Below are 461,373 nucleotides of genomic sequence, written 5' to 3'. Positions count from 1 at the left end.
GAATTCAGAATTGATGCTAGACCTGTTGTGTCTTCTCAAATTCATAAATTCACAAAGGATTTAAAATATAAAAAATATCTTTGAGCAAAGTGACTCAAACAGCCGTGAATCACAACAGGGCAATGCCACAAAGCAGTGAACCAACTTATTACTCCCTGCTAGGACTGCATCCCTGGGCATCGGTAATCGATATTCGTCGCGCTTATCGGCAACTGAGCAAACTCTATCATCCTGATACTACAGACTTGCCGACTGCGATCGCCACTCCCAAATTCCAGCAAATTAACGAAGCCTACGCCACCCTTAGCCATCCAGAACGTCGGTTAAGCTATGATCTAAAAATTGGCTATTCCCGCTTTGGAGTGATTCAACCACCCCCTGATTTGAATCATCCCGTCTCACGTTCCTATGATTTTTCAAAATCAGCATACCTTGATGCGAGCGATCGCCCCTTATCATCTGGCGAAATCTTTGCCTTATTTATGCTGGTGTTAACATTTGTAGGTTGTCTATTATTAGCAGTTGCCATTGCCTTAACTCGTGGCGAGGCTGCTATCCATTCCCATTTGCTGCAACCAGCTGCATTTGTACAACAGCAGATTATCTATATGTCGCAACTAACTACTCATCTGAAATAATTAAAAATTAAAAAATTCCCTAATCCAAAATCCAAAATCTAAAATTCCTATGCCTCTTCTTCCCTCTGATACCCCCCTATATAATCATCCCCTGCCACAAATTGAACAGTGGCTAAAAGACCAAGGTTGTCAACAAGATGACACACAGAGGCATTGTTGGCACGTGCAGCGACCTAGCTGGAAAGCTGAACTATGGCTCGACGTTGAGCAAATCGTAGTCCGATATGTCCAATCTGGGGAAAATGGGCAGGATATCCAACGTTCATTCAAGTATTCTCTGAGTCGGAATGACGTAGAACAAGCGGTGTTTTCTGGACCATAAGGAATTGCTGAGTACGATCCTTTCCAATTAACTTTACTTGCATCGAGCTATTTAGATCGCAGAGTGATTGCACCCTGAAACCACTCAACAACACCATCTGCCAAGACTCGCGCTAATTTTTTTTGTTCATCGGCGTTGGCTATCCATTCAAATTCTTCGGGGTTGGTCATAAAACCCAGTTCCATTACCACTGATGGTGCTGTAGAGGGACGAGTTAGCGCCAAGTTATTCCAAAACACCCCCATTGATGAACGTCCTAGCTGCTTAACTAGATAATTGTGGAGAAAAACAGCTAGGCTATGGGCTTGGGAATGATACCAAAAAGTTCTAATGCCTTTGCTATTCTCTGCATCTCCATCATCGGGTACTGCTGTGTAATGTATAGTGAGAGCGATCGCTGGTTGTTGTTGCTCGATCATGGCTTGGCGAGTAGACAAAGCTATTTCTCTGTCATCTTCTCGCGTCATCACTACTAACGCGCCTCTTAAGACTAGTTCATCACGCAGCAACTTAGATACTGTCAAGCTGACATCTTTAGCTAAATATCCTGTTGGCCCAGCTGCGCCAGTTTCTTGCCCTCCATGTCCTGGGTTAACTAAAATCTTTATGCCAGATAAAGGTTGTAATTGTACTTGTGCAAAAGCTGGTGAAGAAATGAATATGGAACTGATCGCTAAACCTAAAATTGGTTTCACTGATATAGACTCCTATATGAAATCAGCTTGCACTGCTATGTTTGACGCTAATTATAAAATTGCGTAACCATAAAATGAATAATTGCCCTTAGTAAAAGCTTTTTGGTTTACTTAAAGTAGGTATAGCTCACAAAAACGCCCATCCAAAGCGTAGACGCGTAGCGGCTTGTCGATAGACATCGCTTACAATTAAAGTTACTCCTCCTCCGACAAAAACTCATGCAAATCGTTCTGCCACCTGAAGTAGAAGCCCTAGTTCAACGTCAACTCACTAGCGGTAAGTATCAGAACGCGATCGCAGTTATTCTTGCAGGCGTAAAACTCCTGGAACAGCAAGAAGACATCTATCAAGGACGACTACAAGACTTGCAACAAGAAGCGCGGATTGGATGGGAAGCATCCGAGCGGGGCGAAGTTGTTGATGGTTCGGCTGCAATGGATCAAATTCGTGCCAATGTGCGATCGCGCTATGGTGTTTCAGACAAAGCATGACCTCACAATTTCGCCTTACCAAACCTGCAATTCAAGACATTGAGCAGATAGCGGATTACATTGCTAGACAATCTGGCTTGGCTCAGCTGAGGGTTTTCTGAGTAAGCTGAACGCGAAATTTGCCAAAATTGCTCAGTTCCCTGGTCTAGGACGACAGCGTGATGAAATTTTACCTGGTATCCGTAGCCTCTCAATAGACAATTATATCATGTCCGGATAATCACTTATGATAAAAGAGGTGAGTGCAAAGATGACCAATGCCGAAACGAATTAGTGTAGCCACACATCTAAGTATTGAAGAGCTAGAACAACGTTACCGTCAGGCTAAAGACGGCATAGAAAGCCGTCAGTACCAGATTATTTGGTTAGTAGCCCAAGGCAAAAAAACGGAAGAAATCGAGGAAATAACGGGCTACAGCAGAACCTGGATATACGCATTAGTAAAAAGATACAACGAGTTAGGAGTGCAAGGATTAGGCGATCGCAGAGTATTCAACCAAGGTACACAGCCACTAGTGGATGATATCGAGCAGGCACAGTTATGGCAAGCGTTACAAGAAAAAGCACCGGATGGAGGATTATGGAATGGCAGGAAGGTGGCAGATTGGTTAAGTGAAGTAACAGGAACTCATATTAGCAGACAGAGGGGATGGGAAATATTGCGGCAGATGACATTTAGGCTCAGAGTACCCCGTCCGTCTCACACAAAAAGTGATCCTTTTGAGCAAGAAGTCTGGAAAAAAAAATAGCTACAGAAGTAGAAGAACTTCAAGCCAACTACCCAGATGCGGAAATTCAGTTGTGGTGCGAAGATGAACATCGCTTGGGACTCAAACCAGTTTTGCGACGAGTTTACGTCCCAGAAGGAGAAACACCAATTGCTGATGTAAATTGGCGGTTTAAATGGCTCTGGTTGTATGCTTTTGTACATCCGAAAACAGGAGTTACTTATTGGTGGATTCTTCCTTATGTCAATACAGAGCTATTTAACAAGGTTTTAGCGGATTTTGCTCAAGAATTTGGTTTAGGTGCTGATAAACGTATTTTGTTAGCTGTTGACCAAGCAGGATGGCATACCAGCAAGGGTTTGGAGATTCCTGAAGGGCTGCACTTAATCTTTTTGCCATCTCACTCACCCGAATTACAGCCCGCAGAAAGGCTGTGGACTTTGGTTGACGAACCAATTGCTAATCGCTCTTTTGAGACACTCAATGATTTAGAGAATGTCTTGTTTCATCGGTGTCAATCTTTACTCCAACAGACAGAGTTAATTCGTGGCTTAACTGGTTTTCATTGGTGGCTTCAAATTGGTGTTTAATCGTAAGTCATTACCCGGACATGATATTACCTCATCCTCTACATGTCCATAGGGCAAGATGTGGAGATTTTTCGTGTTGTTAGTGGCTATCGAGATATCAAAGCCCTATTTCACGACTCTGATTCCTGATACTCCTTGTTAACACTAACTCTCCCTCTTGCTTAACAAGCGTTGTGGTCATCTCTAGTCAACCCACTGAGTCCGAAATTGGCGGTTGGCTTCGATTGTAAATTTTAAACTTTACCAAACCGCCGTTCCCGTTGCTGGTAGGCACACAAAGCTCGATGAAACTCAGCCCGATCAAAATCTGGCCAGAGAGCATCCGTAATATAAATTTCTCCATAAGCCATTTGCCAGAGAAGAAAATTTGAGAGGCGCATTTCTCCACTGGTACGAATTAACAAATCTGGGTCACTAATTCCTGCTGTGTATAAGTGGCTTTCAAACACCTGTTCATTAATTTCATTGGGTTGTAGCAGACCTTGCTGGACTTGTTTTGCGATCGCCTGACAAGCTTGTAAAATTTCCTGCCGTCCACCATAATTAGTTGCTACCGAAAACCGGATACCGCGATTATCCTTAGTTTCTTCCATTGAACGGGATATTTCTTGTTGAAGCGATCGCGGCAGGTCTTGCAAATTTCCAACAAACTTAATTTGAACATTCTCTTCGACCATTTCCCGCAGTTCTTGCCGCAAAACTCTTTGAAACAGAGTCATCAAAAAATCCACTTCTTCCTGCGGTCTTTTCCAGTTCTCCGTTGAAAAAGCATAAGCTGTGAGCGCTTGAATTCCCCAATCCTGACAACAGCGAAGCAAATCCTTGAGAGCATCTACTCCTCGCTTATGACCCATAATTCGCGGTAGACCCTGACGTTTAGCCCATCGACCATTGCCATCCATGATCACCGCAACGTGCTGCGGCAATAGTTCTCGTTTTAAGTCAGTAGGCAAATCTTGCAGTTTAGTTTGTTGTGCTGTCATTTTTTATCTCGAGAAGCGGTCGATGGTAATCCGAGTAAACGTGAAACCAGTGCTAGTGTCTTCCCACCTGTCCGACGAACAAAACTCAACACACCAGGAGCAACAGCTTCCCGATCCACGGTTGGGGACAAAAGAGCGTCCAATGACTCTTTTAGCTTTCTAATCGTCAGCGGTCTATTTAGGGTTCCCCGTTCCGCTAAGGAAATAGAACCTGTTTCTTCAGATACAACGACACAAATGCAATTTTCGACCCGCTCAGTAATTCCCATTGCCGCCCGATGGCGTGTTCCCAACTGGCGCGAGGCTGTGCGTCCCGAAAGTGGTAAAATTATACCTGATGACACTATCCGTGATCCACGAATCAGTGTTGCCCCATCGTGTAACAAAGTTTTCGGCTGGAAAATTGTCTGGATCAGTTCTTTAGAAACTTCCGCATTTAGCTTTACTCCTGGCACAGAAAAATCTCGCTCATCAATTGGCCCTGTGGTTTCCACAATTAGTAAAGCTCCAATGCGGTTTTTTGACAATTCTTTAACAGCCTCAACAATTTCATCAATTACACTATCAGATTTAGGGATTGCCAGCCGATCGGGTTGAAATAGCTGGCGGAATTCGCCACGCCCCAATTGCTCCAAAAATCGCCGAAACTCCGACTGTAGAGCAACTGCCATCGCCACAGCACAACCAATTACCAATTTTTCTAATACAAAACTTAGTAGAGGTAGTCCTAATCTGCCACTTAGTGCCGAGGCTAGCATTAAGATAATGAATCCCCGCACCATCCAAAGTGTCCGGCGCTCACTAATGATAACTAGTATCATGTAAGTCAGCGCCAGCACTAACACAATATCCAGAGTCCCAAGTAGCAAGGACTGTGACCATCCTAGGTTTGTCAGCCATTGCTTCCACCAATCTCTCATGACATCTGGATTACACTTTTGCCTCTAATTTACGGTTGGTCATTAGTCATTTGTCCTTTGTCCTTTGTCATTTGCAAATGACTAATGACCAATGACTAATGACAAATGACTATTTCTTTAATCTTTCTGGTAGGCGATCTTGTCGAATTAAGTCTTGATAAGTTTCACGTTGCAAAATTAAATTTGCTTCGCCATTCGCCACAACAACAGCTGCCGATCGGGGCAAGCGATTGTAGTTAGATGCCATACTGTAATTGTACGCACCAGTTCCCATAACTACGAGAATATCCCCTGGTTCAGTCTTTGGGAGTAGAGCATTATGAATTAGAATATCTCCTGATTCACAATGTTTACCAGCAATTGTGACTGTTTCGGTTAAGGAAGAAGACATTTTATTAGCAACGACTGCCCGATAAACTGATTGGTAAGTAATCGGGCGAGGATTATCAGACATTCCTCCGTCGATCGCTACGTAGGTACGAATTTCTGGGATAACTTTGGATGAACCAATAGTATAGGCAGTGACGCAAGCTGTGGCAATTAGCGATCGCCCCGGTTCACACAGTAATTTTGGCAAAGGTAAATTTTCGGCTGCACAAGCTTCTTGAATTACCTCACAAATCGGTTTTACCCACTCTTCAATGCTGGGGGGATCGTCTGATTCTATATACTTAATCCCTAAACCACCACCGACATTTAACTCTGTAAAATTTAACCCATACTTCGCCGCATCACGTAACCACTGTACCATCAGAGCCGCTAAATCTCGATGCGGTTGACGCTCAAAAATTTGGGAACCGATATGAGCATGTAACCCTACGCAGTTAAGGAAAGACTGTTTGCTGACAAAAGTAAATAATTCCTCTAATTCATTGGGATCAAAGCCAAATTTACTATCTAGTTGCCCCGTGCGGATATATTCATGTGTGTGACATTCAATACCCGGAGTTAAGCGCAACAAGAATCGAGGCTGTACGGAGGGGGAATTTGCCCTCTCAACAATTTCTACCAAAGTGCGTAACTCGTGCCAGTTATCCACCACAATAGTGCAACCGACTTCTGTGGCAAAAATCAGTTCTTCACGAGATTTATTGTTGCTATGAAGATAGATTTTCTCAGGATTGACGCCTGCTTGCAGCGCAGTGTACAGTTCGCCGCCTGATGCGACATCAATTCCTAAACCTTCTGATGCCGCGATCGCGCAAACTGCTAAACAATTCCAAGCTTTTGAGGCGTACAATACTTGAGATTCGCCCTTGTAGTATTGCTTGAAAGTATCTCGGTATTGCTGACAAGCCGAACGCAGGGTTTCTTCATCTAAAATATATAAAGGTGAACCAAATTGTTCAACTAGGGTTGTGACATCACACCCACCAATTTCCAGGAGGTCATGATTATGAACTCTGGCAGTCAAGGGTAAAAGTTCTTGATTGGGCGATGGATTTGCGTTGGTGTCGTGCCTTTGAGGTAAATATTGACTTCCAGAATGTTGAACCCCAGTGGGGTGAGTCGATACCATAACTATAAAAATTTTCCTTGTTCAATTTACGGGCTGTGAGTTCATCTCCCAATTCCCAGTTTACAAAGGGTTTGTAACGTTATTCAATAAATGTGATCTCATTAGACTTAGAAATTAAATTACTGACAGCAGAGCATCTGAGTGCATTGTTGGAACTGGATCAAGCCTGTTTTGGTGGTTTATGGACAATGGAGGGCTATCAACGAGAGTTGGACAGCCCCAATAGCGATCTGCTGGGTTTATTTTCCCCTGTCTCTAATTCGATGCTGCTGGGAATGGGTTGCTTTTGGTCAATTTTAGACGAAGCCCACATTACAATTTTGGCGGTTCATCCCCAATATCACCGTCAAGGAATGGGTGCGGCTTTATTATATGCACTCATTAAGACAGCTTGCGATCGCAAAATGGAGCGAGCTACCCTCGAAGTCCGAGCTTCCAACTTGGGAGCCATATCTTTATATCAAAAATTTGGCTTCAAAACAGCTGGGCGGCGTCGGCGTTACTACCAAGATAACGATGAGGACGCCCTAATCCTTTGGCTTCCAGATTTACAACGCCCCAAATTTCAAGCAACTTTAGACCAGTGGCATTCCATGATTAGCGATCGCCTGGACAAATCCTTTTGGCACTTGATTTTTAAATAATTCGTAATTCGTAATTAATTACGAATTATTTCAGTGTTGGGCATTATTAATTGTGAATTATCGGAGTTTGGATCAGCTTCAGCAAAAAAATGCAACTTTGCTGCACCTATTTTTATATAAATATTTTATGAATATCATGCTTTTTATAAGAAAAAACTATGTAAATTAATTTTGCTTGATATTAAAAAATATATATGTTAAATATAAATGTTTGGGATTAAGTAAATAAACTCTCAATGTAAGCAGTGAACTGTTTGTAGTAAATCTCAAAAACGCTGGTGAACTAAAGCTCCTCAGTACACTAGCCACATAAAAGTAGTCAAGAGTTAACAATTAGCCCATCAACCCAAGTCATAGCTTCAGGATGTCTATAATCTGTTATACAGGCATCCAAAAGCTTTGCCTGTGCTAAAATCAGCATACCGGCACGACCGCAGGTGATGGGAAAAATGCCATGTTTGAACGCTTCACAGAAAAAGCCATTAAGGTAATCATGCTGGCCCAAGAAGAGGCCCGCCGTTTAGGTCACAACTTTGTCGGAACCGAGCAGATCCTCCTGGGTCTGATTGGCGAAGGCACTGGAGTGGCTGCCAAGGTGCTGAAATCAATGGGCGTCAATCTCAAAGATGCCCGAATTGAAGTTGAAAAAATTATAGGACGGGGATCAGGCTTTGTCGCCGTGGAAATTCCGTTTACGCCACGGGCAAAGCGAGTTTTAGAACTCTCCTTGGAAGAAGCACGCCAACTGGGGCATAACTACATTGGCACCGAGCATCTGCTGTTGGGCCTAATCCGCGAAGGGGAAGGCGTCGCAGCCAGGGTGCTAGAAAACCTCGGTGTGGATCTATCTAAGGTAAGAACCCAAGTCATCCGCATGTTGGGAGAAACTGCTGAAGTTTCACCAGGTGGTTCATCCGGGCGCACAAAAACCCCGACTCTGGATGAATTTGGCTCAAACCTGACTCAGATGGCAATAGACAATAAGCTCGATCCAGTGGTGGGACGCGCCAAGGAAATTGAGCGGGTAATCCAGATATTGGGTCGCCGAACAAAAAATAACCCAGTGCTGATTGGGGAACCAGGGGTTGGTAAAACTGCGATCGCTGAAGGTTTAGCTTCACGCATTGCCACCAAAGATGTCCCTGACATCCTCGAAGATAAACGCGTCGTCACCTTGGATATTGGTTTGCTCGTAGCAGGAACCAAGTATCGGGGTGAATTTGAAGAACGCTTGAAAAAAATCATGGACGAAATCCGCTCGGCGGGTAATGTCATTCTCGTGATTGATGAGGTACACACCTTAATTGGTGCGGGTGCAGCAGAAGGTGCTATAGACGCAGCGAATATCCTCAAGCCAGCTTTGGCAAGAGGTGAGTTGCAGTGCATCGGCGCTACAACCCTAGATGAATACCGGAAGCACATTGAGCGAGATGCAGCGCTAGAGCGGCGTTTCCAACCAGTAATGGTTGGCGAACCTACAGTTGATGAAACAATCGAAATTTTATATGGTTTGCGCGAACGCTACGAGCAACACCACAAACTGAAAATCTCCGACGAAGCATTGGTAGCGGCGGCGAAATTGTCAGACCGTTACATTAGCGATCGCTACCTCCCAGATAAAGCCATCGACTTAGTTGATGAAGCTGGTTCTAGGGTGCGCTTGATTAACTCCCAACTGCCACCCGCAGCCAAAGAGTTAGACAAAGAACTGCGTCAGATATTAAAAGAAAAAGATGACGCGGTGCGCTCTCAAGACTTCGACAAAGCTGGAGAACTGCGCGATCGCGAAATGGAAATCAAAGCCGAAATCCGGGCGATCGCTCAGAGCAAGACCAATGCAACAGGCACAGAAGGTGAAGAACCTGTAGTTACAGAAGAAGACATTGCTCACATTGTCGCTTCCTGGACTGGAGTACCGGTGAACAAACTCACCGAATCTGAATCTGAAAAGCTGCTGCACATGGAAGACACCTTGCACCAGCGTTTAATTGGTCAAGACGAAGCTGTGAAGGCAGTTTCACGCGCAATTCGTCGCGCTCGTGTCGGTTTGAAAAATCCCAACCGACCCATAGCTAGCTTTGTCTTCTCTGGGCCTACTGGTGTAGGTAAAACCGAGTTGGCGAAATCCTTAGCTGCTTACTTCTTCGGTTCCGAAGAAGCGATGATCCGCTTAGATATGTCCGAATACATGGAGCGTCACACCGTCAGCAAGCTGATTGGTTCCCCTCCAGGTTATGTTGGCTATAACGAAGGTGGTCAGCTAACCGAAGCCGTGCGGCGGCGTCCTTACACCGTGGTGTTGTTTGACGAAATCGAAAAAGCCCACCCCGATGTCTTCAATATGCTGCTGCAAATTTTGGAAGACGGTCGGTTAACTGATGCCAAAGGTCGCACGGTAGACTTCAAGAACACCTTGCTGATTTTAACTTCCAATATTGGTTCTAAGGTAATTGAAAAAGGCGGTAGCGGTATCGGCTTTGAATTCTCCGAAGATGCTAGCGAGTCAACTTACAACCGGATTCGCTCTTTGGTCAACGAAGAACTCAAGCAGTACTTCCGTCCAGAGTTCCTCAACCGACTCGATGAAATTATCGTCTTCCGTCAGTTGAACAAGCCGGAAGTGACCCAAATCGCCGAAATTATGCTCAAGGAAGTATTTGGTCGTCTGACGGAAAAGGGTATCACCTTAGAAGTCACAGACCGCTTCAAGGATCGTTTGATCCAAGAAGGTTACAGTCCCAGCTACGGCGCAAGGCCATTACGTCGGGCAATTATGCGCCTGTTAGAAGATAGCCTAGCAGAAGAAATTCTGTCTGGTCGTATCAAAGATGGCGATACAGCCCTTGTTGATGTGGATGAAAATGGCGTTGTGCAAGTTAGTTCTCAACAGCGTCGGGAATTGTTACCCCAAGGTGTTGAATAAGATTTAGGGTTTGGGATTTAGAACTAAATCTTAAATCACTGAACGGTAGAGAAGTTTTCTTCTCTACCGTTTTTTGTAGTCTATATCCATTTTAATTTTGATACTATAAGACTCCTGTCTAATTTCTAAACAATATTTTAGATAAATTTTTAAATTCAATAGAGCGAAAAATCCCACTAATAATTTATACATATAATAATGGGGAAAAACCAAATATATCTAGAGAACAAATTAGTATGCTAGATGCATATAAAAACTACTCTCTTTTGACTACACCTGGAAACTTTAAATCTCAATTTAATAGCCTAATCCTAGAAAAAGGAGGAAATGTGCTAGTAACAGATTAGAAATGGTATTGCAAAATTTGTTTATCAATTTTATGAAACATTTTCCAATGTTTCTTTATCTTCAATCAATTGACTGATTCTAAATCAGACCTGAAGTGCATTTAAAATGGGATAATATAAAGAATCATTGGGAGGAATCAATCGTCATGACTGTGATTATTGTGAAGTGGACGATTAACAAATATCACCGCATGATGACTCTGGCCTTTTGAGCGATCGCAAGGTTGAACTACTTCATGGAGAAATTGTCGAAAGTAATTATTAAGTGTAAGTTTACGGAGAATTGATGTTACTTGTTATGGAGCTACGAGCCTTCATTCGTTATTTGAACAGTGGATTGGCTAGATTGGGCTAGATAGATACCCGCTAAAACTACAGCAAAGGTTGCCCAGTCAAACAAACCTACTTGTTCTGAAAAAATGAACCACGCAAAAATGGAAGCTAGGACTGGTTCTAGGAGAAGTGTTACGGCGACAACGCCTGAAGAGATTCTGCTGAGGCTATAAGCCAAAAGCCCCTGACCTAACACTTGGCAAAAGAGGGCTTGGAAAATTATGAAAAACCAACCTGTCCAGGAATAGGGCAACAGTCTATCTTCCAGAAATGGGAGGACGGGTAATAGAAACATTGTTGTTACTCCGCAGCGCCACAGCATTATGGTTGCGGTACTAAATCGGGTTCGGAGTTTTTCTATCAGCAGCATACACGTAGCCATGAAAATCGCAGTTAGTAACGCCAAGGCATCACCTATTATTTGGTCATTTGCAAATTGCACCTTATTAAGTTCAAAAGCGATCGCTCCTCCCAAGGCTATGATTAGACCAATCACGAATCTGTGATCGAAGCGCCGACCGAATAACAGATACCCAGCTAAAGCAACGAATAAGGAGTTTAAATTAGACAGTAAAGCCACGTTGGCCACGCTAGTTTGACTCAGCGACCAAGCCCACAAGAGGAGGTAGGTTCCAGCAGAGGTTCCCATTGCCAACAATAGCCACACTTCTTGTCCAGTAAAAGGCTTCTGTTCTATAGATTGGCTATTGGACTGTTGGTAGCGGAAAGCCTCAAGTCCATTCCACAGCGCAAAGACAACTGTTGCAATCCAACTGCGATGAAATACTACAGCATTTGCACCAATTTCTTGTTGACACAATTTGGTTAGAGATGGCGCTAAAGATATGGGAATTAGAGCAAACAATAATGAGGCAGTTCCTAATAAAGCTGGTGTTTCGGAGAATTGTTGCTTTAGTAATGACAGTTTCAACGTCATACTTTTAATGAAAGTGTTAACTATATTTTTGACTGATTCCTGGAATGGGAAATTAATAGCAGCTTGGCTAGATACGGCTAAGTATAAACCTATTAAAACGACAGCGAAACCTATCCAATTTGAAAAAGTTAATTTTTCCGAAAATATTATAAGAGCGAAAATGCCGCTAAATACTGGCTCTAGCAAATGCACTAAGGAGACAACCACAGAAGAAAACTTGGCAAGGCTATAGGTCAAAAGCCCATGACCCAAGACTTGGCAAATCAGGGCTAGGGAAATGACCCAAAGCCAACCACTGACTTTAGAAGGAAAAATCTGATCTTGAGTAAACAAAAGTATAGGGAAAATGACTAAAGCCGCGATCGCACAGATCCACAGCTGGATTGTGTCAGGAGAAAATTTTGTTCGTAATTTTTCTACAATCAGTAGGTATGCACCCAAGAAAATCGCCGAAACGATCGCAGCCAATCCTCCTTGAACTTCGTCTGTAGCGATTTGCAGTTCCTCAAATTCAATAGCGATCGCTCCCCCAAGGGCGATGACCATACCAATGAGGAATTGACTCTCAAAACCCTGACGAAATAATAGCCACGCCCCTAAGCTGGTAAATATGGGGGCCAGATTGTGCAACACACTAGAAATCGTGACACTGGTTTGAGTCAGCGACCAACCCAAACAGACTAAAGTCGCTGCCCAAAGAATACCAGCACCTAGCAATAGCCATAGATCCTGACTTGTGTAGGGCTGCTGTTCTACAGGTTGAACTAAGGAAAATCGCTGCCGTATTACCTTGTATCCATTCCAGAACAAGAAGACCACACTAGCAAGCCAAAAGCGATTAAATACAGTGGCATTGGGGCTGAGTTCAGTTTCGCCTAATTTCATAAAAATAGAGCCAAAAGATATAGCACCTACACCTACAAATAATGAAGCGATCGCTATCTTCGTTTGATTGGATACATTCATTAGGAAATTTAAATTCAATTTTTTACCAATAAATAATCAACTAGTATTTAAGCAGTCAAATTCTAGGCGAAGTTAAAGTATTTATACTGTTATTAATAAAATTAACTATTTTTTACCTTTTAACCCAGCCATTGATCTTTTCCATAATTAATCCATTGTTGCACAAGAGCGATCGCGGATACAAAAATCACAAATGATAGGCTTTTATATTTTCTTTTTCCTGGAAAACAACAATAAAAATAACCTAAAGCTAGAAAAAAGAAAGGTACTGCAAATATATATCTGCCTAAACTCGCTAGGCGATTTTGTGTAAAAAATACGATTAAAGCATTTATTACTGAAAAATATATGCAGAACCAAAATAGATAATTATTTTGTAAGCTATTGGTAAATTTAGAGGTAATTATTTCCTTTTTTCTAACTCGCCAATAATTCAATACATACGCTAATATTAAGATGGGCGGGTACATTATTAAAATATCCCAAATAAATCTTTTTGGGATAAATACCAATAATTTATGGTTTTTAGATTTACAATATATTACGATAAAAGAAATTATTAGAATCAAAAATGGTAGATATAAACCTAATAAATCGAACAAGGGAGATTTAGGTAAAAATAGTAAGTCTAAATTGAATCCTAATGTTTTACCCCATTGTTTTTGATCGTGGAATGGCGCGAAAAAATTTCCTCTTGATTGGAGACAGGAAAATCCATAAATAGAATATCCAAATATCGCTGAAATGGATATTGTAATCGTTTGGAAAAGATGACTTTTACTTAGTTGTTTTGTTAACAAAAATATTGTTATTAATGAGAAGAAGCAGGCGAAAATAATCTGAACTAATACTGGACGAGTTAAAGCCATTAAAATACTAATAACCGATAACAGTATTAATTTGATTTTTTCATTTAATTTGTTTTCAGGTAAAAGCAGCCATATTAAAAAAATTTCCAGTAGAGAAAACAAACTTTCTGTATAGCCTATAACGCGAAAAATAGCCATAGGGTTAACGGTGTAAGCAAGGGTAATTGTTAATGCCAAAAGTTGATTTTTTAAAGCCTTTTTAAATACCCAAAATACTAAAGGAGTAGATATGCAAAAAATTGCTGTAGCTGTAATTTTAAAATAATTTGCATATTGTTCTAGATTTTGGGGATGAAATAGGTGAGTAATTATAAAACCCCAAAGAGGATAAAAAGCAGTACAAGTATTTTGCAAAGCCATATTTGCATAAAGTCCTATATCCCAGTAGTAACTTTTATGTGGTAATGCAGGGGGATTTATACGGGGTAACTGAGTGGGAGAAAAGAACTTATAAAAAGTATCTGGAAAAATTAGCATCCCCACAATAGCGCAAACAATAAAAGCACTATAAATAATTATATAAGGCGTCAAATCTTTAGGGAAACTTACTTTTTTCATTGGGCTATTTTATCTTTATTTGAATTAATATATTCTTGAATAAACTCATTAATTAAAACCTATAAAGTAAATAGGTAAGCATAAATCAAACTAGATTATGTAATGCAAAATTAATGAAATTCATTCTTAGTAAACTGCTCCAGCACTTTTGCAAGGTCTAGAGCAGCTTACTACAAACCGACTGGGAAAATTTATCGTTGGGATAAGGCAGAATGGAAGAGAGTTTTGACCCAGTTCATCTTTCTTTACGTTATTAGGTTTTATTGTGCCTACCTACTAACCAACCCAGCGCTCTTGGGCAAATCCTATAGCTATTTTGGCTAGTAGTGTCACAAAAACGCCTAGTATTAAATATCCCTGGCGAGGATGGCGAGATAGCAGCACACCAATGGCTATATTTAAAGGCACAAGACCATAGGCGAGACGGCTCAAGGAAATAGTGCCTCCAGAGGCTAGCAGCAAACCAATACCACAAAAGCCATAAATAACTGTAACTGGGGTCAGTTGCGTGCGTAAGCGCCACAACACATAGCCACCACCTAAGACCATAGTTAGGTTGAGCAAGTTATTAATCCACTGTTCGCTTGCCAGAATCAACAAAAATAAGATTAAAGCATAAAAGCCATAGAATAATTTCACAGAACGAAAATGTTGACGGAAGTGCCATAAAAGATAGCCACTGGCAACAATCACCCCAAACAACAAGAGATACCAGGGGTCTTGAATCCCGCCAGGGGAGTTTTGAACCCAACCAAATTGCCAATTTTTGCTGCCAACTGCAATTTGCATGAGCATATTTAACCAACCCTGCCAATCAAACCCAAAGGAAGGTCGCCATCCCCTTTGTGCTTCGATAAAAGCTAAAGGGTTGCCAAAATAAATCGCACAATACAAACTGAATAGAAGTATGCCAGTAGCAGTAGTAAAACTTGCTATGTAAGCTATAGGTGGTCGGCGTTCTTTCCACGATGCGATCGCCAATGCTGGAATTAGTGCCATACCTGTAGGACGTGTTGCTGTCGCCATCGCCCCCCAAAGGGCAATCCAGCCATACTGTTTTTGATCAAATGCCCGCAAAGTCGCCGTACTCAAAAACAAATACAGGCCCTCTGTGTAAATCACCCCCGTAAACATAGACGATGGATACAAAGAAACCACAGCAGTCACCCATTGCGCTGCATTGATGTCATAATGCTCCTTAACCCAAAAGTACAAACAGTAAAGCGCTGCGAAAAATGCCAAGTTGTTGACTAACGTGCCTGCTAATTCAAACGGTAAGCCCAACTTCATCAAAACCCAGATACTTAAGGGAAATAGAGGAAAGAAAGCAAGATTGTGTTGCTTGCCGTCATTTATAAATTCATAGCCAGAAGTTGCGATCGCTCGATAATGCATACTATCCCAGGCATCAAAAACACCCCAGCCAAAACGGGGCAAAAATTCTTCTGCTGGTAACGGTAGTTTTGGCGCAACCAGCAACATAACAGTCCAGATGAATATTCGACTGGCAAACCATATTGCTGCTGGAAATAGGAAATCGTTTTTCCATAAAGCTTTTTTTATAACTATCTGAACTTTGACCATAAGGTTAAGTGCTTCAACAAACTCCTTTATATATCCTTTTACCTATGGCTGTAACACAGCGATTTATGAGTAACATCTTGCATATTAAATCCTCCATCAAAATAATTAACAAACTGTACAGATTAAAAATTACTTAAAAGTGTTCCCTACTTGGTTAATTTTGTCGGAATTTATCTTTAAAAGTATAGTATTTATAAATACAAATTTTGTCTATATATATGAGAATTTGTCATTTGTTATTTGTCAAGAGTCATTAGTTAGTTAGTGATTCTCTCACCTGTCCCCCTTGTCCCCCTTGTCCCCCTTTTCCCTCATCTCCCCACTCCCTCTCTTGGAGTCAGTGTATCGATTATAGTGATTGCTGTTATTAAAGAGTCCCCAGCAATTTATAGTGGGAGTTGTCTGTAAATCCTTAAGCAATTGTGAAAGCGATTACTCTCGTTGGTTCTACTGGTTCTATTGGTACTCAGACTTTAGATATTGTCACTCAGTACCCAGATCAGTTTCGGATTGTGGGATTGGCAGCTGGGAGCAATGTCGAAATGTTGGCTGCTCAAATTCGGCAGTTTCGACCGGAAATAGCAGCCATTTGCTCAGAAGCTAAATTACCAGCCCTCAAAGAAGCACTCATTGACCTCGATCCCCAACCGATTCTACTGGCAGGTGATGCCGGAGTGATAGAAGTCGCCCGTTACGGCGATTCCCAAACCGTTGTCACTGGTATCGTTGGTTGTGCTGGTTTGCTACCCACGATCGCAGCCATTGAAGCTGGTAAAGATATTGCCTTAGCAAACAAAGAAACTCTGATTGCTGGGGCCCCTGTGGTTCTACCCCTAGTCGAAAAACACGGTGTAAAATTACTCCCAGCCGATTCCGAACATTCCGCAATCTTTCAATGCCTCCAAGGTGTTCCCAAAGATGGCTTGCGGAAAATTTTGCTCACTGCATCTGGTGGGGCTTTCCGCGATTGGGATGTAGAAAAGTTAGCAGATGTAACCGTTGCTGACGCTCTCAAGCATCCTAATTGGTCGATGGGGCGTAAAATCACAGTAGACTCTGCTACTTTGATGAATAAAGGACTGGAAGTAATTGAGGCTCACTTCCTGTTTGGATTGGATTATGACAATATCGAAATTGTCATTCATCCCCAGAGTATTATTCACTCGCTGATTGAACTGCAAGATACTTCCGTTTTAGCCCAACTCGGTTGGCCGGATATGCGCTTACCTTTGCTGTATGCTCTATCTTGGCCCGATCGCATCTACACTAACTGGGAACGACTAGATTTAGTCAAAGCTGGAAATTTAACCTTCCGTGAACCAGATCACCAAAAGTATCCTTGTATGCAGTTGGCTTACGCTGTGGGTAAAGCTGGTGGTTCCATGCCAGCTGTTTTGAATGCCGCCAATGAGCAAGCTGTGGCTTTATTTTTAGATGAAAAAATTCGCTTTTTAGATATTCCTCGGTGTATCGAATGGGTATGCGATCGCCATCAAAATGATAACCGTGCTAATCCCTCTTTAGATGACATTTTGGCAGCAGATAAATGGGCAAGACAAGAAGTTTTAATAGCAAGTGAAACGTTAGAAACTCACTCGCGGATAATCTCTCTGCGATAAAAGCCTTTACTCAAATACCTAAAAGGCAGATTTTCTGACTTTTGAGTAATTATTGTTTAGCCTTCAGTCTAATGCTGAAGGCTAACGATTTTGCTCAAATTTCTGGCTTTCAATAAACGCGTAGATGCACAGCGGCTTGTCGTCAGACATCGCACTCACGAGCGATAATTATTTCTAGTATTAACACCCACTTAACTTACGCAACTAGCAACGGTTTTGTAGGAAGCATCCTTGGTTCTGGTAGTGGTTTGTTTTCGTCGTTTCAACATTTCAACAAAAGTCTCAATTACTTCCTGACCATTTTTGGCTGCTTCTTCATAAGTTCTACCATGCGTATGAAATTGTTGCCAGGGTAACTCAGGCAAGTGTACTAAAAAAAGTCTATCTTCCTCTGACCATTGAATTACCATACTGTAGTGATAGTTCATTCTTTTGACTCCTGTTTTTCTTCGGTTTGCGTGTTTTCCATTTCTTGGAGTGTCAACAATATGAGTCAGGAACTTGAATTTCCTTTTGATAGAGCAAGACGAGTTACACCAGAAGAAAACCAAAAATTCAGAGATGCGATCGCAGATCAGTTTGGGATTACACTAAGGAAACGTGGACGACCTGCTAACTATGCAATTTAAATGTGAAACAGCTTATTAGTTTTTTCGCTATTTGGGCAGCTATTTTAGGTTGTAAACCTTTGAGAAAATCGATAACCGTCTCTAAACTGTCTAACTTCGCCATACTAGAAATTAATCATCAAGCGCTGCTAAACGTTCTAGTTCTGTTGTAAAAATCTCCGAACCAACTATTTTAGAATTAGCCACAGCCATTTGTGCTTGTTGACCTAAAATTAAATCTTCTAATTGAGCAATTCGATTGATTAATTGCTCGTAATTGTCCACCGACATAATTACGTAACTAGCTTGCGATTCGCTTGTCAGTACCACTGGTTCCGTCGCAGCTTGTTCTAAAACATCGCTGTGGAGATTTTAGATGTCTCCAAGGGTAAATTGGCGCATTTTCAAGCTTTCCTAAATGTTTATGAAGAGATTATAGCAAGTACATCATTTGCCCTTCATCCCATCAACAATAAATGCGTAGACGCGCAGCGGCTTGTTGTCAGACATCGCACTTCCCCAACATCATAAATGCGTAGCGTGGCTATTTATTATCAGGGCAAATTTCTTTTCGCAAATCGGGACGGGAAGCGAGGTATTCTTTTAAATCGTTGCAACCTCGCGCTAGTGAGCTATCTAAACTTTGAACCCGACGCAACTGCACAAAATAATCATCTACCTTAATGGCAATTAACTTACTATCTGGTCTGAAAACAAAACTCCAGCCTGGAGATTCAGCAAAGCCTTGATATTCAGCAAACTGCTGCCAAGAACTATCTTTTACCTCAGCCCACAGACGCACAGTACGATCTGCGAAAGAAGTGCCTGTAGCAATCGTCTTACCATCCGGGCTAAATGCTATATTCAAGACCCAATTATCATGTTTGAGAGTGGTAATTTCTTGTCCTTGTAGATTCCACAACTTGGCTGTGCCGTCAAATCGATTTAGCTGAGAGAATCGATCGCAAACAATCAACAGCTTACAATTTCCTTAATGGAAAACCAGTTGACTACCTCAACTTTTTAGAATTTTGCAATGTATTAGATTTTGAAGTCAAGGAAATTGCCGATTTTGAAGTACTCGCAGATACATATACACAAAAACCCCAAAAAATAGAAAAAATAAATAATTCTCCATCATTTCCTCCTTCCTTACTCTCTACTTGCGAACTTGAATATCCAGAAGGGGAAGTAGCATTAGATTCTCTTTTTTATGTAGAACGTCCTCCCATCGAACAGCGTTGTTACGAAGAAATTAAAAAACCAGGTTTCCTAATTCGCATCAAAGCACCGCAACAGATGGGTAAATCTTCACTCCTAGCGCGGATTCTGCATCAATCAGAAAATCAAGGAAATATAACAGTAGCTATCGATTTTCTGCTAGCAGAAGAGGAGTTTTTCTCCGACTTAAATAAATTTCTGCGCTGGTTTTGCGATACCGTCACCGAAGCAGTTGCGGGAAATAATCGAGAATTACTCGAAAAATTGCTGCAACAACTCGATGAGTATTGGAAATCGGGACAGCAATTTGGCTATATGAAAACTTGTAAAAATTACTTTGAGCGCTATTTATTTCCAATTACAACGCCAGTTTGTACTCAAGTGTCACTTGTAGATGATGGAATTGTCGAGTTCAACAGGCAATTCAATGTTACAAACAATCATCAAGTCCAACAAATTACTTCTAGCAGCTTTGATTTTGGTATCAGCAGCAACATTAAATAGTCCCAAAGTTGATGCAAGAAATAGCCAGAATCTAAATCTAACCCAATTACCGACATCAAGCGCGAACTGCGATATGTGCAGCACCGAAGGTATTGCACCAGCACCAGAATGGAAAAAATTCTCTCCAGATGAAGGTAAATTCTCTATTCTCATGCCCGGTGAGGAAATTTCAGACATGACACCAGATAATAGCGAGATGCATGAAGGTGTTGAGTCTACAAAAATGTATCTAAGTACTAATGAAACAAATGTGTTTATGGTTAGCTATGCTGACTTTAACAATGATGTGACTCAGATTCCTTCAAGTGAATTATTGGATTTCGCTGTACAAGGGATATTAGAAGATGGGAAAAAATTACTAAGTCAGGAAAATATTACTCTAGGTGCATATCCTGGCATAGAAATGAAGCTGTGGGATGAAAAAGAAGGAATTTTTATGACGGGTAGAGTTTTTATTGTTAATCAACGGTTATATATACTCTTCGTTGGAAGCGATAAAAATCCTCAAGTCAGTGATGTCAGAAAGTTTTTTGACTCCTTCGAGTTGATACAGTAATTATCTTACTAGTTGCTGAATAGATTTTTTTAGCAAGTATTAGGACTCCTGTCTGAGTTTTGAACAAAATTTCAAATGAAACCCTGAGACAAAAGCCTTTTCAGTCTCAGTATGTTTTCAAAAATCAAATCGGAGTCCTAATCTAACTCTTGTATCTTGTGATTATTGATACAATAAATTCCAAAAAACCTTTCCAGTAATTCTGCCAAATTGCCAAATAAGTTGCCTTTTACCCGAATAATTGGATCGTTTTCAGCTAATATGGCATTGGCACAGTTACACAAAAAATCTGAGCTTTAGTAACTATTCCAAATTAGGTCTAATAGCTTTAGCACTAGTAATTTTTATTTCAGATAAAATTTACCCTTTCTAAATAAAAACCTTCTCAGACAAGGGCAATTATTAAGGAATTAATATATATGATTATTACGTTGATTATAGCTTGGATAATCTTCATAATATTATGGAAATTGCTGAAAGCAACAGTGAGTACTGCATTAACTATTGCGGCAATCCTTGTTTTATTAAATATTAGTTTTGGCATTACTCCCCAAGATATTTGGCATTATGCAACACAGTTTGCTCAAAATCTGTCGCAGATCCAAATTGGCAAGTAAAAATAAATACTTCACTTTTGCTAATAAAAGGTGAAGTATAAATCCAATGTTCCTGTAATATTTACAGCCTTTGTGGTTCAATTATTATTTAATACTGAAATTTTAGCCAATGCATCCTTAACACTCGCTGGTAACTGACGCATAATCTTACCTCTTTCGCGATCTAAAGCGACTAAAGTCACCTTGGCAGTGACGTACAATTGTTGTCCATCAGCGGAGACAATGGCATAATCCCAATTGATTCGGACGCCAGTCACCTCAGCCATGCGCGTTTTTACTACTACTGCCATACCCAATTGAATTGAACGGTGATAGCGCACCGACAGTTCTACAACTGGTAAATCGCAACCTATGACAACTAAATCAGCAAATTCAATCCCTATAGATCGCAAGCATTCAATCCGTGCTTCTTCCATCCAAGCTAGATAAGAACCGTGCCAGACAATACCTGCATAGTCAGTGTGATGAGGTTGCACTCTCACAGGATATTCAAACCAATTCCCAAATTCATGATTTGATGGATTGTCAAGAGCGCTGGTTGGCGGTAGTTTTGGTTGAGTGGGTTTTTCTTCTGACATCTTTAAATTTCTCAGTACTTATAAATTTTCCAAATTATTGAATAGCATAAAAATTAATTGTGTTGCTGCACTTATTGATTTAACATTTACCTTCCGAGTACAGGGAGTGTTTTGTTATGCAGCCTAATCTCCAGTATGTGAGTGTTGTTACTTTGACTCTACTTAGTTTACTAGGTTTTGGGATGGTATATCCAGACAATAACCAGGTAAGCAAAAATGCAAGCTTGAGGTACGAATCTGGAGAAAAAGCTCAAGCTTTACCCACGGGTAATCAGATATCAGAAATTGCAAGGCTCAATGAAGAAGCTATCAAAGAATCTCGTCAAGGTCAATCGCAAGAAGCATTGCAGAGATTACAAAAAGCATTAGCTATCAGCAGAGAACTTGGAGAGCGCTCTTGGGAAGCGGTAACATTCAACAACATCGGCAGAATCTACCAAGGTCAAACAAAGTATCCAGAGGCACTTCAATCTTATCAGCAAGCCATATTAATTAACAAAGAACTTGGGGATCTGGTTCGACTTGGCAAAACCTACAGTAACATCGGTTACTTATTCGATATTCAAAACAAACCGGAGTTAGCAATTTTTTTCTACAAGCATTGCTTGATTAATCGTGAGAAAGCTCGCTTGAATCCATCAGCACTGAGTGCGCCACAACCAGATGCTTACAGCATAACTGTGAGCCAGACATATCGCATTTTAGGTGAAAGATTACTTAAACAGGAACGTGTTGCTGAAGCGCAAAGGACAATGGATTTACTCAAAGTCGAAGAACTAGAAGAATATCTTCAGAATGTGCCAGGTAATCAACGTACTGCCAAAGCTATTAATATAGCGGCAACAGAAAAACCCATTAAACAAAAATTAGATCAAACCGTGGATAATGCTGTTGTGCTGGGTAAGGAACTGACAACACTACGGAAAATTCCCCCCAAAGAGCGATCGCTCGAACAGAAACAACGTATCGAGCAATTAGTCTTAAATCAACAGCAACTTTTAAATGGATTTAACGAATTTATTAATAGTCCTTCAGTGAAAGAACAGGTAGAGCAAATTAGCCTTACAGCTAGGCGGCAAAATTTGGATTTGGAGAATCTCAACGAACTTCGGGATAATTTGGCGCGATTACCTCAAAAATCGGCACTACTCTACCCACTGATTTTAAAAGATAGTTTGGAATTGGTATTGGTAACTCCTGAATCTCCACCAATTCATCGTACCGTTGCTATAAAACGCGAAAACCTCCATCAAACAATTGGTGCTTTCCGCCAAGCTTTAATTAATCCCAGTCGAAATATCAAAGCACCTGCACGCCAATTGTATGATTGGCTAATTAAACCGATAGAAAAAGACCTAAAGCTATCAGGTACGCAAACTCTGATTTACGCTCCAGATGATCAGTTACGCTACATTCCTTTAACTGCTTTATATGATGGCAAACAATGGCTAGTGCAGCGCTTCAATGTGAATCATATTACATCCGCTAGTCTGACTAACTTAAATACTCCACAACAATCTACGTTACGGGTTTTAGCAGGTGCTTTTACTAAAGGTAATTATCAGATCAAAGTTGGGAATCGACAGGTTGCTTTTGCTGGCTTACCCTTTGCAACGCGGGAGGTGGAAAGTCTAGCAGCTGCGGTTCCTGAAACTACGAAGCTTTTAGACGATGCCTTTAGCCCCAGAGTCGCTGTACCCCAAATGGATGATTACACAATTGTCCATTTAGCGACTCATGCAGCCTTTGTGGTGGGTAAACCAGAAGATTCGTTTATTTTATTCGGCAATGGCGATCGCGTAAATTTTAGAAATGTCGCTACTTGGTCACTCCCGAATGTAGATTTGGTAGTGTTAAGCGCCTGTGAAACTGGCTTGGGAGGGAAGTTAGGTAATGGTGAGGAAATTTTGGGCTTTGGCTATCAGATGCAACAAACCGGCGCTAGAGCCGCGATCGCCTCTTTGTGGTCTGTGGATGATGGTGGTACGCAAGCACTTATGAGTGCTTTTTATGGTGTCCTCTCGACTAATAAATTTAGTAAAACTGAAGCTTTACGACAAGCTCAAGTCTCATTAATTACTGGAGACTGGAAGGCAATAAGTCACAATGCACCCGTAGCAGCGGTTAGTAACTTTAGTCATCCATACTATTGGGCACCCTTTATTTTGATTGGCAATGGACTTTAGATGTTTATAGTTCCTCACCTGTGCCAAAGGATGACTTTCTCTTTTAACACTTCCAGCTCAAGGCTAAAAATCCGGCTCGTGAGGCTATGGCAGATACAAAAATATCCGATGGGCCAACCATGAGCCAATCACCTAATGGTAATGAGGAATAGTAAGAGCGATCGCTAATTAAGCCACCATACCGATTACCAGTTACTAATAATCAATTTTGAATTTGTCATCAAGCCTTAGAACCTTAATACTTCTTAGCAAGAGTTTTAGAGCCTGTATCAGTTTGCATAGATTGCTTGACAAGATTAGCCAGTTCATCTAATTGGCTAATTGCTTCTGCACCTTCTAGCTTCATTAATTCGCGGTCATCCCGCATTTCTGTCCAAGTAATCCCATAATCGGACACTAAAAACCGAATTAGATGGTTATCACCCAAGCTAACCATAAACGATGCACTATTCATTTGGTCGCCACAGGTGTAGCAAGACGCAGGATACCCGCGCCGCTCTAAAACAACCGCCAAGGCTTGGAGGTTCATTACCAAGTCTTGGACGAATTGTCGATGTTGATGTGCTAGTCTCAGAAACACTTTTGTCCTCCAGACACCACAGTCGTTTGAGTTTCTTTTATATTTTCTTTAGATTTTCTCATCCACTGGTATTGTAAACTATTCAATACAATTACTAGACAGATGATATTGAGTCGTTAATTGACTACCTTGTTTAGGGTAGTGTATCGGGGTTTTGAGGGCCGTATCAAACTATTCAGTTTGCAAATACAAAATCTCGGACAGAATTGCTAAATTTAACCATATCTTTATACACTTCTGTCAGGGTAGATTCTTGCAAGAAACGATCCGCTTTAAGAGTAACTTAAATCTAGCACTAGTCAACTACAGAAAAGCTACATATTTCGTCTTTATTGGCTATGTGCAGCCCAATTTACCGTTAGTAGATGCTATGACGTAGTTTTGCATCGTTATAGTTAGTCTTATTTAGATGTTTAATCTATTCTCTTCCTAACGTAAATTTTGGTATGGACAAATGATTAGGTATACCAAATTCGTTCCTCCTGTACGTATAAAGTTGAGCAAATGACAATGTAAATTTGAAATTAAGTACTTAAAACTAAAAAAGCGTACTTATCGCTACATTTTTTGCGTATTTTATAGACAAGTGTGAGTGTAGACTCCAGGATGGATCAACTCAACACTGACAATACCTAAACTCAGCAGAGTTATGTTGCCATTTAGGCAATATTTATAACTATTTTGGGATTATCCTCAAAAAGTTGTACTAACCAAAGTATGAGAGTTTGTAAAGATTCTTATCTTAATTTAGTTTTGCCAAATTTGAATGAATATATAATATATTTTGATTTTTTATTCAATTTGAATAATTTTTTAATATTAAACACTAGATTAACTAATTCATAATTCTTGGCAAAGAACCATACCAAATTGTCAAATTAGCGGTTTTTACCTGTTTGGGTATAAATCTTCAACTAATTCAATTGCAAATTATTTGAAAAATCCCACCCCTTTAAGGGGTGAGAGTAGCCCCTTTAAGGGGTGAGAGTATTAGTAGACTACTTGCCACCAACCAAAAGCTGGGCCAATAAAACGGATAGTTGCCCATCCTACAACCATAAGACCAATGCCTATCCAGGCACCACGAGTAGTCCAAGTGACAAATTGTTCGCCTTGAGTTTTCGTGATCGGAACCCAAGACAAGATGCGAGTATCTTGACCGTATGTTTCTCCCTGTGTGCTTTTGGTTGAGTCGATGGGGAGTATTATCTCCCGCACCTCTCAGTTAGATCCGTGCGTGCAGCTTTCACTGCACACGGCTCCCGATGTTCTTAGCTTGCGCTTTTGCTCATGTGCTTGTAATCGTGGCAACTCTCGTGAATTGCTTCAAGATTGTTTTTCTTCCAGTTGGCGTGATTTCCGTCGATGTGATGCAGGTGAACCCGTTCCTCATCGATGAACTTTAAGCCGCAGGATGCACATTTATGGTTTTGCTTCTTAAGAGCTTTAGAGGTTTCACCGTTGTAGAGCTTGCTATTACGTTCGCTCCAGTAGGTTGTATCTCCGTCATAGGGGGATTTTGTTCCTTTGAGCATGACGTGTTTATTTTCGGAGTAAGGAACTGATGGAAATGCCTTGTCTAGTAATTTCTTGCTAGAGTAGCGGTTTTGTTTGGTTTCCTTGTTAAATACCTTGTAGGCTCTTGTTTCGATGTGGTAAAGGGAATTCCTGGAGCCGTCCATTTTGCAGAACTTATGGTAATTTCTCCAACCTCTAACTACCGAGGCTAATTTATCAGCCTTTGTGGTAGCACCATAATTCGAGTTGTTGACGATGTGTTTTACTTTCTTACGGAGCGCTTTGAAGTTGTCCACTGAAGGGATACTTCTGAACTTTCCGTTTTTCTGGATTTTAAAGTGCCAGCCGAGGAAATCAAACCCATCTGTCGCGGCGGTAACTTTGGTTTTCTTTTGGCTTACATTCATTCCGCGTTTGCGGAGAAACTCACTGATTCTTTCAAGTATCTCTGTCGCATCATCTTCGGGTCGAAGTATAACAACCATGTCATCCGCGTATCGGACTGATGGCTCGGTGATATCACTGACTGAGGTTCTACCAGTGATTCTCTGTCCTTGATTCTCATGGTACCTGTGTATACTCTCAATCCCGTTGAGCGCGATGTTTGCTAATAGTGGGCTGACCACTCCCCCTTGAGGTGTTCCCTGTTCGGGGAATTCTGGGTTGACTCCTGCCTTAAGACATCGGAATATTCCGAGTTTTAAGCCTTTAGGGGCAATGAGTTCGTCCATTATTGCTGAGTGATTGATTCTATCGAAGCACTTTTCAATATCGAGTTCAATTACTCGCTTATTTATTCCGTTAGCTTTGGAGTTAAGGTTTAGGAAGATGTACTTTTGTGCATCATGGGCGGAGCGCCCAGTTCTGAACCCATAACTCCTGGCGTGGAACGTGGCTTCGTGTGCTGGTTCAAGTGCATATTTTGCAAGGCATTGCCAAGCTCTATCCGCGATGGTGGGTATCTTAAGCATTCTGGTAGTCCCGTCCTTCTTAGGGATGGGGATTTCCCGTAGTCCTTGATGCTTCCAATTTCCACTATTCATTTTCAGTAATTCTTCAAGGTTGAAGCGTTCTTCAAATGAGAGCGATTTTTTCCCATCAATACCAGCCGTCTTTTTACCAGCATTTAGCTGAGATACAAGTCTAATTGCAAGAAATCGAGCCGAGGTAGATTTTAGAATAAGCTTTTGGAGTGACCGAACTTTCCGCTTGTCTCCAACTTGAATAGCTTTAAATACGCGCTTTTGAAGGCGGAAAAGATTTCGGCGGAATTTCTTCCACGGTAAAGCTCTCCAAGATTCACTAGTTTTGCAACTGTGTCTAATCATTTTCTCTTCTCTAGTTTGTATTCTCTGAACACCTCAGTCCAATTACGGACTGTCCTACCCGAACTGTGGGGATTCCTCCGCTCGTCTGGACTACCTGAGATTCGACCGTCTCAAGACCCACAATTCGTTTTTCTTCGTTCCCTCGGAGAGATTGATTGTTCCGTTAGATGTAGCCAATTCAACTACTGGATTCCCTGGACTCTTGCCGTTACTCGACGCGTGTTCGGCGGGACTGAACTCCAGTGAGGTCAGGGATTTTGCGTTGCGCCCTGCCTGCAAATAAGTCGTTTTTCTAGGCTCTGTTTCATCGTAGGAACTCCCTGTTAGCGCCAGTGTCAACCCGCAACGGTCGTCTGATTGCGCCCTGTTCCCAGCTTCACTCTACAAGAACCGAGCTTGTTCGGTGTGGGCAGATAAGGAGTCAATTCTGAGTCTGAATGGCAAGACTTGCACTTGCATCTGACCGAGAGTTCAGTCTTTAGTGACAGTAATCTGCTGTCGGACTGGTTTAGTTATGTACGGACTGATTACCGTGATTCACTAAACAACGAATCGCACACGACGCTTTGCTTCACCCATAATCAGCAACTCAAATTCTATTTAGGTTCTAAATTTATTTTGCCAGGAATCATGGCTATAGGGAGGCGATAAATTACATCACCTTCTATAAGCTGATAATAGTGCTTGCTTTTAGACGATCGCACTTTGGTTGACAAAATTTAAATTGGGCAGTGGGCATTGATGACTGAACTTTAGGCGGAATTTTCCTCATCTGTATTGGAAAACAGACTGGGATCAAGATAGTTAATGCGTGCTAAAGGACTTAAGGCAGCAAGAATTTGAGCGCCGTAGCTACGATTAACTACACGACTATCAAGCAAAGCTACGATCCCTTGACTTTCTCGGACTGGAGCGATCGCTCTTTGTAATTCATTCAAAGCAGCTGGCAACAAATATAAACGAAACCAATCTTGATGCGATCGCTTATAAAGAGCTACTCTACCAGCTACCAGGGGATTTTCCAAAGATGGTAAGGGCAAAGTAGCAATGATTAATAGATGGGGTGCTGGCAAGACTCGTTGATGTTCTCGCCAAAATTCCCAACCAGTAATTAAAATACCATTCTCATCCAAACAAGTTTTTTCTACTTGCACCCGTGAACCAAACTCTGAAGCCAGAATTGTCGCCACTTGAGCCTTTAGTGGTACATCCCCAACCAAAACAACTGTCAATCCTGGTGCTGTAGCACTTAGACAAACTAGTGTGCGGACTTTGTGAATAAATGCTGCTTGGAATTCTGGTGTGTTGGGTAGGGGCAACTTATAGGGTACATACAGTTGAATTGCTTCCGTTTGACTCTCCGAAGAGAACTTTAGACAAGTTAAATCATCCAAACCCAGGCGCTGGCGGAAAAGAGGAGCCTCAGTTTCCGGCTCGATCGCGCTGCCAATTAAAACTACTGGTTGTCGCTGCCAAATAGACGAGAGTATTTCCCCTAATTCCATTGGGGCGTAATGCAAAGAAAATAAACCTTGTCGATGGGCAATAGTTGCCCAGAAGAGGGCAGGGGAGGCAGGGGAAGCAGGGGAGGCAGGGGGGGAAAGATTTTCAGCAAGGCTTTGAAATTGCTGCCAGAAATTTTTCCAATTATCTGGCAGGTTGGCTTGATCTAAAGCCAAATACAGACGACTCAAAATTTCTATTTCTGGCTGGGAAATTAAATAGCACTGATATGGATTTGCAGGATGCTGAAAAAGTTCGTGTGTCAGTTCTATCCGTGCTTCGCGAATTGCCTCAGCTTGGTTTGGGCAAGCCAGCATCAGTTGATCCCAATCATCTGGTTGAATATCTTGGGTAAGCTGATCACGCACCCAATCTTCGAGATCATCTACCCCATCAATAATTGTAGGAATGCCTTGAGGAAAGCGATCGCCACCAGCAAATTGTCCTGTTAACCAAGCTTCTGGGGAGGTCAGCAGTAGCCCTTGAAACTCAGCACCAGGCCAAGTGTCACCTGTTCTAATCGATTTATTAGCTGGTAGCCACTGCTGTAGCCGGGGAATTTCCACCCGCAGCAGAAGTTGCTGCACCGCTTCTTGAGCAACAATAATTACAGGGCCATGCCACATTAGGGCTGATGCTACGAAACTAGTACGATACCGCCCTTGATAGCCACAAACCGCCCCGACTTGAATTAGGGCGCTACGTCCCAGGCGCAAGGCGCGTGCTACCAACCGTGCCATCGTCAAATGATGGGGCCAGGAAGGGAACCCCGCTTGCGATCGCAAAAAGTTATGTAGTGACAAATGAACTTCTGCCTCAATCACACGCTTTTAATTCCATACAAAGTGATTTTTACTTCCAATTGCCCCATTTCTATTATCTTGTCATTTGTCATTTGTTCTTTGTCCTTTGTTCTTTGCCATTGATCCAAAACTAATGACTAATGACCAATGACTAATGACTAATGACCAATGACCAATCACCAATACCCTGAATTATGCCAACTTACACAGGAATTTCCAGCGAAGCCTTTAGGCATCCACTAGATCGCCAAGCCGAGCAAGCTTTACGAAATTTACCGGGATTTGATTTAATTGCTCGTAAATTTGTGGAATTTATCTACGAACGCCCTCAATTAGTCTATCTAATGGGTAACACCATCCAAGTCGGGCCGCGTCAATATTCCACTATTTACCAAATGTTTCGGGAATGCGTCCGAGATTTGGACATTTACCCAGAACCTACACTGTTTGTCTCGCAAGATCCCCAACCAAATAGCTATGCACTGGGGCAAGAAAATCCTTACATAGTAATAAATACAGGGATACTAGACTTACTAGATGAAGCCGAGATTCGGGTGGTGTTAGCCCATGAACTGGGGCATATTAAATGTGGTCATACTATTTTAATTCAAATGGCGATGTGGGCGATGAGTGCTGCTTCCGCCTTGGGTGAATTGACCTTCGGCCTCGGTAATATTGTCACACAAGGCTTAATTTATGCTTTTTTTGAGTGGCGGCGCAAAGCCGAGTTATCGTCAGATCGTGCCGCACTACTAGTTGTGGATGACTTGAATCCTGTAATGTTAACGATGATGAAACTCTCTGGCGGTAGTCACAAATATGCCAATGAGTGTAGTTTACAGGAGTTTATCAAGCAGTCGGAAAATTATCAGGCACTTGATGAAGATGGACTGAATCAGATATATAAATTCTTGATCTACAATGGCGCTCAAGGTACGATGTTAAGCCATCCTTTCCCTGTCGAACGCTTGCATTATTTACGGGCGTGGGCAGTATCCGAAGAATATCAGCAAATCCGCCGAGGAAATTATCAGCGATCGCCTGCTTCCGGAGCAGTTAATGTTCCAGCAGAATCTTCCGAAAATCAGACAGAAACTTTACGCCGCCAAATTGAAGAATTACAACGAGAAATTGACAGAATCCGAAGGAATCAGTAGTTTTTAGTCCTAAAGGTGGATTTAGATCCCCGACTTCTTTGAGAAGTCGGGGATCTGGGTAGCAACTTTTTACAGGAAATTAAAATACTTAGAAAATAACCAGATAATTACTCCAGTTCCCAATACACAAATAATTCCCGCCAAACCAGCTAGGGGTTTTTTATTCTTACCTGTAAACCAATCAGAGACAATACCAGTGTAATTAATTAATTCTGCTGTATCTAGGGTAGCGATCGCCCATACCCATCCCGCGTGCAATCCCCAAGCTAAACCCAAATTACCGCTAGAGGCAAAGCGTGCCAACACCAACACCATTCCCATCAGCCACAATCCAGGGAGTTGCGGTGCTGTTTCGCTTTGCTCCCAAACTAAATGTAGCAAAGCAAAAATCAAGCTAGAAATTGCTGCTGCTACCAAAATTGGGTAATCCTGCGCTAATTCAGTGAACAGGAAACCGCGAAAAACTAACTCTTCTATCCCACCGACTAACAACGCTATCAAGAAAATCGGTAGCAAGATGGGTAGTAGTAACTTGAAATTCGTCTTTTCAAAAGAACACCAACCTAACCAGAATTGCCCACTAAATACAATAGCCAGGCTCACCACTCCTAAACTGAAACCTATTGCTAAAGAAGTAAGAGTTGAAAGATTGCTAATAAAACCGTAATCTGAAAAAGATTTATTAGTCAGCCAAAGAACTCCCCAAAGAATCAGGGGAGCTAATAGGTAAAGTGACACCAATAACGGCATCTTTTGCTCTGGCTGCAAAGGTTTAGGAGGTTGCCAATTAAGCAATAATGCTGATACTGCTGCTACTGGCAACCAGCTAACTATCCAGCAAACAAAAAATGCCATCACTATAACTAGTGCTGGTGCATTTTCCATAAATGCCAGTAAGGCGTTGACCGAAGGTTCAAAGAAAGTTATCAAAATAAACAAAAAAAACACGATAGACTCCTTGCATTATAGATTTCTTGCTGATTAATCAAGACTCTACTAAACTTGGTGACTTCTGCAAGGAGTCTAATCGTATTTTTTAACTGGGACAAAATTCTCTCAACAGAGCTACCAGTTTGCTATTAGGGTAAGGAGAAGTTATCATCATCTGAAACTTATCCCTACCATCAGCAAATTTACTCTTCGTCTTCCAAATCTTCGTCTGATTCGTCAGAGTCTATATCTTGTGAGGTCAGTTTTTTATCAGTTTCACCGAGTTGAATTAAGTGAATATGTTTGTATCCCAGTCTAATTTCAAACTCATCTCCAGGCTTTAAACCCATTGCTTTGGTATATGTAGCACCAATTACAATCTGACCATTTTGATGGACACTAACCCGATAGGTCGGTTCACGACCACGGCCATCTTTAGGTGCTTCTGGACTTAGAGGAATTCCTCTAGCAGATAGCAAAGCGTCATAAAAATCGGTGAGATTGACACGAACCTGGTTATTCTTAGTAACAGTGTAATAGCCGCACTGTTTAGCTCTTTCTCGGCGTGGTAAAGTGGAAAGTTCTTTTACTTTCGCAAGTAGTGCTTTTCCGGTTAATGGCGCGGTTGCAGTTTCAGTCATTATGCTCAAATTTTCCTTACTCTCTCCAAACTGATAAACGATGTAGTCTTATGCCAGCATTTAGCTTTTTAGCATTTGCATAAAGCTACTTAAGACCCTAGTGTAAAGGGTGAATTCCTGCCGATAGGAGCCAAAAGCACTTCTATTATGGTTGTCCACAACCAACTAGAGGCTATAGTTGCCACAGACATTTATTTTGGTGATGTTACGGCACTTTTAACCATTATTCGCCATCAGAAAGAAAACTATTTTCTCCTTTGGCGCTACTGTAGCGGTGTAACTTTCAGCCACCTTTACAAATTGGTCAGGTTCTACTGCAAATAAGTCGTAGACCTAAGAAATTGCAGGTTTTTCACTTTCAGTGCTTGTCTTTATTGCCAATGAGCAAGTAGAGTTTTCTCCACTCGTCCTCTCAAGCTTTAGACAGCATAGTATTTCAATAGAGTCCTACGGGCATAAGCCCTTTTGTCCTGCCAGTAGAGACGCGAATTTTCTTGTCTCTACATTACGAATCAACAAAGCAGTAGTAGCCGCGCTGATACGGCTATTAATTCTGGTTTTGTCACTTCGTAATTTTATATTAAATACTAGCATGGACTAATAATAGCAAAATAGTTGTTTAATTTTGAATTAAAGTTGCTGGTAAATTTTTATTTAAATTCCTGGACTTGAAAGTTGAAAAAAGCAGTGGAGATTTTACTAACCCTTTATTGCAAGCGTGAGTATTGCTATCTGGCTTTTATAAAAATTTATATAATTGAGACGAGCAGTTTTGACCAATGAGTTAAATCCAAGGTTTTCTTGATTGAGAGTCAGCCAAAAAGCAAAAAGTCTCGCGTGTACGGGTTTTCCAGTGCTCTAACTTTTCTTTGAAAGTGGTGAGGATTTGTCTTCTGATTATTATCCGAAGGTCAAAAGCGATCAGAGGATTTTGCACGTCTGTCTATGGGAATAATAAGTCTCTTAACAGATGCCTCGCGCTTGATTGTCACTACTATATGTTGAACATAGGCTTTTACACTTCTATATAATCAAAAAATTCCGTCAAGGGTTACCGAAGCCAGAATTTTCCAACCGAGACTGCTAGACTCAAGTTGACATCAAGATGTGTTGCTAACCTGACATGTATTTAATTTGGATATGATCGCTAGTTCAGAGATGAGCCTAAGTCCCTCTACCCGCAAACCCTCTTTCCTTTACATTGCCAAATAGATAAATTAAATGGAAAGCTGCAATTACATTTTTGGCGTTTTATCTTAGAATTTGACAAAAATCTTGTCTACAGGGCTGCTACAACTAAAATTTTAATGGTTATCCTTAAACTAGAATCAGTCCCTCTTTAATCGTCAGCATATTAACACCAGGGTTTGAATTAAGGCAAAAAAGTATAGCTCACTTTTCGCAATTACCTACCTTGACTGATGATTTTCGAGCCTGGTGAAGCAATTTTAAAATTTTGGTTAGTGGTAATGAAAGTTATTTTTAAGGTAATTCGACAACAACAAAATTCCTCTCCTGTTGTGCAAACCTACCTTGTGGAGGCAGAACCAGGTAATACAATCTTGGATTGCCTCAATCATATTAAGTGGGAGCAAGATGGAACTTTAGCATTTCGCAAAAATTGCCGCAATACCATTTGTGGTAGCTGTGCGATGCGAATTAATGGGCGTTCGTCTTTAGCTTGTAAGGAAAATGTTGGCAGTGAACTTGCCAGATTACAACAAATACCATCATCAGAAAGTAAAGTAAATGCTATTGGCGAAATCACGATCGCTCCTCTCGGTAATATGCCCGTGATTAAAGATTTGGTTGTAGATATGAGCAGCTTTTGGAATAATCTAGAGGCAGTTGCTCCTTATGTGAGTACGGCAGCACGACAAGTACCAGAAAGAGAGTTTTTGCAAACACCACAAGAGCGATCGCGCCTCGATCAAACTGGTAACTGTATTATGTGCGGTGCTTGTTACTCTGAATGCAACGCCCGTGAAGTCAATCCAGACTTTGTAGGGCCTCATGCCCTTGCCAAAGCTTACCGGATGGTAGAAGATTCACGCGATAGCGATACCGAAAATCGCTTAGAAAGCTACAACGAAGGTACTAAAGGTGTATGGGGTTGTACCCGTTGTTTATATTGTGATTCCGTTTGTCCAATGGAAGTTGCACCATTAGAACAAATCACCAAAATTAAACAAGAAATTCTTACTCACAAACAAGCCAGCGACAGCCGTTCCATTCGCCACCGAAAAGTATTGATAGATTTGGTTAAAGAAGGTGGTTGGATTGATGAACGTCAATTTGGTTTACAAGTGGTCGGTAATTATTTTCGCGATTTAAAAGGATTACTCAGTCTTGCACCCCTCGGTTTGCGGATGTTATGTCGAGGTAAATTCCCCCTATCATTTGAAGCCTCTGAAGGGACGCAACAAGTGCGATCGCTCATTGAATCTGTGCAACAAGAATTAGGGAATAGGGAATAGGGAGTAGGGAATAGGGAATTTTCTTTCACCACTCCCTACTCCCCATTCCCCATTCTTCAACGCGGTTCTTGAGGTATATTCAACGGCCGTCCAAAACGGTCATATACTAAAACATCCCACTGCCCGTTGTTACTAGATTCAAAAGCAATCCTACTACCATCAGCGCTAATTGTAGGGTTGCGGACTTCCGCTTGTAGGTTAGAAGTCATATTTCGTGATTGGCGTGTCTCCCGGTCGTAGAGAAAAATAGCTGATCGCCCCTGACGACTAGCCGCAAACACCACATAACGACCATCTTGTGAAACACTAGGATGATTTGCGATCGCATCAAGGGAGTTTAAACCTGGCAAATCAACCAAATTACGAGTTACCGTATCAAACATATAAACATCTTGGCTACCCCGTCGGTCAGTAATAAAAACAATGTATCTCCCAGAAATCTGGGGGTTTAATTCCGACGCTAAACTATTGAGACTCCGACCCCCCGGATCAAAGGGATAACTCAAAAGACGAGGGTAGCCAAAACACCCAGTCATTAAACTGGAGCATAAAAATATAGGTATAAAAAAAACACGTTTCATATAATTTAGTCATTAGTCATTAGTCAATAGTCTCACAACTCCTAACTCTGCCAATTTTAGATTTTAGATTTCTCTTTCAATCCAAGTTGCGCTGGAAGCGCACCAAAGGTGCGACCCAAAATCTAAAATTGTAATGACTTTTAACTCCTAACTCCTACGGAGGTGAACCTATAGTTGCACCATTGGGAATATCTAACTCAATATTTGGTCCCCGATCTAGAACTTCAATATCCCACTGACCACGGATGGCGGTTTCAAAGACAACATAACGTCCATCTGGGCTAATATTTGGTTTTCTGACCCAGCCGCGATAGGTTGGTGTGACGATTTGCGACTGTTGCGTAGCGCGATCGTAAAGCGCCACCACCGCTCTACCTTGGTCACTAGTCAGATAAGCAATATAACGCCCGGTGTAGCTCAAGCTAGGACTTTCGGCAATTGTCTCCGCTCGGTTAATCCCCGGTGTGCGAATAAACAATTGCCTCTCCAAATCGTACATTAGTAGCTGCTGATTACCGTTCCGATTCGATACAAACGCTAAAAAGCGCCCATTTCCGCTCAAAACAGGTTGCTCCTCGGTGTAGCGACTGTTGAGGGAAGTAGGCCCTATGGGCACATCGTTAGAACCACAAGATACAAGCAAACTTATTAAACCAAAAACTAGGCTCCAATGAATTGGTCTTTGGAGCCAAAATGTAGGCGTAAATTTTTCCACCTCAATTGTTTTCCGTCGCCTCTAAACCTACTTCCACACCAACTGTTTTAAATATCGTCATCAAAATCGTTTGAATTATCTGGCCCTTCATTTGGCTTTTCAATCGGATTGTATGGCACATAATCAGTTGGGATCGCATCATCATCTTCGCGCGGTCTTCGAGGAGTTGAGTCAGTGGTTGGACGACGCCTTCTCGGTCTAGGAGCAACATCATCTTCACGACTTTCGGGACGCTGGGGCCCGCTATTACTGCGACGAGAAGGTTTTCTGACTTCCCCACCAGAAGTTTCCCAATCATCAACTTGCCTAGACGAAGAACCCCAATTTTCTTCTTCAGAGCTTTCAGAAGGGCGATTCACAGGACGCCCAGAAGTACGCCGCCGTGTTCTATCCGCTGGAGCCTGTCTTTCACTACTGCTGCCGTTACGGCGTTCTGAACGACGGGGGGGTTGCTCTTGGTAGTAGTCATCACGAGTTGAAATCTCATCCCTGCTACCCCGAATCCGGGCACGCACGGGGCGTTCTTCCTCGTCTTCATAAGGCAATGGATCTAAGTCTGCATCCATTTCAGCTTGATACTTTCTGCGATCGTTATAAGAATAGTTTCTGCTTACCTCTCGCTCATCATCCACAATCGGAGTGTTGCGCTTTGCTTGCTGGGTAGCTATACTCCGCAGACGAATACTTTCAACTGCAAAAAATACAGTTGTGCCAACTAAAAGCAGTTGCCCAAATTGCAGAATCGGGTCTAGCCGCCATCCTTGAAAGACGAGAATGAAGCCGCAGAGCAAGCCGACTGCGGCAAAAAAAATGTCTTGATCCCGTGACAATTCTGGACGCACAGTGCGGAGAAAATACAGTGCTGCCCCAGCCACAGCCAGGAAAATTCCTAGAATACTGGCTGAGTTTGCTCCAAAATTTACCTGAGCCAGAAAACTGGCTGAGTTCAGCCCAAAATTTATCATTGCTGTTTTCCCGATATCAAATCTATGTTAGCGAGTCACAATTAAAATCACTACTCTAATTAGGAACGATATATTGAAGCTTCAAAGCTTCTGGCAAAGAAGCTCTGAAGCTATTCACCGAAAAGTAAAAACACCTATGTCTATCATCTACAATTGCGCCCAGTCGCAGAAAATGCTGCTTTTGGTGCAATAAATGTAGATAGCTGACAGACAATCGATTGTGAGAGTTAAATTAACTCTCATAAGCATTATGAACGCTGAATTTTATCTTTTTGGCTAATGAAAATTAGACCAACTGTAACGGGTATCACAACAATTGCAGTACCCCATAGCAGGCTCCAAAGAAAATTTGCTAAAGAAGGCGTCATACTTCTCAACCTTTTTTTACACACTTCATCCTAATTTTAATAGTGTATTACTTTCTTGAGAAGCCTCTGGGCGTTAACTGCCAAACTTAATAACCCTTCTTGCTAGTCATTGATTTAACTGCGTGAGCGTGTTTGCTTTTGTATTCCAGAAGGAAGTGACAGCATTTGGTTAAAATAATGATGAGAGTGCTTTACAAAGCTTCAAATTTTTTAGCAATGTCTACGACGGGCTATTCGGCGTCGCAAAGGGCGATGAGCCAGTACAGTTCTCCCCCTTTGGGAGAGCTAGTTTCAAGGGGGTTTTCCCATAGAGAGACTTGGCGTTAGCGATGTAGGAGCGTCACCCGAATGGCTTGCCGTTGCCTAAATTTTTTCTTTCTTTACAGACAGATAGTAGCTTAAAACGATGACTGGTGTTGACCTGACTGCTTGGATTCTTGGCCCTGTGTTAGGGGTGATGACATTTTTATTTATATTCCGGATCATTCTCACTTGGTATCCGCAAGTGGATCTGAATCGTTTGCCCTTTAATTTGATAGCTTGGCCAACTGAACCATTTTTAATCCCGTTGCGAAAGCTAGTGCAACCTATAGGTGGGGTAGACATTACACCTATTATTTTGGTTGGCATCTTCAGCCTGCTGCGAGAAATTCTGCTAGGTCAACAAGGATTGCTGACTATGCTATCTCGTGTTAATTAGGGATGGGGAATTGGGGATGGGGAATGGGGCATAGGACATTGGGCAAAACAGTTCCGAGTTCCGAGTTCTGAGTACAGAAGTGAGATTTCCCACTCAGGACTCAGGACTCAGGACTCAGCACTACTACTCCCCCCTCTCCTAACCGTTCATTTCCTGCACAAAATTTGTATAGACATTACCCTGCAAAAACTGTGGAGTTTCCATAATTTTTTGATGAAACCCGATGGTAGTAGGTAGTCCAGTAATGGCACATTCCCGAAGTGCGCGTTTCATCCGGTTAATAGCAGTGGGTCGATCTGGTGCCCAAACAATTAACTTGCCGATCAAGGAATCGTAGTAGGGCGGGATTTGGTAATCTGTGTAAACGTGGGAATCAATCCGAACACCAGGCCCTCCGGGGGGGAGATAGCCGCTGATTCTTCCAGGAGAAGGGCGAAAGTCATGATCGGGGTCTTCGGCGTTGATCCGGCATTCGATCGCATGACCCCGCAAGACTACTTGATCTTGAGTAAGCTTGAGTCTTTCCCCTTGAGCTATGCGGATTTGTTCGGCAACTAAGTCTATCCCAGTAATCATCTCTGTTACAGGGTGTTCTACTTGAATCCGGGTGTTCATTTCCATAAAGTAAAATTTCCCCGATCTATCCAAGAGAAACTCGATAGTACCCGCCCCACTGTAGTTAATGAATTGGGCCGCTTTGACAGCAGCCTGTCCCATTTTCTCGCGCAGGTCTTGGTCGAGAGCCGGACTTGGTGCTTCTTCTAGTAGCTTTTGATTCCGGCGTTGAATAGAGCAATCACGTTCACCCAAGTGGATAACATTGCCGTAGTTATCCGCCAAAATTTGAAATTCGATGTGGCGGGGACGTTCAATAAATTTTTCGATATAAACGCCGGAATTCCCAAAAGCTGCTCCTGCTTCCCCTTGAGCCGCCAAGAAAAGTTTGACAAATTCATCTTCAGAACGAACTAGGCGCATACCCCGTCCGCCGCCACCTGCTGTGGCTTTGATCATCACTGGATAGCCAATATCTTTGGCAAATCCTAATCCTTCTTGCTCGGATTCTACCAATCCCTCACTACCTGGTACTGTCGGGACTCCAGCTTTTTGCATGGTTTCTTTGGCAGTGGATTTATCCCCCATCAGCTTGATAGCTTCTGGAGTTGGGCCGATAAAAGCAATATGATGGTCGGCACAGATTTCCGCAAACCGGGCATTTTCTGCCAAAAAGCCATAGCCTGGATGAATAGCAGTAGCATTGCGCGTCAGTGCAGCAGCAATAATATTGGGAATATTCAAATAACTTTTACTGCTAGCAGGTTCGCCAATGCAAACTGCTTCATCAGCAAGTTGGACGTGGAGAGCATTACGGTCAACAGTGGAGTGAACCGCAACTGTCGCAATTCCCATTTCTTCACAGGCGCGGAGAATGCGAAGGGCGATTTCTCCCCGATTGGCAATTAATATTTTGTCAAACTTCATTTTTTAGTTTCGATATCATTACCAGTAGATTGACATGTTCTCTGATCCAACTTGAAACAACGCTTCCGCATTATTTCAAATTATGACAGGAGATTCGCCACCCTGATTCTAAGCAAACTTGAGATTGCAGGCTTGCTGGGTCTACAGGTCTTACTACACTAACAACATTGCTGCTGTAAGTCTTGGCTAGCCTAGTAAGCTGGGCTTTTGCGTAGGCATACCCCGCTGAACACAGTAGCTCTACCCCTTTTAATATCACTTGTGCAGCTGCTAGATTTCTGTCAGCCTGATACCGCCTTGAGAAAATTTATATTTTTGAGCAAGTGAATTTAGATATCACCTTACTATAATTATTTTCTTATGCTATAGTCTATGTTTAGACAAACCATGCGGATGTGGCGGAATTGGTATACGCGCACGCTTGAGGTGCGTGTGGCTTTGCCTTGCGAGTTCGAGTCTCGCCATCCGCATTTTTGCTTGTTTAGTTATAGGGTCAATAGTCAAGGGTCAAAAAACCTTAGACTATTGACCCTTAAATATTTCTATTATTTCTAATACTTCCTCAAGGCAACTTTACTGTGTAAATGAGTTTGTAGTAGTGACTTTAGTCCTTGTATCAAGCACTGAAGTGCTTACTACGTAATAAAATTTGACAAAACAAAAAAATCTTTCCCTATTCCCCACCAAGCAAATTTGCCTTGCCAAATTACTAGTTTTTTATGCTTTTATAGAGATAGGTGAAGTTTTGTAAAAAGCATTGACTATTACTTTTACGCCGACAAACAACCTAGCACTACCGCCAGCTTGGCATCGCCTCACTCCGATTTGGCAAGGAGGGGAGGAGATAATTCAACAAAGTTTACCTCACACTCAACTGGCACCTGCTTGGCAGCTAATGCTTTTGGGTGATGGCTCCCCAACACGTCACTTAGAATTGCTCACAGGTGAGCCTGTAGAAGTAGATGTTATTGATATGTCATTGATTGGCATGGACTTGGATGCTGCTCCTGAGTTAATCCAAGCTGTCCCAGGGCCGCGATTACGGCGACAAGTATGGCTACGTACTGCTTCTGGTCAGCGATTAGCGTATGCCACCTCGTGGTGGGAAGCTAGTCATGTAGATGAGTATTTGCAAAACCGCTCATTACCAATTTGGGCAAGTTTAGCTCGTCTTCGCACAGAGTTATATCGGGATGTTCGAGGAATTTATTATGGTGACTCATCAGCGCTACAGTCCGGTTTTGATGTAACTGGGTCTTTTTGGGGTCGCCACTATTTGTTTTGGCATCATGGACAGCCATTAACATTAATTTATGAAGTTTTTTCGCCTTATTTAACCAAATATTTGGGGCCTATGCAATTGAGTACTATTAATACTGAGGCATAGGATTATTTCAACAACATATCTAATCTAAATTTGTAAGATTGGTAGTCGATACAAAATCTTGCATACTGAATTTAGCTTGGTTAGATAAAGTCAATACCACAGGTAGAAGCCCAGTAAATATAAGGTAATGTAGCTTGCTGATGACTTGCAGCAATGCCCAAGTTAGTTATATCCTCGAAGTGCTTAAAATGACGGATGTGAACTTTCCGAGACTTTTTGATAGAAGCAACTGTCTCAAGTAAGTGTCCTGCGAAATTCAACAAAGCGTGTTAAAAAAGGTAACTAACTGCGAAAATGCTGCTTTTGAAACATTCGAGAAGGTTGATTACGCAGTTTAAAATAGAAAAATTTATGCAGTTAACTGCCCTAAATAAGGAGAAGCTTTTTGGTTGACTTCACCAATCAAGCAAGTAATGAGTTTGCAATATGAGGTATAGGTTTCAATGGCACTGCCTGTTGTGTCTGTTCCAATGAAAAAAAGTAAGAAACCGTCTTTGGTGCTGACGCTTTCGGCTGCTGGGTTATTGATTGGTGCGGGAAGTGCAGCATACTGGTTTACCCAAAGACAACCATCTTCCAGGAATTTGCTAGTAGGTGCAAATATTATTCCTGGTGATGCTCTGTTTGCGGTTTCTCTGACAACAGATCCCCAACAGTGGCAAAAATTGCGGGAGTTTGGGACAAAAGACACCCAAATAGAACTGGACAAAAATTTAGTCCAGTTACGCGATCGCTTTCTGACTAATAATGGTTACGATTTCCAGAAAGATATTGCTCCTTGGGTAGGCAATGACATTGCGATCGCAATTCTTGCCCCAGCAGCGGGGAATAAACCTGCACCCAAACCAGTTACCACCAGTGAAAATGCTGTTAGTGAGCAGCAGTCGATGGTAATGGTATTGCCAGTGAAAAACCCAGAAATCGCCAAAAGGGTTTTGGCACAACCCAAAACCCTTAAACAAGGCAAATGGATTGATCGTATTTATCAAGGGTTCGCCATTAAACAAAGTGAAGGACAAGCAGGGCAAAACTTCTCGGCTGCATTACTAGATGGGCGTTTTTTAGTGATAACTGATAGTCCCAAAGCCACCGAACGAGCCATCGACGCCTACAAAAATAAAACATCCCTAGCCACAACAGGGGGCTTTGCTGAGAATTTTCCGAAAATCGCCAACTACCAACCCTTTGCCCAGTTTTACGTCAATGTGCCAGCAGCAGCCAAAATAGCCGCTGCTTCTCCAAACCGCCCTTTACCGGCTCAAGTCTTGGCTCAACTGCAAAATAACCAAGGTTTAGCGGGGACAATGATCTTAGAACCAGAAGGAATCCGCTTAAAGGGCGTTTCTTGGTTAAACCCTAATAGTCAAAGACTGCTGGCGGTAGAAAACAAAGCTGGGAAAATGCAAAGCCGCGTACCAGCGGAAACTTTAATGATGCTTTCGGGGGGCAATTTACAGCGGTTGTGGGGAAACTACATTTTAACGTCTCAGAGAAATCCCCTTTCACCGATCGCACCAGAACAAATCAGAGGTGGGATAAAATCGCTTACCGATCTCGATTTAGATAAGGATTTGCTCAGTTGGATGAAAGGCGAGTTTTCCTTATCACTGATTCCTACTACTCCAAAACAAGGTTCACCAGATGATTTTCGTGTGGGTTTGCTGTTCATGGTACAGACAAGCGATCGCAAATCGGCTGAAATATCAATCACTCAGCTGGATGAAGTCATGAAAAATCAATACCAATTCAAAGTGCAACCGGGGAAAATCGGAGGTCAATCCGTTGTTAATTGGGTATCACCTTATGGTACGTTAACGGCCACCCACGGCTGGTTAGATGAAGATATCGCTTTCTTAGTAGTGGGCGCTCCCATCACTGATAAAATTGTCCCCAAACCCAACAACACACTAGCTAGCACAATCCCTTTCCAAGAAACAGTTCCTACAGAACCCAATCCGACAAATGGTCAATTTTTCCTGGATGTGGAACGAACTGTGAAAAACTTCCCTTTACCAACTCTAATTCCCAATCAACAAACTTTGCTAGCTGCAACGCGCTCACTTGGGATGACATCTGCTGTCAGCGACAGTCGCAGTAACCGCTACGACATTTTCATTGCGCTCAAAAAAGTTAGTAACACGACTACATTGCCTAGTCCAGAAAGCAGTAAGAGTAACTCTGTTAAATAGAGTACAGGGTACAGGGGATTGGGGACTAGGGACTGGGGACTAGGGATTAGAAAAGATAATTATGTGGATTTAGATCCCAACCAATCTTAAAAGAATTTCTTCCCTAGTACCCAATCCCCAGTACCCAATCCCCAGTACCCAATTTCCCATTTCCCCTGTCTCATTACCCTCTAAACATATAGGATCAGAACAGTCAGAAATCGATATTTTAAATTATCCACGGAGAGAACACTTTATGAATCTGGTTGTACTCCAGAACTGGCTGGACAATGCGTCTTTTGCCATATTATTCCTAACAATGCTCGTGTATTGGGGAGGAGCGGCTTTTCCGAATCTGCCTTATCTAGCCGCTTTGGGGACAGCTGGGATGGCGATCGCCAATTTGTGCATTGCGACTCTATTAGGGGCACGATGGATCGAAGCTGGTTACTTTCCCTTAAGTAATCTCTATGAATCTCTGTTTTTCTTAACTTGGGGAATTACCGCAGTCCATCTCATTGCTGAAAATAGTAGCCGTAGCCGCTTGGTAGGAGTTGCAACAGCTCCAGTGGCAATGGCTATTACTGCTTTTGCTACTATGACACTACCATCTCAGATGCAAGCGTCAGAACCCCTAGTACCTGCCTTGAAGTCAAATTGGTTGATGATGCACGTCAGCGTTATGATGCTGAGTTATTCTGCTTTGATGGTGGGTTCACTATTAGCGATCGCTTTCTTGATAGTCACTCGCGGTCAAAATATTCAACTACAAGGCAGTTCCGTTGGAACTGGTGGCTATCGCAGCAACGGCTACCGCTTGCACAAAGCATCTGAACTAATTTCTCAACCACCAACCCCTGCTGTCGAAAATAACGGCTTTGCCCGTTTTGAAACTAGTAGCAATGGCAACGGTAACGGTAACACTGCTGTTTTGAATTTAGTAACTACCCCTGAATCCCCAGCCGTAGCATCTGCTGAACCTCTTTCACCCCAGCGCCTTAGCCTTGCCGAAACCCTCGACAACATCAGCTATCGCATCATCGGACTAGGATTTCCCCTGTTGACAATTGGCATCATTGCCGGTGGCGTTTGGGCTAACGAAGCCTGGGGTTCCTACTGGAGTTGGGACCCGAAAGAAACTTGGGCATTAATCACCTGGTTAGTTTTCGCTGCCTACCTCCACGCCAGAATTACTCGCGGTTGGCAAGGGCGGCGTCCCGCAATTTTAGCCTCTGCCGGCTTGCTTGTGGTTTGGGTTTGCTATCTCGGTGTGAATCTTTTGGGTAAAGGTTTACATTCTTACGGTTGGTTTTTCTAAGAACCTCACTAAGACAGTACTGAGTATTGAGTATTTTACTTTTACTCATCACTCAGCACTTAGTAATATCTCGCGTAAAACGATAGTGAGTTAAGTGTTTAAGTTGAAACGCAGGGGTGAAGAGTTTTTCTTCGCCCCTTTGTGTAAGATAACCAAGGACTAATGACCAATGACCAATGACTAAATTATCATTTTATTTCGGATGAACTGTTATATCTCTAGAAAATATAGATTTATTGACAGGAGATTTTTATGGAAGATGGATTCGAGATACTAAACCATGATGAAGTTGTGTCTATAGAACCAGACACTTTTAATAAGTTAAATATTGCCAAAACTTTTAAAGTCCGTGATTTGATTACAGCAATTAAAGAATATGTTGGAGCAGAAGAAACAGATGAAGTAAATTTGTATACCCAAGGATTAAATTGCGAAGTTTTACAATTTAGTACTTTGGGATGGAAAAAAGGAAAAGTTAGACTTGCTTTAGAATTTTGTCCTGATGAATCTGAGTCACCACTTGATGAAATTTTTCAAAAACTCAAACAAGTGGAGAACTAATACCCAATGAGCAAAAGATCCCCGACTTCTTAAAGAAGTCGGGGATCTGATACTCACTATGTTTGCAAATAAAATTAGTATGTGCTGAATTGCTATCAAAATTCATTAATAAAATAAAGATGCACTAATACTGAGGAAGAGTAAACTCATCATGCTAAAGTACGATCCATTAGCTTGTTTACCATCATGCAGCACTTCCCAAGGTAGATGTGCCAATTTTTGATCGGTATCAATTTGTTCAGCTAAAGCCGCAGCACCGCCGACAATGGTAATAATAGTAGCGATCGCTGCCAAAGTTCCCTCCCTTTGCGTCGGAACTTCACAGGTTCCCGATATTCCAGGAATTTCTAGCAAAGCCTCGGCTGCGGCTGGTGCGCCTTCTCCTTCAATTTCAACTTGAATTTCTGCCATAGCTCATCTGCGAATTTATACAACATACTGTATATTCTGCGTTGAATTGAGGATAATATTCACGCAAAGACACAGAGACAATTGCAAAATTATTTACTTAGTGTTGTACCATTTGTCTAAAATAAGACAACAGACCCAAACCTGGAAACCTAGATTAAATCTGACTTTCTTCATTTTTAATTTTGAATTAATATGTCTCTTGCTCCTTGGCGAGGTGCGATCGCTCATGCACTCCATCGCAACCGCAGCCTTGTTTATGCCCGTTACCTGCAACTAGCAACGCTACAAGCGAATGGTCGCCCCGCCAATCGTACCCTAGTATTTCGCGGCTTCCTGGAAAATACAAACCAGCTAAGATTTATCACTGATAACCGTAGCGCCAAAGCCGATCAGATACAGCAACAACCTTGGGCAGAAGTTTGCTGGTACTTCCCCAATACACGAGAACAATTTCGCATCACTGGCTGTTTGACTCTGGTAAGCGGTGATGATTCTCACCAGAATCTACAGCCAGCCCGGATCGCAATGTGGCAAGAATTAAGTGATGCGGCGCGTTTACAGTTTGGTTGGCCCTATCCTGGTAAACCCAGAATCCAAGAAGCAGGAGCCTTTGAGCCATCACCGCCCGATCCTGTTGAGCCAGTCCCTAATTTTTGTCTCCTGCTACTCGATCCAGTGCAAGTAGACCATTTAGAATTACGCGGCGAACCACAAAACCGATGGCTTTACCACCGTAATCAACAGCAAGAGTGGTCTAGCGAAGCGATTAATCCGTGAAGTAATTACGAATTACGAATTACGAATTACGAATTATTTGGTCAAGAGTCAAAAGATTGACCCTTAACCCTTGACTTTTAACTAAATGCCAGCACCATCTAGAAATTGCTGGATGGTCTTATCTTTGAGGTTGCACCAGCGAGTATCGTGGGTTGGCTCATCCTCTTTGGTAGCTAAACAACCCACTAAAACAGGAGTTTTTTCTGAAGAATTAGTGCGCTGAAGAGTTTGTATTTGTTCTTCCAACGCCTCAATCCGGTCTACTAAAGCACGAATTACTTGAGCTTCCGAATCTGGTAAGTTATTGTGTTCAAGAGGAGAAACCCGAACTCCAGAACGATACATAATACGCCCAGGCACCCCTACCACAGTACAGTCTGAAGGTACATCCCTTAGAACAACAGAACCCGCACCAATACGGACATTATTGCCAATTTGGATATTGCCCAGTACCTTCGCTCCAGCCCCGACTACGACATTTTCCCCCACAGTTGGATGGCGTTTACCACATTCTTTACCAGTACCCCCAAGGGTGACGCCTTGATAAATTAGGGCATAGTCTCCCACGATCGCAGTTTCACCAATTACTACACCCATACCGTGGTCAATAAACACACTTTGCCCAATTACTGCACCAGGGTGGATTTCAATTCCAGTCAAAAACCGAGCTAAGTGAGAAATCAGGCGCGGAATAAAGGGAAGACCAACACTATACAGCCAGTGAGCCAGCCTATGGAATAGCAGGGCTTGCAAACCAGGGTAACAAAATAAAACTTCCAACCAGTTACGGGCAGCTGGGTCACGTTCAAATATGATACGAAAGTCAGCACGCAGTATAGATAGCACGAGATAGCACCCTCGGAAAGCACAACAAGCTACTCTCCCATCTTATCCTCTCAAGTGTTACACCTAAAAATTGGGAATAGGGCATTGGGCATTGGGCATTGGAGAAGAGACAAAGGAGAGATTTTCAATAATTCCTCCTTATCCCCCTTGTCCCCCTCATCTCCACATTCTCTACTCCCTAATTCACTACTGCTCCACTTTCAGAGTATAATCACGCTTGACTCCAGGATTAAATGTACCTACCCAAATCCGATATGTGCCGTTTTTCCAGTCGCGATCGCTAACACTAGCATCTTTACTTTTGCCAGTGTCATCACCACAACGAATTGTAGTGTTATCTGGCCCTTGGATTAGTAAAGTTGTGTCGGTGTTATTGCTATCGACTTGGATTGTTAGCCGGGAAAAGTCCTTTTCCAAAACCATAATATGATCTGGATTAGGATCGGCAAAACCAATACAGGTTTTTTGATCGCGATCGCGGTTACTGATGGCAGACAATGAGTAAGAACCACCTGTAAACCCCTGCACTGTTCCTTGGGCTGGATCAAAATTTGTTGATAAGTTTAAAGCGCCAAAATTTGCTGTCTCTGCTATTACAGGCGTAGCTGTGATGGCGGTAAGTATAGCCAACAGCCAACCGCCGTGAAGAAGTCGGGGGCGACAGTATTTCATAGTAGCCCTCCAACAGGCTTTTAAATTAGTAATGATATATACATATTCTAATGAAAAAAAACCAGTGAAATTTCAGTTGGTTGTGCCACATTAAAATGTGCCACAATAAAGGGTCTTTAAAGAAAACAGCTAATTGCTAGGCTATTTCTTGATATAAAGTTTATGATTGCTATGAGCATCTTTGCTATGCGCTTCCCAGCATGAAATACATAAAGTAATTTGATTGTCTCCTAGACGTTTCATATCTTCAGGTGAAAATGACATATTACACTGTTCATCATATTCATAATATATCCACACGGATATATCATTTTTGTGAACTCCAACCATAAAAAGCTTCTGATATTTGCCTTCTATAATCTTGAGAAATCTATCTACAAAATTTACTGGAGGGTCTAAAGCTTCTTCAATAAGTATTTGCTCCCAATAATTATTGGAATTGGTATCAACACCCAAAATATCACTGACTATTTTTATTTTGTCTTTTCCACAATCAACTCTTAAAATATACGTATATTTCATGGTATCACTTCTAGTTTTTTTTTAATTTATGATAAAAGAATGCAGAAGGTAAAAAACTATTTTACCTTCTGCACTTGAGCTTTTATGAAAATCTCACGAATTATGGAGTTTGAAGAAAACGCCACCTTTGAGCGATCGCGTGTCAGTTCCATAACTACTTACTGTGAGCGATCGCAGGTTGTTAAAAAACGGTTTTCCTAAGACCTCCACAAGTTTGAGAATTGGCACTTGACGCTCTAACAAATTCTGGCTCTTTGTCCAGTCAAGATATATATAGCCTTGGTTTGGTAAGGGAATTGCAGCGATACTATCTTTGAAATTAGGATTGTCAATTATGGAATTATCCTTAGTTGTGAGAATTTCATCCATAGTTTCTAAGTCAGAGGTGAAAATTTCGTAATTTCCTAAATTTGTATGCAATCCCAGGACTTTTGTTTCAATGCTAAAAGATGTTCCTTCTTTGGCATCAGTTTTTTTTGTAGCCGTGGTTAACTCTGTCCAAACGGAGATTTTTTGCTTGTCTATAGTCAAGGGATTAATACTAAGTCCGTTGGATGAAGCGATCGCATCTAAACGAGCAATGCCTTGTTCCACACCTTCGGATTTTTCTGCCACAAAAATCCAATGGGGGGTTATTTGCTCTTTATCAGGTAACAATGCTATGGCATATTCCCCTTGTACCCAGCTAAAAATATCCTCTGGTAGGTTTATCCCCCAGCGTTTTTGAACATCCGCCAAAGGTTTTGCTAACCGAGAAACCACATCTTCTTTAGAACCATATATAGTTGCTGTTGCTTGTTTCCAGAGTTTGGCTAAATCACTGTTAGCCAAATTACTCAAATTTGAGCCGGAAACTGCCAAACCTGCGGATGCTGGAATATACCGCAATGCTCCCACAAGTTTAGATAGCGGTGGAGATGGAGGAACAATTTCCGATGAAGCCAAAAAGGTGGTTTCCGCTAGTAATCCTTTGGGGTTTAACGCCAGGGAAATGATTTCGCTGTTATATGTTTGTTCTGGTAGCTCTAACCCTTGCCATTTTGCCACGATAGGAAGATTCAAGAAAGCTATAGCTAAACCCCCTTTGGGCAGTTCTTTTCTAGCTTTTTGGTATTCGAGGGAACTAGTCAAATTCAGATCGGGCGCTTGGACGTTATTGATAGCATCTCGCAGCACTTTCGGATCGTTGGCAAACAATACAAAGCCTTCGCCGACAACAGCACCAGCAAGCAAATCTTGTTCTGGTTGAGAATTTTCAGAAATCAGCTTTACGCCTTTATATTGTTCAACAGCTAAGTTTGCTCCAGCTAACGCCCGTTTAGAAAACAACAACTCGACAAACTCGCGGCTTTTCTCCGGTTGCTTGGTTGCTAGTGCCAACAAATACCCTGGCTGCTGTCCGTTTTCGGGATCGCGATCTATATCTAAGGTGGTGATCGCTAATGTAATTTCGTTCCCTAACCAGGGTTGAACGTCTTGTTTATAATCTATGCCACTCTTGGCGAATAAACTGGTTTTGAGTTTAGATAGTTCCTCTTCACGCTCCAATGCCTGTAAACGGTCAGGATTTGTCAGTAATGAAACCATTACAGGGGAAAGTTTGGAGACGAAGATGGCTGCATTAGGCTGTCCGGTAGAAGCAATGAGGTTAGCCGGACTTTTGGCGAAAAACCAGTAAAAGCCAGCGATCGCAATTACTAGCAGTGCGATCGCCCCAGCTACGATAAAACCAATAAATGAACGTTGCCTATTCACATTAAACCTATTAAAAAAGACGGTTTACAGCCATTTAAGCAGAAAGCCTAGCAGAATTTATCAACCCTCTTGAGAATGGATACTCATGCGAAGGCAGAGATTTTCTGTCACCATAAATAGGATTAGGACTGTTTATAGGGAATTTTTTTAGTCAACTCATGAACCAAATTAGTGTAGAAGAACTGGGGCAACGTCTTTCTTCTAGTGATGCAAGTATTCAGCTAGTAGATGTGCGTGAACCAGAAGAATTAGCGATCGCTAGCATTGAGGGCTTTGTCAACCTACCTTTAAGTCAATTTACCGAATGGGGAGATCAAGTACCTACCCTCTTCAATCCCCAAGCGGAAACTCTTGTGCTATGCCACCACGGCATCCGCTCCGCCCAGATGTGCCAGTGGTTGATTGCTCAAGGTTTTACAAATGTGCAAAATATTTCGGGTGGTATTGATGCCTACTCTATATTAGTAGACCCTTCAATTCCTCAATATTAGCTTTTGCTCAGGTGGAACTCACTCTTCCATCTGGCTTTTGCTATGCTGATAACAGCAGTATCTAACTTTAGAGCCTTGCCGGAAAGCTTGAAATTTGGACATCAAGTACATACATCTGCACAAGATTTTTCGATTTGCCCAAATTACAGTTCAGCATAAGCCATTGCGAAAAAATACGTATCTAATAATACTGTTGCAAATGCAAATTTGTGCAAAAATACGGTTAGAAAGAAGCACATTAAGGGTACATTATAATTAGCAGCTTTTGCCAAAAAATTGAGCTACCATATCAAGCCTACTCTTAAAAAATGCTGTATGTATATTAACTTTAAAAAAAGTTATCATAATGTAGTTGTATAATTTGCTATCTTAATAAATTATTAATATTTTCTGTTTTCGATTAAATCCACAAATTTTTTAGAGTTTGATTAAAATTTGCCTTCAGCAAAACATACCACAATGGAAGTCCAGTTAACAAATCGACAACAGCATATACTTTGGGCAACGGTACGTCACTACATTGCTACGGCAGAGCCAGTTGGTTCAAAGGCATTGGTCGAGGAGTACGACCTGGGTGTAAGCTCGGCTACAATTCGCAATGTGATGGGCGTTTTAGAAAAGTCTGGATTACTCTATCAACCACACGCTTCTGCTGGACGTGTACCTTCAGACTCAGGCTATCGTATTTATGTTGACCAGCTAATTACACCTTCGCTGCGTTCGCACAGCGTGTCGCAGACAGACGCTACGCGTAGCTTGCTTCCACGAAGTGGTATGGAAACTTTAGGGCGAGAAGTAGAGGTGGCACTGCAAAAGCTTCTCCAGTGGGAAGATCGGAGTTTAGAAACCTTACTCCAAGGAGCCGCGCAAATTTTAGCAACCTTGAGTGGTTGTATTAGCTTGATCACTATACCGCAAACTACTACAGCACTATTGCGACATCTGCAATTAGTGCAAATTGAAGCTGGGCGGATCATGCTGATCGTTGTGACTGATGGTTACGAGACACATTCAAAATTAATGGATTTGGCTTCAACACCGGAAGAAACACAGCGCGATTCAGAGGTTATTGATCGCGAGTTGCAGATTGTTTCTAATTTTTTGAATAGCCACTTGCGGGGTCGAAGTCTGTTGGAATTAGCCTATCTTGATTGGAGCGAACTAGATCAGGAGTTCCAACGCTATGGAGAATTCTTGAAAAACTCAGTTGCCGAATTGAGTAATCGCACTCATGCACCAACTGCAACTCAAATTATGGTTAGGGGTGTGTCAGAAGTTTTGCGCCAGCCAGAATTTTCTCAGTTACAGCAGGTACAAACGATTATCCACCTGTTGGAAGAAGAACAAGACCAACTGTGGCGATTAATATTTGAGGAACCAGAACCGGAGGATGGTGCTAAACCAAAGGTAACAGTTCGCATTGGTGCAGAAAATCCATTAGAACCAATACGCACCTGCACCTTGATTTCTTCCAACTATCGCCGAGGTTCAATACCAGTAGGAAGTGTGGGAGTTTTGGGGCCAACACGCCTAGATTATGAAAGTGCGATCGCAGTAGTAGCATCTGCTGCTGATTATCTCTCTGAAGCTTTTAGTTATTTCAATCCTTAATACGTATCGTGTAATATTTGAGGACAAGCTGCTTGAGACAAATGAACGATACCATAGCAAGCAGATAGCCCAAATTTATAGCGGCAAAATTAATAATACTTAAATATTTCATGGTTAGAAAAATTGCCTTTAGCTTACTGTGGCTGGGATTCACTATCTATGCGTTTTTCCTCGCGCCTCCTGAGCAACCCGGTACATTCGAGTTAATTAAAAACCTTTCTACTATGCAGTGGGAAGGTGTTAACCCGTTAGTAATAGCACTATTCAACCTCATGGGTATTTGGCCTCTCATCTACAGTGCAGTAGTGTTGATTGATGGCAGAGGACAAAAAATACCTGCTTGGCTATTTGCGATCGCTTCTTTCGCAGTTGGTGCTTTTGCTTTGTTGCCGTACATAGCCATCAGGGAACCAAATAATCAGTTTGTTGGTAAAAAAAGTGCCTTACTCAAACTGCTAGATTCTCGTATGACTGGGGTTGTTTTGACAGTAGCCACAGCTATTTTAGTTGCTTATGGTTTAAGAGAGGGAGATTGGGGCAATTTTTTGCAACAGTGGCAAACTAACCGCTTCATAAATGTGATGAGTTTAGACTTCTGTCTACTTTGCCTATTATTTCCTACATTACTGGAGGATGATATGGCGCGTCGCGGTTGGAAAAATTCCCAGTTTTTCTGGTTAATAGCGTTGATACCGTTATTCGGGCCATTAATTTATTTATCTGTGCGTCCACCTTTAGAAGAAGTGGGTATAGAGTCCATATCCCAGCAGCCAGCAGCGAATTGAAGAATAAAGTGCGTTTCTCACAATCCAAAATCTAAAATCCAAAATGGTATCACCCAAAATCCCCTTTTTCAGTGAAAAAGGGGATTTTCTATTGTGGGTGCGTAAATCCCAAGAGAAAATTTTTTCTGAAAGTACTTTACAAAACGCAATAAATTATTTAAGATGTGTAACAGGTAGTCAAACCTACCTAAATTCATCTGCAAATAATCGCATTTATAAAACAATGACAACAACCTTACAACGTCGCGAAAGCGCCAACGTATGGGATCGATTCTGCGAATGGATCACCAGCACCAACAACCGGATTTACATCGGTTGGTTCGGCGTCGTCATGATCCCCACCTTACTAGCAGCTACCGCTTGCTTCGTAATCGCCTTCATCGCCGCTCCTCCAGTAGACATCGATGGAATCCGTGAACCAGTAGCAGGTTCCTTAATCTACGGAAACAACATCATCTCCGGTGCAGTAGTACCTTCCTCCAACGCCATCGGTTTGCACTTCTACCCAATCTGGGAAGCAGCTTCTCTTGATGAGTGGTTGTACAACGGCGGTCCTTACCAACTAGTAGTTTTCCACTTCCTGATTGGCGTATTCTGCTACATGGGTCGTGAATGGGAACTATCCTACCGCTTAGGAATGCGTCCTTGGATTGCGATCGCATACTCTGCACCTGTTGCAGCAGCAACCGCAGTATTCTTGGTATACCCAATCGGACAAGGTTCATTCTCTGATGGTATGCCTTTGGGTATCTCAGGAACATTCAACTTCATGATCGTGTTCCAAGCAGAACACAACATCTTGATGCACCCCTTCCACCAACTAGGTGTAGCTGGTGTATTCGGCGGAAGTTTGTTCAGTGCAATGCACGGTTCTTTGGTTACATCTTCCTTGGTTCGTGAAACAACCGAAACCGAATCACAAAACTACGGTTACAAATTCGGTCAAGAAGAAGAAACCTACAACATCGTTGCGGCTCACGGCTACTTCGGTCGTCTAATCTTCCAATACGCTTCCTTCAACAACAGCCGTTCACTGCACTTCTTCTTAGCAGCATGGCCTGTAATCGGCATCTGGTTTACCGCCTTGGGTGTAAGCACAATGGCGTTCAACTTGAACGGTTTCAACTTCAACCAATCAATCATTGACTCTGAAGGTCGTGTGATTGCAACTTGGGCGGATGTAATCAACCGCGCTAACCTGGGTATGGAAGTAATGCACGAGCGTAACGCTCACAACTTCCCTCTAGATTTGGCTGCTGGCGATTCTGCTCCTGTAGCTCTAACTGCTCCTGCTATCAACGGTTAATTCTGAAGTTTAGCTAAATGAGAAAGCGCCCTCTAGAAACAGAGGGCGCTTTCTTATTTGTACTTATACAGTCCAAGTACCAATAACAAGTACAAGAATTAACTTTTGCGCGAACTCTAGGTAAAATACATAAGCCTCATCCTTTTTCTTTAAGATCATGGGCAACACTTTTGGTCATCTATTTCGCATCACTACTTTTGGTGAATCTCACGGCGGCGGTGTGGGGGTTGTGATTGATGGTTGTCCTCCACAACTAGAAATTTCGGCAGAAGAAATTCAAGTAGAATTAGATAGAAGGCGTCCGGGACAAAGTAAAATCACCACCCCTCGCAAAGAAGCGGATACCTGCGAGATTTTATCAGGTGTATTTGAAGGTAAAACTTTGGGAACGCCTATATCAATTTTGGTACGCAACAAAGATACTCGTCCCCAAGATTATGACGAGATGTCCGAGAAGTATCGTCCTTCTCATGCGGATGCAACTTATGATGCAAAATATGGCATTCGCAATTGGCAAGGTGGGGGTAGATCGTCAGCGCGTGAGACAATTGGCAGAGTAGCAGCAGGTGCGATCGCTAAAAAAATTCTCCGTCAAGTTGCCAATGTTGAAGTTATCGGTTATGTCAAGCGCATCAAAGACTTGGAAGGTGTAGTCGATCCAAATACTGTCACCTTAGAACAGGTGGAAAGCAACATTGTGCGCTGTCCCGATGCTGAATGTAGCGATCGCATGATTGAATTAATTGAACAAGTTGGTAGACAAGGAGATTCTATCGGCGGTGTCGTAGAATGTGTAGCGCGTAACGTGCCGAAAGGTTTAGGCGAACCAGTATTTGATAAATTGGAAGCTGATATTGCTAAGGGTGTGATGTCTCTCCCTGCTAGCAAAGGCTTTGAAATCGGTTCCGGTTTTGGCGGGACGCTGTTAACCGGAATTGAGCATAACGATGAATATTATATTGATGAAAATGGTGAAATTCGCACTGTAACTAACCGTTCGGGTGGTATTCAGGGGGGAATTTCCAACGGGGAAAATATCATTTTACGAGTTGCATTTAAGCCAACGGCGACAATTAGAAAAGAGCAAAAGACAGTAACTCGTGAAGGTGAAGAAACCCTATTAGCGGCAAAAGGACGACATGATCCTTGTGTGTTACCGCGTGCAGTTCCAATGGTGGAGGCGATGGTAGCGCTGGTTTTGTGTGACCATTTGTTACGACATCATGGGCAGTGTAAGGTGTTGTAAGAATTCTACTTTGACATTTCAGAAAATATTTATGCTTTGGGGGTGAGTGTCTGACTCGCCCTTTTTTACTGGGATTGCTATAGTAGCGGATAACACATTTAACTACGTGCGATCGCATCTACTATCAATATGGATAAAGAGTCTCAAAATCGCTTAGAACACTTTGCTGCTTTAAAGTCTAAATACCAAGCAACTCAATATCAAGATTCATTACCCGTTAGTCTGTTGTATTTCATATTGCGAAAAGTTGACTTAGGAATTGAACTCACTCGCTTAGAATTTAATTGGTTGAAAGAGTATGAGCTTGTTGAGGCTTTAAAAGCTATCAAGCAAGAGCAGCAACATAGGTTCCAAGAACTTGGAAATCTAGAATTTGAATTTTCCAAATTACAATCTAAGTACAAAGCTACAAAGCATAATGTTTCTTGGCAATTTAGTCATCTGTATTTCATGCTTTTGAAACTTGAGTCAGGAAATTTAGTCACTGATTTTGATGTTAAATGGCTTACAGTCAACGGTTTACATGAGACGAATAAAATTGCTCAAGAAGTAAATCGATTTACTCAACTTAAATCTAAATACAAAGCTACTCAATATCAAGACGCATATCCTGAGAGTAAACTGTATCAAATACTGAAAAAGTTAGATGTGACAGAGAGCTTAAGTGGTTCTGAATATAATTGGCTGCTTAATAACGAACTATTTGAAACGGCAGAAATTTTTAAGCAGCAGGAGTCAGAAAAAGAAGCTCAATTTGCTCAATTACGAGATAAATACCAAGCAAATAAACATCTAGATTTATCATTATCGAGTCCACTATATCCAATACTGCAAAATATTGATGCAAAAGATAATTTGAGTGAGTCAGAAATTAACTGGCTAGAACAGCAAGGACTTAACGAGACAATTATCATTGCTCAAGAATTGGAACAAACACGAGAGTTTGTTGCTTTGAGATATAAATATAAGGTAACTCGTTATGAGGATTCATCGCCTAAAAGTCACCTGTATAAAATTCTCAAAAGGCTTGAGTTTTCTAATCAGTTAGGCGAACAGGATATTAACTTTCTCAAAAAACGCAAGCTGACTGAGATTATAGAAGTTGCAAATGAAAAATACACCTCTACCCTAAAATCTAAGATCGATTTAGGAGAATTACTTAATGAATCAGAAATTGACTGGCTACAAAATAATAGACGTGAAGATATCATTATTCTCGCTCAACAAAAGCACTTCGCTATTCTCAAGAGAAAATATAGATTGATATATCTTTCACTTGCGCTAGAGCCATTTTACGCGATCATGGTCAAATTAGAGAAAAAAGAACGGCTAGATCCTAAGTTGGTTTTGCAACTTATGGAAGAGGAACTATTATCTCCTGGCGGGAAAATCGCTCTTGCGTATTACAGACTAGAAGCAGAGTTTTATGAACAGGAATTTCACCGCACTGGAAATAAATGGGATATTCCCACCGCTAGTAGTTATTGGCGCAAAGCAGATGAACCTGAACAGGCATTAAAACTTACTAACTTAGACTTCAGCAAAATTAAAGAAAGCAAGCTAAAGTCAGCAATTTCAGTTACTAGAGGTGCAGCATTCAGAGATATGGAGAACTTAGCTGATGCAGAGATTTGTGCGAAAAAAGCTATGGAGTATCACCCTGATAGTCATCAACCTTATACCTTAATGGGTGCTATATGTTATGACAAAAGTGATTATGCAAAAGGAGATTATTGGTATGAACAAGCAATAAAACGCGGTGCTAAACCTGAAGATATAGATGATGAGAGAAAACGAGTAGTCAGGAGTACAAAAGATGAAAATAAACGACATGAAGCAGCAGAATATTTACTTAAAAAAGATTCGCAACGATATGCTTGGGCTAAGTCTTATCTCAAAAAATCGTCAGACAATGCTAGATAAACTGGTTTGCATCACTAAACTACCAACATGGCCAGATTTATTCACAACCGATTTGCCAAATTATTACCAGAAGAGTTCACGCCTTTACTATTGCAGTTATCCCGTGAATAATTAATCGCTTTTGCTAGTGTCAATAACATATCTTTTAATGATTAGCGTAGAGCTTAAAGGAGAAGGGAACAGAGTCAAACTCTTTTCCCTTTTTCTTTTTTATACTTTATCACTCACATTAAAAGGTAAAATAGAAGACATTGATACAGGATATGAAAAATCAGTTTGTAAGTTTTTTCAGCAATAAAAACTTTATCTTATAGGTTTGCATCACATGGATTTTCTGACAATTATAGGATTAGCTGCCGCGACAATAACCACAATCTCTTTTCTGCCACAAATGTTTAAAACCTGGCAAACAAAATCAGCAAAAGATGTTTCTTTGGTGACGCTGATTACATTCATAAGTGGTGTTTTTTTGTGGCTAATCTATGGAATTTATTTACAATCCTTGCCAATTATTCTTGCTAACGCCATAACATTGATTTTTAACTTAATTATTCTATGGCTTAAAATTAAATATAGATAAACTTGCCTCTAACAAACACCTGTGACATCATCTGTATTTGACTATGAACGCCTTCTCTTTACACCTACTACCCCAGACACTAACGCTATCCCCATAATCTTCGCTTTTCCCAACGAGTACAGCGTAGGTATCACTAGCCTTGGCTATCAGGTAGTTTGGGCAACCTTGGCAATGCGTGATGATGTGCAGGTAAGTCGCCTGTTTACAGATACTCACGAACAACTCCCCAGAACGCCGGAAATTGTAGGATTTTCTATTTCGTGGGAATTGGATTATGTGAATATTTTAAACTTGCTGGAATCTTTAGAAATTCCTATTCGGGCAACCTCTCGTGATGATTCTCATCCGATAATTTTTGGTGGTGGCCCAGTTCTCACGGCGAACCCTGAACCTTTTGCGGATTTTTTTGATGTCGTTTTACTGGGGGATGGCGAAACCCTGTTAGGGAATTTTATTGAGGCTTACAAAGAAGTCAGAAATGCCTCAAGACAAACTCAACTAACAAGACTTGCACAAATACCAGGAATTTATGTACCCAGTTTGTATGAGGTGGAATATCACACAAAAGATGGTGAAGTAAAGTCAATAAAACCAATTTCTTCTGAAATTCCCGCAGTGGTGCAAAAGCAAACTTACCGGGGAAATACACTATCGGCATCGACTGTAGTCACCGAAAAAGCAGCATGGGAAAATATTTACATGGTGGAAGTGGTGAGAAGTTGTCCAGAAATGTGCCGCTTTTGTTTGGCGAGTTATCTCACACTGCCTTTTAGAACAGCCAGTCTGGAAGATTCATTAATTCCAGCGATCGCCAAAGGTTTAGAAGTCACAAACCGGCTAGGATTATTAGGGGCTTCAGTTACTCAACATCCAGAATTTGAGGCGTTGCTAGATTATATTAGTCAGCCAAAGTATGATGATGTCCGTCTCAGTATTGCTTCAGTGCGAACTAATACTGTAACAGTCCAGTTAGCAGAAACTTTGACGAAACGAGACACGCGATCGCTTACCATTGCTGTAGAGAGTGGTTCTGAGAAAATCCGGCAAATCGTCAACAAAAAGCTGCATAACGATGAAATTATCCAAGCGGCGATAAATGCTAAAGCTGGCGGATTAAAAAGCTTGAAACTCTACGGAATGGCAGGAATTCCTGGTGAAGAAGCAGAAGATTTAGAGCAAACTGTGGCGATGATGCGTAATATCAAAAAAGCTGCGCCGGGATTGCGCTTAACATACGGTTGCAGCACCTTTGTACCCAAAGCACACACACCGTTTCAATGGTTTGGGGTAAATCGCCAAGCCGAAAAGCGGTTGCAGTTTTTGCAAAAACAGCTAAAACCACAGGGAATAGAGTTTCGCCCAGAAAGTTATAATTGGTCGATTATACAGGCTTTATTGTCGAGAGGCGATCGCAGACTCTCCCAACTTCTCGAACTTACTCGTGACTTTGGCGATTCCTTGGGTAGCTACAAACGTGCTTTCAAGCAACTCAAAGGACAAATTCCCGACTTAGATTTCTACGTCCACGCCGAATGGTCAACAGAACAAGTATTACCCTGGAGCCACTTGCAAGGGCCTCTGCCACAGTCTACACTACTAAAGCATTTGGCTGATGCTAAAAGTTATATCAATCCATCTCCCAAAGAACTACAGCCAGTACTGGGAGGAACTCGGTAATAGGGAAGTGAGGGGAGGCAGGGGGGGGGAGAACAATTAATAACCAATGCCCAATGCCCCATGCCCCATACCCAATACCATTGAATTCATAGCTGAAAACTTGATGCAAAACACAGCCGAGTATTACTGCGCCTATTGCGGCGAACCGAACTTAACTTTTATTGATTTGAGTGCTGGAGGACAGCAATCTTACGTTGAAGATTGTCAAGTTTGTTGTAACCCAAATATTTTGTATGTGCGGGTTGATGAAGATACCCTAGATATCGAAATTGATACTGAATCCGAAAGTTGAATTTTAGGTTTTTCTTTCCATGCTGCACTTTAAACATTCCTCAATCATTAATGCCTCACCAGAAGTAGTTTGGAAATTTCACGAAAGGCCAGATATTTTGCAACTATTGAATCCACCTTGGCAGCCAGTCCAAGTGGTTCGTCGTGAAGGAGGGCTGAACGTGGGCGCTATAACTGAATTTCGCTTGTTTCTCGGCCCATTACCCTTAACTTGGTTAGCGCGTCATACTGAATGTGAAAAATATCGCTTGTTTACTGATGAACAGATATCTGGTCCTTTTGAATCTTGGGTACATCGACATGAATTTGAACCGGAAAATGGCAAAACCAGATTAACTGACGCTATTTCCTTCTCTATGCCTGGTGGAGGAGGTGTTGAATTTGTCAGTGGTTGGCTAGTGCAAGCGCAATTAGAAGCGATGTTTCGCTACCGACACTATGTGACTAAACGAGAATGCGAGTAATTATGAGCATTCTCTTGTAGTAAGTGGCTCCAGATTTTGAGCTTACTAGGAGCCATACTTATTATTTTATATTTGTTAGTTTGGATAATAAAAATCAGTAAATTTTCTAATTTACATTAGATTTTTTGGACGTTATAAATACTATTTTGCTAACTTCAAAGTGTTTCCTGAAAAGCTTGGAAATCTTATTTTTAGAGTTGAAGTTTAATCTTTAATCTGGACTTTGGTGCGATCGCTTGGAAAAGATCGCTTTCTAGACTACATTAGTTTGGGATCTCAACGGCTACAGCCTCATGCACGAATTACTCCACTTCATACCCTACTCTTGCCGCTAATTATGTTACCGCCTTTTCCCCAGACTTCGGCTGTTTAGAAAGCCCCATATTAAAAACACTAGTTTTTATAATTACTAAACCTATCAGTACTATAACTTATATAATCCAACAGACATATCAGAAAAAGTTGTTGGTATAGTGATTGTATGTGTAATAATAGTTAAAGTATCTTAATATTTCTAAATATCTTAAAGTGTTGGCACTATCCAAGGCAAAACACTGACTACTAATAGAGTTTTCTGGCTGGTGGTTAGTGCTTTTTATGGTGACTATATTTTAGGAATTTTCACCTGAATACTAGGCGGAGTAAAAGCGTGATTCAATTAGAACAACCACCCAGTGATCAGACAAAACTGACTCCAGCAGTAAAAAGTAAATCTCAGTTTAAAGGACTTTTCATTGCTATTGTCATTGTTAGTGTATGGGTCATTAGCTTGAGTTTATTACTTCCCCTTGACATCTCCAAGTTAAAACTTTGGATGCTATTGCCTAGCATAGCTTGGCAAACATTTTTATATACGGGATTATTTATTACATCTCATGATGCTATGCATGGGGTAGTGTTTCCCCAAAACAGCAAAATTAATCATTTTATTGGGACATTAACCCTATCTCTTTATGGTCTTTTACCATATAAAAAATTATTGAAAAAGCATTGGTTACATCACCACAATCCAGCAACTCCAATAGACCCAGATTTTCATAATGGTAAATACAAAAACTTCTTTGCTTGGTATTTACATTTTATGAAAGGTTACTGGAGTTGGGGACAAATAATTGCCCTAACAATTATTTATAACTTTGCAAAATATATACTCCATATACCCAGCGACAATCTCAATTATTTTTGGGTACTTCCTTCACTTCTAAGTTCATTTCAATTATTTTATTTTGGTACTTTTCTCCCACATAGTGAACCAATCGGAGGCTATATTCAGCCTCATTGTGCCCAAACTATTAACCGTCCAATTTGGTGGTCATTTATTACGTGCTATCATTTCGGCTACCATGAAGAGCACCATGAGTATCCCCATATTCCTTGGTGGCAATTACCAGAAATTTACAAAGCAAAATAGTTTTTGTTTATCTAAGAAGTAAGTGGGCGTGAATAATTAAAGGTTTGTAGTTAGTTTCTCCAGACCTTAAAATAAACCTGGGGCTGCTTACTAAGAGACAATTTATTCTGCTTATGCCAATTAATAATTCTCGTCTTGTAACCTATAGCCCTGCTTATACAATCGTTCCCACTTACGAGTGCTTTAATCGGTGTAGTTACTGCAACTTTCGCAGCGAACCGGGTAAAAGCCCCTGGATGAGTCTTTCAGATGCAGACAGTATTTTAAAACCACTTCAAAACGAAAAAGTCTGTGAAATTCTCATACTTAGCGGTGAAGTGCATCCCCATTCGCCAAAGCGTCAGGCGTGGTTTGAGCGGATTTATGATTTGTGTGAATTAGCGCTTTCAATGGGGTTTTTACCTCATACAAATGCGGGACCTCTGAGTTTTGAAGAAATGCAAAAGCTCAAGTGTGTGAATGTTTCAATGGGTCTGATGTTGGAACAATTAACGCCAACATTGTTAAATAGTGTACATCGGCACGCACCGAGTAAATTACCAGAAGTTCGTTTACAACAATTGCAATGGGCGGGAGAGTTGCAGATTCCCTTTACAACGGGGTTGCTGTTGGGAATTGGGGAAACTGTAGATGATTCGTGGGAAACATTGACAGCTATATCTGAACTGCATCAACGTCATCACCATATTCAAGAAGTTATCCTGCAACCTCATAGTCCAGGATATCAGCAAACCTTTGATGCACCACCTTTTGACCCTCATCAGTTACCAGAAGTAATTGCTAAAGCACGTCAGATTTTACCGCCAGATATTACTATTCAAATTCCGCCGAATTTAGTTAAAGATGACCGATGGTTACTCGCTTGTATCGAAGCTGGTGCGCGAGATTTGGGTGGAATTGGGCCAAAAGATGAAGTAAATCCCGATTATCCTCATGTTCAGGAACAGGCATTGAGAGAAATTTTACAACCTGCGGGGTGGGAATTGGTGGCGCGTTTACCGATTTATCCGCAATTTGATAGTTGGTTTTCGGGAGAATTACAAACAGCAGTGAAGCGCTGGCGAAAGACTCTAACCCCAGTTTCTCTTTTGTAACAATAGGGAAGTAGAGATTTTACTATCTAGAACACCAATTCAGTAATCCTGAAAGAACCTCTCCCCCAACCCCTCTCCGAAGCGGAGAGGGGAGTTTCAGGGTGGTTTCATACAACCACAGAAAAACTAAAACTGGGTTTCAAAGCCTCTCTCCGTTTCGGGGAGAGGTTTGGAGAGGGGTAAAAAGCTATGTCACAAAACGAGAAATCAAGACTTATGTATTTTTATTTTTTCGTATGAAAGCACGCTACCCTTTCCTAGTAATAGAAGGGGTTAGGTTTTTGATAACTGAATCGATGCTCAATTAGTTGACCAGTCTTTGAACTAGATGAATCCACCTTTTATCTCCGTTAACGAGTCTTTGAACTGGATAAATCCACCTTTTATCTCCGTTAACGAGTCTTTGAACTGGATGAATCCACCTCTGAACTCCGTTAATGAGTCTTTGAACTGGATTCATCTACCTCAACTCTGTATAATCTCGATTATTATGAGCATCATTGCTATATTTTTACCTATGGTTAATAGTACTGACTTACTCGCAAACCTCTACAACGCCTTTAACCCCTTTGAACCCTTACCCGCAGGTGATCCAAAATATGTAGATTGTCAGGATGTGCGCGGAGATGCCGATATTTTGCAAGAGTTGGGAAATCGGATGCAATTGGCAAATACAAATACTTGCCAATTGTATTCTGGTCATCGGGGTGCGGGGAAGTCTACAGAATTACTCAGGTTAAAGAAGTATTTAGAAAATCGGAAATTTTATGTTGTCTATTTTGCGGCTGATGAAGAGGATATCGATTCTGAAGATGCCCAATATACAGATATTCTCCTCGCCTGTACCCGCCGTTTGCTCAAAGATTTAAAAGGAATTGCTAGTCCTCGTCCGATACTCGACTGGTTGAAAGATCGTTGGGTAGATTTAAAAGATTTGGCGCTGACTCCCATAGAATTTGAGAAGATGGCTGTAGAAGTGCAGCTTGCTCAATTCGCCAAGTTGACCGCAAATTTAAGAGCTGTTCCTGAATTACGCCAGAAGATTCGCCAACAAATTGATCCTCACACCGTCACTTTAATTCAGGTGTTAAATGAGTTTCTGGTGGATGCAAAACAGCACTTACCTAATGGCTACAATAAACTGGCGGTAATTGTCGATAATTTAGACCGGATGGTGTTAGTTAAAGACGGCGACGGCCGCACCAACTATGAGGAAGTCTTTTTAGACCGTAGCGAACAACTCCAAGCTTTAGATTGCCATTTGATTTACACTGTCCCCATTTCAATGGTCTATTCTACCAGGGCAACAGACCTCAGAGATATCTACGGCGACCCCCAAATTTTGCCAATGATTATGGTAAACACTCTCAAGGGCGAAGTTTACCAGCCAGGACTCAAGAAAGTTAAAGAAGTAATTAACAAGCGAGTCCGGCAAATTGCACCAGAACTATCACTAGAAACAGAAATTTTTGACAGTCCCCAAACCTTAGACAGACTTTGTTTAATGAGTGGAGGTCATGTGAGGAATTTGCTATTGTTAACTCAAGATGCCATTGGACGCACTGAAGAATTACCTATTTCAGAAAAGGCGGTGCGACGAGCAATTACTCAAGCCAGAGATACTTATCGCCGCGCTGTGGAAAATCATCAATGGTGTCTGTTAGCGGAAGTGTCTTTTTCTAAGCGGATTATTAATGATGACTTGTATCGGAGTTTGATGTATAATCGCTGTCTTTTAGAATACCGCTATTTAGATGATGATGGAGATATGCAGCGTTGGTATGATATTCATCCATTGATTCAAGGAATTCCAGAATTTAAAGAAGCCGTAGCGAAACTTTCATGAACCCAAATTTAAGTGATTGGGATGATGATTTACCCCCAGAACCAGAAGAAGCTTATCAAGACTTGCTTCGCGCACTGAAGCGAAAATCAGGATTTGGTTTGTTTTTCGTGCAATGTACACCTGGGGAAGCAGACAAGTTCATTGTCAAACTTCCCCAGGAGATTCCGCAGAAGAAGATTGCAGTTTTGCGCTTGGTTGAGGCGATTGATAATTTATATCAGCCAGTAGCAGAGTTTATTAAAGACAAGCAAGTTGATATTTTATTAATTAAGGGTCTGGAATATTCTTTATATAAGTATGAAAAAAGGAGTTTTGGGGAAATTACAGAAGGGCAATTTAGCAATTTAACTAGTGTTCCGCATATTTTAAATCACTTAAACCAACAGCGAGAACGCTTTAGAGATGATTTTCCTATTAGCTTTGTTTTTCTTTTGCGTTCATTTTCGATAAACTATTTAATTCACCGCGCCCCAGATTTTTTTGATTGGCGTTCTGGGGTGTTTGAATTACCGACAACGCCAGAATTGGTAGAACAAGAATCAAATCGTCTGTTATTGGAAGGAGACTATGAAGAATATCTGAAACTTAGTTCAGAACAAAAAATTGAGAAAGTCCTGGAAATTAAGGACTTGCTAGCGGAAAGACATCAGACAGAAAATTGTAAGGTTAGTTTACTACTTGAACTGGGAAGTTTGTTGATCACTGTGAAAGAATATGAAGCAGCTATCGTATCCTACAACCAAGCTCTAAAAATTCAGCCAGCTAAAGACGAAACTTGGTACAATCGGGGCAATGCTCTAAAAAATTTAGGCCGCTATCAAGAAGCTATTGCATCCTACGACCAAGCGATAGAAATTCAACCAAATAACTATCAAGCTTGGAACAAGCGGGGCATTGCACTAGGGAATTTAGGACGCTATGAAGAAGCGATTACTTGCTATGACCAAGCACTGAACTTACAACAAAATTACGATTGGGCTTGGTACAATCGGGGGATTGCTCTACGGAATTTGGGATTCAATAAAGAAGCGATTGCATCCTATGATCAAGCTCTAAAAATTCAACCAGATAAACACGAAGCTTGGTACAATCGAGGGATTGCTTTATACAATTTAGGATGCAACGAAGAAGCAATTATATCTTACGATCAAGTAGTGAAAATAAACCCAAATAAACATGAAGCTTGGAACAATCGGGGGATTGTGCTAGATGATTTAGGATGCTATGAAGAGGCGATCGCATCCTATGACCAAGTACTGAAAATTAAACCAGATTATCACCAAGCTTGGTACAACAAAGCTTGCAGTTATGCCCTTAAAGGTAATATTGAGCAGGCACTAGAAAAACTGCAAAAAGCAATTAATTTGAATCCTGATCAATGTAGCAAATGGGCAAAAACCGATTCAGATTTTGATGGTATTCGTGAAGATGAACGGTTTCGAGCTTTAATTCAATAACCGCTATAAAGACTAAATTAATGTAGCTATGTCCTTTCCACTTCCACTGAAAATATTAACTGAAATTAAAAGCGATGCGTATGAATAACAAATTAAAAACTTAACCTATCTTGAAGAACGGAAATCAAATGTCAGAAACAATCAATATTGAACAAGCGGTATTAGATAATTTGCGAATTCTCTCGAATGACAAGCAACAAGAAGTCCTAGATTTTGTTGAGTTTCTTGTCAAAAAAACAGTCAATCACCAAAAGTTAAACACTGAAGATTCAGATTCTAATATCTCATCAAATCTCCAACAGCAAAAACGGTTATCTCTCCGAGAAATTGCTCGACTACCTATAGCAGAACGTCACAAAATACTAGAACCTTTTATCGCCGCCATAGCCGAAGATTTTTTGAATGACCCAGAATTAACAGAGTTTGCCGTTCTGGATGGTGAAGACTGGGAAACTGAGAATGACTAATCCTAAGAAAGGTGAGATTTGGCTAGTGCAACTCGATCCAACCAGAGGGCAAGAAATTCAGAAGACTCGCCCTGCTGTTGTGATTAGTTCTGATATCTTTATTTCTATTCCAATGCGGATTATTATTCCTGTGGCAACATGGCAACCTAAATTCCAAAATCGCATTTTCATGATTCCCATCCAGCAAACTAATGAAAATGGCTTAGACTCAAACTCAGCAGGTAATGTTTTACAAGTTCGTAGTGTAACAACTGAGCGATTTGTCCGGTCTTTAGGAAAAGTGTCAACAGCCGTCATGCAAGAATTACTAGACGGTTTAATTATCTGTATTGATTATGCTCCTGAAAGCAACGACTGAAAAAGAGCATCTTGAGAAAATACAATTTAGATGTAGTTAGATGTAGCGATCGCTTTCACACTTCTACTGAAAATATTCACTGAAATTAATAGCGATCGCTCAGGTGCAGACAAGCACCACCAAAATAGTCTCAAATCAATATCCCCGTGAACTAATTACTAACGCATCCCTCAAAGGAGAGAGATAGGAGCCTAAACCCTGTTGTAAAATAGACATATAAGGATTCGGGGGGCCATTTAACTGGTCATAAACGCCTATAGAAACTATTTTTGGAAATCTCCAAGGTCTGAAGTCCAGCCAGCTGAAGCAACTACAGCGGCTGTATCACCAGCGCATACCAGGCGATCGCATCACTACGCCTGAGTTTTCCCAGCGTCTGGCAGCAATTAGCACAGAAGTCAATCAGCCTGTGTGCGCCTACGTCAATCGTCGCGGACAAGTGATTCGCGTCGGTGTAGGCACACCGCGTCAAACGCAAATACCACCGATGGAATTGCCCCGTTACGGTGCAGAACGACTCAGTGGTATTCGTTGTATTGCTACCCATCTCAAGCCAGAACCGCCCAATGAAGCGGCACTCACGGCAATGGCACTGCAACGCCTAGATGCTCTAGTTGTCCTAAATATTACCGGAACGGGATTTACACGGCGGGGAGGCGGTGCAACTGGGTATGTCAAAGAAGCTTATCTAGCTCATCTGACACCCCAAGACTCTCGCACCCTGATTCCTAGTCCTGCTGCTGTCAAAGTAGAGGAAAGCCAATTCGGCTTCGCTCACTCTAAACAAATCCAATCCCCAAGTTGGAATATATCGCCACCTTTGGACTTGGACGATCTGGCAGACCAGGATTTAGTAGACTTGGTGGAAAATCTGGAAGCGGAATTCCAGCGCGAATTTATCGCCCAGGAAGTAGATGCTGACCACGATCGCGTGCTGATTGTGGGGTTGATGACCAGTGAGATGACTCCCCTACAATTCCAGGACACCCTATTAGAATTGGCACGGTTAGTTGATACCGCTGGGGGAGATGTATTACAGACAATACAACAAAAGCGATCGCGCGTTCATCCCCAAACCGTAGTTGGCGAAGGTAAAGTGCAAGAAATTGCCCTAACTGCCCAAACACTAGGAGTCAACCTTGTTGTCTTCGACCGCGACCTCTCACCCTCCCAAGTCCGTAACTTAGAAATGCAAATTGGTATCCGGGTGGTTGATCGCACCGAAGTAATTTTAGATATCTTTGCCCAACGCGCTCAGTCCCGTGCCGGTAAGTTGCAAGTAGAACTAGCACAGTTAGAATACATGCAACCGCGATTAGCTGGTAGAGGTCGCACCATGTCCCGATTGGGTGGTGGTATTGGGACTCGTGGCCCTGGTGAAACCAAACTGGAAACTGAACGCCGTGCTATTGGGCAGCGGATATCCCGACTGCAAAAAGAAGTAACTCAGTTACAAGCCCATCGTTCTCGGTTACGGCAGCGACGGCAGCATCGGGAAGTTCCTTCAGTGGCTTTGGTTGGATATACCAACGCTGGTAAGTCCACTTTGCTGAATGCTCTCACGAATGCAGAAGTTTATACAGCCGACCAGTTATTTGCAACTCTCGATCCGACTACCCGCCGTCTGGCAATTCCTTATGGCGAAACCAATGAACATCAGGAAATTCTGATTACAGATACAGTAGGGTTTATACACGAACTGCCTGCATCGTTAATGGATGCCTTCCGCGCCACCTTGGAGGAAGTCACAGAAGCCGATGCCCTACTACACTTGGTAGATTTGTCTCACCCAGCTTGGTTGCGTCATATTCGCTCAGTCAGAGACATTTTGGCACAAATGCCAATAACTCCTGGCCCGGCGCTGGTTGTTTTTAACAAGATTGATCAGGCTAATAGTGAGACACTGGCTCTAGCTAGGGAAGAATTCCCTCTAGCGGTGTTTATTTCTGCGAGTCAGCGCTTGGGATTAGAAACCCTACGTCACCGCCTTGCCCAGCTGATCCAATATGCCGTTGACTGTGGGTAAATACTAGAATTGCATCAATATTTAATGTTAATAAAACTCAGTAGTAATACTGAGTTTTTTCTTGTATGAAGCTAAAAATAAAGTCTTTTTGAATTAAGGCTGGTATCATAGACAACTTCTAATTGAATATCTAGAGTAGTAAAAGACTTTTCACTGGGTGCATCTGATTTTACATGGATAGAAAGCAGCAAATTCCCATCATTAGCAACTGAGTCTTACCATTTTCTTTTCCAAACATTGATTAACATGAAACATCTATTTTCCACCACAACAATACCTGCGTTTTTGGCTGCTACTGCCGTTGTGATATCGTCTTCTGCTTTTGCCCCTGCTAATGCCGCTTCGATGAATTTCACTATCAACGACTTCACAGGTTCGGATACTCAGGTGAAGTTTACCTTAGATGACTCAATAGCGGGGTCTGGCAAAGTTCAGTTTAAAGTAGATTATTTATCCACTGGCAGCAACACAATTGCTGATATACGCGGTATTTTCTTCAACATTTTAGATAACTCACTTCTTAGCGGTCTTCAAGTAGTAGGTACAGATGTAACAAACAAACAATTTGGTCCTGCTGGAACAGTTAACTCTGTCGGTAGCGGTAGTAACAATCTGAACGGTGGTGGCGTCTCCTTTGATGCTGGGATAGAAATTGGTCAAGAAGGCATAGGTCAAGGAAAAGGCGATATTCAATCTACCGTCTTTACCCTATCCCATACTTCAAAAGCTTTAACGTTGGCTCAGTTTTCTCAGGAAAACTTTGGAGTGCGCCTAATGAGTGTCGGTTCTGGAAACAATCGTAACGGAAGCAGTAAACTCAAAGGACAAGCCCCTTACTACACACCACCACCACCACCACCTAAAAAAGTGCCTGAGCCTACTACAGTCGTTGCCCTTGGTCTATTTGCTGTGGGTGCGCTGAGAATAGCGAAGAAAAAGCCTTTAGTATCAGCTTCAATGACAGTCGCCTAGAAGCTTTACTAGGAGACACTAAATGCATCCCTTGTCGGATTCAGGTGTGTCTCCTAGAATTATGAAATTTACTTATTAAATACATACTAAATCATCATAATTAATAATTTTTTTAATACTCCCACCCGTTATAGCTGTGGGATTTTTGAATGATAGGGGTTCTAGTGAACTCACCTTCATTAAGCATCGTAAACCCAGTTAGCAACTTTTAAAGATCAGGTCAAAACGAGATAAAGCAGCTACAGTCAGTGGCAAAGTTCTAAAATTAAGAAGTATGAAATCAATTTGAGGACTTTATGGCTGCAAAAGTAGAAATTTATACTTGGAGAACTTGCCCGTTTTGTATCCGTGCCAAAAGTTTGCTGAAAAACAAGGGTGTTGAATTTATCGAATACAGCATTGATGGAGATGAAGCAGCCAGAAGTAAAATGGCTCAAAGGGCAAATGGACGCCGCTCTTTACCGCAAATTTTCATTAATGATGATCATGTTGGTGGTTGTGATGATATCCATGCTTTAGATAGTCAAGGCAAGCTGGATGAGCTACTAACTTCTAGCAATAGCGTTTAGATTCATAAGTGCGCTAGCGACAGGCCGCTGCCAATTACACGGCAGTCGCTACAACTCTAAAACAAACAACGCGCTATCTTTTGTCTAAGAGCTTTTCCCCACACAAGCGAATATGTCTACAAGATTTTACTCTCCAGGTTTTACTGAGCAGTACAGATATACGTCAATTGGTGAGAGCATCAAGAGATAATAGTCGAATAACCATTTAATTTCTTGGTGATTGAGGTATAAAGGGTGAAACTGGCTTTTATCATTGATCCTATCCATCTGCTTGACCCGTGTCATGATACCAGTGTTGCCTTAATTGAAGCAGCGCAAATCCTGGGACACGAAGTCTGGGTGACTCAAGCAAATTTGCTGAGTGTGGTGGATGGCAAAGCTTGGGCTTTTCTACAGCGAGTTGAAGTTGTACCAGTGCAGTTGGTGGAGAGACACTGGGTAGCAGTGAATCCTTGGTATAAGTTGAGTGATTCTTCCTTAACTTCTTTAGAGACAATGGACGCCGTATTTATGCGGACAGATCCACCAGTCAATGATTCCTACCTCTATGCCACCTATATTCTCGATTACATTGACCAAAATAAAACCCTGGTAATTAACAGTCCGAGCGGCATCCGAGGGGCAAATGAAAAAATGTATGCCCTCCAGTTTACTAAGGCGATTCCAGAAACCATTGTCAGTGCTGATAAGGAGTTTATTCGGCAATTTGTCGAAGCAAAAGGAGCTGCTGTTCTCAAACCACTAGGTAACAAAGCTGGGGAAGGAATTTTATTTTTGCAATCAGGCGATCGCAATTTTAACTCCATTGTCGAACTCAGTACCCTCCAAGGCCGAGTGCCAGTAATGGTACAAACCTATTTACCAGAGGCAAAAGAGGGAGATAAGCGAATCATCCTGCTCAATGGTGAACCAATTGGTGCGCTCAATCGCCTCTCTAGTGGAACTGATTTTCGTAATAATATGGCAACTGGTGGCACAGTTGCTCAAACTGAAATTACCCCAAGAGAGTATGAAATCTGTACGCAATTAGCCGAACGCTTACGCCAAGACGGCTTAATCTTTGTGGGTATTGACATTATCGGTGGCTACCTAACTGAAGTTAACGTCACTAGTCCCACCGGAATTCGGGAGATTGACCGCTTAGATGGTACTCTCCTTGGTCATCAGGTAATTCAATGGATTGAACAGACTTCCGTTGGATACTTGCGTGAGTGAGTTCTCTAAGCAACTTGCCTTGAGTAAGTATATTACTTATACCGGATATTAAGTTTAATGGATCGCGATGGGTAGATGTAGCAATGTCTACGACTAGCTACGCCTACGCATTCCTATTTGGGCAGGTCTTCCTGGTTTTTTGTTCCAGAAGCATAGCTGACTATGTGAGTCAGCAGACTCCTGCCCAAGTTCATTCTATAAAGTGGCGTTGACAAGTTTTTTACCAATTGGCAAAATTGGGGATGGCAAAACATTGCTTACCCCTGCCCTTGGTAAAACCCTGGTGGAAGTAGCAGATTTTATACAGCATTCAGCCTGATCTGAGACTGCTCAGTTAATCTAAAATCTCAAATCCAAAATCTTTTAATTCCTTGGTGTACGTCGGTTTCTCAGAAAGTCAGGTATATCCAATCCAGGTTTTTCTTTTGGTTCTGGAACTGGAGTTGGAGTTGAGGTTGGAGTTGAGGTTGGGGGATTAACTGCGGGTTGCTGGGTTGTTCGCTTCGACGCATTCGGTGCTACTCGAACGTTAGCCACACTTTGTTGTACCGCAGCTTGCACTTCACCTGTAAACCCAGTGGCAATTACAGTAATTCTCACCTCACCTTGAAGTCTGTCATCAATTACGGCCCCAAAAATAATATTGGCGTTGGGATCAACTACTTCATAGATTGCTTCTGCGGCAGCATTCACTTCATGCAAGGTGAGGTCAGTACCACCAGTAATATTAAATACAACCCCTCTTGCGCCTTCAATAGAACATTCTAGTAACGGTGAAGAAATAGCTGCGATCGCAGCTTCTCTAGCCCTAGATTTTCCAGAGCTAACGCCAATTCCCATCAATGCCGATCCCGCATCTGCCATCACAGCCCGAACATCAGCAAAGTCAACGTTTACCAAACCCGGGATCGTGATGATATCAGAAATACCTTGCACCCCTTGACGCAGCACATCATCTGCATAGCGAAAAGCTTCTTGTACAGGTGTTTGTTCAGGGATCACTTCCAGCAGTTTGTTGTTGGGGATAATGATCAGTGTATCTACTCTACTTTTTAGTCCTTCAATACCTTGTTCCGCTTGGCTGGTGCGGCGGCGTCCCTCAAAGACAAATGGACGTGTGACAACACCAACAGTGAGAGCGCCCATTTCTTTAGCTACTTCTGCCACGATTGGGGCTGCACCCGTCCCAGTACCACCACCCATACCAGCAGTAATAAATACTAAGTCTGCACCCTCCAAAGCTGTAGCAATTTCGTCCCGTGATTCCTCAGCTGCCTTTTGACCGATTGCAGGATTACCGCCTGCTCCTAAACCCCGTGTTAGCTTCTGTCCAATTTGTAATCGACTTGGAGCGCCTGCCAGAGTTAGAGCTTGAGCATCAGTGTTAATTGACCAAAACTCTACCCCAGAGACATCAGACTCGATCATGCGGTTAACAGCATTGCCACCACCACCACCGACACCAATCACTTTGATGTTGGCCACTCGACCAGGGACAATCTCACCTATTCGGCTATTTTCCGCAGAAATCTTCTTATTATCGTGATTTTGTCCGAAGTTCAGCCCAGAGTTATTAAAGGGATTGGTCGAGTTAACTGCCAGAGAGAACCCTGGCTGTCCCGTAGATTGGGAATTTTTATAGTTAAGTCCTTGGTTATTATCAAGTGTCATTGGATTTGTGAAAGGGTAGATAAACGACTTTTTCAGGTGTTATTCACCTAAGAGTCAACTTTAGTTTGACACTGCCACAATACTATGGCACTGTTCTTTATTATTTTCACTACTGCCAAGCCTAACAGAATTGGTAGTGCGAAAATTTGCTATGGGATAAGCTTTTAGGGCAGCCGATCGCACAGCCAATTCTAGAGAAGTATACCTATATTTATCTAAAAGTGACCTGTATAACTTCAACCAGACATTAATCTCTTCATTATTCTCAGGGGAGGGTATAACTTGTAAAGACACACTACAGCGTATCTTCTCTGCCTCAATAATAATATTGTTAATAGGTTTCACCATTGGGGATAATTGCAACTTTAGACACAAAATTTACCTTTTACTTACTTATCCTTAAGTTAAACTAAGCAAGAATTTACTTGTCAGACTATACCTGATTAATTTGTTGCTTGGGGGGTCTTAATGGACACTTTGTTGGAGCAATAGTCTATCCTACGAGAACCCTCACTAGTACAGTCAATAAATCAAGATTTCCTAAGAGGTTTCGTCACCTAATAAAAATTACGGTACAGAATAGTCTAAATTTATTGCCCAGAAGCAATGCTTACGCAATTTTGGGTGGCATTTTCTGTTACAGTTCGCAACCTCGGTAAACTGTCTTCGGAATTGTCCTCAATAGACTCAAGCTAGAACACTTTTGGCTCTGCACTTAGATAGTGGTGTAAACCGTTTTCATCTGTGCACTCTGAAAAGCGAGTATTATCTTAATGAAAAACTCAAGCATTTTTCTCTTTTCCGCACTGGGTTTAGTTGAGGAATGTATGGGCAGAAGGTGTTTTGTATGCTCTAGATCATCATTAGATTGTCCCGCATCTTGCACCCTACTATATAGATGTTAGGGTAATAATTGAGGGTCTTTTACTCGCAATGGAGATTATATGATTGATCTTCTCATGTTAATTAGAAGTTAATGCCGATTTTCGTCAGGGTTGCGGTAAAACTGAAAATAATAAATATATTTATCAGCATAAAGCTTCTTAATTTACTAGGAGCTATCAATACATTAAACACCCTAGATATTTTTAGGGATCTTGGGAGTTGATTTTTGATCTTTTTGGTTCATTTGTACTAAGGGGAATTCGGGATTTTTCAGATCAATATACTCTATTTGACCAGAATTGAATTTTGCTGTTAAATGCCGCATTTGAGCGAGTAGCTTGATTTGTTCAGACAACTTGGGACCTGGGACGCCAAGATGCACATTTCCTAATTCTGTTTTCAAAATTAAATTCGTTGGATTTTGGCAATCAACTTCCATCACTTTCACAGGACTTTGGCTGATAGCTTCATGGAGTTGAGTCCAGTAGAGGTAGTATTGTTTTGGTGAACCAATGACTCTGAGATTTGGTAATTTCCTAGTGGGATTCAGTGATGTATATTTTTCTAAGGGTATCCAGGCCCCACTTGCATCTAGTAAGCCAATAGTTACTTTTTTGTTGTCACGTGTTTGAGTTACTGCTACAGGTATTCGTTCTTGAACTTCGATGAATAATCCAGGAGGAAAGAGGCGGCGTCTCACGATCGCTTGGGCAATAGTTGGTTGTTTCTTCAGAGAGCTAGCGATCGCCGACGGTTCAATCCGCCACAAAGACTGGGGGTAAGATAAAACCAACAGTGACTGAGTTGTTTCATCCGACAGTAATTTATTGCCTGATTTCATCACTATTTGCTTGGGAGCTTTTAGCATCCACACTGGTTGAACTGCTATCCACAGTAATCCACCCGCCAAACTAGTAATAGCAAAGGTTCGCCAAATAGCCTGAATAATTCTCATCTGCCGCTGCCGACGTAATTTTTTACGACGCTGGGCTAGATCTGTGCGGGAAACTGATATTATGCCAGCCATTCAAACCCCTTTCTGATTGAAATCTAAATTCCTTGACGCACTTATATCATTATTAATTTCAGTAAACACTGTTGGCATCTGTTAGCCGCTCTCCTCAAGACTTTTTTTATTTTTAGTAACACTTTACAGTAACAACACAAAGATTATGGCGCTAGTCACCATTCCTATTAAAGTTTCCGGTGTCCATTTTTAACTGACTGTAGTCTTTTTGACAAGTTATTTTTGAAGATTTTTTCCCTAAAGATTACAAAATATTAATTTAGATGTTTAGGATTTTGTTTTCTTGACAAATAGAATGTGAAATGATAGCTAAGTATTCCTGAATCTCTGTATAGCTTGCTATAATTCATACCAGTCATCCTCATAAGCTATACAAATTGAGAACCATGCAATCTAGTAACTTTTTTTACTGATTCACCCAGCCCTAAAGGTTTGTGGCAGTTCAAATAAAAGCTAGAGATTGTCAAAACCTCAATAGCAGGTGTAAAAAGGACAGATATGCTTAAGGTTATTAGGGTCAATTAAATCTCTACCATACTACGACAGCTACTGACAGTAGTCCTGCATCAAGTGCTGTTCCTTGCAAGACACTACCAACTTGCAAGTTAATCGTATGTCTACATCTCGGATAGAGATTAATTGTATAAAAAATACGAATTAAACTGCATCTACATACACGTCTACATACACCTCTACATACATGAAAACGACATTAAATTTGTCACGTTTTTATAAAGCATGTAACCCAAGCTACACGCTAAATACAAGTAACGTGCTAGATCGTCAGTATTACATAGATTTTGCTGATGTCCGTGGTTGCAAGATTGTCGAAGAATTGCAACGGACTATCATTCGAATTTCTCCTGATGAGCCAACCTGTCAGTTATTTACGGGTCATATTGGCTGCGGTAAGTCAACGGAATTGCAGCGCCTCAAGTCAGAACTAGAAGTGGCGGGATTTCACGTGGTTTATTTTGAATCCAGTCAAGACTTAGACATGGCGGATATTGATGTTAGCGATATTCTGCTGAGTGTAGCCCGTCAAGTCAGTGCCAGTTTAGAAGGGATTAACATCAAACTCAAACCTGGTTACTTCACCAATTTGTTTAAAGAAGTAGGCGATTTTTTGCAAAGCCCCATAGAGCTTTCTGGACAAGCAGAGTTGTCCTTGGGTATTGCCAAAATTACTGCCAAAACCAAAGATAGTACCCAGATGCGGAATCAACTGAGGCAATATCTGGAACCACGTACCAATAGCATTTTGCAGGCGATTAACGAAGAAATTTTAGAAAAAGCTGTTGAACAGCTAAAGCTACGGGGTCAAAAAGGACTGGTAGTGATTGTAGATAATTTGGATCGAGTAGATATGCGTCCCTTAGCATCGGGGCGATCGCAACCAGAATATCTCTTCATCGACCGAGGTGAACAGTTACGCCGGCTCAAATGCCACCTAGTTTACACAATTCCTCTAACATTAATTTTCTCCAATGAGTACGAGACACTAAAAAATCGCCTGGGGGGAGGGATTGCGCCAAAAGTACTGCCGATGGTGTTAGTGCGGCAAAGAGATGGCAGTGACTACGAACCAGGGATGTCACTAGTGCGCCAGTTAGTTCTAGCAAGAGCTTTTCCAGAAGTTCCTTTGAATAGCAGGCTTTTATTAATTACAGAATTATTCGATCACTCCCAAACCTTGGATCGTCTATGTCGCGTCAGTGGTGGTCACATTCGTAACTTATTGGGTTTACTTTATAGCTGCCTGCAACGACAAGATCCACCTTTTTCTAGGGACTGCTTAGAAGCCGTGATTAAGGACTACCGCGACGATCTGCTATTAGCTATTGATGAATCCCAGTGGGAATTATTGTTTGAAGTAGTGCAGCAGCAGAGAGTTAAAGGTGAGTCGGACTATCAGAGCTTATTAAGAAGCATGTATCTGTTTGAATATCGCGATCCTTTAGGACGCTGGTTTGGTATCAGTCCAGCCTTGGCAGAAACAGAAAAAGTTTTAGCTTGGCAACAAAACAAGTAACACTGCTGGGTAAGTTATTAGTCATTAGTCATTTGTCCTTTGCCATTTGTCATTGGACTAATAACTAATGACCAATGCCCCATTCCCAATACCCCATTCCCAATGCCCAATGCCGAATAAGCAATGACTAATGATAAGCAGCTACGCGTCTACACTAAAGAAAATCAGCATACTTTGCAAAGACTGATTAGAGCGATCGCGCTTTCCGAAGGTCAATTTGCCCTGATTTTAGTTCGATGTAACTATGGGCAATTACGTGAGCAAATGTTAGAGAATATTCGCTCCATCACCAAAGATATTAACATCAGAGAAATCGTTCTCAATCCATCAACTACTTCTTTACACACCACAATAGTCTCAGAACTATCTTTAGATAATCCTGCCGTCCTGACAGACTCTTTGCCATCTGCTGTGATGGTTTTTGGTATTGAGTCAATTATCGACCTGGAAAACTTACTTACAGGCATCAACCAAGCACGAGATATCTATGCTGCAACTTTTCCATTTCCAGTGGTGTTGTGGCTACAAGATGAAGTCGCATCATTGCTTTCAAGATTAGCGCCTGATTTCAAAAGCTGGGCTGCAACCACGATTAAATTTGAAATGACCAAAGCAGATTTAATTGCTTTGATCCACCAAGAAGCAGAATCTCTATTTGCCAAAGTTTTAGAAGCAGGCGCTGAAACATTTTTATCTAATGCCCTCCTAGATTTAGATCCTAAGTCTCAACACCGCCATGAAATAGAATCAGCCCGTAATGATTTGCTGCGCCTATATGGCGTTCAATTAACACCAGGATTAGAAGCTAGTTTAGAGTTTGTCTTGGGGCGAGATAAATACGCCAACGATCAAATTAATGGTGCTTTAGCCAATTATCAAAGAAGTCTAGCATTATGGCAGCAAGAAACAAAAAGAGTAGCGGAATGGGAGAGTAATTCTTCTTTCCCCCTTTCATGTCCTCACCCTACTCCTACCTCGTCTTTACTCAAGCAAGCAATAGTACTATTTCATCTGGGGCTTTGCTATCACCGAATGGCAGACTTATACCAGAATACTAACAGCTATTGCGAACATGCTCTCTTGTGGTTTAAACAATGCTTGGAGCTATTGGATGAGGTACAAAGAGAAGACTTAGTTGCTAAATTCATTTTGCCTGCTTGTGAAATGCTGCAACGTTTACAAGCCTGGGATGACTTAAAAGAATTAGCTCAAAAGTCATTACATCTACATAAAACTTATGGAACTCCTGCACAAATTGCTCAAAATTATGGATTTTTGGCAAATGTAGCGGCTTCTGAGTCAAATTGGTTACTAGCTCATGAATTAGCAAATACAGCACTTTCTATCGCCGAAGAAGCAACAGAAGTTTATCTGCGAGATGCTTTGCGAACACGCCGACAAGAAAGTTGGTATCTTCTCTTACTAGCACGTACACAGCGGCATCTGGGTGAGTGGGAGGAGGCTATCAATAACCTGGAATGGGCGAGGGTAGTTTGTGAGTTACAACATCAGCCATCACTTTACATAGAGATTTTAGAGGAACTGCGATCGCTTTACTTTTTTGAGCGTCATGACTATACAGAAGCTTTTAAGCTGAAGCAAGAAAAAATTCAAATAGAACACCAGTATGGCTTTCGTGCCTTCATCGGCGCAAGTCAATTGCAGCCGCAACGCCCCAGAATTAACCCAGTACTGGAACCTCATAAAATTCCGTTTATTCCTGAAGAGATTGCTCAAGAAATATCTGCTTCTGGACGCCAACAAGATGTCAATCGCTTAATTGAAAGAATTACCCGCGCTGATTACAAACTTACAGTAATTTATGGGCCATCAGGTGTAGGTAAAAGTTCAATTCTCAAAGCTGGTTTAGTCCCAGCACTTAAGGGAAAAGTTATCGGTGAACGAATTCCTATACCTATTATTTTGTCTGTTTATACTGATTGGATGACAATCTTGGTCAGCAGTATTAATCAAGCACTGGCATATACAGGAATATCGCTTAATCTTGACTCTACATCAACTATACTGCTAGAAAAAATCCGGTTAGCATCTGAACGCAATTATACAATAATACTCATACTAGATCAATTTGAAGAATTTTTCTTTGTGAGTAATCCTCCCACACAAAGAATAGAATTTTATAAATTTTTTAGTGAATGTTTAAATATTCCTTATGTAAAAATTATTCTTTCCTTACGAGAAGATTATTTACATCATTTGTTAGAATTTGAACGTTTGAGCCAAAACAATAGCATTGGATTATATGATTTAGGCGTAATTAATAAAAATATTCTCGATAAAGATATTCGCTACTATTTAGGAAAGTTCTCTAGCCAGGATGCCAAAGCTATAATTCATAGTCTTACTCAACGTTCACATTATGAACTGAGTAATGAATTAATTAACCGATTAGTACAGGACTTAACAGGGGAACTAGATGAAGTAAATCCAATTGAATTACAAATAGTCGGCGCTCAACTACAAATAGAAAACATTACCACACTTCCAGAATATAAACTTTGCGGTGGCTCGGCAAAATTGGTGGAACGCTGGCTTGGGGAAGTTATCAAAGACTGTGGTCAAGAGAATGAAGAGTTAAGTTGGGAATTATTATTTGAGTTAACTGATGAAAAGGGGACACGACCGTTAAAAAGTAAAACTGATTTAGCGGCGGCATTAGTTAATAATCATGATATCGATACGATATTAAATTTTGACAAAGTTGGGGAATTGATTTTAGAAATATTGGTAGGTTCAGGGTTGGTATTGCGAGTCAGAGAAGAGTTAGGCGATCGCTACCAGTTGGTTCATGATTATTTAGTTGAACCAATTCGCCAAAAGAACAACTATGGCATGGTTGCCGAATTAGAAAAAATCAAACTTGAAAAAACTAGAGCTGAAGTAGCCCAAAAACTTAGTCAAAAGCAACTCAACTTGGTGTTGCAACGGCGACTGCGAGAAGCACGCATAGCAGGTGCAATCCTGGCAATCATGGGGGGAACAATAGCAGGATTATGGTGGCAAGCCGACTTACAGAAAAGAGCAGCAGTCCGCCAAACTCTACGAGCTGAACGCAGTGAAACCAACTTGCAAATTAGTGCGATCACTGCTGCTAGTGAAGCTCTGTTTGCTTCTAATAAAGAATTTGATGCCCTATTAGAAAGTTTGCGGGCTTGGAGAGCACTGAAACAGGCTGATGGAGTGCAACCAGATACCCGAATGCGGGTGGTGACAGCCCTGCAACAGGCAGTTTATGGGGTAACGGAAGTTAACCGCCTAGAAGGACACACTGATATTGTCTGGGGAGTAACTTTTAGTCCGAATGGTCAGTTGCTAGCATCAGGTAGCCGAGATCAGATGGTGAAACTTTGGCGTCCTGACGGTACCTTACTCCAAACCCTTAAAGGTCATACTGATGCTGTCACCTCTGTAAGTTTTAGCCCTGATGGTCAAACCCTAGCCTCCGCCAGCCTCGACAAAACAGTGCAAATCTGGCACAAAAACCCGGTTACAGGTGAATTTGACCCCAAACCATATAAAACTCTGAAAGGAAATGGAGATTGGGTTTATAGCGTTAATTTTAGTCCTGATGGCGAATTGTTAGCTACTGGTAGTAAGGATAAAACCGTAAAACTCTGGCGTAAAGACGGTAGCTTAGTAAAAATACTGAGGGGACATCGAGGGTGGGTTAACTGGGTAAACTTCAGTCCCGATGGTCAATTCATCGCCTCGTCCAGCGACGACAAAACAGTGAAAATCTGGCGACGGAACGGTAGCCTTGTTAAAACTTTGCAGGGACATCAGCAGGGTGTGGTTGTAGCTGTTTTCAGCCCAGACGGTAAATTTTTGGCGTCAGCAGGTCGAGACAAGACAGTGAAACTTTGGCAACGGGAAAGTAACAGCACTAAAGACGGTTTTGAATATCGTTCTTACAAAACTTTACGGCAGCATAGTAGTATAGTGTGGAGTTTGAGCTTTAGTTCTGATAGTAAAAAGTTAGCTTCCGCAGGTGAAGATAATACTATAAACCTCTGGAGTACCACTGGTATCTTACTCAAAACCTTCAAAGGACACAGTGATGCCGTTGTCAGCATCGCCTTCAGTCCAAATAAAAAATTGCTAGCTTCAGGAAGTTTTGACAAAAGCGTAAAACTATGGAGTTTAGATGCTCCAACACCGTCTATCCTTCAAGGGCATCAAAAGCGAGTTTTGAGCGTTGCTTGGAGTCCCGACGGTCAGATGGTAGCTTCTGGTAGTAGCGATCGCACTGTCAAACTTTGGCAACCGTACACCAGTCGTGGCGAAATCAAAACCCGACTTTACAAAACTTTGGTGGGGCATACAAATAAAGTTCCTAGTGTCAGCTTTGACCCAAAAGGTGAAATCCTGGCTTCAGGAAGTTATGACAAAACTGTGAAACTTTGGCGGCTTAACGGTACTTTAATCATGACTCTCCACGGACATACTGATAGTGTGATGAGCGTGAATTTTAGTCCTGATGGTCAATTTTTGGCATCAGCTAGCAAAGATAAAACGGTGAAACTTTGGAACCGTGAGGGGAAGTTGCTCAAAACCTTAGTAGGGCACCAGGGTTGGGTAAATAGTGTTAATTTCAGCCCTGATAGTCAGATTTTAGCTTCTGCCAGTGATGACCAAACTGTGAAACTTTGGCAACGGGATGGTACTTTGCTCAAAACTTTTTCGCCCCATGACAGTTGGGTATTGGGTGTCAGCTTTAGTCCTACTGATGAGTTACTGGCTTCTGCTAGCTGGGATAACACCGTGAAACTGTGGCGACGGGATGGGACGTTGTTAAAAACCTTATTAAAAGGGTACAGCGATAGCGTTAATGCCGTGACTTTCAGTCCTAATGGTGAATTGCTTGCCGCTGCCAGTTGGGATAGTACAGTGAAACTTTGGAGCCGTGATGGCAAATTAATTAAAAGTCTCAATGGGCATCGCGCTCCGGTATTCAGTGTCAGTTTTAGCCCAGATGGTCAAACACTAGCATCAGCTAGTGATGACAACACGATAATTTTGTGGAATTTACACCTTGAGGATCTGCTTGTTCGTGGTTGCAACTGGGTGGGTGATTATCTCAAGTACAACCGCAATCTTGAGGAGCGCGATCGCTTTCTTTGTGATGGCATAACCCGTACAAACCCTTTTTAATTACGAATTACGTAGCTTGCTTCTCGCCCTTGGCGAGTATTACGAATTACGAATTAGGTTGAAGCCTCAATGGGCAACCGCTCTTGGTTTAGCGGTTGATGAGGCGATCAGAGTTGTTAATTCAGAGTTAGAAATTTATTTCGAGATCATCAGCCAAAGGAGCGATCGCTCTCCAGAACTTCATGGTTATTTTCTTCGGGAGCCTCTTGTGGCAAATTCGCTAAAAATGCTTGTAGTCTCATGCGCTCAATATAAGGCCAGCCTCCCTCAGACTCAATATCTTTTAGTAGCGAGTAGAGTTGGCGACGATTAACAGGCAAACTCTCTTGAAAAACCCCATCCCGAATCTCTCGGTGTAACTGTTCCAATTGTCGCAGCAAAGCTAAAAGAGCTACAGTATCGCCTTGACAACCCTGGACTGCATCATGCACCACAGTTGCGATCGCTTGCACTTTACAGGACAACTCCCCTGATTCAATATTTTTGTTATCGTTCATGCCACCCTTTCCGTATAAATGAGGTCAACTCAAATTTACCGGAGATTTTTAATTTTCCCTAGTTTGTTCCCTGTCCCCTGTCCCCTCACTTGCCCTAGTCAGGGTTGAATATAACTAGATTTGTATCTTTATCAAAAGTAATTGCGATCGCTCCTAAAAGAGCGTAGTAACCTTTACCATAGCCTCCACAGCAGCTAGATGTGATCAGGACGAGACTTTCTTGGATTTTGAGTACTTTGATTTTGAGTTAAAAAAAATCGTATGATCTGGCTGATTTACCCATAAAACAATGGGCTGTATGTAGTGGCGTCACATACATGATACAAAAAGACTTGGGCGACGCCGCTTTTGCTATCAGCAAGAGCAAAGTGCGAAGCAGACACCCCTCTTCGCGCTCTTTGAGGCAAACATTTATGCTCCTCTGTGTGGAGATTACTCATCCACCCGCCCAACTCTAACAAATGCCACCAACAGTAAAACTGCTGGTTTTTTGCTCCCCTAGTAACACACATCCAAATATGGATTCAGTGTGCTACTTATTATGGGTTTTACACCCCAAGCTCAAGAGAGCGACACGTTTAGCTACGTTTAGCAGAGAAAAGTTTGAGCAGCTGACAACCTAAACTCCCGGACACTTGCTTCAACTTTCTTAATCAAAGCAAAGTCGTGTCTGAACAAAGGTAGCTTTTCGCAGAGTAGCGGCTTCTCATCAGAGATCAAAGCTTCGATGCAGTTTTACAACTTAGATATTAATTTTTGAGATTGAGGTTGACCATGAGGTATCGCGCTTTAATTGTTGCATTCTTGGCTTTGTGCCTAGGTCTAATAACTGCTTGTAGTGATGCACCTACTAGTAGTAGTGGTAGAGATGTACTTACTTACGATCAAATTCGTGGCACTGGCTTGGCTAACAAATGCCCCCAACTAGCAGAAACAAGCCGTGGTTCCATTCCCATTGATTCTAGCCAGTCTTATGCCATCAAAGAACTTTGCTTGGAGCCAACTAGCTTCTTCATCAAAGAAGAACCTGCTAATAAACGGCAAGAAGCAGAATTTGTTGCTGGCAAATTGTTGACCAGATACACTTCCACCATTGACCAGGTGCAAGGTGATCTAAAAATCAACTCAGATAATAGCTTGACCTTTACGGAAACTGATGGTCTTGATTTCCAAGCCATCACTGTGCAGCTTCCTGGTGGTGAGAGAGTACCTTTCCTCTTCACCATCAAAAACTTGGTTGCTCAAAGCCAACCCAGTTTGACCAGTATTAACACCTCTACGGACTTTGAAGGCACCTTCAAAGTTCCTTCTTATCGTGGTGCTGCCTTCCTAGATCCTAAAGGTCGTGGTGTTGTCAGTGGCTACGATAATGCCGTAGCGCTCCCCGCCCAAGCAGATGATGAAGAACTTACCCGTACTAACGTCAAGCGTGCTGAAAATCTCAATGGCAAGATTTCTCTGCAAATCGCTAAAATAGACAGTTCTAGCGGTGAAATTGCTGGTACTTTCGAGAGTGAACAGCCATCTGATACAGATTTAGGTGCTGGCGAACCTAAAGAAGTTAAGATTCGCGGTCTATTTTATGGACGGGTTGAACCTACTCGTGGCTAAATCTTTGGAAGTAAGGCAAATAACTGGCACTCAGAATGACAATTCTGTAAGTATCAGATTTGATCACAAAAGTTAACCTATCTACCCTCTTTTTTCAAGAGGGTAGATAGGTTTTTTACAAAGATGGAGAAAAGTTAAAGCCGAGCAAAATAGCTCTGGCAATTGGGAAAATTTTGATCCCTTAATTTTGTGGGTCACTTGATTCATCCCTTTAACCTTTTCCCTTTCATTAAAAGACTATAGAATTAAGTACAAAAAAGGGCTAGATGCCCTTTTTTTATTGGCTTGCGTAAATATACATAGTATTCTTTTAAATTATTTAGTCATTTTTAGTTATTAGATAAATCCCTGTTGAATAGACACGTAATTTTACTGTAAATATAACTTTTACTATTCCAACAAAAACCCGACTACTGTTGTTTTGTTTCTATAAATTAACTTCATCATGAATTAATTCAAGTTAAGTACAATCTCGGTTTGATATTTAGTGATTAATTTTATATTTTATTTCTATGTAGTTCTCAAAAAACCTACAGATCATACCAAAGATAAATAACCAACTAAATACCGATTTCGCCCATTTAAATTTTGCTCTATTGTCAAGCAATCTATGGAGTTTTGATAGAAAAGCTTTGTTATCTACCATAGTATTTGCTCGGAAATATAGCGCGATATTGTCTTTGATGTCGTGCGATCACAGCTTAATTTAAAAGCGAATAATTGATTCTTTATTTGCTCAATAAACCCGGTGCTATGCCTACCACAGTCACCACTGAACTAAAACACGAAATTTGGCAGTTGTTGCGAGAATATCAGCAATCTCCGTCAGAAAATATCCGTAATCAACTGGTAAAACTCAATTTTGGACTTGTGAGAAAAGAAGCTCACTACTGGACAAATCAATGTCATGAAACCTACGATGATTTGCTCCAGGTTGGATGTTTGGGTTTAATCAGAGCTATTGAAAGATTTGAACTTTCCAAGGGACATGCCTTCAGTTCCTACGCTCTTCCTTATATTCGGGGTGAAATTCAACATTATCTCCGAGATAAAGGTGTCACCGTGCGAATTCCTCGGAAATGGTTAGCCCTCCAACAGCAAGCAATAGGAATATCACGTTCTTGGCGTGAAAAACATAATCGCCAACCAACCGACTCGGAATTAGCAACAGCACTAGAAATTTCTCCAAACGAATGGCAAGAGATTAAATTAGCATGGGTCAATCGCGCTCCCTTAAGTCTCGATGTGCCAATCCAAGATGGAGAAGAAGGTTCTACCTGCTTGGGAGAATTGGTTCCAGATCCTCACTATCGAAGCTTTCAACTGGCACAAGAAGACCAACTTCGCTTACAACAAGCGTTAGTTCAGCTAGAAAAACGTACCCGCGATGTGTTGGAATGTGTGTTTTTGCAAGATTTAACCCAAAAACAAGTTGCAGAGCATCTGGGTATCAGTGTAGTTACGGTTTCCCGTAGAGTCAAGAAAGGTCTGGATTTGATGAAAGAGCTTATGGGTGTGGCTGAGGACTAACTGCAAACAAACACCAACCCGCAGTTATGCTGGATAGGCAGTGCTAAAAATAACCCTTGAAATGTAAAAAACTAGGTTATAAAGGGAACATACTTTGCCTTTAATACACATTTCAGGCATGTTGATTTCCATGTTTCAATTTTCCAATGGCTTTTGAGAACAGCTCATGGGCAGAACTTCAAAAATTACAATTGCAGCTATTTTAACTTTGGCGATCGCTGGATGTGCTTCTGAAGATACACAACAAGCAGTCAATCCTGTACCAATTCCCAAAATAGCCACAAAGTCGCCACCAGCGGCTCAATCCTTTAAGAATCCAGTGATACCTGCCAAACAGGTTTCACAAGTTAATCCTGCATCTGCTAACTTGATTCAATCCACTAATGCTACACAACGGGCACGAGAACTTGTGGTATCAAAAGATCGAAGTGACCCCTTTACACAACTTTTCGGGCAAACGGTTCCCGGAATGCTTCAAACGTCTAGAAGACCTCTTCCCGTGTTGCCTAAGTTACCTACTGCATCATTAGCAGTACGAAAACTTCCAGCACGTAGCATAGCTTTAAATCCAAAGAAAAATAACGTTTCTTCTGTAGCAAAAAAAGTCAATCCTACCTTGACTTCAGTTTTACCCAAGGTTTTGCCTCAAGTTGTCCCCAACCCAACTTTAGCCTCTGTATTGCCACCACCAGCACAACCTGAATTAGCAAGGGCAGTGGTTGTGACTGGTGTAGTTCTAATTAGTAAGGAACCACAGGCAATTATCAAAGTACCCGATGAGCCGACAAGTCGCTATGTACAAGCGGGACAGCGATTGGCAAATGGCGTACTGATTAAACGTATTGAAATGAATCAGGGCTACAACCCCATCGTGATTTTGGAACAATTTGGTATTGAAGTTGCCAAAATGGTAGGGGAAGGGGCTGTCACTTCAACGCCGTCAGCGGCATCTGCTACCGGCAATCCTATTTCAGTGACAACGCCTCTCCAAAATTCTCTTAATGTGGGAGCTTCATAAAGATGGAGAGTAAGGAAAAAATTGAATTCGCTAGTTTGCCTTTAGCTGTTTATAGAGAAATAGCAGCGCATTTACATCAAGTCGAAGGGGTGGAAGTGGATTTAATTCCCCAGTCATCCCAGCAGTTTGATTACAATCAAAGTCAAATTGCTGGTTTGAGCCTCTCGTGGACAGCAAACTCTGGTTCAGAAAGTCGGCAACGAGTTAACCAGATTTTGGCTTACTATCAAAATCGCTATGTGAATCCTATTTGATTTTTTGATTTGTGAGAATTGCAACCCGCAGAACCCCGACTTCTTTAAGAAGTCGGGGTTCTTGTTGCTTACGAATGATTAAGTAGGGCAATCTTGTCTGAAGTTCGTTTTCATCCCCGAAAGGGAACTAAACGCCTTTCTCTCTTTCTCATAAAGAATACTGTCTAACGACCTCACAACACACAGCAAGGTGAGGATTTCAAAAAGCAAGGTTATGATTATTAATGCATTAATTGAGCTTGGGTCTAATAATAAATAAGTTGGCACAAATAAACCTCAGAGTACGGAGACGATTAATCGCCTCTGTACAGCAGTCAAAAACTATTGCTCTTGACTGTTATTTAGGTGCTTTATCCAACCCAAATCAGCCGTTGTACAAATTTCCATAAGGATAATTGAAGTGACTAAGACTAATTCAGACTTTCTTTCCTCCGGTGATCCAGCGATCGCGGGGTTAATCAACGACGAACTACAGCGTCAGCGAGATCACTTGGAGTTGATTGCTAGTGAAAATTTTACCTCCGCCGCTGTACTGGCGGCTCAAGGTTCGGTACTAACAAATAAATATGCCGAAGGTTTACCTGGTAAACGCTACTATGGCGGTTGTGAGTTTATCGACAAAATCGAGCAAGTAGCGATCGACCGTGCTAAACAGATATTTGGTGCTGCTCATGCGAATGTGCAACCCCATTCTGGCGCACAAGCTAATTTTGCAGTGTTCCTATCGCTGTTGCAACCAGGGGACAAAATTATGGGGATGGATTTGTCTCATGGAGGACATCTTACCCACGGTTCCCCTGTAAATTTTTCAGGTAAGTGGTTCCAAGTTAGCCACTATGGTGTCAGTCAACAAACAGAACAACTTGACTATGACCAAATTCGAGAGCTGGCGCTAAGGGAGCGTCCTAAGCTGCTGATTTGTGGTTATTCGGCTTATCCCCGTATCATTGACTTTAAAAAGTTCCGTAGTATTGCTGATGAAATCGGCGCTTACTTACTTGCCGATATTGCTCACATTGCTGGCTTAGTTGCTAGTGGTCTTCATCCCGATCCCATTCCTCATTGTCATGTAGTTACAACAACTACACATAAAACTCTACGTGGGCCTAGAGGTGGTTTAATTTTGACTGGTGACGCAGAACTAGGTAAAAAGCTAGATAAATCTGTTTTTCCTGGTAGCCAAGGCGGGCCATTGGAACACGTCATTGCTGGTAAAGCAGTGGCTTTTGGAGAAGCTCTCAAGCCTGAGTTTAAAACCTATTCTGCCCAAGTGATTGAAAATGCTCGTGCTTTAGCAGAACAACTACAAAATCGAGGTTTAAAATTAGTGTCAAATGGCACTGACAACCATTTAATATTAGTAGATTTACGCTCTGTCAATCTAACTGGTAAGCAGGCGGATCAGCTAGTTAGTAGCGTGAATATTACTGCTAACAAAAATACTATTCCCTTTGATCCACAATCGCCATTTGTTACCAGTGGTCTGAGGTTAGGTTCTCCAGCTATGACCACGCGGGGCTTAGGAGTAGCAGAATTTACCGAGATTGCAAATATTATTAGCGATCGCCTACTTTCTCCAGATTCCGAGGTAGTAACCCAAGATTGTCGGCAACGGGTAGCGGCATTGTGCGATCGCTTCCCCTTATACCCTCACCTGGAAATCCCTGTACCAGCACTAGCATAATTGGGCATGGGGCATGGGGCATTGGTAATAAATAGTTCTTCTTCCCCATTCCCCACTCCCTATTCCCCACTCCCCATTCCCCATTCCCCATTCCCAATCCAATGAGTGCAGAAATTATTTGTGTTGGTACTGAACTGCTGCTAGGAGATATCCTCAACGGCAATGCTCAATTTTTGGCGCAACAATTAGCGCAGCTAGGTATCCCCCATTACTATCAAACAGTTGTTGGGGATAACCCAGAACGTTTGAAAGAAGTTATAGAAATTGCTATTTCCAGAGCGCAAATTCTCATTTTCACTGGTGGACTGGGCCCAACACCAGATGATCTCACCTGCGAAACCATCGCCGATTTTTTTAAAGTCCCCTTGGTAGAACGCTCTGACATCATCGAAGACATAACCCAGAAATTCGCCCAACGTGGTCGGGTTATGTCACCAAGTAACCGTAAACAAGCTTTGATTCCCCAAGGTGCAGAAATTCTCCCCAACCCCACTGGGACAGCACCCGGTATCATTTGGCAACCTCGTCCTGAAATCACAATTTTTACTTTTCCCGGTGTTCCCAGTGAAATGTACCCGATGTGGGAAGAAACAGCCGTCCCATTTCTCAAAAGTCAAGGTTGGGGTAAAGAAATTATTTACAGCCGGAGTTTAAAGTTTTGGGGTATTGGTGAATCTGCTTTGGCCGAAAAAGTTGCTTCCTACTTGAAGTTGCCAAATCCCACAGTAGCCCCTTATGCAGGTAAGGGGGAAGTAAGATTGCGAGTCTCTGCTAAAGCAACTTCAGAAGCAGCCGCAGAAGAACTAATTGCGCCCATTGAGAAACAACTTAAAGAAATCGCCGGACTGGATTTTTACGGTGTTAATAACGATACTCTTGCTTCCGTGGTCGGTCAGCTGTTGCGGACATCAAAAGAAACGCTTTCAGTCGCAGAATCTTGCACTGGTGGCGGTTTAGGACAAATGTTAACTGAGATTGCTGGGAGTTCTGATTACTTTTGGGGTGGAGTAATTTCTTATGACAATTCGGTGAAGGTTGGGCTGCTGGGGGTTAAGCAGGAAGATTTAGAGAAATTTGGGGCGGTAAGTGCGATCGTTGCAGAGCAAATGGCAATTGGGGTAAAAACCAGACTTTCAACCACTTGGGGACTGAGTATTACTGGTATTGCTGGCCCAACTGGAGGGACAGACACTAAGCCAGTGGGTTTAGTTTACGTTGGTTTAGCTGGGCCAGACGATGAAGTAGCAAGTTTTGAGTATCAGTTTGGCACAGTGCGAGGACGCGCTCTAATTCGTCATGTCAGTGCTAATGCAGCGTTGGATAATCTGCGGCGGAAGTTGTTAACGAGGTAGGAGGCCTATTATGTTTGTCATACAAGTTGTATGACAAGCGAACCTATTGAAAATCTGATGTTATTTTAAAAAGCTCAATTACGAATTACGAATTATCCAAGTATGAGCAAAACACCCATCCTGCAGCCAAATCACTCATACACTTTCAGAAGCTATTTTGAGATGTTATTCGAGCCAGAAGATATACTGGCTGAATTTGGCTATTCTTTAAAACGTTCCTCTCTCAATCAACAAAAGTCCACCATTGAATTAGATAGACTAGTAAATCTCAAATCTAGGATTGAGGAGAGTTTACCATATATTAGTTTGACTAGTGAAGCAGCCCGCAGAGAGTTACTAATTGCACCAATTTTATTGGATGTTGTTCATTACACTCAAGCCCAACTTAGAATCGAATATCCTCTTATAGTTACAGAACAATTAAAAGGTTCCCTTGATTATTATTTGCACGCAGACCATAAACTTTTAGTTGTAGAAGCTAAAAATGCTGATTTGGCAAGGGGCTTTACCCAGCTTGCTGTAGAACTGATTGCTATTGATGCGTGGACTGACTCTCAAGAGGCAAATTTACAAGGGGCTGTTTCTACAGGGGATATTTGGCAATTTGGTCTACTGAATCGAGAAAGTAAACAAATAACTCAAGACCTGAATTTATATCGTGTTCCTGCTGACATAGACGACTTACTTCGGATTTTGGTGGCGATACTGAGCTAATACTGACATATTTGATGGGCACTAGCCACAGAAGACTAATTGAGGTTATTCTTTCTTAATTTATTATCTAATTGGTAAACGCGTAATATTTCTATCTGCTAAAGCGGTTTTGGAACTACAGAGAAAATGAATTTTTTATTAAGAGCTATTCTGTTGCTAATTAATTTAGGAACAGGAGGTTATTTTATTCTAGCTAATCCTCTAAAGTTTTCCGATCAAACATCAACTAAACTTACTTTTCATATTCGACCAAAAGTATTTCTAGGTATGGGACTACTTTTGAGTCAGTTTATAGTTTACTTTTTATTTAGTACTTTGATGTTTGCACCTATTACACAACTTGTTTGTAATCGTTCTACAAACAATATAGCTATTTCAAATAATAATTTAAATACAATGCAAAATACTCTAACAGTCGAATGTAAATTAACAAACAATGATTGGTTTGGTCAAGAAAAAAGTCAAATAATAGTTTCTGAGTTACTAGAGGCTAAATTGGAAACTACAATTGAAACTGATAGTCAGGTTAAACCTACTAAACCTAATTATGTGTATGAGATTTTGCTATTGAATAATACAGATAAATTTCCTTTTACACGTGTTAAATACCCAAAAATCAAATTTGAAGAATTGCAATCAATAGTATTAAAAATTAATAATTTTTTGACAAATCCAGCAGAGAAGAATTTATCAGTTAAACTTGATGATAGCTTAGTTGGTTACATTTACTTTATCATTGCTATATTTTGTGGAATATTAGCGTTCTTAATAGCAGGGGCAGGCATATTTATCACTTGTAACCTTGATAAAGAAGCAAATATTGTAAAGCTTAGTCGTTACAGGTGGTTTGGAACGTTAGGAAAAACAGTTTTTCAATATTCTTTGAACGAAATTACTGATGTTAAGCTTGAACGTATTGATACTAGTATAGACGAATACTTCTTTCGGGTTATTTTAGTACTAGAATCGGGGAAAAATTTACCATTAACGCCCAATTATACTTCAAATTATATCAATGGAGATTCTATAGTTAGAGTAACTAAAGATTTTCTGGAAATAAAACATAAAGATAGCGCTAGATAAAAGTGTGGGATTGGTAGGCTCAGAAAAATATGAGTTCTGAAACAAGCTACGTCTCGCGTAAGCTTTTTAATAAAATTTGTATCCTCTATAATTTAATTATTTCACCTTGAGATTTATATATTTCAATAGCTTTATGACAATCTTTTAATACTGCTTGTATGTCTACTAAAGAAAATGGGTAGTACATTTATAAACAGTAATATTTTATACATAAGCTCATCAACCATCAGCTACCCTATGCCTACCCATCAGCACAATTAATCACGGGATCGCTTGCTGTATTCTTCACAGTTTGTTACAAAAGTATAAAGAACTTCTAGAGACTAAAAACCACATGTTCGGCGGACTTACTGGTTTACAAGATCCTAAAGGCACTGATTGGGGAGAGCGGATGCTCAATACAGTCGCCAGCCAAACGATTCGCCACCTGTTTACCCAAAGCGAGTCAGTAGAAGTCTTTGTGCGCTGCTACCCCTCCAGCAAACTGTTGCAAGGCAGCATTGATAGCTTCAAAATGAGCGGTCGTGGCTTGGTGATTCGGAAAGATTTCGCGGTAGAGGAGATGTCCTTTGAAACCGATGCGGTGGCTATTGACTTCGGCTCGGTTTTAAGTGGCAAACTTAGTCTTAAGCAACCCACTCAAGCGATCGCTCAAGTCATATTATCAGAAGCAGGCATCAACCAAGCCTTTAATGCGGAACTGGTGAAAAAGCGTCTGCTTAACCTCACCGTACCATCCCTGACGGCATTATCTGGCGGTGAACCAGTCTCTTTTACGGATGTCCAGGTACAGCTATTGCCAGAGAATCGCTTACAGCTTGTAGCAAAAGCAGATTTAAATAATGGTCAACTCGTACCCCTGAGCATGATTTTAACTGTAGGCATTGAAAGGCGGCGGCGAGTTTCTTTCAAAGATCCAAAAATTCAACTTGACCAAGTACCAGAAGCACAACGAGAAATCTCGCAAACCTTGAGCGTAGCGCTGGTAGAAATTTTAGATAATATGGTTGATCTTGATCGTTTTGACCTTGATGGAGTGAAAATGCGGCTCAATCGATTAGAAACTGAAGGTCAAAAACTTATTTTCAGTGGATATGCTGAAATTGAACGTGTTCCAAGTAGCTCTTAACACAATTTTACACGTAAAAATACAAAGTCAAGCTTTAAACAAATTAAATACCGCCTAGATTCATCTAGGCGGTAGTTTAAATTATTAGATTTTGAAAGGAGTTAGAAGTTAGTAATTAATTTTTATTTATCACTCCTAACTCCTAACTCCTAGCTCTCTATCTTCCCACGCCTACATACTGGAATCCAGCCCGGATCATTGCTTCGGGATCGAGGAAGTTACGACCATCGATGATAACTGGGTGGGCCATCAATTTTGCCATCTTCACATAGTCGAGAGTGCTGAACTGCTGCCATTCGGTGACAAGTACTAAGGCATCACAGCCGTCAGCAAGTCTTTCGGCATCGGTTTCTACTAATACCCCAGAAAGCCCATGACGCATACCTGTTTGAGAAATAATGGGATCGTAGGCTTTAACTTTGGCTCCTAGTCTGTTTAGCTGCTCAATTAGGATGAGTGCTGGGGCATCGCGCAAGTCGTCGGTATCTGGCTTGAAGGTCAGTCCGAGTAGTCCAACTGTTTTGCCTTTGAGAATTTTCAGAACTTGTTGGAGTTTCTCCAAAGCAATCAACCTCTGGCGTTCATTGACACTGACAGCAGCTTTCATTAGCTGGGCTTCATAGCCATAATCATCAGCAGTGTGAATTAGGGCGGAGACATCTTTGGGGAAACAAGAACCACCCCAACCAATACCAGCTTGTAAAAACTTGTTACCAATGCGGGAATCTAGACCGATACCTTTAGCTACTTGGGTGACATCAGCACCGACGCGATCGCAAATATTCGCAACTTCGTTAATAAAACTAATTTTAGTGGCTAAGAAAGCATTAGCGGCGTATTTGATCATCTCCGCCGAACTCAGGTCTGTTGCCAGAATTGGTACAGGAGGTAAAGATTGATCGTCAGCGTACTTGCGTTCCACGATTGGGGCATACAGTTGTTGCATTAAGGCTACTGCTCTTTGGCTATTGCCTCCTAGTACAATGCGATCGGGGTTAAAGGTGTCGTGAACTGCCGAACCTTCGCGCAAAAATTCTGGATTGCTGACTACATCAAACTCGGCTACAAATTCAGGTAATTTCTCATCACTTGGCACGCCACCTGCGGGTATCAGTGTTTTTTGCCGCTCTGCAACACCATCTAGAACAAGCATCCGCACCCAGTCACCTGAGCCAATGGGTACGGTAGATTTATTAACTATGACCTTATAACCACCGTTGAGATTTTCGCCAATCCCACGAGCTACAGCTTCAACATAACGAGTATCACTTTCACCAGTGGGTAAAGGTGGCGTTCCCACAGCAATAAACAGAATTTCTCCGTGGGAAACTCCAGCAGCAAGATCACTAGTAAAATGAATTTTCTCTGCTTGAATAGCAGACTGCATAATTTCTGAGAGTCCCGGCTCAAAAATTGGGGACTGCCCAGACTTCATTAACTTAACTTTTTCTTCGTTGTTGTCTACGCAAATTACATCATGCCCAATATGAGCCAAGCAAGCACCTGTAACTAAACCAACATAACCAGTACCAATCACGCAAACACGCATTTTTTAACTCCTCACTTTTTTGGGATTAGTCTTCAAAAAGAAGTTCTCAATTTGACACTTATACACTGCCATGAAACTCAGCCACTAAGTATATTTAGCTATTGAGGATGAGCCTACACGAAAATTCAGAGCGCCCCTAGGGGCTGCTTAGATGGTTGAATTATTGATATCGCTTTGAATGCGATCGCGAAAATCTTCTATTGTCAGTTTTAACCCCTCTTGCAGAGGAATGGTAGGTTCCCAATTTAACCAAGTTTTTGCCTTTGTGATATCAGGTTGGCGACGTCGGGGATCATCCGAAGGTAGTGCCTCGAACTTAATCTGGGCCTCCGGGTTGATCATATTTTGCACCGTTTGTGCCAATTGTAAAATCGTGTATTCACCAGGATTACCCAGGTTGACCGGGCCAATGTAGTCGCTATTCATTAGGCGGATGAATCCTTCTACCAAATCCGAAACATAGCAGAAACTACGAGTTTGCGAACCATCACCATAGACGGTTAAAGGATTACCCCGCAAGGCTTGAACTATAAAGTTGCTCACCACTCGACCATCGTTTTCTAACATTCTCGGCCCGTAAGTGTTGAATATCCGAACAACTCGAATATCAACTTTATTTTGCCTGTAGTAATCAAATGCTAGAGTTTCAGCAATTCTTTTACCCTCGTCGTAGCATGAACGTATCCCAATGGGATTGACGCTACCCCGATACTCTTCAGTTTGGGGATGAACTTCTGGATCACCGTATACTTCACTAGTTGAAGCTAAGAAAAACCTAGCTTTTACACGTTTAGCCAGCCCCAACATATTCAGTGTTCCCATCACGTTAGTTTTAACGGTTTTAACTGGGTTGTACTGGTAATGTACTGGTGAAGCTGGACAAGCTAAATGATAAATTTGATCTACTTCTAACCGAATTGGTTCGGTTATATCGTGGCGAATCAGTTCAAAGTACGGATGACCCAACCATTTAAGAATGTTGCGTTTGTGGCCAGTGTAAAAATTATCCAAGCATATTAATTCATGCCCAGCAGTCATTAATCGGTCGATGAGATGGGAACCAATAAACCCAGCACCGCCCGTCACCAAAATTCTCATAGTTTCCCAGTTAATTACAAATATTTTCAGTAGCTATTGCACTTACTTTTAGATTACCCAGCTTGGGTACAAAAATACAAAACAAAAAAGAACAAGGCTTCATCAAAAAGTATTGTTGAACTTACCTATTTTTTTACGGATGTAGTTTTGTTATATTTTTACCTTTTTGCTTAAGAATTTAATTAGCAAAGTAACAAACTTAGTCTAAAGATTATCAATCTTCATCTAAAGTTCATCAAATCTTCAATAAGATAAACTGTTTTTATGGTTGCTACTATTCTCATTTTGATGCAAAGTAGCAGGAAGTAGTTTGAAACTCGTCCAATTTCAAGGTCTTACCATTACCATAGTCAACCTGTGTCGCGCTTGCTAACATTCAGCCCTGCACTTGAGTGCAGAGACTGACACTATTCCACTAAAACTCATGCTACAAATATTTTTGTCAATGGTATCACAGTTCAAGTCTACTCAAATGGACTGAACTATGGCTGATATTATACAGCAGATGTAATGCTAGTAGCCGCATTAGAGGTAATTACATTAGTTTGAGTGCGTTGCGGTTCTCCAAGCATGACGATGGAGCAAGTGAGTTGGCTGGCTAACTGGGTAGTGACATCGCTAATGGTTAACCCTCCAGGACTGGTACGATTACGTATAAAAGGTAAAACGACTAAATCATATAATCGTGCTGCCTGCAAAATTGCTTGGGCAACATTTTCATGAGCGATGATTTGAATTTCTGGGGCATTGGTCAAAACCAATTTAGATACTAAGAGTGAGAGATGCGATCGCCTCCAAGCAATTTTACTAGAACTAGTGCGGCGATCGCACACATTCAGCACAGTAATGTGGCTCTGATTTGCTTCTGCCAGCATTTGGGCAAATTGTACAGGCTGTAATGTGGGTGCTGTTAGGTTCTCTATTGGTACTAAGATGCGCTGAATTTTTTTCGGTGATTCTACTAGACGTGTCACCGCTACTGGACAATGGGAAGCCCAAAGCACACCATCAATCACATTCCCAAATAAACGCGCTCGTAACCCAGTGCGTTTACCCCAACCCATAACAATTAAATTAGCCTTTTGTTCACGAGCGGCTCTGCTAATTCCCTGAGCAAAGGCATCATCAATCCGCAGCACTGGTTCCGTCGGTACGCCCAAGATTCGACTTTGTGCAGTGGCTTTGGTTAATAATTGCTCACTCCGTTTTAGAGAGGCTTCTAACTGCGGTGCATCCATGTGAGCAACAGCATTAGCGATCGCCAGTGGTACAATTTTGCCCTGAGACTGACGTGCTAATAACGCCGCCATTTCAATCAAATACTGCTGAGTATGAGGATTATATACAGGCACAACTATAGTAAAAGCACTATCTATCTCTGGTGCTTTCTGCTGGTCAGGTAAGGGTGGTGGTGGATCTTCTGCTACTGAGGAATTCAAACCAACAGCTATTCGACTGGTAATCAAAGGGCCCAAGGTTGATGTGACAACCATTAAGACAATGATGCTGTGTAATACTTCTAGTGGCAGCAACTCAGCCCGATATCCCACTAACGTTGCTGCTAAGGTTGTAGTAACCTGGGGAAGTGACAGCGACCACATCGTTAGCATTTCTTGCCAGTTATAGCGGTAAACCAGTTTCGTTAATAAAGCTGCAATCAATTTACTGACAACCAAACCAACGATCATCAATAGCGTTAATTTCAGCGTGTCTAGGTTATTTACAAAGGCGGGTAGATTGATCAGTAAACCAAGATCAACAAAGAAAATGGGAATGAACAGCACACTGCCAATAAATACCACCTTTTCTTTGACTGGGCCTTCACCCACAGCTTCATTCACCGCCAAACCAGCTAAAAAAGCACCAACAATTTTTTCTACCCCAATCAATTGAGCACCCACAGCCGCTAGAAACACAGAAAGCAACACAAACAAAAATTTGTTTCCTTCGTCGTCTCCAGACCGCTTGAAAAATTCTTTGCCTGCCCAATCAAAGCCTGTGACAACGGCAACAGAGTAAATAGTTAACCGACCAGACAAAGTGAGTAGTTCTGCAAAGCTGAATGCTTCATCATCAGCCATAGCTACACAAACGGCTAATATTAGCACTGCACCAATATCTGTAAAAATCTTAGCTCCAGTGGTGACAGTAACAGCTTCGTTGTTTACCACTCCCAAACGACTGATTATGGGATATGCCAAAAGGGTATAGGAAGCAAATAAAGAGCCAATTAAGATTGAAGTATTCCAGCCATAGCCTAAAATTAGTCCTACTAGGGTTCCCATTACCAGGGGTACACTGAAAGTCAGGCTAGCAAATCCAAAAGCACGACTTTTCTGGCGGCGAAACTGTTCTAGATCAACTTCTAGCCCTGCGACAAACAGTAAATAAATTAGCCCAATGTCTGACAGTAGGTTAATCATCGGTGAGTCAGACTGGAATAAATTCCAACCTGAAGGCCCAAGTACTAGCCCTGAGAAAACCAAACCCACTAATCCTGGTAATCTTAGTCGCTCAAACATTATGGGTATAACTAAGATGACCACCAGCAAAATAGCAAAGGGAACAATTGGTTCCTTGCCAAGAACTTGGGAAGTTGGTTCCAGAACAAGAACTTGTGATATTAGTTCCATCATGTAGGAATTGAAGGGGCTATGGTAAAACTGCGATTACCTTGGGGGCGATCGCCTGATCGATATAAACAAAGAAGCCACCTGACGAAAAATCAAAAACCTTAACTTACACTAACTAGGCAATTGTCTCAGAACTAACTACCTACGGGTGGATTTGACTCAAAATGAACCGCAAGCGATCGTAGTCGTCTTTAAGTAGCACACTCAAGTTACGTCCAGCTTTAATTAGCCATTCTCGGTCAGCTTTGCGTAACTGGTATACATCTCGAATGGCAGCTGCGGTCAAAGACTCTATTGGCGCACCATTGATACAAAGGAGTGTCCTTAAGAAATCTAGTTCTTCAGTAAATTTAATGATAGCTTCTGGTTCACACCGATAAACAGCCTGATGGATTTGCGGGGGACGGGGTGGTAGATACTGATATACTCTTTGGTTATAACTTTGATTTTGCGAAGATAGTTCAAAGCCTACGATCGCAGCCCGAAATTCCGTTCTCAGCATGGCAAATATTTGGGGTTGTTCCTCCCGTAAATCTTGCAATGACAATCCCAATGCTCTCGCCCGATGTACGGAATATATGGGCATCGTTGTGGCATAATACACTACAGCATAAATTTGATTACCAGATTCTTCATCTACAGAGCAGACCCAACTACCAAAGGGTGGCATGGAGGGAAAGCTCAAGTCTTCTGGTTCTAAACACTGAGCTAAGAATTCAGTACTAGTAGTTTCAATCACCTCCGCAATGTGGTTGGGATGGCGATCGCCAGTGGCAAACTGTGGTAGGGGGAGGCGCATAGTAATTTAGTCATTAGTCATTGGTCATTAGTCATTAGTTTTTGCCAAATGACAACGGACAAATGACTAATGACTAATTTTATTTGGCTTTTTTACGTCCGGCTGTGGTCTCTACGAGTTCCAATTCGCTCAGGCGGAAGGTAACTAATTTATCCCAGTTACCACCCTCAAATAATACGGCTACTTTGCCATCAGTTAGTCGTTGCACGAGTCCTTCGTAGCGATAATAGGTATCTGCGGGATTGTTGACGCGAACAGTTGCTCCAGGCAGAATCATGTTTTTAGCCTCGTTTGTTTCCTTTTAATAGCTTAATACTTGTCATTAGTCATTTGTCATTAGTCATTGGTCATTAGCGAATAGCACTAAGTTAAGATACAGCCCTTGCCCTGACTTCCAGGGAAAGCATTCTGGGAGGGCTGCTGCCTTTAGTGGCTTGACCAGAGGCAGCAGCCCATTCGGAATACATTTTCCAGTATTGAGGCTGGGAACAAGACTACACAAAGCTTTAGGCTTTTCTTTGTGCCATTCGGTCATTAGCCAAGGACAAAGGACTAATGACTAATGACGAATCAATAATACTTCTGCCTTTGTCGAAAATTTGCTACCGATTCTACTATTCCCAAGGAAATGAAGTTAGTCAGCATCGCAGAACGCCCATAACTCATCCAAGGTAGAGGAATACCTGCCACAGGTGCTAAACCAACAGTCATACCAATATTTACAATCAGCTGAAATACGATCATGGACAAAACGCCAATAGCCAACAAGGAACCAAAGTTATCTTTGGCCGTTTGGGCAACATGCAGTAGACGGAAGCAAATTAAGCAGAAGACAAACAGTACTACCAAACAACCAACAAAACCGAATTCTTCCCCCACTGCGGAGAAAATAAAGTCTGTATGCTGTTCCGGTACGAAATTCAGTTGCGTCATTGGTCCCTTGAACAGACCCCATCCCCAAATTTCACCAGCACCAATAGCAATGCGAGATTGGATTAAGTGATATCCAGCACCGAGTGGATCATGATCAGGGTTCATGAATACAGTGAGCCGGTCTTTTTGATACTCTTTCAAAATATGCTTCCAGGCAAAGACTCCTAATTCGCCACCCAGTATATTGAGAGTCCATGCACCGATAGTGCCCAAACCAAACCGACGCCAGGGAAGAGTTTGCCAGCCGACAATAGCCATTGCAATTGACCAAACTATCCCTAATGGGCCAAAAGATAGTTCTTTGAATAAAACGATCGGCTCTGCTAATGGCCAAGACGTACTAAATAAAATAGCCGCAATCACAGGAGAAATCATCAGGATTAACCAGCCTGGGTTGGCATTTGCCCAGTACAGCATTCCTAAAACGATCGCACAAAAAACCATTGATGTTGCTAAATCTGGCTGCAAAAATATCAATCCCCAAGGTACAGCGGTGATTGCCAGAACGCGGAAAACACCTTCAAGGGTAGAAGCAGTGCGCCTGTGTAGCAAAGCAGCTAAGGTGATGATCATGCCGACTTTGGCAAATTCTGAGGGTTGGACATTGAAACCAGCAATAGGAATCCACCTCTGTGCCCCTTTGGCGCTACTACCAGCAATCATCACGATGATTAAGCTGAAATTCGTTATTGCATAAGTTACCCAGTGCCACTGCATCAAAAGTTCGTAACGGATACGAGATAAAAACAGGGCTATAAGCATGCCGATACCCGCTACCATCCAATGCCACCACCAGTCAGTTACTGGCTGCTTAAGTTCCGTACTGAGGATCATCAGGCCGCCAAAGATACTGACAGCAACTGGCAAACAAAAAAGTAGCCAATCTAGATGCTGCCAGGGCTTAACCCAAGACTTCCAGCGAATTTTGGGGAGCGATCGTTTTAACAACATTGTGCCAGTTTAGACTTTAGCTTTAATTGTTGGGGATTGGACATTGGGGATTGGGAATTGGGCAATAATTAATAGTTATTCCCCCCTACTTCCCCACTCCCTAATACCCAATCCCTAGTATTCCCAAGCAATAGCCCAGGAAGTAGATAGAAATTAAAATTTATAATTATGTCAGGGCAGCAACTGATACTTTACCAGCGATGGTAAGAGCGATCGCTGTTAATGCTTTTGCTGAAGCTGAATCTGGATCACCAACGACTATTGGCACACCGTTGTCACCACCTACTCGTGTAGAAATCTCTAACGGCACGCACCCCAAAAGCGGCACTCCCAATTCAGTAGCTGTTTTGGAGCCACCACCCGAACCAAAGATGTCATATTGCTTATCTGGTTGATCGGGGGGTATAAAATAGCTCATATTTTCTACGATCCCTAATACCGGGACATTCATCTGCTGGAACATCCGCAATCCTTTGCGAGAATCTAACAGGGCTACGTTTTGCGGTGTGGTGACAATTACTGCCCCTGCCATCGGTACTGCTTGGGTTAAAGTTAACTGAGCATCTCCGGTTCCTGGTGGCATATCTACAATCAAATAATCCAGTTCCCCCCATTGCACTTGATAGAGAAACTGACGAATTACACCATTGAGCATAGGCCCCCGCCAAATTACTGGTTGATCTCGGTCAATCAAAAAGCCCATCGAAACTAATTTGACGCCGTGATTAAAAGCAGGTTCCATGATGTCACCGCTTTCAGTGGAACGCACAACAATTTGGGCATCAGCCAGACCCAGCATGGTGGGGTCATTGGGGCCGTAAATATCAGCATCTAGCAAGCCGACTTTCGCCCCAGTTTGAGCTAAAGCCACTGCGACATTCACCGCCACCGTACTTTTACCAACGCCACCTTTACCGCTGGAAACAGCAATGATATTTTTCACCCCGGAAATGCCAGTGCGGTCGGGCAAACTTTTTTGCTGCGGTGTTTCTGCCGTAACTTCTATACTGACATCTGTAACGCCTGGGAGTTTTTTGACAGCTTTCTGACAGTCTTCAACAATAAATTCACGTAAAGGACAGGCAGGAGTGGTTAATACTAAAGTGAAACTAACTTTGCCACCGTCAATTGTGACATTACGAATCATATTAAGTTCTACCAGACTTTTGCGGAGTTCTGGGTCTTCCACTGGTCGCAAAACTTCTAAGACAGAACGGGAATCGAGAACATCGTACATAAAAATTCAAAATTCAAAATGAATAAACACTCTTGTGGAGAACATCTTAGTTATTAACTGGATGCTTTCTTAAGTAAGGTCAGCTTAGTGTTATCACTGTCGCTGCCGTAATAAAACTTAGCAAATGGCATTATTACCTAATAGAATCTTAACTTTCTTTGGGCATTGGGAATTGGGCATTGAGAAGAGGCAGAGGAGCGGGGTGCAGGGGGCAAAAGGAAATAACTCTTCTCCCTGCTCCCTCATCCCCCAGTCACCAATCCCCAGTCCCTAAAAATCAAAACAACTGTCATTAAGAGATTTTTTCTTACCAGATACCGCTGGTAATGCCGTCTTTTCTACTGCCTCGACTAAAGACCGTGCAACGCGGTCTGCATAAGGACGGGATAAAGACCAAATCAGGGGCGATAACCAACCCCGTAATGTTACAGAATAAGACAAACAAGTACCACAAACTGTTGATTCTACTTGATAAGTCACCCTTTCCTCAATTCCAGGAATTGCCATTACTCGGATACTCAGCATCTCTCTAGGATTGACACGTTCCACAAAAATTCTGATGGGAATCGGTGAAAAGCGTGTGACAGCTTGAAAAATTAATCCTGGTTTGGGTACTAATCCGTGGGGAACATTAGTACTCTTTAGTTGCGGATGCCAGGAAACATCTGTTAAGTCAACCACTTTTTGCCACAGTTCATCTACAGAAGCAGAACTAATCTCTCGATACGTCCACACCAGAGAGGCGCAAAACCGACGACGTTTGCGGTGGATGAATTTGGATAACCAACCTTGCATTTTCCTAATCCTCCTCCTCTCTAGAGACTTTCTGGTAACTCTGGTATGGTGTGCAACTACGCTCAAACCCTAAATTAAAACTTTCTCAAAAATTCACTAAACATAGTAAGCTTCGATTCAGGACAGACTCTAACAGCCAACATTAGCAATATGGCAAATAAGTTTTGAGCAGTCCAGTCAAACCCTTGATACTTCAAGGTTAAGACTAAAATTTAGTCTTTCTACCAGAATATTCCAATTAAGAATTTCAAAAAAAACTAATTCAATATACAAGCCTATACGCATTTGAGGGAAAATAACTCTAGTGATGCCCATCAATCGTATAAATGCTTAACCAGTAAGAAAAAGCGGGTTGGGCAAATAGAGCTAGATTGTTGGCGCGTGTTTCCCCCAAATTTTAAAATGAAAAATTTGTGGCTTTCTGGAAATTGTAATTTAGGTTCGGGAATCTATGTTGACCAACTCGCAAACACCAACTGTAGAAGCAGTATCATCCAAATCTTTGCCAGCACCTGACGCTCAGACTAGAGTCAGTCAGTTTATGAAACAGCTGCAAGACGAAATTACTGAATCATTAGGAAAACTAGATGGTGTGGCTAAGTTTCATGAAGATAGTTGGGAACGCCCAGAAGGAGGTGGAGGGCGATCGCGCGTGCTGCGAGATGGTGCAATATTTGAACAAGCAGGTGTAAATTTTTCTGAAGTTTGGGGTTCCCATTTGCCAGCTTCAATTTTAGCCCAACGCCCGGAAGCAGCAGGGCATGGCTTTTATGCCACTGGCACTTCAATGGTGCTACATCCTCACAATCCTTACGTACCCACAGTTCATCTAAATTATCGCTACTTTGAAGCGGGGCCAGTGTGGTGGTTTGGTGGTGGTCTTGACTTGACACCTTATTACCCCTTTGCTGAAGATGCGGCGCATTTACACAAAACATTAAAACAGGCTTGTGACGAACACCACCCAGAATATTACCCAGTATTTAAACGGTGGTGTGATGAATATTTCTACCTCAAGCATCGCGATGAGACACGGGGGGTAGGTGGTCTGTTTTTTGATTACCAAGACGGTCAAGGTGCTTTATATCGCGGCCCAAATCCCGACGGAGAAGCGGCTAGTTATAGCAACCAGGTGGGAACACCAGCAACCCGCAATTGGGAAGATTTGTTTGGTTTTGTGCAAGACTGCGGCAGAGCATTTTTACCAGCCTACGTACCAATTGTAGAACGGCGGCATGGGATGGAATATGGCGATCGCCAACGGAATTTTCAACTATACCGTCGGGGACGATATGTAGAATTTAACTTGGTTTATGACCGAGGTACCATTTTTGGTCTACAAACCAACGGACGCACCGAATCAATTCTTATGTCCCTACCACCCTTAGTGCGCTGGGAATACGGCTATCAACCGGAACCCAATTCCCCCGAAGCCGAGTTGTATGAAACCTTCCTTAAACCTCAAGATTGGATCAACTGGACACCTAAATAGTACTGAGTGCTGAGTACTGAGTTAGGAGTTAGGAGTTAGGAGTCAGGAGTTATGATAATTATCCTGATCTTCCCTTTCTCCCCCATCTCCCTACTCCCCACTATTTTGATGAGTTAAACTACTAAAGTTAAGCACTTAGCAGAAAAAAGTGACAATTTTAGCTATACCTTGTTAATCTCAAGTGACAGCATTAGAAAATTCTGCGAGTAATTAATCTTAATAGGAATGGCACGGGGAGGGCTTTAGTGATTCATATAGACCAAAAAACTTATACAACCCAAGACGGAAACACTGTTATTGTCCTGACACCAGCAGGTCGCCTAGATATCACCACTGCTTGGCAATTTCGCCTGAAGTTACAGGAGTGTATTTCCAAACTCAGTCGCCACGTAGTTGTAAATCTGGCTCAGGTAAATTTTATTGATAGTTCTGGTCTCACTTCTTTAGTCGCTGGAATGCGCGATGCTGATAAAGTCAAGGGCAGTTTCCGCATTTGCAATGTACATCCAGAAGCCAAACTCGTATTTGAAGTGACGATGATGGATACTGTTTTTGAAATCTTTGAAACAGAAGAGGAAGCTTTAGAAGGTGTACCTCGTAGCATTGCCAGTTAGAAAAGAGTTAGGAGTTAGGAGTTTGGAGTTAATTCAAAATTCATGACTCATAACTTTATCTTATTCAATACTGATTTCGCTTGGTGTAGCGATAAGGCCCCATAATCGCTCCCCAGGTTGCTTTTCCAGTTTCTGGATCAATTCCTTTGTCGTAGCTATAAAATTCTGCCCCTGTAGCTGCAAAACCCAAGGAAACATACACAGTATTGCCAAGATAAGTAAAGCTACAACGAGTTTCTGGTAATGGAGTGGCAGTGAACTTATAGCGATCGCAAGCTAGTTTTTCTTGAGTAACTGTTAGGATACAACCTGGCAGTAAATCTAATTGTTCGGGTGTCAGTGTGTTGAGTAGAGCAGGGTTATGACCTGCGCCTCTTAATGCACCTGGATCTTGAGGCATATAATATTGTACTTCCACGGTTGCGTCAGAGTCGCTCCCCTGACGCAAGCGGATAATTCGCTGGCGATAAGGTTGATCTAGGGTAATAACGTTAGCCTGTTCGGCAAACAAGGTAATGCTATCTTCTGTGAAGAGATTAACTGGTCTTTGCCACAAGCACAGGTGGACATACCAAACTGGCTCTGCTATAGCTTGTTCCCGATTATCAAATTCACCAGCTAGGTACTCACCTAAAGCAATTAACTGTGGCGAGAAGTTCATAAATGCGATAAAAGAATCATTAAGGATGATAATTTTTTTGGCTAGTTTTTTAGGAGAAAAGGTCTTAATCCCCTGTGGCTACTAGCTTATAAAATACTTCTGATTTGTCTACATTGTAAATGAAACTGTCACCAGCTAAAAGCTCAACTTGGCAAAGTAGCCTTTAAGCGAGAAAATAAAGATACGTCGCCCTTAACATTTCCTTTTTCTTTGTGAATAACGTCCGTACAGTCTCTGATACAAAACGAACTTTCTACAATCTTCACACCCGTCCGATCAACACTATTTATCGTCGGGTAGTAGAAGAATTGATGGTGGAAATGCATCTGCTGTCAGTAAATATCGATTTTAGCTACAATCCAATTTATGCCTTGGGTGTCGTCACTACTTTTGACCGCTTCATGGAAGGCTATCAACCCGAACGGGATCAAGAATCAATTTTTAACGCCCTATGTCGGGCTATAGAAAAAGATCCGCAACAATATCGACAGGATGCTGAAAGATTGCTAGCTGTAGCTAAAGGTTTGCCAGTTAAAGATTTAATTGGTTGGCTAGGGCAAACTACTTACTTAGATAGAGATGGTGACTTACAAGCACAACTGCAAGCGATCGCCAATAATCCTAACTTTAAATACAACCGTTTGTTCGCAATTGGTGTATTTTCGTTATTAGAGCAGTCAGATCCCGAATTAGTCAAAGACGAAAAACAACTAACTGAAGCATTGAAAGCGATCGCTGCCGGTCTGCACCTCTCCGATGACAAACTCAACAAAGATTTGGAGTTATATCGTTCTAACTTAGAAAAAATGGCGCAAGCACTGATAGTAATGGCAGATATGCTTTCAGCCGATCGCAAAAAACGCGAGCAACGTAAACAACAATCAACTACCCCAGTTGCTCCACCAAGTTCCAACGAATAGTTAAAAGATGGGAGTTAGGAGTTAGGAGTTAGGAGTTAGGAGTTATTAACAACTGATCACTCATCACTCCTAACTCTTGATTTTAGACGCCCAATAGTTTGTAGATTAAGCTGTTAATTATAGTCAGCGCAAATGCCCCAATTACAGCACTCCAAATCCCGTAACGTAAACGAAAGCCCTCTACTAACCAAGCAGCAATACTAAAGCAAACTACGGCAATCATAAATGTGAAAATGCCGGATAGTAAGTCCAGTGTAAGTAAATTTGGTACTGCAAAAACGAGGCTTAAAATCGGTCTGACTATTGCCGTCACGATCCCAAGCACTGCGGCAGAAAGGAAGGCTTTACCTGGAGTGTCAATTTCAACTCCCAAAGGCAATTTGCTAATTATCAATAAGCTGATAGCTGTTACTACCCAAACAATTAAAAGCGTCACGATATTCATGCCACAACCCCTGAAATGTGAATGGCAATTGGTGATAAATTACTTCAGTTTATCGGTGGAAAAATCTTTAAAGCTCAACCAATTATTTATAAATTAGCAGAGAATTTTTCTCTGCCCGAATTTTATTTTAGATATCTTTAGGTTTAGCAAAAAGCTTGAAGGGGGAGTGGGGAATGAGGGAGTAGGGGAGCAAGGGAATAAAAGTTAATAACCAATGCCCATTCCCCATTCCCCATGCCCCATGCCCTACATTATCTTTTAAGATTAGGTTGGGCTTGTTTGGGTGCTGGCGCTTATGGCGCTGGTGAGCTAGGAACTGCCGTGGGTAAGGGTACGGAATTAGGTGCTAAGGGAAATTTCGGGGCAAGATTCCCTTCGGGATTGATACCTGGAACTGGTGCATCACCAGGATTTATAGGGAAAGAGGGGATAGCAGGCTGGTTTGGTAAGCTTGTGGGTGGTTGAGATGGGCCAGGAATAATTCCCAAAGAAACGCGATCGCCTCCTACTTGCCGTAGTAAATCTAATGTCTCAATCACATCATTATAAGTTGCTGTGCGCGAAGCATTCAGCACCACAACAGCACTGGGATTTTGTTGGAGATACTGTTTTAACGTTTGTCCCAAATCTTCCCGTTTTATAGGCTGTTTTTCTATGTAAGTATTGCCAACAGCATCAATAGTCACAATCAGACTTCCACTCTGTGATGTTATCCCAGATACTAAACTGGGACTGGCTTTGGGCAAATCAACATTTATCGCCTGTTGCCGTGTAAATTGTAATGCCGCTAACAAAAAAAACGTCAGGATACAAAAAACAACATCAATTAAAGGGATGATTTGAATTTGAACTTCTTCAATTGGAGTATGTAGATTAACTTTCATGTCTCACTCTAAAGCCTGGTTTCGGAGTTGAATTCTTGACTATTAATTAGGTGCATTCGGGGGTTCAGGTGGTTCAGGCAACCGAGTCTTTCCTGGCTTGCGAGGTGGAGTGAAACTCTCCCGCACAATTGCTGATGTAATATTACTAAAATCAGGCGGGGACTGGTGATAGAGCAATTCCATCTCATTCCCTGCTTTACGAAAAACTTTAACTTGGTTGACGACAAAACTTTGAAATAGGCGGTAAAATACCAAACTAATGATGGCAACTATTAGCCCTGCTGCCGTACTAATTAAGGATTCACCAATACCAGTAGTCACTCCAGCAGTAGATTCAGTGCCTAAATCGCCAATCCGAATTGAGCGCAGAGACTGGATTAAACCCAAAACTGTACCTAATAATCCTAGCAAGGGTGCGAGGGCAATCACGGCTTCTAAAAGCTTTTCACCTCGCCGCATTCCAGCCAATTCATCTTCTGCTGTGGACTCAAGTGCTAGTCGAAAGGTTTCCGCATTACTTTTTGTTAAGCGTAGAGGGGCGTAAAGAAAACGCCCAACTGGCTGATGGCTTGCTTGTCTTGCAATGTCCGCAGCTACTTGCCAATTATCCTGGGCAGCATCTAGGATGCGATCGACTATTTGCTTTTCCTGAGTCAAAATTCTTAACCAGAACCACAAACGCTCGAAAATCACACTCAAAGCCAGAATCGACAAAATAAGCAAAGGCCACATCGCCGGCCCGCCCTTATAAAACAAATCTAAAATATCCACTGTTTAAGTTTCCTCCCTCCATGACTAGAGCAAATGTGCTTAAGCATTTTAATTCTAGAGATTAATGCAAAATGAGGGACTTCAAAAATATAAATTTCTCGAAAACCTCAAAATACAGTGTAAAGATGGCATATTTGACTCAGACTGCTTTACAAGTATTGGAGCAAAAAGCCCACCGCTTATACCCGCATTTCTCACAAGTTTTAAATGCAGAGAGGCAGAGGGGCAGAGGGGCAGACGAGAAAGAACAAGGCAATTGAACTCTCCTCTGCTCCCCTGCACAAGCACAGGCTTTGAGCATTGGTGAGAAATCCAGGTTATAGTAGTGGGAGTGTCAAAAACTTTCTGCTGGATAGGCGATTGAATGATAGACCGATAATTTTTGGCATACTTTTGCTAGACTTCCTTGTAACCTGGAATTGCACTACAGGATATTTTCACGTGAAGGAGAGCAAATTTTGGCAGCAGTCCGAGTCCGCCAGCATGTTAATCCACTTGGTAAAAAGTATCAAACACCAGCAAATCCCCTTGACTGGGAAAAAGTTTATGCAAAGCCAAATCAACCACTACATCTAGATATTGGCTGCGCTAAGGGACAGTTTTTGCTGAATATGGCCAAGATAGAACCCAACTGGAATTTTCTCGGCTTAGAAATTCGGGAACCGCTGGTGGTGGAGGCGAATAAGTTACGTTCTGAGTTGGCTTTAACAAACCTGCACTACTTGTTTTGCAATGTGAATAACTCATTGCACTCACTTTTATCTTCTCTCCCTCAAGGAAGTTTACAACGCGTTACAATTCAATTCCCCGATCCTTGGTTTAAAACCCGCCATGCGAAACGTCGTGTAGTCCAACCAGAATTAGTGGCAGATTTAGCGAAATATCTTGCGGTTGGGGGATTTGTATTTCTGCAATCAGATATGGAATTTGTCGCTGTGGAAATGCGCGATCGCTTTGCGGAAAATCCAGATTTTGAGAAAATTGGTACAGGAGAATGGTTGACTGAAAACCCCTTACCAGTTCCAACAGAAAGGGAAATAGGTACGCAAAAAAAGGGTGAACCTGTTTATCGGGCTTTGTTTGTTAGGCGAGAAGTTGTAAATGAAGAGTAGTGATGGTGTGCGATCGCATAGCACTATAAATGCCAAATCTAGCTTTTTATCTTGATATTTTAGAGATTATATGTTTTTCCAAGTTGATCTAAAGTAACTAGAGATTAGAAATTCTCTATCAATTTCCAATATTTTCGGGACATAAATATTTTAGTTAATGATCGCAATTGCCTAAGATATCAAATTTGAATTGGTATCCCACAGTTTATAGCTTGAGTAAATGATATATGCCCCTACAGAAAAATAGGGGCGAATCAAAATTTATCGTTTTTTAGTGACATAAAAGTTTTATTTCTGTCTACTTTAGAGTTATTAAGATATAGAGTGAGTAGCTTCTTTTTTCCTAAGATAAGGACATATTAGGCAATTACACTGATTAGTAATAGTCAATAAATCATAGGAAAATCAACATGGAAGCGAAAGAAAGAAAGTATAACAGTCAAATTGAAATTAGCGATTTGATTGATGATGCTGTGAAAAATGCTGTGGCACGTCGGAACGAAGTTTTGGATTCAGAAGAAACTTTATTATCTATGTCTGACGAAGAAGCAAAAAGTGTTGCAGGTGGAGTATCCAAATTAGTTCCCGTAATTCTTGGTAAGTTTCCTATTCCTACAACGATAGGACTGATAGCAACTGAACCCTTGTATTCATAAAGATTCTCTCCACTGGAGGCTCAATTGATGAAAGATATTACTGTTGATAAAACTACACTTTGCCCCAGTGCTAGACCAGAATCTGAGGATAGTGTTGTTTTCGGAATCATCAGTGGAACAGTTGCAGAACCCCGTGTAACTTATCTTAAACAGCCCTTGCCTATCACTAATGAACTGATAGCAAAAGCTAGTCCAATTACACCTGCTGAAATTTTTCGGACGGCGGCAGCTTGTGCCACTAAAGGTTGCCAGCATTTTGATGGACAAGATTGCCGTCTAGCAATGCGAATTGTAGAAAAGTTACCGCCAGTGGCAGAAGAACTACCCCCCTGTTCCATACGCCGAGATTGTCGGTGGTGGCAACAAGAAGGGAAAGCAGCTTGTATGCGTTGTCCACAACTGATTACAGATAACTACAATCCGTCTGAAGTAGCAATTCAAGTGTCAAAACTAGCTGCCAGTTAAAAGGCTTCCAAATAAAAAATACTCAACTACTGCTTGTGGGGTGGGTGTCAATACTTGTCGGTTAAGGGGGAAAGGGGAACGGGAAAGGGATAAAGAAAAAACCTTTACCCTTAGCCTTTAACCTTTTCCCCAAACCCAATTCCGAGTTAAAAGTGATTAGCCGAGAAGTATTGGGGTGGGTGTCTTACCCGCCTGTAGCCAAAAGCAGGCAGGATGTCCATCCTAAAAGATTAGAAATATCTAATGAATTGGTTCAATATTCCAACAGAGTTACCAACTCTTAAGTAATTTCAGGAGTAGAAGATTATGTCTATAGAACATGTGAAAGCTTTTTACGAAAAGCTAGCAAATGATGAAGCCTTTCGTAATCAAATTCAAGGCGTTAATAGCAAGGAAGAATGTAGTCAAATAGTTAAAGCTGCTGGCTACGATTTCACTCTAGAAGAGTATGAAGAATATACTGCTCAATTGCTGGAGTCTGCAAATGGTGAAGCTGAATTCAAGGATTTAAGTGAAAAAGAATTGGCAGCAGTTTTTGGTGGATTAACTGGCAAGCCCAAAATCCAACCATTATATGGAGCTGTATGGCCACCCTACCAACTGTTGTATGGAGTTATTCGGGTAGATGACATAGTTTAAGGAACCTCTATTGCGACTAGAAAAGATTAAATTTCTAGGGACGGATGAGGATTTGTTCGTCCCTTTCTAGAAAAATCAATTGAGAGTATTTTTATGGCTTATCGCCGAATTAGTTATGCAGTTTGGGAAATTACACTCAAGTGTAATCTAGCCTGTCAACACTGCGGCTCTCGTGCTGGGCATACAAGGGCACAAGAACTTTCCACAGCAGAAGCCCTTGATTTAGTCAAACAAATGGCGGAAGTGGGAATTACAGAAGTAACCATAATTGGTGGTGAAGCTTTTCTACGTCCTGACTGGCTGGAGATTGCCCAAGCAATTACCAAAGCTGGGATGTTATGTGGTATGACTACAGGGGGTTATGGTATCACCTTAGACACAGCACACCGGATGAAGGAAGCTGGAATTAGTGTGGTATCTGTATCAGTTGATGGTTTAGAAGCAACTCACGACCGTTTACGTGGTAGACAAGGCTCTTGGCAATGGGCGTTTAAGACCATGAGCAATCTCAAGGAAGCAGATATACGCTTTGGCTGCAATACTCAAATTAATCGTCTCTCTGCACCAGAATTTCCTTGTATTTACAAGCATCTCCGCGATGCTGGAGTATTCGCTTGGCAAATTCAGTTGACTGTACCGATGGGAAATGCAGCAGATAATAGTGAAATTCTGCTACAACCTTATGAATTATTAGATATATATCCCATGATTGCTCGTGTTGCTCAAAAGGCAAAGCGGGAAGGAGTGCAAGTTCAACCGGGAAATAATATCGGTTATTACGGCCCCTATGAACGACTGTTGCGGGGAGGAGATGCTTGGTCGTTCTGGCAGGGATGTAGTGCTGGATTGTCTGCTTTAGGCATTGAAGCCGATGGTGCGATAAAAGGTTGTCCCTCACTACCTACCACAGCCTATACTGGCGGCAACATCCGCGACTATTCACTGCGAACAATTATTGAAGAAACAGAAGAACTACGGTTTAATTTGGGGGCTGATACTCCCAAAGGAACAGAACATTTGTGGGGTTTCTGTAAGTCTTGCGAATTTGCGGAACTTTGTCGTGGTGGTTGCAGTTGGACTGCTCATGTTTTCTTTGATAAGAGAGGTAACAATCCTTACTGTCATCATCGCGCCCTGACTCAGGAAAAAGGTGGTATTCGGGAACGAGTGTTTCTCCAGCGTCAGGCGGAGGGAAGCCCTTTTGACAATGGGGAGTTTGGGCTAGTTGAAGAACCAATAAATGGCCCTTGGCCAGAAAACGATCCACTTCATTTTACTAGCGATCGCATTCAATGGCCACAATCGTGGGAAGCAGAATCAGAATTAGTCCATCTTTTGGTTAGTCCCAGCAATTAAACATTTTTATGAATAATATTTCCACTGATTCTACTACAGACTCTCAAGAACCATTGTTACCTCGTTCTGCTTGGAATAGTCAATTAGCCTATTTGCGACTTATTTTTAGAGCAAAGAAGGCGTTAGACTGCATTGAACAGGAAGCCGGTGTTGTGTGTGAGAAGTGAAAGTTGATTAATTGCTAAGAATAAATTCGTCTGATACTGGAAATTGAGTATTTATTATCTATCAACTCAAGCTTTTTTTGGGTTGATTTTTTATGATTTTTCTCTGCTCTATTTAAAAAATAAAAAATTAACCTAAAGACAAACTCATCTTAATTTTTTGTTATTAAATAGGCTTTTTAATTAATCTGAAAAACATAAATTTTGCATAATCTATTACTTGTCATATTTTGGGATATAAAAGTTTCACTTTTTCCATAAAATAAATTATTAAAATTTTATTTATTTTCTATTTTTGGGTAAATTCACACAAAAGATAATGGTAAAACCAAACATAGAGTTAGATTACCAACACTTATGAAAGCTAAAAACATCGGATTATTGATTTCAGCTGCGGTAGGAGGATGTCTGATGTCATTAGCTCCAGCAACTGCTGCTATCTTAGTCGAACCATTAGTGACAACAGCTGACCCAAACTTGCCTGAGGGAGTAGGAATTCCCTTGAATCTTCAACCAAATGAATTAATATTTTGGAATGCTCCTGATACTACTGGGCAACAAAACTTTCTAAATAATACAGGACTAACCATAAATTCACTCTCCCTTTTATTATTTCCAGATTTTGATACCCTTGAAGATGATGTGCAATGGGGAGATGTAAATGGAGATGGTCAAATTGGTTTTTCTAACATTTTTCCAACTCTTACTATTTCTCCTGATTTTACTGTCGAAGGTTTTCGCGCTCCAAGATTTAATTTTGTAGGAGGAGAAATCCCAAATAATAATCGTTTTGTAGTTCAGTTTCTTACCGACCCGGATTTAAGACCAGCAGTACCTGGAGATAATGGGCCCTTAGTAGTAGGTGGTATTTATAGAGGTTTCCAAACTGTTCCTGAACCTTCAACTATTCTTGGTTCTGTCCTAGCACTGGGATTAGGTAGCTGGTTACGAAAAAGAAAGTCAGTTAAAGTGTGATTGCACAGTAATAAAGTAGATTCAATAGTAATTTACATTTCTAAATCATTTAAAAAAATATCTCTGACTTTTTTGAGAGTCAGGGATATTTTTCTTTAAAATCTATATTTTAGTTAATTCCTTATTAAACTATCTGTGGTATTTTTTTATTTTTAAAATAAATTTAGTAAATTTAAAACATATAATTGAATCATTTTTGTCATGTTATATCTAGAGTTAAATATTGACTTAACACGATTGATAGAAGAAACTATCCATAGATGAGCAACTTAAGAACCTCATTCTGAAACTGGCGACTAAAAGTAAACAGAGGAGAAATTGAAAATGGCTAACATTTTAATTCAAGATTTAAATGCTCAAAGCGGTTTAGTTGAGCTAAATACCAGTGAACTCAATGAAGTTAAGGGTGGTTGCCCAATCTGTATTTTCCTTGTAGCTGTTGCTGTTGGCTACCTTCTTAATGACTAATTCTGAAAACATCTATTCCTACTTCTGAATCGGAGATTTTATCATGACAGTCATTACCATTAATGATCTTGACGAATCAAGCTATCTGAATGAATTAAGCGACATTGATAGTGATGCAACTCGTGGTGGAATTCTACCACTTATTGCAGCAGCTTGGCTTGGCTATCAAATAGGTAAGGAAATTGCGCGGCTTACTTAGTAATAGATTTAGAAATACTAATTCTTTGTGAGCTTGCACAGAATCTAAACTATAAAATTCTTGTAGAGCAAGAATTGTGATTATAGTTATCCTATGCATTTTCATATGAAATTGGTATAAAACAAAAATAAGTTTTGTTTTTTTGATTGCCTAATAGTGAAATTACACATCTATAATTTCACAATGAGAGCAATGTTTATCAAATGTCAAAAAATAAATAACCCTCTGAGGTTTGCAGAGGGTTATTTACTTTTTGTAATATTAACTAACTTTTCAAACAAAGACTTAGTTGATTGAACTTAATCTTAATGAAACTTCTACTTTGTTACGTTGCTGCTTCATCCATTGTGAAAATAGTTCAAAAACAATTTTAATGTGCAATTTATTATCTAATTGCGGTTGAATAATCTCCTCAACAAAAATCAGGTAAAATCCTTGAGAATTGACAATTGGTTTGAGAACTTGTGGTGGTTTAGCAGCAAAGACAGCAGCAGAAATTTCTGCCTTCAAGTCCTTACGACTGAGTATTCCTCGGTATCCCCCAGAGCGTCGTAACTCCTGATCTTGAATATATTTATGAGCAACATCATGAAAACTCATTTCTCCTTCTTGAATGGCATAGAAAAGTTCCAGCGCTAAGTCCTCGTCATCTAAGACAACTTCATACAAGACTACAGTTGCATAATCTAATTGGTGTTCAAAAAAGTGCTGTTCAACTTTATCTGTAAACAGATGAGCAGCTAACTTTCCAGCAATCACACTATTGTCAAGAATTTTTTCAAACTCTTCTAAGGACAGACCATGTTTTTCCAGCCAAGCCCAAGTATCATCAGCACTATCTAATTGGTTAGCTAAACGCATTTGGTCAGCGGCTTTTTGGAGTTCGGCAACCTCTACTTTAATACCCAAAGCTTCTGAAGTATTTTCCAGAATATGGCGATTTACAATCTCTTCAATTATGGATGGAATTTTACAAGATAGCTTAATTTGCTCAAGAATATTTTCGTTTGTAATCTTAACAACTTGTGACATTTTACCTCTCCTTTTATAGCTTTCCCATCTACAAAAACGGTGGGATATTTATTTATAAGTCTTTTACAATTTCACGCCACCCTGCTGCAACTGCTTAAACGGGTCAAGCAGAAAATCAATGATCCGACGCTGACGCACAATTACTTCAGCTGTCGCCGTATCCCCGGGACGCAAAATAATACACTTATTAGCCGAGCGAATACAATTTTGTTTTAGGGCAATTTCCAAGTCATAAGCTGCTACCTTGCCATTAGGTGTTTCCACCTCTATGGTAGTAGGAGAAATTTCTAACAATTCTCCTTCCACAATGCCGTAATCCTGAAAGGGATAAGCATCAAACTTCAACTTTACTGGCAATCCTCTTCGCAAGAAACCACTCTCATTTGTTGCCATTTGTGCCCGAATTATTAAAGGCGAACCTTGTGGTGCAATCTCCGCAATCATTGCGCCAGGCTGCACCATAGAGCCAGCCCGTTGTATCGGTAAATGAAACACTCTACCATTCACGGTGGCTCTTAACTCTCGTTGTCCTAACTGAAACTTTAACGAGACAATCTGACTCTTACTTTGAGCAATTTCTGCTTGAAGCGTAGTAATTTCTGTTTCCAAATTCTTCTGTTGTTCGTCGATTTTTAGCAGAGCTAGTTTGTTGGAACGAGTTAAAGTTTGATAACTCCTTTCCTGTTCTTTGAGTCGCAACTGTGCCTGTTCAATATCTGCATTTGCTTGCCGAATAGTCCGCTCATAACTACTCTGTTGTTCTAATAAACGTAGTTTAGCTTGCTGAATATCTGACTGATTTTGTTCATACAACTGTTGCTTGTCTTTAGCTATATCTTGCTTATCTACAACATTAATTTCTGGAACAACCCCTGACTGCCAAAGACTGCGATAGCGTTCAACTTCCCGCTGAGTGCTCGCCAAACTACTATCTACTAGCTTATTAGTTGTTTGGCTATGTTCAAGAGTTTGCCGTGCCTGATTAACTTGAGCTAACTTTTCGTCTTTTTGTAAATCATAGGAATTTCTAAGAGCATTCATATTCTGTCGTGCTTGGTCAATTTGAGACTGCTTTTCTAACTGTTGAGATTGATTTTGTTGCTGTTGCGTTGTCAAAGATACAACTAACTGACTTTTAGATGAATTTAGTTGAGAAAAGCGATTTAATTGTCCCTCTAACTTATCCTGTACCTGCCGCAATTCCGCCTTAACTAATTCCGATTCCAATACTAATAAAGTCTGCCCAACTTTAACCGAATCACTTTCCTTGACCCGAATTTCGGCAACAGTACCTGCCACAGCAGCATCCAGCCTAACCGTCTTTCCCTTTGGCTCAAGTCGCCCTCTCGCCGAACCAGTTTCATCCACCTTAGATAGCATCGCCCAAGGTAAAACTATCGACACAAACACCACTAAAAAATATAGCAATCCCCTAGTCCAAACCTGGGGCAAGCTATCAAGTAAATCCTTCGTCGCGTCAGCCCAATCATCAGTTGATCTCGCTGGTGTTTGTTTACTTAAAATTTCCTCGTGCTGTTCTACCTCATGGATTTGGGTTTGAACCTTTCCATTCAATGTGTTTGGCATGATTTTTCCTGATATCAATTTTGGATTTGGGATTTTATTTTAGAAGTGGTGAAACAAGAAAAGCTTTCTCCCGATCCTCTTGTTTTACCCCGCAACATCCAACTGCTGATGATTGAGATAAAAATAATGTCCCCGCTTCGCCATCAACTCTTGGTGAGTCCCACTCTCAATCAACACGCCTCTATCTAGCACTAAAATCAAATCTGCATTCCGCACAGTTGATAGGCGATGGGCGATTAGTAAGGTAGTTCTGCCTTTAAGAATTGTGTTTAAATTCGTCTGAATAATTCTTTCTGACTCTGCATCCAGATGGGAAGTAGCTTCATCTAAAATCAACAGCTTGGGATTACCTAGCAATGCCTTAGCGATCGCAATTCTTTGTCGCTGTCCTCCAGATAACATCCCTCCTCCTTCACCAATCTGGGTTTCATAACCCATAGGTAACTTTTTAATAAACTCATCAGCACCCGCCAATCGCGCCGCCTCAATAATCTCTGCCAAAGTTGCCCCAGGATGTGCCAAGCTAATATTTTCCCGAATCGTTCCGCCAAATAAAAAGGTATCTTGGTCAACTACCCCAACCTGCTCGCGTAGAGAACGCAACGAAAGACTGTTAATATCCTGCCCATCAATCAACACTTTGCCATTTGTGGGAGGATATAATCCCAAAACCAGTTTAGAAATCGTGGTTTTCCCGGAACCACTCCGTCCCACTAGAGCAACCATTTGCCCGCTGTGTACTTCAAAACTGAGATTTTCCAAAATATTTATATCGCTTTCAGGGTGATAGCGAAACGTCACATTTTCAAAGCGAATATTACCTTGAATAGGTGGTAAAGATTGCCGCGCCTGATGCTGTAAATCCTCTTCTGGTTCGGCATCCAATACATCATTAATGCGTTCCACTGCAATCACAACTTCTTGCAATTGATTCCACAAAACTGTTAATCGTTGGAAAGGTCTAATAATATTTCCCAGCAACATATTAAATGCTACCAATTGCCCAATAGTTAACTGATTGTGAATCACTTGGTATGCCCCAAACCACAGCAAGACGGTAGTTACCACTGCTTCAATTGTGTTGCTGAATATTTGCAGACGATTACTGATAACTTGCCCGGAAAAGTTAGTTTTTATTTCCTTACTTAATAACTCTTCCCAATGCCAACGTACCGTCTGTTCCACTGCTGTGGATTTAACTGTTCGCACACCAGAAAGGGCTTCAATCAAATAGCTACTTTCATTAGTAACAGCATTAAAGATTTCCCTAGAAATCTTTTGTAAAAAAGGTGTGGCAATCACTGCCAGTAGGAAAAAAGGCGGCACAATCACTAAAACCAGCAACGCCATTTTCCAACTGTACCAAAACATCAATCCTAAATAGATAAAGACGGTGACTAAATCCAAGAGGATGGACAACGCCTCACCGGAAAGGAAACGTTGAATTTTGCGGTTTTCCTGTACACGAGAAATAATATCCCCCACATAACGCGACTCAAAGTAACTTAAGGGTAGGCGCAGGGTATGGCGAATAAATCCTACAATCAATGCCAAATCTACCTTATTCGCCGTGTGGTCTAACAGATATTGCCGTAATCCCGTCATCGCTACACGGAATAAACTAAAAATTAGCAATCCTAACCCTACCGCCGTTAAGGTCAGTTCAGAACGCTGTACTACCACTCGGTCTAAAATTAACTGGGTAAATAGGGGAGTAACGAGTCCAAAAATCTGGATAAATAAGGAAGCGACAAACACTTCCAGCATTACTAAAGAGTGAGGCTTCATTAACTCAAAGAATTGCCAAAAGGGGGTTGTAGTCTCTTTGGCATCCTTCAACCAGGCTGTGGGTTGTAGCAGCAGTGTATAGCCAGTCCAGTTGGCTTTAAATTCTTGGTGGCTGAGGGTGCGTTGACCAATACCAGGATCTGCCACAATCACCTGTTTTTCAGCGATTTCATAGACAACGATGTAGTGCTTCCCCTCCCAGTGGGCGATCGCAGGCAATTTTTGTTTCGCCAATTGGTCAAGACTCGCTTTCACCGGTCGCGTAGCAAACCCAATACTTTCCGCCGCCGCCGATAACCCCCGCAGCGACGAGCCATTGCGGTCAACATTGGCGATATCCCGTAGGCGATTTACACTAAAGTTTTTCCCCCAATAGCGAGACACCATTACTAAACAAGCTGCACCGCAATCTGATCCACTCTGTTGGGCAAAAAAGGGATAGCGCCGAATCACACGCTGTAATAAATGTCCGACTCGCTGCTTGGAGTTGGGAAAATAGGCTTTGCTAATCTTTTTCTGGTGTGGTTCGACTGCTGGCGTTGACAAAATCTTTCTTTCATGAGGCAGTTTTGAGTCAGATGGGGGGTTCTCTGAATCTACCTGTTGGGGATTACGGGATAGCGCCCTAGCCCACAAATGCTCCCGAATTTGTGGATATTTAGCCATCAGTGGCCACAATACCTCTCCTGGAATGAAGCATAATTGCAAGTTTACTGAAGCCCTTGCTGCATAAGGTCTGAAGTCACCCTCATTAAATAAGGTAAATTCCCCAAAGGACTCTCCCACCTCCAAAGTAGCGATTAACTCATCGCCGCCATCCAGCAGCCTGACTTTTCCTGCGATCGCAATATATATACCAGCTTTAGCATCAGTTCCTTGCCAGAATTTGCCGACTTTTGGGTTGATAAATTTAACTTGTTCAAGACAGTGTTGAAATTCCTCTGTCGAAAGAGAATAACCCAGAGTATTGTTTAACTGTTGCAGAGAAACTAACTGAGCAGATATATCTTGCGCCATAAATGTCTAAATCTTTTCCTAATTTTGCAAAGTTAATAGGTAAAAATTCGGAATTATCAGGAATAGCTGCCGATTTGAGGTCACTAATCAAGATTTTGGAACTCGTAGCCTTTTCGTTACTGCTTTGTTCTGCATTACTGGGTTTCGGTAGTGTGGATAATCCCATCTGTTTGAGCAGTCGCTTGACATGGCGATCGCTTACCTCAATCCCAAATTCCTTTGCTAGATGTTTCGCAAGCCAGTTTGCTGTCCAGCGTCGAAAAGCATAGCCATGATCGCGAGGACTGTTGTTAACTAGTTGCTTCAAACGCTCCAAATACTGATCATTCACAGCCTTCGGGCGACCAATGGGGCAATCTTGCCATTGGTGCGCCATCCCAGCCCTAGCTATGTGTGTCCAATGTCGTGCTGTTGCGGCACAACATCCCAAGGTTTGACAGATATCTGTTTGAGTTTTACCTTCATCTGCCAACAACATAATTTCAATTCGTTGACGGTAGGATTCAGGTAAACTATCGTCCAAACTTTGTAGTAGTAGTTTCCGCTGAAACGGTGTTAAACACTTACCACCACACGCACTTAAGTATTTAGTCTCAAAACTGACCTGACATTCGGACATATACGCAGAATTTGCTAGTTTTTTGAAGAAGAATTCAGGAGCGGAGCCGGAGACGCTCCGCCTCCGGTCAGAATTCAGGAGCGGAGCCGGAGACGCTCCGCCTCCGGTCAGAATGAAGACGCTCACGGACTCGCTCTAAGCGTTCGCGTTAGCGTCTCTGAAAGAGAAAGCTTTACGCTGCGCTATCCACCAGTCGCACAAAATTCATGTCTGTTTTCTGGCTCCTGACTCCTGAATTCTGTTTCGATAAATCTAGATCCACAAATGCCTCATGCTTGATGCATAATTTGTCAAGCATTTTCAAATGAGTGTTTACACGTGCAAATTATTACACTAATAGCGCATGTTATTTTATGTATTTTTTATTATTTATACATCAAGCTACAAATCTCCTTTTTAAATTCCGAAGATTAAGCGCTGTATAAGTTTTGATGAAATATTGACTAAATACGACAATTGCGTATAATTACTTGAGTTGCTTTATTTTTTGTATAAATTAGTCAAAAATATCAAATAAATTTTATCAAGTTAGTATAATTAAAAACTTCCCTAAAAGCTTTTACAGGTAGCCAAAAAATCGTCTATACAGTGATCTGAACGCTCAAAAGCAATTCCATAAATCACACTTACTCGTATAGAATTAGACGTATTAAATCTTACTTTAATTGCTATTTAGCTAACTGTTTAAATGTTAACCAAAGGGAGAGTGGCAGTAAAACTTGTACTTACTTCAACTTGGCTATTGACTACAATTGCGTCTGCGTGTGCTTCGACACACTTTTTAGCGATCGCTAGTACAACACGGTGGAAATAAACCAATCATTCTAAATCAACGAAACCCTTATGCTGTATTCATTTTTAATTTTTAATTTTTAATTCCGCCTTGCGGTACTAGCCTCATAATCCATGTCCAATGCCCAATGTGTCTTTAATCAAATCCAAGAGTTAAACCACATTCGCAGTTTATAATCGTGAGGTGAGAGAGGTAAACCCAAATAAATTGGCATCCAGAAAATAAAAGCAGCCAGAATAATAAAAGTAATGGTGACACCTAGCGCCCGCAGTTGTTGATAATAACTGCGAAGGCATTGATCTACAAACCAAGCGATCGCTAAAAATACGAATACCACTGCACACATATAGTGGTAGATAAAAACACACCTCGTCACCTTTACCCAAGGTAATAAGTTAGCTGCATAATTGATAACTAAATACAATGCAATCCAAGTATCAACACTCAGAGTTGCAGGTACAGAAAAACGCTTTTCCTTTACCAAAAAAATAACGGCTTGCGACACCAGCAACCCAATTAGAAACAACATGGCAGCAACACCAAACCACCACAAAAATGGGTTGCCCATAGCATGAACATCATAAATAACTTTTCCAGCACCGGCAGGCAAAGGGGGCCCCATTACAGGTAAAGGTTCGGTGATACTTTTAGCTGTTTGATAATAATATGCCATTGGTCGAGTCATCAACGGCCATTTGTACCAGGCAGCACAATAAGGATGCACGTTGGGACTATTGCCACCTAGCTGTAAGTGAAACTTTAAAATTTGCTGATGTACTGCAATAAATCCATAAGTTTTATCTAATTGAAGGTGGGGAATCCAGATGATACTGTAGATAAAAGCTGGGATAATTCCTAGATAAAACAGCATTTGAACAATATTTAGCTGAGTCAAGTTTTGTAGTGGTGTTTGAGATGAGGAAGATAAGGGTGCTAAGGGAGAATAAGTACTAACTCCTGATTCCTGACTTACGCCTTCTGCCTCCTGCCTCCTGCCTCCGAGTTTGGAGTTAGGAAAAGAATGTATCAAACTAATTACCCATGCTGTTACCCAAATTAGATAAGCACCCAAAAGAAACCATAAACCGTTCCATTTAGTACCAACTGACGCACCAAAACTAATACCAGCAAGAACTAACCAAAATGAACGTCGCCGATTTTGGTTATCTAATGCTAATAATAAAAACCACTGCCCTAACAAACCAAAAATGACAATATAAATATTGTTCAGGGCATAGCGAGACTCAACTAGAAAAAGGCCATCACAGGCTGTGAACAAACCTGCAAGTATTGCAAAGGTACGGCGGTAACTCAACTGATAAGCGATCGCAGCCACAACTACAGGAATAAATGAGCCTGTGAGGGCATTTATCCAACGATAAGTCCAAGGCGATCGCAATGAACCTGTCAGCCCATTTACAGTATCGTGCCAAAAAGGAATGTGACTACCAATCCAAATGCCGATACCAATAATATATTGACTCAGCGGCGGATGAGCATTAAAAAAGGGTGTATGCGTAAGGTAATTATTACCGAATTTGGCAAAGTAAACTTCATCAAATACCAGAGTGTTAAATCGCTCCAGTCCCCAAAACCGTAAGGCAAGTGAGAGAATAAATACACTCGCCATCCCAATTCGGAACCACTTTTTAGTCATTTGTCATTTGTCATTTGTCATTTGTCATTGGTCATTGGTCATTGGTCATTGGTCATTGGCTAATAATTAATATCCCCTATTCCCTATTCCCTATTCCCTATTCCCTATTCTTACAGGTGCATCTAGTTGGAACAGGAGTAGTTCAATACCGTAATACTTGTTTGTTCGCCCTATTGGTTTCATACCGAGTCTTTGAGTTACACGGATGGAAGCATGATTTTCTGGTTTCACTACGGTATAAATCAGTGGCAAGTTCAGGACACTAAATCCGTAGTTGAGCATAACTTGTCCTGCTTCTGTTGCATACCCTTTACCCCAAGAAGCTCGCCGTAAGTGCCAGCCTACCTCATAATCTTGAGTGGGTAAACCATCTTTGTCGGGCAATTGTTTAAGAAGGATAGTTCCCACAATTGTTGTAGTTTCCTTTTCGACAATTGCCCAAGAACCGGTACCATTGTTGCGTCGCTGGAATCGCTCGATGTTGTCAATCAAACGTTGACGCTGTGACTCAACACTTGTGACGAGAGAAGCTTTACCAAGAAAGTGCGTAACTTCTGGGTCACTGTAAATTACAAATGCTTGTTCAGCATCGCGTTCGGGTATCCAACTGCGAATAATCAAGCGTTCGGTTTCCAAAAGGATGGTCATCTTACCTTTGACTAAACTAAATCGCCATTCTGCAAAATACTAAGATACTTATGGTTGAGCAGTCAAAGGTGTTGTAGACAATTACACAAACAAAATATGGCGATCGCTATGCTATGGGTAGTTATTCCAAAGTTCAGCTACCGTTGGTTATGCAACAGCAAATTCTGAATCTTTCCGCAGTTCTTCAGACCGAAATCCCAATACAATCTGATCCTTCGCAACACCAGCCCTGACCAGTTCCGTTGCTACCCCCTCTTCAGTCCCATCACGTTGAATCCAAATTTTGCCATCAATAATATCAATGTGAATTAGACAGCCGTGAACGCGACGCGTTGCAGTTGGAGAGAGTTCTGGCACTGGCTCTCGGCCAAGAATCATTACCAAATATCGATCTTGTTCTCGATCAAAGATAGTTTCATGCTGAATATTGCCATAAGAGTAAGGAATCTTTGTGTGTTCAGTAAGAATGCTGCAAATTAGCTGCCTGTATTGTTCCAGATTACCCATCGGACAATAACCTCCCGCTTTGGATTAAAAACGATCAGAGGAATTTTGTAGTCTTCCAATATAAGTTTACCAAGCGGCTCTTCCTCAAAAATATCAGTAAAAACATCCTCATGAACAGCTATATACAAAACCCTATCTCGATAATTGCGGCTCATGACAGCAAGGTAGGTAAAGTACTGACCAATGGTCTGTTCTAGGTCTGCTACTTCTGAGTCGCCACTGAAGGTTTTGATTTCTACAGCAATCTTTTGTCTTCCTTTTTCTGCGATGAGCAACTTTTCGGCTGCCAAATCCACGTAAAGATCCTTTTTTCCCCACTTTAGATGAAAAGGATCGTCAGTAACATTCCAGCCATCTTTAACTAGGGCATTGTTGACGTTCTGGTGCTAACGGTCTTTAGCTGGCATAAATTACTCGAATTATGAATTAATACCCTCAACTTTTGCCACTTCCAGCATTGTCTTTAAAACCGAATCTGGATTTAGACTAATCGAGTCAATTCCTTGTTCTACCAAAAATTGAGCAAATTCTGGATAATCGCTGGGTGCTTGTCCACAAATGCCGATTTTGCGATCGCATTTTTTCGCCGCTTCTATGGCCATTTTTACCATTCGCTTCACACCCTCGCTGCGTTCATCAAACAACCGCGCCACTAATGCCGAATCCCTATCTAACCCCAGTGTCAACTGAGTTAAATCATTAGAACCAATGGAGAAGCCATCAAATACCTCAGCGAACTCCTCAGCCATAATCACATTATTCGGCAACTCGCACATCACATAAACTTGCAAGTCATTAACACCCTGCTTTAAACCATTTTTTGCCATCTCTGCCAAAACTAAGCGCCCTTCATCGGGAGTGCGACAAAAAGGAATCATCGGGATCACATTCGTCAAACCCATATCTTCCCGTACCCTTTTGATGGCATGACATTCTAGGGCAAAAGCTTCTCTGTAGCCTTCATCATAGTAACGCGCCGCTCCTCGCCAACCCAGCATCGGGTTTTCTTCATGGGGTTCAAACTGTCGTCCACCTAATAAATTGGCATATTCATTACTTTTGAAATCTGAGGTTCGGACAATCACTGGTTTAGGATAAAATGCCGCTGCAATTCTACCTATGCCTTGGGCTAATTTATCTACAAAATATTGGGGTTTCTGGTCGTAAAGCGAGGTAATTTCAGCAATTTTAGCTTTGACAAATTCATCTTTCAACGAGTCATAGTGAATCAACGCCATTGGATGAATTTGGATTTGGTTAGCGATGATAAATTCTGTCCGCGCTAAACCTACGCCATCGTTGGGAATTGCCGATAAACTCAATGCTTCTTGGGGATTACCCACATTCATTAAAATTTGAGTGCGGGTGCGGGGTAAGTTTTCTAAAGGAACTTCTTCAATTTCAAAAGGTAATAAGCCTGCATAAACTTTTCCTTCTTCCCCTTCGGCGCAAGAAATTGTTACCTCTTGACCAGGTTTCAATATTTCTGTAGCATTGCCGCATCCGACGATCGCAGGTACACCCAATTCTCGCGCAATGATTGCTGCATGACACGTTCTACCACCAGAATTGGTGACAATTGCACTGGCGCGTTTCATAATCGGTTCCCAATCAGGATCAGTTCTTTCTGTCACCAAAACTTCCCCAACTTGAAACTGTTCAAGTTTCTGAACATCTAAAATTAAGCGGGCTTTCCCTTGACTAATAGCTTCTCCAATTGCACTTCCCGTAACCAGGGGAATTGGGGATTGGGAATTATGAAGTGACGAGTGGGAAGATTTTTCCCCATTTCCCAATACCAACCGATAACTCCGCAACACATTTCCCGTCTTCTGCGACTGGACGGTTTCGGGACGCGCTTGCACAATAAAAAGTTGGTTTGTAATGCCATCTTTTGCCCATTCGATATCCATTGGAGTCAATGTACCGTGGACTTGAGAATAATGATCTTCAATTAAACACGCCCAATTTGCTAGTTGTAAAATTTCCTCATCATTCAGGGCAAATTTACCTCTTTCACTGGCCGAAACCGAAACATTTTTCGTAAATTTGGAGCCGTCATCATAAATCATTTTCAGTTCTTTACTACCCAATTTTTTATCAATAATTGGGCGGAAACCAGCTTTTAAAGTTGGTTTAAAAACATAGTATTCATCGGGATTTACAGACCCCTGGACAACATTTTCGCCTAAACCGTATGCAGCTGTAATTAGTGCCGCATCCTTAAATCCGGTTTCTGTGTCAATGGAGAACATCACCCCAGAGGTTGCCAAGTCAGAGCGCACCATTTTTTGCACGCCCACAGCCAGGGCAATGCTAAAGTGGTCAAATCCCTTGGCGTGACGATAAGAAATAGCGCGATCAGTAAATATGGAAGCAAAGCATTTATGACAAGCTGCTAAAACTCCTTCGGCACCGACAACGTTGAGGTAAGTTTCCTGTTGTCCGGCAAAACTAGCATCGGGTAAGTCTTCAGCGGTGGCGCTAGAACGGACTGCAACATCTGTCTCTGCATGATATCGTTCACAAAGACTATGGTAGGCTGTAGCGATCGCCTCTCGCAATTCTACAGGAAACGGGGTGTGGATTAAGAGCGATCGCGCTTTTTTCCCCCGTTCTCGTAAATTTTTCACATCTTCAACATCTAAGTTAGCAAAGAGTTTACGTAGCTTTGCTTCTAAGCCGGCTGATTGAATGAAATAACGATAAGCGTAAGCAGTGGTGGCGAATCCTGTGGGAACGTTAATCCCTTTGGGCGTTAGCTGTTGAATCATTTCGCCTAGTGAGGCATTTTTACCACCAACTACGGGTATATCAGCAATACCAACTTCATCAAACCAGAGAATGAGCGATCGCTCTTGGGCAGATAGAGATAAAGTGCTTTTAGATACTGTAGCCATAAATATTACCTTTTAAGTTTATACTCAACTTGTAAGTGTGTAACTCCTACTATATTTTTCCCATATTCAATTTTAGATTTTTGATGTTCTTGCCTAGTCTTAGATTTAGCAAGGAAATACAAGGCAATAAGCAATAAAAATTAACAATTATTCGGGTTAATTACTTTATCAAAATACCGGATTGAATACACGATGGCGCAATTAGAACGACTGTTGAAAATGGCAGAAGATGAGCTAACTGAGTACAGCACTGATGCTCGCAAAATGGAAAAACTACGCCGTAAAATAGGTTTAACAGTATCGGCAGCCGAACAACAGCAAGTCAAAGAGGCATTACTTGCTACTATGAAAACTAATATAATTACCCAAGTTGTAGAAGAACAAAGACAGGCAGTAGCTTTACCATTTTGGGGAATTGCTGGATTGGGTTTGTTATTGGGAATTTCTTTAAATCAACCCATAGGCTTATTAGCGTCTGTAGTTGGGACTGTATTAGCTTACAGAATTCAGAAATGGGGTTGGAAATTGCAGGCAACTCGTTTATTGTTACAAACGTTAGAAGATATTGAAACGCGTATTTCCCAACCTACTAAGTAACAAAACAGATACACTTTATAGATAATTTTGATGTACACTTTGCAGTATTTTATACTACAAGATCAACTAACTACTTGATTTACACCTCGTAAGCACTTAACAATTCCTTTGGGATCACCATAGCAAAAAAAATAGATATTGGATTTGAGATCAGGTATTTATAATCCTGACTTTTCACGGGATCTGGAAAACCTCTCTCTAAATCTCTCTCCTACAAGGAGAGAGACTTTGAATTTTCCCCCTTCCCGTGTCGGGAAGGGGGCTAGGGGGTTAGGTCAATCATTAGCTTTTCCACATGACGTGAAAAGTCAGATTTATAATTGTGGTTTGCGTGCAATGAATGCTACATAACCCTCAATACGGTTCGGTTAAGGCAAAAGACGCGATGAATTGCTGTCTCTACAATAATCGGTCTTTTGTAGAGACGGCGATTTATCGCGTCTTTGTGATAAATTATCAAATCTTCTATATTTCTAAGACTCTCTTCCCGATGCCCAAGTATCACGCCATTTGACAGTGCCTTCTTTGGCAATCACCCAGCGACGATTTACCAGATTTTCCCGCAGAGGCGATCGCCCTTCCCGCCACATGGCATATTTATAAGCAATCAGCTTACCAGCACTCTCATCAAAGGGAATCTCGGCAGACCAGGTGTTTGAATTGATGTACTCTAAAGGATATGCTTTGCTGATATCCCAGTTACCCAACTCTGGGCAATCTCCTGTCACCACAATGATTTCACCGGGTTGGGTATCTACGCCATTGAGTTGGACGCGGACAATTGTCTGTGCTTTAATCCGTTCGCCAACGTGGCTAAAAACAAGCACTCCCCGTTCTTCTAATACCAGGTTATAAATCTTGCCGTCTTTAACTTCATACTTATTGCGAGTCACCACGCAAGTATGTTCTCCATCGGGTAATTCCGTTTCTACTTCTGGGAGAGTAACTTCTCCTCCTCGGTTTAAAGCTACAAAACACAGAGAGTCACGATAGCGGCGTACATAACAGTAAATATCAGGTGTTAAGTATTTTTGCCAGTGGCTACCCATTGACACGGCTGGATTTAGTCGTCGTAAACCAGACAGCAGCCTGATGCAACGATAAATCTCACTCTCAGTATCCCAATTTTCCATCATTGGGCGGTTATACGGGTCGTTACCGCCATCGGTGTCGTCATGCAAATACTGTTCTGTACCGTAGTAAATGCAAGGAATACCGCGAGATGTCATAATTAAGGCGATCGCAACCTTCAACATCGCTGGATCAGGATTCAGCGATTGGAAGCGGCACATATCATGATTATCGATGAAGGTAACTAACTCTGTTGCCCCGTTATAGCGGTAATCTTGGTCAAAAATGTATTGAATTGTTTGGAATCCCATTTCTGAACCTTGCCCTAGTGCGGCTCTAATTGCTACACACAGCCCAAAGTCTAGAAGTGTCATGCCTGAGTGGTTAACAAATTCCACCGAGCGATCGTCACTAGGATTACTGTAAATCCATTCACCAAAAATAAATACATCTGGTTTGTGATTGGTCATCTCGCCAGTGAATTCTTGCCAAAACCAGATCGGCATGTGCTTGACAGTATCCACTCGTAGTGCATCCACACCCCGGTCTAGCCATTGTTTAATAGCTGACTTAATATACTCCCGATATTCTGTATTGTTTTCATTAAAGGTTGCAAGACCAGCTAGTTCACAATTCTGCACTTGCCAATCGTCTTCCCAGTTTTGCACTTCACCATAGTGGTGATACCAATGATTGACATCATCATTGAAGTCAGCAATTTTCACACCATCATCAAATAATTCCCCTTTGCTACCGCTGGTATCAGGGCTGCTATGGTTGCAGACAATATCTAGCACCAGCTTCATATTGCGCTTGTGCAGTTCTGTAATTAACCGATCAAAGGTCGTATTTTTTTCTTCTTGGGTAGCATTTAAAGAAGGATTCTCTCCATCGGCAATGTAGCGAGGATTAATCCGTTTAAAATCTTTTGTCCAATAGCCATGCATCGCCGCATTGCTAATAAATAACTCTTCTACTTGCTCAAATAGTGGAGTCAGCCAAATGGCTGTCACTCCCATGTTTTTAAGATAGTCTAATTTGTCGATGACACCTTGCAAGTCGCCACCCCAGTACTTACCCCAATCTTGTCTATTTGGATCATACAGTTCTGAGTTTGCACCTTCGCTGTTATCTGGATCGCCATCATAAAAGCGATCTACCACAAGAAAGTAAATAGTTTCCTGACGAAATTCAATATCTCTGGTGTAAAGAAACTCTAAGTCAATCTCAGTTTCTGAGGGTGGGCTTTCTATAATAGCTTCTACTTTTTCTTGTGCAGAATCAACTTTATATTGATCTGGTGAAAACTGGGATGGAGGGGTTTTTACCATAAAAAACTCAAAATTTCATTTAATTTACACTTGTAGAACCAACAGTACAATATTTTGAGTATTGTGTGTCGCTACAAACTTCGGTATTGTGACATCCTGCCTACGGTGTAGGTATCTATCGTTAGCTAGTTTATAATTCTATCGGTAGACATAATTCATCTGCTAGAGGATAAAAACAAAGGAATATAGCAGTTATTAACGGTAATCACTTGATAATAAAAATTTACAATCTCTAGTTAAAGTGACTTGTGGTAAATATTGAGCCTAGCTCGTGTTTAAGTGTATATTCGACAACATATTTTACGCAATGTGCAACTTAATGTTCTGACCTCTCTCCAAACCTCTCTCCTAAAAGGAGAGAGGCTTTGATTTTTGCTCCCCTTCCCTTGTAGGGAAGGGGTTGGGGGTTAGGTTTGAGATAAAGTCGCACATGGCGTGATTTTATAACACCTAAACTCCCAATACGGTTCGGTTAAAGGAGAAAGGGAAAAGGGGAAAGGTTTTGAATACATCCTTTACACCTTTCCCTAGACCACAAGGAAAGTGAAAAAGCTTATCCAAACCGGATTGCCTCAATTACTTCTGTGTTGAAACCAGAATTTGTCCTGCGAAGCCAACACCTGGTTAATAACCTGATGGAATGCAAACTTGAGCAAGTTCACCCTGTCAATTACTACCATTTGAAAGACCCGATTAGCGGTCACTTGAATTACTATGAAATATCAGGCATCCTGGGGAGAGTAAGGACACCAAGGTTACTGCTTAGATTCAAGTTTTTACAAAAATATCGCGATCGCTTCCTGTATGTCTCAAATCATCAGAGGGTAAGTCAGGAGTTTGTGGAGTTGGATTACAGCAAGGCTTAATTGGCGCTGGAGATTAGCTGTCAACAAGGTTTCGTTACACCTGAGCAATACCAAGTAAACCAGATATTAGCGAACTTTTTCTCTAGAAGATTTGCTTGATTGGTGAAGAGTGCTGAGTTAAAAAATCACCACGCCAGTTGCTTATGGGGAAAACTCTCAAACCTTACTTAGCACTCAGCACTGAGTAAGGTAAACTGACCATTGTCACTTTCAATCTATAGGACTCATATTTGATTTCTGAAAAAACTCAGTACAACTAAGAAGCCTTCTTGACTGTTGCCTATTGCCTATTGCCTGTCTACGCAAATTCGTTCAGAAATCAAAGCGGATTCCTATATTATTACTATCAACCAATTAATTTAGGTAGCAATTATGACCAAATATGACAAGGTTTTTAACTCACCAAAGACATCAAAAGAATCACTCAGTCCAGAAGAAGCGGTGGCGGCGATCGCAACTGTCACTGCGATCGCTGATTCATCCATTGAAGATGTAGATGCAGAAAGTTTAGCGGGTATCCTTTGGGAATTCGAGGTCTTTGAGGAATACTCAGAAGATGAAATCGCAGAAATAGTTGATAGACTCCTCGCCATTGCAGAAGAAGAGGGAATTGGGCCTTTGTTTAATGTCGCCAAAGTATCTCTTTCTGATGAATTAGTGCTGGATGGTTTTGCTGCTGGGGTAATCGTGCTTTTAGATGATGAACTCGCCATCCCCAAACCGAAACAAGCCTACCTCAAAAAGCTACAAGCAGCCTTGGAACTTGAAGATGAAGAAGCAGAGGAAATCATCAAGGAGGTAATTGCAGCCTTTCAAGAAGCAGAAGATGAAGAATATGCAGACGACGATGATGAAGATGAAACAGTAGTCATAGAGGATTTTAGTGAACAGACATATCAATCTCCTTTAGGTAATTTTACTGTGCCGATTCCAGTTGATCCGCAACAAGGCGGTAGAATTCAAAGCCAGGAAGGAGTAGTTGGCTTTTCTGATGACGTTGGTACTTTGCTGAGAATCGATTATTATCCTTTCCCTCTAGAACAGTTAGAGGAACTGGAGTCTGTTGGACAAGAAGAATATTTACAAACAATCTTAGTAGACAAGTATGTACCCCAAGCAATTTTTGTCAATGTACCAGATGCTTCTGTGGAGTATACCGAATATCTGGAAAATACTTTGCGAGGCGCTTACTATGTGTTAATCGATATGCCCAAAGGTTCGACGATTTCTAAGCAAGAAAATAATGGAACTGCAATCAGATTAGATGCATATCGGGGATTGCTCACCTTTATCAGTGGTGAGTTTTTGTATATAGTGAGTAGTCAGCACAGTTTTCTCAACGGCGAAACTCCCGATTCCATTGAAGAAGAAGCCGAAGACATTAAGGAGAGTATTTTAGAGTTTGTTGAAACTATAGAGTTCACTTAGTACAGCATTTCATTAATTTGTCGCAAATCAAATTTGGCAATACTCTGCATTTTTAATGCATTTACCTGCATTAAAAACGTTATGCTTGTACGCAAATGTCACCCCAAAAAAGGGTCAAAAATAGAAGAACATACTTTTAAAATCGGCGGTTATAACCCGCTTCTAGACAAGCAAAACCCACCTCCGTGGGTTTCAAACCCTTAATTTTTTTTTAATTGGTATTGAGAACAGATGGTGTCCTCAATTCAAAGTCCATAACTCATCAACTTATCTGATGTACATTTGGAAAGGGCGATGTCTGACGACAAGCCTGGAGAAGACAGGAAATCTCTGGCTTCGCACTGGGTATCTACACTTGTAATTTTTCATGACAATAACCCTGCTGAACAATCGCTATCAAATTATCCAGGTAATCGGCGCTGGTGGGTTTGGCGAAACCTTTCTAGCAGAAGATGTCCACATGCCTTCTCGCCGTCGCTGCGTGATTAAGCAACTAAAACCAATAACCAATAATGACCCGCAAACCTACCAACTGATCCAACAGCGGTTTGAACGGGAAGCAGCAACCTTGGAGTATTTGGGTGAAAGTAGTCACCAAATTCCAAAACTCTACGCCTACTTTTCTGAAAACGGGCAATTTTACCTTGTCCAAGAATGGATTCACGGTCAAACCCTGACAAAAATTCTCGAAGCCAAAGGATTTGAGAGTGAAGCTACTGTTCGGGAAATTCTCTTAAGTCTGCTTTCGGTCTTAGATTATGTTCACAGCAAAGGCATTATTCACCGGGATATCAAGCCAGATAACATTATTCTCCGTTCTGTGGATGGTAAGCCAGTTTTGATTGATTTTGGTGCAGTTAAAGAAACAATCCGTTCAGTGGTGAATTCTCCAGGACAGCCGACGCGATCGCTTGTCATTGGTACGCCTGGATATATGCCTAGCGAACAAGCCGTTGGCCGCCCAGTTTACGCCACTGATATTTACAGCTTAGGCTTAACGGCGATTTATCTACTGACTGGCAAACACCCACAAGAACTAATAACCGATCTGAAAACTGGGGAAATACTTTGGCAACAACACGTCCCTAATGTCTCTTCCCAATTGGCGACGGTACTCAATCAGGCAATTAAGCCTCATGCTGGCGATCGCTACAGTACTGCCAGTAAAATGTTACATGCTTTGCAATCTGGTGATAGTATACCTCCTGAGTTAGCTGCAAATACTCCCACAGTCAGTTTTTCTCCCCCTGCTGCATCGACTCAACAAACCCAGGCATTGTATTCCCCACAAAAAAATTCTGTGATTCCAGGGTCTTCCACTCCTGGAAACTGGCAAAAACCTGCTGTGATTGTTGGTACTTTGCTGGTAGGCAGCTTGCTTGGTGCAGTCGCCATTTCTAGTATGACTCGTCAGCAACAACCAGAAACAACTATTGCGACAAGTCCCACGCGATCGCTAGAATCTTTGCCTACCGATCCTGCATCTCCCGAACCGTCTGTTTCTTCCCAAACTTCTCCAGTTCCAGTTGTACCCACTTCACCATCACGACAGCCAGTAATTCCCGATCCTTTGCCAATCTTTAATCCCCCAGTTGTATCTAAACCACAGCCAGAAAAAGAGCCTGTAACTTCAGATACACCACCAGCAGAAGTGCGTTCTACACCACAACCAGAACCAGAGAATATTGCACCTCCCACACCAGAAGCACCTTCGTCACCACAGAAAAATGATGAGTCACCGAGTAAATTAGCTACCACTAACAGCAGCCAAAGTGTTCCAGCATTTCCTACAGGTACATCAAGAAGCACGGTAGAAGCTACTCTCGGCAAACCAAATCAAGATTTAAGGGGCGCATGGGGCAAGACTCGTGCCGTTGTTTACAAACTAGTGCCAAACAAAATTGACCTTGGCTACCTATTTGATCGTAATACTAAAGTGCTGCGTCAAACTGAGGTATCTTTTGCCCAATCGGTAGATCCACAGCTAATGGAGGCTACCTTGAATGGAATGTTAAGTGGGCAAGCCACTGAAGAAATTAAGCAGGGACTCAAAAAGGTGCAAAAGCGCCAGTCTGATAATTTTAGTTTTCAGAATGGCTCAGTTAAAGGTCAGATTATCCGCCAACAATGTGATTTTATTTACATCAGCATTTGGGATGAAGATTTACATGATTTTGTGAATCCATCTACAGGTAGAAGATGTTAATGTCCTGGGAAACACTGTTCTCAAAAGTTAGATTTTTGTATCCCTTAACACAGATTTACTATTCAATATAGTTCTTAAAAAACTGTCTTTATTGCTCTACAATCAAGACAGTTTCAGTCTTCACAATCACAAAAACCCAATTTTTAGAATTAGTGCATTTGTTTTCTAGGTTTTGCAACTAAACCCGTTCCCATTAACCATTCCCCATCTTCAAACTGAGTTTTAAATTCTTAATATTCATAAAGTTATAAATATCATTATTAAGTTTTTAATAATACTTGTCTCAGCTTCTACATTCATGTCGTAAAGTGCGATTGGAATTGTGTAATCTGAAGACAGCAAAGCTAAATTATTCAATTGAGGTCTGATGACTCCTACAATTATGCGTCAGCTTTGGTCAGTGGTTGAAACTGCCCAAGCCAAGCTCCTCTTGCAACTGGATGATGCTAGCTTGGTGCAGTGGTTAGTGAAACAAACCGAAACGCAAGTGTTGTTAGATTCTAACGAAACTGATTTCCTGTGCCACTACATTCAATCTCGGCTAGCCCTTATACGTGATATGGCCCATGAACGTCAGTGTTCATGATGCCTACGGCGGGCTACGCCAACATAAAATCACGCTGAATTGATTGATAGTCAAGTGTTATTACTATTGACTATTGGCTTTTTGGGGAAAATAACCTTCCACTAAGCAGTCAGAGCCGACTACACGCCAACGAACACGTTCTAGGGACAACGCCTCAGTCATGGTGGTAAAACCTAAATCGCCCACAGGTGTGGGAGCAATGCTACCACCAATGATTTTCGGGGCGATAAATGCTAGAACTTTTTGCACTGCTCCTTGAGCGATCGCACTAGCTGCTAAGGTACCACCACACTCCCACAACACGCTACAAAAACCCCGTTCATATAAGTACGCCATTGCCTTATCTGGTGTAAGTGACGTTAATTCCACCACTTCTACCCCCTGCTTGAGCAACAGTTTTTGGAAGTCGGGATTAGCACCCTCTTGTGTCAACACCAAAGTTGGAGCATCCGCAGTTTGCCACAAATGGGCATTTTCCGGTAAGTTGAGATGGCGACTCATCACCACCCGCAGGGGATTATGTGCCTCCACCTGATGGCTGGTTAAGTAAGGATTATCTTGTCTGACTGTGTTACCACCGACAATTATGGCATCGCAACCCGCCCGCAACTGATGTACTTCATTGCGGGCCTCTTGGCTTGTCACCCAAGCACTATGACCAGAGGTAGTAGCAATTTTGCCATCTAAAGTCATGGCATATTTTAAAATTCCCAAAGGTCGCTTGTAGAGAATGCGATGGACAAAAGCTTCATTTAGTTGACGACAAGCTGACTCTTCCACTCCTACCAACACTTCGATCCCCGCCGCACGTAAACGGGCAATTCCACCTCCAGCTACCAGGGGATTGGGATCAACCATACCCACTACTACTTTTGCCACCCCTGCTTCGATCAATCCTTCCGAACAAGGGGGAGTACGTCCGTAGTGATTGCAAGGTTCGAGTGACACATAGATTGTTGCACCACGAGCGCGATCGCTTGCTGCTTTCAAAGCAAACACTTCTGCATGAGGCTCACCTGCGCGAGGATGAAACCCTTCGCCGACAATCTCGCCATCCTTGACAATCACCGCTCCCACTAGCGGATTTGGTGAAGTACGCCCTAAAGCACGGCGAGCAAGTTCCAAACATCGCAGCATCATGCGAGAGTCAAAGTCACTTCCTACCTTTTCTTTCGGTGGTGAATTCGATTCAACTTTTGACTCCACTAGATGTATATTTTCCTGAGTGTGATTTGGTAAAGATGCATCTGCTTGAGCGACCACTGGGAAATTATCCATAATTTTAAGCAATACTGTAAATATTCTGCACGCGATCGCCCAGCCTTTCCACAGGAGAATCGCGTTTTAATCCTCCTGATATAAACAGTAATATCCAGACAGGAGTACGGAAAAGTGGAACAAATGCTCTCTACGAAAGGTTTCGCTATCGCCGCGTAGCAGCCATAACGTGTAGAATCTTGCAAAAAATTATTGTCTGCGACACGCTACGCGATCGCAAAATCTAAAATCCAAAATGGTATGAGATGGGTTACTTACTATGTTCGCCGATTAACCAGGGTAGCGCTAGCTTGGTCAACAGGCATCAGCACAACTTCATTAATATTGACATGGGGCGATCGCGTCACGCAGAAAAATATCACATCAGCCACATCATCTGCTGTTAGAGGTGTAACTCCCTGGTAGACTTTGTTGGCGCGTTCAGTATCTCCGTGAAAGCGCACCTCGCTAAATTCTGTTTCTACCATACCAGGGTCAACGGAAGTTACACGTACTCGCGTTCCCAACAAGTCTTGTTTTAAACCTTCAGAAATTGCTCTTACAGCAGCTTTGGTAGCACAGTAGACATTGCCACCGGGATAAGTTTGATGTCCAGCAATAGAACCTAAATTTACCACATGACCGCGATCGCGACTTACCATTCCAGGAACAACATAGCGGGAGAGGTAAAGTAAACCCTTAACGTTAGTATCAATCATGTCTTCCCAGTCTTGAAAGCTGGCTTCATGTAACTTATCTAAACCGCGACTTAGACCAGCATTGTTAATGAGAATGTCGATATCAGACCAAGCAGGGGGTAGAGTAGCAATGGCTTCTTCTACAGCGCTGCGATCGCGCACATCTAACTGTAATAAATGAATTTCAGTACTAAAATCTTTATTGAGACTATCTGCTAGCTGCTGCAAACGTTCCAGCCGTCGTGCGGCTAAAATCAGTTTTGCACCCGCACCAGCGAAGATTCTCGCACAAGCAGTACCAATACCACTACTTGCACCAGTAATCAAAATGATTTGATTTTGTAGGGAAGTCATTGTTACTCAATATTCAAGAGTCCAGTGTTAATTTAAATACAAAATTTAGCAATTTAGCAAGTTACTGAGTCCTATATTTGTTTCTTGGTGAGTTTAATCTTACCAACATAACTTCTTATATTTATCGAACATAATTCAGGAGTCAAGAGTCAGAATTCAGTTGGGTATTTTGACCGAAAAAGCGGTGCTTCGCAGCACTAGCTAGTATTTTCGAGTCGCGTCTGAATAACCGGCGTTTTTGCACTCCCAGCAAATCTACGATTGGGTGGTCTTGATTTTGATTCCTGAATTCTTCAATATATCTGCTTTAATATCTGTCAAACGTGGGTTTAAAAACAGTTATACAGACGTTGAGTTACAACGTCTGTATATCCAAATTCATCTCTCGATTCAGCAATACCCAATTATTGTATAACCTATAAAAAATTCCATTATATATTTTAAGGTGAAGTAACGCCTAATTGCATTCTTTTTAATCCTCCTTCACTTGTGCAGTCTTCCATTTCGCCAAGAAATTCTGGATAATATTCTGTATTTCTAATTAACCAGTCACCGCTACGGACTCTAGCATTAGTCTGAAATTTACCAGACACCGATGATAGTTCATTTTTTTTAATTGAAAGAAAACTTTCTACTCTGCCTGAAATTCTTACATTACCATTACCATTATTTCTATTGATAATTTTAAATCCAGACATTTTCGTAATTGAAATACCTGGGTTTAAAGAGCAAGCAGAGCCACTTTGCATATTCGCAGCGATCAATAGTTTTTCACTAGTAATAAAAAACCTCATGTTTTTAATTGTTGAATCTGAAACTTGAGCATTTGCAGAAAATGATGATATGGTGAGGCTTGCAAGAGCAATAGAAATGTTTAATAATCTTTTCATTGTCTTCAACACAAGCTTCTTTTTTAGTTCTCTCATAATCATTGATGTAAGATTGATTGTTAGTCGTTTAGCAGCCTATTATTTAACAAGTTATAAAAGTTATGTTTTATAACCACTCTTCTAATATCCATAACTTTAACTGTTAGTACAATGGCAGAATCAACGATATGAACATCAAGATTTTATAAAGAGAAATGCTATGGCGGTTCTCAATTACATAGAATACATACCTAAAATCAAGGTTTTTAGTACGCTAGGGGTAGCGTAGCGCACTAACTTCCAACTCCTAACTACTTCTTCACCACTTGCAGCCGTTGAGTTACCATCGTCATCCCATTACCTCGTAGAATGACGGCAGAAACCCATTGGCTACCAGGGGTAGATGGTGCTTGTCCAACTTTAAACAGTCCACCCGATGTTAGTAGTTGCAAATCCACAGATGTGGGATTGAGAAATTTATCTGGTTTGATGGGTTCCTCTAGCGCTGTTCCTAGTAGAAAATCATCACCAAGTGGCTCTTGGACGATCGCATCAAAACTATACTTCTGACCAACTTGTACCTGTTGTGGTAACTTGATATCAATTTGGGGCGGCTTGCTACCAGAGGTAAGTAGGGTGCGTTCTGACAAAATGTCTTGACGGACGATTTTGCTGTCTTGAATGCGCTGACGCGATTTAATCGTGGCATTGAGAGCCAACTTATTACCATTACCGGACGGTAAACCAGTTATCTTCGTTTCTGTTTCAGCAATAATTCCATTGCCTTCAGGTTTTGAAGATAAAAGTTTCGTAGTGTATTGCAATTTGGGATATCGTTGCCAAAGTGAAGTCAAAGATTTTTCCAGGGTTTGGAGGTTTAACCCATCTCCATGAGTGAAATTGGGGCTGTAAAATTGCAACACCCCTTTGACATCGCCGCGGTTGGCGGCTGCATCAACTTGTGTCAACAGATTGTTCAAATTGGTTGGTGCATTTTGGGGTGTAGTGGTTTGGGCTAATTGCGGTGGTGTAGTCGCTTGAGTGCGTTGCCAACCACTTGTCAAACCAAGAGTTAGCAGGAACGTCACCAGCCAGATATTTGCTGGAAATCTGAGTTGGCGTCTCACTAAGGTGCTAATAATGTTAGTCATTGGTAAGAATTTACTGATTTGATTAGAGAAGGTAAGGAAATTGTTTTATCTTAGTTAAGCTAGACGCTAAACGGTAGAGGTTTGATGGCAAACGCACCGATACGATTATTAATAGCTGCCAGTGGGACTGGTGGACATTTGTTTCCAGCGATCGCACTGGCACAAAAACTGCCAGATTATCAAATAGAATGGCTGGGAGTACCCAATCGGCTCGAAACTCAACTTGTTCCTCAAGAGTATCCCTTGAATACTATTGCAGTTGAAGGGTTTCAGCAAGGGTTTGGACTCTCCTCGATTCGGATTTTGGGTAAACTCGCCCTTTCGATTCTAGAAGTTAGACGAATTCTCAAACAGGGAAATTTTCAAGGTGTATTTACCACGGGGGGCTACATTGCCGGGCCAGCAGTGATTGCGGCACGTTCTCTCGGTTTACCTGTGGTTTTCCACGAATCTAACGCCTTACCAGGTAAAGTAACTCGCTTTTTTGGCCCTTGGTGTAGTGCGGTAGCTTTGGGATTTGAAGTAGCTGCTAAGTATTTGCCCCGTGCTAAAAATGTCTGCGTTGGCACTCCCGTAAGAGCGCAATTTCTCGATGGCGCAATTGATACACCGCTGGATTTAGCTATTCCTGATGGTGTTCCTTTGATTGTCGTCTTTGGTGGTAGCCAGGGTGCAGTTGCGATCAATAAGTTGGTACGTGAATCTGCAAAAGCTTGGTTTGATGCTGGTGCTTACATAGTACATTTAACTGGCGATCGCGATGAGGAAGCAGATAGTCTCAAACATCCACAGTACATAGCCTTACCTTTTTACAACAATATGGCGGCGTTGTTGCAACGAGCAACTCTTGCTATTAGTCGTTCTGGCGCGGGTAGCTTGACAGAATTGGCAGTGTGTGGAAAGCCAGCGATTTTGATTCCTTACCCCTTTGCCGCAGAAGACCATCAATCTTACAATGCAGACGTATTTACAAAAGCTGGGGCGGCGTTAACACTGAAGCAATCGGAATTGACGACTGAAGTATTGCAAAGTAATGTGTTGAATTTGTTGCAATCACCGGATGAGTTAGCAAAGATGGGGGAAAACGCAAAAGCGATCGCAGTTCCCGATAGTGCCGAAAAGTTGGCACAATTAGTGCGTGAGGTGATAGAAACTTAAAAGATTCAAAATTTAAGATAGTAAAAGACAATAGGAATTTATTCTCCAGGTTATGAAAATTTTATTTAACCAAAAATTCCGCCTCACAGTAGGTTGTGTGGCCTTATTACTTGCAAGTTTAGCCAGTAGCTATCTATATAGTCAGTCAAAAACTAAACAGCTAGCCCAACAAGATCAGTCTTTGACTGAGCAAGAAAATTTTGCCCCACTTCAATCACAAATTTCCCTCACCTCAAATCAATTTGTTGATCAACAAACATCTGATGAAACCATAGGCAAGGAAAATGCTTTTTCATCTCAGCAGGATTTGTTAGCTGCATCTGCACCCTATCCAGTTGTCGATGAATTCAAAAAATATAAATTTAGTATTAATGGCAGCCAGGTTGTTACTCCAGTCAAACTGCCAAGTAGTAAGGTTAACTTCAATCAAGGAGATTTATTAACCGTTCTCGTTAATACTAGAAAATATTTTCAAGAGTATGGTTCAGAAGACCCAGATATTCTGCGTACAGGAATGCTTGCTACTCAAGGAGTTACTGTACCAGATGTTCTCAAAACTTTGGACTTCATGATTGTTGTTTTAAAGGAAGATATTGCTAATAATCGAGCGACTCGGTTACAAGATCCGAAGTTTATTAATAGCAATTTTAAAGTTATTAAATGGACTGCTTATAACCCAAAAAACAAAAAACAAAAGCAACTACGAATTACCAAATATGCTGTTTTTACCCACACTGGTTCTCGTAAGAAAACCTCTACTTACAATACACCAATTTATAGCCTAAAAGAAAACTCAACTACTGATAAATTCTATACTAGATATACAAAACAGGATGTTTTATCTGGGATTTACGAACCAGGTGGTAGAGAATTTGGTAAAGTTCAAAGTCTCGCTTATCTAACCAGAACTGGCTTAGAAGAGGCACTGATGCAAGGAACAGTTCTGATTAACTTTACAGATGGTTATAAGGCATTTTTTAATGTAGATAGAAATAATGGAATGTCTTATATTCGCGGATTGAAAGCAACAGCCCAAAAGCGTTATTGGTATTTTAGAGAGGTTGATGCCATTAAAGGCTATGGATACAAAATAGATGCCAAAATCTCCATTAAACCAGGAGTAACCTTTGCTGGAGATGTGCTGAATATTGGTTTAGGTAAAGTGATTATTATTGAACATACTAAAGGTGGTCGCAAACATCTGCAAATGGGAGTTATGGCTGATACAGGCGGAGCCTTTTTACCCAATCTTTATCAACTCGATTTTCTGGCAGGTATTTTTAAGAGTCAAAAAGAATTTAGCCAGAATATCAGCCAATTACCTGAGTATGCTACAGCATATTTTTTAGTAAAGAAGTAATGCATTAAAAATTCGTAATCCTCGTTTGTGGCGAGTATTACGAATTTTTAATTATTTGGTCAATAATTCTAAGTTATGACCATTGGGATCATAGAAATAGAAGCCACGACCTTCCTTCCTGTGGTTAATTTGTCCTTTATTATGATGCATCGGGTCACTACTGTATTCAATACCCGCCTCTTTAATACGTGTAAAAATTGCATCAAATTCCTCGTCACTGACATGGAAGGCATAATGATGGGACTCGAATGTTTCAGCGTCAGCGAAGTCTAGCGTCAGCACATCATTAATATGTACAGCAGCAAAGTGACCAACGGGAACCTCGACCTCTAAGCCAAAAATTTTTGCAAAGAACCTCGCTGATGCTTCTTTGTCATGTGCGGGCACTATGGTGTGATTTAGAGTAATTGTCATGTCACACCTCCCCTCCTAATTTTGGTAGTAATCAACATCAACTCTTGATTCAGAGTTGATAACAATAATGTTCCTTTCTATTTTATCTTTTGGGCGCTAACACCAGAGCAAACATATTTGTTGATGTTATGTCAGGACTTACGCAAGGCGTTGGGTTTCGTACCTCAACTCACTCTTTAAATAAGCAAAACTAATCACTTTCATCAGGTTTACTGAAGTAATAAAAGTTGATTAAAAATTGTAAAGCAGTGTAAAGTAGTTTCACAGGCAAAGACAAACGAGCCTGATTCATAAATAACTAACCGCACTTATAAACCAATGACAACAACCTTACAACGTCGCGAAAGCGCCAACGTATGGGATCGATTCTGCGAATGGATCACCAGCACCAACAACCGGATTTACATCGGTTGGTTCGGCGTCGTCATGATCCCCACCTTACTAGCAGCTACCGCTTGCTTCGTAATCGCCTTCATCGCCGCTCCTCCAGTAGACATCGATGGAATCCGTGAACCAGTAGCAGGTTCCTTGATCTACGGAAACAACATCATCTCCGGTGCAGTAGTACCTTCCTCCAACGCCATCGGCTTGCACTTCTACCCAATTTGGGAAGCAGCTTCTCTTGATGAGTGGTTGTACAACGGCGGTCCTTACCAACTAGTAGTTTTCCACTTCTTGATTGGCGTATTCTGCTACATGGGTCGTGAATGGGAACTATCCTACCGCTTAGGAATGCGTCCTTGGATTGCGATCGCATATTCTGCACCAGTTGCAGCAGCAACCGCAGTATTCTTGGTATATCCAATCGGACAAGGTTCATTCTCTGATGGTATGCCTTTGGGTATCTCAGGAACATTCAACTTCATGATCGTGTTCCAAGCAGAACACAACATCTTGATGCACCCCTTCCACCAACTAGGTGTAGCTGGTGTATTCGGCGGAAGTTTGTTCAGTGCAATGCACGGTTCTTTGGTTACATCTTCCTTGGTTCGTGAAACAACCGAAACCGAATCACAAAACTACGGTTACAAATTCGGTCAAGAAGAAGAAACCTACAACATCGTTGCGGCTCACGGCTACTTCGGTCGTCTAATCTTCCAATACGCTTCCTTCAACAACAGCCGTTCACTGCACTTCTTCTTAGCAGCATGGCCTGTAATCGGCATCTGGTTTACCGCCTTGGGTGTAAGCACAATGGCGTTCAACTTGAACGGTTTCAACTTCAACCAATCAATCATTGACTCTGAAGGTCGTGTGATTGCAACTTGGGCGGATGTAATCAACCGCGCTAACCTGGGTATGGAAGTAATGCACGAGCGCAATGCTCACAACTTCCCTCTAGATTTGGCTGCTGGCGATTCTGCTCCTGTAGCTCTCACTGCTCCTGCTATCAACGGTTAATCATAATCTGAGATATCCTCTTCATCCTTATCTATAAATAAAAGACGCTCTCCCGAAAGGGGGGCGTTTTTTTATTGGGTTAGTTGGTACGTTGAACATGCCACTGAAAAATTTTTTTGAAGTGCAAAAATATTGATGAGCAAAATTAGACCGCTATAGTTGAAAATTGAGGCAATAATTATCAAAAAGTAAATTTTACGGGTAAAAATTACTTGCAGCGCTGATAATTGCCTCAAAGCTCAAGTATAAGGAGAAGTCGAGAATGATTTTACATCGTGGGCGGAGGGTAGTAGCTGCTTTGTTGCTGTCAGTAATGTTACTGACAACAGCCTGTGCACCAACAACACCTGGACGTTTTGACCAAGCGCAAAAAGAAAGCACTCAACAAAAAAGAGGTCAATCGGTAGCTAAAACCGCAACTCAAGGTAGCGAATTTAATAAATTTTTCCCAAAAGCTAGTGATGGCTACCAGCGCGTCTATACCCAAGAGAAAAAAGGCTTTGCGGAAGCGAAGTTGAAAAAAGGCGGTAAAGATATAGCGTTGCTGTCTATTTCTGATACCACCAGCACACCGAGTGCAGCAGCAAAGTTCTCGAATAGTACCAAAAAAATTGGCGGTTATCCCGCAGTAGAAGTAGGTAAGACACAAACTGCAATTTTAGTAGGAAAGTACCAAGTAAAAGCACTTTCTCGCGATCCGTCATTTACAGCTAGCGATCGCGCAGATTGGCTAGAGAACTTTAATCTTGATGGTCTGGCTAAACTGAAATGATTTGCACTACGAACATTCAGATAACAAAACCTAAATAAGGAGCTTTTTATGGGCAAATCGATTGTTGAGTTGGTTGATCAATTGCCAACTGGCGGCTTGACTGTTTCTATGTTAAAATCCCTCGATTTTGTTGCTCCTGGTCAGTGGCAAAATACTGTTGGTTTTGTCAACACCATTAAGACTGTCACTGGCGAAGACGACGAAGATTTAATTCAGCAAATTGGCGAAAGAGCAATTTATCTATTCAACGACAAATCCCAAGGATACCAAACAGCTTTGTGGCTTTATCAAACCGTTGATGCTACAGATAGAGCGCTTGGTGCAGCAGCTTTAGCTAACAAAGTTGGCGAGAAAATTCCTTTATTGGGTTTTTTAAACTCTGTCACTCCCAAACCTGATAAAGCCCAAACCATCGATCTGACATTGAAATTAGTGGCTGAGTTAGTAGCCTTCTGTCAAATTAACGGCATTCCTGGAGATAGTATTGGGGATTTTGTCGCCTCTTTAGGTGAGTATAGTGGTGAGTCACTCATCCGCATGGTGGCATTAGTTTGTGTTGATGGTTTGATACCTTTGGGCCCAGACTTTATCAGCAAAGCAATATCCGGGATTAATCAAACAAATCCACAGGAGTTAGAACAAAACTCAACTTTCCAAAACATCAAAGATGTAATTCCAGGAAACAATGCTAGTAGTAAGCTTAACTTTATTGGCGAAAGCTTTGACTCAGTTAAAGGTTGGATGAGTGGACTAGTTAGTGCCAATAATTTAACGCCACAAAAGGTAGTTAGCAATTTGCAAAGTTTTGTCGATATTGCTGATGACAAGTTAGACTATCTTGCGGCGTTCCTGGATGTATCAACAAATTATTATGAACACACCGGTACGCAAACTTTGGCACATCGCTTGATTGAACGAGCGGTAGCTGAGATTTAGGTTGATGGGTGATTGAAGAAGGTTACAGGTTACAGGGGACAGATTATTCCCTATTACCTGTAACCTGTAACCTCCTAACCCAAGACCTATTGGGGTAAACGTAGATCAGATGCGATCGCATATAAGTAAGGTTGAAAAATAGCCAAGTTTTCCAGTTTTTCAAATTTACCTGTTTGCGTACCTGTGTCAAATGCAGTGGTAATTACGTAAAGTTTACTGCCATCAAAGGCAACATGACCGATGTGTTGCTCTTTTACTCCACCTTGTTCCTTGAGTCCAGCGAACCCATAGCGAATTCCCTGAAGCTTACCAATGGGTACTGGTTGCGGTGGGTAGGCTGAGAAAGTAATCTCTTTGCCATATTCACCCTGACGATCTTTCGCAAACGCAGCGTAGTGATCTACAACCCAAGTCTTAAGTATTGGTAATACCTGGGTTTGGTATTTGGTACTTTGGTAGTCCACTTGGGAAGCAGTTGGAATACCAGCTGCTACGAGTTTATTTCGGAAATCCTCATTATTTGCTAGTGGGTAAATGTTAATCTCAACTGTACCCAAACGTTTCCCTTTAGAGGAGACACACAACAGAGGTGCATTTCCCTCACAAGCAGAAACTTGCCAGTTAGTTGGAGCAGTAGTATTTCCCAGGATTTTCTGCCAGATATTTCCCTCATTCGGATTAGGAAGTTTTGCAACGCCAGAGGATTTTATGACTTTAGGTGGAGAAAATTGGGGGAGAACAAATTTGGCTCCCAGTGGTATTGACACCAACAAAATAGAACCTAGTAATAAATGATAAAGTCGTAACATTTTTTTAAATCCAGAGCCAACTATTGCAGACACACCATATCTACAATACTTTATCGGTATAGAGGGATAGAAGGGATGTACTTGGAAACGATAACCAATGGCAAGCGATGTCTAATTATGCTCGTCTATTCCAACTTTTACCCTTTGTCTCTTACATCTCATTGCTAGAAGCTTTTCCTGGGGCACCCGATGAATCCGGTCGTGGTATATCGAAGACAGACAAACAAAGGATGGCTAGAGAAGCTTTTCAGAAAGGAGTGATTTTAGTTCTAGCTAACTTGATTGATTAAATTTAAGTTCTAAGTCGATTACGCGATCTCTGAAGAGAAAAGTTAGACTAACCATTGATTTTCTAATGATACACACCGCTTATCATTATAGGTAATCTTGCAGTGGAAGGGGAGTGGGTATAAAAACGAAAAGATGGTTCAAGATGGCAGAGGAATGTTTTAATTTACATATTTTTTGTTACTTTATGTCCATTGACTCTCTCGAACACTATACCTTTACTCTACAGTCTCTTAGAAACTATACCTTTACTGTAAGTATGTCCTACGGATATGACCAACAAGGACGTAATTGGAAAGAACCAGAACTTACATCCATGCGTAAGGAAGGTTTAATAGTTAAAGAATATGCTGAGAAAACTGTTTTCTTTGAAAATATACTTCTTGGCTATATACAGGAATGCTTAGACGGTACTTGGTCTGCACATAGCCCATACAATGCTTTAAGTGTAGGTGATATGGAAATTTCTGGATTCATTGATGAGTTTTATGCTGTGCGATACCTACATCAAGTGATAAGAGCAAATTATCCAGACGAGATTGGGAACTTTCCTTGTCTTCCTTGGGAGCTAGAAACCCCTAGATTTAAATCACGATGCTTATGATCGTCTGACAACAGTGGAAAATGAGGCCACTGGCGAGGTTGTTCTTAAGCCGTGACCCAGTGGCTAATTGGTGATATTAAACTAGATTTAGGAACTGTTGTTAGAGATTATGTCGGTACAGGAAAAGGAGATAAACCTAATAAACCACAGCAGTGGGATGCAATAACTAATCATGCGAAAAATTATGGAACTTTTACAGCTGGATTTATTCCAATATTTGATGGAGGAGGATATAGAGATGCACTAATACAAAAATTGAGGAAAAAAGCATTAGAAGAAAAAATATTAGCTTTCTCTACTTCTATACTTTTCAATGTCAATATACCTGCTAGTTCTAGCCCTTTTTTGTAGAGTTAGTCCATCTCAGCAATATGAATAACTTAAATGAAGCAATCACTGAAATATTTGATGCAATTTTTAAGAATGATTTATCTAAGATAAGTGAAGTTATTGCTAGTGGAGTAAACATAAATCAAAAACATTCGCATAGCAGACTAACTCCATTAATACAGGCGATTAATTTACATCGGATAGAAGTCATTAAGTTTCTTATTGAAGTAGGGGCAGATGTACATTTATATCAATATATTCAAACAACACCATTAGGGCTAGCAACCTCATTGGGTAATAATCAGATAGTCCAACTATTACTTCAGGCGGGAGCTAATCCCGATCTCGGTGGTATTGATGACCCTCCTCTTCACAGAGCAGTGTTAATAGAACGTATTGATATAATTCAAACTTTGATTGAAGCAGGGGCTAATCTTAACTATTTAAATGCTAGTCATTTCACTCCCTTAATGCTTGCTGCTAATAATGGAAAATTTGAAATAGTTAAACTCCTAGTAGAAACAGGATCTGTATATATAAATGCTAAAAATCAAGAAGGAGAAACAGCTTTAGATAAAGCTATATATTGGGGGTATCAAGCAATATTTGATTATCTGGCTCCTTTAACAGACCTGGAATTGCAGCACTAATTAGGAGATTAGTGCGAACGCTAGTCATTCCACAACACCTGCACCCCATCCACAATCGCAATTCCCTATTGCGGAAACTTCGCCAAAAGCTTTTTGATCACAATCTGCAAAGCCGGATCATCATTCCAACATTCTTGCAAGAAATCAAACCCCGGATTCTGCCCCGAATTCGCCGCAACTTTGAGTTTCTGCATACGCTCCGGTCGCATATTTGACCGCGCAATAATAGCCTCATGCGACCACTTTTCGGGATTTTCGATAAGTGCGGCGGAACTTTCACCCTCGTGGTTTGCTTTGACTTCTCCACCCGAAACTGAATTTTTAGTCATTAACTTAGCAGAGGGGCAACTCGGTTCTATTTTCTGATCTGCGATCGCAAAAGTTGAATAAAATTAATACAGCGCTACTACTAAAAGTGTTGTTTATTGATCGATGTATGCGTAATTACTTGTGGCTTGCCGGAGATATGGCAACAATGAAGAGATGCTGGCTAGATGTGAAATCGAAGGGCAAATTTGCTTGGACTTTTTAATTGAAGCGAGAACGTTGTTGACGACGTTGCTTGTGCCTAGCAATTGCTTTACGCTTCTCTTTTTCTATCGGCGTCTCGAAGTGACGCTTTTTTCTCATATCTTGGAAAATTCCTGCTTTAGAAACTTCCCGCTTAAATCTTCTCAACGCTGATTCAATACCTTCATTCTCCCCTAAAACTACTTGTGTCATTCTCATTCCTCCTTAATGTGGATGAATAGTTCAAGACTAGATACAAAATAAAATATTCCAGCAGAGTGGAGCCTTTGGCTTTATCTGCTGGAGACTCTAAATGTGAAACTTTAACGAATCGACTTTAGTAGCGATTATTGTTGCGGCGGGCATTACCGCCACCCCAGCTACCACGAGGAGAACTGCTTCTTTCCTCACGAGGTTTAGCTTTGTTCACTTTCAAGTCACGTCCCATCCATTCAGCACCATCAAGTGCATCAATGGCAGCTTGTTCTTGTGTGTCTGATTCCATTTCCACAAAAGCGAACCCACGCGGCCGGCCTGTTTCCCGATCTGTGGGTAGTTGAACACGATTTACTGTTCCGTATTCTGCAAAAGCCTGCTTTAGGTCCTCTTCTGTAACCTGATAGGACAGGTTCCCGACGTAAATTGACATAGAAATCTCCGAATTCAGGGAGTGTAGAGAGTTAAATTCGGAGAGACGGTTTTTAGAAATCAAAACTAGTTACTCAACCGAAAATAATCTTTATGTCCATGAGTGTAGCACAGCCTTCAGCCTTTGAATATCGTCTAATAGTGAATTTTATTCACAAATCAAACCTTTAGGGGAGGTTTGCAGACTTCTCCATTGACTGGCTTTTGTTGCTTGTACTATAAAAGTTACACTTTTAACAGGAAATCGGAATTAACTAGCGATCGCCTAGGTATATAGTGTTTTGAAAATTAAGCTGTGGACTAAGAGGTAAAGATTATTATCGGTAGTGGAGCTAATCATACCATAACTAACTGTTTTAAAAGCAAATTCCAAAATATTCATCCTGAAGTACCCTGTTAGCTATGGTCAAACTGCGCTAAAATCCCTTCTGCTTTCTTACACAGTAATTCGTGATATTCACCGTTACTAGCGAACAAACCTCCCCATTGATTGATATCACCGGTGTTATACTGCAACGGAGCGCCGTCAAAGTGGGTAAATTTACCACCTGCTTCGGTTAATATCAGTTCTGGGGCTGCCATATCCCAATCTTTGGGCGCAGACTTGCCGGAAAGAGAAATGTAGATATCTGCCTGTTGCTCGACAATAGTGGCGATTTTGCAGCCTACACTACCCACAGATTTATGATTTTGACAGGGTAAGTGTTGTAGTAAGTAATCTAAGCGTTGGTTGCGGTGAGAGCGACTAACTACTAAGGTTAAATCCTCAACTCTTTTACCTGATGACACTTGCAAAGGAACAGATTCACCACGGGTTTCTACAAATGTACCCCCGCCTTTGGTAGCGTAATATAATTTTTCAGCCTCTGGTACTGCCACCACTGCCAACACTGGACGCGTTTCCTTAACTAAAGCAATGTGAACCGCATAATCTCCAGTTTTTTCGATAAAGTCTCGTGTGCCATCCAAAGGGTCAATTATCCATACCCAAGGGGCGGAAGACTTTGCCCCTGTGCTTGGCGATTGATAGGTTTCTTCACTGATGTAAGCAAAATCTTCATTACCCAAACTTGCTTGTAGCTTCTGCAAAATGTATTGACTCACAGCTACATCGGCAACGGTGACAGGTTCATTTTGTTTATATTGAACTTCTAAGTCAGGGTCTTTTGCAGTGCCGTGGTAATACGATCGCAGTATATCTGCTGCGCCCCAACCTACCTCACGAGCGATCGCTAATATTTCTTGTAAGTCTTTCATTAAATTTGGCCTATCTAAAAATATGTATAACGTGATTAAGGGCGCACAGCGATACCTAGTTTAACTAATTACGAATTACGTTAGCGTAGCGGTAGCGAGTCCGCGATAGCAAAGCGTTAGCGACGCAGGAGCGTCGCGTCATTACGAATTACGAATTACGAATTATCTTAAATTCATCCAGCGTCGGGTGCCAAAAAATTTACAGGAATCAGCAGCAATATTAGCTGCCAGTGCCAGCGCATCAATAAAACTTTCCCTTAAAATGTAATGACAGAAAGCACCGTGGAAAATATCTCCAGCCCCTAATGTATCAACCGCTTGAATCTGCGGCACATCTACGATACCAGTTTTAGTGCAACTCAAGTATTCAATTGGTTTTTGTCCGTGGGTAATGGCAATATAAGGAATGTCAAATCCACCGAGATAGCTAAAAACGTCTTCTCCAGTCTGGCAGTTCGGGGGATAAAAATTAGCTGAACAGATGGCATAATCTACAAATGGCAGAATTTGCTCAAATCCAGGCTTCCAACTACCACCATCAATTACTACTGGGATATTCTTAGCTTTAGCCATTTGGGCTATGGAATAACTAATCGCCATCTGATGTCCATCAATGAGGACGATATCGACATTTTGCAAAATATCTGGCGGGATAGATGCGGTGCTGGCTTGAGTTTTGACAGCATTGATGGAAACCACCGCTCGTTCACCTGTGGTTTGGGTGACAATAATTGAGGAAACAGGCGGTGCTAAATCAGTGGTAGGCTCAAGGTCTGCGATCGCGACTTTGTAATTTGCCAAGTCACCTCGAATTAGCTGCGTCATTGGGTGAGAACCCACTATACCCAAGACTGTGGCCTGACTTCCTAAATAATTGAAGGTTACAGCCGCGTTTGTTGCTGGGCCCCCTGCCGCTACAGTATAGTCAGTAGCGACAATCTTCTGATTATTCTGAGGAGGGGAGTCAGCAAGGTAGATTAAATCTAAGGTTATTAAACCTACAAATAACCCACGATCCGATTTTTGATTTTGAATTTTGGATTTTAGATTATCCATTTCTCATAATATGTTTCGTAATTATTTGTAATTCTTGTACAGACGCGATTCATCGCGTCTCTCCTATCTCTTCTGCAAAGACGCGATGAATCGCGTCTCTACAAAATCCTAATTTTCCCTCATGCAAACTGATCCAAAACCAGGAACACTTTATGTTGTCGGTACACCAATTGGCAACCTGGAAGATATAACCTTTCGGGCGGTGCGAATTTTGCAGACTGTGGATATCATTGCTGCGGAAGACACCCGTCACACGGGAAAACTGCTACAGCATTTTCAAGTTAAAACTCCCCAGGTGAGTTACCACGAACATAATCGTACCAGCCGCATCCCAGAATTATTAGAGCATTTAGTTAACAATAAAGCGATCGCTCTGGTGAGTGATGCTGGGATGCCGGGAATTTCTGATCCGGGATATGAACTGGTGAAAGCCTGTATTGAGGCGGGAATCCCAGTAGTTCCCATTCCTGGCGCTAGTGCAGCAATTACCGCTTTGAGTGCAGCTGGATTACCAACGGATCGGTTTGTTTTTGAAGGCTTTCTCCCAGCTAAAACTCAACAGAGACAAGAACATTTAGAATCTCTGCAAACAGAATCTCGGACATTGATTTTCTATGAATCGCCCCATCGATTGCGAGATACTTTGCGTGACTTAGCTTTTGTTTGGGGAAGCGATCGCCAAATTGTGCTAGGGCGAGAGTTGACTAAATTGTATGAGGAATTTTGGCGGGGGACAATTGGCGATGCGATCGCTCACTACAGCCAACGAGAACCCCAAGGTGAATATACATTAGTAGTGGCAGGAATTCCAGCGACTCAGCCCCAATTGACAGAAGAGGAACTGAAAGCCGAATTGAGACAGTTAATTAGTCAGGGAATATCGCGATCGCAAGCTAGTCGTCAATTAGCAAAATTTACCTCCCTTCCCCGTCGCCAACTCTATCAACTAGCTCTTTCTTTAGTTGTTTCTCCTGAATCTTAAATATCTAATACCGCTTTTTAAACTTCAGTTTTGTAAGTAATTGAATATTTTTTTGCTTACTTGTTTTAATAAAACCATATTAAAAATACTAGCATTTCAATTTTAACTTTCCTTTTCAATATTAAATTGCTGGTTTTTCTTTTCTGGGTCTCTGCCAAACTTTCACAAAATAACTGGTTATATGCAAAATAATCTGATTATAAACAGCTTCCAAAAATCGCCAATCTTTTTTTTGTTAACTTTAGCTATAGCTATCAGATTTTATAACATAAATTCGCCCATTATCGGTATTCATTCCTGGCGTCAGTCAGATACAGCAGCAATAGCCAGAAATTTTTATGAAAATGGTTTTAATTTATTTTATCCTCAAATTGATTGGGGAGGTAATTCTCCTGGCTATTGTGAAACCGAGTTTCCAATTTATTCGTTTATCGTTGCTCTTATTTACAAAGTTTTTGGAGTTTCAGAATTTTGGGGTAGACTATTGTCAATTATTTGTTTTTTGGTAGCATCCTACTTCCTATATCAATTTGTTAGCAAGATTCTAGATAAGAAAGTTGCATTTTGGTCTTGCTTATTTTTTATAATTCTACCTTTGAATACTTATTACAGTAGAACTTTTCAGCCAGAGTCCATGCTGTTGATGTGTTCAATTCTCGGCATCTACTATTTTACTAGTTGGCTTGAATCAGAAAAATGGCAATATTTAATTTTATCGGGTAGCTTTGTAGCTTTGGCTTGTCTAATCAAAGTCTTACCAATAATATATTTAGGAATTCCACTTTTTTACTTAGCATTGACTAAATTTGGCATCAAAGTTTTTTCTCAATTATCTCTGTGGATTTATAGCATATTGATCCTAGCATCTGTAGTTTTATGGTATTACCATGCTCATCAACTGTTCTTAGAATATGGTAATACTTTTGGCTTTTGGTCAGGCTCAACAAATAGGTATAACTACAATATTGTACTTACCTTACATTTTTGGACAGAAATATTATTTAGAACTGCTGTTAGGCATTTTGCTATTTTTGGCTTACCCATATTTTTACTAGGATTGTTCATTACTAGAACAAGTTCAAAAGAATATGTATTAGATATTTGGTTAGTTTCAGTAATTTTAACTTGGATTTTAGTACCAGTTACTAGTCTAGTGCATGAATATTACCAACTCCAATTTATGCTCCCAGGAGTGATATTTATGGGTAAAGCTTGTAGTCAATACTTCGATAAAAATTCTCAAAAAGTGAATCACAGAAAAATTATATTAGTATTATTGTGTCTAACTTTAGCTGCTGGATCTGTCATTTATAGTATTGATTATATGCTCAAAGAAAGAATAGATAAATCGGCTGTTTTTCAACTGGCACAGCAAGTAAAACAAAATACTAAACCTGATTCGCTAATAATTGCTACTACAGGAAGTGATCCAACATTACTCTATTTATCACATCGTAAAGGATGGCTGGTTAACCACAGTGATGTAACTGAAGAAAATATCTTATATAGAGTAAATTTAGGAGCTAAGTATTTAGTAGGAAGCTTTAATTTTGTGGAAAGCTATAATTTTGTTGTGAATGATAATCAAAAGCAAAAAGTTAATAATTTTATCAATAAACATCCTAATATTCTCAAAGATCCTATGAACTTTATCGTTAAATTACCATGAATTAGACAGCTCTTAAAAAGAATACAAAATACAGAATTTATAACAAAAAAATGGGGATAACCTCTGCCGTAAGCAAGCTATAGACATTTGTATAGCTAATACAGAAATTGGATTGCTAGTACAACATGGCGAAAATAAACCAATCATTCCAAATCAACGAAACCCTTATGCTGTATTCATTTTTAATTTTTAATTTTTAATTTTTAATTCCGCCTTGCGGTACTAGTAGCTTCCGAATTCTCTATGGCTTCCGTAACCCAACGCCAGTCCGCTCAAGTCGGGAAACCCACCTACGCGGCTGGCTCCCCTACATATACTTAGATTTTTTCAGAAATCAAATCGAATTGCTCAAAAACTTAGTACATATTTGTCTAGCGTTATTTCTTATACAAGTAATATTAGGAATCCAATCGAGTTCCTAATCGTTTCTAATATTTATCGCTAAATACGACATAATGAATATTCAAATGATATCTAAAGATTTTTGATATTAGTTCTCTAGATAGATCGGAAATTTTGCAGGTAAACTTTAAGATGAAATAGTCAAAAGTAAACAAAGTAGGTTCTCACGAAGGAGAAATTCACATGACTAACATTATTGCTTGGCTGGTTTTGGGTTTAATTGCAGGTGCATTAGCTAAGTTATTTTATCCAGGAACTCAAGGTGGTGGTATTCTCTCCACAATTGTATTAGGAATTCTTGGAGCCGTAGTTGGGGGTTATTTGGGTCAAGCTTTGCTAGGTAGTAGTTCAGCCGCCGCTGCATCTGTAGGAGCATTATCTCTAGGAAGCATCTTATTTGCGGTTCTTGGTGCTATGCTACTGATTTTCCTTTGGGGTTTACTGAGTCGTCGAGCTGTGTAATTAGCTCAAATTAACAAACAGTTTTGGGAATCACTTCTAGCTGCAATAAACCGATAAAATGACATTAGAAAAAGAGCGAAGAACTATAGGAGTTTTCGCTAGATGTTCGGATGCACAATTGGTACTTCAGGAACTAAAAACTTCTAGTTTTCCAATGCATAAAGTTTCTGTAATTGCACGGAATGCAGAAGAAGAAAGTGATATTGCTGGTGTTGATGTTAAAAAGCGCACTGGCAATACATCTGAAGAAAATGCTGCTGGAGCCTTTACTAGTAGTACTTTAGGCGGTCTTGATGGTTTAGTATCCGGTCTAGCTCTCTGGGCAATCCCTGGTATAGGCTCAGTCATGCTAGCCGGAGCAGATGCAACTGCGATCGCTACTACTTTAACAGGTGGTTTGCCTAGTATTTTGCTAAGTTTAGGGATTTCTGAAAATCAAGCACAGGGTTATAGCGATCTTGTCTGTAAAGGTTACTATTTAGTCATAGTAACCGGCATAGATATAGAAATTCGTATTGCTAAGAGAATTTTTAATCGCTGTGATATTCAACAGTGGGGTGTTTCTGAGGCATACTCGACCCCAAATAGCCGCTATAAACACGCAGTTGGTGTTTTTTATACACACCAAGATGCAGAAAGAGCGCTGACTGAACTGAGAACCGCTGGCTTTCCCATGAGTCAAGTATTAATAGTTGCTGAAAACACAAGCTATCTAAGTGATATTTTTGAGGGAAATGTTAGCAGTTCCCAAGATAACCATACTACTTTAGGAATTCCTGATGATCTAGCCAGATATTATGAGCATCAGGTGAGTCTGGGGCATTACTTAGTAGTCATAAAAGGCACTGATATCTACATAGCAGGTGCAAGAGCTATTTTAGAGAGTAACAAGATCCAACATTTTAGTATCTATAGCCAATCTGAACTTGATGTGACTAGAAGCGATCGCCAGGTTATTACGAACTTATAGTTAAACGTAAAGTTAATATCAATATGTTTAATGATATATCGTGATTATGCATATTTTTGAAAGAAATAGCATAAATACATTTATTGTAAAATAAATTACATTTTCTGTAACTATAGTTTGCCTTATGACACCTTTACCCTTCTACGAGAATATCCATTTGTGATAACTGAAGTTAAGGCTGATCTGTATAGTGATGTACAATGGCATTGATGTAATATCAAACCACAAAAGCCGCTATATTTAGCTAGACTTTGTAGAGATTGCATTTTAATAAACTTAATTTTTACTATCCGGCTGTTTTATTTTAATATCCAGCCTTTTTATTAAGCGCGAAATTTGTTTAACCATCACAATAAAATATTAAATAGGTGTTGATTTTTTGATAAAAATATCATGTCAACATAAAACCTAAGCGACAAGATGGTAGTCTTCGAGTAAAATAATATCTGTTTCAAATAGTAAAATAGTAGTTTCATAACCAATCCTACCCATTTCTGGTTCTGAACCTATTTCCATTTCTATAAGATTTGAATACCTGCCTGGAATAATGTTGAATCGTTTGAAGATTGGAACCAAAATTGGAATAAGTTTTGCCCTGAGTTTGGCCACTCTGACTACTATTGGTCTAATCTCCTACTATAGCACCAATGAGTTAATTGAAACTTCGAGCAAAGAAAACCATACCTACGAGGTGTTGAGTCAGCTTGAAGACCTCAACTTACAACTTACAACTGCTGAGACTGGGCAGCGCGGTTACATTATTACTGGAGAAAAGCGCTATTTAGAACCTTATAACGCTGCTCTTGAATCCCTAAATCAAAAAATCAAGGAACTTCAAAATTTAATAGCAGATAATCCTAACCAACAAAATCGGCTTGATATTTTGCAGCCATTGGTAACGCAGAGAATGGCTGTAATGAAAGATATCATTGAAATACGGCAAAGCCAGGGTTTAGAAGCTACCCAAAAAGCTGTTTTGACAGACGAGGGTAAGCGGCTAATGGATCAAATCCAGAAAGTTATTCAGGCGATGAAAACTGAGGAGACTGCACTGCTGAAACAGCGCTCTGAGAAGGCACAAGAAGCTGCCCAGCAAACCCTTGGTAGTATTGTCTATAGTATTCCCTTATTTTCCGTAATCTTAGCTTTAATTGGATTTTCCCTGACCAGACATATCTCAGTACCGCTGAAACGAGTTTCTGATTTGGCAGAAAAAATGGCGGATGGAGATTTATCGGTAAGTTTACCAGATAGCGATCGCCAGGATGAAATTGGTGTGTTAACGCGCACCTTCAACCAGATGATTATTAATCTGCAAAACACAACTAAAAAAAATGAGGAGCAAAACTGGCTAAAGTCTAATTTGGCTGAATTTACCCAGATGCTCCAAGGACAGCGAAATCTGGAAAATGTATCTAGCCTCATCTTGTCGCATTTAGCACCACTGGTTGGGGCATCCCAGGGCGTTTTTTATGTGATGGACTCCATAAACGACCAGCCAATGCTGAAGTTATTGAGTAGTTATGCTTATAAAGCCCGTAAAAACTTGGCAAATCAGTTTCGCTTGGGCGAAGGATTGGTGGGACAATCCGCTCTCGAAAAACAAAGAATCCTCCTCACAGAAGTTCCTAGTGACTATATCCGCATCAGTTCTGGTTTGGGAGAAGCACCGCCACTAAATATTATTGTGTTGCCCATACTATTTGAAACGCAAGTAAATGCCGTAATTGAACTTGCCTCTTTTGGGCCTTTTAACGAGTTGCACCTGAAATTTCTAGAGCAATTGAGTGAAATTCTTGGTGTATTTTTAAATAATATCGCTTCCCAAGTGCAAACCCAACAACTACTTGAAGAATCTGTTGCTTTAACAGAAGAACTGCAAAGCCAGCAAGAAGAACTACAGCAGAGCAATCAACGCTTAGAAGAACAGGCGCACGAGTTAGAAGAATCACAATTTCTTGTCAAGCAGTCTAACGAAGAATTGCAACAACTAAATGAGGAATTAGAAGAAAAAGCAGAATTGTTAGAAGTGCAAAATCGGGAAGTTGCCCGCAAGAACCAAGAAGTTGAGCGGGCGAGAAAGTCTTTGGAAGAAAAAGCTGAACAACTGGCGTTGTCTTCCAAATATAAGTCAGAATTTCTCGCCAATATGTCCCACGAACTGCGGACACCGTTAAATAGCCTGTTAATTTTAGCAAGGCTGCTAGCAGATAACTCTCTTAACAACTTGACCGACAAACAAGTAGAGTACAGCCGGACTATTTACTCGGCTGGAAACGATTTGCTGGAGTTAATTAATGACATTCTAGATTTGGCAAAAATTGAGTCGGGTACTATGTTGCTCGATATTGAGCAAATTGCTTTAGTAGATTTGCAGACATCTCTAGAGCAGACTTTCCGGCAACTTGCTCACAATAAAGAACTCAGTTTTACTATTGAATTAGATGAGAAGTTACCACCAACAATTTATAACGACTCCAAACGCCTGCAACAAGTGCTGAAAAATCTTCTAGCTAACGCCTTTAAGTTTACAGAACAGGGAGGCGTGAAGTTACAAATTAGCATGGCAGATGAGGCCGCCCAAGTTGATAATTCTATGATTGCTTTTGCCGTTAGCGACACGGGTATAGGCATCCCAGCCGAAAAGCAGAAGATTATTTTCGAGGCATTTCAGCAAGCAGATGGCACTACCAGCCGCAAGTATGGGGGAACTGGCTTGGGCTTGTCTATCAGCCGCGAATTGGCTCAACTGTTGGGTGGGAGAATTGAACTAATCAGCCAACCGGGACAGGGAAGCACCTTCACCCTCTACTTGCCCAGGCGACAGGAAAAGAATGCTAAAAATACTCTCACCACACCACCCCCTGAGCCAACTACCTCTATTAGTACAGCATCGACCATAAAAGAAGTGCCAATGGTTGAAAAAAGCTCCCCAAAATTAGATACTTCGGCATCCGCTAAAGTACTTACCACCTTACCAAGCGAAATTCCAGATGATCGGGAAATAATTCAACCAGGCGATCGCGTTTTGCTAATTATTGAGGATGATGATAAATTCGCCCGCATCTTACTAGATATGTCACGTGAGCAGGGTTTTAAAACCATTGTTGCTTTACACAGCAAACAAGGTCTAGCACTAGCGGAACAGTTTAAACCCAATGCGATTATGCTAGATATCCACATGCCAGAGATGGATGGTTGGACGGTGTTGGATCGTCTCAAGCATAAACCAGATACCAGACATATACCAGTACACATACTTTCTGTTGATGAAAGACAGCAACGGGGATTACATCTAGGGGCGATTACCTATCTACAAAAACCTGTTTCTCCAGAAGCGCTAACTCAGGTATTGACTGAGATTAAAGGCTTTATTGAGCGTCAGGTGAAAAATCTCCTCATCGTAGAAGATGACCCCGTACAAGCTCAAAGCATTATCGAACTGATTGGTAATGGCGATGTTCAAAGTACAGCAGTGGGTACGGGAGCAGAAGCCCTTTCGATTTTGCGATCGCACCATTTTGATTGTATGGTGTTGGATCTGGGTCTGCCCGATATGAGCGGCTTTACACTAATTGAGCAGATAAAACTTGAACCCAGGCTTTTGAAACTGCCGATTATCGTTTACACCGGCAAAGAACTCAGCCGCCAAGAAGAAACCCAACTGCGGGGGCTAGCAGAGACAATTATTATTAAAAATGTGCGATCGCCAGAGCGGTTGTTAGACGAAACTGCCCTATTCTTACATCGAGTGCAAGCAAATTTGCCGCCACCAAAGCGTCAAATGCTAGAGCAATTACATCAAACTGACCCGGTGTTGGCTAATCGGAAAATTTTGATTGTAGATGATGATCTGCGAAATATTTTTGCCCTCACCAGCTTTTTAGAAAGCTATCAAATGCAAGTGCTATTTGCCGAAAATGGCAGGGATGGCATAGAGAAGCTGCAAACTAATCCTGAGATTAATATAGTTTTGATGGATATCATGATGCCGGAAATGGATGGTTACGAAACCACCCGCGCCATCCGCCAGCAACAACAGTTTCGTTCCTTACCAATAATTGCTTTAACTGCCAAAGCTATGCCAGGCGACAAGGAAAAGTGCATCCAAGCTGGAGCCTCTGACTACATCACCAAACCTGTAGATACTGAGCAACTGCTTTCACTACTCCGAGTTTGGCTGTATCGGTGAGGAAGTAGGCAATAGGGTTCGGTTAAAGGGGAAAGGGGAAAGGGGAAAGGTTTTAAATACATCCTTTACCCCTTAACCCTTAACCTTTTCCCACAATCATCTTCTCCAAAGCAACCTGTAAATCTTTTGTCAAATCGCTCACAGCTTGTCTAGACGCGAGGCGATCGCCCTGACAATCGCGAAAGCGTTCCGTAACTAAAATTGGCTCCCCCACGGTGATTTGTGCCTCTCGCAAACCTAACCGAGGTCGTCCCGGAAGCGTTGTATCTTGAATTCGGGAAAGCATATCGAATATAAGCAAAGCTGTTTCCGCAAACCGTTCCGTCGTCGGTTGTTCCTGAATATAGGTAGCTGTGACTGCAACAAAACTTTCCACTATCCGCATGTGCCGCATTCGCAAGTCTGCTTCCTCTGCAATCCAGTCTGCTAAACCGCGTTTAAAGGGTACTAAAGCATTAATATCTGGCAAATCTTCCCGATAAATGTAATTCCAGCCAGCTTCTTCCAAGCGGCGACAGCGGTCAATAAAATTACCCTGCGCCTGAACTCCAAAATATTGCTCGGTAACTTGTAATGCCTTATCTAGTAAGCGATGCAGTCGGGCAATTAATACCTGATTGGGAGTAGCAGATTCATCAATTGAGGTGGTTTTTGGGATGTCTTGATGATAGAAACGACGATAAAACTCCTCCATCTCGGTAATCAGATATTCAGCTAACCTACAGAGGCGTTGATAGTAAATCTCTTCGTGATTACCCGAATCAATTTCCTTTACTGGTAAGCCACTATCAGCTTCCAACTTACTCAACAACCAATCCAGTTTAGACCAAGGTGGCTCGGCGTAACGATATTGGATAGCGATCGGCAAAATGATCACAGTCTCAGTCCGATTAGCTTTTTGCAAGTCTTCTACACACCAGAACCCCATTTGAGCAACACCTGGTTCCAGTGGGCTAACAATACCACTATGACCATTAGTACCGCCTTCGGGAGCCACTGCGATCGGTAATTCGCCGTTAGCAAACAACTCTCGTGCAGTTTGGATAGCTTGCCTATCTAGTCGCCTACCGCGATGAACCGGCACACCTCCCAGCCGAGAGAACAACCAACCTAGCCATTTTCCAGCCCAAACCGTCATCCCCCGATCATAAAGAAAATAGCTGTGAACCAGGGATTGTAGTGTAATACCTTCCTGACGAGCGACTTGTGGCACAATGCGAGAAAGCAAATACAGCATACAGAGGGGATCTTCCACCTCTGGGTGGCGAAATGCCAACAAAAAGCGAATTTTTCCAGCCTGGAATTGTTGATAAAGTTCAGCTAATACCTCAACATTCGTGGCTTCAATCTTGACAATTCCAGCTGGTAGCCAAGGGCGAGTGCGAAACCGTAGTGCGATCGGCAATAACCACCGAACAATCTGGAGTACCAGCGGGTTCAATCGTTGGGGAATAAATTTCAGTGGTGGTTGAGTAGAGTGAATCGATCTAGGCAAGTCGCTCTCCAGATTGTATTTTTAGCGATTGTACAACGTGGGGTCTTAGTTTTGTGTAAACCTGGAGCTTCTTAAAAGAGTGGGCGTGTTTCTCTTGGACTAATGACTAATAACTAATGACTCCGCGCAGTAGTTTGATGTTTAGGAAAATTTCGGAATAAATAGCCAAACACAGCTAAGTTCAACACAAAAACAAACATTTTTATAGGAGAGATACCCTGAATTAATTCATAAATTTCTGGTGGAATACTGATACCGACAAGTCCCAATACCAAGACATGGGCCCAACGTTTTTCGTACCATAAACCAATGGCTTCAATAGTGGTAACAATAGCATATATTCCTGTTCCAATACCGCTAAATGCCAAGGTTCGGGGATTTAAGTTAATAACTTTCTTTAAAAGCCAATCAATAATCATCGATTTACCTTCTAAAACATAATTTTCTGAAAAAGCCTCTAGAGTTTGATAATTTTTTAATGTCAATAATAAAGCGATCGAAGTAATCATAAGCAGCAAAGCGGCAAATGATTTGTAGAGAACAATTGCGACTAATCCCAATGGACGCTTTTTCAAACAACCCCCTAAGTATAGATAAATCCAAATTTGATTCCTGCAAGCCGCACACTCGTGACTTCAAGTCATGAGTTAGGCGTTCCATATTCTGTTAAAATTAACATATAGCGAAAACCAAGCTAAATCTGAACCACGGCAACTAAAGATATGGGGTTCTACTTAGGAAATAGATATTTTTATCGCTCCTCTAGTGGGTAAAATCTTTAAGGTACAGAGGTTAAACATACTTAGAGTTTTTTAGGTACTTGTTTAGAAGTCGCCGTCGGTGCGCCGGAGACTTTAAAAACGCTTGTGGAGAACTTGTAAGACCTAGTGCGATTCAGGCAGAGATCGTTGAAGCAAGAATCACGCGACTTCAAGTCGTGTGAGGTTCAATAACTGGTTATGGATGATGCTAACTAAGACGCTTATTGTAGCAGTACTTAATCGCCCTATCTTTCCACTTTTCCCAACAAGTCAACTAGGGAAACTTCAACAAATAAATTACTACTAACTACTTGTGGGCTAGGCGGAAAAGCCCGCTGAGTTCACAGGACAGGTGAGACGCCCATCCTACAATAAATATTGGAATATTTTATTACTTGGAAGTCGCTTGTATATGCGTAGGCGTAGCCCAACCAAGTCATCGCACATTTCAATAAACATCTTTAATGGAGGTTAGCGGACTCGAACCGCTGACATCCTGCTTGCAAAGCAGGCGCTCTACCAACTGAGCTAAACCCCCGTAAAATTAAAATAGTAGGTAACTTTGATTGCCGTTGTTATTGTAACTTATATTGTTCCATTATCAAAGGGATGAAGCCAGAAAATATCCAAGTTGTTGCAGCACTGTATAAATTTGTCAAGCTGCTAGATTTTGCCGAGAAACGAGATCCTCTGCTGTCTTACTGCCAAGCCCAAGGTGTCAAGGGGACTATTTTGCTGGCACAAGAGGGCATTAACGGTACAATTGCAGGTTCGCGTCAGTCCGTTGACTCAGTTCTCTGGTTTTTGCGTTCTGACCCTCGTTTAGCAGACCTAGAATCTAAAGAGTCCTATACCGAAACCCCGCCCTTTGAGCGGATGAAGGTGCGGTTGAAGCCAGAAATTGTCACTTTGGGGTTGCCGGAAATTGACCCAAATGAGCAAGTTGGTATTTATGTTAGGCCCCAGGAATGGAATGATCTAATTTCTAATCCAGAAGTAACCGTGATTGATACCCGCAATGATTATGAGGTGAATATCGGTACTTTCCAAGGCGCAGAAAATCCCCAAACTGCCTCATTCCGAGAATTTCCCGATTATGTGCGTCACCATCTCGACCCAACTAAACACAAAAAGGTTGCTCTGTTTTGTACAGGCGGCATTCGCTGTGAAAAAGCCTCATCCTTCATGCTTGCCCAAGGTTTTGCAGAAGTCTATCATCTCAAAGGCGGCATTCTCAAGTATTTGGAGGAAGTTCCAGCACAACAAAGTTTATGGCAAGGAGAATGTTTTGTCTTTGACGAGCGGATAACTGTTAGTCATGGATTAGAAGAAGGGAGTTGTGAGCGGTGCTTCTGTTGTGGGCGTCCGATTTCTGAAGAAGATAAGGTGTCTCCAAAGTATGAGCAAGGTATCTCTTGTCCCTATTGTTTTGATAGCCTCACCGAAGAGAAACGAGCGCGTCAAAAAGAAAAATGGCGTCATTACCAAAGGGAACAGGGAATAGGGAATAGGGAATAGTTTTTCATATTAAGAGTTTTCTCTCCGGGAGTAAGATAAATATGTAACTAAGCACGGACTGTTTTAGGTGGGGTCTAATTCCTCTTTTCTATTACTTTCCGTTCCTTCTTTAAATAGCTTCAGTCAAGGATAATTCGGAATTTAAGGGCAAAATTACTGTAAATTTAGTACCGACTCCAACTTGACTTGTGACACTGATTTTACCCCTATGAGCATCAACGCACCTTTTAACGATTACTAACCCCAATCCAGTACCCTGAATTGATTGGACATTTGAGGCTCGGTAGAATGATTCAAAAAGTCGAGTTTGGTCTGCTTCGGGAATACCCATACCTTGATCTTGAATATAAAAAATTGCTACTTTCTCAATCGGGTCGCATATTAAATCAAACTGAATGTTGCCTCCTCTGGGAGAATATTTAACCGCGTTTGAAAGTAGATTTATCAACATGTAATGTAAGAGTCCTTCATCCATTACAGCAGACGTGTTCTCGCTATGACAGGTAAAAATAATTTCACACACGCTACTTTCAACAATAGAAAAATCTTCGACTAACTCTCGACAGAATTGCTGTAAGTTAAGTGGAGTTGGGTTATATATGAGTTTTTCTGCTTCCGCTCGACCCATAAATAGCACTTCTTCCATAAGTTTTTCTAAAGATTGCACAGCACTTTGAATTCGCTTTAAATAAACGCCTCTTTTTGCATCTGTCAAATTTGCTCCTTGCATTTCGATGAGTTCTACTGCCGTTTGAATAACAGTTAGTGGATTACGAAACTCATGAGATACGGTAGAGATAAATAGTGATTTGAGACGGTTAAGTTCTTGCTCCTTCTCTAATGCTTGCTCTAGCAATTTTGTTTGGCGTCGTTCGCTAAGATCCCAGAAAACAACTACTACACCATTTATCTGGTCAGATCCTCGTTTTAGTGGTGAAGCACTATCACCAATTGGAATTCTTTTTCCGTTTTTTGTAATCAGAGATGTGAATTCCCCTAAATAAACAACTTGTTGCTCCCGTAGCACTTTTGTCACAGGGTTTTCTAATGTAGTCTCTGTAACTTCATCGACAATATGAAAAATTTTCGTCGCCTCATTTCCTAAAGCATCTTCTTGCTGCCAGCCAGTCAGCGCTTCAGCTGCGGGATTCATGAATGTCACTGCTCCCTGCTCATTGGTAGCGATGACAGCATCACTCATCGAATTTAAAAGGGTTGCTAACTGATCTCGATTCTCTCGCAGGTCACGTTCTAACTGGTGTTTTAAAAGACCGATCTCGATCGCTATTCTTAAATCTTTTGTAGTAAATGGTTTAACAATGTATCCGAAAGGTTGGGTAAGTTTGGCTCGTTCTAAAGTATGGTCATCACCATAAGCAGTTAAAAAAATTACAGGAACGTCTAACTGCTCACGGATCTGACTAGCGGTAGCAATACCGTCCATCTCACCTTTAAGAATAATATCCATTAATACTAGTTCTGGCTGAGTTTCCGATGCTTTGGCAATGGCAACTTTTCCAGATGAAGCTGTACCCGTAACAATGTATCCTAATTGAGTGAGTTGGCTAGCAATAGTTCTAGCCACAATCACTTCATCTTCAACGACTAAAATCCTAGCTTGACCCATTTGATATTTATTGATGCAAAGTTAACTGCGTGAATTGAATTTTGAATCCTGTTCCATGATTTCGTTCTAGAGTAATGTCGCCTTCGAGTTGTTCTATAACCAAGTCATATACTAACGACAGACCCAAAGAATCAGTATTTTTCCAATCTAAATTATCTGGTAAACCAATCCCATTGTCTCGGATGGTCATCTCGATGCTATTACCGATATTGCGTAGAGCAATGCTGATTGTGCCTGCTTGTTGGTTGGGAAAAGCGTGCTTGAGGGCATTGGAGATTAATTCATTAATAACCAATCCACAGGCAATAGCTTGGTCAACATTCAAACTCACTGAATCTATATCAGTTTCTAAACCGATTCTACCAGGCCATATTTGATAGGAAATTAGTAAGCTTGCTGCTAAATTATGGATGTAGTCAGCAACATTAATTTGCCCAATATTAGCGGAAGTATACAAATTTTTATGAATTAGAGATATTGACTCAATTCGATTTTGACTTTCTCGAAGAACTTTGATGACTTCCGGATCTTTGAGTGTTTGAGACTGAAGTTGTAATAAGCTGGAGACAATTTGCAAATTATTTTTAACTCGATGATGAACTTCCTTTAAGAGAACTTCTTTTTCAGCCAAGGCATTTTTTAATTTCACTTGAGCTTTTTGTCTTTGAACAAGTTCAGTTTGAGCTTGCTCAAAGATGCTGGATTGTTGAATTGCGATCGCTAATTGGACTGTAAGTTGATCGAGTAAATCTAATTGATTTTCTTCCCAATGGCGGAAACTAGAGCATTGGTGAGCAACCAATAACCCCCAAAGGTGAGAGCCGGAGCTTTGAGAGCCTACTTCTAGCAATATGGGTACAACTAAATTTGCTTTGACTTCAAACTGTTCTAACAGGCGAACATGGCAATCAGTGAGTCCAGCTTCGTAAATATTAGCGATCGCTCGTTTGCGTCCCTGATAATACTCCACTCCTGCACCTGTTTGAAAACACGTATCATGAATCTCTACACCCAAAGAAACTGTCCATCCAGGTTCCACCGATTCCGCCACAATTGTGCCGATCATCTCTGAGTCAAACTGATAAACTACTACTCGATCAACCCCAAGTAAATCTCGCACTTCTTTAACTGTTGCATTCAGAATATCTTGGAGATTCAAAGATTGACGAATCCGTTGAGCAACAGTCCGCATTAATTGCTCCCGCTCGGCTTGAGCTTTTAGAGCTAGTTCAGTTTGCTTACGTTCTGTGATATCTTGTCCAATACCAATAATTTGACCATTTGAAAGTTTAATATTAGTCCAAGAAGTATCCAATAAACGACCATCGCGCACCTGAGTTCTAAAGTCACTCCAATTGCGTTGTGCAGACTGAACAAAACTTATTACATACTGTCGATATTCAGAATTAGGATATAACGCTTCCAAGACATCATGAGTTTGGCAATCTTGAAGTTTCCAACCGAGAATATTTTCCCATTCTTGGTTCACCCACTGAAGTTTACCATTGGGAGCAATGAGGGCAATCATTAACGGTATATTCTCAAAAATTCTCCGTAAAAACTCATTTTGCTCTTGGAGTTTTGTCTCAGCATTTTTCCGGTCATTAATATCATTAAATACTGTTAAAATCGCTGATTCATTGTTAAAATTTAAATATTGTAGTGAAGCGATCGCCCAAAAATAAGTTCCATCTGCTCTTTTTAATTGAAGTTCATAATTATGAATAAAACCATGTTGATTAAGAAGTTTTAATAGCACTTCTAAATCTGCCAGATTATGATATAAATCTAATAAATTTTTGTGATTGACCAAATACTCTGTAGAGAACCTAAATGTTTGAAGCAACTCTGGATTAGCGTATAAAATCAAACCATCAGATGCACGAGAGATAATTAATGGAACAGGAATAGCTTCAGAAACAACTTGAAATCTAGCTTCACTTTCCTGAAGAGTTTTTTCTATTTGTTTATGTTGTGTAATGTCTTGGATATTAGCCAAACGAGCTTGGTGACAAGCATAGTCTATTAAATGTGTGACAATTTCAACATCAATAATCTGTCCATCTTTTCGCCGATGTCGCCATTGTCCAGTAAAGTGTAAGTGAGAGGAATTTTGTTCTAAATATTCCAGGAAGATAGGCGTATCTTCTGGAGGGCAAATGTCAGTTATTCGCATTTGCAAGAACTCTTTTTGTGAGTAGCCGTAGTGGACAACAGCAGCTTCATTTACATCTAAAAATTGTAGATTATTCTGGTTATATATCCACATTGGATTGGGATTTTTAGAAAAAAGAAGATTAAAACTCCTTTGACTATCATCAATAAGTTTTTTCCGATGTAATTCTAAATACCTGATTACTTGTCGAGCTAACTGTTGTAAGGCTACTTGCTCTTTAACACTCAAGTTTCGCGGTGCAAAATCAATTACACAAAGACTACCTAATGCAAAGCCACTTGAGCTAATGAGGGGAATTCCCGCATAGAAGCGAAAATAATTATTTGATGTTACCAGGGGATTTGTAGCAAACCGTTCATCTTGCAAAGCATCCGGGATGATTAATATTTCACTTTGCAAGATAGTATAGCTACCAAAAGAAATGCTGCGAGGAACTTCTGATATAGTTACTCCAATTTTTGACTTGAACCATTCTCGTTCTGCATCAACTAAGCTAATCAGGGCAATTGCTGTTTCACAAAAGTTAGCAGCTAGTTGAGCTAGTTCATCAAAAACTTCTTCTGGTGGCGTATCTAAAATTTGATATTCATTAAGTACTTGTAGACGTTGGCTTTCATTTTCAGGAAATAGCATTAGTGGTTATGTGAAAAAAGTTTTATTAAATATCAGATTTAAACAAAATAATTAAAATCTGCGGAATGAAAATTGTGTTTTTCTTAACGTTTGTAATGCCAAATTAAATTAGCTAAAGTCTATGCTGAAGTTAATCAATGTTTTTACTCTATAAGATTGTTAAGATATTTATTTTTTGTAGGAATGATTTCCTCCCTTTGAATGGGTACTTGGGGTTGCTTAAGGTTGGTTTTCAAAAAATAATATGCACCATCAGTATTTTTATCAAACTATAGGCAGTTTTTGCAACCTCATCAATAAATAAATTTAGCAAGGAAGTTCACTTGGTAATACTAAGAAGTTATAAAATAAGTAATAATACGAAAATATACGGAGATTGATAACTCCATTCCCAACTCCTGAGCTAAATTTACGATAGTTTACTACAGCAAAGCTTCAAGAAGTATTTCCCGAAATTAAACCACATCGAACCCCAAAAGTTGACAATTTACGGCAACACTGAAGTAACGATTGTACCACCGTACAATCATTCTATAAGGTAAAATTTTTTACAGAATAGATTTACTGCCAAAAGTTTAGGTTAGGAAATGAACCGCATAAGTAATCAGACAGAATTAATTACACAAGTTTTTTCCTGTAACCTGTTCCCTATCTCCACCAATGAATTTAATTGTGTCCGACTACTTACCCCTACGGCAAGATACGCGTAGCTTCTCGTAGATAAGAATCTTTGTGGACTTGGCATTATTTGCGGTGGTCTGCGCTATATTTTATCTTGGGCGTCCTAATGTAGTGATATATAAAACAGCTTCATCAGTAGGGATACCCAAAACTTCATTTACTTGGTCATCAAAAAATCCACCGATACCACTGACACCTACATTCAGATGCATTGCGGCTAAATTCAAGCGCTGTCCTAAATGACCCGCATCCATGTGTAAATAACGGTAAACGCGATCGCCATATTGTGCGATCGCAGCTTTCAAATCCGCTGTATGAAATAACACCGCTGCTGCATCCCGCCCCAATTCTTGCCCCAAACAGAGAAAATGTAACTCTCGCCGAAAGTTTTTAAACCGAATTTGGCGTAATTCTTGGGCTTTGGGTGCGTAATAGTAACAACCCGCCTCCAATCCTTTAACTCCGCAAACGGCAATGAATGTTTCTATTAAATTCAGATCAAAATAGTCTGGAGAAATATCTAAACTTTGATCGATGTAATTTTGTGGTTGGTAAGTGAAATCGAGTAAACTTTTCAATTCATCGAAGCTTAAATCATCACCATTGTAGGCGCGGGTAGAGCGTCGCTTGTACATAGTGGTTTCCAGTTCTGACAGCTTTTGTCCCCAGTCTATAGGTGCAGTGGTGGTGGGAATTTTCAAACAGAAAGGAAAGTTATATTTATCCTCCAAAGATTTTTCTTGTTTGATAACTGGTAGATTGAGATTGCCAGTTATACCTGATTGGATTTGGGTGTGACGATGGAAATATGTCAGCAGTTCGCCATCGGGGATTTGGGGATAACTAGTTTCGGTGGCGGAAGGTAAGGCAGTGCATCCCAATGGTAAATTTTGATTGACATCTAATAAATCTGCCAGAGGTAAGATAGCGATCGCACCTTCTTGTTGGGGATCAACATAAAGCAGATCGTTAACTGATTCATCCACAAAGCCGCCGATTAAATGGGGGCGATAGTCAGTAATCGCAGCAGCTAACTCGATATTGCCCAACAAGTGTCCCGTATCCAGAAAAATCCGCCGATAAGCCCGATCTTCATAGCGCCACGCAGAACGATAGAAAACCGCAGTGACAATAATTGCCAGTTGGGTATTTTCTAAAGAAGGATGCCAGAAACAAGCTCCTTGGAGACTTTGCCAAACATCACTTTCCCAATAATGCATGAGAGAATGAGTTCGACACTGGTAGTTATATAGACCAGGCGGTAATAACGACGTACCACGGGAAACCACATACACCTCAGCAGGGTATAATCCGCCAGCACTGGGAGCAGCGCGTAAATACACAGCACTTCCCATAGAAGGCATTTTCGCCGTCAATCCATAGCTACGAAACAACAGCCTTGAGAGTCTTTGCCACCATTGAGCATCTGGGTTATTAGCAAACGCTTCTGCTTTTTCTTGGATATAGGGTTTGAGATCAAAAGTAGAGCCAATTTTGTACTCTTTAAAGGGCACTGGCTGTTTAGCCCAGTCTAACCTTTGACTTTTGGAGGCAAGAGTCTCAGGATTGTATTTAGTCCGTTCGTGATAATGCTGGGCAATTGATTGGTGTAATTCTGGCATAGTACTTTCAATATCCTTGGGGCATCCTTTATTTTTGATCTTGGCATTCATTAGCCTCATTGTTTCGTGTCAATTGGTACAATCCTCAGAGTCATAAAGTGGTAATTGGTAACAATTGATTGGGGAATGGGGAATGGGGAATGGGGAATGGGGCATTGGGCATTGGGCATTGGGCATTTGGGTATTAGTTATTTTTGTCTCCCAGTCCTCAGTCCCCAATCCCTACTCCCCACTCCTTCGCAGTACCATATAAACGCAAAACTATCTACATCTGGATGTGCAATGATGCCTGTGCGTCAAACTTTATCAAAGCCTGATATCCAACTTTCTTATTTGGAGTGGAACCAAGGTAAAGAACCTTTACTGTTATTACATGGTTTAGGCGACCATGCTCTGGTGTGGTCTAGTTTAGGAGATTATTTGGCAGCAGACTATCACATAGTTGCACCAGATATGCGCGGACATGGCCAAAGTAGTAAGCCAGAGATAGATTATAGCTTTGAGAGTGCGATCGCAGACCTTGAAGCACTCATGGATCATCTGGGGTGGACTTTTGCCCATATTGTCAGTCACTCGTGGACAGGAAAATTAGCCGCCATCTGGGCAAGACAAAACCCAAAGCGGTTGCAGAGTATAATTCTGGTCGATCCGATTTTCATCTGGAAAATGCCCAGTCTTCTCAGGGTGACTTTTCCAACGTTGTATCGCTTCTTGCCTTTTCTCAAAAGCATGGGCCCCTTTGCCAGCTACGAAGAAGCCGAACAACAAGCACAGCAGTTAAAGCAATATCAAGGATGGAGTTCCTTACAGCAGCAAGTCTTCCAAGCAGGAATAGAACAAAAACCCGATGGTAGTTGGGGCAGCAAATTTACCATAGCCGCCCGCGACGGGATTTTTGAGGCAGTAATGCAAGTGCCCGGTTTTACAACTCCCCTTGACACCCCTGCCCTATTCATCCAGCCAAAACAAGGACTGAACCGCCAAAATTGGCAAATTCAACCCTACAAAACCCATCTTAAAAACTTACGCATCTGTCAAGTTCCCGGCAATCATTGGCCATTTTTGACACAACCAGAGGCATTTAACCAAACAGTGGCGGCTTTCTTGGCAGAACACAGATAGAAAATCTCATGATTATTTAGACGGGATTATCATACGGCAACAGAAGAATTAATAGGAGCAATGTCTAGGGAGATTGGGCATGGAACATTGATTATTCCCCCATTCCCCCCATTCCCCATTTCCCATTCCCCACTCCCAGCTAGTCAGTCATGAGCCTTTGTATCAATCCCGTTTGCCCTCAACCAAATCACCCGAATAATCATCAAAACCGCTTTTGTCAAAGTTGTGGTTCCCATCTAGAACTGCTAGGGCGTTATCGGGTGACGTGCCTGTTAAATGAAAAAACAGGGTTTAGTAAAGTTTATGAGGCATACGAACAAGATACTCCCAAAATCCTCAAGATCCTCAAAGAGGATCTATCAAGCGACGCCAAAGCAGTAGAACTATTTCAGCAAGAAGTAACCGTGTTGGGACAACTCAAGCATCCCGGCATTCCCAAAGAAAATAGTTACTTCCAGTATCAAACCCGAAATGGTTTAGTGTTGCATTGCATAGCAATGGAAAAAATCGATGGCTACAACTTAGAACAGTGGCTAAAGCAGCAGAATTGCCCCATATCCCAAGAACAAGCCATAGATTGGTTAAGACAATTGCTAGAAATTTTGGATGTAGTGCATGGCAAACAGTATCTACATCGAGATATTAAGCCATCTAACATCATGATTAGATCCCCCCTTGATAAGGGTTGCAGGAATCTAGTACTAATTGATTTTGGCACCGCCAGCGAAATTACTAAAACCTACCAAGACCAACTCAACAACAGCGAAAAGATGACAGCACTTATGTCATCTGGCTACAGCGCCCCAGAACAAATGAATGGTCAAGCAGTACCGCAATCAGATTTCTTTGCTTTGGGGCGCACATTTGTATTTTTGCTGACAGGATACCATCCTTTGGATATGTATGATGTCCAACACAATTTATTGCACTGGCAAAATCATGCAATCGATATTTCACCCTTACTTTTGAATTTAATTGATTGGCTAATAGCAACTGATATAGAAAAACGTCCTACCAACGTCCAGGAGATTTTACATTGCCTAGAAGAAATTGAAACTAAACTAACAGAAGCTATTCCTATAGATATTAATATACTAAATTTTTCTCAAATTGAAGATTTACCTCGGACTGTTGATAATAATTTACTAACTGTACATAATAAACAACCGGAAAAAGTACCATTATTGGCATTTTTTGGACTATTACTAGTGGCGTTAGGATTGCTTAGTATCCTGGCTTTAGCAACACGAAGATCAGATTTTTCTGGAGTGTCAAATCACAGACAATATCCCGAAAAAAAAGGTAATATTGATTATTTTGACTATAAAGAAGGTAGAGATAGTCAGGGAAGGATAGCCGAGTTTAATATAGCTATTTTATCACTAGAATATAAATGGCTTGCGGGTAGTAGTTTTCAAGTTAAATATAATGATGAAATTATTAGTGTTGACCTTTTAAATCTGAATTTACAACAAGAAACTATAGAGAAGGTAATGGAAGATTCCAGTGAAATCATCTCCGTGGGTACAGCTTCTTGCAAGGGTGATACAGCAGTTCAAGAACGTGTGGCTTTAGAACGTTCCAAGCAAATACAACTTTTAGCTAAAAAGTTATTTATTAATGTACCAAGTATCAAAGGTTATCGCTTATTGAATTTGGGTCAATTTCAGCGAAGCGATTGCCAAAAAAATCAGGATTTAACTACATATCAGAGAAGTATTATCATCATTGGTGTTAAAAGAGAATCAGCAGGTGTAATTCTTGATGAAGCTCTACGGAATAGGTTAGAAAAAAAGCCTTTTGCTGATTTTAAATTAGAAGATTATTCTTTGGGGTCGGCACAGAAATTTAAGACGATACCAAGTAATTTATAAAATCTATAACAAAGTACATCAGTGCATAGGTGAAAGTACAATTTGCCCACCTATCCAGTACTGGTTAACATCCTCAAAGAAAGTGATGTTGAAATCCCCACCAGCTATGAATCACAATTTGCAGGTTTACGTGCGCGTCAAGACTACCGTGTTATAAACCTTTGGGAAGTCGATGTGGACATCGCTTTTACTCAACCTGTTCCCTCCTTGCTTCCCTTTGTCCCAATTCTCAAGGGAGGTGCAGAACAATCGACCGTGCAAAGGGCATTGCAAATTCTTCGCGCCGATGAACAATTGAGCCAGTTAGAAACCGTTATGGCTTTTTTTGCTACCTTCGTATTAGACAGCGCTATAGTTCAGCAAATCATGAGGTGGGATATGGCAGTGTTACGCGAATCTCCCTGGTATCAGCAAATTTTGAGAGAAGGGGAAAAACGTGGGGAAGAACGAGGACGGCGAGAAGGACGGCAAGAAGAGATACTGTCAGGTATTGAACTCGCTTTGGAAATAAAATTTGGCGTTGAGGGATTGCAACTGATGCCAGAAATCTCTCAAATTTCAGATTTAGATAGATTAAAAGTAATTCAGCAGGGAATTAAGAGCGTGAATATTCTGGATGAATTACGGCAATTAATTTGAAGAAGAATTCAGGAGTCAGAATTCAGGAGTCAGAATTCAGAATAATGAGTGGAGGATTCCCACCCACCACTACGTTATCCACCAGTCGTACATAATTCATAATTCATTCTGACTCCTGACTCCTAAATTCTGTTTGGATAAATTGTTCATGCTCCCATCCCAGAATACCGCTTCAAACCCGCACGCCAAAGCAAGCGATTCACACCCAAAAATACTAATATCCAACCCACCATTGACCAAAATCCCTGCCCTAAATTCACGGGTAGCCCTACCAAAAGACTTGCGGGAAAATCAATCAAATAGGGAAAAGGCGTAAACATAACTATTTTTCGTACAGGTTCAGGAAAGACTTCTAAAGGTGCTATCAAACCAGATAAAAATAAATAAAATAAAAACCAGAAATTTTCTAAAGCGCTAGCTCGTTCTGTCCAAAAGGCAAACATAGCAAAAGTGTACTGAATCAAAAACCGCAAAGCAAAAGCTAGCCCCGCAGCCAATGTAAAGAGTAAAAACCTATCCAAACTTGGTATCCAAAAAGCTTGGGGATAGAGAATGAAAAATAATCCCACTAATAAAAAAGTAAACATTAGGCGGGCAAATCTTTCAGAAATATGCGCCGCAATATGATGCCATACTGGGTCGAGTGGTTGTAGCAACTTGGGCGAAAGCGTGCCTTCCACGACTTCTTTTTCAAAGTCCCAAATTACCCAAGCAACTGTAAGTTGTCTGACAACGAAAACCGTGATAAAGTAACGAGCAAAATCCACAGGTGATAGCCCAAACTGTCCTCCTTGTGCGGCTTGTATCCAGACACCCATGAGGATAATTGGCAAAGACCCAGCTAAAACCCATAAGATTAGTTCTGCCCGATACTCAACCATATAGGCGTAGTATACTGACAGCAAAGTTAAGGCTTTTCTGATTATCCGCTTCATTTATTCACTTCCCGCTACAAAAATTACCTACCGACTCAGAATTCCCCAGTCTTGTAGAGACGCGATTAATCGCGTCTCTAATCCACAACACCTGCCTGAAAAACTCGTCCAATTACTTCTTCTACAGGCGGTTCGGTAACTGTTAAATCAATTACCTCCAAATCCGCTAAAATCTGAGATACGGTGCGGGTGAGCGCCTCTCGTGACACCATAAAACGCACTGCTCGCCCTTCTAAGAGTTTCACGTCACCATAGGTCATAAGTTTTTCTATTGGTAGAGGTTGGGCTAACTCTATATACACTTCTCGGTAAGGAGCAAAACGTTCTAGCAATCCGTCTAAGCTACCGTCATACATCAGTCTTCCCTGGTGAATCAACAGCACCCGTTGACACAAAGCTGTGATGTCAGCCATGTAATGACTGGTTAACAGCACTGTAGCTTGATAACGCTGATTGTATTCGCGTAAGAACTCGCGTACCGCAGCTTGAGCATTTACATCTAATCCCAGCGTCGGTTCATCTAGGAACAATACGTGGGGATGATGCAAAAGTGCTGCCAACAATTCTGCCTTCATCCGCTCACCCAAGGATAGCTTCCGCACTGGTTGGGTAAGTTTACCTTCTAGGGAAAGCATCTCTGTTAATTCTCCTACCCGTCGCTGGAACTCTTTATCAGAGATGTTGTATACAGCGGCATTAATTTTCAAAGAATCAAGTGCTGGTAAATCCCAAATTAACTGCTGCTTTTGCCCCATTACCAAGGTAATCTTTTGCAAAAATGCTTCTTTACGCTGAAACGGAACTTGTCCAGCTACTCTGACTGTACCGCTAGAGGGGTGAATCAGCCCTGTGAGCATTTTGAGTGTGGTGGTTTTACCAGCACCATTTGGGCCTAAAAACCCCACTATTTCACCAGGGGCAATTTCAAAGGAAACATCCTGAACTGCTTTAATTGAGCGGTAAGTGCGGCGAAAAAAGTGGGTGATTGTACCTTTAATACCCGGACTTTTAACTGCTACTGGATAAGATTTACTTAGATTTTCCGCGATGATAATTGACATATTTTTTATATTAGAACCATAGATGTACACACCGAGAAGTCTGAGTAGCAGCTTCCGCGACTCAGAACTTCGATGGTAAGGACTGGGGACTGGGAAAACATTCTAAAATTTGGGAGGGGTTAAAGCCCCGAACATCATTTTTCGTTTGATAACCCAATCCCCAATCCCTAATCCCCAGTCCCCAGTCCCTTTTACTTTTAGATTTTAGATTTTTCCTTCAATTCAAAGTCCAAAATTTAAAATTGTTTTACCGTAAACGTCCCGATCGCAATGTACTGATAATTAACCACAAACCCAATAAACTTGCGACTGCAAACAGGATGGTGCTTAAAAAAGATAGCTGAGTTGTCTGCGCTCTGGTAGAAATTATTGCCGCACCCATAATCAGCGAACCCACTAATATACTAAAAGATAGTCTGTTAGCGGCATCATCCATAGTGCGCCGCACACCATCTAATCCCCGCAGCGATAGATTCCACTGTAAGGTTTCTGAGGTAACTCGGTCTAATAACAGTTCTATTTGACGGGGAGATTGAAGAGAGAGACTTTTAATATCCAAGGCTGTTCTGAGGAGCGATCGCACTGGATTATCCCCTATTAACTGGCGTCGAAACAAGTCTGTAATTAATGGTTTGACTTCATCAAAAAAATTCAGATCCGGGTTGAATGTCCGCGCTACACCCTCTAAATTCGCTATGGTTTTGGCATACAAACCCATATTACTAGGCAACTTAATTTTATTGTTGCGGGCAACTTGTAAAACTTCATAAATGATCTTACTGAAGTTTATTTGCGTGAGGCTGACATTATGATACTTTCGCAACATGCGATCGTAATCATTTTCTAACCGCGACAAAATTACTGGTTGAGCGGAATCTGATAGCTGCAAAGTTAATTGAGCGCACCTTTGAGCATCTAAATCAACGATCGCTAACAACATCTCTGTTAATATCTGCTGTGTACGGGGATCAAGTCTTCCCACCATGCCACAGTCTAACAAGGCAACACGACCATCTTTGAGATAAAACAAGTTCCCTGGATGGGGATCAGCGTGAAAAAAGCCATCAATATATAGTTGCTGAAAAAATACCCGAAATAACAAAGTAGTTATTTCTTTACGCTCTACAGCAGGATCTTTACCATTATTGTTGTTGTTCAAATCCGCCGAGAGGAACGGCACCCCATCCAGCCATTCCATCACCAGTAATTTCTCTGTGGTCAATTCCCAGTTAATTTCCGCAACCACTATTTGCGTGGGATCAAACCAACGACTTTTAGATAAGTTGCGCCGCAGTTGGTCTGTAAAACCCGCTTCCCTTGTAAAATCTAACTCTGCTTCTAGAGCTTTAGTGAATTCTTCGGCGGTAGATTTGATTTCATAGGTTTGCCCAAACTCAGTCCGCGCCACTAAATCAGCAATACCTTGAATTAAAGCAATATCTTGGGCAATAGTAATATCAATTCCCGGACGTTGCACTTTCAGAGCGACTTCTCGACCGTCTGCTAATGTCGCGCGATGTGTTTGGGCAATTGATCCCGCCGCTACGGGGATCGGGTTAACTGTACTGAAGGTTTCTGCTAGAGGACGTTTTAATTCTTTACGGAGGATTATTTCGATCTCTGGCCAGGGAACTGGCGGTACTTCGTCTTGTAAGGTTGATAGTTCCTCAATGTAGGCTGCACTTAATAAATCTGGACGGGTAGAAAGTAGCTGACCAAGTTTGACGTAAACTGGGCCCAAGTCTACCAGAATATTTTTTAAAACCGCAGGTGTCGGTAGCTGTGGTTCATCAGCTTTGCCACCAGTAAGCAACCTTCGCATATAGTCCCAGCCATTGCGAAGGAATACTTCAAGAATTTCTCGTTGACGGGGAACAGTTTGGGTCAGGAACATTTTTGTAAAGAACTGCAAAGATGCAGAGGAGTTAAAGAGGTAAACAGCAGGGGATGACAATACAACGGAAGTCGGCTCTAGCTTTGGTACTTGTTAAAGTTTTGCTAGCTGCGGCACAGTCTTTGAATCTTTTTATGGATGATTGTACGGCTTCGTGGAGCTTCTGTTCACTCAGCATCCGTTTGACGTAATTAGAGCAGGAATCCCCACCGTGTAATAAGCGATGGGAACAACTAAATCCTTTGGACGGAGAAATATATTTTTGATAGGCAGTAATAGAATCTATGGCCATTGTTTTGGCAAGAGGCTGAAAGCTAATAATGTCCATAACTGTCAGATAAAATAACAGACAGTCAAGTTATAATAGGAAAATAGACTTTTTCGCCTCTGCCAAGGGTTTTAATTTTTACAGCAGGTCAGTAAATCGGGAATCGCTTTGAAGAATTTTGAGGATCTGCTTAATTTCCTGGGTACGGTCTTTTTTAACAACGAGAGTGACATTGCGATCGCGCACAATCACCACATCTTCTAAACCAATAGTAACAACTACATCCTCTGGATTTGAGGCATAAATAATTGCTCCTTGGGTGTCCAGCCCTACATGGGTAGCAAGTTCCACATTGGGAGTCTCCTCTTTCTTCAGTAAGCGTTCGATCGCATTCCAATCTCCTAAATCATCCCAACCAAAATCAACTGGCAAAACGTATGCTAGAGTTGTCTTTTCCATTAGCGCATAGTCTATACTCTTCTTAGGCAACTGGGGATAGATATCAGGACCATGTTGTTCTAAAGGTTCGATAATTTCTGGAGCATGGGTATGTAGTTCCTTGAGAACAACCCCTGCCCGAAAAACGAACATTCCACTATTCCAGCTAAAGCGCCCCGTAGATAAAAAAGTCTCTGCCGTTTCCCGGTCGGGCTTTTCAGTAAAGCGGTTCACGTGATAAGCTGGCAACTCATTAAAGCTACCTATTTTTTCACCTTGTTCAATGTAGCCGTAACCGGTTGATGGAAAAGTAGGCTTGATCCCCAGTGTAACAATCGCTGCTGTGCTTGCTGCCAGTTGCGTAGCCGCGCTTAATGTGTGTGCAAACGCTTTTTCGTCAGCAATCCAGTGGTCAGCAGGGAAAAAGCCAATCACAGCGTCTTCTCCATAGCGCTGTTTGATTTCTAAACTTGTCCAAGCAACGGCTGCGGCAGTGTCTCTTCCTTCGGACTCGATCAATAAGTTTTCAACTGGTAAATCAGGTAATTGTTGTCTTACCCCTTCAGCTATCTGACTCGAAGTTACGACCCACAAGGAATCCCAACCGCCCGCGAGTTCTAACAAGCGATCGGCGGTTGCTTGTAATAAACTTCTAGAGCTACCATCTAGACTTAAAAATTGCTTGGGTCTGTCTTTGCGACTCAGGGGCCAAAAACGTTCACCTTTACCACCAGCAAGGATTACGGGGAACAATAAAGTATTCATGTTGTCATACACGCCTACCGAAGAACATTACAAGTTTACAGTGAGCTTTTCCACTGGCAATATTTGTAGCTTGGATTAACATACTTTTAGGGAGTGGTTGAGTGGGGAGATAATTGTGATAAAACAAGTCGAATGGTCGGAAAATCCGGTTACATCTCAGCAAGTAGTAGACTTTGAAAGTGAAGTGCGATCGCAGCAACTTCAACGAACGGAAAATCAAGTAACACCTGTACCAGTAGCCGACTCAGAGGAGGAGGAGGTCGAACTAAACCCACCAGCGAATCCGAACCGTAGCGTCGTCGAATCTGTGGGTGCAATTCCCAATCAGCTTTACGAGAGACTGGGCTTAACCATGCCTCGATGGCTGTTGTGGATTATGACGGTTGTTATCGGTGTCATTTTATCTGGGCTACTGGTATCAACTTTAGCGCTGTGGACTCCTTTGTGGAGCAACCTAGATCGAACAGATGAAGATTTAGGAACTGCTGGTAAAGACGAGATAAAAATCCCACTACCAGGCGAGTTATGGGGAAAACTCTCCCAGTACCAGCTTTCCCGACCGATGAATATTTTGATTATGGGGATTGAACCAGTCAGCGGTACGGTTGATGGCTCTCCAGAAAGCTTTGCTGGAAAAAGCGATTCCATGCTGCTGGTACGTCTTAACCCTAGTGAAAAATCTGTACGGGTGCTTTCCATTCCCAGAGATACGATGATTGCTATCCCCGAAAAGGGAGAAAAGGGATTAACTAAGGTATCTGATGCCAATGCCCAAGGCGGCCCAGTCTTGGCAGCACGGGTAGTTAGTCGTACCTTAAACAACGCCCCAATCCATCGCTACATCCGTATTTCTACCAGTGGCTTACGGCAGTTAGTCGATCAGTTAGGCGGAGTAGAAGTCTTTGTTCCCCAATCAATGGAATATAAAGACTCCAGCAGTCGGCTGTCAATTAATTTAGTCAGTGGCTGGCAAACCCTCAACGGCGAACAAGCAGAACAGTTTGCCCGATTCCGCGAACCAGGTTTGGGAGATTTGCCAAGAGTGCAGCGTCAGCAAGCACTAACAGCAGCATTGCTACAACGCCTCAATAGTCCCACTATTTTACCCAGGTTGCCTCAATTAACTCGCTTGATGCGAAAATACTTTGATACCAACCTGAAGATAGAAGAGATGATGGCGTTGGTGAACTTCGGTCTCAACCTAGATCGGGATAACTTCCAAATGACCGTGTTGCCTGGTACCTTTAGCCGTTTTAGCAAAGACCCTGATAGCTATTGGCTAAATATGACTGGACAACAGAGCCTGTTGAATGATTATGTTGGGGTAAATGTACCTGGTCTGAAGCCAGATATGCGTCAGGTTCCTAACCTCAAAATTGCTATTCAAAATGCTTCCAATCAACCTCAGCTAACTGAAAAAGTTATTGCTTATCTGAAACAGAAAGGCTTTACTAATATTTACAAAGTGCCTGATTGGCCAGATACCCAACGTCAAACTCAGATTGTTGTCCAAAAAGGCAACCGACGAGCTGGAGTTGATTTGCAAAAAGTCTTAGGCTTGGGTCAAATAGAAGTGTCTGCGATCGGTGATTTAGAATCTGATCTCACAATTCGGATTGGTAAAGATTGGAAATAGCTAAGAGTCATTAGTCATTAGTCATTAGTCATTGGTTAAATGACAAAGGACTAATGACAAAGGACTACTGACAAATAATAAAGTTATGAAAAAGATTTTATTGCGCTTTTTTGGTTTGATAGCGATTTTGATACTAGCCTTTTTGTGGATAATACTTAATCCTCAACCGGCTTTTGCTCAAATCAACACAATTAACTACAACAATATAAATTTAGAAAATCGTGACTTCTCTCATACTGATTTGGCAGGTGTGACTTTTGTAGCAGCAGAAATGCGGGGTACGAATTTCCAAGGAGCGAATTTAACCAACGCAATTCTGACTAAAGGCGTTTTGTTAAAAGCAAATTTGGAAGGTGCGAACTTGAACGGCGCTTTAGTCGATCGCGTCACTATGGATGGTGCTAACCTGAAAAATGCCATTTTTACAGAAGCAACTTTGACCCGCAGCCGCTTTTTTGATGCTGATGTCACTGGTGCTGATTTTACCGATGCTTTAATTGACCGTTATCAAGTGTCGCTGCTGTGTGAAAGAGCTGATGGCGTAAATCCAGTTACAGGTGTGTCAACGCGAGATAGTCTGGGTTGTAGGTAAAGAATCCCCGCGTTGAGCCTAAAAACCATTGGGAATTTCAATTAAAAACTCTGTTCCTTCTCCTGGTTTAGAAGAACATTTAATCTGACCATGATGTTTTTCAACTATTATTTGATAGCTAATAGACAATCCTAATCCTGTACCTTTACCTGGTTCTTTGGTGGTGAAGAAGGGATCAAACATGTGCGATCGCACTTCTTCTGGAATCCCAAGACCATTATCAGCTATTCTAATTACAATCTGGTTATGAACAGCTTGCGTACTAATCCAGATAGTTAAAGGTATTTTTGGACACGTTTGCAATAATTTCAAATACCTTTGCTGTATAGTGTTAAATTTTTCCTCTAATGCATCAATACTGTTACTCAAAAGATTCATAAATACTTGATTTAATTGCGCGGGATAGCATTCCAGCAAAGGGAAATCATCGTATTGTTTAACAATCTCAATAGCTGGGCGTTCAATATTATTTTTGAGGCGATGCCCTAAGATTAACAAAGTACTATCCAAGCCCTCATGAATATCTACTGGCTTTAATTCAGCCTCATCTGTACGAGAAAAGTTACGCAGCGATAGCACAATCTCACAAATCCGCTCTGTTCCTACTTGCATTGATTCAAGGGTTTTGGGTAAATCTTCGATGAGAAAGTCTAAATCAGTCTTGTCAATTTGCTCTTGGACAGTTGGCGACAATGAGGAATTTTGTTGGTAAAGTTTCACTACCTTTAGCAGTTCTTGAGTATATTCATTTAAATGAATAAGATTGCCAAAAATAAAACTGATAGGATTGTTGATTTCATGGGCAACTCCAGCCAGTAATTGTCCTAATCCTGCCATTTTTTCACCCTGAATTAATCTAGTCTGAGTTTGTTTTAATTCTTGCAAAGTTTGAGTAAGCTCTAAGGTTTGACGTTTAGTTTGTTCTAATAATTCCGCTTGCTGAATCGCTATTCCCAATTGCACCCCGACTTGAGCTAGTAAATTAATTTCCTCCTCTTTCCAATAACGCGGTTGCGAATTTTGATAAGCAACTAATAATCCCCATAATTTCTCACCTTCCCGAATCGGCACAAAGGTTTCATTACGCGGAAGTTCGTTATCGTCGTCTGTATCCTCAAAAGTTTCTATAATCGTTGGTTGGGTTTGTGCAACTGGTTTCCAACCATCTTTAAAGGAATCTGCCACAAATTTACCACTCCAATCAGGGTTGAAGCGGTAAATTGCAACTCGCTCGACTTCGAGCAACTCTCGCACAGCTTGAGTAGTGGTTCTAAAAATAGTTTTAATATCGAGTGACTGGCGGATTTTATCAATAGTTGCAGCCAGCAATTCTTGTCGTTCCATTGCTTTCTCGCGTTCAGTGGCTTCTGCTAACTGGACAACCTGTATTTGTACTTGCTTTAAATAAGAATCCTGTTTTAATGCGACTCCCAATTGCTCGGCTATTTGACTGGCAAATTCAATTTCAGAGGGTTGCCAGTAACGAGGAGCGGTGCATTGGTGAATACATAGCAATCCCCAAAGTTCGCCTTTTTTCAATAGAGGTGCGACCATATTTGCTCGCACTTGAAATTTTGCTAGGATTTGAACGTAGCAACCTGGAAACTTTCCTTGATAAATGTCAGCGATCGCATTTACTCGACCTTGGGCATAAAGAGGTGCAAAGTTTTCACCGAAGCAATAATCATAAACTTTTTCTGCTATTACCGAGCTACATTCAGCTACAACATCCTCAGAAATAAATTCTCCTTCCCAATCTTTTTGAGGGTCAAAACGAAATACTGCCACTCGGTCTGCTTGCAGCATTTGCCGCGCCTCGGTGACAGTGGTCTGGAAGATTGTATCTAAATCTAGGGATTCCCGAATTCGAGTAATTACGCTAGTTAATGTTTTTTGTTGCTCTGCTTGGTACTGAGCGTGTGCCAACAACTTATAGTGTCTCAAGGCCACACCAATTTGTATGCCGATTTTGGTTAGTGATTCGACTTCATAAGATTGCCATTGTCTGGGTGAGGCATTTTGGTAGGCAGCGATGATTCCCCAAAGTTGATCTCCTTGGAGAATAGGCGCAGTTGCAAAGGCTTTTGCTTGAAATTGCTCCAACAGCGTTATATGGCAGTCTGTTAATCCGGCTTGATAAATGTCATTAACTGTAAACGTCTGGTTGTTAACATAACGTCCGCCTTGCGTCTGTTGTAAATAAGTATCAGCGATCGCAGGCTCAATGCCAACTAAGGGAATCCAGTCTTCCTCAAATGATTCAGCAACAAAATTACCACTCCAATCTGGATTGAAACTAAAGATGGCAACTCGGTCAGCTTGCAGCAGCTTGCGTATTTCTTTAGTTGTGGTTTTAAAGATGGTTTCAATATCAAGAGGTGAGCGAATTTCATCGACAATCTGAGCGATTACTTGGTCGCGTTGAGCGGCTTGAGCCAATTTTGCGGCTTGTAATTGGACTTCATGGAGATGCTTTGCTTGTTGAATAGCAACGGCAAGATGGTCAGCAATTTGACGAATAAACTCAATTTCCGATTCTTTCCAGTCACGAGCCTGACTACACTGATGGATGCAAAGCAATCCCCACAGTTCCTTCTGGCGCGATAAAGGAACAACAAGGTTGGCCTTTACCTGAAATTTACTCAAAATTGCCGCATGACAATCACTCAGCCCTGCGTTGTAAATATCTGCTACTGCTTGGACTCGACCTTGTTGATAACTGGCAGCAAATTGTTCTCCAAAGCAGTGGTCGTAAACTTTTACTGCCATTGCTGAGTCCCAGCCAACTGCAACATCCTCAGAAACAAATTCTCCTTCCCAGTTTTGTTCACGGTCGAACTGGAAGACTGCTACTCGGTCAGCATTTAGCAACTGACGCACTTGTGTAACGGTCGTTTGAAAAATTGTTTCTAAGTCAAGAGACTCCCGAATTCGGACAATTACACTCGCCAAAGCCCTTTGTTGCTCTAGTTGCTCTTGAAGTTGAGCGCTTGACAAGAGAAGTTGATTTTCCGTGAAATTTGAATTGGGTTCCATTGCTCTGGATTATGTCGTTTTTATACAAGAGTTCCTAGTACCAAACTTCATGGTGTTAAAAATATGACAAACTGCAAATTTTTACAGTATTCAACTATTTTCCAGAAGATGGTTATTGCTATAGTTCCCGTTTCTTGATCTATCTTGTTAATTTGTTAAAAATAATTTTGGCTTGTACATAATAGAAGAAATAAATCATTAAAGGTTTTTAGTAAGCGGCTCAATACGCTTACTAGGAGCCAATTGAATTAAGCTTACATTGTGCGGTAATTTTGTTTTGAGCGTAGGCATCGCTTTGCCAAGGACGAACGCACTTAAAATCACTAATTTGTCAAAATTTACCTGACAGACTGCGGGATTTCAGGAATCACTAATTTTTCGGATATTATAATTAGTGTCTTGACCATCAATGCCACAAGCGAAAACTAAGCTAATCGGTATATGTTGCAAGAGGAAGATTTGGGTCTTGGGAACCAGGACTTCTGCCCTTGGAGGGAATGTCAGACTTTCTAGTACTACGGAGTCCTGGAGGCTATTCCCGATGAATTGGGAAGCCCCGTCCGCCTAGACGGCGGGGTAGTTCACAGTATGCACTCTGCAAGAGTTGTCGGATAATATTCGTGACACAACAAGACCAAAAACCCTCTCGTTCTTTCGCTGGAATTGCTGGCATTGTTGCCGCAGCCACATTAATTAGTAAAATTTTCGGTTTAGTGCGGCAGCAAGCGATCGCTGCGGCTTTTGGTGTTGGTGCTGCTGCCACTGCCTATAGTTATGCCTATGTTATCCCTGGCTTTCTATTAATATTACTTGGTGGCGTAAATGGGCCGTTACACAGTGCAATTGTCAGCGTTTTAGCGAAGCGGCGGCGAGAAGAAGCGGCTCCCCTAGTGGAAACCGTGACAACGCTGGTGGCTGGAGTGCTGTTGCTGGTGACAGTCGCTCAGATTTTCTTTGCGGATACGATCATTGATTTAGTTGGTCATGGCTTGGAGGCGACAACCAGAGCGATCGCCATTCAACAACTCCGCATTATGGCACCGATGGCTTTATTCTCAGGATTAATTGGCATTGGCTTCGGTACTCTCAATGCAGCTAATCAATATTGGTTGCTCTCCATCAGCCCTCTGTTATCCAGCATTACCGTTATTATCGGCATTGCTTTCATGACCATGCAAGTGGGCAAGGACATTATCAAGCCAGAATACGCTTTAATCGGTGGTATGGTCTTAGCCTGGGGAACCTTGGCAGGAGCAATTCTCCAATGGCTGGTGCAGCTAATTGTTCAGTGGCGGTTAGGATTAGGTACGTTACGCCTGCGGTTTGATTTTAAATCCCCAGGTGTTCAAGAAGTGATTAGAATCATGACTCCGGCAACAATTTCTTCCGGGATGATGCCAATTAACTTTGCTACTGTGCTTTATTTTGCCAGTCCTATCCCTGGTGCTGCTGCTGGCTTTAACTATGCCAATTTGCTAGTGCAAACTCCTTTAGGGATTATTTCTAATATCATTTTGCTGCCTCTGTTACCAATATTTGCCAAACTTGCCGAACCAGAAAATTGGGACGATCTGAAAATACGTATTCGTCAGGGACTCCTACTTAGTGCTGTCACCATGCTACCTCTAGGAGCGTTGATGGTAGTGCTATCTGTACCTATTGTCCAGGTAATATATGAGCGGGGTGCTTTCAAGCAAGATGCTACGCAGCTAGTTTCCGAGTTGCTAATTGTTTACGGTATTGGGATGTTTGCTTATTTGGGGCGTGATGTCTTGGTGCGGGTATTTTATGCCTTGGGTGATGGACAGACACCTTTTCGCATCAGTACCTTTAACATCTTTCTCAATGCTGCGCTCGATTGGATTTTAGTTGGGCCTTTTGGTGCTCCTGGTTTGGTGTTAGCAACAGTGGGTGTAAATTGCAGTTCCCTGTTGATGCTGTTATGGTTACTCGATCGCAAACTGAATGGTTTACCTTGGCGTGAGTGGAGTTTGCCAATTCTGGGTTTGACTGCTGGTAGTGTGGTAGCTGGGGTGGCAAGCTATGGAACTTTAGTTGCAACGCAACAGTTGTTAGGTAAAACGGGTTTAGTGGTTTTGCTGTTGCAGTTATGTATCTCTGGCTTCGTGGGAATTGCGGTGTTTGCTGCGATCGCTTCATGGATGAAAATACCAGAGGTGAATATTTTCACATCTCGTCTACGTCAACGCTTTTTAAAAAAATAACTTTGAATTGCTCAGTGGGTACACCCAAGTAGGTGAGAAATAATTCAGCCAATCGGGTGAGCCAGGTGTGCGAGGTTACATTTTGTAAAAAAAGAGATTCTAGTACTAGAGAACATTGACTTTAACTAACTCTGGTGAGAAGAATCCTATGAAACTTACAAAATTAGCTGCCTCTGCACTTGCTGTTGCTTCCATTGTCCTTTCAGCCGGCATTGCATCTGCTCAAACAGCTGGTACTAACGGTAACTACATTGGTGCTGGTGTTGCAGCTGGTGCAACCAGTGGCGGACAAGGAAACGATGGAGCACAATTTGGTGGCAATATTCAGGGACGTTACGCCATGCCCAATGCGCCTGTTTCACTGCGGGGTTCTGTGCTGTATGGTGGTGATGCTGCTGCAATTATGCCCATAGTGACTTACGACGCGCCCATCGCCAGAAACACTAACGTTTACTTTGGTGGTGGTTATTCTTTTGTAACTGACGAAGGTCAAAAAACCCCATTGGGCAATCAGAATGCACCTGTAGTCACCCTTGGTATTGAATCAGAAGTTAGCAACAATGTCATCGCCTATGGCGATACTAAATGGGGCATTGACGCCTACAGAAATAGTGATGCTGATGCCGTCAGCTTCCAAGCCGGATTAGGCTATCGTTTCTAGTGATTACGAGCTAGAAAATAGCTTATTCGGAAGCGAAAGCAATGATGTTTGCCAGCCGTAATAGTAATTCATTCTGTCATGCCTGAGTATAAAAACTCAGGCATGAATCATTTTTATTGATGATTTTGATAAAAAATGATATTGGCTATTCTCAATAGTTTTTCTTAAAGTTAAATTACCAATTTTGAATATGTGTAAAAGATATTACTCATGGAAAAGATTAATCCCATTCCCGAAATACTTGGTGAAACAACTGACGTAGAATCTTGGCTGATTCGAGCAGGCCTAAGATTTTCAGACTTAGGTGATGATGCCGCCAGCATAGCAATCCGCAAGCAATGGCGAGAGTACCAAGCCGTAGTTCAAAGATGCTGTGTAACCCTACACCAACCACCTTCACGTGTTCAACTAGGTGGCGACTATGCCAACCTGAGAATACCTGGCGGTGGATCAACCAATTGTGCGATCCGCTGTTGAGTCGTCCCAAGTCCTTAGACTGGGCAAAAAATAGACAATTTATTCAGCAAGACCTAATTATCCTGTTGCACGCCGCCCACTACTGGCTTAACTTCCGAAAATGGATCAGTGCCGCCACCCCAGTTAAAATCACTAATTCGGAAGCTGATGCCGCCTAACTCCAACACCGGATTGTAACGTAAGGTGATGCCATAGGTACGGCGGCTATATTCCAAAATGTAATCGGTGCTACTTTCTCTACCAGTATCCAAGTTCACAGATGTTTGAAAGCCTAAGCGAAAAGGGCCGTAGATTTGCTGTGATATCCCAGCGCTCAATACTTTGTTATCAACGGAGCGGTCAAACAAAAAGGGTGATAATCCGCTATTTAAGCCTTGAGAAAAACTGACATTAAAGGCGGTATAGTCGAAAAAAGGTCGAGAAAAATGACCAATTTGCCCTTGTAAGCCAATCGTACCAGTTAGGGTGCTTTGGTTATCACCATTGGTATAAGAACTGGTAGTGCCTGTAAGGCTAGCGATCGCTAGCAAGTAAGGAACTACAGGCGTAGCCGTGTATCGTAATCCCTCAGTGGCAGTGGATGGTAATGGTTTTCCCTGCCACAGCAACAGCCCTCTACTGAGGGTAGCACTTCCTTGTACACGACCAAGTGAGATGCGATTGTTTTCCCGTACTGGTTCTAGCAAGTCTTGGCGATCGGTGTTGGCATCAATATACTGGGCACTTGCCTGGTAGTTGAGGTTGATGCCACTTTTTCCTAAAGGAATTACAGGAGAGCTAATAATGCCGCCAAAACTGCTCTGGACAGTTTGAAAACCCAGAGTACCGTTGTAGAGACGATCGCGGTAGTTATATTGCACATTCAATGTGTGGGGAAGAGAAGTGCCTAATGTTTGGCTCAGTCCTAAATTCACTCGCAAATTTTCTTCCACGTCATTCAAGTTAAAACTAGTTAACTCCCCAGTTCCCTGAATTATCGTCCGTGGACTCAAAACAGATTTTATCTTGGTCTTCACTGCAAAGAGTGCGCCTAAATCACCCGTGCCTTCTTGCACAGCTCTCTGTAATAATAACTGGGGCGTGATCGTCCAACGAGTTTGCTCTGTATCGATTATTGGAAAGCCACGCTCAATATACAAACCTCCCCGATCTTCTCCATCGTAGCCGGGGGAGACGATTGCAGGTGAAACGTCCCGCTCTCGGCGGTCAATAGTACGCTCATTCAGGGGAATTGGTAAGGAGACTGTTTGATCCAATACCAAACGCTGCCCCTGTGTCCTGATCCGGTCTACCAAGGGTGATTCTCGCGTCAAAGTTACTGTATTTGCGCGTAATTCTAATTCTGGAGGCGAAAACGGATCGTTGGTGATGCGGACATCCCTTGCCTGCCAGCCTTGCGGATAAAAGTCAATTTGTTCAGCTTCAAATCTGAGCCGATTGACTGCACCCCCAGCTTTCGGTGGCGGGATGTTGCTAGCGTCTGACTGACCACCAATTGTCACATCAATTCCTCCAGGGCTACTCACACCGGAAAGGGGTTGATTGGCTCTAATGCGATCGCTCGGCGGACGTTTTGAAACTCCACCAGCACTTATAGCTGTGGGTGAAAAAGCAAAATCTGTTTGTGCTGAGGGTACATAAATTTCTCCTCTACCATTTTCCAGTTCCCCACTATCTTGAACAAAGTTATAGGTAAAGCGTTGTCCGCGCAGTATTTGATCGCCCCGTGTTAACGTTACATTGCCTTCTCCCGCAGCAATCAAGTTGTCCAAATTGACTTGCAGGCGATCGGCATCTACCACTGCCCCATCAAATCGCACAATTACATTACCTACAGCTGTAATAATTCGCCTTTGCTCGTCATACTCCTGGCGATCTGAAGTGACTTCCACAATTCTCGGCCCGGTTGGCGGCGTGGTAGGTGGTGCAGTTGTACCAGATGGTTGACCTTGTGGTTGATTAGTAGTGTTGTCCTCTGGTGTCGGCGTTGGTGCTTGGCTTAGTTGCTGAACTTGCGACTTGAATTCTACAGTGATGGGCACTGAGAGTTGGTTTGTCGGGTTGCGAGATGTGAATTTTATAAAATTTTGTACTGATTCAGAACTCGGCGCAAGATCAGCAGCAGATACAGAGATATTGTCTCTAACAGGAGACTGTTGTGCAGTAATATCAGTTTGCTGTTTTTGTGGAGTTAACTTCTCAGCTAAAATTTCCGCCTTGGACTCGACTAATTTGTTGTTGGTGGGAATTGGAGGAATTTGAAGAGGGCGCGGAGATTGGGCAACAACAGGAATAAAGCTACCAGAGTCCAAAAAGGTTTGTTTTTTTCCACTAGAGTTGGAAATTGGCGTAGACGCAAAGCGGCTTGTCGTTAGATATCGCTCACCGAGTTTTTCAGAAGGTTTACCTTTTGCGTCTAGATGGGAAGCCTCCGCTCCAACTTTTTTTGGCAACTCAGTGGCTTCTCTTTCTATCTGCCGTTTACGCAGCGCCGATCTTAGAATTTCCGAGTGCCGAACGCCGACGCTCGAACTTATCTTTGTGTCTTCTTTCTCTTGGCGATTAGAGGTTTTAACCTCCTGCGTGGAATGACCAACGACGAGTGACTGCCCCAAAAGTGCGGCGGTTCCAGAATCGGTAAGTGGGGAAGTTTCTGGTGGGAAGATTTCTGGTGAATGAGGTACAGAGGGAGTTTGGGCAACTACCAAGTCATCCTGAGTTGAATTGATCGGAGTTGGTAATTGCAGATCACTTTTGGTGTTGTCCGCAATTGCCAACTGGGCCAAAAGCTTGGGCTGCTTGGATTTGTCTGTCTTTTCGTGTATTCCAGTATCTACACCTGAAAGAAACTTTGTATGACTAGCAGATGAGGTGGGATTTACAGGTTGTAAAGATTCAACGATAGGAGGCGGATCGGGTGGCAGAACTGGATGAAGCATATTTGAGCAAAATCGGGCTAACAAACAGCCAAATGACGAAGGAAAGGTTAAACATACATTTTGCCTTCCGACTGTCGCCTTCTGCTATCTACAGCAAGCTACCTGGAGGAAGAAACTTACTAAGCGTAAATTAGTAAGTTTCCGTGGCGTTTAGTATTTTCCGCCTTCCAAAGTCGCGGATGATTTATCGCCCTTTTACTCTAAATCCCGACGGCCGGGGTTACGAGCGGGATCGTTCGACAAAAATCCGAAGATGAAGATAGTTACGAAGAAGGCAACAACAATATAAACAGCGATTTTTAAAGTCAGCATAGAAATATCTCCAACGGGTAAAACAAAGAAAGCTTTTCTTTCGGTATCTGCCATGCAGAAAAGATAGCTACTTTATATTACCCAAATCTCGTCCCTTTTTTAGAGGACTCTGGGGACTGGGGATTGGGGAGTGGTGGTGTCTATCCTATCCTACGCTTATTGAGAATAGTGCAAGATACTCAGTTGTCTGACTTTTAGATGCCCTTAGGAAATAACTCAGAGACTTTTTACTCCTGTGACGTTGACTAACGGCAAAAGTTTCTAAAAAAAAGGATAGGTTACAGAGGAAATAATTACTATCCCCAGTCCCCAGTCCCCATTCCCCATTCCCCATTCCCCATTCCACTATTTCTCAGCTTGAACCTTTGCTAGATCTTTGCCAATTCGGTTTTTGATTACTCGTGCAGGTATACCGACAGCAACGGAGAAAGGAGGAATATCTCTATTGACAACTGCTCCCGCACCAATAACGCTTCCTTTGCCGATAGTAACGCCATCTAATACTGTTACTCCATGTCCTAGCCAACAATCATCCTCAATTACAATTCCCTTACGAGTAACACCTTGGTATTTAATCAGCTTCATCGGATCGGCAAAATTATGATTATTGGCATATATCCCAGAATGGGCAGCAATCAAGCAGTGTTTACCAATTCTAATGTCTCCTGGTCCCTCAATACACACGTTAGGAGCAATAAAGGTGTCTTCATCAATACGTATAGATGTATCTTCCAAAGACCCTATATCAACGTTACGCTCAATAGCGACTCTATTTCCCAGATGAATTCTATTATTTTTGTGTCCTCTAGCATCCATCCGCACACCCTTGAAAATATAGACTCCACTGCCTATCTCAATACAAGAAGTACCGTTAAATTCAACACCATTTTGAATATATACTGGGCTGCCTATCTGGGCAAAAATACTCCGATATCCCAAATTACGCAACTTTGGCCCCAGAATAAGTGTTGGAATATCTCCTAACACCGTAGTTACTAAAAGTTCTTGCACGCGCTGCAACTTTGAAAAATATTGCTCGTTATGCATGGCTACATATCTCTTAAATCAATTGTTGGTGACAGTGTTGAAAGTTGTTTTGGCTGTATCCTAATCTTCTGCCAATACCAACGGTGTTAGTATTTATTAACACAGGAAGTAAATTGGCAGTATTACCTAAATTCCCCAATATTTTTAGATGGTTTTCCAATATTTGAAAAACCAAATTCTGGCTTTGACTAGGTGAGCAATTCTCGCACTTAGGTGTATAGAATTACTCAATTGATATGCACAATTGTGTTAAGTCTTTAGAAGCTTTTATACTATATGTATGTACGTAAAAATTGAGCTTCTTTTTAACCAGTTCAATTAACAAAACAATTTAAGTGCATTGCAGAGTCAAAACTCAGACTATTAAATTGTCTGATGGGAAAATTTGCTGGTTTAGGTAGGATACTTTTTTGGTTATCCGGCAAATTTGAAAAGCTTTTTACGTAACTAGGGATAGAGTTATTTACCTTGAGGCTATTTACTCTCAAGCGGTTTTAGTCTTTTAAAAAAACTCAGTTCCACAAGCTATTTGCAACAAAAAATACATTTAACTAGACTATATTCAAAGTTTAGATAAAATTTATGCCTAGCATAACAATGTAATTATTGTTGGATTTTTCTGGGTATTTTTGCCCAAGTAAAACCCAATTAGGGTGGATTATCTCCCACATCAGCCATCACATTGAAGTTAACCATCGGTGCAAACAAGTAAGCGCTTCCCCGACTGCTATGACGGCTTTCTTGCAACGAATTTCTAGAGTATGCTGCTCCAATCATGTTGCACACGGATGATTTACACACTAGCCAATTCACGTTTGTAATTAAATGAATTGCTTTTAATAACAATTGTTTTTAACGATAACACATTTTATTTTTAGTGGAACACTCTCATGAAATAAGTTGATTTCTAGGCTGCTTTTTGATGAGAATACTGGAAACTAGTTAACTTTTTTACGGGAGTGATGCCTGCGGCGGGTAAAGTCTACGCTACTCTGAAATAATTGTATACACCTAGATACAATCTATTGAAGACGGTGAATTTAAAAAATGCTGTAAGTGGTTAATTAGTATTTTTGTCTATATTTCTACAGTTACTTATGCAAGTAATTTTATGATTGGGTGTTAAACTCAGAATGATATCTACTATACTTATGACACTCTATTCCTGAAAAAGCTAAAAATTTTCCTCTTCTCTATTACTTATATCTAAAAGTTTGTAAATCACCCATTCGGGTGAGCCAAGCGGGTGATGTGTCCTTGGTAGTACTTGTTATAAATTTTATTAAAAGAAAGCTGAAACGTAGCTTAGTTTCCAGGAGAAGCCCACAAAATAACATCAAATTGCTCGAATTGAGGTATCGGTTTTAACTCACACACTTGGTTCAAATTATGGCTTTAATTAAAGAAATTGTGCAACAAGCTCTAACTATCGGCTATCTAAGTGTTGTAGCCGAAGACCAAATCCGATCGCAGCTTCAAAGTAATTATGACTCAGAAGACCTAGATGCCTGGATCATTTTACAGCGAGCTATTGTGGCGGGTGATGTCAAACAAGAGTCGCGCCGAAAAAAAGCTTCCCTCTCTCCTAAAGCCAAAGACGCTTCATCAAGTATCAAACTTGCTTATCAAATGGCAGCTGAGATTGCTTATGCAGCCGCTGTAGCTCTAACGATGACAAAGAATACTAAAGATCAGCCTTCATTAGGTGCATAAGATGACACCCTAATAGGTTATTTTCCTGCTTTAGTATCAATATTTAATACCAAGTAGTTAGCGTAGGCGTAGCCCGCTGTAGGCATCCCTTTTCCTGCTTAACTGCTTGGTACAGTTTTCAATCCGATTATTGATGGCATTTACGTTCTGCCTTATCTACAACACTCTGCGGATCTACCTATTGCCTTCTGACAGCGCTTCTTTAATGAGTGCAATTTTATTAAGAAATAATTAAAAATTTAACTTTCCTGTACACAGCTATGAGGAATTTTCACCCTCAGCTAAGACCCAATAATTGATCCCCGGAAGCAATACTAAAATAAATATAAATTATTTATTCCAAACTAGATTTTTTTTAAGTGATATATGCCACTCAATGATTAAATTTTAATATACCAAGTACATGGCTGAGAGTAGGACACAGAATTAGAAACACCTTGGTGTAAACTTTAGCAACGAGGTTAAAAAAATTCTCAATGCTTAACAAAGTCATCGCTTTTTCACAAACTACTGTATAAAGAATTGGCAACATTGGTAAAGAGAGTAAACAATAACCATAGCTAAACTTGGAGTTTTGCCAACCTATGCAGCCAATTCGTACATTTAACGTATCCCCCTCACTACCACCGCGACTCGAACCACTGCGGCGGCTAGCATATAATTTGCACTGGGATTGGAACGTTGAGAGTAAAGATTTATTTCGTCGCTTAGACTCTGACCTATGGGAGTCTAGCCATCATAACCCGGTGTTAATGCTGGGTACCATATCTCAATCGCGGCTTCTGGAAGTTGTTGAAGATGAAGGCTTTCTAGCGCAAATGGATCGAGCTGACCGTCAGTTAGACGATTATTTGCAAGAGCGCACTTGGTATCAGAAACAACGGGAGCAAAAACCCAAAGAATGCTACGCCTATTTTTCGGCGGAATTTGGACTTGTAGATTGTTTGCCGGTCTATTCTGGGGGCTTGGGCGTTCTGGCGGGGGATCACCTCAAATCTGCCAGTGACCTGGGGTTACCACTTGTCGGTGTAGGTTTACTGTATCAGCAAGGCTACTTTGCTCAGTATCTCAATGCTGATGGCTGGCAGCAAGAACGCTACCTGCTCAACGATTTCTATAATATGCCCTTGCATTTAGAGCGCAATGCCGATGGTTCGGAACTGCGGATTGCGGTAGATTATCCAGGACGCAAGGTGTATGCCAGAGTTTGGCGCGTACAGGTAGGAACGGTTCCCCTGTATCTGCTGGACACCAATATTGAACCGAACAACACTTACGACCACGACATTACAGATCAGTTGTACGGTGGCGACATCGATATGCGTATCCACCAGGAAATCATGCTGGGGATCGGTGGCGTGCAAATGCTCAAAGCTTTGGGACTAAAAGTTACCGCCTACCACATGAATGAAGGTCACGCTGCCTTCTCCGCCCTAGAGCGCATCCGCTTACTGATTCAGGAAGAAGGACTGAATTATGCTCAAGCTAGACAAGTGGTAGCTTCCAGCAATATCTTTACTACCCACACGCCAGTACCCGCGGGAATTGACTTGTTCGCTCCCGAGAAAATGTTGTACTACCTGGGGTACTATGCAGAGATATTTGGGTTGCCCAAAGAGCAATTTTTAGGACTGGGGCGTGAGAATACAGGCGATTTATCTGGGCCTTTCAGTATGGCGGTGCTGGCACTGAAAATGGCAACATTTTCTAACGGTGTCGCACAACTCCACGGTGTGGTGTCACGGCAAATGTTCCAGGGCTTGTGGCAGAAAGTGCCAGTAGAGGAAGTGCCGATCGCAGCAATTACTAATGGTGTCCATGCTCGGAGTTGTGTGGCGAAATCGACTCAAGAATTGTACGATCGCTATCTCGGCCCAAATTGGTCATCAGCACCACCAGATAGCCCATTGTGGGAGCGGATGGATGCCATACCCGATGAGGAATTGTGGCGCAATCATGAACGTTGCCGTTTGGATATGATTTTGTATGTGCGAGAGCATTTGGTCAAGCATTTGACCGATCGCGGCGCTTCCGCCTCCGAAATTGTCCAAGCCCAAGAAGTTTTAGATCCTTACGCTTTCACCATTGGCTTTGCTCGTCGCTTTGCCACTTACAAACGCGCCACTCTCTGGATGCGTGATTTGGAACGCATTAAGCGGCTTCTGCTGGCTAATAAAGACCGGAAAGTACAGTTTGTGATTGCTGGTAAGGCACATCCCAAGGATATTCCCGGTAAAGAACTCATCCGCGATATCAATCACTTTATCCGCGAACAACATTTAGAAAAACAGGTAGTGTTTGTTCCTAATTACGACATTCACATCTCCCGACTGATGGTTGCGGGTTGCGATATCTGGTTAAACACACCGCGTCGTCCACGGGAAGCCTCTGGTACAAGTGGTATGAAAGCCGCAATGAATGGCTTGCCGAATTTAAGTGTACTAGATGGCTGGTGGGATGAAGCTGATTACGTCCGCACAGGCTGGGCGATTGGACATGGAGAGAATTACGACGATCCTAACTACCAAGATGAAGTAGAAGCAAATGCGCTCTACGAGTTGTTAGAAAAGGAAGTTGTACCGCTATTTTACGAACATCGCGATAGTGATGGCTTACCCCGTCCGTGGGTTGCCAAAATGAAGGATGCAATTCGGTTGAATTGTCCCTTCTTTAATACAGCGCGGATGGTAGGAGAATATGCACAAAGGGCTTACTTCCCAGCTAGCGATCGCTATCATACCCTGACTGTTGATAACTATGCCCCAGCCAAAGAACTGGCTGCTTGGAAAGAAAAACTCAGCGAACACTGGTTCAACATCAGAATCAAAGATGTTGACGTATCAGCAGCTGCAGACATTGAGGTTAACCAAACCGTTGCCGTCAAAGCCAAGGTTGACTTAGCAACTTTGACAAATGATGATGTGCAGGTGGAGTTATATCAAGGTGCGATCGATGCCAATGGTGAAATTGTCAATGCTATACCAGTGGTGATGGATTACCAAGGTGAGGATGCACAACAATTGAGCGTTTACACGGGTAATATTACTTATACCGCTTCTGGTTTGCAAGGCTTATCGTTGCGTGTCTTGCCGAAAAATCCACACCTAGCTAATCCCTATGAACCAAGGTTGATTGCTTGGGCAGAGTAAGAGTGCTGGGTAGTTATTGAATACTCAAGATTAGGCGTTGCTGATTTAAGTTTAGCAACGCCTTTTATTTTAAAAGTTTTCAGGTAGATAATTAATATCTACTAGCTGTTCTAAGGTATAAGTACAATATTGAGGCAAATTATTTAGTTTCCCCTCGGTTTTCTCAACTACATATCCTAAAGCATCATCATAAATTGATACTAGTTCATTTTCTAAATATTGATATAAGTTCGTTGTCAAATTACGTTTTAATTGATTTCTAAAACTTCTAACTTCTGCTTTCCAATGTCCAGAATTATATTGAGTTTCTTCTGTCCAATATTGCAACAATAAAAGATGTCTAATAATTTGTTCTAATAAACTAGCAACCTTGGCTTTGTCTCTCCGACCCAAATTTTCTAGCTCCTCGATTAAATTTTCTAAATCTAATTCTTCTAAATGGTTAGCTTTCAATAGCTTGATTGTTTCCTCTAACCAGAGATGATCATCAATTTCATAAAGCTCTTTTAAACTCAAATTAGAACTAACTCCTTGCATAAAACCTCTTTGAGTTAAATCTTAGGATATTACAATTTTAGGCTAATATTCTCTGGGGGATGATAATGTAGCCAGTGGTGCGATCGCCTAATACGAGATTACGCTGTTCTCCCCAATACCACCAATATGCAGCAACATAGGCGCAAATTAAGCTATCTAGTTTATCTTCAGTTGCTTTGAGGGCCGCGCCTGTGCTGGGGATTTCGAGAACGAAGGAACCGCAGAAGCGCAGAGGAGGAGAGAAGGAGGGAAGGATATCGAGAAGATAATTTTGGAGTTTAATTAGTTCTAGGCGACGTTCACTGAGGCGTCCTTTTTTGTATTTGAGGATGCGTTCTAAGTTGAATAGGTTAACGATTGCTGGGTGTGGGAAGACTTCTATTTGATATCTGCTGAGTTTTTGCGGTTCAATGGTGGGTGCGTGTGCAAAACCGCGTGATTCTAATTCTAAGCCAAAGTTGATGGTCCGCTCTGCAAAGGGTAAGTTTTGATTAGCTGGGTAGCATCCCGCATGATATTTACCAAAGTATTTGTGGCTAAGTTTATCGGGGAGGCGACTCCCGGTGGCGTTGGGTATAAGGGTAGGTGCATCTACGGCAATGATAGCTGGTTCTTCTGGTTGTACACTTTGATCGATCCAGATGAGGATGTCTGCAATGGCTTCTTTGCGGTCTAGATCGAGTAGTTGTAGTTGTCCATCTATCAATTCTAAACAACATAGCCCACTTGGTTGCGATCGCCAGCCTAAATCAATGCCAATAAATTTCATGGTCATAACACGAATTTGCGATTATTTTCGCATTTTCGGGCAACCATTTACCTAAATTTACTTGCTAAAAATTGTGAGAAATAATCTTATAATCTTAAAAAGCTTGCCTTAATTTATTTTATCTGGCAATAAATTAATCAAGATTATTCCAATGAAAATCTTATTTTTACATCCCAATTTTCCCTCGCAATTTCGCAACCTAGCGATAGTTTTAGGTAAAGATCCTAATCACCAAGTCGTCTTTGGGACGAATCGTCGGGAAGGGGAAATACCTGGCGTTTTTAAAGCTATTTATACTCCTTCTCGTGAAGCTGCGCCTCAAACTCACCACTACGTTCGCAGCCTGGAAAATGCTGTTCTGACTGCTCAGGCTGTCTATCGCGTAACAGAAAAATTAAAAGCTGAGGGTTTCGTTCCAGATATAGTTTATGGTCATTCTGGTTGGGGGCCAACTTTATTTATGAAAGATGTTTTCCCGAAAGCCGAATTATTGTGTTACTTCGAGTGGTTTTACCATGCTCACGGTTCCGATGCTGATTTTGATCCCAATGAACCACTGAATGCTGATGATGAATGCCGCATCCGCGTGAAAAATACGCCGATTTTGACTGATTTATATAGCTGCGATCGCGGACTTTCTCCAACTAATTGGCAGCGTCAACAGTTTCCCAAAGAATATCATAGCAAACTCACCGTAATTCATGATGGTGTTGATACCAATTATTTTGTTCCCAAACCAGGCGCAAAGTTAGTTTTACCAAGAATAAATCTTGACCTTTCTCATGTGGAAGAATTGGTAACTTACGTGGGACGGGGAATGGAACCTTATAGAGGTTTTCCGCAGTTTATGGAAACGGTGGCGCTACTTCAACAGCGAAGGCCCAAGTGCCATGTAGTAGTTGTGGGAGAAGATCGGGTGGCTTATGGGAAGAATCTCCCCGATGGTCAGACTTATAAACAATTAATGTTGGAAAAATTATCTTTGGATTTATCGAGGCTGCACTTTACAGATAGGCTTCCTTATAATGAGTACCTTCAAGTTTTGCAAGCTTCTTCTGCTCATATTTATTTAACCCGTCCTTTTGTTTTATCCTGGTCAATGTTGGAAGTAATGGCAGCAGGATGTTTACTAGTAGCTTCTAAAACTCAGCCAGTATTAGAAGTCGTACAGGATGGGGTAAATGGATTGCTGGTAGATTTCTTTTCTCCTCAAGATATTGCTAATAGGGTTGAAGAGGCGCTGAATCATCCTCAAGAGATGAATGCAATTAGGGCGAATGCACGAGCGACAATTCTGAAGCGTTATGATTTGGCGAAACTGTTACCACAGCATTTGCAATGGATGTTTGCTGGTAAAAGTTCTGAGAGTTTAAAAAAGCGCCCAAGTTCTAAAGGATTTGGTAGGAGTCATTAGTCATTGGTCATTGGTCATTAGTCATTGGTCATTAGTCATTGGTCATTGGTCACTTGCATAAATATTTTAATTTCACGTAATAGTGTCAAGAAAAAGCTGAAAATAACGCTTTTGCAAGAAACATATTAATTATTATTTGTTGCTCACTAACAAATGACAAATAACAAATGACAAATGACAAATAACAAATAAATACATAAGCGATATTTAAAATGCGAATTATTTTTACTATTGCCCATTTTTTCAAACCTAGTAGTGAAGGTCGTCATGCTTCTCAACACAAAGACCCGCAACCGCGTTTGCAGGCATTAACTAAAAGCCTTACTGCTTTACACCAATTATTTGGCAAGTCTCAAAGTATTATCAACATCGCTCAACGACTAGCTTTCCCTGCTAACCAGCCACAGTCTCACGAACTAGATATTGTTATTTGTACAACTAAAGATAATCATCTTCTGAATCAGCTTCCCTTACCATCCCATTTATACAAGCATCATTCTACTAATGTAGAACCTCTGCTTTTAGGGTTTGAATGCCAAGCTGTTCTCCAAAGTTGCCTCGGTCAGTATGATTACTACTGCTTTCTTGAAGATGACCTAATTATCCATGACCCTTGGTTTTTTATAAAATTAAACTGGTTTACTCAACAAGCGGGTGATTTAAATTTGCTCCAGCCAAATCGTTATGAAGTTTCCCCTTACGGTTTAGTTAACAAAGCTTACATTGATGGGGATTTGGCTTTACGAGTAACGGCTCCCTTTCAAAATGTGCAGGAGCAACAGGAACTCAAAGGTACAATTATGAATACATCAATTACCTTTTGTCGTGCCCTCAATCCTCACGCAGGCTGCTATTTTTTGAATGCAAATCAGATGACTCATTGGGCTAATCAAACTTATTTCCTTGACCGGGATATTAGCTTTGTTGGGTCTCTAGAAAGTGCTGCAACCTTGGGAATTATGAAGACATTTCGGATTTATAAAAGCTCATCAGAGCAAGCAAGTTTTTTGGAGATTCAGCACTCTGGAACAGGATTTTTGGGGCTAATTGGAGGACAGGTGGGTTTAGCAGAGAGGTAAATCGAATTTAAATTTAAAAGTTTGGTTTTTGTGAACAAAATTAATGCGATCGCTATTTATAAAAACGCAATAGCGATCGCTCGACATTCAATTAAAAGACGCGATGAATCGCGTCTCTACAAATAGACTATTTGCCGCATTATTTTTTCAAATTGGTATAATCTTAAATTGTGACTAATGGTTTTTCAACAGGGGTAGGCGTGGTGAGCGGATCAAATCCTAACTGCTCAGTAATCCGCTCTCTGGCTAAAAGGCGGTATTCCCAAAAATGCTCGCCAGCAGCACATAAACCCAAATACATATTCACAAATTGCGGCTTGGTGCGGAGAATAGCCCAAAGCTGTTGCCAAAATTGACCCCGAATTTCCTGCCGTTGCCAACCTTGTCGCCACAGCAAGTGTACAAGTAGCCGCAGTCCTTTGCCAGGAGGAAAATACATCGTCTGCTGTAGTTGGGGATTAGGTGTAATCTTCAGACATTGTTCAAAACAACGTCGGAGATAGTTTTTGGGTTCGTATATTTTCCAAATTGCCTCTAAATATTCTTTAGCAACTTCAGCCATCGGCCGGGTAGGAACAAAATTCATTAAGGAATTCTGATCCCCCACCTCCAAACCTCCAAATCCTTCTAATAATCGCTCCTCTCGTTTTAGTCTTTCCCAAAGGGCAGTATTGGGAAGGGCTTGCAGTATACCGAGCATCGGTTGAGGAATGCTGGTTTCTTCAATAAAAGCTTGAATTCGCTCTCCAGCACCAGACTTTTCGCCATCAAAACCAATGATAAATCCTGCATAGATCAGTAACCCGGCTTCATTGATGTTATGACAGGCTTCTAAAAGGGGATTGCGGGTATTTTGAAACTTGCGAGTGACTTGTAGGCTGTCTTGATCTGGTGTTTCAATACCTAAAAAGACTGCGTAGAAGCCAGCTTTAGCCATTAGTTCTAATAGCTCAGGATCTTCTGCTAGGTTGACGGAAGCTTCAGTCAGGAAGGTGAAGGGATAATTGCGTTCCTGCATCCACGGAATTAATTCTTGTAAGAGGCGTTTCACATTGCGTTTATTGCCAATGAAGTTATCATCTACTACGAACAGAGATCCACGCCAGCCTAAATCATAGAGGGTTTGGAGTTCTGCTAGAGTTTGACTGGGTTCTTTGGTACGTGGTTTGCGACCATATAGATTGATGATGTCACAGAATTCGCATTCAAAAGGACAACCGCGAGAAAACTGGATTGCCATCATTAAGTAATCATCTCGTTTGAGTAAATCAAAGCGAGGGATGGGGCTTTGGGTGACATCTGGTTTTTCAAGGGCGCGAAATGTTCCTTGTTCTTCACCTTTAGCGATCGCATCTAAAAATTGCGGAACTGTAATCTCTCCTTCATCTAAAATCAAATAGTTAGCTCCTGCTTTTTGGGCGGGTTCTGGCACCGAGGTTGGATAAGGGCCACCTACAGCAACTTTTTTCTTTAGTTGTGCTGCTTTGTGAATTTGAGCGAGAAAGTCTTCTTTCTGTGCAAGCATCGCAGAAAGAATTACGATGTCGCACCATTGCCAATCAGCATCCGTTTCTTGGTTAACATTGCGATCATAAAACCGAACTTCCCAATCTTTTGGTAGCATAGCGGCAACAGTCAGAATCCCTAACGGTGGGATAAATGCTTTAAGTCCCGCTATCTTCATGAATTCGTCGTAAGACCAAAACGTTTTGGGAAAACGGGGGTAAAGTAAGAGTACTTTCATTGCTGTAGTCCTCTAATTAAATTTTGGTTGGAAAATTTTTACTTTTGATCAATCCGTGTTTTGGATGCTGATTGCAGAGATGATGCTACGATCCCATTACCCCTATTCTTTATCTATCTGTCTTTAGATAGACATTTGCATCTGCAAATGTAATTTTTAATTAATTAGCAGAATTACCGCCGTTGTAATAAAACGTCGAAATCATGTTTAATTGCGGCGTTTTGCGATTTAGTATTTGTATTGCCGTGTTATGTAAACGCAACCTCTTGCAATGCGATTGTATTGACTAACAATGCCATTGTATAGACTAACAACGGCATTGCATCAACTAACAATGCCATTGCATCAACTAACAATGCCATTGCATCGACTAACAATGCGATTGCATCGACTTCAACAGACTACAGTAAAGCATTGCAATGCCCACTCAACAAGCTGTGGTTAACACACTAAGTTATCGTTTTCCTTCGTGAAGAGTTTTTATAGCAATCCGAGTTGAGTTAAAATCTCTCATCCCACAACGGCGAGTTGACCTGGAAAATGTCAAAATTAAATGAGTTTTGTGTAGGCGCAAGCGACTTGTCGCCAGACATCGCCATTTTACTAGCGCGGATTTGAGATAATTAAATTGGAATTTATGGGCAAGCAACGTGTTCTTTCTGGAGTTCAACCAACGGGCAATTACCATCTAGGTAACTACTTGGGAGCCATTCGCAACTGGGTAGAAGGTCAGAGCGAATACGAAAATTACCTTTTTGTGGCTGATTTGCACGCGATTACAGTGCCACACGATCCAAAACAGTTGGCTGCTGATACCTACACTCTTGCTGCTCTCTATCTAGCTTGTGGTCTTGATTTAAATCACTCCACCATCTTTGTGCAATCCCACGTTTCGGCCCACAGCGAACTCACTTGGTTGCTTAACTGCATTACACCTCTAAACTGGCTGGAAGACATGATCCAGTTCAAGGAAAAGGCTGTTAAGCAGGGAGAAAATGTCAGTGCAGGTTTATTAGATTACCCTGTGCTAATGGCAGCTGATATTTTGCTTTATCAAGCGGATAAAGTGCCAGTGGGTGAAGACCAAAAGCAACACTTGGAATTGACACGGGATATTGCAGCTCGGTTAAATCACCAATTTGGTAAACCAGATCAACCAGTTCTGAAGTTACCAGACCCTTTGATTCGTAAGGAAGGGGCAAGGGTGATGAGTTTAGCGGACGGTACACGCAAAATGTCGAAGTCTGATCCTTCGGAGTTAAGCCGAATCAGTTTGCTAGATTCACCAGAACAGATTCAATACAAGATTAAGCGTTGCAAAACCGATCCGATTCGGGGGCTGACTTTTGATGATCCAGCGCGTCCAGAGTGTAATAATTTGTTAACGCTCTATACATTGCTTGCTGGGAAGAAAAAGGAAGATGTGGCCGTTGAGTGTCAGGATATGGGCTGGGGACAATTCAAGCCATTGTTGACGGACACAATTATTGAGTCTCTGAAACCAATTCAAGAAAAATATCAGTCGGTAACAGAAGATAAAAGCTATTTAGAGTCTGTGTTGCGGGATGGAGGAGAAAAAGCTAGAGCGATCGCAAATCAAACTTTATCACAAGTAAAAGCTGCTTTAGGCTACTCTCTTCCTCTCTAAGTTTTCCCTTTTCGGTGTGATTTGCTATACCATTTAAGAAATTGAAAATCTTAATTTTATGCATCACACCCATAGCCACACAGCCTTCCGCAGAGCTGTACAAGCAGGTGAATTTCTAGTTACCGCCGAGGTAGCACCGCCAAAAGGGGGAGATCCAGCGCACATGATTCAAATGGCGGCGACTCTTAAGGGAAGGGTTCATGCTGTCAATGTTACTGATGGTAGCCGCGCAGTATTACGGATGTCTTCGTTAATGGCATCGGTGATTTTGTCACAAAACGGTATAGAGCCGATTTGTCAAATTGCTTGCCGCGATCGCAACCGCATTGGTTTACAAGCTGATTTGATGGGCGCTCATGCTTTGGGTATCCGTAACATTTTAGCTTTGACTGGCGACCCAGTAAAAGCAGGCGATCATCCAGATGCCAAAGCAGTGTTTGACTTGGAAGCCGTGCGACTGCTGCAACTAATTCGGAAGATGAATCAAGGCGTTGATTGCAACGCAAAACCCTTGACTGATGGAGCATTAGATTTATTTGTTGGTGCAGCAGTAGATCCGCAATGTAAGAGTTGGTCAGGTTTGCAAAGTCGATTTGAACGCAAAATTGAAGCTGGAGCGCAGTTTTTTCAAAGTCAGTTGATTACAGATTTTGAGCGGCTAGAAAAGTTTATGGATACCATTGCCGCTGGTTATAAAAAACCGATTTTGGCAGGAATTTTTCTGTTGAAATCGGCAAAAAATGCCCAGTTTATTAATAGATGTGTTCCGGGTGTAGATATTCCCCAACATATTATTGATAGATTGGCAAAAGCTAAAGATCCTTTTGAAGAAGGGATAAAAATTGCCGCCGAGCAAGTGCAAATAGCGCGGCAATTGTGTCAGGGTGTCCACATGATGGCAGTAAAACGCGAAGATGCGATCGCGCCAATTTTAGATTTGGCTGGGGTTGCTCCACTTAATCAGTTGGTATCTAAGTAAATGAGAGAAGGAATCTTTTATTCAAGCAGATGGTTATGACCATCTGCTTTTTTTTAATGCTGAAACAGCTTGTTTCTTATGTAACAAGCAAGCTCGTAGGTCTACGCACTTCAAACCTAGGTTACATCTTACCGTGTTGCATCACTTCTTGTAGATGGCGGCGAACCTCTTGTGCTTGCTCAAGATCAGATTGCCGCAATTTTTGGAACAATTCTACACAAGGCTGAGAACCTACCTGTTGTGCATCTTGGATGTAAATATCATAAGCTTTGACAGCTTCAGCCTTGTTGTGCAACACGGTTACAAAATCGTACTCCAAATTGCTAATTGGTTCTTGAGACTGTCCGTTACCTGTATTTTTAGCCATTGCTTAAACCTCTTTTTAGGATTTCTAATTAACTTTATACTCACCCTGAAAGAGCGATTCATCTCCCAAAAAGAGTATATTTAAATACGTCAGAAGTACCTTGCGAGAGTAAGTTATACGATTTTAGATTTTAGATGCATCAAAGTTCCTGATGCAGCCTCAAGCAAAAGAGTAGAGGTAGGAAAATACTTTTTCCCACTCTCTACTCCCCACTCTCTATTGTCATAGAAGTTTATCCAAGCGGTTGGTTCTCATCACATTGACGTGAATAATCGAATTCAAACTCATCATTTTTCCGTTCCCTACCTCCTCTATACACAACCGGACAAAATTTAGTGTTAGCACTCATACAATCCATGTGTGGCGTTTTAGCACAGACTACTAATAGTCCACCCAGAACAAATAACAAACCACAAATTGCCAGCGTATTAACCCAAGAAATTTCCAGCGCTCCGTGAACTACTACCTCTCGCAGTAGAGATACAATTGTTACCTCAACTGCTACTCCTACAGAGATACTATGTTCTTGCAAGTAGACCATTAATAGTCGGAATAACTCGACTAAAATCAACACAAATAGTATTTTTGCAGTCACATATTTATAATCTAGTGGCTGCATGAGGGCTATAAGTAACCCCCACAATTGAATCAGCATGACGGCAAACAAACCCAAACACAAAACAATCACAATTAAGTCTTGAAAGGCTTCCATATTGCGAACAATTGAGTGCCGATCAAGCCAGCGATCGCTAAATAAAAATCGACTTTTCTGGCGCTTTTGCATGTACATTCATTCCATTCGGGATAAGTTCAGACAACACCAGCGAGTCAACCCAATACTTTTATGTTATGCAATATTAAGCTGTTGCGCCTCAGCGAGGTTGGTAATTTAAATTTTGTGCCTGTTGTAACAATTGCTCGGCATTTTTTGCCCATTGGGGATTACCCTGAGCATTGTATAAATCTCTAGCAAATTGGAATACTTGTACTGCATCACCATATTGCTGTAGCTGCATAAAAACTAACCCAGCACCATAATAAGCATTGGGATAGTTAGAGTTAGCTTCGGCTGATTTTCTAAAAGCTTCTAATGCCTCTTGTAATTTGCGTTGCCCAAACCAAATTGAGCCGAGATTGTAGTAAGCTTCTGGATATTTCGGATTAATCTTTACTGCCTGATTAAAGGCATTTCTGGCTTGATCGAGTTTGCCTTGTTGGAGATAACACATCCCTAGATGATAAGGAGGTTCTGGTGCATTTTTGCTATATTCTATGGCTTTTCTAAAAGATGCGATCGCTCGCTCACAATCTCGTTGCTGTTCTTGTACTAACCCTAAGTTATAGTGGGCAAATCCTAGTTTGGGATCAAGTTCTAAGGCGCGTTGCAAGTAATCGTTCGCTAACTGTAAATTATTGCCTTCTAACAACGCACCGCCTAAATTGGCAAAAGCTGGAGCAAATTTCGGATCGGCTTGCGTCGCTCGATAAAATGCATCCGCAGAGGGTTGTAATTGTCCCGTTTGTCGGAATGCTAGCCCTAAATTATAGTGTGCTGGTGCTAATGCCGGATCTAGTTTAGTTGCTTGTTGAAAGGCTGCGATCGCATCTTGTACTCTTCCCGCCTGAATTGCCTGTAAGCCTTGGTTTAACCAGTCTATAGCGGTTTTAGGATTAGATTGTGCCAGCTTTGAGGCGAGAGGAGGAGATAGACAAAGAGAGGGAGAGGAAATACTAACAATCAGCAAAGTTAAACTTACTAACCCGGCTATGCGATATTTAAAGAATGATAATCTCATTGATTTTCTGACTCGCAACAATTTCAGTTAAATTTACTTCATAAAAAGTTTTTTACAAAAGTTCTTAATTTGGCATAAAAGTTTGTGATAGTTAACTTTTCTTAAGCTAAATCTTACAACAGGCTACAATTTTTTTAACTTTCGATTAAAGAGAGGATAATAACAAATTAAAGAAGGGGTAATTTTGACTCCAGAGAACCATTTTTTATCCCTGATATATACAGAATCATGCGGTTAGGAAAAACTTACCGCAAGGGAGGTTTTATGAACGAAAAAGTAAAATCGGGTTCGCGGAATGTTGCAATTGTCGGGCCTTATTTAAGTGGAAAAACCACTTTACTAGAAAGCTTGTTATTTGTCACAGGGGCAATTTCCCGGAAAGGCAATGTCAAGGACAGCAATACAGTGGGAGATAGTGCTGCCGAGTCGCGCGATCGCCACATGAGTGTAGAAGTCAGCGCCGCTAGCACTGAGTATAACGGCATTCGCTTCACTTTTATTGACTGTCCGGGAAGTGTAGAATTTGCCCAAGAAACGTACAATGCTTTAATCGGAGTGGATGCGGCAATTGTAGTTTGCGAACCCATCCGCGAACGAGTCCTCACCCTTGCCCCTCTATTTAAATTCCTCGACGATTGGGAAATTCCCCACCTCGTCTTCGTCAACAAAATGGATCGGGCAAATATTCACGTTTTGGAAACGCTGCACGCCCTGAAAGCAGTATCTAGCCGTCCTTTGGTAGCACACCAATATCCCATCATGAACGGGGAAGAACTCACCGGCTTTATTGATATGGTGAGCGAACAGGCATATCAATATCATCCAGGCGCACCTGCTGACCCCATCCCCTTCCCCGAAAGTTTAAAAGAAGAAGAACATATAGCACGAGCAGAAATGCTCGAAGCCTTAGCAAATTTTGACGATCATTTACTTGAAGAACTTTTAGAAGACATTGAACCACCCCAAGAAGAAATTCTCAAAGATTTAAAAATGGAATTAGGGGCAGATTTAGTAGTGCCCGTTTTCTTTGGTGTAGCAGAACAAGATTATGGTGTTAGACCTCTATTAGAAGCTTTGTTACGGGAAGCCCCCGAACCAGAAACCACAGCAGAACGTCGTTTAAAAAACATCAAAGGTGATACACCTTTAGCGCAGGTATTAAAAACTTACTACACTCCTCAAGGTGGTAAACTCTCTCTCGTGCGTGTTTGGCGGGGCAAATTAACTGATGGTATTGTCCTCAATGGCATTCGCACTGGTGGAATTTACCGGCTTATGGGACAACAACAGCAGTTAGTTAACCAAGTTAGTGCTGGTGAAATTGTCGCATTAAGTCGTTTAGAAGGAATCAAGACAGGCGATACAATCTCTATAGAACAGCAGTCGGCAATAAAATTACCCAAAGCTGTAGAGTTGGAACCAGTGTATGCTCTTGCCATTACACCAGAAAAGCGCAACGATGAAGTTAAACTCAGTGGTGCCATCACCAAGCTATTAGAAGAAGACTGCTCACTTGCTTGGGAACAACATGGCGATACCCACGAAGTTATCTTGTGGGGTCAAGGCGAGATTCATTTACAAGTCGCCCTAGACAGACTGCGCCGCAAATATAATCTGCCGATGACAACCCACTTACCGCAAGTACCTTACAAAGAAACCATCCGCAAAACAGTGGCTTCAGTTCATGGGCGCTACAAACATCAAAGTGGTGGTCACGGACAATTTGGTGATGTTTTTCTCGACATCAAGCCTTTACCACGCGGCACAGGTTTCAACTTTAATGAAACCATTGTTGGCGGCGTGGTTCCTAAACAGTACATTCCCGGCGTAGAAATGGGCGTGCGGGAATTTCTGACACACGGGCCTTTGGGTTTCCCAATAGTGGATTTAGCCGTAACTCTGACTAATGGTTCGTATCACAACGTTGACAGTTCCGAACAAGCCTTTAAACAAGCTGCGCGATTGGCAATGCAAACAGGGATACCCAAAGCGGAACCTACCTTGTTAGAACCAATTCTGCGGGTGGAAGTGACAACACCGAGTGAATTTACCTCGAAAGTGTTGCAACTGTTGAGTGGTAGACGGGGGCAAATTTTAGGCTATGAGGGGAGAAACGATTGGCAAGGCTGGGATAATGTCTCTGCATACTTGCCACAAGCAGAGATGCAGAATTTTATTGTAGAGCTGCGATCGCTCACTCTTGGTGTTGGTTCCTTCCACTGGGAATACGACCATCTCCAAGAAGTGCCTGAAAAGCTTGCTGAACGTGTCATTCACAGCAATAGTAATGGTGGTAACAGTAACGGCAAATAATTTTGGATTTCTTTAAAATCGAAGCCCTGCACTTTTAAATGCAGGGCTTTTTGTTAATGAATATTTCATACACTCTGGACTCCCTAGTTCTTGAATAAGTCGGGAATGTTTTTGAATCTATAAAAGGATTCGTAAACCGCACGCCCTCAACCGTCGCACCTGATGCAAAGTCCTCAGTATAACAATACTTTTCGGTTAAGGGGGAAAGGGGAAAGGGAAAGGTTTGAATTCACCTTTCCCCCTTACCCTTTAACCTTTTCCCAGACCAAAAGAGAGATTGTTAGGCTTATCCGAAAAGTATTGCTCAGTATGAAGTTCTTCAATTTGGTTAAGTCGTGCCGTTGCCCAAATTTGCGTGTCCCAAAACCCGAAGTGATGGGTTTCCACGCCGCGAATTGCTTCTAGAGAAATAAGCCGTGTAATATCAACGACATGGCAAATAATCTTTTATCCAAATACAACCAGAGTGCAATATCTGGTTACTATCTAAAACGCGATCGAGTTGCCAGAGAATCACCACATCATCTAACCCGGCAGATGCTAGGATTGCTCCTTGATTCTGGGTAGCGGGGTAAAAGGCAACATTCAATGCTCGTTGTTCATGTCCTTCCAGAGTAGCGTGCAAGATGCCATCTAGCGACCAAAGTTTTACTTTATTATCCCAACCAGCAGAGGCTAAGACAGTACCCCAGTTGTCGGGGAGTCCAGAATGGGGGGGAATGAAGGTGATACCATTTACCCGATCTGTGTGGGCGGGAATAGTGCGAATTAATTTACCGTCTAACGACCACAGCTTAATTGTCGTGTCCTCACTGGCTGTAGCAACGAACTTTCCATCAGGGCTAAAGGCAACATCCCAAATAGTCTCGTTATGACTTTTCAGGGTAAATTGCGGCTGAGATGGGAATTTTCCGTTCGCGTCCCGGTGCCAAAGGCGAAGAAACGTATCTCGACCGCCGATCGCTAACCACTGATTATCAGGGCTAAATGCTCCAGCATTGAGGCGATCGCGGTTTTTAGGTAGGGACTCACTCAGGGTTTGGATGAAAGTGCCATCCCGCTTCCAGAGTTTGGCTGTGCCGTCCCAACTGATGGAAGCTATCTCTAGCCCGTCGGGACTAAACACCACATCCCGCACTGTTGCGTTATGGGCTGAGATCGTTTTTAAGGGTTTTCCCTGCATCGTCCATAAAGTCAAGGAACCATCATCGCTACCTGCGGCGATCGCCTTCCCGTCTGGGCTGATATCCACTGACCAAACCTGTCCCGGTGGCGGGGTTAAGGTGTTGAGCAGTTGTCCGGCTCGATTCCACAGCTTAATGGTACCATCAGCACTAGAGGAAACGATTGTTTGCCCATCAGGGCTAATCGGCGTATGCCAAACAGAGGCACGATGACCCCGCAATACCGTGAGAATATTGCTTTGCAGCTGCCACACCCGCACCAAGTCATCTTCACCAGAGGAAATTAAACGACGACCATCGGCACTGAAAGCTACTTCCCATGTACCGTTAATATGAGCATACAGGGTTTGATTGACAGTTCGATCGCTGTTCCAAAACTTAATTGTGTTATCCCAACCAGCTGAAGTGAGGGTTTGTCCATCGGGGCTAAAGGCGAGAGTCACCACGCTGCTGTCGTGTTCTGTGGCAGTTTCCAATAAAGTGCCAGTGACAGTCCACCAGATAACATTACCAATCCAGTCTCCAGCTACCAGAGTTTGTCCGTCAGGGCTGAAGGTGACGCTCATCAGACGGTTTTTGCCTTTTTTGGATGCGATGGGATTATTCAGTGTCCGAATTTTCTTACCCTCCAGATTCCAGAGGATGAGAGTATTATCATCACTGACCGAGGCTAGGGTGTTAGCATCAACAGGACTAAACGCCACCTTTGAAACTGCACCGCTGTGTGCCTTAAAAGTGCGAATCAAGCTGCCGTCGATGCGCCAAAGTTTTACTGTCTTGTCGTTACTAGCCGAGGCAATCCATTGTCCGTTAGGGCTGACGGCGAGCGATCGCACCCCATCTTGATGTCCGTTGAGTGTTTTAACCAGTGTGCCGTCCAGCTTCCACAGTCGCACCGTGCCATCTTGCCCAGTCGAAATTAGTTTATCGCCTTTGGGAGTAAAGGTGACATCAAAGACTTCTCCTTTGTGACCGCTAAGTACTTTTACGAATGTGCCATCGCTTTTCCACAGAGTAATCTTACCGTGTTGGTGAGCAGCAGCGATTGTCTGTCCGTCGGCAGTGATGGCAATACCCCGCACTTTTCCCTGTTTACCGTTTAGGCGGTTGCGTTCAATGACTTGAAAGGTGGCACGGCGCAATTCTCGATCTACCTTGGTAAGTAACTCAGCAGGCACATCCGCTAATTTGCTCAATCGAGTCTGGGCTTTGATGGCACTGACTAAAGCATCTAATCGATTCCCAGAGGCAAACTGAGCTTCGGAAACGTTAGCGATCGCTTCAATTTCTCGGAGAGTGGCTTGATATCTTTGGGCAAAGGCATACATTCCCAAGAAACTGGCGACGAGGAAAGCAATACTAACAGTCCCCAGTAACCACTTTTGCAAGCGACTGGCACGTTTTTCTTGTTGCAGTCGCTTTTCAACTTCTTGCAGTCGCCGCAATTCTTCTTGTCGTTTCAAATCATCTAAGTCGGTGCTGGTGCCAAACCATTTCACCACCTGTCCGCTTCCATCCTTGATGGGAATCGCCCGATTGAGAAACCAGCGATAGTTTCCTGCGACATCTTGTATTCTCAGTTGCACTTCATAGGGTGAGTTGGTTTCTAGGGAATGTTTCCAGGCGACAAGGCTATTGGGGCGATCTTCAGGATGAACCACATCCAGGCTTTTCCAGTCCGTCACCTTTGAATGCGATCGCCCCAAAAAGGTACTTAAGTGCTGGTTGGTATAAGATAGTCTACCATCTGGCTCTACAATCCATACCATCTGGGGCATTGCTTCTGCTAGTTGCCGAAAGAACCTTTCGCTTTCTTGCTGCGCCGCAAATTGCCGCCGGATTTCTTGCTGTTCTGCATCCTGACTAGCGGCCAGAAATTGGTAATCTAAATCGCTGAGGCTTTTGTTTTGCGCCCACTTTTGGGCATCAATTAGAGCTTGTCCCCGTAAAAGCCGGGATGTATCCTGTTTTTGAGAAGCAATCCAAGCTGATACTGTTTCATAGTAGGGACATAGTTGATTTAATTGTGCTTCTACCCATTTCCGATTAAAAACGTCTTGATATATGCGATTGCGGATTTGCAGATATCCTTGATATTTAACTACCAAACCAGAAAGCAGCAGTTCTACCTGTTCTCGACTGTCGTCGGCTGCTACGGGAATAGCTTGTAAAAGTTGCTGATAGATTGCGAGTAATCTACTAATGCGCTGACTATTGTAAAGTAAGCGATTGCGAATCGTGCGTAAATGCTCTGGTTCGTCTTGAGATTCCCAATTGCTAATGATTTGCGATCGCACTAAACACTCTATCCAATCTGCTTCTTTACCTGGTGCAATTTCCAAAGGGCTAGCTTTCACCACCAACTGACATAATTTTTGCGTTAGAAATGGCTGTCCATTAGTCCAAGCAATAATTTCTTTAAATACCGCTTGGGGATTGCTCGCAACTTGCTCTAATCCCACTACTAGAGGTTGAGCTTCTGCTAATGTAAATCCTTCTAAATTAATAGCAACACCGATATTAAAAGGTGTTTTGAGTTTATTTTGAATTAAATCAGAGGGAGTTGCAACGCCAAATAAAGCAAAACCCAGTCGTTCGTATTCAGGATTATGGACTCTTTGTTGATAACAAGCCCGAATCCAGGCATAGAAATCATCTATGCCAAAGCTTAATTGCAGCAAGCTATCAATTTCATCAATGAAAATAAAAATGCGATTGTTACTCAGATTGACTAGCAAAATATCGTCGATAAAATTGCCCAGGCGTTGTATGAGTGAAAACTCAGTTTGTTCTTGCCACCAAGCTGCAAAATCGATTTTTTTAGCTAATCCAAAACTATGCAGCAAGCGGACAATTATCCCTTTATAAAATTGTGTTTCGGTGAGTTCTTGGCTGCGTATCTGCGTAATATCAATGTAAGCACAACTAAAGCCTTCATTTTGTAATCGTTGCTTGGTATGTACCAGTAGTGAAGACTTACCTATTTGACGACAGTTGAATACATAGCAAAATTCCCCTGCTTTCAAGGCTGTATAAAGTTCAATGTCTGCTTGCCTAGTAACATAGTTGGCAGCATTAGCATTTAGACAACCACCAACTTTGTAAATACTTTTGTTCATGATAGCAAATCATAATTTGCTGAACTTTGTCTAATTAGAACTCAAAATATTTTTTTAAGAAGTCTCGATATAATTGACAACTAATCAACCATTTTTGTTGCTGCAATTTAATTAACCCCATATCTTCTAATTTGTAGGCACTTAATATATCTAGATCGATATTCTCATTTTTTGTGAAAAATCTTTTCATACTCTCTAATAATTGGGCATTTTTTTGTAATTTATTTAATAAATTTTGTAAGTATTGACGATAAATTCCTAATTCTGTGCTTGCTGTTAGCAAAATCTCTTCTAAGGTTAATTTATGATAGCGCAGATGATAAAGAGTAATATTGATCAATGCTGGATGTCCCCCGATTAATTCCATTAGCTGCTGCACTTGCTCATTTTGTTTCCAATCTATTCCATATCGATTTGCTAACTCAATTATATGTTCACAAGTAAATTCCAATAATTTCAATGGTAGCCCAATATTAAATGGAGATTGATTAATATCAAGAGAAAAATCAATTTCTGTTGAATAAACAATTACCAACCGTAACTTTGGCCATACTTCATCCTGTTGCGCTTCTTCTTGCCACGAGCGTAACAGAGGTAGAAAATCATTGGCTAGTTCGGGATATTGAAAAATATGCTGAACTTCGTCTAATACTAATAATAAAGGTTTTTCTAAAGGTGCAAGCAAACATTCTTTTAGATAAAGAGTGCAGCTGAGTTTACTACCTATTTCTTCGTCCCAATGTTTATCGATATTAAATTCTATGCCTAGTTGACGAGCTATACTTGCAGCTAACCATTGCATAAATAATTGAGGTTTTTGCAAAACATCAATATCAACTTGAGCGATATTGAGTTTTGCTGTTTTATAGTCTAATGTTTTGGCATGAGCCAAAATCCGCAACATCAAAGATGTTTTACCCATGCCTCGACAACCTTGAATGCGAATGACACATCCCGGTTGCGTGATTTCTTGATATGCTAGTTCTTCTAATGGAGGACGAGGAATATAGAATTTAGAATCTAAAGATAAAGGAGCGCAGGGATATTTTATATATTCACTAATCTTTGCTTGAATGTTGCGATCGCTCTGTTTTTTGAGTGTAATTTCACTCTTAATTTTCTCTTCACTGAGAAATACGGAAACAATTTGAGATGGTGCAGTATTTGGTATGATTGTTTGTTGTTCCACAGAATTAGCTGAATTTTCAGATAATTCTCTTATCACCTGTCGCTGTTCTTGGGAATATTCCTGGTAAAAATCAATGTCATTTGCATCATAAATAGTGTAGTCATCTTCATGCAACGTTAAATCAAAAGCACTAAAGCAGATTCGCATGGTGCGCGGATCTATCCTCGAATTCAAAGACCACAAACGGCTTAAACTAGAGGTGGAAATCCCAATGCGATCGCCTAATTCTACTTGTGTAAAACGTTTACCTCCTCTTTTTTGTCTCTCTTCTTCCAAAATTGCAGTTTGCAATCTCTTCATCCCGACAGTAGTTAGAACTACTCCTCTTTTTCGCAGTGATTTATTTTTGTCTTCTTTCATTTCTAAATGAAAATTTTAACTTGTTTTTATATTAATTTTGCTTAAAAGCAGTTCCAGCCTTAAGTGACGTATATGATGTTGTAATCGATGTAATCTAGATATTACCAGATATATGCAACAGCTTAACTGATGTAAGTAAAGTTTTTGAACTGGGAAAAAATCTATTTATTTTTTAGCAGTGACAAAATAAAACATGATTAAAAAATAATAAAAAAAGTTTTAAATATCTATGTAGATAAATAGAAATCTTGTATATAAAAATACAAAAATTTCTAAGCAAATGAAGGATTTTATTGCCCAATCCTGAGATTACCAAAGCTACAGCCTATATAAGAATGTTTTCAGGTAATTTCCCTGCAAGTAGGTTAACTGATTTATCTGCACTTGAGGTAAATAAGAAAACATGGGAAATTTGAAGCTGTCTAAAATATTGGCGTTGCTCAATCAGAACTATGAAATTCTAAAATTACTTTTTTTCCTTCATAACTTTGTGCCTTAGAAAGCGGGAACGCCTAAAGGCGAATGCTTGAGACAATCGCAACCTACAGTTATGTCAAACTTTAACTATGACGCTGACATCTGTGTTCTTGTCCTATCATTATTATTTCCATTTTTTAAATAACAGGATTGAGCGCCATGAAAAGCGTGGAGAAAAAAATCGTTGCTCTTTGTTTTATCGCTGCTGGGAGTCTTTTCTGGAGTATGTTAGGGCTGGCTAGTTCTGTCCAAGCTCAAACCTTTGAACCTGTTTCAATAATCATTTCCGAATCTTCTAAACCTGTCACCTACATGACAGTACTGGACAAAAATACAATCGTCATCCAAATTACGGAGGGCGAATTTAACTTCCACGGCTATCTGGAGAGGACATCTGGCAATACATTCATTGGCGAAAACGAGCAGGTGCGCGTAATCTATGACCGAGGTACTAAGCAGGTTGTGGTGATTAACAAAAAGACGGGGACTGAGTTTTACAACTACTACTTCTCTGATACCAATGAAGGGGCGCTTTAGGTTAAAGCAATCCAATTTGTAATGATTCCTAAAATATTGGCACTCTTGAGAAAACAACATGAAAATAAACCGTTTAATTCCGATTGTCGCGAGTTCCCTAATCATCACAATTGCCCTCAATGCCCAGGCTCAAAATGCTGGAGATCCTGTTCGCGGACTTCAAGATTTAGTGAATGTTCGCGGACGAGATGGAGAAGCCATACTCCAAAAGCGGGGCTATAGGTTTCGCTGGGCTGAAAAATCTGATGATTCTACTTATAGCTTTTGGACTCAAACTAAAACCGGTCGGTGCATTAGTGTGAGGACAGAACAAGGTCGCTACGTCTCTCTGGCTGATACCGGAACCACGGCAGATTGCGATCGCGGCGATAAAAAACGTCCTCAAAATACAGGCAATTCCTCTTCCCGACCCTTGTCAGACCTCATAGGAGCGAGGGCTGGTCAAGCAGAACGTGAAGTGCGGCAGCGGGGATATACCTATCGCCGTAACGAAAAAGTGTCAAATACTTCTGTTGCTTCGTTCTGGGTTGAAGGCAACTCTGGTAAGTGCGTAGAAATCCTTACCTCAAACGGCCGCTATCAAAACATCTTTTACGTTGATTGGCATCACTGCCATAGATAATCTAATCGCGTTGTTGTGTCTAAACCGATTGACACTGGCGAAATTCTCGATGGTAGAGTTTCCAAACAAATTCATCTAGAGTCAATGCAACTAATGAAAAACTTGCGAATATTACCCCCTACTATTGTGGGTTTATTAACTCTGACAGTTACTCATCCTGTTAACGCTCAACCAGCGATCGACACTTTAGACAACGGTAATTTGAGTGTGACTGGTATGACACCAGGAAGAGGCTGTACTGTCCTTTTTAACCCTCAAGGGGAGATCCTTCAAAGGGGTCGATCCTGTAATTCAACAGAAATCCGTAAAGCCGAGACAGCGATCGATAGCTACTTGCGCGAACAGCGCACATCTGACAATTACAATAGCAGCTCGTCGCGCCAAAATCTGACCTTGATCTGCTATGGTGAGGGTCGCAAACCGACTGTCACAAATAGCTATGGATATGAATGGAACGACCGCCGCAATCGCTACGAATCAAGTAATCGCATAGAGTCAACGACTACCAACTTCGATTCCGAAGTTCAGGTCGAAATCCGCGGTACAGAGGGAAAAATCCATCTCGGTGGAAGGCTCATTCCGCCGATCCATTCGGGCGGTGACAATGGATGGTGGACGCTCGACAACCTTCAGGTCTCCCCCGATAAAATTACGGGAAAATACAGACTAAACGGGCTAAATAAACCGCGTGTCAATATCGATCGGCGCAGCGGCAGGATCGCCATAGATGGGATTGAAAAGTTTCGGGGCGATTGCAACTCAGGCGATTGGGGCAGTAGCAGAACTCGTTTCTAGTTTGCTGTATTGTTGGGTTTCGTCAAGACAAAAACAAAACCCATGTCTTCGCAGTTGAAAACTAGTTTGCTGATTAATTAGAACAATAAACAATGAATTGTTTGCGACGGAGAAACTATCACATGGAAAACTCTGCCTTGACTCTTATTCGTAGTGTTTTAGCCGCCTCGGTTATCACCACATCGCTCACATTTAGCTTCACTGCACCGTCGTTAGCTCAGGCTCATACGACAGTACGGTTTTCCGCTGGCAACGATAACACTTTTATGCGGTCTTCGATCACGGGCAACCACTACCACGACTATGTTCTGAATGCGCGGGCAGGGCAGAGGATGTCGGTTTCGTTGATTACCAAAGGATCAGCATACTTCAACATTCTCTCACCAGGCAGCACTAATCAGGCAATTTATAACAGTTCAATATCGGGCAACGACGGAAGCGTTCGTTTGTCACAGAGTGGCAACTATACAGTTCGTGTGTATCTAAAGGGTGGCAGTAAGGACAGAAATCGAACGGTTCCTTTTGAACTTTCAGTCGGTATCTTGTGATGGTTGCTTTTCAATACTAGAGAAAAGCTTGAAAACTGTTAGAAGCGATACGTTTCTCGCATCGCTTTTAACAGTTTTCTCGATCGCTGGAAGTGCAACAGTCTAAACACCTCCAACAGTATATTATGTGCGGGATCTTAGGCAGAAATTTTCTGCCCAATATAAGGGAACTCCAAAAAATAAATTATCCAATTTTCGGAATCACAACGACTTTTCCTCCCCCTGCTCCCCTGCCCTAAAAGCGTACCCCATTGGGGAAGCAAGCTACGCGTAGCGTCCCGCAGGGATGGGATATTTTTTTATTTGGAAGTCCCTAATATAGTCCGGCGGCTACCAACGACCATCTTTTGAGACACGGCAAAACACAAATCACCCTCATCAGCTTCACGCCTGTTTAGCACCGCAAAAAGGAAAATTGTATGTCCCCCCTAAGACACGAAGCCGCTGTACCAGTTGAATATCGACTGCTGGGACTCGATCGCCGGCTCATTTGGCCGACGGTGAGCGTTTATCTTGTGGTGTTTTTATGGTCGGGAGTCATGCCAGCCATCAACGAGGCTGTTCATAACAAGGAGGTTTTAGCAGGGACAGCTTATAATGTCGGACCTGTAAGTTTTACGCCAACCCAAGGCTGGGTGATAACTCAGACCCCATCCCCTGTCGGGAGTTCATCAAACGCGGTGGTCTTCAAAGATGGTGTCACGTTTAGCGTCAAGAGCGGCCTCTGGAAGGGAACTGCCGAGGAACTGCTCAACCAGATCGTGAAAGACCAGAATGAATTTGTTGTCGAGGGTAAATTAGTTCCCGTTACAACACTGCAAAAGGTTGCCGGAGTAGCTAAGAGAATTAATGGTTCTGACTATACTGGTCTACTGCTCGCATACGTCGATGGCAAGGGTCAAGCAGTCGAAGTGATTGTGAAGGGCCCGGCCGCTACCTCCACACAACTACAGCAACCGATCGCTGACATGATTCAGAGCATCACATTTAAATCAAAGGAAGGCGATTCATGATTAGCACTTCAAAAAGTGAGGGCACAATCCGCAAGGCTGCCATCGATCGTTCAGGCTGGAGCTATCCCGTCCGATTTTTTCAGCCGCACAACCCGGCGTGCTACCTGTATTGGTTGCTCGTACTCAAAGGCACCTACGTCTTCTGCCAACTTTTGTTCGCCAGCGCCATCTATCCCACTGCTCTGTTTATTGCCCTCTCCGCTGAGGCACTATATTGCCTGCCTTGGATCTGGTTTCTCACCCACAAAGATTGCTATGAACGTGAGCCAGCCAAGCTCGCGCTGCTCGGCTTTCTCTGGGGCGGACTAGTAGCGCCCTGGGTTATGGCGCTCCCTGGCAATAATGCAATCCTATCGCTATTTGCGAAGCTGACCAGCCTCGACTTTTATAGCCATTGGAGTCCGGCTCTCACCGCACCCATCGTGGAAGAAAGCTCCAAATTCGTCGGGCTGGTCATGCTCGCTTTACTAGCACGCAACCATGTCCGCAACGCCTACGACGGGTTTCTGCTTGGTGCGTTTGTGGGTCTCGGCTTTCAGGTCTTTGAAAACGTGTCTTACATTGTGGTCGCCCCCGACGCAAGCTTCGGATCGCAGCAGGTTGCTAGTACGTTGCAGGTATTGGTAGGGCGCACATCCGTCGGTTTCTGGAGTCACTCGCTCTTCACGGCGGTTGCGGGTACGGGGTTTGGCTACTTCCTCGAAGCGAAAAATCGCTCGTTCGGCCATCGGCTCGCGGTTTTGGTAGGTTTCTTTCTTTTGGCTTGTCTGGCTCATAGCTGTTGGGATGCCATTATTGGGTTTATCGGCTTCGGGCCCATCGGCATCGTCATTGGAACGGTTGCAATTTTGCTTGCGTGGCGCTTCTCCGAGCAGCGTCAACGCAAGTTTGTCCGCGTCCTGCTGGCTGACGATGTTGCAAACGGAATCGTGACAGAAGCCGAACTGGCTGCGATTTCCAACCGACCGAAAGATCGGCGAGCTTACCTAAGAGAGATCAAGTCCTCATCCGGGCCTGACGCGGCAAAACGCGCTGGGTTTATACTCGATGCGGCAATCGATCTTGCAGCGGCAATTGCATCTACGGACAGTCTCAATAGTCCGGCAGCCAAAGCCGCGCGTGCGGAGATTGCGAGGGTGCGCGGTGCCGCACAGTCAGGTTGATTACAGTAGATTCCAGCCGAAATGCCGAGGCGATCGAGAGTACCTGATACAGTAGAGCATGACTCCAAGAGCAAGGCTTCAAGATCGAGTTGCTCAATCACTTTACCAAGAAGGGGGAAGGGGAAAAGGGGAAAGGGGAAAGGGCACAGAATTTAGAACTTTTCCTCACAAGGTATAAAGCCCCTGTTTTTAAATAGGTCGAACAAAAAAAGAAGATAATATCCGCCACCTAGTGCGAGAAGTAAGCCGCGTCTTTATTTGAAACCCCTGCTTTTAAGTCACTGGTTCCCTTTCCCCTTTCCCCTTTCCCCTTTCCCCTTTTTTACCAGAGATTATGTTCCTGTTTAATCGCTTCCTCCATTCAATAATTCGGTTTGTGCTAGTCAGCGTGATGACGATCGCAATAGTACTTGGTTGGAGTGCGATCGCCCACAGTCAACTGCCCTCATCACCCACCGCCGCTTCTAACGATCCGCACAAACCCCCTAAAGACGTTACCCGTCTCGGTGAATATGAAATTGCCGACGTGAATTCACCACTAGACAAAAACCTTTTGTTTAAGGTTGTCTCTCCCACTGTTTTTAATCGCGACCAACCGCCAGAGGGAAGTCTTCCTGTGGAAGTACGTGCTGAAGAAATTACGCAACGGCTGATGCGAGCGCTCGATAGAGCCAACAAAGCCAAAGAAACTCCCATAATTTCTGTTGCCACCCTGAATAATCGCCTAATTCTCCAGCTCAATGACGATCAAATGTCCCGTTCTTTAAGGCTGGTGACAGTGACAGAGCCAGATGGTGACTACTATGGGAAAACGCTTGAGGAATTGGCCCAGGAGTGGCAAAAAATATTACAAGCAGAAGTGGAACGCATCGAGCGACTCTTCTCACCTAAGGTATTGTCTCAACGGGTTGGGCAGGCACTACAAATCAGCATCGGCTTGGTGTTGGGCAGTGTTGTGTTATGGTTCCTGCGGCGAACTCTAATTCGCAAACAGACGGTATTGCAAGCTCGTTATCAAGAGCATATAGCTGAGGCAAAAGAGGCTGCGGTCAAACGCTCTCAGGCAGAAACATCGGCCAATATTCAGGCAATCGACACCAGCGAATCAGAGGCACACACCATCGCCCATCAGCGATCGCAATTTCTAGAAATCATTCAGCGACAGTTCACTCTCAAGCGCCAACTGGGGATCTATTCTTTTCTCACCTTGCTACTGTTTTGGGCGTTTATTCTCGGATGGTACATCGGGATTGTGGTCATCATGTCTCGCGTCCCTTACCTGATGAGATGGTGGAGTGAAGCTTTAGCCCGTCCCCTCGCGCTGCTGATTGTTTGGTTTTTTACTAGTATTGTCATTCGTATCAGCAAAAGCTTAATTGACTACATCACCGATGTCTGGACAACCCATCCCTCTCTCCCTTTGAGTGAAACTCAACGGATTACTCTGCGATCTGCAACAGTTTCTGGGGCACTAAAAGGATTAATCACCTTTGTTTTGATTACCTTCGGTATCTTGCGGACTCTAGACATTTTTAATGTACCCACTAATTCAATTTTGGCAGGGGGGGCTGTCATCGGTATTGCAATTTCCCTTGGTTCTCAAAGTTTGATGAAAGATTTGGTCAATGGCTGCTTAATTTTGATGGAGGATCAATTTGCTGTGGGAGATGTGATTGAGATCGGGAATAAAAGCGGACTGGTGGAAAATCTCAACCTACGCGTGACTCAACTACGCAATGGCGAAGGTAAGTTAATTACCATTCCTAATAGCAATATCACTGATGTCAACAACTTAACCCGCCTTTGGTCGCGGGTAGACTTTTCTATTGTGGTGGCCTATGAAAACGACCCGAAGCAGGTTTTAGAAATTCTCAGGCAAGTATCCCAGCAATTGTATAGCGAAGTGGAATGGCGCGATCGCCTGCCAGAATCGCCCGAAGTCCTGGGCATTGATGACCTCTCCCACACGGGTATGCTAGTGCGCGTTTGGATTAAAACGGTACCGATGGAACAATGGAATGTTGGGCGAGAGTTCCGTCTACGAGTGCGCCTAGCCTTTGAAGCAAACAATATCCAGATTGGCAGACCACAATGGATTACTTACAACACAGATTTGGCAAAGTCTCCTTTTCAAAATTAGCCTTTGGTAAGAAACTTGCAGTGAAAAAAATATCCCAAACTGATGTATATGATGTTTTGAATAAAGTAATTTATCTCTTAACTGATTTAAGTAATATTTTTGTAACTGTAACTAAGTTAATGAATATTTTTTGATAGAAAAAATAAAGTATACAACATATATTAAAGCTATATCAAGAAAAGTTTTAGGTCGATCTCCAAATTAAATATCAAAAGATTAATAGATGGTGCTTTGGGCTAATTTGCCTGTAAATAGATTAACTGATTTATCTGCACTTGAAGTCAAGAAGAAAACATGGGAAATTTAAATCTGTCTAAAAATTTTAGGGATTCTGTTCTCTATATTTGTTACAGGATGGGTAAGTTTAACGAGCAAATACGAAAACAAGAGACAAAGGCTAGGTGAAGTTTAATTTGTCAATATTTAGGTGAACAAAAATCATGAACCTTAAAACATTACTTATTACCACTGTTGTATCTTTAGCATCATTTGTTGGGACTTTTCCAGTGAAAGCAAATATTTCTCAGGAAGGAGTGCAAGGAATTAATGATATTTCTGTAACCTCAATTTCTTCTGTTGTAAATCACTTAAACCAGCCTTATCTCATCGCTAGACCTAATTGGGTGACACTAGCTGGAGGACGGTCAAAAAGAATTAACCTACGTACAAGACCAACTATCAACTCGGGTACTAAGGGCTACGGGTTAGGTGGCGATCGCGCCCAAAATTTACAATGCGTTCAAGATAAAGATAGACGTGGTAGTCAGCTTAACTGGTGTCGAGTGAAATTCCCAAAATCGGGAGCAATTGGTTGGATTCGTAGCGACAACATTATTTTCAGCGATGGTGGCGAATAAAATTGCAGTCGTACACCATAGACGCTGGACGATGGCTTTGAGTTGCAAGATGGGGTTGATCCAGCTACAAGCTAGTTGATATGGTTGACTAATGCTGAGTTCAGTTTAAACAGCACTCAATGTTTCATAACCCACACTCAACAACCCGCATTAATCAATATGTCTGAGATTCAAAACAAAGTGGTAATCATCACCGGAGCCAGCAGTGGTTTAGGTGAGGCGACTGCGAAGCGACTTGCAGCTAGTGGAGCCAAGCTGATGCTGGCCGCCCGCCGAGAAGATCGGCTCAAAGAATTGGTTGCAGCGATCGCTAAATCAGGAGGGACTGCAACCTACCGAGTGACGGATGTGATAGATCGCGCACAGGTAGAAACTTTGGCGAAGGAAACTTTGAGTACTTATGGCCGTATCGACGTGCTGATCAATAATGCTGGCTTGATGCCGCTTTCTCCCCTCGACCAAGTAAAAGTGGAAGAGTGGGATCGGATGATTGATGTCAACATCAAGGGCGTTCTCTATGGGATTGCTGCCGTGTTGCCGATTATGCGTCAGCAAAAGTCTGGTCATATCATTAACCTATCGTCTGTGGCTGGACATAAGGTGTTTCCGGGGGCAGCAGTCTATTGTGCTACCAAATACGCAGTACGAGCAATCTCTGAAGGACTGCGGCTAGAGTCAAACGGTGAAATCCGTTCGACCAATATCTCACCAGGAGCCGTTGACACTGAACTGACTACCACGATTACCGATCAAGACACAGCAGCGGGAATTAATCAACTTTATGCGATCGCCATTGATGCAGACGCTATTGCCCGTGCGATCGCATACGCCATTGAGCAGCCCAGTGATGTTGATGTAAATGAAATCATCATCCGTCCAACACGTCAAGAACTTTAGTTAACATCCTCACTCTAGCTTTAGCTTTTTTCTTGAATCTGTGGGTGACTTCATCCCATTCGCTGATGAGCGAGTGCAACAGTGAAAAAATTCTGCGAGAACTCTGTAGTTTTTAAACAACAGTGCCGAATTTTAGTTAGAAGTCCAACGCTTTGAGCATTTCCTCAATGAGTGAGAAATTAAATCAACCCAACTTAACCCTTGCTCTTTTAAAAATAGTATTTCATAGACAACAGAAGCACTCTCAATACTTGTCGGGTTTTGGGGAAAAGGGGAAAGGGAAAGGGGAAAGAAAAAACCTTTAACCTTTTCCCCAAACCCAATTCCGAGTTAAAAATGCACAAAGCGTGCAGTATTGGAAGCACTCTAGGATAAAAAAAGGAGCCTAACTTAGGCTCCTTAATAAAAAAGTGGTAAGAAAATTGTGACTACTTGATAGTCACCTTACCACCAGCTTCTTCGATGCGCTTCTTAGCATCTTCAGCAGCATCCTTAGCAACACCTTCTTTAACTGCCTTGGGTGCAGCTTCTACCATGTCTTTCGCTTCTTTCAGACCCAAACCGGTCAATTCGCGGACAATCTTCAGCACGGCAATTTTCTTATCAGCTGGGACTGATTCGAGAATCACTTCAAACTCAGTTTGCTCAACAGCTTCTTCAGCAGGAGCAGCACCACCAGCACCAGGCATCATCATCATGCCACCAACGGGTGCAGCAGCACTCACGCCAAAAGCTTCTTCAATTTGCTTAACTAATTCAGAAGCTTCCAGCAAAGAAAGGGTTTTTAGTTGTTCTAAAATTTGATCGGTTGCAGCAGACATTGATATAACTCCTGTAATTTTGAATTATTTATTTAGCCATTAGTCATTGGTCTTTAACTATAGACTTTTGACTTTTGACTGATGAACCACGAAGTCTATTCAGCAGCAGTTTCAGTGCTACTATCAGCTTCAGTCGAGGTTTCTGTGCTGCTATCTTGTACAGCAGCAGTTTCGGTGCTACCACCACTTTGCTCTTGGTCGGCCACAGCTTGCAAAGCACGAGCCAGTGAACCAGGAACTTCGTTGATACCCACAGCAATCTTGGTAGCCAAAGCGTTGATAGCCCCAGCAATTTGTGCAATGAGTTGTTCCTTAGATGGCAAGTCTCCCAGAGCTTTGACATCTGGTTCTTTCAGTAGGCGACCTTCCATAACACCGCCACGAAGTTCTGTCTTCTTGGTGGCTTTTTGGAAGTCTTGGTAAGCCTTAATTGCAGATGAAAAATCTTCTTTGACTAGCAAAAAGGCTGAAGAACCTTTGAGTAGTTCTGACAATGGCTGCCATTTTTCTTCACCTTCAATAGCAATGCCCATCAAAGTATTTTTAGTTACTTTGCAGACAGCACCACTCGGACGTAGCCGCCGCCGTAAATCGGTAATCTCAGCAACTGTTAATCCTTGATACTCTATTACCAGTGCCAGAGTTGACTCACTCAAAGTTTCTTTGAGGTCAGCTACTATCTCTTTTTTATTTTCTAGTGTTCTACCCATTCCAATCTCACCTCCTTAAAACAATCGGGGAAGTGCCCTACTTGTACGTTTTTTCTCAACCTGAAGCAAACAAAACAACAAACCCCAGCTAACATAGCCGGGGTTGAGAGTAAGACTCGTGATGCCATAGTTATCACACCTTTGTGGGTGTTAATTCTGACAATTAGAGTTTTAACCTCGGCAGGATATTTAAGCTATTAGCACCTGCTGTCTCCGGCTTTGTCTATTTAATTTTGTCATTTGTCATTTGTCCTTTGTCCTTTGTCCTTTGCCTTTACAAATGACTAACGACTAATGACTAATGACTAAATATTAACCAGCTTCGCTCAGTTTCAAATCTCGTAGGGCGCTGATATCAACTTTAATTGATGGCCCCATTGTGGCTGACACATAAAATGTGCGCCAATAACGACCTTTAGCTCCTGAAGGACGGTTACGGTCAATCGTCTCCTGCAATGCCTTCAGGTTAACTAACAAATCTTCAGGCGAGAAAGTTGTCTTACCAAACATAACATGGACAATACCAGTTCGATCAGCTCGGAATTCTAATTTACCAGCTTTGAATTCTGCGATCGCACCTGCTAAGTCAAATGTCACGGTTCCACCCTTGGGCGATGGCATCAAACCACGTGGCCCAAGCAACTTACCCAGCTTTGCCACCTGTGGCATCACATCGGGTGTGGCAATCAGTTTGTCAAAATCCATTCTACCCTTCTGGATTTCGTCAATCAGTTCTTCTGACCCCACTAAATCAGCACCAGCGTTGCTGGCTTCGTTTACCTTTTCGCCTCTGGCTATCACCGCCACTCGGACGATTTGTCCTGTACCTTTGGGCAGTGCTACCGTTGTCCGCAACTGTTGGTCTGTATACTTGGGGTCAATTCCCAGCCGGATATGAGCTTCAGCAGCTTCGGTAAATTTAGCTGTTGCTGTGTCTTTTAGAAGGGCTAAAGCCTCTAAAGGATGATAGTCTTTGTCTTCTACTTTTGCTTGCAATCCCTGCAAACGACGCGATATTTTTGGCATTTTGTTCTCCTGGGGTAATTCCGAAGCTTTGCCTCTCCCCCGATAATTTTTAGTTATTTGTCCTTTGTTCTTTGTCCTTTGTCCTTCGTCAGTTACCAGTGACTAATGACCAATGACCAATGACCAATGACTAATCCGTGACTGTTATACCCATATTTTTAGCCGTTCCTGCCACAATCTTCATTGCCGCGTCGATGTCGTTGGCATTGAGGTCGGGGAGTTTGGTTTGGGCTATTTCTTGCAATTGTGCTTTGCTAATTGACCCAACCTTCTTTTTGTTGGGTTCGTTGGAGCCTTTTTCTACTTTCGCCGCCTTCCGAATCAGCACTGATGCTGGTGGCGTCTTGAGTACAAATGTAAAACTCCGGTCTTCAAAAACCGAAATTTCTACAGGTATCACCATTCCAGCTTGGTCTGCTGTTTTGGCGTTGTACTCTTTACAAAACATCATGATGTTGACGCCATGTTGACCCAAGGCGGGGCCCACTGGCGGTGCTGGGTTGGCTTTTCCAGCATTCAAGGCCAGTTTAATGACCGCCACTACTTTCTTCGCCATTTGTATTTAGCTCTGTTTCTCTACCTGATTAAATTCCAATTCAACTGGTGTATCTCTACCAAAAATTGAGAGCAAGGCTTTAAGCTTACTCCGCTCTGGAGAGACTTCAATCACCTCGCCTTCAAAGTCTTTAAATGGACCAGAAAGCACCATTATCTTATCACCAGTAGCCATGTCAATTTTGACAACAGCTTCTTGTTCGCTGGTTTGTTTGAATATACGTTCTACTTCTGAAGAACTCAGTGGTATGGGATGCACGTGACCGCGACCCTTACTACTACCACGTTTTTGTTCTGAACCCACAAAATTAATTACATGGGAGGTGTTTCGTACCACCTGCCAGGTATCATCATCCATCATCATCCGCACCAACACATAACCAGGGAAAACTTTTTCCTCTGTATGCTGGCGACTGCCGTCTTTGCGGATTTTCACCGCTGGCGTCTGCGGAATTTCTACTTGGATAATTTTGTCAGCTACATCAAAAGTTTGAATTCGTTGTTCTAAGTTCGTCTTTACACGTTTTTCACAACCTGAGGCTACTTGCACTGCATACCAGCGTGCTTCTTTTGACGCTGTTTCTGCTGCTTCTGCTGTGTCCTCAGACTGGAAGGTTGAGTTGCGAGGTTCGTCTGTTGCAAAAGTCATCAGAATACCTGTTTGGCTGCCCAAGCAAACAATCCATCGACCAAGTATATCAAAGATGCGGAGAGTGCCACCATTAACAACACAGCGGCGGACTCGCTCACTATCTGTTTCCGACTGGGCCAAACTACTTTTTCAAGTTCTTCTTTGGTTCCCTGTATGAAGTTGCCAAAGCTAAACCCATTTGTGGTTTCTGGCAATTCTGCTTCATTTTTTTTGGCCACGACCGATTATCCCCCGTTTCTTACTCAATTTTGGATTTGGGATTTTAGATTTACCCCATGCTTTAAGGCAAAGGTACTCAACTTCAGATTTTGGGTTGTCCATTTATTTAGATTTTTTGTCAATCCCAAATCTAAAATTTAAAATCTAAAATTTATTTGTCCAGTTTTGCAGTTTCGACTCTATTTCACTTACTGGAAGTAAAACAACTACAAACACAATAAGTTTACCCGAAATTATTATCGCTAACTGCTATATTAACAGTTGCGTAATTATTTCGGGCTTAGTTTTTGCTCTTGAGCGCGCCCTGGAGGACTTGAACCCCCGACATCAGGTTTTGGAGACCTGCGTTCTACCAACTGAACTAAGAGCGCACAAGCTGTTTTTGATTCAGTGATTGCGCTGAACTAAATTTCAGTTTAACGCAATATGAGATTTATATCATACCTTAATTTTGTCGGAAAAACAAGTCAGCGGCAGATGCCGCTTGAGGCTTGAGATTTCTCCCATAATGATTGAAGGACGAATCACAAAGGGCGGTCAAACCGTTGCTTGATTCTGGTTGCCTTACCTACGCGATCGCGGAGATAATAGAGTTTAGCACGGCGTACCTTACCGCGACGTATGACTTTGATGCTGTCAATCCGGGGAGAATGCAGCAAAAATACCCGCTCAACGCCCACGCCTTGAAAAACCTTACGGACTGTAATCGTTTCGTTGATGCCACCATTACGCTTGGCAATTACTACTCCCTCGTAGGGTTGTACGCGATATTTTTCGCCTTCCTTGATTTTCACTCCCACTTTTACAGTGTCGCCCACGTAAATGTCGGGCAGATTCGATTTTATCTGTTCCGCTTCAATGGAGCGGATAATCTCTTGAGCATTCATAGTCTTTCTGTCTGCTTAAAAAAATCTCACGATCATCAATGATAAATCGATAATCCTATTTCAGTCTACTTGTTGGGATTGATAATTTTACTGATACAACGGTCTAAAGATCAAAGCTATATTGCAGAATGCTGTATCACAGGGGTAAAATTTATGAAATTTAGCGTCGTCATCAGTACCTATAATCGCTTGAATCTGCTGCAAAGAGCAATTGACTCGGCTCGGAACCAAACAATCGAGTGCGAGGTGGTTGTTGCCGATGATTGTTCATCTGATGACACCCAAACCTATCTTAAAGGCTTAGGAGACCAGGTTGTTTACCACCGTAATGAAGTGAACCTTGGTCATGCAGCAACAGTAAATGCTGGAGTTGCCAAAGCTAGCGGCGACTGGATTAAGTTTTTAGATGATGACGACTATTTAGCGCCTAACTGCATAGAAGAGATGGCAAAGGCGATCGCACTTCGTCCCGATGCTGTAATCTGCTCTTGTGTCGCGGCTCAGGTGGATGGTAATGAAGTTGAACTCTCTCGCACTCCCCAAGTTGGCCCCGGTTTAGCTTTTTATATCCCCCAAGCCGATATTCACTACGGTATGCTTTTAGAACTTGTACCTTTTGGCACACCTGTACAAGTAGCTTGCCAACGTGATGCTTTCCTGCAAACTGGTGGTTGGGACTCTACACTCGATGCTAACTGTGATGACATCGATTCCTGGATTCGGATTGCTCAGTTTGGCGATGCTATTTTCTTCAACCATTGTCTTGCTTACCGCACTATCTGGCCCGGTGCATATAATCAAAAGTTTTCTTTGTCTCGGCGGTTGGCGACAAATATTTTGATGAAGGAGAAAATTTACGCTTTGGTAAATGAGCAGCATCGCTCAAAGATTCCCGTCTTGCAGGATATAAAAAATTACCTGAAACTCCATTGGATTTTAGTAGCGCTGAAGCAAAAAAATATCAAGAGTTTTCTTTCAATGATCGATCCGTCTATACTTTCTCCTCAGTCTTGGAAGTTTTTACTAACTGCTGCCTCATCACGCCGCTCTCAAGGAAACAATTCTCAGGTTCGCAAACTTGTATTGATTGAGTCGTAGCTGTACTCGATTGATGGCAGGCAATACTTGTCGGTTAAGGGTTAAAGGGGAAGGTGGGGCCCCCTCTGGGGATAAGGGGCGGGGTTAAAGGGAAATTAAAAACCTTTAACCCCGCCCCTTATCCCTTTCCCAAAACCAAACTTTGGGTTCAAAATGCTTAACCGAGTAGTATTGCGATGGCAGGGTATTGGGAAATAGCAGATTCAGTCTTCAGAATTTTGGAGTTTTACCCCGATTTATCAAGCCGTTACTGAATAAGTCTTTAAGCTAAGTAACTAGTTAGAAACGCTTTTAGTCAGTAGTAAGTGGTCATTTTTACGCACTACTGACTAATTTTGAGTTGTCACTGAAGAATTCAATAATTATGTAGATTCACACTCAGTTACTTATCTTTATTTTTTATACACATCTTAAAGATTATGCGAATTATACATATTTTGAACCACGTTCAAGAAATAGGTAACGGTATTGTGAATGTGGCTGTGGATCTGGCTTGTCTACAGGCAAAATTTGGTTATGAGGTAGCGGTTGTTTCTGCTGGTGGTGAATACGAGACTTTACTAGATATTTATGGTGTCAAACACTACCAACTAGACCAAAGCCGGAAACCGATAAGTATGATCAAAGCAGCTATGCGTTACCGAGCGATCGCAGCTGAATTTCAGCCGGATATTGTTCACGCCCACATGATGACGGGAGTGATATTAGCACGTATTTTTAAAGGAAACAAATATGCTTTAATTTCGACAGTACACAACGAATTTCAACGTGCGAGTCTGCTGATGGGTTTAGCTGACAGAGTAATCGCTGTCAGTAAAGCTGTGAAAGATTCTATGTTTAGGCGCGGTATTCCAGAAAACAAGTTGCGGGTGGTATGTAACGGAACTTTGGGCAGTCCCCGCACTCGACAAATACAAGATTATCAACCTCTACCATTACAGCATCCAGCGATCGCGACTGTAGCCGGGATGTATCAACGTAAGGGAATTGCTGAGTTAATCGCCGCCTTTGAACAAATTGCCTCAGATTTTCCCCAAGCGCATCTTTATTTGGTAGGAAATGGCCCTGATAAGCAGCTATTTGAGGCACAGGCACAAGCAACTTCTGTAAAAGAACGCATTCATTTTGAAGGTTTCCAACCAGAACCTCAACGCTATCTGATATCTTGTGACATATTTGTGCTAGCTTCCCATCGTGACCCTTGCCCTCTGGTACTTTCAGAAGCGAGGGAAACTGGCACTGCGATCGTTGGTACTCAGGTAGACGGGATTCCTGAAGCTTTGGATAATGGGCAAGCGGGTCTTTTAGTGCCAGTAAAAGATAGTAATGCTTTGGCTGGGGTCTTAGTGCAATTACTGAGTAATGCCGAGATGCTGGACGAGTGGAAACAACGGGCAAATAAAAACCTAGAGCGTCTTAGTGTTGCCCGCGTCCATCAAGAAACACTGGCAGTGTATGGTGAGTTAATTACAAAATGAGGGCATGGGGAATGGGGCATTGGTGATTGTCAGTTATCACTAGTCCCCAGTCTCCAGTAACAGCTTTAACAGTGTAGCGATCGCTTTAGTTTGAAAGCTACGCCTAAAGCGCCAAAAACGAGTACACCCAAAACATTAGTTGATTCAGGAATGGCGGTGTAAGAAGCACCCACCCGGATCGGCCCATCTCTATCCTCTTGATCTGCTGGTATTGCTGGAATGATTCCACCACCTGGGGTTAAATCGGGTTTGGTAGAAAATAGATTGTAAAATGTGGCTCCGTCTGGGATTACGCCACCACTATAAGTGATCAGGTTGCCTTCGACGGTAACGTTTGCAAAGATATCCTCTAGACCAGGAATACTAGAGAAACCAATCTTTCCATCTCCATCAACATCTCCCCACTCTACCGGCTCATTATTAAATGATGGATTAGAATCGGCATTAGTATAGGACAGCGTTTGTAAGTCAAAAACGAATCTTCCTATATTATTGCCAGTACCATTTATTAAATTGTTAGCTCTATCTGGGACACCATATTCTATTATTTGTCCTGGTAGAATATCTGGCCCAAGGGTTCTTGGTTCTCTCATTTCAAATATGTCTTTATTCACACTCGTCACTATTGGTTCTACAAGGATGACGGCTCTTGCTGGTGTCCAAGACGAAAGACTAATTCCTGCTGCTCCTAGAACAGATAAGGCTATTTTGGTTGCAATTGTAGTCATATTTGTGTCCTTTTCATATTGGTTAAGAGAATGCTATACCGCATGGGTTAAATCAAACAGCAAAAACTCACTTTTCAACTGCTATCTATCTGCTAGATAAATAGTGGTTAATGTATGCTTGCTCACTGAGTTGATATCTACTCATAGGTTGATTTATAAAGCAATTCTTGTAATGCTTTATCACGATAACTAGTAATTTCACGCAATCTTTATAAAAAATATAAATTAGAACTGATGCGTTGACAGATTAGACAATATGTGAATCATAAAATTATCTTGACTCCTAATAAACCGTGGTTCATTGCTGTCTTAACAAGGCGCTAAGTACCAGGCTTGATATGAAATGGTTATAAGATTTCGAGACTATAGCAAACGGCTTTCTGATTTTGAGCAAGAAATTTTAGTTCGTTGTCCCCAATGCGATCGCAGCTAAAGCACAGCTTGTAATGGGGGCTTTAACGAATTACGAATTACGAATTACGAATTACGAATTATTCTAATCTTGTTGGTGAGCGAATTTATAACCACCCCACAAAGAAAGAGCGATCGCAATGACCAGCAAAATCGGTATGCTGTACCAAGGAAACTGGGACAAGGGTAAATGAGCCGCTGCACGCAGTCCGATGCTGGCGTAGGTCAACGGTAACAGGTAAACTACAACCTTGAGGGCAGCTGGTAATGTCGCAGGGTCAAAGAAAGTCGCTCCTAAGAATGACATAGGGATAATTATAAAATTGTTGTAGAGTCCAACTGATTCGAGCGATCGCACACTCAACCCCACAATCACACCTAAACCAGCAAATACCGAACAATTCAGCACTACCAACAGTAGAAATAGTGGGTTGAGAAAATTCCAGTTTCCAGTCAACAGCAGTGCTACCAAAATCACCGAACCGGAAGTCATCAACCCCCGCACGACTCCCGCTAGCATTTTACCTATGTGCAGCGCTAAGGGGTGTATAGGAGTTAACAACAATTCCTCGAAGGTTTTGCTAAATAGTCTGTCTCCACAAATTGAAAATGTCGTTCCACCAAAGCTAATCGTCATCGATGATAGCGCCACCATTCCTGGTAATATAAATTCCAAATAGTTGTCATAATTACCACTAATCCCTGAGCCGGGTTTGATAGAATTACCCAAACCCAAGCCAAAAGCTAAAATATATATCAGTGGAGATATTAATCCTGATGCAGCAACTTGTACAATTCTCACACGTAAATCTAACCAATCTCCCCAAAAAATAGTCAGAGTATCAGCTAGGAAGATTTGAAGTTGCGAAGTTTTGAACCTCTTGCCCGAAAGTAGCGCTCTTTGAGATGTCACGTGCTTTCAATTACTTATCAAAATTTCATTAAGTGTTAATTTACATTGTTTTACACATCAATTACTAGGGGTAACAAAAATATCTCATCCTAAAAATTAAAAAGTAACAACAAAAGCTAGATAATCTCAGCGTTCTGACTGTTTTAATAGTGAAAATTGAGTTAAGCTCATCTGATAATCATCAAAAATGTGCTATAATAATCCATCAATACAAGAAGTAAAAAATTAACTAACAAGTCAAGCAAAACAAAGGTCATAACTAATAACAATTGCTTAACTATCAAATAAATAAAAATACTAACCAATTATTCCAGATAGAAGCAACAAGACATAAATTTGAACTTCTGTCGAGATATTATGTGAAGTCGGCAAGAATAAATTTAGCTATTTTAAAATAATGTAAAATTAATAATATTGGGAGGAAGCCCAAAGAGTGATATTTGGAATCTCCCACTGATTTAAAGTACCGAATACAGTGCTGGGAGGATATCAAGACCACTGAGTTATCTAGATAAATTCATATTTTTCTCAGTTACCGTGAACGTAGCACAGAAAATCACAGACAATTGCATTAAAGACTAGGCATACTGAAAAGAGGGAGCAAACTTTAGACCACTCCCTGCCAAATAGGCGTGAAGGTGATTAAGCAACAATGAGACGTAAACCCACTGGTAGATCGGCTACTACTTCTAAACCCTCTATTTTCCAATCCCCTATGTTTAACCTCTTCACCATCGCAATTATGGGAGGGGTATTGATTTTGGGAATTGGGATTGGCATTGCTTTTAGTTCTACAACCACGTTGGCCCCTTCAAATGTGGCTTCCCGTGAATTCATTGACACCAAAGCACCAAACCCTGAGATTTGTGTGCAGTATGGAGCCAGCGCGATGGTGATGGACGCTAGACTGTTCGTCACTCTCAACCCCTTCAACGTCTATGTTGCCCAACCCAGTATGCGTCCTGGATGCGTAATCCGGCAAAATAACTGGGCGCTTTTAGAGCAACGTAAGCTGGTGACTAACGATCAGGTAAGAGATTGCAAAAATCGCTTGAATACCTTTGGTTTCACAGGTAACTTGGACAGTGATAAACCTGATATTAGGTGTATATATCAGAATGAAGCTGCTCAGAACTTCTTCACGGCTCAACCAGGAGCAGTTGGAACACCTCAAGAAACGGACAGATTTTAGATTTGGGTATGGGGCACAATAATTCCTGCTTGTTCCCCTTGTCCCCCTCATCTCCCACTGCTTCCTATCTATTTTTAGGAAGGGGTTGACCAAACTCGATCACCTGGACATCGGGAACATTAGGGACTGTAGGAACTGGAAATTCCGACATACCGAAAGGAGGAATGCTATTCAAATTACCGGGTTGATTTGGGAAAGAAGGAGGAGGAAGAATCAAACCAGGTTGTTGAGAGGATGTATTCGGAGTTAGGGGAGGTACAGTTACAAAAGGCTGTCCTAAGTTATTCGTAATTGTTGAGGGCAGTTCATTGGATGGAGGTGGTACTGTCAGTAAGGGTGGTTGTGCGTTAGTAGTAGTTATGGGTAGGTTAGTAGGCGGTTGAAGTGGTTTCTTGGGTGAAGGTGGGGAGTTTGCTGGTTTGACTACAGCAGTTTTACCAGAAATAACCGGACGTAATACCCAGCGAGTGGAGTTTTTTGGGGAAACGGGTTGCAGTTTTACTTGTTTGGGATTAAAAGCTGTGCCCGATGCTAAATCTAGGACAATGCGCGTGTCGTTCTCATTCAATTGAGAAACACGAATGCTTTTGATTGATCCAGAATAATTTTGTTGCGTGGTAACGTTACCCAACTTAGTATTTGGTAAATCTACAACAAGGCGAGGAGGTTGGGCTAGGTAGAAATAACGGGGAGTTGTGCCTGCTGAGAGGGTGATTTCGAGTTGCTGTGTTTTGGTAGAAAAACGCCATTTATTTAGCTTTGCCACTGGTATAGCAGCAGTAGTGAAAGTTTCGAGGGCGATCGCTGCACAAAAGCCTAATAGACTGATGCTAAATAGCTGCTTGCGCCATTGGCAAAATTGCCTCGTCTTTAGTCCCTGATCCATTCTTTTTATTTGCTCTATAAAACCCATACAATGCGCTCACATTGCTGTTTACTTCGCGCTTACGATTACTATCCCCAGCCCCCATTCTCCAGTTCAATGGCTGTTTAACTTATGAGATTTTTCCTCAGCTTTTTGGGGCATAGCGGTAAATGTCAGAGTTTGGGGGATGCCATTTATGGTTAATTGACCTGTCATGCTACCTTTTTCCACAAGTTGCATTTGAATTGCGACTGAGTTTAGAGGATCATTTTGGGGGCGAGGAATATTACAAAGGATTGATCTACCAACTTTCCCAGATAAATTTAACTGTTGATTTCTAAAGATGCCTGCCAGAGAGTACTTTTCGTCAGTATCGGCGTTAGCGTTTGCCGGTAATACAGAGGCATTTAAGTAAATACCCGACTGTTGAATGTTTAACGTTAGGGTATCCGATTTTTCACAGTTCGGCAAATTTTCAGCCAGCATTAGACGATATCTGCCGTTAACTGGAGGAGGAGCCTTAAGATTTTTTTCCCCATAAACGCTGACAGTTTTAAACAACAGTAGCACTGAACTTATTGCTACTCCGTAAAAAGCTAAAGATTTGAAGTTGAAATGATTCATGTGTTGAACTGGGGAATGGGGAAGAAGCAGGGGAGCAGGGAGCAAGGGAGAAGAGTTTTCCCCTCTGACTCTTTTCAAGCCCTCTCATTGTGCCGACTGGGTTACCACAGCGCTGGCTCCTCTTGATTACTAATTTCAGGAAGCATGGAAGTTAGATGAGCGGTGACTTGACTGTAGCGGCGGGTAATTAGCAGAGAGGAACGGCATTGGATGGCTAGTTGATCTGTATATCTTCCCAAGGTTTGACGCTCGATACCCCAAGTGCGGCTGGTGCCAGCAATTGTCAGGTCTACACTTTTTGAGGCTTCGATTAAGGCTTGGATTGGCTCTGGGGACTGGACAATTTTGATTTCAATGCGATCGCGTACACTTTTCGGTAATTGCTCGATCATCGTGTCGAGTTCGTAACTCAATTTATCTTTGAGACGATTTTCGGGTAAAACGTGTAAAATCTGCAACATACAAGTTTCATGATTGATTAGCAGTCTGAGCGCCAGTATCAGTGCCAAATCATCATGGATATTGGCAGAATAAGGGACTAACAAACTTTCTAAGCGATCGCTTCCCCGGTCTACAAATACTGCCACATCAACTGGTGCAGTGGTGAGAATTTGACCGACTTTTCCACCTAAGCGATTGCTACTAAAAGCTGGACGATGCCATCCCACGAGAATTAAATCAACTTGGTCTAGTGCGGCAATCTGTGCTGTTTCCCGTGCGACATTGCTAGATGTGCGAACGATGGGATGCACATAAGAGCGTGTTTCTAGCGGTTCGAGAGTATTTATCAATTCATCTAGTTGTTGGCGACGCTGGGCGATTAATCGGTCTGCTTCATCTGGTGTACTTTCAAAGGCATAATCTTCTTCAAATTCAATCAGGCTAAGAGGGTTAACAATGGCGGGATGTCGGTAGTTGAGAGCGATGCTGACTGCCAACTGTACCAGCCCTTTTTGGGTACTCGGATTAGCTACTGGCACTAAAATTCGGTAGGGATGAAGATAACTTACACTTCCAGCAGTGACATCTGTATCTATATCGTCTGTTTCTGCTTCCAACTCCGGTTCCATGACATCTAACCTGATCAGCTTCTTCGGGTATGTCCATTCCAGCAGTGGCGAGGTCATGAATGTAGTTACCAATGCCATAATTACCAGCATGGTAAATATTAAGGGGGAAATGACCCCTAACTCTAGACCAATGTTTAGCACTATCAGTTCGGTTAAACCGCGAGTATTCATTAACCAACCGAGTGCCGAGGCTTCCCGTTTATTAATGCCGCTGACACGAGCCGCTATATAAGTGCCAAAATATTTGCCTGCGATCGCCACTCCTAAAACCAACGCACACAACAGCCACAATTTTGGACGGTTGAGCAAGCCAATATCCGTCCGTAAGCCACTGTAGGCAAAAAATATTGGCAGTAGGAATATCAGGACAAAATCTTCGGTTTTTACTGCCAATTCCCGCACTAAATCTTCATTTTTGGGCATGGCTGCTCCCAGTAAAAATGCCCCAAAAATTAAGTGAATACCAATTAGTTCGGTGATTAGTGCAGACGCAACCACGCCCATATAAATCCCAGCTATCAGTAATTGGCTGAGGCGTCCCGCACGGAGGTAATATTTGGCAAGTCCTTGGAGAAACCAACGTCCCAGCGTCAACATCAAGCCGATGTAAACTATGCTGGCGATAATTGTGGGTATGGCATCAGTAAAGTCACCAGTCCGAGCAACTGCGATCGCTACTGCCAAGAGACACCAAGCTGTCACATCATCCACCGCTGCACAACTTAACGCCAACGTTCCTAAACGCGTTCCTTGTAAATTGTTTTCAGTAATGATTCGCGCCAACACTGGAAAGGCAGTAATTGACATTACCGCCCCCAAAAACAAAGCAAAGGCAGTGAAGGATACGCTTGCATTAGAAACTAGGGGATAAAGTATCACCGCTAGCAGCGTTCCTAGAGAAAACGGCACCAAAATGCTCACATGAGAAGTTAAAACAGCTACTTTTAGCTGACTATTGAGGTATTTAGGATTTAGTTCTAACCCAATCAGAAACATGAAAAATATTAGTCCCACCTGAGACAAAACATTTAGAAAAGGAAAAGTTTCTGGTGGAAACAAGGTAACTGCTACATGGGGAGCAACTAAACCAAATAAAGATGGGCCGAGCATAATTCCGGCGACAATCTCACCAATTACCAGCGGTTGCTTAATGGAACGAAATGCTAATCCTACTAGCCTTGAAAGTCCAATAACAATCAGCACCTCAACCAGAACTAGAATAACTATGTGCATGGTTTCCTCACAATTAACTATCTGGTTTCTCGAAGATGATTCTTTAAAAAACTGGAAAATGTCAAGTTCGTTAGATCAAACCAAGAGTAATTTGTGCTTTGTTATTATGTCAATTGCTGTTACGATGCAGGAGCAGCCGTGAAACAAGAATTATGATGATTTTTGCAGCTAAATCTCTAATTATCGGTCTTAAAAAAATTAAGTAATAGTTAGTCAGCTTGTAGTAGCGCTTAAACGCAACTACAAACAAAATAGCGGTTATAATGAAGGTGAAAGCAGATAATTTTACCCAAATAGTAGGTAATTAATTTTATATTTAAATCTGCTTAAGCGGAAGATTTATCGTAGCTTGTATTATGTAACAAAAACGCAACGAGTGGTGATGCCATGAGGGTAGTAATGACTGCCATAATCACCATAATCGTAAATAAAGTGGGGGTAATTATCCCTTGCTCCAGACCAATATTGAGGATGATTAACTCCATCAAACCACGAGCATTCATCAGAGCGCCGATAGTTGCTGATTCCCGCCAATTTTCCCCCGCCAATTTTGCAGCCAACATGCAAGCAATACCTTTACCGAGAATTGCGATCGCAATAATTAAGAACGTAATTCCCCACAAAGTCGGTGTATTTACCAGTCCAATTTGAGTGTTCAATCCAGAGAAGACAAAAAATATCGGTAACAGAAAAGAAGTAGTTATAAACTCTGTATATTGGCGAATTTGTTGGGCAAATTCTCCGCGTGGTGTCACTGCTCCCAGCACAAAAGCACCAAATATTGCATAGATGCCTGTGACATCGGTAAACCACGCACAAAACATCAAAATTATCAACATCAAGGTCAAGGTTTGTCTGTTCACACCTGCATCACGTTTTGTCATGCGTGTGAATGCTCTCAGTAGAGGTTGTCCGACAAAAATTGCAAATAGCACGTAGCAAATGCCACCACCAATTGCTAATATAGCAATGCTTAGAGAATTTTTCACGCTAGCAAGGACGATCGCTAGCAAACACCAAGCAACTGCATCATCTACTGATGCTGCACCTAAAGCCAAAGTCCCAAAGCGGGTTTGTGCAAGTCCGCGTTCATAAAGAATGCGAGCTAACATCGGAAAAGCCGTAATTGTCATTGACGCACCTAGATACAATGCGGCTGACCAAGGCGTGACTTTTGGTTGAAAGAAATTACCATTGTGATAAAACCAAAAAGATGCGATCGCTCCTAAAATAAAAGGAGTGATAATTCCGGCAGCAGATAGCAAACTTGCACTTTTGATATGATGTTTTAAGAGTTTGGTGTTGAACTCTAAACCAATCAAAAACATATAAATTGCCAACCCAATTTGGCTGATAGCATATAAAATCGACATTGATGGATTGGGTATCTTGTCTCCTAAAGCTGTGATGATTGGAAGCTTAGGAAACAGCCATTGCTGAAAATCTGGTGCAAACAATCCTAAAAGAGATGGCCCTAGCATTACACCTGCAATCATTTCGCAAACAACATCGGTTTGACCAAGATAGCGGCGTCCTAAAATCGTGACAATGCGACAAGTGACTAAAATAACAGTGAGTTGCAGAAATAGCTGAATAACCAGATCAAAATTTGACATTGCATTTCCTTAATTTGCGTCTCTGCAATAAAAGGGACTGGGGATTAGGGATTGGGGACTGGGTGTAAAATCGAAAAATTATGGTGGTTGCTCATTACCCACCCAATACTTTTCGGTTAAGGGGGAAAGGGGAAAGGGAAAGGTTTGAATTCACCTTTCTCCCTTACCCTTTAACCTTTTCCCAGACCAAAAGAGAGATTGTTAGGCTTATCCGAAAAGTATTGATTACCCACCACCAAATTTTAAAAAACAATTCCTGGTTCGCTAACGCTGTGACCAGTTAATTTGATGAGATACAAGAGGCAATGCATTGCTTCGGTTTTCAAAGTTGTAGCAACTGCCATGTTGTTCTATAAGAACGCACACAACTGTACATCAATACAACATATTGCATCCAAACTAAAACCGCCATATATGATTTTTTATGATTTATTAAATTGCGATTTATAAAGTTTTCCATCTATTTGAACCACAATCTGCTGTAGAGATATATATGTGCGTCTCTACACTATGGTTTAATTACCTGAAATTGCTGTAATTTATGATTAAATTAGTTTCGAGTATCTAATGTATTACAACCATTCTCCACCCCGGAAACGCCAACGGGGGAAGATAATTCGCATTAGGCTTTGAGAAGTAATAAACACTGCTAACCACACGATGCTATAGTGCAGTAAAAAAGCTCCTGGCGGCAGTTCCTCTTTTGGTAAAGGTATTGGTAAAAAGCCAAACAGCTTGACTCCACAAAATACAAATACCAATTCCCATATACCAGCTAAGAGTTGATAAACTGCGGGCCAATCTCTATCCCAGCGTGATTTTTGTAGATAGTCATAAAGTACATCCCAACCTATTCCAAAGATGGCGACATAAGCAAGTATCCAAAAATAAACCGAGTTAGCACCAGGGCCAATCCAACCCATTACAAAAGGCAAAGATACGAGTACACCTAAAGTTGCAAGTAATAATAATCGAGTTTGCCAGCGACCAAATAAAGTTGGTGTCATAGGAGTGCTGAGTGCTGAGTTGGGAGTTAGGAGTTAGGAGTTGGGAGTTGGGAGTAATAAAGAAGAGATAAGTTGGAGTTTTTATAAATGGATGTTAGATTGGCTTTCATTAAAAATTTAGGAAGATTGTGGTGCTTTTGCCATGATGGCAAATATAGATTTCTTGCATAAGTCGGGAAAAGGGGAAGGTGGGGCCCCCTCTGGGGATAAGGGGCGGGGGGAAGGGGAAAAAGTTCTGTATTGCCCCCTTCCCCTTTAACCTTTACCCTTTTCCCCCTCTTGCAAAAAGCACTTTTGCAAGAAGTCTTATGAGAATCTTTACTAGCCTCAAAGCACCAACACATCTATATTAATTATTAGGATGGTTTAAGGCGATAATCAAATTGAGAATGGTGAATTGCGTTGGCAAAACCGACTTTTCGCGTAGCGTCTCGTAGAGAAGGTATGGCATCCCAATTGATTACATCCTCTAACAAAGCTTGATAACCTATTGTATTGGGATGAAGTCCATCTTCACTCAAGCGTTTGAGCCGCCAAGTTTCACCGCGTTCCATCCATTGCTCAAAAATATCTAAATAGGGAATCTGCCGTTTTGTGCAAGCAATTCGAGTTGCTTCTTTGTAGCGGTACTGGTCGGCATGATTATAGTAAAAACAATCTAAAAATGGCATCTTGGCTTCATTCACTGGCACCATGCCCACAAATAACACAGGACAGAGTTGCTGTGCTAAATCTAGCAGAGAAGCAATTTCTTTTTCAAACAATGTAAAGTCTGTGTAACTTCGACCATCGGGACGCGCCAACCGTGCTGAATCATTCACGCCTACTGATAAAATAATCAAGTCGGGAACACGATTTCGCAGTTCACCCCGGTGGCGAAATTCAACTTCTAACCTTTGTGCTACTTGTTGTGTGCGATCGCCTCTTACCCCTAAATTATAAAGAATATGACCGTCACTATCCGGCAACATCCACCACCGCCTTAGTTGCTCAATCCAGCCTCCTTTTTCCGGATCACCGAATCCATAAATTAAGCTGTCCCCCAGTGCGACAATCTTCATAGGCTGCAAGTGATTTGGTGGTGCGGACAGCTGCATTGAGGAAGAAGCTAGAAATGTGTGCATTTAACAACTATATTTTATATTTTTACAAGTTTCTATACATTTCTATACCATAAATGGCTATCCTATAGGTTTTATCCCCTTTGCAAAAACTGCCGTAAAATCTCCCCTGGTTTTCTATCCCAAGTGTCTACATGCTCATATATCAAATTGTCTTGGTTGAATTTATACGTTGAGTACCCATTAAAAAGCAAACCAGCTTTCCAAGGAACCCGCAACACTCCCCGCACTGTCCACTTTGCTAAAATCGTGTCTTCGGCTGACTGATAAACCTCATGGACATCAAAGTAAATTTGGGTAAAAAATAGCCGAGCGTGAAATCGCAAAGTCCAAAATATAATCCGATAGTTAAATTTGTATTTGAATGTATTCACCGGATCTTTAAAATAGATATCCTGTGTATAAATTTGATATGAAATATCTTTTTCAAAAAGTGTCGGTAAATCCTCTTTTAAAGTTTTAATTACATGTTCCACCGAAAATTGAGATTCCACGCGCCTTTTCCCTTAAAAAATCTTTTTTAACACCCTTTGCAACCCTGGCCAAATAGAAGATGTCTTCTTGTGACTCACACCACCCGCACTCAAATCTGACAGAGTGGGAAATGATGCAGATTTAGCATAAGGCCCATTTCGCAAAACTTTAGCTAGGGTATTATTATTTTCGCGCAAACCCTCGTAAAAAAAGAATACCTCTCCTTGAATGCCAAGTTGGCGATTGTATTCAATTGCCTGCACCAGATATTCTGGACTAATGCAGTAAGAGCCAAGCTTCATCAATATTCCCGGTGCTAACTTCGGCAGTGTCGCATCTGTGAACTGCTGGTTTACTAGTTTATCAGCGATCGCAGAATAACTTCTAAAATCACGACGATAAATCTGCGGCTGAATCATATCAACTATTCCCCGCTTCAGCCATGCGGGCGAGTCTTGCAGATATTCCTGGAATGCCCAATCATAGATATTAGGTGCGATCGCTACTAGCAAGTTAGGATTCACCGCTTTCACTTCCTGGTAGAGACGCGCCAAGAAGTTAGTCAGAATATCTGCACGCCACTGTAACCATTGTCTATCCTTGGAATTTTGTGGCGGATTGCAATTAAATTGTTGGCGATAGCGGGTGACAGTTCCCTCATCATAGCCACCTTCAGAGGGGAATGCAGGAAAGCGATCGTCACCTTGAACACCATCGACATCGTAATTATTCGTAACTTCTAGCACCAAGTTCAATAAAAATTCCTGCACCTGTGAGTCAAGTGCATTCAACCACTCAAAGCCATTTTTCTTCAGTAAGTTACCATTACAATCACGCGCAGACCATTCCGGTTTTTTCTGTAAAAGTAAACCACCATTCAAATTGTAAGAACTGGCAAAGCCGTATTCAAACCAAGGAATAACTTTCAACCCAACTCGCCGCGCCTCAATCACTACCTCTTCTAAAGGGTCACGACCTACAGATAGAGGGTCAATTTCGACTCCAAAAGTCTGCCGCATTGTTTTACTAGGATACAAAGTTACTGCCTTGTTCCAAACAACGGGAAACACCACATTAAATCCTGTCTCAGCCAGGAAGTCCATCGCCTCGGCAATGCGTTCCTTTGACCTGAGAACTTTACTATCAGTAGTGGTTAGCCAGATACCACGAGTCTCGATTATTGCCATTTCTATAAATTGAAATTTTCGACACTGCACCATCTAAACATTGACTAGCCGACGATACCGCGCCTGTATTATTGTGTAAATTCCATAGGCAACCAAACCTAACGCCACAATACCCAAAAGCCATGCTCCATTCGGCTGTTGCGCTAGCGTCTGTAATACTTCATCCAAACCTTCGGCGGTAGCAGCGTTCGACTGTCTTGCGGCTTCAATTAAAAACCAACCGATAATACAAAATACTATACCCCGTGCCGCTAAACCAAATCTGGAAATCCTCATTACCCATTGGGCTTCTTTATTGCTTAACTCAGTTAAATTCAGTTCTTTACGAAATTTGGCGCTAAAAACTTGATAAAACTGATAAAAACCTAGAGCAATTATCAATACCCCCACAGTTCCAACTAACCATTGACCAAAGGGTTGAGAAAGCAAACGTGCTGTCCAATCTTCAGTAGAATCACTACTATTTTTGGCTCTGCCTGTACCCATAACGATTTGCACAGCACTTAAGGCTAAACTTGCATAAATCAAGCCATTAACTGCGTAACCAATTCGCACTGCCAAACCTTTGGCATCATTACCTTTATTTTCTGGGTCTTTAATTGCCTGTACAAAACGCCAGATTACGTATCCAATCAAGCCGATTGCAACTAAAGCCAGCAAAAATTTACCAAATGGCTGGTTGACGATTGTTTGGAGAGCGCCTTGAGTATCAGTTGTCTTACCACCCGTGCCAAAAGCCACCTGTGCTGCCAGTAGTCCAACTATACCGTAAACTACTCCCTTGGAAACATAGCCAAATCGTCCCAGCCGCTCAACCCACAATGAAGCATGGTTTGTCAACTGTTGTGTCATGGTAGTTCGGGAGAATTATAATATCTACCTTTTACCAAAATTTACTCACGATTCACATCTACCTCAGGGCAAATTGTCTAACTTTTTGCAAAAAACCACTATCGTAATACTGTCTTTTAATAGATGTGAGACTGCTTAAAATCATATTATACTAATTAAGTACAGTATTATTATTTAGTGTTTTTTTAATGCTGAATTTAGATTAATTATGTCTCTAATAGAAAGTTCTTGGAAACACGAATATATAACTAGCAATGGGGTAAAACTACACTACGTTACCCAAGGTGAAGGCCCTTTAATGTTGATGTTGCATGGGTTTCCTGAGTTTTGGTACTCTTGGCGACATCAAATACCAGAGTTTGCCCAAGATTATAAAGTCGTCGCCATTGATTTGCGTGGCTACAACGATAGTGATAAACCAAATGAGCAATCAGCTTATGTAATGGATGAATTTATCCAAGATGTTGAGGGAGTAATTAAAGGATTAGGATACCAAAAATGTATTTTAGTTGGACATGATTGGGGTGGTGCGATCGCTTGGAATTTTGCATACACTCACCCCGAAATGGTAGAGCGATTAATTATTCTTAACCTGCCTCATCCTGCCAAATTTAGTCAAGGCTTACGCACTCTCCAACAGTTGCAGCGTAGTTACTACATCTTCCTCTTTCAACTACCGTGGATACCAGAGTTATTCTTACAATCTTCAGACTACCAAGCAATTGAAACAATTTTTAAAGGTACAGCAGTTAACAAGAGTGCTTTCACCAAAGCGGATGTTGACATATATAAAGATGCTGCTGCAAAACGCGGTGCCCTTACAGCAATGTTGAACTACTACCGCAATGTTTTTCAACAGAGAATTCTAAATTCAAATTGGGGTATTTTGGAAGTGCCAACACTGATGATTTGGGGAGAGAATGACACTGCACTTGGCAAGGAACTAACCTACGATACCGCAGCCTATGTCAGGGATTTTCAAATTAAGTACATTCCCAATTGTGGCCATTGGGTACAGCAAGAACAGCCTGAATTGGTTAATCAGTATATGCGAGAATTTCTATCTGAGGACTTAAGCTAAATTATATAATTTATCGAGTATAAATACTTATCAAATCAGTCTTATGACGAATTGTACAAGATTTTAAAAAGATTTAATAGTGATTTAATACTGGCAATTTTTGCCGAATTATCGGCTAAAAATCACCAAAATCAGAATCAATGGCATTTGTGACATTATTTTTATTCTTGTTTCATATCACAACTAAGTTATCAGGAGATAGATTGACCTTACGAAATTTAGTGAGATAATAGAATTGTGAGGGACAGAACGGACGCAACTTGATTATTTAAGGGGGAAAATTATGAAACTCCAGCTATTAGCGGCCATGGCCTTAGCAACTCCCCTATTTTTCACTAGCTCGGTTAGAGCCGAGAATCCGCAGGACTTACAAAAGCTGCTTTCAACTGGGGAATGTATCCAGTGTGATCTATCAGGAGCTAACCTCAGTGGCGCTCATCTAATTGGTGCTGACTTGAGAGGCTCGAAGCTCCAAGGAGCAAACCTTGTAGGAGCCAACCTCGAAGGTGCTGACTTAACTGGTGCAAACTTGGCAGGTGCTAATCTAACATCCGCTTATGTAACCAATGTGAATTTGAAGCAAACAAATCTTAACGGAGTAAATTTTACTCGCGCTACGATTCACGATTCTAATGTGTATAAAGCATCAATGAATGATCTCAATCTCACTGATGCCGAAATATTTAACACTGGAATCGGTATTGGTGGAGAAGATGCCGAAATTCCCGATTGGGATTAGGCTCAACTAAGTTGGCAGGTTAAAATAAACACAACATAGGTTTTTGCGGGTTTTAAATCAAAAGAACTGGTTTTTTTGCCAGCATTAATCCCTAAAATCTGCCTCTACAAAAATATTAAGATAAATGAAACCCCTCTGCCTTGTAATTATTTTCTTATGACGAAGGCGGAGGGGGTTTCTTATTGGGATTTAGGATTGAGCGGATATCCACTTAAAAAAGTACAATATATTCTGAAAAGCTCTGCTAACATCAGCTTTCAACTTTTTTATTAGAAGAATTGGCTTTTTGAAAGACTCGAAACGCGGATAAATATTCAGGCGAATAGCAAAAATGAGGGTATGCATAACTTATCAAGTTGCCTATACCCTCACGTAGATAAACTCAGTTTTTGCAGTAGCGTATAAGTCTAGGTTAGTGCCTGAGCAACTGCTGCTGAAAGTGACTCATTTGCTGCTTGCTTCAACAACTCGGCTTTATCGGTCTGTTCCCAAGGCAAGTCTAAATCAGCCCGCCCAAAATGACCGTAAGCCGCGACGTCCTGATAAAAACGTCCGCCTCGTTCACTTGGTAAGTTGCGTAAGTTGAAGGTATGGATAATCCCCGCCGGACGCAGTTCAAAGTGCTGATTGATTAATTCTAGTAAGGTTTCTTCATCCACTTTGCCGGTGCCAAAGGTATCCACTAGGATACTTGTTGGTCGCGCTACGCCAATCGCATAAGATAACTGGATTTCAACTTTTTCTGCCAACCCGGCGGCGACAATATTTTTCGCCACATAACGAGCTGCATAAGCAGCAGAACGGTCTACCTTTGTGGGGTCTTTGCCGGAAAAAGCGCCGCCACCATGTCGTGAATAACCACCGTAGGTATCAACGATTATTTTCCGTCCTGTTAGACCAGAATCTCCTTGAGGGCCACCAACGACAAATTTGCCAGTGGGGTTGACTAAAAAACGTGTTTCCTGATTAGGTTTAACGTCAATGTCGCCAAAAACAGGTTCGACCACTGCTGACCAGAGGTCTTGTTTAATTTTGGCCTGTACAGCCGCCTCATCCGTTATTTCCCCAATACTGGCTGTATGCTGGGTGGAAATTAGAATAGTATCAATACCTACGGGGCGTCCGTCTTCGTAAGCCACAGTCACTTGGGTTTTGCCGTCAGGACGCAGGTATGACAATTCACCTGTTTTGCGGACTGCTGCCAATCGGCGAGCAATGCGGTGGGCGAGACTGATGGGTAAGGGCATCAGTTCTGGTGTTTCGTTGCTGGCAAAGCCAAACATTATACCTTGATCACCTGCACCAATTTTGTCGAATAGTTCATCACTATCTTGCTGGCGGGTTTCTTGAGCGGTGTTAACGCCTTGGGCAATATCGGGCGATTGTTCGTCTAAAGCTAGCAAAACACTGGTGCTGTTAGCAGAAAAGCCATTGTCGGCATTGGTATAACCAATTTCGGCAATTTTTTTGCGGGCGAGATTGACGAAATTTACGTTGGCTTTGGTGGTTATTTCACCAGTGATTAGCACCAAACCAGTATTAACTACTACTTCAGCGGCAACACGGCTGCTGGGGTCTTGTGTCAGTAGGGCATCCAAAATGGTATCAGAAATCTGATCGCAGATTTTATCTGGATGACCTTCGGTGACTGACTCGGAGGTAAATAAATATCGACGAGACAAAGGAAATTCCTCCTAACTTGAGTTTTTTAGCTGACTAAATGTGCTATTTAGATCAACTAGCTAATTTATGAAATGATAACAATATTTATACTTCACTAGTTACTATCTGATTGATATTGATACAAACCACTAACTATAAGGTAAGTATCTGTAAATAAGATAAATGTATGCTAATTATTTTATGGGAAAAATGTATTTAATAACACAAAAAAAATGGGGACACCCGGAAGCGCCCCCACAAGCTTTGACACAAACACTGCTGCTTTAAACCTGAACTGCTAACTTTGCTTCTGTAGCTGTCAACCGTTCATAGGCAGCACGCATCTTCAAACCTGTAAGCACTTGGAAGAAACCAGTACCATTGTTGGAACCTGGATACTCGCGGTGCTGGAGTAACAAGTGAGTCAATTCACCCTGATATTTTGTGGATGTATTGCTGAGATGGGTTTCGATGTAAATTACTTCTTCCAAGTTGTCAAATTGACCATCTACCTCTAGTACTGAGACATAGCGCCCGTAGTAAACATCGGAGCCGTAGTATAGTTGCATACCAGGATAAGAACAGGTCAATTTGCGTCCACACGGAGTCCAATTAATTGTTGACCCTTCATCAAATAGGTAGGTTGGATCAAAGCCTTCCTTACCTTCCCGCTGGAGCATACGTACCCTTAAGACTCTACGCTCTGTATCGTTTTTGATCAAGTTCGTAGGTAACACTTGGAGAACCACATCAGCAAATTCTCTTTGTGGTTCGATAAACTTTTCAAAGTCAGGTTTGCGGGAATTGATTTGCGCTAAAACATCTTCGTAGCGATGACCGCGTTCAGCCATATCTCGCTGGATTTTCCAAGCAATTTTGACCTCATCGCTAATGTCAAAATAAACACTGAAGTCGATTAGCGATCGCACCCGCTCATCATATAAAGGATGCAGCCCTTCAACAACTATAATGTGATTCGGCTCTACCCGCTCTGGCGGATCAATCAAGCCTGTTTCGTGGTTGTAAATCGGCTTATCAATCGCTTGACCACTTTTGAGCGTTTTAATTTGCTCATACATCAGATCAAAATTGTTCGCCCTGGGGTCTAGTGCCGTTATCCCGGTTTCTTTACGCTGTTTGCGATCCAGGGAATGATAGTCATCCAAACAGATAACTGTCATTAAATCTTCACCAAACAAATCTATCAAACGACGCAAAAACGTAGATTTCCCGCACCCAGAGTCTCCGGCTACTCCAATCAGTACCACGCGTTCCGGCTTACTTGTCATAAATCTCCTCTAAAATACTAAAATTGTGTCAATATTTTTTCACACAGCAGATTCTGAAGCCAGGAGTTTACCCCTTTGGTTTATCCTGCGTTCTTGCTACCTAGCACAGCTATAAGACACCAAGCGAGCGGGTAGGCAACAAAGTAATTAAGTTGCTACTCGTTGGACTAGGCTGAATGTTGGTGCCGGTAAGTATTTAATCCTAGTGGTATATTTGATTTTAACAGAAGGGGGTATCCCATACAAGATTGCTGTCAAGAAGAATTAGCGTGGTTCATCAATCATTTTTTTGTTAATTTAGTTGTTAATTTAAAAATGGGGATCAACACCGCTCATGAGGGTTGCGCTTTTCTGATTCTGCTACTTGTGACTCTATATAATCAAGTCTATAAGGTATAATTTATTGTTGTAGCGATTTTTTTGACCTTCCTAAATTGTAATTCCGGTTCGACAATGCTTAAGATATTCAAAGCAAAAATCTATCCAAGGAATGAGCCAACAACTTGCATTGGTCAAATTATTCGCTGTAAATTTATGAATATGTTCAAATAGAAGCGTTGGCGTTATGGCAAAGCACTGAATAGAGGTTGACAGATTTTTCACATCAAGTGAAACTGATTACAGTTGCTTAAATCACGGTTCTCTCTGTCGTTATGTTTGTAACTGAATTTGTCAGAGTCATGTAATTCCCATAGACAGGTCATAAATATAGCTAACAAAATTTCGGGAGGGCAGTAAATTTTGAGAAGTAAAACCAATCGGAAGAAAACTTTCCGAGATTGGCATTCTCTGATTTAAGTCCTTGGAGTAGACAAGCACAACGGCAACTTTTGGAGGTAAACTAAGCGGTAGCTTCTAGCAATCAAGTTAGTATTCCTATCAATATCTGCTATTGTTCATTTGCTTGTTGAGTAGTAAGGTAAAAAGCTATCTCTCTAATCCAGGTGGTAGTTAACAAAAAAAAGATTAAATTGACTCATTATTAACATTCTCCCAAGAACTTATCCTTTACCTTAGAAGGTGAACAGGTGTGTTTTTTGCTATGCCTGCATGTCTTTGGTGAGTGTACTTAGCAAGGCATTAATTTAATGATGCCTTTTTCTCAGAGAGCCAGTTTTGTGAAACGAAAATCCGGTAAACTAAAGCTGGCATGGGATGGGAATAGTTTTTTTTTGAAAAACGGTTAAGTAAATTATCGGAGTGGTAGAACGAATGTACAATCAAGGTGCTGTTGAGGGTGCTGCCAACACAGAATTAGGTAGCCGCATCTTCCTTTATGAAGTGGTGGGTTTGCGTCAGAGCGAAGAAACTGAGCAAACTAACTACCCAATTCGGAAAAGTGGCAGTGTGTTCATCAGAGTGCCTTACAACCGCATGAATCAAGAAATGCGACGTATCACTCGTCTAGGCGGCACAATTGTTAGCATCCAGCCTGCAACTGCTCTAGAGCCAGTTAATGGTAAAGCCTCATTTGAAAATGCTACAAGCGAAGTCAGCGAGTTAGCGACATCTGGGGAAACTGCTGACAGTGAAGGGAATGGTAAAGCCACACCTGTAAAAGCTGATAGTGAAACCAAAGGTTTCGCTAAAACACCAGCCGAAGAACAGCTCAAGAACAAGGACAAGAAAGGCAACACCATGACTCAAGCGAAAGCCAAAAAAGACCACGGTGACGTTCCTGTTAACACTTACCGGCCCAATGCTCCGTTTATTGGTAAGGTAGTATCTAATGAACCACTAGTCAAAGAAGGTGGTATTGGTATTGTTCAACACCTCAAATTTGACATTTCCGCAGGTGATTTGAAGTATATAGAAGGTCAAAGTATTGGGATTATTCCTCCAGGATTAGACAAGAACGGCAAGCCGGAAAAACTTAGACTCTATTCCATCGCTTCAACTCGTCATGGCGATGATGTGGATGATAAGACAGTATCACTGTGCGTCCGCCAGTTGGAATACAAGCACCCAGAAACTGGTGAAACAGTCTACGGTGTTTGCTCTACCCACCTGTGTTTCTTAGAACCAGGGGCAGAAGTAAAAATTACCGGGCCTGTGGGTAAGGAAATGTTGTTACCCAATGATCCTGATGCTAATGTGATCATGATGGCAACCGGAACAGGTATTGCCCCTATGCGAGCTTATCTGTGGCGTCAGTTTAAAGATGCAGAAAGAGCAGCCAACCCAGATTACCAATTTAAAGGATTCTCTTGGCTAATATTTGGTGTGCCGACAACTCCAAACCTTTTATATAAGGAAGAACTGGAAGAAATTCAACAAAAATATCCTGAGAACTTCCGTCTCACTCCTGCCATCAGTCGGGAACAAAAAAATCCCCAAGGCGGTAGAATGTATATCCAAGACCGCGTAGCAGAACATGCTGATGAATTGTGGCAATTGATTAAAAATGAAAAAACCCACACCTACATCTGCGGTTTGCGAGGTATGGAAGAAGGTATTGATGCAGCCTTAACAACTGCTGCTGCGAAAGAAGGCGTAACCTGGAGTGATTACCAGAAGCAACTCAAGAAAGCTCATCGCTGGCACGTAGAAACCTATTAAGTTAGTCATTAGTCATTGGCCATTAGTCATTAGTTTTAGACAAAGGACGAAGGACAAAGGACAAATGACAAAGGAAGCAGGATAATCAGTAGGTAGGGCAAACGCTCTACCTACAATTGTTTTGTTATGAATATTGTAAATAGCTGAAGCAAGAGTTCTCAGTTCTGAAGAGTAGAGTACTAAATAATACTTGTTACTACTCAGCACTCAGCACTCAGCACGGGCTAAACGCCCCGCTACCGCTAACAGCACTAAAAAATAAATTGGGTGCAAAATTTGTGGGTGTGAAACTAGGAATACTGGGATTAGGCACCGTGGGAACGGGAACAGTGCAGTTGTTGCAAGATAGCACTGGGCGTCACCCATTGTTGCAAGAGATAGAAATTTATCGGGTGGGAGTGCGATCGCTCGATAAACCCCGTGCAGTAGAATTGTCTACGGAAGTAGTAACTACAGATTTAGATTCTATTGTCAATGACCCGGCGGTAGATATAGTTGTCGAGGTGATGGGCGGACTAGAGCCGGCGCGATCGCTAATTCTCAAAGCTTTAAGTAATGGTAAGCATGTAGTCACCGCTAATAAAGCAGCGATCGCCCGCTTTGGGGCAGAAATTTTCACAACTGCCAATCAAGCAGGCGTATACGTCATGCTAGAAGCCGCTGTGGGTGGTGGGATTCCGGTGATTCAACCCTTAAAGCAGTCTTTAAGTGTTAACCGCATTCACACTGTAACGGGCATCGTTAACGGTACAACAAACTACATCCTGACGCGGATGCAAACAGAAGGTAGCAACTTCAGCGATGTCTTAGCTGATGCCCAGCGCTTGGGTTATGCTGAGGCTGACCCCACCGCTGATGTCGATGGCTTAGACGCAGGTGATAAAATTGCGATCCTCGCATCATTAGGCTTTGGTGGACGGATCAACCTCCAAGATGTTTATACTGAGGGGATTCGGCAAGTGAGCAAAACAGATATTGCTTACGCCGAAAAATTGGGATTTGTGATTAAATTGTTAGCGATCGCTAAACGTGATACTCCCTCATCTCCCCTTTCCGTCAGAGTTCATCCTACTTTAGTGCCCAAAGCCCATCCTTTGGCTAGCATCAACGGCGTTTACAATGCCATTCTTGTGGAAGGAGAACCAATTGGGCAAGTAATGTTTTTTGGCCCCGGTGCTGGTGCTGGTGCAACCGCCAGTGCTGTCACATCAGATATTTTGAATTTAGTTGCTGTCCTCAAAACCAATACAGAAGTTGCAAATCCCTTATTAACTTGTGGACATCAGGAATATTGCCAAATTGCGCCAATGGCAGAATTGATAACTCGGTTTTACGCGCGTTTCCTCACCAATGACCAACCGGGAGTTATCGGTAAATTGGGGACTTGCTTTGGCAATTATGGCGTTAGCTTAGAGTCAATTGTCCAAACTGGCTTTCAAGGAGAACTTGCAGAGATTGTAGTTGTTACCCATGATGTGCGGGAAGGGAATTTTAGGCAAGCTTTGGCAGAAATTCGGGATTTGTCAGCGATCGAAAGCATTCCTAGCTTACTGCGTGTACTTTGAGATTAGTCGGGAGTAAAGCTCGTCAACTTGCTTTGCTCCAATTTTTAATTACCCCAAAGGATTCTTAGCTGCGAGTAAAACTTGGTTAACTACGCAAGTTAAACTAAAAAATAAACTTCACCCCCAGCGCGAGGCTAGACCTATGACCTCTGCAACCGATCCATCCACCGCCCTCACTCCTTTCCCCGACCATACACAGCTACCAGAGTCAGACGGTACATTTGTGTTCGCGGAGCGTGCCGGAGGCAAAAATTGGCAAGAGCATCCCCAAAGCATCTTACTGACTGACTCAATTACACCTATCCTCAAACAATTACATCCTGAAGGCCAATATTGTATAGGTCAGGACTTAGGTATTTACTGGCGTTTGACAGACCCGCCAGAAAGAGGCGCAGAAGCACCAGATTGGTTTTATGTAGGAAATGTACCGCCCTTGCTTGATGGACAAACGCGGAGGTCTTATGTACTGTGGCGAGAATTTATTGCCCCTTTGATTGCCTTGGAATTTGTTTCTGGGGATGGTAGTGAAGAACGAGATAAAACTCCTTGGCAAGGCAAATTCTGGATTTATGAGCAAGTAATTCATCCGGCTTTTTATGGCATTTATGAAGTGAATAAAGCCAGTGTAGAAGTTTATGAATTAATTGGTGGACAATATCAGTTGTTAGCAGCAAATGAACGCGGACATTATCCAATTACCCGCTTGGGAGTTGAGTTAGGGATTTGGCAAGGGGAATATCAAAATGCGGAATTACCTTGGCTGCGCTGGTGGGATTTGCAGGGTAATTTGTTGTTGACTGGTGAGGAGAGAGCCGAACAGGAAAGACAAAGAGCCGATCGCTTGACTGCTCAATTGCGATCGCTCGGCGTTGAACCGGAAGCCTAATATTTTTGGAGTTTGGGTTAAAAGTGCGTAGAGAAGTAGCGGCTTGTGTTCAGGAATCGGCAGCTAAACTACCTTAAAATTGCAAATATAAGCAACTAAAAAATCACTCTGAAATATGGCTCAAATCTTAGTTGAAAATTTAGATCCTGTGATTCTAGAAAAGCTAGAAACTATTGCCAAACAACATGGTAGGTCTTTGCAAGAGGAACTAAGGCAGATCCTAGAACAAGCAGCTGAAAAAGCGACACACTATCACACTGGCGGTGACATAGAAAAAGTCAGAGAAGCTGTAGCACGCGCTCAAGTCATATATACAGGAAAAATTTTCAGTGATAGTACTGAACTTATCCGCGAGGACAGAGAACGGTGAGTCAGTATGTTTTAGATGCTAGCATTGCGATAAAGTGGTTCATTCCTGAAGTCTACTCTCATGCAGCTAGACGTTTACTAGCAAGTAACCATACTTTCTTAGTTCCAGATTTTTTCTTCCCAGAAGTAGGAAACGTTTTGTGGAAACGAGTACGTCGCGGTGAAGACACTGCTGAAAATGCAAGACAAACATTAGCAGATTTAAATATAGTTCCTGTAGAAGTTTACTTATCTCAACCATTAATGCCACTTGCTTTAGATATTGCCATTCAGACAGATCGCGCAGTATATGACAGTTTATATTTAGCCCTTGCTATTACTCAACAATGCCAGATGGTAACAGCAGACGAAAAATTTTACAACGCTCTTAAAACCAGTAGCTACGCAAATAATCTTCTGTGGGTGGAGAATATTTAGATAGCGATCGCTCCGCGTTGAACCAGAAGCCTAATCTGCTTTCTCCAAAATCCAATTGTTAACTAGCAGATTTTATAGTTGTAAAATATTTTTCTAAATATTTTTACATAGATTGAGCATGAGAAATCAAGGCGATCGCAGGGAATTTTCATCACCGAAGCGAGATAAAGGCGCACCGAGTTTCGCAAAAATTAAATAGGAGTTCCATATTGTAATCAAGCGAGAAGCGCAATATTGAATTCACGTGAGTTCGATGAGTGATATAGTGTCCATCTAAATTAGACGTAAAAAAAGACCTCTCCCTGGTTTTACTACGCAAAACCGTCCCTCTCCGACTCGGAGAGGGACAGACTTGAACTTTAGTTCAAGGCAGGGAGAGGTTTATCGAACTCACGTTAAATTCGGGCGATCGTTTGTTGAATTCAGGCGATCGTTTGTTGAATTCAGGCGATCGTTTGTTGAATTCGGGCGATCGTTTATTGAATTCGGGTAGTCGTTTCTTGAATTCGGGCAGTCGTTTCTTGAATTCGGGCGATCGTTTCTTGAATTTGGGCGATCGTTTCTTGAATTTGGATAATTATCAGTAAATTGACTTAAATCTCATAATAAATTTTGTATTAAAAACTTTAAATAATACTGAATATTGCGGGTGTTAATCACCCCTATTTTGTTTATCCTAATGGTGTAAAGACAAGGATATAAGCCAGTTTTTATCCTAGTGCATGATTAACAAAAGGAAAGTTATTTATGTCACGTCCAAAACGTGGGTCTAAAGTACTTGATAGGGCACAGCGTCGGATTGCGGCTTTGAAATCGATTAGTTCCACCTTAGATTTAGGTAATGGAGTCACTATTGACACCTTTGCCGCCGCCATCAAAAAAACACAGGACAAGTTGGAAACTTATAACTCCAGCCTTTCCACCGTGGATCTAACTCAGGGAGCCTTAGAATTAACCGAAAAGTCGCTGATGGAACTAACAGAACATGTCTTAGTCAGCGTAGCTGCAAAGTATGGCAAGAATAGCGATGAGTACAAAATGGCAGGGGGCGTTCGTCGCAGCGAACGCAAGCGTCCAGTGCGGAAGCCTAAGCAAGAAGTTGTTATTTGATAAAGACAATACATTTGGGGTTTTTTGACACTCTCCCGAATTCAAATCGGGAGATTTTTGGTTAGGTGGCAGCTCAATACTGCTCGGTTAAGCATTTTTAACTCGGAATTTGGTTTGGGGAAAAGGTTAAAGGGTAAAGGTTAAAGGTTTTTTCTTTTCCCTTTCCCCTTCCCCTTTTCCCCTTAACCGACAAGTATTGGGTGGCAGCTTTATAAAACCCTGAATTTGAGAGAAAATTTAAGAATCGTAATCAGAGTAAATTTAAATGCACGTTATTAGTCGCAGAATTCTACGAGAATTTTGTGAGGCACATTCAGATACAAGGGAAGCACTTTATGATTGGTATAGGGTAGCAACTAAAGCTGAATGGAAAAATCTGCTTGAAGTTCAGGATATTTATCCAAAAGCAGAAGCAGTTGGTAACTTCACTGTGTTTAATATTAAAGGAAACAATTACCGTTTGATTGCTGATATTGTTTACGAAACTCAAAGAATCTATATTAAATATGTCCTGACTCACGCTGAATATGATAAGGATAAATGGAAAAATGACCCGTACTTTTAATCCAGAATCTTATGGTAAATTGCTAGCCGAGTATCAGCCAAAAATCATTACCACGGATGCAGAAAACGAACAAGCGATCGCACTCGCATTGACCTTAGAACATCGTCCCAATCGTACACCAGAAGAAGAGATGCTGTTGCAACTGTTGGTGACATTAATTGAGCAGTTTGAACAAACCCATTACCCAATTCTCCAAGGTACACCCAATTCGATGTTAGTACATCTAATGGACGCACGCGATATTACAACCGAAGCATTAGCTGGGGTAATTGGTTCATTGGAAATTGCCTTGCAAATTGTTAATGGCGGCACCATTAGTAAAACTCAAGCAGAAGCGTTGGCGAACTATTTTAATGTAGATATCAGTTTATTTACCTAGCTTATTTTCCATAACAACGCTCTTAAAACCAGCGTTTGGTATTGAGGCGGAAATTTAATATTTTGGTATGAGGTTAAAGTTATCTAGACGCGTAGCAGCTTGTCCTTTAGACATCGTTTCTCTACTCGATACAACAGTTACAAAATCTTTTGCCAGTTAGCTTCTAGAGCTTGAGTAAGCTATGTACCTATATTAAAAATCCTATGTCCTAACCATCCCAAACCCAAACCTAGACTAGAAGTGCTAGCTAAAATTAGAAAAGTATGAAATTTGCTAAAAGATTTTCGTAATTTCTCTCCAGCCACAGCTACAGCTATGGCTACAGGCACACCTACAACCACAGCTAAAACCACAAGCATAAGCACAGCTATAGCTATGGCTACAGGCACACCTAAAACCACGGGTAAAGCCCCATCCCAAGCATCAGCCCAAGCCTGAGCTACATCCTTAGGCACAGCTTTAGCCCAAGCTACAACCCCAGCCCCAGCTACAGCCCCAACAGCCCCAGCTACAACTGCAATCCAAACTACGTATAGATGGTTAAACGCGGCTAATAAGTAGCCTATCAATAGGTAACTTAGTAATACACCAACCCACCAACACCAGGGAATAATTCTAGCTAGTTTATCTGGGTTTAGCTTGAGTTTGAAAGGAAGAAGAGACTCGCGGTTTAATAATGTACCAATAAAGTTTTGGATTTTTCTTGATATAGATTGTCTAGCTAGTATTTTATTTTTACGCAAGTCCCCAACTTCTTTTATACCAACTTTTGGTGCGTCTAACATTGCTAACCATGCTTTCATTGACTGAGGACGGTCTTTTGCCTCCAGCGCCATACCTTTGAGAATTGCCTGATTTAATCGCTTGCTAATACTGGGAATAATTTGTTTGGGTTGCTTTAGGGAAGCATTATGGAGCTTACGAGCTAGAGAAGGTGTCGGACTTTGACCTGTCATTGCATAATAGATTGTGGCAGCTAGACAGTAAACATCAACCGTTGGTTCCCGGCTACCTCTGGTTATCTGCTCATAGGGTGCAAACCCATGATTACCCGCATTTCCTGTTGAACTCAAAGTTTTAGGCACAAGTTCTTTAGCGATACCAAAGTCAATCAAAACCGCTTTACCATTGTTCCGCAGCATAATGTTTCCAGGGTGAGCATCTCGGTGTACTAACCCTGCTTGATGTACTACCATTAATGCTTCTCCAATTTGACGAATACATGGCACAATCTCTGCTTCCGGTAATGCTCCTGTGCGTTTCACAGCTTCAAACAAATTTTCTCCCGGCACAAAGTCCATCACTAGGCAATGGGTGTTAGCTTCCGCAAACAACTCAATCACTCCGACAATGTGAGAACTTAGGTGTTCTGATAGACGTGCTAATATCTGCCCTTCTCGGATAAATCGCTCTATATACTTGTCATACTCTGGGTCATGGCTGAGATATTCATTGGGTGTCTTGATGACAACTGTCCGGTTTAGCTCAACATGCAATGCCTTATAAGTAATCCCAAATCCCCCCTGTCCAAGGACTTTATCAATTACATATCTGCCACCTTGTAATCGTTGTCCAGTTGTCCAAGGCATGAAAACCCCTTAAATAATTTGTAATTCGTAGTTCGTAATTCGTAATTCGTAATTAAAACAGTTTAAAAAGGCTGGATATGGGTGTTTTCTAAGACTTAAGTGTGTTTCATAAATAATACAGTTTTGCAGAATTTTGCACAACACACAATGAAAGTTGAGCTAAATCTACGGTGTTTTGCTAGTTGATGGACTGGGAGAGAGTGACGGTGGACTAAAAGACGGAGAGGGTTTCAAAATAGGAATCCAGCCAGCCATAGCTCCGATACCTCCAAGTAGACCTCCAAAAGCAGCGATCGCAGCTATAACAAGTGTCCAATTGATTGGGTTGGGCTGAGAGTGTACGGGTGAGACAGGCTGAGGAGTTTCCCCAGTTAACTCCAGAGAGTCGAGCCATTCCCGCATTGATTGAGGGCGCTCTTGAGGATCTAGTTTCATCCCTGTTAAAATTGCGCGGTTGGTGCGATCGCTAATCTGAGGATTAAAGTCTTTTGGAGACACCAAATGCTCACCGTTCAGTTTGCGGTTTATTGCATCGACAGGTGTTTTTCCCGTCAGAAGTTTATAGAGGGTAGCTGCCAGTGAATAAATATCGCTATACGCATGAGTTATAGTACCTTTAGCGTAAAGTTCAGGGGGTGTAAATCCATCAGACACTTCCTTGGTTCGTCTTGTGGTTAAGATATGGTCAAAATCTAGAGCTAGACCAAAATCGATTAACACCGCTTCTGACAGACCCTCTCGGTTCCGCAACAAGATATTTCCCGGATGCACATCCCGATGAATTAGTCCATTTTTATGTACAACTATCAGTGCTTCCCCAATTTGCTGAATGTAACATAGTGCGTCAGGTTCCGAAAGTTTTGGTGGACTGAGGTCAGCCAAACTCACTCCATCCACATATTCCATTACCAGACACGGATAATCTCCTTCCTTAAACGGTGTTCTGAACTGCACAATATGCTGATGCTGACATCGGGTGAGATTTACCGCCTCCTGCCAAAACATAGTCTCTAATCGAGCGCGTTCCAACTGGCTAAGGGATTGGAGCAGATTCTCATTTAAGGTTTTAATGACTAAGCGATCGCTATTCCTGTTTCTTACCAAATAAGTAATACCAAACCGTCCCCTTCCCAATTCCTTTTCAACAGTATATTTGCCACCTTGCAATTGATCACCTGCTGCCCAAGCCATCCTTGCAACTCCTAAAATCTTTGTATTAATTTTCACATAAAAAAGCCTGAAGAACTGGAGTCTAGCTTGACAGAAACAGCGCCATGTTTCAGAACAAGCTGCTCCATATCCACGCAAGCTAAACTAAAAAACAACCCTTACTCCTGCAAAGGTAGTCTTATGACCTCTGCAACCGATCCATCCACCGCGCTGACCCCGTTTCCTGACCATACACAGCTTCCTGAGTCTGACGGTACATTCGTGAAAAACTTTCAGGAACATCCCCAAAGCATTCTCCTAACCGACTCAATTAAACCGATATTGCAAAAACGTCATCCTGATGGGCAATACTGTATTGGTCAAAATAGCGGTATTTACTGGCGCATCACTGACCCTCCAGAAAAAGGCGCAGAAGCACCAGACTGGTTTTATGTAGGGAATGTACCACCTAATTTGGATGGGAAAACGCGCAGGTCTTATGTATTATGGCGAGAGTTTATTGCCCCATTGATTGCATTGGAATTTGTTTCTGGGGATGGTAGTGAGGAGCGAGATAAAACTCCTTGGAAGGGGAAATTTTGGATTTATGAGCAGGTGATTCGTCCTCCCTTCTACGGCATTTATGAAGTGAATAAAGCCAGTGTAGAAGTTTATGAATTAATTGGTGGACAATATCATTTATTAACAGCAAATGAACGCGGACATTATCCCATACATCCTTTAGGAGTTGAGTTAGGAATTTGGCAGGGACAATATTACAATATGGAATTACCTTGGCTACGCTGGTGGGATTTGCAAGGTAATTTGTTGTTGACTGGTGAGGAAAGAGCCGATCGCTTGACTGCTCAATTGCGATCGCTCGGCATTGAACCAGAAGCCTAATATTTTTGGATTGTGGTATACACACAAAAATCACTATATGAGCCACACAATTAATTGCAAGGCTCATATAGCAGAGTTTTTAGTTATTTCATTTTTTCAAAACTACATGGAAGGAATTTAAATACCCAGTAATGGTTTTAGCTAATGTCTTCTGCTGTTTTTTTGTAGTTATTGCCATTACTTGATATAATCTCCCTTCAGCAACATACATTCTACTTTTAGTGATTTTCCCTCCAGAATTGATGTACTCAATTTCTTTGCCAGGATGATTATTGGAACTACGAATGTTTCGTTGACTAATTAAATTACTTTTCGTAGTCTTTAAAGCCATATCCCGTGCATTATTAAGTACAGCTTGGGGGTCAGCCATTTCACCATAACTATAAGGAAAATCATTGTAAGCAACTATGTATGCTACTTGCTGTTTTGGTGGTTCAGCGACAAATATTTCTAAGTTAATTTCCCCCATATAAGTTTTTTGGGATTGGGTATTTCTGTTGGGGCTTCCCGGCATCAAAATAGTAAAACGCCCATCTGGAGGGGTGTATAACTTCCATTGTGGCTGCACGGGTTTAGTAACGGTTGGTTTGACAACAGCCACCGGAGGTTTGGGTTGACGCGCTTCCACAAGAATAGAACCACCACAGACAAAGGTGGTGGCGATTAATGGCAACAGACTTTTGATTGTCATAAGTTTTACCTTTTGAGATGCTAATCTCACTGATGATGCCAGCTGTTATAACCTAGCAGCACATAAAGCAGCACCTATTAGCCCCACTTGCGGATTGAGGATAATATACACGGGTATCTCTTCAAGGAGGCGGCGCATCCTACCTTTTTGAGTGAAGTTTAATAAGAAACCGCTGTTTTCAATTAACGGTAAGATTTTGGGCGCAATTCCACCAGCGATGTATAAGCCACCATAAGGTAAGAGTTTCAGGGCGAGATTGCCGGCTTCTGCACCATAAGCGTCTATAAATAATTGCAAGGTTTGTTCACAGAGGCGATCGCGTTTTTGTAGTGCAGCCGTACCAATGGCAGCACCAGGATCGACACTTTTCTCTTCCTGTCCCGCTTCTTGTTCCCAAGTTCTGACGACTTGGGCAATATCTGGAGATTCGGCGGCAAATTTGCGATCGCGCAGAAATTGGTAAATTGCCACAATCCCCATTCCAGAAACCACGCGTTCCACAGAAATGCGCTGGATATCATGTTTACCCAGCAGGTATTTCAACAGTTGAAACTCAATCTCGTTCCGAGGGGCAAAGTCAGCGTGTCCACCTTCTGAGGGAAAGACTTGATAGTAGTTTCCCTGTTTAATTAAAAATCCTTGTCCTAAGCCAGTACCAGCACCAATAATTCCAATCGGGGCTTCTGGTTGAGATTTGCCAACTTGCAACGTCAGTAAGTCTTGTTTTTGTAAACCTAAAATGCCATAGCCAACGGCGGCGAAGTCGTTAATCAAAGAAATGTGCGGGATACCCAATTCTTGTTGTAGACGTTCGGTATCCAAGAACCAGACTAAATTGGTCAGTTTGGCAGTATTTTTGACAATGGGCCCTGCGATCGCAAAACAGGCCTTTTCTGGTGTGGGTGTATTAGCTTTGACCAAAAACTGCTGCACTATGGGTACTAAATCGGGAAAATCAGCACTGTGATAACTTTCCTGATAAATAGTATGTAAACCTGGTGAATCTGATGTTTCAACCAATCGCAGAATAGTTTTCGTACCGCCGATGTCTCCTGCTAGTAACAATGTCATAGAACTTATTCGCGAATTAATTACTTTATTTGTAGGATATACCCAACCTAGCAGAAGCTATGAACACAAATCCCGATTAGAGATTTAAGCAAATCGAATCACTTCTTCTATGTGGGTTAAATGGGAAGTATCTCCCTTTAGTTCTAATAACCATTCTGGATCTTCGCGTACCACTTTTACCAAGGAACATAAAGAAGCCTTCACTTCTGTTTTAGCAATTTCCCCCACTAGCCCCATTGCCCCGCCCAACACAGATGCACCATGTGCCACTAGCAGGATATCCTCTGGGAAGAACTCAGTAGCTAAACATCTGGCAGTTTGCCCAGAACGTTCTCGCACTTTTTCGTGAGTTTCAGGGTATTTGGCAGCGATGCGCGAAGTATAGCTAGTGTCAATTCTGGGAAATAATTTTGCTAAGGCTGGAGTTGAGAGTTTTTCGGGTTCTTCTGTCATCCAAACTGGGTTTAGCCATTCACTCAAACCTGTTTCCAATTTGATCGGCAAATTGAGCAATTCTGCAACTGCGTTTGCCGTTTGTACGGTTCGCAGGAAAGGAGAAGCGAAAATATGACCAATATTTTCTTTTTTCAAACGTTTAGCTAACTGCTGTGCCTGCACCATACCATCATCAGACAATGGCGGATCGTAGCGTCGTTCAGCGGTGATAAACCAATCGGGGTTTACGAAATCGAGGCGGTTAGCGTGTCTTGCTATCCAGACTATTTGACTCATAGGTTTAATTATTCCGGTGAATAGAATTCGCCGCTAAACAAATATATAGATATCTGCAAGGAGGGCTTGTAAATATTAATATATGACAAAAATTGTAATAATATTTAATAATACTAATGATTAGGAAAAGTTATAAGTGGCGTCAGTGTAGTTTTATTTATAGCAATTGGCTATAGCAATCCTGAATCAAACGCACAGAATAAACTCTCCTGCACAGAGTCCGAATGGTCTAGAGAGATCAGATACTTTTACCGCGTTTTATTTCATCAGACACTAATCCAGTTCATAAGAATTTTATTGGATTATTACTCTACTATAATCATCACCCTAAATAAGCTTTTTTAACTCGCTCATCATTAATCAATTCTGATGCCGCGCCTGTTAAAGTTATAGAACCAGCTTCTAAAACATAACCGCGATCAGCAATTTGTAATGCGAGATTAGCGTTTTGTTCAACTAACAGAATAGTCACCCCTGTAGCCCGGAGATTTTCAATAATTGAGAAGATTTCCCGGACGATCGCAGGTGCTAAACCTAAGCTAGGCTCGTCTAAAAGTAAGAGTTGTGGTTTACTCATTACAGCCCGTGCGATCGCTAACATTTGTTGTTCACCACCGCTGAGGGTTCCTGCTAGTTGATTGCGTCTTTGTGACAAGCGGGGAAATAGCTCAAATTGGCGCTGAATATCTGCTTTTATCTCAGCTTGATTAGAGCGAATATAAGCACCCAAAAGCAAATTATCAAATACTGTTTGCCGCGTTAATACTCTCCGTCCTTCAGGGCAATGGGCGATACCAAGTTGTACAACTTCGTGAGTTTGGCGGCGGGTAATATTATGTCCATTATAAATAATTACGCCACTTTTAGGATTAACTACTTTAGATATAGCGCGGAGTGTAGTAGTTTTACCAGCACCATTAGCACCAATTAAAGTAACTACCTCGCCTTTTTGAATAATTAAATTAATCTTTTTCAGAGCTTGGATGCCGCCATAATTAACGTCAAGTTCTTGAATTTCTAAAATTGTATAGTTTGGTTTACTATCGGATTTCATCGGCGGTTTACATCCAGAAATGTTGATTCAAAACCTAACATACATCAATCCTACATTTCTTAAAACAGTGCGTAGGCTTACCCCATCGTAGACATTGCTTCATCTTAAAAACCAACGCCAGAATACTGCAATCTTTATGATGTACCATTAATTACTGAATAAAGATATCAAGCGTCTTGTGGCAAAAGCAGCAGATATTGGTAGCAAACGACTAATTAATTTAGCTCCCGATGCATGGGTACAGTGGGTTAAACAGCGTCCTGAAGTCGTGGCGAAAGAAATTCTTGGTTCTGAGTTTCAGTGGATTAGCCGCGAAACGGATGTGTTGGTGAAGGCATACAGTCCCACTCACGGAGATTTTCTAGTACTAAATGAACTACAGTTGCGTTACACAGCACAGATGCCTCTACGGATGAGAGCATATACTGCTTTGGCACAAGAACGCTATCGATTGCCAACTTACCCAGTACTGGTTAACATTTTACCGCCCCCATCCACCTTAACGATTGTCAGTAGTTACGAGCAGGAATTTTTGGGATTACGTGCCATCCAAGATTATCGCGTGATTAATTTGTGGGAAATCGATGCTGAAATAGTGTTTCAGCAACCATTACCATCGTTGTTACCCTTTGTGCCAATCCTGCAAGGAGGGGGAGAAGTATCAGTTGTGCAACGCGCATTACAGGCGCTAAGAGCAGATGTACAGTTGAACCAATTAGAATCATTGCTGGCATTTTTTGCTAGCTTTGTCTTAGACACGCCTTTAGTGCAACAAATCATGAGGTGGGATATGGCAGTATTGCGAGAATCGCCTTGGTATCAGGAAATTGAGCAAAGAGGTATTCAGCTAGGTATTCAGCAAGGCGTTCAACAGGGTGCGCGACAGCAGTTAATCCGAGTATTGCGACGACGCTTTGGTGAAATTCCTCAAGAGGTAGAAGCAAGGCTTGAGAGTGAAAGTGTGGAACAATTAGAAACTTTAATGGATAGCGCGATCGCTGTGAGTTCTTTAGACGAATTCGTGCAAGTTTTGTCTAGATAAATTCAATCATTTCCCAAATAAGCTTCAATTACAGCCGGATCATTTCTGACTACAGATGGTTCACCCAATGCAATCAATTGACCAAAATCCAATACCGCAATGCGATCGCACAAACCCATAACTAAGGGTACATGGTGTTCTATAAGGATGATCGTCAAATTGAAGCGATCGCGCAGGCTACGGATAAATTCACTCAATTGCTGCTTTTCGTTGGGGTTCATCCCCGCCGCCGGTTCATCGAGAAGTAAGATTTGTGGCTTTAATGCTAAAGCACGGGCAATTTCCAGGCGCCGCTGATCACCGTAGGCAAAGTTTTTAGCTTTTTCGTCAGCGCGATCGCTTAATCCTACCAAATCTAATAAATCTAAAGCTTTCTGCTTAGTCTTCAATTCTTCACGAGGCGCTGGTGGTAATCCCAAAACACCTGTAATCATATTACTTTTGGTGTGTAAATGTCGGGCGATTATCACATTTTCTAACGCCGATAACTCCCCAAACAAGCGGATATTTTGGAATGTACGGGCGATACCTAAAGCAGCAATTTGATGAGGACGCAGTTGAGAAATTTCTGCACCTTGATAAATTAATTTACCGCTAGAAGGTGGAATGAAAGCAGTAATCAAATTAAATAGTGTTGTTTTGCCAGCACCATTAGGGCCAATCAGTCCAAAAATCTCATGTTTATTTACACTAAAAGATACATTATTTACCGCCACTAAACCACCAAATCGGCGAGTTAATGCTCTTGCTTCTAAGACAATACTGCTGTTAGCTTCTGAAATACTGTATGACATTTTTGCATATTATTTACAAATGGTTCACTTTTGGCTTTTACGTCTTTTAAAAATATCTGGAGTAATTAGCCCTTGGGGGAAAAAGATTGTACCTATTACTATTAGTAAGCCAAAAATAATTAATCTCCCATCTCGTAAAAATTGTGCTAGCCAAGTAGGCAAACCACCAGTATCAGCGAGACTTCGCAGAATTTCTGGTAAGGCTGTAAATACCATACCTCCGACTACCGGCCCTAAAAAACTTCTCGAACCACCAATCAAAACAAAAGTTAAATATATAATACTGGCATCAAAAGTACCTTGACGAGCATTCCAGGTATTAAGGAAGTGGGCACTAATTGCACCTACAACCCCTGCAAGCATAGCCCCTAATGTAAACGCCAAAACTTTGTAATAAGTGGGATCTATTCCCATTGCACCCGCAGCTAATTCATCTTCACGGATAGCGATAAAAGCCCTTCCTACACGGATACGTTCTAAACGATAAAGTAGCACCATACTAATTAATAGTAATGGCAAAGCAATCCATAAATATTCAAGTTGTGTTTGGAAAGGTTGAGGAATGCCAAAAATTCCAACAGCACCGCCTGTAATATCTAGATTGAGGGAGATGACGCGCAGAACTTCCACAAAAGCGATAGTTGCAATCGCTAAATAAATTCCTCGCAACCTCAATGCTGGAATTCCCACCACTACACCCAGTAAACCAGAAATTATCGCAGCAATTAACATCTCCAATAACAACAACGGAATCGGAAATAAACTACTGCTAGATGTCAAAACTTTTGTGGATAAAATTGCTGCAATATACCCACCTAAAGCATAAAATCCTGGACTAGCTAAAGACAATTGCCCTGTCATTAGCGGTAAGTAAAGTGATAACCCTAGTAACGCCCCCAATACCATAGAGACAATTAGAGAAGCGTAAGTAGCGAAGAAATCAGCCATTTTATTTAATATATTTTGATTAAGCTTAATCAAATTATCGCTTTTATCAACTCTTAAGCTGTTAATATTTGCTCTGCTGTCAGTGCCAGTTCAGGAAAAGTTCGTGACACAATTCGTTCTGAACCTCTAAAGTGTGTGCATTGGTATTTACCCTCATCATCTAATAGAAAAACAAACACAGCCGGAACTTTTGGATTTCCTAAATACTCTCTTAGTCCAATTGCCAAATAATCTACAATCCAATATTCTTTAATACCTAAGCGTTGATATTCATCTAATTTATCAATATAGTCATCTTCCCAATTAGTTGATGTCACTTCTACAGCTAATTGGATAGGTTCTTCAAGTGCAGCATAAGCAGAACGATTTGAGCGCCATTGATCTTTATCTATGACACTTACATCGGGCTTGCGCCCTTGCTCTATGCCATTAGCGGTTATAGTTTTAAATACTGCTGTGTTTTTTACTACGTAATTAAGATTTAGACGTTTAATTTCATCTTTGAAAGAGTCAGCCGTAAAGTCAGCGACATCATCATGATTTCTGGTTGCATGCACTTCTAAAATTTCTCCATCTACAAGTTCATATAAACCTTCCTCTGGACACTGTTCTAAAAATTGATCAAAAGTTAGTTTTTGTTTGGTGTATGTTTTCATAACGCTACGTCTCTTTAAACTTTCTGAATAAATCGCCGTCCTAGCAAACCTTGGGGTCTAACTAATAGCATGATAAACAAAATTCCAAAGGCTACTGCGTCTTTATAACCAGAGAATTCAGCAGGGACAAACGCCTCCACTAATCCAATTACCAAACCTCCCACCACAGCACCGGGAATACTACCTAAACCACCTAAAACAATTACCGCTAAACCCCGTAAACCAAAAGCAATACCGAAATATGGCCCTGCAATACTAACACTAGAGGCGACTAAAGTTCCTGCTAATCCTGCTAAAAAACTGCTGATGAAGAATGTTAGAATGATAAAGCGATCGCTATTAATTCCTAACAAACTAGCTGTAGTTGGATCTTCTGCGATCGCTTGCATTGCCTTACCATATTTAGTCCGATTGATAAAATAGGTAAGAATTGCCACAATCACCACTGACACAGTAAAAATTACTACCTGAACACTGCGAATCGGAATTGGGTTTTCTGGACTACCAAAGTTAATCGCAGGTGGCAAATTACCGTAAGTATTGGCTGGGTATGTGTAACTTTCTGCGCCTACTAAATATTGAATTAAATTCACAATTACCACTGCTACCCCCAAGCTGGAAACAACAGTTAGTAAAGGATCAGATCCTTGACGGCGCAGAGGTTGAAAAGCAACCCGTTCCATCACTACCCCTACTAATCCCGCCAAGGTACTTCCTAAAATCAAGGCTATAGCAAATGGTAATTGTATCGGCAAGGCTGCATTAGCTAACAAGCCATTAAATCCAAAACTGCCACCCATGAGTGCATAAGTGAAATATGCACCCAAGGTAAAAATCGCGCCATGAGCTAAATTAATGATGCCCAAAATGGAATAAACCAAGGTATATCCTAAGGCAAAAATTGCATAGACGCTGCCAATGGATAACCCATTTAATAATTGCTGCAAAAACAGATTGATATTCATGTAGCAACTATTTTAGAAATGTGAATTTACCTTTGCTTCCGTCTTTTTCCATCTTTATTTGGGCTACATAGAAATCTTTTTGCACAACTTCACCTATGGGAGTAAAACCAATTTCACCTAACGGTGTATTGTATATTCCGCTAAGTATCTGTTTGTTTAATTCTGTCCGCAATTCTGGTAGCTGTAATTTGTTAACTTTGCTCTTTTTATCTAAAGCTTGGAGTGCTTCGACATAAACCTGCACTGCTGCAAAAGCTTGGGCACTAAATTGGGGTGGTTCTTTTTTGTATTCGTCAGTATAGGCTTTCCGAAACGCCGCGTTAACTTCACCTGGATGTTCTGGACTGTAGGCTTGAGCAATCAAAACACCATCACAAAGTGCCTTACAAACTGGCAATATATTCGATGTATTTAAACCATTTCCACCGACAATTAAACCTTTGTAACCAAGTTCTCGCAACTGTCGGACTAAGTTACCACCATCAGCAGCCAAACCAGAAATAATCACCAAATCTGGTTTGAGATTAATGGCATTGGTAGCTTGGCTTTGAAAATCTGTATCACTGGTTTGGAATTTTTGTACTGTTACTAATTCCAATCCTTGATCCTTAACTGTTTGTTGAAAAATTTCCGTTTCCGACTTGCTAAATGCATCATTTTGAGCATAGAAAACTGCAACTTTTTTAACTTGGGAGTTCTGCTTAAGTGCAGCTTTCACCGAATTAGGCGCGACAACGGAAACTGGTGCAGAAACACGAGCAATGTAATCACCAATTTCGGGAATATTGTTAGCCGTATTTGATGGCCCAATAACTGGTACTTTTGCACGTTCGGCAATAGGGTCAGCACTAAAAGCTTGCTGTGACAAAGTTGGGCCCACAATTCCAATAACTTTATCTTTGTTAATTAAAGTTTGAAAAGCGTTGATTGTCCCTGCTTCATCACCGCTAGTATCTTGAAACACTAATTTAATTGGTGTCCCATTGACACCACCTTTACTATTAAAATACTTTTCGGCAAGTTTGGCTCCAGCAACTTGCTCTTGACCTAGTAATGCCACATTGCTAGTTTGGGCAACAGCAATACCTATAGGAATAGCACCCGACAATGTACCCGTTGTCGCTGCGGTATCGGTTGCAGTGTTATTTGTGGTACTATTTGGAGAATTTGTCACAGCTACAGGGCCACCGCCGCCGCCACAGCCTGCTAATAGCAAAGCACAAGTTGATAATAATGCTGTTGTTCGAGCGATCGCGTTGTTCATCGTTAAATAGTCATGTAGTTATTAGATATTCTGCAAAAGCCAATACTAAAGTTCATAATCTGCAAAGAAAATTACGCAGATTTCCACTTTTGCACGAATTATATTAAATCATTCTTATTTGACCATGCAAAGACAAATATTCAAAGTGTTTGTAAATACAAATTATTATAAATAGGAATAATATTATCATTCCCCGCTTCTATTTGGGAATGTGCTGTAAATTTGCTTTGTCAGTTCAGTTAAGTACTAAGTAAGGACTCTTAAGCCCTTTTTTCACTATCAGCTAATCCTTTGGGTTCGTAGTGACGACAACCATTACAGGGGCCTTCGGGATTCACAGCACAACGCATGTAGCCAGATCGGGCATTAAATTTGCAGCTGATATCGCCAATCAGATAACCTACCCCTTCTAAATAATAGCGATCGCTTTCAACTGGTGTAAGGTTTTGCCGTCGCTGCACTGCTGGAAAATTCATGGCTGCTTGTCTGAGCCGTAGGCGCGATCGCGCATGGGTTTTGCGGATCACCCACAGGGAAATCAGGGACGGTAAAAAACCAACGGCAATCACTAAAAGTGTCTTTAACACCTTCTTTTTACCTCTTTTGTGCGCTGATTGATTTTCCCTGATGTTACACTCTGGTTTTACGGAAGTGCAAATCTTAGGGCAGTTTTGCCTCATTGCAACCAAATATGGTTGCAATTAGCAATGGCAGTATGGTGTGCAATTTTGAGAAAGAAGTTTCTTCTGCCACTTCAATCAGCATAACTGTTACAACCTCAAGGGTGAAATGCCGTTGAATGTTGATAATTTTAAGATTTGTTGACTAATACCTTTTGAACAAGCGTTTTGTGTGATTTCCACTCTTGTTTTTTCTGTGTCGCTGCGATGCTAATCTTTTTTTGGTTTGCTGACGAAGTTGCTGTGCTAGCAGTGCGGCTTCCCTTTCGGCTCGGAATAAATCAACTCTTCGCGTTGTCAGAATAAATGATTTGTCAGGCTTTCGTTTCACCCAAGGGACGCTAACTGCGAAATACTGACAAATATTTTTGCACGACTCCTTCTTCAATAATGGGAAACCTTTTTGAGTATTTAGTGTGTTAGCGATCGCTTTCAACTCCAATATCGCTGCTTCTAACTCTCCTGCCATTTGATTGATGCGTTCGACTTGTGTGATCAAACGCTCCTGTTCACTGATGATTTTTTCCTCTTGGGGTCGCAGTGGCACTATAGCAGTAGTTACAGATGTAGGCTGCAATAGCGAAACTTTCAGCAAAATGGGCTTTTTGTCCGTATCTTGGATTTTTTTCATACTACCTCAAGCAAGGCTAGCTGACTTGTAAGGCATTTTAGCAGTATTTTAGTACAAATGTACTAAGTAAAAATATATTTACCTTGAACATCAGTGGCCGCAAGGTGCTGTATCCTCTGAAATGCCTTTAATCACATTACTTATGAGATTGAGAAAATACGAAATAGCTGATACGGAAGAAATGATGAAATTGTTCTATGACACTGTTCATGAAGTAAATATTCACGATTACACAGCAGAACAAGTAGATGCTTGGGCACCAGCAAAGATGGATATTGAAGTTTGGATTAAAAGTTTAGAAAGTAAGTTTACTTATCTAGCAGAAGAAGATGACAAAATTATTGGTTTTGGAGAATTAGAGACTAATGGTCATATTGACCGTTTTTATTGTCATAAAGATTTTCAAAGAAAAGGTGTTGGTAAGAAAATCTTAGAACAGATTGAATTAAAAGCGAAGTCTTTAGGGGTTGAAAAGTTATTTACAGAAGTCAGTATTACAGCTAAACCTTTTTTTGAAAGGCAAGGATTTATTGTTATAAAAAAGCAAGAGGTAGAGCGTAGAGGACAAAAGTTTATAAACTTTGTCATGGAAAAACATATCAAAGCAGGATAATAATCTGTTGAATACTAGCGAAACAATCAATCTTAAACTTAAGACTATAGCGGTTCCCAATTGCATGGAATACAGACCTAACCCCCAGTCCCTTCCCTTCCCTTGAAGGGGAGTAAGACTCAAAGCCTCTCTCCTGGTAGGAGAGAGGTTTGGAGAGAGGTCAAAAGTGTACTGCACCCAAGTGAGAACCGCTATAGTTACAGCACAATCCCAACAAGGTGCAAGCACTACGCATCACGATGCTAGATACTAAGAAACTATACTCAAACCCCAAAGATTGAGCAGCCTTTACTTTTATCGGAATGTAATTAAAATCTTTTTTTATCTATTTATTCACATCCAGTAGACGCGAAGTTTCTAACCTACTCATCCACTTCTCTAAATAAACTCGATTACCTTTTACTTCATCTGGATCTTTAGTATCCAAAGGATAAGGCATTAGTCCCAAAATCGTTGCTGTGGTCACACAAAACATCGATTTTTGGAAACTTATGCAAATTTGGACTCGCAAATCATCTTCACCTCGAAGACTGCGACGATAAATTTCGTGCAAATACTCTGGAAGATAATGACGCATATCCTGCATCAGCAAGGTGGGAGGAATACCCGCGCCGCCGATGGGCAAAGGATCAGCATACAATGCGCCATATTGAAATCGAGTTTGATCTGGGGGAATTTGATATCCTTGGGCATTGTATGAAACTGTGCCGTGGAAAGGAGTTCCTCGGAAGAATACTGCTTCTACATAAGGTATTGCTGTATCTGCTAAGAAGGTCAAACCAACACTTTTGGGAATGATTTCATAGACCTTACCTCTAATTTTGACGGCGTAGGTAATTGGGTTTGATGCATTTGCCACTAACCCTGCTTTAATGTGTTCTACAACTTCGGGAATCGATTTGATTTTGCCTTGGTCGTAAAGGTCTGATAAGCTAAGAAAGATATCAGCCATTACTCGCCAGAATTGGCCTAAACCTGTGTAGTAAGCAGAGACGCGCAAATGTTCTGTTAAGAAATCTGGAAATAGTTGGTTGATACCCGGAATGAAGGGATTATTTTTAAATTTTGCGGCAATAACAGCTTGCGCTCTTTCTTTAAATTCATTTGTATCTAGATACGTATCTAGTCCACCGCCACCGTGCCACATCATGCCTTTCATGCAATACTCGGCATATTCAAAGTTAATTCGATCATGCCACCAGTGACGGAGTAATTTCTGAAAAGAAACCTCTCCATTAAAGTATTTAAAAAATGGGAAAAATACTAAAAACTGATGCTCGGCAATATAGTTAAGATTTTTTGAGTAGGCATCTAAAACTACGCCATAGCTTTTAAGAATACCAACAACTTCTAGCACATTTTCGGGACTATCAGGGAGTAATGCTTCTCCTGTTTGCAGACGTTCAATATACTCAGCTAAGGGATTGTGAGGAGCTTTCTTTTTAGTAATTACCATTGCTATCTATCCAAAAAGTTTAGGGATTGGTTACTGGGTACGGGGGATTGAGTATTGGGTATTGGTTGCTGGGGATTGGGTATTGGGTATTATGTATTCAAAAAAAATCTTCCCTAGCGCTAATTCCCAGTCCCCAATCCTTAATCCCCAGTCCCCATTACTTTATCCAAGGACACTGCTACTACTACGTTTTGGGTATTTACCATTGCTGTAATCGTTGGTTCAGTCCAGCGGACTAACCAACCAGGTTGAATGCCGAAAATCACGATCAATATAGCTAAAATTGCAGGTGGGATGCGATCGCTCCAATACACACGCGGTAAGTTGGTAACCTGTGCAGACAGGCGTCCAAAAAAGGCGCGGTTGACAAGAATTAAGAAGTAAACTGCTGTTAAACCAGTACCAAGCATACATAGCAATGTTTGCACTGGGAAAACTGGAAAACTTCCCCGATAAACTATAAATTCCGAGATAAAGCCTAGCATTCCCGGTATACCAGCGCTGGCCATGACTCCGACAATCATCAAGCTACCGATTACTGGCATACCCCGTTCTGGGTTCAGCAATCCTTGAATTACGTCTAAATCACGGCTTCCGGCTTTTTTATACACAACCCCTACTAGCAAAAACAGCATTGCAGAAATCAAGCCGTGGCTAATCATTTGCATTACAGCACCCAACACACTTAAAGGTGTAGCCGCCGCCGCCGCTAAAAGCACATAACCCATGTGTCCAATGGAACTGTATGCCACCATTTTTTTCATATCGGTTTGAGCGATCGCGCAGGATGAACCATACAGCACACTTACCACTGCCCAAGTCGCCAACCAAGGCGCCAGATAATTCCAAGCTTCTGGCAATAAGTTCATCCCAAATCGCAGTAAGCCATAAGTTCCTAACTTCAACAGCACCCCAGCCAACAGCACTGAAATCGGTGTAGAAGCTTCAACGTGAGCATCTGGCAACCAAGTATGGAAGGGAACTAAGGGAATTTTAATCCCGAAACCTATCAAAATGCCCGCTAGCAGTAAAAGCTGTGTCGCAAGAGGTAAAGTTGTCGGGTTTAAGGTTGCTAATGCAAAGCTAGAGGAACCACTCAGCCAAACCATGCCGAGGAAACTTGCTAAAATCAGGATTCCCGAAACGGCTGTATAAATGAGAAATTTTGTAGCAGCATAACCCCGCTTGGCACCACCCCAAATAGCTATTAACAAATACAGCGGAATTAGTTCTAATTCGTAAAATAGGAAAAATAGCAGTAAATCCTGTGCCAAAAAGGCTCCAGTCACCCCAGCGCTTAATAATAGTATCAAAGAGTAATAAAATTTAGGACGCTGTAGGGATTCATCGCTGCTGTAAATGGCAATGGAAGTTAACAATCCATTTAAAACCAGCAATGGCAAAGACAAACCATCTATCCCAAGGTTATAATTCAAACCTAAAGCATCTACCCAAGGGATAGATTCAGCAAACTGTTGAGTAATTTCCCCTGGATGAAACTGAATTGCTAGTACGATTGTCCATAAGAAAGCGATACTAGCAAAGACCAAAGCCACCCCACGGGCGAATTTCCCATTGATGCCAGAGGGCGAGAAACCAATTAAAGCTGCACCGATTAACGGCACTAGAATTAAAACACTAAGCATAAGTAGGTATGGAATGGGGGATGGGGAACTGGGGAATGGGAAAAAACTCTTACCCAATCACAAATGACTAATGACCAATGACCAATGACAATATCTTTAAAAAGGTAATTTATCTAGTAAACCCAATGACCAGCTGATGAAAAAACCCAGGACGCTGACAACTGCTAGGATGGTCAACATATAGCCCTGAGATTGCCCAGAAATGCTGTACTTTAAAGTTTGTCCGCTAAAAATGGTCGCAAACCCAACCAAGTTTACGAAACCGTCAACTAAGTAGCGATCGCTCCAAGCAGAGATTTTAGATAGCAGTGCTACTACACTTACCACGGTTACAAGATAAACTCGGTCAATATAAAAATCATAACCTAACAAGTCTTGCAGAAATCTCCACGCCAATATTCTCGATCTTGACCAAGCTTTGTGCAGATAAACTGTACACCCTACACCTACACCCACCACGGTAGACGCAAACAAAGCTAACACCACATACCAATTAATACTTTCCCAATCGGGTAGTAAGTACCATTGCTGTAGCATCAGAGGTAAAAGCAGAGTCAGCACTGTCAGAATCACCATTGGCAAGGCCATCTGCCAACCAACTTCTGGCGTGCGACGGGTTTTTTGTTGCGGTTTACCCCAGAACACTAATCTAAAGACTCTGGTCAAATTCAATGCTGTCAAACCATTGACTAATACTAAAACCCCAATTACCCAAGGGCTAATATTCACGAAACCGTCAGCCCATGCTAACATTGCCCAGAAACTTCCCAATGGTAGCAGTGTTACCATCCCCGCTGAACCTACTACAAAGGCTGTGGTGGTGGCTGGCATCCGTGACCACAGACCGCCCATTTCTGTTAAGTCTTGGCTTTGGGTAGTCAAGATGACTGAACCGGAACTCATGAATAATAATGCTTTGGCGATCGCATGAGTTAACAGCAACATCAAGGCTACACCCCCTTGCTGTAACCCCACCGCCAAAAACACTAACCCCATGTATGCACTGGTGGAATGAGATAGCGATCGCTTAATGTCAATTTGAGCTATGGATACTAATGTGGCCCCAATCGCCGTCACCGTGCCCATAACTACCAAGGCATTTAAGGCAACTGGCGATAGTGCTAACAATGGTTGAAATCTATACAGTAAATAAGCACCACCAGCTACTACCAGCGAGTTCCGCATTACCGAGGCTGGGTTAGGCCCTTCCATTGCCTCATCTAACCACAGGTGCAATGGAAATTGGGCACATTTACCAGCAGGCCCAGCAATTAATGCCAACCCTAGCAATGTCGATGTCATTGGACTTAAATTAGCTGTTTGCGCCCACTCATATAAATCCGAAAAGTTCAAACTCCCGGCTAAGGTGGAAAGTGTCACTACAGCCATCAGCAGCAACAAGTCTCCCACCCGTTTAGTCCAAAACGCATCTCGCGCCGCTGTCACTACTAGTGGTTGAGCATACCAGAACCCCACCAGCAAATAAGTCGAAAGCGTCAGAAGTTCCAAAAGCGCATAGCTGAGAAACAAAGAATCACTGATTGCTAGACCACTCAGCGCCGCTTCAAAAAATCCCAGCAGTGCAAAAAAACGCGCTAACGACCAGTCCTTTTCCATGTAACCCAGAGCGTAAACTTGCGCCAGTAGACTTAACCCTGTAATTAAAACTGTTGCTCCAATACTGACTGGCGATAGTTCTAAGGCAAAAGATAAGTCTAAATCCGCAGCTTTGAACCAATTGATTAGTAAGTTTACTGGTTCTCTATCCCAAATACTTTTAAATACAAACAGGCTATGGACAAAAGCTAAAACGGTCGTCAACAAATTGAAGTATGCCGCAGGTCTTGGCCCGGTTCGCTGAATTATTCCTATTCCCCACGGCAAGGTCAAAATTGCACCCAATAAGCTATAAAAAGGCACAAACCAACTTGTTGAAAATAGAAATTGATCCATTTAAATTTTCCTTGACGACTCAGCTTTGATTTTAAAAAAATTTCAACCGATTATTTATTTATTAAAATAAATCTACCAAAAGCCCGATGTTTTTTTACTATTTTTTAAACTAAATTCCCAGGAGTAATTTTACTTAACGTTACCCTATTAAATATAAGCAAAATATAACTTTACATAAGCAAAAGCATTTACTTCCCTTAACATCACTGACCCTTTTAGATTTGTATTTCTACTTTAAGCAAAGTACTTTATACGATATATTTGAAAAAATTATCTATTTTTCACCTAGTCCTTGTACATACAGTAATTTTTGAGGAAAGATAGATGCAGCAAAAGACGCAGCCTATGCTTACCCTTTGCCAGATAGGATTAGCCTTGGTTATGAATGCCGTTTTGGAAATGTGATAAAGAAATTATAAAGCATAAGTGCCTGCTCTAGGAATCAGTGAACTTTAATTGCCCAGAAGCACAGATAAATTTTTGTTAAGTTTTTTAAAACTTTCTTATCATAAACTATTATAGTGATTTATATTGCCAGGGACGCCAAGCTTTCCTATGCTTAATTTGGAAGTGTTTTCTTAGCTCTAAGATAAGCTCTCCCCGTCAAAAATTTCAAACAACAGTACTGATTAGATTCATTTTGTAGGAGTTCTGCGATGCCAATTGCAGTTGGGATGATTGAAACGAAGGGCTTTCCAGCAGTAGTAGAAGCTGCTGATGCGATGGTGAAAGCCGCCCGTGTCACTTTAGTAGGCTATGAAAAAATTGGTAGCGCTCGTGTCACAGTGATAGTTAGGGGAGATGTATCGGAAGTTCAAGCTTCTGTAGCAGCTGGGGTTGAAGCGGCGAAAAGAGTCTTTGGTGGTGAAGTGTTATCCACTCATATCATTGCTCGTCCTCACGAAAACCTGGAGTACGTCTTGCCGATACGTTACACAGAAGCGGTAGAACAATTCCGTACTTAAAAGCTGTTTAAACAAAGTAATTAACGCTCTTTGCCTGAAAAGAGCATCACTTTTGTCCAAGGCTAAAAACTTTCAAATAGGGATTAAAACTAATGTCAATTGCAGTGGGAATGGTTGAAACGCTAGGCTTTCCAGCAGTGGTGGAAGCTGCTGATGCAATGGTGAAAGCTGCCCGCGTCACCTTAGTAGGTTATGAAAAAATTGGTAGTGGTCGAGTGACAGTCATTGTCCGTGGTGACGTTTCAGAAGTGCAAGCTTCTGTGGCCGCAGGAGTTGAATCTGTAAAGCGAGTTAATGGCGGACAAGTGCTGTCTACTCACATCATTGCTCGTCCTCACGAAAACTTGGAATACGTCCTCCCAATTCGTTATACAGAAGACGTAGAGCAGTTCCGGGAAAATGTGAATGCAATTCGCCCTTTCGGTAGAAGACCGTAATTTGTAATGCAAGTTGCCAAAGTTCGCGGCACAGTAGTTAGCACCCAAAAAGATCCAAGTCTCAGAGGTGTGAAACTACTGTTGTTACAATTAGTGGATGAAGATGGAAACATCCTGCCACAATACGAGGTAGCAGCAGATAGTGTGGGAGCAGGAGTAGATGAGTGGGTACTTGTCAGTCGTGGTAGTGCTGCTCGTCAAGTTACTGGAAATGAACAACGTCCATTAGATGCAGTGGTAGTGGCGATCATAGATACCATTTACGTTGAAGATCGCCTGATTTACAGCAAAAAAGATCAATATCAATAGTCATTGGTCATTAGTCATTGGTCATTAGTCATTAGTCATTAGCTCTCGACAAAGGACAAATGACAACTGACAAATGACAACTGAACAAATGACAATACAGGAGGAATCTCGCGATGGCAGTCCGCAGCACGGCGGCACCCCCAACCCCGTGGTCAAGGAATTTAGCTGAACCCAAAATCCATGAAACTGCCTTTGTACATTCATTCTCTAATCTGATTGGGGATGTACGAATAGGTGCAAATGTAATCGTTGCTCCGGGGACTACGATTAGAGCGGATGAAGGCACACCTTTTTATCTGGGTGAAAACACCAATATTCAAGATGGTGTTGTCATTCATGGGTTGGAGCAAGGCCGAGTAATTGGCGATGACCAAAATAAATACTCAGTATGGATTGGTAAAAACGCTTGCATTACCCACATGGCTCTAATTCACGGGCCAGCTTATGTAGGTGATAATTCCTTCATTGGCTTTCGCTCTACGGTGTTTAATGCCAGGGTGGGTGCAGGTTGCATCGTGATGATGCACGCTTTAATTCAAGACGTAGAGATTCCCCCTGGTAAATATATACCTTCGGGAGCGATAATTACCAGCCAGCAGCAAGCTGACCGCTTGCCGGATGTGCAAGATCAGGATAAGGAATTTGCTCATCATGTGGTTGGAATTAATCAGGCATTACGAGCTGGTTATCTCTGTGCTGCGGATAGCAAATGTATAGCACCCATTCGGGATGAGAACGCTAAATCTTATACAGGTAATGGTATTACTGTTTTAGAGTTGGAAAGGAGTAGTGAAGTGTCGAGCAATAGCTTGGGTGCAGAAACAATAGATCAGTTGCGGTATCTATTGGGGCAAGGGTATAAAATTGGTACGGAACATGTAGATCAAAGACGCTTCCGCACTGGTTCTTGGACTAGTTGTCAGCCAATCGAACCGAGATCCATCGGTGAAGCGATCGCAGCATTAGAAAGCTGTCTAAATGACCATAGCGGCGAGTATGTCCGACTGTTTGGCATTGATAAAGATAGACGGCGTGTGCTAGAAGCCATCATCCAACGTCCTGATGATGATGCAAAACCAGCAACCAGCTTTAAAGCGCCGAATAGCAGTCATAGCAATGGCAGCTACAGCAGCAGTAATGGTAACGGTAACGGTTCTAGCAGTGGCAAAGTCAGTGGCGAAACTCTAGAACAAATCCGCCACTTGTTGGCAGGTGGTTACAAAATCGGTATGGAACACGTAGATGAACGTCGTTTCCGCACTGGTTCCTGGACTAGTTGCAAGCCAATTGAAGCAACTTCCACAAATCAAGTCATCTCCGCCTTAGAAGAATGTATAGCCAGCCATCAAGGCGAGTATGTGCGTTTAATCGGTATTGACACCAAAGCCAAACGGCGCGTACTAGAGACCATTATCCAACGTCCAAATGGTCAAGTAGCTTCCTCTGGTAGTCAGAAATCATTTACTACGAGTGCAGCACCCTCTGGTACGGGAACAGCTAGCAGTAACCGTTTGAGTTCTGAAGTAGTAGACCAACTCCGGCATTTATTGGCTGGCGGCTCAAAAATTAGCATTGAGCATGTAGATCAACGGCGGTTCCGTACAGGTTCCTGGACTAGTACCGGTCAAATTCAAGCCTCCTCAGAAAGAGAAGCGATCGCAGCCGTAGAAAGACAGCTCGGTGAATACGAAGGGGAATATGTACGCTTAATTGGTATTGACCCTAAAGCCAAACGGCGGGTATTAGAGACTATTATCCAACGTCCAAATGATCAAGTAGCCTCTTCTGGCAGTCAAAGTCAAAAATCATTTACTAGCAGTACACCTTCTGCTACTGTAACAGCAACAGCTACCAGTACGCGCTTGAGTACAGAAGTAGTAGGCCAACTCCGGCAATTATTGGCTAGCGGCTCAAAAATTAGCATTGAGCATGTAGACCAACGGCGGTTCCGTACAGGTTCCTGGACTAGTACTGGTCAAATTCAAGCCTCCTCAGAAAGAGAAGCGATCGCAGCCGTAGAAAGACAACTCGGCGAATATCCAGGGGAATATGTGCGCTTAATTGGTGTTGACCCCAAAGCCAAGCGTCGGGTATTAGAAACGATTATTCAACGACCATAGTAGGGAATAGGGAATAGGGAATAGGGAATAGAGAATAGGGAATAGGGAATTTTAATATCCACCACTCACCACTCCCTAATAGTAGGGACTAGGGAATTTTAATATTCACCATTTACCATTCACCATTCACTACTCCCCATTCCCCATTCACCATTCCCCATTCACCATTCACCATTCACCATTCACCATTCACCATTCCCCACTCCGGCTTCCGAGGTTAAAATTTCCATGTCTGTGCCGCCACTGCGCCTCAGCAATAACTTTGATTCTTACATTAGTGGTGAGGTGACTATTCATCCAAGCGCGGTACTTGCACCTGGGGTGATCCTCCAAGCGGCTGTAAACAGCAAGATCATCATTGGGCCGGGGGTCTGTATTGGCATGGGAGCAATTCTCCAAGTCCATGAAGGAACCCTAGAGGTAGAAGCAGGCGCAAACCTGGGAGCCGGGTTTTTGATGGTTGGCAAGGGCAAAATTGGAGCAAATGCTTGCATTGGTTCAGCAACAACAGTTTTTAACTATTCGGTTGAAGCTGGAGAAGTAGTACCACCGGGTTCAATTCTAGGAGACACCAGTCGGCAAATAACTCAAACAAAGCAACTAGAACCATCTACAAATAACCCAGCTTCTACAAATACATCACCGCAGCAGGAAGAAGAAAATGGCTTAGGGGGAGTTAAGGAAAAGGTAGTTTCCTCAACTAACTTCTCAGCCTCGGCTTTTGTAGATTTCAAACAAAACAAGTCGATTTCTTACTTTAAATCTCCCGCCACTCCAGAAAGCTCATCTCCTCCGGTGGCAGAACCGATCAATGATGCTGACTCCACTTTGGAAGAAGCCGCCCAAACGTCTACAGAACATAACTCAGACCCCAGTCAGCCAAGCACAGAATCCCCTAACGGTTTCGGGACTCAAATTTATGGACAAGGGAGTATAAGCAGACTGTTGACTACATTGTTTCCTCATAGACAATCATTGAACGACCCAAACTCTGACAATCAGTCCGAGTAAGTGTTAATTGTAAGTTGTCGGCTTTTTCCGTATTTTGGAGAATTGACATGGAAACATATAATCAACGGCCTATTCGTACCATCCAGGGAGCAAGTAGTCAAGAAACCTTTCAGGATACTGCTTTGGGTTTAGTTTCTACCCGCAGCTTTCCAGCGATCGTTGGTACAGCGGATATGATGCTTAAGTCAGCGGGAGTTCACCTCATTGGGTATGAAAAAACTGGTAGTGGTCATTGTACCGCGATCGTCCGGGGTGGAATTGCTGACGTGCGTCTGGCGGTAGAATCTGGTGTGCAAACGGCTGAACAGTTTGGTCAGTTAGTTTCTAGTTTGGTGATTCCCCGACCTTATCCCAACCTAGATATAGTACTTCCCATCACAACCCGTTTTACTAAATTGATGGAGGAGGGCAATTACAGCCGTTTGAGTAATCAAGCAATTGGTTTGGTAGAAACGCGAGGATTTCCAGCGATGGTAGGAGCTTGTGATGCCATGCTCAAAGCTGCTGATGTTCATTTAGCAGCCTATGAAAAAATTGGTGCGGGTTTGTGTACAGCCATTATTCGTGGTTCTGTAGCAAATGTGGCAGTAGCAGTGGAAGCGGGAATGTTTGAGGCCGAACGCATTGGGGAATTAAATGCAGTCATGGTAATTCCTCGACCCCTCGACGAAATGGAGCTAACCTTGCCATTAGCAAGATGTTGGATAGAAGAACGCGAACCGTTAAACTTACCAGTGAATATTAAAGAACAAGTTGCCGAAATCGAGGTACTAAGATTACCAGATTTAACCAAGCTACCTACAAAAGTTCAAGAAGAATTATGGAATGATGAATGATGATAGATGAATTTTGAAAAACCATCATTCAACATTCATCGTTTAGATGGAAGGCATCTTACGCTTTTGCTGTTCTGATAATAGCTTCTTCAATCCATAAGTAGAATACTTTTGTTTTAATATAAATAATAGAGTTTTATCTATAATAAAACTCGTAACTTTCTGTGAGCATTGCTATATCATTTGCCAGTGTTCAGCAATACTAGTTATATATCTATTAATCGTTATATACAGGAGAATCACACTTGAACCAAGCGACGCTGCACCAGTTAAAGGTGTTCGAGGCGGCGGCACGGCACAGTAGCTTTACTCGTGCTGCGGAGGAATTGTTTCTCACCCAACCTACCGTTTCTATGCAGATCAAGCAACTCACAAAATCGGTAGGTTTGCCATTATTTGAGCAAGTGGGGAAGCGATTGTATTTGACGGAAGCAGGACGGGAATTATTTGCCACTTGTCGGCAGATTTTTGACAATATAGCCCAGTATGAAATGAAAGTGGCAGATTTAAAAGGGCTAAAACAGGGACAATTACGCTTGGCAGTAATTACAACAGCAAAATACTTTATTCCACGTTTGTTAGGGCCCTTTTGCGAACTCTATCCAGGGATTGATATCTCGCTGCAAGTAACAAATCACGAACAAATTTTAGAACGAATGAGTCAAAATCTGGATGACTTATATATTATGAGTCAAATTCCAGACAATCTCGATGTGACTTGTGAACCATTTTTAGAAAATCCTTTGATAGTCTTTGCTCCGACTAATCATCCGTTATCCAAGGAAAAAAATATTCCTATACAACGCTTATCTAACGAACCTTTTATTATGCGGGAACCTGGTTCAGGAACTCGCCGCGCCGTTCAAAAGCTATTTGAAGAAGAAGGGGTAACGGTAAAAGTCAAGCTAGAATTGGGAAGTAATGAAGCAATTAAACAAGCGATCGCAGGTGGTTTAGGTATTTCTGTTTTATCTCGTCATACCTTACTGTCAGACACTTCAGAGTTTAACATTTTAGATGTACAACACTTCCCCATTCAGCGACATTGGTACATGGTTTACCCATCTGGCAAGCAGCTATCTATCGTTGCTCGTGCTTATTATGAGTATCTACTAGCTGCGGCAAAGAATTTTGTCGAGCAAAATACTGATAATGCTTCTAATGCTCTTGAACCAATTCACGGCTAAAATAATTCGTAATTTGTAATTACGAATTACGAATTACGAATTACAAATTACCTAAAAGGGTTGACTGTTAGACCAGTAAACATTGACAATTAACCAGCAGAATCATTAAAAATGGGGGAAAACTAGTAGTGGTTAACCCGGAAATACCATCTTGGCGCAAAACAGTACAAAGCGAGATTGTAGCTGTTACCGTGTATGCTGACAGAGCATTAGTTACACGGCGGGGTGTAGTTGATTTAACAGGAATTGAACAGGAATTAGTAATTACCCCAATGCCAATGACTCTAGAAACTGAGTCTGTCAGGGTTAGCGGTACTGGTACGGTAGGGGTGCGCTTGGTGGGAGTTAGTAGCGATCGCATCTACACTACTGAACCTGTAGCGGAGCGAGTCGCAAATTTGACAAGGCAAATCCAGCAATTAGAAGCAGAAAAACGCCACCTGCAAGCTCAGGTAGATGCTTTAGCATTGCAATCTAGTTTTATCGCTGGCTTACGTGAAAAAACAGAAGAACCCTTTTCACAGAGTTTGTCTCGGAAAAATCTCAGCCTTAGCGAAACTTTGGATTTTTTGAACTTTCTCGGAAGCCAGTATAGTGAATATGCGATCGCATCTGGAGAGTGCAAAACCCAACAGCAGGAATTAGACAAACAACTGCAAGCACTCCACACCTCATTGCAAAAAATTCAAACGCCCCATCCAAAAGAGAGTTTTAACTTAGTTGTAGCAGTTGAAGTAGCGGGTGAAGGAAAATTTGAATTAGAGGTATCCTACATAGTAAATCGCGCTAGTTGGAATCCGCTTTATGACTTACGCTTTAGCACTACTAGCGATATTGTACATCTGGGTTACCTTGCAGAAATCACTCAAAGCACTGGCGAAGATTGGATTGGTGCAAATCTCACCCTTTCTACCGCTAAACCGGGATTAGGTACACTCCCACCCAAACTTGAACCCTGGTATATTGATGCACCACGTCCACAACTGTTACAACGACACCGATTTACTGCCCAACCACCACTGCTACCTACCATAGCAGAACCACCTGCTTCTGCTGCCAGAGCGGATTGGCAAGAACAAGATGAAGTTGCACAAGATAGTCTTATCCCAGCAGAAACCGTTACAGCAGAAGTATCCAAAGAAGGGAGTGTAGTTACCTTTAAATTGAATAGTGGTGGTAACATTCCCAGTGATGGCGCACCCCATAAAACTACGATTTTTAATGACGATTATCCTTGTAGCTTCGATTATGTAGCAATGCCACGCTTGGTAAGCTTTGCTTATCTACAAGCGAACGTGAAAAATAATCCCAACGGTGCGACTTTGTTACCGGGTAAAGCGAGTATTTTCCGCGACAACGTTTTTGTCGGCACTACTGGGTTGGAGAATATTGCACCAGGACAAGAATTCAAACTGAACTTAGGAATTGACGAAGGTTTAAAAATTGAGCGCGACTTAGTTGAACGTCTGGTAGATAAAAGATTAATTAGTAACCAGCGCCGGATTACTTATAGTTATCGGTTGATAATTACTAACTTACTAGAGAAAGAAGTAAATCTGAAACTAACTGAACAATTGCCAGTTAGCCGCAACGAGCAAATTAAAGTGCGTCTCAGTCGTAGTAACCCACAAATTCAACTTGGTGAAATGGGGATTTTAGAATGGCAGTTAACTCTTCCACCCCAAGAGCGACGAGAGATATATTACCAGTTTAATGTTGAACATCCGCCTGACTTAATGGTAGTCGGGTTAGATATCTAGGGAATCCCAAAAAATAAATTCTGCAATATTTAGTCAGTACGCTTGGGTTTTTTATAGCAATCTAGCTAAAAAAACTACGTAGACGCGTAGCAACGAGTTAAGAGGCATGTTAATAAATTGTCGGTTAAAGGGGAAAGGGGAAAGGGGAAAGAAAAAACCTTTCCCCTTTCCCCTTTAACCTTTTCCCCAAACCCAATTCCGAGTTAAAAATCCAAAACCCGATCAGTATTGAGAAGCATCCCGCTTTCACTGGCTGGAACTGCTTCGCCAAAATCTGCGATCGCTCATAAGTCAGTTTTATGCCTACCATCAGTCTTTGTTTGTCAAGTCCTATTGACGATTTGTAACAAACTTGTTATATTTGTTTACATAAGATAACAAAACAAAGAAAAAAAACCATGTATACCACCACTAACGAAGACGGCATTCTCAACAACTACGCAGCAGAACCCAAGATGTACTACGCTGAGTACCCAGCAATTTGGGAGCAACGTAAATACGTTTTACAGGGTCTTTTTGCAACTTTAATCGTCACCACTTTAGTTTTGGTTAGTTTTACTGTTAGCTAAGATTTTTGATTTCGGTATCGCTGTATCTCATTGTCATTCATACTTCTCTCTGTAACCCCGGTTAGTTTCGCCGGGGTTTTTTGTGTTTTACGTATCCCAAACGGCAGTGGTATGCTGATAAGTCAGCTTTATGTCTCCCATCAGTCTTTATTTGTCAAGTCCTATTGACGATTTGTAACAAACTTGTTATATTTGTTTACATAAGATAACAAAACAAAGAAAAAAAACCATGTATACCACCACTAACGAAGACGGCATTCTCAACAACTACGCAGCAGAACCCAAGATGTACTACGCTGAGTACCCAGCAATTTGGGAACAACGTAAATACGTTTTACAGGGTCTTTTTGCAACTTTAATTGTCACCACTTTAGTTTTGGTTAGTTTTACCGTTAGCTAAGATTTTTGATTTCGGTATCGCTGTATCTCATCGTCATTCTCACTTCTCGACTTTACCCCGGCTAATTTAGCCGGGGTTTTTTGTGTTTTATACATCGCAAAAAGCGAGTGGGATATTGCGTTGTCAAATAACAGCGATCGCCTAACAACAAGCCACTGGTAAACTTTGAAAGAGGCAGGGGGCTTTTATTGTTTTACCTCAGTTGGGGATTTAAACCCCTCCTGAGAAAGCAGCCCCAAATTGAAAATTTGGAGTTCTTGTTTAAACCCAAGTCGTAGGGGTAAAGCACATTGCTCATTGGTGTCAACTTAACGCAAAAACTATGTCCCGCAAGGAACTTCAGTTCCAAGAATCATAGCGAAAGTCATCTTCAGATGACTAGATATCCCCAAAAATATTCAGTCTACTTCAGTAGACTTTAGCTATAGACTTCTTGCATAAGTCGGGAAAAGGGGAAGGTGGGGCCCCCTCTGGGGATAAGGGGCGGGGGGAAGGGGAAAAAGTTCTGTATTGCCCCCTTCCCCTTTAACCTTTACCCTTTTCCCCCTCTTGCAAAAAGTACTTTTGCAAGAGGTCTTATGAGCCAGAGAATTCATTCTCTGGCGGGTTATGAAGCCCGCAGCGAAGCTATTTCTAGCTTAAGTTGACACCAATGAGCATTGCGCTTTACCCCTACAGATGACCATCGAAGAACGATTAATAAAAGGCTGAAACGACCCATTTTCGTACATACCATGATTAAGTTGTACAGTGCGTAAGTCCTAGAGTAAATACTCATTACTCATTACTCATTACTCATTACTCCACAGAACCCCAAAACCAGTTGCCTACAGCACCCGGTTCCTTTTCAGTTAGAAATTCTCTCTTCGCAGAAACAAACTCTTTTTGAGAGAGGATGCCGTCCTTATCGATATCAAGCTTGGAGAAGACAAAAGCTGATTTTTCAGCATCTAGGTCAAACACACTGAAGAAGAGACGATGCTCTTGTTGTGATATGTGACCATCGCTGTCTAAATCAACAATGTCAAACAAAGTCTCTATTAAAGGGTCGTTATAATCTGGATTTGAAACCGCTTTCTCTATGCCCTGACAAAATTCTTCGGGACTTACCTTACCATCTCCATCCAAATCCGCTTTTGACCAAAAATTCTCCCAAATATGAAGCCACTTAAACAACAAATCTTTGTGAATCTCTGAACCAAGCTCTGCACTACGGATGTTGGCAAACCTCTCAGCAAAAATCTCAGCATCTTCTTTCCCAATGAAGCCTGAATTATCAGCATCCAGACAGTAAAAGTGATGCAGTAACTTTTTTCTATGATATTCGCTTAACAATGCTTTTCCCTTTTGCGTAACCAAACATACATTACCACAACAGTACGTAGTCGATAACCACAATCATAAGTACAGATTGAACCTGGATTTCTCACAAAGCCAGAAAAAATCGGGGTTACAAACTGCCAAAATGCAATTAGGAAATAAAAGTAAAAAAAATAGCGTTTTTGCTGAATCAAAAGCCAGAATTATTCGTCACTTAGACTATCAATTCCCTACTTACTTCTACTGGAGGATGATTTATGTCATCACAACTGATTCGGTTGATTTCTTTGGGTAGTATTGGCTTATCTTTGTGTCTGGGAAACTCGGCAGCGATCGCGCAATATGATTCTACTGGCGATGGTGTAGTAGTACCAACAATACCATCAGGTGGTACATCAGCACCCGTACCAATCGACACATCGACAGGCATACCACCTTCACCCTCAGCTGACGGTACAACTCGGTTTAGCTGTCAGACTTACAATGGACAGTATACTGTCATGTATCAGCCACAAAGTCAACCAGGACAATTCTTTCCTTGGGCGGCACCTGCGGCTTTGGGTGGTGGTTGGGACGCACAAAAGCGTTGTGCAGCGATCGCCAGTCGCTTAGAACTTTATCGCCCAGATGGCTTACAAGAACTCCAGACATCGGTAGAAAATAACGAAAATACTGTCTGCGTCACAACTGAAACGAACCCAAGCTGTAGAATTGTGCTGACAGTCCCCCGTGGGAAAGACCCTTTTGTTATTCGCAATAGCATTTTTCAAAACTTGACTATTGCTGATAGTGGACAGCAAACCATAGCTGTTAACACTTATGGCAATCGCAACAGTGGAAGCAACGAAATATATAATTTAGGACGCACACTTCTAGGTAGTGGCAATAATCGGGTTAGTTCATCTAGAAGTGGGATTAATTTGAAACCTTTCCTCGATCGCCAAGATGGTGGTACTGGAAATAATTTGCGGAGTGGAGTAGCAATTCGTCGTCAGTCTCAACCTAACGGTGCTCGTCTAAGTCCTGGTAAGTTCCGGTAAGGAAGAGTGGCTTTTAATACAAAATGACTTTCAAATAAAAAATATCCAACTACTTATTGTGGAGCGGGCATCTTGTCCGCCTTTTTTATGCAATACGCTTGGGTTAAGGACTAATAGTACAAAATTATGGGTTTTCAAGACGCGATAAATCGCCGTCTCTACAAGTGTTTTGGTCTGATCTGAACTGTATTGCTTTTTTATGGGCGTAAAATTGCACTTCTTCAACTAAATCTAAGTGTATGTCTCAAAGCAACTGACTACCAAATATTTGTTCTTTTAACCTTTTGCTAGCGGTTTCTTAATGTTACCGAGATAACTTGAGGTTGCTGAATATGGATTAATACTAGTAAAATCCGTAGCTTTTTTGACCACAAAATAGTTTTTTTTGATAGTGATATTGCGATTGTCAATATGACTTGATTATGTTTGCAAATTATTCCTGAATATCAGCTTTTCAGGTGGTTCTCAAACAATACAAAATAAATTGAAGGAGACGTTATTAATGGCTTTGACACAAGGCGATATTGCTTTTATCTCTTTCAATGCCGATGAAGATGGTTGGTCTATTGTCACATTTGTAGACATAGATCCGAATACAATCATTTACTTCACTGATAACGAAGCTACTAGCCTGACAGCTTTTAACACTGGGGAGTCTTATTTTCAGTGGAATTCCGGAGCTAGTACAATTACTGCTGGTACTGTAATTCGTTTCAGCGCAGTTGACAATGCTGCTAATCTAGCAGCGTCAATTGGTACATTCAGTCGGGTTAGCGTTTCTGGTAGTGCTAACTATGGTCTTGCTGCATCTGATGAGACTCTTTATGCTTATCTCGGCACTAGCGCCACTGCTCCAACCACATTTTTGGCTGGTGTGTCAAGTGAGGGGACAACAAATCTGACTCCTGCTGGGCTAAGTAATGGAGTTAATGCGATCGCACTCTCGAATGACTCTGACTATGGGGTATATAATGGTTCACGCAGTGGACAAGCCAGTTTTGCAAACTACAAACCGCTTGTTAACAACATCGCTAATTGGTTCGATGGCGGAGATGGTAGTTATGCTGCAACAGTCCCAGATACCACAAACTTTGCGATCGCTAGTGGAAATCCCACAGTCAACTTATCTGTAAACGCTAACTCCGGAACTGAAACAGGTACAACCCAAATTACAGTTACCGCCACTGCTTCTAGTGCTGTTTCCGGTAATCAAACAGTTAACTTAGGCGTAACTGGAACTGACATCACCGCCGGAGATTACAACCTCAGCAACAATATCATCACAATTCTTGATGGACAAACCGCAGGTTCCGTCACCTTCACCGTTGTAGATGATGCTGTAATTGAAGGCACAGAAACCGCTACATTAACCATCAGTAATCCTTCCGCAGGTATTACACTGGGCACTACTTCCCAAAATATCACGATCGCTGATAACGATGCTGTGTTTCCAATTGTCAACTTATCCCTCAGCAGCACTACTGGCTTGGAAGCAAACACAACAGCTATCACCGTTACTGCGACTGCATCCAGTGCTGTATCTGGCAATCAGACCGTTAACTTAGGGGTTTCGGGAACAGGCATCACCACTGGGGATTTTTACCTCACCAACAATATCATCACCATTCCTAGTGGAGAAACCACTGGTTCTGTTACCTTTATCGTTGCCGATGATGCGATCGCAGAAGGAACAGAAACCGCAACATTGACCATTGGTACACCCTCCGCAGGTATTATCCTGGGCAGCACCACTTCCCAAAATATTACGATTACCAACAATAACTCCAGCTTTTTGCAGAAAATTGGCGGTTTCACCAGTACAAATGGAGCCGAAATATCCGCCTTTGATCCTGGAAGTGATCGCCTGTTTGTGGTTGCTGGCAGCATAATTGAAATTTATAACGTCAGCAATACAGGTGCGGTAACCTCGGCTGGTACTTTGACAACAGGATTTACTCCCCCCGCAGGTACGCAAGCCATTCCCAACAGCGTGGCAGTGAAAAATGGCATTGTCGCAGTCGCTTACGCCATCCAAAACACCACCACAAACGCCCAACAGACAGGACAGGTGAGTTTCTACAATGCCGCCAATGGCAACTTCTTGAACTCGGTGGCGGTGGGTGCATTACCCGATATGCTCACCTTTACGCCCGATGGCACGAAGGTATTAGTAGCAAATGAAGGAGAACCCAACAGCTACGGGCAACCAAATTCGGTAGATCCTGAAGGTTCAGTCAGTATTATTAATATTTCTGGTGGCGTGGCGAATGCAACCGTTGCTCAAGCCTCATTTACCAGCTTCAATAGCCAAATCGCCACACTCAAAGCCGCAGGTGTGCGGATTACTGGGCCCGGCTCGACGGTGGCACAAGATTTAGAACCAGAATATATTGCAGTATCTCCAGACGGTAAAACTGCACAGATTACATTGCAAGAAAACAATGCGATCGCTATTCTGGATATTGCTAGCGCCACCATCACCAGCATTTTGCCTCTGGGTGCGAAAAATCATAATCTCCCAGGTAACGGATTAGATGCTAGCGATCGCGATGGTAAAATCAATATTCAGAATTGGCCGATATTTGGGTTATATCAACCAGATGCGATCGCTAGTTTCAGTGCCAACGGACAAACCTACTACATCACCGCCAACGAAGGAGATTCCCGCGACTACACTGGTTTCAGTGAAGAAATCCGGGTAGGCGCAGCTGGATATGTTTTAGATCCAACTGTTTTCCCGAATGCGGCAACTCTCAAGAATAATGCCAACCTGGGACGGTTGCAATTAACCGGGGCCACAGGTGATATCGATGGAGACGGAGATTTCGATCGGATCGAAGCATTGGGGGCGCGTTCCTTTTCGATTTGGGACGCAAGCGGTAATCAGATATTCGACAGTGGTGACCAAATTGAACAAATCACCGCAACGAAAGTACCAACTCTGTTTAACTCAGATGGTGCAGCTGATACTTTTGACAGCCGCAGTGATAACAAAGGGCCCGAACCCGAAGGTGTGGTGATCGGAGTCATCAACAACCGCACCTATGCTTTCGTTGGTTTAGAACGGACTGGCGATATCATCGTTTATGAAGTGACAAATCCCAACAAGCCAAGCTTCGTTCAATATATCAACACTCCCGAAGATACTGCGATCGAAGGACTAACCTTTGTCTCTGCGGCTGACAGTCCCACAGGCAAGCCTTTGTTAGTTACCACAAACGAAGTCAGCAAGACGGTTGCGGTGTTTGAAGTAACTCCATCCGTTCGGATTAGCGATATTCAAGGAACGGGGCATATCTCATCCTTTAGAAATCAGACTGTCAGTAATGTAGCGGGAATTGTTACGGTTAAAACAAGTAACGGTTTTTACTTGCAAGACCCCACTCCAGACAGCGACGATCGCACTTCCGAAGCCATTTTTGTTTTCACCTCCTCAGCACCAACTGTATCCGTTGGTGATTCCATATTAGTCAGTGGAACAGTTACAGAGTTTCGTCCAGGTAATAACGCCAATAACCTGACGACCACAGAAATTACTAGCCCCACGATAGTCAACCTTTCCAGTGGAAATGCTTTGCCAACTGCCACGATTTTGGGTAATGGTGGCAGAACTATTCCAACGACGGTAATTGATAACGATACTACCGGTAATATCGAAACTGGAACAACCACCTTTGACCCTGCCCAGGATGGCATTGATTTCTACGAAAGCTTAGAAGGAATGCTAGTCCAGATAAATAATCCTGTGGCAGTTAGTCCGACAAATTCTTTTGGGGAAATTTGGGTACTAGCAGACGATGGTGCTAACGCCACCGGACGTACAGCCCGTGGCGGTATCGTTATTAGTCCTAACGATTTTAACCCAGAGCGTATCCAAATTGATGACACGCTGTTTACCTCTGGTAGCTCACCCAAAATTAACGTCGGTGCTACTTTGGAAACGATTACAGGTGTGGTGGATTATAACTTTAGCAACTATGAAGTTCTGCCTACCTCGGTGACAGTGACTTCAAACACGCTGACCAGGGAAGTCACTAATTTAACTCCCACTACCGACCAACTGACAGTTGCTACCTACAACGTCGAAAACCTCGATCCAGGTGATGATCCAACCAAGTTTAACAATCTGGCTAACCGCATTGTTAATAATCTGAAATCACCAGATATCATTAGTCTCGAAGAAATTCAGGATAATAACGGGCCGACAAATGATAGCGTCGTTGATGCCAGCGCCACCTTCCAAAAATTAATTGATACAATCATTGCTGCTGGTGGCCCCACATATCAATATCGGCAAATTAACCCAGTAGACGATACGAACGGCGGTGAACCTGGGGGAAATATCCGGGTTGGCTTCTTATTTAATCCCAGTCGTGTCAGCTTTGTAGATCGCCCCGGTGGTAGTTCTACTACCAGTACCACAGTTACCAATGTCTCTGGTGTTCCCACAGTTTCTAATAGTCCTGGTTTAATCGACCCCACCAACTCCGCCTTTAACAGCAGTCGTAAGCCGTTAGTAGGTGAATTTACTTTCAACGGTGAAACTGTTTATGTAATTGGCAACCACTTTAATTCTAAAGGTGGCGACCAACCATTATTTGGGCCAAATCAACCACCAACTCTCACTAGCGAAACCCAGCGTCAGCAACAAGCTACCCTGGTAAAAAACTTTGTTAGCAGCATTTTAGCGATCGACCCCAATGCCAATGTCGTAGTGGCGGGTGATTTAAATGACTTTGAGTTTTCCAACCCCGTCAACACCATAGAAAGCGCTGGACTGACTTCCTTAATTGAAACTCTGCCGCAAAATGAGCGTTACACCTACAACTTTCAAGGTAACGCCCAAACCCTTGACCAAGTTTTAGTTAGTAACAACTTGCTCAACAAGCTAGATGGGTATGATGTCGTTCACATTAACTCAGAGTTTGCTGATCAGGATAGCGATCATGACCCTAGTGTGGCTCGGTTTAATCTCCCTAAAAACAATGCTCCCACGGTAGTACAACCGATTGACGACCAAATCATCTCTACAAACAAACCCTTCTCTTTCAATGTCAGTAACAAATTTGCTGATGTAGATCCAGGTGACACCCTCAGCTACACTGCTACGGGCTTACCCGCTGGATCTAGTATCGTTGCAAACACAGGTGTGATATCTGGCAATATCTCCCAAACTGGGATTTTTGCAGTCACAGTTACCGCTGCTGATGGTAAAGGCGCTAATGTTAGCGATACCTTTGACCTGACTGTTGCCAATAACAAAGCGACATCTGGCAACGATATCATCTTTGTTAGCGAACTTACGGGTTTGAACAGATACATAGTCAACGCTCTAGCTGGAAGCGATCGCGTTATCGGCACTAATGGCAGTGAATTAATCAATGGTGGAGCAGGTAATGATTACCTTGATGGCAAAGGAGGCATAGATGTACTCCTTGGCGGCGATGGCAATGACACAATTTTAGGTGGACTTGCCAGTGACGCACTTTCTGGGGGTAATGGTGATGACCGCCTGATTGGTTGGGGAGGCGGCACAAACGAAATCGACCTCCTCAACGGCGAGCAAGGTGCAGATACTTACGTTTTGGGTGATGCCAGTTCAGTTTTCTATGCCAATTCCGGCAACAGTGACTACGCTTATATTCTCAACTTCCAAGCAAACGATCAGATTCAGCTTAAGGGAGTTGCTAACAATTACTCACTAGGGTCAGTTAGATCGGACGTGGGCATTTTCACCAACAATGGAGCGGAATTGATTGCTGTTGTGGAAAACGGATTAAACCGCAATACCAATTTGGCAACAGATACTCGTTTCGTATTTGTTTAACGCAGATTCGGGCGATCGCTTCCCACACTCCCAATACTGCTTGGGTAAAGCATTTTGAACTCGGAATTGGGTTTTGGGAAAAGGTTAAAGGTTAAAGGTTTTTTCTTTCCCCTTACCCCTTACCCTTTTCCCCTTAACCGACAAGTATTGCCCACATTCCGCACTCCCAATTTTCAAAGCAGTCTCATGTCTGGAATCTACCAGAGAATTCAACTATGGTAACTACAAGCACAATTCGCTTTTCCCAGTTCAATGCTTCTTTGAATCGGAACGCTGAAGATCAGTTATTAAGTGATTTATCTACCCCCGATAATGCTCAGGCAAAGGCGGTTGCAGAAATCATCCAGCGCAATAACCCAGATGTGCTACTAATTAACGAGTTTGACTACTCCCCGGAAGCAGTTCAACTATTCCAGCAAAATTATCTAGCCATTAGCCAAAACGGTACAACTCCCGTTGACTACCCCTACTTCTACATCGCTCCTTCCAATACGGGTATTGCTTCTGGATTTGACTTGAACAACGACGGTACAGTAGGAGATGGCGATGATGCTTTCGGATTCGGGAATTTCCCTGGTCAATATGGGATGTTGCTGCTGTCCAAATATCCCATCGATACCGCCAATATCCGCACCTTTCAAAACTTTCTTTGGAAGGATATGCCCAATGCCTTGCTTCCCGACGACCCCGCAACACCACAGGCAAAGGATTGGTATTCTGCCGAGGAACTCGAAGTTGTGCGTCTTTCCTCCAAGAGTCATTGGGATGTACCCATTCAGGTGAACGGCGAGACAATTCACATCCTCGCCAGCCACCCCACACCCCCAACCTTTGATGGGCCAGAAGACCGCAACGGTAAGCGTAATCACGACGAGATTCGCTTTTGGGCAGACTATATCACCCCTGGTAAAGGTAATTACATCTATGATGATCAGGGCAAAACGGGCGGTATTGCTGCTGGGTCAAGCTTTGTAATTGTGGGTGATCAAAATGCTGACCCGTTAGATGGTGATAGTTTTGACAACGCTATTCGCCAACTGTTGCAAAATCCCAATATCAATACTAATGTCATCCCTAGCAGTCTGGGTGGCCCGCAACAATCAGATTTGCAGGGTGGTGCTAACGCTAGCCAAAAGGGTAATCCTAGCTTTGATACCGCAGACTTTGCTGATAATGCTCCCGGAAATCTGCGGACTGACTATGTGTTGCCCTCCGCTGACCTGACAATTGCCAACTCAGGAGTATTTTGGCCTCTAAATACTGACCCGACATTCCCCTTGGTAGGTACTTTTCCCTTCCCCAGTTCTGACCATCGCTTGGTGTTTGCAGATGTGCAAACTGGCCCAAATAAACCAGGTAAAACTATTCCTCGCGCAGGATTTGTGGCAGAAACTACCTTTGTTACTGGCTTTATTCCTGCTGGTGTGGCGGGTACTGTGAATGGGGTACAGACTCCACTGGGAGGACTATCTGGTGTCACTTACGATGCTGCAAATAACCGCTACTACGCTATTTCAGACGATCGCTCGCAATTTGGCCCCGCCCGCTTCTATACTTTCACTGCTGATACTGAGGTGACTTTTACCAATGTCACACCTCTGAGAGATATTAATAACAACTTATTTGCAACATTTAGCATTGACTCAGAAGGCATTGCTTTAACCAACAATGAGACTGTTTTCATCTCTTCTGAAGGTGAAGTTAATCCTGGTGCAGGTCGAGTTAGCGATCCCTTTATTAAGGAATTTTCGCTGACAACAGGGCAAGAACTGCGATCGCTATTTGTCCCCAGCAAATTCCTACCAGTAGTTGAAGATACCAACGGCAACGGTCTTGTCGATTTAGGTGACACGCAGACATCAGGTGTTTACAATAATTTGGGATTTGAAAGCCTCACCATCACACCCAACCAGAAAACCCTATTCACCGCCACCGAAAACGCACTTTCTCAAGATGGATTAAGGGCTTCACTCAGCAGCGGCAGCCGTTCCCGAATTCTGCAATACAATCTGCTTAGTGGACAACCAGAAAAAGAATATCTTTATATTACGGATGCGATTGGGGATGTGCCCAACCCTAGCACAGGCTTTGCTGACAATGGTTTAGTAGATTTACTTGCGATCGACAACCGAGGAACCTTGCTGGCGGTAGAGCGTTCCTTTGCCCAAGGTGTAGGCAACACTATCAAAATCTACGAAGTTTCCCTGCAAGGATCAACAGATATTAGCTTCTACGATTCTCTGAATAATCTGAGTACTGAGCAACTAGAAGCTATCCAACCTGCTCAAAAACGCCTGCTGTTGAATTTAAATGATCTGGATTTGCCTAACGGTACAGATAACATCGAAGGCATCACCTTTGGCCCCAAATTAGCAGATGGTAGCCAGTCGATTGTACTGGTAAGTGATAACAACTTCAACCAAAGCCAATTTACCCAAATCCTCACTTTGAATGCAGACTTAGTTCCCACTGCTGCACCCACGGTAGAAACTCGTCCCGATTTGTTGGATGATGAAACACTTCCAGTCAATCAACGTGCCGATGCTGATGATCCAGCAATCTATATCAATGCCACAAACTCTGCTGATAGCCTAGTATTAACCTCAGTGAAAAATGGCGGACTGCGGATTTATGACTTGTCTGGTAATTTGTTAGAGACAATTAATCCCGGTGGTATTCGCTACAACAACATTGACCTGCAATACGGTTTTAAATTAGGCAATCAATCTGTTGATATTGCCGTAGCTAGCGATCGCAACAATGATAAACTAGCAATCTTCAAAATTAACCCGAACCCTGGCGCTGACGGTAAATACCTGGAAGATATTACCGACAGCAGTCTTGGTACTCTCTTCCAAGGACTACCTTTTGCAGAACCTTATTCCTCATCTTCTCGGAGTGCCTACGGACTGGCATTATACCGTAGTCCAATCACCAATGATTATTATGTCTTTGCCAATCGCCGCGAAACCGGAGATGTCGCTCAATTTAAGCTGATTGACAAAGGCAATGGCAAAATTGGCATTGAACGAGTCCGAGAATTTACTGTACCGACAATTGAGGGACGCGATCCGCAAACAGAGGGTATGGTAGTAGACCAGGAAACTGGTTTCCTCTACATCGGCCAGGAAAATGTCGGTATCTGGAAGTTCCAAGCAGAACCAAACGGCGGCACAACTGGCAAGCTAATTGATCAAGTCAGAGATTTGGGCGGTACTAACCTTACCGATGACGTAGAAGGACTGACCATTTATTACGGCAAAAATGGTACAGGCTACTTATTAGCATCTAGCCAAGGTGACAATACCTTTGTTGCCTACACCCGTGAAGGTAACAACGAATACGTGGGTAACTTTGCCGTTGGAAACAATGGGCCAATTGACAGCGTACAAGAGTCAGACGGTGCAGAAGTAATTAACGTGCCACTGGGGCCTAACTTTCCATTTGGTTTATTTGTCACTCAAGATGGCTCTAATGAACCTGCCACAATAGTCAGCGATGAAGGTGAAGAGGAAAATATCAGTTCTAACTTCAAGCTAGTGCCTTGGGAAAATATTGCCAATGCCTTCCCTAATTTTCTAACTATTGACACCACTAGTTACGATCCACGCAATCCTGTTGCCCAACCCAAACTGACTATCTATGAATTTGAAAATCTACCCAAGTTAGGAACAACCTCTGAAAATCAAGATATTTTGTTAGGTGGTTTCTCTGGGTTGTATTTCCAAGGGTTTGCAGCAGATGGGAATCTGAAGTTTGTCACCCACACAGACCGGGGCCCCAATGGAGAACCTGATGGTGTAAACAGACCATTTTTATTACCCGACTTCCAACCAGAAATAGTCAGCTTTGAACTCAACCGCAGCACAGGTGAAATCAATATTACCAAGAGAACGGGGCTATTCCGTCAAGATGGGACAACGCCATTAACTGGATTGCCTAACTTGCAAGGAGTAGCAAATGGTTTAGCCTACACAGATGAAATTGCCGTTGACTTAGACAATAATGTTCTCGCTAACGATCCTTTGGGTGCTGACTTAGAGGGAATTGTAATTGCGGAAAATGGAGATTACTGGCTAGTAGATGAATACCGCCCGGCAATTTATCACTTTGATGTTGATGGTAAGCTGATTGACCGCTTTATTCCTCAAGGAACCGCCACAGCACCCAACCCAGATCAACCAGCCGGAACTTTTGGCACTGAGGTATTGCCAGAAGTTTATGCCCAACGCCGCAATAACCGAGGATTTGAAGCTGTCGCCCTGGAAGGTGGTAAATTATACGCCTTTATCCAAAGTCCAATTGATAATCCAGATGTCACCAATGATGCAACTTCCAGAAGTTCTCTTAACCTGAGAATTCTAGAGTTTGATATTGTCACCAAGCAGGTAACAGGAGAGTATTTATATCGCTTAGAAGGTCTACCGGCAACTGATAAAATTGGCGATGCAGTTTCCTTGGGTAACGGCAAATTTGCGGTAATTGAGCGAGATGACAATGGTACGTCTGCTGGCAATAAACTAATTTACCAAATTGATTTAGCCGGGGCAACCAACATCAACAACCCTGCTAACTTTACCTTGCCAGCAGATAAAACCATTGAACAACTTACCTCTGCGGAGTTAGCTACCGCCAATATTACCCCTGTCACCAAAAGCCTAATTGCTAATGCCGCTCAGTTGGGTTACACCGGAGTAGAAAAATTAGAAGGTCTGGCACTGGTAGCACCCAACACTCTAGCCTTGCTTAACGACAACGACTTCAACGTTACGGGTAATACGCCTGCTGAAAAACTCGGCATTCTGGAATTACCCAATAACCTAACAGTTGTAGAGCCTCCTTTCCCGAACGGTTTTGGTTCTAGCAACAGCGATACCGTCAATCTTGAGCCAGGACAATTCTTTAGTGCAGGTGACGGCGCAGACTTTGTAGAAGGTACTGAAGGTAACACAATCGAGGCTGGGAACGGTGATGACACCGTACTTGCAGGGAGTGACTCTTCAGTATTCGGGGGAGAGGGTAATGATCAGATATTTATTGGTCAAAATGGCCCGGCTAAAAATACCAATGCTGATGGTGGCAACGGTAATGATTTGATTGTCGTGATAGAAGCCAGTGGTAGTAATAATTTGTTTGGTGGGGCTGGTGATGATACTCTCACAGTAATTGAAGGTTCTCGTCAATCATTATTCGGTGGTTCCGGTAATGATACCCTTAGCAGTGGCGGTAGCAATAACCGTCTCTCCGGTGGTTCTGGAGATGACAAACTTTTCTCCAATATCAATGATTCGCTATTTGGTGGCGATCGCGATGATGTGCTATTTGCCGGTCAAGGAGGTAGTAATCGTCTGAGTGGTGGGGCTGGTGCTGACCAATTCTGGATTGCTAATGGTAGTCTGCCAATTAGTAATAACATCGTGACTGATTTTACAGTCGGCATTGATAAAATTGGGCTTGGCGGTGTTGGCGTAACTCAATTTTGTGGTTTAACGTTGTCGCAACAGGGTAATGACACTTTGGTAAAAATAGGAAATACTGAGTTGGCTTCATTGCTAGGAATTATCTCAACTAGCCTGACTGCGAATGACTTTGTTTTCTCTCCTAGCGTCGTGGCTTAGTTTGTTGCCTAGCGTTATCTCAATCCTAAATCATTTCTAAACAACAAGATCCCCGACTTCTTAAAGAAGTCGGGGATCTAAATATTTCATGTGTTGCAAAGATTTTCATGAATTTATAAGCCAATACAGTTGAGAATGAGCAACAAAACCCTCATGTAGAGACGCGATTTATCGCGTCTTCAAAGACCAATTACCTACACCAATAACCCTTATACCAATTTTTTATGAAGCTGCATAGAATTCGATCCCCCCTAGCCCCCCTTAATAAGGGGGGAACCGGAAAAACATCCATCAAAGTCCCCCTTTTTAAGGGGGATTTAGGGGGATCAAGATATGTGTAACTTCACATTAAATTGGTATTAGCTGAACCTTATTGATTTATAAGTCCTTACAATTAATCATTTCTTCTAGTTAGCTTATTGTTTTCTTAATCTTCTCATGAAAATATATTTACTGCTAGCTAAGTTCTCTCATACTACTATCGACAGATTTCAATTCTGTATCTCAGTCTTCTACACTCATGACTAACTAAAACCAATTAGTAGTTGACATCAAATTCTCATTTCTCAAGCTTTCGATAACTCTGAAAAAATACATTTTTTGTAAATGCATTTATTTTCAGTGTTAATGACGAAATCGGACTTAACGGACTTGCCCTAACTGTAGTGTTGTAATTCTGAAATTTACCCGTAATTCCGGTTTTTAGCACGAGAATATGATTTGTTTTTCCGACAAGTGATGCAATGAGAGAACTTGATTAGTTTGCGAACCAGTTAAATCCAAATACCCAACCAACATTCTAATTATGGCAATTGAATTAGTAGGCTTTGCCTCTTTACCTGCTGATACCTATGGTGATGGGCCTGTTTCTGGTGAGGAAATTTCAGCCAATGGCAGAACGGGGCCTTTCCCAGGACAGCCAATACAGGGCTTCAGTGGTGTACAGTTTGCTAATAATAACTCTTTATACTTTCTGTCAGATAATGGTTACGGCAGCAAAGATAATAGTGAAGACTTTCTGTTACGCATCCATCGTCTAGACCCAAGTTTTAAGGGAACAGAAAATGGAGATGGCACTGTTAAAGTTTTAGACTACATTCAACTATCTGATCCCAATAACAAGATTCCTTTCCAAATAGTTAATGAAGGAACTACCGATAGATTACTAACTGGTGCAGACTTGGATGTAGAGTCATTCGTCTTTGATAAAGACGGGACAATTTGGATTGGAGAAGAGTTTGGCCCCTACCTACTACATTTTGATGCCGCTGGTAAGCTGTTAGAAGCTCCCATTGCTACACCTGATTTCTTCAAAACTCTAGGTGGAGAAGCACCATTAGTTATCGGTCATAGAGGTGCAAGTGGAAAGCTTCCAGAACATACTCTAGAAGCTTACAAACAAGCAATTGCCGACGGTGCTGATTTTATTGAGCCTGACTTAGTAGTTACAAAAGATGGCGTGTTGATTGCTCGTCATGAACCTGCTTTGGCAATTTTGAATGCTGATGGCACTCTTAATTTAAGCAATACAACCACAGACGTTTACGATATTACCAAATATCCACAGTTTGCCGATCGCAAGAAAACAGTCAGTCTAGATGGAACTGAAATCACTGGTTGGTTCGCTGAAGATTTCACTTTAGAAGAAATCAAGACTTTAAAAGCGATACAGCGTGTACCTTTCCGTGACCAATCCTTCAATGGTCAATTTGAAATTCCTACCCTCGCCGAAATCATCGACTTGGTTAAGGAAGTAGAAGCCGAGACAGGTAAAAAGATTGGCATCTATCCCGAAACTAAGCATCCCACCTATTCTGCCGAAGAAGCTACTTATGTCGGCACTACGGAGAAAATTAACAGAAACATCAGTGAAATCCTGATTGATACACTTAAGGCTGAGAACTTCACCGATCCCAGTCGGATCTTCATCCAATCCTTTGAAGTCGGTAATCTCAAGGATCTCCACGATCGCATTATGCCAGAGGCAGGTGTAGATATTCCCCTGGTTCAACTTTTCGATGCAGCGGGAATTGAGCTAAACGGTGAGATCATAGAGACTCAGCCTTATGATTTTGAAGTCAGTAACGACCTTCGGACTTATGGTGATTTACGGACTCCAGAAGGTTTGGCTGAAATCGCTACCTATGCTGATGGTATTGGCCCTTGGAAGCGGTTAATTGTCAGTGTTAAAGGCACTGATGCTAATAACGATGGTTTGGCAGATGATATCAACAACGACGGCACTGTAAATGAAGCTGACAGAACACTGTTACCTCCCACTACTTTAGTTCAAGATGCTCACAATGCAGGTTTACAGGTTCATCCTTACACCTTCCGCGATGAAGACCTGTATTTAGCAGCAGATTACAAAGGGAATCCAGAACTAGAATTTCAGCAATTCTTTCAATTAGGGGTAGATGCACTGTTCACAGACTTCCCAGATACAGGGGATAAAGTTCGAGATTTCTTGAGTGATCCTCAGAATAACTTAGTGCGATCGCCACAAAACCCCGATGTTCTTTCAGGAGATGCCTTTGCTAACTTGGGTGGCTCTAAAGGTTTTGAAGGTGGAGCAATCAACGCCAGCAAAACCAAGCTCTATATGCTGCTAGAGGGTACGGTTCAAGGTGATCCTGCTGGTGCTTTGCGGATTAACGAATTTGATATTGCCAGCCGCAAGTACACCGATAATAAACTTTACTACAAGCTGGAAAATCCCGCGTATGCGATCGGTGATCTAGCAGTCATCAATGACAATGAATACTTAGTCGTTGAGCGGGATGGTGGTCAAGGAACTTCTGCTCAATTCAAAAAGATTTTCAAAATAGACTTGTCTAAAACAGACTCTAATGGCTATGTAGTCAAAGAAGAAGTTGCAGACTTGTTGAATATTCAAGACCCCAACGACCTGAATGGAGATGGTAAAACTACCTTTGACTTCCCGTTTGTAACCATTGAAAATGTTTTGGTTGTTGACAAAAACACCATTTTGGTAGCTAATGACAACAACTATCCCTTTTCAACAGGTCGTCCTGGAAATGATCCTCAGAATCCAGTCATAGACAACAACGAAATCATTCTCTTAAAGCTGGAGAATCCCCTCAACCTTGCTCCTGGTGTAGGTCAACCAAAAGCTGAAGAAATTAAATTTGGCTCCACAAACAGCGATGATATTACAGCCGCGCCAAATCAAACCTTATTTACAGGTGATGGAGCAGATTTTGTCGAGGCTACTCAAGGTAACACCATCCAAACCGGGAACGGGGATGACACGGTGCTTGTGGGTAATGACTCTTCAGTGTCCACAGGAGACGGTGACGATCAGATATTTATTGGTCAAAATGGCCCGGCTCAAAATACCAGTGCCAATGGTGGTAATGGCGATGATCTTGTTGTCGTAATTGAAGCCAGTGGTAGTAATAATTTGTTTGGGGCAGCCGGTGCTGATACCCTGACAGTAATTGAAGGTTCTCGTCAATTATCCTTCGGTGGCTCAGGTAAAGACACCCTCACCAGTAACGGCAGTAATAACCGTCTTTACGGTGGTTCTGGAGATGACAAACTCTTCTCCAATGTCGATGACTCTCTATCTGGTGGCGATGGTGATGATATTTTATTTGCTGGTCAAGGAGGCGGCAATCGCCTGAGTGGTGGTGCTGGTGCTGATCAGTTCTGGATTGCTAACGCCAGTCTGCCAACTAGCAAGAACATCGTGACTGATTTTGCGATCGCCATTGATAAAATCGGTTTGGGTGGAATTGGCGTTACTCAGTTTAGTGCCCTAACGCTATTGCAACAGGGTAGTGACACCTTAGTGAAAACTGGAAATACAGAGTTAGCTTCATTGTTGGGAATTACTTCAACTAGCCTCACAGCAAATGATTTCGTTTTTTCTGCTAGTGTCGTTTAGCCGAAAGTTCAACATTCAAAATTAGTTAAACTGTAGCGATTTTGCTAATGCGGGGAAGTATCACTTCCTCGTTTTTTTTATCAAGAAAGGTAGAGGACAGGAGGAATAATGCTTCTACTGTGACATTAGGGAATAAGGGTTTAAGTTTTTGAGACGCGATAAATTGCCGTCTCTACAAGTTTTTTGGTCTTATCTGAACTGTATTGGGTTTAAGATCCCAGCAAATTTTTAATTTGGCTTTTATTCAGACCCGTCCTGAGAGGATGTTTTAAAAGTGGTTGGCAGTAATTTTAGGCACTTGTTGCTCCCCCCAACCCCCCTTAAAAAGCTACCGTGTATACACAAGTCCTAAAAACCTAGCTTGATAAGACTTTCCTCGTTCCCAGTCTCCGACTGGGAACGAGATAACGAGATAAACGATAGAACAATAAAAAATCAAACTTTTTTTGACTTGTGTATACACGGTAGCTTTGCAAGGGGGAGTTAGAGGGGGTGAGAAGTACTTGTGTATACACCGTAGCCTTAAAAAGGGGGGCAAAATCTCTAAAAGTCCCCCTTTTTAAGGGGGATTTAGGGGGATCTAAAACGTTTTGCTATCGACCAGAGGACTTTTAAAACATCCTCTGAATATCTAACTGAGGTAAGACCTTCTGCCTCCTGCCCCCTGCCCCCTGCCTCCTGACTCCTAACTCACCACTCTCATTGCCTGAGTTGGTATCCATACAGTGAAGATTGAGCCAATACTGACAGTTGATTCTACTTCAATTCGACCGCGATGGAGTTCTATCAGTTGTTTAGTTAAAGCTAGTCCCAGTCCAGTGCCTTCGTAGCGGCGGCGATAGGGTGTATCTAGTTGCTGAAATTTTTCAAACAATAATGGTAATTGTTCTTCAGGAATACCGATTCCAGTGTCTTCTACTTGAAAAATAGCAGTATCATCTTCCACCCAAAGACGTAAGGTGACGCTGCCATTTTCAGGGGTAAATTTAATGGCATTAGTTAACAGATTCCAGATAATTTGTTCTACTCGTTTGGCATCGGCGGTAAAGCGATCGCGCCTGGGATCGATTTGCAAATCAAGTATAAGATTAATTTGCTCACTTGTTGCTTTTTTTCGCAGTGACTCCATAGCACTTTCGGCAACATTCACCAAAGAAAATTCCGAAATATTTAAAGCTGTTTTACCAGCCTCGATTTGTGATAAATCGAGGATGTCGTTAATCATTTCTAATAAATGTTCTCCACTATCGTGGATGGTTTGCAGATAACCCCGTTGTCGTTGACTCAATTCACCCAAGGGCCAACGTAATAAGGTCGAAGACATCCCAATAACATAAGTTAAAGGCGTGAGCAATTCATGACTGATAGTAGCGAGAAATTCACTTCTGATCCGGCTAGCAGCTTCGGCGGCGAGGAGGGCATCACGCAGAGCCATTGTGCGCTCAATAACTCGTTGTTCGAGAGTTTGTTTTTCTTGGGTGAGAGTTTGCATTAACTCGGTTTGGTGAATGGCTATCGCTAATTGTTCTGCGATCGCCATTAGCAAGTTTTTTTCACTATCAGTCCACTGGTGTGGCTCATTGCACTGATGAGCAATCAGCAATCCCCACAGTTTGTCCTCAAACATAATCGGTGCAGCAAACTTAGCCCTAACTTGGCATTCCCTTAAAAAATGCAATAAACACTCTTCTAAAACATAAGTTTTTTCGACATCGTCCACAGCTAAGGTAAAACCTTGGCGATACTTCTCCCAACATTGAGAGGTTCGGATAAAGCAATTTTTTTCTGTGTAATTCAATACCGAGCTAATAGCATCTGTAGCACGGGCTTCATAGACAATATAACCCCCATACTGTTGGTAATCTTCTAGTATGGGTTGATTATTTACTGAGATAGAAGTTGAGCATTTTCCATTTACCTCGTCTGTAGAAGACTGGTATTGTTGAGTCTTGACTTTGGAAACTTCAAATTTATAAATTACTAATCTGTCTAATTCCAGAAACTCACGCACCTGTGTAATTGCCGTTGCCATAATCACTGGCAAATCTAGGCTTTTGCGGATCTGTGTTGTTACCTGATTTAACAACCGCTCTTGGGAAATCTGTTTTTTTAAAGCATCTTCCACTGGCTGACAGATATAAACTGCCGGCGCGATTGGGCTTGGAGGTGCTATTATTTCTTGGTTTGGCTGAGTTAGGAGATATTCTAATAACAACAGCGTAAATTGACTTTGGAGCGTGGCATCATTAGGTCTAATAATTTGCTGATAGCGTTCAAGATTTTGGTGAGTATAAGAATCGCACTCAAACAAATCTCTCAATTCGTAGACAAATGTTGCGATCGCCTCTAAATTAAATGTCAATTTAGTGCTGAGTGCTGTTAGCGATAGCGGGGTGTTTAGCCCGTGCTGAGTGCTGAGTGGGGAGTTAGGAGTGCTGAATGCTGAGTAAATTTCCTGCCCCTCTGCTCCCCTGCTCCCCTGCTCCCCTGCTCCCCTGCTCCTCTGCTCCTCTGCTCCCCTGCTCCCCTGCTCCTCCTCAAAGTTTCCTATTAAGAGCGCACTAAACTGCTCAGAAACTACTAGCGTAAACCTTTGTCTTTGCCACTCCACGGGTATACAAACCCGCACCAAAACAGCTTCTGTCAGTACCAAAGCGGCACTTCCCACCGTTTGAGCCATCTGTTCCAACAACTCCCCAAGCTGATTAAATACAACAATAGGCAAGGTTCGAGAAAAGCTCAAATCAGGAGAACTAAGCATTTTCAATCATTTTGGTAAGAGGGGGCAGAATGCAGGGAAAAAAGTTTGCTTTGATTATTTACTAACCACCAGTTTAAAACGGTAACACAGGATTATGCATCGTATAAGTAGCACATCGGGTGGATGGAATCAGTCAGAGGGTTTAATTTTTTTAGAACAAACTCCAGCGCCTTTCGTTTTGATTACGGCCGCTGATACCGATATTCAAACTTTGGCAGCTTCGGTTCCGAAATTACCTGCAAATTTTCCTGCATTAAGAGTCGCCAACCTGTTGCAGTTGCAGCAACAATTAAGTGTAGACACTTATGGAGAGCAAGTTTTGGAACTTGCCCAAGTAATTATTTTGCGCCTGTTAGGAGGACGTTCCTACTGGAGTTATGGCTTAGAAGTAGTGCAGGAAATTGTGCAACGTAATGGTAGAACCCTCATTGTAATGCCAGGTGACGATGCTTTTGATCCTGATTTAATTTCCCTGTCTACTGTGCCTTTGGGTATTGTCAATCAGATATGGCAGTATTTTAGCGAAGGCGGCGTGGAAAATTTCGTTAATGCTCTACAATTTATCTCCGACAGTTGTTTGTCAACTGCATACAATCCCCCGTCACCCCAGCCGATTCCGCGTGTGGGATTGTATGAGTGGGGAGTGGGGAGTGGGGAGTGGGGAGCAGGGGAGCAGGGGGGCAGAGGGGCAGAGGGGCAGAAGAGTAAGGGAGAGTTAGAACTTCGTTTATCCACCTCGGAACTCCGTTCATCCACCTTTGAACTGGATGAATCCACCTCGGAACTCCGTTCATCCACCTCAGAACCTCAAATTTCCCAATCCCCAATCCCCAAAATTGGCATCCTCTTCTACCGCGCTCATTATTTAGCGGGGAATATTAAAGTAATTGATGCTTTATGCGAAGCTTTGGTACAGAAAAATTTACAACCAGTGCCAGTGTTTGTTTCTTCATTGCGTGAACCTGATGTTCAAGCTGAGTTGAGTGAATTTTTTCAACCCAAAGAAGCCGAATCAATAGCTGTACTGCTAAATACCACCAGTTTTTCTCTAGCACGGTTGGAAAGTGAAACACCCCAAACTGAACTGTGGGAAAAATTAGATGTGCCTGTGTTGCAAGTAATCCTCAGTGGCGGATCAATTGAACAGTGGGAGTCACAGTTTCAAGGGCTTTCTCCCCGTGATATTGGGATGAATGTGGCGCTACCAGAAGTAGATGGGCGGATTATTACTCGTGCTGTGTCTTTTAAAGCATTACAAACTCGCAATCCTCATTTAGAGACAGATGTGGTAATTTATGAACCAGTGAGCGATCGCATTGAGTTCGTTGCTAAACTAGCAGCAAATTGGGCGCGTCTACGTTCCAAACCACCCCAAGAACGGCGAATAGCCCTGATTCTGGCAAACTACCCCAACCGCAATGGCCGCCTCGCCAATGGCGTGGGACTCGACACTCCAGCTAGTTGTGTCGAAATCCTGCAAGCTTTACATCAAGCTGGGTATGAAGTAGAAAATCCACCTGCTCAAGGAGACGAGTTGATTCAACGGCTCACAGATGGCGTAACCAACGATCCAGAAGGTAGAGAATCACTTCCGGTAAACCAAAGTGTTTCTTGGGAAGAATACCAAGAATATTTCGCTTCATTACCGCCAGCAGTTCAGCAAGGTATTAATGAAAGGTGGGGAAACTTAGAGCAGGGAAGCAATCAAGAATTATTCCCCCCTGCCTCCCCTGCCTTCCCTGCCTCCCCTGCCCCCCTGCCCCCCTGCCCCCCTGCCTCCATCCCCGTTCCCGGAATTCAACTCGGCAACATCTTCGTGGGAATTCAGCCAGCAAGGGGTTATGATAATGACCCCAGTTTGAATTATCATGCACCCGATTTAGAACCAACTCATGCTTATTTAGCTTTCTACTATTGGGTAAGAGAAACTTTTGGTGCTGATGCTGTAGTTCATGTAGGGAAACACGGAAATCTAGAATGGCTACCGGGTAAAAGTGTGGCTTTATCGAGTAATTGTTATCCAGAAGTAGCTTTCGGCGCACTTCCCCACCTGTACCCGTTTATTGTCAACGATCCTGGTGAAGGTTCCCAAGCCAAACGTCGCGCTCAAGCGGTAATTATAGATCACCTCACGCCACCGATGACTCGTGCGGAACTCTACGGTTCTTTGCAACAGTTAGAAAATTTAATTGATGAGTATTACGAAGCCGACAGTTTAGATCCTTCGCGTTTGCCAGTGATTCGCGATCGCATCCACGAACTGGTAATCAAAGAAAATCTCCATCTAGATTTGGGAATCCAAAATGAAACAGAAATTTTTAAGTCTGAATCCTTAATTTTGAATTCCATCGGTGGCTATCTGTGTGAATTAAAAGAAGCCCAAATCCGCGATGGCTTGCATATTTTTGGGCAATGTCCCCAAGGAAGGCAGTTACGAGATTTAATAGTAGCGATCGCTCGCATCCCCAATCGCCATTCTCCAGGTATTACCCGTGCGATCGCTCAAGATTGGGGACTAGATTTCGACCCTCTCACAGCCGATTTGTCAATGCCTAGTGGTGAATACTCAATAGTCAATGGCACAGAATGCCGTACCCTCGGTGATATCGTCGAAGTCCTAGAAGAACACGCCGCCCTTCTAGTAGAACAACTCCTAACTCCTAACTCCTCACTCCTAACTCCTAACTTTCCACTCCCCACTCCCCACTCCCCACTCCCCATTGTCCTTAACTGGATACGCGATCGCCTCCTCCCAGCCTTACAAAAAACCCCCGAAGAAATCACCCATTTATTACACGGACTAGATGGCGGTTATGTCCCAAGTGCCCCATCTGGCGCACCCACCCGCGGCCGCCCCGAAGTTCTACCAACCGGGAGAAACTTTTATTCTGTCGATATTCGCGCCATTCCCACAGAGACAGCTTGGGATATCGGCAGAAAAGCCGCTGAAACCCTCGTAGAATATTACACTCAAGAACATGGTGAATATCCCAAAACACTAGGTTTATCATTGTGGGGAACTGCCACCATGAGAACTGGCGGTGATGATATTGCCGAAGCCTTGGCTTTACTAGGAGTCCAACCTGTATGGGATGGTGCAGCGCGGCGAGTAGTAGATTTTGAAATTTTGCCCCTAGCGATTTTGGGGCGTCCCCGTGTAGATGTCACCTTGCGAATTTCGGGATTCTTCCGGGATGCTTTTCCCAACTTAATTGACTTATTCGATCAAGCAGTATCAGCAGTAGCAGACTTAGATGAACCGCCAGAACAAAATCCTCTAGCCGATGCAGTTCGCCAAGAAACTGATTTGTGGACAAGCCAAGGATTAACTTTAAAAGAAGCAGTGGTGCGATCGCGCTATCGCATCTTTGGTTCTCGCCCAGGTGCTTACGGCGCCGGACTTCAAGGTTTAATCGAATCGCAAAACTGGACAGATGACGAAGATTTAGCCCGCGCCTACATCAACTGGAGTTCTTACGCCTATTCTTCAGGAAGCGGTGCAGGGGAGCAGGGGAGCAGGGGAGCAGAGGAGCAGGGGAGCAGGGGAGCAGGGGAGCAGGGGAGCAGAGGGGGAGAAATTCATCCCAATCCCCAATCCCCAATCCCCAATCCCCAATCCCCAATCCCCAATCCCGAAGCCTTCAAGCAACGCTTGGCGCAAATGCAAGTTGTGCTGCACAATCAAGATAACCGTGAACACGACCTACTCGATTCTGATGATTATTACCAATTTCAGGGTGGCTTAACCGCAGCCGTGCGTTCTCTACAGGGAAAAAACCCCCAAACTTATTTTGGTGATAATTCCATACCCGCCCAACCACGCGTTCGTCAATTGAAAGAAGAAATTGCACGAGTGTATCGTTCTCGTGTAGTTAATCCCAAGTGGATTGCAGGAGTTATGCGCCACGGATACAAAGGTGCCTTTGAAATGGCGGCGACGGTAGATTTTTTATTCGCCTATGATGCAACAGCCAAATGTGTCGAAGATTATATGTATCAAGGCATAGCAGAAGCTTACTTACTCGATCCAGTTGTTGTAGAATTTATTCAGCAAAAGAACCCTTATGCACTGCGTGATATTGCTGAAAGATTATTAGAAGCACACAAGCGCAATTTGTGGGAGGATGTAAATATAGGAACATTAGAAGCTTTGAGGAACCTAGTACATCAAGCTGAAGCAGTTATCGAAGAAAAATCAATGGTGTAGGAAACAAATATGGAAAATCTTGCGTATTTGCACCTAGCTTTCGCCTACGAAGACAGCACACCCAGTGAATTGGTATCCCTCAGTTCTTTGTTTAACAAAGCAGCTGCGCCAGACTGGAAACGGCTTTCTGGTAGGGCTTGGAAGTATATGTTGCCCCTTGCTCTGTCCTTATCTATTCTTGGCGCTGTGAGCAGCGTTATGGCACTGGAAAAAGGCGATCAAGGCCCTTCTGTCAGAAATCTCCAACAAAAGTTAAAAACAGCAGGTTTTTACCAAGCTTCTGTTACCCAAGTATATGACGTATCCACACAAGAAGCTGTGCGGCGCTTCCAAAAGGCCGCTGGTTTAACAGTGGACGGCATTGTTGGAGCAAGCACCCTGCAAAAATTAGAAAGTTGGCAAGCTAAAAAGCCAAGTACTACGACTACACAAGCTAAAAAAGCTACTGTTGTAAGTACACAAGCCCAAAAGCCCAACACTACTAGTTCAACTAGTTCAGCCACCAACAAGCGCCGCAATCCCAACTACCTTGCTAAGGGGGATGAAGGTGAAAATGTCAGGTCTTTACAAGAACGCTTAAGAGTCGCGGGCTTTTATTACGGGAACGCCACAGGAATATTTGGCCCAATTACCGAAGAAGCTGTCAAACGGTTCCAAGATGCTTATAAATTGAGCGTTGACGGTGTTGTTGGCCCAGCAACATTAGGTAAATTGCCCGGAGTTGGCATTGGTAGTGGAGAAGAGGCTCCCAAAAAGGTAGTCAATCGAGATAAACTTCGTGTAGGCGATCGCGGTGAGCCAGTTAGAATTGTTCAAGAACAATTGATCCAGGCAGGATATTTAGAGGGAGAGCCAAATGGCTACTATGGCCCCTACACTGCCGATGCTGTAAGGAGATTCCAAGCCGCTAATTACTTGGCAGCAAGTGGCGTTGCTGGCCCAACAACTCGAGCTAAGTTATATAGCTCAGTTAATACTGCTAGCAAAAGCGAGTTTAATACCCTAGAAATCCAAACGCGTCTACGAGAGCGGGGTTTTTATAAAGGTAAGCTGAACGGTGTGATGGCAGATGACACCAAAAAAGCGATTAAACAAGCCCAGGAGTTTTACGGCATCAGTCTCAAGGATCTTAAGAGCGGACGCTTTTAACATCCGCTTTGGTGTTGTTAGTATCACTTACCAACTGGTTGCTTACCTCCAGTAACAGCAAATTAAAAACTGCTCAAAATTCCATTTATTTGGTTAATTTGAGTAGTTTCGTTTTTTTATCCACCCAAGTGCTAGAGCGGCATCAGCGCCCGTTGGCACTTGGGACATACTGCATGGATGGTCATTTGACAGTCCAGCAGATGGAAACCTTCTTTTTGAGCAGTTTTCGACCCAATTTTTAAAATTGAGTCATTTTTAAACTCAATAGTTGAGTTGCATCTAACACAAATTAAGTGATGGTGGTGATGGGGATAAGGCTGGTTGATTTCATAATGCTTATGTCCCTCACCCAGTTCTAGTTCTCGCAAAATTCCCATTCTTGCCATCAACTTCAAAGTCCGATAGATAGTTGACAGACTGATCCCTTCACCATCAGTTTCTAGCCGATGATAAAGATCCTCCGCACTCAGATGTTCACCTTGCGGAAGTTCTTGAAAAATGTGTAAAATTGTTTCGCGCTGGGGAGTTAATCGCCAGCCTCGTTCGTTCAGTTCTGCCTTGAGTGAAGTAGTTGTGTAGACAGTCATACTAATATTTCTCAACAAAGCTTGTTAATTGAGAATATAACAAATCTTGGGAGCAATTTGCAACAATCATTGCCTATTGAGAATTTATGTTAAATATTTAAGAACAATTCATCAAATCTTGATCAAAATTCAACTAATAAGCTGTAATGCATTTAATTTACATACAGCTAATAGTTAGGATACTTGTAACGATTGCATCCTTTGACTTTGAATTTTGAATGAGTGAATTTTAAATTGCTGATTTGATCCCCACCTTCAAAATATCTGAGCAAAGGTCTGGGGGTAAGTTTCTGCAATTAAATGCAAATTATTTGCTACAAGTCTCTAAGAGGCTTTTAACCTGGAGATCAAGCCAGTCTTTTGTCCATAGTCATTTGTCAAGTGCAGTTTTCTAATGACAAATGACTAATGACAAATGACTCTTGATCATTGACTAACTGAGAGACTCCAAATAGTCGCGGATCAGGTTGCGGCGCTTGGGTTGGCGTAGCTTTTGCAAAGCCTTGGATTCAATTTGGCGGACTCGTTCGCGGGATAAATCGAGAGCGCGGCCAATTTCTGCTAAAGAGTAAGGATGACCATCTGCCAAACCAAACCGCATCAAGATAACATCGCGCTCCCGGCTAGTCAAATCTGACAGAAGATGATGCAAATCTCTTTGTAAAGATTCTCGCATTAACATCTCTTCTGGAGTTACACTGTCAGTTTCGAGTAATTCACCTAATTCAGTGTCTTTATCTTTCCCTACTTTGGTTTCCAAAGAAACGGAGCGAGGAACCCGCAACAAAACTTCTCGGACTTGGGTCGGTGTCATTTCTAACTCAGTTGCTAAATCCTCTAGAGTCGGAGTCCGACCTTTTTCTTGAGCAATTTTGCGTTGAGCCTTTTTGATTTTGTTTAACTTTTCAGTAATGTGAACCGGTAGGCGGATCGTGCGACTAGAAGTAGCGATCGCCCGTGTAATTCCCTGACGAATCCACCAGTAAGCATAAGTACTGAAGCGATAACCTTTGGTTGGGTCAAATTTTTCTACAGCCCGCTCCAAACCAAGTGTGCCTTCTTGGACTAAATCCAACAATTCCAAACCGCGATTTTGATACTTCTTGGCAACAGACACAACTAGGCGAAGATTAGCCTTAATCATGTGTTCTTTTGCTTGGAGTCCTTGGGACTGAATTTGCTCCAACTCTTCTACTGTCAACTTGGCGATTTCAGCCCAGCGACGTTTGCCATCTGCCAAAGTCGGTCTGAGATCGGATAAAACTATTTCAGCAGTAGCAGCCCACCTTTCTAAAGACGGGCGATGTCCGAGTTCAGAGGTCAAACGTTCTTGAACTTCAATTAACCGGAGATAGGGCGTAATCACTTCATCTCCTTGCTTGGCGGCGTTAGCAAGCACTATCCGCATCCGCAAGTAGCGTTGAACTTTTTGAGCTTCTGAAACTTCTTCATCCCGCCCTAACAAGCGAACCCGACCAATTTCTTGAAGATACAGACGTACTAGGTCTGTACTCCGGCGGTTAGTGTTAGCAGCAAAGTTAGCGTTGTCAACAGAAGCCATCTCTAGCTCCTGTAAATCATCTACCGATAACTCACTGTCATCAACCGTGAGATCCGAGTCCAAAGCCTGGCGGGACTTTTTGGTGTTGTAGGGGGCATCTGCATAAAAAGATGTTGCTGGCATAAAGATCGTCTCAATGGCTCCAGGTAACAATAGATTACGGTCAGCTTAGATTACGGTCAGCTATTCAACTGTTGCTATTGTTCCCGTGATTTACGATGAACTAACATGGTTGAAGGTTCCATTACAATTTTTTTAGAAATTAACTGTAAGGGTTTTATTGGATACAGTATTACTGAACTTAATCGGCTGTTAAACTTTTGATTGAATCAATAGCTATTTAAATCCATAGCTAGGCTTTCAATATTTCAACTACTTAGTTAATATTTCAACCACTAGGGTTTGGAAAAGTAACTTTTGTAACACAGTATAAACATCCTTCAGTGAATGTCATCTTTATAATTGGCATAGTCACATTTACATGGTGACTAAAGTAATATCCTGACGATTTACTAATTTTTTCTAAGGATTATTCAGGTATAAGTAGAACTAATAGATATCAGAGAAGTTATTAGTATTAACGGTAAAAATTCTCTTGACACGGAGATAAAAAATGTAAGTAAATTATCAAGCACCCTTTCAGTGTACTTGCGTCGTCTTGTATGTCAGTCTTAAAGTGCCAATTTCAACCTGACAGACTACTAAAGACTTCTTGCATAAGTCGGGCAAAGGGGAAGGTGGGCCCCCTCTGGGGATAAGGGGCGGGGGGAAGGGGAAAAGTTCTGTATTGCCCCCCTTCCCCTTTAACCTTTACCCTTTTCCCCCTCTTGCAAAAGTGCTTTTTGCAAGAGGTCTTAACTAGTAGTTGTACTCCGGCTTGATATCTCGCAACATTAGTTCATCAAGTGCTTGTCCGGGTGTGATTTCGCCTTGAAGTAACCGATAAACTTGCTCGGTAATTGGGACTGTGATGTTTTGTTGCTTGGCTCGTTGCATTAAAACTCGGCAAGTGTTTACTCCTTCAGCAGTTCCTTGTAAATTTGCGAGAGTTTCTGTAAGTGACTTACCACCAGCTAACTGATAGCCGACTTGGTAATTGCGACTTAAAGGACTATTGCACGTTGCTAACAGATCCCCTAGACCTGATAAACCATAAAAAGTTTCTGTCTTTGCACCCCAATTGTTGCCGATGCGAACCATTTCTGTAAGTCCACGGGTGACTAAAGCAGCTTTGGCATTTGTTCCCAGTTGTAAACCATCGCACACACCCGCTGCGATCGCAATCACATTTTTCAGTGTTCCCCCTAATTCCACCCCCAAGGGGTCGGGATTGGTATATACCCGGAAACGATGAGAAGAAAATACTAATTGCACTACTTCCGCAGCCGTGGGAATATTACTGGCTACCACCGTGGCTGCTGGTAACTCCATTTGAATTTCTTTCGATAAATTAGGCCCAGACAAAACAACTACTGCATGGTTAGGGAATATTGTTTGCCAAATTTGTGACGGCGTGCAGGTAGTTTCGGGGTCTAAGCCTTTCGTCGCCGTCACAAAAATTGCCTCTGGAGAAAGGGGGAAAGACTGGACTTGGGAAGCAACATCCCTCACACCAATCATCGAGATAGCGGACAAGATTATTTGGACATCTTTTAAAACTGCTTCCAGAGTTTGGGAACCTTGACGCGACCACACGCGCACCTGATGACCATTTGCGGCGGCGAGATTTGCCAGAGATGCACCCCAAGCACCCGCACCAAGAATTGCTACAGTTTTTGGATTAGTCATTAAATCAAAAGTCTCCCCATCCTCTTAGCTCACCAATCTAAAATCTAAAATCTAAAATCTAAAATTGGCTGCGGGGATAACGTTCCATTAATTCTCTGACTTGTTCTGCATGATATGAACTTCTTGTCAATGGTGAAGAGACAACTTGTAAAAATCCGATTTCTTCGCCGAATGCTTTCCAAGCCGCAAATTGTTCTGGGTTGACAAATTCGTTTACTTGCAAGTGTTTTTGACTAGGTTGGAGATATTGCCCAATTGTCAAAATGTCGCAATCTACAGTTCGCAAGTCTTGCATGACTTGGCGGATTTCGGCATCAGTTTCACCGAGTCCAACCATGATCCCGGATTTAGTGTATGTGTTAGGAGAAACTTGACGAGTGCGCTGCAATAATTCTAATGTGCGATCGTAGTTTCCTTGGGGACGCACCCGGCGATATAGGCGTGGAACAGTTTCGGTATTGTGGTTTAATACTTCTGGCGCAGCTTGTAGAATCAACTCTAGAGCATTCCAATTACCGCACAAGTCAGGAATTAGCACCTCAATTGTCGTGTTGGGTGAAACAGAGCGAACTGCATCAATACATGCCATAAACTGAGACGCACCACCATCAAGCAAATCATCTCGGTTTACAGAAGTGATTACTACATGATTAAGTTTCATGCGGCGAACAGCTTCCGCCAGTCGTGCAGGTTCTGTAGCGTCTAGTGGTTTAGGTTTTTTCTCAAAATCAATATCGCAGTAGGGACAAGCGCGTGTACAAGCCGGGCCCATAATCAAAAACGTAGCAGTCCCAGCATTGAAGCATTCACCAATATTAGGACAGGACGCTTCCTCACAAACTGTATTTAGGGCTAAATCCCGCAAAATTTCTTTAACGTTACCGATGCGCTCACGCCCAGGTGCTTTTACCCGCAACCAGTCTGGTTTTACAGTCACAATCCACTTTTACCATTAGAGTTATATAAATTTAATCGTAGCAAGCAAAGCCTTGGATGAAGTGATCATATATATAGATATAGATGTAATTCTGCTATTTGCCACAGGTTGTGATATTGTTAATCTACAATGCCATTTTTATGACGGGATGTGGCGCAGCTTGGTAGCGCACTTCGTTCGGGACGAAGGGGCCGCTGGTTCGAATCCAGTCATCCCGATTTTTTGAAAGTACAGTACCTTGAATTATTGATAGTGCCGTAATTGCTGGTCTAAGGCACTTTAAAATTTGAATATTTTAACATAATTATAAATATTCGCCCTTATTTACTTATTTTTCTCTGTTGACAAATTATAAGTAGCGTCTTCCAGACAAACTAGGGCGGTTATTCACACCGGGAATTTTTAGCATAATTTGTCAAAATTAAAGATAACTAGGAGGTTCAAAATATGAAATTTTCAATCCAATCACTTTACACCTGGTATCGCGATGTGCTTCGTAACCCTAAGTACCGTTGGTGGGTAATTTTAGGAACGTTGGTTTATTTGGTCAGCCCATTTGATATTCTCCCAGATTTTATACCTGTTGTGGGACAAATTGATGATGTTTTTCTTTTGACCCTGCTAGTTAGTGAGGTGTCGGGGCTAGTAATTGAGGGTTGGAAAGCTCGTAAGGGTGATGTGGGTACTGAAGTACCTAATACTACTGAGGGTTCTACTTCTAGTGGAAGCACTATTGATGTTGATGCTGTTTCTGTTAAGTAGTTTTAATAAAACCCCTGCTTTTGGAGTCTTAGGTGGGGGATATTTTTTTTCAACGCAAAGGGGCGTGGAGGGAAGCGCGGAGGTTCGCGGAGGATGAGAGGGAGTTAGAGGTTGTTGGCTACGCGTTTAATACCTTCTTTGAGGTGGAGGACGTTAAAGTTGAGGAGAAGACCTAGTTTGCAGTTTGCTAGTTTGAGATAGGTTAGGAGTTGGACGGAGTGAATTGGGTGGAAGGACTCTACAGATTTAATCTCTACAATTACTTGGTTTTCGACAATCAAATCTAATCGATAAACACATTCCAATTGCACATCTTGATAAACCAAGGGTAATGGAATTTGCTTGCCAATATTCAATCCGGCTTTCTTCAACTCATAATCCAAGCACTCCTCATAAGCCGACTCCAACAAACCAGGCCCCAAAGCAGTATTACCCTCATCGCACACCCTATAATCACCTCACTCAACTCATTCTCTGCGTTCCTCTGCGCTTCCCTTTGCGCCTCTCTGCGTTTAAAAATCCTTCACAAATTCCGTCAAGAACCTGAACGCCTTCAAAATATAACTAGCACAATCTCTAGGAGAAGTATTGTAAAACGATCGCCACGCACTCGCCTTATCTTCATCATAGCGATCGCTGCGTTGACTATGATTTTCTAGCCATGCCAATCGCACTGCATGGCCAATTAACACATCCAACACGATATATTCTTCGATTTGCAGCTTGGGATTATTGGCTGCGATCGCAGCTAATTCGATTAATGCTTCAATATTAACTTGGCGGTATTCTGGAGCTTCGATTTTATTTAGCAAATGCTCAATTAACAGAGCAAAATTTCTTTCTCCTGCTGTCATTTCCGACAGCATTATCTCACTATCTAAACGATTGCGGCGCTCTAGTTTATCGCCAATTACTAGACCCTTGCAATGTTGCATTAATAGCCAAACTTGCTTAAAAAATTCTTTTGGTACACGCCCCGTTGCACCTTCAGCTTGGCGAAACCTCCGCCAACCGCCTGATGGGACTTCTATTCCTTCTTCAATCGCTGGTAAAACCACCCAAGCAATATCACTTTCTTTTTGCTTGACGTGTAGTGATTCTTGCTGGCGCAACAGGCTACTCATGCCAGTATATCCAGTTAATACCTGACGCAAGCGCACTTTTACTTCAAAGGGTGAAAGTTGCATTAGGTAATCGTAAGCTTCATCTTGAGTGACGTGTAATTCCCGCGCTAGTTCGCTGGTTATTAATAAGATGAGATAGCCGACTCTCAGTGTTAGTAGTCCTTGGAATAGTTCGGGTTCTGAACGAATTAAGATACCAAGATAGATTAAAATCTCTTGAGTAAGGACGCGATCGCGGATATCCTCACGACAGAAATGATTAATTTTATCGGCAATTTCATCGTGAGACATGGGTACGGTAATCAAGGACGCTTCACTATAAGCTTTACCCACAGCAATTTGCTTACCTCGCACCAAAATGCTCGTTACTGCATCTGATAGGCTGATATCAACCATTTGGCGTAACCCAGCAGCCCGCCGTACTACTGCCCAAATACCTAAATCTCCAGCTTTGGTGTAAACTTCATCGAGCAAATCGGCTACGGTGACAGGATATCCTGGGCCACCGTAACCTGTATCAAATTTCATTCCCTGCAAGCGAGTTAAAGTTTGCAATAACTCAATTTGTTCGTAGATGTTCTCTGATGAGCGCAAATGAGAAAGTAATAACCCAAAGTTAGTTTCACACTCCACTTGAAATTCTTGGGTATGTCCTAAGCGCCAGTTTTTCTCAGGATGATAAGCTAAATAATAGCAACGTGGGCTAGCATTTTTCACTGGCGATCGCGAAAATTCTGCATTGGGTAGAAAATCAATTCTTTGGATTCCTGCTGTCAGCATTAGCTGATTTAGCCGCCCTAATTTCACTCGCACACCGTTACAAACACCATCTTTCAGTTCTTGCATTAGTTCTAGTAATGCTTCCGAACCTGCTTCTAACATTGTGTGCGTCAACATTAAAGTCAGAGTAGGACGCCCTAAATCGCTCCAATATTTTTGAATGTAAGCTAGTTCGCTTCTAATTTGATCCAGTAAAAAATGGTAATCAAGGGTTAGATAAAACTGCTGAGAATCTGAGAATGAAGGCAAAAAGACAATTGTTTCACCACGAATCCGAAAGATTCTAGATGTTGTTAAACTCCGCAACCGCCGCACTGGACGCCCAGTTAAACCAAGTTTGTAATTACGTCCAATTTGCGTATAAATAGCTGAAAATTCTCCAGCTTTTCTCACCTGAATCGGTTCTACTTGGGCAGGTGTTTGTGCTTCAATTCCATGAACTTCTAGTTTTGTCTGTAAATCTTCGTCTTCTGCTAATAAGGCAATTTGTACCAATGCCTCGCGCTGTTTCCCCACACATAAATGTCTTCCTAAAGGGTCGATATCACCAACAGCTAATAACCCTTCACTCAACATTTGACTGAGAAAATATAAACTCTGCGCCCACACCAAGGGAATATTTTCATTTGGCAAACGTGGTTGCGTTTGGGGTGCTAACTTTTCTGCCTCTATGTTTTCTGCTGGAACATAATAAAGTTCTGGCAATAAATGCAAACCATCTTGTTCTATAAGTAATGATTCTAAAAGCTCTTGGTATTTTTTAACTTGTTCTTGTTCGCCGCGAAATAATCCGTCTAGAACTAAATAAGTAAAAAACAACGGCCATTCGCATTCAATATGCTCAAATTGCTTGAGTTCCCACGGTTCGTAGTGTAAACGTTGATGATCTTCTAAAACTGTTTGGTGTCCATCACGTAGAAAGCGTTTGCAGCCGTATTTACCTGCGAGTTTATTGATAATATCGTTTAAAGTGCGATCGCGTAACTCCAAATTTTCTACGGCAAAGGCAGGATAACTAATAATACTTAATAGCGCTGCGTCAATTTCTTTGGAACCAGATTCTCTCGGTAATAAGGATTCTAAAGTAATCCGGGCGCGGGCGATTTCATCTGGTAGCACATGAATTACCGATGCTTGACTACCACGCACACCAAACAAATCCAGTCCGTTGATAGCTTCTAAAGCAGCTTTTGCCATGCCTACAGAACTGGCATTTAACTCTGCACTACCCCGATTAATTTTATTCCCACGTTCCCAAATGCCGTAATCTGGTGTGCGGTAAGCTCGTCCAATATAGTAAACCAAATTTTGGACGAAATTCACTTCATCAATGGTATAAATTATTTGCAATCCCGCAGCCGTCATTTGCCCCAACATCAGCAAAAATATAGATGTGGCATCAAGTTGCAAATGTCCCCATTCGTCATCACCAACAACAATGTCACCAGTCGCGGTATTATATTTGGCGTGCAGTCCATCTAGTAGCGACTGAGTATGTTTAAATGTCTCTACTTTGTGAGCCTGTCTCATCATCGCAAATAGTAACCCGCGCATCAATTTGATGACACTGTGTTCTAGTTCATAGGTGCGTCCCTCATCGTCGTCAATCTTGCGGTATGCAAGTCCTAAACCCCAAACTGCCAAAATGCTGTAAACGTTGTCTCGTACCCAGGCATCAGTATAATCACCGTGGGCTGTAATCGCTGTACTTGCAGGTAATAAACCAGTAATCGGATTTTGCCGAGTCAGGATGATCGTTTTGATTTGCTGGTAGTAATAGTCCAAGCGAACTAGCAATTTGGTAGATGTTTTCATGGTTTGGTTCAGAACAACTTGCAAAATTCGACCCTGTGACTGTGAAGTGAATTACCTAAATCAAGCCAGAACAAGCTCTGTAATGCTTGATGGGACAACAGCTAAGGGTGGTGTGAGTTTATTATTATCTCCTGTTAATAGACTTCTGGGTACTTAATTTTAGCGATCGCCCAATTATTAGAGAAATGGTGATCGCTAAAGCTCAAACACATTACCGCAACCATGAAGTAAAACCTGCCAACCCATTTTTGATTCTCCGTCGTCCAGGTGACTACGCATGAAGTTGCTTGATACTAAAAATTACTTAATAGTGTTGTAAATATTTTGACTGTATAAAGTTTGTGAAAAAAATCGTTGATTGCCTTGACATAGCTTATAGCAGTAGTAAAATCTACTTAAAGTTACACGTAAATTACCTGAAACACAGGGCATTAAATTACTCACGACTGAGGAATATCACAGATGCTGAATGCTACGATTCAGTATCCACCGGAGAGTGCTATTCCGGGTTAGGATGATGACTAGCGATGCCTTAATTTAGATATCGATATTGAATTGTTGAAATTTTATGGGCAATAGTCCACCAGATGGCAGTATCAACCTCCTCTGAGCTGGCGAGGAAGTCTCCCAGCGCGGGGGAGACTTAGGAGATATATCTCATGCTCACACAAGATATTCGTGATTTGCTGACTGATACTACCGATTTAAACCAGTTGAAATGGGATTTAAATCGCTTGCAACCTGTGGATGTGGGAGACTACATTACACAATTGCCTGAGAAACAACGCGCGATCGCATTCCGTTTACTCAACAAGGCTCAGGCAATTGATGTATTTGAATATCTGCCCACAGAGGTGCAGGAAGAACTAATTAATTCTCTGCATGATGTCCAAGTAGTGCAACTTGTAGAAGCGATGAGTCCCGACGAACGGGCAGAGTTGTTTGATGAACTACCTGCTGGGGTAATCAAACGGTTATTACAAGAACTTAGTCCAGAACAAAGGCAAGCAACAGCAACAATTCTCGGCTATCCCGAAGGCACTGCTGGGCGGGTGATGACAACTGAATATGTCCGGTTGCGCCAAGGATTGACTGTAGGTGAAGCCCTGAGCAAGATCCGCCGTCAAGACCAAGACAAGGAGTCGATCTACTACGCCTACGTTACAGATGACAACCGGACGCTGGTGAGAGTAGTTTCACTGCGCCAATTGCTGTTTACCTTTCCCGATGTTTTCATCAAGGATATTGCTAGCGATCGCGTCATTAAGGTGAGAACTGAAACCCCTCAAGAAGAAGTGGCGCGAATCATGCAGCGCTACGACTTAATCGCTATCCCCGTAGTTGATCGAGAAGACCGATTGGTTGGCATCGTCACCATTGATGATGTCATGGATATTTTGGAAGAAGAAGCCACAGAAGATATCCAAAAACTGGCGGGTGTTAGTGGTGATGAAGCAGCTTTATCTTCCCCCCTACTCACCATCCGCAACCGCTTGCCGTGGCTTTTGGGGATTATGGCCATGTATATTGGTGCTGCTAGTGCGATCGCACCTTTTCAATCTGTAATCTCCGCAGTGCCAGTTTTAGCAGTCATCATGCCAATTTTTTCTAACACTGGTGGTACTGTTGGGATTCAATCATTAACGGTAACAATTCGCGGCTTGGGAGTAGGCGAGGTAACACCCAAAGATACCTTGAAAATTCTTCGCAAAGAAGTTTTAGCAGGTCTAGGCACAGCCGTAGTTTTAGCTGCAACAATGATTTTGCTTTCCTTAATTTGGGCGCGACCCCAAGAACGATGGGTGGCTTTAATTGCCGGAATGGTAATGGCAACTAATACAATTGTGGCTGTTACACTTGGCACTCTACTGCCAATGGGTTTGAAACGACTAAAGCTTGACCCAGCTTTGGTTAGTGGCCCGTTAGTGACTACAATGCTAGATACAATTGGATTTTTAACCTTCCTCAGCCTAATTTCTCTAGCTTTAAACGTTTTCCATTTACCAACTTGAAAGGATTGGGCATTGGGCAAAACAGTTGTGAGTGGTGAGTTAAGAGTTAAGAGTTAGGAGTTAAAAGTTTTGTTTATCTCCTTGTCCCCGCGTCCCCCCTCATCTCCCCATCTCCTATGCCCGAATGCCCAGTCCTCAGTCCCCAGTCCCCAGTCCCCAAATATGCCTACTACCACCTGGAATCGTCATCACATTCTTTCTCTAGCTGACTTCACCACCGCTGAATACGATACTGTTTTGCAAACTGCTGCTAGTTTTCAAGAAGTGCTATCACGGCGGACGAAGAAAGTGCCAACCTTGCAGGGACAGGTGGTGGCGAATTTATTTTTTGAATCCTCTACCCGCACTCGCAGCAGTTTTGAACTGGCAGCCAAACGCTTAAGTGCAGATACGCTGAACTTCGCCGCAGCCACATCTTCTATGACTAAGGGAGAAACAATTCTCGACACGGCGAAAACCTATTTGGCTATGGGAACTGATATTATGGTAGTCCGCCATCGAGAAGCAGGAGTACCAAATGCGATCGCGGCTGAAATGGATCGTTTAGGTGTACGAGTTAGTGTCCTCAATGCTGGCGATGGTCAACATGAACATCCTTCCCAAGCACTGCTAGATTTATTTACCATAACTACTCTAATTGACCCAGATCATCCCCGATTAGAACTTTTAAAGGGGAAAAAGATTGCCATTGTTGGGGATATTCTCCATTCTCGTGTGGCGCGATCGAATATTTGGAGCTTAATTGCCAGTGGTGCCGAAGTGCATCTCGCAGCACCACCCACCCTCTTACCCAAGTTATTTGCCGAGTTTATCTCTGAAGAGTCAGAAGTCAGGAGTTATCCCCCCAATCCAAAACTATTTCTTCATTGGCAACTAGAACCAGCTTTGCAGAATGCCGATTTTGTGATGACTTTGCGTCTGCAAAAGGAACGGATGACGGCTCATTTATTGCCAAGTTTGCGAGAATATCATCAGCTATTTGGCATTACAAGCACAAAGTTGCAACTTTGTAAACCTAACGTCAAAGTTTTGCATCCAGGCCCAGTTAACCGTGGTGTCGAAATTAGTTCTGAGTTGATGGATGACCCAGAATTTAGTCTTATTCAATCGCAAGTTACCAGTGGTGTCGCCGTTCGCATGGCGCTGCTGTATTTATTAGGTAGCGGTAAAGCTTAATATAATCTCAGTGAATTTTACTCCCATCGGACTATCTGACGGAAGAATACCTAATCTCATAGAAATTATATGTTCTTCCGATCGCATGAGGACAAAATTCTGGCATTTTGGGACAGTGGAACCACAGAAGTTAAAAATTGAATAACTTCTAGAAATGTCGGAGGTAAATATGAAACCAATCTTTTTGACGGCAGCAGCCTTACTCAGCACGCTATCTTTAGCTGCTCCCATTTCCGTCAAAGCAGAAAACTCCGCCCCTGTCCGCCGCTTGTTAGAAACTAGAGAATGTTTCGGATGTAATTTAACAGGAGCAAATCTTAAAGGCGCTCATCTTATAGGTGTTGACTTGAGAAACGCAAATTTAAAAGGGGCTAATCTCGAAAATGCGAACCTAGAAGGTGCAGATTTAACTGGTGCAAATTTAAAGTCTGCTAATCTCACAAATGCCTTTGTTAGTGGTACTAGCTTAAATGATGCTAATCTCACCGACGTTGATTTGAGTAATGCTCATTTATATAATACTGAAGTTGATGGCGCAGTTTTAGCCAATATTGATTTAAGCGGTGCTGATGTATTTAATACTGCCATTAGCGTCGGTGGTGAATATTAATTGATGCCAAAGTGATGAGTTAAGAGTTATGTTCAACTCCTAACCCTACACTTGTTAAGTTTTACTCACCGGTAATCGAAAGTTCATTAACCCAGATTTTCGGACAAACTCCCCCTGGCGTTAACTCTGGCTCTTTTTCTACATAAATAATTGATTTCAAGAGTTCTAAGAAATCGCCAGCAACAGTTGCTGACTCAATACTCGTCCTCACACCCTTGTTAACTAGCCAACCATCAAACGGCAAAGAGAAGGAACCTTGCAAAGATTTAACTCCAGCATGGAGAGCTTGCAAATCATCGATAAGAATCACATTTTCAGCCGTTTCTAAGCTAAACTCCTGCTCAGGAGTTGCTGTGGAAAAAACATGATAAAAATTGGGACTGACGCTGACTTTTGCCCCAATACTAGCATTACCCGTTGGGTGGGCATTTAACCTCTTAGCAGTACCGGCACTATGAAGAAATCCTGTTAAAACGCCATTTTCAATTAGCGAAATCTGACGAGTCGGAGTTCCTTCACCATCAAAAGTTTCTGCACCTACATTAGCTGGGTGCAACGCATCGTCATAAACTGAAATTAGAGGGGAAGCAATTTGCTTACCTAAATCATCAGGAGTAGATAGACTTTGATTGTCTAAAATACTTTGAGCATTGAACAAGTTAGAAAAAGCACCCAATAGACTTAAGAAAGCTTCAGCTGAGAAAACAACTCGATATTTACCAGTTTTGATTTTTTCATAATTCAAGTGGCTGATAGTTTTATCGGCGGTTTCTTTGATGCAACCATTAATATCTAGATTATCTAAACTCTGGTTGATTCTAAAAGCACCTGCACTGCGCGGTTTTTTCCCTTCTTCCTCAGTTTTACTGTAAAGATAAACTGATGCTAAGGAGTGAGATTCAGTTCTCACCGCGCCGTCACTATTGAGATAAAATCTGTCAATATCTCTTTGTGACAAACCGTTATAAGGTACACCTTTAATTGCTGGATGAGCAGCCAGTAATTCTTTTTCAGCTACCAACAATTTTTCTATGAGTTCAGCAACAGGTGCTTGAGGTGCTTTATCCTGGGGCTTATTTGGAATAGGAATAGTAGCCTCTGGACTAAAATCAGGAACATTTTCTTTAACACCAAAGAAACTGGCTTCGTAAGCAGTTTTTAAAGCTAATTCCAGTCCCTTGGGGTCTACATCCGTGGTGCTGGTGACACCCATTGTATTATCTTCATTCCAGACACGAACAGTAACACCAGAGCGATTTGAAGCTTTGACTTGTTTTGGCTCACCTTGGTCTACTTGTACGCTAGTGTCATCTACTGTTGAGCCATAAATGTCGAATTTCTTAATACCAAGCTTACCAGCATTGTCCTTGGCGGAATTTGCAATCTCATTTATGTTGGGCATAGTCAATTTTGGGTTTGGGATTTTCTCACTCCCTGCTTCAGCCTGGGAATGTAATAATGAAGGGCTTCTTCTTTTCTAGATATAAATAAGTGACAGAGCCACGAAGAAGGCGTTTCCAGGTAAAACCTGGAAGTTGACGAGATTATCTTCCACCGACGGTAATAGAATCAACCTTGATGTGGGGTTGTCCGACTGTGGTGTAAATACTGCCACTGACGGAACCACAAAAACCTGGTGCTATTTCCAAATCTTGGGAACACATGGAAATTTTATTCATAATTTCCTTCGCTTCACCGATTAGAATTGCTCCCTTTAGTGGTTTGGTGATTTTGCCATTTTCAATCAAATAAGCTTCATCAACACTAAAGTTAAATTGGCCTGTAGCACCAACGCTACCACCACCCATTTTTTTACAGTAAATACCTTTATCAACTGAGGCAAATAATTCATCATTGCTATATTCGCCAGAATCAATATAAGTATTACGCATCCGGCTAGCAGCTGCATAGGTATAATTTTGGCGGCGTCCACTTCCAGTTCTGGGGTGTCCGGTGCGTGAGGAACCTGTTCTATCTGCCAAGAAGTTTTTCAGAACACCTTTTTCAATTAATAGGGTTCTTTGAGCAGGCATACCTTCGTCATCCATATCAATTGTTCCGAAGGCATTTTCAGAGCGCCCTTCATCCCAGGCTGTCAAACTTTCGTGGGCAATTTTTTCGCCTTTTTTGTCAGCAAAGGGAGTGGTATTGCGTTCAATTTGAGTGGTTTCTAGCAAGTGTCCGCAAGCTTCGTGGAAGATTACGCCGCCAAAGTGATTGGCCATAATAATCGGGTAAGTACCTGATTCCACGTAATCTGCGTAGAGCATTTTTCCAGCCGATTCTGCTATTTTCTCAGCGGCTTGTTGAGAATCCCAAGTTCTCAAGAAGTTGGCATCGCTAGTATTACCAGCGCGATCGCCAATTGAGCTACGATTAGCACCATCAGCACACAATAGGTTAAATCCTACTGATTGTGTGAGGCGAATATCACGAGCAAAAGTCCCATCACTAGCGGCGATTAAAACTTCTTGCCAATCCCGGAAATAGGTAGCACGGCGCGATTGGACGTGGCTAGCTTTTTGCTTCAGGTGGGCAGTACCATCAAGGAGGATTTCTCCCATTTCGCGGATGGAGCTACACACTGGTAGCCATGCATCTTTACCTCTTTTGGTGGCGTAATCTCTCAATAATTCCAGGTTGATTTCTGGGATGAAAGCCTTAGCAGTGGGTAGTTGCAATCCTAAGATAGAAAGACCTTTTTCTAAAGCTGCTTTCAAACCGAAAAAAGAAAGGTCATTGGTGCTGACGTAGCAATCAGCTTTACCACGAAATACTCTAACTCCCGCGCCTGTAGACAGACTGGGTGAAATACTCGTGATGGAGTCATCTTCTGCAAGACAACTAATATAGTTGCGACGCTCTAAAAATAATTCGATGAAGTCAGCACCAGCGGCGCGTCCTAGTCCCAGGAGAGTAGCCAGAGGGGCTTCCCAGGTTTCATCGAAACGCTCTGGTGTGGAAGAATATTGGAGTGTGGGAAGTTGATTCGAGAGAAGTAGCGTACTTGTAAGCATGGATAGCCTCTTCTGCTGGCGTAATTCAGAGATTTGACTGAAAAATTCTGGTGTGTTTAGTCTAACAAATGAGTCAAAGCCACAGTTGGCAGAAAGGCGTGTGGATTTCCCTCCAATTCAGCAAGACTTTGGAAAACTCACCCGCAGACTAGAAGTTTGGGACTATATAAACAAAGCCCGCAAAGGCGGGCTGAGATTTTGAAACTTGAGGGTGTCGGTGTAAAAATTTAGTTATCACAAAGGGAGTCATGAGCTAAGAGTGGAATGGGATAAACCCCACCTGTACCAGAAGATAGAAGCTTCTTGACGACTAACTCATATTAAATATGCAATTTTGTCTGCTGTTTAGCTTAATTCAATCCAGAGTATCACTCTAAAGATTTATTTACGATTTCCCATTTTCAATGGAACTCTTGCTGTTCCTTGGTCATTGAAAGTCTGACCTAAATTTGAAGTTGGCGGTGTCGATGTTAGATTCTTAAACAAGAGTTTTAAGGTTCGAGTAATAGTTTTGAGAATTTTCATTTTGCTAGCAGTTGGCTTTTGGTCATATCTCAAAACCATTGGAATTTCTGCAATTTTAGGTTTGAGTACTTTAGCTTTCAGCAGTAAATCTATCATGCAAGCAAATCCACTTTCAGTAAATAGATTTTCCCCATAATACATATCTAGTTTACTGACGAAATTACGGTTATACAGCCTGTAACCGCAAGTATAGTCTCTTACACCGGGTACACGGGCGGCAATTCTAAAAAGCCAGCTGGCTCCGTAACTCATTATCTCTCTAAATCTTGATAAACCTATGACTTTAGAGCCTTTTCGATATCTAGATGCGATCGCAATATCATAGCTACCAGCTATCATTGTGTCATACATCTTGATTAAGAGTTCTGGTGGTTGAGTGTTGTCGCAATCCATCGCAGCTAAAAAATCACCTTCTTTAGAGATTTCTAAGAAAGTCATGAAACCTGTTTTAATTGCTTGACCTAAACCAGCATTTTTGGGATGTTGGACTAATTTCAGTAATATACCCAGTGATTCAGATTCTTCTAAAGCTGTCTCGGCAGTTGCATCACTACTACCATCATCAACAAGAATAAGTTTTATCTCCATCTTAGAGATTTGCTGTAATGTCTGAAATCTTTTGAACAAGGGGCGAATTGATGCTTGCTCGTTATATGCGGGTAAAAGAACAAAAAGACTCATAAGTACCTCGTGTAATTTTCAAAATATCATTTTCAAATTTCAAGAATTCAGTAATGTTGAATTCCTGAGAAATTCATCAACTTGTCGCACAACTGCGTTGTTATTGACGCTATCATTAACCAACTGTGAGGTATTGACGACGAAAAAATCATCGTTTTCTGTACTCACTTGTGGAACAAGGCTTGAATAATTTAAAACTTGTAGTGGCTGAACTTTAATAGCTCGATTAATGTGTGCTGCTACAATGTCATCTGCTTTTAGTTCAGGGAACATCAAGCGTATACCCTGGAAGAATACTTGGCGCAATTCATCATCTGGCTGTTTTAATAACGGGTCAGTGGAAAGGATATATTTTGGCAGGAATGTCATGTGATATCCTGCTGTTTCTTGCAAAGAAACTAAATTGCTCATACCGATAACTCCGGTAAAAGGAATATTCTTATCGGCAATATTTACTACGTAATAAGGCACTAGAGCCTTGCGAGTAATTAGTACCATGCAGACTACACCCAGGTATTCTACTGTTTCACCAGTCTTTGAAACTTTCACCAACTCATTAGCAGCAACCTGTTGCAGAATATTAACTGGGCCAGTAAAAATGACTTTATCAAAATGTTCTTTTTTACCCTGATATTCTACCCACATTCCACCTCCTGGATTAGGTGCAATATATTCCACTGCGACACCTGTGTGGATATGACCTCCAGCCGCATAAATTAATTTTTCTATATGGTCAAAAACAGTTTTGTAACCACCTGAGACATAACCAAGTTGTTCTTTATTTAATGAGGAATCTCGTGCTGAAAATAGTCGTTTGATATAAGCCCAGATAAAAACTGCTGATATTCGCTTATAGTTCTCTCCTAATTTGGATAGCAGCAAGGGTTTCCAGAGCTTTTCGTATGTGCTTTTTCCACCGAGTTTTAATAGCCAATCTTCAACTAAAATCTTCTCTAAGCGCCGCCAGTTATTTAGGCGTGAACCATATAGGAGAGTAAAGGCTAATCTGATTTTACCTATAAGTCCAAACAAAGGAAAGCGCAAAAACTCTATAGTGTTACTTATAGAATAGAATTTTTTATTATCATAAAAACCTGTTAAACTCCGATGCCAACGCAGTTTATCTCCAAGACCAATATCTCTGAGAAAATTTATTAAATGAGTATCAGAAGGTAAGATAACGTGATAAAAACGATCCCAGGTAAATAACCCATAATCATGATAGGTGGTAAGTCCACCAAGCTGCTTGTTGCTATCAAATACAGTGACAGTATGTCCTTGATGTGAAAGACGTTGGGCTAATACTAACCCAGTTATACCCCCGCCAATAATGCCTATATTCATAAATTTAGATTCTTGTAGGAATGTTTTTGATATTTATCTCTCAGAAACTTTTGATTTTTAATATTAATAATCTAATTTATGGCATTTTTAACTATTAGTTAACAACAAGAACCACACCAGCTATGATAATAGAAATTCCTACCCACTGGCTAAATATAACCTGCTCTTTTAGAAGATAGTGAGAAGCAATTGGTATAAGTGCATACATTAATCCTAGAACTGGAAACGCTTGACTCAGAGGAATTATCCGCAATACATAAAGCCACAAGATAGTCATAAATGTATAGCAGACAAACCAAATCAAAAAATAACGAGAAAATAACAGATTTCGGATAGATGTGCTGCCTCCATTCGTAGGGCTAGAAATGTAAAGTCCATATTTTAGTGAAAGGTTAGCTGTTGTTCCCAATAAAACTACAAACATTAAAAGCAGCCAAGTAATGATGTTCATTTGTCAATACTTTTTATGGAATTTACTAGGGGAAATTTATATAGACTTTTTAAGTGGAATCACAACTAAGAGAACACCCACAAAAATCGTGATGACTCCCGCTATCCGAGTTAGTGTAATCTCTTCATTAAAAAAGTAATATGAGCCGAAAAGTATACCGACATAATTTAAACTAGTCAGTGGATAAGCAATACTTAATTTTACAGTTCGCAGAGCCAATATCCAATTTACTACTCCCAAGCAATAAACAGTAATAGCTAATGCTAATTTTTGCAGAAATTCCCAAGTTAATAGTCCCTCATTTGGATGACTCATGCTATGCTTCATCAGCAATTGTCCAGAAATACTAAATAAAATGCTGATAAACAGGATAGTATAAGGAATTATTTTAAAGCTGGAAATTTGCGAGATAGATTTCATAGTACATTTGCCTCAATCAATATAGTAGGTGTGTACCAGACAGTAAACAGTCCGTTTCTTTAAACGTTTTGTTTTGGATTTTGGTCACACCTTCTGTGCAATTCAACCTCTACTTCAGTAAATAGACAACAAAATTAGGAAGGCTATGTTGAAAGGGCTGATATCAAAATAAACGTTGAAGCTCATGTCCTAGAGTTAACAACTAAATACTATGCGGCTTCCATGATGGTATTTGTATGATTCGCAATAGAGCGCCAGTTACGCTTCAAAACTAGTTTTAGTGCGATCGCAAGCAATATCTAGGTTATAAAGGATACAGATGTAGTGAAGGTTGAAGGCTTTGCCATAAATGACCTCTGAACAAAGTTTAGCAGTGTGCTTAGGCGTAGCCCGTCGTAGACATTGCTTATGCTCAACTTGGATTCGACTTATATGTGCAACAAATGGAGCTAAACAAATAAAAATGGATTGCCAGAATTTTTGATTAATCCATTTATTAACTGTCATTAGTTGTATCCTGCTGTAGATATCTTGTTGAAGAAACTACTGAACCTCTCAAGCCATTAACTTAACTGGATTGATAAATGTTCTTAATTGGTTTCAGGAAAGTTTATTAATTTACTGACATACCATAGAACTTATTCTGGCTCACAGATGTATCTATAACCTCGGACGGGAACTAAGCCGATTCATAACAATTTTTCTCAAATCGAGTGTGTATATATGCTCTTTTTAGACATGGGAACCAAATAAGTAACAGAAGTCTGCTTGGCTGCGTAAATTGTAGACTCGACAAATCATTCTACGGTAATGCGCTTTACAGGTTTCTGGGGACTTTTACTGAATATCCAAATAGAGCTTTTGACAACACTAACAATTAATGCAAACTGCGTTAGCTAATCAACTCGGAGTTGACCTTGATTGCATTGTATTTGATATAATTTTAGATTATCGAGTATTAGGTTTGCTTGATTTCTCTTGGTAATTTTAACTAAGTTTTTTCTCCAAGTTTATTGTTACATATAATCACCTACTAGAATACCACGAGAAAAGCGTGTTGCAAATTTATCGTCATACTTCATCAAAAATTTATTTACCGAAAATATACTTAAACAAAAACTTCACAAAATCGAAACTTTATTTTATGTGAATTTTTATTTTGAGGATTTGTACATTTATGAAGCACTTCTGGATACTAAGACTTGCAGAGTTAGGGACTTAGGATCAAACTCGATAAGTCCCAAGCTAAGAGTTTCCGAAAGCAAAATTTAAACTCGAACAATAGTGCAACCCTTGGCAAGGTGTAGCACAGAGTTACACTAGATTACAAGAAAAATTATAGATAGCAATCAAGAGTATGAATTGTTGTGGTTGTGATTATTCAGTTTATGTAATTTGTTTTCCTATTGTTTGGACTCATTGTCCTGCAAAAGTCTGTTGGTAATAATGAAGACAATGATTAACAATCCAAACTGAATCTGCCAAGGCGCTAATACCAAACTTAAAATCAAGCTAATAGCAGCAAATACACCTGAAAGATATGCAATCTCATCAGTACTTTTTTTGAACAAGTAGCCAGTGGCTAAAGCAGTACACAATGGTATCAAGAAAAACAAAGGCATTTTACTAACCTCTGGACTAAAAGTTGTTGTGCTTATAAAACAAATTAAAATTGTTTTTGTAATTGTGGTTGATCTTACATCTAATCAGGTTTGAGCCACAACAGTCGTTTGAAATAAATATTATAGAAAATAAAGACTATGCAACGTTGTATATTATGCCAATGGGAATAATGATTGCGATAGATGAAGTACCCAAAAGCTTGGCGAAAAACTCCTTCTTCTGTGGTTGATGGTGCGCCAAGCTTGCTTAGTTTGTAGAAAGTACACAATGCCTTCGGTGAAACTCCTTGTATCGTTCTCTTGACTCAGTTTCGTTGCACTATCCTATACAAATGCTTATTCATCTATAGAGATTGAAAGGGTTGAAAACTTGCGTAGGTGGTTTTTTTCTATTTCGCCAACTCCCCTCTTGTGAGTAATCATCTGGTAAATTGGCTGAAAAATTTGGTCTTGCGCCAAGATAAGGTTCTAGCATATTACCTTTAGAAGTAACATTTTCATTTTTTCATTTTAGACACCTAATGCTGAACATTCCTCAACTACTGGCAACTGAAATAAACCTCAAACCCCATCAGGTGCAAAACGCGCTGGAACTTTTGGCGGAGGGTGCAACGATTCCCTTTATTGCACGTTACCGCAAAGAGCGCACCGATGAGATGAATGAAGTGCAACTACGTGAACTGGCTGATCGATATACTTATTTAACAGAACTTGAAGAACGAAAATCTGTAATTTTAAGTGCGATCGCTGACCAAGGTAAACTTACAGATGAACTTAAAGCCAAAATCTCATCCTGCTTACAAAAAACCGAACTTGAGGATTTATACTTACCCTATCGACCAAAGCGACGCACCCGCGCCACCATCGCCAGAGAAAAAGGACTCGAACCACTGGCGGAATTCATCAAGTCGCTAAATGTCAAAAATGCTGCAACTGCTTCCCTGGAAGAAGAAGCGGCTAAGTATATTTCTGAAACCAAGGGAGTAAAAACAGCAGAAGAGGCGCTCAAAGGTGCTGCTGACATTTTGGCGGAAGAAGTAGCTGAAAAAGCGGAATTACGCGCATATATCCGCGATTATCTGTTAGACGAAGGGGTATTTGTCTCCCGCATCAAAGATGATTATCCCGAAGGTACAACCAAATTTGAGATGTACCGTAACTATCAAATTAAGGTGAAAAATATTGCACCCCACAATATGCTGGCCTTGTGTCGTGGTGAAACCGAAAAAGTATTAAGTTTTGAAATTGCTTTCGATGAAGATACGGTACTTTACTATCTTGAGTCGAAAGAAATTAAAACCAAAGTACGGACAATTCGGGATTTTTATCAAGCGATGTTGAAGGATGCATTCAACCGTTTGATGAAAGTATCTCTAATGGGAGAGGTCATTTCTGAGAATAAAGTCTATGCAGATATAGAATCAATCAAGACATTTGAAACTAATCTGCGGGAGTTGCTGCTATCTGCACCAGCAGGGATGAAACCAACACTGGCGATAGACCCTGGATTTAGAACTGGGTGTAAAGTTGCAGTCCTCGACCAAACTGGAAAATTTTTGGAATATCAAGCAGTATTTCCTCACCAAGCGGCTGAACAACGACTCAAAGCAGCACAAACTGTCAAAAATCTGATTGAAAAGTACAAGATTGAGTTAATCGCCATCGGTAATGGTACAGCGTCTCGTGAAACAGAAGAGTTTGTGACGCAAGTATTACAAACCATAGAACGCAAACCAGTTAAGGTGATGGTGAATGAATCTGGCGCATCTATATATTCTGCAAGTAAAGTAGCGCTGGAAGAGTTTCCCGATTTAGATATTACCGTGCGCGGTGCTATTAGTATCGGCCGCCGTTTGCAAGACCCCTTGGCGGAACTGGTGAAAATCGATCCCAAATCCATTGGTGTGGGACAATATCAGCACGATGTCGATCAAAAGTTGTTGAAAAAGAAATTGGATGACACCGTAGAAAGCTGCGTTAACTATGTCGGCGTAGACTTAAACACCGCCTCCAAAGAACTTTTAACTTCCGTCTCTGGGATTACGGCAAGTGTTGCCAATAACATTGTCGCCTATCGTAACCAGAATGGAGCCTTTAAAAATCGCCGCCAACTTTTGAAAGTTCCGAAGCTGGGGCCAAAGGCCTTTGAACAAGCAGCGGGTTTTCTGCGGATTCGCGGCGGTGACAACCCATTAGATAATACAGCAGTGCATCCAGAAAGTTATTCTGTAGTAGAAGCGATCGCATCTGATCTAAATGTGCCATTAAATCAGGTAACACAAATCGCCGAAAAACTCAAAAAGACCAACCTGAAGAAATATGTTACTGATAGCGTCGGCGAACCCACACTGCGCGATATCCTCAGTGAACTGGAAAAACCCGGTAGAGATCCTCGTGCTGAGTTTAAGTATGCCACCTTCAAAGAAGGAATTAAGGAAATTAGAGACTTAAAAATGGGAATGGAACTAGAAGGAATCGTGACAAACGTCGCCAACTTCGGTGCCTTTGTCGATATCGGCGTACATCAAGATGGTTTGGTACACATATCTCAACTTGCTGATAGATTTGTAGATGATCCCAACAAAGTTGTCAAAGTCGGACAAGTAGTCAAAGTACAGGTGTTAGAAATAGACGAGAAACTTAAGCGGATTAGTCTGTCGATGAAAGCAGTTAAACAATAATTAGAAATAGCAGATGGTAGTTTATCAAGTTCGATTCATCAATCCTACACTTGGGTTAGATCGCACCATTCAAGTACCAGACGATCAATATATTTTGGATATAGCAGAAGAAGCTGGTATCCGCCTACCGTCTGGGTGTAAACAAGGCGAATGTTCTGCCTGTGTCGCCAAACTCCTTAGCGGTGAAGTTGATCAAAGTGAGCAAAAATTTCTGCGTCCAAGTGAAATACAGGCTGGTTATGTTGTTACTTGTGTAACTTACCCTTTGTCTCATTGCACTTTAGAAACCCATCAAGAACAAGTCTTATATAAATCAGCCCTTTACTATAAGCCTGAATCTGGAAAAAGTGATAAGTGTTGATCCGAACTTGATATAACTCCTAACATCTGCCTGCTTCAAATAGCTCTTTGCTGCACATGTCGCCCATCAAACCCTTGCTTAATCCAACTCAAACATTCATATTCTGACTTAAATAATTTTGGAGCTGCAATATTATTCAATAACTCTGGTGGATAATGGTCATAAAAATATTTATCTCTTTCTTGGAAGATGATAATCAAATTGTTTTTGTAAATGTAGCGAGACTTAAAATTATCCGATTGGGGAACCAACTCGGAATTTTGTTCGATATGTTCTTTAGCAATATCAACAATATTACTAACACCACTTCCATAAATTCCTGCTGGATTTTCCGCTTTATGAAATTGGCTTTTATGACCAATTTCCGATAGCAATTTATATGAATAAATTTCGTAATTATCCGCCTTGCCAAAAACAAATGGAATGATCAGATATCCTTTGTACGAGACTGAATTCTCATAAAGAAAACGACTCATTTCAACCTCCTTTGGTGGAACTACTCTTAAAAACTTCGCTGAAATCACCATAAACTGAGTTGATTGGGGGGATGCTCAAGGTTATTCCAAGGTAGAGGTGGAACTGGTGCATCGCTTTGTTCCAATAGCTGTTGGAAGTGACGCGCTATGCTGGGCGATCGCGCTTCTATTGGACAATGAACAAAGAAATAAATTCGCACTCCCATCTGCAACCATTGCTGAATCTGCTTTACCCACTCTTCCATAAACGGCTGATTCACTGATAAATTTGGATGAGAAATAAACCGAATCAGCGTAAAAGGCGCTGTCACGCTCAATTGCAACGGTAATTTGGGTTTACGCCGTTCCGATAGCAACTGGGGGTCATCATCTCCCGTGTAAATGGGGCGCGAGTCTAACAGTACCCGTCCCACACCGAGCTTTTCTAAAAGCGCCGTCAAATTACTAGCATAGGGTTCCCTGAACCAGTCGGGATGCCTAACTTCCACCGCTAGAGGTGCTTCTGTACGCGGCCAAGCTTCCAAAAAGTTGGTCAAATCGTCAAGTAATACAGGTGCATAACTAGGTGGTAACTGGGCAAACATTGGGCCAAGATGCTTACCTAAAGGCCGCATCCCCTCCAGAAATTTTAAAGCGGCTGGAATATAAGGTTGTAGCAACCCTTGATGAGTAATATCTCGCGGTAATTTCAGGCAAAATTCAAAACCTGCTGGTGTTTCGGCAGCCCAACGGGTTACAGTTTCTTCGTTAGGCACGGCATAAAAGGTGGTGTTACCTTCTACAGTCGTGAAACGACGACTGTAGAGATGGAGAAAATCGGCAGTGCGAGTTCCTTGGGGATAAAGTTCGCCTACCCAACCTTTATATGCCCAAACAGCACAACCGATAAAAAAGTTCACAGTGCCTAAAAGCCTTGATGTATCTATTCAATTTTACAGGCAGGTTGTAGAGATCAGATCAAGCTAGTACCGCAAGGCGGAATTAAAAATTAAAAATTAAAAATTAATACAGCATAAGGGTTTCGTTGATTTAGAATGATTGGTTTATTTCCGCCGTGTTGTACTAGTTAAGGAGGGAGGTGGCACTTACTCCCACTGCTTCTGCTTGTGCGATCGCTACTGTAAGGTAAAGTTTAAGATTACAGAAACAACCTACGCAAAAAGCCTAATAAACGGATAGCCAAATCTATGTATACCTGAGTTTTACGTGCAGTCTCGATTTCCTCTAATATTTGCTGCATCTGTGCCCGATTTTTCGGATTGATTCCGATGATACTAACTTTTATAATCGCTGCTCTTACCTTATTGAGAGTAAGTTGGCATTCGCTAACTGCTAACTCAAACTTGTTTACTTCCTCCCACTTTTTCTGATGTTGTGCGTTGACAAGTTCAAATTGAAGCTGGAACAGAATATTTCTTAATTTTTCTTCTGTATTATTGAGTTGTTCTAAGTCGATTTGTTTGTCAGTAACTTCTTGAAGCTGAGAAATTATTTCCGCAAAAGGATCTAATATATTATTGGTGGTCATGATTTATATATTCAGTTAAGTTGTGAACATTGTTCATGACTAGTTGCACCCTAAAAATTATTGACATAATTGAGAATTTGGTGGTTGCACCTGTCTGTTTCTGAGAGATATTTCTTTCAGAAATTCCTTCAAAACTTCATCTTCATTGATCTCTTTTTCAAGAGTGTTAATCTTTGTGAGTGTTGAACTATAGTCGTTCCCAGTGAAACTGGTAGCTACCCCAACAATCTGAGTAACTCTAGCAGCAATAACTTCAAAGTTAAGATTAGGGTAGTCATCAATTAGTTCTGAGAGTTTTCGTCCAGTGTCAGCTGCTACCAAAAGTTTAGAGATAGATTCATTCAAACTTTGTTGCTCATAAAAATTAACTTTTCGCCAATTATCTATCTGTTCAACAACTTGGCGCTTAATTTCTTCTGCTTCTGGTTCTGAGGATATATTTAAATTTCTATACTGTTCACCGAGATGCTTTAGCTTGGAACTGATAATTACCCGTTCCCAATCCCTTGGTCTTGGTGGTTTTTCCTGAATTCTTTTAGCTAAAAGTAGCATTTTTACTGTTAAACACCTTGCTGGCTGGGCAGTTTTAGCAACTATCCTTCTACTTTCATAATCAATTGTTTCCAGCTTGTTAAATACCTCAACTGCTACATCATATTCTGCTTTCAAAGCATCGAGTGTTTCATCAACATCCGATGATTGGGTATTTAGTTGATTTTCTCCGGTGATAATTCTATTTATTTCTCTAGGAATTCCGAATTTAATATTGGTATCAGTTAGTAATCGTTCAATAACTAAATTATCATCTATAGGTAAATTATTCAGTTGATAGATTTCCTTCACCGATGTAATAGCATCAGCCGCTCGATCGCGAAAATTCTCGGCAGTTACTCGCAGCATTGTTCTTTTTTGAGGCGTACAACTGCTGACAGTGCAACTGATAGTACAAGCTACTATACAAAATTTCCATAGGCTGAATTTCTGAATATGGAAAACTCTCATCAACATACTTAGCTGTGTCCAGATATAGTTAATACTTATTTGCCACTATTCAACAATCCAGTATGGAAATGATTAAAAAGCTAACTGCGTCGGAATTAAATCTTTTTTCCCAGTCATCTGGAATTTTTAGAGATACTACTCACTAACCGTAGAGTATCACGGAATGTTCATATTACTGGTTAAATTAAATACTTGTAACAGATGCTTTTTCGTGTCAGGGAAAAATTGACAAAACTTTTTATAATTGTGTCTTAGGCTCCACTGTCAAAGCTAGTGCGATCGCTAATTGGCATTTTGCTTGCGATCGCAATTATGTAGCACTCTGTTTGCTAGAGTGGCGTGATATTAGATAATTGTGATTTTATTTGCGGCTCTAGTAGCTTTTTCTCTAGCCTCTTGGATATTAATACCTTTCGCTAAAGCTACGCCCATTCGCCGATAAGGATGAGCATTCGGTTTTCCAAATAATTTAATATCTACATCTTTTTCTGACAAAGCATCAGCTACACCACCAAAAGCAATAGAATCAGATTTTTCTGATGCTAAAATTACCGCACTAGCTGATGCTCCTAACTGCTCTATATGAGGAATTGGCAAGTCTAAAATAGCTCGCAGGTGTAGTTCAAATTCGTTTAGATTTTGTGAGATTAATGTCACCATTCCCGTATCGTGGGGTCTGGGAGAAAGTTCAGAAAAAATCACTTCATCTTTGGTAATGAAAAATTCAACACCAAAAATTCCGGCTCCTCCTAATGCGTCAGTGACTTTTATGGCTATTTCTTGCGCTCTTAATATCTTCTCTTCAGAAATTTCTGCCGGTTGCCACGATTCTTGATAATCACCTCGTTCTTGGCGATGACCAATAGGAGAACAAAAAATTGTCGGTGCATTCCACTGCTTAATTGTCAGTAAAGTTATCTCAATTTCAAAGTTAATAAATTCTTCTACGATGACCTTTTGACTGTCTCCTCTAGAATTAGCGATCGCATAATTCCAAGCCTTCTCAACCTCACTTCTATCCTGCACTACAGACTGACCTTTACCAGATGATGACATCACAGGTTTAACAACATTACTAAATCCAATTTCATCAGAAATCGCAATCAATTCTTCTAGAGTTGTTGCATAACCATATTTAGCCGTTCTGATGCCCAATTTTTGATGTGCCAGTTCCCTAATTCTGTCGCGGTTCATTGTATAGTTAGTAGCAGCCGCAGTGGGTATAACTGTAATACCTCGCTGCTCAAATTCGATCAGTTTTTCGGTTCTGATGGCTTCAATTTCTGGTATGATGATATCTGGCTGATGTTTTCTCACTACAGCTTCTAAATCATCAGCACTGAGCATAGAAATAACTTCATAAGCATCAGCAACCTGCATCGCTGGAGCATTGGCATAGCGGTCAACAGCAATCACATAATTACCAAGACGTTGAGCTGCGATCGCAACTTCTTTGCCTAGTTCTCCTGAACCCAGCAACATCAATTTTTGGGGCAACTTAATACTCATTAACTTATCCAGTCAATTTCAATTTAATCATCTTATAATTTTTTGTGTTTTAATTACCATCTACTCAAGAATTAAATCTAGCTCCGCGTAGTTGTAATTCTTGACGTTGGAGATGAGTTAAACCAGTACCTACGCCAAGTTGACACTTATCTACTAGAGTTTCTAACCAAATAGTCTCGTTAAGAGTTGTACCTCGTAAATCTGCTTTTCTCAAGTCAGCTTTGGTGAAATTTGCAAATAAAAGGTCTGCATTGATTAAACTACTACCTTGTAGATTTGCCCCTGATAAGTTAGCTCGAATGAAGTTTACACCATCTAAAATTAAACCAGATAAATCTGCTCCGATCAGATTAGGAAACTTTAGCTGACTTGGATATTTAAAAAACCGCATAATACAGATGATATTTGCTTCATTTAGTCGCATTTTAGTTAAAAACTCATAACGAGCTATGCCCAGTTGCTTAAGAATTTGTAGACGCTGTGGGGGACTTTGTTCTAAAAACTGGATGGCTGTATGGCGTAGGTCTTGAGTAGGGATATTTAACATGATTTTCTGATTGTTGTAATACTTGTGTTTATTAAAAATTTAACAGCCGATATTGGCAAATAATAGATAATATAGCAGTCTTAAACCATTCATGAAAAACAAGAACCCCGATTTCTTTGAGAAGTCGGGGTTCTAACTTTATCAATAACTACTTACTTAACGTCCTGCCAATAATGCTTTCGTAGCAGATTCGCCTGCTAACCTCACCTGCCTTGTCAACTGAAAGTTTAACAACGCTAAAACACTCAACTGAGTTAGAAATGCCATAAAAATTGTTGTCGCGCCAGAGTATTCTATCGCTGCCCAAGGAAAAGTTGAAAACAGCCATACAGTAGGGTATTTCCACGAGGAAATGCCGAGGAATCCTAGAATCATCGGTGGTAGGAACGTTACTGTACTTATAGTACCTATTGCCCAGAAAGAACGTTTAGGAGTTTTCAGCAAAAGTATCAATTGGGCGATGGTAGCGTAAATCATCATTAAACTGATAGACAAAGCTATAGTTAACAGTACTTTCAACCTGTCAAAATTATCACCTGCCCAATTTGGGCTATGGTCTGTATCAAAAACTGATGTAAGTGAAATCCAAACTAGCCAGGGAAGAGTAACAATTGTCAAATTAATAGCGATCGCTACGAGTGCAGGGCTTTTTTCAGCCCAAATTAGATCCTGCCAAATACTCTTGTGGCTAGAAACTCCCTGATGTCGATATCTTGCCCAATCTTGTACATCTTGACGGTGAGGGGAAAGAACTGCAATTAAGCTTAAAACCAACATCAAGTTGTATAGAACTAGAAAAATTAAATTTTGCCCTACCTGTTTATACAAGGTGGAATTACTGTTCCAATGTTCTAAGCTAAATCCCCACATCATCACCTGGCAAAAAGCTACCAATAAATAACTTTGTTTCTTGCTGATTATTAAGGCTTGAGGATTACGAAAGCAACGTTTAAGAGCTTGGAAAATTCCGTAACTGCACAATCCCAAATTCAATAAATGGAAGCCAACAGCACTAACAATATTTGCCCCTAATGGTAAATAGAAAAACTCCAAACTTCTCAGGGGAGAAGCCTTGGACAGATTGAACAAATTAGGAAATAGATAATTTGTTGTATCCCAAGGGCTAAAGAGTCTAAACCAAGTATTTGAGTTATTTAAACTATTGCTATAAGACGATGCCAGCACCATCGTTGTAAACAAGAAAAGCAAAACTGCGCCACTACCTAACCAAGGCTGAAAACCACTAAACCAACGACTAACTAACCCAAATAGTAGTGCAGCACTGTAGAAGAAAATACAACTAGCAGCAAGAATTGCGTAATAACTAAAAATGTAACTAGATGCAATTTTTGCTGAAATTCCAGACCACAAATGTAAAGGAATTGCTGCTAAAATAACGAGATAAATTAAACTTGGAACTCCTAGCAACTTGCCAGTCAATATACTTGTTTCTGATTGAGGACTGAGACGGATGAAATTCAGTGTACCGCGAGTTTCTTCTTTAGCTAAATCATTAATCAGCAAATAAGTTCCCGCAACTAAGAGGGTAAATACAAAAATTACACTCAAAGAGAGGAATATATATTCCCAGTGATCTCGCCACCATAACTGCCAATCAATTTCGTTTTGTGGACAAAAATTCTTTGAAAAGAAATCATTGAAATAATCAATTTGAGGTTGATTTGATTTCTGGTAAGCCTGCTTTTGTCGCAGTTCATATACTTGACGTAAACGACAGTATGTAGCAGTTAGCGCGTATTGATCATCAGGAAACTCGCGTAACTGATATAAAAAAACTACCAATTGTAGAAGTAGAGATGTAGCAACTGCGATCGCGACATTAACAAATTTTAGGCGTCCTTTGAGTTCTCGAAATAGTTGCGGATTCCAATCGCCGATTTTGTCTATTAAATTGAGCATAGTATGAAAAATTCTCCAAAAATGGAAAAGTGATATTTATTGACGTATCAAGATGCTTGTTTGTGACCTAAGTTTAAGAAAATAGTTTCTAAGTCTTCTTGTGTGCAGTGAAAATCAGTTAGAGGAATGCCCGCTTTAATTAGCGATCGCAACAACTCAGCACTATCTTCATCTTTGCCCGAAAAATTCACCCGCACGCTGTTTTTTCCTGGTATTACCTCCCACTGTTCTACTAAAGAATGATGTTTAAGTTCACTCAAAAGTGTCTCTAAGTTCCCCAGAGTTGATATCACAATTTGCTGATGGGCAAGACGTTGGTAAAGTTGCTGTAGGGAAGTACTTTCTACCAAAAAGCCAAGTTCCATAATTCCCACAGAAGTACAAAGTTCAGCTAAATCACTGAGAACGTGGGAAGAAATGATCACAGTCATCCCAGCTTCTTGCAAAGCCTTGATGATTTCACGAAAGTGCATCCTAGCAATGGGGTCAAGCCCAGAAACAGGCTCATCTAGTAGGAGTAAAATCGGTTCGTGGATAATGGTTCGCGCTAAACTTAAGCGCTGTTTCATCCCTCGCGACAGCGTAGAAATCCGACTATTACGTTTATTACCAAGTTGAATTAGTTCTAAAACTTCATGTAAGCGTTGAGTGCGGCGTGGTTCTCGTAAACGATAAAGACGCGCAAAATAATCTAAGTAGTCCCAGACTGTTAAATCTTCATACAGCGGATAGTCATCGGGTAGGTAGCCTAGACGACGCTTGAGTTTGGGATTACTCTTGTCACGGAGTAGGCGATCGCCATTAATATAAATCTCACCCGTAGTTGGTTCTTCAGCAATTGCCAACATTCGGATGAGAGTTGTTTTACCTGCGCCATTGGGTCCAATCAGTCCATATACTTCCCCCGCCTGGATTTCTAAATCAATATCATTGACAGCAACGTGGCGGTCAAATTGCTTAGTTAGCCCACGGGTACAAATTGCTAATTCTTTTACCATCGCTGCTAGGGTGCGGCTTGTGATTAACCGCTAACCTAACCTTTTTTTACAGTTTTTGTCAGGCTGGTTTCAGAAATTGAAACTGGCTTTATATATCGCCTCAGCTTCCAAACGAATCCGTTCTTGTGTCTGGTCATCAAAAGGGCGATTCAGACAACATACAATACATCTAAATAAATTAAAAACTCCATCAGTACATTTTGCTAGGTATGATATTTGATCTGAAAGCATTTACCTAGTAATAACCAGCTATGACCCAGAACTACCGCATTACTCTACTACCCGGCGATGGCATTGGCCCTGAAATTATGGCAGTGGCGGTAGACGTGCTGAAAGTCGTAGGGAAGCAATTTGATCTGAAGTTTGAATTCCAAGAAGCCCTCATCGGTGGTGCAGCAATTGATGCCACAGGCGAACCCCTGCCATCTGCAACTCTCGAAGCTTGTCGTAACAGTGATGCTGTATTACTCGCAGCCATTGGTGGTTATAAGTGGGATTCCTTACCATCCAATTTACGCCCAGAAGCAGGTTTGTTAGGACTACGTGCAGGTTTAGGATTATTTGCCAATTTACGCCCAGCGAAAATTTTGCCCCAGCTAATCGATGCCTCGACTTTGAAACGCGAAGTTGTGGAAGGCGTGGATATTATGGTGGTGCGCGAACTCACTGGCGGGATTTACTTCGGTAAGCCTAAAGGGATTTTTGCCACAGAAACAGGTGAGAAACGCGGTGTAAATACAATGGTTTACAGCGAATCTGAAATTGAACGTATTGCTCGGGTAGCCTTTGAAGCAGCCCGGAAACGCGGTGGAAAACTTTGTTCGGTGGATAAAGCGAACGTATTAGAAGTATCTCAGTTGTGGCGCGATCGCATCACCCAACTTTCACAAGAATATCCAGATATCGAACTCTCTCATTTATATGTAGATAATGCTGCTATGCAGTTAGTACGCGCTCCCAAGCAATTTGACACTATAGTTACAGGCAATTTGTTTGGTGATATTCTCTCTGATGCTGCTGCCATGCTCACAGGTAGTATTGGAATGTTACCCTCAGCTAGTTTGGGCGCTTCTGGGCCTGGTGTATTTGAACCAGTTCATGGTTCCGCACCAGATATTGCTGGACAGGATAAAGCAAATCCTCTAGCACAGGTTTTGAGTGCGGCGATGATGTTGCGCTACGGTTTAGACCAACCAAAGGCAGCAGATCACATCGAACAAGCCGTATTGCAAGTTTTAGAACAAGGCGATCGCACGGGGGATATAATTTCTTCAGGCAAAAATCTTTTAGGTTGCCGCGCTATGGGCGATGCATTGATTTTAGTACTCGACCAAACCAAAGTTCTTGGGTAAAGCTGGGGAGTAGGGATAGGTAGTAGGGAAAAGTTTGTTCGTTTTGCCAAGACTGCAATTCCCTCAGTGCAAAGCGTCTAGGTCGGAAACCTCCGCTCCAGTTTTGCGCCAAATCCCCTTTCTGTTACAGAATTACGAATTTTAAAGTCCAACCTGGGCAAATTGGCAACCTTTGCTAAAAGTTTCGGGTAGACTAGAGGGAAATCTAGCAATCAAATAACAGTCGATAGTGTACGCATTACGACAAGGACAAGCAACTTTTACCGCCCCGAAGAATCAGTCGCCTCTGATTGATCCCGCCGTAATCAGAGCCGCTGGGCAGATTTACTACACTCACTGTGAAGTACATCCCGAAATAGCTGGGCAACCTTCCGGTGTAGCAATTAATCGAATGACTCATCGAGGTAAGGTTATTTTTACTAACCAACCAGTTCTCCTACCTCAAGAATGTTTTGTGCCCTTGAGCCAAATTGAATCGCACATTTATTAGTCATTGGTCATTGGTCATTGGTCATTGGTCATTAGTCATTAGTCATTGGTTCTCGACAAATGACAAAAGATAAACGACAAATGACACAAGACAAATGACAAAGGACTAATGACTGTATGGACATTTTGTTCGCCATCCCGGCGAGTGTAATAGTCTTTGCTTTAGGTGCATCTATTGGTAGTTTTCTCAATGTTATTGTTTATCGGTTACCTGCTGGGTTGTCAATTCTTTGGCCGCCTTCTCGTTGTCCTAAATGCTTAAACCAGCTAAAAGCTTACGACAATGTACCAGTATTCGGCTGGATTTCCTTAAGAGGGCGGTGTCGATATTGCAAAAGCAAAATTTCTGTCCGTTATCCTGTGGTAGAAGGGGTAACGGGCATAATTTTTTTACTAATTTTTTTGGTATTTCAAGTTTCGATTTTAACAATAGGCTATTGGGCTTTTTGCAGTTGGTTATTAGCGCTATCGCTCATTGACTTAGATACAATGACCCTACCTAATCCACTTACTCAGTCGGGTTTAGTGGTAGGGATTTTGTTTCAAATGGTAGTTGGTTTTCTACCAGAAGGTAGTTTTGTGGCATTGGTAAATCATCTGATAATGGCGATAGTTGGTGCAGTATTAGGCTTATGGCTATTTGATGCGATCGCCCTATTGGGTTCAATTGCCTTTGGTAAAACTGCAATGGGTGCAGGTGACGCCAAGTTAGCAGCCATGATGGGAGCCTGGTTAGGCTGGAAATATTTACTCTTGGCTAGTTTTATTGCCTGTGCGCTGGGAGCGTTAATTGGCACTGGTGTTATTATGCGTAGACGTAAAGCCGCAAATCAAGAAACATCGCGACAAAAGTTAGGACAAAAGATGCCTTTTGGCCCTTTTTTGGCTTTAGGATCTGTGATTACCCTATTTAGCGGTGAAGCTATTTTGTCTAGTTACCTGCGGTTATTTTTTCCAGCGTCTTGAATTGAAGTAGAGAAGAAGCAAGGGAGCAGGGGGAAGTTGCAGTAAGTTTTTCCCCTCTGCCCCTCTGCCTCTTGTGCCCCATGCCCCATACCCAATGCCCATTCATAAAAAATATTTATAATTCGTGACTGTAACCAACATTACCCCATCTGCCCTTCACATTTTGATAATATTCAGCTTGTGACTTGTATTACCCTCTTAACGACGATTAACCGTTGGCAAGTACAACTAGTACAACAGATGCTACTTGTTCAGAACCTAGCAATACGAATAATTGATTTGGGTAGGAGGGGGAGAGCATTTTATTTGGAGGTTGGTATTCTCATGGCGTTGTCAGTACGTCCATATAATTAAGTCTGCCGAAAAAAATAGCAAGAGACTTGTATTGGCATAAGTATTTTCGTTAAGCTGGCAACCAAAGATGAAAATTAAGGTCTGAATTGCTTAAAAGCGTAGTTTAACGATGTAGTCATTAAGTCATTGTAAAGACGAATGACCAATGATTAAGGACAATCCAATACGGTTTGACATGTTTTCGACCTCATACCCACTTAAAATAAAATAAAAAATGGCTAACAACGAAGAATCACGTGGTTTAAAGTCTCTATTTGATTGGTTTGCAAATCGACGGAAGTCAGGATCTACCAGCCTCGAACGCCAAGAACGTGAAATTGCTGATGGTCTGTGGCACAAATGTTCTAAGTGTGGCGTATTGGCATATACAAAAGACCTGAAAGCCAATCAGATGGTTTGTGTCGAATGTAATCATCACAATCGGGTAGACAGTGATGAGCGCATCCGCCAATTGATAGATAGCAATACCTGGAAACCGCTGGATGAGCATTTGCGTCCAACCGACCCGCTAGAATTTCGCGATCGCAAACTCTACAGCGATCGCTTGCGGGAAACACAAGATAAAATTGGCTTGATAGACGCAGTTAAAACTGGTTTGGGTCAAATCAATGGTTTGCCCATTGCCCTTGGGGTTATGGACTTCCGTTTTATGGGTGGTAGTATGGGTTCGGTCGTGGGAGAAAGACTCACCCGCATGATTGAGCAAGCCACTCAACGACGATATCCTGTAGTTATCGTCTGCACCTCCGGCGGCGCGAGAATGCAAGAAGGAATGCTCTCTCTGATGCAGATGGCGAAAATTTCCGCAGCTTTACAGCGCCATAAAGACGCTCGATTGTTATATATTCCAGTTTTGACAAATCCGACAACGGGCGGCGTTACCGCTAGCTTTGCAATGTTGGGCGATATAATTTTGGCAGAACCCAAGGCAACCATTGGTTTTGCTGGTCGGCGAGTGATTGAGCAAACCCTACGGGAAAAACTACCCGAAAATTTCCAAACTGCTGAAGATTTGCTCCAGCATGGTTTTGTCGATGATATTGTACCCCGTACCCAATTAAAGAACACCCTAGCCCAGCTGATTGCTCTACACCAGCCTGTATTAACAACACCTCACATGGTGTTGTGGGAAACAATGTCCTTGACTTCTACCGCCGCAGAATAAAGTTTGGGGAATGGGGAATGGGGCACAAGAGGCAGAGGGGCAGAGGGGCAGAGGGGAAAAACTTACTGCGACTTCCCCCTACTCCCCTGCTCCCCTGCTCCCCTACTCCCTAACTTCTTTGTGGCTCTTGGAGAAACATGAGTGGAACCAGGGCTACTAGTCGGAATAAACCAGAGAGGACAAACAAGCTTAGTAAACCTCCAGACTGGGCAAATTGGACTATGAAACTGCCTATAGTTGTGCCTAAAGCACCACTTACTCCAGCGACGGCAGCTGCGATCGCAAAATAGATAGACTGATTTTGAGTTGGTGCGATCGCCAATTGTATATTGTTGCTGCACAAGTCAATCGCCGCCCAAGTCCCTCCAATCAAGATGTGTAACAGTGGCAACCACAGCCAAATATCAAGGCGATTAACACTAATCCCCAGCCACAGCAGCGGCGTCGCTGCAACCAAAATCCCAATACAGATGAGGATGGGACGATTACCTATCTTGTCTGCTAATTTTCCCCACAGGATGAGCATTACCAAAGTCGCCCCCGCCTGGAGGCTGTTGTAGATAGTCACGTAACTTACATCTAAATCCAGCGTATCCAGCATATAGAGATTAAAAAAAGGACTGCTGAGGTTAACAGCAAGTGTCCAAAAGCTGAAATACAGCAGAAATATCAAAAAGTTAGAGTTTTTCCAAACACTGTTAGCTAATTGGTTTTGTGGTGGATCAATTGATTGAGCGACTTCAGAAGATTCATCTTTTGCAATCTCTGATTGAATCTCACTTGTTTGAGTTAACTTGCCATAATAAGTGTTTTGCGATCGCGGATTCATATCCACCTGGAAATATTGACACCCCAATCCCATAATCCCAAAGACAACACTTACCAGTAGAACTACCCCATAACCTTGTAGAGATCCCCCATACCAATGTGATACAACTAGACCGGCTATTGGTACGCAAACCAAATTAGTTAGACTAGCGGCGCTACTGCGTAGCCCAAAATACCTACCTCGCAATCGCCGGGGAACTATCATTGCCACCCAACTTAACCAGGATGCAGTTCCTAGTCCTCCCAAAAGATTGCTAAATAGAACAATCAAGAGTGTCAATATCACTAACTGATGAGCATCAACCACTCCCCAACCGGCGCTGGCAATACCAATTACTAAAATCAGCCATAGCAACCGACCAATTCCGTGTGTCCGAAGCGAATATTGAAAACGGCTGGTGCTGCGTTCCGACAAGTAAGCACCCAACGGCTGAATAAGATTGACCAACATCGGGATAGAGCAAAGCATCCCAAATACCACTGGGCTAGCACCCAATTCCACCAATAAATTGCTGAGTAAAATCCCGCCAGTTCCAAGGGAGTAAACCGATGCTAAGACAGAATCCGCAGTAGAAGCTTTTAAACTAGTGCGAATAGTATCCTTGGGAATTCGAGAGTTTGGAGAGATTGCTATTGGTGGTAAGGCAATCTGGGGAAATTCCAGAGTCAGTGGCGCAGTTGTTTCAACCTGAACAGAATCCATAATCTATGTTTATGGGTGAAGTACCCTGGATAAATCCGGTTGCAGAGGAATTAAGTATGCTTTATAGCATTGCTGATAATTTTTCGTTATTTTAGCTTGCAATTCTCAACAAAAATTTCAAATAAGTAAAATTTCACTCCTTAGCAACAGAAGGTATAAGTAAGAGGAGAGAAACTGTTATCTGTTTGTGATTAAGAAAAGATTATTTAATTTTTTAGGATTGGTGATGGCGATCGCGATCGCTATTATTGCTTGTCAAAGCCTACAATTACCAAGCAAACCGTTAGCATCTACGGCAGTCACCATTAAACTCAGTGGTTGGGGAGGTTCTCCCGTTGAGCAAAAGCTCTTGAGACAAGTACTGCAAGACTTTGAAGTACAACATCCGGCAATTAAGGTCAAATATGAGGTAATTGCCGACCAATACATGGATGTAATCAAAACTCGTTTAGTTGGAGAAGCTGCGCCCGATGTTTTTTATCTAGATGCGCTGGAAGCTCCTTTCTTGATGAGTCAAAATGTCCTAGAACCGTTAGATAGTTATATCACTCCCAAATTTGACTTAGTAGACTTCGAGGATACCCTACTCAACAGTTTTAAATATCAGAACCAGATTTACGGTCTTCCCAAAGACTATTCCACCCTTGCTTTGTTTTATAACAAAAAAGCCTTTGCCTTTGCAGGCTTGAGTAATCCACCAGCGACTTGGGATGAATTACGGACTTACTCGAAGCAATTGACAGGCAAACTTAACAAATACGGCTTTGGTGAAATTCCAGAATTGGCGCGTCAGGCTTATAAAATCAAAGCCTTTGGTGGACAACTCGTTGATCAAAACGGTTCTGCTACCTTTGCTAGTGAGGCAGGTTTACAAGGTTTAGAGTTGGTAGTTGACCAGTATCAAAAAGACCGCTCCTCTGCCCAAAAATCTGATGTGGGGACAAACTCAGGTAGTGAAATGTTTGGTCAGAATAAAGTGGCAATGGTGATTGAAGGTAACTGGGCAATTCCTTACTTAACTGAAACCTTTCCGCAAGTAGAGTTTGCTACTGCACCACTGCCTACTATTAATGACAAAAAAGGCACGATGGTGTTTACAGTTGCCTACGTAATGAATAAGCAAGCACAACACAAAGCCGAAGCCTGGGAATTAATTTCCTATCTCACAGGTAAAGAAGGAATGCAAAAGTGGACAGGAACAGGGTTTGCTTTGCCAACACGTAAATCAGTAGCAAAGAATTTGGGCTATGACCAAGATCCACTGCGATCGCCATTAGTTGCGGGTGTTAATTATGCTACACCTTGGCAGGTGGGGAAATATCCAAGTGCGATCGTGAATAACTTTGATAACCAGTTTGTCAGCGCCTTGTTGGGGCAACAACCATTAAAACAAGCAATGCTGAAAGCAGAGAATGAAGCTAATCAGCAAATTAAGGCGATGGAGTAAGCAATCTTTCTTAACTTCACCAAATCACGTTTGAGTAAAAATTTGCTATTTCTTTATCTGACGTAATTATTGCAGCTTGATTACTTTTGGCTAGTGCGACGACAACTCGATCTACTGGATCTCCATGACTCCATTCTAAGTTGACACTTTCCATCCAAATATTTTCATCAATGGGTACAATCTCAACAGTACTAGACTTTTTCAGCCTTACTACATAGTCGTTAAGATTGACTCCTAAATCTAGTTTTTTATTTTTGATTTTTATCGCAATTTCCCATATAGCTATGGAAGGGACAAGACCATTTTTATCCCTTTCCATCTGGTTGCACGCTTCTTTAGCTTGTTCAGAAAGTTTGGCTGGATCTAAACTCCACCAAATTAGGGCACAAGTGTCAAGGACTATCTTCACAATTGTGTCCATTCCTCAGTGGTTGGTGTAGTTAAATCCTCAAAGTACTTCACTTTACCGCGTATTTCCCCAAATAACTCTTCTGTTGAAGGTGCTTGTGCGTATTTGGAAATTTTCACGACTGGCTTACCGCGATCGGTAACTACAATTTCTTCTCCTTCTGACTCTACCAGTCGTAAGAACTCAAGAAGTTGAGATTTGAGTTTACTTTTGGAAATTGATTTCATAATAACCGTAGTCATGACTATAGTCATATTTTAATAGGATTTATCGTGAGGCACAAGATCCCCGACTTTTCAAAAAAGTCGGGGATCTGGGGATCTGATTGAGCAATGTTCGCTCTAAAAAATCTAGAATAAGATAAGGTTTACTAATTATTTGACAATGGAAGTTGTAAAACTTACAACTAAAATCGATTCTTGGACGAATTTTTGAATCGTGTCGAAGGTAATACCGATGGATCTATTTCTTACTCTTGAGACTCTACCTTTTGGATAAACTTCTGAATTGCTTGTAAATACGAGCTACTTCCAGGTTGATAAATTTGGACATGTTTTCCTTTTGGAATTAATAAAAGTTGTTTGGGTTCAGGGGCAGCATCATATAACTGCTGACTCATGTAGGATGGAACAATGCTGTCATCAGTTCCATGAATAAATAAAACGGGAAGACGTAGAGAACGAACTTTAGAAATAGAATCAAACTTTTGTGTTAGCAGCAACTCGATGGGAAACATCCGTAACCAATCTCTATATTTGATTTCCTCTGCCATTGATGTAAAAGAGCTTTGCACAATTAATCCACTAGCTTCTGGATGTTTTACTGCCAAATCTATAGCAACTGCTCCCCCCATTGATTCGCCGTAAATGACGATTCTATCAGGAGGTATTTGTTGTATTTTTACTAAATAATTCCAGGCTATTTGACTATCTTCATAAAGCTGAGACTCACTAGGAAAATTCCCTTTACTACTACCATAACCTCGGTAGTCAATCACTAATACAGAAAACCCCAACTGTCGCATTGCTTGAAGTCTGCCTATGTAATTGTAGTAACCTTTATTATTAGCAGCACCACAAAAGTATAAAAATGTTTTAGGTGATTTTAAAATTTTTACAGGCTCATTTGGAATTAAAGAAACTTTCTCTTTTGGTAATGGTGCTGGAATCCACCAGCCATGTATATATTCATTAGAGTCGGTAATAGATAAACGCACATCTTTGTAAGGAAGAAAAAAGTCGGGTGAACTAGGTAGAGTTAAAATTTGTGGAGTGGGGCTAAATATCAAAGAACGCTGCCGAACAAACAAAAATAGACAAGTTGAAATGTAGGCGATCGCTACCACTCCTATACTCCTTAGCAGTATTTTTCGAGGATGAAAATATCGCATATTCCTAAAGTTCTTTTCCAATACTGCCAAAAGGTACGATGTCTACGACGGGCTACGCCTACGCGATTTTTGTTAGCCTACTGCTAATACAATCCCCATTCTAATTTCAGAGTTTCTAACTTAGGATTTTTTACACTCATTCTCCTACACTCTTCCAAAAATGCTTTGACTTGTTCTTCGTTAAGACTTAAGCCACCATCTTGTAGATTATTGATGTAAGTAATCACATCTGAAGTTGTTAAAGCCGAATTGATTTCTTCTAGAAGAATAGCATTTCTAACTTCCCGACAAACCAACTCAATATCTGATGAAGTAAATCTCCCACTTTTATCTGCCAGAATTTCAAAGTTGACTAGCTGATTTATATCAATTTTTGAAAGATAGTGCTTGAATAAATCTATTCTCTCTGCTTGAGAAGGTGGAAAAACAGGAATCTTCCAATCCAATCTACCAGAACGTTTTAAGGCACTATCAATACCACTTAAATAATTAGTAGCAGCAATGACAATTACATCACTATTTTGCAGATTATTTAGTTCTATGAGTAATTGATTGATAGTTGCCTTTTGGTCTGTGTGTGCGTTATCTTCATTACGATTAAATCCAATACTGTCTAACTCATCAATGAATAAAAGTGAAGGAGATTTTTTCTTAGCTTGAGCAAAGATATCTCGAATATTCTTTTGACTTTGCCCTATCCAAACACTGACAATATCGGCAGGAGAGAACTTAAAGAAATATCTCCCCGATTCATTAGCAAAGGCATTTGCTAGTAAAGTTTTACCACATCCCGGTAAACCATAGAAAAGAATTCCCCCAATTGAACTCTTATATCCTTTAGATTGCAGCTTCAAGAGTCTAGTTAGTTTTTCTTTTTCTTCGTTTAGCCCTTGTACTTGGCTAAAGTCAAGCTTAAATTCTTTGACGCGGTTAGTAATTGGATATGCTTGTACTAAACTAGGTTTTTTAGCTCCATAATTAAAAGATGGATAGTCGATAGAGTCAAAGGATACTGGAACTAATTGGTGTTTTTCATAATCAGGAGCCATGATTACAACTTGGAAGCGATCGCCATAATATCCAGAAAACTTATATTCTAATATTTCCTTAGCCTTTTTCAATTGGTAATAATTTCGTGCTATCTCAAAACCAGGAATTACTAACCAAAGGCTTTCTAGTTTATTCGGCCATACTTTGGATTTCCTTAAAACTCTTTTAATGGAATCTAAAAAGAGGTTATTATCCTGAAATTCCTGGTATTTGAGAGTTTCTATCTCAACCACTACCTGATTTTTTACATAGACTTCTATAATTTCACTTTGGTACTCTTCATCATCGTCTGATCTCTCTTCATCAATTGTTTCTTCATCGCTGGAAGTCAACTCGACTTCACAACCGATATTAGACAATCCATATCCTAGACTTTCCAACGTTTTAATAGCAAAATACTTAAGGTAGATATATTCTTTACTTTCCTGCTGCCACTTCAGAGTATAAAAATGTTCAGCTTTCATCTTCAGCAATAATTGTGATTCAGCTTGAATTTGAGCTTTTTGTAATTCGACAAAGTAATCTTGCAAAGATGCATCATCTTCCTCTATTTCATAATATGGAAGTTCCAGTAATAGGCGAAAATGGGCGTACACTTCCTCTTTGGATTCAATAGAGGCTTCATTTGGATATTTACACCTGAGAGTAAAAGTAAAAGGAATTTTACTAGCAACTCTATCTACCAAGTATCCTAAAGCATCTTCTTGCTGATGAGCTTGGATTTCTAAAGCCGATGGACAATGAAATAAGATAAAAAATTGTTCGGAATTATATTTATTGGCATATAGGGATATCTGTTCAAACTGCTGATCAAATTTTTCAGAATCAAGCAATTCTAAACCAGTGTTGCCAAGTATAATGCTGGTCATTGTTGAGCGATAAAACTGAAAAATACTAGCATCAGAGATAGAATTTTCTTGTTCATCTTCACAATCCTTATCTTCTGAGACAATACTTGTAGGGATTTTCCTAGTAGCAGCTTTGGGTATACTATTGAATCCACCATATTGATATTTTCTAATTAATTCATAATTAAAGATTTTGACAACAATATCAGAGAAGAAATCTTCTACTTGTGGAATTAAAAAAATACCTACTGGCTGGTGAGAATCTAAACATGCCTGGAATCGTTCATATTCTTGTTCAGAGCCAAAATCAAACAAGTAGTAGAAAAAATCGTGTTTAACTGAAATTGCCTCTTTTAGTTTGGCTGAAATAGATTGAGATTCAGCAACTTCATTTATTGGTTCTACACCTTTAAGAGAAATAGCTATTTTTGTATCCAACGGAATATGCAAATCCAACGGAGGATTTGCACAAAGCCCCAATTCATCAAGAGCAATATTAAAATCATCTATGAATGATTGACTTCTACGCTGGTAGCCAAACTGTTCTATGATAGTTTTTACCCGTAGGCTTTTTTGAGTTTTACCAGTTCTCTGGAGTTTACTTTTAATTGAACGTAAGTAGGCTGTATATGACATTTTGTGAGCATTCCAAGGAAACTAAATATATAGTTCCCTAACTTACACATCCAGCTAACTTACACAAGCAATGTCTTTATTTGTGTCCGAGAGTACGATAAATAATCATGCACGACCTATCGCTACAGCCGAGTTAGTGCGAGATTAGATGGAGGTTTAGTAGTGTTTGAAATCAACAGGCAGCGGATTAACCCCAGGTGGAATATCACCGAAGACTTAGCTGGGTATATGTTTATGATGCCCACCATTCTAGTTTTAGGAACTTTTGTAGTCTTACCCATTCTCTACGCCGTTTTTCTTTCCTTGCAAAAAGTGCAACTTCTGGGCGGTATTGAGTACGAGTTCATCGGTTTTCGGAACTTCACGCGATTAACTGAAGATGAAAGAGTTTGGATTGCTTTGAAAAACACAGCCGAATATGTAGCCATTGTTGTGCCAACTCAAACTATCCTGGCTTTAATTCTGGCGGTAACTCTGAATTCTGGGATTCGTGGTAAAAACTGGTGGCGCATTCTCTATTTTTTGCCAACAGTCACTTCTTCAGCAGTGCTGACGCTGATCTTCATGTGGATTTATAACACTGATGGGCTACTAAACGATTTTCTCGCTTTTGTGGGGCTACCTACTTATAACTGGTTGGGCGATCCAGCAGTTGCGCTCAAAGGCATTATGATCATGAACATTTGGTCAACTGCGCCGTTTTTCATGGTGATTTATCTGGCGGCGTTGCAAGATGTACCCCAAACGCTTTACGAAGCGGCGGAACTTGATGGCGCAAATGGATGGCAGCAATTTATCCACATTACTCTTCCCTTGCTTAAGCCTGTAACCTTCTTTGTGGCCACAGTGGGGGTAATTGGGACTTTTCAACTTTTTGACCAGTCTTACATCTTTTCTGGCGGTACTGGCGGACCAAACAACGCTACTTTAACTGTGGTGCTGCTGATTTATCAAGCTGTATTTCGGAATTTACAAATGGGATATGCAGCTGCGATCGCATTTTTGTTGGCAGCAGTGATCATTGCCATCACTTTGATTCAGCGGCGACTTTTTGGAGGTGAACGCATTTGACTAACATCTCTGGCTTATCCTGGCTCAAAGCCCTGTTGTACGTCTTGCTGACACTCTATGCCATCATTACCCTAATTCCCTTTCTCTGGGCACTTTCAGCATCATTTAAGCCGCTATCAGAGATTGTCAATGGTGAACCCAACTTTCTCCCCAAGAATTTTACTCTCGACAACTACAGACAAATCTTTCTCCAAGAACCGCTATTTTGGCGCTGGTTGTTCAACAGTGTGGTGATCGCCATTAGCGTCACGCTTTTAAACTTGTTGTTCAACTCAATGGCTGGTTATGCCTTGGCAAGACTGCGCTTTGTAGGCAAGCGCTTTTGGTTCTTCCTAATTTTGGCTGTGCTGGCAGTACCAGCGCAAATCACCCTAATTCCCACATTTTTGATTTTAAAAGCGATCGGCTGGCTGAATTCTTACCAAGGCATGATTGTTCCTAGCATGGTCAATGCCACTTTTATCTTCATGATGCGGCAGTTTTTCGTTAATTTTCCTAAAGAACTAGAAGAAGCAGCGCAACTGGATGGCTTAAATACCTTTGGAATTTTTCGACATATTGTCTTACCTTTGGCAAAACCAGCACTAGCAGCACAGGCAGTGTTTGTATTCATGGGGAGTTGGAATAATTTTTTACTGCCTATAGTTATCCTATTTGACCCAGAAATGTTTACCCTTCCTTTGGGGCTGAACACCTTTAAAGGTCAATACATCAGCTATTGGAACTACATTATGGCGGCTTCTATGGTCTTCACTCTGCCCGCTTTAGGTATTTACGCCTTTTTTAACCGTTACTTTATTCAAAGCGTCACCTTTACCGGGGGAAAAGGTTAATAGCCATAGGACATTGGGCATAGGGCATTGGGCATTGGAAATGGGGCTTATTCCTCTTGTCTCCCTTATTCTCCTTGTCCTCCTTGTCCACCCATTCTCCATGCCCCATGCCCAATGCCCCATTCCCTAAACAGTATTTTGGGCAACAAATTGCACTCCTAACGTGATATTGGTATTACAGAGACTCAATCTCTATCTATTAGTTAACAAGCATTATGGGTTTTGCAGACCTATCGATCGCAGAGATAGCAGCCGACTACAGCATTCCTGTAGAAAAAGTGTTTTCTCTGTGCAACCAACTGGGAATCGCCTACAAACACCAAAAGACCCGTTTGGCGTTAGAAGATGCAAAGGCAATTATTTCCCAAATATCGTCTGAAACACACCCAAAAGGTACTAGCGACTCGGTGGGTGATCACGAGGTCAACTGAAGGGTGATCTCGGCTTTGGCTAATCACTGATAGCTAATGGCAAAAAACAATGAGTCATTAGCAATTAGCAGCTTGGAGATTGAGAATCGCTTTCTTAGCTGTGTTGAGCGTCAAAATTTTTTTAAGGGGAAACATGTTTAGAAGACTAATTGGCGTTGTTATGGCCACTGTTTTACTCTCGTTTCAGTTGTTTGTCGGTAGCGCGACAGCAGTGGAACTGGACAAAGCTACCCGAACAGTGCCATTAAATGCTCAAGGTGATACCGTCGTACTTAGCCTGAAACAAGTCAAAGAAGGTAAACGCTTATTTAATTACGCTTGCGCCCAATGTCATGCTGGGGGAGTTACCAAGGTAAACCAGAACGTGGGACTCACTCCAGAGGATTTGGCACTGGCAACACCCAACCGTAATAACATTGAAGGCTTAGTGGATTACCTGAAAAATCCCACTACTTACGACGGCGAAGAAGAAATTTCCGAAATACACCCCAGTATCAAAAGTGCAGATATTTTCACAGCAATGCGAAATCTGACAGATGATGACTTGGAAGCGATCGCTGGTCATATTCTCTTGCAACCCAAAATTGTTGGTACTAAGTGGGGAGGTGGAAAAATCTATTACTAAATCCCGAAATTAGTATTGCGTATTGGGGCATAGGGCATAAGGCATAGGGCATTGGAAAGAGGCAGAGGAGCAGGGGGTAGGGGGAAAACTCTTCTCCCATTCCCCATTTCCCATTCCCCATTCCCCATTCCCCATTCCCCATTCCCCATTCCCCATTCATTACTGATTGCACAGCTTTTTGCCATAAATTGCTCCCCATTATTAAAAAAAAAATGTATCTATGACAGATTGTCATATTTGGTGTTGATTTTATTTAAAATAGAGAAAGGGAAAAAAATTAGATGTTAGGAGAGAGCTATGAAATTAATTTCGGCAAGCTGGCGACGCCTTAGTTTAGCTGTATTGACAATCCTTTTAGTTGTTAGCAGCTTTGCTGTTTTTACTCCCAGTGCTTCGGCTGAAACCTATCAGGTGAAATTGGGTAGCGATAAAGGAATGCTCGCATTTGAACCGAAAAAGTTGACTATCAAACCAGGCGACACAATTGAATGGGTGAACAATAAAGTTCCTCCCCATAATGTTGTGTTTGATGCTGCCAAAAACCCCGCTAAGAGCGCTGATTTAGCGAAATCTCTGTCTCATAAAAAGATGTTGATGAGTCCTGGTCAAAAGGAAACAACTACCTTCCCCGCAGACGCAGCACCTGGTGAATACACCTTCTACTGCGAACCCCACCGTGGTGCTGGCATGGTTGGTACAATCACTGTCGAAGGCTAGAAACATTGTCGTTGGCACAAGATGATTTCTCAGTGAAATTAGCTCATAGCAACACGCCACACTCCTAGAGTGACGCACAAAATGTATAAATGGCGGTAACGAATCCCATCCTCCCCTAAGACGCTAAACAACCTGTGGCGATGGAGGGGTGAACTCGTTACCGCCAATTTTGATCAAATTTGACTTAATCGGGGATTAATCACGTTTATACTCTTGCTGGAGGCTTGTTGCGAGGAAATTCTGTTGAGAATACTTTTATTAATCTTACTGTCGGCGATCGCTCTATTCAAATTGACATTCATTAGTCCAGCACTCGCTGCCGAACCATCTAATGGGGCTAAAATTTTTGAGGCTAACTGTGCTTCTTGCCATATAGGTGGTGGTAACATCCTTATCAGCCAGAAAACCTTGAAAAAGGAAGCATTGTCAAAGTACTTAGAAAATTATGATGGCGACTCAATCCAGGCAATTATCCACCAAGTACAAAATGGTAAAAATGCCATGCCTGCCTTTAAAGGCAAGTTAAGTCATGAGGATATTCTTGAGGTAGCTGCTTACGTATTTCAAAATGCAGAACAAGGCTGGTAAATTAGCATACCGTCTAGTTCTTGTGGGGTAAGCATCTTGCTAGCTTTAGGCTACGGGCAGGCGAAACACTCACCCCACAATAATTTCATTAAGCTTTTTTTTATACATCATTCCTATTTGATTGCGTAAAAAACTCAGTACACATATATTTTTTCATCTAACAGAATTCAGGAGTCAGAATTCAGTTGGGTATTCTGTATGACTGGCGGATAGGGCAGCGTTAGCGAGTCTTGTCTGCGACACGCTACGCGAACGAGCATCTTGATTCTGACCGGAGGCGGAGCGTCTCCGGCTCCGCTCCTGAATTCTAATTCTTCTTCAATTCCTATTCCCTATCCCTCACTACGTAAGTTAGTTCAGGAATCAAATCCCATTTTTATATGACGAACTAGCGATCGCCAGTTCGTCAACTGCTAAAAACAATATTCTAAAAATGAATGATAAATTTCCAATTTTTATCATTCATCGCTTCTAGCTTGTTTATTAATCCAAAACCACCCACTGGTGATTATTTTTCTGGATTAGACTTTTGTCTGTTTTCTTTCAATTCGCGCAACCGTTCTACTAATTTTTGATCAGATTCAGCAGAGGATGTAGCCTGACCACTATTTACTCTCGGCAGCACTAATGGTTCGGAAGTGGTAGCAGCCGATGAAGGTGTGGGCTGATTATTTCTGATTCGTAGTTCAGATAATGGTTTGGGAGTAGTTGTGGGTGATAACTCAGGCTGATTGCTATTAACTCCTGGTGCAGCTAATGGTTTGAGAGTACCTGTGGATGCAGGCTTGGGCTGGTTATTTCTGATTTGCAGATCAGGAAATGGTTTAGAAGTAGCTGCTGGTAAGGGGGTAATAAGCTGATTGTTATTGACTCCCGGTGCAGATAATGACGAGGGCTTTTGCTCTTGAGTAGCCCCAGTGGTATTGCTAGTGTTGTTTTGGAAAACGAGGTTAAAGGGATAAGAACTGATTTGTTTATCTCCCTTGGGGGATTGCTTGTTGAAGTATTCTCTTGCTTTTGATTGCAATTCAGGGGAAACTAACTTGTCTTGAAATTTGATATCTAAGACCTTGCCATCAGGATCTACCACTAATACGCCCAAAACAGCACCTTCAAGATTCGGCTTATCTGTGGGTAATATTTGGCGGATGACTGATTTTTGTTCAGCGTTAGGGTATTCTTGCTGGACTTCTTTTCTCAGGTTTGCGTAGGAGTCTAGCTGTGCAATTGTCTGTTGGGTTCCTTTCACCGATAAATCGGCTGTCTGAGATGTGCTTACCCTAGTTCCGATTAAAGTATTCTCACTCCTTGGAGCTTGTTTGAGAGAATTTATCAGCTGGTTTTGAGTCATTTTAGACGCATCATTCGCCGATGGCGTCATTTGTGCATTCGTATTGACCTGTGCTGTTGCAATGGGGGCAGTGTTAGATAAGTTTGGAGATTGGGCATTCCGCAAAATATCATCAGGTATTTGCTGCGACTGCAATTCTGGCAATCTATTTACAGCTATGGGCTTAGGTGGCTCGTATTTGCTGGCACTCTCACTCACACTAGGAACCGATGGAGAGAATCTGGGGCCAGTATTGAATTTAGAGGTGTCAACTCTAGAGGCATCAAATCGCAAATTATCACTAGGAATCATCCGCAAAGACTGCCTTGTAGGCAAAGAGGAGACTCGATAGTTATTCGATGATGGCGGTAGCGGAGGCAGTACTAGCTGACTGGATGGCGGTGGCGCTAATGGAGATAATCCAGTTTGGGCACTAAAGTTTGGAGCAGAAAGTGGCGCTATTGGAGGAAGTTGTTGTAAACCAATTTGGGGAGTGCTTTGGGGCAACCGGTTCTGGTCGGCTTGGCTCAATGCCAAAAGTCCGACTGTTTTAGATGATGCTGTTTCTTTGGGCTTGTTAGACTCCATAGGCATCAATGGCACAATCATCGCGATCGCGCCGTGAATGCCAAGAGAAGCTATAGCTGCTATCCCAATTGGCTGGCTTAAGATATCTGGTATATTTTTCAGCAGGGAGACGTAAGACATAGCTGTTATCGTTCACTCGACTCAGTTGCAGTTGACTAGCGATTTTCTCTTTCCGACTATATTGCAATATCTTGCAAGAGATGCGTCCCTCTAAGGAAATAATAATTTCCTATATTGGCAATCAAAACGCTAAAATTGCCATTTATTCAAATTTTTAATTGATCAATGACGGTGTATCATATTTTCCAATTCAATCTTGCTAATAGAGATATTTGAAAAATTACTACCTTTGATTTTTTATTGTTATGGTGCACACAATTAAAATTTATTTATATTTGGGATATTTATAAAGTTTAAGTGAACCCACAAGTCTGAGTACATCACAGCATTTGCTGAAGTTGCCTGGTTTTTTTTACTCAACTACGCGCTTGTAATAGATGGCACACTTGCTTGTCCGAGATTAGTCCCTATGTGAAAATACTATCACATCAGCAGCCCCTAAAACTGTTGCAAACTGTACAATTTTATTGACATTCTCGCCCTAAACCCCACTAAAACAATTTGGGTTTTTATCAAAGGAGTCAGTCAGACATTGCAATTCTAGCTTCTGAATAATGACGACTTCTTCATCAAAGAAGTTCAAACCCTCGATATTGCATCCAAAACTTAAAATGCCGTTACCGACAGTTATTTTGCCTGGATATCTGGAAAGCGCGATCGCTTATCGCCAACTAGAACAATCTCTACAGCAGTTAGATTTTCCCACAAATACAGTCCCACTGCGACGGCGTGACTGGCTACCCACTATTGGAGGAAGACCGGTAACGCCAATTTTGCAACAACTAGATCGCACGATCAACAATACATTGCAGCAATATAATGCTACTCAAGTTAATTTGATTGGTCACTCAGCCGGAGGTTGGATATCCCGCATCTACATGGGAGGAAAGCCCTATTTAGCACGCGGCGATGTCAAGCCATTTCTTTGGGAAGCACATCCCCTGGTTGCTACTCTCATCACCTTGGGTACACCCCACATTAGCCAAGAACGCTGGACGCGCTTCAATCTTGATTTTGTCACCAATAATTACCCAGGAGCCTTTCACAAAAACGTTCGTTACGTTTGTGTGGCTGGCAAAACTATCTTTGGAGAAAGACGACGCGGTAGTTGGTTAGCTTATAGTAGTTACCAATTAACCTGTGGTAAGGGTAACACTTGGGGAGATGGAATCACACCCATTGAAGCTGCTCATTTAGAAGGGGCAGAAAATCTGGTGATTGAAGGTGTGAGGCATTCTCCGAGAAGTCCTGGGATTTGGTATGGTTCACCAGAACCCTTAAAAGCTTGGGTACAATATTTGATTTAAAAAACTCATCTTTTTATGAGAAGTGCAACATTTATTAATATTTCTTAGCTAAAATATAATAAGAATAAATACCTAGTTAAGAACAGGAGGGGTGAGCTATGCAAAGCACCCAGTTCGATAGGATTTTGCGACGAGTAGCGACGATAATATCGGTCGTGATTCTGACTCTGTGCCTAATTTATATCTCTACCGGAATTTTGCTGTCTTTTTACTATGAACCGACAGCAGGCGGGGCTTATAACTCATTGAAGATGATTAATACACAACTACCATACGGGTGGTTGTTTTGGAGAGCGCATGATATTGCTGGTAACGCGGTAATTGCGATCGCTCTCATTCAACTTGTGGTGATGTTTTTAGGACGGCAATTTCGCAAAAGTTGGCTGGCTGCTTGGATTAGTGGGATTTTGTTGACCTTAAGTGCGATCGGGCTGAATTGGACAGCAATGATCCTAGATTGGACTCAGGAAGGATACTGGCGTTTTAGCATTGAGCTAGGAACCATCGAAGCCATTCCTTTGATTGGTGGACAACTGCGCGATATCCTGACTGGTGGTGGAGCAATTAACACAATTACCGTCGAACACCTTTACACAATCCACAGTTATCTGATTTCGGTAGCAACGCTAATTCTTGCCATAGTGCATTTGTCTGCTTTACTCTGGCAGGAATCGCAAATGTATCAAGCTGAGTTGGGAGTTAGGAGTTAGGAGTTAGGAGTCATTCCAATACTTGTCGGGTTTTGGGGAAAAGGGTAAGGGGAAAGAAAAAACCTTTAATCTTTACCCTTTAACCTTTTCCCAAAACCCAATTCCGAGTTCAAAATGCTTTACCCAAGCAGTATTGGGAGTCATTCAATTTTGGATTTTAGTAGGACTTACGCAAAAATAATTGAAAAGCCTATTATTCCGTAGCGGTAATTCATGAATTACCGCTACTTACGACGTATTTTGCGTAAGTGCTATTCAGATTGAAGGAAAAATCTAAAATCTAAAATTCAAAATCTAAAATTACCTCCGCCATCTTATGCCCCAGGGGTGTCAGTAGTGAAAAGTTGAGATATTTTGGCGAGGGGGACTTCTTCAACTTCCGGTAACTTTTCTAAAGAGAGGCGAGTAGACTGGGTAGCACCAGATAAACGCTTTAAAAGCTTAGGTCTGGGATCATGCAACAAGTAGATAATGCGATCGCCAACTTCCCAATCGTATTTTACTGGTACTACCTGTAAGCGTTCTTCCCGTTCTACCAATAGCGGTATCAACGCCCCAGTCCTAATCATTTCTTGGATATGCTCATTTTGACTAGAAAATTCTGATTCAGTTAGGGTAGTTGTTCCTAACTTGACTCGCCCATCATTCAAATATTCATTCCAAGTCTTAATTGCTAAGTCTGGGATAAAAGCTTGATTAACTTTATTACTAACAGAAGTACTGGCTTGCGGATTACGCGGGAAAACAGCTAAGACACGCGGCGGATTGAACTCCTCAGATGCTCGTTGAGCCAAAACAAAATTTACCTCGCCATTACTTGTCATAGCCAAAAAAGTACCCATAGAGGCAAGTCCAGCCTCTTCCAAAACAGCGGCATCCAGCGCACTGCTGGCAATAACTCGAAGATTTTGCGCCTCAGCCTGAACAAGACATTGGGGGTCAGTATCAATCATTACCACATTTTCACCCCGTTCTTGAAAGAACCGAGCAATTAAAAGACTCAAGGGATTACAACCCACAATCACAGCCCCAGTTGCATCTTTTGAGGTGATTTGCAGCCATTTAGCAACCCAGCCAGCTGTTAGCCCTTGGCAGACAACAGTCATGATAATTGTGAGGAAAACTAAAGCTTTAATGGAATCACCGCCGTTAATGCCGCGCTGTGTCAGCGAAATCGCAAAAAAAGAAGCTACAGAGGCAGCAACAATTCCTCTAGGAGCAACCCAGCTTAAAAATACTTTCTGTCGCCAGTTTAGGTCACTGTTCCAGGTACACAACAGAATATTAATCGGGCGAACGACAAACATTAATACTAAAACAGTGAATAAACTACCCCAACCCAAAGCAAAAACACTAGCAATGGATAAATCAGCAGCTAATAAGATAAATAGCACTGAAACGCTGAGAATTGTCAACTGACCCTTAAAGCTCCGTAACAGACGTTCTTCCGGGACTGAGGAGTTAGCAAATACGGCTCCTGCAACGACTGTTGTCATTACTCCCGATTCACTACGGATCATTTGCGATAAGGTAAACAGGCTCCAAAGTATTGCCAACACCACTAAGTTTTTCAGTTCAAATGACAGAAAACTGGCGCGTTTGAAAATCAAACTCATCAGATAACCGCCAGCACCACCAATTGCCGCACCAACACCTAGGCGCATCAACAAACCGGCGATCGCATTAATGGGGTCAGCATCGCCGTTTAAAATCGTATCGAGGACAACGAAGGCGAGGATAGCCCCTACAGGGTCAATTAAAACCCCTTCTCCTTCCAAAAGTGTTGCCACTTGCCGATCTACATTTATTTGTTTAAGCAAAGGGCCAACGACGGTTGGGCCTGTAACCACAACGATGGAGGCATAGAGAAAAGCTATGTTCCAAGGAAATTCACCCAGCCAGTGAGCAGCCATACTCCCACCAAGCAGTGTGATCAGCGTTCCTAGAGTGACGAGCAATTGCAAGCTGACTGAAACTCTACCTAACTCTCGCAGATCCAAGTTAAGTCCGCCTTCAAACAAAATTATTGCCGTTGCTAGGGCAACAATAACTTCCAGCCCAGTGCCCAGCGAATGGGGATGCAATAGCCCTATGCCATCGGAGCCAAACAAGATGCCCAACAGCAATAACAAGACGATGCTGGGTATGCGAAAATATGCAGCCAGCACTTGGGCGCTAATGCCTGCAAAGACAGCGATTGCCATCTGTAGGGTGATATCAAAAGATGCTTCCATGTTGTAGATTTTGAGCGATTTATTTCAAAATCTTTTGTAAAAAACCGTAGATATTAACTTTACAGGGTACAACATCATACCTTTTGTCCATTGCTGAATTTAGCGTTTTTTCGATCTGTGTATCCCCCAAACTTCTGAGCACAGGATGCCTCAGCATCCTGTGGCTTCCCGCAGAAGCTTCTACGGAATTTTTTGTGCGTCTCCATGTCTTTGTATCTTTTTTAAGCTTTTACTCCACCCAGTTTACCTGCCACAAACTTTTTTTGGCAAAACCTGTTGACAAAGGCAAGAAAATTGGTTAATTTATAAAAGGTCTGAGTCCGATGCCCCCATCGTCTAGAGGCCTAGGACACCTCCCTTTCACGGAGGTAACGGGGATTCGAATTCCCCTGGGGGTACTAAAAAAGCAGAAGTTTGTATTTCTGTGAGTCTATAAACAAAAACGATCATCCAGAGTTACTCCTGAATGATCGTTTAGTTATACATACGGTTCTTTACTAGCTAACTCTTCTACACGTTGGTGAATAGCCAGAAGATTTAACCGCAGGTCTTTGCTCAAGCGGTTTTCAATTATTCCCACTGGCATAGTGAGTTTAGGCCAAACTTGAATTGTGTAGCAAAGATTTGTTCCTACATACCCACCGAGGGAATAAGGCTCTAAGCACCAGCTACCAGAAAAGCCTTTAAAATCTCCCTCTACCATGCGGAAATTAATTTCTTTGGGGAAGCATTCTTCTAAATCTAAAACCACCCGCGCCGAAAAGTTGAAATTCAGTAAGCGCTGAGAACCTACTTGCTCAAGTCTAATTCCACCATGAGGATGCTCGATTAGACGACTCTTAGCGAGGTTGGGGAGAAAGTCAGATAAGGCTTCATAATCTGTCAGAACCTTCCAGATTCGTTCCACTGGTTGGGGAATTTTAACTTTAGCGCTGATTTGTCGCTGTCGCTCTGCTATTTTCTCAATTTGTACTTCTATCTTAGCTGCCAAAGCGACTGTATCAGCAGTCAAATCCCCTTCGAGGTTAATGTCATCACTAGGAGACTGGAAATCAGGGTTCTCTGTTGTGTTCTGTTTTTTAGTCACTTTCAGAATTATGGTTTGCTTTCGTCAGAAAATTGGGGCAGAGTCAGGGTGAAGCAAATTTCGCTTTGTTCAGAATCGGATATTTGGACACTTTCAACGGCGATCGCTCCATTCAAATGCTGCACTAAAGACTTGACTAGAGCAAGTCCCAAGCCAGTCCCCGGAGTCCAACGCCCTTTCCCACGACGGAACTTGTCAAAAATATAGGTTGCTTCTTCTTCGGAGATAGCACGTCCTGTATTCGTCACCTTCATGATAACTTGATCAATTTGTTGATCAACTCGGTGAGCAGCTTCAAGATGGACAACGGTATCATGCTCTGAGTATTTACAGGCATTCGTTAACAATTCTTGCAGGATGCGGTCAAAACTCTCCAGCTCAGTTTGCAGTTTTAGCGATTCCTCTGGTAAATCTACAGAAATTTTTAATCCCTTCTCTGCAAGTTTTTTCTCAAAAGATGCTGCTATATCTAGGATTCTAGTATTTAAATCTATAGATTCTAATTGCGGGGCTTCATGAGGCGACTCTAGTTTCTGGAGTGTCAACAAGTCATTAATCAAGTTGATTTCCTTTGTACATTCCTGCTCTAGGATATCTAAGTATCTAACTTGACGCTCTGGTGCTATTCCTGGCAAACGCAAGTTACGAATTGACATCAGCATATTTGTCAGAGGATAGCGCAAGCGATCGCTCATGTTGCTCAAAAATTCATCTTTGAGTTCGTTGAGTTTCCGTAGCTGCTCGACATACTGCCGTGTTCTTTCATGCAATTTCGCTTGTAGTTCCAAACTACTCTGGAGTTTCGCCGTCCGCTCATCTACCAAAGTTTGCACTTGGCGTAATGTCTGTGACTGAATTATGGCGTTACTCACTTGAGCACAAACCATTTCTACTAGATTTAATTCTGCTGGTTGCCAACTACGAATCACAGATTGCTGTAGCACTAAGAATCCTAAGATTTTACCTTGACTCTCTAACGGCATTAATAGCACCGCAGGAAATTCCTCGACTGCAAATAATGGAGCAGCTGTCGAAATATCGTTTTGATCTGTATAGTCATCGAAGATTACTGCTTTTCCAGAATCTATGAAGGCACGCTGGCATAAACTACAGTCTGAAAGCAAGAAAGACTGAGTTAAAGTATCTAGTTTACTAGTGCGAAGACTTTGTGTTTCCCTAGACCATTCACCGATCACAGTAGCTTTCGCTTTGGGAATTTGTTTTTTAGCTTGAGTCCTAAACAGTGGATCTGTATATTTTAGTGATATGAGCAAACCCCGATCTGCCTGAAGAGATTCGGCAGTAGAGGCGATAACTAACTGGAGCATTTGATTAAGCTCCAAGTTGCTGCGACTCAATATAGTTAATTGCTTGATCAAGCTTTGATACTGATTGCTCTTTTGCAGGTGCTGTTCTTGATAAGCAATTAGTTGAGCTTGTGCCACTCTAGAAAAAGCGATCGCGCAAGCCGACTCCACCTCTGTAAGTAATTGTTTTTCTGATTCACTCCATTCATAGGGTTGGAATTTAATCAGATTAATCACTCCATTATTATTACCACCAAATCTGGTGGGAATTGCCAAAACAGTTTTTATTGGTAGTGGCAAATATTGACACCCAATTACCAGACTGTTCTGAATAATGGAAATGTCTTCAATAGTCAATGCTTGGGCAGCACATTGCAGCACTGGCGAGTGCATGAGCAACTGTTCCATCGAAAACATTTCTTCGGGATGTGGCAACCCTAAATACTCATCAGCACACCAATTAGTAGTAGTCGCTTCGGATGTCTCACCCGTCACGGAAACCAAGCAGCAGCAATCTACTTGAAAAGCAACTCCTAGCAATTGGGCAATATCTTGCAGCATTAATGCCGTCGTCGAGCTATTGGCAATGATTTGGTTAATCTTTTGTACCAACTGGCGGGCAGGTTCTTCCTGATGCTGCATCAGCTTGACTTGGTAAGGTTGTAGTCGATCTATGTCATCTACGTAATGTGGCGGCGATGATAAAGGCTTTTTCATTATTGGCACGCCCTCGGATAATAACCCCATTGTTCTTGCACCCAACTTCTTGGCATATTTTTCACCGTTAGTTGTGTTGCTACACCCTGATAATTGACAAATATTGTATGAATACTTTCTCTCACCTGTTATAGCCCTTTTCTATATCAGATGGCCAAATTTCCACTGTATCAAGCAAATTGCTACATTAGTACATAAGTAAATAGAATACTTAAGATATCCTATAAATGCTTCAGTTAGCTTATTTTTAACTGCTTTATGTTGAAATAATTTACTAACTTTATCTTCTCTGTAAGTATACATAAACCGTAATTTCTCTGGAATTCTAGCAAAATTGCTCTTTGGCTCACGTAAAATTACTTAACTTAGTTTATAAATTTTTATTACAGTTTGTAAAAAGCTAGTAGGTTTAACAAGTTACTCTTTTATCTCCGTAACTCTCAGTAAAATATTAATGAAGCTAAATTTTGAATGCAGCCCAATTATTAGCAATAATAACTGGGCTGCATTCATTTGAATATAAGACTATCCAGCCAAGCTCTCGACACTCAGAGGAACCATATCGCCATTCCTCGTCAGTCCTAACAACATCGGTTGTTGGGGTTGAATTAGTTGACCTGTAAGTACACAGCGTTCTTCCTGCTGAGCTGTAGCAGCGATGCTAGCTCGAATGTCCGCTCGCGAAAATCTAGGCTTCCACTCACCTGATTTTTGCTGGACATAATTCCAAAGGATATCTCGGATCAGAGCTTGATATCCCTGATTCCCAGCGATTTCTTTGAGTTTATCTTTGAGTTCCCGCTCTAGGCGGATGCTGGTAACTTCCATGTCGGTGGTTGGGGTGCGAGCGATCGTATGCATTAGTTTTTCTCCTTAAAGGTATAGACAGGATAGTAATACAAGTGTAGTATGTTTAAAGGAATGTTCAATAGGTGAAATTTTCTGTGAAATCCATTTACCCCATCTCTACTTCAATTTTGTGTGCCACCAATCGCCGAGCCGGTTGGGAATCCGCTGTTATGGAAGTGGAGTATTTATTTATGGGCGATGGTAGCCGAAATTATGGGCAAATCACAGAGGGTAATCATGATTTTAGACATCTCAGCATTAGTGCGCTGATTGCAAAACCAGAACTAGATGAACAAGGCGGGGGGTACAGACATAGGAATACTGTACCGATATGAGACCAGAAAATTTTCCGGTCAATTCTAACCCCCGCTTCACCGAAAACTTGAAGCGGGGGTTTTTTTATAAGGAGTTAAGCTGTGACGATATCTTCCATGCGCGGCGCGAACGCAATGCAAGTGTTAGAGCAATCTGTGGTGGTGTTTTCTCAAAATTACTTGCCACTATGTCGGATCAATATCAAGCGGGCAATTGTGCTGTTAGTAACCAACAAAGCCCAACCCCTTGGTTTTACTACAGAAGGCGGATGGCAAGTTCACTCACCCAGTTTGGTAATTGATGTGCCAAAACACATTCGTTTGACAATCACTTCCAATGAGCGGATGTGGAAAGTTCCGCCAGTGAATCGGCGGGAAGTGTTGCGACGAGATCATCACAGTTGCCAATATTGTGGCAGCAGCAAACATCTAACGCTAGATCATGTGATGCCGCGTTCTAAAGGCGGTTCTCACACTTGGGATAACGTAGTCGCAGCTTGTGAAAGATGTAACTCCCGTAAAGGCGATCGCACCCTGTTTGAAGCTGGTATGCAACTGCATACCAAACCAAAAGCGCCAATTCACCCCGCGATTTCTTTTGCTGAACAGTTTTGGATAGATATGCAAGCAAACCTGGAATAACAGGAGAGCATAAGGAATGCTGAAATTAACTTACACTGAAAGCAGTTTTGATTTAGAATGTGTCACTCTGTCGCTAGAAGAATGGGTAGCGCAGCGAGTGATTTTAGCCCTGCGAGTTGGGCAAAGTTTTTGCATTGAACCCACTACCGCTTCCTTTTTGCTTCCTGTTGATTTGCCAGGAGTAGAAGTACTCAGGGCTGAGGTAAAAAGAGATGACAGAGAAATCATTGCCCTCTGTGCGTGCGATACCGAATATATGGAAGTCACCCTGCGGGGTTCTTGGCTATCAGCTAGTTCTAAGGATGCTGTCGGTGTGTTTGTTACCACTCTGAGCGATCGTGCTGAGTTCTTTTTGCACAAACTTTGGCAGGAAGCTCAAGAAAGCAGTGCTTCTGTCATGAGCGAATAAACGAAATAGTAGGGTGAGTATAACTTCTCACCCTTTATTATCCTATTTCTAAGAGTTTGGAAATTGTCACAAATCGGTAGCATTTGAGTTTGCTGATGATTTGTGGCAAAACTTTTCCTACTCAAAAAATGTCGCATTAACATCATTTGGCTTCAGGATATCTAGCATTTATAAGATTGTTTTTGGATAGGGCCATCATCAATACAACTGAGCAACAAACGGTTATTGCTCGGTTGCACCTGATCAACCATTTTTCCTTGAAATTTAGCTGGGACTCTAAAGGTAGGGTTTACTACTGGCGTATTAATTTGCCCTTTTGCTGGATGATCTTGAACTTGTGCAGTATTGATTTTGCTTATTGGCTGGTTCAACCCAATTGTGGGGAAGTGCCTAGATCAATACTACAAGCTGTAATCATAGTGGCGATCGCGACAATACTAATTATCTGTTGTCGCTTGAAGCAGTTGTCTATCACTTCAGGCTTTTAAATAGTTATCCAAACTGTAGTTTGACTTTTAAGAGAGCTTAATTAACTTCAAATCTAAGTACAGAAGCTTTTCTAGACAATTTCAAAAAAACTTTCTAAAACCCCTTGACACCTCTTGTAGTATTTTGTAGTATATTTGTAGTGAAGCGAAAGACAAAGCTTCTCAAGAGTCAAAGTTATGTTCTACATACAACTAAAGGACAGGCGTTGGAATCAACCAGAGTCCCCAGTCAACAAAGCTGCTTTTACTTGCAAACCATCGACAGTAGAGGCAATAAAGGAAAAAAGTTCTAAGTTTGCACTGATCAAAACCACTGAATACATCCGTAATACACAACAGGCCTGCTACCTAGAATTTCGGTTGTTTTCCTAACAGTAAAAAGTCAATTATCTGAACCTTGAAAACTAAATAAGAAATGGGCAAGTTCACCAACAAAATCTGTGCCTAAAAACCTAAAAGTTTAGGCACAGATTCCAAAAAATCGGGGTGTAGCTCAACTGGCTAGAGCGTTCCGTTGTCTGCGGAAATGTTGCGGGTTCAAATCCCGTCACCCTGGTTGTAGTCCCGTAGGCGAATAGTTTAAGCCGTCAGCCTCTCAAGCTGAAAATTGCGAGTGCGAATCTCGTCGGGACTCCCAAATGGTCAGGTAGCCAAGTTGGTAAGGCGTTGGTCTGCAAAACCGATTAGCGCGGGTTCAAATCCCGCCTTGACCTCTGTCGCAGTGTAGCTTAACCAGCAAAGCCCCAGGTTCATACCCTGGTATATGCGGGTGCAAATCCCGCTACTGCCACCAAATGCAGGGATGGTGTAACGGCAACACCTCGTGACTCCAAATCCGATGTTCTGGGTTCAAATCCTAGTCCCTGTGTCAGACAATTTTGAATTTTAAATTTTAGATTTTAGATTAAAAAATTTAAAATTCTGCAAATTATGCCCTCGTGGACGAATGGTTAAGTCAGTGTTCTTTCAAAGCACAGATGCGAGTTCAATTCTCGTCGAGGGAATGATTTATGGGTCGGTGGCCGAGTTTGGTTGAAGGCGACAGTCTGTAAAACTGTTCTTTTTTGCACGCAGGTTCAAATCCTGCTCGACCCACTGTGGAGAGGTGGCTGAGTGGCTAAAAGCGTCCTCCTGCTAAGAGGAAGCGGGTAGTTAATATCCGTCGCAGGTTCAAATCCTGTTCTCTCCGTTTTGAGAGTGTGGTGTAACTGGATAACATCTCAGTCTACGAAACTGAAGACGTGAGGGTTCAAATCCCTCCACTCTCGTTACATGGGAGAGATGATGGAGTGGCTGATTCGAGTTGAATTAAACCAGTCCACTGGGTAAAACCCATCTCTCCTCCTTATCCCCCGGTAGCTCAGTTGGTAGTTAGCGCCTGTCTGAAGAACAGGAGGTCGTCGGTTCGATTCCGACCTGGGGGGCTTCGTTGCCTCATAGCTCAATGGTAGAGCAAGCGGCTGTTAACCGCGCGGTTGTAGGTTCGAGTCCTACTGAGGCAGCCAATTATAATTCGTAATTACTAATTCGTAATTAAATAGGGGTTGATACCCACGTTTTTTTAAACGGCTTTTATGTTAGTCGGGATTTAAATCCTCATCACAAAACATAATTACGAATTACGAATTACGAACTACGAATTGTTTAATGCCGGGTGGACGAATTGGTAAGTCGCATCGCTCTGAACGATGAGGTTGCAGGTTCAAACCCTGCCCTGGCAATAAAGCCCTGTGGTGTAATTGGCAACATAGCGCCCTTTGAAGGCGAAGATTCCAGGTTCGACCCCTGGTGGGGCTGCCAAACTCTGCTCTTGTAGCCCAACTGGAAGAGGCTGCCGTCTCAAAAACGGTATGTTGTGGGTTCAATTCCCACCAAGAGTACCAAAACTTGCTCCTGTAGCCCAATTGGAAGAGGTGGCAGACTTAAAATCTGTTTAGTTGTGGGTTCGACTCCCACCAGGAGTACCACGGGATGTAATTCAGTGGCCAGAAGCCATGCTTTGGGAGCATGGAGTCGCAGGTTCGAGTCCTGCCATCCCGATATGCCCCTGTGACGGAACTGGCATACGTGCTGGAATCAGAGTCCAGATTTTGCAGGTTCAAATCCTGTCAGGGGTACTAAGCTCTCGTGGCGGAACGGAAGACGCACTAGACCGAGGATCTAGTTTTTTGCAGGTTCAAATCCTGTCGGGAGTACCAAAATATCTGGGTGTGGCGCAGTTGGGAGCGCGGGAGTTTCGGGAACTCCAGGTCGTAGGTTCAATCCCTACCACTCAGACTTTGCCCTTGTAGCCCAACGGAAGAGGCGCTTCGCTTAGAACGAAGAGGTTGCTGGTTCAAATCCAGTCAGGGGTATTGACTTCTTGCAAAAATTCTTTTGCAAGAAGGGGAAAAGGTAAAAGGGAAAAGGTTTTTTATTACTCCTTTCCCCTTTACCCCTTACCCTTTTCCCACTTCTGCAAGAAGTCTATTGGTGAATATGCGGGGATAGAGCAACGGTGGCTCGTCAGGCTCATAACCTGAACATCGGCAGGTTCAACTCCTGCCCCCGTTACCAAAACAGTGCTGGTGTAGCTCAATTGGCAGAGCAACTGACTTGTAATCAGTAGGTTGCAGGTTCAAATCCTGCCAGGACTACCAAATATTGGGAGTGTAGCTCAATGGAATAGAGCTTCGAGCTTCTACCTCGAAAGTTGTGGGTTCGAGTCCTACCACTCCCGCCTATGGGTCTGTAGCTTAATTGGTAAAGCGTCTAACTTGCTGTTAGAAAAATGTCGGTTCGATTCCGACCAGTATCCACTAAATATGGGGTCATAGCTCAAATGGCTAGAGCGCCTGCCTTGCAAGCAGGAGGTTATGGGTTCAATTCCCATTGATTCCACTGATGGTGTCTGAAGCCAAAGTGGTCGAGGCGCTGGTTTGTGGAACCAGTCAAAGCGGGTTCAAGTCCCGTCAGGCACCCCTCAATGGAAGATGCTGCTTAATGGACGGCAACTGGTCTTGAAAACCAGGGTATGGGCAACTGTAGGGGTTCGATTCCTCCATCTTCCTCTTTTTCCACCTGAAGCCGAAAAGCGAGGCGCTGTGCTGATAACACAGAAATAGGAGGGGCAGTACCTCCCTGGTGGATTTATATCTAGTGTTGGTGTTACAAGATTTGCGATGTAATACGATCGCACTTGCTCATTTCTTTTTCAAATTAACTAGGGTGGTTGGCATACCGGCTGTGCAGCGGGCTTTTAACCCGCAGAAATAGGTTCGACCCCTATACCACCCACTAAACAATTAAAAATTAAAAATTAAGAATTAAAAATTGCAATCTTTGTTAGGCTTTTGGCAATTGCTAATATTCAACTTGAATGCACGTTGGGTTATGAATAGCAACTAGCGATCGCTAGTTGAGCATGTTGCAATAATATATCTTTATCCAAAGCATGTATGGGATATTGCGGTGTTACTGCCAGTAGTTTCTCAATTCTTTCTCTGGCTGCCTCCACTACTGATTCGTCTAAACTACCCTTAGTGAGGGAATCTACGAAATCTTCAGCAATCTTATATGTTCTTTCAATAGATGATGAATTGATATTACGCGAAACAATAAACAGGTCGCAGCCTGCATGAAATGACTGCGCCACAGTACCAGCTTTCATAAACATCTCTGAGATAGCTTTCATATCTAAGTCGTCAGATACAACAACTCCCTTAAAGCCAAGTTCCTCTCTCAGTATGGTTTTGAGGATAACTTGGGAAAGGGTTGCTGGCACTTTAGTGTCTATCTTGGGAAATAAGATATGAGCAGTCATAATCAAAGGAATCTGTGCTTCGATTAAAGCTCTGAAGGGTATAAGTTCTCGAAGTCGCAGGTCTTCTAGAGTTAAATTCAGTATTGGTAACTCAATATGGGAGTCCTTGCTGGTGTCTCCATGTCCGGGGAAGTGTTTGGCGCATCCCAAAATTCCTGAATCTCGAAGTCCAAGGTAGTAGTCACGTGCACCTTGAGTAGCAGTTTCCGGAGTGTTACCAAAGGCGCGAGGCCCAATCACGGGGTTATCGGGATGGGAAAAAATATCTGCTACAGGTGCCCAAGATAAATTGATTCCCAGTGATTTGAGTTCTAGTGCTGTGGCTTTTGCTACTTCGTAGGCGTGCGATCGCAACAACAACCCATGAGGAAAGCGGGTAATTGGCGGTGGTGTACGAATTACACGACCTCCTTCATGATCCAGAGTCATGAACATTGAGTTACGTTCAGCATATTCTCGTATTTGGCTGTTCAAATCTTTAAAGCTTTCCAGCCAAACCTGATATGGAATGCCATCCAAAAAATTCTTAGCGAAAAAGATCACCCCAATCGGTTTTAATTCATTGAGTGCGCGTTTATCGTCATCGCTTAATGTGGTGCCGGAAATACCTAGAATCAGGTGATGTCCAAAGCGCTTTAGCTCCTGCGATACACTCATAATCTTTTACCTATAAGTTGTGAGGTAAACAACTGGGTTGTTGAACCTAGAGGACATAAACATTTATCCTACCTTGAGGGGGAGCAGAAAGTTTTCAAAGCAGTTTTTAATCAATACAAACATTTCCTCAAAGCAAATACACGAATTAGCAAAGAAATCAACTACTTTAAGACAACATTTGGGATTACATTATTTTCAGTCAAAGGAAATACTTTTGTTTTCCTAAATCTTCTGCATGTTAATCATGTAAATATAGATGAAATGCACGCCGCAAAGCTATTACCAACAATGGTATTGGCAATTTACTTGGGCAGGTGCGCGTAGATAAAATTTCCTTTGCAAAAAGTTTTTTAGGGAAGCGGTTGCACAATAACTGCCAAATGTAACGGATTGCAACGTATAATGAGAACGATAAAACGGTTAAGAAATATTGAAGAGCAGTAGGGTTACATGCGAGTAGCGATCGCGGGAGCGGGACTAGCAGGACTTTCCTGCGCGAAATATCTTACAGACGCAGGTCACACACCCATTGTCTTGGAACGTCGCGACGTTCTGGGCGGTAAAGTGGCCGCGTGGAAAGATGCTGATGGAGACTGGTACGAAACAGGACTGCACATCTTTTTTGGGGCATATCCCAATATGTTGCAGTTATTCAAAGAACTGGATATTGAAGATCGATTGCAGTGGAAAGAACACACAATGATCTTCAACCAGCCGGATGCACCAGGTACTTACAGTCGCTTTGATTTTCCAGATTTGCCGGCACCGATTAATGGTATAGTGGCAATTCTGCGAAACAACGACATGCTGACATGGCCAGAAAAAATCCGCTTTGGCATCGGGTTATTGCCGGTCATGATTCAGGGGCAAAAGTACGTTGAAGAAATGGACAAATATTCCTGGACAGATTGGCTGCGTAAACACAACATTCCAGAACGGGTCAATAAAGAAGTTTTTATTGCCATGGCCAAGTCGCTGAATTTCATTGGCCCAGATGAAATTTCGGCAACCATTCTTTTAACTGCCCTCAATCGTTTCCTCCAGGAAAAAAATGGCTCGAAAATGGCCTTTCTGGATGGTTCGCCAACAGAGCGGTTGTGTCAGCCCCTAGTAGATTACATCACCGAACGCGGCGGAGAAGTCCGCTTGAATTCCCCCTTGAAAGAGATTTTGCTAAACGCCGATGGCACTGTGAAGGGATACTTGATTAGGGGGTTGAATGGGGACGAAGATGAAGTTTTCACGGCGGATTTGTATGTATCTGCCATGCCCGTTGACCCTCTAAAGGTCATCTTGCCAACACCTTGGAAGCAAATGGAGTTTTTCCAAAAGCTAGAAGGCTTGGAAGGCGTGCCTGTAATTAACGTGCATCTATGGTTTGATCGTAAACTTACGCAAATTGATCACTTGCTATTTTCGCGATCGCCCCTCCTAAGCGTTTATGCTGATATGAGCAATACCTGCCGTGAATACGCCAACCCCGATCGCTCGATGCTGGAATTAGTTCTAGCCCCGGCAAAAGATTGGATTGCCAAATCCGATGAGGAGATTGTGGCTGCAACTATCGCCGAGTTAGAAAAACTCTTCCCCGACCACTTTGGAGGAGACAATCCAGCAACTTTGCTGAAATCTCATGTGGTGAAAACGCCCCGTTCAGTTTACCAAGCGACCCCTGGTCGTCAACAGTACCGTCCCTCGCAAACAACCCCCATTGCTAACTTCTATCTCAGCGGGGATTACACCATGCAACGCTACTTAGCCAGTATGGAAGGTGCCGTACTTTCTGGTAAGCTGACAGCGCAGGCGATTTCAGAGGCCCTCCCGGTAGCAAATTCCTCAAACCTGCAAACGCTCACCCGACCGCCCGCAACGAATGCTGCAACTGCCTGAATCCCCACCGCGCATGAAAACGCTGGTCTCTCTGGACGAGTCCTACGAACTTTGTCGTCACCTCATAGCCAAGTATTCCACGACTTTTTACCTCAGTACTTTGCTCCTGAGCAAAGAAAAACGTCCTGCTATTTGGGCAATTTATGCTTGGTGTCGCCGTTTAGATGAACTGGTGGATGGGCCCGCATCTGCTATCACCACGCCAGAAACCCTAGACCTATGGGAACAGCAGCTCGAATCGATGTTTGCTGGACACCCATTGGACAACTTCGATGTAGCCCTGGTAGATACCATTCAACGTTTCCCGATGGACATTCAACCCTTTAGGGATATGATTGCCGGTCAACGCATGGACTTATATCGCAGTCGTTATGAAACCTTCGAGGAGTTATACCTCTACTGTTACCGTGTTGCTGGCACTGTCGGCTTGATGTCAACAGCAGTCATGGGGTTGGATACTACCAAAAATATAGCTCCCTGGAACCGTGAAAAACAGCTATATGTTCCCATCGAAGAAGAAATTGCCTTAGGAATTGCCAAACAACTCACCAACATCTTGCGCGATGTGGGCGAGGATGCCCGAAGGGGAAGGATCTATATTCCCCTAGAAGATTTAGCAAGATTCAACTACACCGAACAAGACTTGTTCGAGGGTGTAGTGGATGAACGCTGGCGTTCCCTAATGCGCTTTCAAATTGATCGAGCACGACAGTTTTATAAAAAAGCAGAAAAGGGAATTTCCCACTTATCTTCTGATGGTCGTTGGCCTGTGTGGGCGGCTCTGATGCATTACAGTGGAATATTAAGCGTAATTGAACGTAACGATTATAATGCCTTCACTCGACGCGCCTACGTGCCCCAGTGGCAAAAGTTACGCTCTTTGCCCGTAGCTTGGATGCGATCGCAAGTCCTTTAAAAAATTAGTCATTTGTCCCTAGTCTTTAGTCCTTAGTGTTTTGTAAATAACCAATGACCAATGACAAATGACAAATGACTATTGACTCTTCCCAACAAACCTGCTAACATTGATATTCGTGAGTCAGGAGAGGTGGCTGAGTGGTCGAAAGCGGCAGATTGCTAATCTGTTGTACGGCAGGCAACTCCGTACCGAGGGTTCGAATCCCTCCCTCTCCGTTTTCCAGCCTTTGATACAGAGTGTATATTCTGTGTACAACAATAAGTAGTAATGTCGGGGTAAATACCTCTACTCCTGAAGATGGATGATATGATTTATCCTTTGGAGTCTTGATTAAGATACAACTAATTTATAAATCTAGTTTGAATCTTATTTTAGACTCCTAAATATCTGAGGAGTTAAAGTTATTTATGAGAAAAATTAGCGCCGCCTTAACCTTCGGTATCGCTACCCTAGCAACTGGGTTCCTAGTTGGGGCTTGTGGCGATAGTAGTACTCCTAACGGCACAGCTAACAGCGGAAGTACAGCTACGCCAGCGGCAAACTCAACTACCACAAGCAGTTCTAAAGGGCTAAAAATTGGTTCCCTGCTACCGACAACAGGCGACTTGGCTTCTGTAGGACAGCAGATGCTAGGTTCTGTCCCTTTGCTCGTTGATACAGTCAACGCTTGCGATGGAGTGAATGGCGAACCAGTTACCTTGGTGCAAGTAGACGACCAAACTGACCCCAAAGCTGGTGCTGCCGGTATGACCAAACTAGCAACCTTAGATAAAGTAGCTGGTGTAGTTGGTTCCTTTGCCAGTAGCGTTTCTAGTGCAGCAGTTTCCATTGCCACGCCGAATAAAGTGATGCTGGTTTCCCCTGGTAGTACCAGTCCTGTCTTTACTGAAAAAGCTCAAAAAGGCGACTTTAAAGGCTTTTGGGCACGTACTGCTCCCCCCGATACCTACCAAGCACTAGCTTTAGCCCAACTTGCCAATAAAAAAGGTTTCAAGCGAATTTCTACAGTCGTGATTAATAACGACTATGGCGTTGGCTTTGAAAAAGCATTTGTGCAAACTTTTGAAAAATTGGGTGGAACTATTGTTAATAAAGATAAGCCTGTCCGCTACGACCCGAAAGCCCAGACATTTGATACAGAAGCAGCGACGGCATTTGCTGGTAAGCCTGATGCAGTACTGGCTGTACTCTATGCGGAAACTGGTAGTTTGTTCCTAAAAGCCGCCTATCAGCAAGGTGTGTCCAAGGGAGTACAGATTTTGTTGACAGATGGAGTAAAATCGCCTACTTTCCCAGAACAAGTTGGCAAAGGCAGTGATGGTAAATATATTTTAACTGGAGCGATCGGTACAGTACCCGGTTCCGATGGTAAAGCACTAGAAAGTTTCAACAAACTGTGGAAGGATAAAAAGGGTGGTGCGCCAGGGGAATACGCTCCTCAAGCTTGGGATGCAGCTGCTTTATTGACATTGGCAGCACAAGCTGCTAAGGAAAATACAGGCGTTGCTGTAGCTAGCAAAATCCGTGAAGTGGCTAATGCGCCTGGAACAGAAGTTACCGATGTCTGCGAGGGGCTGAAGTTGCTTAAACAGGGTCAAGATATCAACTATCAAGGAGCTAGCGGCAATGTAGATGTTGATGCCAATGGTGATGTGGTCGGTGTTTACGATGTCTGGACGGTAGGAGACGATGGACAAATCAAGGTGATTGACAAAGTTACCCCTAAGTAGAAAGTTAGGAGTTAGGAGTTATTAGTTATGAATTTAATCTTAATTACTCCTAACTCCTAATTCTTAACTCCTAACTCTTAAAACCCACTGAAGTTGTAACCAACTCCTAACAATAAGCCCACATCAGTTTGGTCGAAAAATCCTGCATTCACAGCGGCCGTTGCTGTGAATTGAGGAGTTAGAGGCACATCAATGCCACCAGAGATTAAAAAGGCAAATTGCGAATCATCACCAGTTTTGTAAGCTGCACCCACTCCTATATAAGGTGCAATAGGCAAAGGCTCACTAAAAGCGTCTGCTGACTGGAAGTTAAAATCGTAGGTAATAGGAAGTAGAACTGTAGTATTGTCCCCAATTACGGCTGAGGGTCGCACAGATATAGAATTTGTTAGTCCGATTTTGCTGACTATTGCGAAGTTACCGTCGCCTAAAGATGAGTCTCCACCACCCAAACCAATGTTAGCAGCGATGCCAACATAGCTGCTGCCGCCACGGGTACTTCTACCTAAATCAATATCCGATTGCGCCACTCTGGTATCAGATGGTTGAGTAGTACTTTGAGAAGTCGGTTCTACAAACTCAGATGTGAGTGTCGCAGATGAGGTTGCCACTGTGCCTGGAATGGGTGTAGACGTTACACTGGCGTTTTCCTGTATCGCAGTGTTGGGTAACTGATGTACCTCAGTTAATTTTGTTACTGTAAATTGCTCAGTTGTTTCTGTAGAGAGATTTTGCTTTGCAGTGTCTAGTTCTGCACTAAACTCGTTGGGAGATGCTACGGTTGCGGAAGGCTCAGTTAATGGCTGAGTGTTCAACGTGTCCACTGTCTGAGCAGTTGCAGATAAGCCGCTACTCAGAAATGCAAGAGCAGCTATACTCGGCAACCAAAAAACACCTTTACGAAGAAAAATAGTATTCACATTCACTCCTAAAACAATATTGCCACGAAAAATAAAGGTTTTTGTTGATTGAAGTCAACAAATTCGGGCAATACTCAAAATTTAACACCAAAAAATCGGTTTTACATCCTGCACTTTACTTGATTTCTCTAGTTAATATTTACTAGCAAAAAATTAAATACTATAACAATCCTGAATCATTCCTGAAAAACAATATCCCTCACAACTTTTACAAGTCGGGGATATGTGGGTTGCAATTTTCACAAAATTAAATAGGATTGCTATATATTGTGAATATCCTGAATTTGGCAGATGACAAAATCTCTCTTGGTTTAAAGAAAAGAGAGTATTTGTTGAAGAGGTCATCAGGATTGCGACCTTTCTTATGAAAGGGAGAAGTTTTTTTCAGCATAGCTGCCTTGCCGCTTTTGGCGGCTTGATTGTGAAGTGATATTACAAAGCTTGCAAAAATATTTAGAAATTGTCTACAAGGCAAACATAGTTCTAACGTAGAACCTATTAGGAGAGACTTGAGGCTAATGTGATGAGCGAAAATAATATTCAAAAGTATCGGTTTGTCTGTACTCTGACTTTTGGTGATATCTACGGTCAAATAATTGTTTGGTTAATTACGATTACTCTAAGTTTGGCATCAGCTTTGGCGTTAATGGGTGCCAAGCGACCTGTGTACGCTTTAGCGACGGCGGGTCTTGTCGTTCTGCTATCGCTACCTTTCTTGTTGTTTGCGTTTGTCACTACCTTGTTAAATCATATTGAAGTCACTCCTGTAGGCCCGGGAACCAAAATGGAACCCATGCCAGGTAATGTGTCTCAGCAACAACCTGTACAAGTAACTAGCTAAAGAGTTAGGAGTTATCAGTTATGGGTTATGAGTTACTCTATCTGTCTCATAACTCTTCATTTTTAACTTTTCACTCCTAATTTCAAATATTTGTCACAACGTCCCTGTCTATAGGCAGGGATTTTTTTTGTAGAGATGCCGCTGTTGCAATGCACTACCTGATTAATCACGTCTCTACAATAGAACAGCAGTGGTTTGCAGTCGGGGGCTAAATATGCTTGAACATGATGTGATTATTGTCGGTGGTGGATTGGCAGGGTGTCGCGCTGCTGTAGAAATTGCCCGCACTGACCCTAGTTTAAATATTGCTGTGGTTGCTAAAACCCATCCAATTCGTTCCCATTCAGTTGCGGCTCAAGGTGGTATGGCTGCGTCACTGAAAAATGTTGATTCAGAAGATAGTTGGGAAGCACATGCTTTTGATACTATCAAGGGTTCTGATTACTTGGCAGACCAAGATGCTGTAGCAATTCTCACCCAAGAAGCGCCAGGTGTGGTGATTGACTTGGAACACATGGGCGTTTTGTTCTCTCGCTTACCCGATGGGCGCATTGCCCAACGGGCTTTTGGCGGACATTCCCACAACCGCACTTGCTACGCCGCTGACAAAACTGGTCACGCGATTTTGCACGAATTGGTTAATAATTTGCGGCGTTATGGGGTGCAAGTTTATGAAGAGTGGTACGTGATGCGTCTCATTTTAGAAGAAAATGAGGCGAAGGGTGTGGTAATGTTCCATCTTTTGGATGGACATATTGAAGTGGTGCGGGCTAAGGCAGTGATGTTCGCCACAGGCGGCTATGGTCGCGTTTATAACACTACCTCTAATGATTACGCTTCTTCGGGTGATGGTTTGGCGATGACTGCGATCGCAGGTTTGCCCCTGGAAGATATGGAATTTGTCCAGTTTCATCCCACTGGCTTGTATCCAGTAGGGGTGCTGATTTCAGAAGCGGTACGGGGAGAAGGGGCGTATCTAATTAATAGTGAAGGCGATCGCTTTATGGCGAATTATGCACCTAGTCGGATGGAACTGGCTCCTCGTGATATTACCTCACGAGCAATCGCTTACGAAATTCGCGCTGGACGTGGTATTCATCTTGATGGCAGTGCTGGTGGTCCCTTTGTCTATTTGGATTTACGCCATCTGGGCAAAGAAAAAATTATGAGTCGCGTTCCCTTCTGTTGGGAAGAAGCGCACCGCTTAGTAGGCGTTGACGCAGTAACTCAACCTATGCCAGTCCGTCCGACAATTCACTATTGTATGGGTGGTATCCCAGTGAACACCGATGGGCAAGTCCGTAGTAGTGGTGATGGCTTAGTTGATGCTTTCTTTGCTGCGGGTGAAACATCTTGTGTTTCCGTGCATGGTGCTAATCGTTTGGGGAGTAATTCACTACTGGAGTGTGTGGTTTATGGCAAGAGAACTGGGGCTGCGATCGCCAAATTTATACAAAAACGTAAGTTACCGTCTGTAGATGAGCAACGTTATGTAACAGAAGCCCAGCAACAAATTCAAGCTTTGCTAGAACAACCAGGACAGTACCGAATTAACCAAGTCCGTCAAGCCTTCCAAGATTGTATGACTGAGTATTGTGGTGTTTTTCGCACTGAGGCATTAATGACTGAAGGGTTGCACAAATTAGAAGAAATACAACAGCAATATCCGCAAATTTATTTAGATGACAAAGGTAGTTGCTGGAATACCGAGCTCGTGGAAGCTTTGGAATTGCGAAGCTTGATGGTAGTGGGACAGACTATTTTGGCATCAGCTTTAAATCGCCAGGAAAGTCGTGGTGCTCATTTCCGCGAAGATTATTCCCAGCGAGATGATGCTAACTTTCTTAAACACACAATGGCTTACTATTCACCAGCGGGAATTGACATTCAATATCGACCGGTGGCGATTACTATGTTTGAGCCAAAAGAGCGGAAGTATTAAATTTTAGCTAAAGGGTGAAATAGAAAATTTCATCCTTCTATAACTTTCTAATTTTTATATGTGGGTGGCTGGATTTAAAGTATGAACAAACTACAAACTTGGTATATTGTCAAGCGTTCTGGCGGAAACTGTGAAATCATAGCCAGCGACCAAGTTGGCGAAGATAATTTAGAAATTATAGAACAGTGGGGGCCTTTGAGTTCTCAAGAAGAAGCGATCGCTCGACGTGTCGGACTTATTCGGGCTGGGAAGTGCCAACCAATTTAAGTTAGGAGTTTTGAGTTAGAAGTTATGAGTTGACAATGACAGTCTTTATTCCTAACTCCTGACTATTCCCTCCTAACTTTATTCCTGCCTCTTCATTTTTCTGCTGTGGTTGTGCCCTTAACAGCAATTTTTTTACCTATCACTTCCACTGCTTTAGCGAATTGAGGGTCTGCTAAAGTAGCAAGTTTGTCACGTTCGTTGAGCCACAAATCTTGTCGCTGGGCATCGGTCAAATCCACCTTCACATCTGGATCAATACCATGCTTATTAATATCTCTATCATTGGGCGTGTGGTATTTGGCAATTGTCACCGCTAATCCTGAGCCATCTTCTAGTGGACGTACTGATTGCACTAATCCCTTACCAAAGGTTTGAGTACCCACCAAAGTTGCACGTTTGTTGTCCTGCAACGCTCCTGAAAGGATTTCGCTGGCACTGGCTGAACCTTTATCCACTAATATTACCAACGGTTTATTTGTCAAAGCACGTCCGTTTGCTACTTCTCGCTCTCGTTCACCTTTGCGGTCAATGGTAGAAACAATTGTGCCTTTATTCAACCACATCCGGGCAATATCTATACTGGAGTAAAGTAAGCCGCCTGGATTACCACGTAGGTCAAGGATATATCCAGCTACCCGTTTGCTTTCTAAATCTTTGATGGCGCTTTGCATTTCTTTACTAGCACCAGCGCTGAACTGGTTTAAGCGAATATAACCAAGATTCCCTGCTGGAGTTTTCTTTTGGGAATATTTAACCGGATGGATTTCAATTCGCGCTCGTTTGATGTCAAACTTTCTTGTCTGACCATTGCGCTGAATAGTTAAGCTGACTTGCGTTCCTGCTTCACCTCTAATCAAGGATACTGCTTGATTAGTATCCATTCCCTTGGTGCTTTTGCCATCGATTTGGAGGATGACATCTTTCGCTAAAACACCAGCTTTAAAGGCTGGCGTATCTTCGATTGGCGCAATTACAACCAATTGCTTTGTTTTTTCATCCTGACTGATCGTAATCCCAATCCCTGTAAGTTCCCCAGAGGTATCCACTTGCATATTCTTGAATTCCTGTGGGTCCATAAATCGGGTATATGGATCTTCTAGCTTTTTCAGCATTTCCCGAATGGACTTATATGCTTCCTGGGGATTACTGTAGGACTTGCTTAAGTACTCCTTACGAACAGCCTGCCAATCTACCTGATTAAAAGTGCCGTCTACATATTGGCGCTGAACAATTTGCCAAACTTCATCTACCAATTCTTTGGGACTTGCTTTAAATAAAGCCTGACCTCGCGAATGAATGCCAAGGCTAGTAACAGCGATCGTGGAGAGTGTCACTGCCGTAGCACCCAAAACAAGCCTACTTTTTGTAATCACCATAATGACAGTTGCGTCAGAGGGAAAATTTATAGTCAGTATGCTCAATCTAACACAGGCTACCACTGTACAGACCAAGCATGTATTCTTAATTTAAACAAAATACTTGACAATCCGGCGAACTTGGTACTTAAAAGATACAAAATTTTTGGGAATGGGTAATAGCTTTCAAGGGTAAGTATTTAAGAAAGGCATAAGATAAGCAGGTAAAATACTTATCTAATGTCTTGAAAGATGGCAAACAAGGCAGTTTTTATGGGCATAAAACCCAGATTATTCAGCCAAAATGTGCCGAAATACATCTGTGTGCTATGGCGATCGCTAGTGGCAAGTTGAGTGTTGTTGGTTCTATTTATGCCTATATTCCCATTAGGCTTCACTCCACAACTGAATGTCTCTCAAATCACCCTCTCTACTGCATGATTGTTAAATACCTACTCTTGAGTGCCACTCCCCATTCCCCAATCCTTCAATAAATTTTCCAGCCCCCTAAACAATTGCTGGAAAAATCCGATATGTCACCTACAATAGAGATAGCGGAGACGAATGTTTCCGTTCACTCCTCACACCACACTCCGCCCGGACTACTGTTCGGGCGGTTCCTTATGTTTGTAAATAAATTCTAGAGCTTCTTTGCAAATGTACATCCTCGCACTCTCAAGCTGAGGTTTTTGCTATGGTAGAATTTTCACCAAGCTCAGATATTATTGGCGAAGGTTTTAGGCATGTCAACAGCCGCACAAGTTACCGATTCTAGTTTCAAGCAAGAAGTACTCGATAGCGATGTACCCGTTTTAGTTGACTTTTGGGCACCCTGGTGCGGACCATGCCGTATGGTAGCTCCTGTTGTCGATGAAATCTCCGAACAGTACAAAGGTCAAATAAAGGTCGTAAAAGTCAATACTGATGAAAATCCTAATGTTGCTAGTCAGTACGGCATCCGCAGCATTCCTACATTAATGATTTTTAAGGGTGGACAAAAAGTCGATATGGTGGTTGGCGCCGTGCCTAAAACTACATTAGCTTCCACTCTCGAAAAGTATCTTTGAAACTCAATAGGCAATAAAATCCTTTTGAGTTATCCATGTTCTTCTAACTTGAGGTTAATTTTTATAAACAAGTTTGAGAGGCGTAAATTTATCGTTTTTCAAACTTGTTTACATTTGTATACAGTTTGATAATATCTTTAGGAATTTTCTACCTCAAAAACAACTCATTAGGGAATGGGGCATGGGGAATGATGTTATGTTACCAATGCCCAATGCCCAAGGGACGAGGCGACTATCCCTCTCCACAAAGGGATGGAGTTTTCTGTCGCTTTCAATAACTAAATTTCTACCAATTTGAAAACATAAGAATTCACACCAGTCCAGATTGGCATTAGTTGCTATGTAAATACAGAAATTTTCATACCAGACAGCTTTTATCAGGGTTTGATCACAACCTAATTGCGATCTTGCTTAGTTTGTTAGAACCCAAAGGAAGATTAAGAGCAACAATAAAACAAGTCTTTTAGAAGAAAATCTTAGCTGATGTATTTCTAATTAAGTTCCACAAATGTTGAAGTAGCGATATATTTTGATAATCTATCTTCCATAAATCAACTGTTCGTTGTTGAATCTATGAAGTCTTATTTAGCCGCCGCTATTCAATTGACCAGTGTGCCCGATCTACAGAAAAATTTGGCACAGGCAGAAGAATTAATAGAGCTTGCCGTGCGTCAAGGTGCTGAATTGGTGGGTTTGCCAGAAAACTTTTCCTATATGGGAGAAGAAAAAGATAAACTCGCACAAGGGGATGCGATCGCTCTTGAAAGTGAAAAATTTCTCAAAAAAATGGCTCAACGCTTTCAAATTACGATCTTGGGCGGCAGCTTTCCACTTCCCGTAGACAATACAGGCAAAGTTTATAACACAACTCTACTCATTGACCAAAACGGTCAAGAACTTGCCCGCTACTACAAAGTACACCTATTTGATGTTGATGTCCCCGACGGCAATACCTACCGCGAATCCAGCACGGTTTTAGCTGGTACGCAACTCCCCCCCGTCTATTTCTCAGAAAAACTTGGCAATCTAGGACTTTCTATTTGTTATGATGTCCGCTTCCCTGAACTGTATCGTCACCTGGCAGATAAGGGAGCTGATGTTATCTTTATTCCCGCCGCTTTTACCGCCTTTACTGGCAAAGACCACTGGCAAGTACTACTACAAGCCAGAGCCATCGAAAATACCGCCTACGTCATTGCTCCTGCCCAAACAGGTAACAACTACAGCCGCCGTCTAACCCACGGACATGCCGTTATTATTGACCCTTGGGGTGTAATTTTAGCCGATGCAGGGGAAAAGCCGGGAATTGCGATCGCAGAAATCAAGCCTACTAGGCTCGAACAAGTCCGCCGTCAAATGCCCTCTTTACAGCATCGAGTGTTCTAGGGATTGGGGAATGGGGAATGGGGACATGTAGAGCAATCATGCTCCATTCCTAATCCTTAATAAGTCAACAAAAAACCGGGTGTTTACCCGGTTTCTGACAACATTAAAAATCTCGGTTTTTTAGGGGCATAGTTTTGCTATGCTCCTATTTATTTAGCTGTCAAAATTAAACTTTAGCAGCAGCTTTGGTAACAACGTTAAGTTCACCCTTAGCATACTTAGCAGCAAAATCTTCCAAAGAAATTTGCTTAATCTTGCTGGCGTTGCCAGCTGTGCCAAATTGCTGATAGCGTTCAGCACAAACCTTCTGCATGTATGTGATAGAAGGCTTGAGGAAGTGACGGGGGTCAAATTCCTCTGGTTTTTTAGCCAAAGCTTCACGTACAGCAGCAGTAATAGCCAAACGGTTGTCGGTGTCGATGTTTACTTTACGTACACCACTCTTAATACCTTTTTGGATTTCTTCTACAGGTACACCGTAGGTTTCAGGAATTGCACCACCATACTGGTTAATCAGTGCAAGCAAATCTTCAGGTACAGAAGAAGAACCGTGCATTACCAAGTGGGTGTTGGGCAAACGGCGGTGAATTTCTTCAATGCGGCTGATTGCCAAAATTTCCCCAGTAGGCTTGCGGGTAAACTTGTAAGCACCATGACTAGTGCCAATGGCAACAGCTAAAGCATCTACTTGGGTTGCTTCTACGAATTCAACAGCTTCATCAGGGTCGGTTAGAAGTTGTGAGTGGTCAAGTGTACCCTCAAACCCGTGACCATCTTCAGCTTCACCAGCACCAGTTTCTAGAGAACCCAAACAACCGAGTTCACCTTCAACGCTGACGCCCAAAGCATGAGCTACATTTACAACTTCGCGAGTAACATTGACGTTGTACTCGAAGCTAGCGGGTGTTTTCGCATCAGCTTCTAAAGAACCATCCATCATCACGCTGGTGAAGTTGTTCTTAATTGCTGAGTAGCAGGTAGCAGGAGCATTGCCATGATCTTGGTGCATGACAATGGGAATGTGAGGATAGGTTTCTACCGCCGCCAAAATTAAGTGGCGGAGAAAGTTTTCTCCTGCATAATTACGAGCGCCTCGTGAAGCTTGCAAAATTACGGGGCTATCTGTCTCGACAGCAGCCTTCAGGATTGCCTGAATCTGCTCCAAATTGTTAACGTTGAAAGCTGGGATGCCGTAACCGTTTTCAGCTGCGTGATCCAACAGCAGCCGCAGTGGTACAAGCGCCATAGATAGTCCTCCTAATGTGGTTGTCAGCTAGTCGGTCTGAGAGAAGCGCAATAATTACGCTAAATCTTAAGAGTTTTTTCAACTTATAGGAAATTATAACTAGTGTCGTGTATCTATGTTGAAAAAGTTTACGCCATAGTTACTATAAATATGTCCTATGCTTACTCATACTGTTGTACGGTGCGCTACCCCAAGACTAGAGGCTTTGGTAGCTTTGTATCCCAAATGCTTTGAAAAAGGCGATCGCACTCCTAACTATTTTGCCAAATCAAGAAGCGATCGCCTCACGCAAAAGGCGCTAATTTATGGACAAATGTTGCGTGTTCGGAAGATTGCCAGCCTGTTGGTAAAACAGTTAACTGGCATCAGTGTACTTAACCAAAATGTTGAATAATTGCGTCGGCAAATTCAGAACATTTTAAGGGTTCAACTGGTGGTTCAAGCAATCGAGCTAAATCGTAGGTGACTTGACTACTCGCGATCGCATCGCTTAAACCTTTCTTAATTAGGTCTGCGGCTTCTTGCCAACCCATAAATTCCAGCATCATCACCCCAGACAAAATCACTGAACCTGGATTAATCCGATCTAAGCCGGCGTGTTTGGGTGCAGTGCCGTGGGTAGCTTCAAATATGGCACTAGAATCACCAATATTTGCTCCTGGTCCCATTCCTAATCCGCCAACAATGGCAGCAGCAGCATCAGACAAGTAATCGCCGTTCAAGTTCATCGTCGCCAAAATCGAATATTCATCCGGTCTGGTTTGGATTTGTTGAAAAATACTGTCAGCAATCCGATCATTCACCAAAACCTTCTCTTTCCATTTGCCATCGCCGTGGGTTGCCCAAATTGTGTTAAGAACAGTTTCAACTTCCTTGACAACTTGCGCTTTCTTGTCTGGGGTAAGATTATCAAACCCAGGCTCAATCTGGCGGGCGTTTTCTTCCAAGGAAATATTGGGATTTTTTTCCTTGTTACTCAAAATCCAAGATTCCTGTTCAGTGACAGTTTCTTGGCGAAATTCGCTGGTTGCTAGTTCATAACCCCAATCGCGGAAAGCGCCTTCGGTGTACTTCATGATGTTGCCCTTATGCACCAAAGTCACTTGTTGCTTATTTTTGGGCAATAGCAAGGCGTGTTTGATGGCACGTCTGACTAGGCGCTGAGAACCAGTTTTGCTGATGGGTTTGATGCCAATACCAGAATCAAGAGGAATGCGTTTTTTCCCATGTTCTGGGGTGGCGGGGATTAGTTCTTCATTGAGAATTTTAATTAAGCGATCGCCGATTTCGCTACCTTGTCGCCACTCAATGCCTAAATAAATATCTTCCGTATTCTCTCGGTAAACAATTACATCCAGCTTTTCGGGATTTTTGTGGGGTGAGGGCGTACCCGCATAGTAACGGCAAGGACGCACGCAGGCATACAAGTCAAAAATTTGCCGTAATGCCACATTTAAAGAACGAATACCGCCACCAATGGGAGTAGTCAAAGGCCCTTTAATAGCTACACCATATTCTTCAATTGCCGTCAGAGTGTCTTGAGGTAAATACTGATAAGTACCGTATAAATCACAAGCTTCATCCCCAGCGTAAACCTTGAACCAACTAATTTGACGCTGACCTTTATATGCTTTGGCTACTGCTGCATCTAGAACCTTTTGGGTAGCAGGCCAGATGTCTATACCTGTACCATCGCCGCGAATAAAGGGGATAATTGGATTGTCCGGTACGATTGGTTCACCATTTTTGAAGGTAATTTTTGCTCCGGCTGCGGGGGGGGTAATCTTTTCGTACATCGTTCACACACTCCTAATCGATACGCTGCTATTCAAAAAAACCTTATGTGGCAGGCTTGTATTTTGGGTACTGGGGATTGGGTACTGGGGATTGGGAAGAGACACGAAGTGATTTTTTCAATAATTCACCCTTGTCCTCCATGTCCCCTCAGTCGTAGTACCCAGTCCCCAGTCCCTAGTCTCCAGATTTTCCCCCTATTCCCCTTGTACATTATTTGGGGATTTAGTGTGGGATTCAGTGAAGCGATCGCAATTTTGTACGATCAAAAATAGTAAACTACTTTTCGCTATCAGTGCTTCACTTTAGAGAATGCCCCATAGCTTACCGCTCTTTCACTGACCGTTAACACAAGAATGGCATGACAGACCCAATGATTTTATCAGGCCCTGCAAATGACATCGACTCCCTGCGACAACCGTTAATCGCTGGGTCTGAAAAAGTCCAACAGCAGATAATCCCACAGTTAGCTGAGTTGGGTAATGAGGGATTAGACGTGTTGATGGAATTTTTACTGAAACGACGTGAGAACCCAGCGACTTGGATTGATGGCAAAGCTTACCAAGTCCTTTACAGTTCTGATGCACCTCAAGTCAAAGAATTTTTGCGCTCCTGTTTTCCTGAAGGAATTGTACCTCTAAAATCAGAGTGCGGGATTAACTACAATTCTTTGCAACAGCTACTTGCTGCTCAAGACTTCCAAACAGCCGATCGCGTCACCATCGAAAAAATGTGTGAACTCTCAGGGCCAACGGCTGTACAACGAAAATGGTTGTATTTTACTGAGGTAGAAAATACCTCGGCTGTTGACTTGCAAACCATTAACAATCTCTGGTTAGTTCACTCCGAAGGTAAATTTGGTTTTTCAGTGCAGCGAGAAATCTGGTTAAGTTTGGGTAAAAATTGGGAGAATTTCTGGCCGAAAATTGGCTGGAAAGCAGGTAATACCTGGACGAGATACCCAAACGAGTTTACCTGGGATTTGAGTGCGCCTAGAGGTCATTTACCCCTTTCTAATCAACTTCGGGGAGTACGAGTTTTTGCTTCTTTACTTTCTCACCCAGCTTGGACAAAGTTATGAGTTAGAAGTTATTAGTTATGAGTTGAAGAGGTTTTTAATTTAAAACTCAAAACTCAAAACTTAAAATTCCTAACTCCTAACTCCTAACTATTAACTTTAATCAGATAATGGCAAATGTTCGTCTAGAAGATATTAAGCGTAGATTCAATAACGTTACCGCGATCGAGGACATTACCTTTGAAATTCCTGATGGCGAGTTTTGGGTTTTAGTGGGGCCATCGGGTTGTGGTAAATCGACAATTTTGCGAACGATCGCGGGTTTAGAAAGCGCCACATCAGGTAAACTCTTTATTGGCGATCGCTTGGTGAACAATATCCCGGCCAGACAACGCGATGTAGCAATGGTGTTCCAAAACTACGCTCTCTATCCTCACATGAGTGTGGCGGAGAACATCGCTTTTGGCTTGCAAATGCGAAAGGTTGACCGAAAAATCATTCAAGAACGGGTGATGAATGTGGCGCGATCGCTTTCTCTGGATCACTTGCTGGATCGTAAACCGAAACAACTTTCTGGGGGACAGCAACAACGGGTAGCATTAGGGAGAGCGATCGCTCGTGAACCACAAGTATTTTTACTTGATGAACCCTTATCTAATTTAGATGCCCAATTGCGCGATGATACAAGGGCAGAATTGAAACAGCTACACCAAGAATTAGGCATTACAACAATTTACGTCACCCACGATCAAGTTGAAGCGATGACTTTGGCTGATAAAATCGTCGTGCTAAATCGAGGGCGGATTCAACAAATTGGCGATCCTCAGACTATTTATGCAAGTCCTGCTAATCAGATGGTGGCAAGTTTTTTAGGCAATCCACCAATGAATATTTTGCCTGCAATCTATGAAAATAACGGTTTTGATGTGAGTGGACAATTATTAGAAATTCCAGCAGATGTGAAAGAAAAATTACATTTGCGTCAGGGACACAGTTTTGATTTGGGGATTCGTCCAGAGCATATAAAAATTAACACGGACACAGAAGGGGCTGAACGCCCCTATACCGCTAACAGGACTCAAAATTCAGGACTGTTATCGGTTGAAGTTAGACTGGTGGAACCTCTGGGAAGGGAAACTTTGATTCGTGCTGGTTTACCTGGTTCGGCGGTAGTCTTGAATATTCAGGTAGGTGGGGATGTGCGTCTGCGTCCAGGCGATCGCCTTTCTCTACAACTCGATTTAGATTACTTATTTGTATTTGATCCCAAAACTGGAGACAGAATATTATAAGCGTTTCGGAGTGTAAAATATAATTGTTTTGTGTGCGATCGCTGTGACGGGGTGTAGGGGCAATCGCTGTAATTGGTGGCGAGAGATAGGTTAGCGATCGCATCCAGAATCATCACCACACCGCCGTTAATCCAATTTTTGACCGTAACTCTGACCTTGCTCTTGCGTCGTGCGATCGCGGTCATTTGTTAATCAAATAGCGACAATTTGCTGTATCTCTTGCTGAGTAAGAATCTTGGCGCGTCCATGCCGATTTACTTTCACCTTTGGTCGCTACACCCCGTTAACTCTTAATTTTCAGGTTACAGCAGTGTGAACGTTTATATCCATAATTAGGATGAAATAATGATTCAATCACTACAAAAACTATTTACATTTGATGAATATTTAGAGTTTTTAGAAACACAACCGGAAAACATTCGTTATGAATTACACGATGGAAATATTATTCAAATGCCGCCACCATCAGGGAAACACGAGCAAATAGTAGCATTTTTAACAATGATATTAGGGTACGAGTGTCTTCGTCTTAAACTTAATTACGGCATACCTAAAACCGCAACAGTGAAGCCAGAAAATACAATGTCAGGGTACTATCCTGATGTTTTATTAATGAATTTTTCTAACTTGGATAATGAACCATTATGGGAGAAACAATCTATTCTTAGTAAACCAGATTCAATTCCATTAGTGATTGAAGTGGTCAGTACTAACTGGCGAGATGATTATCATAAAAAGTTTGCCGATTATGAAGAAATGGGTATTCAAGAATATTGGATTGTGGATTATGCTGCTTTGGGTAGCAAAGAATTGATAGGCGACCCCAAACAGCCAACAATCACAATTTACTCTTTAAGTGATGAGGGTGAATATCGTGGTAAACAGTTTAGAGGAGACGACCGTATAGAGTCGCCAACATTTCCAGATTTAAATCTAACTGTTGAACAAATTTTTTCAGTACGTTATTGATGAATTAAACCATAACCGCCGCAAGTCTTCAATCACTGGGATTGATCGAGTAGCTAGCTTCCTTTTAGTGTTTGACTTCCTAATATGTAGAAAACTCGTTCAAGCCAACGCTTGACTTTTTTGAATCAATTTCGTGAGAGTAATAATAGCACCGATAGTTACCTAAAAAATTTTCTTCCTGCTTTAAATTAAGATTAATTTCAGGGATTAAATAAGGGTTGTTGATAATGGACGCTTTGATTTTTATTAATTGAGGTATTGTAACCATGATTGAGAATATATATGTTATTGCTGACTAATTATTATTATCAAAATGGGTGGACACTGCCACCCATAAAACTACTGATTAGTTGTAAAAAGAGAGTTTAAGTAAAAATACATAACGTTTTGAAGGTTAGTACTTAATATTACAAATATAAAAAAGTTTCTTAAAGTGCCAGCAATAATCGCAAATTTCCAATTTTTTGTAGCCAGAATCTAAGAAAATAAAAACTGCAATAGAGACTTAATGGATTCGCTGCAAAAACTTATATGACTATTAATCGACGCCATTTCTTGTTTTTACTCACAGCAGGTGCGGGTGCTTTTACATTAGAGGCTTGTGCATTGGCAGAGAAATCTCCTGACCAAGGAAACACTGCAACTCCCAACACAACTCCCAACACAACACCAACTACAACAGGGGCTATCCAACTACCACCTTTAGCTTACGCCTACGAAGCACTGGAGCCACACATTGATGGCAAAACGATGCAGTTTCATCATGATAAACACCATGCAACTTATGTAAAAAACTTGAATGCAGCGTTAGAAAAACACCCAGAACTCAAAGGCAAAAGTGTTGAAGAACTGTTGCAAAAACTTGACAGTGTACCACAAGATATTCGCAGAACAGTACGCAATAATGGTGGTGGTCATGTCAACCACTCAATGTTCTGGGAAATTATGAAGCCCAAAGGTGGGGGAGAACCAACAGGAAATATTGCCTCCGCAATTAATCAAAATTTTGGCAGTTTTGCAGCTTTTAAAAAACAGTTTAACGAAGCTGGTGCTGGCCGTTTTGGTAGTGGTTGGGTTTGGCTAGTGCGTAACAAAGATGGCAAGCTGGAAGTTACAACTACAGCTAATCAAGATAGTCCCTTAAGTGAAGGTAAATATCCCATCCTCGGTAATGACGTATGGGAACATGCATATTATCTCAATTACCAAAATCGCCGTGCCGATTATTTAGATGCTTGGTGGAACGTGATTAATTGGGATGAGATTAACAAGCGATTTGCAGCAGCAAGTAAATTTGCTTAAACATTGGGACAAGGAAATAAATAAAAGTTGATCTTCCGCTCCTGTCAAAGTAATTCGTAATTACAATGAGTAGACACTTGTACCCTTTATAATTACGAATTACGAATTACGAATTACGAATTAATTAAAGGGGTTTTTGAGTAGGTACACCAATAGCACGGGGAAACTGAACTGGTGTGGTACCTACCTTACGCAAATACACGCAGTGCCGGATGCTGTGACTCAGGGGTGTTGTAAATTGTTCGATTGATTCAATGACGCCACCCAACTGCTTCACAGCATTCTGCAAAGCAGTTGTTTCGTCCTCTATCCAATTACCGCGATAAATTATGGCTAAACCTCCCTGTTTGAGCAGTGGTAGGGTATATTCTGCACAGACGGAGGCTGCCCCTACAGCACGGATCAATGCAATATCGTAAGCTAGTCGATGCTGGGGATGCTGACCGATTTCTTCAGCCCTACCAACAAGAGTTTTGGCATTGATAAGGGTAAGTTCAGTTAATATATTGTCGAGAAAATTAATTTTTTTCCGTGTGGAATCCAGAAGAGTAATGGTGCAATTAGGTACAGTAATTGCCACTGGAATACCCGGAAAACCCGCGCCTGTACCAATATCGATGAGAGCAGGGGAAGCAGGGGATAAATTTCCTGATAACAGGGGTGCAATTCCTCGTAGAGAATCCCAGAGATGTTTTTCCCAAAACTCTTGGGGATCAGTAATCCGAGTTAAATTTAGTTGGCGATTACCTTCTAGGATTAACTCATAAAGTTTTTGGAATTGTTCCTGCTGTTCGACAGTTGGCTGCCAATTGAGAGTTTGCTGCCAGATTTCTGCCATCTCAGGCAATTTGTCATTTGTCATTTGTCATTTGTCATTTGTCATTTGTCATTTGTCATTGGTCATTGGTCATTGGTCATTTGTCAGGAATTATTATTCTCCTCTGCTCCCCTGCTCCCCTGCCCCCCTGCTCTCCTGCTCTTTTCTTATACGGATGGTAGAGGTTCTTTAACTTTGGATTCTAGTGTCTTTGGGTCTACTGATTGTAGTTCGCCGTGGTTGAGTGTCCAACAACGATCTGCGATCGCTAACAAATCCCCAGGATCGTGTGTCACTATCAACAGTGTCCAATCTTGTTTCAGTTTCGCTAATAAATTCACCAGTTGCCGACGCATTGACCAATCTAATCCTGCTGTGGGTTCATCCAATAACAGTAAATTTGGCTGGCGAATCAATTGCACTGCTAAAGCTAAACGTCGTTGCTGACCACCACTCAAAGCATGGGGGGCGGCGGAAAGCGATAAATGCTCTAATCCCACCTCACTCAACGCCTGTCTGACTCGTTCTGACCCTAATTCAGGATGTCCTAAACGCAATTCTTCTAAAATTGAACCACCGCAAAAGTGCCGCTCTGGAAACTGAAATACCAACCCAGCCAATTGTTGTAGCTGTTCGGGCATCAGTTCTTGTTCCCGCCAGAATAGTCCGCCACTAGTGGGTTCAGCTAGTCCCGACAAAATCTCTAGTAAGGTACTTTTACCAGAACCACTCGGGCCAATAATCAGACCTAGCTGCTGGGGTGCTAATTCCAAGTTAATCGATTTGAGAATCGCTGTTGGACACGCTGTAGGGTGATAAATTAAATTACGGAGATAGAGCATTTGTTAAGATTACCAAAAAGTCAGCAAATTACTGATTAGCTACACTGAGAGCATCTGAAAAATTCAAAGAAAGGATTAACATCTTAATCTAGCAGCAAAAATTATCCACATTTTTCTCCATTGTGGCAGACTCACTCTTAAACAATGGCTATAACCAGCCTGGGAACATGGAAAAATGACTAAAGTCAACCTCTATATAAAAAAATTTTGCTTGAAGCAGAGGCAAGTTAAAATTAACCATTTTTTGCATTCTAAGTAACACATACAACTATTTCAACCGCAATTATTCTAAGGGTTAAAATGACTAAAAGGTTTTCTTTGCCTCAATTAGTAGTGTCTGCTAAATTCACTACCCTTACTCAGACTGCTTTTGCTGCTGCGATCGCCTTTGGCGTTGCCCCTTGGGCAATCGCACTTAATTTTGGGGTAAATCCCTCTCTGGCTGGCGATCCGTTTCGCGATCGCGAACCTCATCAAATTGGCGACCAAACAGAAGCAGCTTTTAAAGCGATTTTCCAACAGGGCAACTATCCAGCCGCAGAGCGTTATCTGGAACAAGCAGTATCCAAAGAGCCAAATGAACCTTTAGCTTATGCCATGAAGGCATCTTTAGCATACGGAAATAAAGATTGGGCTAAACTAGGCACTTATAGTCAGAAAACTCTAGAAAACGGACAAAAACTGATTTCTAGCGATCCATTGCGTGGTAATTTATACACTGCTGTTGGCCATTTTTTAGAGGGTGCAGTAGTTCTTACCCGTGAAGGTACTGTCAATGGTGTACCGCAAGCTTTTAGTCGGTTGCGACAAGTTTATGAATATTTAGACAAAGCCGAAGCAATTTCTGCCAACGATCCAGAACTGAATTTAATCAAGGGTTATATGGATTTATTATTGGCGGTTAATTTGCCTTTTGCTAGCCCAGATCAGGCAATTAGACGTTTAGAACAAAATGCTGCTCCTCAGTATCTAGTGGATCGGGGTGTTGCCCTTGCTTACCGAGATTTAAAACGGTATCCACAGGCACTAGAGTATGTCAACCGAGCGATTAAAACCACATCCGATAATCCAGAAATTTATTATCTCAAAGCCCAAATCCTTAAACAACTGGGTCAAAAAGAAAAAAGCCAACAGATGATCCAGGAAGCGATCGCTAATTTTGACAAAGCATTGACTAAAAAATCTCAACTCCCCGATGATTTAGTCAAACAAATTGAGGGTGAACGCAACAGGGCTGCTAGCTTGAAGAATCCTTAACTGCCATTCCCCATTCCCAATTCCCAATTCCCCATTCCCCATGCCCTACTTTGATATGCTTATTTCCAGAAGAGTAATTGAGAGATTAGACCAAAATGGAGATTCAGTTTCGCGAAATTAATCCTTTTGATATGTGGATTTGGCTAAAATTCAGCACAAATCCTTCTGCGCGTGAAAAGCAATATGTAGAAGAAGTTTTCAATTCCTGGTTTTATCTAGGTAAATTGGGTGCATTTAATGCCGAGAATCTTCAGGTGCAGGACACTGGACTCGATATCAGCTACATGAATTATGATGAACAAGGTTATGACAAAAGTCTGCTAGCACTGATGCATAATATCGGTGAGTTTGAATATGAGGGTCACTGGGGGCGTTGTTGGTTTGACTTAGGAACGAGTGATGCGATCGCTCTAGATATTTTAATCAATGCCCTCACTCAGCTAAGTCAGGAATATGTCACCATTGAAGAATTGTACATCGGCGGCGAAAATCCAGATTGGCCGATTGAGGATAGCGAAAGTCGTCCTCAGTCTATTTACGATAATTAGTTACAAAAATGAATAAAGCAGGTGAAATTCGGGTAATAACCTTGGGACTAATTCGGGATGACGAACGCATATTTCTTTCTGAAGGCTATGATCCCGTCAAGCAAGAAACATTTTATCGTGCTTTGGGCGGTGGGGTTGAATTTGGTGAAACCAGCCACGACGCTTTAAAACGGGAGTTTCAAGAGGAAATTCAGGCAGACTTAACGAATATTAAATATCTAGGTTGTATAGAGAACTTGTTTACATTTAATGGTAGGCAAGGTCATGAAATTATTCAGCTTTATCAATGTGACTTTGCTGATTCAAAATTTTATCAACTGGAAAGTTTAATTTTTTCAGAATCAAAAAATCATAAGCATAGAGCTTTATGGATAGATATCTCTCGCTTTCAATCTGGAGAATTAAGATTAGTACCTGAAGTATTTTTTGAATATTTATAAATAATCAAATTATCTCTGTTTGCACTCTCGTTTGATTGAGTGCATTGCAATACTATTCGGATTTTGCATTTTAAACTTAGAATTTGGTTTGGGAAAAGGTTAAAAGGTTTTTCCTTCCCCTTTTTCCCTTAATGGACAAGTATTGGGGTGCATTGGGGTTGTTAGGGTGCGATCGCTCTCAATAGCAGAAATAATTCAGTATTTTTGTATTTGGAAGTCCTAATGAAATGCTGTACTTAGCCGTTCAAGTTGGGCTTCAATGGCTGCCAAAAGTTGGTGTTGCTGCCAATCTTGGCTAAGATGGGCGGCTATACAAGCTGCTCCAGCACCCATGCCTTCTTTCACAAAGCCCTGCTCATAAGCTCTCAGTTGGGGATAACGAGAATTAGCAAAGCTCAGATAAGTTCCCAATAAAGGAGGGGTTCTTCCACTCTGAGTGAAGCTGCTTTTTCCCAAGTTGAGAGCTAAGTCAACTGTAGCGCCAGTGGGGTCTTCTGCTACCCAGCGGGTTGTGCCCACAACTACTGCTTCTGGTTGCCATGATAAGGCGTAAGCTTGAGCGATCGCACTGATGAGCGCATAAACCGCCAGCATTTGCGTCCCACCAGCAAGCATTACACCACAACTACGACTAGCTGCGATCGCCATCCCAGCTACCACCACTTGCATGGGATCACCTACAGCAGCAACAAGTTGCAAGGGGTTAACAGGGAAAGTAAAATTTTCTCCCCCTGCTCCCTGCTCCCTGCTCCCCTTCATCTTCTCCAACCCAGCTTGCACTAGTGCAAATTTTTGTGCGTGGTTACAAACAGGGTGGCTACTGTTAACTTTTCCGGCAGCATCTATACCTAAACCAGTTAAGATTGCCAGGGCAGTTGTAGTGCCTCCAACGACACACTCACCGAGAATCAGATACCCCTGTTGGATATTGGCAGCAAGGCGTTCTCCCCAAAGTAGCCCTTGTTCAAACAAGTGATGTACCGTTGTGATTTCCATCGCAGCACCTCCACTTAAACACTTAGCAGGAGCGCCACCCAAATCAATTACTGGCACAACAGGAGGCTGAGGTAAACCAGCATTAAATAAATGAACTGGTATCTTTAGTGATTCAAAGACAGCGCGAGAAATCAGCACAGGTGAAGCCCCAGCCGCTAATGGCGGTAAGGGATATTGGGCTTTATGTTCCGGGCCATAATACAAAAATTCGGCATCTGCACAAGCAGTATATTTCCGATCCTCTGGAGTGCGACCAGCCGCCGAAATTCCTGGAATTAAACCAGTTTCAGTAAATCCTAAAACACAAGCAAATACGGGTAGACAGCCACGATACCGTCGTAGCCATTCTTCACCCTGTTCTGTTTGGGTATAAATACGAATTTGGGAATTGGGCATAGGGAATGGCGCATAGGGCATTGGGCATTGGGCATCGGGCATTGCTGATTAGTTAGGACTCATCATTTAACAAATAACAAATGACAAATGACAAATGACAAATGACAAATGACTATACCTCATAATCCATGAGGACTTGTACCCAGCGTGGTGGGCGGGGAATGGGGTTGCCCAGACGGTCAAAAAGGAACCATGCTGCTAGGTGTACCACAAAAAGGTAGATAAAGTTGTTGAGTAGAATTAAAGCGATCGCTCCCACTTGAATCAAAAACACGCTGGGACTCACCAACAAACTCAGCTTCAAAAATACCCACTCAATGAACTCAGTTACTTGGGTAATCACATAAATCCACAGGTCTTCACCCGACAAAATAGACAGCAACCACAGCCGAAAAAAAACTCCCAAAGTACCCAACAGCGTACCCAAGGTGATAGAAACAATCCAGGGAACACGACGACGATACCATGTCGCTCCCAAAAGCACGCCCATGAACCCATAGGGCATGACAAACAGCAAACTGCGGGCTGGCCCCATCAATACTGTCAGCAGTAACCCAGAAGTGAGTGCTGCCATCCAGGCTGCACGTTTGCCCCAACGCAGATAAACTAGAGCGATCGGCACCGGAAAAAATATCCGCAAAACAGGGCCCAAGGGAAAGTAGAAATTAATAAACCAAATTAGGCTAGCGGTACTGGCTAAAAACGCCGTTTCCACCATCCTCAAGGGCGCAACAGCCTTGATTTGAGGAGGCATTAACTGCTGTTCTTTGTCTAACCAATGATTCTGAGGAGTTGGAGATTCAGGCGATGGATCTTTCTCCGGCTCATCTGGCAGAGAATCTAAAATACTCATATCTGACAAGTTCTTAAACTGGGGATTGGGGATTGGGGACTGGTTTTACTGGGGATTGGGAAGATTTATATGGGGATTCATAGCCCAACCAAATCTTACTCATAATTTCTCCCCAGTACCCAGTACCCAGTCCCAGAGCGCCCATTCATCGCCAACTTTTCTTAGCTGTTCGCGTAGCGTCTCGTAGAGAAGTTGAGGAATCTTGGGCGCGATCGGTTAAACTATCATTCTTTCTAAGGCTGACAAATCGGGAATACAAATAGTATCTTGATCCCGTTTAATCAAGCCTTTTTTTTCTAGCCTTGTCAACACTCGTGTTACTGTTTCCCGCGCCAGTCCGCTCAAACTACTCAATTCCCGATGAGGTAAATTGGGTATTTCGGTTCCTGTCTGCCCTTTTTTTCCCTGTCCTTCTGCCAAAAATAGCAATGTATCTGCTACCCGTGATTGGCTATCAGATTCGCGCAACCGCAATCGGCGATTTACTTGCCGCAATCGTCGTGCCATGAGTTGCGCCAATCTAACCCCCGCCAAGGGTTCTATTTGAAGTAATTTGACAAAATCCTGAGCAGGCATACTACCAATTACCGTCGGGGCTAAGGTAATCACATCTGTGGAACGAGGTACTTCATCTAGCGCCGCCATTTCACCAAATAATTCCCCTTTGCCAAGAATATTCAGTGTTACCTCTTTTCCTTCCAGATTGTAGGTGCGAATTTTTACCCATCCATCCATAATAAAATACACAGACCCCCCCCAGTCATTTTCCAGCAAAATTACCTGATTGGCTGGGTGAGTGCGGGTGACAAGATGGATGAGGGCTGATTCCACAGCGGGTTCTGGCAACCCTTGAAAAAAGGGAGCGGAGGTGATCATCCAGGGATTAGCCTGTGCTTGCAAGCTATATCGGTCTTCCATTACCACATTTTTATTGAAGCTGCTATATACACACAACAAACAAGAGCGCCATTTTTAGCCTAAGCCATCATTGCACAGCTCCCTTTCCAAGAGAAAACTAAACTATGCTACATAAGAAAGCGACAAAAACGTTTTTCTAAATAATCTTTACCTATAAGTTTAAACGGGGTAAAAGTTTTGCAAAAAGTAGTTTATAGCCGGCGGTTGTATTGCTTAGGGGCTAGCTGCACTGCAAACTTAATTAGTTAAGAATATAGGCAAACAACATCAATGATACTAAAGGGAGTAAATTATTGCTCAGGTATTTTAGCGATTTCCAAAAATAGGCAACCAATTGACCTGCAAAACTAAGCTTCTCCCACAAACGCTGACTGAATATTGCCACGACTCCCAGTAATCCATAACATAATGACAGTCACAAGTTCAAGTAGTGGCTTTGTCCACTCAAAATTTTTCCTATGGTTGATGCTGCGTATAGCAAGATCCCCATAGGATTACGGTGATTGTAAAGTAATTGTCACATTAGTTGACATAATTTTCTACGTAAGGTGACAAAAGTGACTTCCAGTGCAGATGAAATTCAAAAGTTGATTGCAGACATTGACAACTTGCTTGCCAGCGGTGGCAAGCGCCTGTCTAGATTTCTGTCTGGTCAGGCGCAAGAGCCTAAAGAAGTTTTAGAAAGAATTCGGGACTTCTTGGTGAAGTTGCAAGAAAAAGAAGCATTAGAGAGCGGCATCCCAAATCAGTCTTCTGAAGAATCGCGTTCGCCTTTGTTAACAAAATTTATTGATCGTGATTATAACCAGTATCCACTACCGCAGATTGAACCCAGTCAAGAACAGAATACTGTTGGCGCAGGACAATTAAAAAATGAATTTTCGAGATTGATTCAGCCGTTGCGATCGGAATTAGAATCGCTTTTGCAAGAGCGAGCCACTCTCATACAGGAAATTCGACAGTTAGAACAAAAACGTTTGCAAAACTACTCCCTAGCACAACAGTTGACAAACCAGGAGCAGATGATTACCGAGTTTTTACAGGTACTCATGAGTCGTCTTGTGCCAACTTTAACGCCACTGGTAGGACAGACGGGGGAAAATTCCGCCAGTTCTTCAAGAGCACCTAATCACACAAACTCTGCAAGTCAAACTTTTTTAGAATCACCAGACAGTGTGGAGCGATTAACCCATCTAGCCAGGGAGTTGGATCAACGCCTATTATCCCTAGATGGGACTGTGAATGTAGTCTTTGAGGCACTACAGCGCAACATTAATACTTATTACGAATCCCTGTCGCAAGCATTAGCAAGAATGCATAGCAAGGGGATGCAAGGCGAACAGCTGATGGCCAGCTTTCTCAATAATTTGACCCAGCATTTGCAGCAAGAATCCCCTAGTTCCCAGCCATCTTTCCTGGGGGGAGAATCTGAAACACTATCTTCACCAGCATCATTAGTTGAACCAACTGCGATCGCTGCTGAAGTTGCGCCCCAATCTTTGGAGCTTATACAGCCAGAAACTTCATCTCCACTCATTCTTAATTCTGAGGAACAGGAGACTACCCTCACAGAAGATTTAGATGCAGTGCTGTTGCAGCTTGGTTTAGAATCTTCTGAATCTTCTGAAACCACAACCGAATTACCGCAAGATATTTCTGCATTAATTGGTGATGAAGTAGACCAACTTTACGCTAGTTTATTTGGCGTTGGTGATGTTAGTAATCCAAGCCTCGATATTGCCACAAATGACTTATCTGCTTCTACAGCCTCTCCATCACCGTTGAATATTGCTGAGGCTCCACCTGTTCCTTCAACCGTTGATTCTGCGGTTGTGACACCAGAGACGAGTCTTTCAACCCAAGAGACTTTAAGAGAAACCACAGATTCATCATCAGAGCCACAGGAAGAACTATTTTTTGAAGAGGAGATTGACCTAGACTCGCCTCTTAGCTTCTCTACCCCACAAACAGACAGTTTCCCGGTGCAACTCGACACTCAGCCAGCTAGTGTTGATACAATTAATACCCTAACTGACCTATTGCCTGATACTGATAGTGAGCAACAACTGCTGGAAGTATCATCTTCTGTGGAAGATGCCACAACTACAGCACCAGTTACTCCAGAAGTAACAGAAATTGAGTTGCCAAAGCCTACCGTTAGCTTAGTGTCTGTCTACGACACACCGCGCGATCGCAAAGAAGATATTGCCACATCGGAAGCATTAATTCCCGATGATCAGCCAGAACCTTCTTCAGATAACTACATCGCTGCTTCACCCCAAGAAAACTTGCTTTCTATTGAGTCAAACCAGGCTCCAGCCGTACCTGATATTTCTTTAGATGAAGAACAATTGCAGCAATTAGATCGGGATTTGGCTAATTTTGATCAGCAGCTAAATTCTGAGTCGCAGCCAGCTACTAACCTGGATCTTTTCTCGGAACTACTTGATAACATTCAAGACACAATCCCCACAACTTCCCCTGAAAATCTTCAATTAGTAGAGAATACCTCAACTGCTGCTTTACCCAGTTTGGCAGTTCCCCTGATAGAAACTGAAAAAAAAAAGGAAGTCACAACTCCTGTTCAAGAAACTTCTTTACCATCAATTTCCAACTCCATAAATAATCCAGAAGTTTCGCCCAATGTTCCAGAATCAGTCTGGTATTTAGGAATTGATTTAGGTACAACAGGAATTTCTGCCGCATTGTTAAATCGCTCGACTTTTGTTGTACATCCTATCTATTGGTCAGCAGAAAATCCGCCGGGAACAAGTTCCTTCCAGCAATCGTTTCGTTTACCAACAGAGGTTTATCTGCCTACAGCTTCTATACCTCACGGTGAAAACGAAAGTGTAGAAACACATGAGCAGACGGCACCAGCGGCTGTTGCCCAAGATAAAGTGCCCGATCGCTCGGCCACCACTCCTGCAAGACCGAGAGCAACAGCAGATTCGACGACAAACAATCTCTACTCGGCACAGTTAAAGCCCTATTTACAAGTAGCCATTCCCTACAAGAGTGAACGACAGAAATGGGAACCTGTTTTGCAATTAAATGAATTTTCCGCAGGGCCTTTGATTTGGGTTGTGCGATCGCTCTCTAAGCTACTATTAACCCTCAAATCCGAAAAAACTTGTACTACCCCTAGTTTAATGGCTGCTGCTGTTGGAATCAGCGAACAAAATTTTCCCAAGATTATCAATAATATTGCTGGTGTAATTTGCACCTGTCCATCTAGCTGCTCGGAACAATACCGCTTTAACGTGCGGGAAGCTTTACTCACTAGCAAACTCATTCAACATCCACAGCAAGTCTTTTTTGTCGAAGAAGCGATCGCTAGTTTACTCCCAGAACTCGATGCTGCTAACGGTGAGCAAATAAAATTAAGCGATGCTCAAGGTTCTCATCCAGCCAAAACCAGCGAACATCCCATTGTTGGCAACACCCTTGTGATTAACATTGGAACAACTGCCACAGAAATGTTGCTGGTGAATGTACCAGAAAGCTTGCAGCAATTGACATACAATGATTTCATGCTCCACAGTTTTGCTTATGCTGGCAAGGGAATTGAGCAAGATATTATTTGCCAGCTGCTATTGCCACCGAAATCTCGGCAATCACGCTCAGAAACACCAAGCGATAGCAAAACTACCACGAGTAATCCTTGGCAATGGCAACCCTCAATTCCTGGTTTAGACCAAATGCGTTGGCAGACTTTAGGATTAGAAGAATTAGAACTACCCAGAGTCGGAGAGCCAGATATCACCGCTCGGATTCGCCTCCAGCAGCGTCTAGAAAGTTCTCTACTGGGACAGGCGGTATTAGATGCGGCACTAGCCTTAAAGCTGATTTTGCAACACCAAGACTCTTTTACTCTGGAATTAGCCGATCAACGGTGGATTTTGCAGCGACGAGACTTAGAAAGCCAGGTATTTATCCCTTTTGTGCGCCGCCTGAACCGAGAACTCAACAAGTTATTGGTAGCTCGTGGCATTCCTACAGAATCCATTAATCAAGCGATCCTGACTGGTGGGGTGGCTTGTGTCGGGACGGTGAACCGCTGGCTACGGCAAAAACTCCCCAGTGCCAAGATTATGCAAGATTTATATCTCGGCGAAAACGGCGCTCCTAATTGCAGTCGGGTTGCTTATGGTTTGGCGATGCTGCCTCTGCATCCCCAAATATTAGATATACCCAGGCAACAATACACTGATTATTTCTTGTTTACAGAATTGCTACGGTTGCTACCAGAGCGATCCTTATCTTTCGGTGAAGTTATCCAGTTATTTGAGGGTCGTGGGATTAATACTCGCACTTGTCAGCAACGCCTGCTGGCTTTTTTGGAAGGTGAATTGCCTTCCGGTTTGATACCTTCAGTCACAGAATCAACCTGGCTCACCCAGAGTTCGCAAGAAAATCCTGACTATCAGGCGATCGCCATAGCACCACTTTTTGAAAAACAAGGGAGTCTCACTTATCGTCCCAATTCCCAACAACTGTTGTCTTTACGTCGCTATCTAGATGCAATCAAGGCTAGTAATCAGCAATCACTGGAGGAACCATACACGGTGAATTTTGCCTTAGAGGTTCATTGAAAGCGACGGAAAACTCCATCCTCTTGTGGGTGGATAGGGATAGTCGCCCCATCACTTGGGGTATTGGGCATTGGGCATTAGTAACTTCTTTCCCATGCCCCATTCCCCATTCTCCATGTCCAAAAACTTTATCTCCTTATGGGTGGAGTTTTTCATCAATAATGATATTATTCAAAACTCTAAATGCTTACTGCATAAGCATTTGGAGTTTTGCAAAGTGATACTAGTACTTCAAGAAAGTAACTTTTTGGATGTGTACCGTAGTAGGATCTTTTTTATTGGATGGAAAAAATATTGTAGATTTACAATCTATCACTTTAATTGAAAGATTCTGTAAATTTTGGGTTTTTGGTTTTTTATTAGTTAAAATTTGTGTATATTAACACTCAGTAGTGGCGACAACCAACAGTAGTAAAAATCGCCTAAAAATTATGTCTTATGTCTACACTACTGATGCAAAAATTCCTGTTATAAAATAAGTTAGCCCTCGTGAATAATCTTTATCTTTATTCAGTTAATTGTTCGCAACAGCCTTCACACCCTTCAACTTTAAGTGTGAGAAAACGATTAATTGACATTATCGGAGCCATTGTAGGGCTGATTATTACATTTATGGTAGCAATCCCTGTAGCAATTGCTACCTTTATTCATGAGCCAAGTCCAATATTCTATTCCCAAATTCGGTGTGGTTTAAACGGAAAAACTTTCCGCATTTGGAAATTCCGTTCCATGATCGTCGATGCCGATAAACTCAAGCATTTGGTTGAAAACCAAGCTAAAGGTCACATCTTTAAATCTGTTGACGATCCTCGCATTACTCCTGTGGGTAAATTTTTGCGGCGTACTAGCTTGGACGAGTTACCCCAATTTTGGAATGTTTTGCTAGGGGACATGAGTTTAGTTGGTACTCGTCCACCGACTCTTGATGAAGTTAACCATTACGATCCACACCACTGGGATAGATTGCGAGTCAAACCAGGCATTACCGGAGAATGGCAGGCTAATGGACGTTCCAGCATTACAGACTTTGAAACCATTGTCAAGATGGATATAGATTATCAGCGCAAGTGGTCTGTAACTTATGACCTGAGTCTGATTGTTAAAACTATTTGGGTGGTATTTAAAAAGACTGGTGCTTATTGAATTGGGGATTGGGGATTGGGCAATAATCATATAGTTTTCCTCCCCTGCCCCCTGCCTCCTTCACCCCTTAACGCCGCTACCTGTTTCTGTCGGTACAATGTAACGTTGTAAAAACAGAAATAGTAACAAGACTGGGGCGATCGCAATCACTGAGCCAGCAGCTACCAACCGCCAGTCAAGGGAAAATGTCCCTGCTAGCTTCGCGACACCCAAAGGAAGAGTATATAAACTTTCGTCTTGGATGACAATTAAAGGCCACAAAAAGTCACTCCAAGCACCAATAAATACGAAAATAGCTAAAGTTACTAGTGCAGGGCGAACTGCTGGTAACATAATATGCCACCACAAGCCTAATTCGGAACTGCCGTCCATCCGAGCCGCTTCTTCTATTTCTTTGGGGACACTCATGAAAGCTTGGCGCAACAAAAAAATGCCAAAGGCAGAAGCTAAACTCGGAAAAATCATCCCTAAATAAGTATTTCTCAAACCTAACTGGACTGTCAAAATATAGAGGGGAATCATCACGATTTGGAAGGGAATCATAATCGTAGAGACGATCGCCACGAAAATCCAGTCTCGCCCCACAAACGACAATCTGGCCAACGGATAGGCAGCCAAGGCGCAAAACAGCAGATTTAAGCCCACAGTCAGCACTGACACCAAAGTACTGTTATACAGGTATTGCCCAAAAGGTAGAGAGTTCCACACACTAGAGAAGTTATTTAGTGTCGGTTGACTGGGTAGCAACTGTGGCGGCGACTGAAAAATATTTTCCGTGGGTGATTTCAAGGATGTGCTAATTAGCCATAGTAAAGGAAAGAGCATCAAAAGTGCGATCGCTCCCAACAGCACATACATTAGCAGAATCTGCGATCGTGATTTTTTCCAGTTCAGCATTTGATTAATAACTTTCCCAGTTCTCTAAATATTTATTACAACTTTCTTTATAAAGCTACAACTTGCTTTCAATATTTTGCACTTGCTCAAATATTTGGTGGATGCTCACCCATTTCCACCCACATTTTTCGCACACGAGTTAATTGCAGACGATTCATTTTTAAAGTATAAATTGTTGCTCTACCAATGGTTGTAAGTCCGACAATTTCTGTAGTGTCTTCACTCCAAGTAAAATGGTCTGCCCACAATTGCTGTTGTGGATTAAATAATTTAACCTCATTCTGAGTATTAGGGTCAATTGCTGTTTGGCGAGTTGCTTTATAACGATTACAAGATGGACAAGCCAAGCATAGATTTTCAAATATAGTTTTCCCTCCAGCAGACAAGGGAATGATATGCTCAAATTCAAAGGTAGTGACTGTTAAAGCTTCAGCAGTGCGACAGTAAGCACAACAATCAGCAAAATAATTACGAATTTCCTTTTTTAATTCAACAGGAATGTAAACACTCACGCTAGTTGCTGTTTATTTTGAAAAACATTTAAGGTATATCTAGCTCTAGTTTTAAGAATATTTAATTGGTCAACCTGTGCCAATAATCTGTCTAAGGTTTCAGTTTCGTCATCTGACAAATCATTATCCGAATTTTTAACTAATAATTCCTGTAACTGTATCTGAGCTTTGGGAGATAAATAACTTTCTGCCAATGCTTGCAACTCATCTAGATTTAAACCAATCAATAATTCCGAATCTACAGATAAGTTAGTTAGCTGTTGATAAGTTTCTAAATCTAACAGTACTCCAACTTTTTTTCCCTCTGCGTTAGTGACATACTGAACTGAGTCAGACATGGCTTTACTTGAGAATTTGCTTAATTTTATTCTAACCTATCATTAAAAATCTGGGAAATTCACCTAATTCTGTTATAGAATTTATTCACATATTAATACAATTAAGTCTCTTCACTTTTTGAACTCCCTAATTCTTCCAGAATATCAAAGAAGTCGTTGATTAGTTTTGCGTCATATTCTTTTACATCACTCCATGTTTGACTGTTGTGAATTATATCTTGTGCTTCGAGAAGACAAATACCCAAAGCATTTTTTAAAATTACAATTGATTCGGCTTTTGAATAATTACTCAATCTTAAAAACTTAATAGCAGATTCTTTCTCGGCGGATTCAGTCAACATTTTGTTCAACTTTTCAGTTATTTCATTATCTTTATTCATAATTTTTCCCAAATTTATAAAAGGCATTATGTTGCAGAAATTAAATATTTCTCAGATTCTTGAGCCATTAGTCTCATAAAAACGATCTACAGCAGTTATACAATTAAACCAAGATTACTGACTTATTTTAAAAGTCGGTAATCTTGGTATTTCAATTTTTACTAATTAGATTTAATTGGTAGAAAGTCTGATTTTGTACACACACTTTCCAAACAACCTCTTACAGTTTGAAGCAAATTCACAGTAGTTAATCTTCAACCGCGACATAAGGTTTTGGTTCCCGCGAACGTTGGGCAATTTCTTCTCGTCGATACTTTGCAAGTTCGCTGTAAAGCCTCTTGCGAGAGAGATTCACACTTCCAACAGGCTCATGTTCTAGCAGTGTATGCCAAGGGGAAAATAGCGAACCCTCATCTAAACGTTTGCGTTCTTCAAAGTCAAATTTCTGGCTTGGAATGCGGACAGTTGCAACTTTAATAAATGGTGAATCTGCTTCTTGCCATTCTTTAACATGGTCTTCAATTGGCGTTTTTTCATCGTCTACATAAAACTGAATTAGGAAGTCAAAAGACGCTTCTCGACCTTCTTCAGTCAAATATTTTACCAGCGTTTCTCGAAGGTAATTTTCTGATTCTGGAAGTGTTTCTAGTGGTTGTTCAGGCTGTTGAGGTTTGACAGATAATTTTACAATGCGAGACGCTCCTAACGTCGCTACCGCTTCGCTAACGCCAAACTTAAAGGGAGCCATACTCCAATATTGAATCAAAAGTGGATTTCCTACCTTGTGGCTGCCAATTTTTTGCAAAATAGCAAAGGCGTAACCAAGTTCTTCCAGCCGTTCTGGAGAAAGTTGTCCACTACCTGCTTGAGAAAGATCGGCATAATCACGAACGTCTTTAGTCAAGAAAATCGGATAATTGTTAAGTATAAAATCTTGAGTTTTTTCTTCATCATCCAAGACTTTTTGCCCTTCCACATTCATCACCTTGATGGCGATACCACGAACATCAGGTTGGCTATCGGAGTGGAATTTCCCACGCTTTTGAGGTGAACCACCACTAGAGAAACGAATCCACGCAGGGTAGGTTTGGGGCGTTTTGAACAAACCTACTCTCAGGTCTTCAGGAAGATTGGGTTCAATAATAAACTCTCCCCAAAGGAGCCCATGACTTTTGCTATGAATTTGGCGGAGGTCTGGGCCGTTTTTTTGTTGAGCTTGGAGGCTCGTTGCGATAATATCGTCGATTATTGCTTCTTGCTCAGTGGTAGATGACGTTGGGTTAGTCATAAAACATTTGATGAGATGTCTTCATTATCCTGAATCCTTCAACCTTTTCGAGTCAATCCGGTTTCCGTACAAATAGCTTGTAGTGGTTTATCCCAAGGTTCAATAGGTATTTGGGAGAAATAGGCAAAATCAAAGACAATTCCGATAGTCGGCTTTGTCTGCCACTGCGGTAAACTTAGCAAGCGATCGTAATATCCGCCGCCATAACCCAAACGATATCCTTGATAGTCGCAAGCTACACTGGGGATGAGAATCAAATCTACTTCGGCTGCATCTAAAATTGGAGTGTCGGGGTGTGGTTCAGTAATGCCATAAGCGCCGCTTTGGACAGAATCATTCGGTTTCCAAATATGCCAACACAGGGATTTCTCAACGCAGCGAGGAAATCCCCAACTGTATTTGGTGTTGACAAATAAGAGACTGAGGTCAGGTTCTTGGCGAAAGCTGAAATAAGCGAGTATTGTTTTTGCTTGGGTAAACAAAGTAGAGTTTTGTAAATGAGAGCATAAGCGATGGTTGAGTCGATGGGGGATATTATTCTCCGCACCTCTCGGTTAAATCTGGGCGTGCGACTTTCACCGCACCCAGCTTCCGATGTTCTTAGCTTTCGCTTTTGCTCATGTGTTTGTAATCGTGGCAACTCTCATGAATTGCTTCAAGATTACTTTTCTTCCAGTTGGCGTGGTTTCCGTCGATGTGATGCAGGTGAACCCGTTCCTCATCAATGAACTTCAGACCGCAGGAAGCACATTTATGGCTTTGCTCTTTCATAGTTTTAGAGGTTTTACTGTCGTAGAGCTTGCTATTACGTTCGCTCCAGTAGGTAATGTCTCCGTCATAGGGGGATTTTATTCCTTTAACCATGACGTGACTATTTTCGGAGTAGGAAACATTTGGAAATGCCTTGTCTAGTAATTTCTTGCTAGAGTAGCGGTTTTGATTGGTTTCCTTGTTAAATACCTTGTAAGCTCTTTTTTCGATGTGGTACAAGGAGTTTCTAGAACCGTCCATCTTACAGAACTTATGGTAATTTCTCCAGCCTCTGACTATCGGGGCTAATTTCTCAGCCTTTGTAGTAGCACCATAATTCGAGTTGTTGACGATGTGTTTTACTTTCTTACGAAATGCTTTGAAGTTGTCCAACGAGGGAGTGCTTCTGAGCTTTCCGTTTTTCTGGACTTTGAAGTGCCATCCGAGGAAATCAAACCCATCTGTCGCGGCGGTAACTTTGGTTTTCTTTTGGCTTACATTCATTCCGCGTTTGCGGAGAAACTCGCTGATTCTTTCAAGTATCTCTGTCGCATCATCTTCGGGTCGGAGTATAATAACCATGTCATCCGCGTATCGGATTGATGGCTTGACAATTTTCTTTTCGGAAGTGTTGCCTGTGATACTTTTACCGTATTTGTATTCGGTGTGGTATCTGTGTATATCTTCTATCCCGTTGAGCGCGATGTTAGCTAATAGAGGACTGACCACTCCCCCTTGGGGTGTCCCTTGTTCGGGAAATTCTGGGTTGACTCCAGCCTTGAGGCATCGGAAGATACCGAGTTTTAAGCCTTTGGGGGCAATGAGTTCTTCCATTATTGCTGAGTGATTAATCCTGTCAAAGCATTTTTCGATATCGAGTTCTATAACTCTTTTATCTATTCCGTTGCTTCGTGAGCTTAGGTTATCAAAGATGTATTGTTGTGCATCATGGGCAGAGCGCCCAGTTCTGAACCCGTAGCTTCTGGCATGGAAAGTGGCTTCGTGTGCTGGTTCTAGTGCGTATTTTGCGAGGCATTGCCAAGCTCTATCTGCGATGGTTGGTATCTTAAGCATTCTGGTAGTCCCGTCCTTTTTGGGGATGGGGATTTCCCGTAGCCCTTGATGCTTCCAATTTCCACTATTCATTTTCAGTAGTTCTTCGAGGTTGAAGCGTTCTTCAAATGGGAGGGATTTTTTGCCATCAATACCCGCCGTCTTTTTGCCAGCATTTAGCTGAGATACAAGTCTAATTGCAAGAAATCGAGCCGAGGTTGATTTTAGAATAAGCCTTTGGAGTAACCGAGCTTTCCGTTTGTCTCCAACTTGAACAGCTTTGTACACGCGCTTTTGAAGGCGGAAAAGGTTACGGCGGAATTTCTTCCACGGTAAGGCTCTCCAAGATTCACTAGTATGTCTACTGCGTCTAATCATTTTCTCTTCTCTGGTTTGTGTATTCTGAACACCTCAGACCAATTACGGTCTGTCCTACCCGACTTGTGAGAGTTCCGCTTCTCGTCTAGCCTACCTGGGGTTCGACTGCCCCAAGACTCACAAATCGTTTTTATTCGTTCCCTCGGTGAGATTGATTGTTCCGTTAGGCGTGGTCAATTCAACTACTGGATTCCCTTGACTCTTACCGTTATTAAAGGCGATATGCGGCGGGAATTGTTTCTCCAGTGAAGTCAGGGGTTTTTATGTTGCGCCCTGCTTGAAAATAAGTTGCTTTTCTAGACCCGGTTTCGCCGTAGGAACTCCCTGTTAGCGCCAGTGTCAACCCGCAACGGCTGTCTGATTGCGCCCTGTTCCCAGCTTCACTCTACAAGAACCGAGCTTGTTCGGTGTGGGCAGATAAGGAGTCAATTCTGAGTCTGAATGGTAGGACTTTCACCTACATCTGACCGAGAGTTCAGCCCTTAATGACAGTAATCTGCTGTCGGGCTGGATTAGCTATTTACGGGATGATTACCGTGATTCACTAATCAACGAATCGCACCGCTTTTTTCTCTCCATTCTCCAATGGACATTGATTGACGTGTTTTTAGCAGAGTGCGACGCAGTTCTGCTTTATTTAGTTGATGATTAACTTTGTCCATAAAATTTATATCGCCAAAAAAATAAGCTGGACATTGCCCAGCTTGTATCACTCTACATTCAGCAGTACATAGTTATACAGCGTGTTGACGATACCACTCAATGGTATTCTTTAGTCCTTCCTCAAAGCTTACTTGAGCCGTGAAATTAAAGGCTTGCTTGGCCCGTTCAGTATCTAAACAGCGGCGGGGTTGACCATTAGGCTTGTCAGTTTGCCACACAATTTCCCCCTTAAACTCCATCAATTCGCAGATTAGAGTTACTAAATCCAGGATGGAGATTTCATAACCGGTTCCCAAGTTAACTGGTTCAGATTCGTTATAGAATTGAGTCCCCATCACAATCCCTCGCGCTGCATCTTCTGAATACAGAAACTCACGGGTGGGACTACCATCACCCCAAACAGGGAGTTGTTTTTCCGCGTTAATTTGGGCTTCGTGAACTTTACGAACTAATGCTGGAATAACGTGGGAACTTCCTGTGTCAAAGTTATCTTCTGGGCCATATAAATTGACTGGTAGTAGATAAATCCCATTAAAACCGTACTGCTGACGGTAAGATTGCAATTGAACTAAAAGTGCTTTTTTTGCAATTCCGTAAGGGGCGTTGGTTTCCTCTGGGTAGCCATTCCAAAGATCATCTTCTTTGAATGGTACTGGAGTGAATTTAGGATAGGCGCAGATTGTGCCAACACAAACAAATTTTTCTACTCCAGCTTGATAGGCAGCGTGAATTAGCTGGGTTCCCATGATCAAGTTATCGTAGAACAACTCTGCGGGTTTTTCGCGGTTCAGACCGATGCCACCGACATGAGCTGCTAGATGGATGATTATGTCTTGCTGGTCAACTGCACGTTGGCTATTTTCCCAGACACGTAGATCGGAATCGTGCGATCGCGGTATTGTAATTTTCTCGCGATCAGCCCCTGCTTTACACAGTTGATCTATCACCTGACGACCTAGAAACCCCGACCCACCAGTGACGAGAATGCGTTTATTTTTTAGTTCTAAGGCTGTCATATTTTTATCCTCTGTGATGCGAATCAGAAGTGCAAAGCGCCCAGTGTTTGACGAATAGTCGCAATATCATCTGGAAATTGAGAACCATTTCCATTGGGTGAAGTGTGACCCAATGCTTGTAAGTCTGCTTCTACCATTAGGGAAACTAGTTCTTCAAAGGTTACTGATGGTGTCCAGCCCAACTTTTGCCGTGCTTTGGTAGAATCGCCAATCAACAACTCTACCTCAGATGGACGGAGGTAACGCTCATCAAACTCTACATAATCTTGCCAATTGAGATTCACATAACTAAATGCCAGTTCCAAAAACTCTCGCACTGAGTGGGTTTCACCAGTAGAAATTACGTAATCGTCTGGCTGGTCTTTCTGCAACATCAACCACATTGCTTTGACGTAATCCTTTGCATAACCCCAATCTCGCTTGGCATCTAGATTACCCATGTAAATCTTTTTCTGCTTACCAGCAACGATACCTGCCACTGCTCTAGTAATTTTGCGGGTTACAAAGGTTTCACCCCGGCGTGGTGACTCGTGGTTAAAAAGTATGCCGTTACAAGCAAACAAATTATAAGATTCACGATAATTTACAGTTTGCCAATGAGCGTAAACTTTCGCACAGGCATAGGGACTGCGGGGATAAAAGGGCGTTGTCTCAGTTTGAGGTATTGCTTGTACTAAACCGTACATTTCTGAAGAACCCGCCTGGTAAAATCGCACCTGAATTCCGGTACGATGTTGGTAGTCTCGAATTGCTTCCAACAGACGCAATGTTCCCATTCCTACAGCATCCACTGTGTATTCTGGTGAATCAAAGCTGACCCTGACATGGGATTGAGCGCCGAGGTTGTAAATTTCTACTGGTTTGACTTCTTCTAAAATGCGCCGCAACGTCGTGCCGTCTGTCAAGTCACCGTAGTGAAGAAACAACCGTACTCCCTCTTTGTGGGGGTCTTCGTAAATGTGATCGATGCGGTCTGTGTTGAAGGTAGAAGTCCGGCGAATGATGCCATGAACCTCATAACCTTGTTCCAGTAAAAACTCACTTAGATATGAACCATCTTGTCCAGTAATACCAGTAATCAACGCTCGCTTCTGTTGCGTCATGCTCAATTATCCCTTATTGTCTTTGATTAAAAAGTTACAGCCAATCTGATACAACCTAGCAACTAATTGCTGAATTGCCTAATGGGAAACCTACGAGTTCTTGTTGTTAGAAGACTTTTTCCGTAAATAAATATACTTAATAAAAAATAATTTAACACGTAAGCTAAGTACTAAATAGCTCAGTATTTTTGAAGTATGTATATTTCTTCTTGTACCAGATAGATCAAGATTATTTTTATGTAAGTTGTTTTTTTGTCAAAACTTCATATATCTCTAGTTTTGTGAAGAATTAATAAAATAGGCATATTAAATTTAGACTTCTGGCAAAAAGGCGAATCAGGGCAAAATAGCTAAAGATTCACACTTAGAGAAGTCCGAGTTAAGTATAAAAGCACAAATTTATAGAAAGCAAAGATAAGCAATTCTTTAGTCTTAGGATAAGAATCGGTACTTAGGGGCATTAACTGCCCCACAGAATCCGCCCTAAGTAGTTACTCAGTATGCCCCGTTATTTTTGGGTAGAATTACCACGTCAACAGTTTTCAAGATGATCCATAAATCAAGCCAGAAATTCCTAAATTTGACATAATGCAGGTCTATTTGGACTCTCCGAGGGTAGGGAATGTCATTACGCCCAGATACCTGCCACAAACCAGTAATTCCTGGACGGATTGTTAAAATCTCGTCAATGTGACAACCGTATTTTGGCAGTTCTTCTGCTACCAAAGGTCGGGGACCGACTACGCTCATGTCCCCTTTTAAAACGTTCCAGAACTGGGGAAATTCGTCTAAGCTAGTAATTCGCAAAAATCGACCAATTTTGGTAATTCGGGGGTCTTGTTTTAGCTTAAAACTGCTCTCAAATTCTTGTCGCAACTCAGGCGATGTTTCCATCATTTGCATGAGGATTTCGTCTGCATTGCTTACCATTGTTCGGAATTTAATACAATTAAACGCTTTGTAATTTTTCCCTACCCGTTCCTGGACATAAAAAATTGGACCTTCTGAACTGAAGGCAATCAGCAAGGTCAAAATTAAGTAGACGGGGAAGAACAAAATTAACACCGACAGCGAAAACACTATATCGAACAGTCGTTTGGCAAACTCTCCGTTTAAACCCTGAAAAGATAAACCTTTGGGTTTAACTTTTGGCGTCTTTGTTTTTTGACCGCGTTTTAAGAAAGTACGCGTAGACGCTCTAGTGTCTTGCCGTACGCCTCGCTTGCCGGAGAGGAGTGAGCTCTGGGCAGTCATCATACTCCTTAATAATCCACACCACACATAGTCCCAATATTAAAGCCAAAATGATCTGCTTCTGGGGGAAATTGCCAAAAGCCTAAAAAAATAAGACATTAACCAAGACCATTATTCTGAAAACGGTCTTTTTCGTTGCACTTGTTTACAAAATCTAGATAACGATTTGCAAAGATTTGCGGTGAAAACTGCGCGGCGTGCGATCGCATATACTCAGAACTGAACGAACCCTCATACACTTCAAACTTTTCTACTGCCTCTACCAAAGCCGCCTCTGTTTGCGTCCTGAAAAATAGACCTGTCCCTGTATCCGCACAAGAGCGGATGTCTCGCACTGTTTCTAGAGCACCCCCTGCACCATAGGCAATTACTGGCGTGCCGCAGGCCTGTGCTTCCACTAGGGCGATACCAAAATCTTCACAAGCTGCATACACAAACGCCTTAGCCCTAGACATATATTTTTTTACCACATTATCGGGTTGCCAACCGAGTATTTGGATATTCGAGTTTGCCATCTCGCGAATCTTGTTCATTTCATCTCCTGTACCAATGACTACTAATGGTCGTTTTAGTTGATTAAAAGCGTTGACAATCAACGATATTTGCTTGTAACTCACTAATCGGGAAACTGTCAGGTAAAAGTCCTCTTTCTCAGACAAAAACGGAAATTCGGCAATATTCACTGGTGGGTAAATGACTGTTGCTTCTCGTCGATAGCAACGCCAAATCCGCCGAGCTGTATGCTGCGAGTTGGCAATGAAGTAATCAACGCGATTGGCACTCAATACATCCCATTGGCGTAAACGATGTAATAAATATCGCGTCACCCACCCAGGTAAACCACTACCCAGTTTGCTGTGGCGCAGATAATCAAAGGTCAAGTCCCAGGCATAGCGCATAGGGCTGTGACAGTAGCAAATATGCATCTGTTCGGGAGTGGTAAGAATTCCTTTGGCAACAGCGTGCGATGAAGACAGAATTACGTCATAATGCCGCAAATCAAGTTGTTCAATTGCCAAAGGCCACAAAGGTAAGTATTTTTGTATACCGTTGCTGGCATAGGGAAAGTTCTGGAGAAACGTCTTGCCAATCTGACGCTTGTATAAATAACTTTCTCTGTTGCTAGATTCAAAATCTATTAGGGCATACAAATCAGCATCAATGTGATTCAAAATTTCTCGGACAACGAGTTCTGAACCACCGGTGGCTTTAGGTGTCAGCCACTCATGAACCAGAGCATATTTCAAGGGCACAGCTAACTTGAATAAATGGAAAATACAAAGGACAACTTGATGACGTTAACTGAAAAGTTTCCCCTTGTGATTAATTAACGGGAAGCGCCCCAGATTAGCACATAAGACGGAATCTTTCCCAGAGAGGTTCCAGATGGATGCTGCAACCTGATAATCTCAGATTGGGCATGGGGCATTGGGCATGGGGCATTGGGCATTAGTTATTTCTTTTTGTCTCCCTAATTCCAAGTCCCCAGCCCCTACTCCCTCGATGAAAACTGATATAGAAAGGGTGAATTTATGCGAATTTTGATTATGGGTGGTACTCGGTTCATTGGTGTTTATTTGACTCAATTACTGGTGGAACAAGGACATGAGGTGGTGCTGTTCAATCGTGGGAATCGGCCAGCACCACCTTCTTTAGAGGGAGTAGGACAAATTATAGGCGATCGCACAGATGCTACTCAATTAAAAGCAAAGTTATCACAAGAAAACTTTGATGTCATTTTTGACAATAACGGGCGCGAACTTACTGATACTCAACCACTTGCAGAAATTTTTAAAGACCGAGTGCAACATTTTGTGTATATGAGTTCTGCGGGGGTTTATCTCAAATCTGACCAACTGCCCCACATAGAAGGTGATGCTGTAGATCCCAAAAGTCGCCATAAGGGTAAACATGAAACTGAAGCTTATTTGACTCAATTGGGATTGCCCTTTACTTCTATTCGTCCTACTTATATTTACGGGCCCCGTAATTATAATGAGTTGGAAGGCTGGTTTTTTGACAGAATTGTGCGCGATCGCCCCATTCCTATCCCCGGAAATGGTTTGCATATCACTCAACTGGGACATGTAAAGGACTTGGCACAAGCAATGACTAAGATTTTGGGCAATAAACAAGCCATAGGACAGATTTATAATATCTCAGGCGATCGCTTTGTCACTTTTGATGGTTTAGCCCGTGCTAGCGCTGTAGCGGCTGGCAAATCACCCGATGCTGTAAAAATCGTCCACTACGACCCGAAAAAGTTTGATTTCGGCAAACGCAAAGCTTTTCCGATGCGCGTGCAGCATTTCTTTGCTTCGGTGAATAAAGCGCAAACAGAATTAGACTGGCATCCTGAATATGATTTAATTTCTGGTTTACAAGACTCTCTGGAAAATGATTATTTGGCTAATGCAAAAGATAAAGCTGATGTTGATTTTTCTGTAGATGAGGAGATTTTACAAGCGTTGTGAGCTAGCTGTGCAGTAGCCAGGGCGAATTTTATTCGCCCATTTCGCTTAAGTTGACTGATGCGATCGCATTTTCATAACTCATCAGGGTTAACGCCTAACTCTCGCAGTTGTGCTGCTAATCTGTTAGCACGTTGACTTTCTCGTTCTAGCGGCGTGGGAAGCCAATTCCCGGATGCATCATACCAACGTAGCCACAATCGCTCAATTCCTTGATAAGAACCTTGCCAAAGTCCTAAACCTAGTTCCAAACCCGGCATCCACACCCGTGGAGTATTCAAGTCTAATTCGCTGTAGCGGTCTGCAACTAATTGGAATACTTGGAGTTTGTCAGTGTAGCGGTCAAACACAATGTAGTAAGGAACTCGCAAAATCCGCTCATAAACTTCCCATTTGGTCGGCGGTTGGTTAATCTCCCGCAGAGTTTGTCCTAAGTCTTCTTTTTCAGTGCCAGGAGAAAGCAATTCTATCACTACAAAAGGAGCAACCCCTTCTTGCCAGATAACATAACTCAGACGCAAGTTTTGCTGTTCGTAGAGACGCGAAACTCCCACAGCAGCAAACCAGTCTGGGCGTTTGTACCACAGTGTATGCCGGAGGTCATAGTAAAGGTTTAAGTCACTGGCAACAAATACTTCCTCTGCTGGATAGTTAGGTGGACAGAAGGTTTCGCGCAGAAGTTGGGGCTGAAAAAGGTGAAATTCGTCAGGCAAACCAGAGTCCTCCGGGTATTCACTGGGAAGATCATACATGGTTGGTAGGACTTCTTTGGGAGAGAGAGGCGGGTCTGTTTGATACATAACGGGAATCTTGACCGACTAATTTTAAGTTAACGGATCGCAGTAAAGGTTGAGTCAAAATTAAAAATATTTTCTTCTACCTGGGGAAGACGCGATAAATTGCGTCTTTAGTCTTTACTGAAACAGGAATGAAAATTTTCTTTATTAGTCAGGCAAACGTTTTTTAAAATTGCCTGAAGGCTACTGAAACTAGTTTCTGTAAATACTATTGTTGGTTGATCAAATGAGCCAGGTTTTGCAATATCCACTCCACAATGTTCTAGAGTCTCGTGCCCGCTTGGGTGAAGGCCCCATCTGGGATTCTACCCAAAACCTACTGTACTGGATCGATATTTACAACCATCGTGTACATCAGTTCAATCCGGCTACGGGGAAAGACTTGTTTTTTAATGTGGGAGATGTCGTAGGTGCGATCGCAACAGCAGGTAAAGATAGATTAATTATGGCACTGCGTCATCACTTGGCATTTCTCAATACCAAAACAGGTGAAGTTACTCCTATTTTGGAGATTGAAGGAAATCTGTCAGATAACCGTCTCAATGATGGCAAATGTGACCCTCAAGGTCGCTTTTGGATTGGCTCAATGTCTTCTTTAGAAAAACCCCACGCTAGCCTCTATCGCTATGATCGTGACGGTTCATTGCATGTGATGGAAACGGGATTGACTATCTCTAATGGTCTGGGGTGGAGTCCCGATCAAAAAACGTTTTATTTGAGTGATTCTCCTCAACAAAAAATATATGCTTATGACTTTGATTCAGTAACAGGTAGCATTATTAATCGCCGGATTTTTGTTGATTTAACTCATGAATCTTTCTACCCAGATGGGTTAACGATAGATAGTCAAGGAAATATTTGGTCAGCTATGTGGGATGGCTGGTGTGTGATTCGTTTCAACCCCAAGGGTGAAGAGATATTACGGATAAAACTACCTGTTCCACTCGTAACGAGTTGCACCTTTGGCGGCGAAGATTTGCAAACACTCTACATTACTACTGCTTCAGTTGGACTTAGCCAAGGGGAGATAGAAAAAAGTTTCTACTCAGGTGATTTGTTTGCTCTCCAAACTGATGTTAGCGGATTACCTAGCTATGATTTTGAGAAATAAAGTACTATCGGACTCATATTTGATTTCTGAAAAAACTCAGTACAACTAAGAAGCCTTCTTGACTGTTGCCTATTGCCTGTCTACACAAATTCGTTCAGAAATCAAAGCGGATTCTTATATCTGTGTGCAAGGTAAGTGGATTGAGGGTTTAAGTTTAAACGCAAAGGGGCGCAGAGTATAGCGCAGAGGAACGCAAAGTTTTTTTGAGTCTATTCACTACGAATTTAGGCAAAGTTTTAATCAGGGACTTTTAAATAATAAACATCAGTTCCATACAGTTTTTTTTGAGTCACTTTGTACCTAACGGTGTATTTTCACTAGTTGGGTTTTGTGGTATCAAATAAATTGCTCCAGAGATTAAAGTTAAGGCGACAGAAACCCAAAAAGCAATCACAGAGGGAGTTTGCCATACTTCAGGTAGGGGTGCAATCAGAAGTGCGATCGCAACTATTTGACTAACCGTTTTGAGTTTACCCCAAATATTCGCCCCGGTAATTGTCGTTTGATTCACTCGCCAACCAGCGATCGCTAATTCTCGCGCTAAAATCAAAAACACTCCCCAAGCTGGCACTTTTCCTAGTTCAATTAACACCATTAACGGCGCAAGTACCAAAAATTTATCCACTAAGGGGTCAAGAAATTTACCCAACTCACTAACTTGGTTGAGTTTCCGCGCCAAATAGCCATCTAACCAATCAGTTAACGCAGCGACGATAAAAATCGCCAAACATATCCATCTAGCTTGTGCTGTGGAGTTGTACAAGCCATAAAGCAGAAATGGTACACCCAGAAGGCGAGAGAAAGTAATCCAGTTGGGTATGGTCATAATAATTCGTAATTCGTAATTCGTAATTCGTAATTCATAAATAAAACTTCAAAATTAACAACTGTAAAGCAACAAGCAGCCAAGCAAATATGCAAAATATATGCAGATTAGTGTATCTGAGTGTACCTGCGTGGGAAAATCTGTTTTCTGTAACTCTTTTAAAAGAATACTATGACTGAACACACAGAATTCCGCATCGAACACGATTCGATGGGCGATCGCCAAATTGCTAGTAGCGTTTATTACGGCATTCAAACTTTACGAGCTATCGAAAACTTTCCCATTAGCGGCATCAAGCCTTTACCTACTTACGTAGATGCTGGATTGATAATTAAAAAAGCTACAGCAATTGTCAATGGAGAACTAAATTGCATTCCCCAAGATATTAGTCAGGCGATTGTCCAAGCAGCTGATGAAATCTTAGCTGGGGAATTCCGCGATCAATTTGTTGTGGATGTTTATCAGGCGGGTGCTGGAACATCCCACCACATGAATATCAACGAAGTTTTGGCAAATCGCGCCTTGGAAATTCTTGGTGAAGAAAAGGGCAATTACAAACGTGTTAGTCCTAATGACCACGTTAATTATGGACAATCTACCAATGATGTGATTCCGACTGCAATTCGGATTGGTGGATTATTGGCATTATCTAAGACATTACACCCAGCAATAGATGGTGCGATCGCATCTTTAGAAAACAAAGCTGTGGAATTTCAAGATATCGTCAAATCTGGCAGAACCCACTTACAAGATGCTGTACCCGTGCGTTTGGGTGAAAATTTCCGGGCTTGGGCGCAAATCCTTACAGAACATCAAAACCGAATTTACACTGCCTCTGGCGATTTGATGGTGCTGGGTTTGGGAGGTAGTGCAGCCGGAACGGGGTTAAACACTCATCCTCTGTATCGCGCCCGTGTGGTAGAAGTTCTCTCAGAATTGATTGATACTCCTTTAGAACCTTCACCGCATCTCATGGCAGCTATGCAGAGTATGGCGCCATTTGTGAATGTTTCTGGTGCTTTACGGAACTTAGCACAGGATTTAGTCAAAATATCTCACGATTTGCGGCTGATGGATTCGGGGCCAAAAACTGGTTTGAAAGAAATTCAACTGCCCCCAGTGCAACCAGGTTCCTCAATTATGCCAGGGAAATATAACCCAGTGATGGCAGAGATGACATCAATGGTGTGCTTTCAGGTGATGGGTTACGATAGTGCGATCGCTTTAGCCGCCCAAGCTGGACAATTAGAATTAAATGTGATGATGCCGTTGATTGCTTATAACTTGATTCACAGCATCGAAATTCTGGGTAATACCATCGCTGCACTTACAGAACGTTGCATTGAAGGAATCACAGCAAACCAGGAACGTTGTTTAGCTTATGCTGAAGGCAGTTTAGCTTTAGTAACCGCACTGAATACCCACATCGGTTATTTAAACGCCGCAGCTGTCGCCAAAGAATCTTTAGAAACTGGTAAATCTTTACGGCAGATTGTCTTAGAACGCGGGTTGATGAGTGAAACAGATTTAGCCACAGTGTTAAATCTAGAACAAATGAGTGGTATCTTAGCGCTCAAAACAGAATAATAGATTATGGGGCATTGGGCATGGTTATTTTCCTTGCCCCCATTCCCCATTGCCCCTAATCCCCAGAGGGGGCCCCGAGTTCCCCATTCCCCATTCCCCAATCTATGCAGACTCAAAAATCATCTGTCAGTCTCATTCGGGCTACATCTTATGAACGAGAGGCTTTACGAGAATCTCTAGTCACACTGCTGGAACCTTTTGGAGGAATGGCAGCATTTGTGAAAAAAGGCGATCGCGTTTTACTCAAACCCAATCTACTTACAGGGTCGCGTCCTGGTAAAGAATGTATCACCCGTGCCGAACTAGTTTACGAAGTTGCCCAGATGGTAATTGAGGTTGGTGGTAAGCCATTTTTGGGCGATAGTCCTGCTTTTGGAAGTGCCAAGGGCGTAGCAGTAGCAAATGGCTATCTGCCTATTTTAGAAGAACTCAATCTTCCCATCATCGATTTTCACGGTCAGCGTTACCAAACCGTCAGTGACAATTTTAACCATCTGCGGCTGTCTAAAGAAGCAATGGAAGCAGATGTAGTGATTAACCTACCGAAAGTGAAATCACATATGCAATTGACATTAACACTGGGCGTAAAAAACTTATTTGGTTGCGTCCCCGGCAAAATGAAAGCTTGGTGGCACATGGAAGCTGGAAAAGACGCAAATAGATTTGGTGAAATGTTAGTAGAAACAGCCAGGGCAATTAACCCTAACTTAACCATATTGGATGGCATAATTGGTCATGAAGGAAATGGCCCCAGTAATGGTGAACCTCGCCAGTTGGGCATTTTAGCAGCCGCATCAGATATATTTGCTTTAGATCGAGCGATGGTAGAAATCCTTAATGTTCCTCCTGAACAAGTGCCCACAGTTGCAGCTTCCCAAAGGCTAGGAGTTTGTCCAGAACTTGCTGCCATAGAGTTTCCGCATTTAAATCCTGACTTATTAAAAATAGAAGATTGGCGGCTACCCGACAAGTTAATGCCCATCGATTTTGGTATGCCTCGCGTAATTAAGTCTACGTTTAAGCATCTTTACACCCGATTTATCAAGGAACCAATGAGTGTTTACGGAAGAGAGTAGGGAAATGAAGGAACAAAGGGAATAATCCATACTAAATCCCCAATTTAATGCAAACTTCGTTACAGCAATTTCATTTATTAGCAGAGTAATCTGTAATTACCCTCCGATTGCTTAACCAGACCGCCCTATCATATTTAGTGGCGGTTTTTTTAGTTAACTAATTTTTTATACCGATTCTGGTTTTAGATTTTGATTTATCCCAAAAATTGTTGTAACAGGAATTTTAGCTTAATAGTAGTTTCCTCTTTTATCTAACTATCTTGTTTATAGAACAATACGCTTGGGTTAAGGGCTAATTGTACAAAATCGTGGGTTTTCGAGACGCGATAAACACCGTCTCTACAAGTTTTTTGGTCTTACCTGAACTGTATTGGTTTATAGAAAATACTGCGAGTAGAGACGCGATTTATTACATCTCTACTCAACTTTTTCTAATGAGATGCAATATCACTGGGGAATAGACAATACCCAATCGCGAAAAAGTGGGTTTACTCTATCAGGTATTTCATCATGAGGACAATGACCTGCTGTTAAGAAATGCTCTGTCAAGTCAGGACAATATTGACGAAACTTTTGAGAACGTTCTCTAGCATTCATCCAAGGATCAGCTTCTCCCCATAACATCAATAAAGAACAAGTTAATTGCTTTAACAGCACATCAACTTTTTCCCCTTGAGGACTGCTAAAAACTGAAACAAATACATCCAATGCACCTTGATCAAAAGCAGGGCGAGCAATTTCTTCTATCAATTGGTCTGTAACTGCACTTTTATCAAGATATACCTTTTCTAAAGTTTGGCGAATTACCCAACGTTGTCGCACGTATTGAAATAACACAAACTGAGCTAAAGGTTGTTGAAACATCCATTTAACCGAGTCACCCAGAAGTTTCTCTAAAGAAGAGGGTTGTTTGGGTGGCTGAATTTCACTTTGCAAAGCTTCCGGTTCAGATGTGGGCTGGCTTTCGCTAAAAGGCCCGGCACTATTGAGCAAAACTAACCCAGCTGCACTGTCGGGACGTTGTGCTGCAACACACAAGCAAGCATAGCCACCAAGGGAGTTACCTGCTAATACTGCTTTTTGACCAATCACTTCGCTGATAAAATCATGGAGTTGATCGCGCCACAAATCGCCACTGTACTGCAATTTTGGTTTTGCCGATCGCCCGAATCCCAAAAGGTCGATCGCAAATACTTCAAAATCTTGGCACAATCCTGTGATATTCTTGCGCCAGTGGTCTGTGGAAGCACCAAATCCATGTACCAAGAGTAAGGGCGGACGTTGCAGTTGTTTCTCTCCCGCACGCACGTAGTAAACGTTGTGCCCGCGCCACTGCCAATATTTACCAGGAATTGGAATTGTAGAGGGGGCTGTAGTTGCCTGCATGATTTAAAGAAGTGTTAAGTAGCTTTTAATAATTGTAGGCTAGGTGAGGGAAATGGGGATTGGGGATTGGGGATTGGGGATTGGGGACTGGGGACTGGGGACTGGGGACTGGGGAAAAGGAGTATGAGTTATGACAAATGACAAATGACAAATGACAAATGACTAAAGAAATTACAGGTAAAACTAAACTACTAGGAGTCATTGGACATCCGGTGGAACATTCGCTTTCGCCAGTGATGCATAATGCAGCGATCGCACAATTAGGATTAGATTACATTTATCTCCCTTTTCCGATCGAACCACAGAACTTAGAAGTTGCGATCGCAGGTTTGGCTGCTATTGGGGTTATCGGCTTTAGTGTGACAATACCTCACAAACAAGCGATCATACCGCTACTTTCAGAAATTACCCCCCTGGCTCAAACTATCGGAGCAGTAAATACTGTTAGCCGCAAAAATAACAAATGGGTGGGAACAAATACGGATATAGAAGGATTTATCGCTCCTTTGCAGACGACATATAAACAAGATTGGAGTCAGAAAGTAGCGGTAATTTTGGGCAATGGTGGTGCAGCAAGAGCAGTTGTAGCAGGTTGTACCCAGCTAGATTTTGCCCAAATTCATGTTGTTGGGCGCAATATGCAAAGATTACAGGAATTTCGCAATAGTTGGAGCAATTCACCCCTAGCTGATAAATTCCAGGTTCATCAATGGGAGGAATTGCCAAAGCTAATTCCCCAAGCAAATCTGCTGGTAAATACAACTCCTATAGGTATGTATCCCAAAGTTGATCAGTCGCCTTTGAGTGTAGAAGAAATGGCGAATTTACCAACTGGTGCGATCGCTTACGATTTGATATATATTCCTAAACCGACGCAATTTCTAGAACAGGCTCAAAAACAAGGTGCAATTGCGATCGATGGTTTAGAAATGTTAGTCCAACAAGGGGCAGCAGCATTAAAAATCTGGTTGCAGCAGGAAACTGTGCCTGTGGAAGTGATGCGCCAAGCGTTACAAAATCATCTGGGTTTGGGGGAATGAACTCAACTATTGACTAAATTTTCTATAGTATCAGCATCGTTTGGCAATGCATCTGTTAAAACTTCGCTGCCTTCTGCGGTAACTAAAACATCATCTTCAATGCGGATTCCACGCACATCAGCAAATTCAGATAAACGCTGCCAATTCACCACATTCTGATATTTTGAACGGACATTGGCATCATTTAAAATTGCTGGTACTTGATAAAAACCAGGTTCAATTGTGACTAACATTCCTGGATGCAGGGGACGATTTAAACGAAGGTAGCCTAAACCAAAGCGATCGCTCCTTTGGCGTCCCTCTTCATACCCTGCTAAATCGCCCAAATCTTCCATATCATGGACATCTAAACCCAGTAAATGACCGATGCCATGAGGGAAAAACAGCGCGTGGGCATCCATCTCTACTAAATCTTGAGGATTTCCTTGTAAAATGCCTAACTCTACTAAACCTTCAGCTATGACCGTAGCAGCTAGCAAATGAATATCCGCATATTCAACACCAGGGTGTATTTTGGCAATGCAAGCATCATGGGCTGCCAGCACAACATTATAAATATCTCTCTGGGTAGATGAAAAGTTGCCGGAAACTGGCCAAGTGCGAGTAACATCACCAGCCCAACCCATCTCGGTTTCAGCACCAACATCAGCAAGTAGTAAATCACCTGGTTGTAGAGGGTGGTGATACTGCTCGTTATGCAAAACTTCACCGTGAACGGTGACAATACTGTTGTAGGAGGTGGTCATATTGTGGGCAATAATTACCCCTTCCATCGCTGCACGAACTTCTGCTTCCAGCTTGGCTTGAGGTGTTGCTGCCATCCCAGCTTTGTGAGCCTCAACAGTCACAGCAGCAGCTTTTCGCAACTGAGTTAATGCAGCTTCATCGTGGGTGAGACGGAGAGAAACGATCGCCTTAGCTAACTCCAAGTCAATTCCTTGGGGAGGACTTTGTGGTAAAACCCATCTATTTAATAGCTGCGATTGCTGCGTCCAAGTAGCTGCATCTTGTACAGCAAGTGTGGCGGCATCTTCTATCCAAGACTCTAATTCTGCCATTGGTCGAGCCACATCCGCCCCAATATGCAGGGCTATTTCCTCGCGCGTTGGCATTTCTCCATGCCAAAGGGCACTGCTGGATGACGGATTGTCCATGAATAGTTCTAGCTTACCCGCTTCTAAACGAATTGCCGCCTTTGATAATGGCAGTCCGGCAAAATAGAGAAAATGACTGCTAGCGCGAAACGGAAAGGGATTTGCTAGAAAGTTGCGCGGACTGTTGCTACCTGACCACAGAATTACTGGAAAATTAATCAGGTTGGCTAGTCTTTGCCGTCGGAGGCGTAAAGTATCTACGAGAGAAGTAGAAGTTTCTTGGATAAGCATAAATGTAAACTCAAAAAAGGATAAAGGTAACAGTTTTGCCTTTATTTAGTCGTTATCGTCTTTATCGTCATCATCTTTATCATCCTTGCGATCGCCATTTCTCTCGTCACCATCTTTGTCGTCGTCATCTCTGTCGTCGTCATCTCTGTCGTTCTGGTTAGGTTGTAGGACTGGTTTTTGTTGCTCAGTTGGAGCAAGTGGCCGCGGTACTTCAACAACACAACTCATTAATCCTCCAGAAATTAGCGCTAAGTTGATAGCAGCAAAGATGCTTCTGAAGATTCTTATCCTCATGTTTCCGTTTGGCTTTAACATTGACCCTAGTTTTTGGAGATTGTATTCCTAACTTATAAGGTACTGTAGACCTCTTGCAAAAATATGTTTTTGCACTCTTAGGGAAAAGGGTAAAGGTTAAAGGGAAAGGATTTTGAGTTTCTTTACCCTTTCCCTCGACTTTTGCAAGAAGTCTTGTATATGGTTGTTCTCATTTGGGAACGGCTGTAATACTGAAGCATACGCCACTTTAAAAGAATGGTAACAGTCCGCATAAATTTCGCATAAATATTTAACGCACTCCTGATATATATACTGCTGTCCAATTTTCAAGGTGACTCCAATGGGACAAATCATTACCCAGGTTGATGCTTTTACCAATACAGTATTCACAGGTAATCCTGCTGCTGTCTGTGTTTTGCTCACTCCCCAAGACGATCGTTGGATGCAGAACGTGGCGCAGGAGATGAATTTATCTGAGACGGCTTTTCTTGTTAGACAGGATGATGGCTTCAATTTGCGTTGGTTTACGCCCACAGTAGAAGTGCCGCTTTGTGGTCATGCAACTTTAGCTAGTGCCCATGTACTCTGGTCAGAGGGGTATCTGTCACCAAATGAAGTTGCGCGTTTCTACACCAAAAGTGGAGTGCTGATTGCTAAGTTGCAAGGTGAGTGGATTGAGTTAGATTTTCCTGTGAATCACTCACAAGCAACAGTCGCCCCGCGAGAACTCAAGCAAGCTTTGGGTGTACCGTACAAATCTGTTTTCTTAAATTCCTTTGGCTATTTAGTGGAATTGGAATCTGAGGATTTGATACGCCAGATGCAGCCAAATTTCCAAATACTGAAAACGTTGCCGATTTCTGAGATCATTGTCACCAGCCTCACTCACCCTGATTCTCAATATGATTTCGTCTCTCGCTTATTTGCCCCAGGTTTAGGAATTGATGAAGACCCGGTGACTGGGGCTACTCATTGCTGTCTCGCCCCCTTCTGGCGCGATCGCTTGCATAAAAATGAGCTATTGGCTTATCAGGCATCCAGGCGCGGTGGGGTGGTGAAGGTGTATTATGACGGCGGCGATCGCGTCTTTCTCGCCGGACAAGCGGTAACTGTTCTGCGAGGCGAATTATCAAGACAGGCAGAGGGCAGAAGGGAATTCTGATTGAGCAATCACCACTGTCCTAACCTATGTGACTACGGCTATACTTCCAGTTGAAAAGTTCAGACTCATTTATTCACTTTCAACCCGCACTGAATTACCCATAGAATCACTGATTAAACATCAAATTTAGTTAATTTCTATGAATCCGCAATTTTTTTTGATTTTCACCAACAGCGATCGCTTATCCAAAATTTTTGGTTCTCCAGAGCGATCGCATTCACAAAAGTTGCCTCTGCTTTCATCTTAAAAACAGAGGCAAGTTTTTCTTAAACTCTTATATGGGTCGCCCGGGATTCGAACCCGGAACTAATCGGTTAAAAGCCGAGTACTCTACCGTTGAGTTAGCGACCCTTTCGCTGCATTTCGCAACTTTGCCATCATAGCACAAACATCTGTAGATATGTAAAGGGGTTTAGAAAAAATTAGCCGTCAACCTTATAGATGCTGTGTGGCTAGCTCCTGGTGCTAACACAGTCAGGTTATCACCAGTATTGAGGGAGTTACGGGTGGCGCTCCACGGTTCTAGACAGTAGAATTCTTTGCCTTTGACAGTCCAAAATACCAGGTAGGTAGAGAAATCATCATAATCCAAGGTGAGTTTTAACTTCCGGCTGCGATCTATCGCAGTAGCCGATTGACTCGTTAGCTGTCCAAAAGCGAAATCAATTTCATCACGGCTAAAGTCAAAATTGCCGTCAAAAGGGTGAATTTCCTTAGTTTGATTATCTTGATACTGATTAGAGGGAATTTCCAACTCTAACTGAGTTTTATCACCACACAAAAAGTAGGGATGGAAACCAGCCGAAAAAGGCATTGGTGTGGATGATAAGTTTTTATACTGCTGGCGGACTTCTAGAGTATTACCTTGAAGTTCATAGGTGAAAGCCAGTTGAAAATCAAAAGGATAAACAGCCTTGGTTTGCTCATTGCTATTAAGAACAACAGTCAGACTAGCTTTATCTCCAGTTTTTTGTTCTGTTACTGACCACGGCAATTCACGAGCAAAACCATGTTGCTTAAGAGTATATTTTTGATCGTCATGAGTGTAAGTATTATCTGGTAGATTGCCACAAATAGGAAACAAAATTGGATTCCCACCTCTGACACTCAACTCAGGATGAGTAAAGCGTTCAGCATCCAGATAGAAAATTTCTTGCCCTTGAATACGCCAACGGGTAATGATACCACCGCGTTCTGGTACAACTTCCAACTGAGAACCAGCGGCTTCATCAGAAAGAATGTAGGTCTTGTACTGTTGCTGTTGAACTGCAATGCTAAACACAAATTTTAGTCCTGAAAGTATTAGGGATTGGGGATTGGGGATTAGGGATTAGGGATTAGGGATTAAAATAACTCTTTCCCAGTAACCAGTCCCCAGTCCCCATTCCCAAAATTTACTCGTCTTCTGCAAACACGAAACGATATAACTCGCTAGGGTCTGGTTCAGGGCTGCTTTCGGCGAATTTAACTGCTTCGTCGATTACATCCTGAATTTTACGATCAATTGCTTTGATTTCTCCCTCATCCGCCAGATTTTGCTCCACCAAATAAGCTGCCAACTTCTTAATTGGGTCACGGGCGAACCAAAATTCTTTCTCCGCTTTGCTTCGCATTTCATCTGGGTCAGCCAAAGAGTGACCCCGGAAGCGGTAGGTAAGCGCCTCAATTAATGTTGGGCCTTCACCCGCACGGGCACGGGCTACAGCTTCTTGGGCCACGGCTCGGACTGCTAGTACATCCATACCATCTACTTCCACGCCCACCATGTTAAACACACTGGCTTTTTTATAAATCTCTGGCTGGGAAGTGGCTCGTTCGTGAGACATCCCAATGGCCCACTTATTATTTTCGACTACAAACAGAATTGGCAGTTTCCATAAAGCTGCCATATTTAGCGTCTCAAAAAACTGACCATTGTTAGCTGCACCGTCGCCAAAAAAGCAAGCTGTCACTTGGTCAGCGTTTTTATCTCCCAGCACTTCGCGGCGGTATTTGCTTTGAAAAGCCGCTCCAGCTGCTACAGGAATTCCCTCAGCCACAAAAGCATAGCCACCCAGCAAACGATGTTCGGCAGAAAACATGTGCATGGAACCACCGCGCCCTTTACTGCAACCTGTGGCTTTGCCAAATAATTCTGCCATTACCTCTCTTGCTGGTACACCCGCACTCAGAGCATGAACGTGGTCGCGGTAAGTACTACAAACATAATCTTCACCCGGTCGCATTGACTGTACAACACCACTGCAAACGGCTTCTTGACCGTTGTACAAATGGACAAAACCAAACATTTTGCCTCTGTAGTACATTTCAGCGCACTTGTCTTCAAACAAGCGCCCTAATACCATGTCCTCATACAACCGTAACCCTTCTTCTTTAGTAATGTGCGTAGTAGCAGGATTAAAAGTGGGTAAAGTACGCTCTTGAACCATTATTTTTGAGTATCCCTGTTGTACAACTTAAAGTTACGGTCTTAAATAAGTTGGTCTGATAACACCTCAGCTTTTAACAGGCTAGCGTTTGTAAGACTCAACAATCAAACTTTATTTATGCACCAAAAAAGGGTCTTAGGGAACAGCTGAATTTTTAATTTTTGATTTTTAACTTTTCAGCCCATACCCCGTGAGGATTTGACTCTAAGGGCAACATCTGCCGCTTTGGGTTTTTCTCTCTCACCAAAACAGTGCTGAGTACCGTGAGCGAAAGCGGGGCGTTTAGCCCGTGCTGAGTAAAAAGTAAAATTAGACCGATTAGGCATCAAATCAGTTACGAGTAGTGAGTACTTAGGAAAAGATTCACAAGTACTACGTCTTACTCATTACTTCTTACTCAGAACTCAGCACTCAAAACTCAGCACTCCTGAATATTCCCCTCCATAGACTAGCAATCAAGATAGACTGCTTTCTGCATATCCATTAACAATTTAAAAAAAAGGAAGCAAAAGTCTATATACCCAAATAGGTAATTGTAATTAAAGGTAAATTATGATATGATTTTCTTCTCCTGTTATCAGGGTCAACCCTCAATAGTGGTATTTTTATTACCGCTTACTGGGGAAGTCCCGAAAAAATCAATCATCAATAGATTCTTGCAACCACAACAATTATGCCGTGATTAAAAGCGGTAGTTGTGGTTTGTGGTATCGAAGGCTGATAATAGTCGTGTTAAACAAAAATACTAAGAATTAAGACAAACAATTGAGGCTTTCTAGGCGAAAGCAAAAAATTAGTACTAGAATGTGACTCAAAATTTCGGGAAGGTACAAAACGAGTTGTTGCAATATACACTTGTAGAGTAAATTCTACACGGCATTTTTATGGCACGGTTTTACAGGCCTGGAAAGCTCTAGGTGAATTATGTTGATCACGGTGCAGGGGAAGTAGGCTGTGCGAATTCCGCTAGATTACTACCGAATTTTAGGACTACCGTTAGCGGCAAGTGAAGAACAATTGCGACAGGCATACAGCGATCGCATTGTACAATTGCCACGACGTGAGTATTCTCAGGCAGCAATTTCTTCTCGTAAACAACTCATAGAAGAAGCTTACGTGGTTTTATCAGATCCAAAACAACGCAGTACCTACGATCATCTCTATCTTGCCCACGCCTATGACCCTGATAACCTTGCTGCTGCCGCAGTAGCACTGGAAAATCGTCCACCAGAAAGCACCAAAAGGGGTAGTAACACCCAGAGTTTGGGTATCGAAATTACCCAAGACGAATTAGTTGGCGCTTTATTAATTTTGCAAGAGTTAGGAGAATACGAACTTGTATTGAAACTAGGTCGTCCGTACCTAGTAAATAAAAATGGTGCTACAAGTGCAAGAAAAAGCAATAATTTAGCAGACGAAGAAATACAGGAAAGTGCTGAACATCCTGATGTCGTTCTCACTGTCGCCCTTGCTTGTCTAGAATTAGGTCGCGAACAATGGCAACAAGGTCACTATGAAAATGCCGCCATATCTCTAGAAACTGGTCAAGAATTGTTAGTGCGCGAAGGGTTGTTCGCTAGTGTCCAGGCAGAAATTCAGGCGGATCTTTACAAATTGCGGCCATATCGAATTTTGGAGTTGTTGGCACTACCTCAAGAAAAGACTGCCGAACGAAACCAAGGCTTGGAATTATTACAAAACCTCTTAGAAGATCGTGGCGGGATTGATGGCACGAACAATGATGACTCTGGTTTAAACATAGATGACTTTCTGCGATTTATTCAGCAGTTACGCAACCATTTAACAGTTGCAGAGCAGCACAAGTTATTTGAAGCCCAAAGCAAACGCAATTCTGCTGTCGCCACTTACTTGGCTGTTTATGCCTTGATAGCAAGGGGATTTGCTCAACGGCAACCTGCTTTAATTCGTCAAGCAAGACAAATGCTCATGCGTCTGGGTAAACGCCAAGATGTACATTTAGAACAGTCGCTATGTGCATTACTCTTGGGACAAACTGAAGAAGCGACTCGTGTTTTAGAACTTAGTCAGGAGTACGAAGCTTTAGCTTTTATTCGGGAAAAATCTCAAGACTCTCCAGATTTGTTACCAGGGCTGTGTCTATATGCAGAACAGTGGTTGCAACACGAAGTATTTCCCCATTTTCGAGATTTAGCAAACCAGCAAGCTTTCCTAAAAGATTACTTTGCTAACCAACAGGTGCAAGCTTATTTAGAAGCACTGCCAACGGATGCAGAAACAACTAATGAATGGGCTGTAATTAACCCCCAGTATTTTCCCCAAACCCAGACAAATAAGCCCCCTGTCCGCAACAATTCAACTAAGACTTCAGCGCAATTTAATCACAGTAAAATACCTAACCCAGATTTACCAGAAACACCAACAAAAGAAACACCCGAATATTCAGACTTTTCATCACATATATGGAATTCATCAGGGAGTGTAAAATCAGAAATTCCTGCTGCTGAAAGGATGAGCAGAGGCTCTAATCAACATTTGAACGGTTCAGCTAAGACTGCTGCACCCACTAATAATCAAAAGCGCAGACGGAGAAAACCTACTCCATCTACTAGCCGAGGGCGTATACCAGATAATCGTCCTCATTCTCGTCGTCCCCGACGACGGCGAACTTTTCCTAACACTATCGAAGGTAAAACACGGCTGGTATGGAGAGTGTTTATTTCTTTGGTGAGTATATTAGTTTTCGGGGTATTAGCCACAACAACTTTTGGATGGTTAAAAAATCTGTTTTTCCCCAAACCACCTCTACCTACTTCACAGTTGTTTGTAGAAATAAATCAACCACCAGTATTTATTCCTCCTCGAAATAGTAAACCACAAGCACTAGATGGGCCTTTAACAGATACAACGGCAGAGGAAGTGATTCGCACTTGGCTATCTACCAAAGCCGCAGCTTTAGGGCCGAATCATGAGATTAATAATTTAGAGCAGATTTTAACTGGTTCAGCTTTGTCTCAATGGCGGCTGATTGCTCAACAGGATAGGTCAGACAACCGATACCGGAAGTACGAGCATAGTCTGAAGGTGGAATCTGTTGAGAGAATTGATTTATTTGCAGATCGTGCCGCAGTGGAAGCTACGGTTAAGGAAGTGACGCAGTTATATGAAAATGGTCAGTTTAAAAACTCTTCTAACGATAATTTGCGAGTTCGGTATGATTTGATTCGACAACGAGGTAAATGGCGTATTCAGAGTGCATCTGTTGTCAATCAGATAATTAGATAAGTTGGAGTTGTTAGGTGATTATCTGCGACAAAGCTTTACTTCAAAGCTGGGCTAAATGTAACTCCACAAACGGAGTTAATACTTCACCCGTCCAAATTCCTTCTATTAAGCTCATATCTTTACTTGTAGAACTGTACATTGTTTCCTTTTCATTTTGATTGTTATAAAGAAATCGAAACTGATAATTATCCGACTTTAGTGGTTGAAAAAACCATGTACCACTATCTCCACTGGCGACACTAAGTCCAAATCGATTACCCCAAGTCCCAAAAAATTTTATCTCAGGAAAGTATGTTACACTCTCTCCTGGCATAGCGAGAGGGTAATCAGATTCTAAAGATGCTGAAGCTCTAATCCAACCACCCTCGAATGGAATTTGACCGTGTGCATTCACAAGTTCTGGAAATAAGGTGAAATAAAAGCTAAACCTAATAGGAGTTAAGGTGTTATTAGTAATCCGTATACCAATCTGTACAGAATATTTAGGAGAAAAATATCCTGGCGGTATTGGTAATAAAAATTCCAAATTGCTCAAAAGTTTCTGTATTAGATTTTTTTTTGGTAAGCACAACATTCGCTCCGGTACTAAAGTTTCAAACCGGATGCCATTCACTTCAACAGCATTAATTTCATTCGATTCACTTGATGTCATATTGGCTGCTTTTTCAAGAACATCTTCATGCGCCATCAATACTCTAGGCGCATAGCTTAATGTCATTATCCTGAAAAAGAATAATAATTTCAGAAAATTTTTTATTCCCCGGAACTTTCTAATACCTTTAACAAACTCTTCAACATCAAATAAGCAGAAGTCCCTCCTGGATCTTGATGTCCAATACTGCGTTCCCCCAGGTAGCTAGCCCGTCCCTTTTTCGCCTGCATCGGTATAGTTTCTTGCAATCCCCTTTGGGCTGCTGCTACAGCCTGTTGCATAGCTTCCAGCGTTCCCTGACTTTCTTCTACAGCCTGCCCAAAAGCGGCTACAGCCGGAGATAGCACATCCACCATTGTTTTATCTCCTAGTTGGGCTTTTCCACGTTGCACCACGCCGTCTAAGCCTGCTTGGAGTATCCCTAAAACATCTTGTTCTGTTAATTTTTGCTTACCAACTACTGCTGTACTTGCTCGTAAAAACCAGGTGCCATAAAGAGGGCCACTGGCACCGCCAATAGAAGAAATCAAGGTCATACTCACGGCTTTGAAAATGCTGCTGATGTCTTTGTCTGTAAGAGTTGGTAACTGAGCGCTTACCTTTTTGAAGCCTCGATCCATATTGATTCCGTGGTCAGCATCTCCGATCGCAGCATCTAATTCTGTCAAATAGGCTTTATTCTGTTCTATCTCTGTTGCAAATGCCTGCAACCATTGTAATATCTGCGCTTGACTCACCATATTAAAATAATTCGTAATTTAAAGACGGTTTCAGACTGTTATTTAAGGAAAAATCACCTATCGATAAGAATCTGCTAAACTTCACGATTCTTAACCATGCTAGCTTCCTCGTGTAGCTGACAGAAGTCCCACAATCCAATAGGCTGATCTTAAAGTGGTAATTTTTTACCAAGCTCATCTGCACAAAAAAGTAGATGACTATGTGCAACATGTTGCCTATTTTCTCTCATTACTTAGTCGTTAATAACTACATATACAGAAAATGCCCCTGAAAATCGTCCAGAACTTTGATGGCAATTTCACTCTTGAAGCACAAGCCCAAGAAACTCTATTCAATTTATTGACAAGCGTTGCTTTCTTAAACCAAATTTCTCAACAGTTGGGATGTGAGCAAGTTAAATTTACAGAATTACTTTTCCAACCAGTTCCTTACAGCTTAACTACCACTAAAGGAATGCCAGCAGAATTTGAAAAGTATCATGAATCTGATGAATATGCCATCATCAACGTACCACCAAATTTCATGTTTAGTGCTAAGATTTTTAAACCCAGTCGCCTTTGTGCAATTTACCAGAAATTGGGTAATGGTTAATTTTCAAGATAAATTTAATTCAAGAATTCAGCATCCAGAATTCAGAATTTAAAAAGAATGCAGCATGAATAGTAAATTTATGGATCAAATTTTATCCTAATTATTTAACTATTCTGAATCCTGACTCCTGTTAGCGATAGCGGGGCATTTAGCCCATTCTGAATCCTGAATTCTTACAATTTAAGCAATTTTCACTTTTGAAGGCAAATAGCAAGTTTGATATTTGATGTATGGCTACTGAAACAAATCTTTCTTCTTTGGCAACCCTAGAATATATTTCTTATATTGACGCTCAAGGTCAATTGCCCGAACAATTTCAGGGTAAAATCGGGATATATGCGATTTTTGACCAAGAAAAAGTACTCCAATTTGTAGGCTACTCTCGTGATGTTTACCTTAGCCTCAAACAACATTTAGTCCGTCAGCCACAGCAATGTTATTGGGTTAAAGTTCAAACTATTGAACGCCCTAGTCGCACAATTTTAGAAAATACTGAAAATGCTTGGATTGCTGAAAATGGCAGTGTACCTTGGGGAAATGGAGATAACAAAGAAAAATGGACTAATCCCATTGATGTCAAGGTGGTAATGACACCTGAAGAACAGGCAAATTATCAAAATCCAGCTAATGATGAATTAGCAACAAGAAAAATTATTAAAAATGTGGCGCGGAGAGTAGAAGCAGAAATTTCAAAGCAATTACTAGAAATGCGAGGTTTGCAAGTGGAAATTCGCTTCAATCCTAAATTGAAAGAAGAAGGTTTACTAGATTTGAAATGAAGGTAGTTTTGGGGAAAACTATCTTATGAATATCACTTGTAATCTCCCATGACAATACAGCTGCTAAACGATCGCTATCAAGTTATCCGCACACTGGGTGCTGGTGGGTTTGGTGAAACCTATCTCGCAGAAGATACGTATATGCCTTCAAAGCGTCCTTGTGTGGTTAAACAATTAAGACCGATTCACAACAATCCCCAAATTTATCAGTTAGTGCAAGAGAGGTTTCAACGCGAAGCAGCGATTCTTGAAGAACTTGGTGGTGCAAATGACCAAATCCCGGCATTGTATGCCTACTTCTCCTCTGGTGGACAATTTTACTTAGTTCAGGAGTGGGTTGAAGGCGATACCCTAACTGGAAAAGTTCAGAAGCAGGGGCTATTTAGTGAACGTGCTGTCCAGGAATTATTCATGAATTTACTACCCGTCCTGGATTACGTCCACTCTCGGCATATCGTTCACCGCGATATTAAACCGGATAACATCATTGTGCGTAATCAAGATGGTAAATCGGTGCTAATTGATTTTGGTGCTGTGCGGGAATCAATGGGAACAGTAGTAAATTCTCAAGGCAATCCTACCAGTTCTATTGTGATTGGTACACCTGGCTATATGCCGAGTGAACAAGCCGCAGGTAGACCAGTTTTTTCTAGCGATTTATACAGTTTAGGAATGACGGTAATTTATTTGCTGACTGGTAAACAGGCGCAGCAACTAGAAACCGATTCCCAGACGGGTGAAATTGTTTGGCGACAGTATGCTGGTCATATTAGCCCAATTATGGCAGGAGTAATTGATAAAGCGATCGCTTATCATCCGCGCGATCGCTACCCTACAGCCAGAGCAATGCTGGATGCTTTGCAGAGCATAGCAAATCCAATTCCACCGACGCAACCCCTCTTGACTCAACCAACTGTAGTCTCTGCACCACCACCTCAGACAGTACCAGTCAAACCACAGCCTAGCCCTCAAAGTGGTAATAGTCAGAATAATATCCTCATGGGTAGTTTGATTGCAGGTGGATTAATTGGTGCATCTGTGATTATTAGTCAAGTGTTACCAAAATCTTCTCAACCCATAACAGACAAAACGGTATTACCTTCAGAAACACCGTCAAATGTCACCACCCCGGTGATAGAAACTCCCAAAATTACACCAACTACCCCATCTGTTCCAATTCAATCTATACCTTCCTCAACGACATCAGTACCACCAGTAGATACCACCGCCGTCAACAATTTTTTATGGCTTTCCCAAAGACGGGTAACTGATGCAGATTTGGATGGTAAAGACGGTTTGGAACTTGATATAATGCGAAATTCGGTTTTTGCCATTCATGGACGCCGCTTTGATACTCCAGAATTACAAGATTATTTTAATAACCAATCTTGGTATCGTCCTATATATTTACCAAAAGCATTTCCACTTAGATTACTGTCAAAATTAGAGCAACAGAATGTAGACTATATCAGCAAATATCAAGACCGTTATGGCTTGAGACATTTTAAAAAATAAGTTTTTCACAATAGGGCAATGGGGGAGTTCAGCACTGGGAACTCAAAACTTATAACTATTTTGCCCCACGCCCTTGCGTAAGTCCTAATATTTAGTTTGGACTTATCAAAAAATTTTTTGCTACTGATTTACATAATATCTAGGTTAGGTTATGTAGTATATCAGACAAATTTATGGACATTAAATACCCTAAAATCGAAAGACATTAGGGGCTAATCCTAGCGAAATGTATATGGGGTGAGAAAAAAACTATATTTGTCTGCCATAAACTACATCTCCAGATACTAGGCAGTTTCAGAACCAGGAATTTATATTCAATATATCAGATAGCTATCTTTGAGATTAGCAATCCATAAGTTAAAGAAATGCCATTTTTATATTTTCTTTGTTATTTTGTATTTAACGGGACAGTTCTTGATGATTTGGTGGGTTTAAATAACAATTAGTTAAACCATTTCTCTCCAGAGATGCATGTAAAATCTTTGCATTGTGCTTGTCTTCGTTATCTTCACAATGCAAAATGACCAGACAGATTACATGGCAATATTCCCAATCGGCAAATAGTTCATCTACACAAGGAAAACCTTGCCTAAAACTATGCTTAAAACAAATAATCAGCGTATTTTTCTGCCTGCTTTTATTAAACCTTTAGAAGAAAAGAATCGAATAGGTAGTAAAAAGCAATTTGCTCAACCTAAATTAGATTTACTGCAACCATTACGTCAATGGCTGGACAAAATTGAGATTCAGAATCGGAAATTCGCCAAATTTATTGCTAAACTGATCCCCGCCCAGTGTCCGTTCGAGCGTGATATCATGCTTTTTGGTCGCATAATAGGTCACATTCCGCCAATGTGCAAACTCAATCCGCTTTATAACGAACTTGTCTACTTGCGTTTTCGCGCTTTGTGTTATCTAGTAGATCAGTGTGGAGAGGATATTCAATCCTACTGCTGAACATCACTAGAGAAAACACTATCTATATGGAAATTAAAATTGAGCGTCAACCCAGACAAGAACATCTCAATGAATTAGGTGTATTTAAATGGGAAGTTTGGAAAAAGGAAGTCTCAAAATTTCCTTGGACTTATGATTCTCAAGAAACTTGTTACTTTTTGGAAGGAGACGTAGTTGTTACTCCTGATGGTGGACAGCCAGTGCAAATGGGTAAAGGCGATTTAGTGATTTTTCCCGCTGGTATGTCTTGCACATGGGAAATTACCAAGGACGTAAAGAAGCATTATTACTTTGATTAGTCAAGATTCAAAATTGATCCCCCTTGTTTTCTTGATGATCCAGAAAATCAACATCTCATCACTCAATTTTGATTTGTATTATAGGGAAGTTCGCGGCGAGTATCGTAGGATAAAATGGCAGAGTCCGTAAATTGCTTATATCCATATAGGAATCCGCTTTGATTTCTGAACGAATTTGCGTAGACAGGCAATAGGCAATAGGCAATAGGCAACAGGCAACAGTCAAGAAGGCTTCTTAGTTGTACTGAGTTTTTTCAGAAATCAAATATTAGTCCTATATCTGTCGAAACTCGTTGCGATTCCATTCCCTAAACAATATTCATGAAAAACTCCACGCCACTTGTGGTATGGAGTTTCCCGCCGCTTTCAATAAAAAATAGATAGTCCCATTTTCTCAAAATTTGGCAGTAGATAATGATCCCCGACTTCCCAAAGAAGTTGGGGATATTGGATATTTGACCTCTTGCAAAAACATATTTTTGCAAGAGAGGGAAAGGGGTAAAGGTTAAAGGGAAAGGATTTTGAGTTTCTTTACCCTTTTCCCCTTCCCCTTTACCCCGACTTTTGCAAGAAGTCTATTGTGCGATCGCTACCACAGGGAATCTTGGGAGTTCATAATCGTATTAGTGGGAGTTTATATGCTCTTTAGCAGAAAAATGTTTGATCCCACGGCAATTTTATTGAGGAAAATCATTAACAGTGTTACTACATTTAAGTACTTGGCAAGAAGTTGAAGCTTATTTACAGCAATCCAAGGGGATTATTTTCCCTATTGGTTCCACAGAACAACATGGGCCAACGGGGTTAATTGGCACTGATGCGATTTGTGCAGAAGCGATCGCAGCTGGTGTTGGTGATGCAACTCAAGCGATCGTTGGCCCTACAATCAATGTGGGTATGGCACTGCATCATACTGCTTTTCCTGGCACAATCAGTCTGCGTCCCAGCACTTTGATTCAAGTAGTGCGAGATTATGTAACTTGTTTAGCCAAAGCTGGTTTTAGCAAATTCTACTTTATTAACGGACACGGCGGGAACATCGCTACCCTCAAAGCGGCTTTTTCAGAAACTTACGCTCATTTAGAAGATTTGCAGATTCCCAATGCTCAACAGGTGCAATGTCAAGTTGCAAACTGGTTTATGTGTGGTTCTGTATATAAGCTAGCTAAAGAATTATATGGGGATCAAGAAGGTTCTCATGCAACGCCAAGTGAAGTAGCCCTCACTCAGTACGTTTATCCAGAGGCGATTAAGCAAGCACCCCTTTCACCAGAAGTTGCAAGTGGACATAGGATTTATAGCGCAGCTGACTTTCGAGTACATTATCCAGATGGACGCATGGGATCAAATCCGGATTTAGCAACGCCAGAACACGGTAAGCAATTTTATGATTTGGCGGTGAAAGAACTTAGCAAGGGGTATTTGGAATTTGTGAACGCAGAATAAAAACTTATAGGCGATATGACGAAAGTTTTAGCAGTGCTGCAACAAGGTTTAAATTCCTAAGAACACACGGAGTTTGTTGAGCCTTTAGCTTAGTAAAACTTAATACAAATGAATTGAAAAATACAAATTGTTCATGTAAAACGTGATATATGAGCCGGTAAAAGTTTCCCCTTTTTCACACAATCTCCCTGGGGAAGTTAGTTAATAGCATTTGTTGGTGTGAGGTAATTCTAGAGAGTTCCGGCGAATAGGGAGAAAGTATTTGGCGAAAGTCATTGAAAACAGTACAAGTCTCAATTCCTGAGAATTGGGGAAGTTTGTTGTCAGCGATTTATAAACAACACAGTTATGTCCACCACTCTCGGAAGAAGCGAAAGCGGCAACCTGTGGGATCGTTTTTGTCAATGGATTACTAGCACCGACAATCGGCTTTATATCGGTTGGTTCGGCGTTTTAATGATTCCTACCCTATTGACCGCTACTATCTGTTTCATTATTGCCTTTATTGCTGCACCCCCCGTCGATATTGACGGCATTCGGGAGCCAGTTTCTGGTTCTTTATTATACGGCAATAACATTATCACTGGTGCTGTTGTACCCACATCTAATGCCATTGGTTTGCACTTCTACCCAATTTGGGAAGCTGCTTCAATGGATGAATGGCTCTACAACGGCGGCCCTTATCAGCTAATTGTCTTGCACTTCTTGATTGGGATCTTCTGTTGGCTCGGTCGGCAATGGGAGTTAAGCTATCGTCTGGGGATGCGTCCTTGGATTTGCCTTGCTTACTCTGCTCCTGTAGCTGCTGCAACTTCGGTTTTCTTAATTTACCCAATTGGTCAAGGTAGCTTTTCTGACGGGATGCCTCTTGGCATTAGCGGCACTTTTAATTTCATGTTGGTATTCCAAGCCGAGCATAATATCCTGATGCATCCATTCCATGAATTCGGTGTAGCTGCGGTGTTCGGTGGTGCTTTTTTCGCAGCAATGCACGGTTCTTTGGTGTCTTCCTCTCTAGTCAGAGAGACAACTGAAGCTGAATCTATAAACTATGGGTACAAGTTTGGTCAAGAACAAGAAACCTATAGCATCGTAGCGGCTCACGGTTACTTTGGGCGGTTAATCTGGCAATATGCTAGCTTTAACAACTCGCGTTCCTTGCACTTTTTCTTAGCCGCTTGGCCTGTAGTTGGTATCTGGTTAACGGCATTAGGTATCAGCACGATGGCATTTAATCTTAACGGGTTCAACTTTAACCAATCAATTCTGGACTCCAAAGGTCATGTAATTAATACATGGGCAGATGTGCTAAACCGCGCCAATTTAGGTATAGAAGTAATGCACGAGCGCAATGCTCACAACTTCCCCTTGGATTTGGCGGCTGGTGAGGCATTGCCTGTGGCAACGATGTCTACGACGGGCTACGCCTACGCACCTGCAATACATGGTTAATTGTAATTTGAAATTCACCGCGCTCTCTGTTTAGAGGGCGCTTTTTTTATGAAGCTCTAGTTATACAAAGATTTACACAGCTAAAATTTTAAAAAAATATCTGGTGTATTTGGGTACAATTACTAAATTGTTACTCATTTACATTAGTAAATGCATTGGTATAAATAAAAATAATTATCAAAACTGTGAGCAGTGAGTAAACTAACTGCTGGTGGTTATTCCAAGGGTTTAAATTTATTGTGTTTCCACTGACTAAAAAATCTCAGATTTTAGTTTTTGTCTCAATTCAATATAAAATCTAAAACTTAAAATCCAAAATCAACATGGCAGACCTAACTCCTAATTCTAGTTTTAGTTTGACACTGCGCTTGCAGATTCCTAATCGTGTAGGGATGCTGGCGTCAGTAACCCAGGCGATCGCAATCACTGGTGGTAATCTCGGTCAAATTGATTTAATTGAGCAAACCCGCAAAGAGTCTACCCGCGATTTGACTGTGGATGCTGCTAGTACCGAACACGCGGAAACCATTGTGCAAGCAGTCAAAGCATTGCCAGATATCAAGTTACTCAGTGTCTACGATCGCACCTTTAATTTGCATCGTGGTGGCAAAATCAGCATTACCAGCAGAATTCCTCTGAAGAGTGTTTCCGATCTAGCAATGGCTTACACGCCCGGAGTCGGTCGAATTTGTACAGCGATCGCTCAAGACCCAGAGGAAGTTTACAATTTAACCATTAAACAAAACACTGTCGCTATTGTTACCGATGGTAGTGCCGTTTTGGGTTTAGGAAATCTCGGCCCAGCAGCGGCTCTCCCAGTTATGGAAGGCAAAGCAATGCTGTTCAAAGAATTTGCCGGGCTGGATGCTTTTCCCATCTGCCTTGCTACCCAAGATACAGAAGAAATTATCCAGGCAGTTAAGAATATCGCTCCGGTATTTGGGGGCGTGAATTTAGAAGATATCGCTGCACCTCGCTGCTTTGAAATTGAAAAAAGATTGCGCCAAGAGTTAGATATCCCCGTTTTTCATGATGACCAGCATGGTACAGCGATTGTTACCTTGGCAGCGTTGTTCAATTCTCTAAAGCTGGTAAATAAAGCAATGGGGGAAATCCGCATCGTGATTAACGGTGCTGGGGCGGCTGGAGTGGCGATCGCTCGGTTACTGAGGAAAGCTGGAGCAGAAAAAATCTGGATGTGCGATTCTAAAGGGATTATCTCTACTAGTCGCACCGATTTGACAGAAGAAAAACTCGAATTTGCTGTGAAAGCTCAGGGTACATTAGCGGGTGCGATGCAAGGCGCAGATGTATTTATTGGTGTCAGTGTACCAGGAGTTTTGACACCAGAAATGGTGCATTCGATGGCGAAAGACGCAATTGTGTTTGCAATGGCAAATCCGATTCCAGAAATTCAGCCAGAATTAATCAGTAAAGATGTTGCAGTCATCGCGACCGGTCGCAGTGACTATCCGAATCAAATCAATAACGTGTTAGCTTTTCCTGGAGTATTCCGTGGTGCTTTAGATTGTCGGGCACAGACAATTACCACCACAATGTACCTAGAAGCTGCAAGTGCGATCGCCTCCTTAGTCAAGCCTTCAGATTTGAATCGGGAACATATTATTCCGTCAGTCTTTGATGAGCGTGTCGTCACTGCTGTTGCTGCTGCTGTACAACGTGCAGCGCGTGAAGAAGGTATCGCTCGGAATTAAAACAATTTGCAATGACGCGACGCTCCTGCGTCGCTAACGCTTCGCTATCGCGGACTCGCTACCGCTACGTTCGCGGAGTGTCTCGTAGAGAAGAGAGCAATTACGTTTTGGGCCGGGTCTAAATCCCCGTCCCAAAACGCGCTGCCTGTCTTGCTGGGGACTTAAACCCCCAAAGTTCGTTAACGTCTGGTTTTTTCTTGGCAACTTGAGCTGAAATCAAAGCCTTGACATTCTGTAGCTTCCAGCAATTGCCTAACTGTATCACCAGGCTGACAACTCATCAAAGTTGCCCCAATCGCAGCCAATGTAATGACAGTGGCTAGTGCCAGTACTGTAGCTCGTTTTCTAGGTTTGATTGTAGTGACTAAAGTATCTATCCCAGTGGCAGTACCAACAACCTGAATTCGTTGAAGTGTTTTTAAAGCAAAAGATGCATTGGCATAGCGACGTTTCCGGTTACGTTCTACCATTCTCATCAACCACAACCGAAAACGTGGACTGATTTGAGGAACTAATTTCTGAAAATTAAATCGATAGTTATCATCAATTAATTTGCCAATTTCAGCAGAACGAGTATTAGTAAGTAAGCAAATTAGCGTTGCTCCTAAACTATATAAATCTGATGCTTCTGTTAGAGGATGACCAAACTGTTCCTCTGGTGGCATAAAACCTGGAGTTCCAGCTACAAAGCTGCTAAGAGCTATTTTTGCACCCTGTATCCTAGCTAAACCAAAATCAACCAGATAAGCGTTTAGTTGCTCATCAACCAAAATATTTTCTGGCTTAATATCCCGATGAATAATTGAGGGAACTTGCTTTTGCAGGTAAACCAAAATTTCTAAGATTGACAAAGCAATTTGCTTAATTTCTTCAGGATGAAAACTGCGTCTTATACCCAATGATGGGGCATTTTTATATTCCTGCACCATATAAAAAACCCCTGGTATTTCAAAGGAATCTACATAGCGAGGAATGCGGGGATGATTCAGTTGTTGCAAGATTTCAATTTCGCGTTCATAGGCTTTTATGCCTGACAAATCTGCACTTGCATGAGCAAAACAAAACTCTTTAATCACCACCTGTTCATTAGAGTTGAGGACATTAGCTAAATAAGTAATGCGTCCCCCTTCTCGGTTGCGTCCTAGTTCGCTGATGACTTGATAGCCTTGTTGGGAAAAATCTGGATAATGACTTAAGGGAATTATTCCTTTTTGTTCATTACGCACATCAAGCTCCATTACATTCACCAGATGAGTTTGATTTTTTCAAAATGCAATAAAAAATAAGAGTGACTCACCCAGATTGTTAGCCGCATTTTTACCTTGCACACGCCGAGGTGCATAGGCACAAAGTTATTCTTGATGACGGACACTTTGCTCAATGTCATATGCAAGTGTTGTTGATGGACAGTTGGCCCTCGTCTTGAGTCTAGGCATGAAATTATAGCGGTTCTCGAATGGAAGCAATACACTTTGACCTCTCTCCTTTTAGGAGAGAGGCTTTAAGTCTTACTCCCCAACGCTAGCAGGGAAGAGGCTGGGGGTTAGGTCTGTATTTCATGCAATTGAGAACTACTATATTGACTAACTGAGTGTCAAATTGTGAGTTAGGAGTTAGGAGTAAAACTTCTAATAATTTTTTAGTTCTAACTTTTAACTCATCACTCTTAACTTCTAATTTAGAACCCTTGATATTGTGCCAGCCAATCGATAATCTGGGCATTGACAACATCTGGAACTTCATCGTGAGGACAATGACCGGCATTGGGAATGGGAACAATTTTAATTTCTTTGCCATTCTCACGCGCCTTTTCGTAAATCTTGGCCCCGGTAATTGGTGTCCAAGGGTCATCGGCACCCCAAATCACTAATATAGGACGTTCTACTTTGGGCAATAGTTCCTCTGGACTTGGGCCAGGAGGTGCTGTGAGAATGGATGCGAAAACTTGTTGCGCTCCTGGGTCGCAAGAGGGAGTATAAAGTAAATCAACTAATTCATCGGTGACGGCTTGGCGATCGCGGTAAACTTGGTAAAGGGTACGGCGAATCTGGGCTTTTTGGCGAATGCGGTTATAGACAAATTTACCTGTAATTGGCGATCGCACAAACCGATTAAAAGTTGCCATCACCATCCGTAGCGGCGGGTTCAATTCGTGAGGACGATGACTCAACCCACCCGCAGAATTAATTAAAATACCACCAGCAGCAATTTCTGGATGTTCAACCAGTACAATTAAGCTCAACAGTGCGCCGATGGAGTTGCCAATAAATACAGCAGGTTCATGTATATGTGCTGTGCAGAAATCTTTCAACAGTTCCACCCAAACTTCCACACTGTAATCAATCGGCGCTTTATCAGAACCGCCAAAACCTAAAAGGTCTATAGCAAATACCTGGTAGCCAGCGTCAGCTAAAACTGGGATATTTTTGCGCCAGTGTCCAATGGAAGCACCAAAGCCGTGAACCAGTACCAAAGGGCGTCCAGTGCCCATAACAGTGTATTGAATTTTGTAACCCTGCCAATTCCAAAAGAATTTTTCAAAAGCGTCTTGAGTTGCAAGCTGCTGTGTCGTTACAGTCATTATTAAGATTAATAAAGTGTTTCTTTAATATAGTAATGTTCTCTGACCGAAATAGTGCTGAGTGCTGTTAGTTCCATCCACCCCAAGGGATTAATAAGTCGAGGGATACCAAATACCCCTATGACTTTTTAGACGAATGGTAGTGTGAGATGAAATACATGAATCAAAGTTACTTTGCTCAAATCAGCAAGTTTGTTTTGGCTGCAACTTCTGTGGCAATATTTTCACCAATAGCTTCTGCCGATGCAACTTTAGGATTCTCTACCACCGTCGCCCAAATATCTGATCATTCCACAGGTCAACCACTTTTAGCCGATAAGGAAGTAGAAAGAAGGAGTCGTACTACTACTATTGAGCGGCAAACCATCACCACAGAAAGCCGCAATAGTACTGTTTCTGCAAAAGGAAAAAAAACAGGTTTTAGTCTTGCTATTTGGGAACCATCTGGTAACTTGTCAGAGGTGATTGCTCGCATTTCTGTCAAGAGTAAAGGTGGCAAGGGCTATTTAAAAGAGCGGTTTTTAGGTGATTACAAGTACAAGATTAAGCAAAAAGCAAAATTTGCTAAGGGGTTAAAAGCCAGCGATCGCATCGTCGTGCGATTGTATGATATTGAAAACCGCTTTATTGGCTACAGTGAATTTGAGTGTTTGTCGGCAAACACCACAGTTAACCTGATTTTGTCAGCCAAACCTACAGAATACCAAGTCGTTCGCACTGTTTATGGTGTTGATGCTGACCAAAACGGCACTATTGACGCAGGTACTACCACTTACGACTACTTCACCCAAGTCAGCGACCAACGTGTTAGTTTCCTAAGCAGTTCCCAAACCTTCCAAGGTAGTCAGTTCCAAGTAGAAGGTTTATCAACAATTGCGGGAACCAGCGTTTATCCCGTTTCTTTCACTCAGGGTGAGTATGCTTTAGTGCGTCAGTCGTTCGTGAGCATCTTTAGTTCCGACTTAGCAGAGGCTTTGCAAGCGACTCCTGGCAGTTTGGTGCAGGTGATTGAAGTCAGCGATAACTCTAGCTATGATGTCAACCAAATGCTGATGAATTATCGCCAAGTTGGAATGTCTCGCGCTCTCCAGGTTGGGTTTTCTGACGTTTCCACAAACTACTGGGCTAAAGATTTTATTGCCGAGTTGGCCTCGATGGAAATTCTCGAAGGTTTTCCTGATGGAACTTTCCGCCCAGATGCACCAGTAACTCGCGCTCAATTTGCGGCAATGCTACGGAAAGCCTTTACCAAGGGGAAAATTCGTCGAGCGATCGCATTTAAAGATGTCTCAACTCAATATTGGGCTTACAATGCCATCAGCGAAGTTTATCAAATGGGCTTTTTAAACGCTGTTGTTGGCAAGGATTTCAATCCCAGCCAAAGCCTTTCTCGCCTTGACGTTTTGGTAGCATTAGCGCGAGGATTAAATTATAAAAGTAGTGGTTCCACGGATACAATCTTATCTGTTTACAGCGATGCAACTACTATTCGTAGTGAATATCGCAGTCTGATTGCTGCTCTTACACAACGCGGTATAGTCGTCAACTATCCCAATACAAACTTGCTAAATGTTGAACGGGTTGCAACCAGGTCTGAAGTATCTGCTTTGCTATACCAAGCCTTATCTAGCACCGGAGAGGTAGCAAACATCTCTTCGCAGTATGTTGTTGGACAACAACAAGTTGCAGTGGAGGAACAGACTGAAACTTCGACCGAGGGCGTCAAACCACGTCGCAATTGCAACCAAGGAATTGGTAATGGTTCTGAGGGCTGTGACCCAGGCAATTCCAGTCCTCACGGTGGTAGTAACGATGAAGGTGGACGCACCCCTGGCAAAAAGTAACACCAATTTTTTTAAGAGACGCGATTAATCGCGTCTCTAGCTTGCTCAACTGTAAAACTAATTTCCTGACCATAGGAAATTTCCAGTGTATGATCATCTGGGTCTTGAAGATAAGCCCAGTAACCAACCGGATGACCCCAGTCATTTGGTCCAGCCAACAGTATTCCATCATTGCGTGCTTCATTGCACAGGCGATCGATTTCCCCACGATTCTGATAAGCTACCCCAAGATGGGATTGTGGTAATAGTGCGCCTTCTACTTTAGGTACTTTAATGAGGACAATTACAAAAGGTCTAGTCAGGTCACTAATCCAAGCAACATCTGATTGAGTCGCTTGATCAATGCGGTGATGCACGACTGTCATCTGGGCATACTTTGCATAAAATGAGATACTTGCATCAACATCACTGACTGCAAGTGCAATGTGAGTAAAACCAAGATCAGACATAAAAAGAACTCCGTGTGTAGACTTGAGCGGACGAATGTAGGTATTGACCTCAGTGCTTACATAGAAAGCTGACACGATTGATAATGAAGGTAGGCGTTATCTTCACAAAATTTATGTTTTTAACTTGGTTCGACAGCAACTCTTGGTTACTGGAAATCGGCAGAAAACGAATACTGATTGACCCTTGGCTGGTAGGTTCGTTAATTTTCAGCAATTTGGATTGGTTATTTAAAGGTTCGCGATCGCAAAATCGCCCAATCCCAGATAATATTGATTTGATTCTGCTCTCTCAAGGTTTAGAAGACCACGCTCACCCACCAACGCTTCAGGTACTCGACCACAGCATCAAGGTTGTAGCCTCTCCCAATGCAGCCAAGGTAGTACAGAAGTTAGGTTACACCCAAGTTACAGTATTGGCTCATGGTGAAACTTTCAGTTTAAATAATCAAGTTGAAATCAAAGCTTTCCCCGGCTCGCCCATTGGCCCTACTCTGGTAGAAAATAGTTATCTCCTCAAAGAATTGGAGAGTGGTCTAACTGTATACTACGAGCCTCACGGTTATCATTCTCCACAACTTCAGCAATCTGCACCTATCGATGTCGTGATTACACCGTTTATTGACATGACATTGCCTGTGCTTGGGCCGATTATTAAAGGTAAAAATAGTGCTTTGGAAGTAGTTAAATCGTTACATCCTCAAGTAATATTACCTACGGCGGCTGGTGGGGATGTGTCCTTTGAAGGATTGCTGATGAAACTCATTCAGACTAAGGGAACTGCTGAAGAATTTCGTTCCTTACTTGAGAAAAATAATCTGGCGACACGGGTACTTGAGCCAAAACCAGGCGATCGCTTTGAACTACCATTAGAAAAACGAGCATTAGCAATCTAAGTTACACCTAGCCCTAGCGATTACAAATCGAGGTTTTCAACCCGCGCAGGCGGGTTTCGTCTGTATAGCTGTGACTTCTAGTCGCCAGGGCTAATTTCGTTCCATAGCTGAATTATCTTGCATATACACTTCTCTAACCGGAAAAGGAATTTGAATTCCGGCTTTCTGATAGCGTTTATGTAACTTCTTAACAAATAGATGTTTACCAATACGCTGATCAAAATATTCATTTACGCGCATATAAAGCGTAAAATCTATACTAAAATCATTGAAAGTATGAAATCTGATATATGGTTCAATCCCTTTTAATTCCGGTGCAATTTCTTGCATTACTTCTTTAGCAACTTCTACAGTCACTTTTTCAACTTCTTCCAAATCGCTATCATAACTTACACCCACATCCATTGTTAAAGTAATTTCCTTTGCGGGTAAATGGTAGTTGGTAAAAATCGCAGAAGATAACTTAGAATTGGGAACAATAACTACATTATTTGAAATTTCTTTAATAGTCGTATTGCGCCAAGAAATATCTATAACATATCCCTCATGTCCAGCATCTAATTTCACATAGTCTCCGGTTCTAACTTGCTTAGAGATAATTAAGTAAAAACCAGAAAACAAATTTGCAAGTGTGTCTTGAAGTGCTAAACCAACTGCTAAACCACCAATCCCTAAAGTTGTGATTATTGGTGTAATTTGAACACCTACAGTTTGCAATATAATTAATGTTCCCAAAGCTAAAACAGTAGCCTTAGCAAGGTTAGAAATTAGTGATGTAGGAACCCCCTCTGCTCTGCTAATAAATAAATTAACAAAACCAGCAGTCAATTTGGCTAAGACTAGGGTTATTGAATACAGCAATGCGATCGTCAGCACTTTTTGCAGTACAATGGCAACATCTGGCTTGAGGGGAGAACTCAGAATTGCCCAAAAGAAACCGCCAATGACAAACCAAATAAAAGTCATGCGGTGCAGAGAGTGAAATATAATATTACCCCCGGCAATTCGTTTATTATTAACGAATGTTTCCAGTTTTTTGAAGATAACTTTTTCACCAATTATCCCAGCTAGTAAGCCAGCTAAAATAAATGCTATCGGCGGAATCCATTCCATCATAATCAATTTTAAATTTGGAATTTTAGATTTAGGAGAGCAGCATTTTTGCTGTGATTATAGCTAAATTTTACCTTGTTAGGATAAACACTTAATTATCTCTCGACTTTGAGAAAAAACAATCTGAACACGTTTTATATCTGGTCATTCCTTCTGAAGTCTAACTATAAATTTTTCTGAACCACGACTTTGTGCCAAACCAACGAAAGTGCTGTAATTACCTATTCAGAACTATTTCAAGAACAAATTGGTCAAATATTATTAGAAAATCAACGCCTTTATTAAGTGTAGTTTAGTAGTGCGTTACCCTGTCGCTAACGCACTCTACGAAAGTTGTAGATTGTCAAGTCTGAGATCCTAAATTATACCAATTCAATTAATGATTGCAACCCATCCTTGGGTAAAGACGCGATGAGTTGCGTCTCTACAGATGGTCTATTTGTCGCATTTTTTGTTAAATTGGTATTACTTGAACTAATATCTGGGTTATTACCTAGAAATTATCAACTAACTTTTGGCTGTCCGGCTGAAGATTCGATAGTATAACCATGTACTAGTTTCTTTTAAGGGAAATAGTAGATAGGTAAGAGGATTTATTGTCACAATAATATTTCGGAAGTCTCGCCGTGCCAAAAATAAGATAGCACGAGCAACTTGAGGTGCAGACATCACTCCATAAGGATTCAGTTGACTCTTAAATGGGCCAAGAATTAACTTGCGAATTACACAATCCCCATCCAAGCGCTTAAGGGTAATCATATCTCCTAGCGATCGCTTGCTGAGTTCATAAAGCGGACTCAGCGCTGGAGAAACCTCAGCCTCAGAAGTATTCACCCAGATTTCCTTAGTTGCTTTTGCTTGTGGTCCTGTTACAGTTGTCGAAAATATATCCATCAACCGCAATGCGGAAAAGGTATTCACCTCATAGGAGGAGTTGATAGCCTCTGGTGTACGGCTGGTGTAGACATTGACTCCGTGGTTGATAATTAAAATATCTACTTTCTCTAAACTATCCCTCAAATTAGCTTCATTACCCAACTGCCAGGGAATTACTTTCACCCCAGCTTGCTCTACTAATTTTTCTGGATTAGTGGTTAATGCGACAACTTTAGCATTATTCTTTACAAGTTCAGCCGTCAACGCTTGACCCAAGGCTCCTGATGCTCCGGTTAAAGCGATGGTTTTACCCTTGAGAGACAGTCCTGTACCAAGAATTTTATCCACCAAGGGAAAGACACCACTGTAGTAAGCGTTGACATCATCAAAATGATGCCGCCAATGGTAAGACCGATTCACCCACCAAATGGATGGAATTGTCTCTAAAGGGCCGGGTAGGTGGTTGTAATCTGTATCAATTTTTCCCTGAAAATATCGTACAGACGCGCCATATAAGAAGGTACAAGCATAAACTACTCCTAGCCATAACCCTATTTGCTGGACAATTAGGGCAACGACTACCAATACCATCAACAGTAGACTCGACTCTAAAATGTCGTGATATAACTGGGATTCTTGGTAAACTTTCAGGGAAACTATCGATAAATCGCGGCGATAGGCGCTATGGTGCTTGTTGTGCCATTTAGCAAGCCAATTGACTTGGTGACACAAAGCATGGTAGCTGTCTCTCAAGATTTCAGCGAGTAAAAGTGAAAAAATTCCCCAAATAGCAAACTGTAAGCTGGCATTTAGCCAAACCCAATTAATTTGTAATCTTGCTTCAATCCCCATCAAGTTTTCAGCTAGCATTTTTATCATGTTTGTCTATACTCGTTTTTCTTAATCATTCTTTATGATCTGACAAAGGTGCGTTAAGGTCGAGTCTAGAGCAAATAAAAATTAAAGGGAATGGGGAATGGGGAATGGGGAATGGGGAATGGGGACGGATAGTAAAGTTTCTTTATCACCAACGCCAGCAATTTTCTGTGTGTCCTAATTATGAATTACGTTAGCGCAGCGTTAGCGAGTCCGCGAACGTCATTACGAATTACGAATTAGTTATGATATCGCAGTTGACTTTTAGATAGCCAGGTTCAATGTGGGTAAAGTGTTTGCTCAATAGCTGATGTGCTTTTGGTAAGGCGTGGAACGGAATTGATGCATACAAATGATGCTCTGCATGAAATGGCATATTCCACATGAAAAATCGCACAGGCCAGAGGGTTAGCGTTGTGCGCGTGTTTGTAAGCAGATTGGCGTCAAGAGTGCAACCTGTATGTTCTGCCAGCAGAATGAAACGGAGAATTGGCTGGCCTACAAGAAGTGGCAGTAGCCAATACAGGAAAAACCAAGGCTGATTAAATGTCATTGAGAGAGCGATCGCACCAGCATAAATACTTAATTGCCAACGTGTAGAACGAATAACTTCGGCTCGTGCTGCTTCTGACACAAATGGAAAATCGTCAAATTGACCAGTTGCGACCTGAAAATGCCCACTTATCTTGCCCCACCACCACGGTAAACCACTAATGATCAACAAGTATTTGCCCAGGTTGCTCGGTTTAAGATCAGTCAATTCTGGATCTTTGTCAGGAACACGAGTATAGCGGTGATGCCACTTATGATAACGACGAAAAAAGGTGCTGTTGTAAAATGAGAGCAAGCCGGAAAACCAAGCCACAGCATCATTCAAACGATTGTTAGCAAAAGCCGTTCTGTGAACGCATTCGTGCATTGGTGCAAACATCGAAGCCAGACTAAAGCCGTAGATTAACAGTGTTGGTATAGCCACCGACCAATTACCAAAGTTTGTTGCCCACAAGTAGCCACTGCAACCCATAACAGTGAGATGAAAAGCCAGTTGAACTAACCCTTTGCTGTTGGAGCGATTGTTTAAAACATTTAACTCTTGTACAGTGAGAATCTGGCAGAGTTTTTGCTCATGATCAGCTTTGTGATCCAATAATTCAGATTGAATAATTGCGTCAGACATAATTGAAACTCTACAGAGTGTTGCTGAAACGGAACAAGCTATAGAAAGACCTGTAGACTACCAAAAACATAAACCAATACGGCTCGGTTAAAGGGGAAAGGGGAAAGGTTTTAAATACATCCTTTATACCTTACCCTTCAATCCTGTACAGTCATTGGCAGACGAATGGTGAAAGTAGAGCCAATTCCCGGCTGACTTTTGACAATAATTTCACCACCCATCATCTGGCAAAAGTGACGGCTAATTGCTAACCCCAGTCCCGTACCTCCATACTTTTTCGTAGTCGAAGTATCTCCTTGTGTAAAAGGTTGAAATAACTGCTGCTGTTGCCGATGAGACATACCTATACCTGTGTCGGTAACGGTAAAAGTAATGCTGCCCAAAGGAGCCTCTGGTCGGAATTCATCTTTTTCTCTCTTGACTGTCAGCGTCACCTTGCCGTTTGTAGTGAATTTACTGGCGTTGCTGAGTAAGTTTAACAATACCTGCCGCATCCTAGTTTGATCAGCGTACATGGTGCCAAGTTGCTCATCAAAATCCACTTCTAAAACATTGGCATTTTTTTCTATAGCTGGTTTGACTGTGAGGACGACGTTATGAATCAGCGTCCCAATCTCGAATGTCTCAGGATAGAGGGTCATTTTCCCCGCTTCAATTTTTGACAAGTCGAGGATTTCGTTAATCAAGTGCAGTAAATGCTTACCAGCAGCGTTAATTGTTTCTAAGTCTGTGATAAAGTCTCCTGATAAACCAAGATCGGTGGCATCGTCTCCTAGAAGTTGGCTCAAACCGATGACAGCATTTAATGGTGTGCGTAATTCGTGACTGACATTGGCCAGAAATATGCTTTTTGCTTTGCTTGCAGCTTCGG

393 protein-coding genes, 35 tRNA genes, 7 pseudogenes and 1 other annotated feature (1 of these 436 only partly in view) are annotated in these 461,373 nt (G+C 42.0%); of the genes and pseudogenes, 231 read left to right on the top strand and 204 right to left on the bottom strand.

Annotated elements, in window-relative coordinates; all coding sequences use genetic code 11:
• Positions 1 to 122 precede the first annotated feature (122 nt).
• Together ACWATR_RS14145 and ACWATR_RS14140 are read left to right on the top strand one after the other, a co-directional pair.
• Positions 123 to 638 (top strand): J domain-containing protein, encoded by a 516-nt coding sequence (locus ACWATR_RS14145; protein ID WP_460340422.1) that lies wholly within the window; start codon positions 123 to 125, stop codon positions 636 to 638.
• A gap of 49 nt (positions 639 to 687) precedes the next feature.
• On the top strand, positions 688 to 960 hold the full coding sequence (locus ACWATR_RS14140; RefSeq protein WP_460333262.1) for a DUF3143 domain-containing protein: 273 nt from the start codon (positions 688 to 690) through the stop codon (positions 958 to 960).
• A gap of 47 nt (positions 961 to 1,007) precedes the next feature.
• Here ACWATR_RS14140 and ACWATR_RS14135 read toward each other — a convergent pair.
• Positions 1,008 to 1,583 (bottom strand): annotated as a pseudogene (locus ACWATR_RS14135) (N-acetylmuramoyl-L-alanine amidase family protein); the annotation flags it as partial.
• Positions 1,584 to 1,874: 291 nt separating this feature from the next.
• On the opposite strand from ACWATR_RS14135, the gene ACWATR_RS14130 reads away from it, so the two are divergent.
• The 3 genes and pseudogenes from ACWATR_RS14130 (at position 1,875) to ACWATR_RS14120 (ending at position 3,465) form a co-directional block, all read left to right on the top strand.
• Positions 1,875 to 2,147, top strand: coding sequence for a ribbon-helix-helix domain-containing protein (locus ACWATR_RS14130; protein ID WP_185585845.1), 273 nt, complete (start codon positions 1,875 to 1,877; stop codon positions 2,145 to 2,147).
• Positions 2,148 to 2,217: 70 nt separating this feature from the next.
• Positions 2,218 to 2,367: a type II toxin-antitoxin system RelE/ParE family toxin gene (locus tag ACWATR_RS14125; protein WP_460340419.1), complete on the top strand. Its 150-nt coding sequence runs from the start codon at positions 2,218 to 2,220 to the stop codon at positions 2,365 to 2,367.
• 37 nt (positions 2,368 to 2,404) lie between these two features.
• Positions 2,405 to 3,465, top strand: a pseudogene (locus ACWATR_RS14120) (IS630 family transposase).
• A 233-nt stretch (positions 3,466 to 3,698) separates the two neighbouring features.
• Here the strand turns inward: ACWATR_RS14120 and ACWATR_RS14115 are convergent.
• The 3 genes from ACWATR_RS14115 to lysA all read right to left on the bottom strand — a co-directional run bounded on the left by ACWATR_RS14115 (position 3,699) and on the right by lysA (position 6,887).
• A complete protein-coding gene (locus ACWATR_RS14115) occupies positions 3,699 to 4,448 on the bottom strand; it encodes an isoprenyl transferase (protein ID WP_069071491.1) in 750 nt (249 codons plus the stop codon).
• Positions 4,445 to 5,368, bottom strand: a complete 924-nt coding sequence (gene cdaA, locus ACWATR_RS14110; protein WP_460333258.1) for a diadenylate cyclase CdaA — start codon at positions 5,366 to 5,368, stop codon at positions 4,445 to 4,447. Before cdaA ends, ACWATR_RS14115 begins: the two co-directional genes overlap by 4 nt.
• Positions 5,369 to 5,477: 109 nt before the next feature.
• Positions 5,478 to 6,887: a diaminopimelate decarboxylase gene (lysA, locus tag ACWATR_RS14105; RefSeq protein ID WP_460333255.1), complete on the bottom strand. Its 1,410-nt coding sequence runs from the start codon at positions 6,885 to 6,887 to the stop codon at positions 5,478 to 5,480.
• Between the two features lie 92 nt (positions 6,888 to 6,979).
• On the opposite strand from lysA, the gene rimI reads away from it, so the two are divergent.
• Both rimI and ACWATR_RS14095 read left to right on the top strand, forming a co-directional pair.
• Positions 6,980 to 7,531: a ribosomal protein S18-alanine N-acetyltransferase gene (gene rimI, locus ACWATR_RS14100; RefSeq protein ID WP_460333252.1), complete on the top strand. Its 552-nt coding sequence runs from the start codon at positions 6,980 to 6,982 to the stop codon at positions 7,529 to 7,531.
• Between the two features lie 454 nt (positions 7,532 to 7,985).
• On the top strand, positions 7,986 to 10,454 hold the full coding sequence (locus tag ACWATR_RS14095; protein WP_190895090.1) for an ATP-dependent Clp protease ATP-binding subunit: 2,469 nt from the start codon (positions 7,986 to 7,988) through the stop codon (positions 10,452 to 10,454).
• A 651-nt stretch (positions 10,455 to 11,105) separates the two neighbouring features.
• Here ACWATR_RS14095 and ACWATR_RS14090 read toward each other — a convergent pair.
• The 3 genes from ACWATR_RS14090 to ACWATR_RS14080 form a co-directional block, all read right to left on the bottom strand.
• Entirely contained in the window at positions 11,106 to 13,037 is a 1,932-nt protein-coding gene (locus tag ACWATR_RS14090) for a DMT family transporter (RefSeq protein ID WP_460333249.1), read from the bottom strand.
• A gap of 119 nt (positions 13,038 to 13,156) precedes the next feature.
• Complete coding sequence (locus ACWATR_RS14085) at positions 13,157 to 14,464, bottom strand: mannosyltransferase (protein WP_460333246.1); 1,308 nt, start codon at positions 14,462 to 14,464, stop codon at positions 13,157 to 13,159.
• 276 nt (positions 14,465 to 14,740) lie between these two features.
• Positions 14,741 to 16,048: a mannosyltransferase family protein gene (locus tag ACWATR_RS14080; protein ID WP_460333243.1), complete on the bottom strand. Its 1,308-nt coding sequence runs from the start codon at positions 16,046 to 16,048 to the stop codon at positions 14,741 to 14,743.
• 422 nt (positions 16,049 to 16,470) lie between these two features.
• On the opposite strand from ACWATR_RS14080, the gene dxr reads away from it, so the two are divergent.
• Positions 16,471 to 17,667, top strand: a complete 1,197-nt coding sequence (gene dxr, locus ACWATR_RS14075; RefSeq protein WP_460333240.1) for a 1-deoxy-D-xylulose-5-phosphate reductoisomerase — start codon at positions 16,471 to 16,473, stop codon at positions 17,665 to 17,667.
• A gap of 196 nt (positions 17,668 to 17,863) precedes the next feature.
• On the opposite strand, the pseudogene ACWATR_RS14070 reads toward dxr, so the two are convergent.
• Positions 17,864 to 18,095: pseudogene (locus tag ACWATR_RS14070) on the bottom strand (type II toxin-antitoxin system HicB family antitoxin).
• Between the two features lie 60 nt (positions 18,096 to 18,155).
• Between ACWATR_RS14070 and ACWATR_RS14065 the strand changes: the two are divergent.
• Positions 18,156 to 18,296 carry a hypothetical protein gene (locus ACWATR_RS14065; RefSeq protein WP_460333238.1) on the top strand — a complete coding sequence of 47 codons (141 nt, stop codon included), beginning with the start codon at positions 18,156 to 18,158 and terminating at the stop codon, positions 18,294 to 18,296.
• 10 nt (positions 18,297 to 18,306) lie between these two features.
• On the opposite strand, the pseudogene ACWATR_RS14060 reads toward ACWATR_RS14065, so the two are convergent.
• The 3 genes and pseudogenes from ACWATR_RS14060 to ACWATR_RS14050 all read right to left on the bottom strand — a co-directional run.
• Positions 18,307 to 18,399, bottom strand: a pseudogene (locus ACWATR_RS14060) (type II toxin-antitoxin system RelE/ParE family toxin); the annotation flags it as partial.
• An 8-nt stretch (positions 18,400 to 18,407) separates the two neighbouring features.
• Complete coding sequence (locus ACWATR_RS14055; protein WP_460333236.1) at positions 18,408 to 18,605, bottom strand: prevent-host-death protein; 198 nt, start codon at positions 18,603 to 18,605, stop codon at positions 18,408 to 18,410.
• 214 nt (positions 18,606 to 18,819) lie between these two features.
• A complete protein-coding gene (locus tag ACWATR_RS14050; protein WP_460333233.1) occupies positions 18,820 to 19,251 on the bottom strand; it encodes a WD40 repeat domain-containing protein in 432 nt (143 codons plus the stop codon).
• On the opposite strand from ACWATR_RS14050, the gene ACWATR_RS14045 reads away from it, so the two are divergent.
• The 3 genes from ACWATR_RS14045 to ACWATR_RS14035 all read left to right on the top strand — a co-directional run bounded on the left by ACWATR_RS14045 (position 19,203) and on the right by ACWATR_RS14035 (position 21,173).
• Positions 19,203 to 20,000: an AAA-like domain-containing protein gene (locus tag ACWATR_RS14045; protein ID WP_460340416.1), complete on the top strand. Its 798-nt coding sequence runs from the start codon at positions 19,203 to 19,205 to the stop codon at positions 19,998 to 20,000. The two genes, ACWATR_RS14050 and ACWATR_RS14045, sit on opposite strands and share 49 nt — an antisense overlap.
• Positions 19,924 to 20,556, top strand: coding sequence for a hypothetical protein (locus ACWATR_RS14040; RefSeq protein ID WP_460333230.1), 633 nt, complete (start codon positions 19,924 to 19,926; stop codon positions 20,554 to 20,556). The genes ACWATR_RS14045 and ACWATR_RS14040 overlap by 77 nt, the downstream gene beginning before the upstream one ends.
• 419 nt (positions 20,557 to 20,975) lie before the next feature.
• A complete protein-coding gene (locus ACWATR_RS14035) occupies positions 20,976 to 21,173 on the top strand; it encodes a hypothetical protein (protein WP_460333227.1) in 198 nt (65 codons plus the stop codon).
• A 77-nt stretch (positions 21,174 to 21,250) separates the two neighbouring features.
• Here ACWATR_RS14035 and ACWATR_RS14030 read toward each other — a convergent pair whose 3' ends face one another.
• Positions 21,251 to 21,751: an acyl-CoA thioesterase gene (locus tag ACWATR_RS14030; protein WP_069074032.1), complete on the bottom strand. Its 501-nt coding sequence runs from the start codon at positions 21,749 to 21,751 to the stop codon at positions 21,251 to 21,253.
• Positions 21,752 to 21,867: 116 nt separating this feature from the next.
• Between ACWATR_RS14030 and ACWATR_RS14025 the strand changes: the two genes are divergently transcribed.
• Positions 21,868 to 23,937 (top strand): CHAT domain-containing protein, encoded by a 2,070-nt coding sequence (locus ACWATR_RS14025; protein ID WP_460333223.1) that lies wholly within the window; start codon positions 21,868 to 21,870, stop codon positions 23,935 to 23,937.
• Positions 23,938 to 24,172: 235 nt separating this feature from the next.
• On the opposite strand, the gene ACWATR_RS14020 is transcribed toward ACWATR_RS14025, so the two are convergent.
• The 4 genes from ACWATR_RS14020 to ACWATR_RS14005 all read right to left on the bottom strand — a co-directional run bounded on the left by ACWATR_RS14020 (position 24,173) and on the right by ACWATR_RS14005 (position 29,690).
• Positions 24,173 to 24,517: a DUF1815 family protein gene (locus tag ACWATR_RS14020; RefSeq protein WP_069074034.1), complete on the bottom strand. Its 345-nt coding sequence runs from the start codon at positions 24,515 to 24,517 to the stop codon at positions 24,173 to 24,175.
• Positions 24,518 to 25,507: 990 nt separating this feature from the next.
• On the bottom strand, positions 25,508 to 25,735 hold the full coding sequence (locus ACWATR_RS14015) for a DUF2839 domain-containing protein (protein ID WP_460333220.1): 228 nt from the start codon (positions 25,733 to 25,735) through the stop codon (positions 25,508 to 25,510).
• 53 nt (positions 25,736 to 25,788) lie between these two features.
• Complete coding sequence (locus ACWATR_RS14010; RefSeq protein ID WP_460333217.1) at positions 25,789 to 27,363, bottom strand: group II intron reverse transcriptase/maturase; 1,575 nt, start codon at positions 27,361 to 27,363, stop codon at positions 25,789 to 25,791.
• A gap of 752 nt (positions 27,364 to 28,115) precedes the next feature.
• Complete coding sequence (locus tag ACWATR_RS14005; protein ID WP_460333214.1) at positions 28,116 to 29,690, bottom strand: helicase C-terminal domain-containing protein; 1,575 nt, start codon at positions 29,688 to 29,690, stop codon at positions 28,116 to 28,118.
• 173 nt (positions 29,691 to 29,863) lie between these two features.
• On the opposite strand from ACWATR_RS14005, the gene ACWATR_RS14000 reads away from it, so the two are divergent.
• Positions 29,864 to 30,826 (top strand): M48 family metallopeptidase, encoded by a 963-nt coding sequence (locus ACWATR_RS14000; protein WP_460333211.1) that lies wholly within the window; start codon positions 29,864 to 29,866, stop codon positions 30,824 to 30,826.
• A 69-nt stretch (positions 30,827 to 30,895) separates the two neighbouring features.
• Here the strand turns inward: ACWATR_RS14000 and ACWATR_RS13995 are convergent, their stop codons facing one another.
• The gene (locus ACWATR_RS13995) at positions 30,896 to 31,774 is read right to left on the bottom strand and encodes a lysostaphin resistance A-like protein (protein WP_460333208.1); all 879 of its coding nucleotides are present in this window, start codon (positions 31,772 to 31,774) and stop codon (positions 30,896 to 30,898) included.
• 185 nt (positions 31,775 to 31,959) lie between these two features.
• Positions 31,960 to 32,397 carry an AbrB family transcriptional regulator gene (locus ACWATR_RS13990; protein ID WP_069074038.1) on the bottom strand — a complete coding sequence of 146 codons (438 nt, stop codon included), beginning with the start codon at positions 32,395 to 32,397 and terminating at the stop codon, positions 31,960 to 31,962.
• Between the two features lie 1,469 nt (positions 32,398 to 33,866).
• Here ACWATR_RS13990 and ACWATR_RS13985 point away from each other — a divergent pair.
• Positions 33,867 to 34,874 carry a succinate dehydrogenase/fumarate reductase iron-sulfur subunit gene (locus ACWATR_RS13985; protein WP_460340413.1) on the top strand — a complete coding sequence of 336 codons (1,008 nt, stop codon included), beginning with the start codon at positions 33,867 to 33,869 and terminating at the stop codon, positions 34,872 to 34,874.
• Between the two features lie 56 nt (positions 34,875 to 34,930).
• On the opposite strand, the gene ACWATR_RS13980 is transcribed toward ACWATR_RS13985, so the two are convergent.
• From ACWATR_RS13980 to psbX, 4 genes are all read right to left on the bottom strand, one after another.
• Complete coding sequence (locus ACWATR_RS13980) at positions 34,931 to 35,455, bottom strand: TolB family protein (protein WP_460333205.1); 525 nt, start codon at positions 35,453 to 35,455, stop codon at positions 34,931 to 34,933.
• Between the two features lie 154 nt (positions 35,456 to 35,609).
• The gene (locus ACWATR_RS13975) at positions 35,610 to 36,170 is read right to left on the bottom strand and encodes a TolB family protein (RefSeq protein WP_460333202.1); all 561 of its coding nucleotides are present in this window, start codon (positions 36,168 to 36,170) and stop codon (positions 35,610 to 35,612) included.
• A gap of 47 nt (positions 36,171 to 36,217) precedes the next feature.
• Positions 36,218 to 37,135, bottom strand: a complete 918-nt coding sequence (locus ACWATR_RS13970) for a Ycf66 family protein (protein WP_435025093.1) — start codon at positions 37,133 to 37,135, stop codon at positions 36,218 to 36,220.
• Between the two features lie 248 nt (positions 37,136 to 37,383).
• Positions 37,384 to 37,503, bottom strand: coding sequence for a photosystem II reaction center X protein (gene psbX / locus ACWATR_RS13965; protein ID WP_012412183.1), 120 nt, complete (start codon positions 37,501 to 37,503; stop codon positions 37,384 to 37,386).
• A gap of 406 nt (positions 37,504 to 37,909) precedes the next feature.
• Here psbX and ACWATR_RS13960 point away from each other — a divergent pair, with 406 nt between their 5' ends.
• On the top strand, positions 37,910 to 38,203 hold the full coding sequence (locus tag ACWATR_RS13960) for a YggT family protein (RefSeq protein WP_181932399.1): 294 nt from the start codon (positions 37,910 to 37,912) through the stop codon (positions 38,201 to 38,203).
• 138 nt (positions 38,204 to 38,341) lie between these two features.
• On the opposite strand, the gene accC is transcribed toward ACWATR_RS13960, so the two are convergent.
• The gene (gene accC / locus ACWATR_RS13955; protein ID WP_460333197.1) at positions 38,342 to 39,685 is read right to left on the bottom strand and encodes an acetyl-CoA carboxylase biotin carboxylase subunit; all 1,344 of its coding nucleotides are present in this window, start codon (positions 39,683 to 39,685) and stop codon (positions 38,342 to 38,344) included.
• Between the two features lie 389 nt (positions 39,686 to 40,074).
• On the opposite strand from accC, the gene ACWATR_RS13950 reads away from it, so the two are divergent.
• Positions 40,075 to 40,155 (top strand) — tRNA-Leu (locus ACWATR_RS13950).
• 287 nt (positions 40,156 to 40,442) lie between these two features.
• Positions 40,443 to 41,072, top strand: a complete 630-nt coding sequence (locus ACWATR_RS13945; protein WP_181932398.1) for a chorismate lyase — start codon at positions 40,443 to 40,445, stop codon at positions 41,070 to 41,072.
• Positions 41,073 to 41,152: 80 nt separating this feature from the next.
• On the opposite strand, the gene ACWATR_RS13940 is transcribed toward ACWATR_RS13945, so the two are convergent.
• Positions 41,153 to 41,335 carry a hypothetical protein gene (locus ACWATR_RS13940; protein WP_460333194.1) on the bottom strand — a complete coding sequence of 61 codons (183 nt, stop codon included), beginning with the start codon at positions 41,333 to 41,335 and terminating at the stop codon, positions 41,153 to 41,155.
• Between the two features lie 180 nt (positions 41,336 to 41,515).
• On the opposite strand from ACWATR_RS13940, the gene ACWATR_RS13935 reads away from it, so the two are divergent.
• From ACWATR_RS13935 to ACWATR_RS13925, 3 genes are all read left to right on the top strand, one after another.
• Positions 41,516 to 43,261: a DUF3352 domain-containing protein gene (locus ACWATR_RS13935; protein ID WP_460333191.1), complete on the top strand. Its 1,746-nt coding sequence runs from the start codon at positions 41,516 to 41,518 to the stop codon at positions 43,259 to 43,261.
• 235 nt (positions 43,262 to 43,496) lie between these two features.
• Positions 43,497 to 44,558 carry a c-type cytochrome biogenesis protein CcsB gene (ccsB, locus tag ACWATR_RS13930; RefSeq protein WP_460333188.1) on the top strand — a complete coding sequence of 354 codons (1,062 nt, stop codon included), beginning with the start codon at positions 43,497 to 43,499 and terminating at the stop codon, positions 44,556 to 44,558.
• 252 nt (positions 44,559 to 44,810) lie between these two features.
• Positions 44,811 to 45,119 carry a KGK domain-containing protein gene (locus ACWATR_RS13925; RefSeq protein WP_322638021.1) on the top strand — a complete coding sequence of 103 codons (309 nt, stop codon included), beginning with the start codon at positions 44,811 to 44,813 and terminating at the stop codon, positions 45,117 to 45,119.
• Positions 45,120 to 45,224: 105 nt separating this feature from the next.
• Here ACWATR_RS13925 and ACWATR_RS13920 read toward each other — a convergent pair whose 3' ends face one another.
• Positions 45,225 to 45,530: a hypothetical protein gene (locus ACWATR_RS13920; RefSeq protein ID WP_460333184.1), complete on the bottom strand. Its 306-nt coding sequence runs from the start codon at positions 45,528 to 45,530 to the stop codon at positions 45,225 to 45,227.
• A 192-nt stretch (positions 45,531 to 45,722) separates the two neighbouring features.
• Here ACWATR_RS13920 and ACWATR_RS13915 point away from each other — a divergent pair, with 192 nt between their 5' ends.
• Positions 45,723 to 46,307 (top strand): Npun_F5749 family FMN-dependent PPOX-type flavoprotein, encoded by a 585-nt coding sequence (locus tag ACWATR_RS13915; protein ID WP_460333181.1) that lies wholly within the window; start codon positions 45,723 to 45,725, stop codon positions 46,305 to 46,307.
• Between the two features lie 81 nt (positions 46,308 to 46,388).
• Here ACWATR_RS13915 and cysE read toward each other — a convergent pair whose 3' ends face one another.
• The 4 genes from cysE to ACWATR_RS13895 form a co-directional block, all read right to left on the bottom strand.
• A complete protein-coding gene (gene cysE / locus ACWATR_RS13910) occupies positions 46,389 to 47,153 on the bottom strand; it encodes a serine O-acetyltransferase (RefSeq protein ID WP_460333178.1) in 765 nt (254 codons plus the stop codon).
• 186 nt (positions 47,154 to 47,339) lie between these two features.
• Entirely contained in the window at positions 47,340 to 47,825 is a 486-nt protein-coding gene (locus tag ACWATR_RS13905) for a hypothetical protein (RefSeq protein WP_460333174.1), read from the bottom strand.
• A 141-nt stretch (positions 47,826 to 47,966) separates the two neighbouring features.
• Positions 47,967 to 48,347, bottom strand: a complete 381-nt coding sequence (locus ACWATR_RS13900; RefSeq protein ID WP_460333171.1) for a hypothetical protein — start codon at positions 48,345 to 48,347, stop codon at positions 47,967 to 47,969.
• A 93-nt stretch (positions 48,348 to 48,440) separates the two neighbouring features.
• The gene (locus ACWATR_RS13895) at positions 48,441 to 50,102 is read right to left on the bottom strand and encodes a DUF3352 domain-containing protein (RefSeq protein ID WP_460333168.1); all 1,662 of its coding nucleotides are present in this window, start codon (positions 50,100 to 50,102) and stop codon (positions 48,441 to 48,443) included.
• 158 nt (positions 50,103 to 50,260) lie between these two features.
• Here ACWATR_RS13895 and ACWATR_RS13890 point away from each other — a divergent pair, with 158 nt between their 5' ends.
• From ACWATR_RS13890 to gshB, 20 genes are all read left to right on the top strand, one after another.
• Entirely contained in the window at positions 50,261 to 50,593 is a 333-nt protein-coding gene (locus ACWATR_RS13890) for a rhodanese-like domain-containing protein (RefSeq protein WP_460333165.1), read from the top strand.
• Positions 50,594 to 51,052: 459 nt separating this feature from the next.
• Complete coding sequence (hrcA, locus tag ACWATR_RS13885) at positions 51,053 to 52,204, top strand: heat-inducible transcriptional repressor HrcA (protein ID WP_460340410.1); 1,152 nt, start codon at positions 51,053 to 51,055, stop codon at positions 52,202 to 52,204.
• Between the two features lie 110 nt (positions 52,205 to 52,314).
• Positions 52,315 to 52,989: a DUF2834 domain-containing protein gene (locus tag ACWATR_RS13880; RefSeq protein WP_460333162.1), complete on the top strand. Its 675-nt coding sequence runs from the start codon at positions 52,315 to 52,317 to the stop codon at positions 52,987 to 52,989.
• Positions 52,990 to 53,212: 223 nt separating this feature from the next.
• Complete coding sequence (gene psbA, locus ACWATR_RS13875; RefSeq protein WP_069068940.1) at positions 53,213 to 54,295, top strand: photosystem II q(b) protein; 1,083 nt, start codon at positions 53,213 to 53,215, stop codon at positions 54,293 to 54,295.
• A 157-nt stretch (positions 54,296 to 54,452) separates the two neighbouring features.
• Positions 54,453 to 55,541: a chorismate synthase gene (aroC, locus tag ACWATR_RS13870; RefSeq protein WP_460333159.1), complete on the top strand. Its 1,089-nt coding sequence runs from the start codon at positions 54,453 to 54,455 to the stop codon at positions 55,539 to 55,541.
• A 129-nt stretch (positions 55,542 to 55,670) separates the two neighbouring features.
• A complete protein-coding gene (locus ACWATR_RS13865) occupies positions 55,671 to 57,464 on the top strand; it encodes a hypothetical protein (RefSeq protein WP_460333156.1) in 1,794 nt (597 codons plus the stop codon).
• Between the two features lie 325 nt (positions 57,465 to 57,789).
• Complete coding sequence (locus tag ACWATR_RS13860) at positions 57,790 to 58,044, top strand: SemiSWEET transporter (RefSeq protein WP_322739705.1); 255 nt, start codon at positions 57,790 to 57,792, stop codon at positions 58,042 to 58,044.
• Positions 58,045 to 58,065: 21 nt separating this feature from the next.
• Positions 58,066 to 59,721: a B12-binding domain-containing radical SAM protein gene (locus ACWATR_RS13855; RefSeq protein WP_460333153.1), complete on the top strand. Its 1,656-nt coding sequence runs from the start codon at positions 58,066 to 58,068 to the stop codon at positions 59,719 to 59,721.
• A 103-nt stretch (positions 59,722 to 59,824) separates the two neighbouring features.
• Positions 59,825 to 60,013 carry a CPXCG motif-containing cysteine-rich protein gene (locus ACWATR_RS13850; protein ID WP_012411100.1) on the top strand — a complete coding sequence of 63 codons (189 nt, stop codon included), beginning with the start codon at positions 59,825 to 59,827 and terminating at the stop codon, positions 60,011 to 60,013.
• A gap of 19 nt (positions 60,014 to 60,032) precedes the next feature.
• Positions 60,033 to 60,476: an SRPBCC family protein gene (locus ACWATR_RS13845; RefSeq protein ID WP_335104458.1), complete on the top strand. Its 444-nt coding sequence runs from the start codon at positions 60,033 to 60,035 to the stop codon at positions 60,474 to 60,476.
• 649 nt (positions 60,477 to 61,125) lie between these two features.
• Positions 61,126 to 61,887 carry a beta-carotene ketolase CrtW gene (gene crtW / locus ACWATR_RS13840; protein ID WP_460333150.1) on the top strand — a complete coding sequence of 254 codons (762 nt, stop codon included), beginning with the start codon at positions 61,126 to 61,128 and terminating at the stop codon, positions 61,885 to 61,887.
• 113 nt (positions 61,888 to 62,000) lie between these two features.
• The gene (cofG, locus tag ACWATR_RS13835; RefSeq protein ID WP_460333147.1) at positions 62,001 to 62,981 is read left to right on the top strand and encodes a 7,8-didemethyl-8-hydroxy-5-deazariboflavin synthase subunit CofG; all 981 of its coding nucleotides are present in this window, start codon (positions 62,001 to 62,003) and stop codon (positions 62,979 to 62,981) included.
• Between the two features lie 517 nt (positions 62,982 to 63,498).
• Positions 63,499 to 64,827: a P-loop NTPase family protein gene (locus tag ACWATR_RS13830; RefSeq protein ID WP_460340407.1), complete on the top strand. Its 1,329-nt coding sequence runs from the start codon at positions 63,499 to 63,501 to the stop codon at positions 64,825 to 64,827.
• Positions 64,824 to 66,284 carry a tetratricopeptide repeat protein gene (locus ACWATR_RS13825; RefSeq protein ID WP_460333145.1) on the top strand — a complete coding sequence of 487 codons (1,461 nt, stop codon included), beginning with the start codon at positions 64,824 to 64,826 and terminating at the stop codon, positions 66,282 to 66,284. The genes ACWATR_RS13830 and ACWATR_RS13825 overlap by 4 nt, the downstream gene beginning before the upstream one ends.
• 128 nt (positions 66,285 to 66,412) lie before the next feature.
• Positions 66,413 to 66,751, top strand: a complete 339-nt coding sequence (locus tag ACWATR_RS13820; RefSeq protein WP_460333142.1) for a DUF2281 domain-containing protein — start codon at positions 66,413 to 66,415, stop codon at positions 66,749 to 66,751.
• Positions 66,744 to 67,109 (top strand): type II toxin-antitoxin system PemK/MazF family toxin, encoded by a 366-nt coding sequence (locus ACWATR_RS13815; protein WP_460333139.1) that lies wholly within the window; start codon positions 66,744 to 66,746, stop codon positions 67,107 to 67,109. The genes ACWATR_RS13820 and ACWATR_RS13815 overlap by 8 nt, the downstream gene beginning before the upstream one ends.
• 256 nt (positions 67,110 to 67,365) lie before the next feature.
• The gene (gene hflX / locus ACWATR_RS13810) at positions 67,366 to 69,135 is read left to right on the top strand and encodes a GTPase HflX (RefSeq protein WP_460340404.1); all 1,770 of its coding nucleotides are present in this window, start codon (positions 67,366 to 67,368) and stop codon (positions 69,133 to 69,135) included.
• Between the two features lie 246 nt (positions 69,136 to 69,381).
• Positions 69,382 to 70,107, top strand: coding sequence for a PEP-CTERM sorting domain-containing protein (locus ACWATR_RS13805; RefSeq protein WP_460333136.1), 726 nt, complete (start codon positions 69,382 to 69,384; stop codon positions 70,105 to 70,107).
• A gap of 296 nt (positions 70,108 to 70,403) precedes the next feature.
• Entirely contained in the window at positions 70,404 to 70,676 is a 273-nt protein-coding gene (grxC, locus tag ACWATR_RS13800; RefSeq protein WP_181932365.1) for a glutaredoxin 3, read from the top strand.
• 234 nt (positions 70,677 to 70,910) lie between these two features.
• Positions 70,911 to 71,891 carry a glutathione synthase gene (gshB, locus tag ACWATR_RS13795; protein WP_460333133.1) on the top strand — a complete coding sequence of 327 codons (981 nt, stop codon included), beginning with the start codon at positions 70,911 to 70,913 and terminating at the stop codon, positions 71,889 to 71,891.
• 363 nt (positions 71,892 to 72,254) lie between these two features.
• On the opposite strand, the gene ftsZ is transcribed toward gshB, so the two are convergent.
• From ftsZ to ACWATR_RS13780, 3 genes are all read right to left on the bottom strand, one after another.
• Complete coding sequence (ftsZ, locus tag ACWATR_RS13790; protein ID WP_460333130.1) at positions 72,255 to 73,562, bottom strand: cell division protein FtsZ; 1,308 nt, start codon at positions 73,560 to 73,562, stop codon at positions 72,255 to 72,257.
• 60 nt (positions 73,563 to 73,622) lie between these two features.
• Complete coding sequence (locus ACWATR_RS13785; RefSeq protein WP_460333127.1) at positions 73,623 to 73,910, bottom strand: hypothetical protein; 288 nt, start codon at positions 73,908 to 73,910, stop codon at positions 73,623 to 73,625.
• Positions 73,911 to 74,640: 730 nt separating this feature from the next.
• Positions 74,641 to 75,474 (bottom strand): cell division protein FtsQ/DivIB, encoded by an 834-nt coding sequence (locus ACWATR_RS13780; RefSeq protein ID WP_460333125.1) that lies wholly within the window; start codon positions 75,472 to 75,474, stop codon positions 74,641 to 74,643.
• A 700-nt stretch (positions 75,475 to 76,174) separates the two neighbouring features.
• Between ACWATR_RS13780 and ACWATR_RS13775 the strand changes: the two genes are divergently transcribed.
• Both ACWATR_RS13775 and ACWATR_RS13770 read left to right on the top strand, forming a co-directional pair.
• Positions 76,175 to 77,506: a P-loop NTPase fold protein gene (locus ACWATR_RS13775; RefSeq protein WP_460333122.1), complete on the top strand. Its 1,332-nt coding sequence runs from the start codon at positions 76,175 to 76,177 to the stop codon at positions 77,504 to 77,506.
• A gap of 123 nt (positions 77,507 to 77,629) precedes the next feature.
• Positions 77,630 to 82,678, top strand: coding sequence for a WD40 domain-containing protein (locus ACWATR_RS13770; RefSeq protein ID WP_460333119.1), 5,049 nt, complete (start codon positions 77,630 to 77,632; stop codon positions 82,676 to 82,678).
• 149 nt (positions 82,679 to 82,827) lie between these two features.
• Here the strand turns inward: ACWATR_RS13770 and ACWATR_RS13765 are convergent, their stop codons facing one another.
• On the bottom strand, positions 82,828 to 83,175 hold the full coding sequence (locus tag ACWATR_RS13765) for a hypothetical protein (protein ID WP_460333116.1): 348 nt from the start codon (positions 83,173 to 83,175) through the stop codon (positions 82,828 to 82,830).
• A 774-nt stretch (positions 83,176 to 83,949) separates the two neighbouring features.
• Here ACWATR_RS13765 and psbO point away from each other — a divergent pair.
• From psbO to ACWATR_RS13720, 9 genes are all read left to right on the top strand, one after another.
• Positions 83,950 to 84,786: a photosystem II manganese-stabilizing polypeptide gene (psbO, locus tag ACWATR_RS13760; RefSeq protein ID WP_069070945.1), complete on the top strand. Its 837-nt coding sequence runs from the start codon at positions 83,950 to 83,952 to the stop codon at positions 84,784 to 84,786.
• Between the two features lie 753 nt (positions 84,787 to 85,539).
• Complete coding sequence (locus ACWATR_RS13755; RefSeq protein ID WP_460333112.1) at positions 85,540 to 86,316, top strand: RNA polymerase sigma factor SigF; 777 nt, start codon at positions 85,540 to 85,542, stop codon at positions 86,314 to 86,316.
• Between the two features lie 166 nt (positions 86,317 to 86,482).
• Complete coding sequence (locus tag ACWATR_RS13750) at positions 86,483 to 87,334, top strand: hypothetical protein (protein WP_460333109.1); 852 nt, start codon at positions 86,483 to 86,485, stop codon at positions 87,332 to 87,334.
• A 2-nt stretch (positions 87,335 to 87,336) separates the two neighbouring features.
• Positions 87,337 to 87,588, top strand: a complete 252-nt coding sequence (locus ACWATR_RS13745) for a hypothetical protein (RefSeq protein WP_460333106.1) — start codon at positions 87,337 to 87,339, stop codon at positions 87,586 to 87,588.
• A gap of 400 nt (positions 87,589 to 87,988) precedes the next feature.
• A complete protein-coding gene (gene glyA, locus ACWATR_RS13740) occupies positions 87,989 to 89,272 on the top strand; it encodes a serine hydroxymethyltransferase (RefSeq protein WP_460333103.1) in 1,284 nt (427 codons plus the stop codon).
• Between the two features lie 101 nt (positions 89,273 to 89,373).
• Positions 89,374 to 90,624 carry a competence/damage-inducible protein A gene (locus ACWATR_RS13735; RefSeq protein WP_460333100.1) on the top strand — a complete coding sequence of 417 codons (1,251 nt, stop codon included), beginning with the start codon at positions 89,374 to 89,376 and terminating at the stop codon, positions 90,622 to 90,624.
• Between the two features lie 102 nt (positions 90,625 to 90,726).
• Positions 90,727 to 91,338, top strand: a complete 612-nt coding sequence (locus ACWATR_RS13730; protein WP_460333097.1) for a hypothetical protein — start codon at positions 90,727 to 90,729, stop codon at positions 91,336 to 91,338.
• Positions 91,339 to 91,464: 126 nt separating this feature from the next.
• Entirely contained in the window at positions 91,465 to 92,421 is a 957-nt protein-coding gene (locus ACWATR_RS13725; RefSeq protein ID WP_460333094.1) for a hypothetical protein, read from the top strand.
• Positions 92,422 to 92,755: 334 nt separating this feature from the next.
• On the top strand, positions 92,756 to 93,550 hold the full coding sequence (locus ACWATR_RS13720; protein ID WP_460340401.1) for an LmeA family phospholipid-binding protein: 795 nt from the start codon (positions 92,756 to 92,758) through the stop codon (positions 93,548 to 93,550).
• A 157-nt stretch (positions 93,551 to 93,707) separates the two neighbouring features.
• Here the strand turns inward: ACWATR_RS13720 and ACWATR_RS13715 are convergent, their stop codons facing one another.
• From ACWATR_RS13715 to ACWATR_RS13675, 9 genes are all read right to left on the bottom strand, one after another.
• Positions 93,708 to 95,099 (bottom strand): UDP-glucose dehydrogenase family protein, encoded by a 1,392-nt coding sequence (locus tag ACWATR_RS13715; RefSeq protein WP_460333091.1) that lies wholly within the window; start codon positions 95,097 to 95,099, stop codon positions 93,708 to 93,710.
• A gap of 147 nt (positions 95,100 to 95,246) precedes the next feature.
• Positions 95,247 to 96,197, bottom strand: a complete 951-nt coding sequence (locus ACWATR_RS13710; RefSeq protein WP_460333088.1) for a UDP-glucuronic acid decarboxylase family protein — start codon at positions 96,195 to 96,197, stop codon at positions 95,247 to 95,249.
• Between the two features lie 494 nt (positions 96,198 to 96,691).
• A complete protein-coding gene (locus ACWATR_RS13705; protein WP_460340398.1) occupies positions 96,692 to 98,830 on the bottom strand; it encodes a cation:proton antiporter in 2,139 nt (712 codons plus the stop codon).
• A gap of 142 nt (positions 98,831 to 98,972) precedes the next feature.
• Positions 98,973 to 99,629, bottom strand: a complete 657-nt coding sequence (locus ACWATR_RS13700) for an HAS-barrel domain-containing protein (protein ID WP_460333085.1) — start codon at positions 99,627 to 99,629, stop codon at positions 98,973 to 98,975.
• A 79-nt stretch (positions 99,630 to 99,708) separates the two neighbouring features.
• Entirely contained in the window at positions 99,709 to 99,906 is a 198-nt protein-coding gene (locus ACWATR_RS13695; RefSeq protein ID WP_069070957.1) for an NAD(P)H dehydrogenase subunit NdhS, read from the bottom strand.
• A gap of 63 nt (positions 99,907 to 99,969) precedes the next feature.
• Complete coding sequence (locus ACWATR_RS13690) at positions 99,970 to 100,164, bottom strand: hypothetical protein (RefSeq protein WP_460333081.1); 195 nt, start codon at positions 100,162 to 100,164, stop codon at positions 99,970 to 99,972.
• Between the two features lie 35 nt (positions 100,165 to 100,199).
• Positions 100,200 to 101,513, bottom strand: coding sequence for a rod shape-determining protein RodA (rodA, locus tag ACWATR_RS13685; RefSeq protein WP_460333078.1), 1,314 nt, complete (start codon positions 101,511 to 101,513; stop codon positions 100,200 to 100,202).
• Positions 101,514 to 101,679: 166 nt separating this feature from the next.
• Entirely contained in the window at positions 101,680 to 102,750 is a 1,071-nt protein-coding gene (locus ACWATR_RS13680) for an Mrp/NBP35 family ATP-binding protein (protein WP_460333075.1), read from the bottom strand.
• Positions 102,751 to 103,020: 270 nt separating this feature from the next.
• Entirely contained in the window at positions 103,021 to 103,545 is a 525-nt protein-coding gene (locus ACWATR_RS13675; RefSeq protein WP_292735314.1) for an SRPBCC family protein, read from the bottom strand.
• 451 nt (positions 103,546 to 103,996) lie between these two features.
• Between ACWATR_RS13675 and hemF the strand changes: the two genes are divergently transcribed.
• Together hemF and ACWATR_RS13665 are read left to right on the top strand one after the other, a co-directional pair.
• The gene (hemF, locus tag ACWATR_RS13670) at positions 103,997 to 105,037 is read left to right on the top strand and encodes an oxygen-dependent coproporphyrinogen oxidase (RefSeq protein WP_460333071.1); all 1,041 of its coding nucleotides are present in this window, start codon (positions 103,997 to 103,999) and stop codon (positions 105,035 to 105,037) included.
• Positions 105,038 to 105,282: 245 nt separating this feature from the next.
• Positions 105,283 to 105,651, top strand: a complete 369-nt coding sequence (locus tag ACWATR_RS13665) for an STAS domain-containing protein (RefSeq protein WP_012411454.1) — start codon at positions 105,283 to 105,285, stop codon at positions 105,649 to 105,651.
• Between the two features lie 64 nt (positions 105,652 to 105,715).
• Here the strand turns inward: ACWATR_RS13665 and ACWATR_RS13660 are convergent, their stop codons facing one another.
• Positions 105,716 to 106,312, bottom strand: a complete 597-nt coding sequence (locus ACWATR_RS13660; RefSeq protein WP_460333067.1) for a CpcT/CpeT family chromophore lyase — start codon at positions 106,310 to 106,312, stop codon at positions 105,716 to 105,718.
• 212 nt (positions 106,313 to 106,524) lie between these two features.
• Here ACWATR_RS13660 and psb29 point away from each other — a divergent pair, with 212 nt between their 5' ends.
• Positions 106,525 to 107,232: a photosystem II biogenesis protein Psp29 gene (psb29, locus tag ACWATR_RS13655; RefSeq protein WP_460333064.1), complete on the top strand. Its 708-nt coding sequence runs from the start codon at positions 106,525 to 106,527 to the stop codon at positions 107,230 to 107,232.
• Positions 107,233 to 107,314: 82 nt separating this feature from the next.
• Here the strand turns inward: psb29 and ACWATR_RS13650 are convergent, their stop codons facing one another.
• From ACWATR_RS13650 to ACWATR_RS13640, 3 genes are all read right to left on the bottom strand, one after another.
• Positions 107,315 to 107,677 carry a phage holin family protein gene (locus tag ACWATR_RS13650; RefSeq protein WP_099102349.1) on the bottom strand — a complete coding sequence of 121 codons (363 nt, stop codon included), beginning with the start codon at positions 107,675 to 107,677 and terminating at the stop codon, positions 107,315 to 107,317.
• A gap of 293 nt (positions 107,678 to 107,970) precedes the next feature.
• Positions 107,971 to 108,561 carry an ExbD/TolR family protein gene (locus ACWATR_RS13645; protein WP_460333060.1) on the bottom strand — a complete coding sequence of 197 codons (591 nt, stop codon included), beginning with the start codon at positions 108,559 to 108,561 and terminating at the stop codon, positions 107,971 to 107,973.
• Positions 108,562 to 108,603: 42 nt separating this feature from the next.
• Complete coding sequence (locus ACWATR_RS13640; protein ID WP_460333057.1) at positions 108,604 to 109,332, bottom strand: MotA/TolQ/ExbB proton channel family protein; 729 nt, start codon at positions 109,330 to 109,332, stop codon at positions 108,604 to 108,606.
• A 458-nt stretch (positions 109,333 to 109,790) separates the two neighbouring features.
• Between ACWATR_RS13640 and trmB the strand changes: the two genes are divergently transcribed.
• From trmB to ACWATR_RS13595, 9 genes are all read left to right on the top strand, one after another.
• Positions 109,791 to 110,444: a tRNA (guanosine(46)-N7)-methyltransferase TrmB gene (gene trmB / locus ACWATR_RS13635; protein WP_460333054.1), complete on the top strand. Its 654-nt coding sequence runs from the start codon at positions 109,791 to 109,793 to the stop codon at positions 110,442 to 110,444.
• 410 nt (positions 110,445 to 110,854) lie between these two features.
• Complete coding sequence (locus tag ACWATR_RS13630; protein ID WP_460333051.1) at positions 110,855 to 111,100, top strand: hypothetical protein; 246 nt, start codon at positions 110,855 to 110,857, stop codon at positions 111,098 to 111,100.
• Positions 111,101 to 111,127: 27 nt separating this feature from the next.
• A complete protein-coding gene (locus tag ACWATR_RS13625) occupies positions 111,128 to 111,565 on the top strand; it encodes a nitrogen fixation protein (protein WP_069070969.1) in 438 nt (145 codons plus the stop codon).
• A 306-nt stretch (positions 111,566 to 111,871) separates the two neighbouring features.
• On the top strand, positions 111,872 to 112,204 hold the full coding sequence (locus ACWATR_RS13620) for a Nif11-like leader peptide family natural product precursor (protein ID WP_460333048.1): 333 nt from the start codon (positions 111,872 to 111,874) through the stop codon (positions 112,202 to 112,204).
• Positions 112,205 to 112,297: 93 nt separating this feature from the next.
• Positions 112,298 to 113,560 (top strand): nif11-class peptide radical SAM maturase 3, encoded by a 1,263-nt coding sequence (locus ACWATR_RS13615; protein WP_460333045.1) that lies wholly within the window; start codon positions 112,298 to 112,300, stop codon positions 113,558 to 113,560.
• 8 nt (positions 113,561 to 113,568) lie between these two features.
• Positions 113,569 to 113,727 (top strand): hypothetical protein, encoded by a 159-nt coding sequence (locus ACWATR_RS13610; protein WP_460333042.1) that lies wholly within the window; start codon positions 113,569 to 113,571, stop codon positions 113,725 to 113,727.
• 354 nt (positions 113,728 to 114,081) lie between these two features.
• Positions 114,082 to 114,699: a PEP-CTERM sorting domain-containing protein gene (locus ACWATR_RS13605; protein ID WP_460333039.1), complete on the top strand. Its 618-nt coding sequence runs from the start codon at positions 114,082 to 114,084 to the stop codon at positions 114,697 to 114,699.
• A 324-nt stretch (positions 114,700 to 115,023) separates the two neighbouring features.
• Positions 115,024 to 115,167, top strand: a complete 144-nt coding sequence (locus ACWATR_RS13600; protein ID WP_181932334.1) for a hypothetical protein — start codon at positions 115,024 to 115,026, stop codon at positions 115,165 to 115,167.
• 43 nt (positions 115,168 to 115,210) lie between these two features.
• Entirely contained in the window at positions 115,211 to 115,366 is a 156-nt protein-coding gene (locus tag ACWATR_RS13595; protein ID WP_460333036.1) for a hypothetical protein, read from the top strand.
• A gap of 285 nt (positions 115,367 to 115,651) precedes the next feature.
• Here the strand turns inward: ACWATR_RS13595 and ACWATR_RS13590 are convergent, their stop codons facing one another.
• From ACWATR_RS13590 to ppsA, 9 genes and pseudogenes are all read right to left on the bottom strand, one after another.
• Positions 115,652 to 116,398: a peptidylprolyl isomerase gene (locus tag ACWATR_RS13590; RefSeq protein WP_460333033.1), complete on the bottom strand. Its 747-nt coding sequence runs from the start codon at positions 116,396 to 116,398 to the stop codon at positions 115,652 to 115,654.
• Between the two features lie 63 nt (positions 116,399 to 116,461).
• A complete protein-coding gene (locus ACWATR_RS13585; protein WP_460333031.1) occupies positions 116,462 to 117,985 on the bottom strand; it encodes an HlyD family efflux transporter periplasmic adaptor subunit in 1,524 nt (507 codons plus the stop codon).
• Positions 117,986 to 118,069: 84 nt separating this feature from the next.
• Positions 118,070 to 120,790 (bottom strand): peptidase domain-containing ABC transporter, encoded by a 2,721-nt coding sequence (locus ACWATR_RS13580; protein ID WP_460333028.1) that lies wholly within the window; start codon positions 120,788 to 120,790, stop codon positions 118,070 to 118,072.
• On the bottom strand, positions 120,693 to 121,409 hold the full coding sequence (locus tag ACWATR_RS13575; RefSeq protein WP_460333026.1) for a helix-turn-helix domain-containing protein: 717 nt from the start codon (positions 121,407 to 121,409) through the stop codon (positions 120,693 to 120,695). Before ACWATR_RS13575 ends, ACWATR_RS13580 begins: the two co-directional genes overlap by 98 nt.
• 932 nt (positions 121,410 to 122,341) lie before the next feature.
• Entirely contained in the window at positions 122,342 to 123,859 is a 1,518-nt protein-coding gene (locus ACWATR_RS13570) for a dolichyl-phosphate-mannose--protein mannosyltransferase (protein WP_460333023.1), read from the bottom strand.
• 90 nt (positions 123,860 to 123,949) lie between these two features.
• Positions 123,950 to 124,507: a GNAT family N-acetyltransferase gene (locus ACWATR_RS13565; protein WP_460333020.1), complete on the bottom strand. Its 558-nt coding sequence runs from the start codon at positions 124,505 to 124,507 to the stop codon at positions 123,950 to 123,952.
• A gap of 147 nt (positions 124,508 to 124,654) precedes the next feature.
• Positions 124,655 to 125,014 carry an element excision factor XisI family protein gene (locus ACWATR_RS13560; RefSeq protein ID WP_460333017.1) on the bottom strand — a complete coding sequence of 120 codons (360 nt, stop codon included), beginning with the start codon at positions 125,012 to 125,014 and terminating at the stop codon, positions 124,655 to 124,657.
• A pseudogene (locus ACWATR_RS13555) lies at positions 124,984 to 125,388 on the bottom strand (element excision factor XisH family protein); the annotation flags it as partial. The pseudogene ACWATR_RS13555 and the gene ACWATR_RS13560, both read right to left, overlap by 31 nt.
• Before the next feature lie 45 nt (positions 125,389 to 125,433).
• Positions 125,434 to 127,914: a phosphoenolpyruvate synthase gene (gene ppsA, locus ACWATR_RS13550; RefSeq protein ID WP_460333015.1), complete on the bottom strand. Its 2,481-nt coding sequence runs from the start codon at positions 127,912 to 127,914 to the stop codon at positions 125,434 to 125,436.
• 192 nt (positions 127,915 to 128,106) lie between these two features.
• On the opposite strand from ppsA, the gene ACWATR_RS13545 reads away from it, so the two are divergent.
• Positions 128,107 to 128,511: a hypothetical protein gene (locus tag ACWATR_RS13545; protein ID WP_460333012.1), complete on the top strand. Its 405-nt coding sequence runs from the start codon at positions 128,107 to 128,109 to the stop codon at positions 128,509 to 128,511.
• A gap of 473 nt (positions 128,512 to 128,984) precedes the next feature.
• Here the strand turns inward: ACWATR_RS13545 and ACWATR_RS13540 are convergent, their stop codons facing one another.
• Positions 128,985 to 130,913, bottom strand: coding sequence for an alpha-amylase family glycosyl hydrolase (locus ACWATR_RS13540; RefSeq protein WP_460333009.1), 1,929 nt, complete (start codon positions 130,911 to 130,913; stop codon positions 128,985 to 128,987).
• Positions 130,914 to 131,497: 584 nt separating this feature from the next.
• Here ACWATR_RS13540 and ACWATR_RS13535 point away from each other — a divergent pair.
• The 4 genes from ACWATR_RS13535 to ACWATR_RS13520 all read left to right on the top strand — a co-directional run bounded on the left by ACWATR_RS13535 (position 131,498) and on the right by ACWATR_RS13520 (position 135,999).
• Positions 131,498 to 131,779 carry a hypothetical protein gene (locus ACWATR_RS13535; RefSeq protein ID WP_460333006.1) on the top strand — a complete coding sequence of 94 codons (282 nt, stop codon included), beginning with the start codon at positions 131,498 to 131,500 and terminating at the stop codon, positions 131,777 to 131,779.
• 372 nt (positions 131,780 to 132,151) lie between these two features.
• The gene (locus tag ACWATR_RS13530; RefSeq protein WP_460333003.1) at positions 132,152 to 133,207 is read left to right on the top strand and encodes a tellurite resistance TerB family protein; all 1,056 of its coding nucleotides are present in this window, start codon (positions 132,152 to 132,154) and stop codon (positions 133,205 to 133,207) included.
• A 367-nt stretch (positions 133,208 to 133,574) separates the two neighbouring features.
• The gene (locus ACWATR_RS13525; RefSeq protein WP_460333001.1) at positions 133,575 to 135,413 is read left to right on the top strand and encodes a protein kinase domain-containing protein; all 1,839 of its coding nucleotides are present in this window, start codon (positions 133,575 to 133,577) and stop codon (positions 135,411 to 135,413) included.
• 367 nt (positions 135,414 to 135,780) lie between these two features.
• Positions 135,781 to 135,999 (top strand): hypothetical protein, encoded by a 219-nt coding sequence (locus ACWATR_RS13520; protein ID WP_460332998.1) that lies wholly within the window; start codon positions 135,781 to 135,783, stop codon positions 135,997 to 135,999.
• Positions 136,000 to 136,062: 63 nt separating this feature from the next.
• Here the strand turns inward: ACWATR_RS13520 and ribD are convergent, their stop codons facing one another.
• From ribD to ACWATR_RS13500, 4 genes are all read right to left on the bottom strand, one after another.
• Positions 136,063 to 137,277, bottom strand: coding sequence for a bifunctional diaminohydroxyphosphoribosylaminopyrimidine deaminase/5-amino-6-(5-phosphoribosylamino)uracil reductase RibD (gene ribD / locus ACWATR_RS13515; protein WP_460332995.1), 1,215 nt, complete (start codon positions 137,275 to 137,277; stop codon positions 136,063 to 136,065).
• Positions 137,278 to 137,534: 257 nt separating this feature from the next.
• A complete protein-coding gene (locus ACWATR_RS13510; RefSeq protein WP_460332992.1) occupies positions 137,535 to 138,308 on the bottom strand; it encodes an SDR family oxidoreductase in 774 nt (257 codons plus the stop codon).
• A gap of 440 nt (positions 138,309 to 138,748) precedes the next feature.
• Positions 138,749 to 139,240: a hypothetical protein gene (locus tag ACWATR_RS13505; RefSeq protein ID WP_460332989.1), complete on the bottom strand. Its 492-nt coding sequence runs from the start codon at positions 139,238 to 139,240 to the stop codon at positions 138,749 to 138,751.
• A 248-nt stretch (positions 139,241 to 139,488) separates the two neighbouring features.
• Entirely contained in the window at positions 139,489 to 140,328 is an 840-nt protein-coding gene (locus ACWATR_RS13500; RefSeq protein WP_460332986.1) for a nuclear transport factor 2 family protein, read from the bottom strand.
• 84 nt (positions 140,329 to 140,412) lie between these two features.
• On the opposite strand from ACWATR_RS13500, the gene murG reads away from it, so the two are divergent.
• Both murG and ACWATR_RS13490 read left to right on the top strand, forming a co-directional pair.
• A complete protein-coding gene (murG, locus tag ACWATR_RS13495; RefSeq protein ID WP_460332983.1) occupies positions 140,413 to 141,486 on the top strand; it encodes an undecaprenyldiphospho-muramoylpentapeptide beta-N-acetylglucosaminyltransferase in 1,074 nt (357 codons plus the stop codon).
• Between the two features lie 52 nt (positions 141,487 to 141,538).
• The gene (locus tag ACWATR_RS13490) at positions 141,539 to 142,846 is read left to right on the top strand and encodes a hypothetical protein (RefSeq protein WP_460332980.1); all 1,308 of its coding nucleotides are present in this window, start codon (positions 141,539 to 141,541) and stop codon (positions 142,844 to 142,846) included.
• A gap of 51 nt (positions 142,847 to 142,897) precedes the next feature.
• On the opposite strand, the gene ACWATR_RS13485 is transcribed toward ACWATR_RS13490, so the two are convergent.
• The gene (locus ACWATR_RS13485) at positions 142,898 to 143,260 is read right to left on the bottom strand and encodes a VOC family protein (protein ID WP_460332971.1); all 363 of its coding nucleotides are present in this window, start codon (positions 143,258 to 143,260) and stop codon (positions 142,898 to 142,900) included.
• A gap of 318 nt (positions 143,261 to 143,578) precedes the next feature.
• Between ACWATR_RS13485 and psbA (ACWATR_RS13480) the strand changes: the two genes are divergently transcribed.
• The 3 genes from psbA (ACWATR_RS13480) to ACWATR_RS13470 all read left to right on the top strand — a co-directional run bounded on the left by psbA (ACWATR_RS13480) (position 143,579) and on the right by ACWATR_RS13470 (position 146,369).
• Positions 143,579 to 144,661 (top strand): photosystem II q(b) protein, encoded by a 1,083-nt coding sequence (psbA, locus tag ACWATR_RS13480; protein ID WP_069068940.1) that lies wholly within the window; start codon positions 143,579 to 143,581, stop codon positions 144,659 to 144,661.
• A 262-nt stretch (positions 144,662 to 144,923) separates the two neighbouring features.
• A complete protein-coding gene (locus ACWATR_RS13475) occupies positions 144,924 to 145,433 on the top strand; it encodes a hypothetical protein (protein ID WP_181932308.1) in 510 nt (169 codons plus the stop codon).
• Between the two features lie 48 nt (positions 145,434 to 145,481).
• Positions 145,482 to 146,369: a hypothetical protein gene (locus ACWATR_RS13470; protein WP_460332967.1), complete on the top strand. Its 888-nt coding sequence runs from the start codon at positions 145,482 to 145,484 to the stop codon at positions 146,367 to 146,369.
• Positions 146,370 to 146,455: 86 nt separating this feature from the next.
• Here ACWATR_RS13470 and ACWATR_RS13465 read toward each other — a convergent pair whose 3' ends face one another.
• On the bottom strand, positions 146,456 to 147,178 hold the full coding sequence (locus tag ACWATR_RS13465; protein ID WP_460332964.1) for a hypothetical protein: 723 nt from the start codon (positions 147,176 to 147,178) through the stop codon (positions 146,456 to 146,458).
• A 107-nt stretch (positions 147,179 to 147,285) separates the two neighbouring features.
• On the opposite strand from ACWATR_RS13465, the gene ACWATR_RS13460 reads away from it, so the two are divergent.
• From ACWATR_RS13460 to ACWATR_RS13445, 4 genes are all read left to right on the top strand, one after another.
• The gene (locus ACWATR_RS13460) at positions 147,286 to 147,468 is read left to right on the top strand and encodes a hypothetical protein (RefSeq protein WP_460332961.1); all 183 of its coding nucleotides are present in this window, start codon (positions 147,286 to 147,288) and stop codon (positions 147,466 to 147,468) included.
• Positions 147,469 to 147,653: 185 nt separating this feature from the next.
• A complete protein-coding gene (locus ACWATR_RS13455) occupies positions 147,654 to 148,070 on the top strand; it encodes a hypothetical protein (RefSeq protein WP_460332958.1) in 417 nt (138 codons plus the stop codon).
• Between the two features lie 51 nt (positions 148,071 to 148,121).
• Positions 148,122 to 148,421 (top strand): hypothetical protein, encoded by a 300-nt coding sequence (locus ACWATR_RS13450; RefSeq protein ID WP_460332955.1) that lies wholly within the window; start codon positions 148,122 to 148,124, stop codon positions 148,419 to 148,421.
• A gap of 20 nt (positions 148,422 to 148,441) precedes the next feature.
• A complete protein-coding gene (locus ACWATR_RS13445) occupies positions 148,442 to 149,050 on the top strand; it encodes an ankyrin repeat domain-containing protein (RefSeq protein WP_460332952.1) in 609 nt (202 codons plus the stop codon).
• Positions 149,051 to 149,115: 65 nt separating this feature from the next.
• Here the strand turns inward: ACWATR_RS13445 and ACWATR_RS13440 are convergent, their stop codons facing one another.
• The 5 genes from ACWATR_RS13440 to ACWATR_RS13420 all read right to left on the bottom strand — a co-directional run bounded on the left by ACWATR_RS13440 (position 149,116) and on the right by ACWATR_RS13420 (position 152,521).
• Positions 149,116 to 149,379, bottom strand: a complete 264-nt coding sequence (locus tag ACWATR_RS13440) for a hypothetical protein (protein WP_460332950.1) — start codon at positions 149,377 to 149,379, stop codon at positions 149,116 to 149,118.
• A gap of 199 nt (positions 149,380 to 149,578) precedes the next feature.
• On the bottom strand, positions 149,579 to 149,773 hold the full coding sequence (rpsU, locus tag ACWATR_RS13435; protein ID WP_069073011.1) for a 30S ribosomal protein S21: 195 nt from the start codon (positions 149,771 to 149,773) through the stop codon (positions 149,579 to 149,581).
• 124 nt (positions 149,774 to 149,897) lie between these two features.
• Positions 149,898 to 150,209 carry an RNA recognition motif domain-containing protein gene (locus tag ACWATR_RS13430; protein ID WP_094348369.1) on the bottom strand — a complete coding sequence of 104 codons (312 nt, stop codon included), beginning with the start codon at positions 150,207 to 150,209 and terminating at the stop codon, positions 149,898 to 149,900.
• Between the two features lie 395 nt (positions 150,210 to 150,604).
• Positions 150,605 to 151,465 (bottom strand): 3'(2'),5'-bisphosphate nucleotidase CysQ family protein, encoded by an 861-nt coding sequence (locus tag ACWATR_RS13425; RefSeq protein ID WP_460332945.1) that lies wholly within the window; start codon positions 151,463 to 151,465, stop codon positions 150,605 to 150,607.
• A gap of 162 nt (positions 151,466 to 151,627) precedes the next feature.
• Positions 151,628 to 152,521: a sugar kinase gene (locus ACWATR_RS13420; protein ID WP_460332942.1), complete on the bottom strand. Its 894-nt coding sequence runs from the start codon at positions 152,519 to 152,521 to the stop codon at positions 151,628 to 151,630.
• A 121-nt stretch (positions 152,522 to 152,642) separates the two neighbouring features.
• Between ACWATR_RS13420 and rsmI the strand changes: the two genes are divergently transcribed.
• The 5 genes from rsmI (at position 152,643) to ACWATR_RS13395 (ending at position 161,198) form a co-directional block, all read left to right on the top strand.
• Entirely contained in the window at positions 152,643 to 153,503 is an 861-nt protein-coding gene (gene rsmI, locus ACWATR_RS13415) for a 16S rRNA (cytidine(1402)-2'-O)-methyltransferase (protein WP_460332939.1), read from the top strand.
• A gap of 181 nt (positions 153,504 to 153,684) precedes the next feature.
• Positions 153,685 to 155,172: an ArnT family glycosyltransferase gene (locus ACWATR_RS13410; RefSeq protein WP_460332936.1), complete on the top strand. Its 1,488-nt coding sequence runs from the start codon at positions 153,685 to 153,687 to the stop codon at positions 155,170 to 155,172.
• 585 nt (positions 155,173 to 155,757) lie between these two features.
• Positions 155,758 to 156,036: a GlsB/YeaQ/YmgE family stress response membrane protein gene (locus ACWATR_RS13405; protein WP_181932300.1), complete on the top strand. Its 279-nt coding sequence runs from the start codon at positions 155,758 to 155,760 to the stop codon at positions 156,034 to 156,036.
• A 58-nt stretch (positions 156,037 to 156,094) separates the two neighbouring features.
• Complete coding sequence (locus ACWATR_RS13400) at positions 156,095 to 157,006, top strand: hypothetical protein (RefSeq protein WP_460332933.1); 912 nt, start codon at positions 156,095 to 156,097, stop codon at positions 157,004 to 157,006.
• Between the two features lie 547 nt (positions 157,007 to 157,553).
• The gene (locus ACWATR_RS13395; RefSeq protein ID WP_460332930.1) at positions 157,554 to 161,198 is read left to right on the top strand and encodes a response regulator; all 3,645 of its coding nucleotides are present in this window, start codon (positions 157,554 to 157,556) and stop codon (positions 161,196 to 161,198) included.
• A 79-nt stretch (positions 161,199 to 161,277) separates the two neighbouring features.
• On the opposite strand, the gene ACWATR_RS13390 is transcribed toward ACWATR_RS13395, so the two are convergent.
• From ACWATR_RS13390 to ACWATR_RS13380, 3 genes are all read right to left on the bottom strand, one after another.
• Positions 161,278 to 162,693 carry a lysophospholipid acyltransferase family protein gene (locus ACWATR_RS13390; protein ID WP_460332927.1) on the bottom strand — a complete coding sequence of 472 codons (1,416 nt, stop codon included), beginning with the start codon at positions 162,691 to 162,693 and terminating at the stop codon, positions 161,278 to 161,280.
• Between the two features lie 113 nt (positions 162,694 to 162,806).
• On the bottom strand, positions 162,807 to 163,268 hold the full coding sequence (locus tag ACWATR_RS13385) for a DUF2127 domain-containing protein (RefSeq protein ID WP_460332924.1): 462 nt from the start codon (positions 163,266 to 163,268) through the stop codon (positions 162,807 to 162,809).
• A 651-nt stretch (positions 163,269 to 163,919) separates the two neighbouring features.
• Positions 163,920 to 163,992 (bottom strand) — tRNA-Ala (locus ACWATR_RS13380).
• A 71-nt stretch (positions 163,993 to 164,063) separates the two neighbouring features.
• Here ACWATR_RS13380 and trhO point away from each other — a divergent pair.
• On the top strand, positions 164,064 to 164,972 hold the full coding sequence (gene trhO, locus ACWATR_RS13375; protein ID WP_460332921.1) for an oxygen-dependent tRNA uridine(34) hydroxylase TrhO: 909 nt from the start codon (positions 164,064 to 164,066) through the stop codon (positions 164,970 to 164,972).
• 109 nt (positions 164,973 to 165,081) lie between these two features.
• Here trhO and ACWATR_RS13370 read toward each other — a convergent pair whose 3' ends face one another.
• From ACWATR_RS13370 to ACWATR_RS13360, 3 genes are all read right to left on the bottom strand, one after another.
• Complete coding sequence (locus ACWATR_RS13370; RefSeq protein WP_460332918.1) at positions 165,082 to 166,599, bottom strand: hybrid sensor histidine kinase/response regulator; 1,518 nt, start codon at positions 166,597 to 166,599, stop codon at positions 165,082 to 165,084.
• 7 nt (positions 166,600 to 166,606) lie between these two features.
• Positions 166,607 to 169,408: a PAS domain S-box protein gene (locus ACWATR_RS13365; RefSeq protein ID WP_460332915.1), complete on the bottom strand. Its 2,802-nt coding sequence runs from the start codon at positions 169,406 to 169,408 to the stop codon at positions 166,607 to 166,609.
• A gap of 770 nt (positions 169,409 to 170,178) precedes the next feature.
• Positions 170,179 to 171,711, bottom strand: coding sequence for a SagB/ThcOx family dehydrogenase (locus ACWATR_RS13360; protein WP_460340395.1), 1,533 nt, complete (start codon positions 171,709 to 171,711; stop codon positions 170,179 to 170,181).
• Positions 171,712 to 171,993: 282 nt separating this feature from the next.
• Between ACWATR_RS13360 and ACWATR_RS13355 the strand changes: the two genes are divergently transcribed.
• The 3 genes and pseudogenes from ACWATR_RS13355 to ACWATR_RS13345 form a co-directional block, all read left to right on the top strand.
• The gene (locus ACWATR_RS13355) at positions 171,994 to 172,833 is read left to right on the top strand and encodes an alpha/beta fold hydrolase (RefSeq protein ID WP_460340392.1); all 840 of its coding nucleotides are present in this window, start codon (positions 171,994 to 171,996) and stop codon (positions 172,831 to 172,833) included.
• A 149-nt stretch (positions 172,834 to 172,982) separates the two neighbouring features.
• Positions 172,983 to 174,707 (top strand): protein kinase domain-containing protein, encoded by a 1,725-nt coding sequence (locus tag ACWATR_RS13350; protein ID WP_460332912.1) that lies wholly within the window; start codon positions 172,983 to 172,985, stop codon positions 174,705 to 174,707.
• A gap of 33 nt (positions 174,708 to 174,740) precedes the next feature.
• Positions 174,741 to 175,346 (top strand): annotated as a pseudogene (locus ACWATR_RS13345) (RpnC/YadD family protein); the annotation flags it as partial.
• 146 nt (positions 175,347 to 175,492) lie between these two features.
• Here ACWATR_RS13345 and ACWATR_RS13340 read toward each other — a convergent pair.
• The 5 genes from ACWATR_RS13340 to ACWATR_RS13320 form a co-directional block, all read right to left on the bottom strand.
• Positions 175,493 to 176,281: an ABC transporter permease gene (locus ACWATR_RS13340; protein ID WP_460332909.1), complete on the bottom strand. Its 789-nt coding sequence runs from the start codon at positions 176,279 to 176,281 to the stop codon at positions 175,493 to 175,495.
• Between the two features lie 77 nt (positions 176,282 to 176,358).
• Positions 176,359 to 177,342, bottom strand: a complete 984-nt coding sequence (locus tag ACWATR_RS13335) for an ABC transporter ATP-binding protein (protein ID WP_460332906.1) — start codon at positions 177,340 to 177,342, stop codon at positions 176,359 to 176,361.
• Positions 177,343 to 177,589: 247 nt separating this feature from the next.
• Positions 177,590 to 179,236 carry an ABC1 kinase family protein gene (locus ACWATR_RS13330; RefSeq protein ID WP_460332903.1) on the bottom strand — a complete coding sequence of 549 codons (1,647 nt, stop codon included), beginning with the start codon at positions 179,234 to 179,236 and terminating at the stop codon, positions 177,590 to 177,592.
• 31 nt (positions 179,237 to 179,267) lie between these two features.
• A complete protein-coding gene (gene yidD / locus ACWATR_RS13325; RefSeq protein ID WP_460332900.1) occupies positions 179,268 to 179,564 on the bottom strand; it encodes a membrane protein insertion efficiency factor YidD in 297 nt (98 codons plus the stop codon).
• A 78-nt stretch (positions 179,565 to 179,642) separates the two neighbouring features.
• Positions 179,643 to 180,707 (bottom strand): mannose-1-phosphate guanylyltransferase, encoded by a 1,065-nt coding sequence (locus ACWATR_RS13320; RefSeq protein WP_460332897.1) that lies wholly within the window; start codon positions 180,705 to 180,707, stop codon positions 179,643 to 179,645.
• Between the two features lie 115 nt (positions 180,708 to 180,822).
• Here ACWATR_RS13320 and ACWATR_RS13315 point away from each other — a divergent pair, with 115 nt between their 5' ends.
• Together ACWATR_RS13315 and ACWATR_RS13310 are read left to right on the top strand one after the other, a co-directional pair.
• On the top strand, positions 180,823 to 182,343 hold the full coding sequence (locus tag ACWATR_RS13315; RefSeq protein WP_460332894.1) for an LCP family protein: 1,521 nt from the start codon (positions 180,823 to 180,825) through the stop codon (positions 182,341 to 182,343).
• Between the two features lie 85 nt (positions 182,344 to 182,428).
• Positions 182,429 to 182,935: a pentapeptide repeat-containing protein gene (locus tag ACWATR_RS13310; RefSeq protein WP_460332892.1), complete on the top strand. Its 507-nt coding sequence runs from the start codon at positions 182,429 to 182,431 to the stop codon at positions 182,933 to 182,935.
• Positions 182,936 to 182,953: 18 nt separating this feature from the next.
• Here ACWATR_RS13310 and ACWATR_RS13305 read toward each other — a convergent pair whose 3' ends face one another.
• On the bottom strand, positions 182,954 to 185,971 hold the full coding sequence (locus tag ACWATR_RS13305) for a GAF domain-containing sensor histidine kinase (RefSeq protein WP_460332889.1): 3,018 nt from the start codon (positions 185,969 to 185,971) through the stop codon (positions 182,954 to 182,956).
• A gap of 620 nt (positions 185,972 to 186,591) precedes the next feature.
• Between ACWATR_RS13305 and murJ the strand changes: the two genes are divergently transcribed.
• The 3 genes from murJ to ACWATR_RS13290 all read left to right on the top strand — a co-directional run bounded on the left by murJ (position 186,592) and on the right by ACWATR_RS13290 (position 189,334).
• Positions 186,592 to 188,196 carry a murein biosynthesis integral membrane protein MurJ gene (gene murJ / locus ACWATR_RS13300; protein WP_460332886.1) on the top strand — a complete coding sequence of 535 codons (1,605 nt, stop codon included), beginning with the start codon at positions 186,592 to 186,594 and terminating at the stop codon, positions 188,194 to 188,196.
• Positions 188,197 to 188,344: 148 nt separating this feature from the next.
• Positions 188,345 to 188,857 (top strand): outer membrane beta-barrel protein, encoded by a 513-nt coding sequence (locus ACWATR_RS13295; RefSeq protein WP_460332883.1) that lies wholly within the window; start codon positions 188,345 to 188,347, stop codon positions 188,855 to 188,857.
• Positions 188,858 to 189,067: 210 nt separating this feature from the next.
• A complete protein-coding gene (locus ACWATR_RS13290; RefSeq protein ID WP_460332881.1) occupies positions 189,068 to 189,334 on the top strand; it encodes a hypothetical protein in 267 nt (88 codons plus the stop codon).
• Between the two features lie 53 nt (positions 189,335 to 189,387).
• Here ACWATR_RS13290 and ACWATR_RS13285 read toward each other — a convergent pair whose 3' ends face one another.
• The 4 genes from ACWATR_RS13285 to ACWATR_RS13270 all read right to left on the bottom strand — a co-directional run bounded on the left by ACWATR_RS13285 (position 189,388) and on the right by ACWATR_RS13270 (position 194,409).
• Positions 189,388 to 192,273 (bottom strand): DUF3769 domain-containing protein, encoded by a 2,886-nt coding sequence (locus tag ACWATR_RS13285; protein ID WP_460332878.1) that lies wholly within the window; start codon positions 192,271 to 192,273, stop codon positions 189,388 to 189,390.
• A 195-nt stretch (positions 192,274 to 192,468) separates the two neighbouring features.
• Positions 192,469 to 192,585: a photosystem II reaction center protein I gene (locus tag ACWATR_RS13280; protein ID WP_041566417.1), complete on the bottom strand. Its 117-nt coding sequence runs from the start codon at positions 192,583 to 192,585 to the stop codon at positions 192,469 to 192,471.
• Between the two features lie 345 nt (positions 192,586 to 192,930).
• A complete protein-coding gene (locus ACWATR_RS13275; protein ID WP_460332875.1) occupies positions 192,931 to 193,632 on the bottom strand; it encodes an acyltransferase in 702 nt (233 codons plus the stop codon).
• Positions 193,633 to 194,280: 648 nt separating this feature from the next.
• Positions 194,281 to 194,409, bottom strand: a complete 129-nt coding sequence (locus ACWATR_RS13270; protein WP_256091202.1) for a hypothetical protein — start codon at positions 194,407 to 194,409, stop codon at positions 194,281 to 194,283.
• Positions 194,410 to 195,021: 612 nt separating this feature from the next.
• Between ACWATR_RS13270 and ACWATR_RS13265 the strand changes: the two genes are divergently transcribed.
• Positions 195,022 to 195,345: a hypothetical protein gene (locus ACWATR_RS13265; RefSeq protein ID WP_460332872.1), complete on the top strand. Its 324-nt coding sequence runs from the start codon at positions 195,022 to 195,024 to the stop codon at positions 195,343 to 195,345.
• Positions 195,346 to 195,929: 584 nt separating this feature from the next.
• Entirely contained in the window at positions 195,930 to 198,494 is a 2,565-nt protein-coding gene (gene glgP, locus ACWATR_RS13260; RefSeq protein ID WP_460332869.1) for an alpha-glucan family phosphorylase, read from the top strand.
• A gap of 69 nt (positions 198,495 to 198,563) precedes the next feature.
• Here glgP and ACWATR_RS13255 read toward each other — a convergent pair whose 3' ends face one another.
• Positions 198,564 to 199,031: a DUF29 domain-containing protein gene (locus tag ACWATR_RS13255; protein ID WP_460332866.1), complete on the bottom strand. Its 468-nt coding sequence runs from the start codon at positions 199,029 to 199,031 to the stop codon at positions 198,564 to 198,566.
• Between the two features lie 37 nt (positions 199,032 to 199,068).
• Positions 199,069 to 199,800, bottom strand: coding sequence for a DUF429 domain-containing protein (locus tag ACWATR_RS13250; protein ID WP_460340388.1), 732 nt, complete (start codon positions 199,798 to 199,800; stop codon positions 199,069 to 199,071).
• A gap of 151 nt (positions 199,801 to 199,951) precedes the next feature.
• Between ACWATR_RS13250 and ACWATR_RS13245 the strand changes: the two genes are divergently transcribed.
• Together ACWATR_RS13245 and ACWATR_RS13240 are read left to right on the top strand one after the other, a co-directional pair.
• Positions 199,952 to 201,214 carry a glycosyltransferase family 4 protein gene (locus ACWATR_RS13245; RefSeq protein WP_460332863.1) on the top strand — a complete coding sequence of 421 codons (1,263 nt, stop codon included), beginning with the start codon at positions 199,952 to 199,954 and terminating at the stop codon, positions 201,212 to 201,214.
• Positions 201,215 to 201,426: 212 nt separating this feature from the next.
• On the top strand, positions 201,427 to 202,293 hold the full coding sequence (locus tag ACWATR_RS13240) for a calcium-binding protein (protein ID WP_460332860.1): 867 nt from the start codon (positions 201,427 to 201,429) through the stop codon (positions 202,291 to 202,293).
• Between the two features lie 163 nt (positions 202,294 to 202,456).
• Here the strand turns inward: ACWATR_RS13240 and ACWATR_RS13235 are convergent, their stop codons facing one another.
• A complete protein-coding gene (locus tag ACWATR_RS13235) occupies positions 202,457 to 204,037 on the bottom strand; it encodes a B12-binding domain-containing radical SAM protein (RefSeq protein ID WP_460332857.1) in 1,581 nt (526 codons plus the stop codon).
• 637 nt (positions 204,038 to 204,674) lie between these two features.
• Between ACWATR_RS13235 and trpS the strand changes: the two genes are divergently transcribed.
• Positions 204,675 to 205,685, top strand: a complete 1,011-nt coding sequence (gene trpS / locus ACWATR_RS13230; RefSeq protein WP_435020836.1) for a tryptophan--tRNA ligase — start codon at positions 204,675 to 204,677, stop codon at positions 205,683 to 205,685.
• 58 nt (positions 205,686 to 205,743) lie between these two features.
• Entirely contained in the window at positions 205,744 to 206,664 is a 921-nt protein-coding gene (locus tag ACWATR_RS13225) for a methylenetetrahydrofolate reductase (protein ID WP_460332853.1), read from the top strand.
• Positions 206,665 to 206,785: 121 nt separating this feature from the next.
• Here the strand turns inward: ACWATR_RS13225 and ACWATR_RS13220 are convergent, their stop codons facing one another.
• The 3 genes from ACWATR_RS13220 to ACWATR_RS13210 form a co-directional block, all read right to left on the bottom strand.
• The gene (locus ACWATR_RS13220) at positions 206,786 to 207,031 is read right to left on the bottom strand and encodes a hypothetical protein (RefSeq protein ID WP_460332850.1); all 246 of its coding nucleotides are present in this window, start codon (positions 207,029 to 207,031) and stop codon (positions 206,786 to 206,788) included.
• Between the two features lie 232 nt (positions 207,032 to 207,263).
• Positions 207,264 to 207,821 (bottom strand): phosphate-starvation-inducible PsiE family protein, encoded by a 558-nt coding sequence (locus ACWATR_RS13215; RefSeq protein WP_460332848.1) that lies wholly within the window; start codon positions 207,819 to 207,821, stop codon positions 207,264 to 207,266.
• An 82-nt stretch (positions 207,822 to 207,903) separates the two neighbouring features.
• Positions 207,904 to 208,827, bottom strand: a complete 924-nt coding sequence (locus ACWATR_RS13210; protein WP_460332846.1) for a tetratricopeptide repeat protein — start codon at positions 208,825 to 208,827, stop codon at positions 207,904 to 207,906.
• 264 nt (positions 208,828 to 209,091) lie between these two features.
• On the opposite strand from ACWATR_RS13210, the gene ACWATR_RS13205 reads away from it, so the two are divergent.
• A complete protein-coding gene (locus tag ACWATR_RS13205) occupies positions 209,092 to 211,140 on the top strand; it encodes an elongation factor G (RefSeq protein ID WP_460332843.1) in 2,049 nt (682 codons plus the stop codon).
• 424 nt (positions 211,141 to 211,564) lie between these two features.
• Here ACWATR_RS13205 and ACWATR_RS13200 read toward each other — a convergent pair whose 3' ends face one another.
• Both ACWATR_RS13200 and ACWATR_RS13195 read right to left on the bottom strand, forming a co-directional pair.
• Entirely contained in the window at positions 211,565 to 215,443 is a 3,879-nt protein-coding gene (locus ACWATR_RS13200) for an AAA-like domain-containing protein (protein WP_460332840.1), read from the bottom strand.
• Positions 215,444 to 215,477: 34 nt separating this feature from the next.
• Positions 215,478 to 216,992, bottom strand: a complete 1,515-nt coding sequence (locus ACWATR_RS13195) for an AAA-like domain-containing protein (RefSeq protein WP_460332837.1) — start codon at positions 216,990 to 216,992, stop codon at positions 215,478 to 215,480.
• A gap of 636 nt (positions 216,993 to 217,628) precedes the next feature.
• Here ACWATR_RS13195 and ACWATR_RS13190 point away from each other — a divergent pair.
• From ACWATR_RS13190 to ACWATR_RS13150, 9 genes are all read left to right on the top strand, one after another.
• Positions 217,629 to 218,006: a hypothetical protein gene (locus ACWATR_RS13190; protein ID WP_460332834.1), complete on the top strand. Its 378-nt coding sequence runs from the start codon at positions 217,629 to 217,631 to the stop codon at positions 218,004 to 218,006.
• 58 nt (positions 218,007 to 218,064) lie between these two features.
• On the top strand, positions 218,065 to 218,628 hold the full coding sequence (locus tag ACWATR_RS13185; RefSeq protein WP_460332831.1) for a hypothetical protein: 564 nt from the start codon (positions 218,065 to 218,067) through the stop codon (positions 218,626 to 218,628).
• A gap of 15 nt (positions 218,629 to 218,643) precedes the next feature.
• Positions 218,644 to 219,423: a hypothetical protein gene (locus tag ACWATR_RS13180; RefSeq protein WP_460332828.1), complete on the top strand. Its 780-nt coding sequence runs from the start codon at positions 218,644 to 218,646 to the stop codon at positions 219,421 to 219,423.
• 266 nt (positions 219,424 to 219,689) lie between these two features.
• On the top strand, positions 219,690 to 219,971 hold the full coding sequence (locus tag ACWATR_RS13175) for a hypothetical protein (protein ID WP_460332826.1): 282 nt from the start codon (positions 219,690 to 219,692) through the stop codon (positions 219,969 to 219,971).
• 539 nt (positions 219,972 to 220,510) lie between these two features.
• Complete coding sequence (locus ACWATR_RS13170) at positions 220,511 to 220,984, top strand: hypothetical protein (RefSeq protein WP_460332823.1); 474 nt, start codon at positions 220,511 to 220,513, stop codon at positions 220,982 to 220,984.
• A complete protein-coding gene (locus tag ACWATR_RS13165; RefSeq protein WP_460332821.1) occupies positions 220,981 to 222,147 on the top strand; it encodes a PrsW family intramembrane metalloprotease in 1,167 nt (388 codons plus the stop codon). The genes ACWATR_RS13170 and ACWATR_RS13165 overlap by 4 nt, the downstream gene beginning before the upstream one ends.
• 334 nt (positions 222,148 to 222,481) lie before the next feature.
• Positions 222,482 to 224,287 (top strand): mechanosensitive ion channel family protein, encoded by a 1,806-nt coding sequence (locus ACWATR_RS13160; RefSeq protein ID WP_460332819.1) that lies wholly within the window; start codon positions 222,482 to 222,484, stop codon positions 224,285 to 224,287.
• 440 nt (positions 224,288 to 224,727) lie between these two features.
• A complete protein-coding gene (locus ACWATR_RS13155) occupies positions 224,728 to 225,144 on the top strand; it encodes a hypothetical protein (protein ID WP_460332817.1) in 417 nt (138 codons plus the stop codon).
• Between the two features lie 159 nt (positions 225,145 to 225,303).
• Positions 225,304 to 226,041 (top strand): SDR family oxidoreductase, encoded by a 738-nt coding sequence (locus tag ACWATR_RS13150; protein WP_460332815.1) that lies wholly within the window; start codon positions 225,304 to 225,306, stop codon positions 226,039 to 226,041.
• A gap of 428 nt (positions 226,042 to 226,469) precedes the next feature.
• On the opposite strand, the gene rplL is transcribed toward ACWATR_RS13150, so the two are convergent.
• From rplL to rplS, 8 genes are all read right to left on the bottom strand, one after another.
• Complete coding sequence (gene rplL / locus ACWATR_RS13145; protein WP_460332814.1) at positions 226,470 to 226,862, bottom strand: 50S ribosomal protein L7/L12; 393 nt, start codon at positions 226,860 to 226,862, stop codon at positions 226,470 to 226,472.
• A 95-nt stretch (positions 226,863 to 226,957) separates the two neighbouring features.
• Positions 226,958 to 227,572 carry a 50S ribosomal protein L10 gene (gene rplJ, locus ACWATR_RS13140; protein WP_460332812.1) on the bottom strand — a complete coding sequence of 205 codons (615 nt, stop codon included), beginning with the start codon at positions 227,570 to 227,572 and terminating at the stop codon, positions 226,958 to 226,960.
• Positions 227,573 to 227,639: 67 nt separating this feature from the next.
• Positions 227,640 to 227,807 (bottom strand) — a sequence feature (ribosomal protein L10 leader region).
• A 77-nt stretch (positions 227,808 to 227,884) separates the two neighbouring features.
• The gene (rplA, locus tag ACWATR_RS13135; protein ID WP_460332810.1) at positions 227,885 to 228,598 is read right to left on the bottom strand and encodes a 50S ribosomal protein L1; all 714 of its coding nucleotides are present in this window, start codon (positions 228,596 to 228,598) and stop codon (positions 227,885 to 227,887) included.
• A gap of 130 nt (positions 228,599 to 228,728) precedes the next feature.
• Positions 228,729 to 229,154, bottom strand: coding sequence for a 50S ribosomal protein L11 (rplK, locus tag ACWATR_RS13130; RefSeq protein WP_094331821.1), 426 nt, complete (start codon positions 229,152 to 229,154; stop codon positions 228,729 to 228,731).
• Positions 229,155 to 229,160: 6 nt separating this feature from the next.
• Positions 229,161 to 229,802 (bottom strand): transcription termination/antitermination protein NusG, encoded by a 642-nt coding sequence (nusG, locus tag ACWATR_RS13125; protein ID WP_069071557.1) that lies wholly within the window; start codon positions 229,800 to 229,802, stop codon positions 229,161 to 229,163.
• Positions 229,802 to 230,023, bottom strand: coding sequence for a preprotein translocase subunit SecE (secE, locus tag ACWATR_RS13120; RefSeq protein ID WP_069071556.1), 222 nt, complete (start codon positions 230,021 to 230,023; stop codon positions 229,802 to 229,804). Before secE ends, nusG begins: the two co-directional genes overlap by 1 nt.
• Before the next feature lie 299 nt (positions 230,024 to 230,322).
• Positions 230,323 to 230,395: transfer RNA gene (locus tag ACWATR_RS13115), tRNA-Trp, on the bottom strand.
• Positions 230,396 to 230,548: 153 nt separating this feature from the next.
• Positions 230,549 to 230,911, bottom strand: a complete 363-nt coding sequence (rplS, locus tag ACWATR_RS13110) for a 50S ribosomal protein L19 (RefSeq protein WP_069071555.1) — start codon at positions 230,909 to 230,911, stop codon at positions 230,549 to 230,551.
• Positions 230,912 to 231,064: 153 nt separating this feature from the next.
• On the opposite strand from rplS, the gene ACWATR_RS13105 reads away from it, so the two are divergent.
• Both ACWATR_RS13105 and ACWATR_RS13100 read left to right on the top strand, forming a co-directional pair.
• Positions 231,065 to 232,009, top strand: coding sequence for a glycosyltransferase family 2 protein (locus tag ACWATR_RS13105; protein WP_460332806.1), 945 nt, complete (start codon positions 231,065 to 231,067; stop codon positions 232,007 to 232,009).
• A 419-nt stretch (positions 232,010 to 232,428) separates the two neighbouring features.
• The gene (locus ACWATR_RS13100; protein WP_460332804.1) at positions 232,429 to 233,487 is read left to right on the top strand and encodes a glycosyltransferase family 4 protein; all 1,059 of its coding nucleotides are present in this window, start codon (positions 232,429 to 232,431) and stop codon (positions 233,485 to 233,487) included.
• A 65-nt stretch (positions 233,488 to 233,552) separates the two neighbouring features.
• Here ACWATR_RS13100 and ACWATR_RS13095 read toward each other — a convergent pair whose 3' ends face one another.
• Both ACWATR_RS13095 and ACWATR_RS13090 read right to left on the bottom strand, forming a co-directional pair.
• Entirely contained in the window at positions 233,553 to 234,215 is a 663-nt protein-coding gene (locus ACWATR_RS13095; protein WP_460332802.1) for a hypothetical protein, read from the bottom strand.
• Positions 234,216 to 234,711: 496 nt separating this feature from the next.
• Positions 234,712 to 235,539, bottom strand: a complete 828-nt coding sequence (locus ACWATR_RS13090) for an ABC transporter permease (RefSeq protein WP_460332800.1) — start codon at positions 235,537 to 235,539, stop codon at positions 234,712 to 234,714.
• Between the two features lie 652 nt (positions 235,540 to 236,191).
• On the opposite strand from ACWATR_RS13090, the gene ACWATR_RS13085 reads away from it, so the two are divergent.
• Positions 236,192 to 236,731, top strand: a complete 540-nt coding sequence (locus tag ACWATR_RS13085; RefSeq protein WP_323201577.1) for a DUF3172 domain-containing protein — start codon at positions 236,192 to 236,194, stop codon at positions 236,729 to 236,731.
• A 64-nt stretch (positions 236,732 to 236,795) separates the two neighbouring features.
• On the opposite strand, the gene ACWATR_RS13080 is transcribed toward ACWATR_RS13085, so the two are convergent.
• The 9 genes from ACWATR_RS13080 to ACWATR_RS13040 all read right to left on the bottom strand — a co-directional run bounded on the left by ACWATR_RS13080 (position 236,796) and on the right by ACWATR_RS13040 (position 246,780).
• The gene (locus tag ACWATR_RS13080; RefSeq protein WP_460332797.1) at positions 236,796 to 237,617 is read right to left on the bottom strand and encodes an AMIN domain-containing protein; all 822 of its coding nucleotides are present in this window, start codon (positions 237,615 to 237,617) and stop codon (positions 236,796 to 236,798) included.
• A 93-nt stretch (positions 237,618 to 237,710) separates the two neighbouring features.
• Positions 237,711 to 238,220 (bottom strand): hypothetical protein, encoded by a 510-nt coding sequence (locus ACWATR_RS13075; protein ID WP_460332795.1) that lies wholly within the window; start codon positions 238,218 to 238,220, stop codon positions 237,711 to 237,713.
• Positions 238,221 to 238,321: 101 nt separating this feature from the next.
• A complete protein-coding gene (locus ACWATR_RS13070; protein ID WP_460332793.1) occupies positions 238,322 to 240,523 on the bottom strand; it encodes a cation:proton antiporter in 2,202 nt (733 codons plus the stop codon).
• A gap of 326 nt (positions 240,524 to 240,849) precedes the next feature.
• Positions 240,850 to 242,139, bottom strand: coding sequence for a cation:proton antiporter (locus ACWATR_RS13065; RefSeq protein ID WP_460332791.1), 1,290 nt, complete (start codon positions 242,137 to 242,139; stop codon positions 240,850 to 240,852).
• 572 nt (positions 242,140 to 242,711) lie between these two features.
• On the bottom strand, positions 242,712 to 243,146 hold the full coding sequence (locus ACWATR_RS13060) for a hypothetical protein (RefSeq protein WP_460332789.1): 435 nt from the start codon (positions 243,144 to 243,146) through the stop codon (positions 242,712 to 242,714).
• 356 nt (positions 243,147 to 243,502) lie between these two features.
• The gene (locus ACWATR_RS13055; RefSeq protein ID WP_460332787.1) at positions 243,503 to 244,270 is read right to left on the bottom strand and encodes a GDSL-type esterase/lipase family protein; all 768 of its coding nucleotides are present in this window, start codon (positions 244,268 to 244,270) and stop codon (positions 243,503 to 243,505) included.
• Positions 244,271 to 244,341: 71 nt separating this feature from the next.
• On the bottom strand, positions 244,342 to 244,761 hold the full coding sequence (locus ACWATR_RS13050; protein ID WP_460332785.1) for a DUF2358 domain-containing protein: 420 nt from the start codon (positions 244,759 to 244,761) through the stop codon (positions 244,342 to 244,344).
• Positions 244,762 to 244,773: 12 nt separating this feature from the next.
• The gene (locus ACWATR_RS13045) at positions 244,774 to 245,928 is read right to left on the bottom strand and encodes a glycoside hydrolase family 10 protein (protein ID WP_460332783.1); all 1,155 of its coding nucleotides are present in this window, start codon (positions 245,926 to 245,928) and stop codon (positions 244,774 to 244,776) included.
• Between the two features lie 33 nt (positions 245,929 to 245,961).
• The gene (locus ACWATR_RS13040; RefSeq protein WP_460332781.1) at positions 245,962 to 246,780 is read right to left on the bottom strand and encodes a DUF1206 domain-containing protein; all 819 of its coding nucleotides are present in this window, start codon (positions 246,778 to 246,780) and stop codon (positions 245,962 to 245,964) included.
• A gap of 208 nt (positions 246,781 to 246,988) precedes the next feature.
• Here ACWATR_RS13040 and ACWATR_RS13035 point away from each other — a divergent pair, with 208 nt between their 5' ends.
• Entirely contained in the window at positions 246,989 to 247,861 is an 873-nt protein-coding gene (locus ACWATR_RS13035) for an alpha/beta fold hydrolase (protein ID WP_460332779.1), read from the top strand.
• Between the two features lie 283 nt (positions 247,862 to 248,144).
• Positions 248,145 to 248,600, top strand: coding sequence for a pentapeptide repeat-containing protein (locus ACWATR_RS13030; protein WP_069071538.1), 456 nt, complete (start codon positions 248,145 to 248,147; stop codon positions 248,598 to 248,600).
• A 407-nt stretch (positions 248,601 to 249,007) separates the two neighbouring features.
• Here the strand turns inward: ACWATR_RS13030 and metK are convergent, their stop codons facing one another.
• Positions 249,008 to 250,282 (bottom strand): methionine adenosyltransferase, encoded by a 1,275-nt coding sequence (metK, locus tag ACWATR_RS13025; protein WP_181932235.1) that lies wholly within the window; start codon positions 250,280 to 250,282, stop codon positions 249,008 to 249,010.
• Positions 250,283 to 250,546: 264 nt separating this feature from the next.
• Positions 250,547 to 251,551, bottom strand: coding sequence for a phosphoribulokinase (locus ACWATR_RS13020; RefSeq protein ID WP_012409283.1), 1,005 nt, complete (start codon positions 251,549 to 251,551; stop codon positions 250,547 to 250,549).
• Positions 251,552 to 252,763: 1,212 nt separating this feature from the next.
• On the opposite strand from ACWATR_RS13020, the gene petH reads away from it, so the two are divergent.
• From petH to ACWATR_RS12975, 9 genes are all read left to right on the top strand, one after another.
• Complete coding sequence (gene petH, locus ACWATR_RS13015; protein ID WP_460332776.1) at positions 252,764 to 254,110, top strand: ferredoxin--NADP reductase; 1,347 nt, start codon at positions 252,764 to 252,766, stop codon at positions 254,108 to 254,110.
• 278 nt (positions 254,111 to 254,388) lie between these two features.
• Entirely contained in the window at positions 254,389 to 255,675 is a 1,287-nt protein-coding gene (locus ACWATR_RS13010) for a homoserine dehydrogenase (RefSeq protein WP_460332774.1), read from the top strand.
• A gap of 142 nt (positions 255,676 to 255,817) precedes the next feature.
• Positions 255,818 to 256,561, top strand: a complete 744-nt coding sequence (locus tag ACWATR_RS13005; protein ID WP_460332772.1) for a Uma2 family endonuclease — start codon at positions 255,818 to 255,820, stop codon at positions 256,559 to 256,561.
• A 115-nt stretch (positions 256,562 to 256,676) separates the two neighbouring features.
• The gene (locus ACWATR_RS13000; RefSeq protein WP_460332770.1) at positions 256,677 to 256,931 is read left to right on the top strand and encodes a FitA-like ribbon-helix-helix domain-containing protein; all 255 of its coding nucleotides are present in this window, start codon (positions 256,677 to 256,679) and stop codon (positions 256,929 to 256,931) included.
• Complete coding sequence (locus tag ACWATR_RS12995) at positions 256,928 to 257,347, top strand: type II toxin-antitoxin system VapC family toxin (protein WP_069071532.1); 420 nt, start codon at positions 256,928 to 256,930, stop codon at positions 257,345 to 257,347. Before ACWATR_RS13000 ends, ACWATR_RS12995 begins: the two co-directional genes overlap by 4 nt.
• A 416-nt stretch (positions 257,348 to 257,763) precedes the next feature.
• The gene (locus ACWATR_RS12990) at positions 257,764 to 257,934 is read left to right on the top strand and encodes a hypothetical protein (RefSeq protein WP_460332768.1); all 171 of its coding nucleotides are present in this window, start codon (positions 257,764 to 257,766) and stop codon (positions 257,932 to 257,934) included.
• 160 nt (positions 257,935 to 258,094) lie between these two features.
• Positions 258,095 to 258,457, top strand: coding sequence for a hypothetical protein (locus tag ACWATR_RS12985; protein ID WP_460332766.1), 363 nt, complete (start codon positions 258,095 to 258,097; stop codon positions 258,455 to 258,457).
• A 265-nt stretch (positions 258,458 to 258,722) separates the two neighbouring features.
• Entirely contained in the window at positions 258,723 to 259,022 is a 300-nt protein-coding gene (locus tag ACWATR_RS12980) for a type II toxin-antitoxin system HigB family toxin (RefSeq protein WP_251958857.1), read from the top strand.
• On the top strand, positions 259,006 to 259,401 hold the full coding sequence (locus ACWATR_RS12975) for a helix-turn-helix domain-containing protein (protein WP_460332764.1): 396 nt from the start codon (positions 259,006 to 259,008) through the stop codon (positions 259,399 to 259,401). Before ACWATR_RS12980 ends, ACWATR_RS12975 begins: the two co-directional genes overlap by 17 nt.
• 179 nt (positions 259,402 to 259,580) lie before the next feature.
• Here ACWATR_RS12975 and ACWATR_RS12970 read toward each other — a convergent pair whose 3' ends face one another.
• Together ACWATR_RS12970 and ACWATR_RS12965 are read right to left on the bottom strand one after the other, a co-directional pair.
• Positions 259,581 to 260,990, bottom strand: a complete 1,410-nt coding sequence (locus ACWATR_RS12970; protein ID WP_460332762.1) for a serine/threonine protein kinase — start codon at positions 260,988 to 260,990, stop codon at positions 259,581 to 259,583.
• A 165-nt stretch (positions 260,991 to 261,155) separates the two neighbouring features.
• Complete coding sequence (locus tag ACWATR_RS12965; RefSeq protein WP_460340385.1) at positions 261,156 to 262,181, bottom strand: serine/threonine protein kinase; 1,026 nt, start codon at positions 262,179 to 262,181, stop codon at positions 261,156 to 261,158.
• Between the two features lie 159 nt (positions 262,182 to 262,340).
• Between ACWATR_RS12965 and ACWATR_RS12960 the strand changes: the two genes are divergently transcribed.
• A complete protein-coding gene (locus ACWATR_RS12960) occupies positions 262,341 to 263,042 on the top strand; it encodes a Uma2 family endonuclease (protein ID WP_460332760.1) in 702 nt (233 codons plus the stop codon).
• A gap of 88 nt (positions 263,043 to 263,130) precedes the next feature.
• Here the strand turns inward: ACWATR_RS12960 and ACWATR_RS12955 are convergent, their stop codons facing one another.
• The 4 genes from ACWATR_RS12955 to ACWATR_RS12940 form a co-directional block, all read right to left on the bottom strand.
• On the bottom strand, positions 263,131 to 263,733 hold the full coding sequence (locus ACWATR_RS12955; RefSeq protein ID WP_460332758.1) for a hypothetical protein: 603 nt from the start codon (positions 263,731 to 263,733) through the stop codon (positions 263,131 to 263,133).
• A gap of 45 nt (positions 263,734 to 263,778) precedes the next feature.
• Positions 263,779 to 264,804, bottom strand: coding sequence for a glucokinase (locus ACWATR_RS12950; protein ID WP_460332756.1), 1,026 nt, complete (start codon positions 264,802 to 264,804; stop codon positions 263,779 to 263,781).
• An 84-nt stretch (positions 264,805 to 264,888) separates the two neighbouring features.
• Entirely contained in the window at positions 264,889 to 265,536 is a 648-nt protein-coding gene (locus tag ACWATR_RS12945; protein ID WP_460332754.1) for a histidine phosphatase family protein, read from the bottom strand.
• Positions 265,537 to 265,858: 322 nt separating this feature from the next.
• Positions 265,859 to 266,590, bottom strand: a complete 732-nt coding sequence (locus tag ACWATR_RS12940) for an ABC transporter ATP-binding protein (RefSeq protein WP_460332752.1) — start codon at positions 266,588 to 266,590, stop codon at positions 265,859 to 265,861.
• A 178-nt stretch (positions 266,591 to 266,768) separates the two neighbouring features.
• On the opposite strand from ACWATR_RS12940, the gene ACWATR_RS12935 reads away from it, so the two are divergent.
• A complete protein-coding gene (locus tag ACWATR_RS12935; RefSeq protein ID WP_460332750.1) occupies positions 266,769 to 267,632 on the top strand; it encodes an Rpn family recombination-promoting nuclease/putative transposase in 864 nt (287 codons plus the stop codon).
• Positions 267,633 to 267,634: 2 nt separating this feature from the next.
• Here the strand turns inward: ACWATR_RS12935 and ACWATR_RS12930 are convergent, their stop codons facing one another.
• The 7 genes from ACWATR_RS12930 to ACWATR_RS12900 form a co-directional block, all read right to left on the bottom strand.
• On the bottom strand, positions 267,635 to 268,426 hold the full coding sequence (locus ACWATR_RS12930) for an ABC transporter ATP-binding protein (protein WP_460332748.1): 792 nt from the start codon (positions 268,424 to 268,426) through the stop codon (positions 267,635 to 267,637).
• A 24-nt stretch (positions 268,427 to 268,450) separates the two neighbouring features.
• Complete coding sequence (locus ACWATR_RS12925; protein ID WP_460332746.1) at positions 268,451 to 269,374, bottom strand: branched-chain amino acid ABC transporter permease; 924 nt, start codon at positions 269,372 to 269,374, stop codon at positions 268,451 to 268,453.
• 53 nt (positions 269,375 to 269,427) lie between these two features.
• A complete protein-coding gene (locus ACWATR_RS12920; protein ID WP_460332744.1) occupies positions 269,428 to 270,030 on the bottom strand; it encodes a Uma2 family endonuclease in 603 nt (200 codons plus the stop codon).
• Between the two features lie 14 nt (positions 270,031 to 270,044).
• Positions 270,045 to 270,995, bottom strand: coding sequence for a branched-chain amino acid ABC transporter permease (locus tag ACWATR_RS12915; protein WP_420760346.1), 951 nt, complete (start codon positions 270,993 to 270,995; stop codon positions 270,045 to 270,047).
• A 7-nt stretch (positions 270,996 to 271,002) separates the two neighbouring features.
• Positions 271,003 to 272,259: an ABC transporter substrate-binding protein gene (locus tag ACWATR_RS12910; protein ID WP_460332742.1), complete on the bottom strand. Its 1,257-nt coding sequence runs from the start codon at positions 272,257 to 272,259 to the stop codon at positions 271,003 to 271,005.
• A gap of 260 nt (positions 272,260 to 272,519) precedes the next feature.
• Entirely contained in the window at positions 272,520 to 272,846 is a 327-nt protein-coding gene (locus ACWATR_RS12905) for a DUF6464 family protein (protein WP_460332740.1), read from the bottom strand.
• Positions 272,847 to 273,084: 238 nt separating this feature from the next.
• Positions 273,085 to 273,570 carry a hypothetical protein gene (locus ACWATR_RS12900; RefSeq protein WP_460332738.1) on the bottom strand — a complete coding sequence of 162 codons (486 nt, stop codon included), beginning with the start codon at positions 273,568 to 273,570 and terminating at the stop codon, positions 273,085 to 273,087.
• Between the two features lie 142 nt (positions 273,571 to 273,712).
• Between ACWATR_RS12900 and ACWATR_RS12895 the strand changes: the two genes are divergently transcribed.
• On the top strand, positions 273,713 to 274,183 hold the full coding sequence (locus ACWATR_RS12895; protein WP_460340382.1) for a GNAT family N-acetyltransferase: 471 nt from the start codon (positions 273,713 to 273,715) through the stop codon (positions 274,181 to 274,183).
• A gap of 325 nt (positions 274,184 to 274,508) precedes the next feature.
• On the opposite strand, the gene ACWATR_RS12890 is transcribed toward ACWATR_RS12895, so the two are convergent.
• From ACWATR_RS12890 to ACWATR_RS12880, 3 genes are all read right to left on the bottom strand, one after another.
• Positions 274,509 to 275,639 (bottom strand): CO2 hydration protein, encoded by a 1,131-nt coding sequence (locus ACWATR_RS12890; RefSeq protein WP_460332736.1) that lies wholly within the window; start codon positions 275,637 to 275,639, stop codon positions 274,509 to 274,511.
• A 140-nt stretch (positions 275,640 to 275,779) separates the two neighbouring features.
• A complete protein-coding gene (locus ACWATR_RS12885; RefSeq protein ID WP_460332734.1) occupies positions 275,780 to 277,285 on the bottom strand; it encodes an NADH-quinone oxidoreductase subunit M in 1,506 nt (501 codons plus the stop codon).
• Positions 277,286 to 277,381: 96 nt separating this feature from the next.
• The gene (locus tag ACWATR_RS12880) at positions 277,382 to 279,238 is read right to left on the bottom strand and encodes an NAD(P)H-quinone oxidoreductase subunit F (protein ID WP_069071089.1); all 1,857 of its coding nucleotides are present in this window, start codon (positions 279,236 to 279,238) and stop codon (positions 277,382 to 277,384) included.
• 656 nt (positions 279,239 to 279,894) lie between these two features.
• Between ACWATR_RS12880 and ACWATR_RS12875 the strand changes: the two genes are divergently transcribed.
• The 10 genes from ACWATR_RS12875 to psb34 (ACWATR_RS12830) all read left to right on the top strand — a co-directional run bounded on the left by ACWATR_RS12875 (position 279,895) and on the right by psb34 (ACWATR_RS12830) (position 288,832).
• Positions 279,895 to 280,203: a carbon dioxide-concentrating mechanism protein CcmK gene (locus ACWATR_RS12875; protein WP_012410633.1), complete on the top strand. Its 309-nt coding sequence runs from the start codon at positions 279,895 to 279,897 to the stop codon at positions 280,201 to 280,203.
• Between the two features lie 92 nt (positions 280,204 to 280,295).
• Positions 280,296 to 280,640, top strand: coding sequence for a carbon dioxide-concentrating mechanism protein CcmK (locus tag ACWATR_RS12870; RefSeq protein WP_010995041.1), 345 nt, complete (start codon positions 280,296 to 280,298; stop codon positions 280,638 to 280,640).
• Positions 280,641 to 280,646: 6 nt separating this feature from the next.
• A complete protein-coding gene (locus ACWATR_RS12865) occupies positions 280,647 to 280,949 on the top strand; it encodes a EutN/CcmL family microcompartment protein (protein ID WP_069071088.1) in 303 nt (100 codons plus the stop codon).
• Positions 280,950 to 281,062: 113 nt separating this feature from the next.
• On the top strand, positions 281,063 to 283,069 hold the full coding sequence (locus tag ACWATR_RS12860) for a ribulose bisphosphate carboxylase small subunit (protein WP_460332731.1): 2,007 nt from the start codon (positions 281,063 to 281,065) through the stop codon (positions 283,067 to 283,069).
• Between the two features lie 228 nt (positions 283,070 to 283,297).
• Positions 283,298 to 284,080, top strand: coding sequence for an LbetaH domain-containing protein (locus ACWATR_RS12855; RefSeq protein ID WP_460332730.1), 783 nt, complete (start codon positions 283,298 to 283,300; stop codon positions 284,078 to 284,080).
• A 47-nt stretch (positions 284,081 to 284,127) separates the two neighbouring features.
• Positions 284,128 to 284,916 carry a BMC domain-containing protein gene (locus ACWATR_RS12850; RefSeq protein ID WP_460332728.1) on the top strand — a complete coding sequence of 263 codons (789 nt, stop codon included), beginning with the start codon at positions 284,128 to 284,130 and terminating at the stop codon, positions 284,914 to 284,916.
• A 245-nt stretch (positions 284,917 to 285,161) separates the two neighbouring features.
• On the top strand, positions 285,162 to 286,103 hold the full coding sequence (locus ACWATR_RS12845; protein ID WP_460332726.1) for a LysR substrate-binding domain-containing protein: 942 nt from the start codon (positions 285,162 to 285,164) through the stop codon (positions 286,101 to 286,103).
• A gap of 128 nt (positions 286,104 to 286,231) precedes the next feature.
• A complete protein-coding gene (locus ACWATR_RS12840; protein ID WP_460332724.1) occupies positions 286,232 to 287,863 on the top strand; it encodes a mucoidy inhibitor MuiA family protein in 1,632 nt (543 codons plus the stop codon).
• A 398-nt stretch (positions 287,864 to 288,261) separates the two neighbouring features.
• Entirely contained in the window at positions 288,262 to 288,432 is a 171-nt protein-coding gene (psb34, locus tag ACWATR_RS12835; protein ID WP_460332722.1) for a photosystem II assembly protein Psb34, read from the top strand.
• A 229-nt stretch (positions 288,433 to 288,661) separates the two neighbouring features.
• Complete coding sequence (psb34, locus tag ACWATR_RS12830; protein WP_460332722.1) at positions 288,662 to 288,832, top strand: photosystem II assembly protein Psb34; 171 nt, start codon at positions 288,662 to 288,664, stop codon at positions 288,830 to 288,832.
• Between the two features lie 798 nt (positions 288,833 to 289,630).
• Here psb34 (ACWATR_RS12830) and ACWATR_RS12825 read toward each other — a convergent pair.
• Positions 289,631 to 290,191 (bottom strand): EF-hand domain-containing protein, encoded by a 561-nt coding sequence (locus ACWATR_RS12825; RefSeq protein ID WP_460332720.1) that lies wholly within the window; start codon positions 290,189 to 290,191, stop codon positions 289,631 to 289,633.
• Between the two features lie 218 nt (positions 290,192 to 290,409).
• Between ACWATR_RS12825 and ACWATR_RS12820 the strand changes: the two genes are divergently transcribed.
• From ACWATR_RS12820 to ACWATR_RS12805, 4 genes are all read left to right on the top strand, one after another.
• Positions 290,410 to 291,192 (top strand): COP23 domain-containing protein, encoded by a 783-nt coding sequence (locus tag ACWATR_RS12820; RefSeq protein WP_460332718.1) that lies wholly within the window; start codon positions 290,410 to 290,412, stop codon positions 291,190 to 291,192.
• 502 nt (positions 291,193 to 291,694) lie between these two features.
• On the top strand, positions 291,695 to 297,019 hold the full coding sequence (locus ACWATR_RS12815) for a choice-of-anchor I family protein (protein ID WP_460332716.1): 5,325 nt from the start codon (positions 291,695 to 291,697) through the stop codon (positions 297,017 to 297,019).
• Positions 297,020 to 297,234: 215 nt separating this feature from the next.
• A complete protein-coding gene (locus tag ACWATR_RS12810; protein WP_460332714.1) occupies positions 297,235 to 302,637 on the top strand; it encodes a phytase in 5,403 nt (1,800 codons plus the stop codon).
• 802 nt (positions 302,638 to 303,439) lie between these two features.
• Positions 303,440 to 306,547, top strand: coding sequence for an esterase-like activity of phytase family protein (locus ACWATR_RS12805; protein ID WP_460340379.1), 3,108 nt, complete (start codon positions 303,440 to 303,442; stop codon positions 306,545 to 306,547).
• Positions 306,548 to 307,232: 685 nt separating this feature from the next.
• Here ACWATR_RS12805 and ACWATR_RS12800 read toward each other — a convergent pair.
• Positions 307,233 to 309,308, bottom strand: a complete 2,076-nt coding sequence (locus ACWATR_RS12800; RefSeq protein ID WP_460332712.1) for a GAF domain-containing sensor histidine kinase — start codon at positions 309,306 to 309,308, stop codon at positions 307,233 to 307,235.
• A gap of 94 nt (positions 309,309 to 309,402) precedes the next feature.
• Here ACWATR_RS12800 and cobN point away from each other — a divergent pair, with 94 nt between their 5' ends.
• Positions 309,403 to 313,515: a cobaltochelatase subunit CobN gene (cobN, locus tag ACWATR_RS12795; RefSeq protein WP_460332710.1), complete on the top strand. Its 4,113-nt coding sequence runs from the start codon at positions 309,403 to 309,405 to the stop codon at positions 313,513 to 313,515.
• A gap of 9 nt (positions 313,516 to 313,524) precedes the next feature.
• The gene (locus tag ACWATR_RS12790) at positions 313,525 to 314,664 is read left to right on the top strand and encodes a peptidoglycan-binding domain-containing protein (protein WP_460332708.1); all 1,140 of its coding nucleotides are present in this window, start codon (positions 313,525 to 313,527) and stop codon (positions 314,662 to 314,664) included.
• Between the two features lie 131 nt (positions 314,665 to 314,795).
• On the opposite strand, the gene ACWATR_RS12785 is transcribed toward ACWATR_RS12790, so the two are convergent.
• From ACWATR_RS12785 to lipA, 4 genes are all read right to left on the bottom strand, one after another.
• A complete protein-coding gene (locus ACWATR_RS12785; RefSeq protein WP_012407750.1) occupies positions 314,796 to 315,251 on the bottom strand; it encodes a Fur family transcriptional regulator in 456 nt (151 codons plus the stop codon).
• A 433-nt stretch (positions 315,252 to 315,684) separates the two neighbouring features.
• Positions 315,685 to 316,935: an RNA polymerase sigma factor SigC gene (gene sigC, locus ACWATR_RS12780; RefSeq protein ID WP_460332705.1), complete on the bottom strand. Its 1,251-nt coding sequence runs from the start codon at positions 316,933 to 316,935 to the stop codon at positions 315,685 to 315,687.
• 735 nt (positions 316,936 to 317,670) lie between these two features.
• Complete coding sequence (locus ACWATR_RS12775; RefSeq protein ID WP_460332703.1) at positions 317,671 to 318,600, bottom strand: NAD(P)H-dependent glycerol-3-phosphate dehydrogenase; 930 nt, start codon at positions 318,598 to 318,600, stop codon at positions 317,671 to 317,673.
• Between the two features lie 58 nt (positions 318,601 to 318,658).
• Positions 318,659 to 319,537: a lipoyl synthase gene (lipA, locus tag ACWATR_RS12770; protein WP_460332701.1), complete on the bottom strand. Its 879-nt coding sequence runs from the start codon at positions 319,535 to 319,537 to the stop codon at positions 318,659 to 318,661.
• Positions 319,538 to 319,681: 144 nt separating this feature from the next.
• Between lipA and ACWATR_RS12765 the strand changes: the two genes are divergently transcribed.
• Both ACWATR_RS12765 and ACWATR_RS12760 read left to right on the top strand, forming a co-directional pair.
• Positions 319,682 to 319,755, top strand: a tRNA-Pro gene (locus tag ACWATR_RS12765).
• A 229-nt stretch (positions 319,756 to 319,984) separates the two neighbouring features.
• On the top strand, positions 319,985 to 320,299 hold the full coding sequence (locus ACWATR_RS12760) for a YkvA family protein (protein ID WP_460332699.1): 315 nt from the start codon (positions 319,985 to 319,987) through the stop codon (positions 320,297 to 320,299).
• Positions 320,300 to 320,403: 104 nt separating this feature from the next.
• Here the strand turns inward: ACWATR_RS12760 and ACWATR_RS12755 are convergent.
• Together ACWATR_RS12755 and ACWATR_RS12750 are read right to left on the bottom strand one after the other, a co-directional pair.
• A pseudogene (locus ACWATR_RS12755) lies at positions 320,404 to 320,738 on the bottom strand (GxxExxY protein).
• 73 nt (positions 320,739 to 320,811) lie between these two features.
• Positions 320,812 to 324,018 carry a glycoside hydrolase family 15 protein gene (locus tag ACWATR_RS12750; RefSeq protein ID WP_460332697.1) on the bottom strand — a complete coding sequence of 1,069 codons (3,207 nt, stop codon included), beginning with the start codon at positions 324,016 to 324,018 and terminating at the stop codon, positions 320,812 to 320,814.
• Between the two features lie 659 nt (positions 324,019 to 324,677).
• Between ACWATR_RS12750 and mgtE the strand changes: the two genes are divergently transcribed.
• The 3 genes from mgtE to ACWATR_RS12735 all read left to right on the top strand — a co-directional run bounded on the left by mgtE (position 324,678) and on the right by ACWATR_RS12735 (position 327,816).
• A complete protein-coding gene (gene mgtE, locus ACWATR_RS12745) occupies positions 324,678 to 326,030 on the top strand; it encodes a magnesium transporter (RefSeq protein ID WP_460332695.1) in 1,353 nt (450 codons plus the stop codon).
• Between the two features lie 162 nt (positions 326,031 to 326,192).
• Positions 326,193 to 327,206, top strand: a complete 1,014-nt coding sequence (locus ACWATR_RS12740; RefSeq protein ID WP_460332693.1) for an aspartate carbamoyltransferase catalytic subunit — start codon at positions 326,193 to 326,195, stop codon at positions 327,204 to 327,206.
• Positions 327,207 to 327,375: 169 nt separating this feature from the next.
• A complete protein-coding gene (locus tag ACWATR_RS12735; protein ID WP_181932182.1) occupies positions 327,376 to 327,816 on the top strand; it encodes a pentapeptide repeat-containing protein in 441 nt (146 codons plus the stop codon).
• Positions 327,817 to 327,877: 61 nt separating this feature from the next.
• Here the strand turns inward: ACWATR_RS12735 and ACWATR_RS12730 are convergent, their stop codons facing one another.
• From ACWATR_RS12730 to ACWATR_RS12695, 8 genes are all read right to left on the bottom strand, one after another.
• Positions 327,878 to 329,218, bottom strand: coding sequence for a TldD/PmbA family protein (locus ACWATR_RS12730; protein ID WP_460332691.1), 1,341 nt, complete (start codon positions 329,216 to 329,218; stop codon positions 327,878 to 327,880).
• A 142-nt stretch (positions 329,219 to 329,360) separates the two neighbouring features.
• Entirely contained in the window at positions 329,361 to 330,833 is a 1,473-nt protein-coding gene (locus ACWATR_RS12725; RefSeq protein ID WP_460332689.1) for a TldD/PmbA family protein, read from the bottom strand.
• A gap of 381 nt (positions 330,834 to 331,214) precedes the next feature.
• Positions 331,215 to 332,039: a glycosyltransferase family 2 protein gene (locus ACWATR_RS12720; RefSeq protein WP_460332687.1), complete on the bottom strand. Its 825-nt coding sequence runs from the start codon at positions 332,037 to 332,039 to the stop codon at positions 331,215 to 331,217.
• Positions 332,040 to 332,078: 39 nt separating this feature from the next.
• Positions 332,079 to 333,383: an NAD(P)/FAD-dependent oxidoreductase gene (locus ACWATR_RS12715; RefSeq protein ID WP_460332685.1), complete on the bottom strand. Its 1,305-nt coding sequence runs from the start codon at positions 333,381 to 333,383 to the stop codon at positions 332,079 to 332,081.
• A gap of 94 nt (positions 333,384 to 333,477) precedes the next feature.
• Positions 333,478 to 333,834 (bottom strand): EamA family transporter, encoded by a 357-nt coding sequence (locus ACWATR_RS12710; RefSeq protein WP_460332683.1) that lies wholly within the window; start codon positions 333,832 to 333,834, stop codon positions 333,478 to 333,480.
• A gap of 36 nt (positions 333,835 to 333,870) precedes the next feature.
• A complete protein-coding gene (locus ACWATR_RS12705) occupies positions 333,871 to 334,254 on the bottom strand; it encodes an EamA family transporter (protein ID WP_460332681.1) in 384 nt (127 codons plus the stop codon).
• A 258-nt stretch (positions 334,255 to 334,512) separates the two neighbouring features.
• Positions 334,513 to 334,761, bottom strand: coding sequence for a hypothetical protein (locus ACWATR_RS12700; protein WP_460332679.1), 249 nt, complete (start codon positions 334,759 to 334,761; stop codon positions 334,513 to 334,515).
• Between the two features lie 896 nt (positions 334,762 to 335,657).
• Positions 335,658 to 335,876: a hypothetical protein gene (locus tag ACWATR_RS12695; protein WP_460332677.1), complete on the bottom strand. Its 219-nt coding sequence runs from the start codon at positions 335,874 to 335,876 to the stop codon at positions 335,658 to 335,660.
• A gap of 521 nt (positions 335,877 to 336,397) precedes the next feature.
• On the opposite strand from ACWATR_RS12695, the gene ACWATR_RS12690 reads away from it, so the two are divergent.
• Together ACWATR_RS12690 and ACWATR_RS12685 are read left to right on the top strand one after the other, a co-directional pair.
• A complete protein-coding gene (locus ACWATR_RS12690) occupies positions 336,398 to 338,557 on the top strand; it encodes a Tex family protein (RefSeq protein ID WP_460332675.1) in 2,160 nt (719 codons plus the stop codon).
• A gap of 13 nt (positions 338,558 to 338,570) precedes the next feature.
• Complete coding sequence (locus tag ACWATR_RS12685; RefSeq protein ID WP_460332673.1) at positions 338,571 to 338,918, top strand: 2Fe-2S iron-sulfur cluster-binding protein; 348 nt, start codon at positions 338,571 to 338,573, stop codon at positions 338,916 to 338,918.
• Positions 338,919 to 338,953: 35 nt separating this feature from the next.
• On the opposite strand, the gene ACWATR_RS12680 is transcribed toward ACWATR_RS12685, so the two are convergent.
• The 8 genes from ACWATR_RS12680 to ACWATR_RS12645 all read right to left on the bottom strand — a co-directional run bounded on the left by ACWATR_RS12680 (position 338,954) and on the right by ACWATR_RS12645 (position 346,898).
• The gene (locus ACWATR_RS12680) at positions 338,954 to 339,394 is read right to left on the bottom strand and encodes a hypothetical protein (protein ID WP_460332671.1); all 441 of its coding nucleotides are present in this window, start codon (positions 339,392 to 339,394) and stop codon (positions 338,954 to 338,956) included.
• Positions 339,395 to 339,438: 44 nt separating this feature from the next.
• Positions 339,439 to 340,293 (bottom strand): DUF72 domain-containing protein, encoded by an 855-nt coding sequence (locus ACWATR_RS12675; protein WP_460332669.1) that lies wholly within the window; start codon positions 340,291 to 340,293, stop codon positions 339,439 to 339,441.
• Between the two features lie 239 nt (positions 340,294 to 340,532).
• On the bottom strand, positions 340,533 to 340,922 hold the full coding sequence (locus ACWATR_RS12670) for a hypothetical protein (protein ID WP_460332667.1): 390 nt from the start codon (positions 340,920 to 340,922) through the stop codon (positions 340,533 to 340,535).
• 57 nt (positions 340,923 to 340,979) lie between these two features.
• On the bottom strand, positions 340,980 to 341,822 hold the full coding sequence (locus ACWATR_RS12665) for a hypothetical protein (RefSeq protein ID WP_460332665.1): 843 nt from the start codon (positions 341,820 to 341,822) through the stop codon (positions 340,980 to 340,982).
• A 447-nt stretch (positions 341,823 to 342,269) separates the two neighbouring features.
• Positions 342,270 to 343,433, bottom strand: a complete 1,164-nt coding sequence (purT, locus tag ACWATR_RS12660; RefSeq protein ID WP_460332663.1) for a formate-dependent phosphoribosylglycinamide formyltransferase — start codon at positions 343,431 to 343,433, stop codon at positions 342,270 to 342,272.
• Between the two features lie 64 nt (positions 343,434 to 343,497).
• Positions 343,498 to 343,980, bottom strand: coding sequence for a pentapeptide repeat-containing protein (locus ACWATR_RS12655; RefSeq protein WP_460332661.1), 483 nt, complete (start codon positions 343,978 to 343,980; stop codon positions 343,498 to 343,500).
• Between the two features lie 156 nt (positions 343,981 to 344,136).
• The gene (locus ACWATR_RS12650; protein WP_460332659.1) at positions 344,137 to 345,900 is read right to left on the bottom strand and encodes an ABC transporter permease subunit; all 1,764 of its coding nucleotides are present in this window, start codon (positions 345,898 to 345,900) and stop codon (positions 344,137 to 344,139) included.
• Between the two features lie 47 nt (positions 345,901 to 345,947).
• On the bottom strand, positions 345,948 to 346,898 hold the full coding sequence (locus ACWATR_RS12645; RefSeq protein WP_460332657.1) for an ABC transporter ATP-binding protein: 951 nt from the start codon (positions 346,896 to 346,898) through the stop codon (positions 345,948 to 345,950).
• 251 nt (positions 346,899 to 347,149) lie between these two features.
• On the opposite strand from ACWATR_RS12645, the gene leuB reads away from it, so the two are divergent.
• The 4 genes from leuB to accD all read left to right on the top strand — a co-directional run bounded on the left by leuB (position 347,150) and on the right by accD (position 351,224).
• Positions 347,150 to 348,250: a 3-isopropylmalate dehydrogenase gene (leuB, locus tag ACWATR_RS12640; protein ID WP_460332655.1), complete on the top strand. Its 1,101-nt coding sequence runs from the start codon at positions 347,150 to 347,152 to the stop codon at positions 348,248 to 348,250.
• Between the two features lie 229 nt (positions 348,251 to 348,479).
• Positions 348,480 to 348,740: a hypothetical protein gene (locus tag ACWATR_RS12635; RefSeq protein ID WP_460332653.1), complete on the top strand. Its 261-nt coding sequence runs from the start codon at positions 348,480 to 348,482 to the stop codon at positions 348,738 to 348,740.
• 116 nt (positions 348,741 to 348,856) lie between these two features.
• Positions 348,857 to 349,705 carry a prepilin peptidase gene (locus ACWATR_RS12630; RefSeq protein ID WP_460332651.1) on the top strand — a complete coding sequence of 283 codons (849 nt, stop codon included), beginning with the start codon at positions 348,857 to 348,859 and terminating at the stop codon, positions 349,703 to 349,705.
• 568 nt (positions 349,706 to 350,273) lie between these two features.
• Positions 350,274 to 351,224 carry an acetyl-CoA carboxylase, carboxyltransferase subunit beta gene (accD, locus tag ACWATR_RS12625; protein WP_322638660.1) on the top strand — a complete coding sequence of 317 codons (951 nt, stop codon included), beginning with the start codon at positions 350,274 to 350,276 and terminating at the stop codon, positions 351,222 to 351,224.
• A 109-nt stretch (positions 351,225 to 351,333) separates the two neighbouring features.
• On the opposite strand, the gene ACWATR_RS12620 is transcribed toward accD, so the two are convergent.
• Positions 351,334 to 352,755 (bottom strand): MFS transporter, encoded by a 1,422-nt coding sequence (locus ACWATR_RS12620; protein WP_460332649.1) that lies wholly within the window; start codon positions 352,753 to 352,755, stop codon positions 351,334 to 351,336.
• Positions 352,756 to 352,981: 226 nt separating this feature from the next.
• On the opposite strand from ACWATR_RS12620, the gene ACWATR_RS12615 reads away from it, so the two are divergent.
• Positions 352,982 to 354,202, top strand: a complete 1,221-nt coding sequence (locus ACWATR_RS12615) for an ABC transporter substrate-binding protein (RefSeq protein ID WP_460340376.1) — start codon at positions 352,982 to 352,984, stop codon at positions 354,200 to 354,202.
• 16 nt (positions 354,203 to 354,218) lie between these two features.
• Here ACWATR_RS12615 and ACWATR_RS12610 read toward each other — a convergent pair whose 3' ends face one another.
• The 4 genes from ACWATR_RS12610 to ACWATR_RS12595 form a co-directional block, all read right to left on the bottom strand.
• Positions 354,219 to 354,611, bottom strand: coding sequence for a type II toxin-antitoxin system VapC family toxin (locus ACWATR_RS12610; protein ID WP_460332647.1), 393 nt, complete (start codon positions 354,609 to 354,611; stop codon positions 354,219 to 354,221).
• Positions 354,608 to 354,853: a type II toxin-antitoxin system Phd/YefM family antitoxin gene (locus tag ACWATR_RS12605; protein ID WP_322718247.1), complete on the bottom strand. Its 246-nt coding sequence runs from the start codon at positions 354,851 to 354,853 to the stop codon at positions 354,608 to 354,610. The genes ACWATR_RS12610 and ACWATR_RS12605 overlap by 4 nt, the downstream gene beginning before the upstream one ends.
• Positions 354,854 to 355,080: 227 nt before the next feature.
• Positions 355,081 to 356,001 carry an alpha/beta hydrolase gene (locus tag ACWATR_RS12600; RefSeq protein WP_460332644.1) on the bottom strand — a complete coding sequence of 307 codons (921 nt, stop codon included), beginning with the start codon at positions 355,999 to 356,001 and terminating at the stop codon, positions 355,081 to 355,083.
• A gap of 83 nt (positions 356,002 to 356,084) precedes the next feature.
• A complete protein-coding gene (locus tag ACWATR_RS12595) occupies positions 356,085 to 358,355 on the bottom strand; it encodes an ATP-binding protein (protein ID WP_460332642.1) in 2,271 nt (756 codons plus the stop codon).
• A 342-nt stretch (positions 358,356 to 358,697) separates the two neighbouring features.
• Here ACWATR_RS12595 and ACWATR_RS12590 point away from each other — a divergent pair, with 342 nt between their 5' ends.
• The 6 genes from ACWATR_RS12590 to petJ all read left to right on the top strand — a co-directional run bounded on the left by ACWATR_RS12590 (position 358,698) and on the right by petJ (position 362,800).
• Positions 358,698 to 359,606 carry a carbohydrate ABC transporter permease gene (locus tag ACWATR_RS12590; protein ID WP_460332640.1) on the top strand — a complete coding sequence of 303 codons (909 nt, stop codon included), beginning with the start codon at positions 358,698 to 358,700 and terminating at the stop codon, positions 359,604 to 359,606.
• Positions 359,603 to 360,439, top strand: coding sequence for a carbohydrate ABC transporter permease (locus tag ACWATR_RS12585; protein ID WP_460332638.1), 837 nt, complete (start codon positions 359,603 to 359,605; stop codon positions 360,437 to 360,439). Before ACWATR_RS12590 ends, ACWATR_RS12585 begins: the two co-directional genes overlap by 4 nt.
• 215 nt (positions 360,440 to 360,654) lie before the next feature.
• Positions 360,655 to 360,870, top strand: a complete 216-nt coding sequence (locus tag ACWATR_RS12580; protein ID WP_435020523.1) for a hypothetical protein — start codon at positions 360,655 to 360,657, stop codon at positions 360,868 to 360,870.
• A gap of 133 nt (positions 360,871 to 361,003) precedes the next feature.
• Positions 361,004 to 361,495 carry a photosystem II cytochrome c-550 gene (psbV, locus tag ACWATR_RS12575; protein WP_460332635.1) on the top strand — a complete coding sequence of 164 codons (492 nt, stop codon included), beginning with the start codon at positions 361,004 to 361,006 and terminating at the stop codon, positions 361,493 to 361,495.
• 297 nt (positions 361,496 to 361,792) lie between these two features.
• Positions 361,793 to 362,212, top strand: coding sequence for a plastocyanin (petE, locus tag ACWATR_RS12570; protein WP_460332633.1), 420 nt, complete (start codon positions 361,793 to 361,795; stop codon positions 362,210 to 362,212).
• A 243-nt stretch (positions 362,213 to 362,455) separates the two neighbouring features.
• Positions 362,456 to 362,800 (top strand): cytochrome c6 PetJ, encoded by a 345-nt coding sequence (gene petJ, locus ACWATR_RS12565; RefSeq protein ID WP_460332631.1) that lies wholly within the window; start codon positions 362,456 to 362,458, stop codon positions 362,798 to 362,800.
• Between the two features lie 508 nt (positions 362,801 to 363,308).
• Here petJ and ACWATR_RS12560 read toward each other — a convergent pair.
• Complete coding sequence (locus ACWATR_RS12560; protein WP_460332629.1) at positions 363,309 to 364,838, bottom strand: hypothetical protein; 1,530 nt, start codon at positions 364,836 to 364,838, stop codon at positions 363,309 to 363,311.
• Positions 364,839 to 365,449: 611 nt separating this feature from the next.
• Between ACWATR_RS12560 and ACWATR_RS12555 the strand changes: the two genes are divergently transcribed.
• Positions 365,450 to 366,145 carry an esterase/lipase family protein gene (locus tag ACWATR_RS12555; RefSeq protein WP_460332627.1) on the top strand — a complete coding sequence of 232 codons (696 nt, stop codon included), beginning with the start codon at positions 365,450 to 365,452 and terminating at the stop codon, positions 366,143 to 366,145.
• Between the two features lie 98 nt (positions 366,146 to 366,243).
• On the top strand, positions 366,244 to 366,855 hold the full coding sequence (locus ACWATR_RS12550; protein WP_460332625.1) for a cytochrome b N-terminal domain-containing protein: 612 nt from the start codon (positions 366,244 to 366,246) through the stop codon (positions 366,853 to 366,855).
• A 314-nt stretch (positions 366,856 to 367,169) separates the two neighbouring features.
• Here ACWATR_RS12550 and ACWATR_RS12545 read toward each other — a convergent pair whose 3' ends face one another.
• Positions 367,170 to 369,089: a cation:proton antiporter gene (locus ACWATR_RS12545; protein ID WP_435020535.1), complete on the bottom strand. Its 1,920-nt coding sequence runs from the start codon at positions 369,087 to 369,089 to the stop codon at positions 367,170 to 367,172.
• A gap of 325 nt (positions 369,090 to 369,414) precedes the next feature.
• Here ACWATR_RS12545 and ACWATR_RS12540 point away from each other — a divergent pair.
• Positions 369,415 to 369,487: transfer RNA gene (locus tag ACWATR_RS12540), tRNA-Glu, on the top strand.
• 80 nt (positions 369,488 to 369,567) lie between these two features.
• On the opposite strand, the gene ACWATR_RS12535 is transcribed toward ACWATR_RS12540, so the two are convergent.
• The 3 genes from ACWATR_RS12535 to ACWATR_RS12525 all read right to left on the bottom strand — a co-directional run bounded on the left by ACWATR_RS12535 (position 369,568) and on the right by ACWATR_RS12525 (position 373,061).
• A complete protein-coding gene (locus ACWATR_RS12535) occupies positions 369,568 to 370,176 on the bottom strand; it encodes an SRPBCC family protein (protein WP_420758637.1) in 609 nt (202 codons plus the stop codon).
• Between the two features lie 8 nt (positions 370,177 to 370,184).
• Positions 370,185 to 372,200 carry a sensor histidine kinase gene (locus ACWATR_RS12530; protein WP_460332622.1) on the bottom strand — a complete coding sequence of 672 codons (2,016 nt, stop codon included), beginning with the start codon at positions 372,198 to 372,200 and terminating at the stop codon, positions 370,185 to 370,187.
• A gap of 525 nt (positions 372,201 to 372,725) precedes the next feature.
• Entirely contained in the window at positions 372,726 to 373,061 is a 336-nt protein-coding gene (locus tag ACWATR_RS12525) for a ribbon-helix-helix domain-containing protein (RefSeq protein WP_069070862.1), read from the bottom strand.
• A gap of 71 nt (positions 373,062 to 373,132) precedes the next feature.
• On the opposite strand from ACWATR_RS12525, the gene ACWATR_RS12520 reads away from it, so the two are divergent.
• The 3 genes from ACWATR_RS12520 (at position 373,133) to ACWATR_RS12510 (ending at position 374,414) form a co-directional block, all read left to right on the top strand.
• A complete protein-coding gene (locus ACWATR_RS12520; RefSeq protein WP_460332619.1) occupies positions 373,133 to 373,384 on the top strand; it encodes a hypothetical protein in 252 nt (83 codons plus the stop codon).
• A gap of 114 nt (positions 373,385 to 373,498) precedes the next feature.
• Positions 373,499 to 374,005: an HNH endonuclease gene (locus ACWATR_RS12515; RefSeq protein ID WP_460340373.1), complete on the top strand. Its 507-nt coding sequence runs from the start codon at positions 373,499 to 373,501 to the stop codon at positions 374,003 to 374,005.
• Between the two features lie 16 nt (positions 374,006 to 374,021).
• The gene (locus tag ACWATR_RS12510; RefSeq protein ID WP_460332617.1) at positions 374,022 to 374,414 is read left to right on the top strand and encodes an alr0857 family protein; all 393 of its coding nucleotides are present in this window, start codon (positions 374,022 to 374,024) and stop codon (positions 374,412 to 374,414) included.
• Positions 374,415 to 374,575: 161 nt separating this feature from the next.
• Here the strand turns inward: ACWATR_RS12510 and ACWATR_RS12505 are convergent, their stop codons facing one another.
• Entirely contained in the window at positions 374,576 to 374,785 is a 210-nt protein-coding gene (locus tag ACWATR_RS12505) for a hypothetical protein (protein WP_460332615.1), read from the bottom strand.
• Between the two features lie 599 nt (positions 374,786 to 375,384).
• Between ACWATR_RS12505 and ACWATR_RS12500 the strand changes: the two genes are divergently transcribed.
• The 28 genes from ACWATR_RS12500 to ACWATR_RS12365 all read left to right on the top strand — a co-directional run bounded on the left by ACWATR_RS12500 (position 375,385) and on the right by ACWATR_RS12365 (position 378,178).
• Positions 375,385 to 375,458, top strand: a tRNA-Asp gene (locus ACWATR_RS12500).
• Positions 375,459 to 375,462: 4 nt separating this feature from the next.
• Positions 375,463 to 375,539, top strand: a tRNA-Glu gene (locus ACWATR_RS12495).
• A gap of 3 nt (positions 375,540 to 375,542) precedes the next feature.
• Positions 375,543 to 375,615 (top strand) — tRNA-Cys (locus ACWATR_RS12490).
• A 4-nt stretch (positions 375,616 to 375,619) separates the two neighbouring features.
• Positions 375,620 to 375,695, top strand: a tRNA-Met gene (locus ACWATR_RS12485).
• Between the two features lie 3 nt (positions 375,696 to 375,698).
• Positions 375,699 to 375,770: transfer RNA gene (locus ACWATR_RS12480), tRNA-Trp, on the top strand.
• A 65-nt stretch (positions 375,771 to 375,835) separates the two neighbouring features.
• Positions 375,836 to 375,906 (top strand) — tRNA-Glu (locus tag ACWATR_RS12475).
• Positions 375,907 to 375,914: 8 nt separating this feature from the next.
• A tRNA-Tyr gene (locus ACWATR_RS12470) sits at positions 375,915 to 375,997 on the top strand.
• Between the two features lie 4 nt (positions 375,998 to 376,001).
• A tRNA-Ser gene (locus ACWATR_RS12465) sits at positions 376,002 to 376,091 on the top strand.
• A gap of 4 nt (positions 376,092 to 376,095) precedes the next feature.
• Positions 376,096 to 376,170: transfer RNA gene (locus tag ACWATR_RS12460), tRNA-Arg, on the top strand.
• A gap of 81 nt (positions 376,171 to 376,251) precedes the next feature.
• Positions 376,252 to 376,326 (top strand) — tRNA-Phe (locus ACWATR_RS12455).
• A 6-nt stretch (positions 376,327 to 376,332) separates the two neighbouring features.
• Positions 376,333 to 376,407, top strand: a tRNA-Asn gene (locus ACWATR_RS12450).
• 143 nt (positions 376,408 to 376,550) lie between these two features.
• A tRNA-Gln gene (locus tag ACWATR_RS12445) sits at positions 376,551 to 376,623 on the top strand.
• 3 nt (positions 376,624 to 376,626) lie between these two features.
• Positions 376,627 to 376,702: transfer RNA gene (locus ACWATR_RS12440), tRNA-Gln, on the top strand.
• A gap of 6 nt (positions 376,703 to 376,708) precedes the next feature.
• A tRNA-Leu gene (locus ACWATR_RS12435) sits at positions 376,709 to 376,785 on the top strand.
• A gap of 6 nt (positions 376,786 to 376,791) precedes the next feature.
• Positions 376,792 to 376,869: transfer RNA gene (locus ACWATR_RS12430), tRNA-Leu, on the top strand.
• Positions 376,870 to 376,942: transfer RNA gene (locus tag ACWATR_RS12425), tRNA-Pro, on the top strand.
• A gap of 3 nt (positions 376,943 to 376,945) precedes the next feature.
• Positions 376,946 to 377,019 (top strand) — tRNA-Leu (locus ACWATR_RS12420).
• A gap of 4 nt (positions 377,020 to 377,023) precedes the next feature.
• Positions 377,024 to 377,100: transfer RNA gene (locus tag ACWATR_RS12415), tRNA-Leu, on the top strand.
• A gap of 6 nt (positions 377,101 to 377,106) precedes the next feature.
• A tRNA-Pro gene (locus tag ACWATR_RS12410) sits at positions 377,107 to 377,179 on the top strand.
• Between the two features lie 4 nt (positions 377,180 to 377,183).
• Positions 377,184 to 377,256 (top strand) — tRNA-Leu (locus ACWATR_RS12405).
• Between the two features lie 126 nt (positions 377,257 to 377,382).
• Positions 377,383 to 377,454 (top strand) — tRNA-Met (locus tag ACWATR_RS12400).
• A gap of 14 nt (positions 377,455 to 377,468) precedes the next feature.
• A tRNA-Thr gene (locus ACWATR_RS12395) sits at positions 377,469 to 377,541 on the top strand.
• Positions 377,542 to 377,547: 6 nt separating this feature from the next.
• Positions 377,548 to 377,621 (top strand) — tRNA-Arg (locus ACWATR_RS12390).
• A 5-nt stretch (positions 377,622 to 377,626) separates the two neighbouring features.
• Positions 377,627 to 377,700 (top strand) — tRNA-Ala (locus tag ACWATR_RS12385).
• An 8-nt stretch (positions 377,701 to 377,708) separates the two neighbouring features.
• Positions 377,709 to 377,782, top strand: a tRNA-Ala gene (locus tag ACWATR_RS12380).
• Between the two features lie 6 nt (positions 377,783 to 377,788).
• Positions 377,789 to 377,862 (top strand) — tRNA-His (locus ACWATR_RS12375).
• 7 nt (positions 377,863 to 377,869) lie between these two features.
• Positions 377,870 to 377,952: transfer RNA gene (locus ACWATR_RS12370), tRNA-Ser, on the top strand.
• Positions 377,953 to 378,107: 155 nt separating this feature from the next.
• Positions 378,108 to 378,178, top strand: a tRNA-Lys gene (locus tag ACWATR_RS12365).
• A 94-nt stretch (positions 378,179 to 378,272) separates the two neighbouring features.
• Here ACWATR_RS12365 and nagZ read toward each other — a convergent pair.
• Complete coding sequence (gene nagZ, locus ACWATR_RS12360; RefSeq protein ID WP_460332613.1) at positions 378,273 to 379,361, bottom strand: beta-N-acetylhexosaminidase; 1,089 nt, start codon at positions 379,359 to 379,361, stop codon at positions 378,273 to 378,275.
• 450 nt (positions 379,362 to 379,811) lie between these two features.
• Here nagZ and pds point away from each other — a divergent pair, with 450 nt between their 5' ends.
• From pds to ACWATR_RS12340, 4 genes are all read left to right on the top strand, one after another.
• Positions 379,812 to 381,251 carry a 15-cis-phytoene desaturase gene (pds, locus tag ACWATR_RS12355; protein WP_460332611.1) on the top strand — a complete coding sequence of 480 codons (1,440 nt, stop codon included), beginning with the start codon at positions 379,812 to 379,814 and terminating at the stop codon, positions 381,249 to 381,251.
• Positions 381,235 to 382,167, top strand: a complete 933-nt coding sequence (gene crtB, locus ACWATR_RS12350) for a 15-cis-phytoene synthase CrtB (protein WP_460332609.1) — start codon at positions 381,235 to 381,237, stop codon at positions 382,165 to 382,167. Before pds ends, crtB begins: the two co-directional genes overlap by 17 nt.
• Positions 382,168 to 382,293: 126 nt before the next feature.
• Positions 382,294 to 382,385 (top strand) — tRNA-Ser (locus tag ACWATR_RS12345).
• A gap of 192 nt (positions 382,386 to 382,577) precedes the next feature.
• Positions 382,578 to 383,900 (top strand): ABC transporter substrate-binding protein, encoded by a 1,323-nt coding sequence (locus tag ACWATR_RS12340; RefSeq protein WP_460332607.1) that lies wholly within the window; start codon positions 382,578 to 382,580, stop codon positions 383,898 to 383,900.
• 77 nt (positions 383,901 to 383,977) lie between these two features.
• Here the strand turns inward: ACWATR_RS12340 and ACWATR_RS12335 are convergent, their stop codons facing one another.
• Complete coding sequence (locus tag ACWATR_RS12335) at positions 383,978 to 384,820, bottom strand: hypothetical protein (RefSeq protein ID WP_460332605.1); 843 nt, start codon at positions 384,818 to 384,820, stop codon at positions 383,978 to 383,980.
• A gap of 523 nt (positions 384,821 to 385,343) precedes the next feature.
• Here ACWATR_RS12335 and ACWATR_RS12330 point away from each other — a divergent pair.
• The 3 genes from ACWATR_RS12330 (at position 385,344) to ACWATR_RS12320 (ending at position 387,870) form a co-directional block, all read left to right on the top strand.
• Complete coding sequence (locus ACWATR_RS12330; protein ID WP_435020554.1) at positions 385,344 to 385,661, top strand: hypothetical protein; 318 nt, start codon at positions 385,344 to 385,346, stop codon at positions 385,659 to 385,661.
• Positions 385,662 to 385,875: 214 nt separating this feature from the next.
• Positions 385,876 to 387,603: a succinate dehydrogenase/fumarate reductase flavoprotein subunit gene (locus tag ACWATR_RS12325; protein ID WP_460332603.1), complete on the top strand. Its 1,728-nt coding sequence runs from the start codon at positions 385,876 to 385,878 to the stop codon at positions 387,601 to 387,603.
• An 81-nt stretch (positions 387,604 to 387,684) separates the two neighbouring features.
• Entirely contained in the window at positions 387,685 to 387,870 is a 186-nt protein-coding gene (locus ACWATR_RS12320; protein WP_460332601.1) for a DDE transposase family protein, read from the top strand.
• A gap of 92 nt (positions 387,871 to 387,962) precedes the next feature.
• On the opposite strand, the gene ctpC is transcribed toward ACWATR_RS12320, so the two are convergent.
• On the bottom strand, positions 387,963 to 389,246 hold the full coding sequence (gene ctpC / locus ACWATR_RS12315; protein WP_069070847.1) for a carboxyl-terminal processing protease CtpC: 1,284 nt from the start codon (positions 389,244 to 389,246) through the stop codon (positions 387,963 to 387,965).
• Positions 389,247 to 389,470: 224 nt separating this feature from the next.
• Between ctpC and ACWATR_RS12310 the strand changes: the two genes are divergently transcribed.
• The 3 genes from ACWATR_RS12310 to ACWATR_RS12300 all read left to right on the top strand — a co-directional run bounded on the left by ACWATR_RS12310 (position 389,471) and on the right by ACWATR_RS12300 (position 391,678).
• On the top strand, positions 389,471 to 389,719 hold the full coding sequence (locus tag ACWATR_RS12310; protein WP_460332599.1) for a hypothetical protein: 249 nt from the start codon (positions 389,471 to 389,473) through the stop codon (positions 389,717 to 389,719).
• Positions 389,720 to 389,968: 249 nt separating this feature from the next.
• Entirely contained in the window at positions 389,969 to 390,292 is a 324-nt protein-coding gene (trxA, locus tag ACWATR_RS12305; RefSeq protein WP_069070846.1) for a thioredoxin, read from the top strand.
• A 573-nt stretch (positions 390,293 to 390,865) separates the two neighbouring features.
• A complete protein-coding gene (locus ACWATR_RS12300; RefSeq protein ID WP_460332597.1) occupies positions 390,866 to 391,678 on the top strand; it encodes a carbon-nitrogen hydrolase family protein in 813 nt (270 codons plus the stop codon).
• A gap of 166 nt (positions 391,679 to 391,844) precedes the next feature.
• Here the strand turns inward: ACWATR_RS12300 and fba are convergent, their stop codons facing one another.
• Positions 391,845 to 392,924: a class II fructose-bisphosphate aldolase gene (gene fba / locus ACWATR_RS12295; RefSeq protein WP_069070843.1), complete on the bottom strand. Its 1,080-nt coding sequence runs from the start codon at positions 392,922 to 392,924 to the stop codon at positions 391,845 to 391,847.
• A 157-nt stretch (positions 392,925 to 393,081) separates the two neighbouring features.
• Here fba and ACWATR_RS12290 point away from each other — a divergent pair, with 157 nt between their 5' ends.
• Positions 393,082 to 393,318 (top strand): hypothetical protein, encoded by a 237-nt coding sequence (locus tag ACWATR_RS12290; protein ID WP_460332595.1) that lies wholly within the window; start codon positions 393,082 to 393,084, stop codon positions 393,316 to 393,318.
• On the opposite strand, the gene ACWATR_RS12285 is transcribed toward ACWATR_RS12290, so the two are convergent.
• A complete protein-coding gene (locus tag ACWATR_RS12285; RefSeq protein ID WP_460332593.1) occupies positions 393,299 to 394,720 on the bottom strand; it encodes an NADP-dependent isocitrate dehydrogenase in 1,422 nt (473 codons plus the stop codon). The genes ACWATR_RS12290 and ACWATR_RS12285 overlap by 20 nt on opposite strands.
• 359 nt (positions 394,721 to 395,079) lie before the next feature.
• Between ACWATR_RS12285 and ACWATR_RS12280 the strand changes: the two genes are divergently transcribed.
• Together ACWATR_RS12280 and ACWATR_RS12275 are read left to right on the top strand one after the other, a co-directional pair.
• Positions 395,080 to 395,799, top strand: a complete 720-nt coding sequence (locus ACWATR_RS12280) for a GUN4 N-terminal ARM-like repeat domain-containing protein (protein ID WP_460332591.1) — start codon at positions 395,080 to 395,082, stop codon at positions 395,797 to 395,799.
• 107 nt (positions 395,800 to 395,906) lie between these two features.
• Complete coding sequence (locus tag ACWATR_RS12275) at positions 395,907 to 397,028, top strand: ABC transporter ATP-binding protein (protein ID WP_460332589.1); 1,122 nt, start codon at positions 395,907 to 395,909, stop codon at positions 397,026 to 397,028.
• Here the strand turns inward: ACWATR_RS12275 and ACWATR_RS12270 are convergent.
• Positions 396,983 to 397,213, bottom strand: a complete 231-nt coding sequence (locus ACWATR_RS12270) for a hypothetical protein (protein ID WP_460332587.1) — start codon at positions 397,211 to 397,213, stop codon at positions 396,983 to 396,985. The two genes, ACWATR_RS12275 and ACWATR_RS12270, sit on opposite strands and share 46 nt — an antisense overlap.
• Positions 397,214 to 397,373: 160 nt before the next feature.
• On the opposite strand from ACWATR_RS12270, the gene ACWATR_RS12265 reads away from it, so the two are divergent.
• Entirely contained in the window at positions 397,374 to 397,997 is a 624-nt protein-coding gene (locus ACWATR_RS12265; protein ID WP_460332585.1) for a Uma2 family endonuclease, read from the top strand.
• 531 nt (positions 397,998 to 398,528) lie between these two features.
• Complete coding sequence (locus ACWATR_RS12260) at positions 398,529 to 399,299, top strand: superoxide dismutase (protein WP_460332583.1); 771 nt, start codon at positions 398,529 to 398,531, stop codon at positions 399,297 to 399,299.
• A gap of 124 nt (positions 399,300 to 399,423) precedes the next feature.
• On the opposite strand, the gene rsmG is transcribed toward ACWATR_RS12260, so the two are convergent.
• Together rsmG and ACWATR_RS12250 are read right to left on the bottom strand one after the other, a co-directional pair.
• On the bottom strand, positions 399,424 to 400,161 hold the full coding sequence (rsmG, locus tag ACWATR_RS12255; protein WP_460332581.1) for a 16S rRNA (guanine(527)-N(7))-methyltransferase RsmG: 738 nt from the start codon (positions 400,159 to 400,161) through the stop codon (positions 399,424 to 399,426).
• Positions 400,162 to 400,283: 122 nt separating this feature from the next.
• Positions 400,284 to 400,958: an ABC transporter ATP-binding protein gene (locus tag ACWATR_RS12250; RefSeq protein WP_420758653.1), complete on the bottom strand. Its 675-nt coding sequence runs from the start codon at positions 400,956 to 400,958 to the stop codon at positions 400,284 to 400,286.
• 300 nt (positions 400,959 to 401,258) lie between these two features.
• Here ACWATR_RS12250 and ACWATR_RS12245 point away from each other — a divergent pair, with 300 nt between their 5' ends.
• The 3 genes from ACWATR_RS12245 to ACWATR_RS12235 all read left to right on the top strand — a co-directional run bounded on the left by ACWATR_RS12245 (position 401,259) and on the right by ACWATR_RS12235 (position 403,203).
• Positions 401,259 to 402,215 carry a Sll0314/Alr1548 family TPR repeat-containing protein gene (locus tag ACWATR_RS12245; protein ID WP_460332578.1) on the top strand — a complete coding sequence of 319 codons (957 nt, stop codon included), beginning with the start codon at positions 401,259 to 401,261 and terminating at the stop codon, positions 402,213 to 402,215.
• Between the two features lie 95 nt (positions 402,216 to 402,310).
• The gene (locus ACWATR_RS12240; protein WP_435020586.1) at positions 402,311 to 402,763 is read left to right on the top strand and encodes a DUF3531 family protein; all 453 of its coding nucleotides are present in this window, start codon (positions 402,311 to 402,313) and stop codon (positions 402,761 to 402,763) included.
• An 8-nt stretch (positions 402,764 to 402,771) separates the two neighbouring features.
• A complete protein-coding gene (locus tag ACWATR_RS12235; RefSeq protein ID WP_460332576.1) occupies positions 402,772 to 403,203 on the top strand; it encodes an NUDIX hydrolase in 432 nt (143 codons plus the stop codon).
• A 219-nt stretch (positions 403,204 to 403,422) separates the two neighbouring features.
• Here the strand turns inward: ACWATR_RS12235 and cobT are convergent, their stop codons facing one another.
• The 3 genes from cobT to ACWATR_RS12220 form a co-directional block, all read right to left on the bottom strand.
• Positions 403,423 to 404,595, bottom strand: coding sequence for a nicotinate mononucleotide-dependent phosphoribosyltransferase CobT (gene cobT, locus ACWATR_RS12230; RefSeq protein ID WP_460340370.1), 1,173 nt, complete (start codon positions 404,593 to 404,595; stop codon positions 403,423 to 403,425).
• Between the two features lie 112 nt (positions 404,596 to 404,707).
• Positions 404,708 to 405,448, bottom strand: a complete 741-nt coding sequence (locus ACWATR_RS12225) for a DUF2232 domain-containing protein (RefSeq protein WP_069070830.1) — start codon at positions 405,446 to 405,448, stop codon at positions 404,708 to 404,710.
• Between the two features lie 216 nt (positions 405,449 to 405,664).
• Positions 405,665 to 406,366 (bottom strand): Crp/Fnr family transcriptional regulator, encoded by a 702-nt coding sequence (locus ACWATR_RS12220; protein WP_012409873.1) that lies wholly within the window; start codon positions 406,364 to 406,366, stop codon positions 405,665 to 405,667.
• Between the two features lie 557 nt (positions 406,367 to 406,923).
• On the opposite strand from ACWATR_RS12220, the gene ACWATR_RS12215 reads away from it, so the two are divergent.
• On the top strand, positions 406,924 to 410,961 hold the full coding sequence (locus tag ACWATR_RS12215) for a DUF5585 domain-containing protein (protein WP_460332573.1): 4,038 nt from the start codon (positions 406,924 to 406,926) through the stop codon (positions 410,959 to 410,961).
• Between the two features lie 489 nt (positions 410,962 to 411,450).
• On the top strand, positions 411,451 to 412,104 hold the full coding sequence (locus ACWATR_RS12210) for a sugar transferase (protein WP_460332571.1): 654 nt from the start codon (positions 411,451 to 411,453) through the stop codon (positions 412,102 to 412,104).
• Between the two features lie 60 nt (positions 412,105 to 412,164).
• Here the strand turns inward: ACWATR_RS12210 and ACWATR_RS12205 are convergent, their stop codons facing one another.
• From ACWATR_RS12205 to ACWATR_RS12150, 12 genes are all read right to left on the bottom strand, one after another.
• Positions 412,165 to 413,001: a carbohydrate ABC transporter permease gene (locus tag ACWATR_RS12205; RefSeq protein ID WP_460332569.1), complete on the bottom strand. Its 837-nt coding sequence runs from the start codon at positions 412,999 to 413,001 to the stop codon at positions 412,165 to 412,167.
• Between the two features lie 86 nt (positions 413,002 to 413,087).
• The gene (locus ACWATR_RS12200) at positions 413,088 to 413,513 is read right to left on the bottom strand and encodes an HNH endonuclease (protein WP_460332567.1); all 426 of its coding nucleotides are present in this window, start codon (positions 413,511 to 413,513) and stop codon (positions 413,088 to 413,090) included.
• Positions 413,510 to 413,851 (bottom strand): hypothetical protein, encoded by a 342-nt coding sequence (locus tag ACWATR_RS12195; RefSeq protein ID WP_460332565.1) that lies wholly within the window; start codon positions 413,849 to 413,851, stop codon positions 413,510 to 413,512. The genes ACWATR_RS12200 and ACWATR_RS12195 overlap by 4 nt, the downstream gene beginning before the upstream one ends.
• 101 nt (positions 413,852 to 413,952) lie before the next feature.
• Entirely contained in the window at positions 413,953 to 414,231 is a 279-nt protein-coding gene (locus ACWATR_RS12190) for a hypothetical protein (protein ID WP_460332563.1), read from the bottom strand.
• A 247-nt stretch (positions 414,232 to 414,478) separates the two neighbouring features.
• Positions 414,479 to 415,519: a catalase family protein gene (locus tag ACWATR_RS12185; protein WP_460332561.1), complete on the bottom strand. Its 1,041-nt coding sequence runs from the start codon at positions 415,517 to 415,519 to the stop codon at positions 414,479 to 414,481.
• Between the two features lie 38 nt (positions 415,520 to 415,557).
• Positions 415,558 to 416,052 (bottom strand): 5-formyltetrahydrofolate cyclo-ligase, encoded by a 495-nt coding sequence (locus ACWATR_RS12180; RefSeq protein ID WP_460340367.1) that lies wholly within the window; start codon positions 416,050 to 416,052, stop codon positions 415,558 to 415,560.
• Positions 416,053 to 416,119: 67 nt separating this feature from the next.
• Positions 416,120 to 417,700 carry a group II intron reverse transcriptase/maturase gene (locus tag ACWATR_RS12175; protein WP_460331435.1) on the bottom strand — a complete coding sequence of 527 codons (1,581 nt, stop codon included), beginning with the start codon at positions 417,698 to 417,700 and terminating at the stop codon, positions 416,120 to 416,122.
• A gap of 734 nt (positions 417,701 to 418,434) precedes the next feature.
• Positions 418,435 to 419,379 carry a GDP-L-fucose synthase family protein gene (locus tag ACWATR_RS12170; protein ID WP_460332559.1) on the bottom strand — a complete coding sequence of 315 codons (945 nt, stop codon included), beginning with the start codon at positions 419,377 to 419,379 and terminating at the stop codon, positions 418,435 to 418,437.
• Between the two features lie 23 nt (positions 419,380 to 419,402).
• Entirely contained in the window at positions 419,403 to 420,482 is a 1,080-nt protein-coding gene (gene gmd, locus ACWATR_RS12165) for a GDP-mannose 4,6-dehydratase (protein ID WP_460332557.1), read from the bottom strand.
• 495 nt (positions 420,483 to 420,977) lie between these two features.
• Positions 420,978 to 421,736: an undecaprenyl-phosphate galactose phosphotransferase family protein gene (locus ACWATR_RS12160; protein WP_094342755.1), complete on the bottom strand. Its 759-nt coding sequence runs from the start codon at positions 421,734 to 421,736 to the stop codon at positions 420,978 to 420,980.
• Positions 421,737 to 421,834: 98 nt separating this feature from the next.
• On the bottom strand, positions 421,835 to 422,989 hold the full coding sequence (locus tag ACWATR_RS12155; protein WP_460332555.1) for a glycosyltransferase: 1,155 nt from the start codon (positions 422,987 to 422,989) through the stop codon (positions 421,835 to 421,837).
• 74 nt (positions 422,990 to 423,063) lie between these two features.
• Positions 423,064 to 423,186, bottom strand: a complete 123-nt coding sequence (locus ACWATR_RS12150; protein WP_460332553.1) for a hypothetical protein — start codon at positions 423,184 to 423,186, stop codon at positions 423,064 to 423,066.
• A gap of 82 nt (positions 423,187 to 423,268) precedes the next feature.
• Here ACWATR_RS12150 and ACWATR_RS12145 point away from each other — a divergent pair, with 82 nt between their 5' ends.
• A complete protein-coding gene (locus tag ACWATR_RS12145; protein ID WP_460332551.1) occupies positions 423,269 to 424,210 on the top strand; it encodes an NAD-dependent epimerase/dehydratase family protein in 942 nt (313 codons plus the stop codon).
• 71 nt (positions 424,211 to 424,281) lie between these two features.
• Here the strand turns inward: ACWATR_RS12145 and ACWATR_RS12140 are convergent, their stop codons facing one another.
• A complete protein-coding gene (locus tag ACWATR_RS12140; RefSeq protein ID WP_460332549.1) occupies positions 424,282 to 425,007 on the bottom strand; it encodes a Uma2 family endonuclease in 726 nt (241 codons plus the stop codon).
• A 223-nt stretch (positions 425,008 to 425,230) separates the two neighbouring features.
• Here ACWATR_RS12140 and ACWATR_RS12135 point away from each other — a divergent pair, with 223 nt between their 5' ends.
• The gene (locus ACWATR_RS12135; RefSeq protein ID WP_460332547.1) at positions 425,231 to 426,115 is read left to right on the top strand and encodes an SMP-30/gluconolactonase/LRE family protein; all 885 of its coding nucleotides are present in this window, start codon (positions 425,231 to 425,233) and stop codon (positions 426,113 to 426,115) included.
• A gap of 289 nt (positions 426,116 to 426,404) precedes the next feature.
• Here ACWATR_RS12135 and pgsA read toward each other — a convergent pair whose 3' ends face one another.
• Positions 426,405 to 426,941, bottom strand: coding sequence for a CDP-diacylglycerol--glycerol-3-phosphate 3-phosphatidyltransferase (pgsA, locus tag ACWATR_RS12130; RefSeq protein ID WP_460332545.1), 537 nt, complete (start codon positions 426,939 to 426,941; stop codon positions 426,405 to 426,407).
• Between the two features lie 171 nt (positions 426,942 to 427,112).
• Here pgsA and ACWATR_RS12125 point away from each other — a divergent pair, with 171 nt between their 5' ends.
• Positions 427,113 to 428,528, top strand: a complete 1,416-nt coding sequence (locus tag ACWATR_RS12125; protein WP_460332543.1) for an aspartate ammonia-lyase — start codon at positions 427,113 to 427,115, stop codon at positions 428,526 to 428,528.
• A gap of 104 nt (positions 428,529 to 428,632) precedes the next feature.
• Positions 428,633 to 429,604, top strand: a complete 972-nt coding sequence (locus ACWATR_RS12120; protein ID WP_460332541.1) for an Npun_F2552 family protein — start codon at positions 428,633 to 428,635, stop codon at positions 429,602 to 429,604.
• Positions 429,605 to 430,051: 447 nt separating this feature from the next.
• Here ACWATR_RS12120 and ACWATR_RS12115 read toward each other — a convergent pair whose 3' ends face one another.
• Positions 430,052 to 430,990 carry an alpha/beta fold hydrolase gene (locus tag ACWATR_RS12115; protein ID WP_460332539.1) on the bottom strand — a complete coding sequence of 313 codons (939 nt, stop codon included), beginning with the start codon at positions 430,988 to 430,990 and terminating at the stop codon, positions 430,052 to 430,054.
• 158 nt (positions 430,991 to 431,148) lie between these two features.
• Here ACWATR_RS12115 and ACWATR_RS12110 point away from each other — a divergent pair, with 158 nt between their 5' ends.
• Entirely contained in the window at positions 431,149 to 432,030 is an 882-nt protein-coding gene (locus tag ACWATR_RS12110; RefSeq protein WP_460332537.1) for a shikimate dehydrogenase, read from the top strand.
• A gap of 2 nt (positions 432,031 to 432,032) precedes the next feature.
• On the opposite strand, the gene ACWATR_RS12105 is transcribed toward ACWATR_RS12110, so the two are convergent.
• Complete coding sequence (locus ACWATR_RS12105; protein ID WP_460332535.1) at positions 432,033 to 433,415, bottom strand: aminopeptidase P family protein; 1,383 nt, start codon at positions 433,413 to 433,415, stop codon at positions 432,033 to 432,035.
• A gap of 45 nt (positions 433,416 to 433,460) precedes the next feature.
• On the bottom strand, positions 433,461 to 433,709 hold the full coding sequence (locus ACWATR_RS12100; protein ID WP_460332533.1) for a hypothetical protein: 249 nt from the start codon (positions 433,707 to 433,709) through the stop codon (positions 433,461 to 433,463).
• A gap of 322 nt (positions 433,710 to 434,031) precedes the next feature.
• Between ACWATR_RS12100 and ACWATR_RS12095 the strand changes: the two genes are divergently transcribed.
• Positions 434,032 to 434,853, top strand: coding sequence for a PhzF family phenazine biosynthesis protein (locus ACWATR_RS12095; RefSeq protein WP_460332531.1), 822 nt, complete (start codon positions 434,032 to 434,034; stop codon positions 434,851 to 434,853).
• Positions 434,854 to 435,132: 279 nt separating this feature from the next.
• Here ACWATR_RS12095 and ACWATR_RS12090 read toward each other — a convergent pair.
• The 4 genes from ACWATR_RS12090 to ACWATR_RS12075 all read right to left on the bottom strand — a co-directional run bounded on the left by ACWATR_RS12090 (position 435,133) and on the right by ACWATR_RS12075 (position 437,608).
• Positions 435,133 to 435,204 (bottom strand) — tRNA-Lys (locus ACWATR_RS12090).
• 61 nt (positions 435,205 to 435,265) lie between these two features.
• On the bottom strand, positions 435,266 to 436,135 hold the full coding sequence (locus tag ACWATR_RS12085) for an aldose epimerase family protein (protein ID WP_460332529.1): 870 nt from the start codon (positions 436,133 to 436,135) through the stop codon (positions 435,266 to 435,268).
• A 112-nt stretch (positions 436,136 to 436,247) separates the two neighbouring features.
• Positions 436,248 to 437,282 carry a pyruvate dehydrogenase (acetyl-transferring) E1 component subunit alpha gene (pdhA, locus tag ACWATR_RS12080; protein ID WP_069072716.1) on the bottom strand — a complete coding sequence of 345 codons (1,035 nt, stop codon included), beginning with the start codon at positions 437,280 to 437,282 and terminating at the stop codon, positions 436,248 to 436,250.
• 176 nt (positions 437,283 to 437,458) lie between these two features.
• A complete protein-coding gene (locus ACWATR_RS12075; RefSeq protein WP_460332526.1) occupies positions 437,459 to 437,608 on the bottom strand; it encodes a hypothetical protein in 150 nt (49 codons plus the stop codon).
• A 628-nt stretch (positions 437,609 to 438,236) separates the two neighbouring features.
• Between ACWATR_RS12075 and ACWATR_RS12070 the strand changes: the two genes are divergently transcribed.
• A complete protein-coding gene (locus tag ACWATR_RS12070; RefSeq protein ID WP_460332524.1) occupies positions 438,237 to 440,546 on the top strand; it encodes an IMS domain-containing protein in 2,310 nt (769 codons plus the stop codon).
• Positions 440,547 to 440,586: 40 nt separating this feature from the next.
• Here the strand turns inward: ACWATR_RS12070 and ACWATR_RS12065 are convergent, their stop codons facing one another.
• Together ACWATR_RS12065 and dhaL are read right to left on the bottom strand one after the other, a co-directional pair.
• Positions 440,587 to 441,264: a hypothetical protein gene (locus ACWATR_RS12065; RefSeq protein ID WP_460332522.1), complete on the bottom strand. Its 678-nt coding sequence runs from the start codon at positions 441,262 to 441,264 to the stop codon at positions 440,587 to 440,589.
• Positions 441,265 to 441,299: 35 nt separating this feature from the next.
• A complete protein-coding gene (dhaL, locus tag ACWATR_RS12060) occupies positions 441,300 to 441,938 on the bottom strand; it encodes a dihydroxyacetone kinase subunit DhaL (RefSeq protein WP_460332519.1) in 639 nt (212 codons plus the stop codon).
• A 262-nt stretch (positions 441,939 to 442,200) separates the two neighbouring features.
• Here dhaL and ACWATR_RS12055 point away from each other — a divergent pair, with 262 nt between their 5' ends.
• The 8 genes from ACWATR_RS12055 (at position 442,201) to ACWATR_RS12020 (ending at position 450,693) form a co-directional block, all read left to right on the top strand.
• A complete protein-coding gene (locus tag ACWATR_RS12055) occupies positions 442,201 to 442,530 on the top strand; it encodes a hypothetical protein (RefSeq protein WP_460332517.1) in 330 nt (109 codons plus the stop codon).
• Between the two features lie 230 nt (positions 442,531 to 442,760).
• A complete protein-coding gene (locus ACWATR_RS12050) occupies positions 442,761 to 443,309 on the top strand; it encodes a GIY-YIG nuclease family protein (protein ID WP_460332515.1) in 549 nt (182 codons plus the stop codon).
• Between the two features lie 48 nt (positions 443,310 to 443,357).
• Complete coding sequence (locus ACWATR_RS12045; RefSeq protein ID WP_460332513.1) at positions 443,358 to 444,824, top strand: protein kinase domain-containing protein; 1,467 nt, start codon at positions 443,358 to 443,360, stop codon at positions 444,822 to 444,824.
• Between the two features lie 597 nt (positions 444,825 to 445,421).
• Positions 445,422 to 445,781: a Mo-dependent nitrogenase C-terminal domain-containing protein gene (locus tag ACWATR_RS12040; protein ID WP_460332511.1), complete on the top strand. Its 360-nt coding sequence runs from the start codon at positions 445,422 to 445,424 to the stop codon at positions 445,779 to 445,781.
• 26 nt (positions 445,782 to 445,807) lie between these two features.
• Positions 445,808 to 446,080, top strand: coding sequence for a cupin domain-containing protein (locus ACWATR_RS12035; RefSeq protein ID WP_181932088.1), 273 nt, complete (start codon positions 445,808 to 445,810; stop codon positions 446,078 to 446,080).
• Positions 446,081 to 446,779: 699 nt separating this feature from the next.
• The gene (locus tag ACWATR_RS12030; RefSeq protein ID WP_181932087.1) at positions 446,780 to 447,526 is read left to right on the top strand and encodes a creatininase family protein; all 747 of its coding nucleotides are present in this window, start codon (positions 446,780 to 446,782) and stop codon (positions 447,524 to 447,526) included.
• A gap of 348 nt (positions 447,527 to 447,874) precedes the next feature.
• A complete protein-coding gene (gene psbA / locus ACWATR_RS12025; protein WP_460332508.1) occupies positions 447,875 to 448,978 on the top strand; it encodes a photosystem II q(b) protein in 1,104 nt (367 codons plus the stop codon).
• Positions 448,979 to 449,301: 323 nt separating this feature from the next.
• Entirely contained in the window at positions 449,302 to 450,693 is a 1,392-nt protein-coding gene (locus ACWATR_RS12020) for a malic enzyme-like NAD(P)-binding protein (protein WP_460332506.1), read from the top strand.
• Between the two features lie 179 nt (positions 450,694 to 450,872).
• Here the strand turns inward: ACWATR_RS12020 and ACWATR_RS12015 are convergent, their stop codons facing one another.
• Entirely contained in the window at positions 450,873 to 451,931 is a 1,059-nt protein-coding gene (locus ACWATR_RS12015; RefSeq protein ID WP_460332504.1) for a serine/threonine protein kinase, read from the bottom strand.
• A 440-nt stretch (positions 451,932 to 452,371) separates the two neighbouring features.
• Entirely contained in the window at positions 452,372 to 453,274 is a 903-nt protein-coding gene (locus tag ACWATR_RS12010; protein ID WP_460332502.1) for an alpha/beta fold hydrolase, read from the bottom strand.
• A 158-nt stretch (positions 453,275 to 453,432) separates the two neighbouring features.
• Here ACWATR_RS12010 and ACWATR_RS12005 point away from each other — a divergent pair, with 158 nt between their 5' ends.
• Entirely contained in the window at positions 453,433 to 455,118 is a 1,686-nt protein-coding gene (locus ACWATR_RS12005; protein ID WP_460332500.1) for an S-layer homology domain-containing protein, read from the top strand.
• An 11-nt stretch (positions 455,119 to 455,129) separates the two neighbouring features.
• On the opposite strand, the gene ACWATR_RS12000 is transcribed toward ACWATR_RS12005, so the two are convergent.
• Positions 455,130 to 455,567 carry a VOC family protein gene (locus ACWATR_RS12000; RefSeq protein ID WP_460332498.1) on the bottom strand — a complete coding sequence of 146 codons (438 nt, stop codon included), beginning with the start codon at positions 455,565 to 455,567 and terminating at the stop codon, positions 455,130 to 455,132.
• A 113-nt stretch (positions 455,568 to 455,680) separates the two neighbouring features.
• Here ACWATR_RS12000 and ACWATR_RS11995 point away from each other — a divergent pair, with 113 nt between their 5' ends.
• Complete coding sequence (locus tag ACWATR_RS11995) at positions 455,681 to 456,460, top strand: MBL fold metallo-hydrolase (protein ID WP_460332496.1); 780 nt, start codon at positions 455,681 to 455,683, stop codon at positions 456,458 to 456,460.
• A gap of 90 nt (positions 456,461 to 456,550) precedes the next feature.
• On the opposite strand, the gene ACWATR_RS11990 is transcribed toward ACWATR_RS11995, so the two are convergent.
• From ACWATR_RS11990 to ACWATR_RS11975, 4 genes are all read right to left on the bottom strand, one after another.
• Positions 456,551 to 457,576 (bottom strand): mechanosensitive ion channel family protein, encoded by a 1,026-nt coding sequence (locus tag ACWATR_RS11990; RefSeq protein WP_460332494.1) that lies wholly within the window; start codon positions 457,574 to 457,576, stop codon positions 456,551 to 456,553.
• 504 nt (positions 457,577 to 458,080) lie between these two features.
• Positions 458,081 to 459,328, bottom strand: coding sequence for a bifunctional sterol desaturase/short chain dehydrogenase (locus ACWATR_RS11985; protein WP_460332492.1), 1,248 nt, complete (start codon positions 459,326 to 459,328; stop codon positions 458,081 to 458,083).
• 229 nt (positions 459,329 to 459,557) lie between these two features.
• Positions 459,558 to 460,502 carry a fatty acid desaturase family protein gene (locus ACWATR_RS11980; protein ID WP_460332490.1) on the bottom strand — a complete coding sequence of 315 codons (945 nt, stop codon included), beginning with the start codon at positions 460,500 to 460,502 and terminating at the stop codon, positions 459,558 to 459,560.
• A gap of 137 nt (positions 460,503 to 460,639) precedes the next feature.
• Positions 460,640 to 461,373 carry the 3' portion of a sensor histidine kinase gene (locus ACWATR_RS11975; protein WP_460332488.1) on the bottom strand. It continues 991 nt past the right edge of the window, so the window shows 734 of its 1,725 coding nt (coding positions 992–1,725); its start codon lies beyond the right edge, outside the window; the stop codon is at positions 460,640 to 460,642.

The sequence above is a fragment of the Nostoc sp. UIC 10890 genome (assembly GCF_054786515.1).
This window is presented reverse-complemented; position numbering and strand designations above follow the sequence as displayed.

Excerpts from the sequence above, each read along its gene's own strand:
- ACWATR_RS12975 (WP_460332764.1), top strand. The coding sequence starts at position 259,006 with ATGACCCGTACTTTTAATCCAGAATCTTATGGTAAATTGCTAGCCGAG.
- trhO (WP_460332921.1), top strand. The coding sequence starts at position 164,064 with ATGAAGCCAGAAAATATCCAAGTTGTTGCAGCACTGTATAAATTTGTC.
- ACWATR_RS12250 (WP_420758653.1), bottom strand. The coding sequence starts at position 400,958 with ATGCTCTATCTCCGTAATTTAATTTATCACCCTACAGCGTGTCCAACA.
- ACWATR_RS13660 (WP_460333067.1), bottom strand. The coding sequence starts at position 106,312 with ATGAACTTCTCGCCACAGTTAATTGCTTTAGGTGAGTACCTAGCTGGT.
- ACWATR_RS13490 (WP_460332980.1), top strand. The coding sequence starts at position 141,539 with ATGAAAATTTTATTTAACCAAAAATTCCGCCTCACAGTAGGTTGTGTG.
- dhaL (WP_460332519.1), bottom strand. The coding sequence starts at position 441,938 with ATGGTGAGTCAAGCGCAGATATTACAATGGTTGCAGGCATTTGCAACA.
- ACWATR_RS13305 (WP_460332889.1), bottom strand. The coding sequence starts at position 185,971 with ATGGAACCCAATTCAAATTTCACGGAAAATCAACTTCTCTTGTCAAGC.
- accD (WP_322638660.1), top strand. The coding sequence starts at position 350,274 with ATGGCTAACAACGAAGAATCACGTGGTTTAAAGTCTCTATTTGATTGG.
- ACWATR_RS12885 (WP_460332734.1), bottom strand. The coding sequence starts at position 277,285 with ATGCTTAGTGTTTTAATTCTAGTGCCGTTAATCGGTGCAGCTTTAATT.
- ACWATR_RS12580 (WP_435020523.1), top strand. The coding sequence starts at position 360,655 with ATGGGTTTTGCAGACCTATCGATCGCAGAGATAGCAGCCGACTACAGC.
- ACWATR_RS13545 (WP_460333012.1), top strand. The coding sequence starts at position 128,107 with ATGGCGCAATTAGAACGACTGTTGAAAATGGCAGAAGATGAGCTAACT.
- ACWATR_RS12690 (WP_460332675.1), top strand. The coding sequence starts at position 336,398 with ATGCTGAACATTCCTCAACTACTGGCAACTGAAATAAACCTCAAACCC.
- ACWATR_RS13620 (WP_460333048.1), top strand. The coding sequence starts at position 111,872 with ATGTCTATAGAACATGTGAAAGCTTTTTACGAAAAGCTAGCAAATGAT.
- ACWATR_RS13565 (WP_460333020.1), bottom strand. The coding sequence starts at position 124,507 with ATGACCATCCTTTTGGAAACCGAACGCTTGATTATTCGCAGTTGGATA.
- psb34 (WP_460332722.1), top strand. The coding sequence starts at position 288,662 with ATGTATACCACCACTAACGAAGACGGCATTCTCAACAACTACGCAGCA.
- ACWATR_RS13925 (WP_322638021.1), top strand. The coding sequence starts at position 44,811 with ATGGAAGATGGATTCGAGATACTAAACCATGATGAAGTTGTGTCTATA.
- ACWATR_RS13650 (WP_099102349.1), bottom strand. The coding sequence starts at position 107,677 with ATGAATATCGTGACGCTTTTAATTGTTTGGGTAGTAACAGCTATCAGC.
- ACWATR_RS13845 (WP_335104458.1), top strand. The coding sequence starts at position 60,033 with ATGCTGCACTTTAAACATTCCTCAATCATTAATGCCTCACCAGAAGTA.
- ACWATR_RS13290 (WP_460332881.1), top strand. The coding sequence starts at position 189,068 with ATGGAAAAGATTAATCCCATTCCCGAAATACTTGGTGAAACAACTGAC.
- ACWATR_RS12600 (WP_460332644.1), bottom strand. The coding sequence starts at position 356,001 with ATGCGATATTTTCATCCTCGAAAAATACTGCTAAGGAGTATAGGAGTG.
- ACWATR_RS13820 (WP_460333142.1), top strand. The coding sequence starts at position 66,413 with ATGTCAGAAACAATCAATATTGAACAAGCGGTATTAGATAATTTGCGA.
- rsmI (WP_460332939.1), top strand. The coding sequence starts at position 152,643 with ATGCAAACTGATCCAAAACCAGGAACACTTTATGTTGTCGGTACACCA.
- ACWATR_RS12170 (WP_460332559.1), bottom strand. The coding sequence starts at position 419,379 with ATGACAGCCTTAGAACTAAAAAATAAACGCATTCTCGTCACTGGTGGG.
- ACWATR_RS13585 (WP_460333031.1), bottom strand. The coding sequence starts at position 117,985 with ATGCCAAACACATTGAATGGAAAGGTTCAAACCCAAATCCATGAGGTA.
- psbA (WP_069068940.1), top strand. The coding sequence starts at position 143,579 with ATGACAACAACCTTACAACGTCGCGAAAGCGCCAACGTATGGGATCGA.
- ACWATR_RS12115 (WP_460332539.1), bottom strand. The coding sequence starts at position 430,990 with ATGCAGGCAACTACAGCCCCCTCTACAATTCCAATTCCTGGTAAATAT.
- ACWATR_RS13920 (WP_460333184.1), bottom strand. The coding sequence starts at position 45,530 with ATGGCAGAAATTCAAGTTGAAATTGAAGGAGAAGGCGCACCAGCCGCA.
- ACWATR_RS12020 (WP_460332506.1), top strand. The coding sequence starts at position 449,302 with ATGGCAGACCTAACTCCTAATTCTAGTTTTAGTTTGACACTGCGCTTG.
- ACWATR_RS12175 (WP_460331435.1), bottom strand. The coding sequence starts at position 417,700 with ATGATTAGACGCAGTAGACATACTAGTGAATCTTGGAGAGCCTTACCG.
- ACWATR_RS13580 (WP_460333028.1), bottom strand. The coding sequence starts at position 120,790 with ATGGCGCAAGATATATCTGCTCAGTTAGTTTCTCTGCAACAGTTAAAC.
- ACWATR_RS12015 (WP_460332504.1), bottom strand. The coding sequence starts at position 451,931 with ATGGAGCTTGATGTGCGTAATGAACAAAAAGGAATAATTCCCTTAAGT.
- ACWATR_RS13205 (WP_460332843.1), top strand. The coding sequence starts at position 209,092 with ATGAACGAAAAAGTAAAATCGGGTTCGCGGAATGTTGCAATTGTCGGG.
- ACWATR_RS12900 (WP_460332738.1), bottom strand. The coding sequence starts at position 273,570 with ATGAAAAAAATCCAAGATACGGACAAAAAGCCCATTTTGCTGAAAGTT.
- ACWATR_RS13075 (WP_460332795.1), bottom strand. The coding sequence starts at position 238,220 with ATGAATCATTTCAACTTCAAATCTTTAGCTTTTTACGGAGTAGCAATA.
- ACWATR_RS13030 (WP_069071538.1), top strand. The coding sequence starts at position 248,145 with ATGAAACTCCAGCTATTAGCGGCCATGGCCTTAGCAACTCCCCTATTT.
- ACWATR_RS12240 (WP_435020586.1), top strand. The coding sequence starts at position 402,311 with ATGGAGATTCAGTTTCGCGAAATTAATCCTTTTGATATGTGGATTTGG.
- ACWATR_RS12710 (WP_460332683.1), bottom strand. The coding sequence starts at position 333,834 with ATGAACATCATTACTTGGCTGCTTTTAATGTTTGTAGTTTTATTGGGA.
- ACWATR_RS12000 (WP_460332498.1), bottom strand. The coding sequence starts at position 455,567 with ATGTCTGATCTTGGTTTTACTCACATTGCACTTGCAGTCAGTGATGTT.
- ACWATR_RS13860 (WP_322739705.1), top strand. The coding sequence starts at position 57,790 with ATGGATTTTCTGACAATTATAGGATTAGCTGCCGCGACAATAACCACA.
- ACWATR_RS12040 (WP_460332511.1), top strand. The coding sequence starts at position 445,422 with ATGCTTAAAACAAATAATCAGCGTATTTTTCTGCCTGCTTTTATTAAA.
- ACWATR_RS11990 (WP_460332494.1), bottom strand. The coding sequence starts at position 457,576 with ATGATGGAATGGATTCCGCCGATAGCATTTATTTTAGCTGGCTTACTA.
- ACWATR_RS12730 (WP_460332691.1), bottom strand. The coding sequence starts at position 329,218 with ATGCCCAACATAAATGAGATTGCAAATTCCGCCAAGGACAATGCTGGT.
- ACWATR_RS13500 (WP_460332986.1), bottom strand. The coding sequence starts at position 140,328 with ATGACTAACATTATTAGCACCTTAGTGAGACGCCAACTCAGATTTCCA.
- ACWATR_RS13690 (WP_460333081.1), bottom strand. The coding sequence starts at position 100,164 with ATGACCGAATGGCACAAAGAAAAGCCTAAAGCTTTGTGTAGTCTTGTT.
- ACWATR_RS13265 (WP_460332872.1), top strand. The coding sequence starts at position 195,022 with ATGGCTTTAATTAAAGAAATTGTGCAACAAGCTCTAACTATCGGCTAT.
- ACWATR_RS14085 (WP_460333246.1), bottom strand. The coding sequence starts at position 14,464 with ATGAAAAAAGTAAGTTTCCCTAAAGATTTGACGCCTTATATAATTATT.
- ACWATR_RS12950 (WP_460332756.1), bottom strand. The coding sequence starts at position 264,804 with ATGACATTGTTACTAGCAGGAGACATCGGCGGTACGAAAACTATTCTG.
- ACWATR_RS13320 (WP_460332897.1), bottom strand. The coding sequence starts at position 180,707 with ATGAATACTTTATTGTTCCCCGTAATCCTTGCTGGTGGTAAAGGTGAA.
- ACWATR_RS12550 (WP_460332625.1), top strand. The coding sequence starts at position 366,244 with ATGCAAAGCACCCAGTTCGATAGGATTTTGCGACGAGTAGCGACGATA.
- ACWATR_RS12925 (WP_460332746.1), bottom strand. The coding sequence starts at position 269,374 with ATGGCTGATTTCTTCGCTACTTACGCTTCTCTAATTGTCTCTATGGTA.
- ACWATR_RS13610 (WP_460333042.1), top strand. The coding sequence starts at position 113,569 with ATGAATAATATTTCCACTGATTCTACTACAGACTCTCAAGAACCATTG.
- ACWATR_RS12225 (WP_069070830.1), bottom strand. The coding sequence starts at position 405,448 with ATGAGTATTTTAGATTCTCTGCCAGATGAGCCGGAGAAAGATCCATCG.
- petE (WP_460332633.1), top strand. The coding sequence starts at position 361,793 with ATGAAATTAATTTCGGCAAGCTGGCGACGCCTTAGTTTAGCTGTATTG.
- ACWATR_RS12965 (WP_460340385.1), bottom strand. The coding sequence starts at position 262,181 with ATGGCTTGGGCAGCAGGTGATCAATTGCAAGGTGGCAAATATACTGTT.
- ACWATR_RS13510 (WP_460332992.1), bottom strand. The coding sequence starts at position 138,308 with ATGACTTCCCTACAAAATCAAATCATTTTGATTACTGGTGCAAGTAGT.
- ribD (WP_460332995.1), bottom strand. The coding sequence starts at position 137,277 with ATGGATAATTTCCCAGTGGTCGCTCAAGCAGATGCATCTTTACCAAAT.
- ACWATR_RS12920 (WP_460332744.1), bottom strand. The coding sequence starts at position 270,030 with ATGAAAACATACACCAAACAAAAACTAACTTTTGATCAATTTTTAGAA.
- ACWATR_RS13680 (WP_460333075.1), bottom strand. The coding sequence starts at position 102,750 with ATGTACGATGTTCTCGATTCCCGTTCTGTCTTAGAAGTTTTGCGACCA.
- ACWATR_RS13755 (WP_460333112.1), top strand. The coding sequence starts at position 85,540 with ATGCCTACCACAGTCACCACTGAACTAAAACACGAAATTTGGCAGTTG.
- ACWATR_RS13170 (WP_460332823.1), top strand. The coding sequence starts at position 220,511 with ATGCCAGCCATCAACGAGGCTGTTCATAACAAGGAGGTTTTAGCAGGG.
- ACWATR_RS13540 (WP_460333009.1), bottom strand. The coding sequence starts at position 130,913 with ATGGTAAAAACCCCTCCATCCCAGTTTTCACCAGATCAATATAAAGTT.
- ACWATR_RS12735 (WP_181932182.1), top strand. The coding sequence starts at position 327,376 with ATGAAACCAATCTTTTTGACGGCAGCAGCCTTACTCAGCACGCTATCT.
- ppsA (WP_460333015.1), bottom strand. The coding sequence starts at position 127,914 with ATGGCTACAGTATCTAAAAGCACTTTATCTCTATCTGCCCAAGAGCGA.
- ACWATR_RS13215 (WP_460332848.1), bottom strand. The coding sequence starts at position 207,821 with ATGTACATGCAAAAGCGCCAGAAAAGTCGATTTTTATTTAGCGATCGC.
- ACWATR_RS13445 (WP_460332952.1), top strand. The coding sequence starts at position 148,442 with ATGAATAACTTAAATGAAGCAATCACTGAAATATTTGATGCAATTTTT.
- ACWATR_RS13675 (WP_292735314.1), bottom strand. The coding sequence starts at position 103,545 with ATGCAAGGTTGGTTATCCAAATTCATCCACCGCAAACGTCGTCGGTTT.
- ACWATR_RS13525 (WP_460333001.1), top strand. The coding sequence starts at position 133,575 with ATGACAATAACCCTGCTGAACAATCGCTATCAAATTATCCAGGTAATC.
- ACWATR_RS12010 (WP_460332502.1), bottom strand. The coding sequence starts at position 453,274 with ATGACTGTAACGACACAGCAGCTTGCAACTCAAGACGCTTTTGAAAAA.
- ACWATR_RS13365 (WP_460332915.1), bottom strand. The coding sequence starts at position 169,408 with ATGCTATTTCCTGAAAATGAAAGCCAACGTCTACAAGTACTTAATGAA.
- ACWATR_RS13060 (WP_460332789.1), bottom strand. The coding sequence starts at position 243,146 with ATGACACCAACTTTATTTGGTCGCTGGCAAACTCGATTATTATTACTT.
- ACWATR_RS13330 (WP_460332903.1), bottom strand. The coding sequence starts at position 179,236 with ATGTTCCTGACCCAAACTGTTCCCCGTCAACGAGAAATTCTTGAAGTA.
- ACWATR_RS12665 (WP_460332665.1), bottom strand. The coding sequence starts at position 341,822 with ATGCTGCGAGTAACTGCCGAGAATTTTCGCGATCGAGCGGCTGATGCT.
- ACWATR_RS12265 (WP_460332585.1), top strand. The coding sequence starts at position 397,374 with ATGATTCAATCACTACAAAAACTATTTACATTTGATGAATATTTAGAG.
- ACWATR_RS13520 (WP_460332998.1), top strand. The coding sequence starts at position 135,781 with ATGACTCCTACAATTATGCGTCAGCTTTGGTCAGTGGTTGAAACTGCC.
- ACWATR_RS12515 (WP_460340373.1), top strand. The coding sequence starts at position 373,499 with ATGCAAGTGTTAGAGCAATCTGTGGTGGTGTTTTCTCAAAATTACTTG.
- ACWATR_RS12815 (WP_460332716.1), top strand. The coding sequence starts at position 291,695 with ATGGCTTTGACACAAGGCGATATTGCTTTTATCTCTTTCAATGCCGAT.
- hemF (WP_460333071.1), top strand. The coding sequence starts at position 103,997 with ATGTTGACCAACTCGCAAACACCAACTGTAGAAGCAGTATCATCCAAA.
- ACWATR_RS13600 (WP_181932334.1), top strand. The coding sequence starts at position 115,024 with ATGGCTAACATTTTAATTCAAGATTTAAATGCTCAAAGCGGTTTAGTT.
- ACWATR_RS13285 (WP_460332878.1), bottom strand. The coding sequence starts at position 192,273 with ATGCTTCATCCAGTTCTGCCACCCGATCCGCCTCCTATCGTTGAATCT.
- ACWATR_RS12055 (WP_460332517.1), top strand. The coding sequence starts at position 442,201 with ATGCCCCTGAAAATCGTCCAGAACTTTGATGGCAATTTCACTCTTGAA.
- ACWATR_RS13210 (WP_460332846.1), bottom strand. The coding sequence starts at position 208,827 with ATGAGATTATCATTCTTTAAATATCGCATAGCCGGGTTAGTAAGTTTA.
- yidD (WP_460332900.1), bottom strand. The coding sequence starts at position 179,564 with ATGGACATTATTAGCTTTCAGCCTCTTGCCAAAACAATGGCCATAGAT.
- sigC (WP_460332705.1), bottom strand. The coding sequence starts at position 316,935 with ATGCCAGCAACATCTTTTTATGCAGATGCCCCCTACAACACCAAAAAG.
- ACWATR_RS12695 (WP_460332677.1), bottom strand. The coding sequence starts at position 335,876 with ATGCCTTTGTTTTTCTTGATACCATTGTGTACTGCTTTAGCCACTGGC.
- ACWATR_RS13280 (WP_041566417.1), bottom strand. The coding sequence starts at position 192,585 with ATGCTGACTTTAAAAATCGCTGTTTATATTGTTGTTGCCTTCTTCGTA.
- cobN (WP_460332710.1), top strand. The coding sequence starts at position 309,403 with ATGCATCGTATAAGTAGCACATCGGGTGGATGGAATCAGTCAGAGGGT.
- rodA (WP_460333078.1), bottom strand. The coding sequence starts at position 101,513 with ATGTTGTTAAAACGATCGCTCCCCAAAATTCGCTGGAAGTCTTGGGTT.
- crtB (WP_460332609.1), top strand. The coding sequence starts at position 381,235 with ATGCTGCAACTGCCTGAATCCCCACCGCGCATGAAAACGCTGGTCTCT.
- glgP (WP_460332869.1), top strand. The coding sequence starts at position 195,930 with ATGCAGCCAATTCGTACATTTAACGTATCCCCCTCACTACCACCGCGA.
- ACWATR_RS14000 (WP_460333211.1), top strand. The coding sequence starts at position 29,864 with ATGCCAACTTACACAGGAATTTCCAGCGAAGCCTTTAGGCATCCACTA.
- ACWATR_RS12650 (WP_460332659.1), bottom strand. The coding sequence starts at position 345,900 with ATGCTCAATTTAATAGACAAAATCGGCGATTGGAATCCGCAACTATTT.
- lysA (WP_460333255.1), bottom strand. The coding sequence starts at position 6,887 with ATGGTATCGACTCACCCCACTGGGGTTCAACATTCTGGAAGTCAATAT.
- ACWATR_RS11995 (WP_460332496.1), top strand. The coding sequence starts at position 455,681 with ATGTTTTTAACTTGGTTCGACAGCAACTCTTGGTTACTGGAAATCGGC.
- ACWATR_RS12275 (WP_460332589.1), top strand. The coding sequence starts at position 395,907 with ATGGCAAATGTTCGTCTAGAAGATATTAAGCGTAGATTCAATAACGTT.
- ACWATR_RS12955 (WP_460332758.1), bottom strand. The coding sequence starts at position 263,733 with ATGACAATCAAAAGTCTGTTGCCATTAATCGCCACCACCTTTGTCTGT.
- ACWATR_RS12270 (WP_460332587.1), bottom strand. The coding sequence starts at position 397,213 with ATGACCGCGATCGCACGACGCAAGAGCAAGGTCAGAGTTACGGTCAAA.
- ACWATR_RS13915 (WP_460333181.1), top strand. The coding sequence starts at position 45,723 with ATGTCTCTTGCTCCTTGGCGAGGTGCGATCGCTCATGCACTCCATCGC.
- ACWATR_RS13960 (WP_181932399.1), top strand. The coding sequence starts at position 37,910 with ATGACTGGTGTTGACCTGACTGCTTGGATTCTTGGCCCTGTGTTAGGG.
- psbA (WP_069068940.1), top strand. The coding sequence starts at position 53,213 with ATGACAACAACCTTACAACGTCGCGAAAGCGCCAACGTATGGGATCGA.
- ACWATR_RS13935 (WP_460333191.1), top strand. The coding sequence starts at position 41,516 with ATGGCACTGCCTGTTGTGTCTGTTCCAATGAAAAAAAGTAAGAAACCG.
- ACWATR_RS13465 (WP_460332964.1), bottom strand. The coding sequence starts at position 147,178 with ATGTTACGACTTTATCATTTATTACTAGGTTCTATTTTGTTGGTGTCA.
- ACWATR_RS14130 (WP_185585845.1), top strand. The coding sequence starts at position 1,875 with ATGCAAATCGTTCTGCCACCTGAAGTAGAAGCCCTAGTTCAACGTCAA.
- ACWATR_RS14010 (WP_460333217.1), bottom strand. The coding sequence starts at position 27,363 with ATGATTAGACACAGTTGCAAAACTAGTGAATCTTGGAGAGCTTTACCG.
- ACWATR_RS12655 (WP_460332661.1), bottom strand. The coding sequence starts at position 343,980 with ATGTTAAATATCCCTACTCAAGACCTACGCCATACAGCCATCCAGTTT.
- ACWATR_RS12045 (WP_460332513.1), top strand. The coding sequence starts at position 443,358 with ATGACAATACAGCTGCTAAACGATCGCTATCAAGTTATCCGCACACTG.
- hrcA (WP_460340410.1), top strand. The coding sequence starts at position 51,053 with ATGGAAGTCCAGTTAACAAATCGACAACAGCATATACTTTGGGCAACG.
- ACWATR_RS12150 (WP_460332553.1), bottom strand. The coding sequence starts at position 423,186 with ATGCCCAATGCCCCATGCCCAATGCCCCATGCCCAATCTGAGATTATC.
- ACWATR_RS13715 (WP_460333091.1), bottom strand. The coding sequence starts at position 95,099 with ATGCGTGTTTGCGTGATTGGTACTGGTTATGTTGGTTTAGTTACAGGT.
- ACWATR_RS13825 (WP_460333145.1), top strand. The coding sequence starts at position 64,824 with ATGAACCCAAATTTAAGTGATTGGGATGATGATTTACCCCCAGAACCA.
- ACWATR_RS13815 (WP_460333139.1), top strand. The coding sequence starts at position 66,744 with ATGACTAATCCTAAGAAAGGTGAGATTTGGCTAGTGCAACTCGATCCA.
- ACWATR_RS12290 (WP_460332595.1), top strand. The coding sequence starts at position 393,082 with ATGCTTACTCATACTGTTGTACGGTGCGCTACCCCAAGACTAGAGGCT.
- nusG (WP_069071557.1), bottom strand. The coding sequence starts at position 229,802 with ATGACTTTTGCAACAGACGAACCTCGCAACTCAACCTTCCAGTCTGAG.
- rplJ (WP_460332812.1), bottom strand. The coding sequence starts at position 227,572 with ATGGGTAGAACACTAGAAAATAAAAAAGAGATAGTAGCTGACCTCAAA.
- ACWATR_RS13310 (WP_460332892.1), top strand. The coding sequence starts at position 182,429 with ATGAAAAAGATTTTATTGCGCTTTTTTGGTTTGATAGCGATTTTGATA.
- ACWATR_RS14065 (WP_460333238.1), top strand. The coding sequence starts at position 18,156 with ATGAGTCAGGAACTTGAATTTCCTTTTGATAGAGCAAGACGAGTTACA.
- ACWATR_RS12125 (WP_460332543.1), top strand. The coding sequence starts at position 427,113 with ATGACTGAACACACAGAATTCCGCATCGAACACGATTCGATGGGCGAT.
- ACWATR_RS13730 (WP_460333097.1), top strand. The coding sequence starts at position 90,727 with ATGAGCAAAACACCCATCCTGCAGCCAAATCACTCATACACTTTCAGA.
- ACWATR_RS13080 (WP_460332797.1), bottom strand. The coding sequence starts at position 237,617 with ATGGATCAGGGACTAAAGACGAGGCAATTTTGCCAATGGCGCAAGCAG.
- ACWATR_RS13035 (WP_460332779.1), top strand. The coding sequence starts at position 246,989 with ATGTCTCTAATAGAAAGTTCTTGGAAACACGAATATATAACTAGCAAT.
- ACWATR_RS12670 (WP_460332667.1), bottom strand. The coding sequence starts at position 340,922 with ATGACCACCAATAATATATTAGATCCTTTTGCGGAAATAATTTCTCAG.
- ACWATR_RS12110 (WP_460332537.1), top strand. The coding sequence starts at position 431,149 with ATGACTAAAGAAATTACAGGTAAAACTAAACTACTAGGAGTCATTGGA.
- ACWATR_RS13045 (WP_460332783.1), bottom strand. The coding sequence starts at position 245,928 with ATGGCAATAATCGAGACTCGTGGTATCTGGCTAACCACTACTGATAGT.
- cdaA (WP_460333258.1), bottom strand. The coding sequence starts at position 5,368 with ATGAGAGATTGGTGGAAGCAATGGCTGACAAACCTAGGATGGTCACAG.
- ACWATR_RS13155 (WP_460332817.1), top strand. The coding sequence starts at position 224,728 with ATGAACCTTAAAACATTACTTATTACCACTGTTGTATCTTTAGCATCA.
- ACWATR_RS13430 (WP_094348369.1), bottom strand. The coding sequence starts at position 150,209 with ATGTCAATTTACGTCGGGAACCTGTCCTATCAGGTTACAGAAGAGGAC.
- ACWATR_RS13370 (WP_460332918.1), bottom strand. The coding sequence starts at position 166,599 with ATGGGTCAAGCTAGGATTTTAGTCGTTGAAGATGAAGTGATTGTGGCT.
- ACWATR_RS12140 (WP_460332549.1), bottom strand. The coding sequence starts at position 425,007 with ATGTATCAAACAGACCCGCCTCTCTCTCCCAAAGAAGTCCTACCAACC.
- ACWATR_RS12525 (WP_069070862.1), bottom strand. The coding sequence starts at position 373,061 with ATGCATACGATCGCTCGCACCCCAACCACCGACATGGAAGTTACCAGC.
- trpS (WP_435020836.1), top strand. The coding sequence starts at position 204,675 with ATGGGCAAGCAACGTGTTCTTTCTGGAGTTCAACCAACGGGCAATTAC.
- ACWATR_RS12260 (WP_460332583.1), top strand. The coding sequence starts at position 398,529 with ATGACTATTAATCGACGCCATTTCTTGTTTTTACTCACAGCAGGTGCG.
- ACWATR_RS13150 (WP_460332815.1), top strand. The coding sequence starts at position 225,304 with ATGTCTGAGATTCAAAACAAAGTGGTAATCATCACCGGAGCCAGCAGT.
- ACWATR_RS13750 (WP_460333109.1), top strand. The coding sequence starts at position 86,483 with ATGGGCAGAACTTCAAAAATTACAATTGCAGCTATTTTAACTTTGGCG.
- ACWATR_RS13400 (WP_460332933.1), top strand. The coding sequence starts at position 156,095 with ATGACATTAGAAAAAGAGCGAAGAACTATAGGAGTTTTCGCTAGATGT.
- ACWATR_RS13200 (WP_460332840.1), bottom strand. The coding sequence starts at position 215,443 with ATGAACAAAAGTATTTACAAAGTTGGTGGTTGTCTAAATGCTAATGCT.
- nagZ (WP_460332613.1), bottom strand. The coding sequence starts at position 379,361 with ATGAGTGTATCGCAGGAGCTAAAGCGCTTTGGACATCACCTGATTCTA.
- grxC (WP_181932365.1), top strand. The coding sequence starts at position 70,404 with ATGGCTGCAAAAGTAGAAATTTATACTTGGAGAACTTGCCCGTTTTGT.
- ACWATR_RS12050 (WP_460332515.1), top strand. The coding sequence starts at position 442,761 with ATGGCTACTGAAACAAATCTTTCTTCTTTGGCAACCCTAGAATATATT.
- ACWATR_RS12775 (WP_460332703.1), bottom strand. The coding sequence starts at position 318,600 with ATGACTAATCCAAAAACTGTAGCAATTCTTGGTGCGGGTGCTTGGGGT.
- ACWATR_RS13270 (WP_256091202.1), bottom strand. The coding sequence starts at position 194,409 with ATGATTGGAGCAGCATACTCTAGAAATTCGTTGCAAGAAAGCCGTCAT.
- ACWATR_RS12875 (WP_012410633.1), top strand. The coding sequence starts at position 279,895 with ATGCCAATTGCAGTTGGGATGATTGAAACGAAGGGCTTTCCAGCAGTA.
- ACWATR_RS13190 (WP_460332834.1), top strand. The coding sequence starts at position 217,629 with ATGAAAAGCGTGGAGAAAAAAATCGTTGCTCTTTGTTTTATCGCTGCT.
- ACWATR_RS13350 (WP_460332912.1), top strand. The coding sequence starts at position 172,983 with ATGAGCCTTTGTATCAATCCCGTTTGCCCTCAACCAAATCACCCGAAT.
- ACWATR_RS13700 (WP_460333085.1), bottom strand. The coding sequence starts at position 99,629 with ATGCGCCTCCCCCTACCACAGTTTGCCACTGGCGATCGCCATCCCAAC.
- ACWATR_RS12205 (WP_460332569.1), bottom strand. The coding sequence starts at position 413,001 with ATGCTGAACTGGAAAAAATCACGATCGCAGATTCTGCTAATGTATGTG.
- ACWATR_RS12325 (WP_460332603.1), top strand. The coding sequence starts at position 385,876 with ATGCTTGAACATGATGTGATTATTGTCGGTGGTGGATTGGCAGGGTGT.
- ACWATR_RS12685 (WP_460332673.1), top strand. The coding sequence starts at position 338,571 with ATGGTAGTTTATCAAGTTCGATTCATCAATCCTACACTTGGGTTAGAT.
- ACWATR_RS12910 (WP_460332742.1), bottom strand. The coding sequence starts at position 272,259 with ATGAACAACGCGATCGCTCGAACAACAGCATTATTATCAACTTGTGCT.
- ACWATR_RS12285 (WP_460332593.1), bottom strand. The coding sequence starts at position 394,720 with ATGTACGAAAAGATTACCCCCCCCGCAGCCGGAGCAAAAATTACCTTC.
- petH (WP_460332776.1), top strand. The coding sequence starts at position 252,764 with ATGTACAATCAAGGTGCTGTTGAGGGTGCTGCCAACACAGAATTAGGT.
- ACWATR_RS14140 (WP_460333262.1), top strand. The coding sequence starts at position 688 with ATGCCTCTTCTTCCCTCTGATACCCCCCTATATAATCATCCCCTGCCA.
- pdhA (WP_069072716.1), bottom strand. The coding sequence starts at position 437,282 with ATGGTTCAAGAGCGTACTTTACCCACTTTTAATCCTGCTACTACGCAC.
- ACWATR_RS12340 (WP_460332607.1), top strand. The coding sequence starts at position 382,578 with ATGAGAAAAATTAGCGCCGCCTTAACCTTCGGTATCGCTACCCTAGCA.
- ACWATR_RS13470 (WP_460332967.1), top strand. The coding sequence starts at position 145,482 with ATGGGCAAATCGATTGTTGAGTTGGTTGATCAATTGCCAACTGGCGGC.
- ACWATR_RS13475 (WP_181932308.1), top strand. The coding sequence starts at position 144,924 with ATGATTTTACATCGTGGGCGGAGGGTAGTAGCTGCTTTGTTGCTGTCA.
- ACWATR_RS13745 (WP_460333106.1), top strand. The coding sequence starts at position 87,337 with ATGGAGAGTAAGGAAAAAATTGAATTCGCTAGTTTGCCTTTAGCTGTT.
- ACWATR_RS12915 (WP_420760346.1), bottom strand. The coding sequence starts at position 270,995 with ATGAATATCAATCTGTTTTTGCAGCAATTATTAAATGGGTTATCCATT.
- ACWATR_RS12750 (WP_460332697.1), bottom strand. The coding sequence starts at position 324,018 with ATGAAAACATCTACCAAATTGCTAGTTCGCTTGGACTATTACTACCAG.
- ACWATR_RS12760 (WP_460332699.1), top strand. The coding sequence starts at position 319,985 with ATGAAATTTTCAATCCAATCACTTTACACCTGGTATCGCGATGTGCTT.
- ACWATR_RS13980 (WP_460333205.1), bottom strand. The coding sequence starts at position 35,455 with ATGAAACGTGTTTTTTTTATACCTATATTTTTATGCTCCAGTTTAATG.
- ACWATR_RS13020 (WP_012409283.1), bottom strand. The coding sequence starts at position 251,551 with ATGACAAGTAAGCCGGAACGCGTGGTACTGATTGGAGTAGCCGGAGAC.
- mgtE (WP_460332695.1), top strand. The coding sequence starts at position 324,678 with ATGCTCACACAAGATATTCGTGATTTGCTGACTGATACTACCGATTTA.
- psb34 (WP_460332722.1), top strand. The coding sequence starts at position 288,262 with ATGTATACCACCACTAACGAAGACGGCATTCTCAACAACTACGCAGCA.
- ACWATR_RS13720 (WP_460340401.1), top strand. The coding sequence starts at position 92,756 with ATGTTCGGCGGACTTACTGGTTTACAAGATCCTAAAGGCACTGATTGG.
- ACWATR_RS13705 (WP_460340398.1), bottom strand. The coding sequence starts at position 98,830 with ATGGAACTAATATCACAAGTTCTTGTTCTGGAACCAACTTCCCAAGTT.
- accC (WP_460333197.1), bottom strand. The coding sequence starts at position 39,685 with ATGAAGTTTGACAAAATATTAATTGCCAATCGGGGAGAAATCGCCCTT.
- purT (WP_460332663.1), bottom strand. The coding sequence starts at position 343,433 with ATGAGTATTAAGTTGCCCCAAAAATTGATGTTGCTGGGTTCAGGAGAA.
- ACWATR_RS12555 (WP_460332627.1), top strand. The coding sequence starts at position 365,450 with ATGCCGTTACCGACAGTTATTTTGCCTGGATATCTGGAAAGCGCGATC.
- rplS (WP_069071555.1), bottom strand. The coding sequence starts at position 230,911 with ATGAATGCTCAAGAGATTATCCGCTCCATTGAAGCGGAACAGATAAAA.
- trxA (WP_069070846.1), top strand. The coding sequence starts at position 389,969 with ATGTCAACAGCCGCACAAGTTACCGATTCTAGTTTCAAGCAAGAAGTA.
- pgsA (WP_460332545.1), bottom strand. The coding sequence starts at position 426,941 with ATGACCATACCCAACTGGATTACTTTCTCTCGCCTTCTGGGTGTACCA.
- ACWATR_RS13625 (WP_069070969.1), top strand. The coding sequence starts at position 111,128 with ATGAAAGATATTACTGTTGATAAAACTACACTTTGCCCCAGTGCTAGA.
- ACWATR_RS12895 (WP_460340382.1), top strand. The coding sequence starts at position 273,713 with ATGAGATTGAGAAAATACGAAATAGCTGATACGGAAGAAATGATGAAA.
- ACWATR_RS13605 (WP_460333039.1), top strand. The coding sequence starts at position 114,082 with ATGAAAGCTAAAAACATCGGATTATTGATTTCAGCTGCGGTAGGAGGA.
- ACWATR_RS12560 (WP_460332629.1), bottom strand. The coding sequence starts at position 364,838 with ATGTCTTACGTCTCCCTGCTGAAAAATATACCAGATATCTTAAGCCAG.
- ACWATR_RS12705 (WP_460332681.1), bottom strand. The coding sequence starts at position 334,254 with ATGAAATCTATCTCGCAAATTTCCAGCTTTAAAATAATTCCTTATACT.
- ACWATR_RS13065 (WP_460332791.1), bottom strand. The coding sequence starts at position 242,139 with ATGTCAAATTTTGATCTGGTTATTCAGCTATTTCTGCAACTCACTGTT.
- ACWATR_RS12105 (WP_460332535.1), bottom strand. The coding sequence starts at position 433,415 with ATGCTTATCCAAGAAACTTCTACTTCTCTCGTAGATACTTTACGCCTC.
- ACWATR_RS13240 (WP_460332860.1), top strand. The coding sequence starts at position 201,427 with ATGCGAATTATTTTTACTATTGCCCATTTTTTCAAACCTAGTAGTGAA.
- ACWATR_RS13590 (WP_460333033.1), bottom strand. The coding sequence starts at position 116,398 with ATGTCACAAGTTGTTAAGATTACAAACGAAAATATTCTTGAGCAAATT.
- rplK (WP_094331821.1), bottom strand. The coding sequence starts at position 229,154 with ATGGCGAAGAAAGTAGTGGCGGTCATTAAACTGGCCTTGAATGCTGGA.
- ACWATR_RS12790 (WP_460332708.1), top strand. The coding sequence starts at position 313,525 with ATGGAAAATCTTGCGTATTTGCACCTAGCTTTCGCCTACGAAGACAGC.
- ACWATR_RS12850 (WP_460332728.1), top strand. The coding sequence starts at position 284,128 with ATGGAAACATATAATCAACGGCCTATTCGTACCATCCAGGGAGCAAGT.
- ACWATR_RS14030 (WP_069074032.1), bottom strand. The coding sequence starts at position 21,751 with ATGTCAGAAGAAAAACCCACTCAACCAAAACTACCGCCAACCAGCGCT.
- ACWATR_RS13805 (WP_460333136.1), top strand. The coding sequence starts at position 69,382 with ATGAAACATCTATTTTCCACCACAACAATACCTGCGTTTTTGGCTGCT.
- ACWATR_RS13175 (WP_460332826.1), top strand. The coding sequence starts at position 219,690 with ATGCGGTCTTCGATCACGGGCAACCACTACCACGACTATGTTCTGAAT.
- ACWATR_RS13105 (WP_460332806.1), top strand. The coding sequence starts at position 231,065 with ATGAAATTTAGCGTCGTCATCAGTACCTATAATCGCTTGAATCTGCTG.
- ACWATR_RS13095 (WP_460332802.1), bottom strand. The coding sequence starts at position 234,215 with ATGACTACAATTGCAACCAAAATAGCCTTATCTGTTCTAGGAGCAGCA.
- ACWATR_RS13195 (WP_460332837.1), bottom strand. The coding sequence starts at position 216,992 with ATGAAAGAAGACAAAAATAAATCACTGCGAAAAAGAGGAGTAGTTCTA.
- ACWATR_RS14035 (WP_460333227.1), top strand. The coding sequence starts at position 20,976 with ATGATTATTACGTTGATTATAGCTTGGATAATCTTCATAATATTATGG.
- ACWATR_RS12095 (WP_460332531.1), top strand. The coding sequence starts at position 434,032 with ATGGGACAAATCATTACCCAGGTTGATGCTTTTACCAATACAGTATTC.
- ACWATR_RS13900 (WP_460333171.1), bottom strand. The coding sequence starts at position 48,347 with ATGAAATATACGTATATTTTAAGAGTTGATTGTGGAAAAGACAAAATA.
- ACWATR_RS12645 (WP_460332657.1), bottom strand. The coding sequence starts at position 346,898 with ATGGTAAAAGAATTAGCAATTTGTACCCGTGGGCTAACTAAGCAATTT.
- leuB (WP_460332655.1), top strand. The coding sequence starts at position 347,150 with ATGACCCAGAACTACCGCATTACTCTACTACCCGGCGATGGCATTGGC.
- ACWATR_RS13245 (WP_460332863.1), top strand. The coding sequence starts at position 199,952 with ATGAAAATCTTATTTTTACATCCCAATTTTCCCTCGCAATTTCGCAAC.
- ACWATR_RS12160 (WP_094342755.1), bottom strand. The coding sequence starts at position 421,736 with ATGACTGCCCAGAGCTCACTCCTCTCCGGCAAGCGAGGCGTACGGCAA.
- ACWATR_RS13355 (WP_460340392.1), top strand. The coding sequence starts at position 171,994 with ATGATGCCTGTGCGTCAAACTTTATCAAAGCCTGATATCCAACTTTCT.
- ACWATR_RS12980 (WP_251958857.1), top strand. The coding sequence starts at position 258,723 with ATGCACGTTATTAGTCGCAGAATTCTACGAGAATTTTGTGAGGCACAT.
- ACWATR_RS13785 (WP_460333127.1), bottom strand. The coding sequence starts at position 73,910 with ATGGTGAAACCTATTAACAATATTATTATTGAGGCAGAGAAGATACGC.
- ACWATR_RS13710 (WP_460333088.1), bottom strand. The coding sequence starts at position 96,197 with ATGAGAATTTTGGTGACGGGCGGTGCTGGGTTTATTGGTTCCCATCTC.
- ACWATR_RS12970 (WP_460332762.1), bottom strand. The coding sequence starts at position 260,990 with ATGCCTTGGACAACTGGACAACGATTACAAGGTGGCAGATATGTAATT.
- ACWATR_RS12195 (WP_460332565.1), bottom strand. The coding sequence starts at position 413,851 with ATGTCTGACTCAGTTCAGTATGTCACTAACGCAGAGGGAAAAAAAGTT.
- ACWATR_RS12880 (WP_069071089.1), bottom strand. The coding sequence starts at position 279,238 with ATGGATCAATTTCTATTTTCAACAAGTTGGTTTGTGCCTTTTTATAGC.
- ACWATR_RS12855 (WP_460332730.1), top strand. The coding sequence starts at position 283,298 with ATGTCTGTGCCGCCACTGCGCCTCAGCAATAACTTTGATTCTTACATT.
- ACWATR_RS12145 (WP_460332551.1), top strand. The coding sequence starts at position 423,269 with ATGCGAATTTTGATTATGGGTGGTACTCGGTTCATTGGTGTTTATTTG.
- ACWATR_RS14145 (WP_460340422.1), top strand. The coding sequence starts at position 123 with ATGCCACAAAGCAGTGAACCAACTTATTACTCCCTGCTAGGACTGCAT.
- ACWATR_RS12680 (WP_460332671.1), bottom strand. The coding sequence starts at position 339,394 with ATGAGTCGTTTTCTTTATGAGAATTCAGTCTCGTACAAAGGATATCTG.
- ACWATR_RS13250 (WP_460340388.1), bottom strand. The coding sequence starts at position 199,800 with ATGAAATTTATTGGCATTGATTTAGGCTGGCGATCGCAACCAAGTGGG.
- ACWATR_RS13185 (WP_460332831.1), top strand. The coding sequence starts at position 218,065 with ATGAAAATAAACCGTTTAATTCCGATTGTCGCGAGTTCCCTAATCATC.
- ACWATR_RS13455 (WP_460332958.1), top strand. The coding sequence starts at position 147,654 with ATGTCCATTGACTCTCTCGAACACTATACCTTTACTCTACAGTCTCTT.
- psbX (WP_012412183.1), bottom strand. The coding sequence starts at position 37,503 with ATGACGCCTTCTTTAGCAAATTTTCTTTGGAGCCTGCTATGGGGTACT.
- ACWATR_RS11980 (WP_460332490.1), bottom strand. The coding sequence starts at position 460,502 with ATGTCTGACGCAATTATTCAATCTGAATTATTGGATCACAAAGCTGAT.
- ACWATR_RS12005 (WP_460332500.1), top strand. The coding sequence starts at position 453,433 with ATGAATCAAAGTTACTTTGCTCAAATCAGCAAGTTTGTTTTGGCTGCA.
- ACWATR_RS13070 (WP_460332793.1), bottom strand. The coding sequence starts at position 240,523 with ATGCACATAGTTATTCTAGTTCTGGTTGAGGTGCTGATTGTTATTGGA.
- fba (WP_069070843.1), bottom strand. The coding sequence starts at position 392,924 with ATGGCGCTTGTACCACTGCGGCTGCTGTTGGATCACGCAGCTGAAAAC.
- ACWATR_RS12190 (WP_460332563.1), bottom strand. The coding sequence starts at position 414,231 with ATGAATAAAGATAATGAAATAACTGAAAAGTTGAACAAAATGTTGACT.
- ACWATR_RS12630 (WP_460332651.1), top strand. The coding sequence starts at position 348,857 with ATGGACATTTTGTTCGCCATCCCGGCGAGTGTAATAGTCTTTGCTTTA.
- ACWATR_RS13055 (WP_460332787.1), bottom strand. The coding sequence starts at position 244,270 with ATGCACACATTTCTAGCTTCTTCCTCAATGCAGCTGTCCGCACCACCA.
- ACWATR_RS12725 (WP_460332689.1), bottom strand. The coding sequence starts at position 330,833 with ATGCTTACAAGTACGCTACTTCTCTCGAATCAACTTCCCACACTCCAA.
- rplL (WP_460332814.1), bottom strand. The coding sequence starts at position 226,862 with ATGTCTGCTGCAACCGATCAAATTTTAGAACAACTAAAAACCCTTTCT.
- ACWATR_RS12320 (WP_460332601.1), top strand. The coding sequence starts at position 387,685 with ATGAACAAACTACAAACTTGGTATATTGTCAAGCGTTCTGGCGGAAAC.
- psbA (WP_460332508.1), top strand. The coding sequence starts at position 447,875 with ATGTCCACCACTCTCGGAAGAAGCGAAAGCGGCAACCTGTGGGATCGT.
- ACWATR_RS13425 (WP_460332945.1), bottom strand. The coding sequence starts at position 151,465 with ATGAAAGACTTACAAGAAATATTAGCGATCGCTCGTGAGGTAGGTTGG.
- ACWATR_RS12065 (WP_460332522.1), bottom strand. The coding sequence starts at position 441,264 with ATGACATTAAGCTATGCGCCTAGAGTATTGATGGCGCATGAAGATGTT.
- ACWATR_RS13485 (WP_460332971.1), bottom strand. The coding sequence starts at position 143,260 with ATGACAATTACTCTAAATCACACCATAGTGCCCGCACATGACAAAGAA.
- ACWATR_RS12930 (WP_460332748.1), bottom strand. The coding sequence starts at position 268,426 with ATGTCATACAGTATTTCAGAAGCTAACAGCAGTATTGTCTTAGAAGCA.
- ACWATR_RS13865 (WP_460333156.1), top strand. The coding sequence starts at position 55,671 with ATGGATAAAGAGTCTCAAAATCGCTTAGAACACTTTGCTGCTTTAAAG.
- ACWATR_RS12720 (WP_460332687.1), bottom strand. The coding sequence starts at position 332,039 with ATGAGTCTTTTTGTTCTTTTACCCGCATATAACGAGCAAGCATCAATT.
- ACWATR_RS12280 (WP_460332591.1), top strand. The coding sequence starts at position 395,080 with ATGACAGACCCAATGATTTTATCAGGCCCTGCAAATGACATCGACTCC.
- cobT (WP_460340370.1), bottom strand. The coding sequence starts at position 404,595 with ATGCCCAATTCCCAAATTCGTATTTATACCCAAACAGAACAGGGTGAA.
- ACWATR_RS12940 (WP_460332752.1), bottom strand. The coding sequence starts at position 266,590 with ATGAAATCCGATAGTAAACCAAACTATACAATTTTAGAAATTCAAGAA.
- ctpC (WP_069070847.1), bottom strand. The coding sequence starts at position 389,246 with ATGGTGATTACAAAAAGTAGGCTTGTTTTGGGTGCTACGGCAGTGACA.
- ACWATR_RS12715 (WP_460332685.1), bottom strand. The coding sequence starts at position 333,383 with ATGAATATAGGCATTATTGGCGGGGGTATAACTGGGTTAGTATTAGCC.
- ACWATR_RS13645 (WP_460333060.1), bottom strand. The coding sequence starts at position 108,561 with ATGAAAGTTAATCTACATACTCCAATTGAAGAAGTTCAAATTCAAATC.
- ACWATR_RS13440 (WP_460332950.1), bottom strand. The coding sequence starts at position 149,379 with ATGACTAAAAATTCAGTTTCGGGTGGAGAAGTCAAAGCAAACCACGAG.
- ACWATR_RS13890 (WP_460333165.1), top strand. The coding sequence starts at position 50,261 with ATGAACCAAATTAGTGTAGAAGAACTGGGGCAACGTCTTTCTTCTAGT.
- ftsZ (WP_460333130.1), bottom strand. The coding sequence starts at position 73,562 with ATGACACTTGATAATAACCAAGGACTTAACTATAAAAATTCCCAATCT.
- ACWATR_RS12800 (WP_460332712.1), bottom strand. The coding sequence starts at position 309,308 with ATGCTTAGTTCTCCTGATTTGAGCTTTTCTCGAACCTTGCCTATTGTT.
- ACWATR_RS13395 (WP_460332930.1), top strand. The coding sequence starts at position 157,554 with ATGTTGAATCGTTTGAAGATTGGAACCAAAATTGGAATAAGTTTTGCC.
- ACWATR_RS13085 (WP_323201577.1), top strand. The coding sequence starts at position 236,192 with ATGAGACGTAAACCCACTGGTAGATCGGCTACTACTTCTAAACCCTCT.
- ACWATR_RS12615 (WP_460340376.1), top strand. The coding sequence starts at position 352,982 with ATGGCGATCGCGATCGCTATTATTGCTTGTCAAAGCCTACAATTACCA.
- ACWATR_RS13220 (WP_460332850.1), bottom strand. The coding sequence starts at position 207,031 with ATGGCTAAAAATACAGGTAACGGACAGTCTCAAGAACCAATTAGCAAT.
- ACWATR_RS14090 (WP_460333249.1), bottom strand. The coding sequence starts at position 13,037 with ATGAATGTATCCAATCAAACGAAGATAGCGATCGCTTCATTATTTGTA.
- ACWATR_RS13850 (WP_012411100.1), top strand. The coding sequence starts at position 59,825 with ATGCAAAACACAGCCGAGTATTACTGCGCCTATTGCGGCGAACCGAAC.
- ACWATR_RS12530 (WP_460332622.1), bottom strand. The coding sequence starts at position 372,200 with ATGAAAAAGCCTTTATCATCGCCGCCACATTACGTAGATGACATAGAT.
- ACWATR_RS12235 (WP_460332576.1), top strand. The coding sequence starts at position 402,772 with ATGAATAAAGCAGGTGAAATTCGGGTAATAACCTTGGGACTAATTCGG.
- ACWATR_RS13460 (WP_460332961.1), top strand. The coding sequence starts at position 147,286 with ATGTCTAATTATGCTCGTCTATTCCAACTTTTACCCTTTGTCTCTTAC.
- ACWATR_RS13615 (WP_460333045.1), top strand. The coding sequence starts at position 112,298 with ATGGCTTATCGCCGAATTAGTTATGCAGTTTGGGAAATTACACTCAAG.
- ACWATR_RS12860 (WP_460332731.1), top strand. The coding sequence starts at position 281,063 with ATGGCAGTCCGCAGCACGGCGGCACCCCCAACCCCGTGGTCAAGGAAT.
- ACWATR_RS13985 (WP_460340413.1), top strand. The coding sequence starts at position 33,867 with ATGAAAGTTATTTTTAAGGTAATTCGACAACAACAAAATTCCTCTCCT.
- ACWATR_RS13570 (WP_460333023.1), bottom strand. The coding sequence starts at position 123,859 with ATGACTAAAAAGTGGTTCCGAATTGGGATGGCGAGTGTATTTATTCTC.
- ACWATR_RS14095 (WP_190895090.1), top strand. The coding sequence starts at position 7,986 with ATGTTTGAACGCTTCACAGAAAAAGCCATTAAGGTAATCATGCTGGCC.
- ACWATR_RS13560 (WP_460333017.1), bottom strand. The coding sequence starts at position 125,014 with ATGGGTAATCTGGAACAATACAGGCAGCTAATTTGCAGCATTCTTACT.
- rpsU (WP_069073011.1), bottom strand. The coding sequence starts at position 149,773 with ATGACACAAGTAGTTTTAGGGGAGAATGAAGGTATTGAATCAGCGTTG.
- ACWATR_RS12330 (WP_435020554.1), top strand. The coding sequence starts at position 385,344 with ATGAGCGAAAATAATATTCAAAAGTATCGGTTTGTCTGTACTCTGACT.
- ACWATR_RS14040 (WP_460333230.1), top strand. The coding sequence starts at position 19,924 with ATGTTACAAACAATCATCAAGTCCAACAAATTACTTCTAGCAGCTTTG.
- ACWATR_RS12120 (WP_460332541.1), top strand. The coding sequence starts at position 428,633 with ATGCAGACTCAAAAATCATCTGTCAGTCTCATTCGGGCTACATCTTAT.
- ACWATR_RS13725 (WP_460333094.1), top strand. The coding sequence starts at position 91,465 with ATGAATTTTTTATTAAGAGCTATTCTGTTGCTAATTAATTTAGGAACA.
- ACWATR_RS13340 (WP_460332909.1), bottom strand. The coding sequence starts at position 176,281 with ATGAAGCGGATAATCAGAAAAGCCTTAACTTTGCTGTCAGTATACTAC.
- ACWATR_RS13695 (WP_069070957.1), bottom strand. The coding sequence starts at position 99,906 with ATGATTCTGCCTGGAGCAACTGTTCGCGTCAACAATCCCGCAGATACC.
- rsmG (WP_460332581.1), bottom strand. The coding sequence starts at position 400,161 with ATGACAAATGACAAATTGCCTGAGATGGCAGAAATCTGGCAGCAAACT.
- ACWATR_RS12245 (WP_460332578.1), top strand. The coding sequence starts at position 401,259 with ATGACTAAAAGGTTTTCTTTGCCTCAATTAGTAGTGTCTGCTAAATTC.
- ACWATR_RS13405 (WP_181932300.1), top strand. The coding sequence starts at position 155,758 with ATGACTAACATTATTGCTTGGCTGGTTTTGGGTTTAATTGCAGGTGCA.
- ACWATR_RS14115 (WP_069071491.1), bottom strand. The coding sequence starts at position 4,448 with ATGACAGCACAACAAACTAAACTGCAAGATTTGCCTACTGACTTAAAA.
- ACWATR_RS13160 (WP_460332819.1), top strand. The coding sequence starts at position 222,482 with ATGTTCCTGTTTAATCGCTTCCTCCATTCAATAATTCGGTTTGTGCTA.
- ACWATR_RS13100 (WP_460332804.1), top strand. The coding sequence starts at position 232,429 with ATGCGAATTATACATATTTTGAACCACGTTCAAGAAATAGGTAACGGT.
- ACWATR_RS12945 (WP_460332754.1), bottom strand. The coding sequence starts at position 265,536 with ATGAGTCAAATAGTCTGGATAGCAAGACACGCTAACCGCCTCGATTTC.
- ACWATR_RS12545 (WP_435020535.1), bottom strand. The coding sequence starts at position 369,089 with ATGGAAGCATCTTTTGATATCACCCTACAGATGGCAATCGCTGTCTTT.
- ACWATR_RS13905 (WP_460333174.1), bottom strand. The coding sequence starts at position 47,825 with ATGAAATACTGTCGCCCCCGACTTCTTCACGGCGGTTGGCTGTTGGCT.
- ACWATR_RS13040 (WP_460332781.1), bottom strand. The coding sequence starts at position 246,780 with ATGACACAACAGTTGACAAACCATGCTTCATTGTGGGTTGAGCGGCTG.
- ACWATR_RS12960 (WP_460332760.1), top strand. The coding sequence starts at position 262,341 with ATGACCTCTGCAACCGATCCATCCACCGCGCTGACCCCGTTTCCTGAC.
- ACWATR_RS13770 (WP_460333119.1), top strand. The coding sequence starts at position 77,630 with ATGACTAATGATAAGCAGCTACGCGTCTACACTAAAGAAAATCAGCAT.
- ACWATR_RS12810 (WP_460332714.1), top strand. The coding sequence starts at position 297,235 with ATGGTAACTACAAGCACAATTCGCTTTTCCCAGTTCAATGCTTCTTTG.
- ACWATR_RS12035 (WP_181932088.1), top strand. The coding sequence starts at position 445,808 with ATGGAAATTAAAATTGAGCGTCAACCCAGACAAGAACATCTCAATGAA.
- ACWATR_RS14025 (WP_460333223.1), top strand. The coding sequence starts at position 21,868 with ATGCAGCCTAATCTCCAGTATGTGAGTGTTGTTACTTTGACTCTACTT.
- ACWATR_RS13275 (WP_460332875.1), bottom strand. The coding sequence starts at position 193,632 with ATGCATAACGAGCAATATTTTTCAAAGTTGCAGCGCGTGCAAGAACTT.
- ACWATR_RS13575 (WP_460333026.1), bottom strand. The coding sequence starts at position 121,409 with ATGTCCGAATGTCAGGTCAGTTTTGAGACTAAATACTTAAGTGCGTGT.
- ACWATR_RS13000 (WP_460332770.1), top strand. The coding sequence starts at position 256,677 with ATGGCTCAAATCTTAGTTGAAAATTTAGATCCTGTGATTCTAGAAAAG.
- ACWATR_RS13360 (WP_460340395.1), bottom strand. The coding sequence starts at position 171,711 with ATGCCAGAATTACACCAATCAATTGCCCAGCATTATCACGAACGGACT.
- rplA (WP_460332810.1), bottom strand. The coding sequence starts at position 228,598 with ATGCCAAAAATATCGCGTCGTTTGCAGGGATTGCAAGCAAAAGTAGAA.
- ACWATR_RS13295 (WP_460332883.1), top strand. The coding sequence starts at position 188,345 with ATGAAACTTACAAAATTAGCTGCCTCTGCACTTGCTGTTGCTTCCATT.
- aroC (WP_460333159.1), top strand. The coding sequence starts at position 54,453 with ATGGGCAACACTTTTGGTCATCTATTTCGCATCACTACTTTTGGTGAA.
- ACWATR_RS13530 (WP_460333003.1), top strand. The coding sequence starts at position 132,152 with ATGACCAAATATGACAAGGTTTTTAACTCACCAAAGACATCAAAAGAA.
- ACWATR_RS12890 (WP_460332736.1), bottom strand. The coding sequence starts at position 275,639 with ATGGTAATTACTAAAAAGAAAGCTCCTCACAATCCCTTAGCTGAGTAT.
- ACWATR_RS13420 (WP_460332942.1), bottom strand. The coding sequence starts at position 152,521 with ATGGATAATCTAAAATCCAAAATTCAAAATCAAAAATCGGATCGTGGG.
- ACWATR_RS13775 (WP_460333122.1), top strand. The coding sequence starts at position 76,175 with ATGAAAACGACATTAAATTTGTCACGTTTTTATAAAGCATGTAACCCA.
- murG (WP_460332983.1), top strand. The coding sequence starts at position 140,413 with ATGGCAAACGCACCGATACGATTATTAATAGCTGCCAGTGGGACTGGT.
- ACWATR_RS13165 (WP_460332821.1), top strand. The coding sequence starts at position 220,981 with ATGATTAGCACTTCAAAAAGTGAGGGCACAATCCGCAAGGCTGCCATC.
- ACWATR_RS12300 (WP_460332597.1), top strand. The coding sequence starts at position 390,866 with ATGAAGTCTTATTTAGCCGCCGCTATTCAATTGACCAGTGTGCCCGAT.
- ACWATR_RS12820 (WP_460332718.1), top strand. The coding sequence starts at position 290,410 with ATGTCATCACAACTGATTCGGTTGATTTCTTTGGGTAGTATTGGCTTA.
- ACWATR_RS14080 (WP_460333243.1), bottom strand. The coding sequence starts at position 16,048 with ATGGTCAAAGTTCAGATAGTTATAAAAAAAGCTTTATGGAAAAACGAT.
- ACWATR_RS13780 (WP_460333125.1), bottom strand. The coding sequence starts at position 75,474 with ATGGCTGGCATAATATCAGTTTCCCGCACAGATCTAGCCCAGCGTCGT.
- ACWATR_RS12985 (WP_460332766.1), top strand. The coding sequence starts at position 258,095 with ATGTCACGTCCAAAACGTGGGTCTAAAGTACTTGATAGGGCACAGCGT.
- ACWATR_RS12700 (WP_460332679.1), bottom strand. The coding sequence starts at position 334,761 with ATGACAGTTAATAAATGGATTAATCAAAAATTCTGGCAATCCATTTTT.
- ACWATR_RS12185 (WP_460332561.1), bottom strand. The coding sequence starts at position 415,519 with ATGACTAACCCAACGTCATCTACCACTGAGCAAGAAGCAATAATCGAC.
- ACWATR_RS13830 (WP_460340407.1), top strand. The coding sequence starts at position 63,499 with ATGGTTAATAGTACTGACTTACTCGCAAACCTCTACAACGCCTTTAAC.
- pds (WP_460332611.1), top strand. The coding sequence starts at position 379,812 with ATGCGAGTAGCGATCGCGGGAGCGGGACTAGCAGGACTTTCCTGCGCG.
- ACWATR_RS13005 (WP_460332772.1), top strand. The coding sequence starts at position 255,818 with ATGACCTCTGCAACCGATCCATCCACCGCCCTCACTCCTTTCCCCGAC.
- ACWATR_RS12870 (WP_010995041.1), top strand. The coding sequence starts at position 280,296 with ATGTCAATTGCAGTGGGAATGGTTGAAACGCTAGGCTTTCCAGCAGTG.
- ACWATR_RS12075 (WP_460332526.1), bottom strand. The coding sequence starts at position 437,608 with ATGCCTAATCGGTCTAATTTTACTTTTTACTCAGCACGGGCTAAACGC.
- ACWATR_RS12740 (WP_460332693.1), top strand. The coding sequence starts at position 326,193 with ATGCCTACTACCACCTGGAATCGTCATCACATTCTTTCTCTAGCTGAC.
- ACWATR_RS13990 (WP_069074038.1), bottom strand. The coding sequence starts at position 32,397 with ATGACTGAAACTGCAACCGCGCCATTAACCGGAAAAGCACTACTTGCG.
- ACWATR_RS13225 (WP_460332853.1), top strand. The coding sequence starts at position 205,744 with ATGCATCACACCCATAGCCACACAGCCTTCCGCAGAGCTGTACAAGCA.
- ACWATR_RS13255 (WP_460332866.1), bottom strand. The coding sequence starts at position 199,031 with ATGCAAGGAGTTAGTTCTAATTTGAGTTTAAAAGAGCTTTATGAAATT.
- ACWATR_RS13970 (WP_435025093.1), bottom strand. The coding sequence starts at position 37,135 with ATGATAAATTTTGGGCTGAACTCAGCCAGTTTTCTGGCTCAGGTAAAT.
- ACWATR_RS11985 (WP_460332492.1), bottom strand. The coding sequence starts at position 459,328 with ATGATAAAAATGCTAGCTGAAAACTTGATGGGGATTGAAGCAAGATTA.
- ACWATR_RS13235 (WP_460332857.1), bottom strand. The coding sequence starts at position 204,037 with ATGAAAGTACTCTTACTTTACCCCCGTTTTCCCAAAACGTTTTGGTCT.
- ACWATR_RS12220 (WP_012409873.1), bottom strand. The coding sequence starts at position 406,366 with ATGGAAGACCGATATAGCTTGCAAGCACAGGCTAATCCCTGGATGATC.
- ACWATR_RS13880 (WP_460333162.1), top strand. The coding sequence starts at position 52,315 with ATGGTTAGAAAAATTGCCTTTAGCTTACTGTGGCTGGGATTCACTATC.
- ACWATR_RS12100 (WP_460332533.1), bottom strand. The coding sequence starts at position 433,709 with ATGAGGATAAGAATCTTCAGAAGCATCTTTGCTGCTATCAACTTAGCG.
- ACWATR_RS12135 (WP_460332547.1), top strand. The coding sequence starts at position 425,231 with ATGAGCCAGGTTTTGCAATATCCACTCCACAATGTTCTAGAGTCTCGT.
- ACWATR_RS13735 (WP_460333100.1), top strand. The coding sequence starts at position 89,374 with ATGAGTGCAGAAATTATTTGTGTTGGTACTGAACTGCTGCTAGGAGAT.
- ACWATR_RS13765 (WP_460333116.1), bottom strand. The coding sequence starts at position 83,175 with ATGAACGATAACAAAAATATTGAATCAGGGGAGTTGTCCTGTAAAGTG.
- ACWATR_RS13505 (WP_460332989.1), bottom strand. The coding sequence starts at position 139,240 with ATGATTATGAGAGAACTAAAAAAGAAGCTTGTGTTGAAGACAATGAAA.
- ACWATR_RS12510 (WP_460332617.1), top strand. The coding sequence starts at position 374,022 with ATGCTGAAATTAACTTACACTGAAAGCAGTTTTGATTTAGAATGTGTC.
- ACWATR_RS13630 (WP_460333051.1), top strand. The coding sequence starts at position 110,855 with ATGGAAGCGAAAGAAAGAAAGTATAACAGTCAAATTGAAATTAGCGAT.
- ACWATR_RS12865 (WP_069071088.1), top strand. The coding sequence starts at position 280,647 with ATGCAAGTTGCCAAAGTTCGCGGCACAGTAGTTAGCACCCAAAAAGAT.
- cofG (WP_460333147.1), top strand. The coding sequence starts at position 62,001 with ATGCCAATTAATAATTCTCGTCTTGTAACCTATAGCCCTGCTTATACA.
- ACWATR_RS12785 (WP_012407750.1), bottom strand. The coding sequence starts at position 315,251 with ATGACTGTCTACACAACTACTTCACTCAAGGCAGAACTGAACGAACGA.
- ACWATR_RS12605 (WP_322718247.1), bottom strand. The coding sequence starts at position 354,853 with ATGACTACGGTTATTATGAAATCAATTTCCAAAAGTAAACTCAAATCT.
- ACWATR_RS13335 (WP_460332906.1), bottom strand. The coding sequence starts at position 177,342 with ATGTCAATTATCATCGCGGAAAATCTAAGTAAATCTTATCCAGTAGCA.
- ACWATR_RS13410 (WP_460332936.1), top strand. The coding sequence starts at position 153,685 with ATGCAAAATAATCTGATTATAAACAGCTTCCAAAAATCGCCAATCTTT.
- gmd (WP_460332557.1), bottom strand. The coding sequence starts at position 420,482 with ATGACGCAACAGAAGCGAGCGTTGATTACTGGTATTACTGGACAAGAT.
- ACWATR_RS13595 (WP_460333036.1), top strand. The coding sequence starts at position 115,211 with ATGACAGTCATTACCATTAATGATCTTGACGAATCAAGCTATCTGAAT.
- ccsB (WP_460333188.1), top strand. The coding sequence starts at position 43,497 with ATGAATCTGGTTGTACTCCAGAACTGGCTGGACAATGCGTCTTTTGCC.
- psbO (WP_069070945.1), top strand. The coding sequence starts at position 83,950 with ATGAGGTATCGCGCTTTAATTGTTGCATTCTTGGCTTTGTGCCTAGGT.
- ACWATR_RS12620 (WP_460332649.1), bottom strand. The coding sequence starts at position 352,755 with ATGGATTCTGTTCAGGTTGAAACAACTGCGCCACTGACTCTGGAATTT.
- psbV (WP_460332635.1), top strand. The coding sequence starts at position 361,004 with ATGTTTAGAAGACTAATTGGCGTTGTTATGGCCACTGTTTTACTCTCG.